The 461,373-nt window shown below is 45.3% G+C and carries 476 protein-coding genes, 7 tRNA genes, 2 other RNA genes, 2 pseudogenes, 4 riboswitches and 7 other annotated features (1 of these 498 running past the window's edge); of the genes and pseudogenes, 105 read left to right on the top strand and 382 right to left on the bottom strand.

From position 1 onward, the window contains the following. Together dacB and SFC66_RS09020 are read left to right on the top strand one after the other, a co-directional pair. A protein-coding gene (dacB, locus tag SFC66_RS09025) for a D-alanyl-D-alanine carboxypeptidase/D-alanyl-D-alanine endopeptidase (protein WP_411218360.1) crosses the window boundary here: on the top strand, positions 1 to 526 show its end. Its footprint begins 935 nt before the window's first position; 526 of the gene's 1,461 nt are visible here — the last part of the coding sequence; its start codon lies off the left edge, out of view; it ends in the stop codon at positions 524 to 526. A 139-nt stretch (positions 527 to 665) separates the two neighbouring features. Then, positions 666 to 1,007, top strand: coding sequence for a bh protein (locus SFC66_RS09020; RefSeq protein WP_411218359.1), 342 nt, complete (start codon positions 666 to 668; stop codon positions 1,005 to 1,007). 16 nt (positions 1,008 to 1,023) lie between these two features. Here the strand turns inward: SFC66_RS09020 and SFC66_RS09015 are convergent, their stop codons facing one another. Further along, positions 1,024 to 1,218, bottom strand: coding sequence for a hypothetical protein (locus SFC66_RS09015; protein WP_411218358.1), 195 nt, complete (start codon positions 1,216 to 1,218; stop codon positions 1,024 to 1,026). A gap of 751 nt (positions 1,219 to 1,969) precedes the next feature. Between SFC66_RS09015 and SFC66_RS09010 the strand changes: the two genes are divergently transcribed. From SFC66_RS09010 to SFC66_RS08990, 5 genes are all read left to right on the top strand, one after another. After that, positions 1,970 to 2,947: a ring-cleaving dioxygenase gene (locus SFC66_RS09010; RefSeq protein WP_411218357.1), complete on the top strand. Its 978-nt coding sequence runs from the start codon at positions 1,970 to 1,972 to the stop codon at positions 2,945 to 2,947. Positions 2,948 to 3,055: 108 nt separating this feature from the next. Beyond that, positions 3,056 to 3,517 carry a CBS domain-containing protein gene (locus tag SFC66_RS09005; protein ID WP_411218356.1) on the top strand — a complete coding sequence of 154 codons (462 nt, stop codon included), beginning with the start codon at positions 3,056 to 3,058 and terminating at the stop codon, positions 3,515 to 3,517. A gap of 254 nt (positions 3,518 to 3,771) precedes the next feature. Next, entirely contained in the window at positions 3,772 to 4,542 is a 771-nt protein-coding gene (locus tag SFC66_RS09000; RefSeq protein WP_411218355.1) for an SDR family NAD(P)-dependent oxidoreductase, read from the top strand. A gap of 57 nt (positions 4,543 to 4,599) precedes the next feature. Beyond that, positions 4,600 to 7,371, top strand: a complete 2,772-nt coding sequence (locus SFC66_RS08995; RefSeq protein WP_411218354.1) for a glycoside hydrolase family 78 protein — start codon at positions 4,600 to 4,602, stop codon at positions 7,369 to 7,371. Positions 7,372 to 7,729: 358 nt separating this feature from the next. After that, positions 7,730 to 9,151 (top strand): MFS transporter, encoded by a 1,422-nt coding sequence (locus SFC66_RS08990; protein WP_411218353.1) that lies wholly within the window; start codon positions 7,730 to 7,732, stop codon positions 9,149 to 9,151. A 57-nt stretch (positions 9,152 to 9,208) separates the two neighbouring features. Here SFC66_RS08990 and SFC66_RS08985 read toward each other — a convergent pair whose 3' ends face one another. After that, entirely contained in the window at positions 9,209 to 10,420 is a 1,212-nt protein-coding gene (locus SFC66_RS08985) for a helix-turn-helix domain-containing protein (RefSeq protein WP_411218352.1), read from the bottom strand. Between the two features lie 203 nt (positions 10,421 to 10,623). Between SFC66_RS08985 and SFC66_RS08980 the strand changes: the two genes are divergently transcribed. The 4 genes from SFC66_RS08980 (at position 10,624) to SFC66_RS08965 (ending at position 17,251) form a co-directional block, all read left to right on the top strand. Then, complete coding sequence (locus tag SFC66_RS08980; RefSeq protein WP_411218351.1) at positions 10,624 to 11,607, top strand: alpha/beta hydrolase; 984 nt, start codon at positions 10,624 to 10,626, stop codon at positions 11,605 to 11,607. A gap of 21 nt (positions 11,608 to 11,628) precedes the next feature. Continuing rightward, positions 11,629 to 13,926: a beta-glucosidase gene (locus SFC66_RS08975; protein WP_411218350.1), complete on the top strand. Its 2,298-nt coding sequence runs from the start codon at positions 11,629 to 11,631 to the stop codon at positions 13,924 to 13,926. A gap of 301 nt (positions 13,927 to 14,227) precedes the next feature. Next, a complete protein-coding gene (locus SFC66_RS08970; protein ID WP_411218726.1) occupies positions 14,228 to 14,983 on the top strand; it encodes an SDR family NAD(P)-dependent oxidoreductase in 756 nt (251 codons plus the stop codon). A gap of 120 nt (positions 14,984 to 15,103) precedes the next feature. Next, positions 15,104 to 17,251 carry a type IA DNA topoisomerase gene (locus SFC66_RS08965; RefSeq protein WP_411218725.1) on the top strand — a complete coding sequence of 716 codons (2,148 nt, stop codon included), beginning with the start codon at positions 15,104 to 15,106 and terminating at the stop codon, positions 17,249 to 17,251. 287 nt (positions 17,252 to 17,538) lie between these two features. Here the strand turns inward: SFC66_RS08965 and SFC66_RS08960 are convergent, their stop codons facing one another. Both SFC66_RS08960 and SFC66_RS08955 read right to left on the bottom strand, forming a co-directional pair. Beyond that, positions 17,539 to 18,381, bottom strand: coding sequence for an aldo/keto reductase (locus SFC66_RS08960; protein WP_411218349.1), 843 nt, complete (start codon positions 18,379 to 18,381; stop codon positions 17,539 to 17,541). A gap of 291 nt (positions 18,382 to 18,672) precedes the next feature. After that, on the bottom strand, positions 18,673 to 19,323 hold the full coding sequence (locus SFC66_RS08955) for a DUF4037 domain-containing protein (protein ID WP_411218348.1): 651 nt from the start codon (positions 19,321 to 19,323) through the stop codon (positions 18,673 to 18,675). A 229-nt stretch (positions 19,324 to 19,552) separates the two neighbouring features. On the opposite strand from SFC66_RS08955, the gene SFC66_RS08950 reads away from it, so the two are divergent. Continuing rightward, a complete protein-coding gene (locus SFC66_RS08950; protein ID WP_411218347.1) occupies positions 19,553 to 20,656 on the top strand; it encodes an HD domain-containing phosphohydrolase in 1,104 nt (367 codons plus the stop codon). A 132-nt stretch (positions 20,657 to 20,788) separates the two neighbouring features. Here SFC66_RS08950 and brnQ read toward each other — a convergent pair whose 3' ends face one another. Then, on the bottom strand, positions 20,789 to 22,138 hold the full coding sequence (brnQ, locus tag SFC66_RS08945) for a branched-chain amino acid transport system II carrier protein (RefSeq protein ID WP_411218346.1): 1,350 nt from the start codon (positions 22,136 to 22,138) through the stop codon (positions 20,789 to 20,791). A 198-nt stretch (positions 22,139 to 22,336) separates the two neighbouring features. On the opposite strand from brnQ, the gene SFC66_RS08940 reads away from it, so the two are divergent. Next, entirely contained in the window at positions 22,337 to 22,483 is a 147-nt protein-coding gene (locus SFC66_RS08940; RefSeq protein WP_411218345.1) for a hypothetical protein, read from the top strand. Positions 22,484 to 22,527: 44 nt separating this feature from the next. Here the strand turns inward: SFC66_RS08940 and SFC66_RS08935 are convergent, their stop codons facing one another. Both SFC66_RS08935 and spoVB (SFC66_RS08930) read right to left on the bottom strand, forming a co-directional pair. Continuing rightward, entirely contained in the window at positions 22,528 to 23,742 is a 1,215-nt protein-coding gene (locus SFC66_RS08935) for a DHH family phosphoesterase (RefSeq protein WP_411218344.1), read from the bottom strand. 65 nt (positions 23,743 to 23,807) lie between these two features. Continuing rightward, positions 23,808 to 25,334 carry a stage V sporulation protein B gene (gene spoVB, locus SFC66_RS08930; protein WP_411218343.1) on the bottom strand — a complete coding sequence of 509 codons (1,527 nt, stop codon included), beginning with the start codon at positions 25,332 to 25,334 and terminating at the stop codon, positions 23,808 to 23,810. A 127-nt stretch (positions 25,335 to 25,461) separates the two neighbouring features. Here spoVB (SFC66_RS08930) and SFC66_RS08925 point away from each other — a divergent pair, with 127 nt between their 5' ends. The 22 genes and pseudogenes from SFC66_RS08925 to SFC66_RS08820 all read left to right on the top strand — a co-directional run bounded on the left by SFC66_RS08925 (position 25,462) and on the right by SFC66_RS08820 (position 49,749). Next, positions 25,462 to 26,052: a hypothetical protein gene (locus tag SFC66_RS08925; RefSeq protein WP_411218342.1), complete on the top strand. Its 591-nt coding sequence runs from the start codon at positions 25,462 to 25,464 to the stop codon at positions 26,050 to 26,052. A 370-nt stretch (positions 26,053 to 26,422) separates the two neighbouring features. Next, positions 26,423 to 27,127, top strand: coding sequence for a DUF5058 family protein (locus SFC66_RS08920; RefSeq protein ID WP_411218341.1), 705 nt, complete (start codon positions 26,423 to 26,425; stop codon positions 27,125 to 27,127). A gap of 18 nt (positions 27,128 to 27,145) precedes the next feature. Beyond that, positions 27,146 to 27,868, top strand: a complete 723-nt coding sequence (locus tag SFC66_RS08915; protein ID WP_411218340.1) for a small-conductance mechanosensitive channel — start codon at positions 27,146 to 27,148, stop codon at positions 27,866 to 27,868. Beyond that, a complete protein-coding gene (locus SFC66_RS08910) occupies positions 27,861 to 29,279 on the top strand; it encodes an amidohydrolase (protein WP_411218339.1) in 1,419 nt (472 codons plus the stop codon). The genes SFC66_RS08915 and SFC66_RS08910 overlap by 8 nt, the downstream gene beginning before the upstream one ends. A 272-nt stretch (positions 29,280 to 29,551) precedes the next feature. Further along, a complete protein-coding gene (abc-f, locus tag SFC66_RS08905) occupies positions 29,552 to 31,189 on the top strand; it encodes a ribosomal protection-like ABC-F family protein (protein WP_411218338.1) in 1,638 nt (545 codons plus the stop codon). 227 nt (positions 31,190 to 31,416) lie between these two features. Continuing rightward, positions 31,417 to 32,433, top strand: coding sequence for a LacI family DNA-binding transcriptional regulator (locus SFC66_RS08900; RefSeq protein WP_411218337.1), 1,017 nt, complete (start codon positions 31,417 to 31,419; stop codon positions 32,431 to 32,433). Positions 32,434 to 32,901: 468 nt separating this feature from the next. Then, positions 32,902 to 34,086 carry an MFS transporter gene (locus tag SFC66_RS08895; protein WP_411218336.1) on the top strand — a complete coding sequence of 395 codons (1,185 nt, stop codon included), beginning with the start codon at positions 32,902 to 32,904 and terminating at the stop codon, positions 34,084 to 34,086. A 35-nt stretch (positions 34,087 to 34,121) separates the two neighbouring features. Then, on the top strand, positions 34,122 to 35,309 hold the full coding sequence (locus SFC66_RS08890; protein ID WP_411218335.1) for an MFS transporter: 1,188 nt from the start codon (positions 34,122 to 34,124) through the stop codon (positions 35,307 to 35,309). 28 nt (positions 35,310 to 35,337) lie between these two features. After that, a complete protein-coding gene (gene aroE, locus SFC66_RS08885; protein ID WP_411218334.1) occupies positions 35,338 to 36,243 on the top strand; it encodes a shikimate dehydrogenase in 906 nt (301 codons plus the stop codon). Between the two features lie 370 nt (positions 36,244 to 36,613). After that, positions 36,614 to 37,177, top strand: coding sequence for a TetR/AcrR family transcriptional regulator (locus SFC66_RS08880; protein WP_411218333.1), 564 nt, complete (start codon positions 36,614 to 36,616; stop codon positions 37,175 to 37,177). A gap of 81 nt (positions 37,178 to 37,258) precedes the next feature. Further along, positions 37,259 to 37,609, top strand: coding sequence for a DMT family transporter (locus tag SFC66_RS08875; RefSeq protein WP_411218724.1), 351 nt, complete (start codon positions 37,259 to 37,261; stop codon positions 37,607 to 37,609). Between the two features lie 2 nt (positions 37,610 to 37,611). Continuing rightward, complete coding sequence (locus SFC66_RS08870) at positions 37,612 to 37,926, top strand: DMT family transporter (RefSeq protein ID WP_411218332.1); 315 nt, start codon at positions 37,612 to 37,614, stop codon at positions 37,924 to 37,926. A 377-nt stretch (positions 37,927 to 38,303) separates the two neighbouring features. Beyond that, complete coding sequence (locus tag SFC66_RS08865; protein ID WP_411218331.1) at positions 38,304 to 39,098, top strand: nucleotidyltransferase domain-containing protein; 795 nt, start codon at positions 38,304 to 38,306, stop codon at positions 39,096 to 39,098. A gap of 236 nt (positions 39,099 to 39,334) precedes the next feature. Next, positions 39,335 to 40,222: an alpha/beta hydrolase family protein gene (locus tag SFC66_RS08860; RefSeq protein WP_411218330.1), complete on the top strand. Its 888-nt coding sequence runs from the start codon at positions 39,335 to 39,337 to the stop codon at positions 40,220 to 40,222. Between the two features lie 291 nt (positions 40,223 to 40,513). After that, on the top strand, positions 40,514 to 41,479 hold the full coding sequence (locus SFC66_RS08855; RefSeq protein ID WP_411218329.1) for a helix-turn-helix transcriptional regulator: 966 nt from the start codon (positions 40,514 to 40,516) through the stop codon (positions 41,477 to 41,479). 71 nt (positions 41,480 to 41,550) lie between these two features. Continuing rightward, the gene (locus tag SFC66_RS08850; RefSeq protein ID WP_411218328.1) at positions 41,551 to 42,183 is read left to right on the top strand and encodes a type 1 glutamine amidotransferase family protein; all 633 of its coding nucleotides are present in this window, start codon (positions 41,551 to 41,553) and stop codon (positions 42,181 to 42,183) included. Positions 42,184 to 42,516: 333 nt separating this feature from the next. Continuing rightward, the gene (locus SFC66_RS08845) at positions 42,517 to 42,717 is read left to right on the top strand and encodes a hypothetical protein (protein ID WP_411218327.1); all 201 of its coding nucleotides are present in this window, start codon (positions 42,517 to 42,519) and stop codon (positions 42,715 to 42,717) included. Next, a complete protein-coding gene (locus tag SFC66_RS08840) occupies positions 42,692 to 43,960 on the top strand; it encodes an NAD-dependent epimerase/dehydratase family protein (RefSeq protein ID WP_411218723.1) in 1,269 nt (422 codons plus the stop codon). The genes SFC66_RS08845 and SFC66_RS08840 overlap by 26 nt, the downstream gene beginning before the upstream one ends. 463 nt (positions 43,961 to 44,423) lie before the next feature. After that, positions 44,424 to 45,857, top strand: coding sequence for an MFS transporter (locus SFC66_RS08835; protein ID WP_411218326.1), 1,434 nt, complete (start codon positions 44,424 to 44,426; stop codon positions 45,855 to 45,857). Positions 45,858 to 45,967: 110 nt separating this feature from the next. Then, positions 45,968 to 47,386, top strand: coding sequence for a family 43 glycosylhydrolase (locus SFC66_RS08830; RefSeq protein ID WP_411218325.1), 1,419 nt, complete (start codon positions 45,968 to 45,970; stop codon positions 47,384 to 47,386). 485 nt (positions 47,387 to 47,871) lie between these two features. Further along, positions 47,872 to 49,107, top strand: a complete 1,236-nt coding sequence (locus SFC66_RS08825) for an MFS transporter (protein ID WP_411218324.1) — start codon at positions 47,872 to 47,874, stop codon at positions 49,105 to 49,107. Positions 49,108 to 49,129: 22 nt separating this feature from the next. Next, a pseudogene (locus SFC66_RS08820) lies at positions 49,130 to 49,749 on the top strand (HAD hydrolase family protein). 293 nt (positions 49,750 to 50,042) lie between these two features. On the opposite strand, the gene SFC66_RS08815 reads toward SFC66_RS08820, so the two are convergent. From SFC66_RS08815 to SFC66_RS08800, 4 genes are all read right to left on the bottom strand, one after another. Then, positions 50,043 to 51,014, bottom strand: coding sequence for an NAD(P)H-quinone oxidoreductase (locus tag SFC66_RS08815; RefSeq protein WP_411218323.1), 972 nt, complete (start codon positions 51,012 to 51,014; stop codon positions 50,043 to 50,045). A gap of 202 nt (positions 51,015 to 51,216) precedes the next feature. Next, on the bottom strand, positions 51,217 to 52,371 hold the full coding sequence (locus SFC66_RS08810; RefSeq protein WP_411218322.1) for a glycosyltransferase family 4 protein: 1,155 nt from the start codon (positions 52,369 to 52,371) through the stop codon (positions 51,217 to 51,219). Between the two features lie 9 nt (positions 52,372 to 52,380). Next, entirely contained in the window at positions 52,381 to 53,529 is a 1,149-nt protein-coding gene (locus SFC66_RS08805) for an NAD-dependent epimerase/dehydratase family protein (RefSeq protein WP_411218321.1), read from the bottom strand. Between the two features lie 118 nt (positions 53,530 to 53,647). Further along, positions 53,648 to 55,165: an FAD-dependent oxidoreductase gene (locus tag SFC66_RS08800; protein ID WP_411218320.1), complete on the bottom strand. Its 1,518-nt coding sequence runs from the start codon at positions 55,163 to 55,165 to the stop codon at positions 53,648 to 53,650. Between the two features lie 114 nt (positions 55,166 to 55,279). Between SFC66_RS08800 and SFC66_RS08795 the strand changes: the two genes are divergently transcribed. After that, a complete protein-coding gene (locus SFC66_RS08795; RefSeq protein WP_411218319.1) occupies positions 55,280 to 55,552 on the top strand; it encodes an acylphosphatase in 273 nt (90 codons plus the stop codon). A 29-nt stretch (positions 55,553 to 55,581) separates the two neighbouring features. On the opposite strand, the gene SFC66_RS08790 is transcribed toward SFC66_RS08795, so the two are convergent. Further along, positions 55,582 to 57,093, bottom strand: coding sequence for an FAD-dependent oxidoreductase (locus tag SFC66_RS08790; RefSeq protein ID WP_411218318.1), 1,512 nt, complete (start codon positions 57,091 to 57,093; stop codon positions 55,582 to 55,584). Between the two features lie 86 nt (positions 57,094 to 57,179). Next, the gene (locus SFC66_RS08785) at positions 57,180 to 57,419 is read right to left on the bottom strand and encodes a ferredoxin family protein (RefSeq protein ID WP_093728423.1); all 240 of its coding nucleotides are present in this window, start codon (positions 57,417 to 57,419) and stop codon (positions 57,180 to 57,182) included. Positions 57,420 to 57,654: 235 nt separating this feature from the next. Between SFC66_RS08785 and SFC66_RS08780 the strand changes: the two genes are divergently transcribed. Continuing rightward, complete coding sequence (locus SFC66_RS08780; RefSeq protein WP_411218317.1) at positions 57,655 to 58,839, top strand: M14 family metallopeptidase; 1,185 nt, start codon at positions 57,655 to 57,657, stop codon at positions 58,837 to 58,839. On the opposite strand, the gene SFC66_RS08775 is transcribed toward SFC66_RS08780, so the two are convergent. The 11 genes from SFC66_RS08775 to SFC66_RS08725 all read right to left on the bottom strand — a co-directional run bounded on the left by SFC66_RS08775 (position 58,836) and on the right by SFC66_RS08725 (position 68,999). Beyond that, on the bottom strand, positions 58,836 to 59,387 hold the full coding sequence (locus SFC66_RS08775; protein ID WP_411218316.1) for a histidine phosphatase family protein: 552 nt from the start codon (positions 59,385 to 59,387) through the stop codon (positions 58,836 to 58,838). The genes SFC66_RS08780 and SFC66_RS08775 overlap by 4 nt on opposite strands. A gap of 134 nt (positions 59,388 to 59,521) precedes the next feature. Further along, positions 59,522 to 59,725, bottom strand: a complete 204-nt coding sequence (locus SFC66_RS08770; RefSeq protein ID WP_411218315.1) for a DUF6501 family protein — start codon at positions 59,723 to 59,725, stop codon at positions 59,522 to 59,524. After that, on the bottom strand, positions 59,722 to 60,795 hold the full coding sequence (locus tag SFC66_RS08765; protein WP_411218314.1) for an AbrB family transcriptional regulator: 1,074 nt from the start codon (positions 60,793 to 60,795) through the stop codon (positions 59,722 to 59,724). Before SFC66_RS08765 ends, SFC66_RS08770 begins: the two co-directional genes overlap by 4 nt. Before the next feature lie 5 nt (positions 60,796 to 60,800). Next, the gene (locus SFC66_RS08760; RefSeq protein ID WP_411218313.1) at positions 60,801 to 61,559 is read right to left on the bottom strand and encodes a TerC family protein; all 759 of its coding nucleotides are present in this window, start codon (positions 61,557 to 61,559) and stop codon (positions 60,801 to 60,803) included. Positions 61,560 to 61,640: 81 nt separating this feature from the next. Further along, complete coding sequence (gene msrA / locus SFC66_RS08755; RefSeq protein WP_411218312.1) at positions 61,641 to 62,594, bottom strand: peptide-methionine (S)-S-oxide reductase MsrA; 954 nt, start codon at positions 62,592 to 62,594, stop codon at positions 61,641 to 61,643. Between the two features lie 67 nt (positions 62,595 to 62,661). Then, entirely contained in the window at positions 62,662 to 63,201 is a 540-nt protein-coding gene (gene vrrA / locus SFC66_RS08750) for a VrrA/YqfQ family protein (protein ID WP_411218311.1), read from the bottom strand. Positions 63,202 to 63,369: 168 nt separating this feature from the next. Further along, positions 63,370 to 63,618: a DUF2584 family protein gene (locus tag SFC66_RS08745; protein ID WP_411218310.1), complete on the bottom strand. Its 249-nt coding sequence runs from the start codon at positions 63,616 to 63,618 to the stop codon at positions 63,370 to 63,372. A 13-nt stretch (positions 63,619 to 63,631) separates the two neighbouring features. Continuing rightward, positions 63,632 to 66,739 (bottom strand): AAA family ATPase, encoded by a 3,108-nt coding sequence (locus SFC66_RS08740; RefSeq protein WP_411218309.1) that lies wholly within the window; start codon positions 66,737 to 66,739, stop codon positions 63,632 to 63,634. A gap of 1 nt (position 66,740) precedes the next feature. Beyond that, positions 66,741 to 67,892, bottom strand: a complete 1,152-nt coding sequence (locus SFC66_RS08735; protein ID WP_411218308.1) for an exonuclease SbcCD subunit D — start codon at positions 67,890 to 67,892, stop codon at positions 66,741 to 66,743. A gap of 70 nt (positions 67,893 to 67,962) precedes the next feature. Continuing rightward, positions 67,963 to 68,700 carry a YqcI/YcgG family protein gene (locus tag SFC66_RS08730; RefSeq protein WP_411218307.1) on the bottom strand — a complete coding sequence of 246 codons (738 nt, stop codon included), beginning with the start codon at positions 68,698 to 68,700 and terminating at the stop codon, positions 67,963 to 67,965. Positions 68,701 to 68,774: 74 nt separating this feature from the next. Continuing rightward, entirely contained in the window at positions 68,775 to 68,999 is a 225-nt protein-coding gene (locus SFC66_RS08725) for a WYL domain-containing protein (protein ID WP_411218306.1), read from the bottom strand. Between the two features lie 111 nt (positions 69,000 to 69,110). Between SFC66_RS08725 and SFC66_RS08720 the strand changes: the two genes are divergently transcribed. Further along, entirely contained in the window at positions 69,111 to 69,443 is a 333-nt protein-coding gene (locus SFC66_RS08720; RefSeq protein ID WP_411218305.1) for a YolD-like family protein, read from the top strand. A 58-nt stretch (positions 69,444 to 69,501) separates the two neighbouring features. Here SFC66_RS08720 and SFC66_RS08715 read toward each other — a convergent pair whose 3' ends face one another. The 7 genes from SFC66_RS08715 to SFC66_RS08685 all read right to left on the bottom strand — a co-directional run bounded on the left by SFC66_RS08715 (position 69,502) and on the right by SFC66_RS08685 (position 75,921). Next, the gene (locus SFC66_RS08715; RefSeq protein ID WP_411218722.1) at positions 69,502 to 70,911 is read right to left on the bottom strand and encodes an L-cystine transporter; all 1,410 of its coding nucleotides are present in this window, start codon (positions 70,909 to 70,911) and stop codon (positions 69,502 to 69,504) included. Between the two features lie 174 nt (positions 70,912 to 71,085). Next, complete coding sequence (locus SFC66_RS08710; RefSeq protein WP_411218304.1) at positions 71,086 to 72,339, bottom strand: aminopeptidase; 1,254 nt, start codon at positions 72,337 to 72,339, stop codon at positions 71,086 to 71,088. A gap of 296 nt (positions 72,340 to 72,635) precedes the next feature. After that, a complete protein-coding gene (locus tag SFC66_RS08705; RefSeq protein ID WP_411218303.1) occupies positions 72,636 to 72,851 on the bottom strand; it encodes a YozE family protein in 216 nt (71 codons plus the stop codon). Positions 72,852 to 72,962: 111 nt separating this feature from the next. Then, the gene (locus SFC66_RS08700; protein ID WP_411218302.1) at positions 72,963 to 73,457 is read right to left on the bottom strand and encodes a dihydrofolate reductase; all 495 of its coding nucleotides are present in this window, start codon (positions 73,455 to 73,457) and stop codon (positions 72,963 to 72,965) included. An 11-nt stretch (positions 73,458 to 73,468) separates the two neighbouring features. Then, on the bottom strand, positions 73,469 to 74,425 hold the full coding sequence (locus tag SFC66_RS08695) for a thymidylate synthase (protein WP_411218301.1): 957 nt from the start codon (positions 74,423 to 74,425) through the stop codon (positions 73,469 to 73,471). Between the two features lie 14 nt (positions 74,426 to 74,439). Beyond that, entirely contained in the window at positions 74,440 to 75,054 is a 615-nt protein-coding gene (locus tag SFC66_RS08690; RefSeq protein WP_411218300.1) for an HD domain-containing protein, read from the bottom strand. A 15-nt stretch (positions 75,055 to 75,069) separates the two neighbouring features. Next, entirely contained in the window at positions 75,070 to 75,921 is an 852-nt protein-coding gene (locus SFC66_RS08685) for a DUF72 domain-containing protein (protein WP_411218299.1), read from the bottom strand. Between the two features lie 383 nt (positions 75,922 to 76,304). On the opposite strand from SFC66_RS08685, the gene SFC66_RS08680 reads away from it, so the two are divergent. From SFC66_RS08680 to SFC66_RS08670, 3 genes are all read left to right on the top strand, one after another. Further along, on the top strand, positions 76,305 to 76,505 hold the full coding sequence (locus SFC66_RS08680; protein ID WP_095217872.1) for a cold-shock protein: 201 nt from the start codon (positions 76,305 to 76,307) through the stop codon (positions 76,503 to 76,505). Positions 76,506 to 76,635: 130 nt separating this feature from the next. After that, positions 76,636 to 77,319: a queuosine precursor transporter gene (locus SFC66_RS08675; protein WP_411218298.1), complete on the top strand. Its 684-nt coding sequence runs from the start codon at positions 76,636 to 76,638 to the stop codon at positions 77,317 to 77,319. Positions 77,320 to 77,329: 10 nt separating this feature from the next. Then, a complete protein-coding gene (locus SFC66_RS08670; protein WP_411218297.1) occupies positions 77,330 to 77,722 on the top strand; it encodes a ribonuclease HI family protein in 393 nt (130 codons plus the stop codon). Here the strand turns inward: SFC66_RS08670 and SFC66_RS08665 are convergent. After that, positions 77,716 to 77,997: a DUF6123 family protein gene (locus SFC66_RS08665; RefSeq protein ID WP_411218296.1), complete on the bottom strand. Its 282-nt coding sequence runs from the start codon at positions 77,995 to 77,997 to the stop codon at positions 77,716 to 77,718. The two genes, SFC66_RS08670 and SFC66_RS08665, sit on opposite strands and share 7 nt — an antisense overlap. 190 nt (positions 77,998 to 78,187) lie before the next feature. On the opposite strand from SFC66_RS08665, the gene SFC66_RS08660 reads away from it, so the two are divergent. Further along, positions 78,188 to 78,718, top strand: a complete 531-nt coding sequence (locus tag SFC66_RS08660) for a hypothetical protein (RefSeq protein WP_411218295.1) — start codon at positions 78,188 to 78,190, stop codon at positions 78,716 to 78,718. Between the two features lie 39 nt (positions 78,719 to 78,757). On the opposite strand, the gene SFC66_RS08655 is transcribed toward SFC66_RS08660, so the two are convergent. The 17 genes from SFC66_RS08655 to SFC66_RS08575 form a co-directional block, all read right to left on the bottom strand. Continuing rightward, entirely contained in the window at positions 78,758 to 80,248 is a 1,491-nt protein-coding gene (locus tag SFC66_RS08655; RefSeq protein WP_411218294.1) for a carboxypeptidase M32, read from the bottom strand. A gap of 17 nt (positions 80,249 to 80,265) precedes the next feature. Further along, positions 80,266 to 81,399 carry a THUMP domain-containing class I SAM-dependent RNA methyltransferase gene (locus SFC66_RS08650; protein ID WP_411218721.1) on the bottom strand — a complete coding sequence of 378 codons (1,134 nt, stop codon included), beginning with the start codon at positions 81,397 to 81,399 and terminating at the stop codon, positions 80,266 to 80,268. Positions 81,400 to 81,494: 95 nt separating this feature from the next. Next, an RNA gene (gene rnpB / locus SFC66_RS08645) (RNase P RNA component class B) lies at positions 81,495 to 81,868 on the bottom strand. Between the two features lie 46 nt (positions 81,869 to 81,914). Beyond that, positions 81,915 to 82,277: a cell division regulator GpsB gene (gene gpsB / locus SFC66_RS08640; RefSeq protein ID WP_411218293.1), complete on the bottom strand. Its 363-nt coding sequence runs from the start codon at positions 82,275 to 82,277 to the stop codon at positions 81,915 to 81,917. 75 nt (positions 82,278 to 82,352) lie between these two features. Continuing rightward, on the bottom strand, positions 82,353 to 82,922 hold the full coding sequence (locus SFC66_RS08635; RefSeq protein ID WP_411218292.1) for an SLOG family protein: 570 nt from the start codon (positions 82,920 to 82,922) through the stop codon (positions 82,353 to 82,355). Positions 82,923 to 83,002: 80 nt separating this feature from the next. Continuing rightward, positions 83,003 to 83,434, bottom strand: coding sequence for a CotD family spore coat protein (locus SFC66_RS08630; RefSeq protein ID WP_411218291.1), 432 nt, complete (start codon positions 83,432 to 83,434; stop codon positions 83,003 to 83,005). 80 nt (positions 83,435 to 83,514) lie between these two features. Then, positions 83,515 to 84,555: a type 2 isopentenyl-diphosphate Delta-isomerase gene (gene fni / locus SFC66_RS08625; protein WP_411218290.1), complete on the bottom strand. Its 1,041-nt coding sequence runs from the start codon at positions 84,553 to 84,555 to the stop codon at positions 83,515 to 83,517. A gap of 24 nt (positions 84,556 to 84,579) precedes the next feature. Beyond that, positions 84,580 to 86,049 carry a phytoene desaturase family protein gene (locus SFC66_RS08620; RefSeq protein ID WP_411218289.1) on the bottom strand — a complete coding sequence of 490 codons (1,470 nt, stop codon included), beginning with the start codon at positions 86,047 to 86,049 and terminating at the stop codon, positions 84,580 to 84,582. Next, positions 86,046 to 87,167, bottom strand: a complete 1,122-nt coding sequence (locus tag SFC66_RS08615) for a glycosyltransferase family 2 protein (protein ID WP_411218288.1) — start codon at positions 87,165 to 87,167, stop codon at positions 86,046 to 86,048. Before SFC66_RS08615 ends, SFC66_RS08620 begins: the two co-directional genes overlap by 4 nt. A gap of 13 nt (positions 87,168 to 87,180) precedes the next feature. Continuing rightward, entirely contained in the window at positions 87,181 to 87,843 is a 663-nt protein-coding gene (locus SFC66_RS08610; RefSeq protein WP_411218287.1) for a lysophospholipid acyltransferase family protein, read from the bottom strand. After that, positions 87,809 to 88,540, bottom strand: a complete 732-nt coding sequence (locus SFC66_RS08605; RefSeq protein WP_411218286.1) for a carotenoid biosynthesis protein — start codon at positions 88,538 to 88,540, stop codon at positions 87,809 to 87,811. The genes SFC66_RS08610 and SFC66_RS08605 overlap by 35 nt, the downstream gene beginning before the upstream one ends. Next, positions 88,537 to 89,391 carry a phytoene/squalene synthase family protein gene (locus SFC66_RS08600; RefSeq protein ID WP_411218285.1) on the bottom strand — a complete coding sequence of 285 codons (855 nt, stop codon included), beginning with the start codon at positions 89,389 to 89,391 and terminating at the stop codon, positions 88,537 to 88,539. The genes SFC66_RS08605 and SFC66_RS08600 overlap by 4 nt, the downstream gene beginning before the upstream one ends. Then, positions 89,360 to 90,841 carry a phytoene desaturase family protein gene (locus SFC66_RS08595; protein WP_411218284.1) on the bottom strand — a complete coding sequence of 494 codons (1,482 nt, stop codon included), beginning with the start codon at positions 90,839 to 90,841 and terminating at the stop codon, positions 89,360 to 89,362. The genes SFC66_RS08600 and SFC66_RS08595 overlap by 32 nt, the downstream gene beginning before the upstream one ends. Continuing rightward, positions 90,838 to 92,361, bottom strand: a complete 1,524-nt coding sequence (locus SFC66_RS08590; protein WP_411218283.1) for a phytoene desaturase family protein — start codon at positions 92,359 to 92,361, stop codon at positions 90,838 to 90,840. The genes SFC66_RS08595 and SFC66_RS08590 overlap by 4 nt, the downstream gene beginning before the upstream one ends. A 126-nt stretch (positions 92,362 to 92,487) precedes the next feature. Then, positions 92,488 to 92,904 (bottom strand): cytidine deaminase, encoded by a 417-nt coding sequence (locus SFC66_RS08585; protein ID WP_411218282.1) that lies wholly within the window; start codon positions 92,902 to 92,904, stop codon positions 92,488 to 92,490. After that, positions 92,897 to 93,289, bottom strand: coding sequence for a DUF1798 family protein (locus SFC66_RS08580; RefSeq protein WP_411218281.1), 393 nt, complete (start codon positions 93,287 to 93,289; stop codon positions 92,897 to 92,899). The genes SFC66_RS08585 and SFC66_RS08580 overlap by 8 nt, the downstream gene beginning before the upstream one ends. A 45-nt stretch (positions 93,290 to 93,334) precedes the next feature. After that, a complete protein-coding gene (locus tag SFC66_RS08575; protein ID WP_411218280.1) occupies positions 93,335 to 93,550 on the bottom strand; it encodes a hypothetical protein in 216 nt (71 codons plus the stop codon). 141 nt (positions 93,551 to 93,691) lie between these two features. On the opposite strand from SFC66_RS08575, the gene SFC66_RS08570 reads away from it, so the two are divergent. Next, complete coding sequence (locus SFC66_RS08570; protein ID WP_411218279.1) at positions 93,692 to 93,802, top strand: spore protein; 111 nt, start codon at positions 93,692 to 93,694, stop codon at positions 93,800 to 93,802. Positions 93,803 to 93,820: 18 nt separating this feature from the next. Here the strand turns inward: SFC66_RS08570 and SFC66_RS08565 are convergent, their stop codons facing one another. Beyond that, positions 93,821 to 94,783, bottom strand: coding sequence for a DUF2515 family protein (locus SFC66_RS08565; RefSeq protein ID WP_411218278.1), 963 nt, complete (start codon positions 94,781 to 94,783; stop codon positions 93,821 to 93,823). A 91-nt stretch (positions 94,784 to 94,874) separates the two neighbouring features. On the opposite strand from SFC66_RS08565, the gene recU reads away from it, so the two are divergent. After that, the gene (gene recU, locus SFC66_RS08560) at positions 94,875 to 95,483 is read left to right on the top strand and encodes a Holliday junction resolvase RecU (protein WP_411218277.1); all 609 of its coding nucleotides are present in this window, start codon (positions 94,875 to 94,877) and stop codon (positions 95,481 to 95,483) included. Next, on the top strand, positions 95,483 to 98,146 hold the full coding sequence (locus SFC66_RS08555) for a transglycosylase domain-containing protein (protein ID WP_411218276.1): 2,664 nt from the start codon (positions 95,483 to 95,485) through the stop codon (positions 98,144 to 98,146). Before recU ends, SFC66_RS08555 begins: the two co-directional genes overlap by 1 nt. A 46-nt stretch (positions 98,147 to 98,192) precedes the next feature. On the opposite strand, the gene nth is transcribed toward SFC66_RS08555, so the two are convergent. From nth to SFC66_RS08495, 12 genes are all read right to left on the bottom strand, one after another. Beyond that, the gene (gene nth / locus SFC66_RS08550) at positions 98,193 to 98,846 is read right to left on the bottom strand and encodes an endonuclease III (protein WP_411218275.1); all 654 of its coding nucleotides are present in this window, start codon (positions 98,844 to 98,846) and stop codon (positions 98,193 to 98,195) included. Between the two features lie 18 nt (positions 98,847 to 98,864). After that, a complete protein-coding gene (locus tag SFC66_RS08545; protein WP_411218274.1) occupies positions 98,865 to 99,584 on the bottom strand; it encodes a DnaD domain protein in 720 nt (239 codons plus the stop codon). Between the two features lie 69 nt (positions 99,585 to 99,653). Then, positions 99,654 to 100,946 carry an asparagine--tRNA ligase gene (gene asnS / locus SFC66_RS08540; RefSeq protein WP_411218273.1) on the bottom strand — a complete coding sequence of 431 codons (1,293 nt, stop codon included), beginning with the start codon at positions 100,944 to 100,946 and terminating at the stop codon, positions 99,654 to 99,656. A gap of 42 nt (positions 100,947 to 100,988) precedes the next feature. Then, positions 100,989 to 101,519 (bottom strand): cell wall elongation regulator TseB-like domain-containing protein, encoded by a 531-nt coding sequence (locus SFC66_RS08535; protein WP_411218272.1) that lies wholly within the window; start codon positions 101,517 to 101,519, stop codon positions 100,989 to 100,991. Continuing rightward, a complete protein-coding gene (locus SFC66_RS08530; RefSeq protein WP_411218271.1) occupies positions 101,485 to 101,658 on the bottom strand; it encodes a YpmA family protein in 174 nt (57 codons plus the stop codon). The genes SFC66_RS08535 and SFC66_RS08530 overlap by 35 nt, the downstream gene beginning before the upstream one ends. 202 nt (positions 101,659 to 101,860) lie before the next feature. Beyond that, on the bottom strand, positions 101,861 to 104,623 hold the full coding sequence (gene dinG, locus SFC66_RS08525; protein WP_411218270.1) for an ATP-dependent DNA helicase DinG: 2,763 nt from the start codon (positions 104,621 to 104,623) through the stop codon (positions 101,861 to 101,863). Positions 104,624 to 105,218: 595 nt separating this feature from the next. Beyond that, positions 105,219 to 106,199, bottom strand: coding sequence for a biotin--[acetyl-CoA-carboxylase] ligase (locus SFC66_RS08520; protein ID WP_411218269.1), 981 nt, complete (start codon positions 106,197 to 106,199; stop codon positions 105,219 to 105,221). Next, a complete protein-coding gene (locus SFC66_RS08515) occupies positions 106,183 to 107,352 on the bottom strand; it encodes a CCA tRNA nucleotidyltransferase (protein WP_411218268.1) in 1,170 nt (389 codons plus the stop codon). Before SFC66_RS08515 ends, SFC66_RS08520 begins: the two co-directional genes overlap by 17 nt. Then, positions 107,349 to 108,476, bottom strand: a complete 1,128-nt coding sequence (gene bshA, locus SFC66_RS08510; protein WP_411218267.1) for an N-acetyl-alpha-D-glucosaminyl L-malate synthase BshA — start codon at positions 108,474 to 108,476, stop codon at positions 107,349 to 107,351. Before bshA ends, SFC66_RS08515 begins: the two co-directional genes overlap by 4 nt. Beyond that, complete coding sequence (gene mgsA, locus SFC66_RS08505; RefSeq protein ID WP_411218266.1) at positions 108,473 to 108,886, bottom strand: methylglyoxal synthase; 414 nt, start codon at positions 108,884 to 108,886, stop codon at positions 108,473 to 108,475. Before mgsA ends, bshA begins: the two co-directional genes overlap by 4 nt. Before the next feature lie 10 nt (positions 108,887 to 108,896). After that, entirely contained in the window at positions 108,897 to 109,703 is an 807-nt protein-coding gene (gene dapB / locus SFC66_RS08500) for a 4-hydroxy-tetrahydrodipicolinate reductase (protein WP_411218265.1), read from the bottom strand. Further along, the gene (locus tag SFC66_RS08495) at positions 109,696 to 110,046 is read right to left on the bottom strand and encodes a nucleotide pyrophosphohydrolase (RefSeq protein WP_411218264.1); all 351 of its coding nucleotides are present in this window, start codon (positions 110,044 to 110,046) and stop codon (positions 109,696 to 109,698) included. The genes dapB and SFC66_RS08495 overlap by 8 nt, the downstream gene beginning before the upstream one ends. Before the next feature lie 144 nt (positions 110,047 to 110,190). On the opposite strand from SFC66_RS08495, the gene SFC66_RS08490 reads away from it, so the two are divergent. Both SFC66_RS08490 and SFC66_RS08485 read left to right on the top strand, forming a co-directional pair. Then, entirely contained in the window at positions 110,191 to 111,063 is an 873-nt protein-coding gene (locus tag SFC66_RS08490) for a YitT family protein (RefSeq protein WP_411218263.1), read from the top strand. Positions 111,064 to 111,128: 65 nt separating this feature from the next. Beyond that, positions 111,129 to 111,653 carry a type 1 glutamine amidotransferase domain-containing protein gene (locus SFC66_RS08485; protein ID WP_411218720.1) on the top strand — a complete coding sequence of 175 codons (525 nt, stop codon included), beginning with the start codon at positions 111,129 to 111,131 and terminating at the stop codon, positions 111,651 to 111,653. A 29-nt stretch (positions 111,654 to 111,682) separates the two neighbouring features. Here SFC66_RS08485 and SFC66_RS08480 read toward each other — a convergent pair whose 3' ends face one another. From SFC66_RS08480 to SFC66_RS08425, 12 genes are all read right to left on the bottom strand, one after another. Continuing rightward, complete coding sequence (locus SFC66_RS08480; protein ID WP_411218262.1) at positions 111,683 to 112,369, bottom strand: zinc metallopeptidase; 687 nt, start codon at positions 112,367 to 112,369, stop codon at positions 111,683 to 111,685. Positions 112,370 to 112,435: 66 nt separating this feature from the next. After that, on the bottom strand, positions 112,436 to 112,756 hold the full coding sequence (locus SFC66_RS08475; RefSeq protein ID WP_411218261.1) for a sporulation protein YpjB: 321 nt from the start codon (positions 112,754 to 112,756) through the stop codon (positions 112,436 to 112,438). A 79-nt stretch (positions 112,757 to 112,835) separates the two neighbouring features. Beyond that, positions 112,836 to 113,408, bottom strand: a complete 573-nt coding sequence (gene lhaT / locus SFC66_RS08470; protein WP_411218260.1) for a lipoprotein heptaprenylglyceryl N-acetyltransferase LhaT — start codon at positions 113,406 to 113,408, stop codon at positions 112,836 to 112,838. 143 nt (positions 113,409 to 113,551) lie between these two features. Beyond that, positions 113,552 to 114,121 carry a ReoY family proteolytic degradation factor gene (locus SFC66_RS08465; RefSeq protein ID WP_411218259.1) on the bottom strand — a complete coding sequence of 190 codons (570 nt, stop codon included), beginning with the start codon at positions 114,119 to 114,121 and terminating at the stop codon, positions 113,552 to 113,554. 44 nt (positions 114,122 to 114,165) lie between these two features. Further along, complete coding sequence (locus SFC66_RS08460) at positions 114,166 to 115,419, bottom strand: tetratricopeptide repeat protein (RefSeq protein WP_411218258.1); 1,254 nt, start codon at positions 115,417 to 115,419, stop codon at positions 114,166 to 114,168. 119 nt (positions 115,420 to 115,538) lie between these two features. Then, complete coding sequence (aroA, locus tag SFC66_RS08455) at positions 115,539 to 116,828, bottom strand: 3-phosphoshikimate 1-carboxyvinyltransferase (RefSeq protein WP_411218257.1); 1,290 nt, start codon at positions 116,826 to 116,828, stop codon at positions 115,539 to 115,541. A gap of 11 nt (positions 116,829 to 116,839) precedes the next feature. After that, positions 116,840 to 117,937, bottom strand: a complete 1,098-nt coding sequence (locus SFC66_RS08450; RefSeq protein WP_411218256.1) for a prephenate dehydrogenase — start codon at positions 117,935 to 117,937, stop codon at positions 116,840 to 116,842. A gap of 1 nt (position 117,938) precedes the next feature. Continuing rightward, complete coding sequence (hisC, locus tag SFC66_RS08445; RefSeq protein WP_411218255.1) at positions 117,939 to 119,039, bottom strand: histidinol-phosphate transaminase; 1,101 nt, start codon at positions 119,037 to 119,039, stop codon at positions 117,939 to 117,941. Continuing rightward, complete coding sequence (aroH, locus tag SFC66_RS08440) at positions 119,036 to 119,410, bottom strand: chorismate mutase (protein WP_411218254.1); 375 nt, start codon at positions 119,408 to 119,410, stop codon at positions 119,036 to 119,038. Before aroH ends, hisC begins: the two co-directional genes overlap by 4 nt. After that, complete coding sequence (aroB, locus tag SFC66_RS08435) at positions 119,407 to 120,486, bottom strand: 3-dehydroquinate synthase (RefSeq protein WP_411218253.1); 1,080 nt, start codon at positions 120,484 to 120,486, stop codon at positions 119,407 to 119,409. The genes aroH and aroB overlap by 4 nt, the downstream gene beginning before the upstream one ends. Further along, the gene (gene aroC, locus SFC66_RS08430) at positions 120,486 to 121,652 is read right to left on the bottom strand and encodes a chorismate synthase (RefSeq protein ID WP_411218252.1); all 1,167 of its coding nucleotides are present in this window, start codon (positions 121,650 to 121,652) and stop codon (positions 120,486 to 120,488) included. Before aroC ends, aroB begins: the two co-directional genes overlap by 1 nt. A gap of 108 nt (positions 121,653 to 121,760) precedes the next feature. Next, positions 121,761 to 122,048 carry a MerR family transcriptional regulator gene (locus SFC66_RS08425; protein WP_411218719.1) on the bottom strand — a complete coding sequence of 96 codons (288 nt, stop codon included), beginning with the start codon at positions 122,046 to 122,048 and terminating at the stop codon, positions 121,761 to 121,763. A gap of 123 nt (positions 122,049 to 122,171) precedes the next feature. Between SFC66_RS08425 and SFC66_RS08420 the strand changes: the two genes are divergently transcribed. Continuing rightward, positions 122,172 to 122,405, top strand: coding sequence for a DUF2798 domain-containing protein (locus SFC66_RS08420; protein ID WP_411218251.1), 234 nt, complete (start codon positions 122,172 to 122,174; stop codon positions 122,403 to 122,405). 94 nt (positions 122,406 to 122,499) lie between these two features. Here the strand turns inward: SFC66_RS08420 and SFC66_RS08415 are convergent, their stop codons facing one another. The 25 genes from SFC66_RS08415 to SFC66_RS08295 all read right to left on the bottom strand — a co-directional run bounded on the left by SFC66_RS08415 (position 122,500) and on the right by SFC66_RS08295 (position 145,894). After that, the gene (locus SFC66_RS08415; protein ID WP_411218250.1) at positions 122,500 to 123,273 is read right to left on the bottom strand and encodes a CheR family methyltransferase; all 774 of its coding nucleotides are present in this window, start codon (positions 123,271 to 123,273) and stop codon (positions 122,500 to 122,502) included. A gap of 110 nt (positions 123,274 to 123,383) precedes the next feature. Beyond that, a complete protein-coding gene (gene ndk / locus SFC66_RS08410) occupies positions 123,384 to 123,833 on the bottom strand; it encodes a nucleoside-diphosphate kinase (protein ID WP_411218249.1) in 450 nt (149 codons plus the stop codon). A 63-nt stretch (positions 123,834 to 123,896) separates the two neighbouring features. After that, on the bottom strand, positions 123,897 to 124,868 hold the full coding sequence (hepT, locus tag SFC66_RS08405; protein WP_411218248.1) for a heptaprenyl diphosphate synthase component II: 972 nt from the start codon (positions 124,866 to 124,868) through the stop codon (positions 123,897 to 123,899). A 35-nt stretch (positions 124,869 to 124,903) separates the two neighbouring features. Then, positions 124,904 to 125,623, bottom strand: a complete 720-nt coding sequence (menG, locus tag SFC66_RS08400; protein ID WP_411218247.1) for a demethylmenaquinone methyltransferase — start codon at positions 125,621 to 125,623, stop codon at positions 124,904 to 124,906. A 2-nt stretch (positions 125,624 to 125,625) separates the two neighbouring features. After that, entirely contained in the window at positions 125,626 to 126,408 is a 783-nt protein-coding gene (locus SFC66_RS08395; protein WP_411218246.1) for a heptaprenyl diphosphate synthase component 1, read from the bottom strand. Between the two features lie 147 nt (positions 126,409 to 126,555). Next, complete coding sequence (locus SFC66_RS08390) at positions 126,556 to 126,828, bottom strand: HU family DNA-binding protein (RefSeq protein WP_095222655.1); 273 nt, start codon at positions 126,826 to 126,828, stop codon at positions 126,556 to 126,558. 226 nt (positions 126,829 to 127,054) lie between these two features. Continuing rightward, positions 127,055 to 128,533 carry a stage IV sporulation protein A gene (spoIVA, locus tag SFC66_RS08385; protein ID WP_411218245.1) on the bottom strand — a complete coding sequence of 493 codons (1,479 nt, stop codon included), beginning with the start codon at positions 128,531 to 128,533 and terminating at the stop codon, positions 127,055 to 127,057. 338 nt (positions 128,534 to 128,871) lie between these two features. Continuing rightward, on the bottom strand, positions 128,872 to 129,138 hold the full coding sequence (locus tag SFC66_RS08380; RefSeq protein WP_411218244.1) for a stage VI sporulation protein F: 267 nt from the start codon (positions 129,136 to 129,138) through the stop codon (positions 128,872 to 128,874). Positions 129,139 to 129,189: 51 nt separating this feature from the next. Continuing rightward, positions 129,190 to 130,227: an NAD(P)H-dependent glycerol-3-phosphate dehydrogenase gene (locus SFC66_RS08375; protein WP_411218243.1), complete on the bottom strand. Its 1,038-nt coding sequence runs from the start codon at positions 130,225 to 130,227 to the stop codon at positions 129,190 to 129,192. Positions 130,228 to 130,248: 21 nt separating this feature from the next. After that, complete coding sequence (gene der, locus SFC66_RS08370; protein ID WP_411218242.1) at positions 130,249 to 131,559, bottom strand: ribosome biogenesis GTPase Der; 1,311 nt, start codon at positions 131,557 to 131,559, stop codon at positions 130,249 to 130,251. Between the two features lie 105 nt (positions 131,560 to 131,664). After that, entirely contained in the window at positions 131,665 to 132,252 is a 588-nt protein-coding gene (locus tag SFC66_RS08365; RefSeq protein ID WP_411218241.1) for a YphA family membrane protein, read from the bottom strand. A 104-nt stretch (positions 132,253 to 132,356) separates the two neighbouring features. After that, positions 132,357 to 133,502 (bottom strand): 30S ribosomal protein S1, encoded by a 1,146-nt coding sequence (gene rpsA, locus SFC66_RS08360; protein ID WP_411218240.1) that lies wholly within the window; start codon positions 133,500 to 133,502, stop codon positions 132,357 to 132,359. 108 nt (positions 133,503 to 133,610) lie between these two features. Then, on the bottom strand, positions 133,611 to 134,195 hold the full coding sequence (locus SFC66_RS08355; protein WP_411218239.1) for a lysophospholipid acyltransferase family protein: 585 nt from the start codon (positions 134,193 to 134,195) through the stop codon (positions 133,611 to 133,613). Positions 134,196 to 134,207: 12 nt separating this feature from the next. Further along, positions 134,208 to 134,888, bottom strand: coding sequence for a (d)CMP kinase (gene cmk / locus SFC66_RS08350; protein WP_411218238.1), 681 nt, complete (start codon positions 134,886 to 134,888; stop codon positions 134,208 to 134,210). 84 nt (positions 134,889 to 134,972) lie between these two features. Further along, positions 134,973 to 135,647 carry a flagellar brake protein gene (locus SFC66_RS08345; protein ID WP_411218237.1) on the bottom strand — a complete coding sequence of 225 codons (675 nt, stop codon included), beginning with the start codon at positions 135,645 to 135,647 and terminating at the stop codon, positions 134,973 to 134,975. Positions 135,648 to 135,732: 85 nt separating this feature from the next. Continuing rightward, the gene (gene ypeB, locus SFC66_RS08340; protein WP_411218236.1) at positions 135,733 to 137,082 is read right to left on the bottom strand and encodes a germination protein YpeB; all 1,350 of its coding nucleotides are present in this window, start codon (positions 137,080 to 137,082) and stop codon (positions 135,733 to 135,735) included. 15 nt (positions 137,083 to 137,097) lie between these two features. Continuing rightward, the gene (gene sleB, locus SFC66_RS08335; protein WP_411218718.1) at positions 137,098 to 137,847 is read right to left on the bottom strand and encodes a spore cortex-lytic enzyme; all 750 of its coding nucleotides are present in this window, start codon (positions 137,845 to 137,847) and stop codon (positions 137,098 to 137,100) included. A gap of 184 nt (positions 137,848 to 138,031) precedes the next feature. Next, positions 138,032 to 138,700 carry a glutamic-type intramembrane protease PrsW gene (gene prsW, locus SFC66_RS08330; RefSeq protein ID WP_411218235.1) on the bottom strand — a complete coding sequence of 223 codons (669 nt, stop codon included), beginning with the start codon at positions 138,698 to 138,700 and terminating at the stop codon, positions 138,032 to 138,034. 100 nt (positions 138,701 to 138,800) lie between these two features. After that, positions 138,801 to 139,760 carry an asparaginase gene (locus SFC66_RS08325; protein WP_411218234.1) on the bottom strand — a complete coding sequence of 320 codons (960 nt, stop codon included), beginning with the start codon at positions 139,758 to 139,760 and terminating at the stop codon, positions 138,801 to 138,803. Between the two features lie 17 nt (positions 139,761 to 139,777). Beyond that, positions 139,778 to 140,755 carry a YpdA family putative bacillithiol disulfide reductase gene (locus SFC66_RS08320; protein ID WP_411218233.1) on the bottom strand — a complete coding sequence of 326 codons (978 nt, stop codon included), beginning with the start codon at positions 140,753 to 140,755 and terminating at the stop codon, positions 139,778 to 139,780. Positions 140,756 to 140,836: 81 nt separating this feature from the next. Next, on the bottom strand, positions 140,837 to 142,075 hold the full coding sequence (locus SFC66_RS08315; RefSeq protein ID WP_411218717.1) for a Glu/Leu/Phe/Val family dehydrogenase: 1,239 nt from the start codon (positions 142,073 to 142,075) through the stop codon (positions 140,837 to 140,839). A 194-nt stretch (positions 142,076 to 142,269) separates the two neighbouring features. Beyond that, positions 142,270 to 142,851, bottom strand: a complete 582-nt coding sequence (locus SFC66_RS08310; protein WP_411218232.1) for a genetic competence negative regulator — start codon at positions 142,849 to 142,851, stop codon at positions 142,270 to 142,272. A 195-nt stretch (positions 142,852 to 143,046) separates the two neighbouring features. Then, complete coding sequence (locus SFC66_RS08305; RefSeq protein ID WP_411218231.1) at positions 143,047 to 143,346, bottom strand: hypothetical protein; 300 nt, start codon at positions 143,344 to 143,346, stop codon at positions 143,047 to 143,049. Positions 143,347 to 143,372: 26 nt separating this feature from the next. Next, entirely contained in the window at positions 143,373 to 144,893 is a 1,521-nt protein-coding gene (locus tag SFC66_RS08300) for a RecQ family ATP-dependent DNA helicase (RefSeq protein ID WP_411218230.1), read from the bottom strand. Further along, positions 144,890 to 145,894, bottom strand: a complete 1,005-nt coding sequence (locus SFC66_RS08295; RefSeq protein ID WP_411218229.1) for a YpbB family protein — start codon at positions 145,892 to 145,894, stop codon at positions 144,890 to 144,892. Before SFC66_RS08295 ends, SFC66_RS08300 begins: the two co-directional genes overlap by 4 nt. 104 nt (positions 145,895 to 145,998) lie before the next feature. Between SFC66_RS08295 and SFC66_RS08290 the strand changes: the two genes are divergently transcribed. Then, positions 145,999 to 146,247, top strand: a complete 249-nt coding sequence (locus SFC66_RS08290) for a ferredoxin (protein ID WP_411218228.1) — start codon at positions 145,999 to 146,001, stop codon at positions 146,245 to 146,247. Between the two features lie 15 nt (positions 146,248 to 146,262). Here the strand turns inward: SFC66_RS08290 and SFC66_RS08285 are convergent, their stop codons facing one another. From SFC66_RS08285 to SFC66_RS08220, 14 genes are all read right to left on the bottom strand, one after another. Then, positions 146,263 to 146,793, bottom strand: coding sequence for an ECF transporter S component (locus tag SFC66_RS08285; RefSeq protein WP_411218227.1), 531 nt, complete (start codon positions 146,791 to 146,793; stop codon positions 146,263 to 146,265). After that, positions 146,793 to 147,209, bottom strand: coding sequence for a DUF4430 domain-containing protein (locus SFC66_RS08280; RefSeq protein WP_411218226.1), 417 nt, complete (start codon positions 147,207 to 147,209; stop codon positions 146,793 to 146,795). The genes SFC66_RS08285 and SFC66_RS08280 overlap by 1 nt, the downstream gene beginning before the upstream one ends. Before the next feature lie 74 nt (positions 147,210 to 147,283). Next, a riboswitch (cobalamin riboswitch) is annotated at positions 147,284 to 147,462 on the bottom strand. A 15-nt stretch (positions 147,463 to 147,477) separates the two neighbouring features. Then, entirely contained in the window at positions 147,478 to 149,241 is a 1,764-nt protein-coding gene (locus SFC66_RS08275; protein ID WP_411218225.1) for an ATP-binding protein, read from the bottom strand. Beyond that, complete coding sequence (locus SFC66_RS08270; RefSeq protein ID WP_411218224.1) at positions 149,241 to 149,957, bottom strand: response regulator transcription factor; 717 nt, start codon at positions 149,955 to 149,957, stop codon at positions 149,241 to 149,243. Before SFC66_RS08270 ends, SFC66_RS08275 begins: the two co-directional genes overlap by 1 nt. Positions 149,958 to 149,982: 25 nt before the next feature. Next, entirely contained in the window at positions 149,983 to 151,143 is a 1,161-nt protein-coding gene (gene ccsB / locus SFC66_RS08265; protein ID WP_411218223.1) for a c-type cytochrome biogenesis protein CcsB, read from the bottom strand. Beyond that, complete coding sequence (resB, locus tag SFC66_RS08260) at positions 151,143 to 152,690, bottom strand: cytochrome c biogenesis protein ResB (RefSeq protein WP_411218222.1); 1,548 nt, start codon at positions 152,688 to 152,690, stop codon at positions 151,143 to 151,145. The genes ccsB and resB overlap by 1 nt, the downstream gene beginning before the upstream one ends. Before the next feature lie 17 nt (positions 152,691 to 152,707). Further along, positions 152,708 to 153,241: a thiol-disulfide oxidoreductase ResA gene (gene resA, locus SFC66_RS08255; RefSeq protein WP_411218221.1), complete on the bottom strand. Its 534-nt coding sequence runs from the start codon at positions 153,239 to 153,241 to the stop codon at positions 152,708 to 152,710. A gap of 55 nt (positions 153,242 to 153,296) precedes the next feature. Beyond that, positions 153,297 to 154,037 carry a pseudouridine synthase gene (locus SFC66_RS08250; RefSeq protein ID WP_411218220.1) on the bottom strand — a complete coding sequence of 247 codons (741 nt, stop codon included), beginning with the start codon at positions 154,035 to 154,037 and terminating at the stop codon, positions 153,297 to 153,299. Between the two features lie 61 nt (positions 154,038 to 154,098). After that, on the bottom strand, positions 154,099 to 154,632 hold the full coding sequence (locus SFC66_RS08245) for a spore maturation protein (RefSeq protein WP_411218219.1): 534 nt from the start codon (positions 154,630 to 154,632) through the stop codon (positions 154,099 to 154,101). After that, a complete protein-coding gene (locus tag SFC66_RS08240) occupies positions 154,629 to 155,222 on the bottom strand; it encodes a nucleoside recognition domain-containing protein (protein WP_411218218.1) in 594 nt (197 codons plus the stop codon). The genes SFC66_RS08245 and SFC66_RS08240 overlap by 4 nt, the downstream gene beginning before the upstream one ends. After that, a complete protein-coding gene (locus SFC66_RS08235; protein WP_411218716.1) occupies positions 155,216 to 156,250 on the bottom strand; it encodes a D-alanyl-D-alanine carboxypeptidase family protein in 1,035 nt (344 codons plus the stop codon). Before SFC66_RS08235 ends, SFC66_RS08240 begins: the two co-directional genes overlap by 7 nt. 120 nt (positions 156,251 to 156,370) lie before the next feature. Then, positions 156,371 to 157,225, bottom strand: coding sequence for a superoxide dismutase (locus tag SFC66_RS08230; protein ID WP_411218217.1), 855 nt, complete (start codon positions 157,223 to 157,225; stop codon positions 156,371 to 156,373). A 45-nt stretch (positions 157,226 to 157,270) separates the two neighbouring features. Next, a complete protein-coding gene (gene scpB / locus SFC66_RS08225; protein ID WP_411218216.1) occupies positions 157,271 to 157,846 on the bottom strand; it encodes an SMC-Scp complex subunit ScpB in 576 nt (191 codons plus the stop codon). Next, the gene (locus SFC66_RS08220; RefSeq protein ID WP_411218215.1) at positions 157,827 to 158,579 is read right to left on the bottom strand and encodes a segregation/condensation protein A; all 753 of its coding nucleotides are present in this window, start codon (positions 158,577 to 158,579) and stop codon (positions 157,827 to 157,829) included. The genes scpB and SFC66_RS08220 overlap by 20 nt, the downstream gene beginning before the upstream one ends. 138 nt (positions 158,580 to 158,717) lie before the next feature. On the opposite strand from SFC66_RS08220, the gene SFC66_RS08215 reads away from it, so the two are divergent. Next, positions 158,718 to 158,798, top strand: a complete 81-nt coding sequence (locus tag SFC66_RS08215; RefSeq protein WP_038561009.1) for a YjcZ family sporulation protein — start codon at positions 158,718 to 158,720, stop codon at positions 158,796 to 158,798. Between the two features lie 49 nt (positions 158,799 to 158,847). Here SFC66_RS08215 and SFC66_RS08210 read toward each other — a convergent pair whose 3' ends face one another. Further along, the gene (locus tag SFC66_RS08210; RefSeq protein ID WP_411218214.1) at positions 158,848 to 159,201 is read right to left on the bottom strand and encodes a GNAT family N-acetyltransferase; all 354 of its coding nucleotides are present in this window, start codon (positions 159,199 to 159,201) and stop codon (positions 158,848 to 158,850) included. A gap of 354 nt (positions 159,202 to 159,555) precedes the next feature. On the opposite strand from SFC66_RS08210, the gene SFC66_RS08205 reads away from it, so the two are divergent. Next, positions 159,556 to 159,996: a peptidylprolyl isomerase gene (locus SFC66_RS08205; protein WP_411218213.1), complete on the top strand. Its 441-nt coding sequence runs from the start codon at positions 159,556 to 159,558 to the stop codon at positions 159,994 to 159,996. A 38-nt stretch (positions 159,997 to 160,034) separates the two neighbouring features. On the opposite strand, the gene lysA is transcribed toward SFC66_RS08205, so the two are convergent. From lysA to SFC66_RS08105, 20 genes are all read right to left on the bottom strand, one after another. Next, entirely contained in the window at positions 160,035 to 161,333 is a 1,299-nt protein-coding gene (gene lysA, locus SFC66_RS08200) for a diaminopimelate decarboxylase (protein ID WP_411218212.1), read from the bottom strand. 160 nt (positions 161,334 to 161,493) lie between these two features. Continuing rightward, on the bottom strand, positions 161,494 to 162,969 hold the full coding sequence (locus SFC66_RS08195) for a spore germination protein (RefSeq protein ID WP_411218211.1): 1,476 nt from the start codon (positions 162,967 to 162,969) through the stop codon (positions 161,494 to 161,496). Beyond that, on the bottom strand, positions 162,962 to 163,525 hold the full coding sequence (gene spoVAEA / locus SFC66_RS08190; protein WP_411218210.1) for a stage V sporulation protein SpoVABEA: 564 nt from the start codon (positions 163,523 to 163,525) through the stop codon (positions 162,962 to 162,964). The genes SFC66_RS08195 and spoVAEA overlap by 8 nt, the downstream gene beginning before the upstream one ends. A 7-nt stretch (positions 163,526 to 163,532) precedes the next feature. Beyond that, complete coding sequence (gene spoVAE, locus SFC66_RS08185; protein WP_411218209.1) at positions 163,533 to 163,883, bottom strand: stage V sporulation protein AE; 351 nt, start codon at positions 163,881 to 163,883, stop codon at positions 163,533 to 163,535. A gap of 2 nt (positions 163,884 to 163,885) precedes the next feature. After that, positions 163,886 to 164,896 carry a stage V sporulation protein AD gene (spoVAD, locus tag SFC66_RS08180; RefSeq protein WP_411218208.1) on the bottom strand — a complete coding sequence of 337 codons (1,011 nt, stop codon included), beginning with the start codon at positions 164,894 to 164,896 and terminating at the stop codon, positions 163,886 to 163,888. A gap of 4 nt (positions 164,897 to 164,900) precedes the next feature. Continuing rightward, positions 164,901 to 165,362, bottom strand: coding sequence for a stage V sporulation protein AC (spoVAC, locus tag SFC66_RS08175; protein WP_411218207.1), 462 nt, complete (start codon positions 165,360 to 165,362; stop codon positions 164,901 to 164,903). A gap of 17 nt (positions 165,363 to 165,379) precedes the next feature. Next, a complete protein-coding gene (locus SFC66_RS08170) occupies positions 165,380 to 165,796 on the bottom strand; it encodes a stage V sporulation protein AB (protein WP_411218206.1) in 417 nt (138 codons plus the stop codon). Next, a complete protein-coding gene (locus SFC66_RS08165; RefSeq protein ID WP_411218205.1) occupies positions 165,777 to 166,400 on the bottom strand; it encodes a stage V sporulation protein AA in 624 nt (207 codons plus the stop codon). Before SFC66_RS08165 ends, SFC66_RS08170 begins: the two co-directional genes overlap by 20 nt. A gap of 108 nt (positions 166,401 to 166,508) precedes the next feature. Next, on the bottom strand, positions 166,509 to 167,264 hold the full coding sequence (gene sigF / locus SFC66_RS08160; protein WP_411218204.1) for an RNA polymerase sporulation sigma factor SigF: 756 nt from the start codon (positions 167,262 to 167,264) through the stop codon (positions 166,509 to 166,511). A 9-nt stretch (positions 167,265 to 167,273) separates the two neighbouring features. After that, on the bottom strand, positions 167,274 to 167,717 hold the full coding sequence (spoIIAB, locus tag SFC66_RS08155; protein WP_411218203.1) for an anti-sigma F factor: 444 nt from the start codon (positions 167,715 to 167,717) through the stop codon (positions 167,274 to 167,276). After that, the gene (spoIIAA, locus tag SFC66_RS08150; RefSeq protein WP_411218202.1) at positions 167,714 to 168,070 is read right to left on the bottom strand and encodes an anti-sigma F factor antagonist; all 357 of its coding nucleotides are present in this window, start codon (positions 168,068 to 168,070) and stop codon (positions 167,714 to 167,716) included. Before spoIIAA ends, spoIIAB begins: the two co-directional genes overlap by 4 nt. A 98-nt stretch (positions 168,071 to 168,168) precedes the next feature. After that, a complete protein-coding gene (locus SFC66_RS08145; protein ID WP_411218201.1) occupies positions 168,169 to 169,329 on the bottom strand; it encodes a D-alanyl-D-alanine carboxypeptidase family protein in 1,161 nt (386 codons plus the stop codon). A 106-nt stretch (positions 169,330 to 169,435) separates the two neighbouring features. Further along, positions 169,436 to 170,737, bottom strand: coding sequence for a pyrimidine-nucleoside phosphorylase (locus SFC66_RS08140; protein WP_411218200.1), 1,302 nt, complete (start codon positions 170,735 to 170,737; stop codon positions 169,436 to 169,438). Positions 170,738 to 170,753: 16 nt separating this feature from the next. Continuing rightward, the gene (locus SFC66_RS08135; RefSeq protein ID WP_411218199.1) at positions 170,754 to 171,578 is read right to left on the bottom strand and encodes a purine-nucleoside phosphorylase; all 825 of its coding nucleotides are present in this window, start codon (positions 171,576 to 171,578) and stop codon (positions 170,754 to 170,756) included. Positions 171,579 to 171,580: 2 nt separating this feature from the next. Next, positions 171,581 to 172,765, bottom strand: a complete 1,185-nt coding sequence (gene deoB, locus SFC66_RS08130; RefSeq protein ID WP_411218198.1) for a phosphopentomutase — start codon at positions 172,763 to 172,765, stop codon at positions 171,581 to 171,583. Between the two features lie 26 nt (positions 172,766 to 172,791). Next, entirely contained in the window at positions 172,792 to 173,676 is an 885-nt protein-coding gene (xerD, locus tag SFC66_RS08125) for a site-specific tyrosine recombinase XerD (protein WP_411218197.1), read from the bottom strand. 6 nt (positions 173,677 to 173,682) lie between these two features. Then, positions 173,683 to 173,892, bottom strand: a complete 210-nt coding sequence (locus SFC66_RS08120; RefSeq protein ID WP_095222606.1) for a DUF4227 family protein — start codon at positions 173,890 to 173,892, stop codon at positions 173,683 to 173,685. A 160-nt stretch (positions 173,893 to 174,052) separates the two neighbouring features. Further along, positions 174,053 to 174,544: a ferric iron uptake transcriptional regulator gene (fur, locus tag SFC66_RS08115; RefSeq protein WP_411218196.1), complete on the bottom strand. Its 492-nt coding sequence runs from the start codon at positions 174,542 to 174,544 to the stop codon at positions 174,053 to 174,055. A 108-nt stretch (positions 174,545 to 174,652) separates the two neighbouring features. Then, complete coding sequence (spoIIM, locus tag SFC66_RS08110) at positions 174,653 to 175,288, bottom strand: stage II sporulation protein M (RefSeq protein ID WP_411218195.1); 636 nt, start codon at positions 175,286 to 175,288, stop codon at positions 174,653 to 174,655. 70 nt (positions 175,289 to 175,358) lie between these two features. Further along, the gene (locus SFC66_RS08105; protein ID WP_411218194.1) at positions 175,359 to 175,904 is read right to left on the bottom strand and encodes an NUDIX hydrolase; all 546 of its coding nucleotides are present in this window, start codon (positions 175,902 to 175,904) and stop codon (positions 175,359 to 175,361) included. Positions 175,905 to 176,028: 124 nt separating this feature from the next. Between SFC66_RS08105 and SFC66_RS08100 the strand changes: the two genes are divergently transcribed. Then, complete coding sequence (locus SFC66_RS08100; protein WP_411218193.1) at positions 176,029 to 176,949, top strand: aldo/keto reductase; 921 nt, start codon at positions 176,029 to 176,031, stop codon at positions 176,947 to 176,949. A 14-nt stretch (positions 176,950 to 176,963) separates the two neighbouring features. Here the strand turns inward: SFC66_RS08100 and SFC66_RS08095 are convergent, their stop codons facing one another. From SFC66_RS08095 to SFC66_RS08085, 3 genes are read right to left on the bottom strand one after another with little or no spacing between them, the layout of a single operon-like run. Beyond that, positions 176,964 to 177,332, bottom strand: a complete 369-nt coding sequence (locus tag SFC66_RS08095; RefSeq protein WP_411218192.1) for an iron-sulfur cluster biosynthesis family protein — start codon at positions 177,330 to 177,332, stop codon at positions 176,964 to 176,966. 13 nt (positions 177,333 to 177,345) lie between these two features. Next, positions 177,346 to 178,134, bottom strand: a complete 789-nt coding sequence (locus SFC66_RS08090) for an SDR family NAD(P)-dependent oxidoreductase (RefSeq protein ID WP_411218191.1) — start codon at positions 178,132 to 178,134, stop codon at positions 177,346 to 177,348. A 39-nt stretch (positions 178,135 to 178,173) separates the two neighbouring features. Next, positions 178,174 to 179,775, bottom strand: coding sequence for a M20/M25/M40 family metallo-hydrolase (locus SFC66_RS08085; RefSeq protein ID WP_411218715.1), 1,602 nt, complete (start codon positions 179,773 to 179,775; stop codon positions 178,174 to 178,176). Between the two features lie 96 nt (positions 179,776 to 179,871). Here SFC66_RS08085 and SFC66_RS08080 point away from each other — a divergent pair, with 96 nt between their 5' ends. From SFC66_RS08080 to rnz, 3 genes are read left to right on the top strand one after another with little or no spacing between them, the layout of a single operon-like run. Continuing rightward, on the top strand, positions 179,872 to 180,609 hold the full coding sequence (locus SFC66_RS08080; RefSeq protein WP_411218190.1) for a glycerophosphodiester phosphodiesterase: 738 nt from the start codon (positions 179,872 to 179,874) through the stop codon (positions 180,607 to 180,609). Positions 180,610 to 180,631: 22 nt separating this feature from the next. Continuing rightward, positions 180,632 to 181,654, top strand: coding sequence for an NADPH dehydrogenase NamA (namA, locus tag SFC66_RS08075; protein ID WP_411218189.1), 1,023 nt, complete (start codon positions 180,632 to 180,634; stop codon positions 181,652 to 181,654). 21 nt (positions 181,655 to 181,675) lie between these two features. After that, positions 181,676 to 182,611 (top strand): ribonuclease Z, encoded by a 936-nt coding sequence (gene rnz / locus SFC66_RS08070; RefSeq protein ID WP_411218188.1) that lies wholly within the window; start codon positions 181,676 to 181,678, stop codon positions 182,609 to 182,611. Positions 182,612 to 182,622: 11 nt separating this feature from the next. On the opposite strand, the gene SFC66_RS08065 is transcribed toward rnz, so the two are convergent. Together SFC66_RS08065 and SFC66_RS08060 are read right to left on the bottom strand one after the other, a co-directional pair. After that, positions 182,623 to 183,855 carry a DNA polymerase IV gene (locus tag SFC66_RS08065; protein WP_411218187.1) on the bottom strand — a complete coding sequence of 411 codons (1,233 nt, stop codon included), beginning with the start codon at positions 183,853 to 183,855 and terminating at the stop codon, positions 182,623 to 182,625. Positions 183,856 to 183,936: 81 nt separating this feature from the next. Then, entirely contained in the window at positions 183,937 to 185,064 is a 1,128-nt protein-coding gene (locus SFC66_RS08060; protein WP_411218186.1) for a M20/M25/M40 family metallo-hydrolase, read from the bottom strand. Between the two features lie 3 nt (positions 185,065 to 185,067). On the opposite strand from SFC66_RS08060, the gene prli42 reads away from it, so the two are divergent. Further along, positions 185,068 to 185,283, top strand: a complete 216-nt coding sequence (gene prli42 / locus SFC66_RS08055; RefSeq protein ID WP_411218185.1) for a stressosome-associated protein Prli42 — start codon at positions 185,068 to 185,070, stop codon at positions 185,281 to 185,283. Here the strand turns inward: prli42 and SFC66_RS08050 are convergent. From SFC66_RS08050 to SFC66_RS07995, 12 genes are all read right to left on the bottom strand, one after another. Then, positions 185,258 to 185,797, bottom strand: coding sequence for a L,D-transpeptidase (locus SFC66_RS08050; RefSeq protein WP_411218184.1), 540 nt, complete (start codon positions 185,795 to 185,797; stop codon positions 185,258 to 185,260). The two genes, prli42 and SFC66_RS08050, sit on opposite strands and share 26 nt — an antisense overlap. A 32-nt stretch (positions 185,798 to 185,829) precedes the next feature. Next, on the bottom strand, positions 185,830 to 186,813 hold the full coding sequence (locus SFC66_RS08045; protein ID WP_411218183.1) for an aromatic acid exporter family protein: 984 nt from the start codon (positions 186,811 to 186,813) through the stop codon (positions 185,830 to 185,832). Positions 186,814 to 186,884: 71 nt separating this feature from the next. After that, a complete protein-coding gene (locus tag SFC66_RS08040) occupies positions 186,885 to 187,319 on the bottom strand; it encodes a BrxA/BrxB family bacilliredoxin (RefSeq protein ID WP_411218182.1) in 435 nt (144 codons plus the stop codon). Positions 187,320 to 187,389: 70 nt separating this feature from the next. Continuing rightward, positions 187,390 to 188,649, bottom strand: a complete 1,260-nt coding sequence (locus tag SFC66_RS08035; protein ID WP_411218181.1) for a dihydrolipoamide acetyltransferase family protein — start codon at positions 188,647 to 188,649, stop codon at positions 187,390 to 187,392. Positions 188,650 to 188,662: 13 nt separating this feature from the next. Next, a complete protein-coding gene (locus SFC66_RS08030; RefSeq protein WP_411218180.1) occupies positions 188,663 to 189,646 on the bottom strand; it encodes an alpha-ketoacid dehydrogenase subunit beta in 984 nt (327 codons plus the stop codon). A gap of 12 nt (positions 189,647 to 189,658) precedes the next feature. After that, positions 189,659 to 190,684, bottom strand: a complete 1,026-nt coding sequence (locus SFC66_RS08025) for a thiamine pyrophosphate-dependent dehydrogenase E1 component subunit alpha (RefSeq protein WP_411218179.1) — start codon at positions 190,682 to 190,684, stop codon at positions 189,659 to 189,661. Further along, entirely contained in the window at positions 190,677 to 192,098 is a 1,422-nt protein-coding gene (gene lpdA / locus SFC66_RS08020; RefSeq protein ID WP_411218178.1) for a dihydrolipoyl dehydrogenase, read from the bottom strand. Before lpdA ends, SFC66_RS08025 begins: the two co-directional genes overlap by 8 nt. A 12-nt stretch (positions 192,099 to 192,110) precedes the next feature. Continuing rightward, positions 192,111 to 193,193 carry a butyrate kinase gene (gene buk, locus SFC66_RS08015; protein WP_411218177.1) on the bottom strand — a complete coding sequence of 361 codons (1,083 nt, stop codon included), beginning with the start codon at positions 193,191 to 193,193 and terminating at the stop codon, positions 192,111 to 192,113. 19 nt (positions 193,194 to 193,212) lie between these two features. Further along, positions 193,213 to 194,307, bottom strand: a complete 1,095-nt coding sequence (locus SFC66_RS08010) for a Glu/Leu/Phe/Val family dehydrogenase (RefSeq protein WP_411218176.1) — start codon at positions 194,305 to 194,307, stop codon at positions 193,213 to 193,215. A 12-nt stretch (positions 194,308 to 194,319) separates the two neighbouring features. Beyond that, positions 194,320 to 195,225 carry a phosphate acyltransferase gene (locus SFC66_RS08005; protein WP_411218175.1) on the bottom strand — a complete coding sequence of 302 codons (906 nt, stop codon included), beginning with the start codon at positions 195,223 to 195,225 and terminating at the stop codon, positions 194,320 to 194,322. A gap of 15 nt (positions 195,226 to 195,240) precedes the next feature. Beyond that, positions 195,241 to 197,250, bottom strand: coding sequence for a sigma 54-interacting transcriptional regulator (locus SFC66_RS08000; RefSeq protein WP_411218174.1), 2,010 nt, complete (start codon positions 197,248 to 197,250; stop codon positions 195,241 to 195,243). Between the two features lie 515 nt (positions 197,251 to 197,765). Beyond that, positions 197,766 to 199,115 (bottom strand): aspartate kinase, encoded by a 1,350-nt coding sequence (locus SFC66_RS07995; RefSeq protein ID WP_411218173.1) that lies wholly within the window; start codon positions 199,113 to 199,115, stop codon positions 197,766 to 197,768. Positions 199,116 to 199,445: 330 nt separating this feature from the next. Here SFC66_RS07995 and SFC66_RS07990 point away from each other — a divergent pair, with 330 nt between their 5' ends. Then, positions 199,446 to 199,715, top strand: coding sequence for a hypothetical protein (locus SFC66_RS07990; RefSeq protein WP_411218172.1), 270 nt, complete (start codon positions 199,446 to 199,448; stop codon positions 199,713 to 199,715). Positions 199,716 to 199,853: 138 nt separating this feature from the next. Here the strand turns inward: SFC66_RS07990 and rhaS are convergent, their stop codons facing one another. The 44 genes from rhaS to SFC66_RS07770 form a co-directional block, all read right to left on the bottom strand. Then, on the bottom strand, positions 199,854 to 200,894 hold the full coding sequence (gene rhaS / locus SFC66_RS07985) for a rhamnose ABC transporter substrate-binding protein (protein ID WP_411218171.1): 1,041 nt from the start codon (positions 200,892 to 200,894) through the stop codon (positions 199,854 to 199,856). A 48-nt stretch (positions 200,895 to 200,942) separates the two neighbouring features. Further along, a complete protein-coding gene (locus tag SFC66_RS07980) occupies positions 200,943 to 201,947 on the bottom strand; it encodes an ABC transporter permease (protein ID WP_411218170.1) in 1,005 nt (334 codons plus the stop codon). Beyond that, positions 201,947 to 202,957, bottom strand: a complete 1,011-nt coding sequence (locus tag SFC66_RS07975) for an ABC transporter permease (RefSeq protein WP_411218169.1) — start codon at positions 202,955 to 202,957, stop codon at positions 201,947 to 201,949. Before SFC66_RS07975 ends, SFC66_RS07980 begins: the two co-directional genes overlap by 1 nt. 16 nt (positions 202,958 to 202,973) lie before the next feature. Beyond that, on the bottom strand, positions 202,974 to 204,491 hold the full coding sequence (locus SFC66_RS07970) for a sugar ABC transporter ATP-binding protein (RefSeq protein WP_411218168.1): 1,518 nt from the start codon (positions 204,489 to 204,491) through the stop codon (positions 202,974 to 202,976). 105 nt (positions 204,492 to 204,596) lie between these two features. Continuing rightward, a complete protein-coding gene (locus tag SFC66_RS07965) occupies positions 204,597 to 206,111 on the bottom strand; it encodes a response regulator transcription factor (protein ID WP_411218167.1) in 1,515 nt (504 codons plus the stop codon). Next, positions 206,111 to 207,883 carry a cache domain-containing sensor histidine kinase gene (locus SFC66_RS07960; protein WP_411218166.1) on the bottom strand — a complete coding sequence of 591 codons (1,773 nt, stop codon included), beginning with the start codon at positions 207,881 to 207,883 and terminating at the stop codon, positions 206,111 to 206,113. The genes SFC66_RS07965 and SFC66_RS07960 overlap by 1 nt, the downstream gene beginning before the upstream one ends. Beyond that, entirely contained in the window at positions 207,873 to 208,817 is a 945-nt protein-coding gene (locus SFC66_RS07955; RefSeq protein WP_411218165.1) for an autoinducer 2 ABC transporter substrate-binding protein, read from the bottom strand. The genes SFC66_RS07960 and SFC66_RS07955 overlap by 11 nt, the downstream gene beginning before the upstream one ends. A gap of 124 nt (positions 208,818 to 208,941) precedes the next feature. Next, positions 208,942 to 209,703: a DeoR/GlpR family DNA-binding transcription regulator gene (locus SFC66_RS07950; protein ID WP_411218164.1), complete on the bottom strand. Its 762-nt coding sequence runs from the start codon at positions 209,701 to 209,703 to the stop codon at positions 208,942 to 208,944. 53 nt (positions 209,704 to 209,756) lie between these two features. Beyond that, positions 209,757 to 211,010 carry an L-rhamnose isomerase gene (rhaA, locus tag SFC66_RS07945; protein ID WP_411218163.1) on the bottom strand — a complete coding sequence of 418 codons (1,254 nt, stop codon included), beginning with the start codon at positions 211,008 to 211,010 and terminating at the stop codon, positions 209,757 to 209,759. Positions 211,011 to 211,022: 12 nt separating this feature from the next. Then, on the bottom strand, positions 211,023 to 211,337 hold the full coding sequence (gene rhaM / locus SFC66_RS07940) for an L-rhamnose mutarotase (RefSeq protein ID WP_411218162.1): 315 nt from the start codon (positions 211,335 to 211,337) through the stop codon (positions 211,023 to 211,025). Next, positions 211,321 to 212,766, bottom strand: coding sequence for a rhamnulokinase (gene rhaB, locus SFC66_RS07935; RefSeq protein ID WP_411218161.1), 1,446 nt, complete (start codon positions 212,764 to 212,766; stop codon positions 211,321 to 211,323). Before rhaB ends, rhaM begins: the two co-directional genes overlap by 17 nt. Positions 212,767 to 212,779: 13 nt before the next feature. Then, positions 212,780 to 214,846 (bottom strand): bifunctional aldolase/short-chain dehydrogenase, encoded by a 2,067-nt coding sequence (locus SFC66_RS07930; protein ID WP_411218160.1) that lies wholly within the window; start codon positions 214,844 to 214,846, stop codon positions 212,780 to 212,782. Positions 214,847 to 214,962: 116 nt separating this feature from the next. After that, positions 214,963 to 216,258 carry an MFS transporter gene (locus SFC66_RS07925; RefSeq protein WP_411218159.1) on the bottom strand — a complete coding sequence of 432 codons (1,296 nt, stop codon included), beginning with the start codon at positions 216,256 to 216,258 and terminating at the stop codon, positions 214,963 to 214,965. A gap of 347 nt (positions 216,259 to 216,605) precedes the next feature. Beyond that, complete coding sequence (locus tag SFC66_RS07920) at positions 216,606 to 217,538, bottom strand: DMT family transporter (protein WP_411218158.1); 933 nt, start codon at positions 217,536 to 217,538, stop codon at positions 216,606 to 216,608. Positions 217,539 to 217,767: 229 nt separating this feature from the next. Further along, the gene (locus SFC66_RS07915; RefSeq protein WP_411218157.1) at positions 217,768 to 218,844 is read right to left on the bottom strand and encodes a hypothetical protein; all 1,077 of its coding nucleotides are present in this window, start codon (positions 218,842 to 218,844) and stop codon (positions 217,768 to 217,770) included. Between the two features lie 403 nt (positions 218,845 to 219,247). Next, on the bottom strand, positions 219,248 to 220,036 hold the full coding sequence (spo0A, locus tag SFC66_RS07910; RefSeq protein WP_411218156.1) for a sporulation transcription factor Spo0A: 789 nt from the start codon (positions 220,034 to 220,036) through the stop codon (positions 219,248 to 219,250). 241 nt (positions 220,037 to 220,277) lie between these two features. Beyond that, on the bottom strand, positions 220,278 to 221,543 hold the full coding sequence (gene spoIVB / locus SFC66_RS07905; RefSeq protein ID WP_411218155.1) for a SpoIVB peptidase: 1,266 nt from the start codon (positions 221,541 to 221,543) through the stop codon (positions 220,278 to 220,280). Positions 221,544 to 221,699: 156 nt separating this feature from the next. Then, positions 221,700 to 223,424, bottom strand: a complete 1,725-nt coding sequence (recN, locus tag SFC66_RS07900) for a DNA repair protein RecN (RefSeq protein WP_411218154.1) — start codon at positions 223,422 to 223,424, stop codon at positions 221,700 to 221,702. Between the two features lie 24 nt (positions 223,425 to 223,448). Then, positions 223,449 to 223,898 (bottom strand): transcriptional regulator AhrC/ArgR, encoded by a 450-nt coding sequence (gene ahrC / locus SFC66_RS07895; protein WP_411218153.1) that lies wholly within the window; start codon positions 223,896 to 223,898, stop codon positions 223,449 to 223,451. Continuing rightward, positions 223,891 to 224,748 carry a TlyA family RNA methyltransferase gene (locus SFC66_RS07890; RefSeq protein ID WP_411218152.1) on the bottom strand — a complete coding sequence of 286 codons (858 nt, stop codon included), beginning with the start codon at positions 224,746 to 224,748 and terminating at the stop codon, positions 223,891 to 223,893. The genes ahrC and SFC66_RS07890 overlap by 8 nt, the downstream gene beginning before the upstream one ends. Before the next feature lie 4 nt (positions 224,749 to 224,752). Beyond that, positions 224,753 to 226,648, bottom strand: a complete 1,896-nt coding sequence (gene dxs, locus SFC66_RS07885) for a 1-deoxy-D-xylulose-5-phosphate synthase (RefSeq protein ID WP_411218151.1) — start codon at positions 226,646 to 226,648, stop codon at positions 224,753 to 224,755. A gap of 289 nt (positions 226,649 to 226,937) precedes the next feature. Further along, complete coding sequence (locus tag SFC66_RS07880) at positions 226,938 to 227,825, bottom strand: polyprenyl synthetase family protein (RefSeq protein ID WP_411218150.1); 888 nt, start codon at positions 227,823 to 227,825, stop codon at positions 226,938 to 226,940. After that, the gene (locus SFC66_RS07875; protein ID WP_411218149.1) at positions 227,826 to 228,059 is read right to left on the bottom strand and encodes an exodeoxyribonuclease VII small subunit; all 234 of its coding nucleotides are present in this window, start codon (positions 228,057 to 228,059) and stop codon (positions 227,826 to 227,828) included. Further along, the gene (gene xseA, locus SFC66_RS07870; protein ID WP_411218148.1) at positions 228,052 to 229,398 is read right to left on the bottom strand and encodes an exodeoxyribonuclease VII large subunit; all 1,347 of its coding nucleotides are present in this window, start codon (positions 229,396 to 229,398) and stop codon (positions 228,052 to 228,054) included. The genes SFC66_RS07875 and xseA overlap by 8 nt, the downstream gene beginning before the upstream one ends. Positions 229,399 to 229,412: 14 nt before the next feature. After that, positions 229,413 to 230,273: a bifunctional methylenetetrahydrofolate dehydrogenase/methenyltetrahydrofolate cyclohydrolase FolD gene (folD, locus tag SFC66_RS07865; protein ID WP_411218147.1), complete on the bottom strand. Its 861-nt coding sequence runs from the start codon at positions 230,271 to 230,273 to the stop codon at positions 229,413 to 229,415. A 14-nt stretch (positions 230,274 to 230,287) separates the two neighbouring features. Then, positions 230,288 to 230,671 carry a transcription antitermination factor NusB gene (gene nusB / locus SFC66_RS07860; protein ID WP_411218146.1) on the bottom strand — a complete coding sequence of 128 codons (384 nt, stop codon included), beginning with the start codon at positions 230,669 to 230,671 and terminating at the stop codon, positions 230,288 to 230,290. 123 nt (positions 230,672 to 230,794) lie between these two features. After that, complete coding sequence (locus SFC66_RS07855) at positions 230,795 to 231,184, bottom strand: Asp23/Gls24 family envelope stress response protein (RefSeq protein ID WP_411218145.1); 390 nt, start codon at positions 231,182 to 231,184, stop codon at positions 230,795 to 230,797. Between the two features lie 23 nt (positions 231,185 to 231,207). Then, complete coding sequence (gene accC / locus SFC66_RS07850) at positions 231,208 to 232,557, bottom strand: acetyl-CoA carboxylase biotin carboxylase subunit (protein WP_411218144.1); 1,350 nt, start codon at positions 232,555 to 232,557, stop codon at positions 231,208 to 231,210. A gap of 14 nt (positions 232,558 to 232,571) precedes the next feature. Beyond that, positions 232,572 to 233,048: an acetyl-CoA carboxylase biotin carboxyl carrier protein gene (gene accB, locus SFC66_RS07845; protein WP_411218143.1), complete on the bottom strand. Its 477-nt coding sequence runs from the start codon at positions 233,046 to 233,048 to the stop codon at positions 232,572 to 232,574. A gap of 98 nt (positions 233,049 to 233,146) precedes the next feature. Beyond that, positions 233,147 to 234,973, bottom strand: coding sequence for an ABC transporter ATP-binding protein (locus SFC66_RS07840; protein WP_411218714.1), 1,827 nt, complete (start codon positions 234,971 to 234,973; stop codon positions 233,147 to 233,149). After that, positions 234,967 to 236,673, bottom strand: a complete 1,707-nt coding sequence (locus tag SFC66_RS07835; RefSeq protein ID WP_411218142.1) for an ABC transporter ATP-binding protein — start codon at positions 236,671 to 236,673, stop codon at positions 234,967 to 234,969. Before SFC66_RS07835 ends, SFC66_RS07840 begins: the two co-directional genes overlap by 7 nt. A 130-nt stretch (positions 236,674 to 236,803) precedes the next feature. Continuing rightward, positions 236,804 to 237,376, bottom strand: a complete 573-nt coding sequence (locus SFC66_RS07830) for a SpoIIIAH-like family protein (protein ID WP_411218141.1) — start codon at positions 237,374 to 237,376, stop codon at positions 236,804 to 236,806. Between the two features lie 12 nt (positions 237,377 to 237,388). Then, positions 237,389 to 238,030 carry a stage III sporulation protein AG gene (gene spoIIIAG, locus SFC66_RS07825; RefSeq protein ID WP_411218140.1) on the bottom strand — a complete coding sequence of 214 codons (642 nt, stop codon included), beginning with the start codon at positions 238,028 to 238,030 and terminating at the stop codon, positions 237,389 to 237,391. Beyond that, entirely contained in the window at positions 238,027 to 238,647 is a 621-nt protein-coding gene (spoIIIAF, locus tag SFC66_RS07820) for a stage III sporulation protein AF (RefSeq protein ID WP_411218139.1), read from the bottom strand. Before spoIIIAF ends, spoIIIAG begins: the two co-directional genes overlap by 4 nt. A gap of 11 nt (positions 238,648 to 238,658) precedes the next feature. Next, complete coding sequence (spoIIIAE, locus tag SFC66_RS07815) at positions 238,659 to 239,834, bottom strand: stage III sporulation protein AE (protein WP_411218138.1); 1,176 nt, start codon at positions 239,832 to 239,834, stop codon at positions 238,659 to 238,661. A 13-nt stretch (positions 239,835 to 239,847) separates the two neighbouring features. Further along, positions 239,848 to 240,246, bottom strand: coding sequence for a stage III sporulation protein AD (spoIIIAD, locus tag SFC66_RS07810; protein WP_411218713.1), 399 nt, complete (start codon positions 240,244 to 240,246; stop codon positions 239,848 to 239,850). Between the two features lie 4 nt (positions 240,247 to 240,250). Then, positions 240,251 to 240,457, bottom strand: a complete 207-nt coding sequence (gene spoIIIAC / locus SFC66_RS07805) for a stage III sporulation protein AC (protein ID WP_038561221.1) — start codon at positions 240,455 to 240,457, stop codon at positions 240,251 to 240,253. Positions 240,458 to 240,480: 23 nt separating this feature from the next. Next, entirely contained in the window at positions 240,481 to 240,993 is a 513-nt protein-coding gene (gene spoIIIAB / locus SFC66_RS07800; protein ID WP_411218137.1) for a stage III sporulation protein SpoIIIAB, read from the bottom strand. Beyond that, positions 240,990 to 241,886 (bottom strand): stage III sporulation protein AA, encoded by an 897-nt coding sequence (spoIIIAA, locus tag SFC66_RS07795; protein ID WP_411218712.1) that lies wholly within the window; start codon positions 241,884 to 241,886, stop codon positions 240,990 to 240,992. The genes spoIIIAB and spoIIIAA overlap by 4 nt, the downstream gene beginning before the upstream one ends. Further along, complete coding sequence (locus SFC66_RS07790; RefSeq protein ID WP_411218743.1) at positions 241,828 to 241,977, bottom strand: hypothetical protein; 150 nt, start codon at positions 241,975 to 241,977, stop codon at positions 241,828 to 241,830. The genes spoIIIAA and SFC66_RS07790 overlap by 59 nt, the downstream gene beginning before the upstream one ends. A gap of 49 nt (positions 241,978 to 242,026) precedes the next feature. Further along, positions 242,027 to 242,584 carry an elongation factor P gene (gene efp / locus SFC66_RS07785; RefSeq protein WP_411218136.1) on the bottom strand — a complete coding sequence of 186 codons (558 nt, stop codon included), beginning with the start codon at positions 242,582 to 242,584 and terminating at the stop codon, positions 242,027 to 242,029. Between the two features lie 26 nt (positions 242,585 to 242,610). After that, positions 242,611 to 243,672 carry a M24 family metallopeptidase gene (locus SFC66_RS07780; RefSeq protein ID WP_411218135.1) on the bottom strand — a complete coding sequence of 354 codons (1,062 nt, stop codon included), beginning with the start codon at positions 243,670 to 243,672 and terminating at the stop codon, positions 242,611 to 242,613. A gap of 16 nt (positions 243,673 to 243,688) precedes the next feature. Beyond that, a complete protein-coding gene (aroQ, locus tag SFC66_RS07775) occupies positions 243,689 to 244,117 on the bottom strand; it encodes a type II 3-dehydroquinate dehydratase (RefSeq protein WP_411218134.1) in 429 nt (142 codons plus the stop codon). A gap of 84 nt (positions 244,118 to 244,201) precedes the next feature. Continuing rightward, the gene (locus SFC66_RS07770) at positions 244,202 to 244,681 is read right to left on the bottom strand and encodes a YqhR family membrane protein (protein WP_411218133.1); all 480 of its coding nucleotides are present in this window, start codon (positions 244,679 to 244,681) and stop codon (positions 244,202 to 244,204) included. 119 nt (positions 244,682 to 244,800) lie between these two features. On the opposite strand from SFC66_RS07770, the gene SFC66_RS07765 reads away from it, so the two are divergent. Both SFC66_RS07765 and SFC66_RS07760 read left to right on the top strand, forming a co-directional pair. Next, a complete protein-coding gene (locus SFC66_RS07765) occupies positions 244,801 to 245,745 on the top strand; it encodes a DUF1385 domain-containing protein (RefSeq protein WP_411218132.1) in 945 nt (314 codons plus the stop codon). A gap of 43 nt (positions 245,746 to 245,788) precedes the next feature. Next, complete coding sequence (locus SFC66_RS07760; protein WP_411218131.1) at positions 245,789 to 246,205, top strand: SA1362 family protein; 417 nt, start codon at positions 245,789 to 245,791, stop codon at positions 246,203 to 246,205. Positions 246,206 to 246,218: 13 nt separating this feature from the next. Here SFC66_RS07760 and SFC66_RS07755 read toward each other — a convergent pair whose 3' ends face one another. Further along, positions 246,219 to 247,106, bottom strand: a complete 888-nt coding sequence (locus SFC66_RS07755) for a patatin-like phospholipase family protein (RefSeq protein ID WP_411218130.1) — start codon at positions 247,104 to 247,106, stop codon at positions 246,219 to 246,221. Between the two features lie 88 nt (positions 247,107 to 247,194). Next, entirely contained in the window at positions 247,195 to 247,614 is a 420-nt protein-coding gene (mntR, locus tag SFC66_RS07750) for a transcriptional regulator MntR (protein WP_411218129.1), read from the bottom strand. 193 nt (positions 247,615 to 247,807) lie between these two features. On the opposite strand from mntR, the gene SFC66_RS07745 reads away from it, so the two are divergent. After that, a complete protein-coding gene (locus SFC66_RS07745; RefSeq protein ID WP_411218128.1) occupies positions 247,808 to 248,194 on the top strand; it encodes a rhodanese-like domain-containing protein in 387 nt (128 codons plus the stop codon). Positions 248,195 to 248,229: 35 nt separating this feature from the next. Here the strand turns inward: SFC66_RS07745 and gcvPB are convergent, their stop codons facing one another. From gcvPB to gcvT, 3 genes are read right to left on the bottom strand one after another with little or no spacing between them, the layout of a single operon-like run. Next, positions 248,230 to 249,693: an aminomethyl-transferring glycine dehydrogenase subunit GcvPB gene (gene gcvPB / locus SFC66_RS07740; protein ID WP_411218127.1), complete on the bottom strand. Its 1,464-nt coding sequence runs from the start codon at positions 249,691 to 249,693 to the stop codon at positions 248,230 to 248,232. Next, a complete protein-coding gene (gene gcvPA, locus SFC66_RS07735) occupies positions 249,677 to 251,035 on the bottom strand; it encodes an aminomethyl-transferring glycine dehydrogenase subunit GcvPA (RefSeq protein WP_411218126.1) in 1,359 nt (452 codons plus the stop codon). Before gcvPA ends, gcvPB begins: the two co-directional genes overlap by 17 nt. Before the next feature lie 14 nt (positions 251,036 to 251,049). Beyond that, a complete protein-coding gene (gene gcvT / locus SFC66_RS07730) occupies positions 251,050 to 252,150 on the bottom strand; it encodes a glycine cleavage system aminomethyltransferase GcvT (RefSeq protein WP_411218125.1) in 1,101 nt (366 codons plus the stop codon). A gap of 156 nt (positions 252,151 to 252,306) precedes the next feature. Next, positions 252,307 to 252,394: riboswitch (glycine riboswitch) on the bottom strand. 197 nt (positions 252,395 to 252,591) lie between these two features. Here gcvT and SFC66_RS07725 point away from each other — a divergent pair. Together SFC66_RS07725 and SFC66_RS07720 are read left to right on the top strand one after the other, a co-directional pair. Further along, on the top strand, positions 252,592 to 254,247 hold the full coding sequence (locus SFC66_RS07725; protein WP_411218124.1) for a DEAD/DEAH box helicase: 1,656 nt from the start codon (positions 252,592 to 252,594) through the stop codon (positions 254,245 to 254,247). Then, positions 254,240 to 255,079 carry a YqhG family protein gene (locus SFC66_RS07720; RefSeq protein ID WP_411218123.1) on the top strand — a complete coding sequence of 280 codons (840 nt, stop codon included), beginning with the start codon at positions 254,240 to 254,242 and terminating at the stop codon, positions 255,077 to 255,079. Before SFC66_RS07725 ends, SFC66_RS07720 begins: the two co-directional genes overlap by 8 nt. A gap of 17 nt (positions 255,080 to 255,096) precedes the next feature. On the opposite strand, the gene SFC66_RS07715 is transcribed toward SFC66_RS07720, so the two are convergent. Further along, positions 255,097 to 255,264 (bottom strand): YqzE family protein, encoded by a 168-nt coding sequence (locus SFC66_RS07715; RefSeq protein WP_411218122.1) that lies wholly within the window; start codon positions 255,262 to 255,264, stop codon positions 255,097 to 255,099. A gap of 187 nt (positions 255,265 to 255,451) precedes the next feature. On the opposite strand from SFC66_RS07715, the gene comGA reads away from it, so the two are divergent. The 8 genes from comGA to SFC66_RS07675 all read left to right on the top strand — a co-directional run bounded on the left by comGA (position 255,452) and on the right by SFC66_RS07675 (position 259,365). Beyond that, positions 255,452 to 256,528 (top strand): competence type IV pilus ATPase ComGA, encoded by a 1,077-nt coding sequence (comGA, locus tag SFC66_RS07710; protein WP_411218121.1) that lies wholly within the window; start codon positions 255,452 to 255,454, stop codon positions 256,526 to 256,528. Beyond that, complete coding sequence (locus SFC66_RS07705) at positions 256,413 to 257,471, top strand: type II secretion system F family protein (RefSeq protein ID WP_411218711.1); 1,059 nt, start codon at positions 256,413 to 256,415, stop codon at positions 257,469 to 257,471. Before comGA ends, SFC66_RS07705 begins: the two co-directional genes overlap by 116 nt. A 14-nt stretch (positions 257,472 to 257,485) precedes the next feature. Next, entirely contained in the window at positions 257,486 to 257,788 is a 303-nt protein-coding gene (gene comGC / locus SFC66_RS07700; RefSeq protein ID WP_411218120.1) for a competence type IV pilus major pilin ComGC, read from the top strand. Continuing rightward, positions 257,775 to 258,215 carry a prepilin-type N-terminal cleavage/methylation domain-containing protein gene (locus SFC66_RS07695; RefSeq protein ID WP_411218119.1) on the top strand — a complete coding sequence of 147 codons (441 nt, stop codon included), beginning with the start codon at positions 257,775 to 257,777 and terminating at the stop codon, positions 258,213 to 258,215. Before comGC ends, SFC66_RS07695 begins: the two co-directional genes overlap by 14 nt. Next, the gene (locus tag SFC66_RS07690; protein ID WP_411218118.1) at positions 258,199 to 258,522 is read left to right on the top strand and encodes a hypothetical protein; all 324 of its coding nucleotides are present in this window, start codon (positions 258,199 to 258,201) and stop codon (positions 258,520 to 258,522) included. The genes SFC66_RS07695 and SFC66_RS07690 overlap by 17 nt, the downstream gene beginning before the upstream one ends. Next, positions 258,506 to 258,916: a competence type IV pilus minor pilin ComGF gene (comGF, locus tag SFC66_RS07685; protein ID WP_411218117.1), complete on the top strand. Its 411-nt coding sequence runs from the start codon at positions 258,506 to 258,508 to the stop codon at positions 258,914 to 258,916. Before SFC66_RS07690 ends, comGF begins: the two co-directional genes overlap by 17 nt. Next, on the top strand, positions 258,891 to 259,259 hold the full coding sequence (locus SFC66_RS07680) for a hypothetical protein (RefSeq protein WP_411218116.1): 369 nt from the start codon (positions 258,891 to 258,893) through the stop codon (positions 259,257 to 259,259). The genes comGF and SFC66_RS07680 overlap by 26 nt, the downstream gene beginning before the upstream one ends. Before the next feature lie 35 nt (positions 259,260 to 259,294). Then, positions 259,295 to 259,365 (top strand) — tRNA-Gln (locus SFC66_RS07675). A gap of 38 nt (positions 259,366 to 259,403) precedes the next feature. Here SFC66_RS07675 and SFC66_RS07670 read toward each other — a convergent pair. The 5 genes from SFC66_RS07670 to SFC66_RS07650 form a co-directional block, all read right to left on the bottom strand. Next, positions 259,404 to 260,033, bottom strand: a complete 630-nt coding sequence (locus SFC66_RS07670) for an MBL fold metallo-hydrolase (protein ID WP_411218115.1) — start codon at positions 260,031 to 260,033, stop codon at positions 259,404 to 259,406. 531 nt (positions 260,034 to 260,564) lie between these two features. After that, entirely contained in the window at positions 260,565 to 262,499 is a 1,935-nt protein-coding gene (locus tag SFC66_RS07665) for an LTA synthase family protein (protein WP_411218114.1), read from the bottom strand. A 77-nt stretch (positions 262,500 to 262,576) separates the two neighbouring features. Then, entirely contained in the window at positions 262,577 to 263,554 is a 978-nt protein-coding gene (locus SFC66_RS07660) for an ROK family glucokinase (protein ID WP_411218113.1), read from the bottom strand. After that, a complete protein-coding gene (locus SFC66_RS07655; protein ID WP_411218112.1) occupies positions 263,547 to 263,768 on the bottom strand; it encodes a YqgQ family protein in 222 nt (73 codons plus the stop codon). Before SFC66_RS07655 ends, SFC66_RS07660 begins: the two co-directional genes overlap by 8 nt. Positions 263,769 to 263,907: 139 nt before the next feature. Beyond that, positions 263,908 to 264,945: a M42 family metallopeptidase gene (locus SFC66_RS07650; protein WP_411218111.1), complete on the bottom strand. Its 1,038-nt coding sequence runs from the start codon at positions 264,943 to 264,945 to the stop codon at positions 263,908 to 263,910. Positions 264,946 to 265,025: 80 nt separating this feature from the next. Between SFC66_RS07650 and SFC66_RS07645 the strand changes: the two genes are divergently transcribed. Beyond that, positions 265,026 to 265,853: a hypothetical protein gene (locus tag SFC66_RS07645; protein WP_411218110.1), complete on the top strand. Its 828-nt coding sequence runs from the start codon at positions 265,026 to 265,028 to the stop codon at positions 265,851 to 265,853. On the opposite strand, the gene SFC66_RS07640 is transcribed toward SFC66_RS07645, so the two are convergent. The 4 genes from SFC66_RS07640 to rpmG all read right to left on the bottom strand — a co-directional run bounded on the left by SFC66_RS07640 (position 265,847) and on the right by rpmG (position 268,459). Continuing rightward, positions 265,847 to 267,379 carry a rhomboid family intramembrane serine protease gene (locus SFC66_RS07640; RefSeq protein WP_411218109.1) on the bottom strand — a complete coding sequence of 511 codons (1,533 nt, stop codon included), beginning with the start codon at positions 267,377 to 267,379 and terminating at the stop codon, positions 265,847 to 265,849. The genes SFC66_RS07645 and SFC66_RS07640 overlap by 7 nt on opposite strands. 55 nt (positions 267,380 to 267,434) lie before the next feature. Continuing rightward, positions 267,435 to 267,623 (bottom strand): hypothetical protein, encoded by a 189-nt coding sequence (locus SFC66_RS07635; protein WP_411218108.1) that lies wholly within the window; start codon positions 267,621 to 267,623, stop codon positions 267,435 to 267,437. A 64-nt stretch (positions 267,624 to 267,687) separates the two neighbouring features. After that, on the bottom strand, positions 267,688 to 268,245 hold the full coding sequence (locus tag SFC66_RS07630; RefSeq protein ID WP_411218107.1) for a 5-formyltetrahydrofolate cyclo-ligase: 558 nt from the start codon (positions 268,243 to 268,245) through the stop codon (positions 267,688 to 267,690). A gap of 64 nt (positions 268,246 to 268,309) precedes the next feature. Next, a complete protein-coding gene (rpmG, locus tag SFC66_RS07625) occupies positions 268,310 to 268,459 on the bottom strand; it encodes a 50S ribosomal protein L33 (protein WP_038561326.1) in 150 nt (49 codons plus the stop codon). Between the two features lie 205 nt (positions 268,460 to 268,664). Here rpmG and SFC66_RS07620 point away from each other — a divergent pair, with 205 nt between their 5' ends. Next, entirely contained in the window at positions 268,665 to 269,015 is a 351-nt protein-coding gene (locus SFC66_RS07620) for a hypothetical protein (protein ID WP_411218106.1), read from the top strand. Further along, positions 269,012 to 269,473 (top strand): endolytic transglycosylase MltG, encoded by a 462-nt coding sequence (locus tag SFC66_RS07615; RefSeq protein WP_411218105.1) that lies wholly within the window; start codon positions 269,012 to 269,014, stop codon positions 269,471 to 269,473. Before SFC66_RS07620 ends, SFC66_RS07615 begins: the two co-directional genes overlap by 4 nt. Positions 269,474 to 269,497: 24 nt before the next feature. Here the strand turns inward: SFC66_RS07615 and phoU are convergent, their stop codons facing one another. The 17 genes from phoU to SFC66_RS07530 all read right to left on the bottom strand — a co-directional run bounded on the left by phoU (position 269,498) and on the right by SFC66_RS07530 (position 282,251). Beyond that, positions 269,498 to 270,157, bottom strand: a complete 660-nt coding sequence (phoU, locus tag SFC66_RS07610; protein ID WP_411218104.1) for a phosphate signaling complex protein PhoU — start codon at positions 270,155 to 270,157, stop codon at positions 269,498 to 269,500. A gap of 20 nt (positions 270,158 to 270,177) precedes the next feature. Beyond that, positions 270,178 to 270,951 carry a phosphate ABC transporter ATP-binding protein PstB gene (pstB, locus tag SFC66_RS07605; RefSeq protein ID WP_411218103.1) on the bottom strand — a complete coding sequence of 258 codons (774 nt, stop codon included), beginning with the start codon at positions 270,949 to 270,951 and terminating at the stop codon, positions 270,178 to 270,180. 14 nt (positions 270,952 to 270,965) lie between these two features. After that, the gene (gene pstB, locus SFC66_RS07600; RefSeq protein WP_411218710.1) at positions 270,966 to 271,751 is read right to left on the bottom strand and encodes a phosphate ABC transporter ATP-binding protein PstB; all 786 of its coding nucleotides are present in this window, start codon (positions 271,749 to 271,751) and stop codon (positions 270,966 to 270,968) included. Between the two features lie 67 nt (positions 271,752 to 271,818). Beyond that, a complete protein-coding gene (gene pstA / locus SFC66_RS07595; RefSeq protein ID WP_411218102.1) occupies positions 271,819 to 272,706 on the bottom strand; it encodes a phosphate ABC transporter permease PstA in 888 nt (295 codons plus the stop codon). Then, a complete protein-coding gene (gene pstC / locus SFC66_RS07590; RefSeq protein WP_411218709.1) occupies positions 272,706 to 273,590 on the bottom strand; it encodes a phosphate ABC transporter permease subunit PstC in 885 nt (294 codons plus the stop codon). The genes pstA and pstC overlap by 1 nt, the downstream gene beginning before the upstream one ends. A gap of 178 nt (positions 273,591 to 273,768) precedes the next feature. After that, positions 273,769 to 274,695, bottom strand: a complete 927-nt coding sequence (locus SFC66_RS07585) for a phosphate ABC transporter substrate-binding protein PstS family protein (RefSeq protein ID WP_411218101.1) — start codon at positions 274,693 to 274,695, stop codon at positions 273,769 to 273,771. Between the two features lie 174 nt (positions 274,696 to 274,869). Next, complete coding sequence (locus SFC66_RS07580; protein ID WP_411218100.1) at positions 274,870 to 276,936, bottom strand: penicillin-binding transpeptidase domain-containing protein; 2,067 nt, start codon at positions 276,934 to 276,936, stop codon at positions 274,870 to 274,872. Positions 276,937 to 277,006: 70 nt separating this feature from the next. Then, entirely contained in the window at positions 277,007 to 278,272 is a 1,266-nt protein-coding gene (locus SFC66_RS07575) for an MFS transporter (RefSeq protein WP_411218099.1), read from the bottom strand. Between the two features lie 100 nt (positions 278,273 to 278,372). Continuing rightward, a complete protein-coding gene (locus SFC66_RS07570; RefSeq protein WP_367543621.1) occupies positions 278,373 to 278,984 on the bottom strand; it encodes a superoxide dismutase in 612 nt (203 codons plus the stop codon). A 173-nt stretch (positions 278,985 to 279,157) separates the two neighbouring features. After that, positions 279,158 to 279,230: transfer RNA gene (locus SFC66_RS07565), tRNA-Phe, on the bottom strand. Positions 279,231 to 279,236: 6 nt separating this feature from the next. Continuing rightward, positions 279,237 to 279,329 (bottom strand) — tRNA-Ser (locus SFC66_RS07560). 21 nt (positions 279,330 to 279,350) lie between these two features. Next, positions 279,351 to 279,427 (bottom strand) — tRNA-Ile (locus SFC66_RS07555). A 6-nt stretch (positions 279,428 to 279,433) separates the two neighbouring features. After that, positions 279,434 to 279,506, bottom strand: a tRNA-His gene (locus tag SFC66_RS07550). Between the two features lie 22 nt (positions 279,507 to 279,528). Further along, positions 279,529 to 279,605, bottom strand: a tRNA-Met gene (locus SFC66_RS07545). A 2-nt stretch (positions 279,606 to 279,607) separates the two neighbouring features. After that, a tRNA-Asn gene (locus SFC66_RS07540) sits at positions 279,608 to 279,682 on the bottom strand. Positions 279,683 to 279,882: 200 nt separating this feature from the next. After that, positions 279,883 to 281,505, bottom strand: coding sequence for a Na/Pi cotransporter family protein (locus SFC66_RS07535; RefSeq protein ID WP_411218098.1), 1,623 nt, complete (start codon positions 281,503 to 281,505; stop codon positions 279,883 to 279,885). 98 nt (positions 281,506 to 281,603) lie between these two features. Continuing rightward, positions 281,604 to 282,251, bottom strand: a complete 648-nt coding sequence (locus tag SFC66_RS07530) for an NfeD family protein (protein WP_411218097.1) — start codon at positions 282,249 to 282,251, stop codon at positions 281,604 to 281,606. Between the two features lie 167 nt (positions 282,252 to 282,418). Between SFC66_RS07530 and SFC66_RS07525 the strand changes: the two genes are divergently transcribed. Further along, the gene (locus SFC66_RS07525; RefSeq protein ID WP_411218096.1) at positions 282,419 to 282,718 is read left to right on the top strand and encodes a type IV pilus assembly protein FimV; all 300 of its coding nucleotides are present in this window, start codon (positions 282,419 to 282,421) and stop codon (positions 282,716 to 282,718) included. 116 nt (positions 282,719 to 282,834) lie between these two features. Next, positions 282,835 to 283,947 carry a flavodoxin-dependent (E)-4-hydroxy-3-methylbut-2-enyl-diphosphate synthase gene (gene ispG / locus SFC66_RS07520; RefSeq protein WP_411218095.1) on the top strand — a complete coding sequence of 371 codons (1,113 nt, stop codon included), beginning with the start codon at positions 282,835 to 282,837 and terminating at the stop codon, positions 283,945 to 283,947. Positions 283,948 to 283,983: 36 nt separating this feature from the next. Here ispG and SFC66_RS07515 read toward each other — a convergent pair whose 3' ends face one another. After that, positions 283,984 to 284,307: a DUF4190 domain-containing protein gene (locus SFC66_RS07515; RefSeq protein WP_411218094.1), complete on the bottom strand. Its 324-nt coding sequence runs from the start codon at positions 284,305 to 284,307 to the stop codon at positions 283,984 to 283,986. Between the two features lie 118 nt (positions 284,308 to 284,425). Between SFC66_RS07515 and SFC66_RS07510 the strand changes: the two genes are divergently transcribed. After that, the gene (locus SFC66_RS07510; protein WP_411218093.1) at positions 284,426 to 284,701 is read left to right on the top strand and encodes a DUF2624 domain-containing protein; all 276 of its coding nucleotides are present in this window, start codon (positions 284,426 to 284,428) and stop codon (positions 284,699 to 284,701) included. A gap of 40 nt (positions 284,702 to 284,741) precedes the next feature. Here SFC66_RS07510 and SFC66_RS07505 read toward each other — a convergent pair whose 3' ends face one another. Then, positions 284,742 to 285,629, bottom strand: a complete 888-nt coding sequence (locus tag SFC66_RS07505) for a deoxyribonuclease IV (RefSeq protein WP_411218092.1) — start codon at positions 285,627 to 285,629, stop codon at positions 284,742 to 284,744. A gap of 15 nt (positions 285,630 to 285,644) precedes the next feature. Continuing rightward, positions 285,645 to 286,958: a DEAD/DEAH box helicase gene (locus SFC66_RS07500; RefSeq protein ID WP_411218091.1), complete on the bottom strand. Its 1,314-nt coding sequence runs from the start codon at positions 286,956 to 286,958 to the stop codon at positions 285,645 to 285,647. A 174-nt stretch (positions 286,959 to 287,132) separates the two neighbouring features. On the opposite strand from SFC66_RS07500, the gene SFC66_RS07495 reads away from it, so the two are divergent. Then, complete coding sequence (locus SFC66_RS07495; RefSeq protein ID WP_411218090.1) at positions 287,133 to 288,077, top strand: 4-hydroxy-3-methylbut-2-enyl diphosphate reductase; 945 nt, start codon at positions 287,133 to 287,135, stop codon at positions 288,075 to 288,077. Positions 288,078 to 288,107: 30 nt separating this feature from the next. Here the strand turns inward: SFC66_RS07495 and SFC66_RS07490 are convergent, their stop codons facing one another. From SFC66_RS07490 to gpr, 37 genes are all read right to left on the bottom strand, one after another. Further along, positions 288,108 to 289,217 (bottom strand): Nif3-like dinuclear metal center hexameric protein, encoded by a 1,110-nt coding sequence (locus SFC66_RS07490; protein WP_411218089.1) that lies wholly within the window; start codon positions 289,215 to 289,217, stop codon positions 288,108 to 288,110. Next, positions 289,210 to 289,920, bottom strand: coding sequence for a tRNA (adenine(22)-N(1))-methyltransferase (locus SFC66_RS07485; protein WP_411218088.1), 711 nt, complete (start codon positions 289,918 to 289,920; stop codon positions 289,210 to 289,212). The genes SFC66_RS07490 and SFC66_RS07485 overlap by 8 nt, the downstream gene beginning before the upstream one ends. 173 nt (positions 289,921 to 290,093) lie before the next feature. Beyond that, positions 290,094 to 291,215, bottom strand: a complete 1,122-nt coding sequence (rpoD, locus tag SFC66_RS07480) for an RNA polymerase sigma factor RpoD (protein ID WP_411218087.1) — start codon at positions 291,213 to 291,215, stop codon at positions 290,094 to 290,096. A 37-nt stretch (positions 291,216 to 291,252) separates the two neighbouring features. Next, entirely contained in the window at positions 291,253 to 293,076 is a 1,824-nt protein-coding gene (dnaG, locus tag SFC66_RS07475; RefSeq protein WP_411218086.1) for a DNA primase, read from the bottom strand. A gap of 23 nt (positions 293,077 to 293,099) precedes the next feature. Beyond that, positions 293,100 to 293,570: a YaiI/YqxD family protein gene (locus SFC66_RS07470; protein ID WP_411218085.1), complete on the bottom strand. Its 471-nt coding sequence runs from the start codon at positions 293,568 to 293,570 to the stop codon at positions 293,100 to 293,102. Positions 293,571 to 293,740: 170 nt separating this feature from the next. Further along, entirely contained in the window at positions 293,741 to 294,844 is a 1,104-nt protein-coding gene (locus SFC66_RS07465; protein ID WP_411218084.1) for an acyltransferase, read from the bottom strand. A gap of 179 nt (positions 294,845 to 295,023) precedes the next feature. Continuing rightward, positions 295,024 to 295,833, bottom strand: a complete 810-nt coding sequence (locus SFC66_RS07460; RefSeq protein WP_411218083.1) for a pyruvate, water dikinase regulatory protein — start codon at positions 295,831 to 295,833, stop codon at positions 295,024 to 295,026. Positions 295,834 to 295,854: 21 nt separating this feature from the next. Further along, on the bottom strand, positions 295,855 to 296,487 hold the full coding sequence (gene ccpN, locus SFC66_RS07455) for a transcriptional regulator CcpN (protein WP_411218082.1): 633 nt from the start codon (positions 296,485 to 296,487) through the stop codon (positions 295,855 to 295,857). Between the two features lie 28 nt (positions 296,488 to 296,515). Continuing rightward, on the bottom strand, positions 296,516 to 298,603 hold the full coding sequence (glyS, locus tag SFC66_RS07450) for a glycine--tRNA ligase subunit beta (protein WP_411218081.1): 2,088 nt from the start codon (positions 298,601 to 298,603) through the stop codon (positions 296,516 to 296,518). Continuing rightward, positions 298,593 to 299,483: a glycine--tRNA ligase subunit alpha gene (glyQ, locus tag SFC66_RS07445; RefSeq protein ID WP_411218080.1), complete on the bottom strand. Its 891-nt coding sequence runs from the start codon at positions 299,481 to 299,483 to the stop codon at positions 298,593 to 298,595. The genes glyS and glyQ overlap by 11 nt, the downstream gene beginning before the upstream one ends. Before the next feature lie 297 nt (positions 299,484 to 299,780). Beyond that, positions 299,781 to 300,524, bottom strand: coding sequence for a DNA repair protein RecO (gene recO / locus SFC66_RS07440; protein WP_411218079.1), 744 nt, complete (start codon positions 300,522 to 300,524; stop codon positions 299,781 to 299,783). Positions 300,525 to 300,547: 23 nt separating this feature from the next. Next, positions 300,548 to 300,706 carry a YqzL family protein gene (locus tag SFC66_RS07435; RefSeq protein ID WP_411218078.1) on the bottom strand — a complete coding sequence of 53 codons (159 nt, stop codon included), beginning with the start codon at positions 300,704 to 300,706 and terminating at the stop codon, positions 300,548 to 300,550. A gap of 112 nt (positions 300,707 to 300,818) precedes the next feature. Further along, positions 300,819 to 301,727: a GTPase Era gene (gene era, locus SFC66_RS07430; protein ID WP_411218077.1), complete on the bottom strand. Its 909-nt coding sequence runs from the start codon at positions 301,725 to 301,727 to the stop codon at positions 300,819 to 300,821. A gap of 858 nt (positions 301,728 to 302,585) precedes the next feature. Beyond that, entirely contained in the window at positions 302,586 to 302,972 is a 387-nt protein-coding gene (locus tag SFC66_RS07425; protein ID WP_411218076.1) for a diacylglycerol kinase family protein, read from the bottom strand. Continuing rightward, the gene (gene ybeY / locus SFC66_RS07420; protein ID WP_411218075.1) at positions 302,941 to 303,414 is read right to left on the bottom strand and encodes an rRNA maturation RNase YbeY; all 474 of its coding nucleotides are present in this window, start codon (positions 303,412 to 303,414) and stop codon (positions 302,941 to 302,943) included. Before ybeY ends, SFC66_RS07425 begins: the two co-directional genes overlap by 32 nt. Continuing rightward, positions 303,414 to 305,528, bottom strand: coding sequence for an HD family phosphohydrolase (locus tag SFC66_RS07415; RefSeq protein WP_411218074.1), 2,115 nt, complete (start codon positions 305,526 to 305,528; stop codon positions 303,414 to 303,416). The genes ybeY and SFC66_RS07415 overlap by 1 nt, the downstream gene beginning before the upstream one ends. A gap of 56 nt (positions 305,529 to 305,584) precedes the next feature. After that, a complete protein-coding gene (locus tag SFC66_RS07410; RefSeq protein WP_411218073.1) occupies positions 305,585 to 306,541 on the bottom strand; it encodes a PhoH family protein in 957 nt (318 codons plus the stop codon). 2 nt (positions 306,542 to 306,543) lie between these two features. Then, positions 306,544 to 307,776, bottom strand: a complete 1,233-nt coding sequence (yqfD, locus tag SFC66_RS07405) for a sporulation protein YqfD (protein WP_411218072.1) — start codon at positions 307,774 to 307,776, stop codon at positions 306,544 to 306,546. 23 nt (positions 307,777 to 307,799) lie between these two features. Further along, on the bottom strand, positions 307,800 to 308,081 hold the full coding sequence (gene yqfC, locus SFC66_RS07400; protein WP_170829697.1) for a sporulation protein YqfC: 282 nt from the start codon (positions 308,079 to 308,081) through the stop codon (positions 307,800 to 307,802). 80 nt (positions 308,082 to 308,161) lie between these two features. Next, entirely contained in the window at positions 308,162 to 308,605 is a 444-nt protein-coding gene (locus SFC66_RS07395) for a hypothetical protein (RefSeq protein WP_411218071.1), read from the bottom strand. Positions 308,606 to 308,628: 23 nt separating this feature from the next. Continuing rightward, on the bottom strand, positions 308,629 to 309,615 hold the full coding sequence (floA, locus tag SFC66_RS07390; protein ID WP_411218070.1) for a flotillin-like protein FloA: 987 nt from the start codon (positions 309,613 to 309,615) through the stop codon (positions 308,629 to 308,631). After that, a complete protein-coding gene (locus SFC66_RS07385; RefSeq protein WP_411218069.1) occupies positions 309,612 to 310,313 on the bottom strand; it encodes an NfeD family protein in 702 nt (233 codons plus the stop codon). The genes floA and SFC66_RS07385 overlap by 4 nt, the downstream gene beginning before the upstream one ends. Positions 310,314 to 310,474: 161 nt before the next feature. Next, complete coding sequence (locus SFC66_RS07380; protein WP_411218068.1) at positions 310,475 to 310,921, bottom strand: GatB/YqeY domain-containing protein; 447 nt, start codon at positions 310,919 to 310,921, stop codon at positions 310,475 to 310,477. 21 nt (positions 310,922 to 310,942) lie between these two features. Beyond that, positions 310,943 to 311,116 (bottom strand): 30S ribosomal protein S21, encoded by a 174-nt coding sequence (rpsU, locus tag SFC66_RS07375; protein WP_077308578.1) that lies wholly within the window; start codon positions 311,114 to 311,116, stop codon positions 310,943 to 310,945. A 137-nt stretch (positions 311,117 to 311,253) separates the two neighbouring features. Then, positions 311,254 to 311,919 (bottom strand): deoxyribose-phosphate aldolase, encoded by a 666-nt coding sequence (gene deoC / locus SFC66_RS07370; protein ID WP_411218067.1) that lies wholly within the window; start codon positions 311,917 to 311,919, stop codon positions 311,254 to 311,256. 19 nt (positions 311,920 to 311,938) lie between these two features. Next, positions 311,939 to 313,285, bottom strand: coding sequence for a tRNA (N(6)-L-threonylcarbamoyladenosine(37)-C(2))-methylthiotransferase MtaB (mtaB, locus tag SFC66_RS07365; RefSeq protein ID WP_411218066.1), 1,347 nt, complete (start codon positions 313,283 to 313,285; stop codon positions 311,939 to 311,941). Positions 313,286 to 313,296: 11 nt separating this feature from the next. Continuing rightward, complete coding sequence (locus tag SFC66_RS07360) at positions 313,297 to 314,043, bottom strand: 16S rRNA (uracil(1498)-N(3))-methyltransferase (RefSeq protein ID WP_411218065.1); 747 nt, start codon at positions 314,041 to 314,043, stop codon at positions 313,297 to 313,299. A gap of 15 nt (positions 314,044 to 314,058) precedes the next feature. After that, on the bottom strand, positions 314,059 to 314,997 hold the full coding sequence (gene prmA / locus SFC66_RS07355) for a 50S ribosomal protein L11 methyltransferase (protein ID WP_411218064.1): 939 nt from the start codon (positions 314,995 to 314,997) through the stop codon (positions 314,059 to 314,061). Positions 314,998 to 315,016: 19 nt separating this feature from the next. After that, positions 315,017 to 316,141: a molecular chaperone DnaJ gene (dnaJ, locus tag SFC66_RS07350; RefSeq protein WP_411218063.1), complete on the bottom strand. Its 1,125-nt coding sequence runs from the start codon at positions 316,139 to 316,141 to the stop codon at positions 315,017 to 315,019. A gap of 148 nt (positions 316,142 to 316,289) precedes the next feature. Then, positions 316,290 to 318,107 carry a molecular chaperone DnaK gene (gene dnaK / locus SFC66_RS07345; RefSeq protein WP_411218062.1) on the bottom strand — a complete coding sequence of 606 codons (1,818 nt, stop codon included), beginning with the start codon at positions 318,105 to 318,107 and terminating at the stop codon, positions 316,290 to 316,292. Between the two features lie 36 nt (positions 318,108 to 318,143). After that, positions 318,144 to 318,704: a nucleotide exchange factor GrpE gene (gene grpE / locus SFC66_RS07340; protein WP_411218061.1), complete on the bottom strand. Its 561-nt coding sequence runs from the start codon at positions 318,702 to 318,704 to the stop codon at positions 318,144 to 318,146. Between the two features lie 66 nt (positions 318,705 to 318,770). Then, positions 318,771 to 319,799, bottom strand: coding sequence for a heat-inducible transcriptional repressor HrcA (gene hrcA / locus SFC66_RS07335; RefSeq protein ID WP_411218060.1), 1,029 nt, complete (start codon positions 319,797 to 319,799; stop codon positions 318,771 to 318,773). A 76-nt stretch (positions 319,800 to 319,875) separates the two neighbouring features. Continuing rightward, the gene (gene hemW, locus SFC66_RS07330; RefSeq protein ID WP_411218708.1) at positions 319,876 to 321,036 is read right to left on the bottom strand and encodes a radical SAM family heme chaperone HemW; all 1,161 of its coding nucleotides are present in this window, start codon (positions 321,034 to 321,036) and stop codon (positions 319,876 to 319,878) included. 62 nt (positions 321,037 to 321,098) lie between these two features. Then, positions 321,099 to 322,919: a translation elongation factor 4 gene (gene lepA / locus SFC66_RS07325; RefSeq protein WP_411218059.1), complete on the bottom strand. Its 1,821-nt coding sequence runs from the start codon at positions 322,917 to 322,919 to the stop codon at positions 321,099 to 321,101. 114 nt (positions 322,920 to 323,033) lie between these two features. Next, positions 323,034 to 323,360 (bottom strand): hypothetical protein, encoded by a 327-nt coding sequence (locus tag SFC66_RS07320; RefSeq protein WP_411218058.1) that lies wholly within the window; start codon positions 323,358 to 323,360, stop codon positions 323,034 to 323,036. Positions 323,361 to 323,362: 2 nt separating this feature from the next. Further along, positions 323,363 to 324,553, bottom strand: coding sequence for a stage II sporulation protein P (gene spoIIP, locus SFC66_RS07315; RefSeq protein WP_411218057.1), 1,191 nt, complete (start codon positions 324,551 to 324,553; stop codon positions 323,363 to 323,365). A gap of 85 nt (positions 324,554 to 324,638) precedes the next feature. Next, a complete protein-coding gene (gene gpr / locus SFC66_RS07310) occupies positions 324,639 to 325,724 on the bottom strand; it encodes a GPR endopeptidase (protein WP_411218056.1) in 1,086 nt (361 codons plus the stop codon). Positions 325,725 to 325,888: 164 nt separating this feature from the next. Between gpr and rpsT the strand changes: the two genes are divergently transcribed. Continuing rightward, the gene (gene rpsT, locus SFC66_RS07305) at positions 325,889 to 326,155 is read left to right on the top strand and encodes a 30S ribosomal protein S20 (RefSeq protein ID WP_095222467.1); all 267 of its coding nucleotides are present in this window, start codon (positions 325,889 to 325,891) and stop codon (positions 326,153 to 326,155) included. Between the two features lie 80 nt (positions 326,156 to 326,235). Here the strand turns inward: rpsT and holA are convergent, their stop codons facing one another. From holA to SFC66_RS07285, 4 genes are all read right to left on the bottom strand, one after another. After that, on the bottom strand, positions 326,236 to 327,273 hold the full coding sequence (gene holA / locus SFC66_RS07300; protein WP_411218055.1) for a DNA polymerase III subunit delta: 1,038 nt from the start codon (positions 327,271 to 327,273) through the stop codon (positions 326,236 to 326,238). A 265-nt stretch (positions 327,274 to 327,538) separates the two neighbouring features. Further along, entirely contained in the window at positions 327,539 to 329,791 is a 2,253-nt protein-coding gene (locus tag SFC66_RS07295) for a DNA internalization-related competence protein ComEC/Rec2 (RefSeq protein ID WP_411218054.1), read from the bottom strand. Next, a complete protein-coding gene (locus tag SFC66_RS07290; protein ID WP_411218053.1) occupies positions 329,788 to 330,363 on the bottom strand; it encodes a ComE operon protein 2 in 576 nt (191 codons plus the stop codon). Before SFC66_RS07290 ends, SFC66_RS07295 begins: the two co-directional genes overlap by 4 nt. A 65-nt stretch (positions 330,364 to 330,428) precedes the next feature. Beyond that, positions 330,429 to 331,046 carry a helix-hairpin-helix domain-containing protein gene (locus tag SFC66_RS07285; protein WP_411218052.1) on the bottom strand — a complete coding sequence of 206 codons (618 nt, stop codon included), beginning with the start codon at positions 331,044 to 331,046 and terminating at the stop codon, positions 330,429 to 330,431. A 57-nt stretch (positions 331,047 to 331,103) separates the two neighbouring features. Between SFC66_RS07285 and comER the strand changes: the two genes are divergently transcribed. Continuing rightward, positions 331,104 to 331,967: a late competence protein ComER gene (gene comER, locus SFC66_RS07280; RefSeq protein WP_411218051.1), complete on the top strand. Its 864-nt coding sequence runs from the start codon at positions 331,104 to 331,106 to the stop codon at positions 331,965 to 331,967. A gap of 51 nt (positions 331,968 to 332,018) precedes the next feature. Here the strand turns inward: comER and SFC66_RS07275 are convergent, their stop codons facing one another. The 8 genes from SFC66_RS07275 to SFC66_RS07240 are packed head-to-tail and all read right to left on the bottom strand — an operon-like array spanning position 332,019 to position 337,037. Continuing rightward, complete coding sequence (locus SFC66_RS07275; RefSeq protein WP_411218050.1) at positions 332,019 to 332,777, bottom strand: class I SAM-dependent DNA methyltransferase; 759 nt, start codon at positions 332,775 to 332,777, stop codon at positions 332,019 to 332,021. After that, a complete protein-coding gene (rsfS, locus tag SFC66_RS07270) occupies positions 332,777 to 333,133 on the bottom strand; it encodes a ribosome silencing factor (protein WP_411218049.1) in 357 nt (118 codons plus the stop codon). Before rsfS ends, SFC66_RS07275 begins: the two co-directional genes overlap by 1 nt. After that, on the bottom strand, positions 333,133 to 333,705 hold the full coding sequence (gene yqeK / locus SFC66_RS07265) for a bis(5'-nucleosyl)-tetraphosphatase (symmetrical) YqeK (protein WP_411218048.1): 573 nt from the start codon (positions 333,703 to 333,705) through the stop codon (positions 333,133 to 333,135). The genes rsfS and yqeK overlap by 1 nt, the downstream gene beginning before the upstream one ends. Continuing rightward, positions 333,692 to 334,261 carry a nicotinate-nucleotide adenylyltransferase gene (locus tag SFC66_RS07260; protein ID WP_411218047.1) on the bottom strand — a complete coding sequence of 190 codons (570 nt, stop codon included), beginning with the start codon at positions 334,259 to 334,261 and terminating at the stop codon, positions 333,692 to 333,694. The genes yqeK and SFC66_RS07260 overlap by 14 nt, the downstream gene beginning before the upstream one ends. Positions 334,262 to 334,272: 11 nt before the next feature. Continuing rightward, positions 334,273 to 334,563, bottom strand: a complete 291-nt coding sequence (gene yhbY, locus SFC66_RS07255) for a ribosome assembly RNA-binding protein YhbY (RefSeq protein WP_411218046.1) — start codon at positions 334,561 to 334,563, stop codon at positions 334,273 to 334,275. Between the two features lies 1 nt (position 334,564). After that, positions 334,565 to 335,401, bottom strand: a complete 837-nt coding sequence (aroE, locus tag SFC66_RS07250; protein WP_411218045.1) for a shikimate dehydrogenase — start codon at positions 335,399 to 335,401, stop codon at positions 334,565 to 334,567. 14 nt (positions 335,402 to 335,415) lie between these two features. Continuing rightward, on the bottom strand, positions 335,416 to 336,519 hold the full coding sequence (gene yqeH / locus SFC66_RS07245; protein WP_411218044.1) for a ribosome biogenesis GTPase YqeH: 1,104 nt from the start codon (positions 336,517 to 336,519) through the stop codon (positions 335,416 to 335,418). Positions 336,520 to 336,521: 2 nt separating this feature from the next. Next, positions 336,522 to 337,037 (bottom strand): YqeG family HAD IIIA-type phosphatase, encoded by a 516-nt coding sequence (locus tag SFC66_RS07240; protein ID WP_411218043.1) that lies wholly within the window; start codon positions 337,035 to 337,037, stop codon positions 336,522 to 336,524. Between the two features lie 390 nt (positions 337,038 to 337,427). On the opposite strand from SFC66_RS07240, the gene sda reads away from it, so the two are divergent. From sda to SFC66_RS07195, 9 genes are all read left to right on the top strand, one after another. Next, the gene (gene sda / locus SFC66_RS07235; protein ID WP_411218042.1) at positions 337,428 to 337,568 is read left to right on the top strand and encodes a sporulation histidine kinase inhibitor Sda; all 141 of its coding nucleotides are present in this window, start codon (positions 337,428 to 337,430) and stop codon (positions 337,566 to 337,568) included. Between the two features lie 153 nt (positions 337,569 to 337,721). Then, positions 337,722 to 340,079: a hydrogen gas-evolving membrane-bound hydrogenase subunit E gene (gene mbhE / locus SFC66_RS07230; protein ID WP_411218041.1), complete on the top strand. Its 2,358-nt coding sequence runs from the start codon at positions 337,722 to 337,724 to the stop codon at positions 340,077 to 340,079. Further along, positions 340,079 to 340,417: a Na(+)/H(+) antiporter subunit C gene (locus tag SFC66_RS07225; protein WP_411218040.1), complete on the top strand. Its 339-nt coding sequence runs from the start codon at positions 340,079 to 340,081 to the stop codon at positions 340,415 to 340,417. Before mbhE ends, SFC66_RS07225 begins: the two co-directional genes overlap by 1 nt. Continuing rightward, entirely contained in the window at positions 340,410 to 341,894 is a 1,485-nt protein-coding gene (locus SFC66_RS07220) for a Na+/H+ antiporter subunit D (protein ID WP_411218039.1), read from the top strand. Before SFC66_RS07225 ends, SFC66_RS07220 begins: the two co-directional genes overlap by 8 nt. A gap of 1 nt (position 341,895) precedes the next feature. Beyond that, positions 341,896 to 342,372 carry a Na+/H+ antiporter subunit E gene (locus SFC66_RS07215; protein ID WP_411218038.1) on the top strand — a complete coding sequence of 159 codons (477 nt, stop codon included), beginning with the start codon at positions 341,896 to 341,898 and terminating at the stop codon, positions 342,370 to 342,372. Further along, the gene (locus SFC66_RS07210) at positions 342,369 to 342,680 is read left to right on the top strand and encodes a monovalent cation/H+ antiporter complex subunit F (RefSeq protein WP_411218037.1); all 312 of its coding nucleotides are present in this window, start codon (positions 342,369 to 342,371) and stop codon (positions 342,678 to 342,680) included. The genes SFC66_RS07215 and SFC66_RS07210 overlap by 4 nt, the downstream gene beginning before the upstream one ends. Next, the gene (gene mnhG / locus SFC66_RS07205) at positions 342,661 to 343,068 is read left to right on the top strand and encodes a monovalent cation/H(+) antiporter subunit G (RefSeq protein WP_411218036.1); all 408 of its coding nucleotides are present in this window, start codon (positions 342,661 to 342,663) and stop codon (positions 343,066 to 343,068) included. The genes SFC66_RS07210 and mnhG overlap by 20 nt, the downstream gene beginning before the upstream one ends. Positions 343,069 to 343,295: 227 nt before the next feature. Next, positions 343,296 to 343,994, top strand: a complete 699-nt coding sequence (gene sigK, locus SFC66_RS07200; protein WP_411218035.1) for an RNA polymerase sporulation sigma factor SigK — start codon at positions 343,296 to 343,298, stop codon at positions 343,992 to 343,994. A gap of 31 nt (positions 343,995 to 344,025) precedes the next feature. Then, positions 344,026 to 344,151, top strand: coding sequence for a hypothetical protein (locus SFC66_RS07195; protein ID WP_411218034.1), 126 nt, complete (start codon positions 344,026 to 344,028; stop codon positions 344,149 to 344,151). A gap of 28 nt (positions 344,152 to 344,179) precedes the next feature. Here SFC66_RS07195 and SFC66_RS07190 read toward each other — a convergent pair whose 3' ends face one another. The 3 genes from SFC66_RS07190 to SFC66_RS07180 all read right to left on the bottom strand — a co-directional run bounded on the left by SFC66_RS07190 (position 344,180) and on the right by SFC66_RS07180 (position 345,854). Further along, complete coding sequence (locus SFC66_RS07190) at positions 344,180 to 344,407, bottom strand: YrhC family protein (RefSeq protein WP_411218033.1); 228 nt, start codon at positions 344,405 to 344,407, stop codon at positions 344,180 to 344,182. A gap of 82 nt (positions 344,408 to 344,489) precedes the next feature. After that, positions 344,490 to 345,182: a 5'-methylthioadenosine/S-adenosylhomocysteine nucleosidase gene (gene mtnN, locus SFC66_RS07185; RefSeq protein WP_411218032.1), complete on the bottom strand. Its 693-nt coding sequence runs from the start codon at positions 345,180 to 345,182 to the stop codon at positions 344,490 to 344,492. Between the two features lie 33 nt (positions 345,183 to 345,215). Then, positions 345,216 to 345,854, bottom strand: coding sequence for a YrrS family protein (locus SFC66_RS07180; RefSeq protein WP_411218031.1), 639 nt, complete (start codon positions 345,852 to 345,854; stop codon positions 345,216 to 345,218). 218 nt (positions 345,855 to 346,072) lie between these two features. On the opposite strand from SFC66_RS07180, the gene SFC66_RS07175 reads away from it, so the two are divergent. Next, entirely contained in the window at positions 346,073 to 346,324 is a 252-nt protein-coding gene (locus tag SFC66_RS07175; protein ID WP_411218030.1) for a hypothetical protein, read from the top strand. 48 nt (positions 346,325 to 346,372) lie between these two features. On the opposite strand, the gene greA is transcribed toward SFC66_RS07175, so the two are convergent. The 15 genes from greA to cymR form a co-directional block, all read right to left on the bottom strand. Beyond that, positions 346,373 to 346,849: a transcription elongation factor GreA gene (greA, locus tag SFC66_RS07170; RefSeq protein ID WP_411218029.1), complete on the bottom strand. Its 477-nt coding sequence runs from the start codon at positions 346,847 to 346,849 to the stop codon at positions 346,373 to 346,375. A gap of 127 nt (positions 346,850 to 346,976) precedes the next feature. Continuing rightward, positions 346,977 to 347,603, bottom strand: a complete 627-nt coding sequence (gene udk, locus SFC66_RS07165; protein ID WP_411218028.1) for a uridine kinase — start codon at positions 347,601 to 347,603, stop codon at positions 346,977 to 346,979. A gap of 29 nt (positions 347,604 to 347,632) precedes the next feature. Further along, positions 347,633 to 348,271, bottom strand: a complete 639-nt coding sequence (locus tag SFC66_RS07160; protein WP_411218027.1) for an O-methyltransferase — start codon at positions 348,269 to 348,271, stop codon at positions 347,633 to 347,635. A gap of 22 nt (positions 348,272 to 348,293) precedes the next feature. Beyond that, entirely contained in the window at positions 348,294 to 349,421 is a 1,128-nt protein-coding gene (gene mltG, locus SFC66_RS07155) for an endolytic transglycosylase MltG (RefSeq protein WP_411218026.1), read from the bottom strand. 138 nt (positions 349,422 to 349,559) lie between these two features. Continuing rightward, on the bottom strand, positions 349,560 to 349,847 hold the full coding sequence (locus SFC66_RS07150) for a DUF1292 domain-containing protein (RefSeq protein ID WP_411218025.1): 288 nt from the start codon (positions 349,845 to 349,847) through the stop codon (positions 349,560 to 349,562). A gap of 14 nt (positions 349,848 to 349,861) precedes the next feature. Further along, positions 349,862 to 350,290 carry a Holliday junction resolvase RuvX gene (ruvX, locus tag SFC66_RS07145; RefSeq protein WP_411218024.1) on the bottom strand — a complete coding sequence of 143 codons (429 nt, stop codon included), beginning with the start codon at positions 350,288 to 350,290 and terminating at the stop codon, positions 349,862 to 349,864. Next, the gene (locus SFC66_RS07140; RefSeq protein WP_038561551.1) at positions 350,287 to 350,550 is read right to left on the bottom strand and encodes an IreB family regulatory phosphoprotein; all 264 of its coding nucleotides are present in this window, start codon (positions 350,548 to 350,550) and stop codon (positions 350,287 to 350,289) included. Before SFC66_RS07140 ends, ruvX begins: the two co-directional genes overlap by 4 nt. 67 nt (positions 350,551 to 350,617) lie before the next feature. Then, positions 350,618 to 353,254, bottom strand: coding sequence for an alanine--tRNA ligase (gene alaS, locus SFC66_RS07135; protein WP_411218023.1), 2,637 nt, complete (start codon positions 353,252 to 353,254; stop codon positions 350,618 to 350,620). A gap of 53 nt (positions 353,255 to 353,307) precedes the next feature. After that, positions 353,308 to 353,519: a binding site (T-box leader), on the bottom strand. A gap of 42 nt (positions 353,520 to 353,561) precedes the next feature. Beyond that, positions 353,562 to 354,626, bottom strand: a complete 1,065-nt coding sequence (locus SFC66_RS07130) for an AI-2E family transporter (protein ID WP_411218022.1) — start codon at positions 354,624 to 354,626, stop codon at positions 353,562 to 353,564. A 1-nt stretch (position 354,627) separates the two neighbouring features. Beyond that, entirely contained in the window at positions 354,628 to 354,828 is a 201-nt protein-coding gene (locus SFC66_RS07125; protein ID WP_411218021.1) for a hypothetical protein, read from the bottom strand. A 60-nt stretch (positions 354,829 to 354,888) separates the two neighbouring features. Continuing rightward, a complete protein-coding gene (recD2, locus tag SFC66_RS07120) occupies positions 354,889 to 357,228 on the bottom strand; it encodes an SF1B family DNA helicase RecD2 (RefSeq protein WP_411218020.1) in 2,340 nt (779 codons plus the stop codon). A gap of 13 nt (positions 357,229 to 357,241) precedes the next feature. Then, positions 357,242 to 357,919, bottom strand: a complete 678-nt coding sequence (locus SFC66_RS07115) for a tetratricopeptide repeat protein (protein WP_411218019.1) — start codon at positions 357,917 to 357,919, stop codon at positions 357,242 to 357,244. Between the two features lie 51 nt (positions 357,920 to 357,970). Next, positions 357,971 to 359,083 carry a tRNA 2-thiouridine(34) synthase MnmA gene (gene mnmA, locus SFC66_RS07110; RefSeq protein ID WP_411218018.1) on the bottom strand — a complete coding sequence of 371 codons (1,113 nt, stop codon included), beginning with the start codon at positions 359,081 to 359,083 and terminating at the stop codon, positions 357,971 to 357,973. A 5-nt stretch (positions 359,084 to 359,088) separates the two neighbouring features. After that, entirely contained in the window at positions 359,089 to 360,237 is a 1,149-nt protein-coding gene (locus tag SFC66_RS07105) for a cysteine desulfurase family protein (protein WP_411218017.1), read from the bottom strand. A 15-nt stretch (positions 360,238 to 360,252) separates the two neighbouring features. Continuing rightward, positions 360,253 to 360,672 (bottom strand): cysteine metabolism transcriptional regulator CymR, encoded by a 420-nt coding sequence (cymR, locus tag SFC66_RS07100; protein ID WP_411218016.1) that lies wholly within the window; start codon positions 360,670 to 360,672, stop codon positions 360,253 to 360,255. A 158-nt stretch (positions 360,673 to 360,830) separates the two neighbouring features. Between cymR and SFC66_RS07095 the strand changes: the two genes are divergently transcribed. Further along, positions 360,831 to 362,099: a replication-associated recombination protein A gene (locus tag SFC66_RS07095; protein ID WP_411218015.1), complete on the top strand. Its 1,269-nt coding sequence runs from the start codon at positions 360,831 to 360,833 to the stop codon at positions 362,097 to 362,099. Positions 362,100 to 362,205: 106 nt separating this feature from the next. Beyond that, positions 362,206 to 362,949 (top strand): RsfA family transcriptional regulator, encoded by a 744-nt coding sequence (locus SFC66_RS07090; protein ID WP_411218014.1) that lies wholly within the window; start codon positions 362,206 to 362,208, stop codon positions 362,947 to 362,949. 54 nt (positions 362,950 to 363,003) lie between these two features. Here SFC66_RS07090 and ssrS read toward each other — a convergent pair. The 11 genes from ssrS to SFC66_RS07035 form a co-directional block, all read right to left on the bottom strand. Next, a non-coding RNA gene (ssrS, locus tag SFC66_RS07085) (6S RNA) lies at positions 363,004 to 363,182 on the bottom strand. A 62-nt stretch (positions 363,183 to 363,244) separates the two neighbouring features. Next, positions 363,245 to 365,029: an aspartate--tRNA ligase gene (aspS, locus tag SFC66_RS07080; protein ID WP_411218013.1), complete on the bottom strand. Its 1,785-nt coding sequence runs from the start codon at positions 365,027 to 365,029 to the stop codon at positions 363,245 to 363,247. Beyond that, positions 365,022 to 366,314 (bottom strand): histidine--tRNA ligase, encoded by a 1,293-nt coding sequence (gene hisS / locus SFC66_RS07075; protein ID WP_411218012.1) that lies wholly within the window; start codon positions 366,312 to 366,314, stop codon positions 365,022 to 365,024. Before hisS ends, aspS begins: the two co-directional genes overlap by 8 nt. Positions 366,315 to 366,389: 75 nt before the next feature. Next, positions 366,390 to 366,608 (bottom strand) — a binding site (T-box leader). Between the two features lie 46 nt (positions 366,609 to 366,654). Beyond that, positions 366,655 to 366,825: a hypothetical protein gene (locus SFC66_RS07070; RefSeq protein WP_411218011.1), complete on the bottom strand. Its 171-nt coding sequence runs from the start codon at positions 366,823 to 366,825 to the stop codon at positions 366,655 to 366,657. Positions 366,826 to 366,903: 78 nt separating this feature from the next. Next, on the bottom strand, positions 366,904 to 367,365 hold the full coding sequence (dtd, locus tag SFC66_RS07065; RefSeq protein WP_411218010.1) for a D-aminoacyl-tRNA deacylase: 462 nt from the start codon (positions 367,363 to 367,365) through the stop codon (positions 366,904 to 366,906). Between the two features lie 16 nt (positions 367,366 to 367,381). Continuing rightward, complete coding sequence (locus SFC66_RS07060; RefSeq protein ID WP_411218009.1) at positions 367,382 to 369,598, bottom strand: RelA/SpoT family protein; 2,217 nt, start codon at positions 369,596 to 369,598, stop codon at positions 367,382 to 367,384. 171 nt (positions 369,599 to 369,769) lie between these two features. Continuing rightward, complete coding sequence (locus tag SFC66_RS07055) at positions 369,770 to 370,285, bottom strand: adenine phosphoribosyltransferase (RefSeq protein WP_411218008.1); 516 nt, start codon at positions 370,283 to 370,285, stop codon at positions 369,770 to 369,772. Beyond that, a complete protein-coding gene (recJ, locus tag SFC66_RS07050) occupies positions 370,275 to 372,620 on the bottom strand; it encodes a single-stranded-DNA-specific exonuclease RecJ (RefSeq protein ID WP_411218007.1) in 2,346 nt (781 codons plus the stop codon). Before recJ ends, SFC66_RS07055 begins: the two co-directional genes overlap by 11 nt. A gap of 57 nt (positions 372,621 to 372,677) precedes the next feature. After that, positions 372,678 to 373,061 (bottom strand): LapA family protein, encoded by a 384-nt coding sequence (locus SFC66_RS07045; protein WP_411218006.1) that lies wholly within the window; start codon positions 373,059 to 373,061, stop codon positions 372,678 to 372,680. An 85-nt stretch (positions 373,062 to 373,146) separates the two neighbouring features. Further along, positions 373,147 to 375,405 carry a protein translocase subunit SecDF gene (secDF, locus tag SFC66_RS07040; RefSeq protein ID WP_411218005.1) on the bottom strand — a complete coding sequence of 753 codons (2,259 nt, stop codon included), beginning with the start codon at positions 375,403 to 375,405 and terminating at the stop codon, positions 373,147 to 373,149. A 155-nt stretch (positions 375,406 to 375,560) separates the two neighbouring features. Further along, positions 375,561 to 375,857 (bottom strand): post-transcriptional regulator, encoded by a 297-nt coding sequence (locus SFC66_RS07035; RefSeq protein WP_411218004.1) that lies wholly within the window; start codon positions 375,855 to 375,857, stop codon positions 375,561 to 375,563. A 120-nt stretch (positions 375,858 to 375,977) separates the two neighbouring features. Between SFC66_RS07035 and spoVB (SFC66_RS07030) the strand changes: the two genes are divergently transcribed. Then, the gene (spoVB, locus tag SFC66_RS07030; protein ID WP_411218003.1) at positions 375,978 to 377,525 is read left to right on the top strand and encodes a stage V sporulation protein B; all 1,548 of its coding nucleotides are present in this window, start codon (positions 375,978 to 375,980) and stop codon (positions 377,523 to 377,525) included. Here spoVB (SFC66_RS07030) and SFC66_RS07025 read toward each other — a convergent pair whose 3' ends face one another. Continuing rightward, complete coding sequence (locus SFC66_RS07025) at positions 377,526 to 378,188, bottom strand: DUF421 domain-containing protein (protein ID WP_411218002.1); 663 nt, start codon at positions 378,186 to 378,188, stop codon at positions 377,526 to 377,528. It abuts the gene before it with no gap. A gap of 113 nt (positions 378,189 to 378,301) precedes the next feature. On the opposite strand from SFC66_RS07025, the gene SFC66_RS07020 reads away from it, so the two are divergent. Continuing rightward, on the top strand, positions 378,302 to 378,673 hold the full coding sequence (locus SFC66_RS07020; RefSeq protein ID WP_411218001.1) for a TIGR04086 family membrane protein: 372 nt from the start codon (positions 378,302 to 378,304) through the stop codon (positions 378,671 to 378,673). Between the two features lie 35 nt (positions 378,674 to 378,708). On the opposite strand, the gene yajC is transcribed toward SFC66_RS07020, so the two are convergent. From yajC to SFC66_RS06985, 7 genes are all read right to left on the bottom strand, one after another. Then, complete coding sequence (gene yajC, locus SFC66_RS07015; RefSeq protein WP_411218000.1) at positions 378,709 to 378,972, bottom strand: preprotein translocase subunit YajC; 264 nt, start codon at positions 378,970 to 378,972, stop codon at positions 378,709 to 378,711. 16 nt (positions 378,973 to 378,988) lie between these two features. Next, positions 378,989 to 380,125: a tRNA guanosine(34) transglycosylase Tgt gene (tgt, locus tag SFC66_RS07010; RefSeq protein ID WP_411217999.1), complete on the bottom strand. Its 1,137-nt coding sequence runs from the start codon at positions 380,123 to 380,125 to the stop codon at positions 378,989 to 378,991. A 29-nt stretch (positions 380,126 to 380,154) separates the two neighbouring features. Further along, entirely contained in the window at positions 380,155 to 381,183 is a 1,029-nt protein-coding gene (gene queA / locus SFC66_RS07005) for a tRNA preQ1(34) S-adenosylmethionine ribosyltransferase-isomerase QueA (protein ID WP_411217998.1), read from the bottom strand. 22 nt (positions 381,184 to 381,205) lie between these two features. Further along, on the bottom strand, positions 381,206 to 381,406 hold the full coding sequence (locus SFC66_RS07000) for a DUF2905 domain-containing protein (protein ID WP_411217997.1): 201 nt from the start codon (positions 381,404 to 381,406) through the stop codon (positions 381,206 to 381,208). Beyond that, the gene (gene ruvB, locus SFC66_RS06995; protein WP_411217996.1) at positions 381,403 to 382,404 is read right to left on the bottom strand and encodes a Holliday junction branch migration DNA helicase RuvB; all 1,002 of its coding nucleotides are present in this window, start codon (positions 382,402 to 382,404) and stop codon (positions 381,403 to 381,405) included. Before ruvB ends, SFC66_RS07000 begins: the two co-directional genes overlap by 4 nt. A gap of 12 nt (positions 382,405 to 382,416) precedes the next feature. Further along, the gene (gene ruvA, locus SFC66_RS06990; RefSeq protein ID WP_411217995.1) at positions 382,417 to 383,031 is read right to left on the bottom strand and encodes a Holliday junction branch migration protein RuvA; all 615 of its coding nucleotides are present in this window, start codon (positions 383,029 to 383,031) and stop codon (positions 382,417 to 382,419) included. Between the two features lie 120 nt (positions 383,032 to 383,151). Then, on the bottom strand, positions 383,152 to 383,637 hold the full coding sequence (locus tag SFC66_RS06985) for a BofC C-terminal domain-containing protein (protein ID WP_411217994.1): 486 nt from the start codon (positions 383,635 to 383,637) through the stop codon (positions 383,152 to 383,154). Positions 383,638 to 383,802: 165 nt separating this feature from the next. Between SFC66_RS06985 and SFC66_RS06980 the strand changes: the two genes are divergently transcribed. Next, entirely contained in the window at positions 383,803 to 384,012 is a 210-nt protein-coding gene (locus SFC66_RS06980; protein ID WP_411217993.1) for a hypothetical protein, read from the top strand. Between the two features lie 35 nt (positions 384,013 to 384,047). Here the strand turns inward: SFC66_RS06980 and SFC66_RS06975 are convergent, their stop codons facing one another. The 30 genes and pseudogenes from SFC66_RS06975 to SFC66_RS06830 form a co-directional block, all read right to left on the bottom strand. Further along, positions 384,048 to 385,175, bottom strand: coding sequence for a LysM peptidoglycan-binding domain-containing protein (locus SFC66_RS06975; protein WP_411217992.1), 1,128 nt, complete (start codon positions 385,173 to 385,175; stop codon positions 384,048 to 384,050). Positions 385,176 to 385,263: 88 nt separating this feature from the next. Then, positions 385,264 to 386,133: a prephenate dehydratase gene (gene pheA, locus SFC66_RS06970; protein WP_411217991.1), complete on the bottom strand. Its 870-nt coding sequence runs from the start codon at positions 386,131 to 386,133 to the stop codon at positions 385,264 to 385,266. 12 nt (positions 386,134 to 386,145) lie between these two features. Continuing rightward, positions 386,146 to 386,595: an ACT domain-containing protein gene (locus SFC66_RS06965; protein ID WP_411217990.1), complete on the bottom strand. Its 450-nt coding sequence runs from the start codon at positions 386,593 to 386,595 to the stop codon at positions 386,146 to 386,148. A gap of 28 nt (positions 386,596 to 386,623) precedes the next feature. Beyond that, on the bottom strand, positions 386,624 to 387,904 hold the full coding sequence (gene obgE / locus SFC66_RS06960; RefSeq protein WP_411217989.1) for a GTPase ObgE: 1,281 nt from the start codon (positions 387,902 to 387,904) through the stop codon (positions 386,624 to 386,626). 9 nt (positions 387,905 to 387,913) lie between these two features. Beyond that, positions 387,914 to 388,447 (bottom strand): Spo0B domain-containing protein, encoded by a 534-nt coding sequence (locus SFC66_RS06955; RefSeq protein ID WP_411217988.1) that lies wholly within the window; start codon positions 388,445 to 388,447, stop codon positions 387,914 to 387,916. Between the two features lie 127 nt (positions 388,448 to 388,574). Continuing rightward, on the bottom strand, positions 388,575 to 388,865 hold the full coding sequence (gene rpmA, locus SFC66_RS06950; RefSeq protein ID WP_038561650.1) for a 50S ribosomal protein L27: 291 nt from the start codon (positions 388,863 to 388,865) through the stop codon (positions 388,575 to 388,577). A gap of 14 nt (positions 388,866 to 388,879) precedes the next feature. Next, positions 388,880 to 389,209, bottom strand: a complete 330-nt coding sequence (locus SFC66_RS06945; protein WP_411217987.1) for a ribosomal-processing cysteine protease Prp — start codon at positions 389,207 to 389,209, stop codon at positions 388,880 to 388,882. Between the two features lie 8 nt (positions 389,210 to 389,217). Then, positions 389,218 to 389,526, bottom strand: a complete 309-nt coding sequence (gene rplU / locus SFC66_RS06940; RefSeq protein WP_038561656.1) for a 50S ribosomal protein L21 — start codon at positions 389,524 to 389,526, stop codon at positions 389,218 to 389,220. A 13-nt stretch (positions 389,527 to 389,539) separates the two neighbouring features. Continuing rightward, positions 389,540 to 389,608 (bottom strand) — a sequence feature (ribosomal protein L21 leader region). Positions 389,609 to 389,644: 36 nt separating this feature from the next. Further along, a complete protein-coding gene (locus SFC66_RS06935; RefSeq protein ID WP_411217986.1) occupies positions 389,645 to 391,057 on the bottom strand; it encodes a ribonuclease E/G in 1,413 nt (470 codons plus the stop codon). Between the two features lie 8 nt (positions 391,058 to 391,065). Continuing rightward, positions 391,066 to 391,920: a M50 family metallopeptidase gene (locus SFC66_RS06930; RefSeq protein ID WP_411217985.1), complete on the bottom strand. Its 855-nt coding sequence runs from the start codon at positions 391,918 to 391,920 to the stop codon at positions 391,066 to 391,068. Next, entirely contained in the window at positions 391,907 to 392,671 is a 765-nt protein-coding gene (locus SFC66_RS06925; RefSeq protein WP_411217984.1) for a peptidoglycan DD-metalloendopeptidase family protein, read from the bottom strand. Before SFC66_RS06925 ends, SFC66_RS06930 begins: the two co-directional genes overlap by 14 nt. Before the next feature lie 99 nt (positions 392,672 to 392,770). Further along, a pseudogene (locus tag SFC66_RS06920) lies at positions 392,771 to 393,520 on the bottom strand (class I SAM-dependent methyltransferase). Between the two features lie 258 nt (positions 393,521 to 393,778). Further along, a complete protein-coding gene (locus tag SFC66_RS06915) occupies positions 393,779 to 394,384 on the bottom strand; it encodes a trimeric intracellular cation channel family protein (protein WP_411217983.1) in 606 nt (201 codons plus the stop codon). A gap of 74 nt (positions 394,385 to 394,458) precedes the next feature. Next, the gene (gene minD / locus SFC66_RS06910) at positions 394,459 to 395,256 is read right to left on the bottom strand and encodes a septum site-determining protein MinD (RefSeq protein WP_411217982.1); all 798 of its coding nucleotides are present in this window, start codon (positions 395,254 to 395,256) and stop codon (positions 394,459 to 394,461) included. Further along, the gene (minC, locus tag SFC66_RS06905; protein ID WP_411217981.1) at positions 395,249 to 395,935 is read right to left on the bottom strand and encodes a septum site-determining protein MinC; all 687 of its coding nucleotides are present in this window, start codon (positions 395,933 to 395,935) and stop codon (positions 395,249 to 395,251) included. The genes minD and minC overlap by 8 nt, the downstream gene beginning before the upstream one ends. Before the next feature lie 35 nt (positions 395,936 to 395,970). Next, entirely contained in the window at positions 395,971 to 396,510 is a 540-nt protein-coding gene (mreD, locus tag SFC66_RS06900; RefSeq protein WP_411217980.1) for a rod shape-determining protein MreD, read from the bottom strand. Next, positions 396,510 to 397,406 (bottom strand): rod shape-determining protein MreC, encoded by an 897-nt coding sequence (mreC, locus tag SFC66_RS06895; RefSeq protein WP_411217979.1) that lies wholly within the window; start codon positions 397,404 to 397,406, stop codon positions 396,510 to 396,512. The genes mreD and mreC overlap by 1 nt, the downstream gene beginning before the upstream one ends. Positions 397,407 to 397,418: 12 nt before the next feature. Beyond that, the gene (locus tag SFC66_RS06890; RefSeq protein WP_411217978.1) at positions 397,419 to 398,459 is read right to left on the bottom strand and encodes a rod shape-determining protein; all 1,041 of its coding nucleotides are present in this window, start codon (positions 398,457 to 398,459) and stop codon (positions 397,419 to 397,421) included. Positions 398,460 to 398,705: 246 nt separating this feature from the next. After that, on the bottom strand, positions 398,706 to 399,380 hold the full coding sequence (radC, locus tag SFC66_RS06885) for a RadC family protein (RefSeq protein ID WP_411218707.1): 675 nt from the start codon (positions 399,378 to 399,380) through the stop codon (positions 398,706 to 398,708). 195 nt (positions 399,381 to 399,575) lie between these two features. Continuing rightward, positions 399,576 to 400,403, bottom strand: a complete 828-nt coding sequence (locus SFC66_RS06880; protein ID WP_411217977.1) for a hypothetical protein — start codon at positions 400,401 to 400,403, stop codon at positions 399,576 to 399,578. A gap of 128 nt (positions 400,404 to 400,531) precedes the next feature. Then, the gene (locus SFC66_RS06875; protein WP_411217976.1) at positions 400,532 to 401,020 is read right to left on the bottom strand and encodes a hypothetical protein; all 489 of its coding nucleotides are present in this window, start codon (positions 401,018 to 401,020) and stop codon (positions 400,532 to 400,534) included. Then, complete coding sequence (locus SFC66_RS06870; protein WP_411217975.1) at positions 401,017 to 401,517, bottom strand: hypothetical protein; 501 nt, start codon at positions 401,515 to 401,517, stop codon at positions 401,017 to 401,019. The genes SFC66_RS06875 and SFC66_RS06870 overlap by 4 nt, the downstream gene beginning before the upstream one ends. A 14-nt stretch (positions 401,518 to 401,531) precedes the next feature. After that, positions 401,532 to 402,479, bottom strand: a complete 948-nt coding sequence (gene pilM / locus SFC66_RS06865) for a type IV pilus biogenesis protein PilM (RefSeq protein WP_411217974.1) — start codon at positions 402,477 to 402,479, stop codon at positions 401,532 to 401,534. Positions 402,480 to 402,492: 13 nt separating this feature from the next. Next, entirely contained in the window at positions 402,493 to 403,248 is a 756-nt protein-coding gene (locus SFC66_RS06860) for a prepilin peptidase (RefSeq protein WP_411217973.1), read from the bottom strand. A gap of 66 nt (positions 403,249 to 403,314) precedes the next feature. Beyond that, positions 403,315 to 403,755 (bottom strand): type II secretion system protein, encoded by a 441-nt coding sequence (locus SFC66_RS06855; RefSeq protein WP_411217972.1) that lies wholly within the window; start codon positions 403,753 to 403,755, stop codon positions 403,315 to 403,317. 53 nt (positions 403,756 to 403,808) lie between these two features. Further along, positions 403,809 to 403,891: riboswitch (cyclic di-GMP riboswitch) on the bottom strand. A gap of 82 nt (positions 403,892 to 403,973) precedes the next feature. Next, positions 403,974 to 405,182 (bottom strand): type II secretion system F family protein, encoded by a 1,209-nt coding sequence (locus SFC66_RS06850; RefSeq protein ID WP_411217971.1) that lies wholly within the window; start codon positions 405,180 to 405,182, stop codon positions 403,974 to 403,976. Next, complete coding sequence (locus SFC66_RS06845; protein ID WP_411217970.1) at positions 405,183 to 406,223, bottom strand: type IV pilus twitching motility protein PilT; 1,041 nt, start codon at positions 406,221 to 406,223, stop codon at positions 405,183 to 405,185. It lies immediately after the preceding gene. Positions 406,224 to 406,234: 11 nt separating this feature from the next. Continuing rightward, positions 406,235 to 407,857 (bottom strand): GspE/PulE family protein, encoded by a 1,623-nt coding sequence (locus SFC66_RS06840; protein ID WP_411217969.1) that lies wholly within the window; start codon positions 407,855 to 407,857, stop codon positions 406,235 to 406,237. A gap of 137 nt (positions 407,858 to 407,994) precedes the next feature. Then, positions 407,995 to 408,393, bottom strand: a complete 399-nt coding sequence (locus SFC66_RS06835) for a hypothetical protein (protein WP_411217968.1) — start codon at positions 408,391 to 408,393, stop codon at positions 407,995 to 407,997. Then, entirely contained in the window at positions 408,377 to 408,829 is a 453-nt protein-coding gene (locus SFC66_RS06830) for a PulJ/GspJ family protein (protein ID WP_411217967.1), read from the bottom strand. Before SFC66_RS06830 ends, SFC66_RS06835 begins: the two co-directional genes overlap by 17 nt. Positions 408,830 to 408,866: 37 nt before the next feature. Between SFC66_RS06830 and SFC66_RS06825 the strand changes: the two genes are divergently transcribed. After that, positions 408,867 to 410,426 carry a prepilin-type N-terminal cleavage/methylation domain-containing protein gene (locus SFC66_RS06825; protein WP_411217966.1) on the top strand — a complete coding sequence of 520 codons (1,560 nt, stop codon included), beginning with the start codon at positions 408,867 to 408,869 and terminating at the stop codon, positions 410,424 to 410,426. Between the two features lie 42 nt (positions 410,427 to 410,468). Here SFC66_RS06825 and SFC66_RS06820 read toward each other — a convergent pair whose 3' ends face one another. From SFC66_RS06820 to SFC66_RS06810, 3 genes are all read right to left on the bottom strand, one after another. Beyond that, positions 410,469 to 410,996, bottom strand: a complete 528-nt coding sequence (locus SFC66_RS06820; RefSeq protein WP_411217965.1) for a YceI family protein — start codon at positions 410,994 to 410,996, stop codon at positions 410,469 to 410,471. Positions 410,997 to 411,102: 106 nt separating this feature from the next. Next, positions 411,103 to 412,845 carry a sensor domain-containing diguanylate cyclase gene (locus SFC66_RS06815; RefSeq protein WP_411217964.1) on the bottom strand — a complete coding sequence of 581 codons (1,743 nt, stop codon included), beginning with the start codon at positions 412,843 to 412,845 and terminating at the stop codon, positions 411,103 to 411,105. A 68-nt stretch (positions 412,846 to 412,913) separates the two neighbouring features. After that, on the bottom strand, positions 412,914 to 414,131 hold the full coding sequence (locus tag SFC66_RS06810) for a bifunctional folylpolyglutamate synthase/dihydrofolate synthase (RefSeq protein WP_411217963.1): 1,218 nt from the start codon (positions 414,129 to 414,131) through the stop codon (positions 412,914 to 412,916). Between the two features lie 112 nt (positions 414,132 to 414,243). Between SFC66_RS06810 and SFC66_RS06805 the strand changes: the two genes are divergently transcribed. From SFC66_RS06805 to clpP, 5 genes are all read left to right on the top strand, one after another. Continuing rightward, positions 414,244 to 415,137, top strand: a complete 894-nt coding sequence (locus SFC66_RS06805; RefSeq protein ID WP_411217962.1) for an ATP-grasp domain-containing protein — start codon at positions 414,244 to 414,246, stop codon at positions 415,135 to 415,137. Continuing rightward, entirely contained in the window at positions 415,134 to 415,985 is an 852-nt protein-coding gene (locus tag SFC66_RS06800) for an ATP-grasp domain-containing protein (protein WP_411217961.1), read from the top strand. Before SFC66_RS06805 ends, SFC66_RS06800 begins: the two co-directional genes overlap by 4 nt. Before the next feature lie 154 nt (positions 415,986 to 416,139). After that, positions 416,140 to 416,931, top strand: coding sequence for an ABC transporter ATP-binding protein (locus SFC66_RS06795; RefSeq protein ID WP_411217960.1), 792 nt, complete (start codon positions 416,140 to 416,142; stop codon positions 416,929 to 416,931). A gap of 60 nt (positions 416,932 to 416,991) precedes the next feature. Then, on the top strand, positions 416,992 to 417,633 hold the full coding sequence (locus tag SFC66_RS06790) for a sigma factor-like helix-turn-helix DNA-binding protein (RefSeq protein WP_411217959.1): 642 nt from the start codon (positions 416,992 to 416,994) through the stop codon (positions 417,631 to 417,633). A gap of 82 nt (positions 417,634 to 417,715) precedes the next feature. Then, positions 417,716 to 418,297: an ATP-dependent Clp endopeptidase proteolytic subunit ClpP gene (clpP, locus tag SFC66_RS06785; RefSeq protein ID WP_411217958.1), complete on the top strand. Its 582-nt coding sequence runs from the start codon at positions 417,716 to 417,718 to the stop codon at positions 418,295 to 418,297. Between the two features lie 908 nt (positions 418,298 to 419,205). Here clpP and SFC66_RS06780 read toward each other — a convergent pair. Next, on the bottom strand, positions 419,206 to 420,051 hold the full coding sequence (locus tag SFC66_RS06780; RefSeq protein ID WP_411217957.1) for an STAS domain-containing protein: 846 nt from the start codon (positions 420,049 to 420,051) through the stop codon (positions 419,206 to 419,208). A gap of 188 nt (positions 420,052 to 420,239) precedes the next feature. Then, on the bottom strand, positions 420,240 to 421,604 hold the full coding sequence (locus SFC66_RS06775; RefSeq protein ID WP_411217956.1) for an amino acid permease: 1,365 nt from the start codon (positions 421,602 to 421,604) through the stop codon (positions 420,240 to 420,242). A 123-nt stretch (positions 421,605 to 421,727) separates the two neighbouring features. Next, positions 421,728 to 421,952: a binding site (T-box leader), on the bottom strand. 37 nt (positions 421,953 to 421,989) lie between these two features. Continuing rightward, positions 421,990 to 422,213: a binding site (T-box leader), on the bottom strand. Positions 422,214 to 422,251: 38 nt separating this feature from the next. After that, positions 422,252 to 422,475, bottom strand: a binding site (T-box leader). A 180-nt stretch (positions 422,476 to 422,655) separates the two neighbouring features. Between SFC66_RS06775 and SFC66_RS06770 the strand changes: the two genes are divergently transcribed. Then, positions 422,656 to 423,156 carry a CarD family transcriptional regulator gene (locus SFC66_RS06770; protein ID WP_411217955.1) on the top strand — a complete coding sequence of 167 codons (501 nt, stop codon included), beginning with the start codon at positions 422,656 to 422,658 and terminating at the stop codon, positions 423,154 to 423,156. 214 nt (positions 423,157 to 423,370) lie between these two features. Next, entirely contained in the window at positions 423,371 to 424,228 is an 858-nt protein-coding gene (locus SFC66_RS06765; RefSeq protein ID WP_411217954.1) for a LysR family transcriptional regulator, read from the top strand. A gap of 69 nt (positions 424,229 to 424,297) precedes the next feature. Here SFC66_RS06765 and SFC66_RS06760 read toward each other — a convergent pair whose 3' ends face one another. The 12 genes from SFC66_RS06760 to SFC66_RS06705 all read right to left on the bottom strand — a co-directional run bounded on the left by SFC66_RS06760 (position 424,298) and on the right by SFC66_RS06705 (position 435,588). Further along, positions 424,298 to 425,083 carry a class I SAM-dependent methyltransferase gene (locus SFC66_RS06760; RefSeq protein WP_411217953.1) on the bottom strand — a complete coding sequence of 262 codons (786 nt, stop codon included), beginning with the start codon at positions 425,081 to 425,083 and terminating at the stop codon, positions 424,298 to 424,300. A gap of 54 nt (positions 425,084 to 425,137) precedes the next feature. Next, positions 425,138 to 425,755, bottom strand: a complete 618-nt coding sequence (locus SFC66_RS06755; protein WP_411217952.1) for an RraA family protein — start codon at positions 425,753 to 425,755, stop codon at positions 425,138 to 425,140. Positions 425,756 to 425,792: 37 nt separating this feature from the next. Continuing rightward, positions 425,793 to 426,929, bottom strand: coding sequence for a PrpF domain-containing protein (locus SFC66_RS06750; protein WP_411217951.1), 1,137 nt, complete (start codon positions 426,927 to 426,929; stop codon positions 425,793 to 425,795). A 57-nt stretch (positions 426,930 to 426,986) separates the two neighbouring features. Further along, on the bottom strand, positions 426,987 to 428,075 hold the full coding sequence (locus SFC66_RS06745; RefSeq protein WP_411217950.1) for an isocitrate/isopropylmalate dehydrogenase family protein: 1,089 nt from the start codon (positions 428,073 to 428,075) through the stop codon (positions 426,987 to 426,989). A gap of 119 nt (positions 428,076 to 428,194) precedes the next feature. After that, entirely contained in the window at positions 428,195 to 429,025 is an 831-nt protein-coding gene (locus tag SFC66_RS06740) for a DUF6282 family protein (protein ID WP_411217949.1), read from the bottom strand. A gap of 225 nt (positions 429,026 to 429,250) precedes the next feature. After that, positions 429,251 to 429,616: an SLC13 family permease gene (locus SFC66_RS06735; protein ID WP_411218706.1), complete on the bottom strand. Its 366-nt coding sequence runs from the start codon at positions 429,614 to 429,616 to the stop codon at positions 429,251 to 429,253. Between the two features lie 10 nt (positions 429,617 to 429,626). Next, the gene (locus SFC66_RS06730) at positions 429,627 to 430,373 is read right to left on the bottom strand and encodes a citrate:proton symporter (RefSeq protein ID WP_411217948.1); all 747 of its coding nucleotides are present in this window, start codon (positions 430,371 to 430,373) and stop codon (positions 429,627 to 429,629) included. Between the two features lie 501 nt (positions 430,374 to 430,874). Continuing rightward, on the bottom strand, positions 430,875 to 431,339 hold the full coding sequence (locus SFC66_RS06725; protein WP_411217947.1) for a GNAT family N-acetyltransferase: 465 nt from the start codon (positions 431,337 to 431,339) through the stop codon (positions 430,875 to 430,877). A gap of 145 nt (positions 431,340 to 431,484) precedes the next feature. Beyond that, entirely contained in the window at positions 431,485 to 432,249 is a 765-nt protein-coding gene (locus SFC66_RS06720; protein ID WP_411217946.1) for an SDR family NAD(P)-dependent oxidoreductase, read from the bottom strand. 34 nt (positions 432,250 to 432,283) lie between these two features. Beyond that, entirely contained in the window at positions 432,284 to 433,444 is a 1,161-nt protein-coding gene (locus SFC66_RS06715; RefSeq protein ID WP_411217945.1) for an iron-containing alcohol dehydrogenase, read from the bottom strand. A 13-nt stretch (positions 433,445 to 433,457) separates the two neighbouring features. Beyond that, a complete protein-coding gene (locus tag SFC66_RS06710; protein ID WP_411218705.1) occupies positions 433,458 to 434,840 on the bottom strand; it encodes an aldehyde dehydrogenase family protein in 1,383 nt (460 codons plus the stop codon). Between the two features lie 52 nt (positions 434,841 to 434,892). Next, positions 434,893 to 435,588, bottom strand: coding sequence for an aspartate/glutamate racemase family protein (locus tag SFC66_RS06705; RefSeq protein WP_411218704.1), 696 nt, complete (start codon positions 435,586 to 435,588; stop codon positions 434,893 to 434,895). Between the two features lie 318 nt (positions 435,589 to 435,906). Between SFC66_RS06705 and SFC66_RS06700 the strand changes: the two genes are divergently transcribed. Then, the gene (locus tag SFC66_RS06700) at positions 435,907 to 436,197 is read left to right on the top strand and encodes a putative quinol monooxygenase (protein ID WP_411217944.1); all 291 of its coding nucleotides are present in this window, start codon (positions 435,907 to 435,909) and stop codon (positions 436,195 to 436,197) included. Positions 436,198 to 436,275: 78 nt separating this feature from the next. Here the strand turns inward: SFC66_RS06700 and SFC66_RS06695 are convergent, their stop codons facing one another. The 3 genes from SFC66_RS06695 to SFC66_RS06685 all read right to left on the bottom strand — a co-directional run bounded on the left by SFC66_RS06695 (position 436,276) and on the right by SFC66_RS06685 (position 440,545). Further along, positions 436,276 to 437,061 carry an SDR family NAD(P)-dependent oxidoreductase gene (locus tag SFC66_RS06695; RefSeq protein ID WP_411217943.1) on the bottom strand — a complete coding sequence of 262 codons (786 nt, stop codon included), beginning with the start codon at positions 437,059 to 437,061 and terminating at the stop codon, positions 436,276 to 436,278. Positions 437,062 to 437,264: 203 nt separating this feature from the next. After that, positions 437,265 to 437,831: a GNAT family N-acetyltransferase gene (locus tag SFC66_RS06690; protein ID WP_411217942.1), complete on the bottom strand. Its 567-nt coding sequence runs from the start codon at positions 437,829 to 437,831 to the stop codon at positions 437,265 to 437,267. 59 nt (positions 437,832 to 437,890) lie between these two features. After that, positions 437,891 to 440,545, bottom strand: coding sequence for a valine--tRNA ligase (locus SFC66_RS06685; RefSeq protein WP_411217941.1), 2,655 nt, complete (start codon positions 440,543 to 440,545; stop codon positions 437,891 to 437,893). Positions 440,546 to 440,596: 51 nt separating this feature from the next. Further along, positions 440,597 to 440,836, bottom strand: a binding site (T-box leader). Between the two features lie 122 nt (positions 440,837 to 440,958). On the opposite strand from SFC66_RS06685, the gene SFC66_RS06680 reads away from it, so the two are divergent. After that, on the top strand, positions 440,959 to 441,147 hold the full coding sequence (locus tag SFC66_RS06680; RefSeq protein ID WP_411217940.1) for a hypothetical protein: 189 nt from the start codon (positions 440,959 to 440,961) through the stop codon (positions 441,145 to 441,147). Between the two features lies 1 nt (position 441,148). Here SFC66_RS06680 and SFC66_RS06675 read toward each other — a convergent pair whose 3' ends face one another. From SFC66_RS06675 to hemA, 8 genes are all read right to left on the bottom strand, one after another. Then, positions 441,149 to 442,162, bottom strand: coding sequence for a phosphotransferase (locus SFC66_RS06675; protein ID WP_411217939.1), 1,014 nt, complete (start codon positions 442,160 to 442,162; stop codon positions 441,149 to 441,151). Between the two features lie 27 nt (positions 442,163 to 442,189). After that, positions 442,190 to 444,352, bottom strand: coding sequence for a LysM peptidoglycan-binding domain-containing protein (locus tag SFC66_RS06670; RefSeq protein ID WP_411217938.1), 2,163 nt, complete (start codon positions 444,350 to 444,352; stop codon positions 442,190 to 442,192). Positions 444,353 to 444,480: 128 nt separating this feature from the next. Then, entirely contained in the window at positions 444,481 to 445,773 is a 1,293-nt protein-coding gene (hemL, locus tag SFC66_RS06665; RefSeq protein ID WP_411217937.1) for a glutamate-1-semialdehyde 2,1-aminomutase, read from the bottom strand. 16 nt (positions 445,774 to 445,789) lie between these two features. Next, complete coding sequence (gene hemB / locus SFC66_RS06660; RefSeq protein WP_411217936.1) at positions 445,790 to 446,773, bottom strand: porphobilinogen synthase; 984 nt, start codon at positions 446,771 to 446,773, stop codon at positions 445,790 to 445,792. Beyond that, the gene (locus SFC66_RS06655; protein WP_411217935.1) at positions 446,770 to 447,555 is read right to left on the bottom strand and encodes a uroporphyrinogen-III synthase; all 786 of its coding nucleotides are present in this window, start codon (positions 447,553 to 447,555) and stop codon (positions 446,770 to 446,772) included. The genes hemB and SFC66_RS06655 overlap by 4 nt, the downstream gene beginning before the upstream one ends. Next, positions 447,552 to 448,484: a hydroxymethylbilane synthase gene (gene hemC, locus SFC66_RS06650; protein ID WP_411217934.1), complete on the bottom strand. Its 933-nt coding sequence runs from the start codon at positions 448,482 to 448,484 to the stop codon at positions 447,552 to 447,554. Before hemC ends, SFC66_RS06655 begins: the two co-directional genes overlap by 4 nt. Positions 448,485 to 448,510: 26 nt before the next feature. Beyond that, positions 448,511 to 449,335, bottom strand: a complete 825-nt coding sequence (locus SFC66_RS06645) for a cytochrome C assembly family protein (RefSeq protein ID WP_411217933.1) — start codon at positions 449,333 to 449,335, stop codon at positions 448,511 to 448,513. Positions 449,336 to 449,352: 17 nt separating this feature from the next. After that, a complete protein-coding gene (gene hemA, locus SFC66_RS06640; protein WP_411217932.1) occupies positions 449,353 to 450,708 on the bottom strand; it encodes a glutamyl-tRNA reductase in 1,356 nt (451 codons plus the stop codon). A gap of 232 nt (positions 450,709 to 450,940) precedes the next feature. On the opposite strand from hemA, the gene SFC66_RS06635 reads away from it, so the two are divergent. Beyond that, a complete protein-coding gene (locus SFC66_RS06635; RefSeq protein WP_411217931.1) occupies positions 450,941 to 451,423 on the top strand; it encodes a LiaI-LiaF-like domain-containing protein in 483 nt (160 codons plus the stop codon). 31 nt (positions 451,424 to 451,454) lie between these two features. Here SFC66_RS06635 and yihA read toward each other — a convergent pair whose 3' ends face one another. From yihA to SFC66_RS06595, 8 genes are all read right to left on the bottom strand, one after another. After that, on the bottom strand, positions 451,455 to 452,036 hold the full coding sequence (gene yihA / locus SFC66_RS06630; protein WP_411217930.1) for a ribosome biogenesis GTP-binding protein YihA/YsxC: 582 nt from the start codon (positions 452,034 to 452,036) through the stop codon (positions 451,455 to 451,457). Beyond that, entirely contained in the window at positions 452,023 to 454,356 is a 2,334-nt protein-coding gene (gene lon, locus SFC66_RS06625) for an endopeptidase La (protein WP_411217929.1), read from the bottom strand. Before lon ends, yihA begins: the two co-directional genes overlap by 14 nt. Before the next feature lie 159 nt (positions 454,357 to 454,515). Next, positions 454,516 to 455,793, bottom strand: coding sequence for an ATP-dependent protease ATP-binding subunit ClpX (gene clpX / locus SFC66_RS06620; protein ID WP_411217928.1), 1,278 nt, complete (start codon positions 455,791 to 455,793; stop codon positions 454,516 to 454,518). A 407-nt stretch (positions 455,794 to 456,200) separates the two neighbouring features. Further along, positions 456,201 to 457,490, bottom strand: a complete 1,290-nt coding sequence (gene tig, locus SFC66_RS06615) for a trigger factor (protein WP_411217927.1) — start codon at positions 457,488 to 457,490, stop codon at positions 456,201 to 456,203. A gap of 144 nt (positions 457,491 to 457,634) precedes the next feature. Next, a complete protein-coding gene (locus SFC66_RS06610; RefSeq protein ID WP_411217926.1) occupies positions 457,635 to 458,618 on the bottom strand; it encodes a tetratricopeptide repeat protein in 984 nt (327 codons plus the stop codon). Positions 458,619 to 458,760: 142 nt separating this feature from the next. Next, the gene (locus tag SFC66_RS06605) at positions 458,761 to 459,105 is read right to left on the bottom strand and encodes a hypothetical protein (protein ID WP_411217925.1); all 345 of its coding nucleotides are present in this window, start codon (positions 459,103 to 459,105) and stop codon (positions 458,761 to 458,763) included. A 113-nt stretch (positions 459,106 to 459,218) separates the two neighbouring features. Continuing rightward, a complete protein-coding gene (locus SFC66_RS06600) occupies positions 459,219 to 460,379 on the bottom strand; it encodes a glycosyl hydrolase family 28-related protein (protein ID WP_411217924.1) in 1,161 nt (386 codons plus the stop codon). A 58-nt stretch (positions 460,380 to 460,437) separates the two neighbouring features. Then, a complete protein-coding gene (locus tag SFC66_RS06595) occupies positions 460,438 to 461,175 on the bottom strand; it encodes a cyclase family protein (protein WP_411217923.1) in 738 nt (245 codons plus the stop codon). 86 nt (positions 461,176 to 461,261) lie between these two features. Then, a riboswitch (SAM riboswitch) is annotated at positions 461,262 to 461,348 on the bottom strand. Positions 461,349 to 461,373 lie beyond the last annotated feature (25 nt).

Raw genomic sequence — 461,373 nt, 5'->3', positions numbered from 1 at the left:
GCTTCAAGATCTGCTCATTCCGTTTATGAAGCTAAGCAATAATGGACATGCTGAAATGTTCATCAAGCATATCGGTACAAAGGAAAAAGAGGGGAACTGGGAAGACGGCATCAACCAGATGGAACATTATCTCGCTAAGCTGCAGCTGCCGATAGAACAAATGGTGCTCAGAGATGGTTCTGGTCTGTCGCATGTGAACGGAGTGACAGCACGGCAGTTGACATCACTGCTTAGCAAAGCGAATGATGAGCCTTGGTTCCTCGCTTTCAAGCAGTCACTGCCAGTTGCAGGGCAGACGGAACGCATGGTCGGAGGGACACTTCGCAGCCGCTTCGTCGATACCGAACTTGCCGGGAAAATCCATGCGAAAACCGGAACTCTTACTGGTGTCAGTTCTTTATCTGGTTATATGGAGACAAAAGCTGGCGAACAGATTGTTTTCTCCATTTTGCTCAACGGTTTGCTGGATGAGGAACACGGACCTGCAATAGAAGACGAGGTATTGAAGATTGTTTATGGAGTGTAAAGTAAGATGTATACAAATTGATGGAAATAGACAGGATATTGGCAAGTGAACAGCGAATTGTTCTAAACAGGAAGGAAATAAAAGCAGCAGGGACTGTAGCAGGTTCCTGGGGCAAGCTATAAGAAAAGAGGCGATAACGGTGAAACAAAGCCGTATGGAAGCAGAACTTTATTGTATCCATTGTCGCGAAGAGTCTCCATTCACAATCACATACATCAATGATAAGCTCAAAACGATTTGCTGTACGCAATGTCATCATGCGATCGATGTCCGGCTTGACCTGCAGAAGGAATTCAAGCAAGAATGGCAAAATCGTATCCTTTCCAAACCTTCCAGGATGACAACAGAGTACAAGGAAGATCTCAGTCAGTTTCTGTTTACGCTGCCGATCCGGCTTGCGAGCAAACCATATCGTTTATACCACGATATCAAAGAGTCGCGCATCATCATGCGGGATTTCAAAGATGTCAAGCATTGGTAAGCGCCTGGACATATGTTCAGGCGTTTGTTTTTTGTGTTTTGTAAAAGCGATCGGCGATACTGGTGGATAATCCAGTACATGCAAAGCCGATGATGATAAAACTGATATACAAATCATTTTCACTTAACGCCATTAGTGCAGCAGCTACCTGCAAGAATAAAGACAATATCATTAACAAAACAAATCCGCGGTCGCGAATTGCGCTCGTCATCTCAAGTCTCTTTTCCGCCATATTTCCACATTACCATTAGAAATAGAAGAAATACATAGAATGAAATGTAAAGTTTACGTTGTACATAGATTATTACGATTTATTTGAATAGTATAGGCAGAAATTCAGCCGTTCATTTGCTGGATGACCATATTTCAGCAAGGAAGATGATGGACAAGATAAATTGGTATTTTTTCGGATGCACATACAAGGGCAGAAAAATACATATGTTTATCAAATCGCATAACAGATTTTATAGTGTTGCTTATTTTCTGCATCTAGATTCGGCTGCAGTCATCTTTACTAGAAAGAGGGAAGGTGTCCGATTTGAATAGGGGAATGATTGCTTTAACAATAGATCCACTTTTCTACTTTATTTATAATTAATGAAAAGGAGAAAAGAAAGTGGAAGAGTTTAAATTATAGAAATAGATGTTTTCGCACCTGATAAGAATAAACTCTATTGTTTTAAATAGAAATTGAAAGAAAGAGTAAATGTGCAAAGAGAACAAAAACCCAAAACAGGTATATCGCATTTGGAAAATTCAAGGGAGAAAAATAATATAGTACAAAAGTACAAAACCGCGCTAAAAATTTCAATTGAACATAAAATTGATGAGAATTGACATGATTGAAATATAATTACTGTTTTCTTGAATTTCTATTCATTTGACATAACCCGGCAATTACTCCATAATGGGTTTATCTCGAATTCGAGGTAATTCCATCGTCAGGCTGGAGCGTGAGATAAATGAACCATTTAAAAGGACTGCACCATGTAACAGCAATTACGAGCAGCGCAGAAAAAAACTATGAATTTTTCACGTATGTACTTGGCATGCGTCTTGTGAAGAAAACCGTAAACCAAGATGATATTCAAACATATCATCTGTTTTTCGCAGATGATAAAGGGAGTGCCGGAACGGATATGACGTTCTTCGATTTTCCTGGCATTCCAAAAGGCACGCACGGTACCAATGAAATTTATAAAACTTCCTTCCGCGTTCCGACAGATGCAGCTCTTGCGTATTGGGTAAAACGATTCGATCGTTTGAAAGTGAAGCATCACGGCATCAAAGAGCAATTCGGAATTAAAACACTATCCTTTGAAGATTTCGATGAACAGCAATATCAGTTGATCAGTGATGAAAACGATAACGGTGTGGCATCCGGGACGCCTTGGCAAGATGGTCCTGTTCCTCTGGAGTTTGCCATCACTGGACTTGGTCCGATTTTTGTCCGGACGGCACATATCGATTATTTCAAGGAAATGCTTGAGAAAGTTCTTGTATTCCGTCCAGTTGCCCAGGAAGGGTCATACTATTTGTATGAAGTTGGGGAAGGCGGAAACGGCGCAAGCATCGTGCTTGAGCATAATACAATTCTGCCGGACGGCAGACAGGGCTTTGGGACCGTACACCATGCAGCTTTCCGCGTCGAGGACCGTGCCGTGTTGGAAGAATGGATCGAACGGATGCACAGCTTCCAATTCCAGACGTCCGGCTATGTGGATCGTTTCTTCTTCGAATCCCTATACTCACGGGTTGCACCAGGGATCCTTTTCGAATTTGCGACAGATGGTCCTGGTTTCATGGGAGACGAGCCATATGAAACACTTGGCGAAAAACTATCGCTGCCGCCGTTTCTTGAGCCCAAACGGGAACAAATCGAGAAACTTGTCCGACCGATCGATACTGTACGCAGCACAAAGCATTTTGAAAAAGAATGATAATCAGACATCTGCTTCATTGGCAGATGTCTTTTTTTTAGCAGAATCCATCATGTAAGCGTATAATGAAGATGTAGCATTCATCCTATAAAGAAGGAAGGCTTTTATATGAAAGCAAAAGACTTCATGATAACAGATGTGATAGCAGCGAACGAACATGATACGGTAAAGCAAGTGCTCAAGACGTTTGTTGATCGGCGGATCAGCGGCATGCCGATACTGGACAAAGACCGGCGCATCGCAGGCGTCGTCAGTGATGGGGATATTTTGCGAGGGATCCAGCCGAAAGATACAGTTGTCTTCAATTATTTGCTGACTGTGAGCTTCAAAGCAGAAAAGATGGATAAAATCGTCGATGAATTAAAAGATCATCCGATACTGAATTTGGCTAAAAGAAGAGGGATCGTTACGGTTCATGAAAATGATGAGATGGAAGACGTGGTGAATATCCTAGCTAAACATCGCTTCAAGAAGATTCCGGTCGTCAACGACGAAAAACAGGTAGTCGGGGTGATCAGCCGCGGCGATGTTTTGCGTACGATTCATTCCAGTTTGCTGGATGCATTATGATATAAAAGCACTGACTCTACTGACTCTGGCAGCCAAGGAGTCAGTGCTTTTGTTTCGGTAAGATTTCGATGAAGATCCACTTGGCATGAAAGGTGCGAGTGTAATGAATTTTTTTACGCCATGAAATATGTACCGATGACATATAATTTCTTATAAGAATATTTAAATATACATATTAGTCCAAAATGAAAGCGTTTAATATTGGGTGTGAGAGCTTTTTCTATTGTTTAGATCAGTATCGGGGAGGCGTCAATATGGGGAAGTTGGATGATAAAGCAGTCATTATCACAGGTGCCGGAGGCGGGTTGGGCAAGTATATTGCTTGTCGGTTTGCAGAAGAAGGAGCAAAGCTTGCGTTAGCCGAAATCAATAAAAAGTCGCTTGAAGAAACTGAAGCATTATGTAAAAGCAAGGGTGCTTCTGTGTTCTCAAGCATTGTTGATGTCTCTGATCTAAGTCAGTCAGAAGCATTTGTTGAAGCTGCCGCAGAAAAGTTCGGGACAATCGATGTAGTGGTCAATCTAGCGATTGCCATCAAGACCCCGCATTCCTTTTTGGATCACAAAATGGAAACGCTGGATATCAGTTATCAGACCGGTCTCGTTTCGACTTGGAATTTCATGAAGCTTTGCTATCCTTATCTGAAAGAAAATGGTGGCAAAATAATTAATTTCGGTTCGGGGGCTGCATATCAAGGGGAAGAGGGCTATGCAGCTTATGCAGCAATAAAAGAAGCGATACGCGGCCTTTCCAGAGTAGTTGCACGGGAATGGGGACCTGATGGAATCAATGTGAATGTCGTCAATCCCGGGGCGATCACAGATGGCATCAAATCCTATCTTGATCAGCTGCCAGAAGAACAACGTGATCCAACACAATTAGGTTTCCAGCAAACGTCACTAAGAAGGTTTGGAAGCCCATATGAAGACATCGCACCTGTCGTACTATTTCTGGCAAGTGATGATTCCAGGCACATAACCGGACAAACGATAAATGTGGATGGTGGGGTTCAAATCCACGCATAAGAACATCTATTTAGATTTTACCGATAGTGTTAAATAAAAATTAAAAAGGACTGATATATGGTGAAATTAGAAAAACTGACAGTGGAATATCAGCATAACCCAATTGGAATTGACACAGCAAAACCCAGGTTCTCCTGGAAATTAGTATCCGAGGAGAAGAATGTTCTTCAAACTGCTTATCAGATCATCATTATGAAAGAGGAAGACATTGCATGGGATTCCGGGAGAATCGAAGACAGCTCTTCGGTGTTGGTCGAATATAACGGGGAAAAACTGACTGCATGCTCCCTATACAATATCCGGATAAACGTCTGGGATAATAAAGGAAATGAGGCAAGCATTGAAGGAAGCTTTGAAACAGGCCTTTTAAAGGGGACAAACTTTCAGGCAAAATGGATATCGCATGATTTCCCAGAAGAAGAGACTGCATGTCCTATCTTCACTAAAGAGTTCCAACTAACGAAGGAAGTTGAAAAAGTCAGAGTGTATGCAACATCACTGGGTGTCTACGAAATCAAGATAAATGGCGAGAAACTAGGGGATACTTTCTTTGCACCGGGATGGACAAACTATAATAAAAGGCTGCAATATCAAACGTATACTGCCGATCAATTGCTTGATGGACAAAACGAAATTCAGATAACAGTAGGTAACGGTTGGTATAAGGGAATACTAGGTTTTACTTGTACACCGAATCATTACGGAGACCGCACTGCTGCTTTAGCTGAAATGCATATCACGTATAAAGACGGCACAAGCGAAATCATCGGAACGGACCAAAGCTGGAATGTGACGACTGGATCTATCAGAAGCAGTGAATTTTATATGGGGGAAACGATAGACTCTTGCTTTGAAAATGCTCCTATTAAAAAGGCCGTGAACGCTGATTTTGATAACAATCGTATTGTTGCACAAGAAAGTGAGCCAGTTCGGATCACGCAAAGAATTTCAGCAAAAGAGCTTATCCAAACTCCTAGAGGAGAGACAGTGATCGATTTCGGTCAAAATCTCGTAGGCTTTGTCGAAGTTTCCTTAAAAGGCAAGCGCGGGCAGAAAATAACGCTGCGGCATGCCGAGACGTTGGATAAAGACGGTAACTTCTATCCTGATACGCTTCGCGATGCTATCTCTCATGATCATTTTATTTGCAATGGTGAAGAACAGACGTTCAGACCGCATTTCACTTTCCATGGTTTTCGTTATGTATGCGTGGAAGGAATGGAAGACATTGGTTTAGATGATTTCACTGCATGCGTATTGCATACGCATATGGAGGAGACCGGGACTTTCACTACTTCGAATCCGCTGGTCAATCAGCTTCAAAGCAACATCCAATGGGGACAAAGAGGGAACTTCCTGGATATCCCGACAGATTGCCCGCAACGCGATGAACGCCTTGGTTGGACTGGGGATGCGCAAGTTTTTGCCGGAACGGCTGCTTATAATATGAATACAGCTTTATTCTTTACAAAGTGGCTTCGGGACTTAGCTTCAGAACAAACCGCTGAGCTTGGTGTACCGCATGTGATTCCAAACATCATGGGGCAACAAGAAGGTGCTGCTGCATGGAGTGATGCGGCTGTCATCATCCCTTGGGTGGTATATCAAACATATGGCGATAAGCGCGTCTTGGAGGATCAATATGAAAGTATGAAAGGCTGGGTCGATTTCATCACTTCACGCTGTGGGGATAATGGCCTTTGGCAGTCAGGTTTTCAATATGGAGACTGGCTGGCTTTGGATAAAGAAGAAAGTGCCGATCGTACCGGTGCCACAGATAAATATTTAGTGGCCAATGCTTATTATGCATACTCTACTAATATTGTAAGGAAGACAGCAGAAATACTTCAAAAAAATGACGATGCGAAAACATATGGGGAACTTTACGAACAGATAAGAAATACATTCAATGCAGAGTACATCACATCGACTGGCCGGATTGTCAGCGAAACACAAACAGGATGCATTTTGGCACTTCACTTTGATCTTGCCGAAGAAAAACATCGGGAACGGATTGCAAAATCTTTGGAGACAAACATCGCCAACCATAAAAATCATTTGTCAACAGGATTTGTTGGTACGCCATATCTATGCCATGCACTGACGGAAAACAACCTTCATGACTTGGCTGGGACTGTATTCTTGCAGGAAGATTATCCTTCTTGGCTGTATTCCGTCAAAAAGGGCGCGACAACGATTTGGGAAAGATGGAATTCGATTCTCCCTAACGGTGATTTTGAAGAATCTGGTATGAATTCATTGAATCACTATGCATATGGTTCCATCGGGGACTGGATGTATCAAAAGCTTGCCGGGATAAATCCATTGGAACCAGGTTATAAGAAAATTATGATCAAACCGCAATTCATCAAGGGCATTACATCCGTGCAAGCGTCATTTGTCTCTGTATATGGACAGATTGTAAGTGAGTGGTCTTGTGTGGATAATAAGATCACAGTCAATGTAGAGATCCCAGCAAATACGACAGCTGTCATTTATCTGCCGGAACAAGAGCAGCCAGTCGAAGTTGGTTCAGGAACTTACCATTATGAATATGAAACAACTACTACACTGGAAAAACAGCGATTCTCGTTTGATTCCACTTTGAGGGAAATTCTCGATGAACCACTTGCTGTTGCGATTTTCAACGAGCATGCTCCTGAACTGATGAATAATTCCTTGATTGAGTTTGCCTATCCGCTGACGATCAGTGAGATGCTTGCCAACGCATCTGCCGAGGGTAAACCATTATTCGAAATGGTGATCGATCAGCTGAATCAACAGGATAAGATCCATGGAGAAAGTAACAAGGTGGATGCCTCAAAATAACCGGAATACCAGTACAGATCAACAAATAAGCTGCCAATCATTGTGATTGGCAGCTTGTTTGTTTTCATCAATTCTCACGCAATTGCAATTTGATGCATAGAAAATATGCATAACTTTTTCCCCGCTTCTATGATGAAACAATGGACTCATGTATCTTCCAAATAATTAGAGATTTCTCATTTAAATTCTTATAAAAATCTATACTTTTATATATAGCTTTTGGAAGCAAAAGCTTAATCTAAATGTATAGATTTGAAAGCGCTAACATACGGAGTGATTTCAAAATGGAGTGATCGTGAAACACTAATCGATGATACAACAAACCGCAAACATAAATGATTTTTAGGGGGAAGAGTAAATGGAGAAAAATTCATTGGGTAATCCAGCGGTTGAATTAAACGGCCCTGATAATAACAGCAACGGAGAAGATAGCAAACTTAAACTGCGGGAAAGGATAGCGCTTTCCGTAGGTGGCATGGTTGGGACTGCTCACCTGCAGATGGTTTCCATGTTTTTATTATTTTTCTATACAGATGTTATGCTGATCAACCCAGCTTTTGTGGCAGGATTATTTTTATTCGCACGTGCATTTGATGCATTTGCTGCACCTTTCTTTGGAATATTCATTGATAAAGTGAATACTCCATGGGGTAAATATAAACCTTGGTTACTCATATTGGGGATTTTTACCGGGGTTACTGGCTGGATGACATTTACCGATTTTAATTTGAGTCCAACAATGCAATTAGTTTACGTAACGATCACATATCTATTATATAGTTTATCTATAGCTATCGGCCAAGCACCAGGCTCAGCGATATTGCCTGCAGCTACAAAAAGAGTCGATGACCGAATCGCAATTGGTACATTCAGCTACATCCTTGTCTTGGTAGGGGCTATGTTTGTCTCGGTCGGGGTACAGCCATTGTATTCTGGTTTAGGCGGCGGTAATGATGCTACAGGATTTTCAATGCTTATGGGGGGAGTTGCTGTAATCGGGATATTGATTACAGTGTTCCAAGTACTCACAATCAAAGAAAGATATATCACCAAAAAGAAGAATGATGAAAAGCAGCCATCCTTAAAAACGATGCTGGTTGCTGTTTTTACAAATAAAGCAGCTGTCACCATTTACATTTATATTCTAGCTCTGAATTTAGCGAATGGTGTTAGATCCGGTATCATGATTCATTACTTCAAATATTATTTTAATAATGAGGCACTTATCGTCACAGTTGGATCCGTTACGATAGTACCGATGATCCTTGGAGCCATCCTGAGCCCGCTGATCACAAAACGCATTGGTATCAAAGCGAATGTACTTTTGGCAGCGGCAGTGAATGTCGTTACAATGGTTGCGGTATTCTTCATCCCGGCTTCACCAGCAGGGGTTACTGCTTTCATCGCCATCTCAGTCTTTGGCAGTTTGTTCACTGGATTCTCGAGCCCTGCACAAAGTGCCATGATGCCTGCAGCAATGGATTATACCGAATGGAAATCGGGGATAAATGTCAACGCTTTCATGGGTTCGCTTCAAGGCTTTGTGCAAACGTTCGCAGGAGCGATAGCAGGATCTGTGGCAGCTGGCGCGCTTGCTGTCATTGGATATGAACCGGGAGTGGAGCAAAGCGATGGCACCCTTTTAGGCCTTAAGATCATAATGAGCTTCCTGCCAGCTTTCATAATCGCATTTACCGCGAGTGTTGCTTGGTTTGATCTGACGGAAGATAGGCAAAAACAAATAGCAAAAGACCTGGCTGAACGAAGAAATAACGATTGATGAACAAAAGCCGCCAATCCATCTGGATTGGCGGCTTTTTCCATGTTGTGAACTGGATCAGTTAAGTACCGGATTTTTACGGTACTGCTTAGGTGTCAAGCCTGTATGCTTCTTGAAAATGCTGCAAAAATAGCTTTGGTCATTGAATTGAAGCATCATACAAATTTCAGCTACGGAGTAATCAGTTTGCACAAGTAACTTTTGGGCTTCTTCTAATCTGACGGATTGGATGTATTTACCGAGAGGCATACTTGTTTCTTTTTTGAATAACTGTGATAAGTAGACAGGATTTAAGTGGACGATTTCTGCAAGGTCTGTTATTTGAATCGGCTCAAAAATATGATTGAATATATAATTTTGACAGATTTGAACAGCTTTTGAAAAGCTGCTGGATTTGTTATCCCTGATTTGATCGATTAGGGAATAAAAATGATCATTGACAATTAATTGTATTTTGTTTGGTTCCGAAGTATCCTCTATTTTTTGGATACTCAAATCGCTCATTGTATAGGCAATCTCTGGATACAAACCGCCTTCGATTGCCGCTCTAGTCGCAAGAGCAATTGATATGATGCTATGATTCTTCATGTTGCGGAGCTGACTCTTTTTCGAAAGTACCCCAACGCCATCGATGTCTATCGTTTCGATATGCTGCTGAAGTCCCTCTTTGTTGCCTTCCTTGATGTACTGCCATATCTTTTGCTCATCCCGATATTCCATGTGAAAGGTAGCGTCGAAACGGCGCTGCCGTAACAGGTCTTCGACAGGCTCGGTTTCCAGCATATCGGGTTCTCTTAATTGGGACAATATTCGATCCGGATCCAGCTGCTTATGAAAAATCAAATAAAAAGCTAATCTGCACAGAGCTAAAAGTTCCCGTTGACTTAAGAAAGGCAGTCGATTGTAATAAGCAATCAACTTCTCTTGTTGGCCTTTGGAAATTGTCAGCACATCTAAAATAGCGTCAATTATACTTTCTGTTTCTTCATACACTGTAAAAGGCCCCAGCACGAGCATGTTCCCGGAAGTAAGATGAAAAACTATCAGGCTTTCCTTGTATGTAGTCATGACTAGGACCGGGTTGTTCTTCTCTTTCCTTTCTGGCTGCACGGATTCGAGGAAGAATTCATTTTTATTTTTGTACAATGGGTTGAACAATTGTGAACCGCTACTTTGTAAAACATGTTGCTGTTCATCCAATAAACAAACTGGAATTTTATAAGCTGTATGAATCATTGCGGCAATGAAAGGCAAATTAGCATTATCCATATGTGCATCCCCCTACACTATAAAAATAAAGCGCTTACACATATATAATACTACAAAAAAATTGATTCCTTCATATTATTTTTAAACTTTAAAGCTTAATCTTATTATAGAGTTAGTGATTTCGATACGAATAGGGTAAACATCACTAACTGTCCAAAAGTGCAGTGCAGGCAATCATCATCGCTTGAGAAAGGGGAATATGTTTGAAATTCGATAGAGTGCAACTGAGAAATAAGCAGGCTGTCCTTGATACTTACTTATTGGACAGCTCAGAGGAATTTGCCAATATTGACCTGCGTCCAGGTGTGCTGATTTTCCCAGGTGGCGGCTATTACAGCACATCTGATCGCGAAGCTGAACCGGTGGCCATGGCTTTTTTGGCAGAAGGTTATAATGCTTTCGTTTTGCGGTACACAACAGGTGAAGACGAAAACTTCGATAAAGCCCTGGAAGATGCAGAGGAAGCGATCGGTTTGATCCGCGAGAATGCATGGGGGACAGATGGCAGCAAAATAACCGTGGTGGGCTTCTCTGCCGGCGGACATTTGGCAGCTGCACTAGGGACCATCGGGAAAAACAAACCTAATGCATTGATCCTTGGTTATCCATGTATATTAGATTCTCTCAATCTCGCTTTTCCCGTGCCTTCCTTGGAGCAGAAAGTGGATGCTGCTACACCGCCAACCTTTTTATTCTCGACTTTTGAAGATGCTGTCGTGCCGATTGAACATACGATCAGCTTTATGCAAGCATTGAACGAACACGGCATTCCTTTTGAGTCGCACATTTTCCAGCATGGTGTCCATGGTCTGTCGATGGCTAAACCTTTCACTTCCTCGGGGGTGAAGACCAATGTCAATGAAGACTTTGCACAGTGGTTTCCTTTGAGTGTATCTTGGCTTCATCGGGTATTGGGGGACTTTCAGGCCGATAGGGAGAGTTTGATACCTGATGCGGAGGAAGCTGGTGAGTACAGCATTGATGTGACACTGGGATCATTATGGCGTTCTGAAGATTGCAGAAACATACTGAAGGAATTTGTTCCTGCTTTGGCAAATGAAGAGCTGCTTGCAGGTATAAAACCTTATTCACTCAGGATGGTCAACAGTCATCTGCCAGGCTCTTTATCTGAACAGCAGCTGCTGGAATTGGATGGACGTTTAAAGGATGTTTCGCACAATAAATAAACTGATAAAGGAGTTTTATCCATGAATAAAGACATAACTAGCATAGTTGAGAGCATGACTTTAGAAGAAAAAGCAGCAATGTGTTCAGGAGCTGATTTCTGGAGCACAACAGCGGTAGAAAGATTGGGCATTCCGTCCATCGTCATGACAGACGGACCACATGGTGTGAGAAAGCAAACCGGTGAAGCAGATCATCTGGGATTACATAAAAGCGTGCCTTCCACGTGCTTTCCGACAGCTGCAGGCATGGCGAGTTCCTGGGACCGTGACTTGATCAATAAAGTTGGAAAAGCGTTAGGGAAAGAAAGTCAGGCCGAAGGTGTCAGCATCTTGCTGGGACCTGGTGCCAACATTAAACGTTCCCCGCTTTGCGGTCGGAACTTCGAATATTTTTCAGAAGATCCATATCTGACTGGTGAGATGGCTGCAGCACAGATCAATGGCGTGCAAAGCGAAGGCGTCGGAACTTCATTGAAGCATTTTGCAGTCAATAACCAAGAGCATCGCCGGATGACGACGGACGCCATTGTAGATGAACGTACACTGAGGGAAATCTACTTGACTGGCTTTGAAATGGCAGTCAAACAGGCGCAGCCATGGACTGTCATGTCAGCTTATAACAAAATCAATGGCGCTTTTTGCTCGGAAAACGAAAAGCTGTTGACGGATATATTGAAAAAAGAATGGGAGCATGAAGGAATCGTAGTATCTGACTGGGGTGCTGTGAACTTGCCTGAAAAAAGTGTGGAAGCCGGCATGGAACTGGAAATGCCATCGAGTGCAGGTATTGGTCCAAAAAGAATCGTGAAAGCAGTGGAAAATGGAGAGCTGTCTGAAACTGTGCTGGATGAGTCAGTCAGCAGATTGCTGACCATCATCTTCAAAGCAGAAGCGCTGCAAAAAGAAGGTGCATCCTATGACAAAGAAGCGCATCACCAACTGGCTAGGGAAGCAGCGGCAGAAGCGATGGTACTATTGAAAAACGAAGATGACATTTTACCTTTGGCAAAAGCGGATAACATTGCTGTCATCGGGGACATGGCTGAGCAAGTTCGTTTCCAAGGGGGAGGCAGCTCACATATCAATCCGACAAAGCTGGATTCCATTTATGGTGAAATGCTAAAAACTGCTGGCGATGAAGCTTCGATGACATTTGCCCGCGGATACGATGTCACCCAGGATGTGCGTGAGGATGATGCGCTATTGGATGAAGCGTTAAAACAAGCACAAGCAGCTGATTCAGTCGTCATCGTTGCGGGTCTTCCAGATCGTTACGAGTCGGAAGGATATGACCGGAAGCATTTGCATATTCCTGAAAATCAGCGCGAGCTTATCGAAAAGGTTGCAGCTGTCCAGCCTAATACCATCGTGGTCCTTTGTAATGGATCAGCGGTGGATATGCCATGGATCCATGGAGTGAAAGGTGTCCTGGAAGCGTATCTTGGCGGGCAGGCAGCAGGCGGAGCGATTGCCGATTTGCTATTCGGAGATGTGAATCCGAGCGGGAAGCTTGCGGAAACATTCCCTGTAAAGCTTGAGGATACGCCTGCTCACTTATTCTTCCCGGGTGATGGAGACCGAGTGGAGTACAGGGAAGGTATTTTCGTTGGCTACCGTTATTATGATACCAAGAAAGTGACTCCGCTGTTTCCGTTTGGATTCGGACTTAGCTATACGGATTTCAGCTATTCAGACTTAACAGTCAGTAGCAAAGAAATGACAGATCAAGAGAAATTGACTGTTCAGCTCAAAGTCAAAAATACAGGCAGCAGATACGGCAAAGAAATTGTTCAATTATATGTACGAGATAAAGAGTCAAACATCTCACGTCCTGAAAAAGAACTGAAAGGATTCGTGAAAGTGGCGCTGCAGCCAGGGGAAGAGAAGACCGTTCAGCTTGAACTTGATAAGCGAAGCTTTGCTTACTTCCATACAGATCTGAACGATTGGCATGTAGAATCAGGAGAATTCGACATTCTAATCGGACGTTCATCAGCTGATATCGTTTTGTCCGACACTGTGTCCGTGGAATCCACCGTGGATATTGTTCCTGTATTCCACCGCAATACAACACTTGGCGAACTGATGAACAACCCGAAAACGCTGCCTGTTTTGCAGCATATCCAAACGGCGATGGGCGATAGACAAGAAGCTGGCTCTTCCGATGCGGTTTCTCCTGAAATGATGCAAGCCATGGCACAATATATGCCGCTCCGTGCGTTGATTCCTTTCTCACAAGGCGCTCTGACAGAAGAGACATTGCAAGAATTGATCCGTCAGTTCAATGACGCTGTTAAAACACCATCTTTACAAAAATAAAGAAATTAGTGTATGGGGGGATTTTATGACGATACTGTCCAAATTCAATATCGGGCAATTACTTGCAAATGAGCAATCGCTGAAGATATTGACTAAACATATGCCTGAGTACGTCAGTGAACAGATGTTCAGCATGGCTTCCAGCCTTAATTTGATTCAATTTGCCGCACTGCCGCAAGTCAATTTTCCTGAATCAGTGCTGACAGCAATTCAAAAAGATTTGGAAGCTATCAATCTAAATGAGATTGATGAAACACAGACCAAAAAAACACCTGAACGAAAGCAACCAGCTTCTGATCGCCTGCATGAAGGCCAAGTGATTGTTGTAACCGGCGCAGCCAGCGGTATCGGAAGGGCGAGCGCCCAGCTGATGGCTGCCAGAGGTGCAAAGGTTGTGGTTGTCGATTTCCAACGTGAAGCTGGAGAAGAAACATTGCGGTTGATCGAAGACAATGGCGGCACTGGGATCTTCATTCAAGCAGACGTTTCCAAAGCCGCTGATGTACAAGAATATCTGGAACAAACAATTAAAACATTTGGACATATCGATGTGCTTTTCAACAATGCTGGTGTATTGCAAACTTTCTCCCAGTTCGAAGATATCGATGAAAGTCATTTCGATAAAATCATCAATGTGAACCTGAAGGGTGTTTTCTTAGGGATGAAGCATGCGCTGAAAATCATGAATGAACAAGGGTACGGGAATATCATCAATACTGCATCCACTACAGGCATTCGCGCAGAACATAGCCTGGCAGCATATACGGCAAGCAAGCATGGAGTGATCGGGCTGACCAAAGCAGCAGCCATTGAATACGTAAAGAAAGGCATCCGTGTTAATGCCATCTGTCCTGGTGGTGTTGCGACAGCAATCACTGCGGGTGTTCCGGAGCAGCTTCTGGAAACTGGCTATGTGCCGGATGAGTTTCCTAATATGCGGATGGGAAGATATGCAGAACCGGAGGAATTGGCAGCTGTCGTTTCATTCCTTGCCTCAGAAGGTTCCAGTTATATGACTGGTTCGGTACTTCTGGCAGACGGCGGACTGACATTGTAAATCACAATAGTGAAAGCTTAGTAATACGGCACTGACTCTAGTTAATGAGTCAGTGCTTTTTTATGGTAAAATATAAGTTACGAGCTTGATAGACTAAAGGAGTATTATCTATATATGAGTATGACTGTCATTTTGGCGGAAAAGCCTTCCGTTGCAAAAAACATTGCAGATGCATTGAAAATAAAAACAAAGCAGGATGGCTATTACGAAGGACCTGAATATATCATCACTTGGGCTTTCGGCCATCTGCTGCAGCTTTACGATGCAAAGGACTATGATGCGGCTATGGCAAGATGGAAGCTGGATAACTTCCCATTCGTGCCAGATGCATTCCAATATAAAATCAAATCGAGCCCGCGCAATCGCGATGCGGCAGATCTGGGTGCGAAAAAGCAGATTGGTATCGTGAAACGGCTCATGCAAAGAAGAGATGTCGGCAGGATCGTTTCTGCGTGTGACTATGACCGGGAAGGGCAGCTGATCGGTGACAGCATCATCAACTATGTGAAGCCGAACAAACCAGTATATCGACTGCTGCTGAATGAATGGACGGAGCAGGAAGTGCTTCGCGGACTTCAATCCCTGCGTCCCAATACGGAGCTTCAGCCGCTTTATGATGCCGGTATCGGCCGTCAATGGGCCGACTGGGTAATTGGGATCAATTTGACTTCCGTAGCTACTCTCCGCTATCAAAGCGGTCGAGGAAAAGTGCTGAACATCGGTCGTGTGCTGCTGCCGACGCTGAAGATCATTTATGACCGCGATAAAGAAATCAGCGAATTCAAGCCAGAACCTTATTTTAAGTTGATGGCAACCTTCCGTACGCCAGATAAGAAGTTTTACGAAGGTGTTTACAAGGAAGGCAAAACGGACAAGTTCAAGGAAAGAGATACATTACAAGACATCCTTCAGCAAATACAAGGAAAACAAGGTCAAATCAAAGACAAGCAAACAGAAGAAAAGAAGGAATTCTGCCCGCCTTTATTCAACTTATCCGGACTACAAGGGTACATGACGGCAAGATACAGTGGCTGGACATCGGATAAAGTATTGAAAGTAGCCCAGACACTTTATGAAAAGAAATATATTACGTATCCCCGGACCTCCAGTACCGCATTGGAAGAGAGTCTCGTTTCAAAAGCGGCTGGTGTCTTAAAAAAAGTAGCGGCAGGGTTGCCTTATGAATCGGAAATCAAATTCACCCGGTCAAAACGTGTATTCAACAACAGCAAAGTATCCAGTCACAGCGCCATCATCCCGACTTATGTTTTGCCTAAAAAGCTTACACCCGACCAGGAACTTGTATATACCGCAATCAAAAATCGCTTTATCATGCAGTTCATGCCGATCGCCGTTTATGAAGAGACGACGCTTGAAACAGTGATTCCCGATGTTTCGCTTTCAGGCAGCTTTATTTCCAAGGGCCGCATTCAGCTTGTTGATGGCTGGAAAAAAGTCGAGAAACAGCAAACAAAGGAAACATTGCTGCCGGACGTGCAAGAAGGCATGATGGTTGATATATGGGAAACAGCTGTCACGTCGCATATGACACAGCCGCCAAAACCACATACCGAAAGAACGTTATTACGTGTTATGGAAACCTGCGGCAAAGGCAAACAAGATGAAGAGGAAATCGGAGAAGTGCTCCGAGGTTTTAGCATCGGGACAGCTGCCACAAGAGCAGAAACGATAAAAAAGCTGAAAGACATTCATTATATCGATAATAAAGGCAAAGAACTTCATGTTACAGAAACAGGCAAGAAGCTTGTGGAAACATTCCCAGTGAAACCATTGTTCGATTTAAACTTTACCGGCCGTTTGGAGAAAACATTGTCCGATATAGAGGATGCGAAAGTTGGACGGGAAGATTTCCTTGAAATGATTTTTTCTTTCACGAAAGAAGCAGTCCAAACGATGAAGCAAGATGAAGCAGCTCCGATTCGGACTATTGAGAAGCAGACTATCACCCACGAAGTCCTCGGTAAGTGCCCGGCTTGCGGTGGGGATGTTGTGGAAGGGTATAAGGGCTTCGGCTGTAAAAATTATAAGAAAACCTGCAGTTTTGTCGTTTGGAAAAACGATAAGTTCCTGGCAGCAGTGCGGAAGAAACCAACAAAGACGATGGTTAAAGCGCTGCTCAAGAATGGGAAAGCGCATGTGAAAGGCATGACGAGTAAACGTGGCAAGAAGTTCTCGGCCTATCTTTCTTATGAAAAAAATACAGACAATGACTATTACAGCTGGAAAATGGAATTTGAGAAAAAATAAAAGGGACTGGGACATAAATAATATCTTAGTCCTTTAATCCGATGTTATTCTTAAATACCGCTTCGGCAGAACACTCCGCTTTCCACGGGCACGGCTTCAGCCTCCTCGTGGAAAGTTCGCCACTGCGGGGTCTTCAGCTCGCGCTGTTCCCGTAGGAGTCTCCGTGTTCTGCCTACGCTAGTATCGTGTACAAATTAAAAACCCGAACTTATGCAAATCTTCGTATGAAGACTTGTAATATAGTTCGGGTTTTCATCTAGCTAAAACACTTTTGTCTCAGCCTCTTTTTAAAATTCTTCGTAAACTGCTGGGTCTTGATCGTTGATCCGACCGTCGGATACTGTCAAACTGTTGATCTTCTCCATGTCAGAATCACTCAGTTCAAAATCGAAGATAGCAAGGTTTTCAACCTGTCGGCTTGGCGTGGCAGATTTCGGAATGGCGATGCTGCCTAGCTGATAATGCCAGCGCAGGACGATTTGAGAGGCACTTCTTCCATGACTCTCAGCTATTTCAGCAAGTAGAGGATGATCAAGCAGATTCGTCTTTCTGCCTAGCGGGCTCCAAGACTCCGTTACGATACCATTTTCTTCATGATAGTTTCGCTGCTTCTCTTGGTTGAAAAATGGATGAAGTTCAATTTGGTTGATGACAGGAAGCTCGCCTGTTTCCGCTTTCAAACGCTCCAAGTGTTCTGGCAGGAAGTTGCACACGCCGATGGAACGGATCAATCCCCATTTACGTGCGTCCTGCAACGCTTGCCATGCTTCTACATAATTGTCTTGTTTCGGATTGGGCCAGTGGATCAAATATAAATCATAATAATCAAGTCCTGCTCTGTACAAAGATTCCTGAATCGTGGTTACGGCATCATCATACTTATGATAGCGGCCAGGCAGCTTGGAAGTGACCAAGATTTCCTTGCGTGCAATACCATGCTGTTTGATGGCTTGTCCGACAGTCGCCTCGTTTTCGTAATTATAAGCAGTATCAAGAAGGCGATAGCCTGCATCAATTGCACTCCGGATCGCCTGTACTCCTTGACTGCCCTTCAATCCATATGTACCAAAGCCGGCAGCAGGAAAGATCGTACCATCATGCAGTTTTTTAGTTGGAATATGATTTTGCATTATATCTTCTCCTTTCCGATTATGCTTCAAGCGTAGCATAAATGGTAACGATTGTCTTAAGATAGCATTTGGATTCGCTAGTTATCTTACTACGAATAACCCATTATTTCTGGGGATGAAAAGGTCTTAAATAAAGCGATTTTTCAATGACTGGTATTATATCGACTTGGGGTAAACGTCTCTTGAATCATTGCGTAAACCTCCTGGATGATTGCTTCCAATTCCCTAACAGCAATATCAGGCTTTTGCAGGAAAACGGACTCTAACCGGTCGGCTATATCTTCCGGTTTCTTACATGGATTGCAGTGTGTGTCGCTGCCATTTATAAGAGGGATGATGGATGAATACACGATTCAAACCAAACAAAATCCCCATTATACGGCTTTGTACTACTATCATCGTTTGATAAAGCATCAGCCAATCTTGACGACAAAGCAACGCCTTACGATTATTCCGTTTATTACCTAAATGCATATGTTCTTCCACCATAGCAGTACGCAAGCCATCAGGATATTCTTTGACTTTATCTTTCCATTTTTCCATTGCACAGTCATCAGACAAGGATATGCCATCATGAATGGCAGTTAGTAAGCATTGCTTTACAGCATTTGTATCGAATGAAAGCAGAACATCATCAATCACACTATCTATAGTGGCAGTCAGAAAGTTACTGATTTCTAACTTCACACCTTGACTAAGATAAGTTTCAGACCATTCTCCATCTTCATACGGGAAGAAATCAATTATATCGCCTTTTAATTTCGAAATAGGCTTTTTTCTGTCCTGATCATTTGGTGCTTCCTTCCAAAGTACAAATATTTCAATGTCAGAAAAAGCATCTTGCCAATTTCGTGAGACAGATCCCCCGATAAAAGCTGTCTCAACTTTCGGATTTGATTTGTATATGGAGATAATCTCTTTCCCCCTATCCAATAAATTCAACACGAACCCATCCTACAAATAATGTATCATATGAATTCCGTTATTATTGCTTGAATTTTACAAGTTTTGCTGGCTTACGATAGTGCACTTTTCCATAACTTCACATAAAATTCAGCTTAATAGGAAAACAACTTCTAATTTACTTGTTGTTAGCTTATACTAAAACTAAGGAAAAACAGGAATAACGTACCATGATATAAGTATGGGTTTGGGGAAATGAGGAAGCGTTTTGGCAACTATAATGATGCTTGAATCTAAAGTGGAAGAATTATCGAAACTGCTTAGCGCCCTGAAGGAATTGAATGCAGCAATTGACCTGCAAGATGTCTACCAGGGCATTCTCGATCAAATGGTGATGATCGTGGAAGCAGAAGAAGCAACTTTATGGGTGCTGGATAGAGAGAAAAAGCGGATTGTACCGAAAGTATCATGTGGTATTCCGCCTGCATCACTGCCCATACCTCTTATGAAAGAAGAAGGTGGCATAGTCGGGAGAGTGATCAAGACCGGCGAGGCGGATCAAGTCAAAAACATGGAAAATCTTGGCAGCTCCAGTGATATGCTCATCGTTCCCATGCAGACCAAAGGACAGGTGTTGGGTGCCATTCAGCTTGTGAACAAGAAGGATCGATGTTTTTTTGATGAACGTGATATCCTGCTGGCCAGCACTTTGGCAGAACAATCTGCACTTGCCTTACATAATAGCCAAAAGTACGATGATCTTCATAAGATGTTCCTCAGCATGATTCGCATGCTTGCAGAGGCGCTTGATGCACGTGATCCGTTGACAAAAGGGCATTCGGAACGGGTTGCGCGTTATGCCTGGCTGATCGGTAAAAGAATGGAGATGGATGCCAAAGCCTGCTTTGAGCTGTATCAAGCAGCTATTCTGCATGATATCGGGAAAATCGGCATCGAGGACAGTATTTTGCGTAAAACGACGGGATTGACAGAAAGCGAATTCGAGCTCATGAAAAAACATACAGAAATCGGTGCTCGCATTCTTTCTGCCACCAAACCAAACCGTTTCTTCCAAAAATCGATCGATACAGCAATGCTCCATCATGAACGTATGGATGGAAGCGGCTATCCAAAGCAGCTGAAAGGGGAGCAGATTCCTTTATTTGCCCGAATCGTCGGAGTGGCCGATGCGTTCGACGCCATGACGACAGAACGTACCTACAGTGAAGGGATGTCCGTCGAGGATGCCGCAGATGAGCTGATCCGATGTAAAGGCAGTTTATTCGATCCGCATATCGTTGATATCTTCATTGAAATTTTGGAAGATTGCTCTTATGATCTGCAATCCTTTCCGAAAGCGGATGCTGTATAAAAAAATCATAAACAGCAGCTTACCTCTTAAGGAGGGGAGCTGCTGTTTTTCATTTCAGTCAATGATCCATCAAAAGAACACATGAATAAACGCTTGGGAACATTCCCCAAGCGTTTAACGGGTAAGCTACACTTATCTAACATCAGCTTTCTTCAATTCACTCTGGTCAGACCTTGTTACAAGATGAATGATGAAGCCTATGACTGCTCCTGCAATCGCTGGTAACAGCCAGCCAAGACCAAGAGTGTACATCGGCAAATTGTTTGTCAGGAATTCCTGCACCCCAGGAATCTGCAGATTGGCTGCATACAAGCCTTCCATCAAGCTCACGGCAAATGTGAACAGTAAACTGATCAAGTAGACAGCTCTGCTGCCGGCAAACGCATCATGCAAGAAAGTCAGGAAAATCAAGACGATTGCCAGCGGGTAGATGATTGTCAACACAGGTACGCTGAATTTGATGATGTTCGCCAAACCAGCATTTGCAACGATAGCACTGAATACAGATAATACGATAGCGATGACGTTATAAGAAACCTTCGGGAACAGGCGGCTGAAGTAGCTGCTGCAGGCTGTCACAAGTCCAATGCTCGTTGTCAGACAGGCACCTAGTACGATCAGACCAAGCAACACATTGCCCATTCTCCCATAGTATACTTCGGAGACGCCTGCCAGTACGGCACCGCCATTATCCAACAACCCGATTCCTGTTACACTAGTTGCACCTAGATAAGATATGGAAGTATAAACCAAAGCAAGAAGTACGGCAGCAATCACGCCAGCTTTCCATGTGAATCCGAGAATGCTCTTTCGATCAGTAACACCGATATTTTTCACGGAATTGATGACGATGATGCCAAAGACGAACGCTGCCAATGTATCCATCGTCAAGTAACCTTCCTGGAAGCCTTTGAAGAAAGCATTGCTGCTATAGGTTTCAGTTGGGTCCTGCGGGCTACCGAGCGGATTGACAAGTACAGTGATGATCAATACAGCTATGAATATCAATAAAGCGGGTGTCAGATATTTACCAACGATATCGACGATTTTCGCTGGCTTCAACGAGAAGAAACAAGTAATGCCGAAAAATACGATAGAATAGATTATCAAAGGCCAAGGACCAGTATCGCCGGACAAGAATGGCTGGATTCCGATTTCGAATGATGCAGTACCGGTACGCGGTAATGCAAAAAGAGGGCCGATGGATAAATACAGTACCAAGGTGAATACATAGCCGAATACCGGATGAACACGGCTGGCAAGATCCTGTAAATCATTTTTGCCAGAAAAGCCGAATGCAAGTATACCGAGCAGCGGCAATCCTACGCCGGTGACGATGAAGCCTAAGTTGGCAGTCATGACATTTGTGCCGGCACTCTGGCCGAGCAATGCAGGAAAGATCAAGTTGCCCGCTCCAAAAAATAATGCAAATAACATGAATCCTGTAACGATGACATAAGAAAACGGAATTGATTTTTTCACAGTGGTTACCTCCGAGATGGGAAAGTTCTAAATAATTAGAAAATTAAATAGATAAAATAGTAAGAATATTTGAACCTTGTTAGAGATTCTATCACAAATCGCAGAAGCCAACAACTGTAAATATTGTGAAGATGAAAGAAGTATATAACACTCCATTTTCGGCATATATATGTATAAAAGCCATTTGGAGGTCATAGTATGCAATTCACGGATATCGATATCTTCCACGCAGAGCTCAAACGGCTCGAGGATGAATTCAGGCGCTGCCCGGAACCAGGGATCCGGAACTTGATCCAGGAAGATATATTGCTGATAGAAGAGGCAATCGCGACTACCGATCAATAATTACAAAAGGCGAAAAACATCCAGGTGTTTTTCGCCTTTTTGTATTATTGATTTTTTTGGACCGGCTGATCTACCGACAGATCTTGTTTCTTCACACGTTCACTCAAATATTTCACATAGCGATGATCCGTCACAAGAAAAGCGAGCTCATCTCGTTTAAGTTGTTTTTCCGCTTCTGCGAAAGATTCGAACCCATGTTCAGCAGGCTGCTGATTTTTCATGATATAAAACTTGCGGTTTTGCTGTACGATCAGGAATTTATCGTTCTGCTCATTGACGTACAATGTACCAAGGTCGTTTTCAGGGACGTTGAATCTGTTTTCGGCAGCGTCCGGACGCAATGTCTGCAAGTCGAAAGCGTTTTTGACGAACAGTTCAAAAGCTTCTTCTGTCAAAGAAGCCCCCGAAGCTTTCTGATGTCCGCCTCCGCCATACTTGCCGGCAAGTGCCGATACGTCGACATCATCGTGGATGGTCCGGAGACTCAAACGCTTCGTACCCATCATCACCATGATGATCAAATCAAGATGGGGGAAGGTCTTACCTAAATCATTTCCTAATTCAGAGAGATAAGACTCTGCATGAACGACACCGGCTAGATATGTATCTACCTTAACAGGGACAACTTGTTTCCTTTTTTTGCGAATATAGCGTGCTGTTTGGGCATCCTGCACTTGCAGCAATTTCTCTTCCAAGTCACTGAAAACGAAAGTTTCACTGTGCTGCAGACGCTGGATCATCTCGTCAGCGAATTCTTCGATGCTTTGAAGGAAGAGGAGGGCATTCAGCTGCTTAGCTGCCTCATTCTGCCGTTTCTCCCATTCCCATGTATCATACTGGCGTACGAGCTCGACAAATTCGCTCACCGCTTGTGTTTTCTCTAGATGACCTTCTTTTACAAGGACATCATACATCATGCTTGTTGCTGAAGTTTGTCTGCCATCTTCTTGCTTTGTTTCGATCCATGCCCAGTCGTGAGCATTCAAGTGCTCGCTTGTTTTATGATGATCTACAAGGCGGGCTTTACCGCCGGATTTAACGAATGTGCTGATAGCAGCTTCGTTTTCCTCGTTCACTGCCAAATCCGTCACCCATAATTCTTTCTCATGTTGGGTTTCATCAGCCAGGAATTTTTTTACTTCTTCGTTCAGACTGCTGATGGAGTTATAGCGGATATCAACATCCTCCCCAAAAGCTAGTGTCGCTAAAATACCGCAACCGACACCGTCCAGGTCATTATGTGTCAATAGTTTATACATGTCTTCACCTCAATTACTAGTATAAGTATAACCTAGCGGAATTATCGGCTTCAAGCATGATTCTTCTACCTCTCTTGGCTGAATAGACGGAAACGGTGCAGAAGGAGCATATAAAAGCTTGCGGAAATCAGCAATACACTGCTTAAAAGCACATAACCGTTCGTTATATAAGAGTCAAGCGTCACGTATAGGAAAATCGCACAAGATGCCATGCAGGTGATGCAAAGGAGCAGTTTATAGAACCTGGCGAAGCTGAATGGGAAACGCACTGCTTGATAAAGACTTGCAAAGTGAAGCACTGTGCCCAGAACTTCCCCTAAGTTCAGTCCGAGGATGACGCCATTGACACCCATACTCGGCTGGGAGGCGACGAAATAAATCATCAAAAGACTTGCAAGTGCCGCGATGAGGTTGTTGTATAAAACAACACTGCTCTTTCCAATACCAATCAGCACCGCTTGCAGTGGAATCTGCAAATAACTGAGCATAAAACAAAAAATCATTTTCTGAATGAGCAGACCGGCTTCCTCGGAATGGTAAAATAAACTGGTCAGATCTGTTGCAAAGAAATAAAGAAACAGCGCCCAAGGTATGCAGATCATCATGGTAACGTTGATTACTTGGTTTATATTGCTGTACATTTCCTTGAATTGACGTCGCGCATACAAATCACTGATGCTCGGCAGCAAGTTCGTCGATAAGGAGTGTGTGATGAATGTCGGGACGAATACGAGCGGCATGACGTACCCCATCAAGAGTCCATACGTTTCTGTGGCTGTCTCGGCAGTGAGCCCGGCTGTCAAGAAACTGTGCGTGATGATGATCGGCAGCAGGACACCTGCAAAGCTATTGACAAGGTGACTGCCAGTATTTGGTAATGCCACTTTGAACAAGTCGCGTGTGTGCTGTTTACCATCACGGACAAGATCACGGATGATATGCAAAAAACGCCACTTGAACTCTTTTTGCCTGTTGAAAGCGATCATAAGGACACCTAAAGATATTGCTTCCCCGATCACCATACTGATCACGGCACCAGCTGCAGCTACACCAAGTCCATATGGAAGCAGATATTGAACGAGCATAAAAGTGACGATGACTTGAACACTTTGTTCCAAAATCGAAGCGAAGGCACCGGGCGACATATACTGCTTTCCATGAAAATATCCCTTAAGTATTGAGGATATCGCCACAATCGGGATAATCGGGATGATGGCAGTGAATGTGTAGATTGCCCGTTCATCGGCAAATAAAATCCCAGGAGCAAAATGAATGACACTGAACAGCAGCAGAGATGTGATGATGCTCAATGTACCTGTGATTAGGAAGGAGAGGGAAAGGACATGCCGCAGCCTTGTCCGATCGTTGGTCGCATTATTCTCTGCTACCAAATTGGCGACTGCGACTTCCAACCCAAAGCCCGTAATGGCTATCAGCAGACCCGTTACCGGCATCGCCATCATCGCGAGCCCGATTCCTTCCGGTCCGAGCAGTCGTGACAAAACGATTCCGTTCATGAACCCGATCAGTTTGCTGTAACAAGCTGCCACGGCCAAAATGATCGTACCTTTTAATAATGATTGTTTTCCCACATTTGTCACCTCAACTTGTCCATGGTTTAGATGTATGTATGGATGGTAAGATTTATGTCAAGCTGACTTGGCGGATAGGATAGTTCCCGTGATCGTGATTTAAATGACAAAAGGAGGACTGAAGTGGATGTATTCGAATCATGAGTTACAGAATGTGATTTCGGGCCAAGCTGTCGGTGATAGTTTTCCGTATAACACAAATGATGAAACGGAAATAGAAGCTCATATACGGCGGCTATACCATTACATAAACCATATGCCACATATTGTTTGTGAAGCAGAATGGAATCATTTTGGCAGCGGTTATAGCTCTTATGTTGAATTTTACTGTTATAGCAGAAAAGATGTTACAGTCGTTCAACAAAAAGACAATCATCGCGTAGAAGAAAGGGAGGGTATCATCATTGCTGTTTGTCGTTTAGCTCCTGTTGCTATAATGGGTGCGGATGACAGATATAGAATGATCCATAGTGTGACGAATGAAGAAGTTGGCAGAGGATATGGCTCATTACTCGATGGTCCCGACCGATTGTATGTAGGTGAAGAACTGCAAAATACAGCTGAGAAATTGAAAGCAGCTTTGCAGATATTCGGTTTCGAGCTGATGGATGCGAAAAGTATGGGGGCTCCATTGCCTTTTCAGACGATCATTCCGACGATCTACCGGAAACCGGGAGAGTATTTGTATATGGATGCTCTTTTTTATTGGGAAGACTGATTTCATAATCAGAGTTCGTATAACAAATACTTAGATTGCTGTACGAATAGTGAAGAAGAGCACTCTTATATTAAATCGAATTTTCATTGAAAATGGAGCTGTGAAGAGCAAATTCTGTTCAATTTGAATTTGCTCTTTTTATTTTTCAAGCAGAAGGACGACATATGCTTTTTATGTTGGAGAAACCAAGAGGAGTAACACGAATCTAATGGTTTTGGTAAAAAATCTGACAAGTGCTAGGTACGATTTCGTATTGATTTGACTGAACCCTTACTTCCATAGGCCTGTTTTTCATAAAAGTTTTGACAGAAGGTACCGAGACAATTAACATAATAATCAGAAAAATCAATAATATCGAGGAGGATAAAAATTGCCGATAAATGATGTCATGAATAGTGGAGTTTTATGGGTGTTCTGCTTGCTCGTCGTTTCTATCGTCATATTTCAAGGAGTCGTATTCATGAGATCAGCTTTCCAAGTGAAAGCAAGCGTAGGAATGACTGACCGCGAGGCCCGCAGTGCAATGAAAACAGGTGCCATTGCTGCCATCGGTCCTGCCTTAGGCAATATCATCATTGCCGTCTCGCTAATGAGTTTGATCGGTAACCCGCTTACGATGATGCGCAGTGCAATTATCGGCTCCTCCGCTACCGAGTCCCTTGGTGCCCAAATGGCTTCGACAGCGTATGGTACAGAGCTTGGGTCGGCTAACTTCGGACCTGAGGCGTTCACAACCATCGCTTGGACATTATGCATAGGCGGTACAGGTTGGCTTATCGTCACCTTTTTCTTTACAAAGTCGTTAGGGTCGTTTCAGAAGAAAATCACTGCAAGGAAGAATGGCACAAAGAAGATGGTCATCATATCGACAGCAGCCATGCTCGGTGCGTTCGGTTACTTTGCAGCAAATGAAGCAGTTAAAAGCGGCGGTCATACTTTGGTCATCTTCACGAGCATCCTGATTACGGTCTGTACCTTATTTCTAGCAAATAAACTGCAAATGAACTGGTTGAAAGAATGGGCACTTGGTTTTGCTATCATTGGCGGTCTGACAGTCGGGTATTTTATCGGATAAAAAGGGAGGGATAGGAAAATGGTTAAAACGGCGGAAGAAATAGTAGTACAGGAAAAGGTGTTGGAAACACATCAGCAATCATTCGATGCTTTCCACGTAAATGCTCATTTCTGGGGCAGGCTCACGATTGGCTGTGTGATTGTCTTATCGGCAGCTCTGCCACTTTATCTATCGTTCGTGGCTGGATATCATCCTGGCTGGCAAGCCATATTCGCTGCTTTTCTAGCCTATATTGCACTCGTCGGTTTTGCTTGGGTGGTGGAGCCGGTCAGCTATTACGCAACACTTGGCGTCTCCGGAACGTACCTTAGTTTCCTGACTGGCAATATTGCGAATATGTGTCTGCCGTCTGCTGCAGCGGCACAACAGGTCATCGGCGCCGAACCTGGAACGAGGAAAGGGGAAGTGGCAGCGACACTGGCCATAGCGGCAGCTAGTTTCATGAATATTGCCGTGTTGATCCCAGTCATATTGGCAGGATCATATATCCTATCCATCATTCCGGAATCCTTGCAGGCTGCATTTGCTTACATCATTCCAGCTATTTTCGGCGGTATGATCGCACAATTGGCTATGAAAAAACCTCTATTCGGTGTTATTGGCATCATCTTCGGCATCCTGATGACACAGCTGCCGATACCCGTCTTCTTCAAAGGTTTGGTCTGTATGTTCCTGACAGTGGTCATCTGTGTTTTATTGGACAGCAAAACGAAAAATGAAGGAGAGATGATTCATGAGTAAAAAAGAACTGATCCGCAATCTGGAGGAAATGGAAAACGTCACTGGGAGTCTGGCACTTGATATATGGCAGCATCCGCAAGTTGCATACGAAGAAACGTACGCAAGCAAAGCACAGAAGGACATTTTGGCAGAGGCAGGTTTTTATATAACAGATAACATTGGCGGAATGCAAACAGCTTTTTATGCAGAATACGGGAATGGGCATCCCATCATCGGCATATTGGGTGAATTTGATGCGCTGCCTGGACTTTCGCAATCGAGCAAGCCTTATAAGGATCCAGTCAGCGATCAGGGACCAGGTCACGCGTGCGGCCATCATCTGCTCGGAACTGCGGGAGTGGAGGCGGTGTTAGGGTTAAAGCAGCTTATCGATCAAGACATAGTGAAGGGTACGATCCGCTATTATGGCTGTCCAGCTGAAGAAGTACTCTCAGGAAAGACCTTCATGGCCAGGGAGGGTGTATTCGATGATTTGGATTGCTGCCTTACCTGGCATCCTGGAACAAGCAATGTAGTCCAGAATTATAGCACCCAAGCAATGATTTCCATCAAGTACCGTTTCCATGGTGTTCCGGCACATGCCGCTGGTGCACCGCATGCAGGTCGCAGTGCGCTTGATGCAGTCGAAATCATGAACATCGGAGCTAATTATCTGCGGGAGCATCTGGAGGATGGTACCAGGATTCACTATAGCATTACAAACGGCGGGCAAGCACCGAATATCGTTCCGGATGAGGCAGAAGTATGGTATTATCTGCGAGGAGCGAACAGGGATCAAGTAGAGGATATGCTGACGCGCATGCATGATATAGCAAAAGGGGCGGCATTGATTACAGGCACATCAACGTCACATGAACTTTTGGCCAATTGCTATCATATGCTGACAAATGACATATTGGATACGTTGAATTATCGCAATATGGAGGATTATCCGATGGAAAGCTTCACGGCGGACGAAGTGGCTTATGCTTCCATTTTACGTAAATCGATGGATCCGAAACTTATCGAACAATCACGCCGCAACCTTCAGCTCGAAACGAATGATATTCTTCCAACCAAGAACTTCTATGACATGTCGATGAAGGATAAGACAATGCCAGGTTCAACCGATGTTGCCGATGTGAGCTGGATTACGCCCCTTGCCAGTATCGGCACCACTTGCGGACCGATCGGAACCCAAGTGCATGCATGGCAAGCTACGGCAGTGTTCGGAACAAGCATCGGACTGAAGGGAATGCATTATGCAGCTAAAATCATGGCTTTGACAGCGTATGATCTTCTGACAGAACCGGCACTCGTTGAACAAGCAAAAGATGAATTCAACACAATGACTGCAGACAGACCGTATCAAGCCGGTCTTGGGGAGACAGTGTCGGCTCCCGGAACAAAACGTAAAGAGCAATTCATTTGAGTTGTAATTGACTTCCATTCCCCTTTTGATATACTGTAACCAACAAACACGAGAGGATGATGGGTGAACAATGATTGACTAATCTTCTTTTTCCACGAATTGAAAAAATTCTTTTTCAACGCGTAAAAAATAGGATTAGTCTGCCCATCTTCAAATCGAACGGATACGTATACCTCTCGTTAAGATATATGTGTCTTCCTGGTACGGCTAATCCTTCCAATTCATATTGGGAGGATTTTTTCTGTCCTCCTGATATCAAGGAGTGAATGCTAATGCAAGAGCTGATCAAATTACAACAAATCAGTCATATGTACGGTGAACGTCTAATCATACATCAGGCTAATGCCACTATTCATGAAGGGGATGTCGTTGGCATAATAGGAAGGAATGGCGCTGGTAAAAGCACATTGCTGCAGATCTTGGCAGGAAATAAACAAGTTACCGAAGGGACGCTTAAAAAGGATGCTTCCCTTATTACAGAAATGGTTGAACAGGAAAAGGACGATCATAGCTGTGATCAAGCTCAAACTGAGGCAGCGATTCTGCGGAACAAATGGAATGTCCCGTCTGTTTCCTACCAAAGTATGAGCGGCGGGGAGAAGCTAAAAGCTAGGCTTGCGAGCGGACTTACAAGCAAGGCGGATATAGTGCTGCTGGATGAACCAACAAACCACCTGGATGAAGACAGTGTCCGCATGCTAGTGGAAGAAATCAAACAATCTACTAAAACATTCGTGATTGTTTCGCATGACCGCTATTTATTAGACCAAGTGGTGTCAAAGATTTGGGCTATAGAAGAAAAAACACTTCATACCTTTGAAGGGAATTATACGGCCTATACGGATCATCGAAAAAAGGCAAAAGCAGCCCAGCAGCACGCCTATGAAAAGCAGCAAAAGCGTATCAAACAAATAGAAGGCCAAATGGATTCGCTGCAAAACTGGAGCTCCAAGGCGCATGCGCAATCCACCAAACAAGAAGGTGCCAAGGAATATTATCGTAAAAAGGCGAAACGGATGGACAGAGCTATAAAATCCAAAAGAAAGCGGCTGGAAAATGAATTGGAAATGAAGCGTTTCGAAGCTGTCGCGCCGGAACAACATATAAGTTTCGAACTTAAAACAGCACGTAAAAAAGGCAAACGATTTTTGGAATGCAAAAAGGTAACGAAGCGATATAAAGATAAAATGCTATTTTGCGATGCAAATTTTACGATTAAGCATGGAGAGAAAGTCAGTTTAGAAGGACCGAACGGATGCGGTAAGACAACCTTTTTCCGTATGATAAAGGATAACGAACCATACACAGGCGAGATATGGCTATCACCGACAGCAAACATCGGCTATCTCTCACAGGATGTCTATGATCTGCCACTGGATAAGTCTCCAGCAGAGATCTTTCCGCAGGAATCATTCGCAGAGAGAGGGCAGGTACAAACATTGCTTTTGCATCTAGGATTCGAGACGGAAAGCTGGATGCTTCCGATTGCAGATATGAGTATGGGAGAGCGTGTGAAACTCAAGCTTATGCAACATATACTGGCAGATAAGGATGTCCTTTTATTGGATGAACCTACAAATCATATGGATCTTCCATCCCGGGAACAATTGGAACGAACGCTCACAGCTTATAGCGGAACGCTGCTTGTCATTTCACACGATCGTTATTTCCGTGAAACAGTGACAGATACGCAACTGATCATAGAGGATGAAATGATGAGGAAAAATCCAGGTGCTATAGCAGCGGAGTCAGATAAAGAAGATGATATACTGCTGATGCAGCTTGAAAATGAGCGCCAAGAAGTATTAGGGAAGCTGAGTATGCTTGACCCAACAGATGCAGCATACAAGGAACTCGATTCACGTTTTTTGAATTTGACAAGCAAAATCAACGAGTTAAAGAATCACTGACATCTGCATACTTGTCACAATACTGTTATGATGAATGAAGAAAAGCGCTCGTTTAATCATCGAGTGTTTTTCTTACTGTCTTGTAAATGGATTGATCTGCCGCAACATACAGCGACCGGCACGAATACAGCCATTGCGATAAAACCGTCGGTAATTTTTTATGCGGGTTACAATAGGTTTTACATATATACTATAATTGAAACAGAAAACAAAAGTTGGTGAAACAAATGGCGAATAACCAGAATAAGCGGATTACATTACAAGAAGTAGCAGAACATGCAGGCGTCTCCACTACTACCGCATCGCTTGTCGTGAGAAATAATCCTAGAATCTCACAGGCAACTCGGGAAAGAGTTCTGAATTCCATTGAGGAATTAGGGTACATCTATGATCGAGTAGCCGCAAATATGCGTTCGCAAAGTTCCAATCTGATCGGAGTGATTGTGACTAATATAGCGAATAAGTTCATTTCCGAGTTTTTGATAGGTGCACAAAATAAACTGGAAGAATTCGGTTATACCGTCCTTTTAGGTACAACTTTTGATAATGCAGAAAAACAGCAAAATCTCATTTCCACCATGGTGGAACATAGGGTGGATGGTTTAATTTTGAATCCTTCCTCCAGAAGTTTGGAAAAGACCGTGAAACACTTGAATAATTTAAAGATTCCGCTCGTACTGGCAAACAGGGAATTACATACGATCAATGCAGATTATGTAGGTATCGATTATGAGCAAGGAGCTTATCAAGCAGTTACCCACTTAGTCAAAAAAGGTCACAGGAGAATAGCATTTCTAGGCGGGATCCGTGAATCTTCCACATGGATAGGAAGAATGGAAGGGTACCGCAGGGCATACAAGGAGAATGATTTGTTATTTGATGAAAGTATCATCATAGACAGTTCTCCCACCATTGAAGGGGGAGAAGAAGCCGCATTGGCATTGTTAAGTTCCTCCAATCCTCCTACAGCGATTTTTTGTTTCAGTGATATGATTGCTTTTGGGGTGATGAAGGTATTGTCCAAACAAGGTATAGAAGTTGGAAGTGACATGGATATTGTCGGTTTTGACAATATACCAGATGCGGAAATATACCATCCGCCTTTGACGACCGTCTCTTCCTTCCCCAAATCGATCGGTATCCAAGCGGCTAAGCTCCTACATAGTAAGATAAGCGGTGAAAGCACAGAACTGCAACGCATCATCTTAAAACCGGAGCTTGTGGTAAGGGATACGTCTAAATGAATAGTTAATCTGAGAATAATAACACTTTCTATCAGCAATGGATCGTTATGGAACATCCAGAATGCGATAGAAGGTGTTTTTTTATCTTAACAGAAGGGATATACCGAACGATGAGCACTTTAAATGGGTGCACATATTTATTTCTGTGAATAACTTCACATAATTGACACACTTTTCCAGGAGGAGTATAGTAGGTTTTGCGCGTTATTAGTATATCGATATACTAACTTAAAACAGCCTTCATAAAGGGATTTTGATGTTTAGTTTAATTTATTTTGTACATCGATAAACCTACATTTATCTTTACGATGTATTATTTGTTACCAAATTGCAAAATTCTATTGTCAGGGTGGAAAGGAGTGAAAATAATCGTCAGGTTATACTTGTATTTGTTACTGGCTCGTCAATAGTAGTTTACAATTGAATGTCTATTAACAAATATAAGTTTTTTTACAAAGGGGACAGCACATGAAATATCCGTATTTAAAAATGGGATTGGGAATCTACCTAAGTTATTTACTATTAGGAATGGTCAATATCATGCTCGCATCGAATATGTCTTTTTTATCCGAGCGATTGAATGTTGCCAGGACAGATATCAGCCTTTTGATTTCTGTAGTGGGAATCGGCCATTTACTTTCAATAAATATTGCCGGGAAGTTATCCGATCGGTATGGAAGAAAACCTTTAGTCATTGCAGCTGCTTTGTTATATGCAGTATTTCTTGTTGGAACACCATTAACGACACACTTTCAAATAGCAGTGCTGTTTGCTTTCTTTGCTGGGGTCAGCAATTCGCTCCTGGATTCAGGTGCATATCCGGCCTTGAATGAAGGTTTCAAAGCTGCGTCAGGGACTGCCATTGTGTTATTGAAAGCCTTTATGTCAGTGGGCGCAATAATTTTACCCGGATTAATAACATTGTTTATGTCACGAGATATATTCTTTGGTTATGCATTTTTCATTCCTGCAGCCCTATTTGCTGTTCTGAGCATGTATTTCGTGACGATCAGATTTCCTGGTATGCATACAAAAGCTCCTTCTGAGGAAACGAGTGACCAGGATTCACCCAACTTGTTCGGTTGGAAAGAAGGAGCTGCTCTTGTCGTCATCGGTTTCTTTTCTGTATCGCTATCATCCGTCATTCAAACGTGGCTGCCCACTTATGGTCAGGATGTCATACAGTTGAACGAAAAGAATGCGGTGGAATTGTTAAGTTTTTACAGCATGGGCGGATTGATTTGTATCTTGGTGCTTGCAGTATTACTGAAAAAAATCATCAAGCCCATCACAGCAATGATTGTTACACCTGGTATAGCAACCATCATTTTAGCGGTTCTGCTTTTCTCCCGTAATCCATCACTTGCGCCATTCATTGCATTTTTCCTTGGATTATTCACGTCGGGAATGTACCAGCTGGCTATGACTGTGATGATCGACTTATTCCCAGCCAATAAAGGAGTAAGCGTGTCATATGTAAGTGCAGCTGCCAGTGTTGCTTTTATGGTTATACCATTCATAACAAGTATGCTAACGAAGCACATCGGTGTATCTGCTGTATTTTATTTTGATTTATGTATTGCTGTACTGAGTACGTGCTTAGCTATTTATCTTTCGAAGCAAATAAGATCATTATCAAAGATAACCCAATAATTACTTACCTTAAATTTTAAAAAGGAGAAAAATAAATGAAGAATCCATATATCAAAACATCGCTGGGCATGTATTTGAATTACTTCATGCTCGGGATGATCAACATCATCATCGCTTCAAACATGAGTGATCTATCGGAAAACTATAATCAACCTGTAGAAAGAATCAGCTTACTTGTTTCCGCTATCGGTATCGGTAAACTGATCGCTTTATTCTTTGCCGGCCGACTATCGGATAAGCTGGGCCGTAAACCAATCATCATTACAGGAAGCTTTTTGTATTTACTGTTCTTGGTTGGTATTCCTTTGATGTCAAGCTACCCAGTGGCCTTTGTATTAGCCATCACTGCCGGAATAGCCAATTCTTTGCTCGATTCAGGAACATATCCTGCGTTGATTGAATCATTCCCTAAGAAGTCAAGCTCCGCTACGGTATTGGTAAAAGCAATCATGTCCATTGGTGCTACATTGCTGCCATTCATTCTTGCGTTCCTAGTCGCTAACGATATTTCATGGGGCTGGTCATTCTACGCGTTAGGCATCCTGTTCCTGATCAGCGGAATATACTTGATCTTCATGCCATTCCCGGCATTTAAAACAGTTGCAAAAGATGAAACTGCTGCGCAATCTTCAGATAGCCGCTTTAAAGAAGAACCGAAATTCTGGGGTGAAGGACTCGCAATCATCCTTATCGGATTTACGTCCACATCCTTGTTCGTTGTGTGGCAAACATGGCTTCCGGAGCTAGGTTCAAGATTCATCGGTTTGAGTGAGAACGTTTCTGTACAGCTATTAAGTTTCTTCAGTATCGGTGCATTGGTATCCGTACTATTGCTTGCCGTTGCACTGGATAAGTTCGTCAAGCCGATTACAATCATGATCGTATATCCAGCTGTCGCTTTTGTTGCTATGCTTTGTCTGTTCTTTGTCCAGTCTTATCCCATCGTTGTCGTTTGTACGTTCATCCTTGGATTGTCGACTTCTGGTATCTTCCAATTGGCTATCAGTGTCATGACGCAGTTCTTTGTGAAAAATAAGGGTACGACAACTTCTTACGTCAATATAGCGGGGAGCACTGCTTTTATCCTGGTTCCGATCATTTCGAGCTTTTTAGTGAGCCAGATCGGCATCTCCATGACACTTGTTTTTGATATGGTGATTGCTCTATTGAGCATATTGCTTGCAGTATTCGTTCTTATTCGCGGAAAGAAAGTATTTAATTAATAATCTTAAATCTAGAGGAGTTTTTAAAATGAACAAATACGATAATAACCTAGCAAAAATCGATGCTAAAACTACTTTGGTTGGATTACTCGCTACTCCGATCGGACATAGCGTTTCTCCGCAAATGCATAACCTAGGCTATACGATCAGCGGATTGAATTATGCGTATCTAGCTTTTGAAGTCGGTCCGGAAAAGCTGAAAGAAACGGTTGAAGGTATGAAAGCGATGGGAGTGGCAGGATTCAATGTATCCATGCCAAACAAAATCGACATCATCCAGTATCTGGACGAACTCGATGATACAGCGAAGTTCTCAAGAGCCAGTAATACTGTAGTGAACAAAGATGGCAAATTGATCGGATACAACACAGATGGTTTGGGCTACGTGAAAAACTTGGAAGAGCATGGCGTAGTTTTGGAAGGAAAAAAAGTGACGCTAGTCGGTTCTGGAGGAGCAGCAACTCCTATCGCTATTCAGTTGGTACAATCCGGTATCAAAGAAATCAGCATCTTTGCCAGAAATGATAAATTCTTCTCCAAAGCAGAAGAAAATGCAGCATATATCAATGATGAAATGAAAGAATTCGGCGTGAAAGCCAATGTATTCCCATTGGAAGACAAAGACACATTCCGTAAAGAAATCGCAGAAAGTGCTGTTTTAGCTAACGCAACAAGCCTGGGAATGAAACCATTGGACGAATTAAGCATCATCGATGACATGACAGATGTACTGCGTGAAGACCTAGTAGTGACAGATGTTGTATATAACCCTCGTAAAACAAAATTGCTAGCACAAGCAGAAGCTGCTGGTGCCAAAGCAATCAACGGACTAGGCATGGTCTTATGGCAAGGCGCACTTGCTTATAAACTATTCACAGGGGAAGATATGCCGATTTCAGAAGTGAAGGAAAGCATGTTCGGTACGGATATTTAAGAAGAAGCTAATAAGGTAAAAAATTATGACCATGAAAGCAAGTAACAGCTTGTTTTCATGGTCATAATTTATATGGGTCACCTATCAACTACCAAAGAGCTGATTCATGTAACTGTTTCACTAGTAGTTTAAGGTACGGATTCTGAGTGGAGCAGTCGGAAAAAAGGTATACTTAATATGATTTCTTTGCCTACAGATGTTAAAGTGAAATAACAAATGCTTCGAGACGATGGAACGGTCATCTGAAGGCACTAAAAAAATCATGAAACAATCATTCGCGTGTACTTGTAAAGCTGCAACATTGACATCCCATATTTATCGAGGTAGAATATAACTGAATGACAGTCAGTCATTTTTAGGAGCGTTATATATGGATAAAAAAGAGAAAATAACCAAAGCTGCAATTGAAACCTTCTTGGAAAAAGGCATTACAAAAGCTACAATATCCGATATCGTGAAGAAAGCCGGCATTGCGCAAGGTACATTTTATTTATATTTCCCTTCAAAGCTCGATGTGATGCCGTCCATCGCGCAGGAAATGCTGCAGGTAATCTTGGCATCATTGGATGAAAAAGCAAATTCGACAGACATGGATGAACTGATCGAGCAGATGGTGGATGTCGTATTTGACGTCACGAGAGAATACAGGGAACTATCAAAACTGATCTATGCTGGTTTGGCCCAAACAACTCATATCCAGGAATGGGAAAATATCTATGATCCACTATACGACTGGATAGAAGACAAGCTCCATCAAGGCCAGGAAAACGGACAGGTAAGGAAGTTCAAAAATTCCAAATCGATTGCTAAGATCATCATCGGGACAATAGAGTCATCCGCTGAACAGCTCTTTTTATATAATGATAACCATATGCAAGTGAATGAACATAAAAACGAACTGGTTCAATTTTTGCGTATAGCAATCAAAAAATGATAATCCTCCAAACAGGATTATTATTTTTCTCCTAAAAATGACTGACATTCATTCATAAAGACAAGATAAAGGATGGTAAGCATAATGAACAAGTCATTGCTTTTTTTGATTTTGACATGTGTTTTTGAAGTACTCTGGGTTTTCGGATTCAATATCGCCAGCGAGCCTTGGCATTGGATTTTGATTGTTGGAATAATCGCTTGTGATTTCTACTTTTTATCAAGAGCGTGTGAAGCACTGCCTACTGGTACTGTGTATGCTATATTTGCAGGTGCAGGTACGGTAGGATCCGCGTTGATGGACATATACGTATTCGACGGCAGTTTCAGCGTTCAGAAAGCGCTATTTATGCTGCTGATAGTTCTAGGCGTGATCATGCTGAAGCTATCAGATAACAAAGATGAAAAACAAAAACAGAAAGGAGCTGCTTAAGTATGGGATGGATATTTGTCATGATAGCATCATGCTTTGAGATGGTGGGTGTAGTGGGGCTGAAGAAATTCAGTACGAAAAAGAACGTATGGAATGCCATCATTTATTTAGGCGGTTTTCTTTGCTCGTTTATCTTGTTATATCAATCTTTCAACTATTTACAGCTTAGTGTGGCGTATGCAGTCTGGACTGGTATTGGTACAGCAGGCGCGGTTTTGATCAACATGTTTGTTTTCCATGAATCCAAGAGCATCGGGAGAATCTTCAGCCTGTTAATAATCATCACCGGCGTAGTCGGACTTAAATACGTTTCATAACATCAGTCAACTTTATTAGGTAACGCTCTTTATGTTCCTTGATACTAAAACCCCATTGCAACTTAGAAGAATAAGTTGCAATGGGGTTTTTGCATTACGTTTCCATGCATTAAAAGCATAGTTGGAAATCCATATCGAGGCAGAAAAGTATTGTTGAAACCGAAGCACTGATATTGTATGGAAAACTAAATGTAGAAGTACCAAAAATAAATTGAGAACACCATATTTTTACATCCGAAGATATTAAAATGTAATGTGAGGCGATAACAACCAATAAGGTCTTCCATTTAGGAGTTCTTTTTCCGACGCAATTTTGATAATGACAGTTAAAACCGCCTGATGATTATAAAAAATAAATAGCATGGAGTGATCGTAGTATGTACAAACATCATCAAGATTCCATTGATAATTTCATTTCTATGTATAAAGATAAGCCTGAGGTTATAGCTGCTATCTTAGGTGGATCTGTTGCTAAAGGCAATGAAAGAGTAGATTCCGATGTAGATATCATGTTAATAGTCAGTGATGAATATTATGAGGAATTGATAAAACAAAATAGGATTTCAGAAGTGATTACGGAGAACTGCACTTATGAGAAAGGTTATTTTGATATCAAGTACTTTACAAAGGATTATCTCATTCAAGCTTCTAAAGTGGGAAGTGAACCTACTCGTAATGCTTTCATAGGAGCTCGGTGTTTATTCGCACACGATTCCGATATAGATGAACTGATCAAGCAAATCCCCATTTATCCTGTCTGGGAAAAGGAAGAAAAAATATTATCATTTTACAGTGCTCTGATGGTAAATAACTTTTATTTTTGGGAACAGGCAGTCATCACGAACAATGTTTATTTAAAGACACGGGCAGCTGCTGACATCGTTTTGTTTGGGTCAAGGATGCTGCTAGCTTACAATGAGAAACTATTCCCTTGCCAAAAGTGGTTGATTGCCACGCTCAGCGAACTGGATCAAAAAACACAGGACATCGCAGATAAAGCTAATTTATTTTTACAAAAGCTTGATGAAGAGACAAAAAATGATTTTGTCTTTTCCATTTTGAATTATTGTGAATGGAATGTCCCAAAAGACCCTGCCGCAATATTGAGCAGAGCTAATGATGATAATGAATTATGGTGGTATAAGAACACCCCTGTTCTTGCCGAGTGGTAAGGGGCTTAGTGTAGTTTGTGGAAGAGAACTTCAATCGAGGTAATTTACGGACAGATAAGATCATGGACAAATTTTGAGTTGACGCTTTTTTTACGTGTTAACTCTTTTTTTGTACCAAAGAGATACAGATAAAACGAATGTAGCTGAAATTGGGATTGATCCATATATGCTCAAGCCATTTACTGATAAGAAGATAAATCCATTTAATGAACACAAAGAAATGAAGGGGGATTTAAATGAAGATAAATATTAGAAAGATTTTATTCTTCTCCTTAAGCTTCATTTTAATTTGCGCCATAGTGCTTATGGTTTTGCTATATCATTTCTTAGGTAAAGCCACCTATTTCAGCGATGAGAAATATTCTTATACTACAGAAAATATCGGCTTGGAAGTGAACGGTATGGAGATATTCGGGAAAGCTTACATCCCTGAATCATCAGGTCAAAAAGAATTTCCGGCAGTGATTTATTCACATGGCTATGCAAGCACACATAATGCGGACAATTCAGTATTAAAAAGTCTGGCTATGAGCGGGATTGCAGTATACACATTCGATTTTCGAGGAGGAAGCAATCAGAGCCAAAGTGAAGGAAAGACAACGGATATGAGTGTGATGACGGAAAAGGATGATTTAAATGCCGTAATCGATATGGTTAAGACTTTGGACTTTGTAGATGATGATCATTTATTTTTGCTCGGAGCAAGCCAGGGAGGGTTTGTAAGTGCAATAACTGCAAACGACAGGCCAGATGATATAAGCGGGATGATTTTGTTTTACCCTGCTTTTGTCATTGGGACGGACCAAAGAAAGGAGTATCAAACATTACAAGATGTACCGGAAGTGATGGCTTTTGGGGATATGGATATTGGAAAAGTATATTATGAAGATGTGTGGGACTTTAATGTTTTTGCACATATATCGAATTATGAAGGTGATGTGCTTATCATACACGGTGATAAAGATGAAACAGTGCCATATTCTTATTCCGAAAAAGCAGCCAAAGTTTATGAGCATGCCGAATTGATTAAGTTTCAAGACCAAGGTCATCGGTTTACAGGTAGCAAACGGACCGAAGCTGCCGAATTAGTATATTCTTTCATTCAAGATCATGTTGTGCGTTAGAAGTATCCTTTTCGGGTTAAATGAATCAAGCTTTCATGCTGAGCTATATGTGGTTGTTTAATGTTCCATATTTGTACCCAGCTACAGGTAATAGGGTAAATACTAATAAGCTAATTGATTCAATTGTATCAATAAAGTGTAGGAGACTGATAAAATAATAGTTAAGAGCGTCTCATAAGACTTATCTCAGAAATGGGGTGCTACTTTGAAAATCGGTAGAAACGTGTCAGTTTAATCAACCGGAATCCTTCAAGGCACTTTCCTACTAAATTTCATATAGAGGTGGAGTATATGCCTAAGATTGACAATATGTTAGCAATTCTATGGATGCTTCGTACAGGAGAAAAGGTTACAGCGAAACAAATTTCTGAAAGACTAGAGATGAATATAAGGACTGTGTATCGTTATATTGATACTATTTCAACAAGTGGCGTACCTATAATTTCAGAACCAGGGCATAACGGTGGATATACCTTATTGAACAATTTTATTGAGGCTCCTCTATTTTTTGATTTCGAGGAGCAAACTTCTCTATTCCACGCTGCTGTTTTTGCTGAAGAAGCTGGGTATTATGGAGGTGAAGCACTAAATAGGGCCATTTCAAAACTAAGTAAATATTCCAATCAAGAGCAGGAAACAAAAATCAACCAACACTTAACCAGCCTTGAAGTAATAAGTGGATTAAGTTCACCCTCCATGGAACCTTCTTTGAAGGAGTTGGAACAGGCAGTAGCTGACGGGTACTCCGTAAAAATCCTTTACCATAAAAGTGGCGAAAACCATTTAAATTATAGAGTGGTCGACCCGTACAGAATTATCTATTGGAATAATAAGTGGTATGTGATTGGATTTTGCCATCTCCGAGATGATATCCGTAGTTTTAGAGTAGATCGAATGGAAGGTATAATGCTAACCGGAAATAAGTTTAACCGTCCAGAAAATTTTTCGGCACGTGACTTTTTTGTAAAGAGTCTGCTTCCAACTACAGAAGATAAGGAAGGGATTATACCTTTGGTTCTTAACGGGGATAAAAGTGCATTGGCTGATATTTGCCAACATTGGTTTTTAGGACATTATTTACAAAAACGGACTCCAAATCAAGCTGTTTTTCTTCTTGAACAAGATATTATACATACATATGTACCTTATATACTTTTACCATACAATAAATCTGTCAGAGTTATAGAGCCAATAAGCCTTAAGAAAAGACTTATTGAAGTTCTGACGGAATTAATAGAGTTTCATCAAGAAAGATAACTACCCTGACGTTAACTGTCAGGGTAGTTATCTTACAATAGCTATATCAATTACGATTGGAGAGTTATTGGATGCAAACTAAAAAAGCTTTTCTTTATGTATTTCATACAATGTCTGACTGGGAATATGGATATTTAATTGCTGAACTAAACTCAGGAAGATATTTCAAAAAAGATGTAGCACCTTTTAAAGTAATTACAGTAGGAGTCAATAAAGAAATGATTACTACTATGGGGGGACTGAGCATAAAACCAGATATTTCTCTTGATGAATGTACTTTTGAGAGTAAAGATCTTTTAATTTTACCAGGAGGGACTACCTGGAGTGAAGAAATGCATCAACCTATCTTGGAAAGGATTGGCCAAGCCTTAAAGGTTGGTACTATTGTTGCTGCAATTTGTGGTGCAATTGAAGGTCTTGCGAATATGGGATATTTAGATAATAGAAAGCATACAAGTAATAACTTAGATTACACTAAAATGGTATGTCCCAACTATAAAGGAGAAAAGTTCTATGAGTTGGGAGCTGCGATATCTGATGCGAGTTTAGTAACTGCATCTGGAATAGCTCCTCTGGAATTTGCTATGGAAGTACTGAAAAAGATAGATGTATGTTCACCAGATGCATTACATTCATGGTATAACCTCAATAAGACTCATAAGCCTGGATACTTCTTTCAATTAATGAATTCAATAAATGATTGAAGTAACTGAAAAGCTCAACTTCTCTATTTTGATTTGTAGAGAAGTTGAGCTTTTTTAATATACTGTAATCCTGATGCACTTCCTCCATAGTTATAGTTTGTGCTATTGTGCATTCAATGAGGAAATTATCCTTTGACTAGGTTTTCTTTAGTGTTAAATAAATCAATCTTTCCTACTACACTATATGCTTGTTATTCAATGTCCCATAAAGGTAGGCCCGCTAATATTCATGTGAGCGGGCCTAATTAAATTACTATTTATAACATGGAAATACCATAAATCTCATAAAAGGAAATTTAAGATAAGAGTAATAGTATGGAGGAGGTTATTAAGATGGCAAGAAAGAAAACAATATTTTTAACCGGGGCTTCAGGAAATATGGGGCATGAAGGATTTAAACAGCTTTTGGAGAAAAGAGACAAATTCAATCTTGTAGTTCTCGTTCTCCCGACTGAAAAGGATAAAAAAATCATGTATCCTTATGAAACAGAAAGCGGCGTAAAGATCCATTTGGGGAGACTTAACGCGCTATGAAGATGTTTTAGAAGGTGTTACAGGCGCCGATTTTGTACTCCATGTTGGAGGAATGGTTTCTCCTGCTGCGGATTACCATCCAGAATTAACAACGAAGGTGAATGTTGGCGCAATCAGGAATATCATTAAGGCCATTCACTCCCAACCCAACAAAGACGACATCAAGTTAGTTTATATAGGGACTGTGGCGGAAACGGGAGATCGTAATCCCCCTGTTCATTGGGGCAGAACCGGAGATCCAATCAAGATAAGCGAATACGATAATTATGCGATCACCAAAACAATCGCTGAAAGAGAAGTCATAGAATCTGGATTAAAGTATTGGGTTTCTTTAAGGCAAACAGGCGTTTTATACAATAGCATGTTAGATAACTTGGATCCCATTATGTTTCATGAGCCGATTGACGGTGTCTTCGAATGGGTAACGGCAAAGGATTCAGGAAGATTGCTGGCAAACGTATGTGAAGAAGATGTACCTGATGAATTTTGGAACGGAATTTATAATATTGGCGGCGGGGAGAAATTCAGGACAACCAACTATGAATTCATGAAACTTACTTTTGCTGCACTTGGCATGGACCTGCATAAAGTTGTCGATTTAAACTGGTTTGCTACCAGGAATTTTCATGGTCAATGGTATTCCGATTCTGACGTTTTAGAAGAATATCTGCAGTTCAGGAGCGGCTCGATTGGCAGCTTTATAAGTGAGTTCAAAGCAAGTGCACCTTTTAAAATGAAGCTCGCAAAATGGGCTCCATCCAAATTGATCAAAAAGTTTGTCATGGAACCAGAAGCAAATAAAGCATTGGGAACCATGCATTGGATAAAAAATAATGACGAAGCAAGAATAGCGGCGTTTTTCGGTTCTAAAGAAGCATGGAGAAAAATACCGACATGGAACGAACTGCAGATTCCAGAACCTTCCAAGGTACCTGTCTTGCTCGAACACGGATATGATGAAACTAAATTGAAATCTGATCTGAACCTAGAGGATATGAAACAAGCCGCTATATTCAGAGGCGGAGAATGTCACGCAGAAGCCATGGAAACAGGCAATTTATCAACGAAACTTCGATGGAGCTGTGCGTTTGGCCATCAATTTGATGCAAGTCCTGCACTTATACTCCTGGGCGGCCACTGGTGTCCAAATTGTCTCCCTTCGCCTTGGAATTATGAAGAAGAAGCGAAACGGAATCCATTCTTTGCTCAAGTTTGGTACCCGCTTCAAAAGCAAAATAAATAAGAACCCTCTAATTACACACCTACGCGGAGAATGGGTAAGTAAATTTTCATGAAAATATCAAATTACTAAAAACAACATCATAATACCATAAGTGATTATACAGTTTGGCTTATAATTCACTTGAAAGCGCTATCATATAAATCTTCATCAGGGAAAAAGCAAGGTGATAATCCTTTTTCCTGAATAGCATTTTCAAAAGTGGCAACATCGAGTCATTTAACTTTTGCGCATTAGAGTAAATGGATGCATGGAAATGAGTTCGCAGGATGAAATATGAAATAAGACATGAAAGCAACTTATCACCCGACGATTACTTGAGTTTCAAACGGACGCTGATTTATTGATATGCGAACTTACAGGTCATAGTAGAGATGCTCATCGCGCAATTGAACAGCTGAAAGAAGTACTCATAATGGGACTCGGAAGCATGTTTCTAGTCCCACCTATAAAGGGGGAAGAAGGAATGAAGGTGGAGAAAGAGGTTTCTTTGAATCATAATACCAGTCCGTCAAAGAAGGATCTTGGCACTGATTCATTAGGTGTTCAGAAAACAATGAGGTTGAAGCATTATCTTGGTGACGGATCGACCATGATTGCAACCAACACAATTAGCGGACTCGTCGGTATGCTCACTTTTTTTTACACAGACAAGATCGGTCTTGCAGCAGGAACAGTAGGTACCATTCTTCTTTTATCAAGAATATTCGATGCCTTTTCAGATCTGGTAATGGGAAAACTGGTTGATTCCACTAAATCCAAGCACGGAAAAGCACGTCCGTGGATTTTATGGATGACGTTACCCACAATAATAGGTATCATCTTACTTTTCACCATTCCTGCAAATGCTTCTATGATGACCAAGAATATATACGCATTCCTAACAGTCACTCTTGTAACAGGAATCATCTACACTGCTATCGTGATACCTTATTCGAGTTTGATGGCACTTCGAACGCGTAGTTCTGAAGAGCGGGGAAAGATGGGGATTACCCGTGCCGTCTTTGGCTATGTCATCGGTATGGTCATAGCGATCATGTTAATACCTGTTTCAAATATGCTGGGTGGCGACCAGAGAGCGTGGATAATCATAGGTGTGGTACTAGGGGTAATTTCAAGTATTGCCTTATTCATTACCTTCATTACTTCGAAGGAAGAGAATACGACGGCTTCTACGGAACAAGCTGAAGCTAAAGTTTCATTTATTGAAAGCATCAAATTGTTGTTTAAGAATAAATATTTTGTTATCATGCTGTTTGTGAATTTTCTAATGCAGATGATGTACACGTTAAATGGATCTACTGGAGTCTATTACACGAAGTATATACTTGGGAATGAGAATTTAGTAGGGATCATGGGTGGAGTTGGATTAATTCCTGTCTTGGTAGGATTTATTGCAGTAGGACCGATGATGAAAAAATTCGGTCTGACGAAGACAGTTCAAATCGGTTTCGTAATAGGCATCATTGCTACAGGACTAAGATGCTTCATGCCATATAGTTTTACAGCAGCTTTGGTTCTTGGATCTTTGGCCACATTTGCAACCATTCCAATGATGTCCATTGGAGGAGTATTGTTCAGTAATACCATTGAATATGGGGAGTGGAAAACAGGTAAGCGATTAGTAGGGATGATCAACAGTGCAAGCAGCTTTGGAATGAAGATCGGAATGGGGCTCGGCGCTGCGATAATTGGCTGGATCCTTGCGTTTGGGTCTTACGACGGCACACTCGCTGTACAACCGGAATCGGCAATCAATAGTATTCTATTACTGACAGTTTACTTGCCATTTGCTTTGTTCCTCATTAGTTATTTGATTCTCCGTAAATTCGACCTTGATAAAAAGTATCCGCAAATTGTCAAGGAATTAGACGAGCGGAGGAATTCAGTGACTAAGTAATTATTCAGGATAAATAAGGAATCCGACTTAACTGTAAATAACATAAAAAAGAAAACATTCGTGACGATTATCGGATGTTTTCTTTTTTGAATAGTGATGAGGGTGAATTCATGAGTAAACAAGCAGTAAATCCAATTTTGCCGAGTTATGAGTATATACCTGACACCGAACCGAGGGTATTTGGCGACAGAGTTTATCTTTACGGGTCCCATGATCGGTTCAATGGAACGGAATATTGTATGAATAGCTATGTAAGCTGGTCAGCGCCAGTGGATGATTTGACAGATTGGAGGTATGAAGGTGAAATCCTGGAAAAGGGATTGGACCCGCTGGACCCTGAAGGTGAGCTGATGTATTATGCGCCAGATGCCATTCAAGGAAAAGATCAGCGCTACTACCTTTATTATGCCATAAAGAATCTAAGTATCATCTCTGTTGCTGTTTGCGATACACCATCAGGTAAATATGAATTTCTCGGACATATTGCATACCCTGATGGAAAAGTATTGGGTTCGGAGCCTAATGATGCATTTCAGTTTGATCCAAGCATTTTTATCGATGATGATGGGCGTATCTTTTTATACTCTGGGTTCAATCCGCCGAAATCAACAATATTCAATAGAAAAATTGTCGGAGCCATGGTCATGGAATTGGAAGACGACATGGTCACTTTAAAACACGGACCAAAAGTGATCATTGGAAAAAAGCAAAATGGTTTTAAAAAACATGAGTTCTTTGAAGCACCTTCCATGAGAAAGGTAAACGGAACGTACTATCTTATTTACTCATCCTTTCCTAACACCAGCTGGTTATGCTATGCGACAAGCCAGCATCCTGATAAAGGGTTTAAGTACAAAGGCATCATCGTAGCCAACAATGATGTTTTCGAAGACTCTCCAGAAAGGAAGCGGCCGCAAAATTATTCTGGCAATAACCATGGCGGCATTGTCGAGATTCGCGGGAAATGGTATGTGTTTTATCACCGTAATACAAACAGGCATGGATTTTCCCGGCAAGCTTGTGCGGAGAAAATTCATTTTAACGAAGATGGTCTGATACCGCAGGTTGAGATCACTTCATGCGGATTGAACGATGGCCCGCTTGCGGCAAAAGGCGAGTATAGCGCCAGCATTGCCTGTAATCTAAAGGGAAAACGCGGCATCGGCATACTTCGGACTATGTTTGATAAAAAATTGCCTTATATTACGCAAGATGGGGAAGATCGAAATCATACTCCTTTTCAGTACATCACAAATATTTGGGATGGTGCTTTGATTGGCTATAAATACTTCTCTTTCACCGAAGAAATCAGTCAGTTTTCGATAACAACCCGCGGAGCAGGAGAGGGTGTGCTCCTGATCAGCAGCACGCCAGGCGGTAAACCTTTAGCAAAAATACAAGTTAGTAATTCAGCAGAATGGCAAAAGGTAACTTCACCTTTTCAATCTCCGCAACAAGAACACGCCTTGTATATTACATTTCAAGGTAAAGGAGCGATTGATATAGCAAGTTTTAGTTTCGATCTATGAACAAAGTCTGTATATAGCTGTCGGTTAGTGTCGCGAGGGACAGTTGATTAGAATGATAAATGACATTTGCCCACTGCGTAATCTTACTGGCATGCTGATTTTAAAGAAAAAACGCTTGTACTTAATTGTTCAAGCGTTTTTCTGTATGTGATGATCTATTGGAGTTTACTGCTCCGCATGCCGAAAGCCAAATTTTGGTGTATTATAAAAAAGCAATTACATAGGGTGTTCAATAGTATGATCTCAGTTATTTTGTTTCATTAAACACCTTAACCATGATGCAGAGGAGGTTCGTCAGGGAGTGAAGAGCAAAATAAAACGAAACGTGAAATGCAGACATTCTTTATTGTTTCAAAAGAGAAAAGCAATGGAGCAGAGTTGGCGAGAGATACTGATATCAGTATCGGTCATTATCAACTCATTAGTTTAGGATTTAGCAAAAAAGTTATGAGTCACATATTTCTAAAATTGAGAGGTGCTGCAACATGGCAACATTCCTTTTGTTAGTTATCTATTTGGCTTTCATCAGTCTAGGACTACCTGATTCTATACTAGGTTCAGCATGGCCGGTTATGCAGCTGGATTTCGATGCTCCGCTTAACGTTGCTGGATATCTATTTATGATTATCTCAGGCAGTACAATCGTCTCCAGTATATTAAGCGGAAAGGTATTGAAACGATTCGGAACTGGCAAGGTCACTTTTATAAGTGTTCTTATGACAGCGCTTGCTTTACTCGGATTTTATACTTCCGCATCCATCGTTTGGTTAATAGTTTGCGCAATTCCTCTAGGACTGGGTGCAGGGGCCGTTGATGCAGGTTTGAACGATTATGTTGCAACACATTATAAAGCACATCACATGAGCTGGCTGCATTGCTTTTGGGGGATAGGAGCTACAATGGGACCGATCATAATGGCTCAGTTCATTTCTGGACAGTCTTCTTGGAGAAGCGGATATTTAACCATTTCCTTGATTCAAATTGGGCTGGTTGTAATTCTACTTTTTACACTACCGTTATGGAGCAAGGTGAAGCAGAAAAGTTTCAGCACCATACAAGAAGATTCGGTAATTGCAGAAAGCCCACCAACAAAAGGCGACCCTGGTACTGTAAAGCCTTTACAAACCAAAGGAGTTAAACTGGCTCTTGCTTCATTCTTATTTTACTGCGGAGTCGAAGCAATGATTGGTCTATGGGGAAGCAGCTTCTTAGTCGATCTTAAGGGGCTAAGTGCAGCAACTGCAGCTGGCTGGGTTTCCTTTTATTATGGGGGAATAACGGTTGGACGCTTTATCACAGGTTTTATCACTTTCAAAATAAATAATCGGTCTTTAATAAGATTGGGACAGATCATTGCTTTATTGGGCGGTATCATTTTATTCCTGCCATTACCGTCCATTTTCTCCCTCATCGGATTCATCATTGTTGGTGTTGGATTAGCACCTATTTTCCCCTGTATGCTGCATGAGACACCTGCACGCTTTGGGAAAAAACATTCCCAGACAATCATGGGATACCAACTGGCTTTAGCATATACCGGTACCACATTCGTACCGCCTTTACTTGGTTTCGCCGCATCATGGATATCCATTGGAACCTTCCCGGTGGCGATCGTTATCTTGATTTCAGCACTGCTCTTCAGTTCAGAAAGGTTGAATAAACTGCTGGATAGAAGGGTTTTGACAAGCGGAGAAGATACCAGCAATACTGCAATGAAATAAAAAAACGACGTGAGAATCTTATATGATCAAATCAGTATTGACTGATATGGATGGGACATTCTTGCATAATGACGGGGAGTACAACAGAGATCTCTATAAGCACGCAAAGACACTGATGAAAGAAAAAGGTGTTGTATTTGCTCCTGTTACAGGAAAGCAATGTGAACGTATTGAAGAATTGTTTGGTGATGATGCGGACGATCTATGGATATTAGGGGACAGTGCTACCAGGATCAAACATAAGGGTGCATTTGTTTATGAGTCACAGCTGCGTAATGAATTAGGACTGGAGATTATCCAGCGCTAAAATGTTTCGAGACAAGAGAAAAATTATCTCGATTCTTTGAATCAGCTTATATTGTTGCATCGGAAGCAGCTTGGATCGATATAGTAAATGCAGAAGTGCATAAAGGCACGACAGTTGAACATCTACAGGGAATATTGAACATAACGCCAGATGAAACCATGGCATTTGGTGATGGGTATAATGACTTGGAACTGATGGTGCGAGCTACATATAGTTTTGCTGTGAGAAATGCTGTTCAGGAATTGAAAGATGCTGCCAACTTTATAACATGAACCAATCAAGAAGATGCTGTCATGAAAACGATTGTTCAGTTATTATCCCTGCAAGGAAAGTGAGAATCATTGCATTACAGTCAGGATTTGAAGGACACAAAAAGGCTTTATAATGCAGAGCCTTTTTGTGTTTAAAGTTTGCGTTGGATTTAACAGTGAAGGTGGAGCTACAGGTAGGGATATATGCAAATTCCTTTTTATAAATTTACTAGTTTACATAATATATATTATCGGAAGTTAAATAATAAGAGCGTTTCATATCTCAAATAACAAGTATTCTTAAGATAGTGAGACAAAATTAGAAAAACAGACTGCGCAGCGGTTATGCTGCACAATCTGTTTTTAATGATCATATATCAATCAGCTACATGCAATACGATTTTTCCGGTGTTTTTGTTACTTTCCATATAATCATGCGCTGCAGCGATTTCGGTTAACGGAAATACTTTATCGACAATCGGCTTGACATCTTGTGATTCCAACAGTGGCAGCACATTATCAATCAGATCTGCTGTCAGTCTTGCTTTATAATCCATGCTTCTTGTACTCAATAATGTCCCTTTTACATGTAAACGCTTTGCAAGCAACGGCATGATCGATGCATTGTCCAGATCAGTGCCTCCTAGGAATCCGATCAGGATCAATCGGCCATCCGTTTTAAGTGTTTTGATATTTTGATCCCAATATGATGCTCCGATGAAATCCAAAATCACGTCGGCACCTGTATCAGCTAATCTATCAGCAAATTCTTCTTCTTTGTAATTAATGGTAATATCAGCACCAAGCGATTTACAAAAATCCAGTTTTTCCTGTGATCCTGCTGTAACTGCAACAGTTGCACCTGCTTGTTTTGCTAATTGGATTGCCGCTGTGCCAACACCACTTGCTCCGGCATGGATCAAGACGGTTTCTCCTTCTTTGAGCTCTCCAAGCCAATGCAGCGTCTGATAAGCTGTCAAGAAGACTTCTGGTACTGCAGCTGCCTCATCAAAGCTCAGATGCTCCGGAATGGGCATAGCGAGCTTGCTGTTCAGTACAGCATATTCCGCATATCCGCCTGAAGGAATAAGTCCGAAAACGCGGTCTCCCTTCTCCCATCCGTATGCTTCACTACCCGCTTCTTCCACGGTACCGGCAATTTCAAGCCCTAAGATTGGATCAAAATCGGTTGAAGGATAATTTCCTTTTCGTTTTTCTATGTCAGCACGGTTGATTGCCGATGCCTTTACACTGACTAGTATTTCGTCTGGTTTTATGGTTGGTTTATTGATTTCTTCCAGTTTCAGCTGATCTGTCCCGCCAAAACCTTGTAGTTTGATTGCTTTCATATCTAATACTCCCTTTCTGCTTCTATTTTCAACCTTTACGGAAAAAAAGTAAATAAATCAGCATTATCCAGAATGGTATTGCCAGCAAGATCCCAATTAGCAGTCCTTTAAAGAATTTCATGCTGCTGCACCTCATTTCGTGTGCTTTTTATTATTGATTACCATATGCCAAAACTCTTAAACATGCAAAAACCCGGCTCCGTTATCTGGAGCTCGGGTTTTCTACTGCTTGATATATAGGGGACCTTGCTTGGATAGCTTCTAAATAGTAATCGAATAGTTCGCTGGAAGCGTTCGTCCAGGAATGCTTCTCTGCTTCCACCCTCACATTTTGCCTCATATTAGCAATCGATACTTGATCATCAAGATTTTCTACTGCTTTATTCATGCTGGCAACATTTTCATTTTCGAATAAAAATCCTGTCTTGCCTTCTTCGATTTGTTCGAGAGTCGGTCCGCTTTTGGCAGCGATGACGGGTATACCGGATGCCATAGCTTCAAGGATGACCAGACCTAGTGTCTCGGTGATGGATGGAAAGATAAAGGCATCTGCAGAAGCGAATGCTTGTGAAAGCTCTTCTCCATGAAGAAAGCCGGTAAACAACGTGTTCGTCCCTGCAAAGACCTTCTCCAGCTCTTTACGGGCTGGACCATCGCCGATGATGGCCAATGCCAGGTCATCCCGCTCATCAAGCAGCGGACGAATCTTATGGATTTCCTTTTCGATTGCCAGCCTGCCGACAAAAATGAGCAGTTTTTTACTTCGATCACCTTGCCGCAAACGATCTCGCATACTTTCATTATAAAAATCAGGGTGCCGCTTCACGATATCAACACCTCTGCGCAGCACATGCATCCGCTCAAATCCGTGAGCATCCAATTCCTGCTTAATCGCAGCAGAAGTGCACAAATTGATATCCGCCGTGTTATGAAGCCTGCGGAAATGCCACCAGAATAGTGGCTTCAGTGGTTTATAGAACTTGTAATAATCAAGATATTTCGGTATATGCGTATGATAAGACGCCAGAAGCGGAAGCCCCATCTTATGTGCGTAATGAATACCTGCTACTCCGAGCAAGGCAGGATTCGCCACATGCACGAAATCCGGCTGGTGTTTCTCAAGCAATGCTTTGATGCGCCTTGTCGGCAGAGAGAATTTCTTGGAACGGTAAAATGGCATCGTTACTGTCCCCACTCCTTCGACAAGTGCACCTTTGTACTCGGTCACACCTAGATCCGGCGCGATGACGATGACTTCATGCCGCTGACTGCGGAGAAACTTGATAGCTTCGGTGAGCCGGGTGACGACACCGTCAGTCGATGGCAGAAATGTCTCGGTGATAATGACGATTTTCACCTTTTGCTCCTATCTCCACGTAACCGTCGGAAGCACGTTTTCCTTGATCACGCGGTCTTTGTGCTGAATAGCTGTCTTTAGGATAGCGTGAAGTACGTCATCTGTAAGAAGATGTGGTTCCAGACCAAGATCACGCAGTCTCGTATTGACGGCATTATAGTAATGCTCCTCTGCTTCCACTCGAGGATTCTCGATAGATGTGATTTGAGGGTCAAGACCTTGCTCCCGACTGACCTTCTGCACTTTCTCCGCAAGCTCCTTCACGGAGAAACTTTCCGTGAACTGGTTGAAGACACGGAATTCCCCGGCATCTGCTGGATTCTCTGCGGCGATTTCCACACAGCGGATCGTATCGGTGATATTCAAGAAGCCGCGTGTCTGTCCGCCGCTGCCATAGACAGTGATGTCATGACCAGTTGCCGCCTGGATGAGGAATCTATTCAGTGCCGTACCGAAGATACCGTCATAATCGAAACGATTGGCAAGCACCGGATCCAGTTCCGTCTCTTCGGTGTGAAGGCCGTACACAACGCCTTGGTTCAAGTCTGTTGCACGGATGCCCCAGATTTTGCAGGCAAGCATGATGTTATGACTGTCATGCACTTTCGATAGATGATAAAAAGATCCCGGCTGTTTCGGGAAAGGAAGCTTATCTTTCCTGCCTTTATGTTCTATCTCGATGAACCCTTCTTCGATATCGATATTCGGGGTACCGTATTCTCCCATTGTACCAAGTTTGATCAGATGACATTCGGGAGCGAGTTCCTTGATTGCAAAGAGTACATTCAAGTTACCGATCACATTGTTCTGCTGCGTATAAACCGCGTGTTCGCGATCAATCATGCTGTAAGGAGCAGAGCGCTGTTCTGCAAAATGTACAAATGCATCAGGCTGTACTTGCCGGAATACTTCAGCTAGGAAATCATAATGATTTAAATCTCCTATGTATGTCTTGATTTCCTTGCCAGTCTTTTCTTTCCATTTTGCTACCCGCTCTTCCAAGGAATAAATTGGTGTTACGGAATTGGATCGTAATTCTTCATCATACTTACGTCTTACTAAGTTATCGACGATTGCTACTTCATGACCTTGCTTTGACAAATAAAGGGCTGTCGGCCATCCACAGAAACCATCTCCACCAGCTACAACAATTTTCATGACTCATCCTCCTGTGACATCAACATTTCTTGGTACGTTCGTTAACAATTATATGCTAACGATGCTGTAATGAAAAACCATTTGATGTTAAGGAAGACTTGAGAATGTGTAAACAATGTTAACTGTTCAGCCCGCGATCCAATTTTTTCAACGGTTTTTTAGCCGGACCTTCAATCACTTCACCAGTACCAGAAAAACGTGATCCATGACAAGGACAGTCCCAGCTGGATTCGGCACTATTCCAATTGACTTCACATTTCATATGGGTGCAAGTTGTATCGACTTGGTGGAGTTCCCCGCTTTCGTCTTTGTAGACACCAAGCAGCAGTCCATTGAACCGTACTTTGGTCGCCTCGCCCCGCTTCAGGTTCGGTACATATTCGTACGGCTGTTCCAGTTTACCGATTACAAATTCCTTTGCCACTTCCATAACATTCTTAGTTACACTACCCAAATCAGGGTCCGCGTGAAACCTTGAAGGCTGATAAATATTTTTGTAGCGGCTGATACCGGAATTGATGAGCGATGTGATTTCAAGACCGGCGACGATACCGCTGGTCATACCCCATTTGCGATAGCCGGTAGCAACGAATATATTAGGCTGTCCTTTACTGATATGCCCGATATACGGCAGGTTATCAAGCGTCACAAGGTCCTGAGCCGACCACATGTATACAGGTGCTTCTGTGTCCAAGTAAGCTGCAAAGTCTGTCAATTCCTTATAATACATCTCCTCTGGATGTCCTTCCCCTGTACGATGCGACTCTCCGCCAATCAGTAGCAATGTGCCGTGCTCTTCGGATTCAATGCTGCGAATGGAACGAGAAGGTGTATCTGCATTGATATACATACCGCCTGGATAGTCTTGTTTCGGCTTGGCCGCGACAACATACGAGCGGTCTGCATGCAATCTGGCAAAATAAAAACCCTTTCCATCATGAAATGGATAATGTGAGGCAACGACTACTTGCTTACATGTCACTTTTAGACCGTTTTTTGTTACAACGACTGGATTTTCTCCCTCTTCGATTTTGTCAGCTGGTGTTTCCGTATATACTTTACCGCCGTTTTCAAGGAATACCTGCAGCAAACCGTTTAAGAATTCCAGCGGATGATACTGGTATTGTCCTTTCATGATCAATGCCTTTTCGACATCGAAAGGAAGCGGTACCGAGTCTGTCAGTTCTCCCTCTATCCCTAATTTTTGGTACGCGTCATATTCCTTCTCCAATTTATTGACATTCTGCTTTTCCTTCGTATAAATGTAAGCATCTTGTTCTGTCAAATGACAATCGATTTGATGAGCTTTCGCAGCATCTTTGACGAATGCTATGCTATCCATGCATGCTTCGTAATGCGTTTTGGCAACATCCGTGTTGAAATTCTGGATATATTCATCGTAAATGAGGCCGTGCTGGGCAGTGAGCTTCGCTGTCGTGTATCCAGTCGTCCCGCTATATAGATTGTCAGCTTCGAGAATCGTCACTTGTCTGCCTTCCTTAGCCAGCATATAACCTGTCACTATACCGGTGATTCCTCCGCCAATGATGACGATTTCGCTTTCTGTATCATAACGAAGTGATTCGAACTGCGGTATCTCCGTCTTCTCTCGCCAATAACTCTTATTATGTTTCATTGTCTTCCTCCATGTAGTGTGATAGCTCCATTTTTGCCAAAGAAGCGATGTGTTAACCAAACGTTTTTTGTATACGCTATCAGGGAAGACATAACGCAAGGAGGCGGAATAGGGATGAAATGCGTACAGATGTTTGTCGGGGGAAAAGTGCAAGGTGTCGGGTTCCGGCTTTCAGCAGCAGAGATTGCCCGCAATCTGGAATTGTCAGGCTTTGTCCGCAATGAAGCAGATGGTACTGTTCAAGTGAATGCTGAAGGTGATGCGGATCAGGTCGAGGAGTTCATCAAGGAAATCAAAAAAGGACCGAATGCTTTTGTGAAAGTGAAACAAGTCGATGTCAAATACTTAGAGAAACAGCAAGGATTCAAACGATTTGAAGTACGATAAAAGCCCGGCTATCAGCCAGGCTTCTTTTTTTAATCTATTTTCTTGAGGTCTTTCACTGCCGGTCCTTCGATGACTTCACCACTGGCACGGAAGCGTGAACCGTGACAAGGACAATCCCAAGTCGTCTCCGCATCATTCCAGTGTACTTCACATCCCATATGGGTACATGTCGTATCGACTTTATGGACGGTTCCTTCGTTGTCTTTATACACACCGACAAGCTTCCCATTATGCCGGATCTTCCCCGCTTCACCTTGCTCAAGATCGTCAATGGACTTGTTCGTCTTCTCCAATTTTCCCGATACAAGCTCTGTACCAACTTCGACCATATTCTTGGCTAACGTGGTAATACCTTTCACTCCATCTGATCTCGCAGGGTCATAAATATCATTGTATAAACTTTTGCCGTCGGCTATTAGGGAAGTGATTTCCTTAGCCGCTGTTATTCCGCCGGACATCCCCCATTTGCGGAAAGCAGTGGCTACGTATAAATTTTGTGTGCGTTTCGTTATGCGTCCAATATAAAAGAGGGAATCCAAGCTCATGAAGTCTTCTGATGACCAGTTATAATCGAATTCATCCATTTCAAACTGCGAACGGCCCCAGTTTCGGAGATTGCTATAATGCTCTTTCATCTCTTTTCCTTTTCCGGTACGATGTCCATCTCCGCCGATGAGCCATAAGGTTTCACCATCTTTATCCTTCGCACTACGGACAGATCTGGATGGGCTGTCCATGGAAATGAACATGCCGCCTGGGTAACGTAACGGACTTTTACCAGAAACGATATAAGAACGTGCAACGTCCAAACGGGCAAAATAGGCACCTTTGAAATCATAAAAAGGAAAATGCGTAGCGATAACAACATGCTTGGCTGTCACACTGCCGCCATCCTTCAATTTGACAGTTGCCGGCTCTCCCTCATCGATCGTTTCGGCGCGTGTATCTTCATAGATGCGTCCGCCATGTGAACTGATATATTCTGTCATGGCTTGCAGGAAAAGCAACGGATGAAATTGGGCCTGATTGTCCATTTTCACTGCTCTCTTTGATGAAACCGGCAGAGGCAATTCTTCTTCCAGGCTTCCCGGAATGCCGAGTTTTTGATATGCTTCCCATTCTTTTTCGATTTGACGGACATTTTTCTGCTCATCCGTGAAGACGTAAGCTGCTTCGGTGCTCAATTGAAAATCCGCCTGCAATTCTTTTTCCGTCTCTTTTACGAAATCAATCGTTTCCATGGCTGCGTCATAATGTATCTTCGCTGTTTCCTCGCCGAACTTGCTGATCAGCTGGTTATAAATGAGATCATGCTGCGCTGTAAGCTTAGCTGTGGTATAACCTGTCGTACCATGGCCTAGTTTGAGTGCTTCGATGAGCGTCACTCTGAATCCTTTTTGTGTAAGTAAGTAAGCAGTGGTGATACCGGCAATGCCTCCACCGACTACACACACTTCGGTTTCCGTATCTTCTTTTAGTTTCGGATAGTTTGGGAAATTGCTTGTTTCGATCCAGTATGATTCATGTTTGCCTTTCGACATATAGCGACAACTCCTTTTTTGTTCTACTTATCCCATTTCAAGGAAAGATAAACAAAAAAATCCACTGCCTCTTGGCAGTGGATCGCTTAGTTTTCCTGGAAGAACTTGCGGTTGATTTCGATATATTTCGTTTCTTCCGCTGGTACCTCATCTTCCATGAAGATCGCTTCAACTGGACATACCGCTTCACATGCACCACAATCGATGCAGATGTCTGGATCGATATAGAACATATCTTTGCCTTCCGCGATACAGTCAACCGGGCAAACTTCCATGCATTCGCCAGCTTTTTCTGCTTCACATGGGGACGTAATGACAAAAGCCATTTGTATAGCCTCCTCTACTACTATGAATGAACCGAACATTCATCTCGGTTTCTTTCCAGGTATACTGCGACTACGCAAAATACAAACGAACTATATGTATTTATACCCTATCGTTTCAAATTATAACAACAAAATTCAATAATAACAACGGTCGCGATATAACAATTTAGCTGCTTGCCCTGTCACCATAATTATTACATACTGCACATATACTCTAGATAAGGAGGCGATACAGATGGAAATCAAACTGCAGGAGAGCTGTCAACTGAGCACCGTAGCCACATTATTTCATCTTCCCACTTATGTATTATTTTCAGCAAATCCGTTTCTTTCAACGCATGTGCTGCCCCAGCAGCCGATCCAGGTGCCTGGATATCAGCTTTTTAACGCCACACTCGATACGGATATGTCCACCGCGTCACTGGCAGCTGCATATAAGCTCCCAATCCAACTGGTGGATCTTTTATTTGAACAATCTTATTTCCCTGCGGGTACGCAGCTATTGCTTCCTCGTCGAATAACTGCTGCCGTGACACATTTACACGGGTACTATGATTATGCTGCCTGCCTTCATGATATCCAAACTCTGCAGCAGCTGTTTCCGTTTTTGAAAATACGTACAGCTTACAAGAGCGTAATGGGGAAACCGGTGACAGAGCTTCTGATCGGTAAAGGCAAAAAACGCATTCATATAAATGCTAGCTTTCATGGAAATGAGTGGATCACCTCCTCGGCACTGATGCGGTTCGTCAATGACTACTTATTGTCTGTCACACATGACGATACGCTGTTTGGTTATTCTGCAAGCAAACTATACCAAGATGTGACGCTCTCGATCGTCCCAATGGTCAACCCGGACGGAGTCGATCTTGTCATTCACGGAAGCAAAACGGCACAAGAGTATGAAGAACTGGTCCGATTCCTGAATGGGGATTGTACAGATTTCCAGGGGTGGAAGTCAAATATCAAGGGAGTCGACCTTAATAAGCAATATCCTGCCAGATGGGAGTATGAACAATTAAGAAAGCCGAAGCTGCCTGGCCCGCGTGATTTCCCGGGGCGCACTCCGCTGACAGAGCCTGAGTCGATCGGGATGTATGAACTTGTTCAGGATGGAAATTTTGACATGGTGGTGGCGCTGCACACGCAGGGAGAAGAGATTTACTGGAGTTATGATGAAAAAGAACCATCGATTTCATCAACACTGGTTTCCCGGATGGAAGAGGTCAGCGGGTACGAAGGTATAAAGGAATTGGACAATTACGCTGGTTTCAAGGACTGGTTCATTGATCACTACCGGCGCCCGGGCTTTACAATAGAACTGGGCAAGGGAGAAAATCCCTTACCCATTGAACAAATCGATACAATCTATGAGAAACTGCAAGCTATATTAATGGTTATCATCAGTGGGGATGTTTAAGCATTCCAAATTCGTTCCACCATAAAACTGCCTGCTTCGCGCTGAACCAGAAAAACATCCGGATTAGAGAATCCTTTCCAATGGGAAAAACCTATATCAGTCTGGAACTCTTTCAAAAGGATTGCAAGCAGGTTGCCATGTGTGACCAGAACGACGTTTTCCAGCTGCTCCTCTGCTTCCAGTTCATCAAGCAGGCTGCGAACACGGATTCTTGCATCATTGGAGGATTCGCCTCCGGGCAGACGCAAGTCAAAATCAGAAAATGAATCTTCCAATACTTCAAGCCAGTCATCGATAGGCTCTTCACTTAAAATCCGCTCCTGCAGCCTGCGGTCTAATTCTATCGGAATATCTGCAGCATCCGCAAAAGGTTTGACTGTCTCGACGGCCCGGAAATAGGGACTGGAGAGGATACGCTGAATAGGGAAGTCCTGCCGTTTCAGAAAAGTAGCAAGCGATCGGGCTTCATTGATTCCTTCATATGTCAGCGGTGAGTCTTTATGCTGTCCTTCAGCATTGCAATGGCGAACAAGAATGATCCTTTTCACAAGCCCCAACTCCTTCTAACTATGCTTAGCCTTATTATCGGTTAACCGCCCGACAATTACAAGCACTGCAAGAAAAACACCAGACACAAAATAAGGCTAACCTTTATTAGGTTAGCCTTAAACTTGCCATTTTATTACACTTCCTTGAAATAATCCTTCCGGAAGGCTCCGACTCGGTCGGAATTATCGACTATGAAGATGAATTCTTCCGTTTCATTTTTGACATCATAGATCTTTCCTGGAGTCAGCGTCGTGTTGACGACGTATTTTTTTGCATCCGTGTGGACACATTCCACTTGTTTGATTGTTTTCGCTTCTTGCCAATGTTTGTGTATCATAATGTATCTTCCTTTCGTTGGTGCTTCTCAAGCTTAGGCAGCGTCCATTGCAGCAATAGCGGCAGTACGAGGACCACAAGCAGCAATCTGATCGTCTGCAGTGAGCTGACGATGGATGGATCTCCGCCTGTCGTCTGGGCCGTCAGCGCCATTTCAACAAGCCCGCCAGGTGCCATGCTGAGTACGGACGTGGCCATGTTCAGTGACGTGAACATGCTGAACAAATACCCTAATCCAAAGCAAAGCAAAATAAGCAGCAAAGACAGACCTGCATAATAGAGACAGAGTCTGCCAGCTTTTTTTAGATCTCTTATAGAAATAGAATGACCTAAATAGACGCCGATTGTCAACTGTGCCGCGACAAAAAATAAGTGCGGGAACTGAAAGAGATGCATGCCGCTCACTTGAAGTATTGCTGTAAGCAGCATCGGCACGATGACCAAAGAAGACGGTATGAAGCGGTTTGTCAGACGTGCAACAATGTACATGATCACATATAGACCGATTGTCCACCAAGCACCTTGCTCTGTCTGCGGCAGCTGTACAGCTCCTTGCGATGCACCATCCATAAATAAATGGGTGGCAGCGAACGGGATGATGAATAGGATACTGACAAGCCGTATCGTCTGGAATATCGTCACCAGTCCGGTATTTGCCTTCATGGATTCACTGAGCGCAGACACAGCAGACAAACCGCCAGGTATACTGCCGAGCATGCTTGTTTTCATATCCACATTGACCCATTTACTCACTACGTACGCATTGATCATGCAAATGACGATCAGCAACAGCGTAAGCAGCGTATAAATTAAAAGGTAAGGCTGCACATTGTGGAATGTGTGCACCGTGAACGTGTTACCGATTTGTATGCCGAGCAGCCAATAACTCACTTTCCGAAGCGGCTGGGAAGCAGCCGTTCTGTTATTCCAAAAGATCTTGGAAAGCAAAAGGCCTGCTACCGGACCAAGTATCCAGGGGAGTGGCAAATGCAATAAAGTGAAAAGCCCGCCGCTTATTAGGGCAATCAGGTATGACATCAAGATGAAACGCAGTTGATTGTTTCCCCCCATCCACTTCAAGACCTTTCGCTTTTCGGTTTATAAAACCAGCCAGTGACAGCGATGACTGCCATTACGATCCAGAATGTTGCTTCCCATGCAATTGAATCAGGGAAATGCTCAGGTATGATCTGCAATGCTGGATGTGCCAACGTATGAATGGCCAGTTTGATTGCCACCCAACCAATGATCAAATATGCAGCAGCTTCAAGACCAGGACGCTTGTCCAGGATTTTCACGATATAAGAAGCCGCAATACGGATGAGTATCAAACCAATCATACCGCCAGCCAAGACAACAAGGAACTGACCGCCGTCCATTCCGCCGATATGCGGCAGCGGTGTAGCTGATAAAGATGCAGCCAATGCAACTGCTGTCAGGATAGAGTCCACTGCAAAAGCGATGTCTGCCAGCTCCACCTTCAATACAGTCATCCAGAATCCAGATTTCTTTTTACTGAATGGACTCTCATTTTCTTCTTCGCCGTCATTTTTCTTTAATTTGATAAGATTTGAAATTGAGATATATAGTAGATAAAGTGCTCCCAAAGCTTGGATTTGCCAAATATTCACTAAGAAGCTGACAAAGAATAGTGAGGCGAAGCGGAAAATGAATGCGCCCCCAAGCCCATATAATAAAGCTCTGCGCTGCTGATCCGCAGGCAGGTGTTTCACGATCAGCGCCATCACGAGCGCATTATCGGCTGCAAGCAATCCTTCCAGTCCAATCAGGACCAATAAAATCCAGCCATATTCAATTAATAATGAAGAATCCATTCTCATACTCCTTGTCCAAAACAATGCTCTTGTTCCATCGTGTAGCGAACAAGAGCAAAGCTGTTGCTTGTATTTAATATTTTACTTGAAGAGATACAAATACTCTCCATATCCTTCTTTTTCCATTTCGTTCACAGGTACGAATTTCATTGCGGCAGAGTTCATGCAATAACGCAAACCGCCTGTCGCTCTCGGACCATCATCAAAGACATGCCCAAGATGGGAGTCGCTTTCAGTGGAACGAACTTCAGTCCTTACCATCCCATGGGAAAGATCCATGTTCTCTTTCACTTCATAGGCATCAAGCGGTTTGGTGAAGCTTGGCCAACCGCAGCCGGCATCATATTGATCTTTGGAAGAAAACAACGCTTTGCCGGATACGACATCCACATAGATTCCTTCATTTGTATTGTTCCAATACTCATTTTCAAAAGGACGTTCCGTTCCATTTTCCTGCGTGACATGAAATTGTATCGGAGTAAGCATTTCTTTGAGCTTGGCTTTATCCTTTTTAGGACTCCAATGCTGCTTGATGAAATCTTCCCGTCCTGACCCGCGCTTGTACATTTTGTAATGGTACCTGTTTTTTTTGTAATAATCCTGGTGTTTTTCTTCCGCTGGATAAAACGGCTTGGCAGGCAGGATCGGGGTCACGATATCTTTTTTGAAGCGTCCGCTCTCCTGCAGTTTCGCTTTGGATGCTTCCGCTGCCAGCCGCTGCTCTTCATCATGGTAAAAGATAGCCGTTTTGTACGATTCACCGCGATCGTGGAACTGACCGCCTGCATCTGTCGGATCGATTTGCTGCCAAAACGTTTCCACCAGTCTTTCATACGGGAAAACATCCGGATCGAAAGTGATTTGAACAGCCTCGACATGACCGGTCGTATTGGAGCATACTTCCTCATATGTGGGATTCGGTTTATCTCCGCCTGTATAACCGGAGACTACTGCTTCGATGCCAGGGCGTTCCGTGAATGGTTCGACCATGCACCAAAAACAGCCTCCTGCAAAAGTAGCGTGTTGTAATGCCACAATAAATCCCTCCTTCAATGTATGCTATATATTTTCCTCTTTTGCAGAAAAAAATCAAGTGGGGTGCTTATATGAACAGTTTAGGGAGGGACTCTCCGGATTTTCTTTGCTTTTCATGCTGATCGGAAGCTTTTTCTTCTTCCACATGAGTACGTGGTGCTTGTTCCTTTTCTTGCTCGTTCTTCTCTTTTACTTCTTCTTCCTTTTCCGGTACTGCATCTTCTTCCTCATCGAAGTCGATGTCTTTCAAAGCTTTCATCATTCTCAACATGGAAGGCAAGTTCTTCACCATTGGTCCATACTCCTGTACCATCGGCATGAAGGACTCTGCTGCCTTCAATGCATTTTGTGTATGATTCAGCATGTCAAGTAACGAAAACTTGCCAGTTGGACTGCTGCTTGCCGGCAATGCTGCTTTTGCTGCAGCCTGCACGCTTCTTCCTCTTCCTCCTCGGTTCAGAATCTTTTGCAGGATACCAGGTAAGCCGCCGCTTTGACGGGGAGCTTGCTGCTGAAAACTTCCTCGAGCAGGATAAAAAGGATCTCGTCGGACAGGAGGCTGTCCGCGCCGACCAAACATGGATGGGCCGAGTGGATTTCTTGCCATACTTATACCTCTTCTCGCGTCAATATTTCTATCAGTCTACGCAAGCAAGAAGCACTTTGTTCCATTCTATTCCGGACGCAGGCAATATATTTCCTTGTTTGGCCATCTATTTCCCGGGCAAGCGCAAAATTCCCCTTGTATCTGCTTCATCTGAATTTTATATTGTCGTTAATTGACGCTTGATAACGAAATTAGCTGATACGTACAAATTGTCCGCTCTTCTTTCAGTGTCAATTCGACAATGATTGCTCTGCCGATCTCGTCAGTTTCTTTTGTACGCTTGATATCGATCGGTTGATGGAGGGGAAATAAGTGATAACCCTGCAGTGTCAGCTGAAATATATTTTCTTTACTGTCAATTCGCTTTTCTTTGCCATCTGTGCGAAGGACTGTTTCAAAATTGATGGGTGTACCCAAAATGGTTGCCTCCTTACTGGAATATGAATTTCGCGGATGATCCCGTCGGGGAAGAATCAATCTGCAATTTGGTATGGATCTCTTCTTTGAGCTGCGGTACGTGGGAAATGATCCCGAGCACCCGATTGCTTGCTTGCAAACCTTTCAGACTATCGATTGCCTGCTCCAGTGATACTTCATCCAACGTACCGAAGCCTTCATCGATGAATAATGTCTCCAGTTCCACTCCGCCTGCATGTGCCTGGACAACATCGGACATCCCCAGGGCAAGTGACAGTGCTGCTTTGAAACCTTCACCGCCTGATAGAGTTTTCACTGGACGTTCCTGTCCTGTGTGATGATCGATGACTTCAAGATCCAAGCCGCTTTGCGCACCACGTTTTGCGATTTGTCCGCTGCGTTTCAGCTGATAGCGGTGATCTGTCATTTCTTCCAAGCGGATATTCGCCTGAAGGATGATTTCATCCAAGAAACTAGTCAGCACGTAGCGCTCAAAGGAAAGCCGCAGACTATTATCCCCTTTGGCCAAGTTGGCCAATTCACCAATATCATAATATTGTGCTTTTTGTTCAGCCGCTTCTTCTTGCAGCTGAGAAAGGGATTGCATGATGTGTTCATGCTGGACGGCATAGCTTTTATCTGCGTTCAAGCTGCTGTTTTTCGCTTCAAAAACTTGCTCTGCTTCTACCACAGCTTGCTGGAATAAGGCAAGTTCCGGTTTTTCCCGCTGCTCCGTCAGCTTTTGCAACGTTTCTATTTGCTCGGAAACACTGCGCCGCTGTGATGCATACTGTTCCACTTCTTCTTGCAGCCTTCGCATTTCTTGCTCTGAACCGCGAGCTGTCTGAAATGCCGCCGTGTCCCGGAAACCAGCTTCCTCAAGCTTTGCGACAAATGCTTGCTGTTCCATCCGGTATTTCTGTTCCACATCGGCTGTGAATTTAATCGTTGATTCCAAGGCAGCCGCAACTTGCTGTCTGCTCTTGGAGATTTCCTCATATTGGTGCTGCAGCTGTTCCCATTCCTTGCTTGCTGCTTCCAATTGAGCTTCTTCCTGCATTATTTTCCGTTCCCATTCAGCAGCATCCATAAGCACTTCCGGAAGCTGTTTGCGTTGATAACGCAGTTCCGCTTCAACTCGATGGAAAGTTTCCTCCATTGCGCGCAGCTCGCTCTGAAGTTCTTCGGCAGCTTTCTCCTCTTGAACAAGCGTTTGTTTAAGCTGTCCCAGAAGCTGTTTTGTCTGCTCGATTTGCTTTCGCTCTGCTTGTTTGCTTCTTAAGGAAGCAGCTGCTGCATCTCTTTTTTGCTGGGTATCTGATGATAATGCATCCAGTTTCGTTTGGTCAAAGGCATCTTCTCCAGTTATACTCCGGTAAAGCTCATCGGTCACCTGGCGGATTGCCTGCCCATTCGATTTTGCTTCTACATATTTCTGCTGTACTTCATCATATGCACGCTGCGCAGCCTCAAGCATCACTCTTTTTTGTTTCAGAAGCCCGAATGATTGGATGTGTGCAGTTGTCTGAGCCGGGGATGGATGATCGGTGGAGCCGCAAACCGGGCACGGTTCCCCATCTGCCAACTGCCCGGCAAGATGTGCAGCATGGTGGGCAGCTTGGGCTTCTTCCATTTCTATTATTTCCTGCCGCAACATTTGCACATCTGTTTCTCTCGATTTCAAAAGCTGCTGTGTCTGCTGATAAACGGTACGCATGTTCTGCAGCTGCTGGACAGATTCTTTCAAACGCGCTATTTGCTCCAGCTGGCGTTCCAATTTCTCCACTATTCCCTGTTCCTCAAAGAATGCTTGTATCAGTGCAGCTTCTTTGCTTAAGTCTTGCTCCAGTTTTTGCTGCTCTGTTTTTTTAGCAGTGTGTTCTTCTTTCAATTGAAGCAAACGCCGCTGCTTGCCTTCCAGTGTCTTTTGCATACGCGTCAGCTCGAGCTTACGCTGCTCATATTCCTTCCACTGCACCAGCTGCTGCTTTTCCAGCTGCAATTGTTCCTGGCGCTTGAGACGCTGCGGTTCTTGTTCCTGTGCTTTTGTGTAAGAAGATTTAATCGCTTCATATTGTTGTTCAATGCGATCATTTCGTTCCTTTGTCTCTTGCTGGGCCTTGACCTGTGCCTGCCATTCCTGTTTACGGACGGATAGCTGCTGTTCATATGGCAATAGACGGCTGGCACGTTCCATATCTTTCAGACGCTGCTGTTTTTGTTCGATTTCCGGCTGCTTTTGCTGCAGCCCTTCCTGCTGTATCCTTGCTTGTTCGAGCTGCTTGAACGTTTCGAGCAGCTGTTGTGCTTCATAGTATTGCTGCTGCCGTTCCTGCCAGGTTTTCTTATGAAGCGCAAGTTCTTGCTCACCTTCTGTCACACTCGTCTTGATGGCTTCCAGCTCGAGCCGCAGCTTATGCATTGTTTCGGGGACGCTGTCGGCCTCCATGTGTTCTTGCGTGCGCCATTCTATTTTGCTGATCTGCTGCTGTTCCTTCCATTCCGTCTGCTGCAAATTTTCTTTCAGCTGCTTGGCTTCATCCTTCAATGCTTCTGTCATCCGTTCGTAAAAATACGTACGGAAGATGCGCTGGAGAATTTCTTCCCTTTCTTTGCTGTTTTCGGATATAAGCTTACGGAATTCACCTTGGGGGATCATGATCATTTTCCGGAACTGTTCGTAATCGAGGCCGATTCTTTCTTCGATTGCTTCGTTTACTTCTTTGATCCTTGATGTGATCAGTACTTTTTCTTCATCTTTCCATTCATAGAATTCAGCGCGTGCCGGATCATCTGTGTACCCTTCACCACGCTCTTTCTTTTTCTGCTGCTTCGGATAGCGGATGACTTCGTATTCCCTGCCGCGAAGCGCAAAGCGATAGCGCACTTCGGTTATTTCCCCAGGTGATGCGAAATGACTGCGCAGGGAATCCTGGTCACGATCGCTGCCGCTGGCCCGTCCATAAAGACTGTAGCAAATGGCATCGAAAATCGTTGTTTTACCAGCCCCGGTCGGACCGGTTATCAAAAAGATCGATTCTGCGCCAAGTTCACGGAAATCAATCGTCTGAGCTTTGTGATATGGACCGAAAGCTGTCATTTGTAAAGTGATAGCGCGCATATCAGCTCCTCCTCTCTTGCTCGACCAGACGCTGGATGACTGCTTCCATATGTTTCTGGCGGTGTTCTGGTATTTCCTCGCCCTTCATTTCCTCATAGAACGCTGCAAAAAGCTCCAAATGTGAAAGACGCTGCTTTTCCTTGATTTGTTTTATGTCCGACATGGAGTTTGCGCCTGTTTTTGCTTTGCGTTCCAAGCGCAGGATGTTGGGATATAGTTTACGGAGTTTCCCCATTGGATCGAGTAGCTGTCCATCATCGAGCAGCCGGATATGCAAATAGTCATCCTGATTGCCAGCTGTGCCTTGGATCAATTCATCAAAATATCCTTCAACGATACGCATATCACGTTTAGGGATAAGGTCGATTTTTTCGAACGAATGGAATCCAGTGGCATCCAGTTCTATCATCGTGACCGATTTCTTGTGATTTGCTTCGGAAAACGAGTACTTAAGCGGGGAACCGCTGTAACGGATATGATCGCTAGTGATACGCTGTGCCTGATGCAGATGTCCGAAAGCGGCATACGTGAACGGTTCAAAAAGGGCTGCATCCACATATGGACTGCCGCCGATCATGGAAAGCCGCTCTTCCGAATCTGATTCCATACCTCCAGCCAAGAAGGCATGTCCGACAAAAACATGGCGTTCTGTCATATCGAACGTATCCGCGATGTAGGAAACGATCCGCTCCATTGCCTTTTGATGTGTCGTGATGCTGTCATCTTCGAAAAACGCCCGCACATCAGCTGGTTCGGTATACGGTATAAGATGAAAATGGACAGGACCATGACTGTCTTCCAATGTGACAGGCTGCATTCCGGGACGCAGCTTCGTTTCGATGAACAGTTTACTCGCTTTGAACAGCTGACTGCCGAAATCAAGACGGTCCGGGCTGTCATGGTTTCCGCTGATGGACAATACCGGGATTTCCTTCTTACCGATAAGCCAATTCCAAGTATTGTTGAGCAGTTCCACCGCATCGCGCGGCGGAATGGCCCTATCATATAAATCGCCTGCTACGATGACCGCATCAGGCTGTTCTTTATCGATTATCGTTTTGATTTGTTCCAGTATATAAGCTTGATCATCAGTCATATGTACGCTGTTGACTATCTTGCCAAGATGCCAATCAGCGGTATGCAATAGTTTCATACGAATTCCTCCTGCTATCATTCTAGCATGATTTATAAAGTGTTGGTATGGGAAGAACCGGCAGAAACTATCAGTCTTTCTTTTTTCGGTGAAATGGGCATGCCGTTGGCGAGCTGTTATCGTCATGAAGAAAATATTGCTTCCATTCATGGTTATCATGATTGCCATATGCATTAAGATCCGGGTGAATATCACTAGTATCATAAGCAAGTATACGTTTTCGTATATTCTGCTTGATGCCAGCTGCAGCTTTTGGCTTTGATTCAAACTTCTTCAGCACCCATCTTGGTGTGATGGCAAGCATCAAACATGGGAAATATCGGCTCTTTTTTTGCTGGTGCGCCGGCGTGGCACAATACATGAAATACTTCTCGCCGCCAAAGCAATACTCCCATAATGCATCATCCGGGTTTTGCGGTATGTCACTCGGCCAGTTCACTGGATCATAAGCTGTTGTTCCGCTCAGCAAATCCCAAAAAATCCGGAAATATGCTGGCACATCCAAATTATCTTCTTTTTGTTTTTCTGTATCGAAGAACACAATCAGGGAAGTATAAGAGCCGATCTCCTTTGATTGCTGTCCGTATATTCGTAATGATTCAGCCAGCTGTACAGCTGCTTCTTTTGTGGTCGGATCACCTGCAAAACTGTAACGGAACTGCCCAAGCCGATGGCCGGCGGTAGCCGGTATGCAAGGAAATCTGTCTTGCTGATGCAATAGTTTACTATGGAAGGCGAGCAGCGCTTCTTTTTGCCAAGAAGCCGTAATGGCAGTTTCCGTATTTGTATCATCGAACAAAATCGTCATCACGTGTTCTCCTTTTCCCCGCGTTTATCCTTAGTAAGCTATTCGGGATAAGGAATGTAGGTGAATGACAGAAGTCAGGATGATTTGCGCCACACTTGCTGCGGCACTGGCTGAATGGCAAGAATCCGGTCCATCCGGAAAGTGCGCAGCTGCTTCCGTAAATGACAATAGCCGATTACAGACGCTTCCGTGACCTTTTCGATAGTGACTCGGCGCTTCGTCAAAGAACCATCCTTTGCCATATAAATCATCGTCACCTGCTGCTCTGTATATTTTGCAAGCATGATTCTGTCCATCATTATCCCCGCTCTCTATGTTAGTTCCTATATTCATTATATACGAACTGATGTTCGGTGTCACTTGTTAAGGAACGTACGTTCGATTATAATGATATCTAGGAGGAATGACGTATGGTAAATGATCGCGGGAAAATCAAATGGACATCTTTGATGCTGCCAGAGCATGTGGACATGCTGCAGCGGATGGGCAAGCAAATCGGAATCGCTCAACCGCCCATCCTGGATGAACAGCAGCAAGAAGAGCTGGAGCAAAAAATGCAGACTATCCAGATAGGCAAGACAAAGATCAGCATCACTCACAAAACAGGGATGCACGTCCGAACCGCTGTTGGTGTTGTGACAGGCTTGAAGCAGTTTGAACAATTTTTACTTCTGGATACAAAAGACACGTTGTATCCAGTCCGTATAAGCTTCAGCAATATCCTCGATATGACGATTCACTAAAAAGCCGCTCCCGGGAAGGAGCGGCTTTTTGCATGAAAGATGAGTAAGCTTATCGATGTTATGCGCTTTCGGCAGCTTTTTCATCTGAACGATATGTGTTTGTATCCAGCTCACCAAGTGACCGGCTCGTGACGACACCGGATACCATAGATCCACTGACATTCAATGCTGTCCGTCCCATATCGATGAGTGGCTCGACTGAGATCAGCACACCAGCCAAAGCGACAGGCAGATTCATTGTCGAAAGGACAATCAATGAAGCAAATGTTGCTCCCCCGCCGACGCCAGCTACACCGAATGAACTGATCATGACGACCACGATCAACGTTGCAATGAATGAAGGAGAAAGCGGATTGATGCCTTGTGTCGGTGCAATCATGACAGCAAGCATGGCTGGATAAATACCTGCACAGCCATTTTGACCGATTGTTACCCCGAAGGATGCAGAGAAATTGGCAATCGATTCCGGCACACCCAGTTTATCGCGCTGTGCTTCGATATTCAGCGGCAAAGTCCCTGCGCTTGTACGGGCAGTGAAAGCAAATGCCAACACAGGAAATACCTTTTTGACATATTGCTTCGGGCTAAGCCCGAGCACAGACAAGATGATCAAGTGAATCAGGAACATGACAATCAAGGCAGCATAAGAGGCAATGACGAATTTGCCTAATGTAGCTATTGCATTGAAATCACTGCCGGCAACTGTTTTTGCCATCAAGGCAAGTATTCCATAAGGCGTCAGACGCAATACCAATGTAACGATTCGCATGACCAGACCATGAAGTGATTCAACCATTTTCCGGAAGAATTCAGCCTGTTCAGGCGTCTTCCGCTTTATGCCAAGATAAGCAACCCCTACAAAGGCAGCAAAGATGACGACAGCGATCGTTGATGTGGATCTAGCACCGGTAAGGTCCAGGAATGGGTTAGCCGGAAGGAATTCCAATATCTTTTGCGGCACTGTTGTGCTTTGTACTTCTGTCAGGCTGGACTCCAATTCTTCTCCGCGCGACAGCTCTGCATCGCCGGCTACGACATCATCTGCTTTCAAATCGAATCCGGCTGCCGCCGCAATTCCGATGGCAGCCGCAATAGCAGTTGTCACCAGCAAAGTACCGATGACAAGACCGCTGATTTTACCGAGGTTGGATGACTTATCCAATCTGGTGAATGCAGCTACGATGGAGATGAAAACAAGCGGCATGACGATCATCTGCAGCAGCTTCACATAACCGCTTCCCACAAGACCGAACCAATCATTCGTCATGGTGATGGTATCGGAAGTCGGGTCATAAATAAGCTGCAGCGCAACTCCGAACACGATACCAAGTCCAAGACCGGTCAGCACTCGCTTGGAAAAGGAAACGTGCTTCTTTTGCATATAAAAGAGCAGGGCTAATAATGCCAGTAAAACAATGATATTGACAACTGTGAATAAATTCAAAACAATCAACCTCCTTATTAAAATATATATTACATAATTCCAATCAATTATGTATGAATTGACCTTATACACAATAGCACGATGGTAAGATTATGTAAATATAAAACAACTTTCCTAAGTTATATAGGAGTGATTGGTTCCAGTTTTTACGTGCTTTCAATAAAGAAATCCGGCCCTGGACAGGGTCGGATCGATCTGTTAGAAATGGAAATCACCATCTTTCATTAATAAAAATTCCATTCCGCCTTCTTTCATCCCTGTTACGTTCATATCTTCGGTGCCAAAGACCACATTGACTAACAAGAGCGACGTATTCAATCCTGCTTCCATCAACGCCTGCCCTGATAGGCTGCTGCCATGTCGCAGATTGGAAGGAGAAGCGTTCCCGATACCGATATGGCAGGCCGTATTTTCATCAAACAAGGTATTGTAAAAAAGCACATCTGCACGAGAAAGAGGGGAATGGTTAGAGACCAAGGCAATTTCCCCTAGATAACATGAGCCTTCATCAGTTTCGATGAGATGTTGCAACGTTTCCTTGCCACTCGCTGCATCATAAGCTGTAATCCGTCCATCTTGAAAATGGAGGGAAACACCATGTATGATTTTTCCCCCATAGACAAGCGGTTTCGTAACAATGAGTTTGCCATTTACCTTCCCTTTATGTGGAGCTGTAAATAATTCCTCTGTAGGAATGTTGGGAAAGAACGGGATTCCCTTTTTATCTTTCACCCTACCGCCGAGAAAGACATGGTCCTTAGGCAAACCGACGACAAAATCCGTGCCTTGGCTATTGGTGAAATGCAGGGCGTCAAACTGGTGATCGTTAAGAAACGTTTTACGTGACTCGAAGGCTCGGTCATGTTCTTCCCAATCTCTGATGGGATCTGTTCCATCTGCCCGCGTCCCACTTATGATGCTCTGCCATAATGATTGCACAGCTTCTTCTCTACTTACTTGCGGAAATACTTTTTTGGCCCATGAGAAGGACGGTACAGCTAGAAGACACCAGCGTACCTGGTGGGACCTGATCCTTGCATAATGATCCTCAAGCTTCGCGCGGAAGGCCTTTTGAAACCGGCTGATCCGTTCTGGGGAAACATTCTTGAAGACATCGAAGTTTTCAGAAATGATGTGGATGTAACTGGCACCCACCTCGTCCCACTCCTTAAAGCGGGCATGCTGCCAGTCGGGAAATCGATCGATGCTTTCATCTGCGGCATATGTATAAAACGCTTGGGTAGACTGTTCGTCTGTCCAGTCCATCACCACAGTCGAAGCACCTGCTTCATAGGCTGCCGTTTGGATAAGACGTGCAAAAGTTACATTTTCTAAGTCACTATGAACCACTACTAATTGATCTTTTTGAACGTTCACTCCAATTCGTACCGCAAGCTCAGCATAATTTTGCAAATGTTCTTTACGAACATGCTCATATATTCCTTTCATCATACATTCAGCTCCTAACTTTCTATTTTCCAATCAAATGAAGAAAGCAGCATGAAACCATCGCCACCTTAAATGTAGTTTGATAGGAAAAGTCACAAGCGCAAGCGCATCAAGTAAACAGACAATCTAGTATGATTCTACCCAAAGCAATTGAGACAATAGATTCCATAATCTTACACAACCTTGTATTATGTCCATAATATAAATGAATTTCTGATCTTTCAATGATATCCGGCAAACTCCTGCCTCAAGTTCCCATTAAAAAAACCTGTATCAACTGATACAGGTGGTATTCCTTCTTATTCTGTTGCTTCATATGTGCGCCACAGCTGGTCAAAAACTTGCAGTGATCCGTGAAAAGGACTGTTCCATTCCAGGTATTCACTGATTTCATCATAAGATGAGCTGTGTTTCGGGAAATTATGATCCGAAAACATCCAGTCGGCTAGCTGGCTTTCATCGGTCGGCTTTTTTCGACCACGATATGTCATCATAAATTGGTAAAAAGACCGCATTCATTCACCTTCTTTCTGCACTGCTTCGCTTTTTTTCCTCCATACTGGATAATAGACCGTCAGCACGATCAATAAGAAAAAGCAAACAGGAGGCAAGAATACATACAACATTTATTTGGTCATCCGATCATATTGGATGAAATAGTAATCATAAGGATTTTTATCGTCCTTGATGCCTTTTTCGCGTTTCGTTTCCTGCCATTCTTCCAGCGGGAAGTCAGGGAAATGGCGATCTGCAGGGAAGCTCTCTTCGATGAATGTCATATAAATACGATCGGCAATATCCATTGTTTGCGAAAAGATGTCGCTGCCGCCGATAACGAAGATTTCTTGCTCGGGGTGCTTGTCTGCCAATTCCTTTATTTCTGCCACGTCATGCAAGACAGTGACATCTTCCGCCATGAATGATTGATCACGTGTGAGCACCACATTCGTCCGGTTTGGCAACGCGCCGTTCATGGAATCGAGCGTCTTTCTTCCCATTACGATGGTTTGGTCGGTCGTCTTCTCTTTGAAGAACTTCAAATCGCGTGGAAGACGCCATGGGAGATCATTTTGATATCCTATACCCCGGTTTTGATCCATTGCCAATAATAATGAAATCATGCTTTTCCTCCTTACACCGCTACTGGTGCTTTAATGCTTGGATGCGGCTCATAACCGATGATTTCCAAATCTTCCATTGAGACATCAAAAACAGAACCGAAGCTTTCTTTGATCTTAAGGGTTGGCAATGCTTTCGGCGTCCGGCCAAGCTGTGTTTTCACTTGATCGAGATGGTTCGAATACAAGTGTGCATCCCCGATCGTATGGATGAATTCCCCGACTTCCAATCCACATTCCTTTGCAATCAAATGTGTCAGCAGGCTATAACTTGCGATATTGAAAGGAATGCCAAGGAAGATATCGCCGCTGCGCTGATACAGCTGGCAGGACAGCTTATTATCCGCCACGTAGAATTGAAACATTGTGTGGCAAGGAGGCAGCGCCATCGTCGGTACATCTTCCGGGTTCCAAGCGGAAACGATCAATCTTCGTGAATCGGGAGTCTTCTTGATCATTTCAATTATTTCTTGCAATTGATCGATGCTTTCCCCTTTTGTCGTCTCCCACTTGCGCCATTGCTTACCGTACACATCACCTAGATGTCCAAAGCGCTCACTGAACGCATCATCAGTAAGAATGTGCTGTTTGAATTTCTCCATTTGCTGTTCATACACTATCCGGAAGTCCTCATCCAGCAAAGAACGGCGTCCAAAATCATTCATGTCCGGTCCGTCATAGGCGTCACTTTCCACCCAATTCTTGAATGCCCATTCGTTCCAAATGTTATTGTTATGCTCCAGCAGATAACGGATATTCGTATCGCCTTTTAAAAACCAAAGCAGTTCACTCGCAATAAGCCTGAATGGGACACGTTTTGTCGTCAGCAGTGGAAACCCTTGCTGAAGATCAAAACGCATTTGATAACCAAAAACGGAGCGTGTCCCTGTCCCTGTGCGGTCTTCCTTTTTTGTACCATTCTCCAAAACATAGCTGCATAAATCCAGATAAGCTTGTTCAGATGTTTTCATCAAGTATCATTCCTTTATCGTATATCATCACATGGCATATCCCATTCCGCAAAAAACTGATCCAGGAAGTCTTGCATGAAGGCATGCCTGGAATCAGCCATATGTACTGCTGTTTTTGTATGCAATGTTTCTTTCAATTTTAATAGTTTATCATAAAAATGCTGGACGCTCGAATGCTTGGAATCATTCGGCCAATGAATCATGCGGCTGGCAGCTCCGCCGAATGCGAATGTCCGGGCAATTCCGATGGCGCCGATGGCATCAAGACGATCTGCATCCTGGATGATTTTCCCTTCCAGCGTGTCCGGTATACGGCCTTTACTGAAAGAAATATTCCGGCAGGCCAAAAAGATCTTCCGGATCACATCCTCATCCACTTCGATACGACGCAGGAATGCTTGTGCCTCAGCCACAGCATCAGCTGGTTCATCAAACAATTTATGATCCCCGATATCATGCATCCAACCGATAGCTTCTGTCAGGAATGGATCTGCACCTTCTTGAAATGCAATCTTTCTCCCCATCTTAGCTACCCTTTTCATATGATAAAAATCATGCCCAGTCGAATCCTTACGAAATATGGTATACACATAACGCTCCATTTCTTCCAATTGCATATGCCGTTCCATCTGTCATCGTCCCTTCTAGTCGAATAAGTTCAGTTGTTCAGGAGGCGGGGCCGGAAGCTTCTGTCCGAGCAGCTGCATCATATCCTTGGCGTTATCACTGGCATCTCCACCGGAATTATTATTGAAAAGCAAAATGACGCGCTCACTGGATTTCTCCAAATCCAGCGCAGACTTCTTCCATTCCTTCAGCTCCGTTTGATTGTATCGATAAAGAAAACGTACCTTACGCCAATCTTCGCGCCCATTTTGATTCCAGCCATGCACGTTCCGCCCATGAAAGCGAACGAGTGTCAGCTGCTCATTCGTCGACACTGGCACAGCTGGAACAGAACCGTTTCCCGCCTGTGGCTCATCGCAAACAGTATGTATGAAATCGAGCTCCCGCAGCAAAGTGAGCGTCTTGTCCCGAAACGCTTCTTCATACCAAGACTGATTTCGGAATTCTATGGCGACTGGCAGACCTTTTGTGAGCTCCCGTATGTATCGCAGCCGAGTGATGCTGGATTCCTCGACTTGAAACCAGGGCGGGAACTGGAAAAGGATCGCGCCGAGCTTATCGGCTTGAACGACTGGCTGGATGGAAGTCACAAAGCCTTCAAATAAATCACCAGCTTCCGCCCGTGTCATCTTTCGGCGGCTTTGGCCGGTCATATCCTGGTGTGCTTTGATGATGAAAGTAAAATGTTCCGGTGTCTCCTGCACCCATTTTGTATAATTGCTGATAGACTGAATGGCATAAAAAGAAGCATCCACTTCAACGACATCAAAATGTGTGGCATAAACCTTCAGCTTCTGCTGTCTCGCTTTTGCATCATGATAAAGTTTGTCATGGTCACCCCACCCGGTCACCCCTACTGAAATGGTCAATCATCTGCCTCCTTTCGACAATATACGATTTATTATATTGTAATGGAATCATCTCACCTCAGCAATGAAGAGCATTTCTTGCCATAAAAGTGGATTGAATGTCACAGATTGACAAGAAAGACAGCGGAAAGGTGCATGTCAATTCATCCGGAAAGCGATTACTTTCCCAATAAATTCACCTTTTGTACCTACTTGACGCATTTTTCAAAATAAGCTATATTTGTGTCAAGCAAACAAGATGAGCGGGATAAGAACGTTGGCAGCTTGTTAGAAGAGCTAGGTAATTCCGCCCTTCTGACAGACTGCCTTTTTCTTTACATGCACGTCTTTTTTGTATTATTTCATACGTTTTCTGTGAAACGTCTTTTAGGAGGATAAGGATTATGCCAAACGGTATTGTAAAATGGTTCAACGCTGAAAAAGGTTACGGATTCATTCAAGTAGAGGACGGTAACGATGTGTTTGTACATTACTCCGCCATCCAGGAAGAAGGCTTCAAGAATCTTGAAGAAGGTCAGGAAGTATCCTTTGAAGTAATCGAAGGAGAAAGAGGACCTCAAGCAGCTAACGTAGAAAAACTATAATATAATCATAAGCGGCAATCATTTGGATTGCCGCTTTTCTATATGCACTTATCTCATCCGTGTTGCGTACGGGCCGAAAAAAGCGTATACTCTTCCATTGTCTAAGTAATTTTGACTAGGAGGAGCATTATTGTATAACGATGTACTTTGGATAGCGTTTGCACTGATAAATTTTGTCCTGCTGCTGATCATGTATCGGCTATTCGGACGTCTCGGATTATTCGTCTGGATCGGCATGGCCACAGTCCTGGCCAATATACAAGTGACGAAAACCATCGAACTATTCGGTTTGACAGCTACGATGGGTAATATCATATATGGAACCATCTTCTTGGCTTCGGATATATTGAATGAAAACTACGGCAAAAGAATCGCCAGAAAAGCAGTCGGTCTCGGCTTTGCTACTTTGATCATCATGACTGTGATCATGCAGTGTGTGCTTTTATTCGATCCAGCACCAAGCGACATCGCCCATTCATCTCTCAGTACCATCTTTGGCTTCCTGCCGCGAGTGGCACTTGGAAGCCTGATTGCATTTGGTATCAGTCAATATGTCGATGTTTGGCTGTATGCACTCGTCAAACGGATGCTGCCGGAAGATAAATTCCTCTGGGTACGGAATAATGGCAGTACGATGTTCAGCCAGCTGCTGGACACACTTGTATTTTGTACGATTGCCTTCGCAGGAACATATGAATGGTCTGTATGGCTGGAGATCTTCATATCCACTTATGTTCTTAAATTCGTAGTCAGTATCATCTCCACTCCATTCCTTTACGGAGCAAAAAGAATGTACAGAAAGTTAAACGACTAGGAGGGGTATAGTGATCGAGGTATATACCGATGGTGCTACCAGTGGTAATCCAGGGGCGAGCGGTGCCGGAATCGTGATCATAAAAGAAGGTACGCGAAAGACATACAGCATACATCTTGGCATGATGACGAATCATGAGGCTGAGTTTTGGGCCATCATCAAAGCACTGGAAATCTGCCATAAAGATCACCCCGAAGATATCATTTCCTTGCGCTCGGATTCCCAAGCAGCCGTACAGGCAATCGACAAGGAACATACGAAGAACAAGGAGTTTCAACCTTTATTGGAACAAGTCATGCAGCTGAGCCGGGATTTCCCTTATTTCTTCATCAAGTGGATACCCGAGAAACAAAACAAAGCAGCAGATCAGCTTGCGCGGGAAGCGATTCGACAGACTCAATGATATTGAAGCTGAAATCCTTTCTTTGCAAGCAGGTCTTCTGCTTGTTTTTTTGTCTGCACTTGCTCCTCCCCGATCAAATCCAGCACACTAAGATAAAAACTGCCGTCGAAGGCATGCTGGAAGCGAAGCGTCATTTGGAGGGCTACTACCACTTTCCAATCTGGTGCATTCGCATAATTCTTGCCAAAATATATGAATTGTACGTCTTCATCGGTCAACTTGAAGCCTTTCGCCCATAAGTCGTCCAAAAAATATGCTAAACTTTGTTTCTTCAATGCCAAAACCCCTTTATCAGAATCCGCTTCTAATTATAGCATTCTTGTATTCTCTTTCAACGAAATCATGAAAATTGATTTTTTTCTGATTCGTTTGACTTTTCCCTCTTCACAGACATTTCTAGTAAGTATTTACAATTCAAAAAGTTAGCATTAAACTAAAAATGCAAATCAGAGAGGGGATGTCAATTTGAAAAAGCTTACGTATTTGCTCGCACTAACAGCCATCGCTGCCATCTTTGTGACCGGCTGTTCCAGTGCAGATTCACAAACCAAAGCAGATAGCGGTTCGGAAAAAACAGAAACGACCGATATCAAGAAAGAATTACTGCAAACACAGATGGATTTCACCACGGAATTCAGTCCTGACTATGCACCGATTGCAGTTTATGAAGCTTCCATGGCAGATGATGCTTCCACGGAGGATGTCATCAAAACGAATGCAGAAGCAGCAAAAAAAGCAGCAGATGAAGGTGCTGCCAAACTCGCTGATTACAAATTGGAAAGCAATCTTCCAGATGAACAAAAAGAAGCATTCACCAATTCCTTGGAAGAGTTGAAAGTATATTTCGAGGAAGTTAGCAAAGCAATCGATGCTTCTGCCACAGAGCCGAACTTCGACACAGCACAGCAGCATTTCGATGCATTCCAAGCAGAGTTGGAAGACATCTATAAAGATGCGGACTTGCAAGTGCCGGATATGGCATCAGCATTAAGCTAAAGAAAAACGATGCAGCCATTGTCTGCATCGTTTTTTACCTTATATTTGATAAATCTTGCTGTATTTCTCAGTCAGGTAGGCTACAAGATAATCCGCATTCAATCCTTCACCCGTAATATCATGAAGCAATTCAAGTGGCTTCTTCGCTTTTCCGTATTGATGGATATGTTCCGTCAGCCACGCTTTGATCGGAGCAAAGTCCCCTTTTTCTATTAATGTTTCCGTATCCAATGACGCTTGCATCTTCGCCCGGAATTGCGCTGCGTACATATAACCCAATGCGTAGGACGGGAAATAGCCAAAGTCCCCACCTGACCAGTGAATGTCCTGAAGTACACCTTGGGAATCACTTTCCGGTACAATGCCCAAGTACTCCTCCATCTTCTGGTTCCAGATTGCCGGCAAATCAGCAACTTGGATCTCATCTTTGAACAAAGCTTTTTCCAGCTCATAACGAATCATGATATGCAAGGCGTACGTCAATTCATCAGCCTCTATCCGGATGAATGATGCTTTCACTTCGTTCACTGCTTGATAGAATGTATCAAAATCGATTTCCTGCAGACTGGCAGGTGCATGCGTCTTGAATTCCTCGAAATGACCTTTCCAGAACGCTTCGCTACGGGCAACGAAATTCTCCCAGAATAAGGACTGGGACTCATGGATCCCCATGCTAGTTCCGCTGGCAAGAGGTGTTGCTGCTAATTTCTCTGCTATATTCTGTTCATACAACGCATGACCGCCTTCATGGATCGTCCCAAAGACAGCCATACGGAAGTCTTCTTCATCATAACGTGTCGTGATACGGACATCTTTCGGGTTCAGCGTGATTTCAAACGGATGGATCGTATCATCCAGTCTACCCGCTTCAAAATCATAGCCCATTTTCTTCAAGATGGAAATCGTGAAGGCTTTTTGCTGTTCCATGGAAAAATGAGTCTGAAGGACGCTGATGTCTGGTTTTATAACGGATTGCTTGATTTGTTCCAGCAAATCTGTAAGAGATTTTCGTAATGCAGGGAAAACATTGTCCAGCGTCTCCATCGTCACTCCCGGCTCATACATATCCAATAGGACATCATAAGGATGCTTGTCAGCATCCCAATAGGAAGCAAACTTTTTCTTGAAGCTGACCAATTCTTCCAGATATGGCTGGAGCAGGCTGAAATCGCCTTTTTCCCTTGCTTCGCCCCAAACGGATTCTGCTTTGGATTGGAGCATGATATAAGCTTTGAATTCTGCTTCAGGGATTTTCTTGTTGCGGTCGTATTCTTTTTCGCTTTCTGCCAGGGATTTGATCAAAATCTCATCCTCGGCAACTTGCTTCAATTCATCGATCAGTGCTTTCAGTCTGTCAGATGTGGATAGACGATGCGACTGCTGTGATAAATAGCTGATGGCCTCCGCACGGTATCCCATGCCGGCTTTCGGTGCTTTTGTCCGCAGATCCCAATGCATGAGGGCAATTGCCTCTTCATAAGCTTTTTGTTCCTTGATCAAGTCCCAATATTGCTGTGTTGCATCCGTCATACGATCCGCTCCCTTTTTCAGATATGTTTACCGAAATACTGATAATAATCTGTTTTGATGAATCCGTTGAAAAGCTTGCGTTTTTTCGTTGCCAGCTTTCCATAGAAGGATTCGAAGCCTTCGTGTGAAGTGAGGATATACCCGCTCCAAGAAGGATTGTCCTGCATGATGCCGCCCAGCTCTTTATAGGCCTTCTCCACTTCGGGCCGATCTCCCAATCTTTCCCCATATGGCGGATTCGTTATCATATAGCCATTATCCTGCTTTGGATTCCAATCGGCCACTTGCATCTGTCTCCAATTGACCAATTCACCAAGACCTGATTCGATGCTGTTTGCCTTCGCGATCTCCACCATCTTATGATCGATATCGGAACCGGAAATATGGAGTTCTTGATCATAATTGGCTAGATCCTCTGCTTCTTCCAACGCTTTCTCCCAAACGTCGGATTTGATCCAATGCCAGTTTTCGGCATCGAATTCACGGTTGAATCCTGGTGCGATATTCTGGCCGATCAATGCTGCTTCGATGGCAATTGTGCCGCTTCCGCAGAATGGATCATGCAGCGGGAATTCCGGGCGCCAATTCGTCAAAAGCACCATTGCAGCTGCAAGTGTCTCTTTTATAGGTGCTTCACCTTGACCGACCCGGTAGCCGCGTTTATGCAAACCTGTACCACTCGTGTCCAATGTCAAACTCACTGTATCTTTCAGTATAGCCACTTCAATACGGTGCCTTGGACCTGACTCTTCCAGCCAGGAAGCAATGCCATGTTTTTGTTTCAATCTTTCAACGACAGCTTTCTTTACGATACGCTGACAATCCGGGACACTGTAAAGCGTCGATTTTACGCTTTTTCCGATGACTGGGAATTCACCGTTTTCCTGGATGTAAGTTTCCCACGGCAGTGCTTTTGTCTGTTCAAATAGCTCATCAAATGTTGTCGCCTTGAATTCGCCGACAAGCACTTTGATTCTATCTGCTGTCCGCAGCCATAGATTACAGCGCGCGATTGCAGATGGATCTGCTTGGAATATCACCTTTCCGTTTTCAACCTGTACATCTTCATAGCCAAGCTGCTTCACTTCTCGAGCAACGACAGCTTCCAAACCCATTGCTGCAGTGGCAATCAGGGTCACTTGCCTTTTCATCATGTAAAACCTCGCTTTTATGTAATTAAAAAGCCCTCTCTAGCTGAAACCAGTTAGAAAGGGCTGTTTGTTGTATACAGTGGACCAAATGAATGTTCTGTAAGCCATGTTCTGTACCGATGCACTGCGAGCGGTGGTCAGCCTCGTACAACGGCAGTAATCATCTATCTACAAGCGCATCGCTTGTCCCTTTTTAGGTTGAATTCCCATAATCAAGGGTGCCCCTACCAACATTTGGGTTGCTCACTCGCGGGGTTTACCTCGTTCCACTCAGCAAGTTTCCAAGCTGACTCCGTCACTGTGGCACTTTCAAGACATGTCGGCCATATCCGAAGACTTAGGCGTTCTGCCTGCCGTTAGCATTGCTGCTACCTTGGCTTATGAATTCGCCAAGCACGAACACTACAAGCATCTCAGCCTGTGTGAGCATGGACTTTCCTCTGCATTGCTGCAGCGATTACTCAAACATTCATTTTTAAGTTGCTAACTCATTGTACGTGGTTCGACGTCAATTGTCAAACGTCGTTCTCGACGAATTTCTTGCCGAAAACAGCCTTCTCCAAGTTGGACAGGCGTTTCAGGATATCGTAATTCACCTGATGGGTCGTCTGTGTCTCACGTACCGGGGCAGACTGCACTGCCGGTTCGGCAGGCTGCTGGATGGATCTTGATGTTCTGCTGCTTTCAGTTGAAAGTTGATTTCGCAAACGTTCATTTTCACTTTTCAAGCGATCGATTTCTTTTTGGTATGTTTCATAATCCTGAATGATTTTGTCCAAGTACTCATCGACTTCATCTTGGTTATAACCGCGCATACCGGTTTTGAAATTCTTTTCAAAGATATCTTTTTGTGTCAGTTGGATATTTGCCAAAGCCATACACAAGTCACCTCATTTATACAATTGTATATAAGTACATTCTTTCAAAATCAGGACAAATTGTCAATTTTCTTCTCATGTCTGATCCCAGTAGCTGGGATCATTCATCTGTTCCCGTTCGACAGTGTCCTGCAAATCGAGTGCCGTAATATAGTATAACGCGTAGTCATTCGATTCTTGGTGGGAACGTAACTCCTTCAAGAAGAAGTCGACGCTGCCTGTCTGGTTCTCATCATACATGACAAGTGCACCATCCGTTTTCGACAGCATCCATTTGTCACGAGCTTTGAATTGATAAGGGCCCTTATAATCCCCTTCGTATATCGGCTGATAAAAATCTGCAAGCATGATCACTTCCTGATACTCTTCTTGCAACTCCTCAGACCAGCGAGCATCCTGATTGTCAAAAGGCGGAATGACGGCAAGCTGGATATCATAACCCTCTTCCTTCAGATCAAGCACGATTTGGGCTGCCCAAAGCTCCACACCAGTCTGACCGGATAATAGCACCCATTCCAAACCGGCCTCAATCGGCCCGATCAGCTTGTCCCGTATGGTTTGCTTGATATAATGGACGCGTGGGTCACTCATTTTAAAGATTCCCATTTCATAGTGCTTGTATCCTGTGACGTATAATTTCTTCATCAGGGACATGCTCTCCTATCATCTATTCGATGTTTCTATCTAAACATAAAAGAGCTGGCATACGCCAGCTCCAATAACGATCAGTACCACTTTTTCTGAGTTGGTTTCGGTTTTGGTGCCATTTGCGGCATTGGCTGTTCAGGCATTGGCTGATACATTTGCGGGCTCACTTGCTGTGGCATTTGCTGCGGCATTTGCTGCGGCATTTGATATGGCATCGGTTTAGGACCGCAATCTTTACAAGGATTCGGCATCGGTTTATTGTCATGAGTCGGGCTCAAGTGTGTTTGTTCCATTGTTTCTTCGTTTGCAAATGAAGTCGTGTGCGGGTACATATGAACGTTCTTCACTTTATGATGATTCACCACTGTCGTATGAACCGGGTGTATATGCTCAACTACCTCTTCAGAGTATGTGTGGGCGACATTGTTTATTACTGGATCAACGATTGTGCTTGTTCCGCAGTGCACCGCATGAGGGCGCGGAGGCGGGCAGCAATGTCTTTTACGCATGTTCTTTCCCCTTTCTGTATTGGATTCTCTATAACATATGAAAGGGCGAAAGAACATGTACTATGACAACAACCTAATTTTCAGGCATTTCGTCTGATTAACCTGTCCGTGTTTTTCAACGCTTGCAAGGTCCCGGCTCCGATACCGAACATGCTGATTTTCAGCTCCAGTTCCAATTGCTCGAACCGTTTGATCAATGCTTCAGCGGAATTCACTGCTTCAGGCAATATCGAACGCCCAAACCCAGCCATGTCAGCTCCGAGCGCAATTGCTTTGGCGGTGTCAACACCATTCGTGATGCCTCCGCTTGCAATCAGGCATTCCGGCGGCTTTGGTAAACTGCTAAGCTGTTTTACACTATGTGCTGTCGGAATTCCCCAATCAAGAAATGCAGAAGCAGCTCTTTGTTTTATCGAATTTTGGGAACGGTGTTTTTCCACTTCGATCCATGAAGTCCCGCCCGCGCCAGCTGTATCAATGAAGCGTATTCCAGCATCGATCAGCTGGCGGCATGTGTCTGGAGCCAATCCGAATCCCACTTCTTTTACGCCTACAGGTACATGCAGTGCCTCGGTGATTTTTGATATTTTCTGCAGCAATCCGCTGAAATCCGTGTCGCCTTCGTCTTGAAATACTTCCTGCATGCTGTTCAGATGTAAAACGATGCTATCTGCTCCAGTCAGTTCGATGATCTGCCTGCACTCTTCAGGTCCGTATCCATAATTCAGCTGCACAGCACCGATGTTTGCGAAAATGGGGATCGACGGCGCTTCTTTCCTGAGCTGGAAGCTTGCGGCTGCAGTCTTATTCTCCAGTGCCACCCTGCTCGACCCAAGTCCCAAAGCCCAGCCTTTTTGCTCCGCTGCCCTTGCAAGATTCCGGTTGATTTCATGGGCTCTTGGTGTACCGCCCGTCATGCTGCTGATCAAAAACGGTACTTTTACCTTTTTCCCCAAAAACTCCGTCGCTGTATCAATCGAACGAAAGCTGATTTCAGGCAAAGCTTGATGTTCGAAACGATAAGATTCAAATCCCGTCGATATGCCCTTGCCTTGAACTTGTTCATTCAATGTTATATGTATATGATCATCCTTACGGCTATGTATGGATCTATCTGTCATCCTCTTTCCCCCTGCTTTATGAAACTACCCTTCGATGATTGCTTGAGCTGTCAGTTTGCCACTTAATGTAACCATTGGCGTACCTCCGCCTGGATGAGTCGATCCGCCAGCAAACCAAAGTCCTTTGATATATTTGTCTTTATTCGGAATGCGGAAAAAGGCCTGCTGGAAGTCATTCGAACTGATACCATAAATCGCACCTCGATAGGCACGTGTCCGCACAGCTAAATCGGCTGGAGTCTGTGTTTCCTGGTAAACGATTGAATCCGATAAGCTGGTAAGTCCATAACCCTCAAGCTGCTGGATAAGCTGTTCTCCATAGTCTTTCCTATCTTGCAGCTGATTGATCCCCGTGAGGAAAGGCGCATTGGCAAGTACGAATAAATTACTCATCCCAGCCGGGGCCAAATCATGATCGCTTGCCCCTGAATGGCATATGTAGAGCGTCGGCTTTTTCACATAACGTTTTTCTTCAAAGATGGAAGTGAATTCAGCTTGATAATTCGAAGGGAAAAACACATTATGATGCGCTAATTGTTCATAACACCTCTCAACACCCAACAACATTGTAAAACCGGATAAAGATGGCTCCAATTGCTGGATTTTACGGTCAGGAAAATGCGGCCGCTGTGACTCATCCAGAAGCCCGCTGTACAAACTCAGCGCATCACCGTTTCCGATAAGCGTATCACAAGCATAGTCACCATGGGTAGTTTCAACCCCGATAACACGCTTCTTGTTTGTCCGGATGCTTGTCACATCCGTCCTTGTTTTAATTCGAACACCTAATTCGACAGCCAATTTTTCAAAAGCTTCCACCAGTTTATAAGTTCCTCCCTTGATACCATATACACCGATTCCAGCTTCCAAATAGGCGAGCATGGCAAAGATGGACGGTGCCTGATAAGGAGAAGAGCCAACATATGTTGCGTATCTCCCGAACATTTGCAGCGTATTCGGATGGCGGAAGTAACGTTTTAACAGCCTTTGGAACGACTGCAGCGGCCGAATCTTGGCAAAATCACGCAAAAGACCGATTTGTCGTTTTTCTTCCCAAAGAAATAACGGTTTATGTAAAAAAGCTTTCTCCGATATCTGGAATAAACGCTTGCTTTCATCAAGAAATGCTGGATATGCCTTTGCATCTGCTTTGCTGTAAGCCGACATCTGCTGCTGCATTTTTTCAACATCCGCTGTCAGTTCGACGACATTACCATCAGGAAAGAAATTCCTTGCAATTGGAGAGATAGGATAAAAGCTGATATAATCTCGGCTGTCTCGTCCAGTATCTTGGAACACTTGTTCGAATATATGTTTCATGGTGATGGTGCTTGGTCCTAAATCAAAATGGAAACCCTTTTGATTCACTTGCTGCAGTTTTCCGCCGAGTGTTTTATTCTTCTCTAGGAGCGTCACATCCCAACCGGCATGTGCCAAGTAAATGCTGGCTGTCAAACCGCCCAATCCTCCACCGATGACGATGGCTTTTTTCATCTGTAATATCTCCTGCCTTTCCAAACGTATCCCTCTTTTCGCTTATGTATGCGAATGGCGTCAAGCGCCAGCAGGATAAAGCAGCTGCAAGCAATGGGATAAAGAAAAAATGTATGCCAGTTTGTCCTGCTATGATAGTCAATATAGAATTTGATGATGGCTCCGATGATATAAGCAGCCGCTGCTGCTATTATGATATATGCCTTGCCAGTGATCAGCGCCAAAACAAGGCTGACTGTCGGTACAACGTACAATAGTGCATAAAACAAGCAAACAAACATACTCAAGAATATATTGCTGCCTGTACCGGTGAAGATATTCTTCCTGAACCCGAGCCAAACGGATTGATTGGACTCGTACATGCGCATATTGGCAAATTGCTCACCGCGCAGCAAAGCCACAGGAAACGCGCAGCGCTTCATAAGACGCATCAATTCCATATCGTCGACTATGGCTGAGCGTATGGCAGCGTGACCGCCAGCTTTTTGGTAACTTTTTTTGTGGATGCAAATGAATCCGCCATGAGCTGCTGTGAATCTGGGATCTTGACTCCTGCTCACTTGCCGGATCGGCAGATGACATAAAACCAAGAACATCATGAAAGGCACAAGCATTCGTTCGAGAAAAGTGTGGACGCGCTGTCGCGGAAAAGCCGACATCATTTTATAGCGGCCGTTCAAGTACGGCTGCAGCAAGGAAAGCCCGTTTTTCTCGAGTGTCACATCCGCATCCAGGAACAATAGCCATTCCCCTGCTGCATACTCGCCCAGCTGCTGACAAGCGTAATTCTTTCCGGTCCATCCATCCGGCAGCTCTTTTCCATAGTAAACTTTCAGCATCGGCAGCTTTTGCTGATACTGCTGGATGATAGCAGCTGTTCCATCTGTGGAATGATCATTCAGTACAAGTACTTCCTTTATGTAATCCTGCTGCGGTATCAGGCTGTCAAGCAGACGCCCAATCACAGCCGCCTCATCCCTGGCGGGTATCAGTATGCTTATTTGTTTGGCTGGGACTGCCCTTTTACCAGGTTGCTCCAGAAAACCTCTACTGTTATATAGTACCCATATCAGCTGCATGATGAGGAAAAAGTTGATGACAAGCAGTATAGTAAGCATGAACGTTTTCCTCCTAGCTGATTTGCGCTTGGGGCAGTAAGTGCTGTCCGCCGATGATTTGCTGTTTCTGGTAATCCGCCTGTTCTTCAAGCAGCTTTGATAAATATAAACTGATGCTGTCTCGTCTCATACTTTGCCAGTCTTGCTGAATAGGTTCGCCAATATGCAGCGATGCGATAGGTTTCTTCTCTTCCCCAAAATGATAATGTAATGTGACCGGAATCACTGGTACATCTATTTGATGCAGCAAATATCCTATACCTGTTTCAAATAAATACGGTCGCTGATCTTGATGCAGGATTTTTCCTTGGGGGAAGAGCCAGACACTGCCGTCATTTTCAAGCAGCTGCTTGGCGTACTGCAGCGATGCGACCACATCGCGTATTCTTGTTTTATCGACCGAGAATGCACCTAGTTTTAGGAAGAAGCGATAACTTTCCAGCCCTTCTTGCGCCATCAGCATATAATGATCGCCTTTCAAATGCTTGTGTGTGACTTGGAAAATCAGCAAACCATCCCACCAAGAGCTATGATTGACTATGTAAATGGCAGGTTTGACAGGAGCCTTAACATAACCGGTCGCTTCAACTTTCTCAAAGTGTCGCGGCAGCAGGTAGAATCTTTGATAAGCAGCGAAAAGCTCAATGAACCAACGCTTTTTTTGCGCTTGTATCAAGCAATCTCCTCCCTTCGACTGCAAGGATGAATACAATGGCCAAGCATGCAACTAGTATAAATCCTTTTTTCAATGCCAACAGGCCGAAGAATAGGAACATCCATTGCAGCAGCCTGTATGACTTTGTTTGCGGCTTATTTTCCTTACGGATAGGCAATAATAACGATAAGATGGCAGCTAGGAAAAACCATGTGATGAAGTTCGTCGCTGGTATGCCGTAATAAAACCCGCCATTATCCCATTGCCAGAAATCATATACCAATGCAACTGGATCGAGTATTAGGTCGATGAAAACGACCCATACACCAGTTTCCAAAGCACGCAGCCACTTGCTACGCTGAGTACTGATCATCGTGCTATTGATGATGAATCCGACCCAGGCGATGGCGATTGTGAATGGGACACCCAATATATGGTAACCAAGCATCGTCGTGTATGCATAGTCGCCGAAAGGATAACCAGTATACACGCTCCAAGCCTCTACTAGAAGCGTTACTGCACCAATTGCTACTAATATGAATGCTGCTTTCCCCTTTGATGATTTATCGAAGAAGTAAGGGTAACCCCGTTCCAGCACGGCTGCTGTGTACAGCATCATAAAGATACTATTGGCAAAATACAGCCACTCCGGAAGCTCCCAGAAAAGAAGCAATCCAAGCCCTATCAGGAGCCACACAGTGAAAATACGATATATCATCTCACGGATTCCTTTTTCTTGTTTTTCTTGGCTGCTTGATAGATCGATAGCTTACGGGTCTGCGGGACATAAGCGCGTTTGTCAAACACATCATACTCATTTTCGATGATTGCATCCATGATCGCGCTATAGTAGCCGCTTGCCAATGTGATTGCAAATGCACTGGAATCAGGATATGTTTCCAGTCCCTCCAAACCTTCCTCGAACCACTGATTGGCGGTTTCGATCAAGCCATCTATCATTTGGCGGAATTCATAAGAAATTTCTTGGTTGTAAAATGCTTTTTCCGAATAATCATATGCCGATATGACGGATGATGGTATATAACGCCGGCCGCGTTCCAGATCCTCACCAACATCCCGCAGGATATTGACGATTTGCATTGCCTTGCCCAGCTGAATCCCTGCCTGCACGATTTGGTGGGAAGGATATTCGTGGAGGACCGGCAGCAACATTTCCCCGACAGAACCTGCTACATGATAGCAATATTCCTCCAGCTGTCCGAATGTCTGGTAATGTGTGTGCATTTCATCCATCCGCTGTCCCCTTATCTGCGTGAAAAATGGATCTTTGCGCAAATTGGGGAATGTTTCGAATAGCCAACGAAGGGAAGGCCAAATAAAATGTCCTTCTGCCTGGCTGAGATTACCAAAATGATATTCCAGTTCATCCAAGGTATACACACTGCTTTCAGGCTCATCCATGCTGTCATCAATCATTCTGCAAAATGTGTAAATGACAAATACAGCCTCCCTGCGCGGGGAAGGAAGTTCGCGAAAAGCTTGATAAAAGCTTGCAGAGTGTTGTTTCATTGCTTTCTCACACGCTTTTGCATATGGCTTTTTGAGCATGATTCTCCACCTCACTTTGTATTAAATCGCTTAAATTCTTAGCTCCTTGCATGACAATCGGGACTCCTCCGCCAGGGTGGACAGATGCGCCGACTGCATACAGACCTTCAATCCCGAATGGTTTATTTTGCGGGCGGAAGCCGCCTGACTGCAGCAGATTCGGAGCGATTCCGAAGCTGCCGCCTTGGTAGAGACCGGATTTACTCGCATCTGCAGGAGTCCTTACTTTCAGCCATTCGATCGACTCAAGCAAACCCGGAAGCAGTTTTTCCTCCGCTTTACGCAAAACGCGCTCCACGAGCAAATCCTTCTGTTCTTCCCAATTGATATGTTCGCCAGAAGGCACAGGGACGAGAAAATACAAAGCTGATTTACCCTCCGGTGCACAATCTTGATCAATTGAACACGGATTGAAAAGATAGAATGACGGATCGGCCGGAATGATGCGGGACTTGAATATTTCGTTCATATTTTCCTGGAAATCTTCCGGCAGGACGAACTGGTGTGTATGCAAATCATCCCAAGTGCGATTTGTGCCTGCATAGATGAGCAAACAGCCGCTGGAAGCTGCAGGCTGCTTTTTCTTTTTAGGTTTGCCATCGCCGAGCAAGTCATGGATATGAGGGAAGTCCCCATTGAATACCACGCTGTCAAAAGGCTGGTACACTCCGCCGCTTTCAATTCCGCTGACTTTTTTTCCTGTCTTGACGATTCTTTCCACTTTCGTGTTGTAGTGGAATTGGATTCCCCTCTCCTGGCAATATGACACCAATGTATCTATCATCCCGGCATAGCCGCCTTTAACGTACCAAATACCATGCGCATGCTCGCTGTAAGAAATCAGGCCATAAATGGCTGGTGTCGTATAAGGGGAACCTCCTATATACAAAGACTGCAGGGCATATGCATCTTGCAGTTTCGGTTCGGTAAAGTAATTACCGATAAAAGAATGCACATCACGATAAGCTTTTGATTTATAGAGGAAACGCAAATTGCTTGTCGTGAAGAAGCGCATTCTGTTAGAGAAACCTTGCTCCAAAAACTGCGGGACTCCGATGCGATACACATTCTCCATATCTTCCATGAAACGCTCGAATTGCACTGCTTGGTTCGGAAACTTTTCCTGTATTTCGCTGCTTTGCTTCTCCGTATCGGCATATTTGGTATAAGACGTACCGTCAGCATAGTGAATCCGGTATAGCGGATCGCACTCTATCAGCTCCAGATCCTCCTGAGGTATTTCACAAGCCTCCAATACATTGCGAATCATTTCGGGTAAAAGGACGATTGTTGGACCTTGATCGATTCGGAACGGACCATCCGTTTCATATTTCATACGTCCGCCAGGTTCGGCCTGCTGTTCAAAAACTGTCACTTGGTGACCCTGTCTTTCGAGAAGGAGTGCAGCAGTAAGTCCTCCGATGCCCGCACCGATGATAGCTATCTTCACATACTCACCTTCTCCCGTGATGCTTTGAGCGGCTGACCGGATGCAGCCCGATTATTTTTCTCCACCAGATCGGCACTGATTTTGGCCGATTGGAAAATGGTCGGAAGCCCGCTGCCAGGATGCGTCCCGCCGCCAACAAGATAACAATGCGAAAGCTCCTTGATTTGGTTATGGGGCCGGTTATACATCATTTGATCCAAGGAATGAGCCAAGTTGAAAACTGCCCCGTGCTGGATATTCATCGCTTCCCAATCAGGTGGGGTAATGCAATGCTCTGTTTCGATCAATTCCTGTACATTGTCGATACCGGTTTCCCTTGCCAGGATTTCAAGCATTTTCTGACGCATATGCGGACTTTCTTTCTCCCAATCGATATCTGCTTGTGTATTGGGCACCGGCATGAGTAAATAGACAGTCGACTTTCCTGCCGGAGCAGTAGTTGGGTCCAATTTCGTCGGATAGTGGATATAAACCGAAGGATCCTCTGAAAGCACGAATTGTTCCGTCATCTCTTCCACATTTTTCTTGTAATCATCCGCAAACACGACCATATGATGCGGCAGCTCGACTTCTTGTTTCAACCCCAAATAGAGCATGAAAGTCGAACAGGAATACTTTTTGTTTTCAAGTTTCTTCTGGAACTTCTTCTTCCACTTATCCTGGAATAAATGCTGCATGCTGTAGCTGTAATCCGCATTGATGATCACCTCATCAGCACGGACTTCGCGACCATCTTCCAGCTTCAATCCTGCAGCACGCTTGCCTTCTGTCACTATTTGGGCAACTGGTGTGCCAGTATGGACGATTCCGCCATATTCCTCTATCACCTGCCGCATAGCTTCACAAATGCGATTAACGCCTCCAATAGGATGATACAAGCCGAATTTATGTTCCAAATAAGAAAGTATCGTAAAAGTCCCCGGACATTTCCAAGGAGACATTCCTAAGTATTTCGCCTGAAAAGTGAACGCGTATTTTAAGCGTTCATCATTGAAGTAGGTTGAAAGCTTGCTGTAAACCGTCTGGAACATATCCAGTTTCGGGATGGCATGCAGCACATCCTTGGATAGGTAGGTTCGTTTATGTATAAATGGACGTCGCAGCAGTTTTTCGACGCGATCAAACTTCTCCCCCTCTTTTTCCATGAAGCGGTTGAAACCATCACTTTCACCCGGGAAGACGCGTTCGATTTCTTCCATCATATCCTGCCTATCGACTCGCGGGGTGAAAGTGACATCGCCAAAACGAAGTGTATATAATGGATCCAGCCTCTGCAGCTGTACATAATCATGCAAATCCCGGCCCGCTTCTTCAAATAGTTCCTCAAGAAGCTGCGGCATCATAAAGAAGGTTGCTCCAAGGTCAAACTGGAATTCCCCTTGCTTCAACCGTGAAGTCCTTCCGCCGATCGTATCGTTTTTCTCATATATTTCTACATCGTATCCTTTGGCTGATAGCAGCATCCCTGCTGTCAATCCGCCCGGACCTGCCCCGATGATTGCTACTTTTTTCTTAGACAACGGTCAGACCTCCATTCTGAATAGTTCTCTTTACCCTGTTCACATTCAAAAGAAACCTATCGAACGATAAATAAACATAAAAAAAGACCTAAAGCGCATGAAACGCTTTAGGTCCTTTTTTATGAATTATTGAGCTGCTTTATCGTCTGAGAACAAATCTTCCGGCTGGAATGAAAATGGAAGCAATTCTTCCATTGTGACTGTCTTGGTTACACCGTTCATATTGGCAATATGAATGACGGCATCCTGCGGGAAGAATTCAGCCATCACTTGGCGGCAAGATCCGCATGGCGGGACAGGTCTGTCCGTATTCGCCACCACAGCGATCTCGGCAAATTCCTGTTCTCCATTCGCTATCGCTTGGAAGATGGCCGTTCTTTCGGCGCAGCATGTGACGGGGTAGGCTGCATTTTCGATATTGCAGCCTTGATACACATTACCGGCTTTCGTAAGGACCGCAGCACCCACACCGAACTTACTATAAGGTATATAAGCGCGCTCCCTTGCTGTTTTGGCTAAATCAATCAATTCTTCTTTAGTCATCGTTCTCTTCCCCTCCGTTGTTTCCTTCAAGTCTGTCCATATTTTCATCAAGTAATTGAAGGACATACCCGATCGATTGATGATAATCCATATAACGCTCTGATCGGATGTCTATGTAGTAGCTATGCAAGATGATCAAATGGACATTTTCTTCTGTTGATTGGATCTGCTGCGGATGCACAGTGACATCCCGCTGCTGCACAAAATCCGCTGCAGCTTGATGCCACATCTGCAGAAGCTGATACATTGGTCCTGTTTCATCTTTCACCATTTCGAAAAATGCTTTATCATGCTTATCGCTTGGCGGCTCCTCTGACAGATAACGCTGTTTCAGACGCAGCAGCAAGTCGGATAGCTGTTTGTTATATATACGTAGTGTCGTCAATGTAACCCCTTCTCTGCTTATCGTGTTGTTTCATTATACAAGCACTCAGGCTAATTTACCATGCTCATGACTTCTTTTATCTTGTCTTTTATCCAAGCGGGATTCGACTTGCAAAACTTTCTCAATCAAAGGCTGCTTCCAGGACATCCTTAAACGATTTGCTTGTACAGTCAGTTTTTGATCCATTTTGCGATACGCCCCGGCGAGCTGAAACAAGGCCAGCTGTAGCTCTTCTTTAGTAGCACCGTTATGCTTGTTCATCTGTACGTCCCCCTTTTCCTGTAAAGTTCTGTGCGGAGGAGTCTTCTCCTGCACTGCTGACAAAACAACAAAAAATAAGAGCGTATTCGCATGATTCAGCGCTGTTTCGCTCATCCTATCAGTAAAGGAGGGTGAAAGAAGATGAAAAAGCATGAAAAGAAAACATCAACTGATCAGAAACGCCCGACAGCGCGCACTGCCGGCGACGGATATGATAAAAAGCTCGATGGACCGAACCGTCCTTCCATATAAGAATGAAAAGCAAAGCGTTCATGTGATCGCTTTGCTTTTTTTCTTGAACAGAGCTGCGAATATCCTCATCATTTTCCTCTTCCAGTAATATACATAACCGGTCGGACGATATGCTTTCTTTTCAGGCGGACTGAGCCAACTTTGATTGATGCCCCCATACCTGTACCAGTCCTTGCGAATCTTATCTTCGTGTGATATGACGGGATAGCATTGGCGCAAAGGGAGACTGCCGACGGTTCTGAAGCGGCCGAAGCATTCATAATCATCACGAGATCCGGTATATGGGGCTTTCTTGGCAAACTGCAGAAAACTCGGGCTAAGCTTTTCATGAAAGAGCAGTTGACTCAGCTCCTTCCCCATCTGTATCCGTTCATCGACACTCGTAAAATGATGCGCACACAATCCATACAGCTTCCCATCCATTGTGGGAAAGAAAACAGCATTCAAACGAAACAAATCTTGCAGCTTGTATGGCCATCGCTTGAAAACATGCTCTTCGTAAAAAGGTTGTACGATCACAGGCGAACCGATCACATGCTGTTCATTGACAATAAGACGATAAAGCAATCGCTGTCTGTCACCGTCTTTCAGGAATTGCCGCCATGTTTCTTCCATATAAGCAGACACTTGAAAATGACGCAGATGAGCAACCATGTCGATTTCCCCGTGTTTATGCGCCTCGTATAAAAGCAGCTGCGGATAGGCATCAGAAAAAATAAGCCAATTGGCACGCTCATAAAGTGAGAAAAGCTGTTTTCTGATTCTCACTGATAATAAGGCACGGAACATATCCAATTGCAGATCCGTCATATTCCAGCCAGCATTCCTCGAGACCATGGAAGCCAAAAACGCCCAGCATATCTCAGGGTTCCTTTCATAAAAAGCTTGATAAGCCATCGTTCTTCGGATATTATCTACATTTGCAGCGGCTGTTTTCTTTTCTATGGAGGTGAGTAAACGGTTCATGCCATTAATTGTCATGGAATTGCCCCTTTTAGTTGTTGAGATCATGACGCTAAGTGAAGTATTCTAAGGATTATGGTATGATCATTCCTATAGTGGGGGGAGAAAATTGCAATATCCTAATGGGAAAAAGATCATCGGAAAGACTGCCGCCTCTCAACTTTCGCAGCATATCGACTTCGGCAACAGGGGGATGACTTTAGAAGAAGATATCAATGAGACAAATGCGTATTATCTTGTTCAGCAAAAAGCAGTCATTCATAAAAAACCGACCCCTGTCCAGATTGTTCAGGTAGACTATCCTAGACGAAGTGCAGCAGTCATAAAAGAAGCATATTTCAAACAAGCATCCACTACGGATTATAATGGTGTATATCGCGGGAAATATGTGGATTTCGAAGCTAAAGTCACAAAAAATAAGACCAGCTTCCCGCTCTCCAATTTTCACGAACACCAAATCGACCACATGGAACAGGTGTGCAGCCATGGAGGTATCTGCTTCGTGATCATGCGTTTTTCAGCACATGATCAAACATTTTTTTTCGAGGCAAGGAAACTTTTCCCCTGGTGGAAACGTCAATATGATGGAGGAAGAAAATCCATCCCTTATGATATTATTTGTAAGGAAGGTTTTTTGATTCCAATGAAGTATCAAGCAAAGGTTGATTACCTGCACATCATCGACCAGCTTCATTTTAGAACGGAGGAAGAGGAGTAATGGCAGAAAAGGGCCAATCTCGTGCATCAAGGAGAAAACAGAAAAAGAAAAAAAGACCGATTTGGAAGAAGATATTACTTACGATCGTTTTAATTGGTGTGTTATGTGTCGTAGCCGGCGGAAGCGTGTTCGCTTACTACGCAGCAACCGCACCTAAACTGGATCAAGAGAAACTTGCCGACCCTGCTTCAAACATCATCTATGACATGAATGGTGATGAGTTTGCAGAATTAGGCTCGGAAAACAGAAGGAAAGTGACGTACGATGATCTGCCTCAGCAGCTTGTCGATGCTGTCACAGCAACGGAGGATTCCCGATTCTTCGAGCACAACGGAATCGACATCATCCGTACTGGCGGAGCGTTGATTTCCAACTTCAAAAATGGCTTTGGTGCAGAAGGCGGAAGTACGATCGACCAGCAGGTCATCAAACGTTCCTTCCTCTCTCCTGAGAAAACCGTGAAACGGAAAATGCAGGAATGGTGGCTTGCCTTCCAGCTTGACCGTCAATATTCCAAGGAAGAAATCTTGGAAATGTACTTGAACAAAGTATTCTATGGTCAATATGCTTATGGTGTTGCAACTGCAGCGGATACGTACTTCGGTAAAGAAGACTTAAATGATCTAACCTTGCCGGAAGCTGCATTGCTGGCCGGATTGCCGCAGCGCCCTACTGCATACAATCCATTCGAAAATCCTGATTTGGCACAGGAACGGATGAATACTGTACTTGATTTGATGGTGCAGCACGAAAAGATCACACAGGCAGAAGCCGACGAAGCGAAGAAAACGAAAGTCGAAGATCTGCTTACCGAGAAAAAGCCGCAATCGAATAAATACGGTGCGTTCCTTGATGAAGTACAAAAGGAACTTAGCGAGCGATTCGAGGATACCGACCTTAACTTGGATGGCATGAAGGTTTATACGACCCTTGATCCAGATGCTCAGGAAACGGTGGAAAATGCCCTTAGTGAAGATGGCGGCATTCCATGGGTAGATAATCTTCAAGCCGGCATTACACTGCTCGATACGAAAAGCAGTGCCATCCGTGCAATCGGCGGAAATCGAAACAATGAGCTTGGCGGGTATAACTATGCCATTCAAGGTCAGGGAAATCAGCCGGGATCAAGTATGAAACCTATTTTGGATTACGCTCCGGCGTTTGAGAACGGCATCTATACATCTACGTATGAACAAATCAATGACGAACCACTGACAATCGGAAACTGGACTCCAGGCAACTACGATGATCGGTTCCATGGCTGGATGAGTGCAAGAACTGCCCTTGCGAAGTCTTACAATATTCCAGCAATCAAAACATTCCAAGCTGTCGGTGCAGAAAACGCCGAAAAGTTTGCGAATGGATTGGGACTCGAGTTTGAAGATGGTATCCAGACTGGAGACAGCATCGGCGGTGGATCCAACTTCCATTCGATCGATATGGCTGGTGCTTATGCTGCGTTTGGTAATGAAGGGGTTTATACACAACCCTATTCCATCACCAAGATTGAATTCAGCGATGGCAGCGAACTAGATATGAAACCTGAATCAGAAGCAGCGATGAAGGATTCCACTGCTTACATGGTGACAGACATGATGCGTTCTGTCATGACAGAAGGTACAGGTACGATGGCAAATGTACCTGGATTGGATATCGCTGGTAAGACAGGTACAACGAATAAAAAAGGCCAAAACGGAAGTCCCGACTCTTGGATGAATGGCCTGACAACGAATTATACGCTCGCCGTTTGGACCGGTACGCCTGATGACACAATCATTCCAGGCGGTAAAGCAGGTACAGACGTAGCCAAATTATTGTTCAAGCAAATCATGACCGAAGTCCATCAAGGCAAGGACACGGAAAGTTTTAAAAAACCCAGCAGCGTAGTGGAGGCGAAAGTCGAAAAAGGCTCTCGCCCCGCTGCTTCTCCAAGTGCCGGAACTCCTTCGTCTGAGATTTTGACGGAGTTATTCCTGAAAGGTCAACTGCCTGGGGCAACATCGGAACGTTATGAAGAAGAAGAAGAAAGCATCGATCCAGTTACAGGGCTTTCAGCAAGTTATGATGAATCGAGCAACAGCATTAATGTCAGCTGGGATTATGATGGCGATGCAAGCTTTAGTGTAAAAGCCGACCCGAGCGGTTCAACGACCACTTCTGACACTTCGGCAGTGATTGGTAACGTCGAAGCTGGACAAACGTATAACATTTCGGTAACAGCTAGCGTTGATGGTGAAACCAGTGAGGCGAAAACCACTTCGGTAAAGATTCCTGGTGAAGATGAAAATGCCGAAGAAGAAGAAAATCCGGATGAGAATGCGGAAGATGAGCAAAATCAGAACGAAGAAGAGCAACAAAATGAGGACGAGCAGAACCAAGACCAAAACGAGGATCAGAACCAAGACCAAAACGCCGATGAAAATAGTGACCAGAATAATGGAAATAGCGGCAATGAAAATAACGCTGATAACAATGGCAGTGAAACTGGTAACGGTAATGGCAACAGCAACGGTAATGGTAATGGTAATGGCAACTCTGGTCAGAACGAGGATTCAGGGAATCCAGAAACGGAAACAGATACCAATCAAAATGGTTCTGGAGATGATTCCGTTCAAGATCCAAATACCGAACCCAATTCGGACAATGCAGATAATCAACAATAATATAAGCATAAAAAGACAGTCACTTCAAAACGCAGTGACTGTCTTTTTAATTTACTTCTGCTTTCAGGCGTTTCTTCCCCTCCCTGCATATGTCGTTCAGCGGACATGCCAGGCAGTTGGGGTTACGCGCTTTGCAATGATATCGACCGAAAAAGATCATGCGATGATGCGTATCGCTCCATTCCCCACGGGGAACCTTTTTCATCAATGTATTTTCCACTTCTGTCACATTGTCTTTCCACCGGCAAAAGCCGAGTCGCTTTGATACACGTTCTACATGCGTATCGACTGCGATGGCGGGTTCATGGAATGCAACAGATGCGACAACATTGGCGGTCTTGCGCCCTACTCCAGCCAGCTTGACCAATTCATCCCGAGTGTCTGGCACAATGCCATCATATTGGTCCAATAGTGTCTGGCACAGCTTTTGAATGTTTTTCGCTTTATTGCGGTAAAGGCCGATCGAACGGATATCATGCTGCAATTCTTCAAGCGAAACTGCCAAGTAATCTTGTGGTGTCTCATATTTTTGGAATAAGTCCTTTGTTACTTTATTGACCAGATTATCAGTGCACTGAGCAGACAGCAGTACAGCGATGACTAGTTCGAATGGATTTTTGTGCACCAGTTCACAGGCTGCTTCGGGGAACATATCCCGCATCACATCCAACGCCCGGCGTATCTGCGTTTTATTCAGCATTGTATGATGCTTCCCTCCTTAATCTTCTTCCAGCCAATTATAATAAATACTCACATCACGAGCTGGTGCTTGCTGTCCTGATTGTGATTGTGCTTGCACCGCAGCAGCTGGACGTTGATTTTCATGGAATGATTTACTCTCTTTACGGGCTTGGTCGACGGAACGAATACCTTTACGCTTCCATTCACGCAAAATGCGATCGATATATCGGAAATTCAGTTTGCTCATCAATACTGCTTCCCGTAAAGCAGCTTTGATAAGAGATGGTGGCTGCATATCTTCATCGAGCCATAAAGTGACCGTTTCGATTTCAAATGGTGACAAAGGCCGGCCGAATTCTTGTTCGAACAGGATGAATATCGCTGCTTCCTCTTCTTTTACAGTTTTCTTCTCTGGTTTAGGATATACCGTTTCAGCAAATACCATATTCCATAAGCCATTCAAGCTATACGCCTGGCTCCGCACATGCTCTTCCTGTACATCTTCAATTTGCAGCAAATTGCGCTGGACGAGCTTTCGCAAGATGAGGGCCACTTCTCTTTCCGACAGTGTCACTTTTGCTGCCAATTCATCTGTAGTCGGAAACATTGTGCCACGCTGCTGGAAAAAACAGATGTGCAATACAATCATCATCTCTGTCTCATTCAAACCTAGTGCAGCATATCGTTCCATTAAAATACCGGGAAAGGAAAATGGATTTCCCAGCATTCGTTGGTAGTTCAAGTCGTCGTTATTCATCTGGGTTCTCCTCCTTTAATAGGACAATCCCTCGTCAATAGACAAGGGATCGTCGGTTCGATACATATATTATGGGTAAAGTCTGTTCAAAAGACGTGGGAATGGAATAGTTTCACGCACATGTTCTACGCCTGAAAGCCAAGCGACTGTCCGTTCCAAACCAAGCCCGAAACCTGAGTGCGGTACACTTCCGTATTTACGCAACTCCAAATACCAGTTGTATGCGTCACTAGTCAGGTTATGTTCCTCATAGCGTTTTTCCATCAATTCCAGGTCATCGATTCGCTGGGATCCGCCGATGATTTCGCCATAACCTTCTGGTGCGATCAAATCTGCACAAAGCACGACATCTTCGCGATTTGGATCTGGCTTCATGTAGAATGCTTTGATTGCTGCTGGGTAATGTGTAATGAAAACTGGTTTGTCAAAGCTTTCGGCAATGGCAGTTTCATGCGGTGCTCCGAAATCTTCGCCCCACTCGATATCATCGAATCCTTTTTCTTTCAGCAATTCGATTGCTTTATCGTATGTGATGCGCGGGAATGGCGCAGTGACTTTTGCCAATTTTTCTGTATCGCGTCCAAGAATTTCAAGGTCCAATTTACAGTTTTTCAAGACGGAAGCGACAAGATGGCTGATGTAGCTCTCTTGAATTTCCAAGCTTTCTTCGTGTTCGACGAAAGCCATTTCCGGCTCGATCATCCAGAACTCGATCAAATGACGTCTGGTTTTGGATTTCTCCGCACGGAATGTCGGTCCAAAGGAGAATACTTTGTTGAATGCCATCGCAGCAGCTTCCATGTAAAGCTGCCCGCTTTGGGATAGGTAAGCTTCTTCATCGAAGTACTTTGTATGGAATAATTCCGTTGTACCTTCCGCAGAAGAACCTGTCAAGATTGGTGGATCGATCTTCGTATAACCATTTTCATGGAAGTATTCATACGTTGCACGGATGATTTCGTTACGGATTTTCATCACAGCATGCTGCTTTTGGGAACGAAGCCATAAATGGCGGTTATCCATCAAGAATTCAGTTCCATGCTCTTTTGGCGTGATCGGGTAATCCGTTGCCGCATGGATCACTTCCACATTGCTTACTTGGATTTCATATCCGAAAGAAGAACGCGTGTCTTCCACTACTTTCCCTGTTACATATAGGGAAGTTTCCTGCGTCATGTTCTTGGCTGCTTGGAATACTTCCTCTGATACGTCACTTTTCACAACGACACCTTGAACGAATCCCGTTCCGTCGCGAAGCTGCAGGAATGCGATTTTCCCGCTGGATCGTTTATTGCGGAGCCAAGCCCCGATTGTTACTTCTTCTCCTACATGTTCACTAAGTTTAGCGATTGTCGTCTTCAAAAAGAACCCTCCATTGTCTGTCCTACACCATATGTAGTTGTGTTATTGATATTGGTCTGATAATGCAAAGCTTTCAAGCTGCTCAGTGCCATCCAAGCTATAGTAGCTGTAGCCAAGTCGACCTTGCCCATCATGGTATGTCACTTCCCAGGCAGGTGCATCTTCGTAAAGCCCGAGCCGCACATCATCCAGCGCACAGTCTGAACCGCATGTAGCCTGCCAGCTACTCTGAGCCTGCTGTTCATCAGCCGTGTCAGTCGTATAAATGATTTGTTCCGGATCTTTCTCGCCTTTTTTTATATAAGCGATCGCATCTTCACCATCAGCTTGTTTGCCCTGCACGACATGATAGATATGCTCTCCGTTAAAACGGGTCACTTCATCGGCAGTCTTTAGGTCGGTATGTTCGAGTGCGAATGTCTCGGATGCTTCATAGCCCTCTGTTCGGGCATTCTCCGCCGTACTATAGACGTATATGCCAAGACCAAGCACTATGAGCAGCACACCCACCGCACTGAAAAGTGAGATTTTCGCCCATTTAGGTACGGTAAATCGTGAATATCGCCGTATCATGATTTTCCTCATCCAATGCTAATCCGAACATCAAGTCCTGTTCCTTCAGTGTACGGTTCAGTGAATCGACCAGCTTGTACAGGTCGCTGCTGTACTGCACACGGACGGTGGACAATGTTTCCATCTTATTATTTTCCATGATTGTAACCTCCGAGCAATCCATTTACATGATTTGTTACTCATAGAGATAGCTTTCTGCAGCAAACTAATGTATGTTGAGAAGCAATCCAATTCTTATTATACCAGTAGTCCTGGTGTAATTCTAAGACGAGTTCAAAGTTTTTTCAACAAAATTCTTCCTTTTCCCCAGCAGTTGTGCGTCCTTAGCGGCGCACTTTTTTTTATAACCATCCCTCTGCCAGCTCCAAAAGCTCTCCTGTACTCTTATAATGCGTCGGCACAGCAGGTATGGAAGCAGTGAAATAACTGCCGTATCTAGTCTTCATCATCCTGTCATCGCAAACGAACACAATCCCCCTGTCGCTTGAGGAACGAATCAGCCTGCCGAAGCCTTGCTTGAAGCGGATTACGGCATTGGGCAGCGCAAGCTCCATGAAGGCGTTTTTGCCTGCTGCTTTCAGTTTGGCTGCTTTTGCTTCATAAATTGGATGATCAGGCGGCTGGAATGGCAAGCGGACGATGACTAGACAGCTTAAATCATCCCCCGGGATATCAACACCTTCCCAGAAGGAACTTGTCCCGAAAAGGATGGCTTTTTTATTGCTCTGGAAGTTCTTTTTCAACCGGTCGCGACTGCCGCTCGTGATACCTTGGGCAATCAACGTATAATCCTGGTCTTCTGTGAGTTCCTTCAGGAGACCATAGGCTTTTTTCAGCATATCGTACGACGTGAATAACACAAGCATCCGGCCGTCAGTGATCGATGCAAGACTGAGAACCGCTTCACATACGGCGTAAATGAAAGGATAATTATCTTTTCCCCTGACATCCGGAAAGTCATTCGGAACAAGCAGCTGTACTTGGTCTTGATAGGAATAAGGGGAATCAAAACGTCTCGTCACCGTCTGCTCATCCAAGCCAAGCTGCTTTTGGATGAACTCGAAGGATTGCTTCATCGTCAAAGTCGCACTCGTCAGGATGACACTTTTCTTTTCGGCAAAGAAATGCTCGAGCAGCAAGTCGCCAATATCCAATGGTTCGCTGTACAAATAAACAGCATTTCGTGCACCATACATATCGACTTCGATCCATTTGACTTCCTCGTCATCGAATACGAGGAACATTCGTTCAATATTATCGATGATTGCTTGCAGCTGATCGACTGCATTACGCAAAGAATCCGAAACTTTCTTATCCCCTTGCTTATCAGCCATTTTCACCAGCTGCAGCAGATGATGGATACAGTCCCTGACGCCGAATAACAATCGGCTGCTCATCTCGGCAATAACAAGCATCTGTTTGGATTCCCTGACTTCGTCCAGTCGCAGCTGTAGCCGCCCTATGTCATTGGTTCCAAGCTTTTTCTTGTGCTGCGACAATACAAAATCATGGATATAGCGGAACATGTCGTCTGCTTCGACCTTTGTTTGATCATATAAGCTTGACCATGTCAGCATCTCCACCTGTGTATTCGGCAAATCATCCGTCGCTTTTTCATACACTGCATTCGCATGTGACAGCATATGGTGGATGGACACATAATCCAAAGCCAAACCAAAATGCTTCGCAGCTGTTGCTTCGAAATGATGCGCTTCATCGATTATCACACGTTGGTAAGATGGCAGCAATTGGAATCCTTCCTGCATATCGCTGCAAAGCAAAGCATGATTCGTGACGATCACATCCGCCTGCCACGCTGCTTTTTTGGCGCGCTGGTAGAAAGAACGGGAAAACCAAGGTGAAAATGGATCTTGTGTGTCTTCTGCATCCGCAGACATATGCTGGAAGAACCGTTTGCCGCTTGAAGGCAAGTTCACTTCATCAATATCCCCGGTTTCGGTCATCGTTAGCCATACAAGCAAGATTGCTTTGGTAAGGGTGATATCATAATTATCATTTGCCGTTTGCTGCAGTTCGGATTCAAATCGGCTGAGGCTCAGATAATGCTGTTTCCCCTTCAGCAGCGCAGTTTTGAAGGAGAATGGCAGCATACGTTGCAGCAGCGGGATTTCCTTGTCCATCAACTGTGCCTGCAGCTGTGTCAAATGCGTACTGATGACGATCCTGCTTTTACTTTTCACTGCAGAATAAACAGCTGGCAAAAGATAAGCGAGTGATTTACCAGTACCAGTTTCCGCTTCCAGCAGCGCATGTTGGTCCGATTGAAAGACATCATAAATCTGCTCACTCATTTCAACCTGACTTTTTCTTGGTTCATATCCTTTCTTCCCCTGAGACAGCAAGCCGTCCTGTCGGTAAAGCTGATCGGCTATTTCACCGAAGGACTGCGTGACAGTAGAAGTTGATGCTTCCGTATCCGGCACCTTCCGGATAGCCAGTCCGCGATACACTTCCAGAGCATCATCCGTTTCCTCAAAAGCAAGCTCCTCCAGCCGATTTTCAAGCAAGCTCCGCAAGTCACTCTTCAAAGCTTTCTCCAGCGCGAGCAAATGCGAGACCGTTTCATACGGCAGCTTGCTTAAATCATCCAGCAAAGATAACAGCAGCTCTGCTGTTACGAGCGTATCCGACAGCGCCCGATGCGGCTGATCATGCTCGAAAGACAAATGTTCACTCAGCACACTCAATTTATAGCTGGGAGCGGTCGGCAGCATGATGCGCGCCAGCTCCACTGTGTCGAGGACCGGCCGTTTGATCGGTGCCAGTCCAGCCAATTCCAAAGCACTATTCAAAAAACGCAAATCAAAGTTCGCATTATGTGCAACCACATAGCTGTCTTCGAAAAAAGCTGCAATTTCTTCAGCAACATCTTCGAATTGCGGAGCTCCAGCTACATCTTCATCAGCAATACCGGTAAGCTGGGAAATGAAAGGTGGAATCGGCATACCGGGATCCAGCATCGTCTGAAATTGATCCGTGATCACACGTCCTTGGATGACGACAATCCCGACCTCTATGATTTTATCGCCATTCGACGGCGCATGTCCTGTTGTTTCTAGATCCACCACTACAAATTTTTCCATACTCCACCCTCCATACTGCTTAGAAAAGAAAGACCCTTATCCATGATAAGAGTCTTATCGTCCGATTGTTAGCCGCCATTACAGCACAACAGCAAGCGACAAGCATTGCCCGATGATCTGTCAGCCTGGTTCCTCTTCATCCGTAAATATCACTCCCGGCTTGAAGTTGAGAAAGCGGGGAGCACTGCATCATCCAGTATTCAAGAGCGCAGCTGCGCCTTAGTGACAACTACTGATAAACCGCTCACTCAATAAAATGGACCCCCACTACTATTGTTCACAATCAGAACTTTTTCATGAGACAGTATACTTACCTGCGCTCATGAAACTCATATCCTTACTTATTGCTGGATTATCTCGATTCACTTCTGCAATCAGCGTTTTGGGAAAGATCCTTATATGAAAGGGGGTCAGGAGAGCGCGTCTCTTCTTAAAATACCACCATAATCAATACAGCAAGCTGATGCACTTTCCTGATACACATTTTAGCTTCCATTCACTTTACGCAGGTCAGACAATAAATTTTCACGTAGTCTATTCTACCACTTGTTTTGTCTTTAATAAATTCTTTTACTGCAGCTTTGGAAATCAGGTGCTACTTCTCTTTCCATTCCAATTCAGCAGAATATAGATGTACCAATGTGCCATCATCATTTTCCAGCAGCAGCTCGCCGTCTTCGCCGATCCCTTTGAAAATCGCTTCCATCACTGCTGTTGGTGTCGTTGCAATTACACGGTGACCTATGCGGAAAGCAAATTGCATCCATTCGTCCCGGATGACATGAAATCCGCTTTGTGTATAGAGTGCATAAACTTCTTCGAGCTCTTTCCAGATCAAATGAATCAGTTCCTGCCGCTTCCATACCTTGCCTGTCTCGATGTGCAGGGATGTCGCTTTATTGCGGATATCCGGTGCAACCTCTGATGCGGCCTGATTGATATTGATTCCGATTCCAAGTACGATATGCTGAATGTAATCCTGCTCTGCCTGCATCTCTGTCAAGATTCCGGCTAGTTTTTTTCCGTTAAGATAGATATCATTCGGCCATTTGATGTTGGCATTTATCTCAAGTTTCCGAAAAACGCGCGCAATGGCAACTGCTGCTGCAAGTGTCAGCTGTGCGGCTTCACGCGGTCCGAATTCAGGGCGTATGATCAAGCTCATCCATATACCAGTGCCTGAAGGGGAATGCCATGAGCGGCCTTTTGTACCCTTCCCGTTCGTCTGCTGATCGGCAATCACAACCGTACCATGGACAGCACCTTGATCAGCCAGCGTCTTGGCCAATGCTTGCGTGGAATCAAGCTCTTCTTCAAAAACGATCTTGCGTCCTATCCATTTGGTATCAAGCTGCCAGTTTAGCGTGTTTTTGCTCAGTTTATCAGGTGAACGTCTTACTTGATAGCCTTTGCGCGGAACAGCATCTATGTCATATCCGTCCGCTTCCAGTGCTTTCATATGTTTCCACACAGCAGCTCTGGAAATACCGAGCTGTGCAGATAGATACTGACCGGAAACATGTGTCGTTTCATGCTCCTGAAGGATCCTTATCAGACGATTACGCGTCGTATTCATGCATGATCCACTCCTTCAGCTGTATCCTATCATTTTTGACCTTGTTTTCCACCACCGCTTTTTCACAAGCAAGCAGCAGATCACGGATCCAGCTTCCTTTTTTTCTGTCAGGGAACCAGCTGATCAAATCTTTTCCTGATATCGATAGTTCCGAACTGCCACGGATGGGCAGTTGGGTTCTGAAGGAAGATAGCTCATCCAGCACTTCTGTATGCTTACAGATTTCCATCAAGCGAATATAACTTGCATCAAGATGGCCAGGAAGCTGATAAACCGACCATGCATCCAGTTTGCTGTGCATGATATTCACCAAGTTCAAAGCATCTTGTTTGATAGCGTTTGAAAGCTTCCATTCTTTCACCCAATCCATGACAGGTCTGCCGCTTTTAAGGGAGCAAAGGGCAACCCACTCCGCCAAACTGCCAAGAGGCTTGATATCTTGTGATAGTTCATCCATCAGCTCAGGATGATCACAAAAAATCGGCATTGCTTCCCAGAGCTTTGTATCAACGAGCAGTTCGACAGCCTTCTTCACATGGCTGCCGCCGCATAACTTTTCCATCTCGACTGCCACACGCTCTATTGCTATCCGTTTCAGCCAAAGACGCTGTTCTTCCATGACTTTACGCGCATCATGATCCAGCTTGTATCCAAGCTGGGAAACGAATCTTACGCCCCGCATCATGCGCAGCGGATCTTCTTCAAACCGATCGAAGGCCTTGCCGACTGTTACCAGCTTTTCATTGGTTATCGCGCCTCTGCCATCAAATGGATCCACCAATTCTTCATCTCTATTCATCGCGATTGCATTCACCGTATAATCACGCCGGGCAAGGTCAGCTGTTATATCGGTAACAAAATGCACACTATCAGGATGACGATGATCGGAATATGTTCCTTCCGTCCGGAAAGTCGTGATTTCGAAGCTTTCTTTTTCATAGCGTACAAGCACGGTTCCATGCTCGATACCAATCGGTATGACTTTATCGAAGACTTCCATCACTTGTTCCGGTAAAGCAGATGTCGCGATATCCAAGTCACCTACAGTTTTGCCGATGAGGAAGTCCCTCACCGCTCCGCCGACAAGATATGCTTCATGACCATGCTGTTCGAGCTGCTGCATGACCCGGAATGCTTTATCAAATATTTTCATTGCAAAACCTCTTCATAAATTGCTTCATATTGGGCGACGACTTGATCTGAATGGAATGCTTGATTCGCATGCTGTATCGCCGCATCCGAGAAACGCTGCCATAAGTCGCTATCTGTCAATAATTCCATAACATATGCGCCCATCTTTTCAACTTCGCCAAGTCCGGTGATATACCCATTTATTCCATGCTGTATCACTTCGGGAATTCCGCCTACGTCCGTACCGATGCATGGCACTCCGCATGCCATCGCTTCCAGCAGTACCAAACCGAAGCTTTCTTTCTCCGAAGGCAGCAGCATAACATCGGCCATATTCAAAAGAGCTGCGACATTATTCTGTTTCCCGAGAAACAGGACTTTATCTTCAAGGCCGCGCTGCTGTACATCGCGCAGGATGTCGGAATACTCAGGTCCGTCGCCGATCAGCATCAGCTTGGCCGGCATTTTTCCCTGTACATACGAAAAAACCTGTACAACATCCTGTACACGCTTCACCTTACGGAAATTGCTTATATGTACGAGCACCTTTTCATCTTCGCCAATTCCGAACTGCTGTTTTATATCATGTACGTCTTTTGGCTGATATTCTTCTTCATCCACAAAATTATAGACAACATCGATCGGGCTTGTGACATCGAGCATCTCCCGCGTCTGATCCACGAGGCTTTGCGATACAGCTGTGACAACATCACTTTCCTCGATAGCATGGATGATCATTTTCCGTAAACCGTTATCGATTCCGAGCACTGTGATATCCGTCCCATGCAACGTTGTGACGATCTTTACATCCCGCTTTGCAATCCCTTTGGCCAGTATCGCACAAATTGCGTGCGGAACAGCATAATGGACATGCAGGATATCCAGCTGCTCTTCATCGATCACTTCTGCCATCTTGTTGGCCAACACAAGGTCATATGGCGGATATTGAAAAACTGGATAATGACTCATCTCCACTTCATGGAAAAACACATTCGGAAGCAGCATATCCAGCCGAAAAGGGACGCTGGATGTGATGAAGTGAATATCATGTCCCTTTTTAGCCAGTTTTTTGCCAAGCTCTGTTGCAATGACACCTGAACCGCCAAGCGTCGGATAACAAGTGATTCCTATTTTCAGTTTTTTCATAGCTCCGGCTCACGATCACGGATGATTTTACGCCAATCAAAATCGCCGCGATCCAGTCCGCGAATGAATATTTCGGCCGCCGCCAAATTGGTTGCCAGCGGAATGCGATGCACATCGCATAATCGCATCAAAGCACTCACATCAGGCTCATGAGGCTGAGCTGTCAGCGGGTCCCGGAAGAAGATGATCAAATCCATTTGGTTCGTGGCAATACGGGCGCCAATCTGCTGATCTCCTCCAAGTGGTCCGGACTGAAATAATTCAACGGGTAAACCTGTTGCTTCCTTGATGCGTGTACCAGTCGTACCGGTAGCATATAATATATGTTTTTTCAGCATTTCCTTATAAGCAACCGCAAAGCGAACCATCTCTGGTTTCTTCTTATCATGGGCAATTAACGCAATATGCAAACTGATCGCCTCATTCCAATATTTTTTCTAATCCGTATGCTAGTATATCCATTTTCATGACGCGTTCTACGGCAAGCTCGACACCTGACATGAATGATGCGCGGTTGAAGCTGTCATGCTTGACCGTGAATTGTTCGCCTGGTGCGCCAAATATCACTTCCTGGTGTGCGACAAGGCCTGGGAGACGGACACTGTGGATGCGCATGCCATCGACATCAGCACCGCGTGCACCCGGTATTGTCTCTTTCTCATCAGGATGCCCTTGTTTCGCAGGTTCTCGGACTTCCTGGATCAGTTGCGCCGTTTTCACTGCCGTACCGCTCGGGGCATCAAGTTTTTGATCATGATGTTTCTCGATGATTTCCACTGTCGGGAAATATTTGGCCGCTTGCTTGGCAAATTGCATCATCAGCACGGCGCCGATCGCGAAATTCGGGGCAATGATGGCTCCGATGCCTTTTTCTTCGCTTAACTTCTCAAGCTCTTTCACTTGATCCTCGGTGAAACCGGACGTGCCGACTACAGGGCGGACGCCGTGTTCGATCGCGAGCTTCATATGTTTGTAGCCTGTTTCCGGGATGGTCAAGTCGATCAGCACATCTGCTTCAACTTCAGCCAAGCATGCTGCCGCATCATCATAAATGCGTGCATCGCTTGCCGGCAAACCTTCGATATCACTGATTTTCATTCCGCCGTTTTTCCGGTCGATCGCTGCTGCGAGTTCGAAATGAGCTGTCCGGTCGATAAGCTGCAATGCTTCGGATCCCATCCGCCCTCTTGGTCCTGCAACAATGATTCTGATTGTATCTTTAGCCATTATGTAAGTCCTCCTGTGTCTTCTTCGTCCATCTGTCTTTATCCCTTGTTTCGAATTTGGACATCGATCTCTCGAATGCTTCTGACAAATCGATATCCAGGGAATTAGCAAAGCATGTCATGACAAAAATGATATCTCCAAGTTCATCTTCTATCGTATTGGCATCCTCACTGGCTTTTTTTGGCTTTTCGCCATATGTATGGTTCACTTCCCTGGCAAGTTCGCCCACTTCTTCTGTCATTCTGGCAAGCATGCTGAGCGGTGAAAAATAACCTTCTTTGAATTGGGAAATATAAGCGTCGACACGTGCTTGGATTTCCTTTGTGGTATATACAGTATTCATCGCGATCTTCCTTTCGCTATATCATTACCATGTTAGCTTAAAAATAAGGCATTTGACAAATGTTTTTACCTATCAAAACAAATTTGTAGGGACAGGGATAGTTGTCTATAATATAGAAGGAATTGTCATCTTAGGAGGTAGATCATGTTTAGACTGCGTATAAAGAACATTTTGTTCATTCTGTTAGGTGCGGCAATCTTTTCATTCGGTATCGTCCATTTCAATATAGCCAATAAGCTTGGTGAAGGCGGCTTCACCGGAATAACGCTTATTCTACTATTCGAATTCGATTGGGACCCGGCAATCATGAATCTGGTGCTTAACATACCGCTGTTTTTGATCGGCTGGAAGTTTCTTGGCCGCACAACTTTCGTCTATACCATCATCGGGACTATCGCCGTTTCCGTATTCCTGCGTTTATTCCAGACTTATTATTTCCATATCGACTTAGGAAACGATTTGCTGATAGCTTCCCTTCTAGCAGGCGTGTTCATCGGTGTTGGTCTTGGTATCATCTTCCGCTTTGGTGGTACTACAGGCGGTGTCGATATCATTGCCCGGCTCGCCAATAAATATGCCGGCTGGACGATGGGACGGACGATGTTCCTATTCGATGCAGTTGTCATCGTCACTTCCGTCCTCACCTATCTTGATCTGATCAGAGGGATGTATACATTGGTCGCTGTCTTCGTCGGTGCCAGGGTCATCGATTTCATCCAGGAAGGTGCCTACTCGGCAAGAGGTGCAACCATCATATCCAACCAGAGCGCCGATATTGCCAATCAAATACTGAAGCAGATGGATCGGGGTGTAACAGTATTGGATGGCAGAGGCAGTTTTACCGGTGAAAAACGCGACGTACTTTATTGTGTCGTAGCACGGAATGAAATCGTCAGGCTGAAAGCGATCATCAACTCCGTCGACCCTCATGCCTTCGTTGCCCTAAGCGAAGTGCACGATGTGATGGGTGAAGGTTTTACATTGGATGAAAATAAAAAGCCATATCATACCGACTGACGTTTCACATGCATTTTGCCAGTCTGATTGGTAAAGTGGAGAGGACTAATCGAAAGAGGGAGATGATGGAACTTAATGGTAAAAAGGTACTCTCTTTTGTAAGTGATGATTTTGAAGATCTGGAGTTATGGTACCCTGTCTTGAGGCTGCGTGAAGCCGGTGCTGAAGTTCATTTGGCTGGTGAAGCTGACAATACTGTCTACAAAGGCAAGTATGGTGTTCCTGCAACGTCTGATAGAGCATTCGATGAAATCGATCCCGCCGAATATGATGCTTTGCTCGTCCCTGGCGGCTGGTCACCAGATAAGCTGCGCCGCTTTCACAACGTTCTGGAAATTACGCGTCATTTCCACACCCACAAGAAGCCAATCGGTCAAATATGCCATGCTGGCTGGGTACTGATCTCTGCAGGTGTACTTGAAGGCGTTAATGTAACTAGTACACCAGGAATCAAGGATGATATGACGAATGCAGGCGCGATCTGGCATGATGAAGCTGTCATTGTCGATGGACATATCGTCAGCAGCCGTCGTCCCCCCGATTTGCCCGACTACCTCCGTGAATTGATCAATGTAATCAAAACAAACTAAAAAAGGCATCCCTCGGGATGCCTTTTTTATCAGTCTTCGTTATTGCCGACAAAGAACATGAGGATGAAGCGCACAAGCTCAGCTACAGCCACCAGAGCCGCTGCCACATAAGTCATTGCTGCTGCATTCAATACTTTCTTCGTGGAGCGTTCTTCATCATTCCGGATGATACCGGTTGAAACCAATTGTGCCATTGCGCGGTTGGATGCGTTGAACTCGACCGGCAATGTGACGATCTGGAACAATACTGCGATACTGAAGAGCGCAATACCGAAACCTACGAATTGCAGGGAACCAATGATGGCACCTGCGATGATGAGGATGAAGGAAAGGTTGTTACCCCATGCAGCCGCTGGAGCCAGCGCTGTACGGAATTTCAGGAAACCGTATCCTTCGGCATGCTGGATTGCGTGCCCTACTTCGTGGGCGGAAACCGCCGCTGCAGCCATGCTGTGACCATGATAGTTATCAGTGGACAAGCGGACTACCTTTTGACGAGGATCGTAATGGTCAGACAGCATACCGCGTGTCTCCTCAATCTGCACGTCATAGATGCCATTATCGTCCAGTATCTTTCTCGCAACTTGTGCACCTGTCATCAAAGATGACGTTTGCACTTTCATATACTTCTTGTACGTACTTTTAACTTTCGATTGAGCCCATAGAGGGATAATCAGAAGCAGTGCTATATAGATAATATAAGCACCTAGTGACATATACATTCCTCCATAAAAATATTTGGAACTTGTTATGGTCAATTTTAGTCAAAATTTCTAAAAAAATCAACTATTGTGATCGTTGTTCACACTTTTGTCATTTTCAGCTCGATACTTCTTATAGCCCACATAGATAAGTGTGCCGACAATGCTTGCACTAATACCAAGTATACCCCAGAATCGACCTGTTCCATAACTATTTTCATCAGGTACGGTCACATTGTACAAATATGCAGGCAGTGTATCCAACTGTTGATCAAACGTTTGATTACTTTTGTCGGATGATGCCGACAGTGCCTCTGAATGCGGCTGCAGTATGATTCCAGCTATGTTGGCAAGTACAAAAAAAGAGGCTGTCAGAACAATGACGAGAAGCAGTTTTTTCATGTGCATCCCTCTTTTTTAGATGTTCCTACAGCCTATGCATGCAAGCATTCGCATATGTCGGTATTTGCCTGAATTGTTTTTAGTTTCTTGCTTTTTTGTGCTGCGTGACGATGTAACCGACCAATATCGATACGATACTCAGCCAGAAAGTGAAATAGCCTATCACCTGCATATAATCCATCAAATTACCGTAGATCGGCATCATGCCAAACACATAATCGATGATATCATTGTGCAAGACGACGATGGCAGCTACCGCAAGATGACGCAGTTTCACCCGGTAAACCGGTGCATAGAGGATACCTTGGATCGCCATACCCAAATGAGATGCAATCAGCATATACCCTTGCCAAGAAAGCGTACCATTCACAACCAGCGTAAGCAGGTTCATGACTACAGCCCATAAGCCATATTTGAATAATGAAACGACTGCCAGCGCTTCAATATATCCATTTTGTTTTCCGATCAAGAGCAAACCTAAGAATATTGTAAAAAAGAGACTTGCTGTCGGACTGTCCGGAACAAACGGCAGGAAAATCGCCGGTGTTATTTCGAGCTGCCAGCCATACCACATATAGCCGTATACCGTTCCGACAAGATTGATGATAAACAATAACATGATGCTGTAGCGATGAAATAAAAGACGGTACATGATGTGCTTATCCTTTCGTTCGATTATGTATTCCGATTTGCTCAAAAAGGAGCAGTCAATTCATTTTAGCAGAAACTTCCTTGTCTATTGATACTTTTAGCTAGAAAGATAAAAAAATAGATGCGCCTTGACAGCGCATCTTGTCATGTGTTTTCAATTTTATCTTCGACTTCTTCTTTCAATTGACGCATCGCCTTGCTCAGTAATTGGAATTTATGTTCATCCCTCTTATCAAGTGCGAAATCAATTGCTTCTTGCAGCTTCTTCTTCTTGTATTGATAATGTGACGCATCAAGAAGCTTTGCAGCAAGCTGCCGGTCTTCTTTCGTCACATAATGGTCTTCCGGCAAGAACGGATTGTCTTCCAGCACTGCGACATACTCCATGCTTTGATGGGAATTCTTGAAATTGAGTTGAATATAGACAGGGTCTTTCTTGTTCATGCGAATATCATGGAATGATTTCTCTGCATCTGTTGTCACGATGTTGTCCTTGTAAAAGCGAAACGGCACTTCTTCGGAACAATGGGCGGATATGATGATTCCTCTGGGACTGAATCTTGCTTCACGAATAAAATGTACATTATCAAGAAATGAATCATGATTGATCAAATAATTCAAGATCCAGACACTTTCCCTGCGTTTCAATTGGTAATTATCCAAGAACCAGCGAATGAACGTTTTCTTATCCTGCATGGTAACGGAAATATTCATATGTGCCCCCTCCCAGAAAGCGAAATGATTTCAATTCAATGCATTTATTGAGACAAGAGCCGGTTGATATTTTCTTCTACTTCGATATCCGATGGCTCCAAACGAAGATACTCTTTAAGTATTTCGACAGCCTCTTGCATCCTCCCTTCTTCCAATAGGAAATATCCGTATTCTTTTAGAAAATCGCTATCATCTTTGAAGTTAGTATATGCTTCCTTATATGACTTTAATGCCTCATCGAAGCTTTCCGTTTCATTATAGGCACGTGCAAGCTCCCATCGGTAAGCGGCATCTTCTTCATCTGTCTCCAGGATATGAGTCAATAACTCGATGATTGCTTCATGGTCTTCATCCAGCTTGAAATTCTCGATCAAATATAGAACAGCTTCTTTATAACCTGGGTCAAGCGCAATGGCATGACGAATCAAGAAATAGCTGCGATCGTTTTTGCCAAGCTGTCTGGCAAGGCGGCCTGCCGTGAAATAAAGCTTCTGATTATATTCATCAAGTGATAAACCTTTCTCGGCTGTTTCGAACGCTTTTTCCATCAGCCCCTCTTCTTCATAGGCCTTGGCAAGATACTCATAGACAGATAGATAGTCAGCTTCTTCCTTGAGCAGCTTCTCCCACGTGCTGATTGCGATGTCATAACGCGAAAGTTTGAACGCAGTGAAACCATAACTGAACAGTTGTTCAATATCCTCCACTTCCGTTTCCTGATAATATGTCAATGCTTTCTCGAATTCACCTGTTGCTGCATAAGCTTCCGCTAAACGCAAGGCAATATCGATCTCACCCATGACCGTTTCTTTTTCATAAACTTTTTCGTAATAGGTTATTGCCTTCAAGTATGATCCTGTAGACAAAGCTAACTCAGCCAATGCTAAATCGACGACAGTCTCGGATGGATCAAAACGTTTGGCAGCTAGCAATTTTTGCTCGGCCACTTCGAATAATCCTTGGGCTTCGTACAAATCCGCAAGCTGCATCTGAGCCGGCACATAATAATCTTCATCTTCGACAATCTCATCTAATTTATCGATTGCTTCTTGGTCTTCATTCAAATCAACATGAAGTTCGGCCAGCAGCATCTTTAGTTCCATTTCATCCGGGAACATTTGCTCCAGCTGCAGCAAGACAGCTTTTGCCTCTTCATGCATCCCCCATTGCATATACAATTCGGCAATGGTGAACTTTTCTTCCTCATTGGCACGAGACAAGTATTTCTCCAACGTATCGACAGCTTCCTGAGGTTGGTCGTTTTCCATAAATGTTATCGCTTTTTGTAATTCTTCCATTACTAACACTTCCTTCTATTCAAACGCTTAACAGCTTTTTTAACCTTTCTTCAGTGTAACCCAAACCAACCGCTTTAGAACAGCAAAAAAGCCTGATTCCCACTTTGGGATCAGACTTTTCACTTTTGCAGCATCTCGAGATCTGCAAAAAATGATGGATAAGAAATATTGATGCTGGCCGCATCGGTAAGAACCGTCTCTCCTTCGGCGATCAAACTGGCAATCGCAATCATCATACCGATCCGATGATCTCCAAATGAATCGGCAGTCGAACCATGCAAGGTTTGATTGCCTGGAATCCGCATCCCATCAGCTGTCGTTTCCACTTTTGCACCGAAGCTTCGCAAAGTGGAAGCAATAGCATCGATTCGATCTGTTTCTTTGAACCGCAACTCTTCTGCATCTTTTATGACAGTCTCTCCATCGGCTTGTGTCGCAAGTAATGCCAATATTGGTAGTTCGTCGATAAGACGGGGGATGATTTCCCCGCCTATTTCTGTATGCTTCAACGGACGATATTTAATTCGGATATCGCCAATTCGTTCACCAGCTTGGATTTTATGTTCTGTGATTTCCATATCAGCGCCCATATCCCGCAGTACATCCAAAATGCCGGTGCGCGTTTCGTTCAAGCCGGTATTGGTCAACGTGATGTCACTGCCAGGTACCAGGCATGCTGCCGCAAGGAAAAATGCGGCGGAAGAGATGTCTCCCGGAACATATACATCCGTACCTGTAAGCTTTTGACCTCCTTGTATCGTTACGGTCGTTCCTGTAACATCAAGGTTTGCCCCAAAGCTTTTAAGCATTTGTTCCGTATGATCCCGCGTTTTGACGTCTTCTGATATTTCCGTTTCCCCTTCGGCCAAAAGTCCTGCCAGCAGCAGCGCGGACTTGACTTGTGCACTTTTGACGGGCGTGCGATAGGTAAGAGAGGAAAGTCTTTGGCCGTCCACTGCCAATGGCAGGTATTTACCTTGCTCGCGGCCATTTATCTTGCCACCCATTTGGCGAAGCGGATGAACGACGCGGTCCATCGGTCGTTTCGTCAACGATGCATCCCCATATGCAGTGATATGAAACGGCAATGCAGCAAATACACCGAGCAAAAGCCGTGCGGTTGTTCCTGAATTCCCGAAATATATCGGCTCCAGCGGTTCTTTGAAACTATCTTTCCCTTCACTTTCAATGGTTACAGTGTCGCCATCTTGCTCAATCGACACACCTAGTGCACGAAAAGCCTCGATCGTCCGGAGGCAGTCCTCGCCATCAAGAAAATGTCGGACGGTCGTCCTACCCGTAGCCAAGGAGCCAAAAATGATGCTCCGATGCGAAATGGATTTATCACCAGGAACAGTGATGGATCCATGAAGCCCTTTGTCTATCGACTGCAATTTAATATCTGTCACTGTTAACACCTTCATTCTTCTATCTTTACTTCATAACCGAAAACTTCCAGCACACCTTTTGCCTTGAGCTGAATTTTCTGTTCGGAAAAACTGAGACGCAAAACACCTGTCAGCCCTTCCCGAAGCTCAAGTATTTGGATATTGACAATGCTCAGACCCGCATCTGCGACTATCGTAAGCACCTTTTGCATGGCGCCTGGCTGGTCGGTGATATCTACATACAAGTCATGATACCCTGGAATCGCACCTTTTTTACGAGGTTCCAAACCATCACGATACTGTTTTGCTTCTTCCAGGTATCCAAGTATCGCTTTTTCTTGGTCTTCCAGCAGCAGTTTGCGGAAATCCTGCATTTCCTGGATCCAGTCATCCAGCAACACGGCCATTTTTTCTTTGTTTTGAAAAAAGATGTCCTGCCACATACCAGGATTACTCGAAGCAATCCGCGTGATATCACGGAAACCGCCAGCTGCCAGTTTCGGCAGGAAGCTGTGCTTTGTTTCCCATTTCTTAGCTTGCTGCACTAAAGCTGATGCAATCAGATGCGGGAAATGTGAAACAACACCAGTCATTTCATCATGTTCTTCCGCAGTCAATGTCACAAATGTGCTTTTCGTACCATCCAGCAGATTTTTCACCCGTTCGATATCACTTTCGTTTGCCTGCTGCACGGGAGTCAGCACATAAATGGCATTTTCGAAAAGATGTGCTTTCGAAGCTTCGATCCCATGTTTGTGAGATCCAGCCATCGGATGACCTCCGACGAAGGTGACTTTACCGGAAGAAAGAGATGCTGCTTTACGGAATATCGGTCCCTTGACCGAAGAAACATCCGAAACAAGTACTTCTTTCTTCAAGTCCATATGATCCAGCTCATCCAGAAGCTCAACAGAAATGGACACTGGTGCAGCGAGCAGGATGATATCCGCCTTGCTTGCGGCTTCCCGGAAAGAAGATGATGCTTCATCGATGATGCTGTGCTGAAGCGCATATTCCAAGGTGCTTTGTCTTTGATCGACACCGATGAGATGCACCCGCTTATGCAATTGGATATTACGGGCAAGCGAACCACCGATCAGTCCAAGTCCCGCGATGACAACTGTTTCCATATCAGCTTTCTTCCACACTTGTCAGGAACTGATCCAGCAAGACTGTGAATTCCGTCATATCCTGCTCTGTACCAAGTGAAATACGGATGCTATTCGGAATGCCGAGCGCATCACCCGAACGGACGATATATCCTTTGGACAGCATATGCTGGAAAAGCGCATCCCCGCTTACAGGAAGGTCATAGATGAGTACAAAGTTTGTGTGAGATTCATAGTATTTGATTTGGTGTGCATCACAAAATGCGAGGAAGCTGCGTTTGACTTGGTTGTTCTTCTCAATCGACTTTTTGATGAATTCTTGATCATCAAGTGCTATAATAGCCGCTTTTTGGGAAATCGTCGTGTTATTGAATGGACTTCTGACAACGTTGATTTTATGGATGACTTCAGGATGTCCGATACCGTATCCGACACGCAGTGCTGCAAGCCCATATGCTTTTGAAAACGTCCGGAGCGTTATCAGATTCGGGTATGTATCCAAGGCAGCCAGGGTATCAAAGTAATCATCTGTTTCCAGGAACTCGATATACGCTTCATCCGCAACAACCAACACTTCTTTCGGTACTTGCTGAAGGAAGTTTTCAAATTCAGCTTTGGCAATATGGTTGCCGGTTGGGTTATTTGGTGTGCACAGCCAAACGATTCCTGTCTTCTCATCAATCGCATCCAGCATGGCTGGAAGGTCGTGGAATCCATTTTTCGTCTCGATTGCCCGTACCTCTGCCCCTTCAATCATGGCGTGGTGCGGATATTGGGAGAAAGATGGATGTGCCATCACTGTGTTAAGCCCTGGTGCCAAGTAAGTACGGCAAAGCATCATGATGATTTCATCGGAACCTGCCCCAAGAACAAGCTGATCCAATCCTACATTGAAATGAGCTGCCAATTTTTCTTTCAAAGCTGTACCGTATCCATCAGGGTAGATTTCCTGATCATCAGCAAATGATGGCAATGCTTCTTTCACTTTTTGGGAAAATCCATACGGGTTCTCATTGGAAGCAAGTTTCACGATACGATCCAATCCAAATTCCTTCCGAACTTCTTCCATCGGTTTTCCGGGTTTGTAGGCTGTCAATTCATTCAAAATCTTTTTTGCTTTCATTGATGCTCCTCCTTCAGATCGGGACGTAGTTTGATTGCTTGTTGTTGATATACATGATGAATCTCTTTTTGCGACAAGTCGGTACGCGCTGTCAGCATGACCCGGATGCATTTAGCTAGTCCGCCTTCGATATCCAGCTCCTGCATGCACATGACGGGTACGTAAGTCCAATCATCGCGAAAGACCCGCATTGCTTTTGCCGGAAAAGTCTTGGTTATATCAGGCGTAGCGGAGATTAGTACTTGTACTACATCTTCCGGAAGAATCGCGTTTTTCGTGACAATTTCATCAAGCATGGCCGCAGTGGCATCGATGATCTGTTTCTCTTCGTTTTCCATAACGGTCGTGGCACCTCTGAAACCTCTGATCATACACTTCTCATCCTTTCAAGAAAAGATACGACTGCCTGAAGAAGCGTGTCATGATCGACCTTCTCCGTCACCGGGGATCCGATATCCTGGAGCAGAACCATATGGACTTCTTTGTTTTCCGATTTCTTATCCATTTGCATTCTGGCGATGAGCCTTTCTGCCGAAAGATCAGGCAGCTGCAAGGGATATTGGTTTCGTTCCAGCCAGCTGCGGAATTCACCAAGCTGTAAATCGGCACCGAATCTCTTCTCACTCAATTCCAAAGCAAAAAGCATGCCAATGGCAACGGCTTCCCCATGTGTGAATGTACCGTATCCAGCTTCAGCTTCGATCGCATGACCAAGTGTATGGCCAAGATTCAGGAATTTGCGTAAATCATTCTCTTTTTCATCAGCCTCGACAATTTTGGTTTTCACCTTGATGCCGAGTGATAAATCCTGAATCAGCTGGTTTTGATTTTCTTTATCCAGCTGTTTTCGCGACAGCAGCGCATCCAGGAAGGCAGCATCCCCGATATACGCTTCTTTGATCAGTTCAGCGTACCCGCTCCGCACTTCTTTTTCCGGAAGCGTCGTGATTGTATCGACATCATACACAACAGCCACTGGCGGATAAAAGCTGCCGATCAAATTTTTACCGGTTTCGTGATTGATCGCGACTTTACCGCCAACACTTGAATCATGTGCCAGGATCGTTGTCGGAAGCTGGACGAAATCGATACCTCTCATATATGTACTTGCTACAAATCCAGCCAAATCCCCGATGACCCCACCGCCAAGAGCCAGGACCAACGCTTTTCGGTCAAGCTGAGCTTCAAACATGCTATCCAGGATGTCGAAATACATGTCTTTGCTTTTGGCCGCTTCGCCTGGTTCTATGATCTTCTTCGTCACTTTTGCTTCTGGCAAAAGGGAAGCAGCATAATCATCAAGATAATGCGGAGCAATGCTCGTGTCCGACACGATGAATATATTCGAATAAACCTTGGGCAGGAACGCAGCCAATTTATGCCTGATTCCTGCACCCACTGATACTTTATAGCTTGATTGACTTGCTTTGACTGTAATTTGTTCCATCAGAACACCCGGATTTCTTCCCGATAGTTCTTGATCGCTTCCTGCAGCTTCGGAAACTGATCATTCGGGAATTGTTCCAGAATTGCTTTTGCGATTTCAAACGCTACGACATGCTCCATGACTAGCGCCGCGGCTGGTACGGCGCAGCTGTCTGAGCGCTCGATGCTTGCGTTGAATGGTTCCTTCGTTTCGATATCCACGCTTTGCAGCGGTTTATAAAGTGTCGGGATCGGTTTCATGACACCTTTGACGATAAGCGGCATGCCTGTCGTCATACCGCCTTCCAAACCGCCGAGTCTGTTTGTTTTACGGTAATAGCCGTTTTCTTCATCCCAAGCGATCTCATCATGCACTTGGCTTCCCGGCAGTCGCGCTGCTTCGAAACCAATGCCGAATTCGACACCTTTAAAGGCATTGATACTTGCCACGGCACCGGCAATGCGGCCATCGAGCTTGCGATCATAGTGGACATAGGAACCAATGCCTGCGGGCAGACCTTCTACATACACTTCCACGACTCCACCAATGGAATCTCCTTCTTTTTTCGCTTGATCGATCGCTTCCGTCATTTGCTGTGAAGCCTGCGGATCAAGACAGCGGACAGAAGAAGCTTTTGAAATGCTATCTCTTTCTTCATATGTATATTCCGGGAATTCTACAGCTTTGATGCCGGCAATTTCCTTTGTATAGCCGACGATCCGGATATCCAGCTCAGCCAGTAGTTTTTTGGCTACGGCACCAGCTGCTACACGCGCAGCAGTTTCACGAGCCGATGAACGTTCCAATACATTCCGCATGTCACGATGTCCATACTTCAAAGCTCCGTTCAAATCTGCATGACCAGGCCGCGGCCGTGATACGATTCGTCGCACTGCTTGCGGATCTTCCACTGGGTCCTCTCCCATTACATCAATCCAATGCTTGAAATCATCATTATGTATAACCAATGCAATAGGCGATCCCAATGTATAGCCATGGCGGACTCCTCCAACGATGTCAACCAAATCTTTTTCAATCTGCATTCGCTTCCCTCGTCCGTGTCCTTTTTGCCTTTCAAGCAAGGATGCATTGATATCCGATGCAGTCAACGGTAAATAGGAAGGAACACCTTCTACGATAGTTGTAAGCTGTTTACCGTGTGATTCACCTGCAGTTAAGTAGCGCATGTATATTCCTCCGTCATTTCTGTTTCTTGTAATTTTATATACTATAACATAACTTATTTATTATGTGGGAACAATTCTGACAATAATTCATATCACAATATGAACACGTCATCTTTTCGTATTTTGTTCCTCAAATACTTCCCTTATTTTCATGATGCGGACTCCCGCTTTCTGGGATGCTGCACCTAATGTATACCCGTCTTCTATCAATTCTTTCATCAGGATGATCTTTTTAACGGTAAAATAATCGAACCTTCTCGTTATATTCGACTTTTCCTCCACGCTGTCGATGTAACCTCTGTCTTCCCAATAGCGTAATTTCCGAATCGGTATACCACTGATTTTCGCTGCTTCCCCTATAGAAACTGCCATTTTCCCCAGCAGCTCATAATCCATTTCATCCACTGCCCCCACTCCTTAAAGCTGATGTACACCAATTATACGTCATTTCGACCATTTGACAACTTTTGAAGATTAATTATAATTAGTGGAGATTAGTTACAATAAAGGAGTAAAACAATGTTCGTCAATACAAGAATCCATCGCATACTATGCAGTGTTGTCACTGCTGCCATTATGACTTCCATCATTTCTTTCACACTCACTGCCGTCAATTCCGGCTTGCATGCTTTTCCTTACCACACGTGGTTCAGGTCCTGGATCATTGCTTTCTCATTGGTATTTTTCATTTCCTTCTTCCTGCCAAAACTTGTCCGGCATCATGTATCCAAATTAGTTAAAATCAAAGAATGATCAATATGGCATGCAAATAAAAGCAGAAGACACCCATGTAAATGGGTATCTTCTGCTTTTATGTTGATTTTTATATGACGAATGTTTAATGAATTCATTGTTTTTGGTAGAAAAAAGTATCCACTGCGCGTAAATCATATGCATTGGGATTGAAAATCTGTTCGGTGCTGCCGACAAACAGATAGCTGTTGTTTCCGAGTGACTTACTGAACTTTTGATAAATTTCTGCTTTTGCTTCTTCCGTGAAATAAATGAGGACATTACGGCAGATGATGAGATCATAATTCGTGTCATAAGCATCAGCAAGCAGATTATGCTGCTTGAATTGGATATGCTGCTTCAACTCTTCTTTGATTTGAAAAACTGGTCCATCTTGCGTGAAGTAAGCGCTCTTTATTGCAGCTGGCATTTCTTTCAATGCTCTCTCATTATATCTGCCGATTTTAGCTGTATCGAGCACTCGCTGGTCCAAGTCAGTCGCGTGGATTGTGTAAGAAGTTCCATTTGCAAGACGATCCAGCAAGATAGCCAACGTATAAGGTTCTTCCCCAGTGGAACAAGCCGCGCTCCATATTTTCAGAGGCTTCTTCTTCATCAGCAGTTCAGGGAGGATACGGCGCTCGAGTACTTCCCAGCGCTGATAATTTCGATAAAATTCCGAAACATTGATCGTCATGCGATCAAGGAACTCTTCCAACAGTGCTCCGTCACTGCTTATTGCCTGGGAATAAGCTTTGAAATCATGGAAACCCCGTTTATCACGAAGCGTCGTCAGACGCCTCAGCATCTGCGCTTCTTTATATTGCGATAAGTCGATACCTGTATTCATTCTGATTTGCTCAACAAAGTAATCATAATCTGCTGCCACGTCATTGTTCTCCTGTCTTTATATAACTAGTTCCATTTTACTGTATATTACAGACAAGTGGTATAAAAATTTTAAAAAAATGCAGGCATTTCTGCCTGCACGAAAAATCCTTATTCATATAACCAATTTGTTATCGCTTTTTCATACTGAACCAATTCTTTGGCTTCGAACATATTTGCAATCTCACGCTCAGCACTTTCCGGGCTGTCAGAGCCGTGGATCAGGTTCCGGCTCATTTCCACCGCGTAATCGCCTCTGATTGTTCCTGGAGCTGCTTCTGTTGGTTTGGTAGCTCCGATCATGCTGCGTGTAAGTGACACGCTGTCTTTGCCTTCCCATACCATTGCAAATACAGGACCAGAAGTGATATAGCTGATGAGAGAGTCAAAGAAAGGTTTGCTTTCGTGCTCTATGTAATGTGTTTTTGCTTGCTCTTCCGAGACGACCATCATCTTTCCTGCGACAAGCTTCAGACCTTTCTTTTCGAATCTTGTTACGATTTCACCAACAAGTCCACGTTGTACGCCATCCGGCTTTACCATTAAAAATGTTTTTTCCATACTTATTCTAGCTCCCTTTGATAATTTTACTGTAATCATAACAGTACTGTAAGCGTTTTACAATCAGGAGCTGCGCTTACCTATATGTCTAGCAATTTGTTTCAGTGTATTACGATCTCTTGTTGGTGGCAATTTATCCAATTCCTGATATGCTTTCTGTAAGTAGCGGTCACTGATTTCTAAAGAACGCTTGATGCTGTCAGACGCTTTAATATGCTGGATGAATGGTTCCAAGCTTTCCCGGTCGAGTGCTTCGGGATTACGGAACGCTTTCTTGAGATGATCCTTGAAGGATTGGTCCTCACAAGCCAGCAAGGCAGGAAGTGTCATATTCCCCTGCAGCAAATCGCCACCGGCAGGTTTACCGAGTTCGGCTTCGGATGCGGTGAAATCAAGCACATCATCGATGATCTGATAGCTCATACCCACATAATATCCATATCGATACAATGCTCGCTCATACTGCATCGGCGCACCGGATGCAATTGCTCCCAGTCTCGCACTTGCTGCGATGAGAATTGCCGTTTTGCGGCGGATCCGGCGGAGATAATCTTTCAAATGCTGTTCGATGCGATACTTATCCCGGATCTGTTCAACTTCACCGACACAAAGCTCAACAATCGTATGCGCCAGAATTTGATGTGCCCTTGGTTCTTGCAGCTTTGATAGATATTCAAGCGAACGGGCAAAAATATAATCGCCAGCATACATGGCCACCTTATTATCCCATTTTGCTTTCACCGTCGGTTTCCCCCGGCGGAGCTCAGCGTCGTCGATTACATCATCATGGACAAGTGATGCCATGTGAATCAATTCCAGCGCAACTGCAACCGTTTGGATACGCGGCAGTTCATATGTTCCGAATTTTCCGCTCAGTAAAACGAAAACCGGGCGGATCCGTTTTCCGCCAGCTCGGAGAAGCTGTACCGACGCATCCTCCAGGACAGGATGCTCCGCGCGAATGGTGTCAGTCATCGCATCCTCGATCTTGTCCAAGTCCTTTTTTAAATATGAGTATATCATCGGCAGTTTCATTCAGGTCACCTTCATCCGTCCAGACATATTTCCAGTCAGCTTCTGACAGCCGGCTTTTCCCCCATGTGCATGGCTGCAACGCCGCCTGTATATGTCTTAATCTTCACATTCGTCAGTCCTGCCTGCTGGAATAATGCACGGAGCTCCTTTTTACCCGGGAAGTCCTTTGCAGATTCCTGCAGCCAGCTGTATTCGTCATAACTTTTCGCCAGAAGCTTACCCAATACTGGCATGATACGTTTGAAATAGAAATAATATCCTTGTTTGAATCCGATCATCGTCGGCTGGGAAGTCTCCAGGCATACTACTTTCCCGCCTGGCTTTACTACACGGTACATCTCCTTCAAAACTTGAAGATAGTCCGGAACATTGCGCAAACCAAAACCGATCGTCACGAAGTCAAAGGAATCATCCTCAAAGGGCAATTCCATTGCATTTCCCCACATAAAGGATAATTGCTCATGTGGATGTTCCTGGTTTTTCTTTTCTGCCACAGACAGCATATTCTTGCTGAAATCGAGTCCCGTCACTTTTCCTTTTGGCCCGACTGCTTTCGCAAGGGAAAAGGACCAGTCACCTGTTCCGCAGCATATATCCAGGGCAGCATCCCCAGGCTGTACCTGCATTTTCTTCATGACGCTCTTTCTCCAAGCACGATGGCGCCTGAATGAAATGACAGAGTTCATGAAATCATAGCGATCATATATTTTTTCGAAAACGTGATGTACACGTTCTTCTTTCGTTTCTTGTGCCATAATTACCCTTCTTCCAGATATAACTCTTTTTGATGAATTTCCTGAACCAACAGCGAGCGGGAAAGTTCAGCATATGCAGGCGGAAGGCCGTTCAGTTTCGCCTTGAGCCTGTCTTTGGCCGCGTCCATTTCCTGATACACTGCCTCGAGCACAGTCCGCTTACTGTTTTGCCTGTCAAGGATTTCAGCGAGCCTAACAAGCAATGATGTCTGCTTATCCTGCTGTATTTCCTGGTGCAGCCTGCTGATCAGGAAATAGTCATCCAGCACTTCAAGTATAGCTGGATCCGTAAAACGGGAAGCTGCCGTACGGAACAAGCACCCCTCCAAACGTCCAAGCTTGGTAAAGAACGCTTCAAGTGTCGCTGTATCATAATAGAGTGACATCTTTTGTTCGTTGATCTGCTTGATGCCTGAGGCGAGCAGTGCCACCATATCGATATCATCAAGACCCGCTAGTATCTGATAATACAAAGCACTGTAATAATTGCCGGCCAAAACGGTCAGCTGCCGGTTTTCCCGTTCTTCTGCCATTTCATCGGCTTTGGTCTGCTTGATTACTTTATCATGTGTATCCAGCGCCAATTGAACAAGCATAATGGTAATCATATAGTCAGTCTGCTGCTTATCGGGCAGGTTCGTTTGACCAAATAGCGTCTGCAGTGCCAGCAGCTTATTTTCATCCAAGAATGGTGCTTCTGTATTCTTGTCAAGATAAGATTGCTGCATGCGCTGTTCTATTTTATTTCGTAGTGTATGTAGCTTTTCCATGGATGCATAGGACAAAACAATCACCTGCGCCCTTTTCGTATTTCAAACTGTATAAAAAGTATTATAGCACAGCATATCCCTTTTCGTCTTGTCTGCAAGCTCACCGAATAAAAAAGGGACACCTGATGTAGTCAGGCATCCCTCATTCAAGCCCATATGTAATTATTTCACATTGTCTTTAAGGGCCTTACCGGCTTTAAACGCTGGAACTTTGCTAGCTGGGATTTCGATTTCTTTCCCAGTCTGCGGGTTGCGGCCTTTACGAGCAGCACGCTCACGTACTTCGAAGTTACCGAAACCGATCAATTGTACTTTGTCACCTTGTTTAAGAGAATCCATGATTGAATCGAAAACCGCATCGACAGCTTTCGTAGCATCCTTTTTAGAAAGATCGCTTTTCTCAGCAACAGTATTGATTAGATCTGTTTTATTCATGTTTACACCTCCCTGGTATCACCTTGAACAATATACAATAGCGTTTGCTATCATTTGTTCACCATAGAGATAGGTTTTATACCTACCCATACCGCTTACGTTGCGATATCAACGCTTATAATATACGACTTAGCAGCATAATTCAACAGAAAACGCCATAAAACCTTAAATTAATTGGATTTTCGTGATTTTTCCCGGCAAAAAAATAAAGCGGCTCGATTGCCGCTCATAGAATGATCGCAATCAAACCGCCGGATCCTTCGTTGATGATCCTTTCCAGCGTCTCTTTTAATTTATATCTGGCATTTTCAGGCATCAAGCTGATCTTCCCCTGTATGCCTTCCCTTACGATGCTGTTGAGGGAGCGTCCGAAAATATCCGAATCCCAGATTGACAGCGGATCTTCCTCGAAGTCTTGCATCAAATACCGGACAAGTTCCTCACTTTGTTTCTCTGTTCCGATGATCGGTGCAAATTCTGAATGGACATCCACCTTGATCATATGGATACTCGGTGCCACAGCCTTAAGTCGAACACCGAAGCGGGAGCCTTGGCGAATGATTTCCGGCTCATCGAGCGCCATGTCCTGCAGACTCGGTGCGGCAATGCCATACCCTGTCTGCTTCACCATGTGAAGGGCATCGGATACTTGATCATACTCCCGTTTGGCATGGGAGAAATCCTGCATCAGCTGCAGCAAATGATCTTTTCCGCGTATTTCTTCCCCGACAATCTCTTTCAATACTTGGTCATACAAGGCATTGGGAGCATGCAAATCGATCTCGGCAACCCCTTCACCAAGTTCCATCCCTGCAAGGTTAGCTCTTTCGATATAATCATATTCATCGAAATAGCTCACTACACGGTCAACATCGCGAAGCCGTTTGATATCCTTGACTGTTTCCTGGATGGCTGCCTGATAGTTGGAACGAAGCCAATGATCCTCCTTGAGTACCATGACCCAGCTTGGCAGATTCACATTCACTTCCAGAACCGGAAACTCATACAAAGACTCACGAAGCACACTGTAAACATCATGTTCCGTCATGCTCTCGACACTCATCGCGAGTACCGGAATATCATATTTCTCGGTCAATTCCTGACGAAGCAGTTCGGTATTCTGGTTATGCGGTGTAACGGAATTGATGACCATGATGAATGGCTTGCCAACTTCCTTCAATTCAGAAACGACGCGCTCTTCCGGTTCCACATAGTCACTGCGCGGAATTTCACCGATGGAACCATCCGTCGTGACGACGACACCAATGGTACTGTGCTCCTGAATGACTTTGCGAGTGCCGATTTCGGCTGCATCATGAAACGGAATAGGCTCTTCATACCATGGTGTATTTATCATACGCGGCCCATTTTCATCCTCGAAACCTTTCGCTCCGGCCACTGTGTATCCTACGCAGTCGACGACCCTGACGCTCACTTCGAGTCCTTCGTCCACTTGAAGGGAAACAGCGTTGTTCGGAACGAATTTCGGTTCTGTCGTCATGATCGTCCGTCCTGCTGCGCTTTGCGGCAATTCGTCCTGAGCCCGGGCGCGCTCTGCTTCATCTTCCATATTAGGCAGGACAACCAATTCCATGAACTTCTTGATAAAAGTCGATTTCCCTGTTCGGACAGCCCCTACCACCCCTAGGTAGATATCGCCGTTAGTCCGCTTTGAGATATCTTTAAAAATATCTACTCTTTCCAAAAGATCCCCTCCCGATCTACTTTCGATGCATGGACAGTCTTAGCTACATACACTAGCAGTTTATGATGTTGTCCTATCCAAATATGCTAGAAATTATGGATTCCTTGCCTGCTGGCATCAAAGGGCGGATTTGCAGGAAAGGACGAACAGCATATTGCCCTCTGCCGATAATCTATGCGCGTGCCCGGAGGATCATAACCATAAAAAAAGGAAGAAGCGAAAGCTTCCTCCTGAAAGAGACTAAATATACCCAAGGCAACCTAGAAAAATATGCTGGTGCGAGTTAGTTTATGCGCAAAGGGCGAGAGGTGGTAAGTTGTTCTGCCCAATTGGCACAGTTAGTTTTTGAATAACTTGCTTAATGTGCTCATATCCGTCGGCATATTGTTGCCGATGATTGCTTTGACGATTTTATCTTCTTTCTCTGCTGTCAGCGGTTTACCTGCCATAGCAGCCAATTGCTTCACTAGCCCGCGCACCGTTGCTTCATCTTGAAGGTTTGCACTTTTAACGGAATTGGCCACCTTATAGATATCTTCAGCCTTTACATTCGATTTCTTTTGAATTTGATCGATCAGGTTTTTCTGAAAGTCTGCCACATTCATTCCTCCTCACAGATTAGCTACGAAACAGTATATGCAAGGAGGGGGAAAATGTTAGCGGGCATTCAGTACATCTTGAAGATCATCCATTTCATGCTTCGGCAGCCTTGTCATCAGCTGATCGACGATATCTTTTGCTTTCGCGCCATGGAAAAGGATTTGGCTGATGCCTTGTGTGATCGGCATTTCCACGTTTGCCTTATCTGCAAGCTCTGCAACCGCCTCCGTGGTCCGTACGCCTTCGACGGCCATGCCCATCTGTGCAAGCGCCTCGTCCAGACTCATGCCTTTTCCAAGCATATTGCCTGTGCGCCAGTTACGGCTGTGGACGCTGGTGCATGTCACGATAAGATCCCCCATGCCAGATAAACCGATGAACGTCAGCGGGTTTGCCCCCAAATGCGTGCCAAGACGGGCAATCTCAGCAAGTCCCCTTGTGATCAAGGCAGCTTTTGCGTTATCTCCATAACCCAGTCCATCAGATATACCCGCACCTAGCGCGATGATATTTTTCAAACTGCCGCCGAGTTCCACACCGACCATGTCTGTGATGGTATACACACGGAAGTTCTCATTCATGAACAGACCCTGGACTTTTTTCGCTTCTTCCATATCCTCAGAGGAGGCACTCAGCGTCGTCGGCTGTCTTTTCGCTACTTCCTCCGCATGACTCGGCCCGGATAATACGACGACAGGACGATGCTCGACTGCTTTCAGTTCCTCTTCGATCATCTGGGAAACTCGTTTGCTTGTTTTAGGCTCGATGCCTTTTGTGGCGTGTGCGATGACGGCATCGGCTGGAACATGTGCTGCCAGCTTGGCTGTCACCTCGCGAGTCGCTTTGGCAGGTACGACGAGGATGACAGCTGCTGCCTCACGTACGGCTTGTGCCATATCGGTATACGCAGTGATAGATTCAGGCAATGTCACTCCTGGCAAATATTTTTCGTTAAGCCGCTTTTCATTGATATCTGCTGCTTGATTAGGATTATGCGACCAAAGTCTGACTTCGTGACCATTATCGGCTAAAACCATGGCAAGAGCTGTTCCCCAGCTTCCGGCACCAAGTACTGCTGCTATCTTTTGTGTCATAAAAATCCCCCTCGTCCCAGTTTACGATCTTCTTCTTGGGAAGATCTTGATTGGTGTACCAGTGAATCCGAATGCTTCCCTGATCCGGTTCTCCAAGAATCGGACATAAGAGAAATGCATCAATTCAGGATCGTTGACGAATACAGCGAATGCCGGCGGCTTGACGGCCACTTGTGTGGCATACAGTACTTTCAGACGCTGTCCTTTATACGTCGGAGCCGGATTCATTGCCAAGGCATCCATGATCACATCATTCAAGACATTCGTCTGAATGCGTTTTGCGTGGTTCTCACTTGCAGTCAATATCGCTGGCATCAAAGTGTGAATCCGCTTTTTCGTTTTGGCAGACAAAAAGACGATCGGGGCATAATCAAGATAAAGGAAATGAGCACGGATTTCATCTTCGAATTCTTTCATCTTCTTCTCATCCGATTCGACAGTATCCCATTTGTTCACGACGATGACGATTGCTTTACCCGCATCATGGGCATATCCGGCAATCTTTTTATCTTGTTCGATGATACCTTCTTCGGCATTGATCAAAACAAGGACGACATCGGAGCGTTCAATCGCTTTCAATGCACGGAGTATGCTGTATTTTTCAGTTGTTTCATACACTTTTCCGCGTTTACGCATACCGGCTGTGTCGATGATGACAAAATCTTGTCCTTCTCTTGTGAAGGAGGAATCGACTGCATCACGCGTCGTTCCTGCCACATCACTCACGATGACACGTTCTTGATTAAGAAGCGTATTGACTAGGGAAGATTTGCCGACATTCGGTCTGCCGATCAAACTGAAATGAATCGTTTCTTCATCTTCCTGCATTTCGGCACGCTCAGGGAAATGCTGAACGGCTGCATCAAGCAAATCACCAAGACCCAAACCGTGTGTACCGGATATCGGGAATGGTTCTCCGAAGCCAAGGCTGTAAAATTCATAAATCTGATCGCGCATTTCCGGGTTGTCCACTTTGTTGACGGCAAGCACAACCGGCTTATTGGAACGGAATAGAATCTTCGCTACTTCTTCATCCGCTCCGGTGATACCTTCACGTCCATTCACCATGAAGATGATGACATCCGCTTCGGCGATGGCAAGTTCTGCTTGCTCGCGGATTTCCACCAAAAATGGAGCATCCCCGATTTCGATACCGCCAGTGTCGATTATGTTAAAGGGCTGGTTGAGCCACTCAGCTTCCGTATAAATTCTGTCACGTGTCACACCAGGTGTATCTTCCACTATGGAGATCCTTTCCCCGGCAAGACGGTTGAATATTGTTGATTTTCCTACGTTTGGTCTGCCTACGATGGCAACTACTGATTTCCTCATGAAAGGAACATCCTTTCCTACTTTCCTTTATGTGCTGGTCCTTCTGTTGCAACCTAACTGTTTTATTCTAGCAAAAGCGCCATAGGGAAACAATAATTTTCGACATCATGTTCGTCTTGCGTTCCAATTCGACCTATTCCGAAGATAGTTTTTCAGCTTTGCCATCAGCTTGGCAAGTATCAAAAGCAGCAGTACAGTTCCCAGTACATCCAATGCTTTGAAACTTCCCGCTTCCTGGTCAAGACCATAGATACTCAGTATCACTATATAAATCACTTCCCCGATGGCAAACCCCAAACAGATAATGCCCAGCTGCAAATAAAAATTTCTAGTCAGGTAGACAGCAAGCAAAAATAAAATCAATGAAAAAGTCAGTACGCGCGGCACGAGCAAGGCAACTGGATTCGTCAGCTCCCAAAGCAGCATACCTGTGTAGCCGATCGATATGCATATACTCCCGAAGGTACCGCGGCCTACACGTTTGCTGGCGAAAATGAATAGAAAGCCGATGACAGCAAGCAAAAATACGACAGCGAAAATACGGCGACCAGCAAAATCAACACTAAATCCAGTCAATGAAATCGTCAGCAAAATAGCGAATCCAAATAAAGTCCTCGCCAGCGAATGACGCATAAAAAAAGTCACCAGGATCCAGCTGATCCATGCTGACCAATAAAAGAAGAATCCATCCATATTCTCCCCTCCCTTTATGAGCATTATGACAAGAGAGGGCGAAAACTATACGTGAAGCATCAAAAAAACCAAGCCTGCCGGATAACAGACTTGGTTTTATATCATCATTTCTTATACTTATTCAATTTGTCACCGAGAATATCTCCAAGCTGGAAGCCGGAATGCTCCTCTTCTTTTTCATATTCTTTGATGACTGCATTATCTTCATCTTGTTCCAATTCCTTGATGCTCAAGCTCATACGTTTTTCGTCTTCGTTGACATCAAGAACCTTTACTTGTACTGTTTGGCCTGGCTCAAGCACTTCCTGCGGCGTACCGATATGACGGTTGGCGATTTGGGAAATGTGGACAAGACCTTCCACTCCAGGGAATACTTCGACGAATGCACCGAAGCTCACAAGACGTTTCACTTCACCATCAAGTACATCCCCTGCTTGTGCACGGCTGCTGATGTTTTCCCATGGTCCAGGGAGTGTCTCTTTCAAGGATAAGCTGATACGCTCATTTTCTTTGTCGACACTAAGGACTTTGACTTTGATTTCCTGACCTTCTGTTACCACATCAGAAGCTTTTTCCACGTGTTCGTGTGAAAGCTGGGAAATGTGGACAAGTCCGTCGATTCCGCCGCCAATGCTGACAAAGACACCAAAGTCAGTCAAACGCTGCACAGTACCGTCGATCACTTGATCTGCTTCCAAAGCATCAAGCACTTCCTGTTTCTTGGAAGCTTCCTCTTCCTCTGCAACTGCACGATGGGAAAGGATCACGCGGTTTTGTTCGCGGTCCAGTTCGACCACTTTCAGGGTAAGCGGTTTTCCTTTGTACTCTTCGAATTCTTCGACAAAGTAAGTTTCCACGAGTGACGCTGGAATGAATCCGCGCAGTCCGACATCGACGACAAGACCGCCTTTTACGACTTCCTTGACTTCTGCTTCGAAGACTTCTCCGGATTCAAATTTCGCTTCAAGATCCTCCCACGCAAGTTCAGCTGTGACTGCACGCTTGGATAGGACTACTTCTTCGTCATCCACTTTTTTCACTTTAAGTGTCAACTCTTCACCTTCACTCACTGCATCGGCAGCACGCTCAACATGAAGACTGGATAATTCGCTGATTGGCAGGATACCTTCCACTTTGTAGCCAATGTCCACCAAAGCTTGTTTATCCTCTACTTTCACCACTTTACCGGTTACAGTATCGCCTACAGACAATTCCTTGAAATCCGTAGCTTGCTCATTCATTTCATCCATCAAAGAGACCTCCTTCAGTTTACGAGACAAAACATAAATAAAAAAACATAGAAATGTCCTTTTTTCTAACTTCTAACATTTGAAGATATTTGTCAAGTGATAGGGCATTTATCCGGCATGCTTGTTCATTAGAAGTTGAATTTCATCCATGATCACCTGTGACACTTCTTTAGCAGGAGCTTTACGCTCTTTCAGCTCTTCCATATCGATCGGCGGTCCATAGATTACTTTTAATGCTTTTACCCCTTTGTAAGAGCCGATAATCGCACAAGGCACAACTTTTGCTTCCGAGCGCATGGCAAAGAAACCTATTCCAGGAAGTGGCTCCCCGAGCTTGCCATCCTTACTTCTGGTTCCTTCCGGGAACAATCCCATCGTCTTGCCTTCTGCCAGGATGTCCAAACCCACACGAAGTGCGGCACGATCCTGCATGCCCCGTTTCACCGGAAATACATTCAATTTTTTCATGAGCCAGCCGAGCGGCTTGGGCTTGAAAAGCTCACTCTTCCCCATGAAGGCTATATCACGCGGACATGTAATACCCAATATGGGCGGGTCAAAATTGGAAATGTGATTGGAACAGACCAAAACCGGCCCTTCCTTGGGAACATGTTCCTTGCCATAGACTTTTATACGGAACATCGGGTAAAAGGCGGCACTGAGAATCATCTTACCAACGGTATATAATGACATTATCCCTGCTCCTTATCTTCCGGCAGCCTCATGTACGGCCTTAAGGATTTTTTCTACAACGCCATCTATGGAAAGAGCAGTCGTATCGATCTCGACTGCATCTTCCGCTTTTACCAGAGGAGATGCTTCCCTTTCGGAGTCGAGCTTGTCCCGAAGACGTATATCTTCTTTCAGCTGCTCCAAGTCGGCTTCGAAACCTTTGCTGATATTTTCCTTATAACGGCGCTCTGCCCGCTCTTCCACTGAAGCGATCATGAAAATCTTGACTTCCGCGTTTGGAAGGACACGTGTCCCGATATCGCGTCCATCCATGACGATGCCCGTATCTGCTGCAAGCTTCTGCTGGCGCAGCACCATTTCTTCCCGTACAAGCGGGTGTTTGGCAACGATGGAGACATTTTTCGTCACCTCATTCGTGCGAATCGCTTCTGTCACATCTTTGCTGTTTACGAAAACTTTCTGACCGTCTTCGTGCTGCATCAAGATGATATCGATTCCTTGCAGCAAATCAAGCAGCGCTTCTTCAGATTCCAAGTCAGCTCCTGCTTCAAGTGCTGTCAGCGTAAGCGCACGGTACATAGCTCCAGTATCCACATAGACGAAGCGTAATTTCTTGGCGACTAATTTGGATACTGTACTTTTGCCTGCAGCAGCAGGCCCATCGATCGCGATGGCGATATTTTTCAACGTCATTTCATTCAATCCTTTTTCTCATCATAATCAGAAATTAAACCTAATAAAGCATACCATAGGATAGCAGCTTGGTCTATTTGAAGTCTATCTTGTCCGCAGTCCTTTTTTACGTTGTTCGCGCTGCCTTTCAAAACAGAATCGGATAATTGCCTGCCTGTCCCTTTCCTCGATATCATCGAATCGGATGCTGGTAATTATTTTACCTGTTTTCTCGTTATGGACGATACGTACGATGGTCCCTGCTACAGAAAGAAATGACGGTCCTTCCTTTTGCAGGCTGTATGCAAGATACATCTTCACCCTCATCTTTTCCATGAACGCATGTTTCTCCGGCAGCAGCATGGACAGACCGCCTCCGCTGATATCCAGTGTGATCGAAGATACTGGGGGAATGTCTCTTTCCTCGCTGTAAAGCGCCACGTCGGTGCTCGTCATGATGCGCACATATTGCCGACGCTGAATTTTATGGAATTCCTCTTCATCCGGCATCGTCAATCGCAAAGCAGGAACTTTCAGCATTTCCCGTCCTTGCAGCACTGTATGGAATGTATAGGCATTTTCATCTTCCGTTACGTATAACGCTTTGAAAGTTGTACCAACCGGAAAAATATCCGTCCGTTTTGTCTTTTCGTTTATAGGATAATCGATATAAATCGTCTCTTCCGTCATATCGATGATTTTCGACCGATAACGCAGCCATTCTCCATTCAGCGAATCATCTGTCTTTTCTAATACTAAAGTACTCCCGATTTTCAGCAAACGCCTCTCCTCTTCCCGTGAATCGTTCTTTCTTCCTATTATTGCAAAAATAATCAAAAAGGGGAAGGCTGATTGCCATTCCCCTTTACGTACTTTGCAAGAAACGAGCTTCTGTCGTCGTCTGTTTCTCGATTTCTTCTTCTTTTCCTGTATCTGCATTGACGTAGATACGGTACGTATCGTCATTACGTGTGCCCATGATTTCATAGACAAGGGTCTCTTCATGCGTATCATTTTCGATCAAAGCAAGATGGGTTTCTTGAACCTGGACATTCCGATTCAATTTTTCCGCTGCTTGCTTTTCCGTCAGCTTTGGCTGTTCGAGTTTGCGCTCATGATGATTCATGAAATAATCCCGGGCATTATAGCCTAATATATCACCATTATCAAGCGCGACCTTTACCTGGACAATATCTGCATAGACGCGAACATCATCTTGCACAGGTACAAAGAAATAGATACCGACAGAGTCATATTGACTGCTTTGCACCATTTCCATGTTTGTCAGCTTCTGTTTTTCAAGGAATTCCTGGGCTTTTGCTTGCGCATCATGCAATCCGAGCTTCGGTTCCTCGCGCTCGCGCTGCATCATCAATGTGAGGATATGTCCTCCTTTTTGACTGATATCCATATATCCGCTTTCTCCATCTTTCTTATAAGAGAGACTATAAAGGGGGACATCAGAACCTTTTCCGGATTTCCCGGCACTGATACCGGTGATCGTATTCAGTCCGAAAGCATCAGCTGCTATTGTTTTCGCCTTTTTTTGGTTGATTCTCTCGCCGGTGACACCTTCGAATTTATGCTCCTCATTGGAAGCAGGCAAAGCGCCATTATTGAAGTCTTTTTCCTCATTGAAACCGTTCGAGGTATTTTCCACCGTTTCGAAACTGCTGATGATGGCATTGTCTGAGTGATCTGGCTCATCGTCCGACAAGGCCATATCCACGTCAGTCCAATGCAGGTTCTCACCCAAAACCGTATTCTGGACACCGCGAAGTTCATCCTTGATTTGACCGGCATTGTCGTGCAGCTTTTCCAGTCGCTGCATTTCTTCTTCTGACAATGGTTCTTTATCCAAATCCCTGACTGCCGTCTTATAAGTGAAATCTCCGATGTCCGTTAAAAATTCCTCTGTCTTTTCAAATGGCAGCAGCGCAAGCGGGAGCTGCCCTACATCCGTATGTGCCTCAGACGATAAACGCCAGATTTCGGCCAGCTGCGGCGATAGGGAATCCCTGGAATTCATCGCAAGTGTCGCGCCGATTTTATCGTGTAGCGTATCCACACGGTAAGTCAGCTCATGGAAAGACCTCTGATAGTTGTTTTCTGCTTGCATCCTGATATCATTTTTGTCCTGCCGCTCATTGAAACCCCAAATTGCTGTACCGGTAAGTGCCAGTGCCAGTACACCGATTATCACCCATTTGTACATCCTTCGCACTCCTTTCTACATACAGAAAATATGTTCCCCGATTGTTTTGATTTGAGGTCTGCCCCAAATCCAAGGTGAAGTGGCTGTATTCGGATTGAAATAATAGATAGCTCCTCCGGATGGATCCCAGCCGTTGATAGCATCGATCACTGCTTGTTCCGATGTTTTATCCGGCGTCAGCCAAATCTGACCATCCGCAACTGCAGTGAAGGCTCTCGGCTCAAAGATGACACCCGATATCGTATTCGGAAACGCTGCATTTTCGACTCTGTTCAAGATGACTGCCGCGACAGCCACTTGACCTTCATAAGGTTCCCCGCGTGCTTCACCGTGCACTGCATTGGCCATCAACTGAATGTCATTTTGCGAATAACCGTTTGGAACATTGACTGCTGATGTATTGGAAGCTTGTGCTTTGCCGCCTCCATTCCCTCCGCCGCCGCGTTTTTTGACCTGCTGCTCTTGCGGAGTTCCGCCATAATAGGTGAATGTATTGCCTTCTTGTATTTGCCGCATGACAAAAGCCTTATCATACTTTGTAATGGAAACCAGTTTATTTTTCGCCTCTGAACCTGCGACCCCGTCAATCTCCATCCCAAATTCATATTGGAAATTACGTAAAGCCCAATAAGTGCTCCAGCCGAAAACACCATCTATCTTTTTGTTATAGAACCCGGCATATTGCAGTCTTGCTTGCAGTTCCACAACATCGTCTCCTGTTGCTCCCTGCTGGATCACCTGTTCTGAGAAGGCGTTTGTCTGCATGGGAGAAAATAAAACCGCCCCTAGAAAAAGCAGACTTGCACAAAGCAGTTTGCAAAGCCCCATCTTCCTTTGTTCCATTTTACATACCCTCCAACCTGACTAAGATCTGACTACCTGTAGTTTCTTCCGGCATGTCCAAATTATGCAGTAAAAAAAGAGCCAAGCAGATTCTCTGCCTGACTCTTTATTTGGTTGCTTGTATCCGTTCGATTGGATGCTGAATCGCCGCGCGGACCTTCCGCAATCCGATGATCCATAAAACGATCATGAAAGGTACCTGCACATAAATCCAATTGAATGTCACTGCCAATAAGATATAATCATAAAATCCATGAAGCAGGAATGGTATCAGCATGGCACCGAAGATACGCAACCGAGGGTATCTGCTTCCGAATTTCGCTTTGCCGAGATAATACCCCATCATGACACCGAAAAGGGCATGTGAGGATACTGGGAATAGTGCGCGTGTGAAAGCATAATCGACACCATGGGCAAATAAATAGAGTATATTCTCCACCGTCGCGAATCCCAAACTGATGCTGACGCCGTAAATGATACCATCATAGACAGAATCCATTTCCGTATGCCGAAAAGCGGTGTACAAGAAGATGAACCATTTGAAGAATTCCTCCATGAAACCGATCGTGAAGAAGGAATACATCAGCGGATGGGAACTGACTCCTTCCGCTTTCAGCGCATACTGAATGAACATGATGGGAAACACAAGCAGAGCGCCATATAGAAAAGTCCGCAAAACCATGCCTAGCGGCTCGGGCTCCAGGCGATCTTTCAAGTAGAAGAAAGTCAGGAGCGCAAGTGCTGGGGCAATCGCAGCGGAAAGGATGGTAAGCATGATAGCACCTCTTCCAACTAACAATCTACCTTTATGGTATCACGGGCTCAGTCCTTTTGGAATACATTGCTGGAAAGAAACAGGAAATAGGTCCTGAGGTCTATAAAGAATCGGCTGTCTGGTCGGATGCAAGCGCAACAGCAAGCTCGATGCGCGCCTTCTTGCTATCTTGATCCTTCCCAAGCATCACACCAGCCTTATATAAATCATAGGCACTTCCTTCATAGTCATATGTCGTGTACACATTGCCCTCTTCCGATGCAGTGGTCAGGATGATCTTGATACCGGCCTTCAGAGCAAGCAAGATTTCTTCTTTCATCTTCGGCGCTACCTGTCCACGTCCGACACCTTCCAGCACAATACCCCTTACGCCCGCTTCACGCGCTGCTTTCAGGAATTTCCCATCCGCTTGCAGATAACATTTGATGATATCCACTTCAGGCAGTTTGCTTTTCAGTTCATACGTATTCCGTCTCACCGGCTTTTGGTACAAGTAGACTCTGTCGTTGTCGATGATGCCCAAATAGCCAAATCCGAATGCATTGAACCCTTGAATATTGGAAGCATGCTCCTTCTTCACATACTTCGCCGGAAATATCCGTTCATTGAAGACGACAACCGTGCCACAATCATGCAGCTGCTCATCATAAGCCGCCAGGACGGCATGCCGTAAATTGATATAAACGTCCGAACCTAAATGATGAATCGCACGTTGTGAACCGGTCACGACGACCGGACGCGCATCGCGGATTGTCAAGTCAAGAAAATAAGCGGTTTCCTCTAGCGAATCCGTTCCATGCGTCACGACGATACCTTTTACATCCGGGTCCTTCAATTGGTCTTCGATCATTGCTTTTAAAGACAGCAAATCATCAAATGTAATGTGCATGCTAGGCTTTTGAAGTGCATTCACCACGATCACTTCGATATGGTCCGGCAAGTCAATCTGGCTGCGCAGTTGATCACCTGTCATTTCGCCGGAAGCGAGTTTGCCGCTTTCTTCGTTGGGCACGCTTGCTATCGTGCCGCCTGTTGTCACCAACACTACTTTCCCCTTCATATGCAGCTTCCTTTCTGTCAGATCCGCGAAGCGATCGACTGTGCAATCTTCCCGCCGTGGAAACGTCCGTTTTCGATGAAAACTTCGTTATTATTATTTCCCGCAGCAATCACGCCAGCGATGAAGATGCCCGGGACATTCGATTCCATCGTCTCTGGATCATGATCAGGTTTCCCTGTTTCCGGATGTATCATGATACCCATATTTTGCAGCAGCTTCAAGTCAGGACGGTAGCCGGTCATGGCGAAGACGAAATCAGCATCGACTGTATGTGTCTGTCCATCCATTTTATACACGACTTGCGTTTCTGTGATTTCTTTAATATGTGCATTGAAGCGATGATCGATGTACCCATTGCGGGCCAACGATTCATATTCCGGCAAAATCCAAGGTTTCACGCTTTTGGAGTACGTACTGCCGCGGTAGAGCGCAGTGATATTCGCACCTGCTTTATGAAGTTCCAGTACTGCGTCCACGGCAGAATTCTTGCCGCCGATCACGGTGACATTTTTGCCGAAGTATGGATGAGCTTCTTTGAAATAATGAAACACATGCGGCTGATCCTCACCAGGCACTTGCATCAAGTATGGCTGGTCATAGTATCCTGTCGCCACGATCACATAATCAGCTTGGTATGTCTTTTCTTCCTCTTTGATCGTTCTGGTCGTCACGGTGAAATCATGTATGTTTCCTGAAACTTGCAAAACACGCTCAAAAGTATGTATCCGCAATTCCCGACGCTGTGCCACAGTCCGGTAATAGGCAAGTGCCTGATTTCTCACCGGTTTTTTCATTTCGGTGACAAAAGCGATGTCACCGACCTCGAGCCGTTCACTTGAACTGAAAAATGTCTGGTGCGTCGGATATTGATAGATGGAATTTACGACATTCCCTTTCTCGATCAGCAGCGGTTCGATACCGATTTTCTGCAGCTCGATGGCTGCGGAGAGTCCGCATGGACCCGCTCCTATGATGATTGCTTTTTCTTTTTGCATTGTACTGCCCCTTTCCATCCCTTTTTCCAAGAAAAGAGAAAGCCCTTATCCTTTTGTCAGGATAAGAGCACATACGATAGTTTAGATCCAGCCTCTGAACCTGGAAGCTTCCGCCATCTTCCGGACACCGACCATGTATGCAGCGAGTCTCATATCGACCCGCCTAGTCTGTGCAGTCTGATAGACATTAGAGAAACCTTTCAGCATGACTTTCTCCAATCTTTCTTCCACTTCTTGCTCCGCCCAATAATAACCTTGGTTGTTCTGCACCCATTCGAAATAAGAGACTGTTACGCCTCCTGCAGATGCGAGAACATCCGGCACCAATAAGATGCCGCGTTGTGTCAGGATTTTGGTTGCTTCGAACGTTGTCGGCCCATTTGCTGCTTCGATGACGATTTGGGCTTTGATATTATGTGCATTATCCTTGGTGATTTGGTTTTCCACTGCTGCTGGCACTAGTATATCGCAGTCAAGCTCCAATAGTTCCTGGTTGGATATGGTAGATTTGAACAAGTTGGTCACCGTTCCAAAGCTATCCCGCCGATCAAGCAAATAGTCGATATCCAGACCATCCGGGTCATGAAGCGCACCATATGCGTCTGAAATACCGATGACTTTTGCACCAGCCTCATGCATGAACTTTGCCAGATAGCTTCCGGCATTTCCGAAGCCTTGAATGACAACACGGGCTCCTTTGATCGAAATGCCCTTCTGTTTGGCTGCTTCTTTCAGGCAGATTGTCACGCCTTTGGCTGTAGCTGTTTCCCTGCCGTGCGAGCCTCCAAGCACAATCGGCTTACCAGTGATGAATCCCGGATTATTGAATTCATCCATCCTGCTGTATTCATCCATCATCCAAGCCATGATCTGGGAGTTGGTCATCACATCTGGTGCCGGGATATCTTTTGTCGGACCTACAATTTGGCTGATGGCCCGTACATAACCGCGGCTCACGCCTTCCAGTTCACGGAAACTCATTTCACGCGGATCACAGATGATACCGCCTTTTCCCCCGCCATAAGGCAAATCGACGATTCCGGCTTTCAAACTCATCCAAATGGATAATGCCTTCACTTCATTTTCGCTTACTTCCGGGTGGAAACGTACGCCGCCCTTGGTGGGACCGACTGCATCATTATGCTGTGCCCGATACCCGGTGAATATCTTCGTACTGCCATCATCCATCCGTACTGGTATACGGACTGTCATCAACCGGACCGGTTCTTTCAGCAGTTCATACATTTCCTCCGGATAACCCAGTTTTTGCAAAGCCGTCTGTACGACTTTCTGTGTGGATTCTAATACGTCCCTATGCATGTTGTTGGTAGATTCCGCAGCTTTGTCGGCCACTGTTTGTACCTCCTAAATAATTCCCCATCTTGTGCAGCGTTTTTAATCAATTCAATCTTCCAATCCATTTTATCAAAAAAGCGGAGAGATGAATAATGAGAACACATTCATGTGACAAAAATTAAAAAGATACCGGCGGATGCTCCGGTATCTTACCTGACTTAACTGAAATACGTGTGGATCTGCCGTATTGCATCCTCTTCGAAAATCTTCTTGCCGTATTCATGAAGCCTTACCGAGGTGACAATACTCGGGTTGGCGAATTCAGACATGACTGCAATGAGATTTTCCCTTGCAGTAGGATGAAGCAGCGTACGGATCTCCATGTAATACAAATCGTTCATGAAATACACAGCGGCGTCTTCGATACCGATCTGCTCCAGCTGACGTGAAACACTGATGATGTCTTCAAAATCAGTGAATGAAAAGATAAGCTCCCTGCTTTCGTCAAGCGTCACTTTCATTTCGATATAATCCTCTTCTTCTTCGAAGTCTTCCGTCTGCGGATACTGCGTGACAATGATTTGCATCCCTTGTGCTTGAAGAATATGCACTTGAACCAGAAGCGTTCCTTCCAATTCAAAGCCCAATTCATCGCTTGCTTCATACATCATATCGTGAAAAAGCTGATGAACGCCCGGAAGATCATGCCACAGATCTTCTTTAGTCAAGCCTCTCTCGATTAAATCGTCGAAGGTAAGAAAGATCTTGAATTGATTTAATGAAACGCGCTCTAACTTCATCACTTTTCCCCCTTGGATGCCATTCTAGATATAGATAGCATATGATTCGCTTTATGTTTTGTACGCGGCACGACCCCAGATGGGTGCGTCCATTTTAATGATACGCTCAAGTCTCGAATAGTAAGGATCTGTACGTATAATTAGTATATTAATCTTTGAGTTAAAAATACCCTTGTTGTCCAAACTGAAAACGGCTTAAAATAAAGACGGAATCGACAGCGGCATATTCGTGTACATCAGTATGAATGCAATAACCGCAAGTACGATGGCCGTAAGGAGGATGAACCTGGCGATACCTCCGTTCCAGTGCAGGCGGAATTTCGTTTTCTGCCCGTCATGGATCGTCCGGCGCGGCGGCAGATTAAGAATATCGATGCGCTGGACCTCAGGTTCCGATTCCTCTTGTTTGCCGGGTATTTCCTCTTCGCCTGCGGACTGCGTAACAGATGCTACCAGTTCCTCTAGATTCTGGTCTTTCTCTTCTGTCTTGGCCATGAAGTGTCCATCCTTCCATTCCGTTTTCACTGATACAGGAGATGCTGCAGTTGTTCGCGCCAGCCTGTACGGTTAGGCTGTGTTTTGGCGGAGCTTGCCTGCCAGTCGGTAAGGGTATCACCGCAATTATCACAGCAACGCCCCTTCGCTTGGCTGACTTCATGTTGAAAGTCGGCAAAAAGCGCCTGCCGCCTGCATGTCCCGGTATATACCCATTCTTTCATGCGCTGCAGCTGCACAAGCTTATGCTTTCTCCTGCCTTCCACAAATTTCTCTATGCTGTCCAGGAAATCCTTCCAAGCTTTTGCCCCGTATTGCAGATGATTTCCCTTAACTATATCATGTTTCTCCATTTGGTAGAGTAAAAATCGCCATTGTGTCTCACTAATCGGGATGTGCTGGATCAGCAGCTCATATGCTGGCAATTCTGTATGCCCTGCCTTCACCCGCTGATAAAGAAAACGCAGCAACTGCTGGATGGAGACTTTTTCAGGAAGATCCTGCTCGATCAAATGTACGGGAATCTGCCAATCACCCGGGCTATAGAGAACCACGCTCACACTTTCTCCGCCATCCCTTCCAGCTCTGCCGACTTCCTGGATGAACGATTCCTTGTCACTTGGCAGATGGTAGTGAATGATCAGACGGACATCTTCTTTATCGACGCCCATGCCAAAAGCGCTCGTACAGCAAATGACCTGCAGCTGTCCGGCTAGGAATTGCTGCTGGATCAAGATCCTGTCTTCATTTTCCATGCCGCCATGATAATAGGCACAAGCTAACTCTGGTAAGTTTGCCCGGATGATCGCGGCTGTACTCTCTGCCATCGTGCGGCTGGAAAAATAGATGATTGCAGGCTCCTGTATTTTTTTGAGCAAAGCAAGCATCGTTTCATTTTTCTCTTGCTGATCTTGAACTTCTCGGACAAAATAAGCAATGTTTTCCCGGTCCATCGGATAAATATGTTCATCCATTTCCAAATCACCAAGCAGATGTTGAATATCAGCTTGCACTTCAGGGGTTGCCGTTCCGGTCAGCGCCAGCACCGGAGGATTGTCAAGAGTTCGGATCACTTCTGCCAAACGCAGATAATCAGTCCGGAATTCCTGTCCCCATTGGGAAATGCAATGGGCTTCATCAACGACGAATAGCTGGATATGCAGCTGCTGCAGACGCTGGATGACAAATTCATTCTGCAGCATTTCGGGTGATACATACAGCAGGTCGTAGTGCTGCAGTTTTCTAAGTATCTGCTGCTTCTCTTCAAAACCAAGAAAACTATTGAGCGCAGCCACCCGCTTGAAACCTCTTGCCCGCAGCTGCTTCACTTGATCCTCCATCAATGACAGCAGCGGGGAAACGACGATGACTTGTCCTCCCCGCATGAAAGCAGGCAGCTGGTAGCAAACCGACTTGCCTGTGCCGGTAGGCAACACACCAAGCGTATGGCGGTTTTGCATGACACTTTCCAGGATTTCTTCTTGCCCCGTCCGGAATCGTTCATACCCGTAAAACCTTTGTAAACCCTGCTGCAGTGCTGTGCTCATGCTTTCACCCCTTGCTTTTTCCGCAGTGCAAGTGCCAATCTGATTTGGAAATAGTCGTATTTACCTTCCAATAAGGCATGTATCTGCTTCAGTTTATTTGTGTCTGCCTTAGCTGCACATTCCAAGATGATATTGCAATCTGTAGCAGACAAAAACCTGCTGGCCAGTTTTTCGCCATCCAGCCATGTCATTTCCACAATGTGATCCTTGATGGTGTTCTCCGTCAATCCCCTGACTGCGGCAATTTGATCCAATGTCAATCCACGTTCGAGCATCATGCGTGTCTTCTGGGCGGTAGACGTAATCGAGCTTGTCTGCTGCTCTTGCTTGTTCATCAGTGCAGCCAGGTGCGGAAAAGCTGCCGCTTCACTCTCCGTATGATGAAGGAGATGGTGGACAGTCGATGTCTGATACAACAGGATGTCGGTTTCGTGCACCTTGTATTTACTCGCAAGCTGCCCGGTCGTCAAACCTATATGTTGGTAGCCGGTAAGCCGGTCGACGAATATATCAGCCTGAAAGTCCGGCAATCGTCCCAGGAGACTCGCTAATTCTGAGTGGATACCTGTACGCCAGTCATTTATCCGATGCTGTTCCTGACGATACCATTGCTTTATCCAATGCTGGACAGCCGGGCTGTCTGTCACGGGGATATAATGCTTTTCCTCCCTGGCATCATTGGAAAGAAGCTGGATCAAAAGCAGCAGGCGATGCAGGAATGACTCTGTTTGCATTTGATACTGCATGCCTTTGAAATATGGCAATCGGTCTCTTTCCGGCTCTTTCGATTGCCCATCTTGCAGGATGTTCTCTACAACTTGGTCGAAAAGCTGCCTGGGCAGTTTAGGATAAATGCCGAACAAATGCGTAAGACCATACATGTGAGCATCCTGCAATGTTTGGGCAGAACGCTTGCCTTGCAGCAAATGGTAAATGGATGCCGCACTCCGTTCCCTGCGAATCGGCCGGGCGGCATGGATGATGATGGATGCCAAGAGCATGCTGATCAAACCTTTCTGTTTGCTTGTATTCCGTTTCGGTACGCGATACACTTAGTATAAAGCATATAGTAGCTTTGTTGGAAGCAGAAGGAGGAAAAGCGCAGATGGCAATGTATACATATGTCGATCAGGATACATGCATTGCTTGCGGTACATGCGGAGCTGTCGCGCCGGACGTATACGAATATGACGATGAAGGACTGGCATTTGTCCTGCTTGACCGCAATACAGGCACCTTCTCCGTTCCGGAGGAATTGCAGGAGGATGTAACAGAGGCTTATGAAAGCTGTCCGACAGAATCGATCAAGCTCAGTGATCTGGTGATCGGAAAAGAAGCATTGTCTCATATATGAAGAACCACTTCCCAATCAAACGGAAGTGGTTCTTTTCCTTTCGGCAGGAATCCATTTTTCGAATAACCTGCTGAGTACCGGGTACAAAATGAAAAAGAAAATGCCATTGCCGATCGCATGCAGGGTATCAAAGCTCAAGCCAGCAATATAATAGGCCAGGAAATGCTCCATGATGAATACATTCGGCACAGATATCAAAAATCCATACAAATAGCCTGTCAGAATGCTGGCAATCGTCATGGGTATGAGCGGAGGCCTTTTCCAAAGCTTGCCCAGGAAACCGAATGAAAAGCCGATCAGTCCCCAAGCAAGCATCTGCCACACAGTCCATATCCCCATTCCCAAAAGCATATTCGACAGCAGTGTCGACAACACAGCAATGATGATGCCGGCAATCGGTCCCAGTAACAGGGAACAAATGATGATCACACTCGTCATTGGCTGCATATTCGGCAGGAAGGGAAACAGTACATTTGCATAAATCCTTCCCACTGCTGCAAGTGCTGTGAGCATGGCCAATAGTGTCAGTTTACGAGTGGAAAACATTAAGATGCTTGCAAGTTGAAAGCAACATCATCTCCATCGGACAGTTCCAAATCAGCTGCTCCAACCTGTGCCATTTCCCCGTTGACAGTATAAAGCCAATATTTGTTATTCTCTTTATCCTGACTGTGGCCGTCGATGGATGTGATCATACCTGCATCATCTTCCACTTCGAAGTTCTCCTTCATGACATCCATCAAGCTGTCATCTTCTTTGAAGCTGATTTCCTTGGAGGAAATCTCCTTGCCATCCTCCGACAGCGTGACAGTGATTTGCTGCTCGGTTTGCTGCTCGGTTTGCTGCTCGGTTTGCTGCTCGGTTTGCTGATTTTGCTGCTGTGACTCTTCTGTCGTACCACAGCCTGCAAGTATACCCGCTGCCAGCAGCAGAGCTGATAAGATATGTAATGCTTTCTTCATAAAAAAATCCTCCCTTTTTGTAAAGGAAAGAGCATCAGAAGCTGCCGCTTCACCCGCTCAGTCCTCGAAGCGGTGAAACATAAGCACACAGGGCAGGTCTGCTGACTGATACCTTCATCTACTAAGAACCCTTCCCATCCAAAACGGACAGTGGTTTCGTTCTGTTCGGCGGTAATCACAGCTGCGAGGACAGTCACGGAGTCACACCGCATTCCCTATCAAGTCGATCGACACCTCATGTGCTTTGAATCCAGCTTATTTTATCATATTATGTCGGATTTGTATCCTGCGGCAGAAGAATGATGAAGGTTGTCCCTTCATGGAGCTTGCTCGTCACTTTGATTGATCCGTTATGGGCTTTGACAATGTTCTTGGCGATAGCCAACCCCAGGCCATTCCCAGTTCTCGCCGTCTTTCTTGTCCTGGATTTATCCGCTTTGTAAAAGCGTTCAAAGACAAAAGGCAAATCTTCTTCCGGTATTCCGCTACCTGAATCTTTGACGCGCATGACGAGTTGTCCTTTCTCGTCTGATACAAGCACCTGGACTGCTCCTGTGTTTTCGGTATGCGTGATGGCATTATCGATCAAGTTGGTCAGCACTTGCTCCATGCTATCAGGAGCGAAATGATATGTGCTTTTCTCGACTGCATTGACAAGTCCAAGCTTTATGTCACGTTCATCCGCCAACCTTTGGAACTTCCGCACGATACGCTCGAGGAATGGATTGATTTCCACCTCTTCCATGACCAAATTCGTATCGCCTGCTTCCATGCGGGCAAGATCGAGCAGCTGATTGACTAATCTGCCGATTCGCAAGGACTCATCATGGATGATCTGGGCAAGTTCGTTCTTCGCCTCGACAGTATCGGCGATATCATCGATGATGGCTTCACTATAGCCTTGCAGCAAGGAAATAGGTGTACGCAATTCATGTGTGATATTGGTGATGAAATCCTCGCGCAGTTTATTGAGCCTGCGTTCTTGTGTCATATCCCTGACGACGGCTACCGCACCGCGAATGGTAGCATCATCGTACAGCGGCGTGGCAATGATCACCCATTCCCGGCCTTGAATCGTTACTTCACGCGTAACTTCCGAAGCAGTCGCAACGACATTTTCCATGATTTCCAGCCAAACGCCAGGCACCTCATGGAAGGTTTCGCCGTTTTCGAACTGCCAATCATGGATGAATGCTTCAGCCGGAGGATTCGTCACTGTCAATTCGCCTTGGCGGTTGATCATGACTACGCCGTCGACCATTGCATTAACCACCCGGGAGAGATGCTCTTTTTCCTGACTAAGTGCATTTATATTGAATTCCAGCTGTTTTCCCATCTTATTGAAAGCAGTAGCCAGCATTCCGATCTCGTCATGTGTGACGACAGGTACTTTTGTGCCGAATTCACCGCGTGCAACATTCAGTGCCGCATCATGCATCTTGATCAGCGGCTTGGTTATCCTCGATGACAGGAAGAAAGCGAAGACTGTCGTCAATATAAAGGCTATTCCAGCACCCAACAGGATGATCTGCGTCGTCTGATTGCCAGTTTCCTTCACGACAGAAAGCGATTGATATACATAGACCGCACCGGAGCCATCTTGGAGCGGTGTGCCGACAACGATCACACTTTGGTCAGAATCGGGCAGTATCAGCTGTTTGGAAACATCCTTCTCTTCCGTGACAGCTCTTTTGAGTTCTGTATCCCCAAGGAACCATTGCTTGTCCACCGCGGGAAGCGGTGCAGACTCGTCATCTGCAGCAGTTAGCCATAACTCGTCGTCTTGCAAGATCGCTATGCGCGAATTCGGATCTTGGACGCGTTCTGCTGTATCATAAACCGTACTGGTATCATCGATTTCTTCCATCAGAATGGAAACCTTCGATGCTGTCTGCATCAAGCTTTCTTCTGCTTCTTCAATATGGAAGTTCCCAAAGAATTCCAGCAGTAAAAATGTCAGCAAACCAAGGACGACGGACACCAGAACGAGGATGGTCAGCCATAGCTTGTTGACAACACCACCCCAGAGCATCAGCTTTTATCCGCTTCGAATTTGTAACCGACGCCCCAGACGGTCACAATCATGCTAGCTGCTTCTTCCGATACTTTGCTCAGTTTTTCACGTAATCTTTTCACATGCGTATCCACTGTACGCAGATCACCGAAGAATTCATATTTCCACACTTGTTTCAATAATTCTTCCCGTCCATATACTTTATCCGGTGTCGAAGCAAGGAAATGAAGCAGTTCATATTCCTTCGGCGTCAATGTCACATCCTGATTATCCGCTGTCACGCGATGGGCATCTTTATCGATGGTCAGATGCGAGAATACAAGCAGATCTTTCGATTTTGCATCAGTATGCAAATACTTGGTCGTCGACGAACGGCGCAATAGCGCTTTGACCCGCAGAACGACTTCACGCGGGCTGAATGGTTTCACGATATAATCATCTGCACCCACTTCAAAGCCTTCCACACGATCGGCTTCTTCCCCTTTGGCTGTCAGCATGATGATCGGTGTGCCTTTTTCCTTGCGTATCTCCTGGCAAACCTCGATACCATCCTTGCCAGGCATCATGACATCCAGCAAAATGACATCATAATCAGTCTCGGATGCCATTTGAAGGCCTTGTTCTCCGTCGGCAGCTTCATCGAGTGTGTAGCCTTCTTTCTCCAAATACATACGCACGAGTCGGCGGATTCTGTCTTCATCATCAACTACAAGAATATGAGCTTCTGTTTCCATGATCCTTCCCCTTTTCTCTTTTAAGTTAAGCATACGCGTGTAATCCCACGATAAGCAAGTTTACTGCCAGCAAATTGAACATGATCACACAAAATCCGATGATGGCCAGCCACGCAGATCGAATACCTTGCCAGCCTTTCAGCATTCGGATATGCAGATAAGCAGCATAGAAAAGCCAGGTGACAAGTGCCCACACTTCCTTCGGGTCCCAGCCCCAAAAACGATCCCAAGCCTGCTGGGCCCATATCATGGCAAAAATCAATGCTCCCAGTGTGAAAATTGGAAAACCGATGGCCACCGACCGATAGCCGATATCATCCAGCACATCCTTCGGTAATTTGCGCACCAATGGCTGCAATGCTGCTCCTATCCTTTTCTTTGTGAATAATCGCACGAGTAGATAAAGTACGACGCCGGAAAGTAAGGCCAATATGACCGTATTGAGTTTTTGGGCTGCATTTTCACCCCGGAGCCAGTCTGGTACCGTGAACTGAATCGGAAATGACGATGTTACAGCACCGCTTGGAATGAAAACGGGCGGAAGTTGATAGATCGTTCTCGTTCCTGCTGCTGACAATATTTCAGCGCTGTAACCGAACAACCTGAATAGAAAAGCCATTAGTACGTAACCTGCGACCGATAGGATAAGTACAAGGAAACCTTCGATCAGCCATGCTCTCTTAGGCTGTAGTTTCTGGTCGGTTTCATGCAGGATATACAGGAAACCTGCAAAAAAACTCACAGCCAGCACAGCTTCGCCAAGCGCAGCGGTCGTCACGTGAATGTACAGCCAATGGCTTTGCAGCGAAGGTACCAGCGGTGCGACTTCGCGCGGAAACATGGCGGCACAGCCGATGATCAAAATACTGATCATCAATGCCAAAACCGCTAAAAGCGGATACCGATGAAATCGATATAAAATCAGCAGCACCAAAATGAGCATCATGCCAAAGAAGGTCATGAATTCGAATAGATTGCTCACGGGAGCATGGCCACTATACACCCAGCGGAGGATGAAAAAACATAGTTGTGCAAGCCACCCGGCAGCGGTGACAAACCATGCGATTTGTTCCGGTTTGCGGTTTTGTTTTTTTACGGCAGACACAGAAAATAAAACAACCCCCACCAGATACGTGATAAAAGCAGCCTCCAGCAGATGACCGCTCAAGGCAGATAATTTCTCCATCAGCTGTTGCCTCCTTTTTCGCAGGTGTCCACTATACGATCTGCTTCCCTCACAAATGAGGACACATGTTTATTCGTATGTCCGGCAATCAAATAGGAGCCATCTGCTTGTTTATGAAGCCATATCCTGCGATGCTGCCAGTACAGGCCTTGGACAAGTCCAATCATGAAGATGAATCCGCCAGTCAGGAAAATCGGCAATGTGAGATCGCGTTTCACCGACAATCCGCTAACATTGTGTGTATCATAATCGACTGCCGCAACGCTGTATCGGTTTGCGTCAGTTTCGCTCACAACATCTTTCAGCGATACAAACAGTCTTTCCGAATCGCCGGATTGACTTGAGATTTGGAAAACGAAAGCTGGATTACGGGGATATTTAGACAGACTTATCACCGCATCCCCATCCATCTGATAATCGGGGTAGTAATCGATCAATTCCACTAGAAGTCCATTCTCAAGTTCATAACTGGTTTCAGGGTCGACTGTGTCGACGACAAAGTCAGCTGTTCTTCCACCATTTTCAGTTCGGAAGGTGAGACTGCTGAACTCGTTGAGCTGATAACCTGATTGATAGATTGTATATCCGTCTGCCCGGACAGGGTGATTCACCGAAACCTGCACTTGCTTGATCAGCTGCAAATCCGGCGTACTCCCGGCAATATGCCCGTCTGCCTCATAGACACTGATAGCTGTTGTAAAGCTTTTCGGGATGGTCCTGCCTTCTTGTGCGATCGCTTCTTCGAATTTCGGATCTTCCGTACTGTATGTATCGACTTGGAACCGTTCATTTTTGATGAATAAAGATTGGTTAGTCCCCGGCACGACAGCAGTCTCCCTGTCCCTGATCCACATGAACTCATCTTGATAGAAGAATGGGAACAAACGTAAAAATGCACCAAGCAAAACAAGCAGCAAACCTATATGATTGACATAAGGTCCCCATCTGGCAAATCTGTTTTTTTCCGCCAGATAATCCTGCCCGTCCTGACGAATATGATAGCGCTTGGCTCGTATCTCCTGCAGCAGAAGTTCCTGATCATCCATACTGCATATGCGTGTATACAGCTGACTCTTCAGAAAATGTTCCTTCCGTTTGACAGGCTGCTTTCGCAATGCTCGGTACAAAGGGAAAAAGCGATCGATGCTTGCTATCAGGATGCTTGCTCCAAGCAAGCCTAGCAATGTGATATACCACCAAGTGCTGTACAGTTGATCAAGACCCAAACGATGATAAAATTCGCCGAAAGCACCATATTCCGATGCATAGAATTCGCTCGGGATACTTCCGGGAGGTATGTACGACCGCTGCGGCAGAATCGTTCCGACTGCAGTTGAAAGCAGTGTAACCAGCAGGATGTACATACCGTTTCGCACAGATGCGAAAAAGCGCCACATCTTATCTATCAAATTCCGACTGCTGCGCTGTGAGCGACGGACTGTCCCTTCATAGCGCATATCCAAATCCGCTATCATGACTTGTCCACAGCTTGGGCACTTCGGGTAAGAGGTATCGTTTTCCTTTTTGCAAAAAGGACATTGCTGCATATTCATCGCCTCTTTTCTCAAGGCACTATCTCATCCAGGTAATCTTCCAGTCGCTCCGTCTCTAGCGGACCATGAACAGTCCGGCTGATCGTGCCATCTGACTTTACGAAAAAAGTTGCCGGAAGGGCGTCTACTCCGTATGCTTCCATCACTTGTCCATTATCCTGCATGATCGGAAATGACAGGTTGTAGCGCTCTTGGAAACGCTGTATCGATAGCGTGCTGTTATCGGCACTGACAGCGGCAAGTATGACATCTTTGTTTTCATATGTATGTGATGCTTTTTCGAATACGGGCATTTCCTGTTTGCAAGGCTCGCAATAAGTAGCCCAAAAATTGATGAGTACCCCTTTCCCCTTCTTATCGGAAAGTTTGAACTCCTCACCTGTCTGCATGTCGGTGAGCTGGAAATCAGGTGCTATATCGCCGGCTTCCACCTTTTCGGACTGCCCATCCTGCAGCAGCTGCCACCCCGCACTCAGTACAAGGACTGCCAGTATGATAAGAACGGTCAAGCGGATGATGAAACGACGTTTACTAGTGGCTGTCATCTTACTCACCTCTTTGCCAAGTATAGCATGTCATCCGCTAGCCAATTTTGACAAATTATTTACGTTTTTCTTTATATTCCTGTTTGAAACGATGCACTTCCTCCGGTGTAAGCTTCCGGTGCGCACCTGGCTGCAGTCCTTCGAGTGTAAGGAATCCATAACGTTCACGTTTGAGTTTTTGGACAGGGAATTGGATTTTTTCCATCATCTTCCTAACCTGACGATTGCGTCCCTCATGCAAGATGATTTGGACAAGACTAGTATTTTTCTTTCGGTCGGCACTCATCAGCTTCGCATACACAGCTTTGCATTTCTGACCATCGATCATGATGCCACGTTTCAATTGTTTCAGTTCATCCGGAGTCGGGATGCCTTTTACTTTTGCCACATAAACCTTATCTATTTTTTGACTTGGGTGCATGAGCATATTGGCAAATTCCCCATCATTCGTCAAAAGCAGCAAACCTGATGTATCATAATCAAGACGGCCGATCGGATAGACTCTTTCCATCACTTCGGGCATAAGATCCAAAACCACTTTTCGGTCCTTTTCATCCTGGACGCTTGAGATGACGCCACGGGGCTTGTACAGCATATAATATACCGATTTTTCCTTCTGGAGCGGTATGCCATTCACTTCGACGGTATCTTTATCGGATACTTTGATGCCAAGTTCCTTTACGACTTTGCCGTTCACTTTGACTTTGCCTTCCAAAATCATCGTCTCAGCTTTCCTTCTTGATGTGATGCCGCTGTGGGCGATCACTTTCTGCAAACGTTCTTCTTGTTTATCCATGTGCTGATCCTCACTTTATCATCAGGAACAAAGAAAGAGCGTTAACGATTGTCAACGCTTCTCATGCTCCGAATATAATCGTTACTACAATGATTGAAGCCATTATACCAATAACATCAGCCATCAGTCCAACTTTTAATGCATCTCCCATCTTACGGATGCCGACTGCGCCGAAGTAAACAGTCAGTACATAAAATGTCGTATCCGTACTTCCTTGCAAGACAGATGCGAGCCTGCCAATGAAAGAATCAGGTCCGTGAGTCGCTATCAGCTCAGTTGTCATGCCAAGGGCAGCCGTTCCGCTGATTGGTCTGACAAGGGCTAGCGGAACGATGTCTGCCGGCATGCCGATCAACGTCAGAAACGGTGTGATCAAGCCGATGAGTGCATCCAGCGCACCGGATGCACGCAGAATCGATATCGAGACAAGCATCCCGAGCAAAAAAGGCAGAATCGATATCGCCAAACCGATACCTTCCTTGCCGCCATCGACGAACAGCTCATAAGTCGGCAGCCGCTTGGCTGTCGCGATCGCCAATACGACTAGGATGAGACATGGTATGATCCAAATGCTGGCCGTTGTGAGCAGACTCATACATGACGCCCCCTTCGCCTGCGGATTTCATAGAAAATCCGATCGATCAATATCGCCCCGATGAAAGATATGATGGAAGCGAGCAAGGTAGCGCCGACAATCTCGGTCGGTGAATGCGATTCGTACTTCATCCTGACGGCAAGCACTGTCGTCGGAATCAGTGTCAAGCTTGATGTATTGATGGCAAGGAAGGTGATCATCGAACGGCTGGCCCTGGGACTATTGCTGAGTTTTTTCATTTCCTCCATCGCTTTGATTCCCATTGGTGTCGCAGCATTGCCAAGCCCGAAAAAGTTGGCAGTCAAATTGGACAGGATATAACCCATGGCTGGATGTTCTTTCGGAATATCCGGGAACAATCTGGAGATGAAGGGTTTTGCCATTTTGACGAGCCCATTCAGCAAGCCGGCTGCTTCAGCTATTTTGGTTATGCCAAGCCAAAATACCATCACACTGATCAAGCTGATGGCAAGCACTACAGCATCATCGGCACTTTTGAAAATGGCTTTATTCACTTCTTCCATCGTTCCATTTATCATGGCGTAGATGATGCCACCTATTGCCATGACCGCCCAGATATAATTCACCATAAGCGAACACCTGCCAATTCATCAAAGACTTGCTTCGCTTTGCCTGCAAGTGTCGGTTCTTCAGGGAGCGTGTAGATGGGAACAGTGCCGATTCGCTTATCGTTCACATAATAAATATCTGCCCCGATCTGCTTGTTTCCAGCTTGTTTGGCTGCATCCAGCAAATATGTTTTCGTTTTAGCCTGCTGCTTTTCTTGTTTTGAAACAGGATATATGATCGAAGTGCCAGTCTCCGGTTGTCTCAGTTTGGTGAGCTTATACTCTTCAAAGCCCCATTCAAACAAATTCCTGTGATCCTGCCAATCATCCGGGTCGTCGATGGTGACCACGACCAGCTCCATGCCATCTTTCTCCGCTGTACTCACAAGTGTCCTGCCTGCTTTTTTCGTATATCCGGTCTTCCCGCCGGTAGAATACTCATAATAACGCGTGAGCATCTTATTCTTATTTCCCCAGGCATATTTCTTGGAATCCGCCTTATATGTCTTTGCACCACTTATCTTTCGGAATGTATCATTTTTCATCGCATATTTCGTCAAAATCGCCATGTCATAAGCTGAGCTGTGATGTGTTTCGGTATCCAGGCCGTGCGGATTATCAAAGTGTGAATCCTGCATGCCAAGCCATGCTGCTTTCTCGTTCATCAAATGCGTGAAGCCTTCTTCACTGCCGCCGACATGTTCGGCAATGGCGACAGCTGCATCATTGCCAGACCGAAGCATCAAGCCGTATACCAAGTCTTTCAAAGGAAGCTTTTCGCCTTGCTCCAAGTAGATGGAAGATCCTTCCGTGTAGACAGCATTTTTGCTGACCGTGACCTCTTCATCCATTTTTCCTGATTCAACGGCGATGATGGCCGTCATTATTTTTGTGATACTGGCAATCCGCTTGGGATCTGATGCATTTTTTTCATAAAGGACCCTGCCGGTGGAAAGCTCCATCAAGATAGCAGCATCTGCTGACACATCGGGTCTGGCAGCCGCTTGTCCAGGCAGGAGCATCATACAAAGGAATAAGGCAGTCATCATCATCAGCATGCGCTTTACCATATTACGAACCTCCCTTGGTCATCTATTTACAGTGTATGCAAGGAAGACAAGCTTATGAACAAGGTAAAACCCCTATCCGACCGGATAGGGGTTGCTAACTTAGAATGGGGCCCAATTCACTTGTTTTGCCGTTTGGAATCTTTGTGTCACATTTGCCCAGTTGACGATGTTCCACCAATTATCGATATATTTCTTTTTCTCGGTCTTGTATTGCAGATAATAGGCATGTTCCCACATATCCAGCACAAGCAATGGAATCGTATCCAACAGGCTGAAAAATTGATGCTTCTCCAGCGTCTGGATCGCCAAATGATGCGACCTTGGTTCCCAAACCAAGATGACCCAGCCAACTCCTTCGACACTGTCGGCAGCTTTGGAGAACATGTCTTTGAATCTCGAGAAGGAGCCAAAATCCCTTCGGATTTGCTGAGCTAGCTGACCGGTCGGTTCCCCTCCGCCGTTTGGCGACATGTTATACCAAAAGATCGTATGAAGAAAATGTCCCGAACCATGAAAAGACTGTTCCCTTAAGTAATGCTTATAATCCGAACTTGTTTTATCTTCCCGATTTAAATAGAGCATTTCTTCTGCTTTATTCAATCCATCGACATAGGATCGATGGTGTTTTGTGTAATGCAGTTCCATGATCTCCCTGTTGATATAAGGCTCCAATGCATCAAATCGATAAGGTAGGGGCGGAAGTCGGTGCTGGCCCCACCTGACACTGTTTTGGCGGGCGGATTGCTCTGCCCTGGCCGCCACTCGCTCTGCATCCTGTCGCAGCTGCAGTACTGCTTCTTGTGCAATTGATTCCGAAGCTGATACTTGCTTTAAATTATGCTGCAGCTCACTTAGATCAGCTGACCAATCCTCTTGGCGGGAAGCAGCATATTCCTGCATCTTGGTGCTCCATTCCATCAATGCTTTCAGATATTCATGATTATCCAAGATCACTCACCTCGCATCAGCATATGTACCGAAGCATCCGTGGGAATCTTGTCACTCTGATTCAGCGGGAAAATCTTCAAAGAATAAATCAGCTGCGCCTTCAGGATCATCGGTACCTTCTGGCAAAGGAGGCAGATCATCCAAAGTGTGCAACCCGAAATATGCCAAGAAGGCAAGTGTCGTCACATAAAGGATCGGGCGTCCGATTCCCTCTTTCCGACCGCTTTCTTCGATGAAACCCCGTGCAACCAATGTCTGTATCGGTCTTTCACTTTTTACGCCTCGCACTTCTTCCACTTCGATTCTGGTGATCGGCTGTTTATAAGCTACGATTGCCAGCGTCTCCAGGGCAGCTTGCGACAGCTTGCCGCTTTGCGGTGATTCCAGGAGTTTACGATGGAAGACGGCATGCTCTGCCTTTGTGGTCAAATGATAAGCGCCCTTCATCTCCATGATGGATAATCCACGACTCGGCGAACTATAGCTTTCTTTCAATGCAGCGAGTTCTTTCTCGATCTCTTTTTCACCCAATTCAAGCGCATGCATGAGCTGTTTCTTTGTAAGCCCTTCATCACCTGCTGCAAACAGCAGCCCTTCCAAAATACTGTTATACGGTACTTCCATCATGCATCCCCATTTCAAATACGATCAGCTCATCAAAATGCTGTTTTTGTCTGCAGAAAATCTGCTGTTTCTTCATTAGTTCCAAAATGGCCATAAATGTGACCACGATATGCTGCTTTGTCCGTTCCGGGAAAAGATCGAAGAAATCGACCCCATCTTTCCGGTTGCTGACGGTTTGCAGCACTTCCCCCATCCGGTCTTCCAAAATGATTTCCGCCCGCTGGATTTTCGTATCGAGAGGCTGCGTCCACTCTCTTCTGCGAAAGACACGCTGCAGGGCGGCTACCATATCATAAACAGTGACTTCCCCAGGTTCCAGCGGTTTCAATTCCGGTTTATCGGGAAGTGGAGCAGGCGGTCTCGTATAAAGCTTGTCCGCGGACAACTCCTTCTCCTTAAGATCCTCGGCTGCTTCCTTGAACTTGCGGTATTCGATCAACCGATTCATCAGTTCGTCCCGAGGGTCTTCTTCATCCAGTGCTGCCTCTTCATCGAGTGCCGCTTGATTCGGCAAAAGCAGCTGGCTCTTCATGGCGAGCAAAGTCGCTGCCATCACCAGATACTCGCTGGCAATGTTCAGCTCCAGCTGCTGCATCGTATGTATATAGTTCATATATTGCTCGGTGATCACTGCCACCGGAATATCATAGATATCGATTTCGTATTGATTGATCAAATGCAGGAGCAGATCGAGCGGGCCTTCGAACCCATCCAGTTTCACGCTGTATCCTTGCATAAAAAATCTCCTCCTTCCGAAAAAAGTTCACGACCGCCCAACCCCATGCCCCATCCCTGTCATACCTTATACCGTAAGATAAATGTTCAGTAGACCTGCATTTATCTGAGTACTATCATACAAAGGAGGAATTTCACCATGGGTAGCTACGGCGGAGGATTTGCTTTGATCGTTGTGCTTTTCATTCTTCTAATCATCGTAGGTGCTGCTTGGCTGTAAGCCGGTAGCATAAAGAAAACCAGCCTTCAAAAGGAGGCTGGTTTTTATTTTAAGCTTCTGTTTCGCATTTCTCAAGGAAATTCTTCGTTTCATCTGTCGCCGTGACATGATGCATGGGTGCGTACATATTCCGCAGCTCGCAAACCATTTGTTTACCGATACCATTACCCCGGTGTGATGGGTCGACGGAAATATGCTGCACAATGGCTTTATCTTCATCGATTGCAACGCCTATCGCTCCAAGGATATCATCTTCTTCTTTCCAAAGAAACAAGTGCCAATTCGGGTTGTCATTGTACGCTTGAATCGTACCCTGTATTTTTTTCACATCTTTTACATTGGGCATGAAAGATAAAAGTCCCATCGCGATTTTTTCCATTGACTTCTTGTAACGTGTTAGCATAATAACCCCTCATTAAGAAAATAACCTTCTGAGCATGGACAGGAGAAAAAGGACACTCGCTCCCATCATGATCCAAAAAAGCACTTTCTCTTGTTTGTCACTATCCTGCAACTGTGTGTCAGCTCCTAGCTTACGTAGTCTTATTTAAAACCTATCTACGTTTTTTGTCAACTTTACTCTCTGCTTTTCATCCATATCATCGAAATCGGACCACAATAAGGAAATTCCTTGCTAGTTTCCCCTATATTTCATGTGTCATACGGCGCATGGGAGCAGAATATAGCGGGGAGAAGCTGTTATATGTTATTATCATCAAGGAGTACATACTCTTTTCAATTTTAGGAGGACAAAACAATGGCTAAAAAAGGATACATCTTAATGCTTGAAGGAGATAAAATCGAATTCGAACTTTACCCGGAGGAAGCACCTAACACAGTGGCGAACTTTGAAGAGCTCGCAAACTCCGGTTTTTATGACGGTGTTGTTTTCCACCGTGTCATCCCCGGTTTCGTAAGTCAAGGCGGCGACCCGACAGGTACTGGTATGGGCGGCAGCGGGAAAACGATCAAATGTGAAACAGAAGGCAACCCGCATAAGCATGAAGCAGGCAGCCTTTCCATGGCACATGCCGGTAAAGACACTGGTTCCAGCCAATTCTTCATCGTGCATGAGCCGCAGCCGCATTTGAACGGTGTTCATACTGTTTTCGGCAAAGTGACTTCCGGTCTTGAAACTGCTCGCAATATGAGAGCCGGAGATACTATGGAAACTGTAAAAGTTTTCGACGAAGAATAAGAAAAAATCCTGTATGCAGCTCGCATACAGGATTTTTTTCATTCGTAGGACAAATCCAGTCTTGTCAGTTCCTCTGCTTCTTCCCGCCGGACGACCAGTCGGTCCACTCCGTCCTCGACAAAGACAACTGCAGGTCTGCCAAATCGATTATAGTTATTGGCCATCGCATACCCATATGCACCCGTGCTGAACACTGCAAGCAAGTCCCCTGCTTCGACTTTCGGCAAATCGATATCCCAGATCAGCATATCACCAGATTCGCAGCATTTCCCCGCAATGGATACTGTTTCCAAAGGCTGTTCATCAGCACGATTGGCGATTTTTGCTTCATAGACAGCCTTGTAAAGTGCAGGACGAAGATTATCCGTCATGCCGCCATCGACCGCCACATACTTGCGCACTCCCGGAATTTCTTTGACAGAACCAATGGTATATAGCGTGACCGCCGCATTACCAACGATCGATCTGCCTGGCTCGATCCAAATCTCCGGCATGTCGATGTCCGCTTTATCAGCTTCAGCCCTGATTCGCTCCACCAGCGCATAAATATAATCCGATAACGGAAGCGGTTCATCATTTTCTGTATAGCGAATGCCGAATCCACCGCCTACATTCAAGACGGACGGAGCATAACCATGATCTGTCTGCCAGGATTTAATCAGTTCGAACAATCGGTCCACTGCCATCAAAAAGCCGTCGGTTTCGAATATCTGTGAGCCGATATGGCAGTGCAGCCCTTTCATCCTGATCACATCACTATCTTTCACTTTAAGGAATGCTTCTTCGGCCTGTCCGTTTGCAATGTCAAAACCAAACTTGGAATCTTCGTTTCCTGTCAGGATATAATCATGTGTATGTGCTTCGATACCTGGTGTGACCCGCAGCAGGACATCCATTTGTTTTCCTTGCTCTTTTAGTACAGCTTCCAATAATGCAATCTCATGGAAGTTATCGACAACCACACAGCCGATATCATGTTCCACTGCCATCGATAATTCTTCATAGCTTTTGTTATTGCCGTGCAAATGAATCTTATCCGTGGGAAAATCAGCTTTCAATGCGGTATACAGCTCACCTCGGGATACAACATCCAAGGAGAGCTTCTCCTGCTTTGCTACCTGCAGCATCGCAACGGACGAAAATGCCTTGCTGGCATAGGCGACTTGTGCATGGACTCCCAATGCCTCGAATGCTTCGACAAACGCCTTGGCATTTTGCCGGATGATTCCGACATCGTATACAAATAATGGTGTACCATATTTTTTAGCAAGTGTGACGGCATCGACACCGCCGATTTCCAAAATATGCTGATCATTTATTACAAAAGGATGCTGCATAATCAATACCTCCAAACAACGTCTTCATCAGATAAGCAATAACAAAAGCTCAACTTTTCCGCATAGGAAGAAGATGAGCTTTCGCTACAAACGTCACGCTACCCGAATTGTCATAAAAAATAGATAGAGTTAACGTACCATATTCTCATTTTTCTAGCAACTAAGAATTCGGCATCCTTGTTTTGTCCGGGGAGTTGGTGATGGACGGACGATATTTTGCCAAAGGCACAGGTGTCCGGAAAATGATTTCCAAAAGCGCTCTAAGATTAAATGGAATGAACGGCCACATATATGGTGTATTGAGTGATTTTGTACCCACCAGAAACAAGATGGCAAGCGTGATGCTTATCACAAAACCCGGAACTCCGAATATAGCTGTTGCTACCAGGAAAAGGATTCGTGTGATCTTATTGGAAACACTAAGCTCAAAACTAGGTGTCACAAACGATCCAACTGCAGAGATTGCCACATAGAGAATGACCTCGGGCGTGAATAACCCTACATTGATTGCGATTTCACCGATTAACACGGCTGCAATCAGACCCATTGCCGTCGATAACGGTGTCGGCGTATGAATTGCGGCCAATCGAAGGAACTCTATCCCGAGATCCGCTAACAGTATCTGGAGGAACAAAGGAATATGACCTCCGCCTTTGTTCGGTCCGATAAAATCGATCGCATCCGGCAGCAGTTCGGGATGAACTGTGACCATATACCAAAAAGGCAATAGAAACAATGATACAAATATACCCACCAGCCGGACCAAGCGTATGAACGTACCCGGCCCGGGTGACTCACGATATTCCTCGGCATGCTGCAAGTGGGAGAAATAGGTCGTCGGCGTGATGATGACACTGGGTGACGTATCGACAATGATCAGCACATGACCCTCAAAAAGGTGTATTGCACCAATATCAGGCCTTTCCGTATACCTGACGAGCGGAAATGGTCGATAACCTTGTTTGACGATGAATTCCTCCACCGATTTATCGGACATCGGCAACCCATCGATCTCGATTTCCTTTAATTCTTTTTTGATGAGCTTCACCAGATTGGGATCTGCAACATCCTCTATATACGCGATGCAAATATCCGTCTTCGATCTTTCCCCAACTTGCATCATCTCAAGTCGAAGGCGCTCATCACGGATCCTCCGGCGTGTCAGGGCCGTATTGATGATGATGTTCTCGGTGTAGCCATCTCGTGGACCGCGAATGACTTTCTCCGTATCTGGTTCTTCGGGCTGCCTGCCAGGATAAGATCTTGTATCGACAACAAAAGCAAAATCACAGCCATCGATGAAGACGACGATCAATCCTGATAGAAACTGATCCACACAATCATCGATGCTTTCCGTCCGTTTGACTTGCATGTGAACCAAGCGATTTTCAATGATCTCAGATACTTTATTCGTATTTCTCTCGTCATCATTGATACTCATCAATTTGGTGAGCACACGCTGAACAACTTCTGCATCCGCAAGTCCGGTCGTGTAGTAGATCTCCACTCGCTTTTTCAGGATGATCAGTGTACGGTGGCCTACATCAAAGGAAACGCCTACCCCGACACGTTCCTTCAAAAAATCGTTCACTTCATCGATTTTGGATGGTATCGGCATTTTTTGTTCATCAGCCATGGAAGCTTCCCTCCCTTTCAAGTATCATACGAAGTGCTCGTTCTGTGATTGGGGAGCCGATTTCAATCGCATCTTTGCCATGCATCTTTCCGATATCCCCGATAGCGATCACGAGAGGAAGATTGAGCTGATCCAGCAAATAGACTGTATCTCCGTTGATCCGGCCAATTTCCTCCGTAATGACCCCTTCTTTGTCCACACCATAAGGCTGCAGTTCACCGTCCTGGTCGATGGAGAAACTGACTCGGCTCCATTCCCGGTTTTGTGTATGTGCAGCTACGGCCAATGCACCTATCACATTGATTGCCGGATCGGCCGCTATCGATTGCAGCAGCCTTTCACCATTGCCGATGCCTGGTACGCCTCCATCATCCAGGAGTACATACACTGGTTCTGCGGCCGCCCCATGTATGGCATCCTTCATCACTTCTGCACTTACAGTCATCGGATTATCCGCCAGATAAGAAAGCGATGTACCACCGAGCTTTTCAGCTAGAAAATCAATCGTTCGCTTGGCATAAGCATCTCCATCGGTAATGAGAATCACTCGCTTCATGAAGCGCTCATCCCCTCGGTTTAAATATGACAGACACAAGGAAACCAAATAGTATTGCGGCTGCGATACCAGCCGATGTCAGCTGGAACATGCCGAGTGCAATGCCCCAGAATCCATGTCTATCTGCTTGTTCCAATGCTCCATGAAGCAAGCTATGGCCGAAACTGGTGATCGGGACAGTTGCACCGGCCCCGGCAAATCGTATCAGATTATCGTATAAATCGAATCCATCCAATACACAGCCAGCCACAACAAATGTACTCATAACATGGCCCGCATCCAATTTCGCAACATCCAGGAGCAGCTGACCCACAACACAAATCAATCCGCCAACGACGAATGCCCAGAAATAGTCCATGTTCATCCCTCCTCCCTTACGAGCACAACACTATGTGCAATGGCAGGTATCGACTCTTTCTGCCGAATCATGGTCGGGTTCATCAACGCACCAGTAGCGGTGACCAATATCCGGTTGTAAGTGCCTTTGCGCATTTCATCCAAAAGATGGCTGTAGGTCACGATGGCCGAACATGCAGTACCGCTTCCGCCGGCAAGCATTCCTTGGTCATTGTTATAAAGCAGATTGCCGCAATCTTTATGTACGGCATCGATATTGATTCCATCACTGCGCAGCATATCCTTCAGAATCGGTGAGCCGACACTCGATAAATCTCCTGTCACAATCAAATCATAATCTGCAGGAGTCCTGCCAAAATCGCTCAAATGACGCTTGATCGTGTCATAAGCAGCTGGAACCATCGCACTTCCCAAATCAAAGGCATTGGTTGCGCCGAAATCGACCACTTTACCAATCGTAGCTCCTTCGATACGGATCGGACTTTTGGTTTTACTGACCAATGCACAGCCTGCCCCTGTGGCAGTACTGGTTGCAGTAGCAGGTTTTTGGTTCCCATATTCCGTCGGGAAGCGGAATTGCCGCTCAGCAGTTGCGTTATGGCTGCAGACAGCTGTCAAGATGCGGTCGGCTGCTCCGGAATCGACCAGTTGGGAAGCTATCGCCAATGTTTCCATGCTGGTGGAGCAAGCTCCGAACATACCCAGATAAGACATATCCAGATCTCTTGCCGTATAATTGGCACTGACATTCTGGTTCAGCAGATCACCGGCGATGAACATGTCGATATCCTGCGGCTTTAGTCCGGCCTTTTCCAAAGTCACTTGCAAAGCATCTTGCAATAATCTTCTTTCAGCCATTTCCCAGTTGTCTTCCCCGCAATAAAGATCATCGTATGTCTTATCAAAGGAGCTCCCAAGCGGCCCTAGTGATTCTTTCGGTCCGACACTGGTTCCTGTTTCCTGTATATAAATCCGCTGATTCAATGTCCATGACTGCTTGCCCATTTTCACCATTTTTTCACCCTCCGATCAGCTGGCTGAAAACGTAACGGATGATCCCGACTATATAGGCCGATGTAACCCCGAATACGATGACACTGCCAGCAAGTTTAAACATATTGGACCCGACCCCAAGCACATAGCCTTCTGACTTATATTCCAAAGCAGCACTTGTCACCGCATTGGCAAATCCTGTAACCGGAACTGCAGAACCAGCACCCGCGAACTGCGCGATGCGATCATATACCCCGAACCCTGTCAGCAAAGAAGAAAGCAAGATCAATGTGGTTACAGTCGGCGTTCCAGCCTCTTGCTGCGTCATATCGAATATTTGCATATAAAACTTGGTCAGCAATTCCCCGATCAAGCAAATGAAACCACCTACCAAGAAGGCTTTCAAACAATTTTTGAAGTATGGCACTTTCGGATAATACGTTTTCGCTGTATTCGTGTAATTTTCTTTTTTAAACTTGGAATCCATGATGTCACCTCTTTGAATTAGTAGGAAAATAAAAGCCATTGGAACAATGACCCTGTGATTTTACCCAGTACGATTGCCATGAAAAACCAGATAAGACTTCCATCCAATCCTATGCGTCTGGTCAGGATCGGAAAGACATTCAGCACTTCCGTCAAGGCAGCAGCTAACATCCCGACGAAGATACCATGCAGGAGGCCCCATAGTATGATGATTAGTATCGGCGCATGGAAATGGAAGTAATGAAAAGACAGGATGGTACCAGCAAATGCGCCGGCTATTACCCCTGCTTCGTATGAAATGAGGAAACGCTGTGTTTTGCTTAGCTGGATGAGTCTCGGAATGATACCAAGCACGGTAAGGAAAGCAACGAACCCTGCCCCGGTAGCGAGCCCTGCACTCAGTCCGATGATCACTTCAGCTATGGCGATCCACATGCTGTTGTTCCAATTCATTTTCGTGATACGCGACGTACACATCCATATCGCGCTGGTAGTTATGCATCTCCACTTCCAAAGGGCTCGGTTCCTCATTCAGCCGTTTCTTGAACACATGGTTGAAGAAAAGGATCATCCCCACTCCAATACCGATGCTGTATGGGATTTGCAGCCATAGCGGGTGCAGGAGCCTCTCTCCCGTCACCAGAAAATGAATCTGCTGCTGTACCGGTTCCATCGCAACGTCAAAATGAAAATTCATGATCGTCATCGCTGACCCGATGAACAAAAGGAGCCAGATGATAATGACGAGCGGCCATGCAGTACGTTTGGTGCTGTGCTGGACAGAAACGATCGTCTGTTCTGCTCCCATCAGCTGGAGTTCATGTTCAGGGAACAGTTTCATCAGCTGCTGAAACACCGAGAAACAATCCAGCACGACGATATTGCTGTCTTTTTCGGTGATCCTGTAAATGACTGTGTCTAGCATTCGTTCCTTATAATCCCCTGCGTTCGCGATATGTGCTATGTCTTTCAGCTTGATCACGGACGCGGGGGATGTGGTTAGCTTCCGGATGAACCGGATATATACAATGTGCATCATACACCTCTCCTATGAAGAAGGGTTTCTGTACTTAGTATGGGATAAGCATCGAAAAACATGCTGGTAATTCCAGGCAATAAAAAAGCTTTCGCACATCGTGTGCAAAAGCTACTTTTCCAGCTGTTCCTTGATGCTGGCCAATATTTTCTTTTCGAGTCTTGAAACTTGGACCTGGGATATGCCAAGACGATCCGATACTTCGGACTGCGTCTGGTCTTTGTAAAAACGCAAATATACGATAAGACGCTCTCTTTCATCAAGAGATTGAATCGCTTCCTGCAAGGCAAGCTTATCGAACCAATTATTATCTTGTTCTGCAATCTGATCCAGCAGCGTTATCGGATCACCATCATTTTCGAAGACCGTCTCATGAATCGAATGCGGCAGCTTGGCAGCCTCCTCGGCATGGACGATTTCCTCTGGAGAAAGCTCCAGCTCTTTGGCGATTTCCTGGATCGTCGGCACACGGTTGAGGTCTTTTGTCATTTCTTCCTTTTTCCTGCGTACTTTGTTGGCTGTCTCCTTCAGTGATCGGCTGACTTTGAGACTGCCATCATCGCGGATGAAACGCTGAATTTCACCAATGATCATCGGCACCGCGTAGGTGGAAAAACGTACATCATATGAAAGATCGAATTTGTCGATCGACTTGATCAATCCGATACAGCCGATCTGGAACAGATCATCGGGTTCATAGCCGCGGTTGATGAAGCGCTGGACGACCGACCATACGAGCCGTACATTCCTCTCGACAAGGATATCCCTTGCTTCTTTGTCGCCATTCTGACTTAACTGGATGTATGTTTTCACTTGCTTATCGGTCAATTGTTCTTTTGCCTTCTGCTGTTTAAAATATACATCCATCAGCCCCACCTACTGACTCATGGCTTTGTTGGAGTTGAACTGTTTATTCATCGTCACCGTAGTGCCTCGCCCTTCTTCTGAGTGCACGTACACATGGTCCATGAAATTTTCCATGATCGTAAATCCCATACCTGACCTTTCCATGTCCGGCTTGGATGTATATAGCGGCTCCATCGCTTCGTCCACATCCGGAATGCCGACACCTTCATCTTGGATGATCAGCTCCACTTCATCATCCGACAGCGTGCAGACGATTGTGATCATCTGATCGGGATCTGAGTTATAGCCATGGATGATGCTATTCGTCACCGCTTCGGAGACGACTGTCTTGATTTCAGTCAGCTCGTCCATCGTCGGGTCCAGCTGCGAGACGAATGACGCGACAGTTACACGGGCAAACGCTTCGTTCCTGCTTTGGCTTGAAAAGGAAAACCGCATCATATTCGTGTTCATGATAATACCACCCCGAAAGTTTCCAGCGCAAAGCGCTCATTTTCTTCAAATCGGATGATCTTGAATAATCCCGACAGCTGAAACAGCCTGTCCACAGCCGGCGTCAGACTGCAGACGACCATCTCCCTGCCTTCTGCTTTCAATTCTTTATACCTGCCTAGTATGACACCCAGACCAGAGCTATCCATGAATGAAAGAGATTCCAAATTCAAGACCATATGTTTTATGCCTGGCTGCTGCAATGCAAGCTGCCAGCTTTCTTTCAATTCGCTCGCCGTGTGATGGTCAAGCTCACCATCAAGACGTGCCACCAAGATGGATTCTTTCAATTCATAATCAACTGTCAACCCCATAGCTTTCTCCTCCTTTATCTGCATATAGATTTCTGCAAAAAAAGGCGAAAACCTTTCAGGTGACAAAATTAGAAGATAAATGCTTGTCTTAGTCAGAATCAGTGGAATTTCACCATATCATCGAAGCTGCGTTTGATCATGAGCCAATAGCTGGCTTTTGGAAGATCTTCCTTCATGATCACTGGCGTGGATGAAATCAGCTTGCCATCAGCTGTCACTTTCAGCTCGCCAATTTTCTCGCCAGCTTTGAGCGGCAGTGTCAACTCTTCGTCAAAAACGACTTCAGATGACAATTCACCAAGCTTTTCTCCCTTTTTGACAAGTAAAGAAACTGGCTCTGCCGTAACGACTGGAACATCTTTCTTACGTGCTTTGAGCATATCAAGCTTGGCAACGGTCTGATCCTGTTTGTACAGCTGTTTCACCGTATACTGATTAAAACCGTAGTCCAGCAGGCGGGCTACTTCATTGTTCCGCTGCTTTGGCGTTTGTGCTCCCATTACGACAGCGATCACACGCATGCCGTCTTTTTTCGCAGTTGCTGTGAGACAATAGCGAGCTTCTTTCGTAAAACCTGTTTTCAATCCATCCACACCCGGATAGAATTTCACCAGTTTATTTGTATTCACGAGCCAAAACGGATCATCGGAATCCTTACGCAGATAATCCTCATAAATACTAGTGAATTCCGTGATTTCTTCATGCCCAAGCAATGCCCGCGCCATCAGCGCCATATCTTTGGCAGTCGAATAATGATCCGCTGCCGGCAGCCCGGTCACGTTTTGGAACTTTGTATGGGAAAGCCCCAGTTCGCGTGCCTTCTCATTCATTTTCTTCACAAAAGCATCCTCTGTCCCGGCAATCTTCTCAGCCAATGCCACACTCGCATCATTGCCGGAGGCGACTGCAATGCCTTTGAGCAGATCCTTCACTGTCATTTCTTCGCCTGGTTCAAGGAAAATCTGTGATCCTCCCATGCTGGCAGCATACTCACTCGCTCGAACCTTTTCATCATATTTAAGCTTGCCTGCATCGATTTCCTCCATGATCAGAAGCATGGTCATTATCTTCGTCATACTAGCTGGCGGAAGTTCTTCCTCCATATTCTCCCCGGCAAGGACGCGGCCGGTATCACGTTCGATCAAAATCGATGATTTAGCCGTCTTCTCCTCCTGTTTTTCAGCAGAAGCTTGGACTGGCACCAGACCAAGACAGATTACAAAAGCAATCAGCATACTGATCAGACTCATTTTTCTCATGTAAGGTTCCTCCGTTTACGGTAATACAGTTAGATTCTCCCAAATGAGTTTATTTATTAATGTTTTGTACACAAAAAAAGCAGCCCTTTTCAGGACTGCTTTCGTATCAGGAAATGACATCATAAATCAGCTTTGTTTTTTCAGGCTGAACCGTATCAATCGTATAAGAAGCCAATACTTTGTTAACTGAATCAGCTGCTTTGGCATCACGAGCATGCAAGATGGCGATTGTTTCACCTTGATGTACTTGATCACCTTGCTTTTTCTTCAATGTGATACCGACTGCATGATCGATATCATCATCTTTTGTCGCGCGGCCTGCACCTAAATACATAGCTGCTGTACCGATTCCTTCCGCATCGATGCTGTGAACGAATCCATCTGTAGGTGCCTTCACTTCGATATGATGATCAGCTTGAGGGAGAAGTTCAGGATTATCGACAAGCGCTGTATCGCCGCCTTGGGCACCGATGAAAGTGCGGAATGCTGCCAGTGCGGTTCCATTGTCCAAACAAGCTTCCAAATGAGCGCGAGCATCATCGTAATTTTCGAACTTACCTGCAAGCAGTGCCATATGCGTTGCAAGCTCAACAGAGATTTCACGCAGATCTGTTATTTTCTCACCGCTCAACACTTGGATCGCTTCTTTCACTTCATTGCTGTTGCCGACTTCGAATCCAAGCGGCTGGTTCATGTCAGTGATGACAGCCACAGTTTGGCGGCCGAGGTTATTGCCGATTTTGACCATTGTTTCTGCCAGCTTCCTGGAGTCATCCAATGATTTCATGAAAGCTCCGGAACCCGTTTTTACATCGAGTACGATCGCTTCGGCACCGGATGCCAGCTTTTTACTCATGATCGAGCTTGCAATCAGCGGAATCGTATTAACCGTGCCTGTCACATCACGCAGCGCATAAAGTTTCTTATCTGCTGGTGCCAAGTTTCCAGTCTGTCCTGCTACCGCGAGTTTGTTTTCATTCACCAATCCCATGAATTGCTCCCGGCTCAAATCGATGGAGAAACCTTGGAAAGATTCCAGTTTATCCAGCGTACCGCCAGTATGTCCCAAACCGCGTCCGGACATTTTTGCAACCGGGATACCGATAGCGGCTACGAGAGGACCAGTGATCAAAGTGATTTTATCCCCTACTCCGCCTGTGCTATGTTTATCCACTTTCTTACCTTCGATGCTGCTAAGGTCGAAAGTCTCTCCAGAAGTGGACATTTCCTCTGTCAGCCAAGCTGTTTCTTCTTCTGTCATGCCATTGAAGTAGATTGTCATCAAGAAGGCAGACGCCTGATAATCCGGGATGTCCCCTTTTGTATAACCTTGGACGAAGAAAGCAATTTCTTCTTTGGACAGCGCTCCGCCATCTCTTTTCTTCGTGATTAAATCAACCATTCTCATTTGCTTTTCACCTGCTTTACTGTATTGGAAGCTGCTTGACGATTTCTTTTACGAAACGAAGAAAGTCTTCCCTTACCTGACCTGTTGTTTCCATCACTTCATCATGCGTCAGCGGCTGGTCTAGGATGCCTGCTGCCATGTTGGAAATACAGGAGATGCCCAAAACATTCATTTTTGCATGACTGGCTACGATCACTTCCGGTACCGTTGACATGCCGACAGCATCTCCGCCCCATGTACGAAGCATACGAACTTCAGCACCTGTTTCGTATGAAGGGCCGGTATTGCCGATATATACGCCTTCTTTTACTTTCAAACCGATTTCTGCTGCCACATTGCGTGCATGTCCCAAAAGCTGCTTGCTATAAACAGAAGACATGTCCGGGAAACGTGCTCCGAGTTCTTCGTCATTTGGACCGATCAATGGATTTGTACCCATATTGTTGATATGGTCTGTGATCAGCATCAGATTGCCCGGCTCGAAGCTCTCATTGATGCCACCAGCTGCATTGGTGACGATCAGTGTGTCCACACCGAGTGCTTTCATGACACGCACAGGCAATGTCACCAATTCCATCGGATATCCTTCATAAAAATGGAATCGTCCTTGCATGGCGATGACATGCTGCCCTTCCAGCTGACCGATCACAAGCTGTCCTTTATGACCGCTTACTGTGGAAACCGGAAAACCCGGAATCTCCCCATAAGGTACGACTGTAGTATCTGTGATTTCATCAGCCAAGACTCCAAGTCCTGATCCAAGAATCAATCCTATCTTTGGCTGTGCAGTCAATTTGCCTTTAATATAATCTGCTGCTTGCTTTATCGCTTCTGCCTGCATATTCATTTCCCCTTTTTTAACGCTTCTAAAAAGCTTGTTCCGTGCTCCGGCATTTCTATATTGAAATTATCCGCAATCGTTGCTGCAATATCGGCAAATGTATGCCGCAATGGCAGTTCTTCCCCTTGCTCGATACCAGTATGATAAGCAATCAATGGTACATATTCCCGCGTGTGATCTGTCCCGGGAGCTGTCGGATCATTACCGTGATCTGCTGTGATGAGCAGTAAATCGTCTTCCTTCAGCTTATCAAGAACTTCCGGCAGACGCTTGTCATAATCCTCCAGCGCCTGCGCGTAACCTTCCGGATCACGGCGATGGCCATATTTCGCATCGAAATCGACCAGGTTCAGGAAACTGATACCAGTAAAGTCTTCGTCCATACTTCCGACGATTTTCGTCATACCATCTTCATTGTCTTTGGTGCGGATGGCTTTGGTAACACCTTCGCCATCATATATATCGGAGATTTTACCAAGTGCGATGACATCCAGGTCCGCGTCTTGCATGCTGTTCATCGTCGTTCTGCCAAACGGCTTCAATGCATAATCATGGCGGTTTGATGTTCGTTCAAAGGCACCAGGTTTTCCCACGAATGGACGTGCGATGATCCTTCCTACCATATAAGGGTCATCCAATGTCATTTCACGTGCGATTTCGCATATTTTGTACAGTTCTTCAAGCGGGATGATATCTTCATGCGCAGCAATCTGCAAAACAGAGTCGGCAGATGTGTACACGATCAAATCACCAGTCTGCATATGCTCTTCACCAAGCTCATCCAGGATTTCCGTACCGGATGCAGGTTTATTACCGATGATACCGCGGCCCGTGCGCTGCTTCAATTCATCAAGCAATGCGTCCGGGAACCCATCCGGGAATGTGCGGAAAGGCTGGTCGATGCGCAGACCCATGATTTCCCAATGGCCCGTCATCGTATCTTTCCCATTTGATGCTTCCTGCATTTTCGTGTAATACGCTTTTGGCTGTTTGGCAGCCTTGATGCCTTCCACCTCGCGGATATTGCCAAGGCCAAGCGCCGCCATATTCGGCATGTTCAATCCAGCGCGGTGCGTTGCGATATGTCCGAGCGTATCTGCTCCTTTATCGCCAAAAGCTTCAGCATCCGGCGCTTCCCCGATGCCGACAGAGTCCATCACTATAAGAAATACGCGTTTGAAATCCAACTTTATTGCCTCCTAATATAAACCTCTTAAGCCCGAGGATGGTGCGTTTTGTAAATATCCTTCAGCCTTGTTTTCGTCACATGTGTGTATATCTGTGTCGTACTGATATCTGCATGACCGAGCATTTCCTGAACGGCACGCAAATCAGCCCCATTCTCCAGCAAATGCGTTGCAAACGAATGACGCAATGTGTGCGGGGTTATCTCTTTTTGTATCCCGGCGTCGCGGGCAATCTGTTTCAACACTTTCCAGAAGCCTTGTCTTGACAAGGAGTTGCCATGATGATTCACGAATAGTATGTCACTGGTTTTTGACTTGAGCAGCTGTTTGCGGGAGCGATTCATATACTCCTCCAGCCTAGCTTTCGCCATATCCCCGAGCGGGACGATCCGTTCTTTCGATCCTTTCCCGAAACAGCGGACGAACCCCATTTCGAGATGCAGATCATCCAGCTCAAGTGCCAAGAGCTCGGACACCCGCAATCCGGTAGCATAAAGTGTTTCCAGCATCGCTCTGTTCCGGATCGTCAGCAAATCCGTCCCCGGGCAGGTGAGCAGTTTGTCCACTTCCTCAGACGAGAGGATTTTCGGTAGTTTACGCTCTTTTTTCGGTGTATCGATATGTATGCTCGGATCTTCTTTCAATCCATATTCACGAAGCAGGAATTGATGGAAAAGGCGGATGCTTGACAATGTCCTCGCAATCGTCGCGGCCGACTTTCCGTCATCATGCAGCCAGCGCAAATAAGCAGTCAGCTTGGCACGCGTGACAAGTGACCATTCCTTCACTTCATTTTCCTGCAGATATTTTGCATATGTACGCAGATCCCGGGCGTAGGATTGCAGTGTGTTTTCTGAAAGACCCCGTTCAATCTGCAGATAATGGATAAAATCATCCAAAGCTTCTTGCATGTCAGCCTACTCTCCTAACCGGAAGAATAACGTCATCCTATCGACTAGACTTTCCTGTTCCATGGCTGCTACTTTCACTGCATTTCCTTCTGGCGGGTCATATCGATGATAGCTCTCATACTCACTATGGATGAACCGTAAACCAAAATAGAAAAAGGCAGAGCAAGCAACAAACACAAGCAGCAGCTTACAGGTGTCGAAGACGAATCGTTTCATGTACTTTTCTCCTTTCCATGACTTGTCTATGTAACAGACTATGCCAAAGAAAGTGGAAATTATACGTACAGGATAACGTTACCTCATTCCTGTTGTTTTGTAAAATGGTTAATCAAACGAAAGAAAGCCTTTTCCACATTATTGGAAAGGCCTCATTTGCTTATGATGTCCGATTCACTTGAACAGCAGCTGTTTCGAGTTCTTCTTCCTTTTCAGCGGCTTGACAGACGCGGCAGATGCCATGGAAAGTAAGGCGGTGATCTTTCACCTTGAATCCCCAGTCGGTTTGGACGATTTTTTCAACATCTTCCAAAAGGTCTTCATCTATCTCCTCGACTGATCCGCATTCCATGCAGACTAAGTGGTGATGGAAATGCGTTGCCCCTTCTTTGCGAAGGTCGTAACGGGAAACGCCATCCCCGAAGTTTATTTTATCAACGATTTTCAGTTCAGATAATAATTCCAATGTCCGATATACAGTAGCCAAGCCGATTTCCGGTGCTTTTTCCTTTACGAGGAGGTAGACGTCTTCAGCGCTTAAATGATCCTCTTCTCGCTCGAGCAGCACGCGTACCGTCGCTTCCCGCTGCGGTGTCAGCTTGTAGCTTTGCGCATGTAATTGCTTCTTGATGCGTTCAATGCGGTGTTCCAAGTGAATTCCTCCCTCGTAATCCCACACTCATTATATACCGATTGCAAAAAAAGTGTCAAATTATAATCATTATAAACTGTTAATTATAATCATTATTAAAAATCACTTTTACAGCAAATCATTCACAAGCATGGATAATAGCGGGTTGGAAAGGAATGTTTCCATTAACGCAGCAGCAGCAGATCCTGTTATAAGCACTAAGAAAATGGTGCTGTATTGTAAAAAATAACGCCTTAATGATAATGGCGACCGCTTGGCGATCAGCTTGCGCAAAAGGGTGATGGAAAACAGCATGGCGCTTGTTCCCGCGATCAAATAGAGCGGGATGACCACTAGATTCTGCGGCGCTACAGCTGCTGCGGCAAGCAGCAGACCCTTCCAGCCGAGCTGATTGACGAGGAAGCCGACACTGAAGCCCATCATCAGTCCTTTACTGAATAACAGCGTCCAAATGATCGGAATACCGATGATGGAAAGGCCGAGCACATACAAAAACAGCAAAAACTTCAAATGCGCAAGAAAACTTGACTGCAGGATCTCCTGCTTGCTGATGACTTGACCCTGTTGCAGCTGGGCGAAAAATCGTTCGAGATAATAGAATAAGTCTTCTTTTTGTGTAAAATTCATACTGTTAACGACAATCGCACCGAAAATGATACCTATCAGGAACAAAACAAGCATGAACAAATAACTTGTTGCATGCTGTTTAACATGATGAAAAAGAATGAACTCCCGCTGCTTCATCTTATCTGCCTCCGTATTCTAGTCTAGTTACTAGAATCTATGTCGGAAGCTTGTCTGATAGAACTGTTACTTACGATTGCTTTTTTAAGCGAAGGTAAAGCAGCGCGTACATCGTTTTGGCATCATGAATTCGTTCTTCGGCTACGAGTGCTTCTGCTTCTTCCAACGTCAATTGCTTCAGTTCGACGAATTCATCATCATCTCCGGCGATTTTTTCAGCCATAGGTTCAATGTCATCTGCTTCGTATACGTGCAGCAGTTCATCAGCAAAACCCGGGGAAGTATAAAAAGATCCCAGCTTTTTCAAATTCTGCGTCGTATAGCCTGTCTCTTCTTCAAGCTCTCTTACAGCCGTCACTTCCGGCTCTTCACCTGGTTCCAGCTTGCCAGCAGGTATTTCGATGATTGATTTTTCAAGTGCTTTCCGATATTGCTCGACAAAGATGATTTTACCGTCTTTGGTTATCGGGATGATGGCAACGGCACCAGGATGCTTGATCAGTTCCCGCTTGGAGGTATTTCCATCTGGCAAAGAAACAGTATCGACTCGCAGGGAAATCACTTTACCATCATATATTTTGGATGTTTCAATCGTTTTTTCTTCAAATTTCTTCATTATGTACACTCCTTTTCTTTGCTTCTATCATTTTAGCATAGCTTGCATGGTACACATAAGTTGTCTGCTGCTCCGCTTACGCTTACACTGGAAAGATAAACAGAAAAGGAAGGTGGCATACAGCATGCAAAAACGACAGGTAGGCACATCGGATCTTCATGTTTCAGAGATATCTTTTGGAACGATGAGTATCGGTACCGAAGAGCAAAAAGGGATCCGCCTGCTTCACGAGGCACAAGATCTTGGTATCAATTACTTTGATACTGCAGATTTATATGATCAAGGAAAAAATGAGGAGATCGTCGGAAAAGCTTTCAAAGGACGACGAGATCAGGTCATCTTGGCCAGTAAAGTCGGTAACAAGCTGAATCCGGACGGCAAAACATGGCACTGGGATGCGAGCAAATCGTACATTATGTCGCAGATAAAGGAAAGTCTCCGCAGACTTCAAACCGATTATCTCGATCTTTACCAGCTTCATGGCGGAACGATGGATGATGATATCGATGAAACGATCGATGCATTCGAAACATTGAAAAAAGAAGGATTGATCCGTCACTACGGTATCTCTTCCATCCGCCCAAATGTGATTCGCGAATATGTAGAGCGTTCGAATATCGTCAGTGTGATGATGCAGTATAGCCTGCTCGATCGAAGACCGGAAGAACAAGTACTCGATATGCTTGCAGACAACTCCATCAGTGTCTTTGCACGAGGCAGCGTTGCCAAAGGCATGCTCAGTGACAAAGCAAGTGAGAAAGTGAAGCAAAAAGGAACCGATGGCTATTTGGAACACTCGTACGAGGAGCTGCTGGCAGCAAGTGATAAGCTTGCGGTACTTGCTGATCAGGAGCATACATCTTCCACTTCACTGGCGGTTCGCTATGTGCTGCAGCACCCTGCCTTAGCGAGTGCTGTGATGGGTGCAAGCTCATCTGATCAAGTGAAGCAAAATACTGCACTCAACACAGATCGTCTTCCAGCGTCAGTTTACGAAAAGCTTCAGCAAGTCACACGGCCGATTGCATACACTGCCCATCGATAAAGGAAAAGCGGAAGTCAGCAGGAATCTCCCCTGCCAGCTTCCGCATTTCTATCCAAGAAATCAGTATGTGTCAGATGTGCTTGCGGGATCAATGCATTCAAGTATCCTTCTTTACTGGATAAACGGAACACATTATTACTGAAATCCAGCTTCACTTCTTCTGCAAAAAACACTTCTTGCTGCTCATCCACCAGTGCCGGTATCGTCTCGCTTTCCACCTCGATATCCCGCTGACGCGGTTCTTCAGCCAGTCGGACTGTCGGAATCCCATTCACTTTACAGCCAATTCCAACCGTATCGTAATACAACGTGATGTAGCGATGTGTTTCATTTTGTAATGCTTGGATTTTCTCCAGTGCGTTTTCGGTGATTGTCAGTTTCATCTTGATGTCCTCCTTATTTTTTGCTGAACTGCTTGCCAAGCACTTTTTCAGCCAACCCAGGCAGCAGCTGATACAATTTGCTGCCAAAGCCCATCCACCCTGGCAGGTTGATTTCACGTTTGCCTTTTCCGATTGCCGCCAATATTTTTCGTGCCACTTTGTCAGGCTGCAGCATATAACCGGCGCTAGCTTGCTGATAGCGCCCACTCGGATCGGCAGTGTCAAAGAAGTTTGTGTCCATCGGGCCCAAATTAACCGCGGTCACATGGATCCCATGCGGCTTTAATTCCTGGCGCAAGCCATTGCTGAAACCAATGATCGCATGCTTGCTTGCCCCGTAGACTGCAGCTTTCGGAGTTGCTACTTTCCCAGCCATGGAGCCGATCATGATCACATGAGCGCTCCCCCGCTTCATCATCCCCGGTATCACGGCTGCTGTTGCTTCCATTGCGGCCAGACTATTGACCCGCATCGTAGTTTCCGTCTGAAGAGTTTCCATTTCGGTAAAGTTGCGAAAATAACCTACCCCAGCATTATTGATCAATACATCGATGATCGGATTTTCTTTTGTGATATGTTGCAGGACAGTACGCCATTCCACTCCGTCACTCAAGTCCGCACGATATACCTTGACATCGGTTTGATAGCGTTCATAAAGCTCATCAGCAAGCTCCTCAAGCTTTTGTACAGATCTTGCTGCTAGCAGCAAACGATAACCGGCTGCAGCTGCCTGCCGAGCGAGTTCCCTTCCAAGTCCGCTGGAAGCACCGGTAATCAACATCGTTTCATTGTTTCTTTCCATATGCTCTACCTCTTTCTCTTTACCCCTCCATAGCGGAGATTATGTACGAAGAGCAAAGACAATCGCACTTTCGATCAAGTCTGGCAACTTGCCAAAACTATAAGTCACTTCCAACCGTTCTGTCCATTGATGCGCATCTTTGCCATACGGTCCTAAATGCAATATCGGCATCTGAAGTCCTTCCATCAAGTCCGCTGGCAATGTGAATCCTTTTTCCTGCAGCGGCATATTGGATAAGAGGTCCAATATGACCGTTTTGGAAGTAGGTTTCCCAATGAAACTTGAATCTGACAGGCCCGGGAAAAACTGAACCTGCGTCAATTCCTCGTCAAAGTTTTGCTTCGCTTTCACTTGAATGTCACGGATCAATCTTTGTATATAAGGATCTTTTGAAGAAGAAACAGCAGGATAAAACGGCGGGCTGTAAAAAAGAACGATGACAGGCGCCAAATCGTGGCACATGCTCACAAGTTCCTTGACGAGCTTTGTCGAAAAATCCCGGTCGCCTTCCGTCCGCGTGGTTACCAAGCGGTTTTGCCGCCTTTCCACCTCCCCTTGACCGTAACGGCTGACAGCATGAGCATAAAGCTCTTCATAGAACATCGTCTTGATGGTAAAAGCGGTAGGATGAGCAGCATTGGTTTTCGCTGCTGCCAATTTCGCTTTTTGTTCATAGTGGTCCGCAATCTTGTTGGCAGCCCTATCCATTGCCTGCTTCAATTTTACATTGATATCATGAATCGACTGTTCCAGGAATAATACATTGTACATGGTCACTGCAGATACAGGAGTTTGAACGGAATACGTCTCCTTCAAATCCCGCAGCATCAAACTGACCGGCGGCGGTGTCACTTCCCCGTCCACTTCTTCAATGAAAGATTCCTGTAGCTCAAGCTCCTGTGACAGATAACTGATCATCAAGTTTGCATTGAGTCCCCCGAATGGTTCCCCTACATGTGTCTCCTTGCCATAGCAGAAGAAACCGGGCAGCACTTTGCCGATTGAACCGCTATAAAGATAGTTTCTTGTATCGCCTGGGTATTTGCTGAACACAGGTTCTCCGTTCATGCATAGTTTGTATAGCAGACCTTCCGTTGCTTGCAGCTGCTGCAGCACTTCAAGCGCACGCAGCATGCCAGCGGAATTGACTTCCTCATCCGGCACTGTCAGCAGCAGGATGTTGCCGTCGAAAGCATCATCCATCGCCCGCTCCAGCATGGAAAGGTGGATGGCCAATCCTGCTTTCATATCCATCGTTCCTCTGCCAAAAAGCCATTCACCTTGCTGGATTTCACTTGTAACGGAAGCAGGCAGTTCCGCATCTCCTCGCTTGTATGCAGCAGTCAGGTCATGCACCTTGGTTGCAAGATGCTGAAAGATGCCAAAGTCCTCTGTCCCGACGACATCGAAATGACTGAGCAGGATGATCGTTTCTTTTTTATCAGTTTTTTTCACAAGTGCGGTGAGAAGCTGCCGGCCATCCTGGAGCGGATGAAGCTGCAGATGCTCTGGACACTGCTTGAAATAAGGCTTTTGTTCCAGAAGTGCATATATATGTTCCGGAAAACGAATTTCTGCTTCGGAACCTGTGACGCTTTCAATTTCCACCAGTTCTGCAAGCAGTGCAATCAATTGGTCCATCGTTTGCCATTGTTTCAAGTGCGCACGCCCTTTCAAATTGACTTTTTCAGGTTTTTCTCGCACAATTCAACTATACGTCCAAGTTGGGGTGAAACCATGTCTACCAAAATATTTGCACATCGCGGTGCCAGCAAATATGCACCGGAAAATACGATGGCCGCTTTTCGGCTCGCGGAATTGATGCAGGCTGACGGCATCGAAACCGATGTGCAGCTGACAAAAGACCAAGTTCCAGTCATCATTCATGACGAAAGCATCAACCGCACGACGAACAAACGCGGCTTGGTTCGCAATCTTACATACGATGAATTACGCCAAGCAGATGCTGGCGCTTGGTTCTCCCGTGATTACGCTGGTGAGCAAATCATCTCGCTTGATGATTTCCTCAAATGGATAAAACCCACTTCGATGCTTTTGAATCTGGAGCTGAAAACGAATAAATATCCTTATCAAGGCATTGAAAGAATCGTCCTGGACCTTTTGGATCTGCATGCCATGAAAGATCGGACCATGATTTCAAGCTTCAATGCTGATACGATTCGCCGTATCGCCGATTTGGATCCCATTATCGATACAGGCTTCCTTACGTCCAGACGACCTCGTCAGCTCTTCGCTTTGATGGAGGACATGGGTGCGAAAGCTTTACACCCGAAATTCCGTCTATTGAACAAGAAGCTGATTCAGGAATGTCTGCAGCACAATGTCCCAATCCGGGTATATACAGTCAATCAGCCTGTTTATATACTACGAGCTCTTGAAGCAGGCTGTGACGTGATCATCTCGGATGTGCCGGATCGGGCACTTGAATTGAAAAAGGGTTATATCACTAGTTAATCAAACAATCGGAGGTCCTACAATGGCTACACCTAAATTATTTCAACCTATCACTTATAAAAATTGTACATTGAAAAACCGCATAGTCGTTTCCCCGATGTGTATGTATGCTGTAGAGGAGAAAGACGGCAAAGCCACACCATTTCACGTCACTCATTATGAAAGCAGAGCGATCGGGCAAGCCGGACTTATCTTTGTGGAATCCACCGCGGTCACGCCGGAAGGAAGGATTTCCGACCAAGACCTTGGGATCTGGTCGGATGACCAAGTCGAAGGACTCCGGGCAATCAGCAGCAGAATCCAGGCGCATGGCGCAAAAAGCGGCATCCAGCTTGGACATGCTGGTAGAAAATCACAAGCTGCAGACCCGATCGTCGCACCAAGCAACTTACCATGGAACGGGGAATCTGCGGCTCCGGAAGCTTTGACGGAAGATAAAATAAAAGATTTGATTCACGCATACCAGACAGCAGCAGCACGTGCCAAGGAAGCAGGCTTCGATGTCATCGAAATACATGCTGCCCACGGCTATCTTATCAATCAGTTCCTTTCTCCTTTGACGAATCAGCGAATCGATGGATACGGTGGTGCCCGCGAGAAACGATATCGTTTTCTGCGCGAAGTGCTCGATGCAGTGAAGCAAGTATGGGATGGACCATTATTTGTCCGTATTTCAGCGGAAGAATATGCGGAAGGCGGAAACACGCTCAATGATTTCATTTATTACAGCATCGAAATGAAACGGCAGGGCGTTGATTTGATCGACTGCAGCACTGGCGGCGTCGTCCCCAAAGGACCATCGGCTGTCTACCCTGGCTATCAAGTTGTCCATGCGGAAAGAATACGCAAGCACGCACTTGTCGATACTGCAGCTGTCGGATTGATCACGACTGGTCAAATGGCTGAAGAAATCTTGCAAAATGAACGTGCTGATCTTGTTTTCATCGCCCGTGCGATGCTGCGGAATCCGTATTGGCCGCTCGAAGCAGCCGATCAGCTGAATCATAGATTGGAAGCACCAGTTCCTTATAAACGAGGCTGGTAACTTCAGGAGGCTTTTCAAATCATGGAATTACATTTTCTTGGAACAGGCGCCGGTCTGCCTTCAAAAGACCGGAATGTAACGAGCATCTGTCTGTCCATGCCGCAGGAACGGCAGGCAGTCTGGATGTTCGATTGCGGGGAAGCAACGCAGCATCAGCTGCTGCACTCCCCGCTCAAACCAGGCAAAATCGAAAAAATCTTCATCACACACCTGCATGGTGATCATATATATGGTTTGCCAGGTCTGCTATCGACTCGCTCCTTCCAGCAATCCGATTTGCAGCTTGAAATATACGGGCCGCGCGGCATCAAAGAGTATATCGAGGTTTCACTCAGCGTCAGCGGCAGTCAGGTGGCAAACTCCCTGCTCATTCATGAAATCGAACCTGGGCGTATATTTGAAGACGAAGGCTGGACAGTCGAAGCAGTCGAATTGTCCCACGGCATTCCTTGCTTCGGATATATCGTGGAAGAAAAAGCCACGCTTGGCGAACTGAATGCAGACAAGCTTAAGGAACTCGGCATCTCACCTGGTCCGATTTATCGTCAAATCAAGAACCAGGAAGTGACGGAGCTTCCAAACGGCCAGTCAATCAGAAGAGCGGATGTTGTCGGACCAGACAAGCCTGGCCGGAAGATCGCTATATTAGGTGATACAACATACTTACCTGAGTTAAAGGATAATTTGGACAGCGCGGACATCCTTGTGCATGAGTCCACTTTCTCAGCGGATGAGCCTGACATGGCAAAAGCCTACGGACATTCCACTGCACTCCAGGCCGCGAGCTTGGCAAAAGCCGCGAACGTGAAGAAATTGATTTTAACCCACATATCTGCCCGCTATCATCAGGATGAAGCAAGTATATTGGCAGAACAAGCACGAACGGTCTTTCAGAATACCGAGTTGGCAGAAGATCTTAGCGTTTTTGAAGTATATAAAAATAGCAGCGATTCCTGAGGAAATCGCTGCTATTTTTTATAATCATCCAGAAAATCTTTTTGAAAACTCGTCCTGACATGGTCGGAACCTGCAGAATGTAAACTGCGGAAAGGATTCTTCCCGAATTTATCCGTCAGCTGGTCGATTGCTTTATACAAGCCTTCTTTTGACGCTTCTTTTTCGTAAGTGAACAAATCAAGCTGCTTGCCGACTTCTTTTTTCTCGGCGACATCGAATACACTGACACCCAATAGCCGGATCGGCTCTCCATTCCAGTGGGTATGAAGCAATGACTGGGCGTGGGTGAATACTTCATCTGCCGTTTCCATGAAGTTCGTGAGCTTCTTGCTGCGTGTTATCGTTTTGCGGTCATGATAACGAATCATCAATTGTATGCCTTTGGCAATGGCTTCTTTCCTATGCATGCGTTTCTCCACGCTTTTGGATAATTCCCGAAGCAGCTGATCCAGTTCTTTATCATCTGTCGTGTCCTGCGGCAATGTCTGGGAACTACCGATACTTTTGAAACTGTTCACCGCTTCCGGATCAACCGGTCTGTCGTCTATTCCATTGGCACGATTGGAAAGCCTCTCTCCATTCACACCAAAGATCCGTTTCAATTGATACGGATCTTTATGTGCCAAATCACCGATCGTTTTAATACCAAGTGAACGCATCTTCTCTGCCGTCTTCGCCCCGACGCCGTACATTTCCTCTATCGGAAGCGGCCATAGCTTCTCTGGTATATCCCGCTTCCGCAAAATGGTGATTCCAAGCGGCTTTTTCATATCCGAAGCCATCTTGGCGAGGAATTTATTCGGTGCAACACCGATGCTGCATGGCAAATCCAGCTCTTTCAGAATACGATTCTGTATCATCTGGGCTATATCCATGGAAGAACCTAAATGGGCTTGATCTGTCACGTCCATATATCCTTCATCAATTGATACAGGCTGGATGATTGGTGTTATATCATTAAGGATCTTGAACATCTCACTGGATGCTTTCCGGTACCGATCGAAATTCGGGCGCAGCACAAGCAATTCCGGACACAAGCGCCTAGCTTCCCATAATGTCATCGTCGTCCGGACGCCCTTCTTCCTCGCTTCATAGCTGCTCGTGACGACGATACCTTTGCGTTCTGCCGGATTGCCGCATATGGCCAGCGGTTTCCCACGTAGCGATGGATCAAATGCCATCTCGACCGAAGCATAAAAACTATTCATATCCACGTGGAAAATCGCTCTGCCTTTTGATTGCATGCTGTCCCTCCTCTCGATGCGAACTGTCGTTCTTATTATAACATGCTTGCAATAAAAATAGGAGGCTCACGCCTCCTATCATCAGCTGTTTGCGACCTCATGAATGATAGCTGCAACCATTTCCGCTGTTTTAACCAATTCCCCAACCGGGATTCGTTCATTTGTCGTGTGAATTTCTTCATAGCCGACAGACAAATTGACAGTCGGAATTCCGAATCCGGCAATAACATTCGCATCACTGCCTCCGCCGCTTCTTGTCAGTTTGCTGTCGCGTCCGATTGCTTTCGCTGCTGTCCGTGCAATTTCCACGACGCGGTCGCCAGCTTGCTGTTTATAGCCTGGATACTCCACTTTGATTTCCACTTCGGCATGAGCGCCCATGCTTTCGGCCGTTTGCTCAAACGCACGCTTCATCTTTTGCACTTGCGCTTCCATTTTGCTTGCTTGAAGTGATCGTGCTTCTGCCAAGATCTCCACATAATCACAGACAATATTTGTCTGTTTGCCGCCGGCAAATCTGCCGATATTGGCAGTGGTCTCTTCATCGATTCGGCCAAGCGGCATTTTGGAAATCGCTTTGGCTGCTACCGTGATAGCCGAAATTCCTTTTTCAGGTGCTACACCAGCATGAGCTGTTTTGCCGAAAACTTTTGCGATTACGCTTGCACGTGTCGGCGCTGCCACAACGATGTCGCCAACCGGGCCGTCACTATCGATTGCATAACCGAATTTGGCTGATAACAAGGAAGGATCGAGTGCTCGGCTGCCGACAAGTCCGGCTTCCTCACCTGCAGTGATCACGAACTGCACTGTGCCATGCGCTAATTCCTGCTCGTTATACACTTTGATTGTTTCAAAAATCGCAGCCAATCCCGCTTTATCATCAGCACCTAGAATCGTTGTCCCATCACTTGTGATATAGCCATCCTTGATTTGCGGTTTGATTCCCTGTCCTGGAACGACCGTATCCATGTGAGATGTGAAATAAATCGTTTCAGCCGCTTCCACATTGCCTTTCCATGTACAAACCAAGTTGTTTGCTCCGTGGCCTGTTTTAGTCATTGAATCATCTTCCTGCACCTGTACACCGAGGGCAGTGAATTTTCTTTTCAAAACTTCGGCAATCTCTTTTTCATTACCAGTTTCCGAATCAACTTGAACCAATTCGAAAAACTCATCGACTAAACGTTTTTCATTTATATTGATCATTTTATGTACTCCTTTTTATCTGGTGGTTTCTCCTTGTCCCCTTACCTGCTTACCTGTACAATGAACATAAAACAAGTAAGGGGAGGCACCTCAACATTGGCTAAACAAAACAAAAAAAGATCCAAACAAAGCGTCGCGATGAAATTCATGGTATATCTGATGATATTCACCATGCTCATTTCGACATTCGCCATCACTCTGAGCTATTTTGTCTTCTAGGAGACAAGATGGCTCCATCTTCTCTTCCCACTTCCTCAAAAGACTTCCAGCCAGTCATGATCCGCACCTTCGTTCCGACTGGAACCTGTTCGTACAGCTCCTCCACATCACTGTTGCGCATCCGGATACATCCTGCTGAAACGCGTGTCCCGATCGATTCCGGTCTGTTCGTTCCATGTATACCATATGTGCGTCCTTGTGTATCATCGGCATTGAAGCCGATCCACCTGCTTCCCAGCGGATTATCCTTGTCGCCCCCTGCGATCCCTTTACGGGAGTAACCAGGGTATTCCGTCTTGAACAGCGTCAGGAATAGCCCTTCGGGTGTCGATTCAGGCTTTTTACCCGTTGCTACCGGATAGACTTTGATGACTTCGCCTTCGTCCAGGTAAGCAAGCTGGTTCGTTGTTTTATTCACGATGATGAGCGGCCTGCCCGGCATCGGGTTCTCGCCGAACGGCCACAAAGGAGATAAGATGGACAAACAGGTGAACGCTAAGATCAATGAACGCATAAGAACATCCCCTTATTCGGTTGGTGATGTTCTTAGTGTTGCTCCTTCTGTCTATTTCTATGTTTTAAATCACTAGCTTTGAACGATTGTTTCAGCTCCAGGTAGTTTTCCATTTCATACAATAACTGCAGCAAATGCGCCCGTGTCTCGAATTCTTCCCTTGTTTTCGGAAGCGGATCTTCATCGAAGGACTGCCGCAAGCCCTCCAATTCCTCCAGAAACAAAACGGCAGTATTTCCTGGGTGGACAGAATCTGCAAGACCGGCAAAAAAATGTGCCAGCTTTTCGCATTGTGAATAAGAGGTCTCCGGGAGCCTGCTCACCAAAGGAAGGATGCGTTTCAGGATGCTGAATTGTTTCGTCCGCATCTCGAAATAGTCATAATACGGATGCTCGGATCGAAGTACATGATTTTCCACGTCCCTGCCGACAAGCTGATTCGCTTCTTTCAGGATTTTTTCTGTCTCGGTTATTTCTTCCCCTGACCAGGACTGATCGCCTTTGCGGAGATACAAAGCAATCTCATTCAAAATCTTGGTGAAATTACGTTCCAGTATGATTTGCTTTTTACGGATGGTCGCTTCCAGACTCGGCATATATAAGTTCACGATGAGCGCCACACCGATTCCGACCGTGATGAGGATCATTTCATTGATGATCAAATCAAGCGAAATACCATGGGAATTATATAGATGCAAAATGATGACTGCACTTGATACGATTCCTGGTGAAACACGCAGCATGACGGTGAGCGGAATGAAAATGAGCAACAGGATGCCGATGCTGATCGGGTGGAATCCGATTGTTTCGAATATCACGAAAGACAGCATGATTGCCAACATACAAGCCGCTACCCGATGCCAAGCAGCCAGAAAACTTTTCTTTCGGGTCACTTGCGTGCATAAAATCGTCAGGATACCTGCTGAAACACTGTTTTCCAGCTGCAGCAGCTCCGCTATCCAAATTGCCAGCGGTGTTCCTACAGCGGTCTTTATCGTTCGATAACCTATTTTCACAGTGGGGCTCCTTGTCAAATGTGATCAAAATCAGAATAGCCCCTCATCCAGGAGGATGGGGACTTATTCCGTCAAACTTCTTTGCAATGTTCATCGAATAGACTTTGCAATCTATTGACTACTTCCATCGGCTCATGGCCCTCGATGTCATGACGTTCGATCATCGTGACGATTTCGCCATCCTTCAAGAACGCGAAAGATGGAGAACTTGGCGGGAACCCAGTGAAGTATTGTCTTGCTCTTTCCGTCGCTTCTTTATCCTGACCGGCGAACACCGTCACAAGCTGATCAGGACGCTTGTCGTAATGCAGGCTGTGTGCAGCCGCCGGGCGGGCGATGCCGCCGGCACATCCGCATACGCTGTTGATCATCACAAGCGTCGTTCCGGAGTTCTTCAGCGTGGAATCCACTTCCTCCGGTGTTGTTAGTTCTGTATATCCTGCATCGGTAAGATCTTTCCTAGCAGTCGTTACGATATCATTCATATACATTCTGAAATCTGCCATCGGTATTCCTCCTTTTACACTAGTTCAAGTGTATCAGCAATTTCAGTCTCTTTCAATTTCTATGTCCTTCTCAGTAAATCGGCATCGTCGATTCGGATACGTTTTCCAGAATCTCTTTCACCCTGGCCATGAACTGTCCACAGATCAACCCATCCAGCACACGATGATCGAGACTGAGACATAGATTCACCATATCGCGGGCCGCAAACATATCATTTATGATGACTGGTCGTTTCACGATTGATTCCACCTGTAAAATCGCTGCTTGCGGATAGTTGATGATGCCCATGCTTTGTACGGAACCGAAGGAGCCAGTGTTGTTCACCGTAAATGTTCCGCCTTGCATGTCAGCCGCTGTCAATTTGCCTGTGCGAGCTTTCTTGGCGAGATTCGTAATTTGTTTAGCGATACCTTTGACGCTCAAGTCATCTGCAGATTGGATGACAGGGACAAATAATTCCTGTTCTTTAGCCACTGCGATGGAGATATTGACTTCGTCGTGCTGGATGATCTTGTCTCCAGCCCACGAGCTGTTCAGCTGCGGGAACTCTTTCAGAGCTTGTGCGATAGCTTTCACGAAGAAACTGAAGAACGTCAATGAGTAGCCTTCTTTTTCTTTGAAGGCATCCTTCACTTTATTACGGTAAGCAACCAAGTCCGTGACATCGACTTCGACCATCATCCATGCATGCGGGATTTCCGTTGCTGCTTTGACCATATTATTAGCGATGGCTTTTCTGACACCTGTAACCGGTATGGATTTACCGGAAGCAACAGTTTGTGCTGCTTGTTCAGGTGCTGCAGTTTGTTCATGTACAGGAGTTGGCGCCAGCTTCTGTTCAGCAGCTGTTTGCTGCTCTTGTTTTTGCGGCTTTTCACCAGACGCGATGATTGCTTCGACATCCTTGCGCGTGATCCGTCCGCCTTTTCCGCTGCCTGTGATTGCAGAAAGGTCCAAATCATTTTCTTGCGCAAGACGCATCACTGCAGGAGAATAACGTGCTTTCATCGCTGTATCCGCTGCCGTATTGCTTGGTGCTGCTTCTTGAACAGGAGCAGTTTCAGCTGCTGGTTTTTGCTCTCCTGCTTCTTCTGTTTCGATGGTACAAATCAGTGTCCCGACTTCAACTGCATCTCCCTCTGCTGCAACCAACTCTTTGATCACACCAGTGAAACTGCTTGGAATTTCGGCATTGACTTTGTCTGTCATCACTTCTGCGATGGCATCATATTTGCTGACTTTGTCACCTGGCTTGACGAGCCAAGTGCTGATGGTACCTTCTGTTACACTTTCGCCGAGTTTCGGCATTGTTATTTTCTCTATCGTCATCATTACACCTCGTTTAGAATTCCGCTAATTCTCGCATGGCTGCTTCCACTTTGGCTGGATTGACCATGAAGTATTTCTCTGTACTAGGCGCATAAGGCATCGCTGGCACATCAGGTGCAGCCAATCGCTGAATCGGCGCATCCAAGTCAAAGAGGCAGTTCTCCCCGATGATGGCTGCGACTTCTCCGATGATCGAGCCTTCTTTATTGTCTTCTGTGACAAGCAGGACCTTGCCTGTTTTTGATGCAGCCTCGATGATTGCTTCTTTATCGAGCGGATAAATGGTACGCAGATCTAGGATATGTGCTTCGATTCCTTCTGCAGCTAGTTTTTCAGCCGCCTGTAATGCGAAGTGCACGCATAATCCATACGTAATAACAGTTATATCGGAACCCTCACGTTTTACGTCTGCTTTACCGATCGGCAGCGTATACGGTTCAGCCGGCACTTCACCTTTGATTAGGCGGTAAGCGCGTTTATGTTCAAAGAACAAGACTGGATCCGGATCTTGGATAGCTGCTTTCAATAAACCTTTGGCATCGTATGGTGTCGAAGGCATGACAATTTTCAAACCAGGCTGATTGGCGAAAACGGCCTCGACGGATTGGGAATGGTACAAAGCACCATGCACACCGCCGCCATAAGGCGCACGAATCGTAACTGGGCATGTCCAGTCATTATTGGAACGATAACGGATCTTCGCTGCTTCCGAAATGATTTGGTTGACCGCCGGCATGATGAAATCAGCGAACTGCATTTCAGCAATTGGCTTCAGCCCATACATAGCAGCGCCTACTGCAACACCGGCTATCGCTGATTCCGCAAGCGGTGTATCCAGTGCACGATCTCCGCCGAATGTATCATACAATCCATCGGTAGCTCGGAATACCCCGCCTTTTTTACCGACGTCTTCTCCTAATACGAAAACTTTTTCATCTGCTTCCATTTCTTCACGCATCGCTTGCGTGACGGCCTGGATATAGGACATTACTGGCATTGTTTCTCCTCCTTAATCGGCATACACATGAAGCAGTGCGGATTCCGGTTCCGGATCTTCAGCATGCTCAGCATAGTCTGTTGCTTCATTTACGATTTGCTTGATTTCTTCTTCCATCTGGTTTTCCAATTCTTCCGTCAAAACGCCGGTTTCACGCAAATAGGCACCAAATGTCATTACTCCATCTTTTTTACGCTGTTCTTCGACTTCTTGCTTTTCGCGATATGTCATATCATCATCATCACTGGAATGTGGTGTCAGACGGTAGCTGACTGTTTCGATAAGCGTTGGACCTGCCCCGTTCAATGCTCGTTCGCGTGCTTCTTTCACCGTCTGATAAACAGCCAAAGGATCGTTGCCGTCAATCGTGAATCCAGGCATACCATACCCTTGCGCCCGGTCAGACACATTCACACAGCCAAGCTGTTTTTCCTGTGGTACACTGATAGCGTATTTATTGTTTTGCACCATTGTGATCACTGGTAATTTATGAACACCTGCAAAGTTCAACCCTTCGTGGAAATCCCCTTGGTTCGAGGAACCTTCGCCGAGTGTCACAAAGCTGACCAGCTGTTTTTTCTCCATTTTCGCAGCTAACGCAAACCCTACAGCATGCGGTACCTGTGTCGTTACCGGAGAGGAACCTGTGACGATACGGGAAGATTTTTTTCCGAAATGACCTGGCATCTGCCGTCCACCGGAGTTCGGATCTTCCGCTTTAGCAAATGCAGATAGCATCAAATCCTTCGCCGTCATACCAAATGGCATGACCAGTCCTAAATCACGATAATAAGGTAAAAGATAATCGATCGTTGTATCCAGCGCCATTGCAGCACCAACCTGTGCCGCTTCCTGTCCTTGACAAGAGACAACGAACGGTATTTTACCAGCTCTGTTCAATAGCCACATCCGCTCATCCACTCTTCTTGCCAGGAGCATCCACCTATACATTTCCAATACTTTTTCGTCTGATAATCCAAGAGAAGCATGTCTCGTTTCTGACATCGCCGCTCCCCCTTTCTTCAATTTCTCAGCCATGAATTTGTTCTCCATCGACCGCAAGCGCCGCTTCCCCGATGATTTCCGAAAGCGTCGGATGCGGATGGATCGTCTGGCCTATTTCCCAAGGTGTTGCATCAAGCAGCTTGGCAAGCGCTGCCTCTGAAATCATATCCGTGACATGCGGGCCGATCATATGAACGCCAAGCAAGTCATTCGTCTTGTCATCGGCGATGATCTTCACAAAGCCTTCTGTTTCGCCATACACCAATGCTTTCCCAATTGCCTGGAAGCTCATTTTACCGGTTTTGACAGAATAACCTTCGGCTTTCGCTTGGGCTTCCGTCAGTCCCACGCTCGCCGTTTCCGGATAGCTGTACACGCAAGCAGGCACCATATTGTAATCCAAAGCACTTGGCTGCACATCTGCAATATGTTCGACTGCGACAATGCCTTCCCTAGACGCAACATGAGCCAGTTGCATGCCCCCGATGCAATCACCGATAGCATAAATATGGGATTCATTTGTTTGGTAAAAAGCATTCGTCTGGATGAAACCTTGCTCCGAAAGCTGGATATCGGTATTCTTCAATCCGATATCCCCTACATTTGCTTTGCGTCCCACCGAAACAAGTATCCTATCAGAAACAAAAACTTGTTCTTCATCGTTCATTTTTGCTTTGATCGTTACTTGGCTATCATCTGCTTCGGCGCTTTCCACTTTTACATTCGTATGAATGGTGATGCCCCGCTTTTTGAGCTGTTTGAGCATTTCTTTGCTGATATGTTCATCCTCTGTCGGCAGGATGCGATCTTGATATTCCAGTACGGTGACCTTGGTACCGAGATCGTGTAGCATCGATGCCCATTCGATCCCGATGACCCCTCCGCCGATGATCGTGATTGTTTCAGGCAGCTCCTGCAATGCCAAAGCACCTTCTGAACTGAGAATCCTGTCTTCATCAAAAGCAATGCCCGGTAAGGATCGCGGTGAAGAGCCGGTAGCGACGATCACATTCTTCGGCAGCAGGATCTCGTTTTCCCTGTCGTCGGCAAATTCCACTGAAATGGTTCCAGCCGTCGGAGAAAAGATGGATGGTCCAAGTATCCTTCCGTATCCTTGGAAAACTTCAATCTTTCCTTTTTTCATCAAATGCTGCACCCCGCGATGCAACTGATCGATGATGGCTTCTTTTCTTTTTTGTACGCCTGTGAAGTCCAGACGTACATCTGATGTATGTATTCCGAAAGCTGCCGCTTCTTTTGTTTGACGGTAAACTTCAGCAGAACGGAGCAATGCCTTGGATGGGATGCATCCTCTATGCAGACAAGTCCCGCCAAGCTCTGCTTTTTCCACGATTGCCGTCTTCAAACCTAATTGGGAAGCACGGATGGCGGCAACGTAACCGCCCGTACCGCCTCCTAAGATGACAATGTCATATTCTCTTACCATTGTTTCTGCCTCCTATACAACATAAACTTTTGCAGTTTCTTCTTTTCGCATGACACGAAGCGCACCTTCTGTCAGGGCACGAAGCTCATTTTCACCTGGATATACAAGCACGTCGGCAATCCAGCTCACCCGACCCTCCAGCATACTGATGAACAAATCATCATGTGCCAGACCGCCAGTCACTGCAATCGCATCTACATCCCCGGAAAGCACGGCACCCATTGCGCCGACTTCCTTCGCTGTCTGATAGACCATGCCTTCAAAGATATGCCTTGCTTCCTGGTCACCCTTCTTGATCCTATCCGCTACAAGCCTGCCGTCATTTGTTCCTAAATACCCAGAAAACCCGCCCTTAGTCGTGAGCATCTTCATCAGCTGATCCTTTGTATACTTCCCACTCACAGCGAGCTCGATCAAATCCCCTGCCGGAACTGTCCCTGCTCGTTCCGGCGTATAAGGACCTTCTCCGCTCAAGCCATTGTTCACATCGATCACGCGTCCGCGATGATGGGCACCGACTGTGATGCCGCCTCCTAGGTGAATGACGATGATATTCGCGTCCTCATAGTTTTTATCCTTGGCAGCAGCAGCTTTGCGCGCGATAGCTTTATGGTTGAGGGCATGGAATATACTCTTACGCTCCACACCAGGCAAGCCGGAGAGCCGCGCCAGCGGATCGAGTTCGTCCACGACGACCGGGTCAGTGATGAAAGCGGGGATATGCAGGCTGCTCGCAATTTCGTACGCAATGATTCCGCCAAGGTTGGAGGCATGTTCGCCATTATAACCAGCTTTAAGGTCAGCGAGCATCGCTTCGTTCACGCGGTATGTACCGCCCTCGAGCGGACGGAGCAATCCGCCGCGTGCACAGACGGCAGTCAGCTTGGATACGCTTATACCTTCGAAATCCAAGGCATCCAGGATGATTTGTTTCCGGAACTGATATTGATCCATTACTCTCTCATATCCGCCGATATCTTCTAGATCGTGGCGGATCACCCGTTCAAAAATGTTATGCTCGTCATCAAACACACCGATTTTCGTTGAAGTAGAACCTGGATTGATCGCTAAAATACGATTTTCTGCTGTATGCACGCGGTTTCCCCCTCGTAATTTATCTTCTGCTTAAAGTGTGATGGCCGTTACGCAGGAATTGGCTTCTTGATCTGCGCATCGTTTCGATTCTTTCTTCTGCCATTCTATCTGCAGCGATGCTTGTCGGAATCTCATCGCGTTTGGCGATTTCAAAAACACGCTGCAAGCTGTCGTAGATAGTTTCCACTTTACGCAGTGCACGCTCCCTGTTGTATCCATGCAATTCATCTTCCACATTGATGACACCGCCGGAGTTGATCACATAATCAGGCGCATAAACGATGCCGCGGTCGAATAGGATCTGTCCATGATGCTCGTCTTTCAGCTGGTTATTGGCAGCTCCTGCCACTACTTTAGCTTTCAACACCTTCAATGTATCGTCATTGATGACAGCTCCGAGTGCACATGGAGCAAAAATGTCACATTCCACACCATAGATATCATCTGGGTCGACAGCCGTTGCACCGAATGCCTCGACCGCTTTTTGAACAGACTCTTTGTTTATGTCCGTCACGATCAATTTGGCACCTTCTGCATGCAAATGTTCACAAAGTGCGAAAGCAACATTTCCGATTCCTTGGACCGCAATCGTTTTGCCTTCCAAGCTGTCATCCCCGAATGCTTCCTTAGCAGATGCTTTGATTCCTTTATACACACCATAAGCTGTTACAGGAGATGGATTGCCTGATGAACCTGATTCAGCAGAAATACCTGTTACAAAATCTGTTTCTGTATGGATCAGCTCCATATCTTCCACCGTGGTACCAACATCTTCTGCTGTAATATAACGGCCATTCAAAGATTGTACGTAGCGGCCGAACGCGCGGAACATCGCTTCATTTTTGTCTTTTTTCGGATCACCGATGATGACTGTCTTTCCTCCACCCAGATTCAAGCCAGCAGCAGCATTTTTATATGTCATGCCTTTTGCCAGACGCAGTGCATCGACAATCGCCTCTTCTTCGGTTGCATATGTCCACATTCTCGTTCCGCCAAGGGCAGGACCGAGTGTTGTGTCATGGATAGCGATGATCGCTTTCAATCCTGATTCTTTATCCTGGCAAAGGACGAGCTGTTCGTAATCGTATTGTTCCAATGTTTCAAAGATTTTCATCTGAAGTTCCTCCTAGGCAAATGATGCCGCCGCTAATGCGAAGCATATTGCATAATATTTACTGTTACTGTCATCTGCGCGTGAAGTAAGAATGACAGGAGTATTCGTTCCGACGAGCAAGGATGCACTTACTGCACCTGCAGCGTAGGTGAAAGATTTATATAGCATATTTCCGCTCTCGATTTCCGGAACCAGCAGGATATCGCTATCTCCTGCAACGGAGGAATCGATTCTTTTGATGGTCGCAGCTTGGGCAGACAATGCGACATCCACAGCAAGCGGGCCATCGACCAAACAATTCTCGATCTGACCCCTCCGCTGCATGACCGAAAGCAGTGCCGCATCCGTCGTTGCAGCCATGGCCGGGTTCACTTTTTCGGTAGCCGCAAGTACAGCGACTTTAGGCTCGGCGTGAAGCATCTTCGTGTAAACCGATACAGCATTTTTCAGGATTTTTTTCTTAGCTTCCAGGGAAGGCGCAATATTGATACCGGCATCTGTCAGAAAAAGCAGCTTATGATAGGAAGGAATATCGAATATGGCAAGCTGTGACAAGATGGTGTCAGGCTTGATCAGCGATTTGTCTTTCAATATCTTACTTGCCAGCACATCGGTACTCACGATGCCTTTCATAAGTAAAGTTGCTTTGCCTGTCTTCCAGGCCTTTATTGCCATATCAGCTGCTTGCTCTGCCGATGAGGCATTGATGCACTCGACTTCGTCTCCAGAAAGGTCAGCTTCCTTCATTAACTCCTTTAACCGGTCACTATCACCATACAGCAGAAAAGATGCCAACTGCTGATCTGACGCTTTTTTCACTGCATTGATAATGGATGAATCATCTGCTGCTGCAATTGCAATCGTATTGCCTTGCTTTGCAGCAGCGATTTTCTCAAGAACGGTAAATTTATGCATCATACTCTTCCTTCCCCGTTATGAAAGATCTTGCATGCCACTTCCGTCAAAATTGTATTTATCCATTTTGTAGTACAAATTGCGAATCGACACGCCTAATTGATCTGCTGTCGCTTTTTTATTATAAGCATTGGCCTGCAGAGCGGATTCAATCAGTTTCTTCTCCAAAAGCTCCACTTGTTCCTGCAGCGTGCCTCCTGAAGCTTGCGGCTTTTGAGGAGAATGCTGTAGATGCTTTGGCTCCAAGCGAAGCTCCGATTTTTCCATCCGCATCATCGCTTCAGTCACAGCAATTTCCAATTCTTTCACATTATGCAGCCATTTCTTTTCTTTCAATACATCGATTGATGATTCAGAAACAGTTTGAACAGAAGATTGCAGCTGCTGATTTTGTTTGTGGACAATTGTGGATAACAATCCCCGGAAATCCTCTTTTCGTTCCGCCAGAGCCGGAATATATATCGTGATCCGTTTCAGCTTTTCGAAGAATGGTTCATAAAATCGTTTTTCGAAGACAGCACGCTCCAAGGGCTGACGAGCACTTACGATGATCCTCGTGTCCACTTGCTTCGATTTTCCAGAAGCGAGTTCCAGCGTGCCTGTTTCCATGAAATCCACGATTTTCTTTTGAATAGACAGCGGCATATGATCGACATCATCCAAAAACAGCGTCCCGCCATCACTTCTTTCAATCATTCCGATTGTGTTGCTGCTGCGCGTACCAAACAACTGCTTGTCCAATTTCGACTCATCTTCACTGGTGCAGTCCATTCTCAGAAATGGCCGGTGCCGTCGTTTGCTTTCATTATGTATGATGGCTGCAAACATCCCTTTTCCGACACCCGCATCCCCTCGCAAAAGACAGGGAGCATCTGCATTGAAGGCAAACTTCACTTGTTCGACTGTCACTTGCATACTCTCCGAATCCGCCACAACATCTTGTAAAGTATATTTATTCTCCAAGCTGCGGATGATCTTGCGAGCACGCTGCACTTCATCCTGCAGCTCATGCAGTTCCGATATGTCATGCAAAACCCCGACACTTCCGCGAAGCTTTCCATCTACGATGATCGGCGCTGCATTGACCATCATTTCCTTACCATGTTTCCCGACACGAATCCTCGCCCCTGTTGCTGGCCGGCGTGTCCGGAGAACCTGCATATGCAGACTCTCCCCTTCCATTATGTCGGTCACGGCCGGTTTGCCGACAATTTGTTCGGCTGTGTAACCAGTCAGGCGCGTGTATGCAGGATTGACAATCAGGCCGAAGCCATTTTCATCCACAACGCTGATTGCCTCCTGCGAGGAATCGATGATCGCCGCAAGCATCGATTTCACTTCCCTGACATCGGTAAGTTTCTCGGCTAATGCTACGATATCAACAGTCTTCTTCATTACCGCAAATGCACCCGTGACCGCTTCTTGATCATCTTCGATCGGGGCACTGGTGTAGACAATATCGCTGCCCGAAGGCAATCTGAGCTGTTCATCCACGAAGCGCTCTCTTTTTTGAATCGATTCCGCCAGTCTTGAACCCGGTAATATATCATTTATCGGTTTACCGAGCAGCCGATGTTTTTTGTGTCCAAGCAGCTTCTCCGCTGCTTCGTTCACATATAAGATGTCGCCCTGCCGATTGATGCACAGGACCCCCTCATGCAAGTACCCCAGCGCTTTACTGCGAAATTGCTGGTTATTATATGTAGAAGTTTTCTTTTTCTCTTCTTCAGATGCGAATGCAAGCATCAATTGTGCACTTTGTTCAGATATGATCTCTACCTTGCAGTTCGCTGGATTGAGATAATCCGCTAGTCTTTCTGATGTTTCCAGCACAAAATCGACCTGATCGAGCGATTTCGCCGTCACGTCTTTCCAAAGAGGGATATCCATCCGTTCTGCTTGGTATTTCACAATGGGACTAGGCTGCCTCACCAGCATCCCAGCTAATTGAAAGCCTGCTGTTTTCTGAAACAGTCTGATGAATCGAACTGCTTCCTCCCCGGCCCCGATGATAAGTACTTGTTTCATTTTGATCACATCCTGCAAAGTTTTGCACATATACAGCGTATAACACCCTGCAGAAATTAGCAATAATAAGATTTTTGGCATGCAAGGTTCGTTTTTGCTTCATCATACGAATGTAACTAGCATCTTACTGATTCATCCCAAATAAACGGGTAGCATTGTAGCAAAAAGACTGCACTTTGCGGACTTTGCAATCTTTTGCATTAACTTAAAGGAAAGTATGCAGCAGCAATAGACATCCAATATCGTTCCCTTGCCATGAAGAATAATCAACTGTTGAAGATTTCATTTATCCATGCAGGCACATTCATGAACTTATTTACATGATTACCAACACTGATAATTTCGAAACTAATTCTTGCAATTACAAACAATTGAATTATAAAAGAATTGATTGAAAGCGCTTCTAAAAGATTGATGTTTTAATTATGTCATACTCCCCATACCCTTATTGCATGCCGGCTTGTTTTGCGCCAAGAAAAAAATCCGGACAACGTTTCAGACGCTGTCCGGATATCTTATTCCTGGAAGAAAGCTTGATACAATGATTGTACTGCTTCGTCGATTTGATGGGCTTTTACACCGAACATCAAGGATACTTCAGAGGAACCCTGGTTGATCATTTCAATATTGACATTTGCATCGCTGAATGCCTTTGTCGCTGTGCTGGATACACCGATCGTTTCGATCATACCCTCTCCAACTATCATGATCATGGCCAAGTCGCGATCGATGGATACTTGATCTGCTTGGAGTTCTTCTTTCAGGCGGCGGATGACAACCGCTTCCTTGTCGGCTGGCAGCTGGCTTTCCCGAAGGATGACGCTCATATCATCGATACCGGAAGGTGCATGTTCGAAAGAAATATTTTCTTCTTCAAGGATTTGAAGCAGCTTGCGGCCGAAACCAAGCTCGCGGTTCATCAAATACTTGCTGATATAAATGCTCAAAAAGCCTGTATCACTTGCAATTCCAATCACTGGATTCCCGGATACTTCCCTTTCGGCGACGATCATCGTTCCAGGTGCCGAAGGGTTATTCGTGTTCTTGACACATACAGGTATCTTGGCTTGAAATGCAGGAATCAACGCTTCATCGTGGAAGACGGAAAAGCCTGCATATGACAGTTCACGCATTTCCCGGTATGTCAATGTATGGATTTCCTTCGGATTGTCGACGATATTCGGATTCACGCTGTATACACTATCCACATCCGTGAAGTTTTCATACAGTGACGCCTTTACACCCGCACTGACGATGGAACCGGTGATATCCGATCCCCCCCGAGGGAATGTTGCAAGCTTGCCTTCTTTCGTATAACCGAAGAAACCAGGAATGACCAGCACACCTTCACGTTCCCGCAAATTATGCAAAAGCGCGAAGCTCTCATCCAGGATACGCGCCCCACCTAATTCTTCCCTAACAAGCAGACCAGCTTCCTCAGGATTTACATAGGCAGCTTGTACACCCAATTTATTCAGATACGCACTGAATACTTTGGCAAGGGAGTCTTCTCCTGTCGCTTTCAAAGCATCCATTTTATTCACCGCAGCTATGGAATCATTCAGGATAGCATTCAACTGATCTGAAATCTGATCGATCAAATGATTATCCAGCTCCAATTCTTCCACGATGGACCGGAAACGTGCCAATACTTTCTCAACTTGTGTACTGACATCTTCTCCTTTATTATGCGCCTCTCCGATTGCAATCAGTAAATCCGTCACCTTGGTATCGGCTTTGTTCCGTTTACCCGGTGCCGACACGACGATGAATTTCCGCTCTTGATCAGCTTTCACGATTTGTGCTACTTTGCGGAGCTGCTCCGCGCTTGCTACTGAACTACCACCAAATTTTGCTACCTTCATGTGTCTCTCTCCATTACGCTTTTTCTTTACATAGGTAAAATAGTATCACAGAATTTCTAATGCTGGCTAGATGAAAGACATAATTTTGAGAAAAAAGTGACTTTGATTGTTTACATAATATTATTATGGTTAACTTAAGCCCTCATAATATAAAATGTTTCAAATAACACATTATACTATATGGACACTCACGGAATAGAAAACACTACAGTACCTGGATACGCAATCCAGATTCAGCAAGCAAACTGCTGCAGAGCAATGATCTTTGGTAAATAGCAAAGAGGGTGCAAAATATGAAAACGAGTAAAGACTTTCAAACAAAAGAAGCTTATGACTACGGAATTCATGTTCAAATATATTTGGACGGATAAATCCCTTGAAGAAATAGCTGACGATATGGCCTTGGATGAAGCGTACACTGCATTGCTGCCAGAAGCAATCGAGCTTTTCCGGCGCAATAACGCTAGTAAAGGAAACTATCTTAATGAGGATGCCCATCAACTTTATAATTTCTTATCTTATGCAAACGAAAAAAGAATTGAAGATCAAACACCGATTACTTTTAGTAAAAGGTATTTTCTTAAGTGGGATGCATATTAGATATCACTGGTTAAAGCTAATGCAGTATAGTGCTTCGAAATTCACCAGATTTTGCAGATAATTTGCAGCTTAAAGTTCAAGGTTCAAACCAATCATCGTCCCACAAAAAAACCGGGGGATGCCCCGGCTGATTGTTGGTCAATATACATCTTTCCATTCATCGATATTCTTCTCGTCAAATTTGAACGGATCGCCGAGCATGATTTGTGTACCTTCACCGTCTTCGACTACTTCTACTTCACCTAGGTCGCGAAGATCGACTTTCTCTCCTAATTCGCCTTTGATATTGCCTTCAGCTAGTTCGTAGGCTGCATAAGCCGCTCCTTTACCGACATCGATCGGGTTCCAAAGATACATCCATGGGCTGACGCCGCTTTCTATATAGGTCGCCATTTCACTTGGCAATCCGAGACCTGTCAGGGCCACTTCCCCTTCCAGGCCTTTATCCGTCAGCACTTTGCCAGCTGCGGCAATCCCGACAGTCGTAGGTGCGATGATCGCTTTTAAATCCGGATAAGATTTTAGCAGTGCTTCTGTCTCGGATACACTTTTATCGCGCAAGTCATCTCCGTAAGCTACTTTGACAAGTTCGATATCTTTATAATCTTCTTTCTCGAGTTCTTTCTTCATCCACTCGATCCACTCATTTTGGTTGGTAGCCTGGCTCGTTGCACTCAGGATTGCAATTTGGCCTTCACCGCCGATCATTTCCGATACAGCTTCAATCTGTACACGACCGATACGCTCTGGGTTTGCTTGGTTAACGTGGATGTCACGACTGGCAGCATTGACTGCCGAATCGACGGACAATACTTTGATTCCCTGATCTTTCGCTTTCTTCAAGGCGGGCTCCAATGCATCCGGATCATTACCTGCCACTGCGATGACATCGACTTTTTGGGTGATCAGCTGTTCGATGACCTGAATTTGGCCTTCTGCAGTCGGCTGATCAGGTGAGCGCAGAATGACTTCCCCGCCAAGTTCCTTGACTGCACTCTCAAAGCCTTCTTGCATCTTTTCTCCGTAAGGATTCCCGGTATTTTTAAAGACAAAAGCATATTTCTTCGGTCCATCATCCGACTGTCCTGCTGAACCGTCCGATTCCGGTGCTCCCTGACTGCAGGCAGCAAGCAGCAATACCAATAGCATCATACCAATCCATTTGCTCCACTTTTTCATCTCGGTCTCCCCTTTTTTATCTATTAGTATCAGCTAGTGCTGGAATACTCACTTTTTCTTCAGCATTGTGCCAAGCTTCGGAATGGCAACGGACAGGATGAGCAAAGTGCCGATGATGATCAAAAACATTTGACTCGGCAAATTGATCAGCCCTAGACCATATTGCAAGTAGCCGATGATGAAAACGGCGATGACGACACCGAGCACACGACCCTTTCCGCCAGCTGTGCTCACTCCGCCAAGTGCTGCCATGGCGATGATGTCCAGTTCATACATCGTAGCTATATTAGGCCGCGTGCTGCCCATCCGGGATGTGAGGAAAATCGCCGTCACGGCGGCCAGCAAGCCCGCCAGCATGAAAACGATGACTTTGATCTTATCCACTTTGATACCGGAAAATCGACTTGCTGTCGGATTGTTTCCGATGGCAAAGACTTTTCGGCCCAAGGTCGTTTTGTGCAAAACTAGACCGAATATGACCGCAAGCACTGCAAAGACAATCAGCAGAAACGGAATACCGAAAACATAACCCCAGCCAAAGAAACCGAACCATTCCGGGAATCCGCCTGCTGCTTGATCTTCCAATATGATATAAGCAATGCCTCGGTATAGGATCATCGTTCCGAGCGTGACAATGACAGCGGAAAGTTCCTTGAATTTGACGATCAAAAGACCATTGATCAATCCACAAATAGCACCTGTTGCAAGACAAGCGATGATGGCCACTTCCATCGGCAGCCCGGCACTTGTGTAGAGTGTGGCCATGACAACGGATGATAAGGCGACCGTCGACCCGACAGATATATCGATATCCCGCATGATCATGATCATCGCCATCGGAAAGACGATCAACGCTTTATCTAGAAAGACCATCGTCCCGTCCCGCAAACTGGGATAATTCAGGAAATAGGGGGATACATAGCTTCCGAGAAATAACACAGCTACCAAAATGATCAACAGCATCCATTCCCATTGGAAGAAAAGACGTTTCCAGGAGAACGGCAAATTGGTTTCAAGCGTTCTAGGTTGATAGGTTTGCTTTTTCTGTTCCATCAGCCAGCCCTCCCAAGTATCTGATTCCGGTCGACGCGCCGTTTCACAATCGCATTGACGACAACAGCAAGCAAGATGATGAAGCCTTGGATGCCGTTTTGCCAGAATGGGGATACATTCAAAAGCGGCAGGGCATTATTCAAGATACCAAGCAGGACAGCCCCGAGCAGGACACCAGCAAGTTTCCCCGACCCTCCCGCGATGCTGACACCTCCCAAAATACAGGCGGCGATGACCGTCAATTCATAGCCTGAAGCTGTATCTCCTTGTGCAGAAGCGAATTTGGACACCCAAAGGACGCCGCACAATCCAGATAAGCCACCCATGATGGTATACACAAGCAGTAAGATACGTCCTTGCTTGATGCCGCTCACTGCTGCGGATTGTGGATTGCTGCCGACTGCATATATTTGACGGCCCGTTTTTGTGTAATTGAGAAAATAGAAGAATGCGAGACAGAAAATCACAGCAATCCAGATCAAGTGATTCAGTCCCAGGAAAGTGCCTGTTGCAATCCTGACGAATCCTTCCGACATTTGATAAGAGCTGACCCACTCGCCATCACTGACCAAAAAGGTGAGACCACGGAAAATATTCATCAATGCAAGTGTGGCGATGATAGGGAGCAAGCCGACTTTGGCAATGAGCACACCTATGATCATCCCGCAAAAAGCCCCGATCGCAATACCGATGAGTAAACATAAAAACGGATTGACTGTCGGGTTGGACGCTACCAGCTGCGCAGTCAGCATGCCGGAAAGCGCTATGACTGCACCGATTGATAAATCGATCCCCCGCGTGATCAAGACGATCATCATCCCTAAGGAGAGGATCACTAGAATCGATGTATTGGTAGCCATATCAAGGATGTTCTCCCCAGTCAAAAAGGAGGAATTGCGCAATTGGACAGCAATACATAACAGAATGATGAAGATAAACAATCCTAGTTCCCTGAATTGATAGAAAAGTGCCAGTGGATTTTTCTTTTCCGTTTCCGCCTTTACTTCCATGTTGTCCCCTCCTTCTTCAACCGCTTTTTTCCTGTACTTGTTCCTCACCCATCGCAGCTTCCAAGATCATCTCCTGCGTGATGCCTTTATTTACAAAGTCAGCTGCAATCCGGCCATCTTTCATCACGATGATGCGATCACTCATACCGAGGATCTCGGGCATTTCAGAGGATACAAACAGAACGGCATAACCGGCATCGGCAAGCTGCTGGATGATTTCATAAATGGCGGCCTTGGCTCCAATGTCGACACCTTTTGTCGGTTCATCCAGTAAAATCACCTTCAAATCTTTCGTCAGCAACTTGGCAACCGCCACTTTCTGCTGATTACCGCCGGAGAGCGAACTGACTGGATCAAAAATGCCCGTCGCTTTGATCTGAACTTTCTCCCCGAATTCTTTGGCCTGCTGTTTCTCTTTATTGCGATGCAGCCATGTAGCGGTCGATAACTCAGCTAAATTGGCGAGCGTAATATTCTTCTCGATACTCCAGTCCACCAGCAAGCCTTGATCCAGGCGATCCTCTGCCAAGTAGCCGATGCCGTTATTCATTGCCTGCTGCGGATTTCTATTTCGGACAGCCTCCCCATTCAGCACGATTTCCCCTTTATCAAATGATGTGATGCCGAAGATCGCTTGGCATACCTCTGTGCGCCCTGCACCTACCAGTCCTGTCATACCGAGGATTTCCCCGCGCTTTATCGAAAAGCTGATATCATCAAAAGCACCAAGCTTCGTCAAATTTTTCACTTCAAGCACTGTTTCTTTCGGAACTGTTTTTTTATCTGGGAAAATCTGATTGATTTCCCTGCCAACCATGGCCACAATCAATTTCTCATTGGAAATCTCATCTACTTCCCAAGTCCCGATATAATTGCTGTCACGCAGCACGGTCACACGACTGGCCAGACGGTACATATCCTCAAATCGATGGGAAATGAAAATGATCGATGTACCTTCATCCCGCAACTTTTCGGTGATACGGTACAGCTCTTCACTTTCTCTCGCAGTGAGTGCCGCGGTCGGTTCGTCCATGATGATGATTTTTGCTTTTGTGCTGATCGCTTTGGCAATCTCTACGATTTGCTGCTGCGCCACGCTCAATGTGTTCATTTGGGCTTTGGGATCCAAACTGCTGCCCAAATCCCGTAGCAGCTGCTTTGCTTGTTTATGCATCTCACGCCAATTCAGCGTCTTCCAGATTGGGTGACTTATTTCATGATTCATGAAAATATTTTCCGTGACAGATAAATCCGGATAGCTGGTGACATGCTGATAAATGGCGGCGATTCCTTGCTGCTGCGCTTGTTTCGGATTTTGAAACGCCACTTTCTCCCCTGAAAGATACATGTCACCTTCCGTTGGCTGATGTACACCGGTGATGATTTTGATGAAAGTGGATTTCCCAGCCCCATTCTCTCCCATCAGAGCATGGATTTCCCCTTTTTTCAGCTGGAATTGCATATCGTTCAGAGTCTTTACACCAGGAAAGGCTTTGGATATTCCTTTCATTTCAAGTACGTATTGTGCCGTCATCCTTCCCCCTCCTCTCAATGAATGCGCTTACATATAGGATATGAAAAAAGTCCCGCTTCGAAAAGGGGACGTCTTTCTGAATGGGAGGTTATTCTTCTGTTCCTCTTACCGGGAGTTCCGTCTGTATTCAGAGGGAGACAATCCCGTATGCTTTTTGAATAATCTACTGAAATACTTATGATCTTGATAACCGACAGCATCAGCGATCGCTATCACTTTATCATCACTGTCTTCCAATAAGTGTTTAGCTAAATCAAGACGCTGCTTGGTGACATATTGCAGCACCGTCTCGCCAGTATGTTTTTTAAAGTAAGCACAAAAATAAGTTGGGTTCATGTACACATATGCAGCAACTTGTTCAATCGTCAATGCATCTTTCAGGTGATGATATATGAATCCCTTTGCCTGCTCGATAGCTGTATTCTCTCTGTGCCTATACAGCCGGATGCAGATGCTCGCCAATTCCTTGGTCCAATTTTCAAATGCTTGTACCAGCTCTGGCACTGTCAATGATCCGCTTAGATTCCCGCTCAATTTTTGCAGCATGGAATTGATATGTGCAACTGGCAAGCGTTTACTGGCATCATGCAGCATCTCAATACCAGCAGACTGATAAAGTGTCAATATGACTTGCTGCCGCTCAGCGGACATCTCTTTCTCCAGGCTATATAAAATGGCATCCATTTCGTCAAAGGAAAACTGCTTAAAAGCCAGGCGCAGTTTCTGTAATGTTACTTGATTGCAGGCGCCGATGGATTCGCCATACTGCTTTTCCGGCATTAGCTTCATTTCCATCTGCTCCGATTCCAAAACAGCTGGCAGCATTACCAATTCCTGCACAAGCTGTCCTGGTGAAGCTGCCAGTTCGAAAATGCTTCGGTGAGACAATGCCTTGGCAAGGTGATCGATATCTTTCTTTGATTCGTCATGTGTATATACAAGCAGTCCAAAGCTTTGTTCTTGATCCCACCACCACCAGGAGCCGGATTCTGACCACCGCTTGGATAGTTCATCTTCCAGCAGCATGACGACTGTACTGAGTTCTTGATGAAAACGGACAGGGTCCCTCTTCGCTTTTTGCTGATGAAAATCAACCAGCTGCAATCGGCAAGTATAGTAACTTCCTTGCGGGAACAGCTCTGTCCATTGTGTGTCAGCCAAACTGCTTTCACCGGATAACGACCGGAGCAGCTGCAGCTGTTCTCGTTTTTGACTTTTCGCTTTCTGCTTCTGCTCTCTTTCCAGATGCTTTTCAAAAAGCTGCAGCAGCCGCTCCTTCAGCTGCTCCCTATCGACAGGTTTCAAAAAATAGTCAGCCACCTTGTTCCGCAAAGCTTGCTGCACGTAATGAAAATCATCAAATCCGCTTAAGACAAGGAAATCGCCGGCATAGCCTGCTTCTTTCAGTACATGAATCAGCGTCATGCCGTCCATGATCGGCATCTTTATGTCTGTAAGCACCAAGTCCGCTGGCTTGTCTGCATTCCAATGATCGAGTACTTCTTGTCCGTTTGCATATGTACCGATCACTTCACAATGCTGCAGATTGGATACGAAACGCTCCAAGCCTGTCCGAATCCGATATTCATCTTCCACGATGATTATCCGGAAGTTTTTCATCAAGATTCCCCCGTTTCAGAAACTTGAGGATAAGGCAAGTAGATTCTTACCACTGCACCTTGATCGTTTTCCAAAGCAACTCCATAATCAGGTCCATAAAGCATTTTGATTCGATTGGCTACATTGCTTAACCCATAGTGGGCAGATTTAGACGCTATGCCGGGTTCCATGGACAGCTCTTTCTCCAGCATTTGTTTTATCTTCGGATCAAACCCCGGCCCGTCATCTTTTACCGTCATGACTAGGAGCTTGGATGTTTGCTGTATTTTTATATCGATATGAATGCTGACCTCTGTTTCCAGCCCGTATTTGATGCTGTTTTCAACTAGCGGCTGAAGGATGAACTTCGGCACCTCCAGCGCAGCGGATGTTTTCGGATAATCTGTCTTCCAAGTAAGCCGGTCATCAAAACGGAATTGCTGGATAGCTAAAAAATTCTCGACATGACCGAGCTCCTCCTCCAGTGGTACGGATTTGACGCCATTATCCAGGGAATACCGCAACATCCTGCCAAGCTTTGTGATGATTTGGATGACTTCATCCTGTTCACCCGCTTCTACCGCATAATTGATCGTTTCCAATGTGTTGAAAATGAAATGCGGATTGATCTGTGTCTGCAAGGCATACAGCTCAGCTTCCTGCTGCTTGAGTTTAATCATATAATTCTTCTCGATCAGATCTCGGATCTCCATGATCATGTCGTTATAACTTTCTGTCAGCCTTCCGACTTCGTCTTGCTTTGTCACGGGCAGAGGCAATGTATTCTGGAAATGAGCATTTTGGACACTGCGCATATTTACCATCAGCCGTTTGATAGGCTGGGAGACATTGTAGGCAACAAATGTGTACAAACAGAGACTGAACAAGATGAATAGCAGGAATAAGACGATCGAAATGGTCCGGGTCTGCAGCTGTTTGGCAAATAGTTTTCCAGTAGGTATTTCATATATCAAACTATACTCCTGCTGTACAGCGGGGGTGATGCCGACCAATTTCTCATCCTGCAGGAAGCTGCCGTTCTCAATCGGATAGGATCCCAGCGGAATGGCTTGCTCCTTCTTTTTCATGGAGTCGAAGGCAATCGTACCGGATAGCTTTTCCACTAGCAGTATCCGAGCATCGGTATGTTCTTTGAACGTTCCTGTTATCCGGTCGATGAATGCTGTATCCAGTGCAAAAAACATGGTCCCTAAATATGTTTGGTTGTCGCGATCTTGCAATGGCACGCCAATCAGCAGAAAATTCGGCTCATTCTCAAACATGAGATTCGTATCTTCCGGAAGAAGGATGATGCTGCCTTTGTCCAGTTCTAAACTTTGACCGTAAACAGCTGCTTCTTTTTGGGAGAAACCGCTGTAATCCTTTGTTGCAGCTGCAAAAACTCTATTTTTTGAGAAGATGAACACACCAAGCAAATCTGATGAACTGCTATGAAGAAAATTAGCAGATATATAACGTTCCACTTTGTATTGCTGCTGCATGGATTCAGCATGTGACTGAAAACCAGCATTCCGCAGTATTTCCGTCATTTCCTGTGATTGGTACAGTCTTTCGGGCATATTTGTTACATCTTGTATATTCCGGTCGATCTGCTGGCTTGCCTGCTCCAGCATCTGCGGAACAAAGGTCCCGATTTGCTCTTCAGCCGCCTTGGTATAGGCTGTATAGATGAAATATCCGAGAAGTGCAACAGGAATGATGGTAAGCGTTGTATAAGATAGCAGTAATTTTTGCATCAAGGAGAGATTGCGGATTCTTTGTTTAAAAATCATATTGATCCACGTTTTCGGCTGTAAATTCTATCGGTTCTCCCATGATGATCTGCTCTTTCTTCACTTGAATACGGCCAACACCATCTATATGCATCCCATCTTCGATTCTTGTTTCTTCATGCAACAGTTCAGCGATCATAACAGTCAGGTATCCGAGCTTTTTCGGACTCCACAATGTGATGCTGGACACATCGCCTTCTTTCAAATAAGTGTTCATGTCCCGTGGCGAGGCCAAACCGACAATACTGATATCTCTGGTCATGTTTTCTTCCTTCAGGACAGTAGCCGCTGCCGGAGGTCCGAGGGAGGCAATGCCGATGATCCCTTTCAATTCTGGATAAGCTTGCACTGCATGTTTCGCCTCCTGATATGCCTTGACAGGATCGTCATTTGTGTAAGCGACTTCACGAAGTATCAGATTCGGATAATGAACCCGGTTGTGATGCTCGATCCATTTGCGCCATTCTTCCTGATTGAGCGAGGATCTAGACCCTGAATGTATGACATACTCCCCTGCTTCTCCAATTTGTGCAGCTAAACTATCAAGCAAGTGCTCTGCCAACATTTCCGCATCGACCATATTGATGAAATAATCCCTGCCCTCCGGATGTGAATCCGCATCCCATGTCAGTACCGTTATCCCCTGTCGCCGGGCTTCGGCCAGGACTGGTGTCAGACGGTCGGGATCGATTACGCTCACTGCCAGGACATCGACTCCTTGTTTGATGAATGTATCAATGATTTCTTCTTGTTGCTTTGAATTTGCGGTAGCAGGCCCTTTGAAATGAATGGTGGCACCAGAAGACTCAGCAGCTTCTTCGACTCCTTCACGGACCGATTGGAAATAAGGGATGTCCATCACTTTGGGTATGACTGCAATGTCAATTTTCTCCTTTTGTCCCGAATTGGGATCAGAGGCAGGAGTCTCTTGCACATAAAGGATCTCCCTCTTATTGCAAGCGCTTACAAAAATCAACAAGATAAGCAGGACTATCATTCTTTTATACATGACATCATCCTTAGTAACCCCGCAAGTTTTAGCCTGCGGGGTCGGTTGATCAGTTCACTGCTCGGAACTCCATGTTCTGTTTTTCAAGATAGTTTCTTGTGTCCTTATCTATTCCAGCATCGGTGTAGACTTTCGAAACTTGCTCCAGTCCAGTGATTGTAGCAAAAGCGCGTTTACCGAATTTACTGGAATCAGCAAGCAGGATCGTTTGGCTGGCTATCTCGATCATTTGCTTCTTCAGGATGGCTTGCTGTTCATTTGAGTCGCTCAAACCATGCTCAAGATGCACACTTTTACAGGAGAGGAAGGTTTTATCCACGTAATAAGTCGTCAATGATCTTTCTGTCAGCGGTCCGACGAAGGATAATGATTTGGACAGCAGCTCGCCGCCCAGCGAAATGACGCGGATTTGATCCTTGTTACTGCATGCCAGTGCCACTTTGATGCTGTTGGTGATGATCGTGAGCGGCATGTTCGGCAATTCTTTAGCCATGTACCATGCGGTCGTACTGGCATCAAGGATTATTCGCTCTCCTGGATGAATATCGGACACCGCCGCTTTGGCAATGGCCTGCTTTTCCTGCATGCGCATCACTTCGCGTGCTTCATGCGCAATCTCCGTTGCTCCTTCTTCGATCTTGACAGCACCGCCATGACTGCGGTGCAGCAGCTGTTCTTTCTCCAGCTTCTCCAGGTCACGCCGTATCGTCTCCTCGGTCACATGAAAGATGGAGCTCAGCTCGGTTACCCGGACACTCGCCCGCTCATTGACCAGCTCGACGATCTTCCTTTGTCTTTCTGCAACTAACATGCTTTTTCCTGCCTTTACCACGTTTTGATTATAGTGTAGCATAATCAGACGTGTTACCGGTGTGCCATTTCATTTCTTTCATACTCCTGGACGTGCTGAAGCCAAGAAGTCCCGCGCGGTACTTGCATTTCCTGACAGAAGTAATCCCAGATGGCACCGAATGGATAGCTTTTCAGCTCTTCCATCAGCATGAGTCTTTCGGTGTATTGTCCTTTTTCTTGGTAATCCTTCAATTCTTTATGAGGTGTAAGCAGTGCATAAAGCAGTGCTTTTTGCATATTGCGGGTACCGATCACCCAAGCAGCAACACGGTTGATGCTGGCATCGAAGAAATCAAGCCCGATGCGCACGTTATCCAATACATCGTTACGTACAAGCTCAAGTGCGATTTCCTTCAATTCATCATCGAATGTCACTACATGGTCACTGTCCCAGCGAACTGGACGGGAGACATGCAAGGCGATTTTATCCGTGAATGGAAGCAGGCCGCTGATCTTGTTGGAAACCATTTCTGTCGGATGATAATGTCCGGTATCCATCAGCAAGTGTTTGCCGCGTGTCAGACTATAGCCCATGTAAAATTCGTGGGATCCGACTACATATGATTCCGAGCCGATACCGAACAACTTGCTTTCCACTGCATCGATATTGTATTTTTCATCGATTTCGACAGCAAAAATTTGGTCGAGTGAACGCTTCAGACGTTCCCTAGGAGTCAGACGATCACTTGGTACATCCTTGAAGCCATCCGGTACCCAAAGGTTTGTCAAGCTAGCTGTGCCGAGTTCTTTACCGAAATATTCCGCGACTTTCCTTGAAGCGATGCAATGCTCGATCCAGAATTGACGAATTTCCTCATCAGGATGAGCAAGTGTCAAACCATCGGCTGCTTTTTCATGCGAAAACACCGTCGGGTTGAAGTCCAATCCAAGACCATGCTGCTTCGCCCATTCCACCCAATTGCGGAAATGCTCCGGTTTGATTTCGTTACGCTCGACATGCTCCCCGTCTGTCTCTGCATAAATGGCGTGCAAGTTGATACGATGCTTGCCCGGGATCAAGCTCAGTGCCATTTCAAGGTCGGAGCGCAGCTCTTCCGGTGTCGTCGCTTTACCTGGATAATTCCCAGTAACATCAATACCGCCAGAAAGTTCATTCTGTTGGACTTCAAAACCGCCGATATCGTCTCCTTGCCAGCAGTGAATGCTGATTGGTATCGTTTTCAATTTTTCCATCGCTGCTTCAACGTCGACTCCTAATGCTTCGTATACCGATTTGGCCATTTCATATGCTTTGATCACTGTCATTTGTCTTCCCCCTTAGTTTAAATGGAATACTTCTTTCAAATCTTCACTGACGGGACTATTGTCTGGATTCGTCTCCATGATATCCTGCATATATGCCCACCATCGTTTGCATTCATCTGTACTCGCGATTTCAGCGTGCAATTCTTCCGAGTCCACTTCCAGGTAAGCAAACAGCGTAGCGGTAGGTTCGTGCAGGAAAATACTATAGTTGCTTACACCGTGCTCCTTGAGCACCCGCTCCATCTCAGGCCACAACTGATCATGGCGCTTTTTGTATGCATCGAATTTATCACGATACACATGCATCACATTAGCTTTTCGAATCATGAACTGCCCCCCTTTTGTCATTCACTGGATCAGGAACAGCAGGAACGAAGGTTTGCACGGGGAAGGAAGTTCGGATAAGCTGTCGGGCTGTTTTCAAGGAATCCAATTCTCCCGCTGCAATCATCTGAACGATCAAGTTGCCGAGAGCTGTTGCTTCTGTAGGTCCTGCAACTACCGTCAACCCGCTGTAATCAGCCGTCAGCTGATTGAGCACTTGATTCTGGGAGCCGCCGCCGACAACATGCAATGTTTGAATGGCGGTTCCTGTAAGCTCTTCGACTTCTTCCAAAGCTTCCTTGTAAAGGATAGCCAAGTTATGAAATACGGTAAAAGCAAGCTCCCCGATGGTCCTCGGCACATATTGATCGGTTTCCCGGCAATAATCCTGCAGCTCTTCAATCATATTATCGGGCTTCAAAAATCTTGCATCATTCAGGTTGACCGTTGGCACTTGCTTCAACTTAGCTTGTTTGGCTTCCTCCACTATCTCCCCAAAATTATAATCCACAGGATATAATCTTCTGATCTCCTGAATCATCCACATGCCGATGATATTTTTCAAATAGCGATATGTTTGGTTGATACCCCATTCGTTCGTAAAGTTTTTATCCAAGCTGCCAGCATCCAAAAGAGGTTCGCTGCGTTCTGTCCCAATCAGTGACCAAGTGCCGCTGCTAAGGTAAGCCCAATCTTCTCCCGTTGCAGGAACGCCAGCAATCGCAGAGGCAGTGTCATGGGATCCCACTGCGATGACAGTACAATCCGGCAAGTCATATCGTTCTTGCAATGTACTGTTGATTTTGCCGATGACTGTTCCGGAATCGATCAGTGTGGCAAATTGCTGGGCTTGGAAACCAGTCAGCGCAAGCAGTTCATCATCGAAATCACGTGTGATCGGATCCAATAGCTGCATCGTGGATGCATTGGTTGCTTCCATCACTTTTTTACCAGTCAGCCGGTAATGAAGATAGTCCGGGACCAGCAGGACTGTCTCAGTCTGTCGGATCAGCTCTTCACTTTCTGTCATAAGCTGATAAATGGTATTGAAAGGTTGGAATTGGATGCCTGTTTTACGGTAAATCTCATGCTTTGGAATGGTTTTCCACAGCTGTTCCATCACCTCATCCGTCCGCGGATCCCGATAAGCAATCACATCGCGTAACCGCTTACCATTTTCCCCGAGCAACACATAGTCCACTGCCCATGTATCAATGCCAAGCGTGCAGGATGTAATACCCTGCCGCTTAGCTTTTTGCAGTCCTTTTAAAATCTGCTCTTCCAGATGATCGATATCCCAGCTCTGGTAAGCTCCTTGTTTCTGATAGCCATTGGCAAACCGGTGAATCTCCTGGATGACGAGTTTTCCGTCTTTCAGCTCACCAGTGACCAGACGGCCGCTTGATGCGCCAATATCGACTGCAATATGCATCTGACAAGCCCCCTTATCTAGTGAAAGCAGCCGGTACGCCGCCATCAACCGTAACCATACAGCCAGTTGTCTTTGCTGCTGCATCCGAAGCAAAGAAAGCAATCGATTCTGCTATATCGTTAGGATAGATATTCACACCTAGTGTCGTACGTTTGCGATAATGCTCTTCCAATTCATCCGGAGAGATATTATACGCAGCTGCACGTTCTTCACGCCATTTGGAACCCCAGATTGCGGAGCCTTGCAGTACAGCATCAGGAAGCACTCCATTCACACGAATGCCGTAGCTGCCGCCTTCTGCCGCAATACATCTGGCCAAATGCATTTCCATCGCCTTTACAGCACTATAAGCTGCAGCATTCTTGCCGGCATAAACAGAGTTTTTCGAACCGACGAATACCATGCTGCCGCCGATGCCTTGCTGCTTCATCAAGCGGAAAGCTTCACGCGCCACTAGGAAATAACCAGTTCCCAATACGTCCATATTAAGCTGCCATTCTTTCAATGTCGTTTCATCGAAAGGACTGCTTGTTGCCAGTCCAGCGTTATTGACGATATGATCGACGCCGCCATACTGCCGTACTGCAGTTTCAAATGCTTCGGCAATTCCCGATTCACTGGTTACGTCCATCTTGACTGCGATTGCGCGTCCAGCTCCGTATTTATCGTTAAGCTCCTGTGCCACTTTCTCGGCACCTTCGATATTGATATCCGTCACGACAGCATGCGCGCCGCCTTCAAGGAAAATACGCAATGTTGCACTGCCGATACCGCCTGCCCCGCCAGTGACAAGGACAACTGAGCGGCTGAATCGAGCTTCAGGTGGAGCCAAGGAAAGCTTATACAGCTCCAACGGCCAATATTCCACAGCGAATGATTCTGCCTCGGACAATGATACAAAGTCGCCCAGGGCAGTCGCTCCCTTCATGACGGCGATGGCACGATGATATAGTGCCGCACTGATATCAGCAGCTTTTTTGTCCTTTCCTGTAGTCACCATTCCCACACCAGGGATCAGCACGACTCTAGGAACTGGCTCGAACATCACATCATCTTCTGAAGCGTGGCGTTTGAAGTATGCTTTGTATTCCTTTTCAAAATCTCGGATGCCTGATTCTATCTTTTGGAGCAAATCATCGGCATTTTCAGCAGAAGGATCGAATGCAATGTACAAAGGAGTCCGCTTTGTATGTACAAGATGATCCGGGCAAGCTGCACCTACCTGGCTCAGCTGCTGGGCTTGTTCACTGTTCACGAATTCCAGCACATCATCTGTATCAACGAAGCTGAGGATCATTTTTTTCACCCCGCTCACTGCGCCCCTGATGGCAGGCATCACTTTTGTGATCAACTTATCTCGTTCTTCTTTCGCCAAAGTCGACACTTTTTCCCCGCCAAATGTCTTTTTGTCTGCCTGTTTTTCGTTGATATACGCTTCTGCTTCACTGATCACCGCAATCGTTCTATCATAGCTCTCTTTCGCTGTGTCTCCCCAGACAACCAAACCATGCTTCTCCATCAGTACAAGCTCTGCCTTCGGATTGGAAGCAACAGCCTCGGCGATCATCTTGGAAAGCGTGAACCCTGGACGGATATAAGGGACCCAGACGAAACGCTCGCCGAAGATTTCTTTTGCGATTTCCTGACCGTTATCCGCACAGCAAAGGCTGATGATACTGTCAGGATGCGTATGATCGACATGTTTGAATGGAAGGAATGCATGCAGCAATGTTTCGATCGACGCACGCGGATGACTGCTATCAATCATGCACTGGCTCAAATAAGCAACCATATCCTCGTCCGTCATGGATTCTCTTTCCATCAAAGGACGGATATCTTCCATCCGCAACCCCGTGAAATTATGCGCCCCCATCGTTGCCAAGTCAGATCCGCTGCCTTTGACATACATCACTTCCACTGGACGTCCGCGGAAATCTTCAACCGTCGTTTTCATCGAGGTATTGCCTCCGCCCCAGTTACATACAGAACGGTCGCTCCCGATCAAGTTGGATCGGTATACCAGTTCCCCCAAACCTTCGAATTGTTTTGCATCTTGATCATTCCATTTATTCTGTACCAATAGTAACACTCCCTCTATATTTTATGAAGCGCTTTCATCATATGAACACATTATACAACACACCAAGAAGATTGTGTGTATTTATTTTTATTTTCTTTTGTTTTTCTTTGTTTTAGTTATTTCCTGACTTGCTGAGCGCTTTCCTGTACACTGCCATAGCGCTCTTCTTGTATCTCTTCCAATGACTTTCCACGCGTTTCAGGAGCCATGATCAAACCTACAATCGCTGCAATAAGGAGGAATCCGATCATGATCATACCAGCCGCCTGAAACCCGAGTGTAGTGATCATCAACGGAACAACAAGTGAAATCAATCCGACGGCCACCCGTGCCAAAGCAAAGATGAAACCTTGCGCCTTCGCCCGATAACGTGTATGGAAGAGTTCGCCGGACCACAGTCCATAAAAAGCTTGTGCACCGAAACCAGCCGCAAGCCCCCAAAGGATGACAAAGGTCAACAGCTCCAACATCCCCATACCGCCAAACGTAAGTACAAGCCAAGCTGCAATTCCCATCGCAGCGCCTATAGCATAAAGGAGCTTACGATTGACCCGGTCACCAAGTTTGATAAAGACAAAATACGTACCCACTACAGTCAGCGTCCATAAGAAACCTTGCAGTAAGTTCGCCTGCGCAGATGACAACCCGCCTACAGTTTCATAGATGTAAGGCATGAAATAACCCATGACGCCCGCCACCAGATTCCAGAACACATAAATACCCACAAGCAAGATGATCGCTTTGAGATTTGCTTTTATCGTAAACAGTTGTTTCCACGATACATCTTTTGAGCCGATGACTTTTTGCGTCTTTTGTTTCTCCTTCTCTTCTTGCCAAATCGTCGATTCATTTATCTGCTGCTGCAAAATCCAAGTTATGAGCGCAACCACGAACAGCTGCGCAAAAATGATTCGGCTACCGAGCAAACCTAATGGAGCCAGCAACACAGAAAGAAATAGCGTGATTGCCGGTCCGATCGACCATGCAAGCTGTCCCCAGCCGACACGAGCAGCTCTTTCTCCCTTTGGCGCCTCTTCGGCAATGTAAGTCCAAGCTGCTGGAATTGCTGCACCGACCGCAATACCCGTTATCACATAACCGATTAAGAGCATTGGGAAATTGAACGAGAACGTTATCAGTAGAATCCCCAGCATATAAACGAGTAAATCATATTTATAGATGAACTTCCTGCCGAACTTGTCTACCAAAATACCCCCAAGAAACGCTCCGACTGCCGACCCAAAACCATTGGCGCTTAATGCACCAAGCAGCCCGACCTTAGCATCATCAAGATTCAAATACTGCATCCACAATGTCAAACCCCCAGCACCTGCCACAATCGAACCCGCTTCCAAGTAGTTGGACATGGCGACTGTAATGGTTGCCTTCATACTCCCCTGTTTTGCTGCCATTGTTCTTCCCCTCCAGTACTTTCTTGGCAATCAAACGAAAATAAGTGTCATAAAGCGCTTACATATTGCTTTATGATTGGATTATACACCATTTTATTTTGTTTGTGTTTATTTACTTTTATTTAATTTTGTTTTAAAGTACAGACTATAGATTTTATCATTGTTTACATAATTATATTATTGACAACCATTTAACGTAAAAAAGCTTGTACTTTTCCGCGACGGAAAGCACAAGCTTTATAAACCTCTATTTCAAGCATCGAGGGTTTCATTGGTCAATCGACAAATCAATGAAATCCTCATTTGGTTCCCTACTAAAATTTTACATCAAAAAAATTTACTATGTATTAAAATATCCTTATAAAAATGACACCCGCCAATATCAACATCAAACCACCGATTTGAATCCAGTCGATTCGCATTTTGAGTGAATTCATCCAGCCGAAACGCTGAATCAGCAAACTGCCCGCAATCTGCCCGAACAATACCAGTACCACCGTTTGGCCAGTACCGACTTGTTTAACCAAGTAAATATTGATCAGCACATACGCCGCCCCTAAAAATCCACCAAGCCAGACCCACCAAGATGCCTTTTGTTTTATTGGATTTCTTATCGCAGTATAAGAACGATCTTTCACCCCGACAACGATGATGAGTGTGAGTGCACCGATGAAAAAGGAAACAAAAGCTGCTTGGATGGATGACTGCAGCACAATACCAAGCTGTCCGTTTATCGCCACTTGTGTGGACATCAGCATGCCGGAAGCTATTCCGACCAGACGCCAAATCCACAGAGTCGGATTTATTTCTTGCGTTTTTTCGATCCTAGACTTGAATTCCTGTACAGCAATGGCAAAAAATACACCGACAAGGACCAACACTATTCCAATCAAACGATATATATCAAATGATTCTTTCATCGAATGGAACCACCCAAAATTATCAATCAGCATTCCCATGATGATTTGCCCAAGTATAGGCATGATAGCTGTCTGAACACTTCCAAGCTTCGGGAACAGCAAGATATTCACAGTCAAAAAAATGACACCAAGCACACCGCCAAGCCAAATCCAAACCGGCTGCTGCGTAATGAATCCCCACCCTATTCCAAGCGGAGAACCTGTTATTAAAATTATCACAGCCAATGATATAGCCCCGATGACAAAAGAAATCATGGAAGCCAAATATGGGGAAATCACGAATTTCCTTAACTGTGAGTTCACAGCAGTTTGAAATGACAACCCTGTGCCAATTAAAATTCCTATTAATGCAGTAATCATATAACAAAACTCCTTAAGTACAGCTCTAGTTATCACAAAAAAATGTGTCGTGATAATGAATCATAGTGACCCTTTATTCTCCTCTCTTTGATGATGAACTTATTTTATACCTCTCAAGTAAGAGTAATCAACTAATTAAACCATAAAAAAGAGCTCCCCTTTTCCGATTGAATCGAAAAAAGGGGAGCGTTACGCACTCAATAAGAAAATGAGAGGATAGTAATTACCATTAACCTTTGTTTTTGTCTATTCGTTCAAATGTATATAGTTGAAGCGATGAAGCTTCACCATTATCTATTACCGTGTAAACATGGATATTATCTTTATTCATTACCATAAATGCATCACCTCTGTCTTCTGCTTCCTCCGGTAGTGTATAGGACGCCATTTCAATAATGAAATCCTTTTTTACTTGAGAATATATTAATGTAGGTTGTAAATAACTTACAGTGCTCACTTGGTATAGGAAATCTCTGTTTGGCTTAACAACACTTGTGGCATAAGAACTAAACGAGTCAAATTGAATTTCATTACCATTTTCATCTGTTACATAGTCATCGGAATTAAGATCGTAAACAGTATCATCAACCTGCAGCGTTCCTTTATCTTCATCTAAAAAGTATGCGTCATTAGCTGAAGAGGAATGAATCTCACGTTGATTCTTATTATTTGCTCGATAAACGACCTTACCTTTATCATCATATATATTGAGAACTGGTTTTTTATCCCCATTTGTCGCTTCTTCATAAATAAATACTTTGCCACTTGAACCCCGGATGATAGACACTTCACTGTTTTCTGTTACCGTATTATCTTTTATTAATTTAGCATCGATATTTCCTTTAGAATCAAAATTCACATTAAATATCAGAGATTTAGCACCTTGATCACCAGTTAAATCAAATTCTATCAATAAAGAATTGTCGGAAGCCATCACTTGCTGGTCCACAATGGAATTATAAGTGAGCCTCTCGTCTTCGATACTTATAGTTTTTTCCAGTTCAAGCCACTGATTATCTTTCTCTACTGACACTGTAAACTCATTTAAATCAACTGTATCAAAGAAATAAGTATAATCACCATCTTCCAAAACCTGAAAACCATCATAAAGATAGCTTTCCTGAGACAATGTAATTCCACCTACTTGTTCGTTAGTGTCAAGTAGTTCAAATTCGGGCATAGCATCTGCTGTAACTTCAGCACTTTTTTCTGCATCAGTAGATTTACTAACGCTGTTAGCAGCGTCTTTACCGCATCCACTTATGACGAGGATAAAAAATAATAGTACCGCTATAATCTTCTTCATTTACTTCCGTTCTCCTCTTTTGGGTTATAATACCTAATATTAGTACCTAGGTATTATAACCTAAAAGAAAAAATTAATAAAGAACATAAAAATTTAGGCTTTAGCAATGGATATTTTTCTGCATACTACCTAAATACTATTGTTTGGCACTCTTCTCATCATTTAGTACCCTCTTGCAAATTACAAGAAGCATCGAATATAACTATAATAGTCTCCTTTCAAAACTCTATCATGTATCGATTCAACTAAATAATTTAAAAGTCCATGCAAAAAACGCCCTTTCTCATCGGACACCGATAAACAAGGACGTAAGTTCACGCACGAATATTAATTTATGACTTCACCGAATTATTTTATCAGTTTTCTGTGAACAAGTCATTTATAGAACCTCTCAACATCAGCTTCAACTGGCACGGTGCTCAAGGCGCAGGCGATCCGCTACCATGGCAATGAATTCAGAATTGGTCGGCTTCGCTTTGGAGATGCTGACTGTATATCCAAACAGGGAGGATATGCTATCCATGTTACCCCGGTTCCAGGCCACTTCGATTGCATGACGAATTGCGCGTTCCACACGTGAAGCAGTGGTATTATATGTTTTGGCGATGTCTGGATAAAGAACTTTGGTGATGGAGCCAAGCAAGTCGATGTCATTGTAGACCATTGTGATTGCTTCACGCAAATACATATAGCCCTTGATATGGGCAGGCACGCCAATTTCATGGATGATATTGGTGATGCTTGCTTCCAGATTCGGTTTCTTGTCACGCTTTTTCTCTTTCGTGACACGGATCGGGCTGGATTCGTAGCTTCCGGCATGACCGCTTACCTGACGGATTTGTGCTGCCAGGTTCTCTAGATCAAAAGGTTTAAGGATGAAATAAGCAGCTCCCAGGTCAACAGCCTTTTTTGTCACTTCTTCCTGGCCGAAGGCTGTCAGCATGATTACATGCGGCATTGGAGCGGAAGTTCTTTCTCTTAATGTGCGAAGAACTGCAAGCCCATCGACATGCGGCATGATGATGTCGAGTACAACGACATCCGGCTGGAGATCTTCCAGCATATCTAAACAATCTTTTCCATTATAAGCTGTTCCAATTACTTCTATATCGGATTGGTCTTCAAAGTATTCCTCCATAAGTTGCACAAGCTCTCGATTGTCATCGACCAAAACTGCTTTTATCTTTTCCATTCCCAGCTTCCTCCCTTAATATCCCTTATGATTCCACGTTATAGTTTCGACACATCAAGGTCAATTCCTGCCAAATTGAAAAAAACCTCGCTTATATTTCCGGCAGATGAAATATCATCCGTCATTCGACAGCATACGACGTGACACGTTCCGAACAAATGTTTCTTGTCTTTACAGTATAACGCATGACTTGAAAAAGAAAAAGACAATCCTATTCGTAAACGAACAGGAATTGCCTTTTTCAGCTTGCTTTTTTGTCGCTTTTATAAATGTCGATACCTGCTTCCTGCAGCATCCATTCGATATGCACACCATAGCCGGATGTCGGATCGTTGACGAAAACATGTGTCACAGCACCGATCAGTTTACCATCTTGTATGATCGGGCTGCCGCTCATACCCTGGACGATTCCGCCAGTCTTGGCAAGTAAGCGCTTGTCTGTCACCTTGATGATCATACCTTTTGTTGCCGGATGATCTTGCGGGACACTGTTGACGACTTCCACATCGAATTCTTCGATCTTTTCTCCATCGACCACAGTCCGGATGACTGCCGGTCCTTTCTTCACTTCCTCGCTTAATGCAATTGGCAGTGCTTTTGCTTCTTCTTTTTGACGCATATCACTTTCCAATTTGCCAAAAATACCAAAAGGGCTATTTTTCGTGATGGTTCCGATATGATTGCGATTCATGCTGAATTCAGCGAGTTTTTCCCCAGGTTTGCCATTGTTTCCTTTATGGATGCTTGTCACATTGGATCGAACGATCGTCCCGTCATGTATCTCGATAGGTTTTTGAGTGTCCATATCAGAAATCACATGTCCCAACGCTCCATAGTTTTTCGAAGCAGGGTCATAAAAGGTCATCGTTCCGATTCCTGCAGCTGAGTCACGGATATATAAACCCATCCGATATTGTTTATCCTTATCATCAAGAGCGGGGCTCAAATCGGTTGTCAGTGTCTGACTGCCGCGTTTCACTTTGATGCTGACCGATTTACCTGCCTTGCCAGCTTTCTCGATCAACGGTGCGACTTCTTCCATCTTGCGGATTTCCTGATCATCTATTTCCAGCAGGATGTCACCTGTTTGAATTGCAGCTGCTTCACCAGGTGATTCGGATGCTTCTGACGTCCTCACTTGATGATGCCCAACAACCAGAACACCCAGAGTATGCAGCTTCACTCCGACAGAATGACCGCCAGGGATGATCCGTATGTCAGGAATGACATTGACAGCAACTTTTTTGACAGGTATGCTGCCTATGGTATAAACAAGGTCTTGCGTTCCGGACGACTGACTTCTAAAAGCCTCTTGATCAAGCGCTTCCACCGCTTCACTGTCCCCAAATACAGGAAGTGCAGCAGATGGATCATTATTCGAAAACAAAGTCATTGTTTTGGGTATGCTCAGAAAGGACTGTACTGGCTTTGTCATTGGCGCTGCAAGTAACAATGCAAGCAGACAAAGACCGATGGCGATGCGCAGTGCTGCTAACTTATTCTTCATTTATTCATCTCCTAGAAGTCCTACCCCACAGCAGTTCATGCTTGTTTATGTACTTCTAGTTTGACTTTCAACAAGGCTTTTTAAACCCAGAAAACATGAGAAAAAGCCCCTATCTTTTCCTATGTATAAATAAAAGATCCCGCCGAGATGGCAGGATCATGGTTGTTTGAATTGTCCGGCAAGGGTAATCAATTCCCTTGCATGCTCTTTTGTCTTTTCTGTAAGTACTGTACCGGTCATCATTCTGCTTATTTCCTCGACAGCTGCATTTTGCGCAAGTTCCGTCACGGAAGTATGCGTGCTATTGTTTTCCACATGCTTTTCGATAAGCAGATGTGTATCCGCCATCGAAGCAACCTGCGGCAGATGCGTGATGCACAATACTTGGGAGCCGACAGAGATGCCATATATCTTTTCGCCGATCGCCTGGGCTACGCGTCCGCTGACTCCTGTGTCGACTTCATCGAATATGACACTCGTCACACCTTGATGACGCGAGAATATGCGTTTCAGCGCAAGCATGATACGAGACAATTCCCCGCCGGATGCGACTTTATGAAGCTCTTTCAAAGGCTCGCCTGGGTTGGTGCTGATATGGAAAGTGATTGTATCGAAACCGTCTGCGGTCAATTGCAAAGGCATGCCATCAAGTTCCGGATCTCCAGGATTTCCAGCCTTCATTTTCACATCCACATGGAACCGCGCTTTCTCAAGATACAGATCCTTCAGTTCTTCATGTATGGCATCTGTCAGCTGGATAGCTGCCTGCACCCGCAAGTCGTGCAGCTGTCTTGCTTCAAGCAACGTATCTTCTGCCAGATCCTGAATTTGTTGTTCGAGCTGGTGGATATGAGAATCACGATTCTGGATTTGATCGATTTCGTCCTCGATACTAGCTGCATACTCCAGGATTTCTTCGACCGATTGCCCATATTTCTTCTTCAATCGGTTTATTTCGTTCAAGCGCATTTCAATTTCGTTCAATCTTTCCGGATCATAGGATAGCGAATCCAGCTGGCTGCTCAATTGGAAGGTAAGATCCTCCAACATATAATATTGTTCGCTGATCATCTGATGATGCTTTTGGATATCATCATCGTAGGAACTTGCCGATTCAAGACTGGCCAGCGCATGCCCTACCCAATCCAAACCTTTCTGATCTCCGTAAAGGGCATTATAAGCGTCATTGAGCGATTGATAGATGCGTTCGAAGTTCATCAGCTTGGTGCGCTCTTCCGTCAGCTGTTCGTCTTCCCCTGGCTGAAGTGCCGCTTCTTTCAATTCGTTGAATTGAAATTGAAGCAAATCAATACGCTGCGCCATTTCCTGTTCATTGGTATTCCATTCTTTATATCGCTTTTTCAATTTTTGAAGTTCTTTGTATTGAAGCGTATATGCTTCTTTCGCTTTGTTGATAGCATCAGCATCAAACAAGTCAAGCAATTCGATATGCTTATCCGCATCCATCAAGGATTGTGTTTCATGCTGGGTATGGATATCGATCAGTGATTTGCCGAATTCACGCAGGATAGCTAACGTCACCAGCTTGCCATTCACCCGGCAAATACTTTTTCCGCTTGTCGTCATGGTCCTCTCCAGCACGATCATCCCATCATCGATTTCGACTCCGAATTGAGCACCGACTGCATAAATGGGATGGTCATCTGAATCAATGATAAAGAGGCCTTCCAATTCTGCTTTCTTTTGGCCATGGCGGATGAATTCTACCGATCCCCTTCCGCCGCTGAGCAGCTGGACAGCATCAATGACAATAGACTTACCTGCACCTGTTTCTCCCGTCAGCACAGTAAGCCCTTCCTTGAAATGGATTCGTATATGGTCGATAATTGCAAAATCCTTTATCGAAAGCTCTGTAAGCATTGTATCCCCTCATTTCACTTCCGTTTACAGCATGGCTAAGAGTTTATCTTTGATAAATTCTGTATCTGCCTCTGTACGGCAAATGATCAGAATCGTGTCATCTCCGCTGATTGTCCCGAGAATCTCGTCCCAATCCAGATTATCCAAAAGGACAGCAAGGGCATTGCCGTTTCCGGGAAGTGTCTTAAGTACGATGAAGTGGCTTGTCGTATCGATACTGACGAAAGCATCCATGATGAGCCGCTTCAGTTTTTCAAGCGGATTGAACCGGTTATCCGCTGGCAGGCTGTACTTATACGTCCCTTCCAATGTCGGAACCTTTACCAAATGCAGTTCCTTGATGTCACGGGAAACGGTTGCTTGTGTCACATTGAAACCCAGTTCCTTCAAATGATCCACCAGTTCATCCTGCGTTTCGATATCGTTATTTGTAATCAATTCGCGAATCTTGATATGCCGTTGAATTTTACTCATTGTCTTCCTCCATTGCTTCTTCCGACACGCCTTTTTTCGCCGTTAGCTGCTGATGCGCATCGTCGACGACTGCTTTGATCGCCTCGGTATCAGGGAAAGTCCCAGCGGCATCTTTTCCCCAAGCCAAATGCGCCAGGAATTCAATATTGCCGTCTCCTCCGGTTATTGGCGAGTAAGTCAGTCCTTTAAACTGAAAACCGAGCGATTCACTGAATTTCAGTGTGTCTTCCAACACTTCCAAGTGAACCTTGCGATCACGCACAATTCCTTTTTTACCGACTTGATCCCGTCCTGCTTCGAATTGAGGTTTGATCAGCGCAACGACATCACTGCCGGAAGCAAGGATTCCTTTCAGCGCAGGCAAAATCAAGCGCAAGGAAATGAAGGAAACATCAATCGATGCAAAATTCGGCAGACCTTCTTTCAGCATGTCAGGTGTAACATAACGGAAATTGGTTCTCTCCATCACCACGACGCGCGGATCATTGCGCAATTTCCAGTCAAGCTGGTTGTAACCAACATCGATTGCATAGCTGCGGGCAGCACCTTTTTGTAATGCACAATCGGTGAACCCGCCAGTGGATGAACCAATATCGACCATCGTCCTCCCCGTCACGTCGATTTGGAAGTGATCGAGAGCTTTCTCCAGTTTAAGACCCCCGCGGCCTACATAAGGAATGACTTTGCCTTTGACGGTAAGCTCAGCTGTTTCATCCACTTTCATGCCGGGTTTATCCAGACGATTCTGGCCGGAATACACGAGTCCAGCCATGATTGTCCGTTTTGCTTTTTCCCTTGTTTCTATTAGTCCCCTCTCGACGAGGAGTACATCCAATCTCACTTTTGCCATTCACTCAAGCCCTTTGCTGTTCATTCATACGTACTATTTGGCGAAGACTGTCGATTGTATTCTCTTTAGTCAGTCCTACTTCTGCCATCTGTTCCGGTACACTGCCATGCTCCACGAAGTAATCTGGTATACCCATTCGCTTGACCTGGGATGCATCGTAGCCATTTTCTTCGGCAAACTCCATCACACCGCTGCCAAAGCCGCCTTTTAGCGCTGCTTCCTCAATCGTGAGTACAGGCAGTCCCGAAGCGAATATCTCATGCAGCATCTTTTCATCCATCGGTTTGATGAAACGAGCATTCACGACACGAACGGACACGCCGTCCGCTTCCAATGATTCACCAGCTTCCATCGCTAGGGGAATCGTTGTACCGAAAGTAAGGATGACGGCATCCGTTCCTTCTTTCAGCACTTCCCAGCTTCCGATGGGCAATGCGTGCGTCGTGTCATCCACCGGCACTCCCAGTGCATTGCCGCGCGGGTAACGCAACGCGATCGGACCATCTTCGTGCGCTAAGGCAGTATGCACCATATGCTGTGCTTCATTCTCATCTTTTGGCATCATGATCGTAAAGTTCGGCATTGCACGCAGGAACGAAATATCATATACACCCTGATGCGTTTCCCCGTCTGCTCCGACAAAACCAGCCCGGTCGATCCCGACAAAAACATTGAGATTCTGTCTTGCTATATCATGGAGCAGCTGATCATAAGCGCGCTGCAAGAATGTCGAGTAGATGGCAAGGAACGGTTTGACTCCTTGCGTTGCCATCCCAGCAGCCATTGTTGTGGCGTGCTGTTCCGCTATTCCAACATCAAACAGGCGATCTGGCATCTCTTTTTTGAAGTTCTCCAATTTCGATCCAAGGATCATCGCCGGTGTGATGACTGCGATGCGTTTATCCGTACGTGCCTTTTCCAGTACTGCTTCACTGATCACCTTGCTCCAGGCAGGCGCAGCAGCCGCACTTTTGATTTTCTCTCCGGATTCGATCTTATAAGGTCCGACTCCATGCCAATTGTCAGTCGTATCCATTTCGGCAGGCTGATACCCTTTCCCTTTTTGGGTGACAACATGGATGATTTTCGGTCCTTTGATTTTCTTGGCATAACTTATGGCTTCTTCTAAGTCCTGGAAGTTATGTCCGTCCACTGGTCCAAAATAAGTGAAACCAAGTTCCTCGAAGAACATGCCGGGAACCATGAAATACTTCATGCTGTCTTTCATCCGCTCTGCAGCCCCAGCCAATTTGCCGCCTACAGCAGGAATTTTTTTGAGCAGCGTTTCCATTTCATCTTTTGCTCGTTTATATTTGCCGGCACTGCGCATTCTGCCCAGTACATGGTGAAGCGCACCGACGTTATTCGCAATCGACATTTCATTGTCATTGAGGATGACGGTGATATTCTTTTTCTCATCACCGATATTGTTCAGTGCTTCCAGAGCCATACCGCCTGTCAGCGCACCATCACCGATGACCGGTACAACTTCGTAATCCTCATCCAGCATGTCGCGGGCTGCTGCCATCCCCATTGCTGCGGACAGCGAAGTGGAACTGTGTCCTGTCTCCCATACGTCATGTTCGCTCTCGATTCGTTTCGGGAATCCGCACATCCCTTTATATTGCCGCAATGTTTCAAAATCAGCCGTTCTTCCAGTCAATATTTTATGGATGTATGCCTGGTGACCGACATCCCAAATGAATTTATCCTGCGGACTGTTATAAGCTTTATGCAATGCTAATGTAAGTTCCACAACACCAAGATTCGCACCAAGGTGTCCTCCTGTGATGGACAGCTTTTCAATCAAGAACGTCCGGATGGAAGCTGCGAGTTCAATAAGCTCCTCATTGGACATTTCCTTCAAGAACGCGGGATTTTTGATTGCTGTTAAATCCATATTACCTTCCCCTTTTGTCAACGGCTTGAATCAGCCTGACAGCATAGTATAAATAGGTACATTTCTGCGCCGGACGAGAAATCATTCCTGTAGGCTTATACCCTGTTTTTCTCTCGCCTACATCAATTTCAGACAATTTCTGCACTTTCGGCCGTGCAGGAGCCTATTTAAAAATAGCCGCTAGCACATATGTGATAACGGCATTTTCTATGTTCATACGTATCAGTTCTGTCCTATATTCCTAGTAGCAATATATCACAGTTGGCTAGGAGCTTACAATCAATAACAGTCAGCTCGTCCTTGTGCTCAGATGGATGGTAAGCTCATGCAGCCTGGAATCCTTGATATTCGCTTGTTCCAGACACTGAAACGCCTGCGCGACATATTTCTCCATCTGCGCTTTCGCCCCTTCCAGTCCGAGCAGCTTCGGATACGTACTTTTCTTATTCACTTCATCGCTGCCGACTGGTTTCCCTATGACAGAAGCGTCTCCAGTCACATCCAAGATATCATCCTGCACTTGGAAAATCAGGCCGATATACGTACCGAACTGCTTCATCAATTCAATGGTTTCCGGTTTGGCACCGGCAAGATAAGCACCGGCAACAATAGCATATGTTAATAACTTGCCCGTTTTAAGATTATGTATTTGTTCTAATTCCCGCAGCGTGCTTTCTTTGTCTTCAGCTTCCATGTCAAGCGTCTGGCCGGCGATCATGCCAGCTGCACCCGCAGCTTCAGATAAATAGGTCATCAAATGGACCTTTTCCTCCGGCAGCATATCGTCCGCCTGCCCAATGACCGAAAAACTTCTGGTAAGAAGTGCATCTCCTGCCAATATGGCAGTGGCTTCGCCGAACTTCTTATGATTCGTCAGCTGCCCGCGCCGGTAGTCATCATCATCCATCGCAGGAAGGTCATCATGGATCAAGGAATATGTATGCACCATTTCAAGCGCAGCCGCTGCCGGAAGGGCTTTATCGCCTTGTCCGCCGAATGACTGAAATGCTGCTTGCATCAGAATCGGGCGTAAGCGTTTGCCTCCCGCACGCATACTGTAAAGCACGGATTCTGACAGGGTATCCGGCAGCATATCATCGTTTTCAAGCAAATTCAGCATAAAAGAATTGATGCGGTCTTGCTCTCTCTTTAAATAATCCTGCAACGATTCACTCACTCAGTCATCCTCCTGTACAGTGAATGGCTCGGTTTCGCCGGCATTATTCACGATTTCCACCATCTGCTTTTCGACTTGTTCCAGCTTATCGCCGCAGATTTTGGATAACTTCATACCTTCCTGGTAATAACTGATTGCTTGCTCAAGCGGCACATCTCCCTGCTCGAGTTTATTCACGATCTCTTCCAACTGCTGCATCGCTTCTTCAAAGCTTTGTTTTTTCTCCTCAGCCATTTGTATCCTCCTTCACGTCCTTGACGATACAATCTATCGTGCCGTCAGCAAGATGGATTTGTACATCATCGCCTGTCTTGACTTGATCCACGCTTTTCAAAAGGGTATTTTGCTTATATGAAATGCTATATCCCCGCTTCATCGTTTCCAATGGATTCAATAAAGAAAGTTTATTGATTTGATGAAGAAACTTCTGCTGCTGCCGTTCATGCAGTTTTTCCATTGCTTGTTGCAAACGATTCTGCAAGACAGCAAGCTCCCGTTCATGGTTTTGCACTTGCTTGCCTGGATGGACAAGTGTCAGACGGTTCATCAGTGAGCTGAACTGCTGTGTCTTTGTCGTCACGGCAGCTGTTCCTGCTCTGTTCAGCCGGTCGGAAAGCTTATCCAGCTCAATCTCTTTTTGCCTCAGCATCTGTTCCGGATAGCGGAAGGCGTACGAACCGCGAAGCTTGGCCAATCTGTCTGCTTCTTGTCTGTAGTTTTGACGGACGATATACTGCATCCGGTTGGAAAGCTGTGTGATACGATGCAGCAGCTCTTCCCGGGCAGGAACAGCCAATTCAGCTGCTCCCGTCGGAGTGGCTGCCCGTACATCGGCGACAAAATCACTGATGGTGAAATCCGTTTCGTGCCCAACAGCCGAAATGATCGGAATACGGACAGAATGGATGGCACGGGCGACAATTTCTTCATTGAAGCTCCAAAGTTCCTCGATCGAACCGCCGCCACGTCCGATGATCAGCACATCGAAATCACGCTCCTCCGCAAAAGACAAGGCTTGTACAAGCGAAGGTGCCGATCTTTCCCCTTGCACAGAAACCGGAAGAACCGTCACTTTCACGATTGGGTAACGCCGCTTGATCGTTGTCAGGATATCCCGGACGGCTGCTCCCGTAGGGGATGTGATGACTCCGATATGCTCCGGAAAAGCAGGCAGCTTCTTTTTATGTGCAGCCGAAAACAAGCCTTCTTTTTCAAGCTTCTCTTTCAGTTGTTCGTAAGCTTGATACAGCGCACCGACTCCATCCGGCTCCATATGCTGGATATAAAGCTGGTATTGGCCTTGCGGTTCATACAAGCCGATCTCACCGCGGATCAAGACAGTCATGCCATTTTCAGGTACAAATTTCAGCCCTTTGTTTTGTCCGGCAAACATGACGGATTGTATCCGTGCGCCATCATCCTTCAATGTCATATACATGTGACCGCGGCTGTGGTGCTTGAAGTTGGATATCTCAGCCCTGAGCCAAATGTCTTTCAGGTGCTTGTCCGTCTCCAATTTACGCTTCATATAGCGCGTCAAAGCCGTCACGGTCAAATAACGATCCTCACTCATGCTCAAAAGACTCCTTACACTACCGCGGCTCTTTGGCGTCTTGCTGCTTTAATCGTATTATGCATCAGCATCGTTATCGTCATCGGACCGACACCGCCAGGAACCGGTGTAATGATGGATGCCACATCTTTCGCATTGTCAAAATCAACGTCTCCCGTCAATTTGCCTTCTGCATTTCGATTGACACCAACATCGATGACAATGGCGCCTTCCTTGATATCCTCAGCCTTGATCATATGTTCACGTCCGACAGCCACAACAAGGATGTCAGCCTGCTTTGTGAAACTTCTGAGATCTGGCGTGCGGGAATGCGTATGGATGACAGTCGCATGCTCATTCAGCAGCAGTTGACCCACTGGTTTGCCGACAATGTTGCTCCGGCCGACGATGACAGCAGTCTTGCCGGCTATCCCGACATTTTTCGATTGCAGCATCTTGATGATGCCATAAGGCGTACAAGGATAATATGTATCTTCACCCATCATCATCTTGCCTACATTGGCAGGATGGAAACCATCCACATCCTTTTCAGGATCGATGTTGTCGATGACAGCTTGTTCATCGATATGAGCCGGCAGCGGCAATTGGACAAGAATACCGTTCACATTCGTATCAAGATTCAGCCGCTGAATCAAATCCAGCAGTTCCGTCTGTGTCGTCGAACTTGGCAGCTCAATCAAGTCGGAACTGATCCCGATTTCGGCTGATGCTTTTTCTTTACCTCTTACATAAGATCTGGAGGCTGGGTCGTCCCCGACTAAAACAACGGTCAGATGAGGCAGAATATCTTGTTCTTTCAGTGCTGCTGCTTCTTGTTTCAGTTCTTCCCGAATAGTTGCTGCAAGTTCTTTGCCGTAGATCAATTCTGCTGTCATGCTAATCCGCTCCCTCAGTTTTTGATTATTCTGGATAATACGCCGTTTACGAATTTACCGGACTTTTCATCTCCAAATAAATTGGAAATTTCGATTGCTTCATTGATGACCACGCCCTGCGGTACATCTGTGTGGTGAAGCAGCTCATATACTGCAATACGCAAAGCTGTCTTCTCTACACTCGCCAGACGGTCAAACGACCAATTCTCTAAGTGCTCGGCAATTTTCGCATCCACTTCAGCCTGATGCTCCAATACACCGTTGATCAGATCGGCCAGAAAAGCATTCTTAAGCGGCTCCCCTAATACATTCTCCACAGCCTCATCAGGCTGGATATCGTTCATGTCCATTTGGAAAAGGACTTGAAAGGCAGTTTCCCGCGCCATACGTCGTTTCATATTCTATCTCCTTTTAACTCATCTCATCAAATCATAACACGATATACAGGGTTAAATCTATCTTGAACATAAGAAAAGACCCCGGGGGCCGAACCAGCCAAGGTCTTTTCCAGCGAAAACAGTCTATTCGACAGTGTCTGCTTTTTGATCGAGTTGTATACCTACAATATGGACATTGATCTCCTTCGTCGCAAGCGCCGTCATCGTCTGCAGTGCCTGCCGGATATGCTGCTGGATGTTTTTGGCCACATCGGGCAATCGGCTGTCGGCATTTACCGTGACAAAGACATCGATTGCAACGCCTTCTTCGGTAAGTTCGACTTTGATGCCCTTACCATGTGCTTTCTTGCCCAGTCTTTCCGCTACACCGACTGCAAATCCGCCGCGCATTGCCATGACACCTTTCACTTCACTTGCTGCAATGCCCGCTATCACCTCAATGACAGCAGGTGCAAGCATGACATTGCCAAGCTGGCCTTTAGACCCGATCGATACGAAAGATTGCTCCTGCAAAGATCTCACATCCTTTAGGTTTTTCACTCCATGATTGTATAATTTTCAAGGAAATTCGTATTGAAATCCCCTTCGACAAACACTGGATGCTCCATCATACGAGCATGGAATGGAATTGTCGTATGGACGCCCTCGATGACGAACTCATCCAAAGCGCGTTTCATGCGCGCAACAGCTTCCTCACGCGTTTTACCATATGCAATCAGTTTTGCTACCATGCTATCATAAAACGGAGGGATCGCATAACCTGGGTAAGCCGCTCCATCGACGCGCACGCCGTAACCGCCCGGCGCAAGATAAAGATCAATTTTACCTGGTGAAGGCATGAAGTTCTTGAACGGGTTCTCGGCATTGATCCGGCATTCGATCGCCCAGCCTTCAAAAGTGATATCTTCCTGCGCATAACGCAATGGTTCATTGTTGGCGATATGAATTTGTTCCTTGATCAAGTCGACACCAGTTACAAGCTCTGTCACTGGATGCTCCACTTGGATACGCGTATTCATTTCCATGAAGTAGAATGTTTGATCTTTTCGGTCGAAAATGAATTCGATCGTCCCTGCACCGGAATAATCCACTGCAAGCGCTGCTTTCACAGCAGCTTCTCCCATTCTGGCACGAATGTCGGGAGTGACTGCTGGCGAAGGGGATTCTTCGATCAGCTTCTGCATACGGCGCTGTACCGTACAATCACGCTCACCGAGGTGAATTGCATTGCCATGGTTATCTGCAAGCACCTGAATTTCCACGTGGCGGAAATCTTCTATGTACTTCTCCAAGTAGACGCCAGGGTTGCCAAAAGCTGTTGCAGCTTCCTGCTGGGTAACGCTGATTCCTTTCACCAATTCTTCTTCTGTGCGGGCGATACGGATTCCTTTACCGCCGCCTCCTGCTGTCGCTTTGATGATGACTGGGTAACCAATCTGCTCAGCGACCTGTTTGCCTTCTACAGCGTCGGCCACGATACCGTTTGAACCCGGTACGACTGGAACACCTGCTTCACGCATCGTTTCACGCGCAACATCCTTTGTTCCCATCTTATTGATGGCATACGCACTTGGGCCGACGAAAGTGATATTGCATTCGGCACATAGTTCGGCAAAGTCAGGATTCTCTGCCAGGAAGCCATAACCTGGATGGATGGCATCAACACCCGTAAGTGTCGCTACACTGATGATATTCGAGAAATTCAAGTAACTTTCTTTACTTGCTGCCGGACCGACACAATAAGCTTCGTCGGCCAGCTGTACGTGCAATGCTTCTCTATCTGCTTCCGAGAAAATAGCCACCGTCTCAATGCCCATCTCCTTGCAGGCACGGATGATCCGGACAGCGATCTCTCCTCGGTTGGCAATCAATAATTTCTTAATCAAAACGAGTCAACCCCTTAGTTAGCTTTCACTCTGAACAGAGGTTGTCCATACTCAACAAGCTCTCCGTTTTCCACAAGCACTTCAACGATTTCACCAGATACATCCGCAGTGATTTCATTGAATAGTTTCATCGCTTCCACGATGCAGACGACCGTATCCTTATCCACACGATCGCCGACACTTACGAAATTGTCAGAATCAGGATTTGGTTTGCTGTAGAATGTTCCAACCATCAACGATGTGATTTCATAATCGTAATTCTTGGCAGACGCTTCAGGTGCCTGTGCTGCTGGTTCAGTCTGTGCCGCTGCTGCTTGCGCTTGCGGTGCGATTGCTGCCGGCTGTGCAGGCGCTGGTGCTGCTGCTATCTGCACAACTTCATTCTTTTTGCGGAGGGAGATTTTTTCCCCTTCCGTTTCATAATCGAATTCATCTATGGATGATTGGTCAATTAAGGTAATAAGTTCTTTCAATTCTTCTAATTTAAGCATATTGGCACTCCTTTACAATGGTCCTGCAAAAAGTTACATACAGATTGATCACTAACATATTTTACGCAAACGACAAAAAAATCGCAACACCTATCGATTCAGCCATTGGATGCATGCTGCCTCTTTTCGCTTTGCAACGCGGAATAGAAGCCTTTTTGCTGCATCAGCTCCTTGTGGCTGCCCTGCTCCAAAATCTCGCCATCCTGCAAGACAAATATCTTATCGGCCTGCTCGATCGTGTTAAGCCGATGTGCCACTACGATACTTGTCCTGCCTTCCATCAATACTTGCATCGCTTGCTGGATCCTGTGTTCGGTTATCGTATCGATACTTGATGTTGCTTCATCCAGCAGCAGGATATCCGGATCACGCAATAGTGCTTTGGCGATTGAGAGCAGCTGGCGCTGTCCGTGACTCAACCCTCCGCCATCTTGTCCGATTTGAGTATCGTATCCATCGGGAAGCCTGGTGATGAACCGATGGGCATTGGCTGCAGTTGCCGCCTCGATGACTTCCTCGTCGGTGGCATCCAGTCTGCCGTAACGAATATTATCCATGATGGTGCCTTTGAACAGGAAATCCTGTTGCAGCACGACACCGATGCGGTTTCGATAGCTGCTCAAATCCATTTTTGAAAGCGGTGTTCCATCAATCAGTATGCGGCCCTGATCAGGCTGATAAAAGCCAGCGATCAAATTCATGATCGTCGTTTTCCCAGATCCTGTGGGACCGACAAATGCTGCTGTCTGTCCGGATTTGACAGTGAAAGAGATATTCTTCAGTGCAGGTTCTCCTTCATAAGCAAACGTTATATCATCAAATTGGATATCACCTTGCAGTTTCGTCATTGTTTGTTTCGCTGTCTCCTGGTGTTCTTCCTGCTCATCCAAGATTCCAAATACACGTTCCGCACCAGCCAATGCCGAAAATAAGGAATTGAATTGGTTTGCCAAATCATTCAACGGTCGAGTGAACTGTCTGGAATATTCCAGGAATATCACGATGGTGCCGACAGTGATTCCTGCCCAGCCATTTCCAATCAATAAGGCACCGACACCGGCAATGACGGCAAAACTGATGTTATTCAGCATATTCATCCACTTTGGAATGAACCCAGAGAATGTTTGCGCCCAAAACCCTGCTTGCTGAAGCTGCTGTGTTTTATCGCGGAAGTTATCGATGACCTTGTTTTCCTGCGCATATGCTTTAATGACCGCCTGGCCGGATATGCTCTCTTCCGCGAAACCATTCACGCTGCTGACAGTCTGCTGCTGGATCCGGAAAGCATGGCGGGTACGGTTGGTGATCCACTTTATCCCGATGAACATGATCGGGACTACCAATAGTGTAAGGATGGTAAGTACCGGGCTCAGGCTCATCATGACGGCAAGTATGCCGATGAACGTAATGATGCTGGAAACGATTTGGACCATCGATGTGTTCAAAGTCGTTGAAATGTTATCCACGTCATTGGTCATCCGGCTCATCAGCTCACCATGCTGCCGTTTATCGAAGAATGCTAGCTTCAATTTCTGCAGATGGAGGAACATATCTTTGCGGATGGCATAGACAGCCGACTGGGAAATGGTGATCATCCAGTAGCCTTGTGAAAAAGTAATGACTGCAACACCAGCATAAATCAACAATAGCCAACCCAACTGCTGCAGCAAATAGCCAGCCGTATAGTCACCGGCAACGAATCGGTCAACGATATGACCTAAAATGACCGGGCCGATCAATGCCAGCACAGAACTTGATATGATCATACCAATCGTGATGAATAACAGCCGTTTTTCCAGCAGCATATAACGCCAGATGCGCAGCAGTGTCTCTTTAGGGTTCTCCACTTTTGCTTTTTGTTTTTTACCACCTGCTGTATATGCCGGCCGTTTGTATCGGAATGCAGCGGTCAGCTTCCTCATGATGATGCCCCCTTTTCCTGCTGCGAGGCCTGGATGGACCGGAACAACTCTGATTGCTCCAGGAGCTCTTCCGCTGTGCCGAACGCAGTCCGTTTTCCGTCCTCGACTAGGAGGATGCGATCGCATTGCATGGATGTACTGAGTTTTTGGGTTACCAGCACCGTTGTGCACGCATACCGTTTGAGTGCCTCCAGGAGTTTTCGCTCTGTCTGCAAATCCAATGCACTAGTGCTGTCATCAAGCAGCAAAAGCGACGGTTGGAGCAGCAAAGCACGTGCAATGGTCAGCCGCTGCTTTTGTCCGCCGGATAAATTGATGCCATTTTGACCGAGTCTGGTATCGAATGCCTCGGGCAGTTTGGTAATTGTTTCGTAAATCTGCGCATCCTTTGCAGCACGGATGATTTCTTCCTCGCTGGCATCTGCTGCTCCCCAGGCAATATTTTCACGGATCGTCCCGGAAAACAGCTGCACATCCTGGGAGACGAAGCCAATTTGCTTCCGGAAAGCTTTGCTGTCAAGCTTCGGTAACGGGATGCCATCCGCCATCACCTTGCCACTATCGGGCTGATATAAACCAATCATCAAATGAAGCAAGGTAGACTTGCCTGAACCGGTTTCCCCCAAAACGGCAATGCGCTCTCCCGGTATGATCTGCATCGAGAATTCTTCGATGACAGGTATCTTTCCACTGGGATAACGGTAAGACACCTGTTTCAGCTCAATACCACCTTGAAAATCATCAGCAGATAACTGACCTTCCGCTGCTGACGTCTGCAGTCCAAGCACGTCACTGATTCGTTCACTGGAAGCTTTTGCCCTGCTATAAAAAGTTATCAGCATACCGACGACGCTCAATGCGCCAGTGATCCGTGTTGCATAATTCACAATCGCTACGATATCCCCAACATTCGTTTGCTGCTGGATTCCGCCAATATACAAGATAGCCAAAATGGCAATATTCATCACCAATGTTAGCAGCGGGACCGATAATTCGGTATACCGAAATGCTTTCAGCATGTTTCGGCGCAGTTCATCACTCGTTTTTTCAAAACGTTTTCGTTCCTGTTCTTCCCTTACGAAAATCCTGATCAAGCGTAATCCTACAAGGTTTTCCCGCATGATATGATTCACTTTATCCACACTGCGCTGGACGATGCCAAAGTAGCGGATGCTCCGCTTCATGATCAAGCGGAGGACGATTAAAAGAATCGGGATGACAATCAATAAAATAAGCGAAATCCTGGCATTGACGACAAATGCCATGATCGTTCCGCCGATGATCAAAAATGGCGCCCTGATCATGAAACGAAAGAACATGACAAGTGTCAGCTGTATCTGGTTGACATCATTTGTCAGCCTGGTCAATAGTGTGCTCGTACCGAACCGCTGGATATCCTGAAGTTCCGCCAGCTGCACCTTTTCATACATCGAATCACGCAGCTCTTTGCCCACACTTTGACCAAGATGGTCCGCAAAGAATATATTGATGATTCCAGCTCCAAAGCCAATGACAGCGATGGCTGCCATGCCAAGACCCAATTCGATGACAAGCTGGTTATCGCCTGCTGTTATACCATCATCGATTATTTTTTGTAAAAGGAATGGCTGCACAAGCTCCACCGATAGTTCAATCATGATGAAAACCAATGATGTGGCGATGATGAGCCAATAAGGTTTAAGATAACTGAATACTGTCTTCACTGCTTACGCCTTCTCCCTGCATATGTATAGCCTGCTGCTATTAATACCCTAGCATACCACCTATTCAAACAAATTCGTACGGATCACCCTTCAACTGAAAAAGGAGCATTCGCTGAATGCTCCTTTAATCTTACTTCTGCGGAATATATTTGACATCGACATTGGCGCCGGCAAATTCATCAGCCGCCATCTGCATGATGCTGTTTGCTTCTTGCGCTGTCATCTTATCGGATTTCACAGTGATTTGCACATGTCCCTCTTCAGCTCGGACAAGTACTTCTTCATAGTTTTTCTCTGCGATGATCGAATCTTCCAGAATGGTTTCTTTTGAAGCATATTGTTCCATCAATTCAATCTGATTTACCGCTTCATTTTTTTCGTCAGTGCTTGTAGAGGAGCTGGCCACGATTTCTTCCAATCTTGTTTTCGCTTCACTGCGCTGATCCATCGTTTGCATCCGGATGCTGGCAAACAATTCATCGACATTGGCTGGTTCTGTCGTTACATCTTTTTCCCCTTCTTCACCAGAACCGCTGTCACCAGATCCATCCGAGTCGCCAGCTGCAGTGCTTGTTCCATTTTCTTCTGGGTTATCATTGATGAAAGCAAGTTCATCCCCATTTGGTGATGTCATGTAATATACACTCAACACGATCAGCAAGCTCAGCATCGTCAATAACCAGACTGTTTGTTTCTTCAACATCTTAATTCCCCCTTAATTTTTCGGCATGACCGAAATTCGATGCGTCGGTACATCCAGCACCCGTGATATTGCTTCCACAACCCATTCCTGCTTTGTCGCTTGTTCGGTTCCTTTGGCTACCACCAGCACGCCTCTTACTTCAGGCTTCCTTGTTTCCACCAGCAGCGGTACTTCTTGGTCCCCTTGTCTGACCAGCACGACTTGCTGTTCTTCGTTCTCATCTTCCACAATACGTTCCCCGCCGTTTTGATCGGTTTCTTCGGACGTCTGCTGACCGATGATCAGGTTTTTTTCATACACCTTTTGATGTGTGCTGTTCAGATTGACCATGACTTCCACTTCGGAAATACCTTTGATTTTTTCCAGCAATCCGACTAGGTCTTGTTCATATGCAGTTTCCAGATCAGCTGTGGAAGAAGAAGCGTTATTTTCTTTTTTTGCAAATGTCTCTTCTGTTTCCTTTGAGACACTTTCCTGACTTGGCTGGGGTGCTTGTCCAACCGACTCCTTTGGTTCTGTGAACAAGCCGCTTACAAGCAAAAGCAAAGCACCCAGCAGCCCAACGATGACCAAATATCCAAGCTTTGTCGGTTTCTTATTCTGGGAATCTTTCAATTTCCATTGTTCGGAAAGCTTGTCTAGTAATTTTTTCATCCTGCCCCCCCTTTTTGGGTGACCTCAAGCGGAAGATCTTCCAGCTCCCAAATTTCAGCCAGATGAGATTTCACTTTTTCCAAGTCCTCCGTCTGTTCAGCTGCTTCGATCGGACGGGAACTATCGATGACCACGTCGCGGATATCTCCTTCTGGTAAATCCTGTCCAGCAGCTTGTACCGTTACTTGGATGTAATCGATTGCTTCGGGCGTTTCCTCATCTTCTCCCTCCTTAAAGGCGACCGCGATGTCAGTGATTTGCATATGGTAATTCTCCAGCAGCGTTGGATTTGCTTGGTCCATTAACTGGACAGCCATCTGTTCCTCAATATATGCTCGCTGAACGGAATCTATTTCACTTTTCTTCTCTTCTATCGAATTTTCCATCGACGGAGCGTCCGTCAAAGCAGCAAAGCCTTGCATCGCTTCCTGTACAGCCTGAGTCGAATCGACTTGGAATAAGGCGAAAACTGGTTTAAGGAACAGCAGCAGAAGCATGAGTCCCATTACCAATTTGACGTATTTGCGGATATCCGTATCCGGTATGACCATATCGAGCACAAAAGCGAGCAGGATGAACAAAATGATTTGCATAACCCATGATTGCAATGCGTCCAAGCAACCAGCTCCTATCTCAGCATTAAAGTGACATTACTCGAAGCAACGATGATGACGATGGCAATGAAAAACATGAATGCGACAACGAGCAGACAAGCGAAGATATACAGGATATACTTACTCATCACTTGCATCGATTTGATGATCGGACCGTCACCGAGCGGCTGCAGCAGTGCGGCTGCCAACTTATAAATCAGGGCGATGGCCAGAATCTTGATGGCCGGGAACAAAGCGATGGCCAGCACGATCAGCACGCCCACGATCCCGACGGCATTTTTTAGCAGCAGTGATGCACTGAGTACCGTATCCGTAGCATCGGTGAACATCCGGCCAATGACCGGGATGAAGTTTCCGGTAACAAACTTAGCGGTCTTCATCGCCACGCCATCCTGTACAGCCGTGACTGCTCCTTGAACAGAAATGACGCCCAAAAAGACGCTGAAAAAAATCCCCAAAAGCCAAAGCCCGATGTTTTTCATCAAATCAGCCAGCTGGGTGACGGGATATTCTTTGTTGATTGTGCTGACCAGGTGTAAAAGTGCGCTCATGAGGAATAACGGGATGATTATCTTGGAGATCAATAATCCGCTGGCATGGATGAGGAACACGATGATCGGATGAAAGAAAGCGACAGCCGACAGACTTCCGAATGAAGCCATCAGCCCGAGCAGCAATGGGATCAAAGCCAGCATGAAATCACTCATGCCATTGATTGCTTCCATCGCATAACTTACGGATAAACGAAAACTATTCAAAAGCAATGTGAGCAAGACCATACAGACAATCATATAAGCGACTTTACTGATGGAACCTTTATTGAATGCTGTCTGAATCGTTTGCAGGATGCTTGAGAAAAGCGTCAGAAAAATCAGGATCCCAAGAAGCTTTCCATTCAGCAACAGTTCGTACAGCAAATACTCAAAGAGACCTTTTAACCATGATTCGATGCTGATGTCCCCTTGCTGCTGGATGAATTCCAGCAAGGAGCCTTTTTCCAGTTCCGGAATGTACTCGCCGTATTTGTCAGACAACTGTTCCCAATACCCACTTATTTCTTCTGTAGGCAAGCTTTCAAATGCGGTAAAAGCTGCCTCTTGCTCTTCTGCCTGACCAGTCTCTGCCAGGACGGCTGTCGGGATTGTAAGGATGTTCAATAAGGCAAAGAGAATGACCAAGCAGCGCTTCAACGTATTCAGCTCCTTATCCGCCCGGCATGAAACTGAGAATCGTCTCGATGACCGCTGTCAAAATCGGTATGGCCACCGTGATGATGATGATTTTTCCTGCAAGCTCTATTTTGGCAGCAATCGCAGACAACCCGGCATCCCGTGTCAGATGTGCCCCGAATTCCGTGATGTAGGCAATGCCGATGATTTTAAGAATCGTCTTGATATATAGTCCTTCTACATTCGCTCTCTCACCAAGCTGCTCGATGAGGAGCATGATACCGGCAATCTTTTGCAGGATGAACAGAAAGATGATGATTCCTGTCACCACGACAACAAAGAATGCGATCGATGAATTTTGTTCTTTAACAATCAAAGCAAGCAAACTGGCCACAATGCCAATGGATACGATTATGATGATATCCATCTTGATCGCCTCATCCCTGGAATAAGAACACCGACTTTATCTGCTGGAACAGCTCTGATAATTTGCCCAAGACAATGAGCAGCACAAGGATGAATCCCATCAGTGTCGTGAATTGGGCAATCTCCTCTTTTCCCATTTGCTTCAGTACCGTATGAATGATGGCAACGATCATCCCGATTCCTGCTATTTGAAATAAAATCATCGCTTCTCCGAGCATAGCGGACTCCTTTCCTACCTCGTTCAGATAAGCAGCAGTACAATCAGCAAACCTGTCAGGAAGCCGAGATTGCGAAACATCTTCCCATAACGCTGGTTCGCTTCTTCTGCTTCCTCCAGCTCCCGCTCCAAATGGGTCCTGGCCAGCTGGATATGTTTTTGCTGCTGCTCAAAATCATGCTGGCCGAGTGTGCGGCCGAACTGCAGCCAAATATCCTTCTCAGCTGCCTTCAATGCAGTGGAACTCATCCATGTTTCTGTTGTCTCTTCCCAGCATTCATATAATCCTTCCGGGTGCAGCTGCAGCTGATCAGCCAGCTGATGGAAGAATTCCGCTGCAGGCTTAGGAACTTGCTTGGCCAGGTTTTCGCTTGTTTCAATGATGCTTGTCTGACTATAGAGGATTTCGGCTTCCATCACCTGCAGACTGCTGATCAGCTGACGGATTTGCTTTGGCCGCTGCTGCAGCCGCCGTGATAAATCGAAACCTGCCCATGTCGCTGCGATGAGCACAAGTATCGCTCCGACCAGCTTCATCGGCCGGCTCCAGCTGGACTTACCGCATCGAACAGAGCTTGTACCACTCCTGGTGATCTGCCTTTTTTCAATATAATGATCCGTTCGAAAACATTATGCTGAAACAACGGCCGCAGTGATGGTCTGAGACGGATATCATCCAAGCTGTCGCCATGCACACTGCACACAATTTTCACACCAGCATGCAGCGCTTCCAGCAAAGCTTGGACATCGCGCTCGCTGCCGATCTCATCTGCCGCAATCACATCCGGTGACATCGATCGTATCAGCATCATCAATCCCTCCGCCTTTGGACATGCGTCCATGATGTCAGTCCTTTTTCCCAAATCATGCTGCGGGATGCCACTGATGCTGCCCCCGATTTCGGATCGTTCATCGACGACGGCTGTCTTCAGTGCAGGATATTGCTGCCACCCCGATGAAAGAGAACGAATGATATCACGTAAAATGGTCGTTTTACCGGATTGGGGCGGTCCGATGACAAGCGTATGACGGCACGAACCATCGAACTTGTACAAAGAGGGCATGATTTTTGCTGCTGCCCCCGGAACAGCCTTGGCAATACGGATGTTGAAAGATGATATATGCTTAAGTGCTTTGACCGAACCGGATTCGGTATTCACTTTGCCGCTCAAGCCGATGCGATGTCCCCCTGCAATGGTGATATATCCTTCCCTCAACTCATTCTCAAGTGCATATAATGAAAAATCACTTAACTGATTCAGCATAAAACGGGCATCATCCGGCTTCATGGACGATGGTTCGATCCACTCAGTCGTATCATCGAAACATAACTCAAGCTGCTGATTCATCCGGCACCTTATTTCTTGCAGCTTAACCCAGCGATTTCCGATCTTTTCCGATAATAAGGCTTGTAGGGGCGGTCGAAACAAGTGTAGGATCTCCTTCATCTTTGTCACCTCTGACTTCAGTCGGACATGTTGTCCATACTGTAATGTATGTGCCGCCGAATTGATTATGCACGAAAAAAAGAGCTCCTTCCCATGCTTGGGAAGAAGCTCTTGAAAATGCCTTATGCACGTGATACGTATTTACCGTCAGAAGTGTTGATGATAAGTACATCGCCTTCGTTGATGAAGAATGGCACTTGTACGCTCAAACCTGTTTCTACGATCGCAGGCTTAGTACCGCCGCTTGCAGTGTCGCCTTTGATACCAGGTTCTGTTTCGGTAACTTTCAATTCAACGTTATTCGGCAGATCCACACCTAGTGTTTCGCCGCCAAAAGTCATGACGCTGATTTCCATGTTTTCTTTCAGGAATTTTAGTTCGTATTCGATCTGCGCTGTTTGAAGCTCCAGCTGATCATAAGTGTCGGTGTCCATGAATGTATGCGTGTCACCTGAAGCATAAAGATATTGCATCTTTTTATGTTCGATATGAGCACGGGAAACCTTCTCACCGGCACGGAATGTTTTTTCCTGGATGTTTCCGTTACGCAGGTTACGCAGTTTGGAACGTACGAAAGCTGCACCTTTACCTGGTTTTACGTGCTGGAAATCGATAACCTGCCATAGGCCATTATCTACCTCGATTGTTAGACCCGTACGAAAATCGTTTACTGAAATCATTGTTTTCCTCCTTCGAAAAACGGCTGTTACAATGTAATTAAATCTTTAGTGGAGAACGTCAGACGTTCACTGCCTTCAGCAGTCAGCACAAGATCATCCTCGATCCGGCAACCGCCTACTTCCGGTATGTAAATTCCCGGCTCTACAGTCACGACCATTCCCGGCTTCAATACTGTATCGGAACGGAAGGATAGAGCTGGCGATTCATGCACATCCATACCGAGTCCATGACCGGTAGAATGCCCGAAGTATCGGCCATAGCCTTTTTCGGTGATATAGTCCCGTGTGAGTGCGTCGGCTTCCTTACCAGTAATACCCGGTTTCACGCCTGCTACTCCTCGAAGATTCGCCTCTAGTACTATATCATAAATCTCGCGTAATTTGTCACTTATCTCGCCTACTGCGAAAGTTCGGGTGATATCCGAGCAATATCCATTGTAAAGCGCCCCGTAATCAAGCGTGACCAATTCACCCTTTTGGATTTCTTTATCGGAAGCAACGCCATGCGGCAAAGCTGATCGATATCCCGAGGCAACGATCGTATCAAAACTCGACTCTGTCGCACCTTGCTTGCGCATGAAGAACTCCAGCTCATTGGAAACCTCGATTTCCTTCATCCCTGGTTTGACGAATGTCAAAATATGTGTATAAGCTGCATCGGCGATTTCAGCAGCTGTTTTCATGATACGAAGCTCTGCTTCAGATTTGATCAGACGCAATTCCTCGATCAATCCCGACGCTGGAATCAGATCAGCTTTGACAACATCCTGGAACTGCTGATAAAGCGCGAAAGTGACATCTTCATGCTCAAATCCGACTTGCTGCGCCCCTTCTTTGAGGAGCTGGGCAGCCGCTTCCTGGACGATGGATTGCTTATGTTCTATTATTTCAAAACCAAGCACCTGTTCTGCCGCCTGTTCCATATAGCGAAAATCGGTGATGAACTTCTGTTTCGTTTTCGTGATGACGAGCAGACCTGCGCTTCCGGTGAAACCTGATATGTATCTGCGGTTCTGCGCACTCGTCACGATCAGCGCATCCAAATTCTTTTTCTCCATCAAAGTACGTAATCTCTCCAGTTTCTCCATCTGTTTCTTCCTCCCCTTATTTCTCAAGCAGTGCCAGTGCCGCATAACGGTAGCCTTTTATACCAAGACCGACGACTTGCCCTTTGCATACGGATGCCAGCATCGAATGATGACGGAATTCTTCCCGGGTATGGATATTTGATATGTGTACCTCCAAGACCGGAATCGGGACACTGGCGATTGCATCCCTGATCGCGATGCTGGTGTGCGTATAAGCTGCGGCATTCAGGATGATACCAGTGCATGTACGGCCGGCCTCTTGTATTTTATCAACCAGGGCACCTTCGTGATTCGACTGGAAGTCCTCCAGTCCATACCCGAAGCTGTCTGTCACCTTTTGTACTTCAGCAACCACATCAGCCAGCGTATGGCTTCCATATATTCCCGGTTCCCTCGTTCCGAGTAAGTTCAAATTAGGTCCATTGATCAACATTAAACGATTCACGTTCTTCATCCTTTGGTTACATTATTTTAACTTTCACATAGTGTAACATAAGACAAAGAATTTGTGATTGAAAATTCGAAATGCTTAATCCTGTTCCTGATATGCTTGGCTTTGCTGGTATTCGAAGCTGATACTGTACCCGATGAATACAGCATAAAGCAAATACAAGCACATTGTCGTGATATTTGCATTGCGGTCTGCTTGGAAAGCACTATCCACTCCGTGTATGATCGGTGCAAGCACAAGCTGGACAAGGACCCAGAGCACCACTCCAAAAAGCAGGCTCGGCAGGATGCCTTTCTGTTTTTTCATGAATAAAAAATAAACGAAAGCGATGAAAATCGAAAGCAGGCCGACCAGGATGATACTGAGCAATTCCGCAACCCATGTTTCGGCCCAAGGCATCCATACCCAGGAACGCAAAACAAAATCTGCCACTGACAGGTCAGTAAATTGAAAGAAATATGCTGCCCAGGCGATCGCCGACCAAAGCACTCCCCCGACGAATCCAGTCACAGCGGCACTTCTATTGAAACGTGATGCGATTTTACGATTTTGCTGCATAATACTCACCTCATTACGTAGCATGCCTTGATTGAGCAATTTTAATCCTTTCTGCTATCTAGTGTTATTGGATTTTTTTTAGTAAAATAGAAGGAAATCGAAACGAGGCTGGTGAAATTATGTCAGATAAACAAACCAATACCTATGGCGGGCAAGCCGTTGTTGAAGGTGTCATGTTCGCGGGGAAAAACAGCTTCGTTACAGCCGTTCGCAGAAATGATGACAGCATAGACTATTTAACCGTCGAACGAAATGATAATCCAAAACTATCCAGACTGAAAAAAATACCTATATTGCGGGGAATTGCGGCCATCATCCAGTCCAGCGCCAATGGAACGAAGCATTTGAACTTCTCATCCGAAAGATATGACGTCAATCCTGAGGACGATGCAGATATCGTGCCGGAAGAGAAGAAGTCCAAGTTGGCCATGATCATCGGAATCGGCGCAGTCGGTGTACTTTCCTTCATTTTCGGGAAACTGATATTCACATTGACACCTGCATTGGTAGCTGATTTTTTCGAAAAGTGGCTGCCTTCCCGGTTTGAACAAGTAGCGCTGGAAGGATTCCTGAAACTCATTCTTTTGCTTACATACGTTTATCTGGTGTCTTTGACGCCAATAATTAAACGTGTATTCCAGTATCATGGTGCCGAACATAAAGTAATCAACTGTTACGAAAATGGCCTCCCGCTAACAGTGGAGAATGTACAGAAACAATCTCGACTTCACTATCGCTGCGGATCCAGTTTCATGCTATTCACCGTCTTGGTCGGTGTGATCGTATATATGTTCGTTGCAACCGATCCGCTATGGTGGCGCATGGTCAATCGGATTTTACTTTTACCGGTTGTCATCGGCCTGTCATTCGAGGTGCTACAGCTAACGAATAAAGTACGTAATGTTCCTGTTCTTCGTTTCTTGGGATATCCCGGCCTTTGGCTTCAGCTGATCACAACCAAAGAGCCGAAAGATGATCAAGTGGAAGTTGCACTCGCTTCTTTCAAAAAAGTGCTCGAAAATGATTCTTTACAGGTGAATAGTGGTATAAAGATAGTAAGATAACGAAACCATGTGACATCAAGGCATGGAAAGGAGGAAAAATGGATTGCGTAAATCTGGGTCTTCCATCATCTTTTTCATTTTGATTGGGCTTGCAGTCATCGGTGTCGGCGTACAGCTCGTGACGAATCCAGGAGCGTTCTTCCAGAATATACTCGTTTGGGTCGGGGGTGCCGTGCTTTTCGGTGCTTTGCTTTATTTCATTCTTACTCGCTTGCGCGGCCGCACTGCTACTGGCGGATCGAACGGCGATATGCAAAAATACAAAAAAGCAGTCAAGCAGTCCAAACAAAAATACAAGCAGCCAAAAGCCCGCCCTGTTACGAAACCCGCCAATTCAGCTGCCAGTATAAAAAAAGCATCCGCAGCCAGGAAAAAGCGGACGATCAGAGATCGTTCCCGCGGTCCGCAGCTGCGTGTAATCGAAGGCAATAAGCAGAAAAGGAAAAAGTCGAGCATCTGATGCCCGACTTTTTTCATGGCCAACGTTTCAGGAACTGATCCGCTTTTTCACGTCCATTTGCTATCAGCTTTCCTTTTTCTTCTGCTGAAATATTGAAATCGGCCATCCCGATGTCCTCAACTGGGATGAAAATGATGTCTTTTGCTGTATCTTGATTGATATGCCGCATATCATGTGCCACCTTCATCGTCTTGAAGAGCGCGTAAAACAAATCAAGCGATTGGTGCACTTTTTTGGCTGGTACCTTTTGGACAGCTTCGCTCAGTTTCATTCCGAGAATCGGACGTCTCAATAACCGCTCATCCCCCTCCAGTGTCCAGAGCGGGAAGTTGCTCAGCAATCCCCCATCAAGAAGCAAGCTGCGTCTGCGATTTTTGTATAATAGTTTAGCAGGCATGAAGATGTATGGGATACCTGCACTCATCCTGATCGCTCTGGCAACCGGGAAACTTCCGCCATCGATTCCATACGTCTCAGCCAAATCATCCGGAAAAACAATCAATCGACCGAGTGTCACATCAGCTGCAATCACTTTGAGCGTTTTTGGTTTCAAGTCCTGGAAGGTGTATACTTGTTTCTTGGCCAAGGCTTCATAAAGCCATCGTTCCAACGCATTTCCTTTATACAGTCCCATCTTGAAATACAGCGTCAGCCAGTTTGCAAAAGGAATATATTTTGTAAGCTTGATCGGATCCGTGAATTTACTGATATCCGTTTCCTGAAGCAAATCTTCCATCTCTTTTCCGGTATAACCTGCTGCCAGCAAACCGGCAACAATGGCACCTGCGGACGTACCGGCTACATTTTCAAACTCATATTTCCCATTCTCTACAGCTTGAATCGCACCGATGAAAGCGAAAGCCTTCACTCCGCCGCCTGAGAATACGCCGTCTATTTTCATAAGCACGCTCCATGATGACTTTTTATTATACCTAATCACGGAAACATCACTTTAGAACAAAAAAACCATCCGATTTGGATGGTCTGGGCTAGGATTTTTGATTTTGCTGTATTTTAAACAGCGCTTCTTGCCTTTCCTTGCTTGACTGGAAGTACTCCACAAGATTGCCGATTCGCTCGATGCTGTTCCAGCTCAAATGATGCTCGATCCCTTCCACATCATTGTAGATATTCCCTTCTTCCACACCTATGATCCTCAAAAAATCTTCGAGCAGCTGATGCCGGTAGACAAGGCGTTTGCCTACCCTTTCGCCTTTGTCCGTCAAAATCAGTCCGCGATATTTTTCATATTTCAAATATTCATCTTTATCCAGTTTTTGCACCATCTTCGTGACGGAAGATGGATGCACCTGCAGATTTTCTGCTATATCCGAGACACGAGCATATCCTTTTTGCTCCATCAATATGTAAATTTGTTCGATATAATCCTCCATACTCGGTGTAGGCATAATACTCCTCCATTCAATCCACTGCCAGTTCTACATCTTTAAATGATACACGTTTTGGGCCGGACAAACAAGCCAACAAAGTTGAACGGGGTAAAAAGTGTTACACTTCAGCGGACACCTATAAAAATTCTTTGAAAATAAGCACCAGCTTGCTATAATGTAAGTTGGAGTATCATCAGATGGGGGAAATGACATGGAAGCAGTACTGGTAATCGGAATTGCACTGATTGTATTCATTGCATATAGTGTAATCCGCTATTTCATTCAGAAAAAACATTTAAAAACTCTTACAGAAGAAGAGTTCAAAGCTGGATACCGCAAAGCTCAGCTGATCGATGTTCGGGAACCGAAAGAGTTCGACGGCGGACATATCCTCGGAGCACGGAATATTCCGCTCACACAGCTTCGTTACCGTATGACTGAGATTCGGAAGGACAAGCCTGTTTACTTATATGACCAAAACGGTACACGTACTGTCCGGGCTGCATCCATGCTGCACAAAAAAGGATGCCAGGATATCAATCAGCTCAAAGGCGGTTTCAAAGCCTGGAGCGGTAAAATCAAACGTAAAGGCAACTAAAGAGAGCTTTGCACATCATGTGCAAAGCTCTTTTTTCATTCTGGTATATAACGCAATATCGGTTTCCTGGCAGCAGTCGTCTCATCCATTCTGCTGACGACAGTCGTATGAGGCGCTTCTTGGACGATTTCCGGATTGTATTCTGCATCAGCAGCAATCTCCAGCATGGTATCGATGAAACCATCCAACGTTTCTTTTGCTTCCGTTTCGGTCGGCTCGATCATCAGTGCTTCCTCTACATTGAGCGGGAAGTAAATGGTCGGCGGGTGATATCCGAAATCAAGCAATCGTTTTGCGATATCAAGTGTGCGGACACCAAGCTTTTTCTGTCTTCGTCCGGATAGGACGAATTCATGCTTGCAATGCTGTGTGTATGGTAAATCAAATGCATCACTCAGGCGACGCATCATGTAATTTGCATTCAGGACTGCATATTCACTAACACGTTTCAACCCCTCCGGCCCCATCGTGCGGATATATGTATACGCACGGACGTTGATCCCGAAGTTTCCGTAATAAGGCTTCACGCGTCCGATGGAATCCGGGCGATCTTCATCGAGGATGATCTCCTCACCTTGCCTGCGGACGACAGGCTTTGGCAGGAATGCCGCAAGCTCTTCTGAAACACCGACAGGACCAGATCCCGGGCCACCGCCGCCATGCGGACCGGTGAATGTTTTATGCAGATTCAAATGCACTACATCAAAGCCCATATCCCCAGGTCTTGTATAACCCATGATGGCATTCAGATTGGCTCCATCATAATACAGCTTCCCGCCGGCTTCATGAACGATTTTTGCCATTTCCAGGATATCCTTCTCGAATAAACCAAGCGTATTGGGGTTGGTCAGCATCAGTGCTGCCGTGTCTTCCCCGACGACTCGGCGTAAGTCATCCAAATCGACAAGTCCTTGTTCATTGGATTTGACTGTCACAGAATCAAAACCAGCAACTGTTGCTGATGCTGGATTAGTACCATGTGCAGAATCTGGCACGATGACTTTCGTCCGCTGTGTCTCTCCATTTTTCTCATGCAGGGCACGGATCATCATCAATCCAGTCCATTCCCCGTGAGCTCCAGCTGCCGGCTGAAGGGATACGTCATGCATGCCGGTGATTTCCTTCAGCTGCTCCTGGAGATCGAACATGAGCTCCAGTGCACCTTGTGCGGTTTTTGTATCCTGGTAAGGATGCACATGGCTGAACCCTTCCATCCGCACGACATCTTCATTGATTTTCGGATTGTACTTCATCGTACAAGAGCCAAGCGGATAGAATCCGGAATCGACACCGTAGTTTCTTCTGGATAAAGCAGTATAGTGTCGGATGATCTGCAGCTCACTCAATTCCGGCAGCGCTGCTGGCTCCCTGCGGATATAATCTGCTTCGAAAACTTCCGAAAGATCCGTTTCCGGAACATCCAATGGCGGCAAGCTGTACCCTATTCTGCCTGGTTTCGTTTGTTCGAATAACAACGGGAAATCAGTATTGTTTTGCATGGACTGCCGCCACCTCTCCTACGAATGTATCAATCTGTTCTTTCGTGCGCTGCTCCGTCACAGCAACAAGTATGTGGTCCTTCAAACGATCATCTGTCCGTCCCAAGTGATACCCCCCGATAAAACCTTTTGTAATCAGATGATCATTCAGTGCATCAGCATCGTCATCCACTTTGATGACCAATTCATTAAAGAAGGCGCCTTGGAAGATGACTTGCAGCCCGTGTGCTTCCAGCTGCTTTTTCATATATTGCGCTTTTTGTATATTCAGATGAGCCATCTCGGCAACACCCTTTTTCCCGAGTGCACTCATGGCAACCGATGAAGCCAAAGCATTCAATGCCTGATTGGAACAGATATTTGACGTCGCCTTATCGCGGCGGATATGCTGCTCGCGTGCTTGGAGAGTCAGTACGAATCCGCGTCTGCCTTCTTCATCCTTCGTCTGCCCGACGAGTCTTCCAGGCAGCTTGCGCATCAGTTTGGCTGAGCTTGCGAAATAGCCGCAGTGAGGGCCGCCGAATTGTGCCGGGATACCGAACACTTGTGTATCGCCGACCACAATGTCAGCACCGAAACTGCCAGGTGGTGTCAAGAATCCCAGAGCCAAAGGATTGCTGGAAACAACCATCATTGCTTTTGGCTGCGCATCAATGATTTTGCGTATGTCTGCAAGCGGTTCGACCTGCCCGAAGAAGTTTGGATACTGCACGATGACACTAGCTGTATCACTATCGAGTGTTTCTCCAAGCGCTTGTAGATCTGTGCGACCATCTTTATGCGGGACCGTGACAACTTCCAAATGCTGCCCACGGCAGTAAGAATCAATCACCTGACGAGATTCTGGGTGAACCGCCTCTGAAACAACGATTTTCTTTCTTTTTGTATGGCCGGCACTCAGTGTCGCTGCTTCTGCCAGAGCAGTTCCGCCATCATACATCGAGCTGTTTGCCACATCCATACCAGTAAGTTCAGCAATCATCGTCTGGAACTCAAAAATCGCCTGCAATTCGCCTTGGGAAATTTCTGGCTGATATGGTGTATAAGCAGTATAAAACTCGGACCGGGAGATTACGTGGTCCACGATCGAAGGAATGTAATGGTCATATACACCTGCTCCAAGAAAGGAAGCGTGAGTCTTCATCGTCACATTCTTGCTTGCCAAAGCCGCAAGTTCTGCTTTCAGTTCTCCTTCACTTTTCGCTTCCTTGATCTGAAGCGGTCCCTGCAAGCGAACTTCCTCAGGAATATCAGAGAACAGCTCCTCTGTGTCTTTCACACCTATCGTTTGAAGCATCTCCTCTTTGTCTTGCTCTGTCATCGGTAAGTATCTGAAATCCATGCTGTATCCTCCTTCTATTTCCGTTTATAGAATGGTGTTGCAACGATCCTTGCTTGCAGGCGTTTTTTCCGTATCTGCACGTCGACAGTACTGCCTTCTTCGGCAGCATCCGAGTGTATGAGTGCAAGACCGATATAACTATCCAATGTCGGTGATTTGGTGCCCGTTGTCACCTCGCCGATTTGTTCGTCGCCGATGAAAATCGGATAACCATGGCGCGGAATTCCTTTTTCCAGCATCTCAATGCCAACGAGCTTTCTCTTTGTACCGTTCTCTTTTTGCTTTTTTAAAGCTTCTTTGCCAATAAAGTTGGCAGATTTATTCGTTTTCACCGCAAATCCAATGCCGGCCTCGATTGGCGAAATATCTTTTGACAATTCATTTCCATACAGTGGTAGATTCGCTTCAAAGCGCAATGTATCCCTCGCACCCAATCCGACAGGCTGCAGATCATATGCTTGACCCTGTTCCAGCAGCAGTTCCCAAACAGTCTGACCGCTTGCGGCCGGTCCATAGATTTCAAAACCATCTTCGCCGGTATAACCAGTGCGTGAAATAAGGAAATCCCCTTCTGCTCCTTTCAGCTGTACGGGATAAGCGAACCTGAAAAATGAAATTTCCGATAATTCATTATCTGTAAGCTGCTGCAGGATTTGTTCCGCATGAGGTCCTTGCAGCGCTACCTGCATATATGCATCCGATTCATTCTCGATACGGACGCCTTCTATCCGGTGAGATAGCAGCCATTCGAAATCCTTCTCTGTATTGCCAGCATTCACAACCAACAGATAACGATTTGCCTCCAGCATATAAACGATCAAATCGTCCACAGTCCCGCCATCTTCATAACACATCACGCTGTACTGCGCTTTGTTTGGAACGAGCAGATCGATATCATTTGTCAGGACAAACTGCAGATAGTCTTTACTCGCTGGACCTTCCACAAGAATTTCCCCCATATGGGAGACATCGAACAAACCTGCTGCCTGCCGCACTGCATGATGCTCTTCCTGGATGCTGCTGAAATGAACAGGCAGTTCCCAGCCGCCGAAATCGATCGTTTTGCTGTTAGCCTGATAAGCAGGATAAAGCGGGGTTCTTTTCAACTCACTCATCATCTAGCTCCTCTCTTATGTATCTCACAACTAAAAACAGAGCCACCTCGAAAAAACTTGAGGGGCTCTGTCCTTTTACCAGAAAGTTTCTTATCGTCACTCGGACCATAATTGCTTCTTGGGTGGCTTCTTCTTCGGAAGCACTCTCCAGAGTTGCGTCTTGCTGGAGTTCTTTTGCCTGAGAGATTCACTCAATATTTGCTCCTTCGGCGCCGCATATAGCGGTCTCTCCTCCAACATTCACTCGCGGTTTATGAAATTGGCAAACTAGGGCATACTAACGGATATTCAAGCTATAAAAAAGCAAAATACAAACATTACAATAGATTATATTGATAATGTTCTGATTTAAGGCTCATTATACCATACCATTTTCAGATTGTGTTCTATAAATCCAGCTTTTATAAACAAAACTCCGAAGAATAAGGAGATGTACTCATTATGCAGGTGCAAATAAAAGATGATAAGCATTTTATCGAGATGATGGATGATGTTTTGCAGCAAGAAGGAGATACAGCATCCTGGGAACAATTCCAAATGGCTTATACATCGGCGAAGGAAACGAATATCGACACGTTCACTGGATTGGTCGCACCCGGGTATCTTCCCCACATGACCTTTCATCCTCATCAACTGGAAGCAAGCCGCAGAGTAGTAGAAGAAATGAACGGACGCGCCATCCTGGCAGATGAAGTTGGACTTGGGAAGACAATCGAGGCAGGTCTTGTATTGAAGGAATTGATGATACGCGGGTTGGTGAAAAAAGTGCTTCTGCTTGTACCGGCCTCGCTTGTCAACCAATGGGTGAATGAATTGAATTCCAAGTTCCACATACCTGCTGCTTCCCAACGAAAACAATATGTGTGGGAGCATTATGATGTGATCGTTTCTTCCATCGATTTGGCAAAACGTTCCCCGCACAGGGAAATCATCCTGGAGCAGGACTATGATTTTGTACTTATCGACGAGGCGCATAAATTGAAAAATAGCAAGACAAAAAATTATGCTTTCATCCAATCACTCAAAAAGAAATATTGCCTGCTGCTGACCGCAACGCCTGTTCAAAACAAACTGAGTGATATTTACAATCTCGTATCCTTGCTTAAACCCGGCTACTTGGGCAGCTATAAGCAATTCAAAGATACATATGGAGATGACCGAAAAGATGCGGAAGAGCATCATTATCTGAAGGAGCTCATCCGCAAAGTGATGGTCCGCAACCGGCGTGAGGAAACTGGTCTGCAGTGGACAAAACGGAAAGTCGAAACAATTTACATCGATTTCACCGAACAAGAGCGGCAGGTGTATGAGATGATGCAGGATTCCACCAGCGGCGCAGCAACATTTGCGAAAATCACCCTGCTTCGCGAACTTTGCAGTTCCAGGGAAGCGGCATACTTATCCATGAAAAAGATTGTGGAAGAAAATCCGGAATCAGGTAAAGTATATCTGCCTGTGATGAAGGAAATCGAACAGCTGCCGCAGCACAGCAAAGCACTGAAAGTGGTCGAGCTGATCAAAGCTGCTCCAGCGGGAGAGAAATTCATCATTTTTACGGAATATCGGGCGACACAATTTTATTTGCAGTGGACATTGAAACAGCATGACATATCCTCTGTTCCGTTCCGAGGCGGATTCAAAGCAGGTAAAAAGGATTGGATGCGCGAGCTATTCGAAAAACATGCCCAAGTCCTGATTGCGACGGAAGCCGGCGGTGAAGGGATCAACCTCCAATTTTGCAGCAATATGATCAACTATGATTTGCCTTGGAATCCGATGCGGCTTGAACAGCGGATTGGCAGGATCCATCGTTTCGGACAGCAAAAGGATGTGCAGATCTATAATTTCGCCGTTCGGGATACATTGGAAGGACATATTTTGGAGTTGCTGTATAAGAAAATCAATTTATTTGAACGTGTCATCGGTAATCTTGATCATATTCTTGCTGAGCTTCAAGTATCCGATATGGAAAAAGAAATCAAGCACATCTTCGCTGATTCCCGCTCTGAAGGGGAAATCAAGGTAAAGCTGGACAATTTGACCGCAGTCATCTCCGAAACCAGCCAGCAGCTTGAAAGGGGGAAATTACATGGATAGACGAACATTGCATCAGTTCCTGCGAAAATTCTTCCTATCAAGTGGCTGTCAACTGCAGGAGGAAACAGATGGGATGCTGCGCTTTTTGCTGACGGCGGAGTTGGATGAGGAACTGATGAATCGACCGTTTTATTGGCGCTATAAGAAACGGCTTGGCCAGGAAGGCGAACCGATGGAGCTCACTCTTCTGACAGATCCGAATATAACAGCAGAAAAAGCGGAACACATCCATTTTGGCAGTCCCCGCCTGCATAAGATATTCCGGCTCATTCGTGATTCTGCCCAAGTGGCTAGATTATATGAAAAGGTCGATTCAGCTGCTCGTACACCGTTATATCCATGGCTTATCCGCAATATGAGTGTCCATTTTTCCGGAAAGCGCAAGCGTACCGAAACACATTCCATTGGATTGCAGCTGCTGAATGGGCAGCTTGCAACAGACTGGATGGAAAACTTCACACACGTTGAGTTCAAGCAGCAAATCAGCGATCATTGTTACTGCCTCTCCCCCATCATCCGTTATCAAAGCGGTTATCAGCGGATCAGTAGCTATATGCAGACTTACTTGGATACCATAGATGATGGCTGGGTACGTGAGACGACTCAAACACTTCAACAGGAAGAAGCATTGTTAGCGCATTTTTTTGACCAAAGCAAGCAAGAAGAAGAGGAAAAAGATGTGCTTGAAACAAGAGCTGCATTATATCAAAATGAATTGGATGCGGTGCATAAACGGCTTTCGCCATCCATCCAAATAGAAACGATCAATGCTGGCATATTCTATCTGTCAGAAGAGACGGCTCAGAAACTGCTAAATAAAAAAGAGGCCTGAACATGAGTTCGGGCCTCTTATCGTTTACGGCGGAAGAATAGTTTGAAGGCAAACGGCAATACGCCAAACCACTTTCCATGCAGCTGATGTTTCTCTTTTTCTTTCTTTTGTTTCTCTTGCTTCGGAGCATCCATCTTTTTCACCAGCTCCTGTGTGACGAATCGGAAATAATCATTCGAAGACAAGCTGTGATCCCTCCTTCTTTATTTGTAGCGTGACCAATTTCATTTCTTTCCATACAGTAAGAATAAGATGGCTGTCAGCAGCAGGGAAATTTTCTTTTCCTGGTAGCTTCCATAGCTGGTTATTGCATTTTCTACGTGTGACACCACTTTTCACATGTAGTAATGTATCTGCAAAGGAGGTGACAACGTGCAGGACAGCCCCTCGCACTATGCAGAGCAATTAATGGATGAAGCGATCAAACAGCAAGCCACCGATATCCACTTTATGCCCGAAGCAGACGAAACACGTGTATATATACGAATCCAAGGTAAACGTATCCTTCACAGTCGTTTAGCTACATCCAACTTTCGTAAGCTGATTGCGTACTATAAATTCATAAGCGGCATGGATATCGGCGAAATGCAAAAACCACAGGATGGAGCGATGCCGTTTTCATACCAAGGTAAAATACAATATGCCCTCCGTCTTTCCACATTGCCGCTTAAGCAAACGGAAAGCCTTGCCATCCGCATCCTCCCCCAAAGCGATGCTCCCCTGCTGGAACAGCTGTTTCTCTTTCCATTCCAGATACATTCGCTGCGGCGGCTGCTGGAGGAAAATACTGGTATTCTCCTTTTCACAGGTCCTACAGGCAGCGGTAAAACAACAACCATGTATGCACTGCTTCAAGACTTATTGCGGGTGAAAGCTTGCCAAGCAATCACTTTGGAAGATCCGATCGAGAAGAGAATGGAAAATATGTTGCAGGTACAAGTGAATGAAAAAGCTGGCCTGACGTACCAGGCTGGTTTGAAAGCAGCATTGCGTCATGATCCCGATGTACTGATGATCGGGGAGATCCGGGATGAATCGACAGCTGCCTTTGCTTTCGAAACGGCGAGAACCGGGCATTTGGTCATCAGTACGCTGCATGCAAAAGATGCTGCCGGTGCCGTGCACCGGCTCAGGGAAATGGGGATGCCTCCAGCAGATCTGCAGCATACCTTGATCGGAATCGCTTCATTGGAACTCCTCCCTCTTGTAAAACCGAATGCCTCAAGAGCCGCCATCATGGAACTGGCAGATACAGTCCAGATCGGCCGCTTGCTGTCCAATTACGACACATCATTCCTTACATTTGCGAAATTGAGGAGGAAAGCCTATGCATATGGCTTTATCACGAAAGAAAATTATCAAAATCAGGAAGGGCGACAAACTGCTGTCTATGGAGCAGCAGATGCTTTTTCTTCAGCAGCTCCACCGCCTGAGGACACAGGGATATGATATGTCCCGTTCCCTTGATTTTTTGAACTGGCAGCCGCAGTGGCAAGCTGCAGTTCAGAAATTGCAGGAAGGCTTGCAGCGGGGACTGCGCTTGGATGAAGCCTTTGCACACGCCAGTTTCTCATCTTTTATCGTCATCCACCTTTATGTTGCCCATCATGATGGAAATTTGGAAGATGCTTTGGAAAGAAGCTTTACAACGATGAAAAAACAAATGCAGCAACTGGCGAAATTCAAGAAAGTGACACGTTATCCAATTTTCCTCTTATCAACTATCCTTTTGTTGCTGCTATTCGTGAAACTGTATGTGTATCCTTCGTTTGAATCTTTATTTGCTTATTCGGCTGACTCTGCGAACCAACTTCATTTCTTCTCCAGTTTAGTGAACATGCTTTTCTATGGAAGCTTAGCCTTGGCTGCCATCAGCGTCTGTTCATTCCTCTCTAAAGATCATCTGCAAAAACGCTTGTCTTCCGAAAAGAAACGCTATTACCTTGAACATCTGCCTATCGTCTCCCGTATTGCCCGCACGCGGACAAGCTTTCAGTTCGCAATCCAGATGGGAAACCTTCTGACCGCTGGACTTTCCCTGTATGAAAGTCTGCAGCTTTTGTCCAAACAGCATTATCATGACATGCTGCAGCTGTACGCAAGCGATCTGCTGTCAGCGATGACCGCCGGAAGAACAATCGATGAGTGTCTGCCCGACTTTCCACTCCTCACTTTGCAGCTGCAAAGCATCCTGGTGAAACATGAAGATGCAGCTTCACAATCGAAAGATTTGCTTATGTATGCAGAGATCACTACCAGTAAAATGGAAGATCGGACGAAGACCTTGCTTCATCTGCTTCAGCCTTTGCTGCTTTGCATCATGGCACTTTGCATCATCATCGTGTATTTGTCTTTGCTTCTGCCCATGTTCCAAATGGTTCATACTTTATAGAAAGAGGTCATGACATGCAAAACGAAAAAGGATTTACATTGGTGGAAATGCTTATAGTACTGCTCGTCATTTCTGTATTGATGATTCTTATCGTTCCAAACTTGGCTGATAAGAATGATCGAGTACAAACGCAGGGCTGTGATGCTCTGGTGAAACTAGCCGAAAGCCAGGTGCAAACTTATAAGATTGATCACGGTACTGCACCTTCCCTCAGCCAGCTTGAGAACGGATATTTAACGGAGACAACATGCCAAGGAGGTACACGGACTTTGGTGATCGATGGAGGAAAGGTTTCTTTGACAGATGTTCCCAGATGACAAACAAAAAGGATTCAGCTTGCTTGAATTGATTGTCGTACTGGGCATGTCTTCCTTCTTGATCGCGCTCGGTACCGGGATTCATCAGCATCTGCTCGCAGAAGCAGAAGCAAATCAATTCAAGAAACGCTTGGAACAAGATATTCTTTATCTCCAGCAGTACACGCAGTTCGACAGGACAGCTAAACTTTATTTGGAAAATGACAGATATGAAATATATTCGAGTCACCTGAAGGAAGACTTGGTCGTCCGCAGCATACCAGATGGCTACTCAATAAAAATATCGCCAAATGCGATGACATTTTCCTTTTCCCCATCGGGTACTGCACTGGCACCTGGCAGTATGACGATCGAGACTCCAGTTGGAAGGGATAAACTTGTGTTTCCGCTCGGCAAAGGAAGGGGCTATTATGAAAACAATTCATGATCAGAATGGTTTTCTCCTTTTGGATGCTTTGGTAAGTTTTGCGCTGTTCCTGCTTGTTTGCGCGCTGCTGCTGCCTTTATGGACTGATATAAGACAAGAACAGCTCTTCCAGGAAAGAAAGGCTGCTTCCTACAGCATGCTGCAGAATGAACTGGCACAACCTGTACCGACGGCTCAGGATAGGAAGGAAGGGGAAATGATCATCAACTTACGATTCAGTATTGAGAATGGGTTGAAGAAAGGCTGCCTGGACATGAAGGGATATGGACGAGAGGAGAAACGTTGCTTGTATGCATTTTTCGAATGAAAAAGGTTTCACGCTTCTTGAGGCATTGATAACACTGAGCATATTGATATTGATCCTTGCAACCATCCCGCCCCTTTTTGCACCTCTGACAAAAAGTATGGACACGGAAGCATCATCAGTCAGGCAAGCCCTCCACTTCATAACAATGGAAGTTCATAAAGGAACTTCTGTAAGAGTCGAAGACGATAGGCTTTTGATACAGAACCAACAAGGAAGAACAGCTGTCTTTGAACAGTATAAAGACATGATCCGCAGACGAGTGAATGAAAAAGGGCATGAGATCTATCTTCATCATATCAACGATTTGACCATCTCTTCAGATGAATTTACCATCGTTGTAACTGTAAAAGGAAAACGAGGAGCAACATATGAAAAACGAATCGCTCTGCAATGAAAAAGGGTTCCTGCACCCTTTCCTATTATTCCTGACCGCTTTTTTCCTGCTTCTGCTCACATCGGGCACGAAGCTGCTTGCTAACCAGGTACAATCCACGGACCTTTTGTTCGAGCAGTACAAAATTGAACAAGCCGCATCGATTGCATCTAAAACCTTCGAACAACACCATCTCCCCCAGTTGGATGAGAAAGAATCCGTTTTCAAAATAAAGAATCAAGCCGTGGATGCGGATATCACCATCACAAGGGAAGACGAGCAGATACTTGCGCAATACAGCATCAGTACCGATTACATGGAAAAGCCAATGACTTTTTATAAAACTTATCCTTCGAATGAATAAGATAGCCATTTTCGTACAAAATAGTCTATGTACGATGGGCTATAGCCAAGTGGTAAGGCAGCGGGTTTTGGTCCCGTTATCGTTGGTTCGAACCCAGCTAGCCCAGTAAAGCAAAAGATCCCGCCATATCAGCGGGATCTTTTCTTATGTAAGGAAAGGATTATTAGCCTTTTCTTCCCCTATTGTTGTTTTCGGACCATGTCCTGGATACACTTCATAATATTCCGGCAGTGATAATAACTCATTTGAAATGCTCTGCATCAGTGTAGGCAAGTCCCCACGGAATAAATCCGTTCGACCGATGCCGCGCTGGAATAATGCATCCCCGACAATGGCACTTTTTTCTTCATGGAAAACGAATGTTACACTTCCTGGTGAATGCCCAGGCGTGTGTCGAATCTCGAATGCAAATCGACCTATCGTCATTTCTCCTGTTTTCAAATTACCATCTGCCTCCCTGACAGTGAGTTGCTTCACCGGAAACATTTTTGAACCGTTTTTCCCGGGATCCCCCAGCCAGTCCGCTTCTTCTTCATGCAGGTAGACAGGGATGTGGTAAATATCCCTGGCGTCATCGACCGCGCCGATGTGATCAAAATGTGCGTGTGTCAAAAGGATGGCTTGCGGGCGCACTTCCTTTTGCTTGATCCACTCGATGAGTTTCACGCTGTCCCCGCCTGGATCGATGATCAGGCAGTCATTTTTCGATTCCACTATATAACAGTTCGTCCCCATGGGGCCGAGGCCCAATGTATGTATTTTCAACTTCTTCACCTTCTCCTTTCATGGACATGTATAAAGTCCGGCAAACAGATAGGTATGATAAACGGAAAATTTCGCCAAACTTCCTACTGCCAGTATAGCAGGAAACCAGACCATTTGCCCATGGAAGGAAGAGTAAGATCAGAAAAAGAACTTGAAACATATCTAAATTTCAGTCCTGAAAAACGAACGATGATTATAGGCATCGCTCCGTTGGAACACGCCGTTTTCCATGGGAAAGGCCTTAGCCTCCTCGTTGAAAAATCGCTATTGCGGGGTCTTCAACTCGCACAGTTCCCGCAGGACAAGGATTGATTAGACAGCCTTATCGCACAAAGAAAATGGCATGGTATTTTCGAGGAGCCTCCGCGTTCTGTCTACGCAAATGGGAGTGTTGCGCGAAATTAGCGTAGTGCATTTCCGGAGCGAAAGCATAGCTTTTTATCACTTCACTAAAATGTAAAAAACCAGACAATACCCCAACAATTCACGGTTTTGTCTGGTTTTTTGTAGTGCTTAAAGGCTTTTATCCCAGCCCTTTTTTCAGCTTGCTTTTTCTTTACCTTCTTGAAAATCATAAAAACGGAGTAAATCGCCATAAATCAGCCGGTCGGAGTAGTTCAGTTCTTTATTCACTTGCTCTTGTATCGGTTCACAGACACTTTCGATCTGTTCACCGGTTTCCCCGGAAATCTCGGCTTCTTCTCCTTCTTGCTCATCGGCCGGTTCACCTGTCAGTCTGTCAAAGCACATATTATTGGTGAACACATAATCATCACTGATGAAATCCCCATTCCGCAATGCAATGTATTCCTTGCGATCTTCTGCGAAGACATCGTTACCGAATTGGATATCATGCTCTGCATCGATTCCCAATAGGCTGAGGATGGACGGTTTCACGTCAATCTGTCCGGTCACATTCTCCATCACCTGTCCGTTACCGTCTCCTGGAATGTGGATGAAAAATGGTACTCGCTGATTCTGGACTTGCTGGTATGGCGTGATATCTTTGCCTAAATACTGGCTCATGGCTTTATTATGGTACTCACTGATACCATAATGATCACCCATCATGACAATGATGCTATCTTCATATTCACCGGATTCTTTCAGCTGTTCGAAGAATTGCTGTACCGCCTCGTCTGTATAGCGGGCTGTCTGGAAATATTTATTCAAAGTCTGTGAATTGGAATCAAACTGATCGATTGTCGCTTCATCCTCCGGCAAATCGAATGGATGGTGATTTGTCAGTGTGATGAACTTTGAATAATATGGTTTATCCATTTCCTGCAGATAAGGAATGGATTGTTCAAAGAACGGCTTATCCATCAGTCCCCAGCCGACAGTATTTTGGTCTTCTCCCTCTGGGATGACGTCAAAGCTGTTTTCGTCATAAAAGGTATCGTAGCCTAAGCTATCGTACATGACATCCCGATTCCAGAAACTTGAATTGTTGGAATGGAAGACAGCTGTCGTGTAATCGTACTGTCCTAGGATTTCAGGTGTTCCGTTGTATTCATTTTGACCATGGGTGAAAAAGACGGCTCCGCGCGGAAGCGGATATAAGGAGTTTTCCACCAAAAATTCAGAATCGGATGTTTTCCCTTGCTCTGTCTGATGATAGAAATTCTCGAAATAATACGTATCTTTATCCTTAGTCAGACTGTTTAGGAATGGTGTAACTTCTTCCCCATTCAATTCATTATTGATCAAGAAACTTTGCATGGACTCAAGCGAAATGAAGATGACATTCTTTCCTTCTGCCTGCCCGAATTTTGCTGACTTCTCTGTTTTCACTTCTTCATTCACATAAGAAAGGATTTCCGGAAGTTCATTCCCATCTGCGAAAACGCGCTGTGCTTCCGTTTTGGACTGCATCACGGCATCATAGATGTGAAAGTTGAATATACCGACATTTTTAACGAGATATTCCCGGTCGAAACCACGTGTGAAAAGCTGTGGGCGTTCCGCTTCTGCCAAACCAATGTTTATTACAATGACTGCAGCGATGGCAGCCATGGTCGATACTTTCTTTCTGCGAAGATAATCTACCGTCATTGTTTCTTTGAAGCGGTAGCTGAGGAACCAGATGATAGCCATATCCAGGAACAGCAAAATGTCTGTCGGATAAATGAGGCTGAGAATACTGCCGCCAAGATCTGCGGCATTACTTCCTTGCATGAGGACCGGCACTGTAAGGAAATCACTGAAGTGACGGTAAAAAATCATGTTGATGTACAAGATGATAGAACCCACGAGGCTGATGAACCGGATATACCGCATCTGCCACTTACGGGCGAATAAGACACTGAGTCCAAAAGCCAAAAATGCACTGACAAACGGATTCAGCAGCAGGATGAATTCCTGCATTCCGTTATCCAAACTGATATTAAATAGAAAACGATATACGAAATACGTCTTCAGTCCAAACAAAACTGTCGCCAAAATATACAATGGTGCAGTGAATGTTCGTTTCAAGTAATAATCCTCCTCATTGTAGAACAAAGCGTAAAGCAGAAGGCAGCAACTTGCGCTGCTGCCATGCACGCATTTCTTTATTTTTCGTTTTCTTCCAAGTGCTGTTTGACCAGATAAGCCGCTCCGTATACACCTGCATCATTGCCCAGCTGCGCCGGCACAATCTCACATTCGTATGTCGTTCTGGCAAGCGCTGTTTGCTTGAACGCTTTCCGGATTGGATCCATCAATTTATCACCGGCTTTGGATACACCGCCCCCGATGATGATGCGTGATGGATTGGTCAAAATAGCTGCACTGGCCAAAACTTTTGCCAAGACACTGGTTGCTTTGTCAACAATGCGCTGTGCCTTTTCATCGCCTTCGCCGGCAAGCTCGAACACGTCTTTTGAAGAAACAAGGCCATTTTCAGCATAACGTTTGCCTAAGCCGCTTTCCGGATGCTGTGCAGCTGATTCTGCAGCCATTCGGCTGATTCCAGTAGCAGAAGAGATTGTCTCCAAACAACCTTTTCTCCCGCAATTGCATGATGCACCATCTTCTTCGACAGTGACATGACCGATTTCCCCGGCTGTGCCATTGATACCGTTGACGATGTGACCATTTGCAATGAGGCCAGCCCCGACTCCGGTTCCCAATGTGATGGCGATGATATTATCCTGCTGGGCTCCTGCGCCTTTCCAAACTTCCCCCAGTGCTGCCAGGTTTGCATCATTGTCGATGAAAACAGGCAGCCCAGATAATACACCTAGTTCGGCCGAGAGCGGGAAATCACGCCAGCCAACATTGACAGCTTCGGCAATGACGCCATTGCGAGGGACCACAAATCCCGGAGCCCCAACACCAATGCCTAGGACGCGCTCTTTCTCAATATTAAGTTCTGACAGCTTTTGTTCGATCGTTTCCCAAATTTGTTTTGGTATGTGCAGACCTTGTTCGAATTTATCTGTCCTGATTTCCCATTTTTCCACTATTTCGCTCGTATCATCGATGATTGCGAGCTTGATTGTTGTGCCTCCAATATCGACACCGACCAATAATCCATCCTTACTCATTGTTTCCCGCTCCTTCTCGACTATCCGATAAAGCACGCATCTCTTTTTTCAAAATCATTGTTGCTTGTCCATATTCCTGTAAGGACAATAGTTTATTATCGTACAGCTCCCGCAGCTCTTCTTGCATCATGCTCAAATCGAGCTTGCGGTCTCCGATGTATACAAAAATCCCATACGTCTTCAAAAGCTGCATTACATCATAAACCGTTTTCATCCGCATCACCTAACATATTATAACAACCTTTACCGAAAATTGAAAAGGATTTAAGGCTACGTTCACACCTTCTTAACAATACGCCTGATTGTAAAAAAAATAACCTGAAATCCGTTGACTTCAGGTTAAAATTTTACAATCAAATCATTTGGCTGTTCAAATATGCATCCAGTAAAGCATAAGTTGCTGTAAGTGCTTCTTCATGCGTTCTTTCAAATGCATGAGAAGCAGCGATGCCAGGACCGATCAAACCATGACGGATATCATATCCTGCACGAATCGCAGCACTTGCATCTGATCCATAATAAGGGTAGATGTCCAATTTATGCGACAAGTGATGATTTGCAGCCAGTTCCGCCAGCTGTTCCCTCAAAGCAAAATGATAAGGTCCGCTGGAGTCTTTCACACAAATGGACACGTCATATTCGGTTGTTGCTTGACCATCACCAATTGCGCCCATATCAACAGCGATATATTCCACCACTTCATCAGGAATGCTTGAATTTCCACCATAACCAATCTCTTCATTATTCGAAATGAGTATATGGGTTGTGTATGGCAATTGACGTTTATCTTGATTATAATCCCGAAGCAATTCGAGTAAGATGGCTACACTTGCTTTATCATCCAGATGCCTTGATTTAATGAAACCGGAAGGGGTCCGTTCAAAACGAGGATCGAATGATACGAAATCACCGACACGAATACCGAGTGCCTCTGTCTCTTCCCGGGAGCTTGTTCGTTCATCGATACGGACTTCGATATTCTTCTCATCCCGTTTCGCATCACCTGCGTCTTTGTATACATGTACAGATGTCTGGTGCATCAATATCGTGCCGCTATAAGCCTTTTCTTTGCTATGTATCGTACAATATTCCCCTTCGACACTGTTCCAGCGAAACCCGCCGATCATCGTCAGCGACAAAGTACCATCCGATTTGATACTTTTGACCATCGCTCCAAGCGTATCCACATGAGCAGTCAATAAACGGTGATGCGCTGTATCTTTTCCAGGTAAGGTGATCAGCAGGCTTCCTTTATTGGTAACTTTTGCTGGCAGCCCCATTGAACCGGCAAAGTTCTTGCAAAATGCTATCGCCTGATCCGTGTATCCTGATGGACTGGGTATGTGGACGAGCTTTTCCAATGTTTCTGCAATGCGGTCTATTTGTTTCATTCGTATCCCCTCTTTCATAACATATCGGTCTATTACATAGTATCAATAAGCAAGAGTTTGTCCACTAAGGAGGACAGTACATGCGAAAATGGCTGATAATTGCTTGTATCTTCTTTTTTATACTACTATGTTCCATATTTGCCATCAGAGCTCAGCAGCCCCAGCCTGTGATCCAGCACTTTCCCCTTGATGAGTCAGCTGCATTCACCGATACAGCCACTTCATTGAAAAAAGTGGATTTTCGGCGCATGCATTGGCGATTGGAAAGCATACTCAACAAAGATGCGTATTTACGCCAGGATGTTGGATTGCTTTATGAAAATGGCAAATTGATCGGCGTGATGAATAAATGGATGCATCCTGCCCGCCGGCTGACTCAAGAGAAAACACATATTTTACAGCCGAACAAGCAGCTTGATGCAGTATCGTTCCATTTTGCTGAACTTCATCAAAACGACATCACCAGCACGTTCAAACTGTCGGGTGTTCGTTCATACACTTCTGATAAGTACGAGCCTTTTTCCTTTCCAAAAAATGAAAAAGAACTGCAATCACGCCAAATTGCCAAAACCAATACGAATGAGACTCTGCAGCGCGTATGGTCGGATGCAAAACAGCAACTAGACATTCCTGCCAATCAATACACAGAAATACCGCTAACTGCTTTGCCGACTGCCGACTTATCGCAAATCATCGGTCTTGCAGATGACAAAAAGCGACAGGAAGTCATCAGCAGACTGTGGGAAGGGTTATACCGGAATTATATCGTGCCAGTCGCACCGGCAGTGGAAGAAGGCAATGTGGACAGTTATATCCCTTTACTGCTTTTCGATAAATCCGGCAACCATCTGCGTGTCATCTATCAAGATGAAACAGGTCAGAACAGAGAACTGCTGCAATATTATTGAGAGAGTTCCTTTGCAAGCTGTTCGTATTCCTGATTATCCGGTTCAAGCTCCGTCGCTCTGTGTGCGTGCTCTCTCGCTGTCTCATCCTCCCCAGCTGCATGAAGCACATCAGCGAGAATATAATGAGCCGTGCCATTATCTGGGGCTAGCTCGACGAGACGCTCCAAATCCTTGATGCTGTTATCCATCTCACCTGAATTGTAATAAGCAATGCCTCGATAAAATAATAATCCTGGTTCATTAGCTACCTCTGTATTTTCCAATGCCGCTGTCGCACGTGAAATGATGGCATCATCGTCTTTTTGCTGCACAGCTTCTTCTACGCTAAGCATTTGGCGAACCACCTCATTGACGGGACCAGTCAATCCGTACCAAGCGAGTGCGGCAATCAATATAGCTGTTAAAAGTAATCCACCCACACGAGCCGCTGCGTTTTTCTTGCCCGGCAAACCGACAAGCATTGTACTGGTAAAGCCACCGACCAGCCCTCCTAAATGGGCATACACATCGATAGCATGACTTGCTGAGAAACTGATTATCAAGTTAATAAGGAGAATGACAATCAACCCGTTACCGATTGTCCTCCAAAACAACTTAGGATATACAATACCAAAATAAAGCAATGCACCAAACAAACCGAAAATAGCACCAGAAGCCCCTGCACTTAAATTAAATGAAAAAGCAAAGCTTGCCAGTCCTCCAGCGGCACCGCCCAATATATATATCGATAAGAAACGACGCTGCCCGAAGATTTGCTCGGTGAGCGTTCCCAGATAATACAGCGACAGCATATTGGTCAACAAATGCAACGCACCGATATGCAGAAACATCGATGACACAATACGCCACCATTCATTTTCCAATAAAATATCCGGATTGCTTTTAGCACCGAGCTCAATAAGTACAGATGAATCACCAGAACCGCCAAGCAAGGTTTCCAGTAAAAACATCACAACACAAATTCCAATGAGCACATATACCAAATATGGCTTTTCACGATGAAAAACAGCTTGTTCGGCTTGCTGCTGTTTCACAAGCAAACTCCGCAATGTGCTTTTCTCCACTTCTAGTGCGTGCTCATCTGCTGTTGAAAGTGCCAATGTATCATCAATCTTCAAATGACGGAACAGCTTTTTCAATTCAGGATCATAAGCATCTTGATCCAAATAATAAAGCTGCATCGGAATCGGTCGCTTACTTTTAATGATCATCGGTTTTTTCAGCTTTGACCAACCATCTGCCGGTTCCAGTTCGCCAAAATAAACATTGTACATCCTTGTTTTCTTACTGAATAACCCTTTGTTCATATTTTGAATTTGATTTGCTGTCTTTAAAATATCCTGCTTCAAATGATTCGCCCAAGTAAATGTCTTACGTGACAACTTGACGATATGTGTTATTCCATCCTGTTTCTTTTCTAGCCAAGTTACGCGCAAGTCTTCTTCGGATCTAATGAATGTAAACCCATGAACGGCAAGCAATCGATTGATCGTCCGATAATATGCCGTTTCCTCGTTGTAGGACATACCTCTCCCCCTCTTGCCTACAGTTTATCAAAAAAGTCATGGAAAAACGCTCAGTTTACACTGAGCGTTTAAATAAAATTGGCAGCATACGGGAACGGATAGGCTCAATTCCCATTGAAAGACGGATCAATCCTTTTCGAAGAACCGTCACAGCTAAAATTGCATTCAACACCCTGTACCGCTCACGAATCAGAAATACAACGCTTGCGCTCAAAGTCAATGCAGTGATGATGGATTTCCACATCAGCATCCTTCCTTTCCTAAAGGGGTACCCATAGTTTAACCCGAAGCGGAATACTGCTATTCGGTTAAAAGAGAAAACCATCATCTGTCAATAAATGCTTGACTGGCAAATCATAAGGACCGATAGGCAAGGTGTGAATTATTTGCTGCTTGCTTGCAAGCGACAGCGTCTCATTAGGAAAATCGGACAAATAGCGATCGTAATAACCACCGCCATATCCGATGCGATAACCACTTTTGTCGTATAATATTCCAGGCACGATCAAAAGGTCGATCTCTTTCTTTGAGACAAGTGTGCAGCGGGCTGGGATAGGTTCTTTGATCCGTAGCGCACCGTCTGTCAATTGGTCATAGCTTTCAATATGATAAAATTTCATCCCCCTATTTTCAGTGATACGCGGAACACAAACCTTTTTCCCTTCCAACCAAGCCTGCTGAATCAGTTTGGTTGTATCCCATTCATGCGGAAGAGCCATTGTGAGACCTACGCTGGATGCCTCTTTCCAAATGGAAGAAGAAAAAAGATATGCCGCCAGCTGATGCTCGACTTTAAGCTTATCCGTTTGCGGCATTTCCTTCAGATGCCGAAGTCCCTCTTGCCGAAGTGTTTCTTTACCGTCCATCCAGCAACCTCCTATTATGCAAAAAAAACTCCCGCCGAATAGAGGGGGAGTTTTTTGGTCAAACTTATTTTGTTTCGCGGTGCAGCGTATACTTTTTCAAGCGTGGGCTATATTTTCTAAGCTCCATGCGTTCTGGATGTTTACGCTTATTTTTTGTTGTAATGTAGTTACGATCTCCTGTTTCTGTGCAGGCGAGAGTAATGTTTACACGCATGTATAATCCCTCCCAACAATCTTAAATAAGTGTATGAAAACTTAACGATCTTCAGACCATCTAATAATAGCAGAGATTTCTTAGGTAATCAACAGTTACGGGAAAGTATTTAAGAAGAAATATGAAAAATGTCGAAAACAGTTATATCCGCAAGCCTCTTGGTATGGTATAACTAGATTAGCAATATGTAGGAGGTTTATTAATCATGTTAATTGCTGCTATCACCTTTCTTGCAGCTGGAATCATATTATGGATTTTTTCTTTTTTCATGCAAGACAAATTCAAACAGATGGATCAGCAAATCGAACAATTGACTCTGTCCACCATGCAGGAAACATACACATTGAATAAAAAAGTCAAAATCCTGGAAGAAGAGCTGCTTCCGTCATTGCAGCACGAGCCGAACACCAACAAAACTTCAAAAAAACCTGCTATATTCCAACAAATAGCACGTCTGCAGCAGCAAGGCTTTTCCATTAAAGAAATAGCCAAACAAACAAATATGGCAGAAGAAGACATTTATCGAATTGCCAAACAGGCAGGCGTTCAGTTATGAAACAAGTAGTCCAAGGCTTCGCTACCGCACTTCTGCTCGCCGGTGCACTCATGTTGTACTTTCATTTTTCCGAAGCTCCCCAGCCAGAAAAGATTGCTTCGGCATCAGCCGAAACACAGCCAGATACTGATGATATGAAAAAAGAGCTCGAAAAATCTGGTCTCCATGTTTTAAAACAAGAGGAATTCGACCAGTTGACAGAAAAGAAATCAGAACCTGCTGCCGTGAAGAATAAGGAAACAAAGAAGCAGGAACAAACATTCACACTTAAGCTTGTCAGCGGTATGACAAGTGATGACGTTGCTACAGCATTAGAGAAAGCGGAAATCATTGAAGATGGTGCTGCATTCCGTACTTATCTGGATGTAACAAAAGCCAGTAAAGCACTGCAAGTCGGTGATTATAAAGTGGATTCCCAAATGACGTACGAAGAAATCGCCAATCTGATGACAAAATAAGAGCAGCGGCATATGCCGCTGCTCTTATTTATTCAAATCGACAGCAGTTCCCTTAACTAAATAAAGTATGCTCTCTCCGATATTCGTGATATGATCCCCTACACGCTCCACGAAACGTCCAACAAACACGAGCTGCATTGTTTGCTGATGCTTCCCGGATTGTGCTTTACGTTCATCAAGCATATCACGGAACAACTCACCGTACATACTGTCCACCACGTTATCCAAATCAGCAAGTTTCTTCGCCTTGCTAACATCCTCCTCCTCGAAGGCCTGCACAGCGCTGTGAATCATCTTGCTGACCACTTCTTGCATATCCCGGATGGCAGGGGGAATGTCATAAGCGCTCAATACGTTCAATCGATTTACGCTTTTCGCAATGTTTTTTGCGTGATCACCCATACGTTCTAGATCGGAAGATACACGAAGGAAGGCTACCAGCCTGCGCAAATCGGTTGCAACAGGCTGCTGCATCGCAATCAATTGGATTGTAGCTTCGTTAATCTCCTGGTCGCGCTCATTTAAAAAATCATCATTCTCAATCACTTTATAAGCAAGATCACTGTCCCGCTCGTATAAAGCATCAATCGCTTGCTTTAACGCTGCGTCTACTTCATACGCAAAGGAAATAATTGATTTCTGGATTGCTTCCAAATCGGATGAAAATTGTTCTCTCGCTACCATAGGTTCTCCTCCAATACTGATTAACCGAAACGCCCGCTGATATAATCTTCCGTACGTTTGTCTTCCGGGTTAGAAAATATTTTTCCTGTTTCTGCTGTTTCCACGACACGGCCATGCAGGAAGAAAGCTGTTTTATCCGATATACGGGAAGCTTGCTGCATATTGTGTGTAACGATGACGATACAATATTTTTTCTTAAGTTCGGTCATAAGTTCTTCAATCTTCAATGTGGAAATTGGATCCAGTGCAGATGTCGGTTCATCCATCAACACGACATCCGGTTTCGTTGCGAGTGCACGAGCAATGCATAAGCGCTGCTGCTGCCCGCCGGACAATCCCATTGCAGAGGTCTTAAGACGGTCCTTCACTTCATCCCAAAGCGCAACGTCCTTCAAGGTTGTTTCCACGATTTCATCCAGTTCATCCTTTTTCTTGATTCCATGGATTTTCGGTCCGTAGACGATATTATCATAAATGGATTGTGGGAAAGGATTTCCTTTTTGGAATATCATACCCACTTTACGGCGCAAGTCAACCAAGTCAACTCTCGAATCAAGCAAGTTTTTATCTTTATAGTTTATTTCACCAGTCATCCGAACACCTGGTTCCATATTGATCATCAGATTTAGCGTCTTGATGAAGGTGGATTTACCGCAGCCCGATGGACCGATAATAGCATAAATCTCATTATTCAATGCCTCAAGATTAATGTCCTTCAATGCATGGAAGTCGTCATACCATAAGTTCAAATCATTTACTTGGAAAATTGTATCTTTTGCTGCTGCCACTTGCATAGCTGTCGTGCCTCCTACCCGAATCTACCGGAAATGTATTCTTCTGTTCTCGTTTCAGAAGGATTAGTGAAGATTTTCTTCGTATCGTCGTATTCCACGACATCCCCATTAAAGAAGAATGCAGTTTTGTCAGACACACGGGATGCCTGTGACATGTTATGTGTCACGATGACGATGCTGTAATCTTCTTTAAGCTGAAGAATAAGTTCTTCGATCTTAGAGTTGGATACTGGATCGAGTGCTGATGCCGGTTCATCCAATAACAGGATTTGCGGTTCCATTGCGAGCGTGCGAGCGATACATAGACGCTGCTGCTGTCCACCTGATAGTGACAAAGCGGACTGATGCAAGCGGTCCTTGACTTCGTCCCATAAAGCAGCTTTGCGCAGACTTTCTTCGACGATTTGGTCGAGGGCTTTCTTATTTTTTTGTCCGTTATATTTCAATGCATGTGTAATATTGTTGTAAATCGATTTAGGGAATGGATTCGGTTTCTGGAATACCATGCCGATTTCGGCACGCAATGCTACCACATTGATATCCTCACGAAGGATGTTGATGCCTTCATAAACGATTTCCCCTTCAGCCCGACTGGAAGGAATCAAGTCGTTCATCCTGTTGATGGAGCGGATAAACGTTGATTTACCACAGCCGGACGGGCCGATAAGAGCTGTTACAGCATTTTTCTCGATGCCCATATTTGCCCGTTTCACTGCTTCTTTCGTGCCATAAAATATACTAAGATCTTTTACATCAAGGACGACTTCCTTATTGGAGGTCACCGTTTCTGACCCAGCCATCTTGTTTGCTTTGTTTGTTTCTGTTGGTCTATCTGCTGTACGGTTCATATACAAGCTCCTCTCCTCATCATTTACCTGCTGTTAGTTTCTTATGAATGACGCTGCCCAACCATCTTGCGAGGAGATTGAACACTAGTACGGAAATAACCAGGACAGCCGAAGCCCCATTGGCTACTTCCCTTACATCCGGGATAAGACCTTGTGTGTTAACAGACCAGATGTGCACTGCAAGTGTTTCTGCTGGCCGGAAAATGTTCAGCGGAGAATTATCTGCGAACGGATTCCAGTTTCCATAATCCAGTGTCGGTGTGGAAAGACCAGCTGTGTAAAGTAAAGCTGCTGCCTCTCCGAATACACGGCCGGAAGCAAGGATAGCACCAGTCAAAATTCCTGGGAAAGCATATGGAAGCAATACTGTCTTAATTGTATGCCATCTTGTGATCCCCAACGCCAAACTTGCTTCTTTTTGTTCTTTTGGCACACTTCGAATTGCATCTTCGGTTACTCGAACCATGACAGGAATATTGAAGACGGTTAGTGCCAGTGCACCACCGATGATTGTGTAGCCCCAGCCAGTGATCTTAACAAAGACCAAAAGACCGAACAAACCCACAACGATGGACGGTAAAGATGCTAGCATCTCAATACAAGTGCGGATAAAGTTTGTAAGTTTACCCGGCTTGGCGTATTCCGCCATGTAAATTCCGCCGCAGACTCCAAGCGGCACGGTAATGATCATTGTGATCACTAAGATGTACAAGGAGTTGAATAACTGATCACGAATACCGCCGCCAGCTTGATAAGAACTGGAAGGAGACGTGAGGAAATCCCATGATACCTGGGACAGACCATTAGATAAGATAAAATAGAATAGGTAAAGCAGCAACGCCACCATGATTGCTGCGATCGCGTAAAATACACCTGTTGCGATACGATCTGTTATTCTGCTGTTCATTAGATTTTCCTCCTACCAGACAAGTAACGGACAATGAAGATGAATAGGAACGAAATTATGAGCAAAATGAGACCCATCGACCAAAGTGTGTTGTTCTCAATGCTGTTATAAGTCGTATGTCCGATGTTCAGTGTTACGATTGTAGTCAATGTTCCTGCTGTATCAAAAATGCTTCCAGGGAGATCCCTTGTATTACCGATAACCATTTGTACAGCCAATGCTTCTCCGAATGCACGCGCCATTCCTAGAACGATAGCTGTTAGCAAGGATGGCAATGCTGCAGGTATCAATACCTTACGAATTGTCTGCCAGCGAGTTGCGCCCAAAGCAAGTGAACCTTGTCGCAAGCTGTTCGGCAGTGATCGCATGGCATCTGTAGCTATAGTAGTAACCGTAGGGAGGATCATAACAGTCAGTACGATGACACCTGCAAATAAACTAAACCCGATACCCGGGAAATTATCCCTTACCAAGGGTACTAAGACTACGAGTCCGATGAAACCATACACAACAGACGGGATACCGACCAATAGTTCGATAACCGGCTGCAAAAATCTTTTACCGAATTTCGGTGCAATTTCAGACATGAAGATAGCTGCACCGATACCAAGCGGAGCAGCAATCAATGCAGATAGGAATGTTACTGCCAGTGAACCAAAAATAAATGGGAAGATACCAAAAGATGCATTCTCTCCGCCTGTTGGATTCCAGTTAGTACTGGTTAGATATGCAATTGGATTTATGTTATTGACAAAGAATGACTGCAGGCCCTTATATGCCAGGAAAGCAGTGATAGCAATTGTCGCAACAATCATGATAACGGCACAAATTGTAACGATTGAGCGTCCGCGCACTTCATCCCATCGTCTATTATTCTTTGTCATGATCAGCCGTTCTTCAGCTGATGGAGATACTGATGCTTTTGCCAACTTCTACAACTCCTCATAAAAACAGCGGAAGGGAACACCTTCTGTGACGGCCTCCCACTGTCTGTGATAGCTAATTTATAACCACAGTAAGGTAAATGCAGTGAGACACCGCATCTACCTTATGTTTTACATATTATTTTTCAGTAAGGTTTCCTTCAGCGTCGCGCTCAACCTGCATATCAGTCATTGGAACGTAGCCTTGATCAGGTACGATTGAAGATTGAACTTCGTCGCTTAGCATGTAATCCAGGAATTCTTTCGCAAGGCCTTCAGCTTCTCCGTTAGTGTAAGAGTGCTGGTAAGCCCAGATTGGGAAGTCTCCAGATCCGATCGTTTCGTTTGTAGCTTCAACACCATCGATTTTAGCTTTTACGACAGTATCGTCATCGAAGTAAGATAGTGCCAAGTAACCGATCGCTCCATCTGTATCAGCAACGATTTGCTTTACAGTGTTGGAAGAGTCCTCTGTAACACCTTCTGCTGGAGTTTCGCCATCAAGTGCGTATTTTACGAAAGTGTCACGAGTACCTGAAGAATCCGGACGGTTAACAAGTGTGATTTCCATGTCTTCCCCGCCAACTTCAGACCAGTTTGTCACTTTACCTGTGAAGATGTCGATAAGCTGCTGTTTTGTAAGATCATCTACACCCGCGTTAGGGTTGATTGCTGCAGTCATACCAACAACCGCTACTTGATGATCAACTAGTTTGCTAGCATCGATGCCTTCTTTTTCTTCAGCAAATACGTCAGAGTTACCGATGTCGATGGTACCTTCCTGAACTTGGCTAAGCCCAGCTCCTGAACCACCTGCTTGAACTTGAATGTCAGCATCCGGATTTTCACTTTTGTACTGTTCAACAGCTGCTGCCACTAGAGGCTGCATGGCACTGGATCCTGCTACAACGATGCTAGTGTCGGAAGTTTCCCCGCCGCCGTTGTTATTGTCTCCGCCAGTGTTTCCTTCTGTTTCGGTGCCGCCAGCGTTTCCGCCACATGCTGCAAGTACACCGATGACTAGTGCGAACATTGCAAGCAATACAGATAGTTTCATCTTCTTCATGTTTGATTTTCCCCCTACGTGATTCTATTAGTTCCTTTGCCTTACAAATACAATATTAGCTTGTCTTCATTAAGGAAAAATAAACGGAATGTAAAGGTTTTGTAAATTAGAGTATTAATTTGTTGAAAAAAAAAGAACCATCCCGTTTTATCGGATGGTTCCTCGGTAATACTGTCATTCAGATTTGTCTTTCTCTTCCGGAGCTTTGTGCTCGTAATAATACTCAAGTGCACGGTTGGCAATATTATAAGTAATCGGATATTGTCCGCCGCCTGAGACGATTCCAGTATTCGGCACAACGATCGCGAAGGCGATATCAGGGCTTTCGGAATCTGCATACCCGATCAAAGTCAGGTTCTCCAAGTCCGTGCCGTTGATACTAGTCTGCGCCGTACCTGTCTTACCGGATATATCATATTTTTTAGCTTTCTCACTCAAATGGCTGTAAGCAGTTCCTTTTGGCGTCTGGAATACCATCTTGAAACCTTTCTTCACATGGTCTATCTGCTCTTGTGTTGCCGTTATTTTATTCAGCACTTCAGGAGACTTCGTTTCGGCCAATGGACCCAATTTGCCTTTTTCATTGGATGGTTCATGAATCTCACTCACAAAGTGAGGCTTTATCCGGTAGCCCCCATTTGCAATGGTAGAAATATATTGAGCTAATTGCATCGTCGTGTATGTGTCAAATTGCCCAATCGAGAAATCAAGCAGGTTACCCGCTTGACCGGTGGAACCGATATAGCCTGTTGATTCAGATGGAAGATCGACCCCTGTCTCCACGCCCAAGCCAACTTGGTTGTAATAATTCCGCAGAATCTGGAATGCATCATGATTGAATGATACTGGCTGATTTGGTTTGTAATTGTATTCTCCACCGATTCGCAACGCAACGTTGAACATATACACGTTGGAAGACATTTGCAGCGCCTGTAAATCATTGATCACACCCATGTTTTTCCACGATTTCTTTGGTTGTGTTCCTTTGATTCTCATCGGAGTATCCAGGAAGCTGTCACCCATCTTGATGGCACCTTCCTGGTAGCCGGCAAGCAAGGTCGCACCTTTGACAGTTGACCCGACGGCAGCTGCCGTGAAAACAGTATTCATGTCCTCGGATTCGTATTTGTTATTTTCCCTATCGTAATGCTGACCGCTGGCTGCATAGATTTCGCCAGTGTTGGGATTCAGCATGACAGCCATGGCATCTTCCATGTATCGGTTTGCTCCAGGATGTTTGTTGATGGCGCCTTTGAGCTCTTCTCTTACAATCTTATCCAATTCTTTCTGGAAATCCATGTTGATGGACAATTGAAGATCCTGGCCGCGCTGCCCTTCCGAGATGACATCTTGGGATATGATGTTATTATTATTATCCGTTTCATAGCGGACGCGTTTTTTATCGCCTTTCAGGAGGCTTTCATATTCTTTCTCGAGACCGCTTGTACCGATACGGTCGTTCAGCTGATAATTGCGGGATTTGTAATAATCCTCTTCCCCTTCCGGTATCCCTGTTTTGATACCGCCGAGGATTCCGCTGAGCGACCCATCATACGGATAGTAACGCTCCCAGTCAGTCGCTACATTGATCCCGGACAACGTGCCCATGTTCTCGGCAATCGTCGCATATTCTTTTTCCGTTACATCCTTGTTCTTGATCACATGCGGCACGAGTTCAGTCGCGCTGTCCAGTTCCCGTTTGATGGCAATGATCTGTTTAGCTTTGTCATCACTTTCGTACTGTTTGTAATCTTCTTTTGTGATTCTTTCCAATGTAAGGTTGTACACGTCCGTATCATCGAGCGACTCTTTCTCCGCAGCCGTTATCCGGCTGTTTGCTTCGTCTTCGTTCAATTGATACCAATATTCCTTGTATTCCCGTTCGGTGATTTTATCAACGGCTTTATCGTCCATCTTTATGATATCAGCAAGTTTTGTGGCAATCTCCAAACGTTTATCGGCAGGGTCACCGTTTTTAGGCGGTGTATATGTGATGGAGTATATCGGTTCGTTTCCGACAATCACATTCCCTTCACTGTCATAAATCATACCGCGCGGAACTGAAATTTCAGCAATATCATTGGTCGTCTCGTCCAAAACTGCCTGGTGTTCCTCCCCATTGATGATCTGCACCACTCCAAGCTGCAGGACCAAGGCAGAAAACAGCAGGAAAACAATCGCAAACAATATATTGAGACGGAAAGGAAGCAGTGCTCGCTTCTTCTTCCTTTTTTTAGACATAATGTTCCCCCATTCTTACATACTGGTCCCATTATATCATCATCCTCCGTCCGCTTCTACTAAATACCTGTCAGCGATTGTCGTCTCCTGCGATTTCATTTTTGGGAAGCCGTTTGACAGAAGCGGCTGGCGCATAACTCGTGATATGCCGGGTAAAGAAATATATGAAGAAAGGACCGATTCCAACGATGAACATCACGTATGGAATGGAAGCTACCGACCATATACCAATCGCAGCCAGTAAAGCTGCCACTGAAAGGATTCTTCCGATATTTGTCGCTGTATCGCTCAGTACGATGTATTCAACCCGATTTTTCGCAGCATCCCTTGCTTTTCCGATCACATCATAAGACAAAGACAAGTATGGCACGAAAAGAATTGGGTAAAACATGCCTATGATAGCCGCATACAAAAGCAAAGTGGTAAAATTAAGTTTTATAAGCAAAAGCAGCACACTTAACGATAGCACGATTCCACTGATGAAAATCGCCATCTTCCTCTGACGGCTCTTAATGTAGCGAGTTGCTATATAATAGAAGATAAACGAAAAAGCGGAATATACAAGATTGAATGTTCCGAGTGATAGCTCGCTATTGGTGACGATGAAGACCCAGATGGAAATGATGAAGGTGAAAATACCTTCTCGGATGCCTTGGAAAACATGGGCTAGGACCGTATTCCTCCAAGCCGCATTATGTTTGATCTCCTTCATTGGCTGCATCAAGCCAAATTTCCCCTCAGCTGCCCTTCTCTTGATTCCGGCGGTGCAAACGACAGCAAGCAGGAAAAGGAAGAAGGACACAGCGAATATGAGAGTATAGCCATGGGAATTATTCATCCTTGTGATAACGTAGCCTGCTACGAATGGACCGATCATACCTGTCAGGGATTGCAGCAATCCTGATACACCATTGAAAAAATCACGCGTCTCAGGTTCGGTCACTTCGAACGTCAAAACAGAATAAGCTAGCCAGTACATTCCATAACCGATTCCGAGCACCCCGCCCAGAAGCAAATTGTATGAAGCAGCTTTCTCACCTGTAAATAGTACGAGCAGGAAAAACAAACACAGGAAAAATACTCCTGTCCGCAATATGATTATCCGATCAATTCGCTTTGCCCAGCCGCCAGATAATGTGAAAACTATGGTCTGAGCGATGTAAATCGCTAAATTATACGTAGCGAGGTTAACTAAATCATTCGTTTGCTTCCATAAATAAATATTGACGAACGTATTCGACAGAAAGATACCGAGGGAATAAAGTGCCCCGATAAAAAGCAGCATATACAGCTCTTTCTTTGCAGAATCCGCGGTAAATAAGTTCGGCTTCATCATGCCGCCTCCTTTTACTGCTACTTAGTATCTGCTTTCGAAAACGAGATATGCACAAAAAAGGACATCAGCTAAAAAGCTGATGTCCTTTTGTCTGATTACCTTATTTTGCTTCTCTGTAAAGGCGCTCTACTTCATCCCAGTTTACAACGTTCCAGAAAGCACTGATGTAATCAGGACGTTTGTTTTGGTATTTCAAGTAGTAAGCATGCTCCCATACATCAAGGCCAAGAATTGGTGTCTTGCCTTCCATTACAGGGTTGTCTTGGTTTGGAGTGGATACGATTTCAACTTCACCGTTTTCTACGATCAACCAAGCCCAGCCAGAACCGAAACGGCCTGCTGCAGCAGCAGCGAATTCTTCTTTGAATTTGTCAAGTGTACCGAATTTGTTAGCAATGGCACTAGCTACTTCCCCAGTCGGCTCACCGCCACCGTTTGGAGAAAGCAAGTTCCAGAATAGGCTGTGGTTATAGTGACCGCCGCCATTGTTGCGTACAGCTGTCTGTACGTCAGAAGGAAGTTCGTTAACACCTGCAACAAGCTCTTCCAAGGATTTGCTTTCCAAGTCAGCTTTCCCTGCGATTGCGTCATTTAGCTTTGTCACATATGTGTTGTGATGTTTTGTGTGGTGGATGTTCATTGTTTCCTTATCGATATGAGGCTCAAGAGCGTCGTAAGCGTAAGGCAATTCTGGTAGTTCAAATTTAGCCATGATTATTCCTCCTTAAATGATATGTAATTAGAAAGGTGGCTACCTTTTCGTAAAGCGTACCAAAGCTCATCACAAACGGCAAGCATTTTGCCTCGAGAGCTCTGCATATTCTTCCCCGCTATTTGTTAGTAATACAAAAAAACAGCTGTTCAAATGAACAGCTGTTCCTGTAGTGGCTCGGGACGGAATCGAACCGCCGACACACGGATTTTCAGTCCGTTGCTCTACCGACTGAGCTACCGAGCCATGATATGGCGGAGGAAGAGGGATTCGAACCCCCGCGAGCCGTTAAGCCCCTGTCGGTTTTCAAGACCGATCCCTTCAGCCAAACTTGGGTATTCCTCCGCGATGCTCATATGAAATTACTGGTGGACCCTGCAGGACTCGAACCTGCGACCGATCGGTTATGAGCCGATAGCTCTAACCAACTGAGCTAAGGGTCCGTAAAGGGCGATTGATGGGGATTGAACCCACGAATGCCGGAGCCACAATCCGGTGCGTTAACCACTTCGCCACAACCGCCATGGCAATAATTATTAAGATATGGTAGCGGCGGAGGGGATCGAACCCCCGACCTCACGGGTATGAACCGTACGCTCTAGCCAGCTGAGCTACACCGCCAATGGCTCCACAGGCAGGATTCGAACCTGCGACCGATCGGTTAACAGCCGATAGCTCTACCACTGAGCTACTGTGGAATAGTTTAGATAAGTTATGTATTCGCAATTCAATATGTATCAGCGACGTTATATAATTTATCATGCATTCAACATCTTGTCAATCAATTTCGTATAAGTTTTTGTTATATTTTTTAACTCTTCCGAACTGACAGGAATACTATAGCATGAATTTCAGCATCTTGGCAAGCAAAATATAATAGACAGAGGTGTCCCCCTGTCTATTCTTCCAAAATAAGCTGGGCAATATTCACCGCATGATCGCCCACGCGCTCGAGATTACTGATGATATCGACGAAAACGATACCGGCAGATCCGGCACACTTCCCTTCATTCAGGCGGATGAGATGTGATTTTCGATATGTTCGCTCCATTTTATCAATTCTATCTTCTTTTTGCAGAACTGACAGTGCTATTTCTCGATCTTGTTTATCCAATGCCTCCATCGCCTGCTTGACAGTGATGATCGTCAAATCGAACATGCTATTCAGTTCCTGCTGCGCTTCTTTGGTCAGTTTGATATTACTAGAAATCTGAAAATCGACAAACTCGACGATATTTTCAAAATGATCTCCGATCCGTTCTATATCCCGGATCACATCCAACAAGGCAGCGTGCATGTTGCTTTCATCTTCAGACAGAGTGTTGATCGATATCTTGGATAAATAATCCGTGATTTCCCGGTCTTTTCGATTCACTTCTTTTTCCAGCTGCATGGCCAAATCAGCGAATTGCCTTTCATGATTATTCGCATATGTACTCGCCTGCTCCAGCCCATCGACAGCCAACCTGCCCATATGCAACACTTCCAGTTTCGCCTGCTCCAAAGCCAGGACCGGAGATTGTTGGATGAACAGCGGGTCGAGGTGGTTGGTCAATGCCATCGGCTTTTCTTCCTCTCCCGGAATCAGTTTCGTGATGAGCCAGACGAAAGGACCGATGAAAGGTAAGAGTATCAAAGTGTTGACAATATTATGGAAGCCATGAGCTCCTGCGATTGTGAGTTTATCATTCAGCTCGAAAGTATGTTGCATCCAAGCGACGATGTCCACGAATAATGGCAAAAGCAGCAAAAAGATAATCATGCCGATAGCGTTGAACATGACATGACTTAGTGCTGCCCGCTTTGCTTGCACTGTAGCACCAATAGCTGCAAGCATCGCTGTCAATGTCGTACCCAGGTTATCACCAAGCAGCACGGGCAATGCGCTTTTCAAATCAATTCCGCCTTGGGCATAAAGTTCTTGCAATATCGCGACCGTCGCCCCGCTGCTTTGCACCACGATCGTCATGAACGTACCGATGGCCACGCCTGTGATCGGATTGGTGTGCATACTCGCAGCCAGCGATTGAAAAGCTTCCATGCTTAAAATAGGATGAAGTCCATCCCCTATCAAAGTCAGTCCAAAAAAGATTCCGCCGGCCCCAAAGAGAACTTTACCAATCTGCTGCGCGCGCTGGTTCACAAAGAAATAAATTAAAAATGCTCCGAGAGCCATGATTGGCAATCCAAACTGAACCAAATTGATCCCAATGAAAAACGCAGTCAATGTGGTACCGATATTAGCCCCCATTATGACCGATATAGCCTGTCTTAACGAAAGATAACCAGCGTTCACAAGCCCTACGATAAGTATGCTCGTGGCAGTACTGCTTTGGACAAGGATTGTGACGATAATACCTGATAATACGCCGATGAGCGGATGAACGGTAAAGCGATGCATGGCTAACTGCAGCTGTTTGCCATATGCCCGCTGCAATCCATCCCCCAGATAGCGGATTGAAAAGAGAAACAGGCCCAAACCTCCGATAAATTCAAAGATGATATATTCCCAATTAGACAACGCAAGCCTACCTTCCCTTCACTGTGTTTCCTACTGTAATTATTAATTTTGTAAGGAGGCTTGTAAAGGTCTTGTGTAGAAATTTACAATTAATTTAGTCAGGATTTGGCATTATTATCGTCATAATCGACTTTTTCCACCATGATTCTTGCTCCGCTTACATTCGTCACTTTGATCCTGCTTCCCCGATCCAGCCATTTACCATCCGTGACAGCGCTCAATTCACGCCCATCCACGCGCACTGTTCCAGACGGACGCATCGGCGTCACAGTTTCACCTTCCAACCCGAGAAGTGCCGCATATGTTTCATTCATGCTATTGTATCCCTTTTCTGCACTCAAGGTATCCAATAGGGCGATTTTACCCCACATGGATCTTTTCGGGAATGCCTTCAGGAAGATGAAAGAAGCCGCTGCCCCAGTAATGACTCCGATGATTGCATAAATCCCTGCTGTCCAGTTCGGTGCGGTAAAACCGACCGTAAGCAGCATTGTCAAAAGTCCGATCACACTGAGCGTCCCATCATTCAACAGTTTTCCATCGATGACGATCAATAGCATTCCGATGAAATAGAGCGGCAGCATATACGACAAGGCCGACGGTTCCAGATAACTGATAAAGAAGGTGGAAATGAAGCCTGCTCCCAATAGGAAGAAGATGCCTCTTGCTTTCACTAAGATTTCTCCAATAAGAAACATCGTTCCCAGTCCTGTCATAAAAACTGGAATCCAATTGTAATCCAACATATGCTTACCCCTTTCTTCTACTATCTTTATACGAACAGAATTGCTTTTTGTTTCACTATAAAGGTATTTTCCTTCTTCTGCCTAATACTTAACATAAAAAGTTCAAGAAGCGAGGGATGACCATGTGGAAAAAGATTGGGTTATTTCTGTTCAGCTGCGCCCTACTCATGAGCATATGGAAGGATTTGACGGTCGGCAGCCCGATCCCCGCAGCACCGACAGAAACAGCTACGGAGAAAAAAGTTCCTGCAGAGGATAAAGCGGATGAACGTGAGACGTTTCAGCCGGTGCTTTTACAGGTAAAACAAGGAGACACACTTCTTTCTGTAGCAAATGAGTTGAACAATAACGACTTGAGCGTTACGATGGAACAGGTAATCGTGGATTTCGAGGAATTGAATCCCGGGAAGGATCCATACGCATTGCATGCAGGATCCGCCTACTATTTCCCCCATTATCTTAGATGAAGATTTTATTAAACTTAAGCCAAGTTACTTCTAATTTAGCAGCATTAGCATTATAATGGGAAAATATAAGGATATATCCCTGTTTTCCTCGCGATAATCAAAGGAGCGATATATAAATGGCATTAATACACAGACAAGATACCCGTCAGGTCAAAGTTGGCAACATTACGATCGGCGGTAAAAACGAGGTAGTCATCCAATCGATGACTACAACTAAAACGCATGATGTGGAAGCTACTGTAGCGGAAATTCTGCGTCTTGAGGAAGCAGGCTGCCAAGTAGTGCGCGTGGCTTGCCCGGATCAGCGTGCTGCTGATGCGATTCCGGAAATCAAGAAACGCATAAATATCCCGCTAGTTGTAGATATTCATTTCAACTATAAATTGGCTTTAAAAGCAATTGAAGGCGGAGCGGATAAAATCCGTATCAACCCGGGTAACATCGGAAAGCGGGAGAAAGTGGAAGCTGTCGTAAACGCAGCCAAAGCGAAAGGCATCCCTATCCGAATTGGCGTTAACGCTGGCTCCTTGGAGCGCCATATCCTTGAGAAATATGGCTACCCTACTGCAGAAGGTATGGTAGAAAGTGCGTTGCACCATATCAAGATCCTGGAAGAGCTTGATTTCCACGATATCATCGTCTCCCTTAAGGCATCCGATGTATCATTGGCAATCGAAGCATACGAAAAAGCAGCAGAGGTTATTCCTTATCCGCTGCACCTTGGTATCACAGAATCCGGGACTTTGTTCGCCGGCACAGTGAAGAGTGCTGCTGGATTAGGCGCGATTTTAAGTAAAGGCATCGGAAGTACGATGCGTATTTCTTTAAGTGCAGACCCAGTGGAGGAAGTAAAAGTAGCTCGTGAGCTTCTTAAAATTTTCAACTTATCTTCCAACGCTGCTACATTGATTTCCTGCCCTACTTGCGGACGTATTGAAATAGACTTGATCAGCATCGCTAATGAAGTCGAAGAGTACATCAGCACAATCAAGGCACCTATCAAGGTTGCTGTACTCGGATGTGCGGTAAACGGTCCTGGTGAGGCTCGGGAAGCCGATATCGGTATCGCCGGTGCCCGCGGAGAAGGTTTGCTGTTCCGTCATGGTGAAATCATCCGAAAAGTACCTGAAGAAACGATGGTTGACGAATTAAAAATTGAAATCGATAAGCTTGCTGAAGAATATTTCGCTGAACAAGCAGCCAAAGAAAAAGAAGCAGCTGAAGCATGATATAAAAAAGCTGACTCCGACTGGAGTCAGCTTTTTTCATACATATGGCGCTGTGAATAATGAAATGACAATTGCTAAAATGCTTATGATCAAGGCAATGTTACCCAATGTATCGGCGCCTTTTCTCTTCGCCAGCACGCCGAATACAATTCCAGCAGCCCCGACAAGAATCGGTGCAAAAAAGAAAGAAGCGACAGACAAAATCAAGGCTATATAGCCAAACATCTTTCCGGAATCCGTTGTCTGCTGTCCGCCTTCCTTGTCAGTTCGACGGTAGCTATCTTGAGCAGGAGATATCTCAGCGGAAGTCTCCACATCACGTTTATTTTGTACGTCTTGGTCGAATTGCTCCTTATCCATGTGAAACCTCCTTATCTGGGGTAAGGTATGGTTCTAGTTTGCGCTTTGCAGGCATAAACTTACCAGGTAGATATAGGAATTCCGTGCTTCATCCACATCTTAGAGCAGGAGGTTTCCGATGAATTTCATTGTTCATAAACTTGTGCTGAACAAGTTGAGAAATTTGACTGTCGAGGAAATCATGGAACAAAGCCAAGCATATCAAGTGCATCTCACTCCCCAGCAAGCGTCCCAAATCGTGCAATTTTTGCGTCAGAACAAGCTGGATCCTTTTAAAGAATCCGACCGACTGCAAATGCTGAAAGCACTGGCACAAATCACCGACACGCAGACAGCTCAAAAAACACATCAGATCTTTTTGCAGCTCGCAAAGGAGCATGGCATCAAATTGTAAAAAACACCCCGGACAGCGTATGCTGATTCGGGGTGTTTGATTAAGACAGGATATTTTCTTTTAGATTCGGGTTAAAGCTATTGCTCATGAGCATATCGATTTCATGCGCATACGGTGCTTTCTTGTTTTTCTTATCTTCGCCGACGAATGGCGTTTCCAGTATCTTCGGCAGCTGCTGCAGCTGATCGTGATGTACGATATAGCGTAGCGCATCATAGCCGATATGACCAAATCCGATGTTTTCGTGGCGGTCTTTCCTGGCACCGCATTCGTTTTTGCTGTCGTTGATGTGCAGCACTTTCAATCTGTCCAACCCGATCACACGGTCGAATTGATCCAGAACACCATCAAAGTCGTTTACGACATCATAACCGGCATCATGTGTATGGCAAGTATCGAAACAGATGGATAGCTTGTCATTATGCGTGACACCATCGATGATACGAGCCAGTTCTTCAAAGTTGGAACCCACTTCGGATCCTTTTCCAGCCATTGTTTCCAAGGCGATCTGAACATTCTGGTCCTTCACCAGCACTTCATTCAAACCCTCAATGATCTTCTGGATACCGGCAGCGACTCCCTCCCCTACATGAGCGCCCGGATGCAATACGATCTGTTTCGCTCCGATTGCTTCTGTCCGCTCGATTTCACTGCGAAGGAAGTTCACACCCAATTCGAATGTCTCCGGCTTGATGGAGTTGCCGACGTTAATGATATAAGGGGCATGCACCACGATGTCTGTAATGCCATGCTCCTTCATATGTGCCCGGCCTGCTTCTATGTTCAGTTCCTCAATCGCTTTTCTTCTTGTGTTCTGCGGTGCCCCTGTGTAAATCATCATGGCATTTGCACCATAGGAATATGCTTCTTCACTTGATCCCAGGAGCATTTTTTTGCCGCTCATACTAACATGTGATCCGATTATCATAAATCAACTTTCTCCTTACTTTCGCTTACGATCTTGTCGGTCCAGCTTTTTCTTGATTTTATTTTTCTCATACTGCATTTTGCGCTTGTAGCCAGGTTTAACTTTCTTCGGTTTACGTACTTGCTTCCAGGCTTGGGATTCATTATCCGATTCCGTTTTCTTACGAGTAACCCGCTCGTTCCATGCTTTCAGTTCTTTCCATTCACCATTAGCGATGTCATAGGTCGTGAATTCAAGACCTTTCTTATCCAGTTTATGAATAAGCTCTAAATCGTAGTCATTGTAAAGACTGATGGCAGTCCCTTCCATTCCAGCACGTGCAGTTCTGCCGACACGGTGAACATAAAACGGTTCTTCTTTCGGAAGCTGCGCATTGATAACATGGCTGACGCCTTTGATGTCGATACCACGTGCTGCCAAATCCGTTGCGACAAGATATTGGAAACGTAATTCCTGAATGTCGCGAAGGACGCGTTTTCTCTCCCTTGGTGTAAGGCCGCCGTGCAGAAGGCCTACTGGCAATCCTTTATCCGTCAGTTCTGCTGCCAGGGTATTGGCGGCGTCTTTACCATTGACAAAAATAATGGCCATATAAGGCTGGATGACACTCGCTATTTTCATTATCGTCTCTGCTTCATCACGGTGACGCATCGGAACCAGACGATGCTCCATCGTTTCCGGTGATAAATGACCGCCAATTTCAAAGTGCTTCGGGTTTTCCAGGTATTTTTTCAAGAATGGCTGCAGGCGCTCCGGAATTGTCGCAGAGAAGACAAGCAGTTGGACGTCCTGGCGCATCCGTGTCAGGATCTGATCCACTTCCTTGATGAATCCCAAGTCAAGCATCAAATCCGCTTCATCAAGTACGAAGCTTGTCGCAGGATATAAATCCAATGCCTGCTCTTCCATCAGATCCAGGATCCGTCCTGGTGTACCGATGATGATTTGCGGCTGTGTTTTTAATTTCTCGATCGACCTTTTCTTATCTGTTCCGCCGATGAACAGCTTCGCATGCCAATCATGTTCTTTACCGGCAAGCTTGATGAAGTTGCGGGCTTCGTCATATATTTGAATGGCAAGTTCACGTGTAGGTGCAGTGACAACGAATTGTGCGTGCTGCTCGCTTTCCTTCAGCTTACTGAACAATGGAATCAAATAAGAATGTGTCTTACCAGATCCGGTATGGGATTGTCCGATGACACTTTCCCCCCGAAGTGCTGCCGGGATGACTTTTTCCTGGATCGGTGTTGGTTTTGCAAAGCCTAGTTTATCAATCGCTTCGTTGACCGATGGCTGAAGCGCGTATTGTTTGAATTGATGATTTTTCATGTGTAACTCCTTTTGGTCATTCTCTTACTTTTTTATTATAGAGGACTTTGTCATATTTTGCACGATTACGCGAGGATAATAAACAATCTTTGTCATATTCCTTGTTAGCCTTTATAATGGAATAGACCCAGAAATAGATGTCCCGTGAAAACGGAGAAGGGGGAAACACAGCGAATGAACGTAATTAAAATAGCGCCGCGAGGTTACTGCTACGGTGTGGTGGATGCCATGGTGATCGCGCAGAATGCCGTACGGGATGAGAATCTTCCCCGGCCGATCTATATTCTCGGCATGATCGTGCATAATGCTCACGTTACCAATGCATTTGAAACGGAAGGTGTCATCACACTAGATGGTTCGGACCGAATGGAGCTTTTGGAACAAATAGACAGCGGTACCGTTGTATTCACAGCTCATGGTGTCTCTCCAGAAGTGAAACAGCGTGCACATGATAAAGGCCTGACTGTCCTTGATGCCACTTGCCCGGATGTGACTCGTACACATGATTTGATCCGTGAAAAAGTAGCAGAAGGCTATGAAGTCGTCTATATCGGTAAAAAAGGGCATCCGGAGCCAGAAGGTGCCATCGGCGTCGCCCCAGGCAAGGTCCATCTTGTCCAGACTGAAGAAGACGTCCAAGCACTTGAATTGGATGCATCAAAACTTATTGTCACAAATCAGACGACGATGAGTCAGTGGGACGTTTACGATGTCATGCAGCTCGTAAAAGAGAAGTTCCCGCAAACCGAGATGATCCAAGAAATTTGCATGGCAACACAGGTGCGTCAGGAAGCAGTTGCCGAGCAGGCTAAAGATGCAGATCTGACGCTTGTAGTGGGTGATCCGCGAAGCAACAACTCCAATCGCCTTGCTCAGGTATCCCAAGAGATTGCCGGCACGAAAGCATATCGCATCGAAGATCTTTCGCAGCTGAAGCTTGAATGGCTGGAAGGCGTTGAAACAGTTGCCATTACTGCTGGTGCCTCCACTCCTACCCCTGTTACAAAGGAAGTCATCAACTTCATCGAAAAATTTGATCCAACCAATCTGGAAGATGTGAAGCTTGAGTTCAATGTTGATCCGAAGAAGATCCTTCCAAGAGTCAAAGTCAAGAAATAAGTAAACCGAGTCCTTGTGGGACTCGGTTTTTTATATGCTCCTGAATGGATCAGTATTTATTTGTGACACATAAATCGGCAGCGTTGCAAATGCATCTTGCAGATGATCAGCCACTTTTTGCTTCATGATCTGTTCTGCATAATGCCCCGGATCAATCAAGCAAAGACCTGCCAGCATCGCATCCTGCGACTCATGGAATGTCAAATCACCCGTGATATATACATCAGCCTGCTGCATGGCCTGGTCAATATAACCACGGCCGCTCCCGCCAAGCACCGCTACCGTTTCGACCGACGCAGATGCATCACCCGTAAAACGTACATGCTGGACAGCATACCTCTCTTTCACAAGTTCCGCTAATTCCAGCAAGCTCATCGGCGCAGGCAGCTTACCGACACGACCTAGTCCGTAAGCTTTCCCTTTCGTTGCGACAGAATAGACGTCATAAGCTGCTTCTTCATATGGATGTGCTTTTAACATTGCAGCAACTGCATCATTTACTTTTTCTTCAGGAACAAGCACTTCGATACGTACCTCTTCGACTTTTTCGATTTCTCCCGCCTGACCGATGAATGGATTTGCATCATCATTAGGCTGAAAATATCCGCTGCCTTCTGAAACGAAGCTGACTTTTTCGTAGTTGCCTATATTTCCGGCCCCATTGTCATGCAGTGCATCTTTTACTTTTTGTTCATGGGTTTTGGGTACAAAGACAATCAATTTCTTGAATCCTTGGTATCCCGAAGGAAGGAAAACACGCTTTTGATCCAACCCCAGTGCATCCGCCATCAAGTCATTGACTCCTCCCTTGACAGCATCAAGGTTCGTATGAGCTGCATACACGGTGATATCATGCTTGAGGATCTTTTGGATAACGCGCCCCTTAGGCGTGTGTGTATCCAATTTCCTAGGTGGTGCAAATAACAACGGATGATGCGCAATGATAAGATTGGCTTCTTGCAAGATGGCTTCATCCACGACTGCTTCGGTAACATCCAAAGTAGTCAGCACACCTGTTACCACTCGTTCCAAAGTACCTACCTGGAGTCCGACATTATCCCAGTCTTCTGCAAGTGACGGAGGGCACCAAGCTTCAAAATGGCGGATGACATCTGCGATGAGGATATGCTTGTCAGTCATTCAATTCCTCCTCCAACCATTTTAGTTCCTTTTTGAAAGATGCAAGCTTGTCTTGATCGACATGCTGCGCGTGCTGCATATTCGCAACATTGCGCTCCAGCTTCCGCTTGTAATCCAGCCATTTTGCCCGGAAAGCTTCATTCTTTTCTTTTAACAATTGCGGGCCGAACAACAGCTCCTTGTCACGCACGGCTGCATCCTCATGATATAAACTCTTTCCATCACGCACAGCTACCAATATTTCATAGATATGGCCAGCTTCTTCCAGGATTTGTTCCTGCTGCAAAACGAATCCATTATGTTGGAACCATTTACGCAAAGCTCTGGCATCTATATTAGGCTGGACGATAAGCTGTTCCACACGACCCAGTTTATCTTTACCTGCTTCTAAAATAGAAGCAATCAATGGGCCTCCCATACCTGCAACAACGACTTGTTCCACCTCGTCGGGTTCTACGACGGCAAGTCCATCTCCTTTTCTCACATCGATCACTTCAGTCAAGCCCTGCAGTTTCACCTGTTTCTGTGCACTGCGGAATGGCCCGTCGTTAATTTCACCTGCCACGGCTTTGCTTGTGGGATCTTGTAAACAAACGTAGCAAGGAAGATAAGCATGATCAGATCCGACATCGACAAAATGTGCAGATTCCGGCAGATGTGCAGCCACTGCCGAAAGTCGCTCTGACAATGATAAAACGTTCATTATCTCCAACTCCTTTGTCAAATATACGTGTTTTTTGTAAAATATCCTCCCATACTTTTTCCCGGGAGAATTTGCATTCGTCTTTCAATTTTTGTAAAATGTATGTAATCCTAAAGGCAATAAGAAAGCCCAGCCATATGCAGTATACCGCATGATAGCTGAGCGCAGCCTTCTTATTCTAGAAAATCCTTCAAACGTTTGCTTCGGCTTGGATGGCGAAGCTTACGCAATGCTTTAGCTTCGATTTGACGGATACGCTCTCTCGTAACACCAAATACCCGGCCGACTTCTTCGAGCGTTCTCGTTCTGCCATCATCAAGACCGAAACGTAAACGAAGAACATTTTCTTCCCGGTCAGTCAATGTGTCCAATACATCTTCCAGCTGCTCTTTCAGCAACTCATATGCTGCATGGTCAGATGGGGAAGTTGCTTCCTGGTCCTCGATGAAGTCCCCTAGATGGGAATCATCTTCCTCACCAATCGGTGTTTCAAGGGATACAGGCTCTTGTGCAATCTTGAGGATTTCACGTACTTTTTCCGGAGTGAGTTCCATTTCTTCCCCGATTTCTTCCGGAGATGGTTCACGTCCCAAATCCTGCAGGAGCTGACGCTGTACGCGGATCAGTTTATTTATTGTTTCAACCATATGAACGGGGATACGGATTGTACGCGCTTGGTCGGCAATAGCACGGGTGATGGCCTGACGGATCCACCACGTGGCATACGTACTGAATTTGAATCCTTTGCGGTAATCGAATTTCTCTACCGCCTTGATAAGACCCATGTTACCTTCTTGAATCAAATCAAGGAATAACATACCGCGGCCGACATAGCGTTTCGCAATACTGACAACCAGACGAAGGTTTGCTTCTGCCAATCTGCGCTTGGCTACCTCATCTCCATTTTCAATTCGTTCTGCAAGTTCGATTTCCTCTTTTGCAGAGAGAAGGTCGACACGGCCGATTTCCTTCAGATACATACGTACCGGGTCATTGATCTTGATACCGAGTGGAACGCTCAAGTCATTCAAGTCAAATTCTTCCTCTTTTGCGATTTGTTTCATATTAGGGTCCTGGTCGGATTCCCCGATCACTTCCACACCTTGTTCGTTCAAGTGCTCATAGATCTCATCCATTTGATCGGAATCCAATTCGAAATTCGCAAGACGCTCGCTTACTTCTTCATAAGCAAGGACGCCACGCTTTTTACCCATTTCAACGAGGAGCTCTCTTGCTTGCTCCAATGTCATTTCCGTATCATTCACTTTAGAACCTGCTGGCTTATTCTCTGCCATAAGTCCTCCTCCTTCCAAAACATCAAGCTATCTATTATTACAGAGAACTTTTTAAAGTTCTGCGTATTTCCATGATCTTCATGGCTATCTGTGCTGCACGGATCGGATCGTTTTCCTGCTCTGCTTGCCGCTGCTGGGCAAGCAGCTGGCTCACATCCGTCTTATTCACTTGCTCGCGCTTGATTGTACGGATATAATCACCGATTTCCTGATCACTGATATCCTCTGTCACCGGCAGCATGGCTGTTTGAATGATCAGCTGCTGCAGCGCAGGATCCGAAAGTGTCGATACGAATTGGCTTACATCCGCATCATGACCTTCTTCATAAAACGCATATAGGTGAGTGGCGGCTACCTGGATCTGCTCGGTTATGAAGGAAGCACCTAACTCCTCTTGCACTTTATCCGCAATTGCCGCTGTTCTAAGCATATGCGCCAACAACTGTTTTTCTGCTGTCTGATAAGCAGTTGGCATTTTTTTTTCATAATGACGGGTTTGCTGCTTTTGAACCGGAGGGTTCGCTGTCCGCTGGACGGTTCGCTTGCTTTCCCGCTTCCGCAGTCTTGGCTCAAGATCGGCAGTAAGTGTCTCCACGGAGAGATCCATTGCGTTAGACAGCTCCCGCAAATAGTGTTCCCTTTCCACAGAGCTTTCAATCTGTGCAATCTCATCCAACACTTTTTCTACATATTGCAGGCGATCTCCTTCAATGGAAAGATTGAAGTCCCGTTTCAAGTAATGCATCTTGAATGACATAGCCGTCAGCGCAGCATCGATGACGGAACGCTTGAATTTTTCCGCGCCATTTTCGCGGATGTAATCGTCCGGATCAAGTCCGTCGCGGAGCATGGCGATACGAACATGGTTGCCTGTTTTCTGCAGGATCTGCAGCGCCCGGTAAGAAGCTTCGAACCCTGCCTTGTCGCCATCATAACAAATGACGACTTGCTCAGCGTAGCGCTTCAGCAGCTTGGCTTGCGTATCTGTCAATGACGTCCCCAGTGTGGCAACCCCATTGCGCACACCCGCCTGATAAGCTGCAATGACATCATTATATCCTTCAAATACGACAACTTGGCCTGATTTGCGGATTTCATTGCGGGCCAGATCGAAGTTGAACAGCATCCTGCCTTTTTGGAATAACTCACTTTCGGAACTGTTCAAGTACTTCGGTTCCTGCCCCCCGCCAAGTGTGCGTCCGCCAAAGCCGACTGTCTTGCCCAAGTGATTCCGGATCGGAAAGATGACCCGGCCGCGGAACCGATCTTGCGGCTTGTTTTCTTTATCGGCAGAAAACAGCCCGGTGTGAAACAGTTCTTGCGGCTTGTATCCTTTTCCTTCAAGGAATTTCACAGTGAAGTCCTTGCTGTTTGGAGCAAAGCCCAACTGGAAAGTATCGATTGTCTCGTCCGTCAGTCCGCGTCCAAGCAGATATTCATGACCAGTCTTGCCTTCTTTGGTGCTGCGAAGCAAATTGTGATACAGCTTGACCACCCATTCATTCGCCTCAAGTGCGGTCTGGTCTTCTTTTGACTGCCCGCTATCCTGCCGCTCCGTGACAAAGGCAGGTACATCCGTCCCGCTCCGTTTGGCCAGCTGCTGGACAGCTTGTGAGAATGAAATTCCTTCCAATTCCATCAGGAAGGTAAATACATTCCCTCCTTTACCGCAGCCAAAACAATGGAATATTTGCTTTTCCTGGGTCACGGAGAAAGATGGAGACTTCTCTCCATGAAAAGGACAAAGCCCAAAATAGTTCCGCCCTTGCTTCTTCAGTTGAACATGCTCGCCGATTATATCGACAATATCATTTGATTTGCGGACTTCTTCCACTATTTCTTCTGGTATTGCACCAGCCATTCCACATCACCAACCTATATAATTCAACAGCTTTCGCCTGATTCCTGCATTTTTCGACAAAAAGTTGAAAAAATAGTAAGGAATCTTTTTCGATCGGCAGTTGTCAGCTTGGAAGGTCCCTTGATCCGTTTGCCCTGTCGCTGGTTCTGAATACGCATGTGCTTCCTCAATAGGATCTCATCCGCATCTGCATCTGTGATCAGCTCTCCGCGCGTTGTGATGACAGTGACAGCCTTGGCTGTCAGCAAAGTTGCAAGTGCAAGATCCTGTGTCACAACACAATCCCCTGATTTGACGTGATTCAGGATATACCAATCCACCGCTTGATCCATGGGATCAAGCACAATCCAAGTGTCATCATGGTCACTGCTCAAATGATTGATCGTGGTTACAAAGCGGACTTGCACGTGATGATTTGCACATGTGGATATAATCTCCTGCTTGACAGGACAGCTGTCTGCATCCACATAGACAATAGGGTTATGTGATTTCATGTCTCACTAATTCTACAATAAAATGCGGAATCCTTCCTTTTTCGTAAAATTTTTATAAAGCTTTTTACCTCAAGGGTTGCCATATATACATAATTCATACTAACAACATTTTTTCACAAAAACTAATTATAATACAGAATATATAAAAAAGCCATTAATTTAACTAGCTGTCAAGATGCCTTGGATTGTTTCAATCTGCTGCTGTTCTTCGGTAATTTGCCGAAAAAGATGGATGCAAAAGGCACAAAGCGGTGAAAAAGATAAATGATGATGAAGCAGCCCGCCATCACCGCCACGTAACGAAGCAGCATTTGGACATGAAACAGATAATTGCTGTAAGCCGGTATAGCCCTTGTCACATAATCCAAAATGAGCGGATGCAGCAAGTAGAAACCGAAGGAATAACTCGCAAGTTGCTGTAATTTGGCAAGGGCAGCTGCGGAAAGCTTGTCTGCAACCGTTTCAGCTAGTCGGAATGCAGCATAACTTCCTGTTACAAGGAAGATGTAATTGGTGCTTTCATACAAGATGTTATTCCATTCAAAATTGCCAAGAGTGCCGGAGCCGTAATAATAGAGAGCTACGGTCGTACCTGCAACTGCACTGATAACTAGCCAGCACCACGTTGACCAGTGCTTGCTTTTCGCTTTTTCGCGATCATAATGAACACCGATCCAGCCACCTAGCAATAAGGTACCCATCAATTGCAGGAATAATGGAATTGTGTTATCCGGCAGGTAGGGCAGTAAAGCAAAATAGCCCACTTGAAGCACACCGCCGAACATAAACATATATTTGCGAAAAAAAACCGCACTGTGATCCAGCCATATTAGCAAGGGAAGAACCAGATAAACTTGCACAATCAAAAAGATGAAGTGCAGCTGATAATAACTCTCTCCAAAGAAAATCCGTTTTGCGATCGCTGTGGGCTGCAAATCTCCAAATCCAAGCATTGCTTTATGCAGTTCATAAACAAGCGCCCATATCAAATATGGAACCAAAATGAAACTGACTCGTTTTTTGTAATACTCTTTCCATAAGGATTTTGACAGTTTTTTATGTTTGTATTGATAAAAGAATACCAATCCCGTGATAAAGATGAAGATACCTGCTTCGATCCGTATGATCCGGTTCAGGAAGTGGTATTTCTCATATGCATCTCCTGCAAAAGGCAATACACTGGCATAAGCTCCCGTAACGTGGACGAGCACGACAAGTGACATCGCCAAAAGCCGCATTAGATAAATCGATTTGATTTGCTGTTGTTTTTTCATGTCCGGTCTCCTCGTCGATTCATATTACGAAACAGTAAAAGGTAACAACAGATTAACTGATGTTACCTCTTCTGATGGTATCGTAAAAATTTCCACCGGAGTACCGTCAACATGCAAGTTGAACAGAAACTTAACACTAACTTTAAATTAATTTTATATTCAATTACATTTATTTCATGCTAATCAAGTTGGTTGCGCACAGTCAAAATACTATTAGCTGTTTCTTCGACTGCTTTATTGGACACATCAATGACGCGGCAACCGATCCGCTCCACAATCTTATCAAAATGTTCCAATTCATGATTGATTCGATCGATATTGGCATAGCTCGCTTGGTCACCGAGGCCAAGTGCTTTCAGTCTTTCTTTTCGGATATTGTTGAGTTTTTCAGGACTGATACGCAAACCGATGCATTTGGCTGGATCAACCTGGAACAGTTCCCGCGGCGGCTCTACTTCCGGAACGATCGGGACATTGGCAACCTTCAGCCGTTTATGCGCCAAATACTGGGACAATGGTGTTTTGGATGTACGGGAAACACCAATCAGCACAATATCTGCACGGTTTATACCGCGTGGGTCACGACCATCATCATAACGTACAGCGAATTCGATTGCTTCGATTCTGCGGAAGTAATCTTCATCGAGCCGATGCACCAATCCAGGCTGCAATTTCGGTTTCTGATGGAACATATCCGCCATTGCATCCATAAGCGGTCCCATCAGGTCGATGCATGGTATGCCAAGACGAACTGCTTCGCTTATCAAAAATGCCCGGAAATCAGGGTTGACCATCGTGAATGCTATGATCGATGGACGCTCGCTGGCTTGTTTGATTGTTTCTTCCAATATAGCCGTGCTTTCCACATAGGGTACTCGCTGCAATGCGAATGGTTCTTCCAAATTGAACTGACTGAGTGCTGCCTTGACGACAAGTTCTGCCGTTTCCCCTACAGAATCTGATACAACAAAGACGATTGGTTTGTCCATCGGTTCCCCTCCTGGATTCATTTACATAAGTTCGTTTCGGGCAAGTTCGACGAAAGCCTTCGTGATCGTCGTTTTGGTGATACGCCCAACGACCTTTGCTCCTGTTTCGGTCGATCTTTCCAAGACCGGCAAGCTGTCGATTTGTTTTTCGATCAATCGATTAGCCGCTTCCACCAGCAGCTCATCTGGATAACAAACTGCTACGTTCGGCATCCTCGTCATGATGATGTGAACCGGGATATCCTGCAGCACCTGATTACCGATACTCGCTCGCAGCAGATCCTTACGGGATACAACGCCAACTAGATTTTTATCTTTATCGACTGCGAAGAGCGTCCCGACATCACTGAGAAACATCGCACTGATGGCGTCATACGCAGAATCGTCTTCTTTGATGACAATCGGCATCGACTGGAATGTTTCAACTTTGTATTTCATCAGTTTTTCCGTGATGATCTCTGAACCTGTTTTACCTGTATAGAAGTAGCCGACACGCGGTCTTGCATCCAGGAAACCGACCATTGTCAGGATGGCCAAGTCCGGGCGCAGTGTTGCACGGGTCAAATTGAGCCGCTCCGCGATTTGTTCTCCTGTTATCGGTCCTGCTTCTTTCACAATCGCGATAATCTGCTGTTGTCTTTTAGACAAATCCATGTTCATCACCTCTATCCAAGAACTGCCTTCATTGGACCTGCTTCCACTGTACTTTTGTCACATCTGCATAGCTCAGAATCAGCGCAGCCAATTGGTTCAATAATGATAAGCGGTTCGTTTTTAATTTTTCATCCTCTGCCATGACCATCGTATGATCGAAGAATGCAGAGATGCTGTCAGCGAATGCTGCCAGGATATCCAGCGCTTCTTGGGCTTCACGCTTGGATGCAGCTTCCAGATATGCTGGTTTATTTTGTTCAAGTAAATGATACAGCTGTTTTTCCTGTTCATTTTCGAACAGTGATTCCGTTACGCCCTGATCTGTACCTTTTTTAGCTAGGTTTATGACACGGCCCAATGCTTCTTGTACCGGTTTGAAGCTATCATCATGTCGCAATGCCTGCAAAGTCTTCGCTTTTGCCAGCGTGTACGGGTAATTGCCGATTTGGATGGCAAGAACCGCTTCGATCACGTCATAGGAAATGCCTTCTTCTTTAAGCAGCTGTGAAGCACGTTGATGGAAGAAGCTGCGGATATCTTCTGTGTACGTATCTTTTTCAACAGTCGGTAACTCCTGCTGTTCGAACAATACTACCGCACGTTCGACAATTTCCTCGACAGTGATCTGCCAATCCGTCTTAGCAAGCATCTGGATGATACCCACTGCTTGACGACGCAAACCATATGGATCTTGAGAGCCAGTCGGTACGTTACCGATGACCATACTGCCAACGATTGTGTCTAGCTTGTCGGCAATGCTGACAATCGTGCCTTCGACGGACTCAGGAAGTTCTCCGTGGGAGGAAAGCGGCATATACTGCTCACGGATTGCCTGGGCAACTCGTTCATCTTCACCAAAGTGGCGCGCATATTTCTCACCCATGATACCTTGTAATTCCGTGAATTCATTTACCATATTCGTCACCAAATCAAACTTGGCGATGCTTGCTGCACGTTCTGCCCTTGCAGCTGTTTCCTGATCGACCCCAGAAGCTTCACTGATGATATTCGCAATCTTCGTCACGCGATCCACTTTATCCTGCAAAGTGCCAAGTTCCACTTGATAAATCATCTTGGATAGCTTTTCCATAGCTTTATCGATTGGCTGCGCCTTGTCTTCTGCATAGAAGAATTCCGCATCCTGCAGTCTCGCACGCAGGACTTTCTCATTTCCGCGAGCAACATTTTCCAGATGATCGCTATTCCCATTCCGAACACCGATGAAATGTGCCAGCAGCTTACCCGAAGCATCCGTCACCGGGAAGTAGCGCTGATGTTCTTTCATGCTCGTGATCAACACTTCTTCCGGCAGGTCAAGGAAGCTTTCAGCGAAGTTACCATGGAAGACTGTCGGATATTCGACCAGATACAATACTTCCTCCAGCAATTCTTCATCCATCGGAATCTGCCAGCCATTTGAAGTTTCCAACTGACGGATGCCATCAATGATCATCTGTTTGCGTTTCGTTTGATCCACGATTACAAATTGCTCTTCAAGTACTGATGTGTAAACACCTGGGTTATCGATGACAGCTGTTTCACCCAGGAATCGATGACCATACGTGATATTGGATGACTTGATGCCCGCAATCTCCATCGGGAGCACGGCTTCTCCATATAATGCTGCAATCCAGCGAATAGGCCGTGCATATCGCAAGTTTCCTGAGCCCCAGCGCATGTTTTTAGGAAAATGCAAGCTTAGAAGTACATCTTTGAAAGCAGGCAGCAAATCAGCTGCAGGCTGTCCTTTTACAAATTTCTTAACGAAGATATATTCTGTTCCGTCCACATCTTTTGTGTAAATATCTTCGACCGAAGCTCCTTGACCGCGGGTGAATCCTTGGGCAGCTTTGGACCATCCTCCTGTTTCATCTTTCGCGATACGCATTGCCGGTCCTTTTACCTCTTCTTCAATATCAGGCTGTTTTTCCGATAATGCCAAAATCGTAACGGCAACGCGTCTTGGCGTAGCTTGTACAACGATTTTTTCAAAAGATAATCCTAATTCATTCAGCCAAGCAGCTGTTTTCGTTTCAAGCTGCTGTATCGTAGACGGCAAAAACCGTGCTGGCATTTCTTCCAAACCGATTTCGAAAAGTACATCTTTATTCTGCATGCTCATCCGCTCCTTCTTTCAGCATCGGGAAGCCAAGTCTTTCCCGCTCCGCTACATAGCTCTTCGCAATCGATCTGGCCAAGTTCCGGACCCTCCCGATATAACCAGTACGCTCCGTCACGGAAATGGCACCTTTGGCATCGAGCAAATTGAATGTATGGGAACATTTCAAAACATAATCATATGCCGGGAATACAAGGCCTTGATCCATGATGCGTTTTGCTTCTCTTTCATACATATCAAACAGCTGGAACAGCATATCTGTATCTGATTCTTTGAATGTGTACGTACTATGTTCGAATTCAGGCTGTTTGAAGATGTCTGCTACCGTCACGCCGTCTGTCCACTCCAGATCAAAGACATTCTCTTTATCTTGGATGTAAGAAGCAAGTCGTTCCAAACCGTATGTAATCTCTACAGATACAGGCTTCGCTTCCAATCCGCCGATTTGCTGGAAATACGTAAACTGCGTGATTTCCATGCCATCCAGCCAAACTTCCCAGCCAAGACCGGCTGCGCCAAGTGTCGGGTTTTCCCAGTTATCCTCGACAAAACGGATATCATGTTTCAATGGATCGATACCCAATTTGCGCAAGGAGTCCAAATAAAGCTCTTGGATATTATCTGGTGAAGGCTTCATGATCACCTGGAATTGGTGGTGCTGGTACAGACGGTTCGGGTTTTCTCCGTAACGTCCATCAGCAGGACGGCGTGACGGTTCCACATAAGCCACATTCCAAGGCTCAGGACCGAGACTGCGCAATAAAGTCATCGGACTCATCGTACCTGCCCCTTTTTCTACGTCATACGCTTGCATCAATAGACAGCCTTGGTCTGACCAATGCTTTTGCAATGTCAAAATCATATTTTGGATATTCATTGGATTCCCTCCATGTTTTTTCATCAACGTCAGGGTGGACAAAGAAAAATCCCGTCCCTATGCTGCATATCATACAGCATAGGGACGGGATTACCGCGGTTCCACCCTATTTGCTCCCAAATGGAAGCCACTCTTTTTTCCTTTTGCTCAGAAGCGCCTTCACCGTCTGCCTTTACTCTGGCTCCCACTATCCCAGATTCGCTGTACAAAGGGCCGGACGGGTACTACTCTTCTTCAACGCAAGCCGTCGATTTTCATTTATCATACTAAAATAACATACTGATTGTCAACAAACCTTCATTGGAGTTTATCCAATTGGGCAAGGAACTTCTTGCTTTTCAAAAAGTACCCGCCATACCGCTCATAATAAGCGTCAAGCAGTTCATTCAATAGTCGTTTCGTTTCCGGCTTCACATTGATATTACCGATTCTCGAAATATCTATGCTGGAAAAAATCTGCAGCAGTTTTGTCACTTTGTCCGATAAGACATAAGCATCCGGGTCAAGATGCATGCAGCGCCGGCAAAGCATGCCGCCTTCTGGAACGGAAAATCGGAAAGGCAATTCCGGATTACCGCAATTCACGCATTGATGAACTGTCGGTGCAAAACCGCCCCGCCGGAACATCTTCAGTTCATAGATGATGCGCAGCACATCCGCATCTTTTCCATCATTGATCCATTCCAGGACCTGCAGCAGCTGACGGAAAAGATCCGGATCCGGTTTATTATTATCTGTCAGCTTATCCGTCATTTCTGCTATATACGATGCATAAGCTGTCTTTACGATATCTTCACGGATTGCCCGGAAGCTCTGCAGCGGTTCGCCCTGCTGCATCGCACCCATACCGGAGCCAAGCTGCACCAGGAATGACCCGAAGATGAATGGCTGCGCGATGGCAGCCATCCGGCTTTTCGGTTTTTTCGCCCCCCTGGCCATGACGGCGATCTTACCGCGGTCCTCTGTGAAGATCGTAATGATCTTATGTGTTTCCCCATAATCCTGTGTGCGCAGGATGACTCCTTCTACATTTTGGAGCAAATCTCTCTCCCCACTCCTGTTGCTTACATTTTCGATTGAAGCCGACTATAATTCGGAAGCTCAATGATGTTATCTTGCTCCGGAGGTATTAGCGAATTGTACACTGTTTCAATTTCTTTCATCAATAAGTAGGTTTCGATACTCCCGGTCTTGCTGAAGATTTTCCAATGGAAATCAATCATAGGAAGTCCACCTTTCTGTTTTTTTAAGAAATGAACATACAAAACAATTACTTACTCCTAGTTAGGATGACTCCTTCGCCCTTAATCCATGTGCTTCAAATATTACCAGCTATCAATATTCCTCACGACTGAAACCGTAATCATTGAGCTGTGCTTGCTTGTTCCGCCAGTCAGGCTGCACTTTGACCCAAAGCTCGAGAAATACTTTACTGCCAAGCAGCATCTCTATATCTCTACGCGCAAGCTTACCGACTTGTTTGAGCATACTGCCCTGTTTGCCGATAATGATTCCTTTTTGGGATTTACGTTCCGTCACAATCGTCGCTTGGATAAATACTTTTTCCGTGTCGCTGTGACGATTTTCGATCGCTTCGATGACAACTGCAATCGAATGCGGAACTTCCTCACGAGTCAGATGCAGTACCTTTTCGCGGATAAGTTCACTGATGACAAATCGCTCTGGGTGATCCGTAACTTGATCCTCTGGATAATATTGCGGCCCCTCTGATAGGTAACCTTTCAAAGTTTCAAGCAAATGTGCTGTATTATTGCCTTCCAAGGCACTGATCGGTACAATTTCAGCAAAATCCAACTTGTCCTTGTAAAGCTCGATAAGTTCAAGCAGCTTATCAGGATGGACTTTATCAATTTTATTCACTACTAAAAAGACAGGATTTTCGACCTTCTGCAGTCTCTCCAAGATGAATTGATCACCTCGGCCATAGCCTTCTTCGGCATTGATCATAAACATGACTGCATCCACTTCATTCATTGTGTTCTCTGCAGTCCTTACCATGAAATCACCAAGCTTATGCTTCGGTTTGTGGATACCAGGTGTATCGATGAAGATGAATTGTGCATCATCTTGCGTGAGCACCCCTTGGATCCGATTACGCGTCGTCTGCGGCTTATCACTCATGATAGCGATCTTTTGACCGACGAAACGATTTAATAAAGTTGATTTCCCAACATTCGGTCGCCCGATGATGGAAATGAAACCAGAACGAAATTCTTTCTCCATGCTGTATAGATTCCTCCAAGTACTAGTACGACAAAAACATCAAGTACTATTAAAATGTTGTATCTCTATCTTACTACAAATCCCCCACCACTTCACCCATTCGACAAAAGGGGTTAAAAAAAACAAATCAAAAGCGGAAGAAACCGGTTAGAAACGGAGAAATAAGTGAGAAAGCCCGGAGTAAGGTGTATTTCCCTTACGCAGGGATTTATCGCTTATGGCGCAGTTTCTGGTTTCTGGAGCTAGACGAAAAAACCAAAAGCGCAAGAACCGCTTAGAAACGGAGTGGTAAGTGAGAAAGCCCAGAGTGCGTGTTCTCCCCACGTCGGGATTTATTGCTTACAACGCAGTTTCTGGTTTCTGGAGCTAGCCGAAAAAATCAAAAGCGCAAGAAACCGCTTAGAAACGGAGTGGTAAGTGAGAAAGCCCAGAGTGGGTGTTCTCCCCACGTCGGGATTTATTGCTTACAACGCAGTTTCTGGTTTCTGGAGCTAGCCGAATCAAAAGCGGAGAGAGCCGATTAGGGACGGAGAAGTAAGTGAGAAAGCCCGGAGCAAGGTGATTTTCCCTTGCGCAGGGATTTATCGCTTACGGCGCAGTCCCTGGCTCCCGTAGCTAGCCGAAAATCAAAAGCGGAGAGAGCCGATTAGGGACGGAGAAGTAAGTGAGAAAGCCCGGAGCACGGTGATTTTCCCTTGCGCAGGGATTTATCGCTTACGGCGCAGTTTCTGGTTCCCGCAGCTAGACGCATCAAAAATGCTACCCGCCCCGCTAAAAAGACTTCCACTGCTATTTTCCCCAATAAGAAATGTTTTAACTTAATACAGAAAAAACCGTCCATCAAAATGGACGGTTCATCTACTCTTTCCATACTGAAATAATTTCCGGAACGAATACAGTCAACCCTACCAGTACGGCTGTGATTGCTGCAATGAGGACAGCACCTGCTGCGATATCCTTGATAAGACCTGCTGTTTCACTCCGTTCAGGTGATAAGTGGTCCATCATGAGCTCAATGACTGTATTGATCATTTCTGTCGCAATCACAAAACCAATGCTCAGAAGTACTGCTGTCCATTCAGCTGTTTCAATTCGGAAAAAGATTCCGGCAATGATCGCTAAAACTGCAGCCACTGTGTGGATCCGAAAATTCCTTTCCTTTTGGAAAGTCCATCTGATCCCGTTCCACGCATAACGGAAGCCAATGCCGGATTTAGTTTTCTTCCCGCTTGAGTCCGAAGCCATTCAAAATCTCCTCTTGTCGGCCGAACATCTTCAACTCATCAGCTTCATTCATATGATCATATCCCAATAGATGCAGGAATCCGTGCAGGGAAAGGAATCCTAACTCTCTCTCCAGGCTGTGTCCGTAATCTTCTGCCTGCTCTTTCGCTTTATCGACGGAGATGATGATGTCACCAAAAACAACCGGAATTTCTTCCCCGATGATTTGCTGCTCCCCTTCACCTTCTTCTTGCATCGCGAATGAGATGACATCTGTCGGCGCGTCTTTTTGACGGTAATTACGATTGATGATCTGGATTTCTTCATCATCCACGAAAGTGATGGACATCTCCGCTTCTTTTGTGATGTTTTCTGCATCTGCTGCGTATTGGATAAGTCGATCGATCATATCGACATAATCTTCCGTAACAGAGTTTGTTTTATCATGGAAATCAATATGCATTAATTTGCCTCCTTAACTTTTCCTTCATCTGGGTATTCGATACGTGAATGGAATATACCGGTAAGCGCCTGACAGATGGCATCTTTGATCACTTGCAAATCCTGCAATGTCAGCGGCGCACAATCCAATTGGCCGTCCATGAGCTTGTCCTTGATGATGCTATCCACCAAGCTGCGGATTTTTTCCTGTGTCGGTTCTTTCATCGAACGCACAGCTGCTTCGACGCTATCGCAAATCGACAGGACAGCCGTTTCCTTCGTGGAAGGTTTTGGCCCTGGATAACGGTATGATTCTTCCTTTACGTCTTTATTGTATTCCTTTTCCTTGTAGTAGAAAAACTTCAAAAGGGAAGTGCCGTGATGCTGTTCAGCCATATCGATTATTTCTTTTGGAAAATGGTTGTCTTTCAGCATCTGTGCCCCATCATATGGATGCCGGATGATGATTTCTGCACTCTGGCGCGGCGACAGCCGATCGTGCGGGTTTTTTCGTCCCATCTGATTTTCGATGAAAAGCTGCGGCTGACGCGTTTTTCCAAGATCATGATAATAAGCGCCTACCCTGGCAAGCAGTCCGTCCGCACCGATTGCTTCACAAGCTGCTTCGCACAAGTTAGCGACCATGATGCTGTGATGATAAGTGCCAGGTGCGTCCGTCAGTATCTTTTTGAGTAAGGGATGGTTGGGCTTGGAGAGTGCAAGCAGCTTAGTTTCAGAGAGAACTCCGAAACCGGCTTCCACGAACGGCAGCACACCAGCAACTAATATGACAGTCAAAATGGCGGACAGTACCGCAAAACCAATATAAAGCAATATTGTTTCCCAGGCATACTTCTCAAACGCGAAGAATAAGAATAACAATACACTGATTATCTGGATGCTGACAAGCAGCAGAAACGCTTTCGTCATCGCGGCCCTATCTTTTACATTACGCATCGCATAAACAGCCGCAAGCTGGGCGAACAAGTAGTATAGTGAAGCTTCCATGTTCAAAGAACCTGGTATTTCATCATTCATGATGATGCCCGCCAGGATGCTGTAGACGATTGCATAACCGATTGCAAAGCGCTCACCGAGCAAATGCCGGAATAAGACGGCGGCAAATGCAGCCGGAAGCAATAGATAATAATGCTCATCCGTCGTGCCGACAATCGTGATCAGCTTCAATAACAGCACAGACAAACAAGTGAGCAGAAACGCAAATAATAGGACAGGCTTACTCGGTTTGGTCCGTTTTTTTAATGTATGTACAGTCTCGTATGTCAGAATGCCTGTCAATAGTGCCATGAATAGTCCAAGGCCGACAAGCGGCAGCACATTCCGCGAATTGTTGAGCAGCCCGACAAGCTTCATCTCTTCATAGACATCATTTGTGATTGTCTGACCTTCTTGGACAATGATCTCACCAGCCCGGATCATAACAGGCGCCACATCATGCTGTGCTTCCGTCCTGGCCGAAGCCGTTTCCTGCGCATCGAAGGAAGCATTCTGCACGATGGCAAAGCTAATGAGCGAATGCAGCGCCCGCTTCGTATCGACGGAAACATCGGCATAATTAATCCGTTCCCCCATCTCCTCCCGCGTCTCTTGCACCTCATCGCGTTTTACACCATCTTCCAGAAAACCTGTCATCGCATCAGTGAATACTTTTTCACTGATTCCCCTTTCATCCGCCGGCACTGTCAGGAGCTGCTCAAGCTGCCGATCCGTCAATTCTTCTTTGACGGATTCCGAAAGCAGGTCTTTGACGTGTTCCATTCTTTTATCGAGCGGATCATCGGCATCATCCGCTTGACTTATTGCAGAAAATATTTCTTTTACCGCATCCGTTTTTGCGTTGGTGATTTCAGAAGAGACGACATAACGGTCATCTATCTGCTGGCTTGCTTCCTGTCTCTGCCTTTGTGTCTGCGCTTCGTTTTCGATTGTGATCGGTGAACGGATCGTTTCACTTGCCGCATCGTAAATTTGTACATCATAATCCTTTGTCGTCACATTGGATGCCGTCATGACGAAGAAAAAGCATCCCAGCAATAAAGCACCGATCAGGACGAAAGCTCGCCCACTGGTTTTTGACTCCTTTTGGAACAGATCCTTGAACTTGAATCTAGCCACGTTCTGCCCTCCTAACACCCTGAATCGAAAAAGACCCGAAGCCGGGCCTCATTTCATCACTCTGATTCGTATGCTTCAATAATCCGCTGTACGAGCGGATGACGCACAACATCCGTTTGTTTCAAGTAGGTGAAATAGATACCTTTTACATTGTTCAGCCTTGTTTCAACAGACCGCAAGCCGGATGCAGCGCCTTTTGGCAAGTCGATTTGCGTCAAATCACCTGTGATGACCATCTTGGAACCGAATCCAAGCCTGGTCAGGAACATCTTCATTTGGGCTTTGGTCGTGTTCTGCGCTTCATCCAGTATGACGAACGCATCATCGAGCGTACGACCCCGCATATAAGCAAGCGGCGCAATCTCGATCGTTCCGCGTTCGATCAAGCGGGTTGTCTGCTCCAATCCAAGGACATCATGCAATGCATCATATAGAGGACGGAGATAAGGGTCTACCTTTTCTTTCAAATCCCCTGGCAGGAATCCAAGGCTTTCCCCGGCTTCGACTGCCGGACGCGTCAGGATGATCCGTTTGACGATGCCTTTTTTCAAAGCATTTACGGCCATTACGACTGCCAGATACGTTTTACCGGTACCGGCGGGTCCGATTCCGAATACCAAATCATTGGACTTGATGCCATTGATGTAATTCCGCTGACCAAGCGTTTTGACGCGGATGGACTTCCCTTTGGCATTCTTCGTTATTTCGTCATCGAATAAAGTCTCAAATTGATCCAGATTATCTTTTTTAGCTAATTCTATGGCGTATACCACATCGCGTTCCCCGATCGGTATGCCGCGCCGGATGACCGCAGCAAGAGCTTGCAGCAGCTCCTCTGCTGTCCGGACATCTTCTTCGGGTCCAGTCACACGGACTTCTTCTCCTCGGGTTACGATGGATACACGGAGCTGTTCCTCTATTTGCTTGAGGTTGCGATCCTCCGTGCCGAATAGAGCCAATGTTTCATTCGTATCTTTTAATTGCAGATTCACACGTTTTACGTCTTCGGGCATAATCAATCTCCTTGAGATATAGGTTGAGATGTTGCAATATCCTCATTTACTTGAAAGTATAAGATTAATTTTACTTTACCATTCTCTACAGTCTCATGTAAAATTTTTTGAGAAATAATGTCAGCATCTGCACCGACTTGAAGCTGCAAATCCTGCTTAGCCAGCTTTTCAGCCTGTGTTTTTGCTTCTTCTTTCGTACGTTTCACATGTTTTGTGATGCGCTCGTATTCGGAGTTCTTACTCAAGCCGATCGGCAGCTCCCAGCGCAGGAAACGGAGATGACGCACGGAATCCTGTTCCTGGGAATCCTTGAATTCCGAATCCCCGAACCCCCAAATCGGCAAGCGGAAACTGTCACCGAATTGGATGCTGTATTCATTTTTCTGCTTGCCGCTAAGTACTGTATATGTTTCATCCAGCGGCACTGCTGATGATACATTGTACCATGTCCTGGCGATGACCTTGCCAGTTGCTGCAACACGTTTACGCGTATCTTTTGGCTTTGTCTTGTCCTCTTCTTTCACAGGCTGCGGCTCATTGCCGATCAGCCCTGACACGAGTATATCGCCGGCATCCACATAATCATGGACTCCAACCTGTGCAGCTCCTTCTGAAACGAACATATCGACGATCACACCCTTTTTCTTGGCAACAAGGTTCCGGGGGCCTGGCTTGATTTCTTCTTCGACGATTGTTTTCGGAACACCTTCCAAAGCATAGGTTGTCCCTTTTTCCTGTACTCCTATCCACAGAAGTTCCGGTATATCCTGCAGCAGGCGCTGCTGGATATCGACAGGTGCGCCAAGCGTGAGTTTGAATGCTCCCAAACGGACCCCATACTCATCAAGCTGTGTTTCGATCTCATGCTCCAACTCAGGGCTTACACCCTTGATTTCGATTTTCCATACTGTATTGGACAGCAAAAAAACACTTAACACGCTGATCAAGATACCTAGAAGCAACGGCTTTTTGCGAAGCAATGCAGTGAAGAGGAAAGGAAAACCATGTTTACTGCGAAAACTTATTTTATAGCCTGTCCCTCTTCGCTGCATGCGAAGACGGCTGATATCCTGTTTCCTGATCTTCGCTTCACATGTTTGGCTGTCCTTTTTCTTGATATCCCAGACAAGCACTTCCTCCTGCACGAGCTGATTGAAAAACAGCTCGGGTCTATCCCCTTCAATCAGAACGGTCACATATCCAGTGAAATAAATATCCTGTGTGTGCTTCTTCATACGAACCCCCTGGTCTGCTCGCTTTATGAATCAATGAATTTGAATTCTTTCATTTTGCCTTCGAGCAGGATTTCCTCTGGCAGCATGACTTTCAATACAAAAGATTCCCCTGTGATCCGGAGAAAGCCTTTATTGAGCCGCAGCCGCAATTCGTTATCGGAAAAGAGGACCAACCCCCTGTGATTCTCGATGTAGGCATGAAAGTGGCCGATTGTCGTGATACGAGGGAGTTCGAGTACTACATCAGCAGGCATATCCAAATGCTCGGTGAACCAATTTCCGATTCGCTGCTGCCATTTTTTCATTTCCATCAGCTCCCCTCTGCACATTCTATGTTGCATGGTAGGAAGTCAGAACAATCATCAGCATGAAAAAAGCGAGCCCATTATTGGACTCGCTTACTGTACGTGCGATGCGGTTTCTTTGCACGTGGTTCTCCCAGAATTTCCGACCAGAGGACCTGTTCTGCAATTTGTCTGCTTGTAGGCCGCTTCAATGTGATTGGTTTGGTTGCTGGTTGATCTTTTGTTGTACGGCGGACGGAGGAGGCACTGCGCACATCGGCAACTTGTTGGATTGCTTCAGCCGCCTGGCCTCTCAAGTCTTCCGCTTTCCGTTCTGCCCTGACCAGTTCCGGTGCTTTTACTGGCTGTTGATTTTGCTGAGGTTGTTCTTTACTGGAGCGCCGCTGCTTTTCCTTCCAGTTCTTGACCGGAGGCTGTGTGCGCCGGGGATCTTCATCTTGATCTCCTTTTTTTCCAGCCGCATTGAATAAGAACACAACACCGGCAATGATTAATGGCACGAGAAATTGGAAAATATCAGACATGCACCTGCCACCTTTCTAAAAACTTAACGTTCTTCCTCATCATTTTTCGACAAGTCACCGATGCTGTCGCGCATCGTTGTATCCGCATTGATATTTTGGTAATTCATGTAATCCATCACACCCATGTTGCCGGAACGAAGCGCTTCAGCCAGTGCAAGCGGTACATCCGCTTCGGCTTCCACTACTTTGGCGCGCATCTCTTGTACTCGAGCCAAGTTCTCCTGTTCCTGGGCCACGGCCATTGCACGGCGTTCCTCTGCCTTGGCTTGGGCGATATTCTTATCTGCATCCGCTTGGTCGATTTGAAGCATCGCACCGATGTTTTTGCCGATGTCGATATCGGCAATATCGATGGATAAGATTTCAAAAGCAGTACCGGAATCCAATCCGCGCTCCAAGACGTTATGAGAAATTTTATCTGGATTTTCCAATACGTTTGTATGGTTTTCAGAACTACCGATCGTACTGACGATTCCCTCACCGACACGTGCGATGATCGTATCTTCACCGGCTCCACCGACCAGGCGGTCGATGTTTGCACGAACTGTGATACGTGCTTTCGCTTTTACTTCGATACCATCGATGGCAACACCGGAAATGAAAGGTGTTTCGATAACTTTCGGGTTGACACTCATTTGTACGGCTTCCAGAACGTCACGGCCTGCCAAGTCGATTGCTGCTGCCCTTTCGAATGACAATTCGATATTCGCTCGATGTGCTGCGATAAGTGCGTTCACGACACGGTCAACATTACCACCCGCCAGATAGTGACTCTCCAACTGGTTTGTATCCACTTGCAGACCAGCTTTGTGGGCTTTGATCAATGGGCTGATGACACGTGAAGGGATAACACGTCTTAAACGCATCCCCACCAATGTGAAGATGCTGATACGGACACCTGCTGCCAGGGCGCTGATCCATAGTGCAACCGGTACGAATGTAAACAGGATGATAAGTGCGATCAAAATGACCGCAGCAATGATAATCGGTACGAGAATATCTTGATTCATTGTTTTTCCTCCTTGTTTGTCACGGAACTGACGATGATTTTCTTGCCTTCTGTACGGATAACAACTATTTCCGAACCTTTGGCAACATACCTGCCCTCGGTGATCACTTCCATCACGCTGTCCCCTATTTCAGCTGTCCCTGTGGGACGTAGTGGAGTTTTGGCTACACCGCGCTGGCCGATAAGGGCTGTCAAACTTGGCAGCGTATCGGGTCTGAGTGTGTCTTGGAGGATCATCGGTTTGAACATACCTTTTTCAAAACCCACGATGCGAATGATATAAATGACAGCGATGACAGTCACGACGAATGCGATGCTGACGCTGATCATCATATCGGTTCTGTCAGCTGCCATTCGAAACAATGCCCAAAGCAGCCCGATCATACCGAGTATGCCCATAATCCCGCCAGGTACGAATAATTCCAAGACAAGTAAAATGATGGCCGCAGTCAAAAGCAGGATATCCGTACTTGTCGCAAGCCCTCCGGCAATGTGGCCATAAAGGAAGATCCCTCCTGCAGCAATGCCAAGAATGCCGCCAGCACCAAAACCAGGTGTGAACATCTCGACTGCCAACCCGGCAAACGCCACGGATAGGAGTATGGTTACGATGACAGGAGATGTGATCCAGGCTTGCAGTGTATCGCCGAAGGCCTGCACGGATGCCTGAAGGCTTGGAAGTGTGAAATATGGCAGCATACGTATCCTCCCGAGGTACTGGTTTCGTTACAGATGTTATGTACAGTAACGTATACGTTCTATTATGTAAAAGGTTTCACCTATTATCATTATATTTTAATTAAAGCAAAAATCCCAATCATAAATGATTGGGATTTTCTCAGATATCCATATACTATCAGTTAAGACAAGTGCTTATTCACGATTTTATTAACTAAAGATCCATCGGTTTTGCCTTTGACTTTCGGCATGACAGCACTCATGACTGAGCCCATGTCTTTTTTGGAAGCAGCTCCCACTTCCGTGATGGTCTGTTTAATAATGTCTTCAAGTTCTTCTTCCGAAAGCTGCTTCGGCAAATAATCTTGCAGAACTTGAAGCTCCGCTTCAAGCTTCTGAACTAGATCATCGCGTCCAGCCTCTTGAAATTCTTGGAGGGAATCTTTTCGTTGTTTTACCTCACGAGATAAAACGGTAAGTTCTTCATCCTCTGACAGTTTGTCATTACCAGTACGAATTGCTTCGTTCTGCAAGGAGGCTTTCACCATACGGATGACGCTGAGCGCTTCCTTGTCCCTTGCTTTCATTGCAGTCTTCATGTCCTGGTTCAGACGTTCTGTTAATGACATATCTCTTTGCACCCTCTTTGCTTACTTACGCTTTCTAGCCGCCTCAGATTTTTTCTTGCGACGAACACTAGGTTTTTCGTAAAATTCACGCTTACGGTATTCAGATAGAGTACCGCTTTTAGAAACAGTGCGCTTAAAGCGACGAAGAGCATCTTCAAGAGACTCGTTTTTGCGAACGCGAGTAGTGTTTGACATGCTAATTTCCCTCCCTCCGAAGCAAACAACAGTGTGCTATCTCATATGCACTGCTGCATATGTCTTTGCTCATTATAATATAATGCTAAATCCTGGTCAATAGAAAGGTGCATAATCCTGGACCTTTCCATAAAATATCAATAATCGCTGCTGCCAGAGACACCTGCGATGATCTGTACGCCGGCACTCGCCCCGATGCGAGTCGCACCCGCTTCGATCATTGCAAGCGTAGCTTCACGGTCACGTACGCCGCCGGAAGCTTTGACACCGATATCAGGGCCTACTGTATCACGCATCAGCTTGATATCTTCCACTGTCGCGCCGCCCCCGGAGAATCCAGTTGACGTTTTGACAAAATCGGCACCAGCCTTCACTGCAAGCTCACAAGCTGTGACTTTTTCTTCTTCGGTCAACAAGGAAGTTTCGATGATCACTTTTGTCAGCACACCAGCAGCGGCTTCCACTACAGCACGGATATCCGCTTCCACCGTTGCCAAATCGCCGGATTTCAAAGCGCCGATATTGATGACCATATCGATTTCCCCAGCACCTTTTTCAATTGCATCCTTTGTTTCCAAAGCTTTTACGGCGCTAGTCGATGCGCCGAGAGGGAATCCGATGACAGTGCAGACTTTTACATCCGTCCCCTTCAGCTGTTCAGCACAGTGGGATACCCAGTACGGATTTACACAGACGGAGGCAAATTTATGCTCCGCCGCTTCTTTGACGATCACGTCGATTTGTTCCTTGGTTGCATCTGGCTTCAATAAGGTGTGATCAATATATGCTGCGATATTTTCCAAGAGAGATTGCTCCTTTTTGTTAGATAGTCACACTTGCTTCTTCTTCATCCATGACACGGACGAATTGACCTTCATTATACGGGTAACCGGCTTTTGTAAGCTTCACACGGACGATTTTACCCACCATGTCCGGGGTTGCTTCGAATTTCACTTTCAAATAGTTATCGGTATAGCCAACATATACTGAATCCGATTCATTTGCATCATATAGTTCCTCTGGAATGACTTCCAGCACTTCATTTTCGAATTGAGATGCGTATTCCTTCGCTTGTTGATCGGAAAGTGTGATCAAGCGATGTACGCGTTCATTTTTGATTTCATCTTCCACTTGATCCGTCATGCGGGCAGCAGGCGTCCCAGTACGCTTGGAATAAGGAAATACATGCAGTTCGCTGTAGCCCACTTCTTGGATGAAGCGATACGTTTCCATGAATTCCTCTTCTGTTTCGCCCGGGAAGCCTACAATCACATCACTAGTGATGGCAAGGTTAGGCAGAGCCTTTTTGACTTTTTCTATCTTGCTGCGATAGAAGTCCGCGGAATACTTGCGTCGCATTCGTTTCAAAACAGTATCAGAACCGGATTGAAGCGGTATGTGCAAATGACGGACAATCTTCTCGGATTCATCCAGCACTTGGATCACTTCGTCCGTGATCTGACTTGCTTCGATGGATGATATGCGGATTCGTTTCAGTCCGCGGACGTTGGATTCCAATTCCCGCAACAATTTCGCAAAGTTATAATCCTGCATATCTTCACCGTACCCTGCTGTATGGATACCGGTAAGGACGATTTCCTTGTATCCGGCGTCGACGAGCTGCTGCGCTTGCTTCATGACATCCTCTGGGTTGCGGGAACGAAGCAATCCGCGTGACCACGGAATGATGCAGAACGTACAGAAGTTATTACAGCCTTCCTGGATCTTCAAAGATGCACGTGTACGGTCGGTGAAAGCAGGAACATCCATTTCTTCAAAGACACGGTTTTTCATGATGTTGGAAACGCCATTGATCGGTTCTTTCGTCTTCTTGAATTCCTCGATATGCTCGATCATTTTGTCCCGGCCTTGGGTACCCACTACGATATCCACGCCTGGAATCTCCATTATTTCCCCAGGTGATGTCTGTGCATAACAGCCTGTCACACAAATGACACCTTCGGGATTTTTCCGCACTGCCCGGCGGATGATCTGACGGCTTTTTTTATCTCCTGTATTCGTTACTGTGCATGTATTGATGACATAAACATCGGACTGATGGTCGAAATCGACTCTTTCATAGCCTTGGGCTTTGAATTTCTGCCAAATGCCTTCCGTCTCATAATGATTAACTTTACAACCTAATGTGTGGAATGCCACTGTAGGCATGGAAAAACACCTCATTCTTCAAAGTGGTACGATAGACTAGCCAACATGTATAACGCTGCGGTTTCCGTCCTTAAGATACGGGGACCCAGCCTGATCGGAGCGAAACCAGCTTCCTGCAGCTGATCTGCTTCTGATTCACTGAATCCGCCTTCTGGTCCGATGACGACAAGTACATTATCTGATGATGAAATGTGTTGGAAGACAGAACGCAGCGGTTCTGCTTTCAATCCTTTTGCTGCTTCCTCATATGCGAACAATTTATGCTTGTATGTACCGCTGCCCTCAAGCAGCATCTGGAAGGAATGCACATCCTCAACGATCGGTATGGTCTGACGGCTGGACTGTTCTGCTGCCTCCTTGGCGATTTTCTCAAGTCTGAGGCGTTTTTTGTCCTTCTTTTTCTCGTCCCATTTTACAACGGATCTTGCTGCTTGAAAAGGGACGAAACCGGTTGCTCCCAGTTCCGTTCCCTTTTGCACGATAAATTCCAGTTTGTCACCCTTTGGCAGGCCCTGGGCAATCGTCACAGCTATCGGCATTTCCGTATCGATATCGATTTGTTCTGAAACAATGACAACAACATGTTCTGCCGTCAGCTCGGAAATCCGACACTTAGCTGCATGACCTCCCGGATGGACACAGATGATTTCATCGCCTTGTTTCATGCGCATGACACGGTTAATATGATGCGCATCCTGCCCATCCAGCGTAACCTGATCACCCTGCCAGTTGGCAGCTTCTACGAAATAACGCTGCATGCTTTCACACCTGCCTTAGTTCTTCTTTGCAATGATGGCTACCCAATCTTCCATTTCATTGACTTCGACAATCTCAAAACCAGATGCAGTCAAGGCTTCTTTGACATCGCCCTTCTTCTGGCTGATGATGCCGCTTGTGATGAACAGGCCGCCTGGCTTGATCAACTTATACGCATCATCCGTGAATTTCAAGATGATTTCAGCAAGGATGTTGGAGACGATGACATCCGCTTCGATCTCCACACCTTCCAGCAGATTATTCGTTGAAGCGGTGATGCTGCCTGCGGCTTGGTTCAGCTCTGCATTGATTTTGGTGCTGTTGACCGCCACCTCATCCAGATCGAATGCATGTACATGGTCGGCACCCAGCAGCACAGCCGCGATGCTCAATACACCCGAACCAGAACCGACATCGATGACGATATCGCCTTTTTTCACAAAGCGCTCGATAGCTTGTACACTAAGTACCGTGGTCGGGTGCGTCCCTGTGCCGAATGCCATCCCTGGATCAAGTTCCATGATCACTTCATCACTTGCAACCGGCGTATATTCTTCCCAAGTTGGAATGATGGTGAAGGTTTCGGAAATTTTCACTGGCTTATAATACTTTTTCCAAGCCGTGGACCAGTCTTCTTCATCCACTTCACTGACGGATACTTCATTTGCACCGATATCGATCTGATATTCTGTAAGATTCGTCACCGCTGCCTTTATTTCATTGACTGATTCATTCAGAAAGCTGTTCATAGGTAAATACGCCTTGACAAAAATACCTTCTGCCGGATAGTCATTTGGATTCAATTCATAGATTTCACCAAATGTCGTTTTATGATCTTTGACCAAATCCTCCGGGTCCTGAATCACGACACCGCTCGCTCCTGCCTCATGCAGGATATTCGAAATCGGTTCGATTGCTTCATTCGTCGTATGGATGCACAGCTCTGCCCATTTCACGTACACGTCACTCCTTTTATTAAGACTCACCCTTGAACGCACGTTTCATACGCGTAAAGATATTGTCATGCTGTTCGTCAGTAGGTTCGTTACCGCTGATGTCGTTCAATTCACGCAGAAGCTCCTTCTGACGGTCAGATAGATTCGTAGGTGTTACGACACGGATTTTGACATGCTGATCACCTTGGCCATATCCGCGGACATTCGGCGAACCTTTGCCTTTCAAGCGGAATACCTTTCCTGTTTGGGTGCCGGCAGGGACCTTCAGATTCACCGAGCCGTGAACTGTCGGTACTTTGATTTCATCGCCGAGTGCTGCCTGGGCGAACGTAATCGGCATTTCGCAATAGATATTATCGCCATCGCGGTCAAAGAACTCGTGATTGCGTACTTGGATGACTACATATAGATCTCCAGGGGGACCTCCGTTTACACCAGCTTCACCTTTGCCGGATACACGGATCTGCTGGCCGTCATCGATACCTGCAGGAATATTGATATGGATTTTGTTGCGTTTGCGGACACGTCCGGAGCCACCGCATGTTTTACATTTATCCGGAATGATTTTACCAGTTCCATTACATGTGTTGCATGCGCGTCGATTCACGACACGGCCAAATGGCGTGTTTTGTTCCACATTGAGCTGTCCGCTTCCATTACAATGTGTACAAGTCTTCGGCTTGGTGCCTGGTTTGGCTCCTGAACCGTGACATGTATCGCATTCTTCTTCTTTTGGAATCTCGATATCAGTTTCTTTACCAAAAATCGCTTCCTCGAATTTCAGCGTCATTGTGTACTGCAAATCTGCACCTTGACGCGGCGCGTTCGGATCGCTGCGGCGTCCTCCGCCGCCAAAGAACATATCGAAAATGTCGCCAAAACCATTGAAATCCTGTGCACCAGCTCCGCCAAAACCTTGACTTTGCGGGCCGGCATGACCGAATTGATCGTATTGGGCACGCTTTTGCTCATTGCCGAGAACTTCATAAGCTTCTTTTGCTTCTTTGAACTTATCGGCTGCATCGTCTGCCTTGTTCACATCTGGATGGTATTGGCGCGCAAGTTTGCGATATGCTTTTTTGATTTCCTCTTTAGAAGCGCCTTTTGAGACACCAAGCACATCGTAGTAATCCCGCTTACTCACTGACAATCACTCTCCCGACTCTCTTCTTTACATAAATTTTATCATAACATGGAGCCCTGTACGGGGCAAATGCTCTTAACATGTAACAAGTCAAAGCCTGCACTTAAGCGGCTTTGACTTGTCGTCTTGTCTTTATAGTTTCTGTTTCTTATTTCTTATCGTCGTCGTTCACTTCTGAGAAGTCAGCATCAACGACATCATCGTCTGTTTTTTCGCCGCCTTGGGCTTGCTGTGCTTGAGCTGCTTGCTCATACAGTTTTACAGACAATGCTTGCACTTGCTCGGAAAGGGCATCTTTCTTCGTTCTGATATCCTCGATATCAGTGCCTTCCAATGCTGTTTTCAGTTCTTCTTTCGCTGCTTCTGCTTTTTGCTTATCTTCTTCAGAAACATTTTCAGCAAGATCTTTCAATGTTTTGTCTGTTTGGAAGACTAGCTGATCAGCTTCGTTGCGAAGATCTACTTCTTCACGGCGTTTTTTATCTTCCTCCGCATTATCTTCTGCTTCTTTCACCATTTTTTCAACTTCTTCATCGGAAAGGCCTGAAGAAGATTTGATTGTGATGGATTGTTCTTTGTTCGTGCCAAGATCTTTCGCACGCACATTCACGATACCGTTGGAGTCGATATCGAAGCTTACTTCGATTTGCGGTACACCGCGTGGTGCCGGCGGAATATCGGACAATTGGAAGCGTCCAAGTGTTTTATTGTACGCTGCCATTTCACGTTCACCCTGAAGCACGTGGATGTCCACAGATGGCTGATTATCCGCAGCTGTAGAGAATACTTGGGATGCACTTGTCGGGATCGTCGTATTGCGCTCGATCAATTTCGTGAACACGCCGCCCATCGTTTCGATACCAAGGGAAAGTGGTGTAACGTCAAGAAGTACAACGTCTTTCACATCACCTTGCAAGACACCGCCCTGGATAGCAGCACCAAGTGCAACAACTTCATCCGGGTTTACGCCTTTGGAAGGATCTTTACCAGTTTCTTTTTTGATTGCTTCCACAACAGCAGGAATACGCGTAGATCCACCAACCAGGATTACTTTGTCGATTTCGCTTGCAGAAAGATCTGCATCACGGAGTGCTTGACGTGTAGGTCCCATTGTACGCTCTACCAAGTCAGCAGAGATTTCATCGAATTTCGCACGGGATAGGGAAAGCTCCAAGTGAAGCGGGCCTTCTGCTCCGGCAGTGATGAATGGAAGGGAAATCTGTGTTTGCGTAACACCAGAGAGATCTTTCTTCGCTTTTTCAGCTGCATCTTTCAAACGCTGCATTGCCATTTTATCTTTGGAAAGGTCGATGCCGTTCTCTTTTTTGAATTCTGCCACAAGATGATCGATGATCACTTGGTCGAAATCATCACCGCCAAGACGGTTGTCACCTGCAGTGGAAACCACTTCGAACGTACCATCGCCGATATCCAGGATGGAAACGTCGAATGTACCGCCGCCAAGGTCATAAACAAGGATTGTTTGATCTTCTTCTGTGTTGATACCGTAAGCAAGCGCTGCTGCTGTAGGTTCGTTGATGATACGTTCCACTTCAAGACCAGCGATTTTACCAGCATCTTTGGTTGCTTGACGCTCTGCATCGTTGAAGTAAGCAGGAACTGTGATAACAGCTTTATCGACAGTTTCACCAAGATAATCTTCCGCGAAAGATTTGATATATTGCAAGATGATGGCAGAAATTTCTTGAGGCGTATAAGACTTGCCTTCGATTTCCACTTTGTAATCCGTACCCATATGACGTTTGATGGATTGGATTGTATTCGGGTTCGTGATAGCCTGACGCTTCGCAACTTCCCCGATTTGTCTTTCCCCATTTTTGAATGCCACGACGGAAGGGGTTGTACGGTTGCCTTCCGGGTTCGGAATGACGCGTGCTTCCCCACCTTCCATTACGGACACACAAGAGTTAGTTGTACCTAAGTCAATACCAATGATTTTACCCATTTTGTATTTTTCCTCCTTTAGAGCATATGTAGTGCTTTATTGATTCACTTGAACCATAGCCGGTCGGATGACACGGTCTTTCAATTTATAACCTTTTTGCAATTCCTGCACGACCGTATTCGGTTCGTAATCTGCATTCTCCACCTGCATGACAGCTTGGTGCAGGTGCGGATCGAATGGCTGGCCGACTGTTTCGACTGCTTCGATACCTTGCTTTTCGAATGCGTCAAGCAGCTGACGATGCACCATGCGGATGCCATCGACGAAGCCTTTATTCGCTTCTTCTTCCTGTACAGTCTGAAGCGCGCGATCCAAGTTGTCGACAACCGGCAGCAATGCTTCGGCTAAATCTTGAGATCTATATTTGCTGGCAGCTTCTTTTTCTTTCTGTGTACGCTTGCGGAAGTTATCATACTCGGCCTGCAAGCGAAGCAGACGTTCCTGCATCTCATTTTTTTCTTGTTCGAGCTGCGCCAGTTTTTCACTGCCTTCTTCATTTGCTTCAGATTCCTCAGCTGGTGCTGCATCGATCACTTCTGTTTCGACAGCTTCCTGCTCTTCGGTTTCATTTACATTTTTATTTTCTTCATTTGCCATAATGGTCACCTCCTGAAAAGGGTAGCTTATATGAAAGGCTTGCTGGAAAAGCAAGCCATATTCAACTCATTTCTGCCAATCCCGATAAGCACTGGTCAGATTTTTCGATAGAACATGCATAAGTGATATCACCCGGGAATATTCCATCCTGGTCGGTCCGAGCAGAGCGACAGTACCCATATGCTTGCCGTCCGCTGTATAACTTGCTGTCACAAAACTGCAATCCTGCATCGCATCCAGCTTGTTCTCTGTGCCGATTGAAACATGGAGATCGTTTTGCTCTCCTTTAAGAAGCTGGGCGATCAATTCGCCTTCTTCTTCAATCATCGTATAGAGGGACCGCAGCTTATTCAAGTCCTGGAAATCAGGCTGCATCAGGATATTCGTCTTGCCGCCGAAATAAAGCTTGAATGGCTGCTGGGTTTCCATGAAAGAACGCAGATAAGTGAACATGGTTTCGTAATGGGCAGTGTGCTGTTTGAGCAATTCCTGCACTTCCGCTTTCAATCTGCCGGGCACCATCATCAGCGGCACACCAGCTAAGCGGTCATTCAGGATATTCACGACTTTCTCCATCTCCCCATGATCCATCCCATCTGGAATACGGAAAGATCTGTGCTCTACATGTCCAGTGTCTGTAACAAGGATCATGACGGCACTATGATCCGTCAATGTCAGAATCTGAATGTGCTTGAGTTTCGTCTCGAGCATTTCGGGTCCGAGTATGATACTCGTATAATTAGTCAGCTCTGACAACAGTGCAGCGGACTGCTGGACAACATCTTCCATCTCCCGGATATTCGCAGAGAATGTCCGTTTAATCGCTGACGTATCCTGTTGCGTCAAGTGAAATGGTGTCAGTAGATGATCCACGTAGAAACGGTAACCTCTTTCAGAAGGCACCCTTCCCGATGAAGTATGCGTCTTTTCAATCAAGCCAAGAAGCTCCAATTCAGCCATATCATTACGGATCGTTGCAGCACTATAAGCAACATCCTGCTTCGTGGAGATTGCACGCGAGCCGATCGGCTGAGCCGTCTCAATGAAATCATCGACTATGACCTGAAGGATACGCAGCTGTCTTTCTGTCAGCATGATCATCACCTCGATTAGCACTCTAGTTTAGGGAGTGCTAAATATACATATAAGGTAACAAAGCCTAATAAAATTGTCAATTCGAAACGCTTGCCGGTTCTTCGTCCAGAAGGAACTCCTGGAATACATCATTTCCGAATAAAAAACCGTCTTCTGTCATCGCGACATGATCAGCATCTTCTATCAGCCAGCCTTTACTGATCAGCAAATCGAGAGGTTTTCGGTAAACATCGGTAAGTCCGATACCGAATTTTTCACGAAAAGCAGCTTTACTGACGCCGGTTTTCTTGCGAAGTCCAAGGAACAGCTCTTCTTCTATGCGTTCCTTGCGGCCTATTGCTTCCTCGTGCAGTACTGGAATGCCATTTTCATTGGCTTGTTTCAGATAAGCCGGCAATGGGCGGATGTTGATGATCCGGCGGCCTGGTAAATAGCCATGCGCGCCTGCTCCGAGTCCGTAGTAAAAATCATTGTTCCAGTATGCAAGATTATGCTGGCTTTCTTTGCCGGGCAGCGCAAAGTTGCTTACTTCGTATTGCTGCCTGCCGTGTGCTTTCATTTCGTCGCGCAGCAGATTGTACATGTTTGCTTCCAATTCTTCGGGTGCCTTTTTCAATGTACCCTTTTTATAGCGCTGATAAAAGACTGTTTTAGGCTCAATCTGCAGCGAGTAAGAAGAATAATGCGGCAAATCGAATTGCAAGGCTTCTTCCACAGTATGCCCAAATTGCTCCAATGTCTGTCCTGGCAGTGCATAAATCAGGTCGATGCTGATATTATCAAAGCCAGCTTGCTTCAATAAGTCCATGCTTTCATACACATGCTTCACCCGATGGACACGCCCGATTGCCTCGAGCAGCTCATCGTCGAATACTTGTACACCAAGCGAGATACGATCGACACCGTATTCTCGAAGCAGCTTCGCTTTCTCCAAAGTCAAATCCCCAGGATTCGCTTCAAAGGTATATTCCTTGGCTGCATGCACATCAAACGCCTTATCCACGCTTTTCAATACATGTTCGAGCTGCCTCATGTTCAGTGCTGTCGGTGTACCGCCGCCGACGAAGATCGTATTCATTTTCTGCCTGTTCGGGATATAATGCTCTATTTCTTTCCTTAATGCTTCTACATAATCATCTGCGCTATCTTCACGGTAAAAGAATTTCGTGAAGTCGCAGTAGTGACAAAGCTGCTCACAAAAAGGAATATGGATATAAGCGGATTTCACTTCGTTCATCATGCTGCCTCCTTCCGCAATGACAAACCCTTGTCTGATAAGGACAAGGGTTGTCTGTTTTTTTATTCGTCGTCCATCTGCAGGATGGCCATGAACGCTTCTTGTGGAACTTCCACGGAACCGACCATCTTCATCCGTTTCTTACCTTCTTTTTGCTTTTCAAGCAATTTACGCTTACGTGAAATATCCCCGCCATAACACTTGGACAAGACATTTTTACGTATCGCTTTGATAGTGGATCTGGCAACGATTTTATTACCGATTGCCGCCTGAACCGGTACTTCGAATTGCTGACGTGGTATTAGCGCCTTCAATTTCTCAACAATCGTCTTACCGCGATCGAATGCAAAATCACGGTGTACGATGAAGGATAATGCATCGATTGTATCACCATTCAGCAGGATATCCATCTTCTGAAGATCGGATGCTTTATATCCGACCAATTCATAATCGAAGCTTGCATATCCTTTTGTCTGTGATTTCAGCTGATCGAAAAAGTCATAGACGATTTCGGAAAGCGGGATTTCATACACGACGTTCACCCGGACATCATCCAGATACTGCATGTCCTGGAAATCGCCGCGTTTTTTCTGACATAGCTCCATGACTGTACCGACATAATCATTCGGCACCATGATGGATGCTTTTACGTATGGCTCCTGTACTTCGGTACGAGATTGCGCATCCGGTAAAGCAGCAGGATTATCGACACGCACTTCGCTGCCATCTGTCATGACAACATTATAGATTACACTCGGTGCTGTCGTGATCAGGTCGATATTGAACTCACGTTCGATACGTTCCTGGATGATTTCCATGTGCAAAAGACCGAGGAATCCGCAGCGGAAACCGAATCCAAGCGCCTGGGATGTCTCTGCTTCATATTGCAAGGAACTATCATTCAGCTCTAGTCGCTCCAATGCTTCACGCAAGTCATTGTAATTGCTCGCATCAACCGGGAACAATCCGCAATACACCATCGGATTCAAACGTCGGTAGCCAGGCAATGCTTCACTTGCGGGATTATTAGCCAAGGTGATTGTGTCACCCACCCGGGTATCACTGACGTTTTTGATGGAGGCAGTCAAATAACCAACATCACCCACGACAAGCTCATCCTTCTTGACTGGCGCCGGATTGAAGACGCCAACTTCGTTGACCTCAAATTCCTTGCCGGTTGCCATCATGTGGATCTTATCGCCGACCTTCACGGAACCTTCTTTGATACACGTGTAAGCCACGACACCACGATAAGAGTCATACAAAGAGTCAAAGATCAATGCTTTAAGCGGCTCTTCTTGCTTTCCTTGCGGCGGCGGAATCCGATCCACGATTGCCTCAAGGATTTCTTCGATACCGATACCAGCTTTAGCAGAAGCCAAAATGGCGTCACTGGCATCGATGCCGATGACATCCTCGATTTCCTGTTTGACCCGTTCTGGATCAGCACTAGGCAAATCGATTTTATTGATGACCGGGATGATTTCCAAGTCGTTGTCCATCGCCAAATATACATTGGCCAGTGTCTGCGCTTCAATACCTTGTGCTGCATCCACTACGAGGATTGCTCCCTCACAGGCCGCCAAGCTTCGGGATACTTCGTATGTAAAATCGACATGTCCCGGTGTATCTATCAAATGGAAGATATATGTCTCGCCATTTTCCCGTTCATACTCAAGCTGCACGGCGTTAAGTTTGATCGTGATGCCTCGTTCCCGTTCCAGATCCATGGCATCTAAATACTGTGCTTTCATCTCACGCGCAGTAAGAGCTTTCGTTTTCTCCAGAATACGGTCAGCCAATGTCGACTTCCCATGATCGATGTGGGCAATGATCGAGAAATTCCGCACATGCTGCTGATTTCGTCTGTTTTTATCTACCAATCAAAATCACTCCTAAATTGTCCGAAGCTACCACATAAGAAGCAGCCGTAACAATAACTAGCATTGATTATAGCAATTGCGCCTTGTTTATTCAATGTTTTTAAGTGCTAAGTATCATCCGAACAAAGCGCTGGAAAGCTGCTCAATCGCCGTAATGATGATGGAGCAGATACCAGTGAACACACTGCCAATGCCGATTGCCAGCTGCTGGATCACTGAATTACCCGCCCCTTCATCTGAAACAGGAGCCGTTCGTTCCATCACAGGCGCTTCTTCCGTGCTGCCCAAGGCTGCCGAGGCTGTCAGTCGTCCATCCTGCTGTTGGGGGTGGAGTGTCCCTGGCTGAGCAGCCTGCTGGACATCTTCTTTTTCCATCCCCACCAATATTCCGCCAAAAAACAATGTCGCCATCATCAGCACTGCCACAAGATATTTCATCACTCTCATCCTCCTTGGACTTTTTCTGCTTCCCAATAATAATCGGCAAAAAGCTCTGCAAATAATTCTGCTGTGCGCGTCGCTTCATCCAGCGTATTTTCTGCGCCGCCGATTTCCAGCAAAGCTGCTTTGTCGGAAACATCCTGATTGTAAACTCCGTCGACTCCAGCACCTTGCTTCGTGATGACCCCCCGGCTCAAGCCCGGGTAGTTCTCTTCTATCTTTTTGTGCAAATCCGTTGCCACTTTCAGATTTTTTTCGTAATCCTTATTTTCCGCACCGACAACGAATACGACTTTTGCATACATCTCTCCGTCTATTTCCTTGGTGGTGTCTTTTCGCTTCAAGCTGTCACGGTGGATATCAAACACGAAAGAGACATCTTTATGCTGGGAGACAGCCGCTTCCACCACTTCCCGTGAAGCTTCATAAGATTGGTGATATGCCATGCCTCTCTCATTCAAGATGGCACCTATATCTGTCTGGTCCGTGATCGCACCGATACCGAGTTCTTCCAATCTGTTTGCCAGCGCCTCACCAGCATGCGTGACGTTGGCATTTTTGTTATAGGCATTGTCTTTTTGCTGGGCATCAAGTGAAGGTAAATACGATTCTTGATTATGCGTGTAATAGATATAAACCACGTCTTTTCCGTCAGTGGAAGGTGCCGCTTCTTCCTCCTGGCTCTCGTCCGCCGGCGGTGGCTGCTCTTCTTCCTGAGGCTTTTCTTCTTCTTCTGCTTGTTCCGGGGCTTCTTCGATGACATGATCCGGCTGTGCCGATTCAATCGGCAAGTTCGTATAGTTTGTCCCTTCCCCGGCAATGACAATTTGGTTCTCATATAAAGAAAATCCTGGAATCTCAGAGCCAAGCAATGTCCGTGGATCATCCGGTTTGATGGTAGTGAGCATCTGCATGAATATGGAGGAAAGCTTGATTGGTGGAGCTTCTTCGGGTCTGACGCTTCGGAAAAGCTTATTTTCATTACCCAGAATATCCAGATAAACAGTGCTATCCAGCTGTCTTGTCCACTCTGTCAGCGATTGGGAAGACAGCCGGTAAGCAGGCCCTGCAGTGGTCAGTGCCGCAATACCAGTCAATAGGATAAGAACCGCTCCAATGAGAAGGAGTGTCCGTTTATAAATGAAAAGTACGCCTGTGCGCCTTCGATGATAACTTTTCTTCTTTTTCCCCACGAAAGAAGCTCCTCTCTTTTCGAATCTAGTTGAACGTTACTAGAATCTATGAGAGACGAGCTTGAAGTAGAACCCCTGAAAGAAATCAGCGCGTATAATCCGAAAGGTTCGCTGGATTCACTTTTTCGTGCAAAGCGCCATTGATACCTGCAGCAATCACATGTGCCATATCGGCAATGAATCCATCCACTTCCTTTGGTGTCACCATCAGATTGTGTCCGAGGGGTGTCAGCACTTCATGAACCAGCTGGCGCTTTTCTTCTTCCGTCAGGCCGCCAACCATCCCGAAGATAGCTTGGCGCTGCTCCTCGCTTGGCAGATCTTCTTCTGTCAATTCCTTTTTCCCAAAACGCATACCTGCCGGGACGAGTGCTTTTGAGGGCTTATCTCTTTCTTTCCATTCCCTGCCGAAATGCTTGAAAAGATAATCGATCGTATCACTAGCAATGGTCACCGCATCAACAACGGTCGGGACACCGATGCTGAATACTGGTATACCAAGCGTTTCCTTGCTGAGCTCTTTCCGCTTGTTACCGACACCGGATCCCGGATGGATGCCTGTGTCGGATAACTGGATCGTACTGTTGACACGTGTGACTGATCTAGCGGCCAAAGCATCGACTGCTATGACGAAATCGGGCTTCGTTTTTTCGATGATTCCATGGATAAGGGTGCTCGTTTCAATACCTGTCGTTCCCATCACACCCGGTGATACGGCTGAAACCGGCCGATAGCCTTCTTCCACTGATTCAGGCTGCAGATTGAATAAATGATTGGTGACCATGATTTTTTCGATCACTTCGGGTCCAAGCGCATCCGGCGTCACATTCCAATTCCCAAGTCCTACGATCAGCCCCGTCGCAGTTGTCGGTATATCATTTTCCGAAAGCATCTGCTCCAGCTCTTTTGCCAATACGAGTGCTGTCTCTTCTTCTTGTTTGGTATCCTGATTTTTAACTGATTCCGAATGAATCGTAATATAGATGCCAGCTTTTTTGCCGATTTGTTTTGCGCCTTCTTCGTTAACTTGAACGTAATTGACGGTGATTCCTTCTGTTTTTTTCTCAGTTACCGAAATACCTGCGGCCGTTCCTTGCTTTTGTTCACTCGATGCATAAAGATCCTTCGCTTCGATGGCCAAATCCGTCCGAACTTGCAGCTGCTTGATCACATTCATCCCTCCACTTTCCACAAAAGTCAGCATTAGCATAAGCAAATTGACCCTATATCATACAAAATGTGACTGCTTCATTGAAAAGAATTGTTGAAAACATCGCTCTGCTTTGGTACAATGGCTTTTGTTGTAAGATGAAATGTGCCGGAGGTGAATTTAACATGGCAAATATTAAATCAGCGATTAAACGCGTTCGTGTAAATAACGATGCTCGTCTAAGAAACCAAGCTTTGAAAAGCGATTTGCGTACTGCAGTGAAACACGTGGAAACTGCTGTTTCCAACAACGATGCTGCAACTGCTAAAACAGCTCTTCTAACAGCTTCAAGCAAAATTGATAAAGCTGCACAAAGTGGTGTCATCCACCGCAACAAAGCTAACCGTCAGAAGTCTAACTTGACTAAAAAAGTTAACGCTCTTGGCGCATAATAAGCTAATCATAGTATGCTAAGAAGAACGATTCCTCATGAGGAATCGTTTTTTATTACAAAAAAAGCCCGTTGGTCATGTTAAACCATCCGGGCTTTCTTTCGTTTTGTGACGATTTGCTGGAGCAGCAGTTCAAACGCAAGATTCTTCTCCATCCGTCCTTGCTTCAGGTCTGCATCCGTTTCAGCAGCCAAGAAAAGTATCTCCTTTAATTCTTCCTCGGAGAAATGCGCTTCCCGCTTCAAAGCCAACTTGACCACAAAGGGATGGACCTTCGTCACTTCAGCCATTTTCGCTTGATTATAACCCTTATGCTTCAAAAGCTTCACATGTAGGATCGTCCTGAATTGCGAGGCCAATAAAGCTATCAAAGCAATCGGCTCTTCTTTCAGCTTGATAAGATCATGGAAAATGTAAATGGCTTTCGCCAAATCGCCATTCATCAAGCTATCCACAAGCTTCAAGCCGGAACTTGTTTGCTGATGGGATACAAGTGACTCAGCCATTTCCAGGGTCACTCTGCTGCCTTCCCCGGCATACAATGCAAGCTTTTCGATCTCCCCGCGCAGCATGCTGAGATCAGTCCCCGCTTCCTGAATGAGCAAATCAGTCACTGCTTCATCCAGCTCAATCCGGTTTTCCTTGCTCAATGTGACGATCCAATCCGATAAATCCCATTCTTTCACAGGAAGACAAGCAACAGCTTGTCCAGTATTTTTAATCGCTTTGACGATCTTTTTCCGTTCGTCCACTTTCTCATATGGTGCGAGCAAAACAAGTGTTGTCCAAGCAGCTGGATTTTGCGAATACTGTTCCAAGCTTTCCAGACGGTGGTCCACCGCTGATTTTTCCGGTTTTGCTTTCAGGAAGAAAGGATGATAAGCAAGGATCAGCTTATGTTCGCTGAAAAAAGGATACTCCTCTGCATCCGCGATCACTTCCTGGATGGATGTTTCCTCCAAATCATAAACAGACACATTCGTTCCGTCAGAAAGGGCGAATTGTTTCTCGATTTTTTCCTTTATATCCTGCATGAAATAAGACTCCGTGCCATATAGTAAATATATGGGGGAAAAATCCTTTTTCTTGATTGCTTTTAAAGCGTCAGTATATGACATATTCTCACTCCTACGTAATCCTACTGTTTATCGTATCGGCAAACAGCTATTAACGCAAGGTGGAACAGAGGAGAACAATATGCTGTCCCCCTCAAATCTATATGAACGCTCTTGTTAGCCAGCTCCGGAGGCTGCAACACAAGCGGTGTTTTCTTACCTCTAGGTTATCCTGTTAGCATAGAAGTTATTGGTGACAACTCTTGCTAATCGAGGTAAGTACCTGCTGGGAGGTAAGTTCGTTTGCCTCTTTTACAACTACCGTATCTTATGGGAGAAACGGGCTGAATGTGCCTGTCTTTTCCGAGAAGGTATAGACAACCGCCCCATCCGTATCTGTTCTCCAGATACGGATATTTTGTTGTTCCAGCACCTCCAATACCTCCGGAGCTGGATGTCCGTACCGATTGTTCCGGCCAGCCGAAATAAGCGCTGTTTCCGGCTTGATATGCTGCAGAAAAGCAGAATCAGACGATGTATTGCTGCCATGGTGCCCTACTTTCAATACATCTGCGTCCAGGGATGGATAACGTTTGATAAGCTCCTTTTCTTCTTCTTTCCCGATATCCCCGGTAAAGAGCCAGCTCTTTCCGCCAAGCATTGTATACATGACAAGCGAATTCTTGTTAGGATCATTTTTATCCCTCACAGGTGCCAGCAGCTGCACATTCCAGTCCGGAAGCCGAAGCAGCTCTCCTGTTTGCCAAGGAATGATTTCTGTATCATGATTCCATAGCACTGTTTTGGAACGGTCGAAATAAACAGATGTGCGTACCCAACCCACATGGAAATCCTCCGTCAGCTTACCAATGCTTCCGATATGATCATGATCTGCGTGACTGGCAAAAATGCCGTCCACTTTGACAATCCCCCGCTGATGAAGATATGGTTTGATCACTTGTTCGAAATTTTTATCTGTCGGCTTGAAATCCATCCCTACACTGCCTGCTGCATCGATGAGATAAACACCTTTCCGATACGGCAATTCAATGACAAACGCATCGCCTTGGCCGATATCAAGCATCGTCACATACCCGGTGCTGCTCGTATATGGCAGCAGTACTGCAGCCATGGGAACAGCTGTAAGCAAAGCTCCATAACCGATGGCTTTTTTCCGTCTGCCTTTTTCCCAGGCTGAACAGAATAAGATAAGTACAGCAAAATAAAGTAAAGTCAAAGCTATCGGCAGTTTCCCAGTCACCCAAGGAAAGAATGCCACCGAGTCCACCCATCCGATGACTACGATTACAAAATCATTCAAATATCGATATACCTCTCCAAATAGGGCAGCAGCTTGCGGCCATGGAAATAGGAGAACACTGATCAACAATAGCAGCGGAATCGCAATGAAAGTATAAAAAGGAATGGCGAAGAGATTCAACAAGACAGAAAGCGGATTGAGGAAATAAAACTGCGAGACCTGAAGCGGAAGGATGACAAGCTGACTCAGCAAACTGGTTTCCAGCAGCGCACTGATAAAGGATCCCGTATACAGCCGTGCTGACAAAAGCAATGCCAAACTGACAAGAAAAGAAAACTGAAAGCCGATATGAAACAAATAGCTTGGATCGAGGACAAGCAAAAGCAGGAAAACAATACTGATGCTATCGATGATTGGCAGCCTTATCCTAAATCGGGTAAGCATCATGATTAGCATCACCATCAAAGAAGAACGCCATACAGAAGGCTCTCCGCCGGCAAAAACGGGATAAACCGCGAGGAAAACAAATAACACCCAAGTCGTTTTCTCGATTGTAAGCAGCTGGAGTTTGGTCAAGACGAAATAAAGAATCGCTGAAAACAAAGCAATGTGCATGCCGCTTATGGCAAGGATATGTGACAAGCTCCAGCGATTGAATAACTCGATTGTATCTTCATCCATATTACTGTCTTCGCCGGCAATCATCGCCTGCACCCAAGCCGCTGTATCTGGGTCAAGAACCATGTCTGCTCGATCCAAAAAAACAGAGCGTGCTCTATGCAAATGGTTGAATGGAGATCTTCCGGTGCAAGAAACAGCTTCCTTATTTTCCAGCTCCATCTCATAATGGACACCTTGCTGCTTTAAGTGATTCCGATAGTCGAATTCCCCAGGATTCGTAGCAGCATCAGGCTGTTCAAGTTCACCTTCGATTATGCACGATGCACCTTCTGTGACTCCCTGCAGCCTTTCTTGTCCATCTTGCTTGAAATACGTCACTTGGATGGATGCAGAACCGGAAGGATCTTTTGCAAGGAATCGGATAAATTCGTTTGTTTCGGAAAGGCTGGAGATGGAAGAATTGAGCTGGATCTTTTTTTCCTGCGGTAAATCAGGAGGAACCGATTGTCCGAAAATGCTGTTGGTAAAAAACAAAAGTGCAGCGAATAAGGACAAGAGGGATATTTGGAGGGGGAGACGCTTTGTTTGATACAGGAGAAGCAGCCAGATAAGGACTGCTAGCAGCAAATAGATTGAAATGGAATGCGCCAGCAAACCACCAAGGGCTGCCAGCGCAATAATATGCCATCTGCCGATCATACTTGTTCTTTGTACGTTAATTGATAGCGCGATGAAGCTTCAGCAGCGAGCTGCTGACTTTCTTCATCACCAAATTGGGTAAGCTTGTCAACAACTTTTTCCATCAGATCGCGAGTTTCTTGCGGCTGTGTATCCACAACGACTGCATCGAGTGCCACCTGTTCCGTCCTGACGCCCGCTTCTGCAAAAAGTTCAACTGCATACGGATGATTTTTATAGTCATTCGCATAGTACACCGTTTTGATGCCAGCCTGTATCAACGCTTTGCAGCATTGCAGACATGGGAAGTGAGTCACATATATCTCTGCCCCTTCCGTGGGGACCCCGAATTTCGCGCATTGCAACAGGGCATTCATTTCCGCATGCACAGTACGTACACAATGACCATCAATCACATAGCAGCCTTCATCGACACAATGCTTACTGCCCGTAACACTGCCATTGTAACCTCCGGCTATGATGCGCTTGTCACGAACGATCGTTGCACCGACCATCAGCCGCTGACAAGTACTTCGCAAGGCCAATAAGTGGCTTTGCGCCATAAAGTATTGATTCCAAGCTATTCTTTTCATGACACTTCGCCACCTTTCTCATTCTAGAGTAAGTGTACAACCCCCCTATCCATCCGTCAACAACCTTACAAGCCGATTTGTTCCTTCATATTCTCCAAGGATTTCTCCCCGATACCCGGCACTTCCATAAGCTGATCGACCGAAGTGAACGGCCCGCTTTCCTCCCGATATGTGATGATAGCTTGCGCCTTTGCTTCTCCCACCCCATTCAGCTCGGTCAATTCCTGTGCATCAGCTTGGTTGATATTTATTTTATCAGCTGCTTCATTTGCACTTGAGGCTGCAGGGATGGATACTTCCGCTTCTCCGACAGCTGCTACATAAATCACCTGCTCATCCGCAACACGCTGCGCAAGATTGATACTCCGCCCTTCTGCGTTTTCCGTTACACCGCCAGCTGCCTTGATAGCCCCCTCCACCCTGCTGTCAGGAGCAAGTTCATACACGCCGGGATTTCTTACCTCTCCTTTTATATCCACTACCACTTGTTCACTCCCCACGGCTGCTGGCTCGACTTGAGAAGGCGCTGCTTCCTCCAGCAGCGGAGCAGCAGCTCCCTCCGGTGTTTCATGCAGTGGCTGTACTGCTGCATCTTTCTTTGTGTCTTTCATCCACGAAAATAAGAATACACATACCATACCCAGCAGTATGATCAGCCAACTGTATCGCTTCAGCAAGTGCATGATACAACCTCCTTTCATATTTCAAGACACAAAACATACAATGGGTAACAGTGTAAATTGGCTACAGATAGCAAACAAGCAGAGGAGGAGTTTGAAATGACGAAGTGGGGAATAATCGGAGTCGGCAATATGGGCGGTATGTTACTTGAGACATGGATAAATACCGGGGCAATCTCCGCGGACGATATAGTGATCCTGAATCGGTCGACAGAAAAGTCATTAAAGTGGAAAAACACATTTCCGTCCATCAGCGTGGCTAATTCAATCAGTCAAATAGCAGATCAAGCTGATATTTTGTTTATATGCGTCCGTCCGCCGCATATCCAAGGAGTCTGTCACGAGCTCCAGCCTTTATTGAAAACCGACCAGGTTCTCGTCTCGATCACAAGTCCATTTTCGATTGAGGATCTTGAAGCTCTAGTGCCTTGCCAAGTGGCACGGGCGATACCAAGCATCACGAACAGAGCAGCATCGGGCGCTACATTACTGACTTTCGGCACGAGCCTGTCGAACCATAACAAAGCGAAATTGATCGATCTTACCAGCAGCTATTCCAATCCTGTATTCATACAGGAAGATATAACCAGGGTTTCTTCTGATATCGTCTCATGCGGTCCCGCATTTTTTGGTTACTTGGCACAGCGCTTCATCGACGGAGCTGTAAGTGAAACAACGATCTCAAAAGAACAGGCCACACATCTCACATCAGAGATGCTCATCGGGCTCGGCACTTTATTGGCAAACGGACATTATACATTGGAAGAACTGATAAAAAAGGTGTGTGTGAAAGGCGGTATCACCGGGGAAGGCATCAGTGTGCTGGAAAAAGAAATGACGGAGGTTTTTCCTCAGGTGTTTCAAGCGACGCATCGGAAGTATTATGACGAGAAGGAAGTAATCAAAAAGGAGCTGTACAAATAAGTATTCGACACACTTCTTGCTTTTCCTGCATAAAAAAAACCAGGCAGCATTTTATGCGTCCTGGTTTTTCAAACATGCAAAAAATAATCGATCTGAATCTTCCAACTGGACTGTTTCACTCGCGTCAAAATCACCGTAAACGCCGCAAACTTGGAAACCTGCTTCTTCCAGCCAAGAGTGATACGTATCGATGGAATATGTACGCTGATGGTGATATTCATCAAAGCGATCGTATTTTTCAGTATTCGACTCTTTTGTGAAGAAAGTCAAGTCATGAAAAACCTCACCCTGTTCTTTCCCTGCTTCACAGAACCAAGTATAAGAAAGATCGTCGTGGATTTCTGCAAAGACCTGCCCCGCTAGATCCTCTTCGATATGCTTAATGCTATGTACATCAAAAATGAAAATACCGCCCGGGTTCAGCATGTCGAAAATCTTCAAGAAAGCTTGCTTCACATCTGCTGGTGACGTAATATAGTTAATCACATCAAACATACTGATAGCAGCATCCGCTTTTACCGTGTCCAACTCCCGCAAGTCCTGCTGTATCCAGCGGACTTGCTGATTTGTATCACGGGAAGCGGCATAGGCAAGCATGTTCTCGGATTGATCGATTCCTGTCATACGGTAGCCTGCATTTGCTAACTGTCTTGTGACAAAACCAGTCCCACACCCTAAATCGGCAATATCCTTGATTTCGATTTGGGTATATTTCTGGAATATTTGCTGCATGAACTGCTGCCAAGGCTCATAAGGAGCATCCTGCATCAGTCGCTCATATACGGCAGCAAGCCGTTCGTATGCCGCCATCAGCTCTCTTGGGAGAATACCGGTTCGACTTGCGGTGCATCTCCCCACAGGCGTTCCAAATTATAGTATCTGCGTTCATCGATGTGGAATACATGACAGACGACGTCCCCAAGGTCCACAAGCACCCATCTCGACTGATCCATCCCTTCCATACGCTTCACTTCTGCTCCAGCTTCCTCTGCTTTCTCTTTGATCCGTCTCGCTATTGCCTGCACTTGGCGTTCACTTGTCCCATGACAAATCATGAAGTAATCCGCAATCAGGGAGACCTCCTGCATTTCCAATAAAACGACATCTTCCCCTCTGACCGCGTCTGCAGCATTTGCTGCCAATTGTGCTAATTCAATACTCTCCATCACCTGTTACCTCCAGTAAAATGTAATAAATCATTATAAGCATGGAACGTGTCCGGATATACTTTCCGATTCAACGAAACGAGCATTTCAATCGTGTTTCGGGAAGCCATCCAGCATGCCTTATCCAAATCTTTCTCACTGACTTTACGGACTTCATCAACACCGGGAAAAGCACGGCCTGGTTCAATATAATCCGCAAGGAAGACTACTTTATCCAATATGGTCATCCCCACACAACCAGTAGTGTGCACCGAGATGCTATGCAGTACTTCCGGATCACTGATACCAACTTCGCGTTTCACCATCAGTGCGCCGACAGGTCCATGCCATAATTCATGATGATAATCCAGCAAGTCCTTCGGTAAGCGTTCCGAGATGATCCAGCGCTTCATTTCCTCAAGCGGGCGATATTTTGCATAGTCATGAAAAATAGCCGCAAGTTCTGCTTTTTTCTCATCTGCACCATACTGTTTTGCCAGTCTGATACTTGTATCCATGACACGTATAGTATGTTCATAACGTGGTTTCTTTAATTGTTTCTCGACGATCGCCAATGCTTTATCTCTCTGCATACAGCTTTTGCTCCTTTATGATATCGGACACTTCATCTTTCAAAAGATAATGTACAGGTGCTCCTTGTTCGACACGTTCGCGGATCATGCTCGAGGATATCTCCAGCTCCGGGATATCGACATATGTGACCGGATAAGTGGTCTTCAATTCATATCCCGGCCGGCCGACTCCTGCAAATGTCACTATGTCGACTAATTCATCGATACGATACCAGGTATGCAGACTTTCTACCAAATCGGCACCTATGATGAAGTGGAATGCAGTCCCAGGATGCATTTCCTGCAACAGTGTTATTGTATCAAATGTGTAGGCTTTGCCTAAACGATCCACCTCGATCGGTTCCATGCGAAAGTGCTTGTTATCCGCAATGGCAGCCTGCACCATCTCCAGACGTATACCAGCATCCGTCCGGGACTTTGCTTTATGCGGAGCTTCATAGGCAGGGATGAACCAAACTTCATCCAATCCCAATCTGTACTGGACTTCCTGCGCTATGAATAAATGTCCGAGATGCGGCGGATCGAATGTCCCTCCCAATAGCCCGACTTTTTTCATGACGTACTCCTTTATGGCAGCTTGATCTGTTTATGTTCCTCGGATTCCCTATACAGGATGATCGTGCTTCCGATGATTTGCACAATATCTGCGCCGATGCCCTCTTCGATTGCAGCAGCTACATCTTCTTTATCTTCGATGCAGTTCTGAAGCAGGCTCACTTTGATCAATTCCCGTTTCTCCAATGCTTCGCCAATCTGAACGAGCATATTATCATTCACACCGATTTTTCCAACTTGGAAAATCGGTTTCAAATTATGTGCCTGTGCACGTAGATATCTTTTTTGTTTACCTGTTAACATATTATGCCTCCGTTAATCTTTGTTCCAGACGATGCAGCAAGTCACCGATCGTGACTTGTTTACCTGACCAGATTTCAAATGCGTATTGTGCTTGGTATAAAAGCATGCTGTGACCATGATGGATGCTTGCTTTCTGCTGATTTGCCGATTGAAGCAGTTTTGTTTCAATCGGTTTGTAAACAATGTCACTCACCACCGCTCCTGATTTAAGACCGGTCATCGAGATGATCTGCTCATCCGAGTTCGGACTCATGCCGACACTGGATGTATGAATGATAACATCATAAGTGGAAAGCTGCTGCTCTGCTTCTCGATAGGAAAGGATTTCTGTGACAGTTTCCGGCTCTTGTAACTGCAGCAGCTGTTCTGCTTTCGAAATGGTCCGGTTGGCGATATCGACATAACGAAAACCCTGTGCAACCAGTGCACGGTATATGCCGCGAGCCGCTCCCCCAGCGCCGAGCATAAGGATATGCAATGAATCCTTGGCAGGAATCACTTGTTCCATTGCACGTACATATCCCGATCCGTCGGTATTATACCCGATCCATTTGCCGTTCTTACGCACAGCTGTATTCACTGCTCCGATTTTCTCGGCATCCGGATCGAGTTCATCCAAAAATGGGATGATGCGCTGTTTATAAGGAACTGTAATATTGAAGCCATCTATCCCGCTTTGCATCAAAGCTTTTATTTTTGTATCAAAAGCTTCTGGTTCGATCGGATATAAGTTATATTCTCCCTCGATACCAGCTTGCTCCATGAATTGAGAATGAATCCATGGTGATAAAGATTGCTCCACCGGATGGCCGATCAGGCCTAACTTCAATATGCTCATCTTCTCGCTCCCCTTTAGATTAATGATCTGCGGACTGTTGCCGGTACGCCTTCAGGTGTATGGACTGTAACAGAAGCAGGTTCGCCCGTCAGCGTTATCCATCCCAATCCCGGTATGACGATATCCGTTTTTTGATCTTTTATTCTGAATGTTGATTTCTTGAATGGCGGAAAGTGCTCCAGCTGCTCCTTGTGCGGAGGTGTCAGCATCTCCCCTTTTTGCCGCTCATAAAGTGCATCAGCGTTTTCAAGCTTGGTACGATGGATATCGAGTGCATTGGAGAAATAACAGACGAATGGCTGACGCTCCCCTTTTTCGAAATCGATTCGTGCCAAACCTCCGATGAATAATGTCTGCTTATCATTCAACTGGAAGATACGCGCTTTTATCTCTTTATTCGGTGTGATGGTTTTCAAGTCTTTCTCCGTCACATAATGCGCAATCTGCTGGCGGTTGACAATTCCCGGTGTATCATAAAGGGAGCTTGTATCATCCAGCGGAATATCAATGAATCCAAGCGTCGTACCAGGATAATAGGACGTGGTGATAGCATCATTTATACCTGTGGAATGCTTGATCAGTGCATTGATGAAGGTGGATTTACCGACATTCGTGCTGCCAACGACATATACATCCTGTCCATCCCGCAAGTCCTGAATGCTATCTTCCAGCTCCGGCATCCCGATACCACGTTTAGCCGAAATCAAGTGTACATCCTCAACTTGGATGCCATATTGTTTCGCCGCTCCGCGCAGCCACTGTTTGACACGCTCGTGATTCGTCGATTTAGGCAGCAAGTCCACTTTGTTCCCGACAAGTATGATCGGTTTATCACCGACAAGTCGCTTGATGCTGGAAATGAAACTTCCATTGAAATCGAATATATCCACCAGCTTGATGACAAGACCTTCTTTGTTATTGATTTCACTGATCAACGTAAAGAAGTCATCGTCCGTCACTGCAACATCCTGGACCTCATTGTAATGCTTGAGCCGGAAGCAGCGCTTACAGATGACCTCATCATTTTTCCCTAATGCTGATGCTGGGATAAAACCTGGCAAAGATGCGTCTTCTGATTGGATAGGCGCGCCGCATCCTTGGCAAATCAATTCTTCCACATTCATTCCTCCCATGTAATCTTCCCTTTTCTTCTGAAATAGTTAAGTATCCGTCTTTCGATCATCCGGTTGATCCTGGTTATTTTACCATCCGTTTTCACAATAGGTACGACAACAATCGTATAGAAACCAGCCAGATTCCCCCCTAAAACATCCGTAAGGAGCTGATCGCCGATCATGACGATTTCATCCTTCTTAAGGTTCATCTGCTTCACAGCTTGCTTAAAGGCTCGTCCAAGCGGCTTTCTGGCACTATAGACAAAGGGGATCTCCAGCGGTTCTGAGAAGACTTTCACTCGCTGCTCGTTATTATTGGATATAATCGTGATTTTAATATCATGAGCACGCATTTCCTTGAACCATTCGGTAACTTCCGGTGTAGCATCCACAACATCCCACGCGACCAAGGTATTGTCCAGATCCGTAATGATACCTTTGATTCCCTGTGCTTTTAATTTTTCTGGTTTTATATCAAAAATGCTCTTTACATGCTCGTTTGGCAAGAACTTCTTTAGCATTATGGATTTCCTCCGATCTCGTGCACTTCAACAGTTACTTACCCATCATAAGGCATTTTCACGATGGTTTCAAAAAAATCTTTCCTTGTTCTGCTTTTTTTCGACCTTTCTGTATGCCAAAGCTATGCAAACAGAAGCAAAACCGTTCGACAAATCTCTACACGCTTCATTATTGTGGATAACTATGTCCACATTATCAACAGCAATAAAGAACATTTTTATAAAGATATAAACATGTTATCTACAGGTTATAAACAGTTTTCTGTAGATAACTACCGTCTTGTCCCTCTATTTTTTTCGTGATACATTATTAATAACTTAATCAACTCCCCAACCCACTTACAGAGATCTGCAAACTGGTAAGTCATCTCCAATCAGGAGGAATGCAAGATGAAACATCTATCGGATGAATTGCTGATCGAATCATACCACAAGGCGAACGAACTCCACTTGAGCCAAGAGTTTATTCATCTAATCGAAAAAGAAATCCAATCACGGGGCTTATCACATAAGATCCGTTACACCAGCTGAACATCGTCTCCCTAAAGCCTTGCCGGGTCGGCAAGGTTTTTTTCTTCACCAAAAAGGCTTAAAGTGTACTAGTATTGGGTATAAGAATATTTGGGATACCATCTTTCTTTTGAAGGGACATCATCCCGCTTAACAGAGGAGGACTGCCATCACATGATTTTTGTCATACTACTGCCATTCTTGATTGCTCTATTCATTCCTTTCCTTGCTGGATTCAAGCAAATCATACATACCGGGTATGCAGCACTTTTTGCATCACTCACTATCTTCATTTATTTCCTGACACTTCTCATCAGTGGAGAAACCGACAACCTTTACCATTACACTTGGATACCGTCGCTTGACCTGAATCTGACTTTTTATACGGATGGACTGGCCATATTCTTCGCGTTATTGATCAGCGGAATCGGTGTTCTCGTTGCATTCTATTCCATATTTTATATGGAACGTCATGAGAGTCTTGGTTCTTTCTATGTGTATCTGCTGTTGTTCATGGGAGCCATGCTCGGTATTGTCACTTCGGATAATATCTACGCACTTTATACCTTCTGGGAACTCACATCCGTATCGTCCTTTTTATTGATCAGTTATTGGTTCACCAGGAAGTCCTCCACAGATGGAGCATTGAAATCCATGCTGATCACATTTCTTGGGGGATTTTCCTTGCTCGGCGGATTGGCACTTCTCCATATGGTGACAGGAACAGCAAGCATCCGTGAAATTTTGGCAAAGGGAGACATAATCCTGAGCAATGATTGGTTTCCGCTGATACTTATACTGCTGCTTCTGGCTGCTTGTACAAAATCGGCTCAATTCCCATTCCATATTTGGCTGCCAGATGCGATGGAAGCTCCTACACCGGTAAGTGCCTACTTGCACTCAGCCACCATGGTGAAAGCGGGACTCTTCCTGCTCCTCCGTTTCACTCCTGTTTTCAAGGAAAGCGAAGCGTTTTTCATCGCTGTCACCCTAATCGGCCTTGTCACCTTATTCTGGGGCTCTTATATGGCTGTCAGACAGACTGATCTCAAAGGGATACTCGCCTTTTCCACCATCAGCCAGCTTGGTATGATCATGGCGATGATCGGATACGGAACCGAAGCTGCCCTTTTCGCTGCCATGTTCCATATCCTCAATCATGCCGTATTCAAAGGCAGCTTGTTCATGGCTGTGGGCATAATCGACCATGAAACTGGTACAAGGGATATCCAAAGACTCGGCGGACTTTGGAAACTAATGCCGGTTACCGGGATAATCAGTGTTTTAGCATCTTTCTCCATGGCTGGCGTGCCGCTTCCGATTCTCAATGGCTTTTACAGTAAAGAAGAATTCTTCAAAAGCTCCTGGGACTTGAGCGCGGATCGCGTATTGAATTCAGACTTTTCAGCAGTGTTGGCCGCGGTTGTACCATATGCTGCTGTTGCAGGCAGCATCTTTACATTTGTGTACAGCATGTACTTTTATTTTCAAACGTTTACCGGAAAAGCAGAAAAACAGACTGCAGAAAAAACACACGATCCCAGATTCGGGATGCTGGCAGCGCCTGTCCTGCTTGTTTCCGGCGTCCTGTTGATCAGTATCTTCCCGAACTGGTTCAGCCGGCACTTGCTTCAGCCGGCAGCAAATGCGGTCTATGGTGAGCCCGTGAAGGCACATAGCATCCATTTCTGGCATGGTATCGTACCTGCGTTCATCATGTCTCTGATCGTAGTCGCCGCAGGTATTTTGTTCTATCTTACAAGGAACTACTGGAAGGGGTTATACAGACTGCTCCCTGGAAAACTCTCCGGGAATACTGTATATGCTTCGCTTCTATCTGCCAGCGAAAATCAGACAAAAAGAGTCAACGACAGACTTGTCAACGGCTCACTTCGTCAATACAACAGCATCATTTTGACTTCTGTTTCTGTGTTGACACTCGCGATGTTATTCGCCACCAACTCTCTTGACTTATCAGCCATAGACGCCTCACCTGTTTCATTGCCGCAAAGCCTGCCCGAACTTGCCGTAGCCTTCATCATGATAGCTGCAGCATTCGGGAGCACCGTGTCAAAGAGAAAGCTGACAGCAGTCATCATTTTGGGTGTCGTCGGCTATGGGCTATCGCTGTTGTTCGTTCTATTCCGCGCACCGGATCTTGCTTTGACGCAACTCAGCATTGAGACGATCACAGTCGTCTTGTTCCTATCTTGCTTCCGGCATTTGCCCGAATTGAAACAAGATAAGAAAGCAAAACTGTCCAAAAAAATAACCAATATCATCATCGCATCGCTTTGTGGTCTCATGATGATGCTGGTAGGCTTGGCTGCTTACAGTCAAAGACTGTTTCCGACCATTTCAGGCTATTTCGTCGACAATTCCTATAAACTTGGGGGCGGCGATAATATCGTCAACGTCATACTGGTCGACTTCCGGGGACTGGATACTTTATTCGAAATAACCGTATTGGCAATCGCTGCTCTGGGAATCTATTCCCTCATCAAGCTGCGACATAAAGGAGGCGACCGCTGATGGAAATCATCATGATCATTGTTGCCAGCATCCTTTTCGGATTTGCTGTATACAACATTCTTCAAAAGCAGCTGCTCCGGATCATCATCGGAACGACCCTGCTGTCCCACGCAGCGCATTTATTCATTTTGACGATGGGTAAATTAAAACGCGGTGCTGCACCTGTTCTGACTGAAGGAACGGAAAACTATACGGATCCGCTCCCCCAAGCGCTCATCCTTACATCGATCGTCATCAGCTTCGGTGTGACGAGCTTGCTGCTTGTACTTGCTTATCGGGCTGTCAAATTGAACGGAACCGATAATATGGAAGAATTAAGAGGTATCGAACATGACTAATCTAGCTATTTTACCGATATTGATTCCATTGATTGCCGGTTTATTGCTGGCATTCTTCCACAACCGCACCCGACTCACACGCTCGTTGGCCTTGTTATTTGCAGTCATTCATGTCGGGGTGATGCTGCTGCTTCTCATCCATGTATTAACCAGCGGCAGCGTTGTACTTGAAGCAGGGAATTTTGCGGCGCCATTTGGGATCGTCCTTGTGCTCGATCCTTTAAGTGCACTCTTGGTACTGACGACTTCCATCATCCTGATAGCTGTCGTTTGGTACGCTCCTGCTTCGGTATCCGAGGAACAGGAAAGTTATTATTTCTACACGTTTGTATTCCTATTGGTGACAGGGGTGTCCGGTGCCTTTGTGACAGGAGACCTGTTCAACTTATTCGTTTTCTTTGAAGTATTGCTCATGGCGTCGTATGCACTTATCACGCATGGTGGAAAAAAAGGACAGCTTCGCGAATCGATCAAGTATGTCTTGATCAATCTTTTTTCATCGATGCTGTTTGTAATAGCTGTCTCTTATCTTTATTCTGTATTGGGTACGGTCAACATGGCACAGCTGGCTGAAAGGGCCGCTGCTGCTGATGAGCCTGGAATCATCACGACGGTCGGCATTTTGTTTTTCTTTGTCTTTGCTACCAAAGGAGCGGCTTTTCCGCTGTACTACTGGCTTCCTCGCTCTTACATCGTACCTAATTCGGTTGTATCGGCCCTATTTGGTGCACTTTTGACCAAAGTCGGTATTTATTCCCTGATCCGCACGTTCACACTCATCTTCCACCAGCAGCCGGATATCATGGATCAGCTGTTCATTTGGATCGGTAATTTGACAATGCTGTTGGGTGTGATTGGAGCATTGGCATCTCGAAACATCAAATTGATCGTGGCATATAACATCATCCCTGCCATTGGATTCATGTTTGTCGGAATAGGCATGTTCAATGAATCCGGGCTAAGCGGAACGACATATTATCTGCTTCAGGATATGATCGTCAAAGCAGCATTGTTCTTGCTCGCTGGCAGTATTACCGCACTTGCGGGTACGTCGGATATCAAGAGCATGGGCGGAATGATTCGTTCCCACCCTATATTGGGATGGATGTTCTTCCTTGCCGGTCTTGTCCTTGCCGGTGTCCCGCCATTCAGTGGATTCATTGGCAAGCTCCTTCTTGTCAGGGGTGCTTTTGAAAAAGGGGAAACTGTTACAGTGATCATCATGCTGCTGACAAGTTTGCTGATTCTGCTATCCATCGTGAGAGCTTTCATCCACATATTTTGGGGAGAAGGCGAAACCGGTACTGTACAGAAAACTCACACCCTGCGACATCTTATGCCAGCAGGATTATTGATGCTGCTGACAGTCTTTCTGGGTGTCGGTGCAGAAGCTGTCCTTCCTGTTGTACAGCAAATAGCGGAATATCTCCTGAGTCCCGAGGATTATATCGAGCTCGTATTGAAGGAGGGACGTTAGAATGGCTTTTCAAATATGTATAAACTTGCTTGTTTCCTTCATGTGGATGTTCCTGGGCGAGTCATACACCATATCCGGGTTCGTAACAGGTTATATTGTCGGTATTGCACTGTTATTCCTACTGCGCCGCTTTCTGAATGGCCCGTTCTACTTAAGAAGAGTGTACAAGATAGTGTCACTGCTGCTGATCTTCATTAAAGAGCTTGTCCTTTCGAATTATGAGATCACAAAACTTGTTTATGCGAAACGGCTGGATATCAACCCGGGCATTTTCACACTCGAAACCGAATTGAAGACCGATTGGGAAATAACGCTGTTAGCTACATTGATTACGCTGACACCAGGCACTGTCACCCTGGCAATCTCCCCTGATAAAAAGGAAATGTACATCCATGCCATGGATATCATCGATATGAAAGAAGCTGTCCACAGCATCAAAGATAGCTTTGAAAAACATATCATGGAGGTGACAAGATGAGCGTGCTGCATGATAATTTTGCGGAGATCATCCAATCCATTTCCATTATCTGTATGATTGCACTGAGTATTTCGATGCTCTTGCTGATCATACGTGTGATGAAAGGTCCGACGAATGCTGATCGAGCTGTTGCACTTGATGCCATAGGCATAAATATCATGGCATTTGCTGCTTTGCTGGCAATCGTCTTGATCACGCCTAACTTCAATGATATCGTTCTGCTTATTGGTATCCTTTTATTCATCGGGACAGTAGCGATTGCAATTTACTTGGAAAAGGGTGATTTGATTGATACAGAAGACGATTGATATCATCCTTGATGTTTTGGTCATCATCTTCCTGATTGGCGGGACTTTCAGCATGTTCACAGCATCAGTCGGTGTATTGCGCTTCCCTGACATTTACACAAGGCTTCATGCGGCAAGTAAGAGTTCTACTTTGGGAGTTTCACTCATACTTATCGGCGCTTGTATATTCCACTACACGGAATATGGAATCATAAGCGGAAAACTTATTTTAGGTATGCTTTTCGTACTGCTTACCACCCCTGTAGCCAGTCATTTAATCTCAAGGGCAGCCCATCTTCGCGGAGCAAAACCATATGGCACTTTAAAAGACCAGTATCAAGAAGCAATCGATGCGGAAAAGCGCAGACAAAAACAACAACAAAAGTCAAAGCGTCTGCAACAGAAATAAGCTAACCAGTGATAAACCGAAATCCAAGACAAATCGCATGCAGATTTGCCAGGAATTTCGGTTTTTTCCATACATACACCCGTTATCATCCCTTTTCGCATTTATTGTTTTGCTCTTACTTATGATCAATTTGATATTGTCTTGCCCCGGACAGACACTTTCAGAGACTCCTTCACATACAGTGAGTGTATAGGCATTCCTTGAGAGTGTACAGGAGGTGCAACGAGATGAGTATTATCGGTGCTATCGGACTTCTAGTGAAAGAAGCGATGTTCTTCGTTTCTTATGTAAAGAATCATGCATTCCCTCAGCCGCTTCCGCCCGATGAGGAAGCATTGCATATTGAAAGGATGCAGCAAGGAGATGAAGTCAGCCGTAATAAGTTGATTGAACACAATCTGCGTCTGGTCGCCCATATTGTGAAGAAATTTGAGAATACCGGTGAGGATTCGGAAGATCTTATTTCGATCGGAACGATTGGTTTGATCAAAGGTATTGAAAGTTATTCGAGCGACAAAGGGACAAAACTTGCTACATATGCAGCCAGATGCATCGAAAATGAAATCCTGATGCATCTGCGGGCTTTGAAAAAAACCAAGAAAGATATCTCCCTGCATGATCCAATCGGACAGGATAAAGAAGGAAATGAAATCAGTCTCATCGACATCCTGCAAGCAGAAAATGAAGATATCATCGAATATATCCAGCTGAATATGGAAGTGGAGAAGATAAAGGAATATATCGACATACTGGATGGACGGGAAAAAGAAGTGATCGTCAGCCGATACGGGTTGAATAATGAAGAAGATATGACACAACGTGAAATCGCCAAGAAGTTGAATATTTCCCGCAGCTATGTTTCCCGCATCGAAAAACGTGCTTTGATGAAGATTTTCCATGAATATTACCGACAGCACCGCACATGAGAACCCAGGAGCTAAAAAGGAGGCAATAACTATGTATGCAAATGGTCACTACATCTCTCATTATCAGCAGAAAACAAGTACGGGAGTGCTCATTGCTGCCTTCTTGGTCCTGCTTTTAATAGGCGGCGCTTACACTTGGGACAATATCTGGGATTGAAAAAAAGCTCCGGCATGCGCCGGAGCTTTTAGCTTTCCAATTGATTTTTCCATCGTTCGATCGCAAACCAGATGAGAATGCTTGCAACCACACATCCGCCGGTCATGGCAAATAATATATTCGCTTTATCTGAAGGTGCCAAATAAACATTGATCACCGATCCAAGGTATAAATAACTGCCAAGAATCAGAAGCGCCAATGCAAAACGACGATAATCCGCAATTCTATCAAGCAGCTGTTGCTGTCTTTTCTCCATTATGCAGCCTCCTCTTCTAATCTAGCAATATTGTAACATAAAAAAAGACAGCAATTACCTGGTAATTGCTGTCAGCGCGTATTCAGTAACGCTCGACCATCTTCATGATCAATGTTGCTGCATTGCGGGCAGCTTGGTCCAGAAATGCATCGAATGACACTGATGATTCCTTGCCCGCTATATCGGATAATGCCCGTACGATGACAAAAGGCGTTCCGTAGTGATAGGCAACTTGTGCCACTGCTGCGGCTTCCATTTCAGCTGCCAGCATGGACGGGAATTTCTCCCTTACAAAAGCAACCCTTGCCGGATCGGACATGAAGCTATCTCCCGTCGCGATAAGACCGATTTCTGCATTTGTATCCGGGAATTCATCAATGACGGATTTAGCAAGCTGGACTAGCTGCCCATCCGCTTGGAAAGCAGGCGGCATCTGTGGTACTTGTCCATAGGCATAGTTGAATGCCGTCACATCCACATCATGGTGCACAACAGCATCGGAAATGACAATATCCCCGACTTCAAGGCTTGCGGCAAATCCTCCGGCCGAACCAGTATTGATTATCGCTGTTGGTGCGTAACGCTCCATCATCATGCTGGCAGCAAGTGCTGCATTCACTTTTCCGATACCTGATTTAAGCAGAACCACCTGTTTATCCGAAAGCGAGCCTTCTATGATTTCATATCCCGCTACAGTAACTTCCTTTTTGTTCTCCATCGTTTCTTTCAGTAATGCTACTTCTTCATCCATTGCTCCGATAATACCGATTGTCATTCTGTCTGCTCCTCTGCTTCACAACATTCATTTCTAACTTTTCTTGTCGTTTTGTTTCAGTACTTCCACTTTTGTTGCCTGCCAGCCTTCTCCATCCACCCAACTGGCGTAGACACGGAATGTTTCTGGTGAACCTGGTCCCGAAATGGTTGCAACGACATCGTTGCCGCCATTGCCATTATTTTCGATATACCAAGGTGTAAGCGTTTCTGGGTCCAAGCCGACTGCTCCGCCCGCTGCCTGAAGAATCTCATTCCAGTCTTTGGTGCCTTTTTCAAAAGTGGTTGTATGAGTCCCTGTTTGCTCTGTTCCTACTGGCTCCCAGTCCTTCGTATAGGCTTCCTTCACATTACCATCGGAAGGTTCGACTTCTTTTTTGCTGTCTTTCTCTTTTTCGTCATCTTTCTTTTTTTCATCGTCGCTTTGTTCTTTATCTTCTTCTTCACTGCTGCCAGTATCATTGTTTCCTTGAATTTGTTCTGCGATGGTTTTATTGTTTTGTTGGCTATTCGCTTGCTCATCCATCGATGGTTTATCGTTTAAAACTGCTATGAGCAGCACGACGACCACGGCAACACCTGCAGCTGCCAGGACGAGGCTGAGCCACTTCCTAGGTTTTCTGCGTCTGTTTTTATTATTCAATCTGGAATAATCCTGATTATCATCCGCCATGCTTATCCCTCCTCATTGTTCTCTATTATACTATGAAGTCAGGCGAACCCAAAGTCATATCATAACTGTTTTCGTATGATGTTTTTGTTGAAGTGTCTCTATTTTTGACATGTCAGAAGGATTACGTGCATAAATATCAAATTATATAAACAAGAAAAAGCAGATGCAGCAGCGCAGGTTAGTCATCATGGATCTTGTGGAAGGGGAGGAAGATACACATGATGAAAGTGACAAGAATGGATACGAACCTATGGGGGCACGAATCATTCGAGTATGTCGGCTATGACAAAGAAGCCGAAGTTTTTTCAGTCTTCTTACCGGAAGGATGCTGTTTATCTTTTGCAAGCGTAAAAGAACAGGTCGTCTTTTCCTTTTTGCTTTCACTCGACAAAGAAAGTTTCATCCTGCAAAAGCTTATACCCTTTTTTCCGTTTGAGAAATCATCTGGACAAATGGTGAATCAGATGTAATAAAACAAGCTGCTTCCATAAAATTCGGAAGCAGCTTTCGTTTTGTGTCTATTCCACTTTGGTAATTTTAACCTGGATGTCGCCACCTGGTGTGGAGACAGTCAGTTCTTCACCGACTTCATGCCCGATCAAGCTTTTAGCAATCGGGGAATCATTTGAAATCTTTCCTTCGAACGGATCCGCTTCTGCGCTTCCGACTATTGTATAACTTTCTTCATCACCTTCTGGCAATTCGATGAAAGTTACTGTCTTGCCCATCCCAACCATATCGGGATTGTCTGTATCACTTTCAATGATCACTGCATTGCGGATCATATTTTCTGTTGTAGCGATTTTGGATTCAACGAATGCTTGCTCGTCCTTCGCCGCGTCATATTCGGAGTTCTCCGATAAGTCACCGAAACCGCGAGCAATCTTGATACGCTCGACAACCTCTTGACGACGAGTCGTTTTGAGATACTCCAATTCTTCCTCCAGCTTCGCCAAACCTTCATTTGTCATGTAATATTGTTTTTCTGTAGCCAAATTCAACCACCCCTTGAGCTCTAAAAGATTCTTTCCCTTTACCTATTTGCTATAGCGTTTTCATGCATATTCCATACTATGGCAGATTACTGCCAAAAATTCAATACTTATCTGTCCAAGTCACCAATTACTCCCCAGAGAGGATCGTTTCGATCTTCGCAGACATCAAATCGATGGCTACGTGGTTTTCCCCGCCTTCTGGTATGATGATGTCTGCATATCGCTTCGTCGGTTCGATGAATTGCAGATGCATGGGACGCACTACATTCACATACTGCTCAATCACGGAATCGATTGTCCGTCCGCGTTCCTTGATGTCACGCAGCAATCTGCGGATGATTCGAAGGTCTGCATCTGTATCGACGAATACTTTGATATCCATCATATCCCGCAGACGTTCATCTTCAAGTATCAGGATACCTTCGAGGATGATGACATCCTTCGGTTCCACTGGGATCGTTTCTTCAGATCGTGTATGGATTTTGTAATCATAAATCGGCTTCTCGATCGCCTGCTGTTCCCCAAGTGCCTGTAAATGCTGCATCAGCAGCTCATTATCAAAAGCAAATGGATGATCATAATTTGTGTTCAGGCGCTTTTCGAACGGTAGATGAGATTGATCCTTATAATAAGAGTCCTGTTCGATCACCAGAATCGTCTTATCCGTAAATCGTTTGTAGATCGATCTTGTGACAGACGTCTTACCAGACCCTGATCCTCCTGCAACACCGATAATGATAGGTTTCTTTGCCATTGCTTCTGCTCCTCTTCCTACTGCCTCATTCATTTCTTCTTCACGCTGACAGCTACTCCATCTCCAACCGGCAAAATCATCGTATGGAAGTCTTCATGTTCAAAAAGCCAATCGTTGTACTTACGGATTTTCTTTGCAATATTCGCTTTGCGCGGCGTTGCTTCACTATCATCGGCAACATACCCTTTGAACAGGACATTATCACTTACGATCACACCGCGTTCACTCAGCATGCCGCTATATGCTTCGAAGAAACGCTGATATTGTCCTTTGGCAGCATCGATGAAAACAAAATCATATGGCGCATGTGCCCGTATTGTCCCTTCCAGATCGAATGCATCACCTTTCAGAATCAATATGTCTTCATCCGCTCCTTGTTGGGCGATATGTGTGAGAGCCTGCTCGTAGCGAATGTCATCACGTTCGACAGTCACGATGCGCGCATCCGGTTTTGCATGTCGCATCATGAGTGCCGAATAACCGATTGCTGTGCCGATTTCCAAAATCTTTGCTGGCTGATGAAGCCGGATCAGCTGCATCAAGAATTGTATGCCTACAGGCTCCATGATCGGAACCTGATCTTCTTTTGCTAGCTTTTCCAGTTGTTTAGCCCAATCCGGTGAAGGCTCAACATGTTCCTCTAAATATTCCATTATCGCTTGTAACATATCATTTCCTCGCTTTACCTGCTTACTCATCTAAGTGCATATGCTTTTCGATCAGTTCCTCATGCTCGTCGAATGTCCGCGCATAATAGATTTCCCCGTCATCGCCGGCAAGGAAATACAAATAATCCGATTCCTGCGGATTTACGACAGAATCCATGGCACTTTCCGAGAAGTTGCTGATCGGGCCGGCAGGAAGGCCTTTGATTCTATATGTATTATAAGGCGAGTCCACTTCCAGGTCCTTGTAATACACGCGAGCCTTATGTTCTCCCAATGCATACAGAACAGTAGGATCTGTCTGCAGCCTCATATCATCCGCCAGACGGTTATAGAATATACCTGCAATCATCTTCCGTTCATCTTCATTCCTCGCCTCATTCTCGACGAGAGATGCAAATGTCAGGGCTTCATGCACGGTTAAATCTTTTTGTTTGAAGCCGTCCAGATATGGCGAAATGATTTGCTGGGACTTATCCAGCATCATATGGATGACTTTATCCGCATTTATGTCATCCTTTGACGTAAAGCTGTAAGTGGCAGCAAACAAGTAGCCTTCCAGCGGGTAACGTATATCATCATTCAAGATATCCTCTGTCAGGATATCCGGGTATTCACTGATCAATTGCTTGATATAATTTTCATCTTTCATCTTATCCAGGAAAGCCTGTCGGTCTATTCCCAATGACTCGGACAGGATGGTGCCGATTTCCTCGATATCCGATCCTTCTGGAATGGCAGCAGATGCAGAGGGGGTATTCCCCGCCTCTGGATCGTTCAGTTCATCGACAATCTGCTGCATGGACATAGAAGGAGAAAGTTCATAATTCCCCGCACGGAAATTGGCTTCCCCGCTAATCTTTACGTAAAGCCTGAAAATGAAACCATTCTTGATCAGACCTTGCTCCTCCAAGGATCGACCGATCGAGGACGCGGTAGCTCCCATGGGAACTTCCACAACTTGTGTTGTATCATTGTCTGAATCGACAGCTTTCATACTGGCATTTACATAGATAAAGGTTCCGAGGGCACCAATTAATAAGAGTACGATTATTACGGATATTACCATCAATACTATTTTCCGCACGACGCTTGCTTCCTCCATTCTTCTGTCCCGATTCTGTTGAATAAGATCATCATTCGAGGCAGTCAAGCTATCTTTCCTCCTTTATCCGCCTTATTATACAATAAACGTCAAGTGGTCCTCCACCCGAGTGACGATTTATGCGGATAAGATGCAAGAAAAAATCCTCTCTGCCTTATCGGAAAGAGAGGACTGCCTATTACAAGATTAGTTGCCGTCTTCCTCATCAGTAAGCGTATTAAGCATTTCTTCGACCATTTCCCATTCTTCCTCTGTTTCGATCTGGAACAATGTCAAATCCTTGTCGTCACCTTGCTCTTCATAACGGAAAGCGAATACTTCCACTTCATCATCGGATTCCGCTTGTTCAGCTGGCACGACTGCGATATAGGAATGTCCCGTTTCATCTACGTCAAAGTTGAATAAAACCTCAAACAAATGCTCTTCCCCGTTTTCATCCGGGATTACGATACGTTCTTTTTCTTCCAATGCCATGATGGCTACACTCCTTATTGTTTCGAATCCAGAAAGCCTTGCAGAATCATGACTGCGGCCATCTTATCGATTACTTTCTTACGTTTTTTCCGGCTGAGATCTGCTTCGAGCAGCACACGTTCTGCTGCCATTGTCGTCATACGCTCGTCCCACAGCACGGTTTCGATACCAAACTCTTCTGTGATCCACTGGGAGAAAGCTTGAGAAGCTTCTCCCCTTGGACCGATTGTACCATTCATATTCTTCGGCATGCCAACCACAGCCCTTGTGACTTCATGCTGTTGGATGATTTGCTGCAGTTCATCCTTGGCTGTTTGATAATCCGGTTCATTCCAATAAATCGTCGTCAGACCTTGGGCAGTCCAGCCAAGCCCATCGCTGACTGCCACACCGATCGTTTTGGATCCGACATCCAGACCGATCGTTTTTAGTATGTCAGTCATGATTTGTTCTGTTCCAGATAAAATTTTACCAGCTGTTCCACAATCTCATCCCGCTCCATGCGGCGGATCAGGTTTCTGGCATCTTTATGCCGGGGAATATAAGCCGGGTCCCCGGACAGCAGATAGCCGACAATCTGATTGATCGGATTGTATCCTTTTTCGCGCAATGCTTCGTATACGGACATTAATACTTCCCGGACATTTTCATCCATCGGTTCTTCCGGAAAGTTGAACTTCATTGTTTTATCCATTGAACTCACGTGCAGCCACCTCGCTTAAATTGCCAGTCTTTTTTTCAGTATATACTTTTCTGTCGGATTTGGAAAATCAAAGCTGTTCTTCGACATATACTGCAGCATATGCGAGTGCATCCGGTACTTGCTCCGGATTTTTACCACCGGCCTGTGCCATATCCGGACGACCGCCACCGCCGCCGCCGCAGCGTTTCGCTGTTTCTTTGATCAAGTTTCCGGCATGAAGGCCGCGCCCGATCAAATCTTTGGACACGCCTGCTGCAAGCTGTACTTTACCCTCAGCTGTTGCTGCCAGCAGGATAACGCCGCTATCGAGATTTTGTTTCAGATCATCGACCATGCCGCGAAGCTGGTTCATATCTGCTACATCCACTTGTTCTGCAAGAACTTTTACGCCCTTCACTTCTTTTACCTTATCCAGGATATTTCCAGCTTCGAGCTGTGACAGTTTGCTGCGCAGACTATCGCGTTCACGCTGTACTTCCTTCATATCGGCAAATACTGCTTCGATTCGGGAAGGAACTTGCTCGTTTGTTGTTTTGAGTCCTGCTGCAGCTTGAGACAAAGTCTGCTGCTGCTGCTGCGTGTAACGGTATGCTTCTTTGGAAGTCACTGCCTCGATTCGGCGTGTGCCAGCACCGATCCCGCTTTCGGAAACAATCTTGAACAGACCGATTTGAGAAGTATTCCGAACGTGTACACCACCGCAAAGTTCCAGGCTGTAATCACCGATTTGGACAACGCGGACGACATCGCCGTATTTCTCGCCGAACAGCGCCATCGCACCCATTTCCTTCGCGTCACTCAAGCTTTGGTAAGACGTGCTGACAGCAAGTTCATCCCAGATTTTCTCATTGACGATTTCCTCTATCTTATCCAATTCTTCTTTTGATACTGCATTGAAATGAGAGAAATCGAAACGAAGACGCTCAGGAGCAACCAAGGATCCAGCTTGATTGACATGTGTGCCCAATACATCTTTCAACGCTTGATGCAATAGATGCGTTGCTGTATGGTTTTTGACAACATGCTGACGTCTGCTTGTATCAACTTTGGCATGGACGTTTTCCTTCACTTGAATCTGTCCTTGCTTCACTACTGCTTGATGCAAGTTCTGCCCTTTTGGCGCTTTTTTGACTGATTGAACGAAAACAGTCGCTGTTTCTGTCGTTACCCAGCCTTCGTCCGCCACTTGTCCGCCGCTTTCAGCATAAAATGGAGTTTCATCCAAAATGAAGAGAATCTCGTCGCCTTCAACAGCCACGTCAACAAGCTGTTTGTCCTTGACGATGGCAAGGATGCTCGCATCCGTTTCCGTCCGGTCATACCCTACGAATTCACTTTCAGCTTCCACTTCCTGCAGCACGCCATCTTGTACATGCATGCTGTTCACTTTCTGGCGTGCATCACGAGCTCGTTCCCGCTGCTGTTTCATTTCTTCCTCGAAACCTGCTTCATCGATCGTGAAGCCTTCCTCACTCACATATTCCTCTGTCAGTTCTTTCGGGAATCCATATGTGTCATACAAACGGAATACTTCTGTACCAGGGAAGACATTGCTTCCTTTTTCCTTTTCTTCCGCTACGATGCGGTTCAGGATAGTCAGACCGTCAGCGAGTGTCTCGTGGAAACGTTCTTCTTCTGTCTGGATGACAGTCTCGATGAATTCACGTTTTTCAAGGATTTGCGGATAGAAGGCATCCATGATGTCTCCCACAACCGGCACAAGCTCCTTCATGAATGGCTTTTCGATACCAATATTTTTCGCATAACGCACTGCGCGTCGAATCAGACGGCGAAGTACGTAGCCGCGGCCTTCGTTGGATGGAAGCGCACCATCACTGATAGCAAAGGAAACTGTCCGGATATGATCGGCAATGACTTTGAATGCTGTATCATCTGCTGCAGTTTCGCCATAGCCTTTTTTAGCGAAAGCTGCGGTCTTTTCGATGATCGGCATGAATAGATCTGTTTCGAAGTTCGTTTTGGTATCCTGGATGACACATACCATCCGCTCAAGACCCATACCTGTATCGATGTTCTGTTTCGGCAGCGGAGTGTAGGTATGATCGGGATTGTGGTTGAATTGGCTGAATACAAGGTTCCAGATTTCCAGGTAGCGTTCATTCTCGCCACCAGGATAAAGCTCCGGATCTGTTGCATCATTCCCATACTCTTCTCCGCGATCGTAGAAAATCTCCGAGTTCGGACCACTTGGACCCTCACCGATATCCCAGAAGTTCTCTTCCGTACGGATTATCCGTTCTTCTGGTAATTTAACTAGATCACGCCACATTTGATACGCTTCTTCATCTTCCGGGTGAACGGTTACGGATAAACGTTCCGGATCGAAACCGATCCATTTTTCATCTGTCAGGAACTCCCATGCCCAAAGGATTGCTTCCTTCTTGAAATAGTCCCCGATCGAGAAGTTTCCGAGCATCTCAAAGAATGTATGGTGGCGCGCAGTGAAGCCGACGTTTTCAATATCATTTGTACGGATGCTTTTCTGTGCGTTCACGATACGCGGGTTCTCCGGCACAACTCGCCCGTCAAAATACTTCTTCAGTGTCGCAACACCACTGTTGATCCATAGCAAAGTGGGATCTTCCACTGGAACCAGCGAAGCGCTTGGCTCGACACTATGTCCTTTTTCCTTGAAGAAATCGAGGAATTTCTGTCTTACTTCAGCAGACGTTAATCTTTCCATAAAAATGCCTCCTTTATTATGTAAACACACAAAAAACTCCCGATCCTGCCATATGCAGGGACGAGAGTATGATCGCGGTACCACCCTGATTATAGACCGGAAATGGTCTATCACCTTTAGGCGCGGATAACGGTGCGCAGCCGATAAGGATTAACTCAGAGCTCCGGTATAGCTTTCCATCACACTTTTATGGAGATTCTCCCAGCCAAGGAATCTCCTCTCTTGATAAAAGGACGTCATGTACTTGTACCTTCATCGCTTTTCGCTATAAATCTAAGCGTTAGTATAGAGAAAAAAGCGGTTTTTGTCAAACATCCGCTTCCTTTGCTGTATCCACACATGCTTTTAAGATCGTCAAAACCGGGACAGCAACAATCATACCGATTATCCCGCCAAGTTCCCCGCCTACAAGCAAGGCGAAAATGATGAGGAGCGGATGGATATGGATGCTCTTCCCGACAATGAAAGGCGAAAGCAGATTCCCTTCGATCAGTTGGATGACGAAGACCGTGAACCCGGCAAGGAGTGCTGTATTCGGACTGATGGTAAGTCCTACTAAAATGGCTGGAATCGCCCCGATGATCGGCCCGAAATAAGGAATGATGTTCGTCGCGCCGACCAAAAGGGCAAGTATCAAGGAATACGGCAGCTTGATCAGCGTGAATGCCGTCCACGTCAGCAGACTGACGATGCAGCTGACAAGCAAGACACCACGGATATAATGCCCAAGGTTATCATCGATTCGAAGCACCAGGCTCTTCACACTTCCCCGATAGCGGCTCGGAAGCAGCATCAGACCGGCATGCCCGATTTTCTGTGTATCTTTCAGCATGTAAAAGACGATGACAGGAGTCACCACGAGAAAAATCATCACTTGGGGAAGCTTATTCCAAGCATGCAGCAATTTTGTAAGGAATCCCTCCGCCCGTTGCTCCAAGCCATACAAAACAGCATCCAATTGGTCATGCACCGTTTCCGGCAGGAAGGCTGTCCGCTCATACATGAACTGCACATACTGATCATAACGCTGCAATAACGCCGGCAGATTGTGGCTGAATTCCTTCATTTGAGTGATCAGCACCGGGACACCTTTGTATACCAAAAAACCGACCAAACCGAAAAAAAGCGTATAGATGATGAGGATCGACATCCAGCGCGGCAAGCGCCATGATGCCAGTAAATCAATGACTGGATGCAGCAGGTACGCAATCAATGCTGCGATGGTAAAAGGTAGAAACAGACCGCCAATGAAAAGCAAGAATGAACGATAAAATGGGTAAAGTTTGATAAGCAGGAAACACAGCAGCAAGGCGACGACGATCGTCACCATCCATAACAGGACACGGTAAAGACGGGATGCTTCTTTCATCATCCTAGAAGGATGCGCCGTCGCATTTCCGCTCCTCATCAGTAAACAAATCGTCCAGCGAACTCAGCGAGCCATCTTCTTCCACTTGATGAAGGAAAAGCATCTCATCTTTATATGACAATTCGATGAAACAGTTCCAGCAATAATATTGCTCAGGGCCGATTTTTCCGATATCTTTACTGCTGCAATTCGGACATTTCAACATGTCGGATCACTCCAAATCCTTTTTTACATGTTAGAATGTCCAAAAATTCCCTTGTATATACTACATGAAATCATAAGGAGAGATATCTTCCTGCTCCGCTTCTGCCTCCCGCAGCATTCTGTCGATATCATCTCCTCCTTCTTGATGAATGCCAAGATGCTCGACAAGGGAAGTATAGCGCTGATTCGTATCTTCCGTTTGAATACCTTGTAAAAATGCCTGCTTTTCCCCGACAAGTATCAGCGAACGCTGCGCCCTGGTGATTCCGGTGTACAGCAGATTTTTACGTAGCATCCTGCGATACCCCGGCACGACTGGCAAGATGACGATGGGAAATTCACTGCCCTGTGATTTATGGATCGAAATGCAATAAGCATGCATCAGATTCGAAAGATCTTTGCTTTCATACACAACTTCTTTTTCGTCAAATGCAACGACGAGCTGCTCTTTCTGCTCGACATTTTCTTCTTCCCGGAACAAGGCGACCACTTCACCGATGTCGCCATTGAAGACACCCTCTTCCGGATCATTGACAAGCTGGATGACTTTATCACCTTTTCGGAATATGACGTCTTTTGCAGCCATTTCCCTTTTTTGCTTGTCTTTCGGATTGACAAGCTGCTGAAGCTGCTTGTTCAGCTCATGGATGCCCGCTTGTGAGCGGTACATCGGTGCAAGCAACTGGACATCGCGTAAATCCCAGCCTTTTTCGACGGCGCGTCCAACGATTTGGGTGATCACATCGACGACTTGATGTTCACGGCAAGGGATGAAATTGAAATCTTTATCTTTTTCCAATTCATTTTGTGTCAGCGTCCCATTTTTGATGCTGTGGGCTATCGTAATGATTTTCGAGCCTTCTTTTTGACGATAAACATCCTTCAGCATCACACGGGGCACTGCTTCCGAACGGAGCAAATCCGATAATACCTGTCCTGGTCCGACAGACGGCAGCTGATCCTCATCCCCGACTAGCAGCACTTGCATATCATCCGGAATGGCTTTGAACAGTCGGTTTGCCAGCCAGATATCCACCATCGAGAACTCATCCACGATCAGCAGTTTCCCTGACAGCGGATTGTCTTCATCACGCTCGAAAGAATCATTACCATCCCAGCCCAACAGCCGGTGAATGGTACTTGCCGGGATATTCGTCGACTCATGCATCCGTTTGGCTGCCCTTCCGGTTGGTGCAGTCAAAACGAATGGATAGCTTTCCCCTTTATCTTTATAATCTTTTGGATCAAGGGAAAGTTCATGTATCTCTGTATATGCTTTGATGAAACCTTTGATTACCGTCGTCTTTCCGGTTCCGGGTCCCCCGGTCAGGATCATGACCTTTGATTGAAGCGCCTGCTCGATTGCCTCGAATTGCTCTTTTCCGTAGCTGATCGTCTCAGCTTCCTCAAGCTTACCGATGATTTTCAGGAGTTCGGCTTGAACGATTTCCGTTTCGGTATCCTTTTCAGTCAAGCGCTGCATATGACTGCAAAAGCCTGTCTCCGCGTAATAAAGCATCGGATGATACACACGGTCTTCCTTTTTGACCACTTTTTTCAAAGCATGCAGAACACCAAGCTGTTCTTCGATCTGTTCTGCACCAATGCCGAATTGGGCACTCCTGAGCAGAACTCCTGCTTGTTTGATCACTTCTTCGTTCGGCAAATACACATGACCTGCTTGCATGCTGTCCTGCAGCACCATCAAGCATGCAGCCTGCAGCCGGCTGTCATGGTCCATCGCCAAGTCATTTTGACGGGCAGCTTCATCCGCCCGGTGAAAACCGAATCCCTCGATGTCAAAAACATACTGATACGGATCCTTCTCCAGCACTTTGATTGCTTCGTCGCGGTACACCTTGTAGATTTTCTGTGCAAGCTTCAGCCCGATACCGTACTTCGACAAATGAACCATCACGTGATCAAACCCTTGATGCGTACGCAGGTCGTGGAGGAATCTTTCTTTCTTCTCATCGTTAAGCCCTTGGATATTATCCAGCAGTTCTGCATTCGTAAGGACATCCGCAATCGCATTTTCCCCGAGCTTTGCCACGATCCTTTCTGCAATCCGCTTTCCGATTCCATAAAATAGATCACTGGAAAGGTATTGAATGAGTCCATCCTTTGTTTCCGGTACATAACGCTTGTATTCCGTCACTTCATATTGTTCTCCGAAACGTTTATGGTTGACCATCGAACCATAGAACAAATAAGGCTCGCCTTGATCCAGCTCGCCTATATACCCTTTGATGACGATATCTTTTGCCTCGATCGTCTCATTGGTTTCCAATACCTTGATCCGGACAATGGAAAACTGCTCTTCTTCTTTCCGGAAAATCGTATGCAATAATTCACCTTTCACAAAGCCTTTTGGGCTTTCGGCTGTCTCCCCATATTCCATACGCCTGTGCTCCTTACTCTTCGTTCTCGATTTGCTCCATGATCAGCTCGATCTGCGCCTTGCCGTGCATCGCCATTTCATGGTCAGGCTGTGCTTTGAGTGCTTTTTCCATGTATGCAAGTGCTGTTTCAAGTTTTTGCTGGTACAAATATGCAACACCTACATTATAAAGGGCATCGCTATGGTCTGGACTCCATTCCAACAGACCAAGCAGTACTTGCTGTGCCGTATCGACTTCCCCTGCATTGGCAAGTGCCAGTCCATATTGGAAAACGATAGCCGCATCGCGATCTTCAAGCTCTGCTGCACGCTGTAAATACGGAAGTGCAAGCTTCTCCTGCTCGGTTTGCAATAGGGACATACCAAGCAAATAATGCACGTCTCCTTCATCCAAGCCAAGTTTCAAAGCTTCCATCAGCTGCTGTGTCGCCTTATCGTACTTTTCCCCAGTGTAATACATACTCCCCAAACCATAATAAGCAGTTGCAGCTTTCTCATCCAGCTCGATGGCGCGCCGGAAGAAACGTTCCGCTTTTTCCAAATCATTCATCCGCATCAGCAGATTGCCGAAATTGACATATCCGACTGGGTCATTTGGATTTTCTTCGATAGCTGCATTGAAATGCTTGGCAGCCCCCTCCAGGTCCTGCTTTTGCAATGCTTCTATTCCTGATTTGATATGATCCATCATTTCACTCCTCTATGTAAGGGAAACCCTTGCCATTAGACAAGGGTTTCCGTTTTAACCGACGTATTCAAGCTGTTGTTCGTTCTTGATGATATCATCGATCGTTCCTCCGCCAAGGCATACATCGCCATCATAGAAGACGACTGCTTGTCCTGGTGTGATGGCACGCTGCGGTTCGTGGAAATCGACGCGGACTTTACCATCCCCGACCGGTGTGACCGTTACTTTGCTATCTTTTTGACGGTAGCGGAATTTGGCAGTCACGGTGATGGGTCCTGTCAATTCTGTTTCGGAAACCCAGCTCATATCCGAAGCGATCAGCGCATCGGAGTACAAGCTTTCGTGATCGAATCCTTGCTCTACATACAAGATGTTATCTTTCAGGTTTTTCCCGACAACGAACCATGGTTCGCCTTCGCCGCCGATGCCAAGACCTTGACGCTGTCCGATCGTGTAATACATGAGACCATCATGTTTCCCTTTCACCACACCGTCCAATGTGGACATAACACCAGGCTGCGCTGGAAGATATTCGCTCAGGAAGCTCTTGAAATTGCGCTCGCCGATGAAGCAGATACCGGTGGAATCCTTTTTCGTCGCCGTAGCCAAATTATTCTCAGCTGCAATGCGGCGTACTTCTTTTTTGTCCATTCCGCCAAGCGGGAACATGACTTTGGAAAGTGTGGATTCCGTCAATTGGTTCAGGAAGTACGTTTGGTCTTTGTTTTCGTCCAAGCCGCGCAGCATGACCGTTTTACCGTCACGCTCTGTTACTTGTGCATAATGTCCAGTTGCCAAATAGTCAGCTCCAAGTGACATGGCATGATCCATGAACGCTTTGAATTTGATTTCTTTGTTGCACATCACATCCGGATTCGGCGTGCGTCCTGCTTTGTATTCGTCAAGGAAGTATGTGAATACTTTATCCCAATACTGCTTTTCGAAGTTCACCCCGTAATATGGAATACCGATTTGATTCGCAACTTTTTTTACATCTTCATAATCTTCTGTAGCAGTACAGAAGCCATTTTCATCCGTATCATCCCAGTTTTTCATGAAAATGCCGATCACGTCGTAGCCTTGCTGTTTTAACAATAGAGCTGCAACGGAAGAATCGACACCGCCACTCATTCCTACGACGACACGAATATCTTTGTTTTCTTTCATCTTTGTCACTCCTTTCCTTTTGTTAGGCGTTTTATGATAGCAGCGACTGTCTGGGCAGCCTCTGTGACGGACTCAACTGTATTCCCGTATCCGAAACTGAAGCGAATACTGTTCGTGACGCGTTCATCTTCTCCATACATCGTTTTCAGTACATGTGATGGATCGACAGAACCTGCCGTACACGCACTGCCGCTCGAGACGGTTACACCTGATAGATCGAAGTTCATCAGCAAGGACTCGACATTCGTTCCGGGAAAACTGATATTGATGATTCCTACAGAACGCTGTCCGCCCTCTCCATTGATATGGAAATCGATTCCTGTACGCTCAAGCTCGGCAGTGAATGCATCCTGAAGCTGCTGGTAAGCAACCCTTCTCTCTGCACGTTTTAGCATAGCCAGTTCGGCTGCTTTGCCAAAGCCTGCGATGGAAGCAACATTCTCCGTACCCGCACGGCGTTTGCGCTCCTGCTCCCCACCATAAGTGATCGGTTTGATGCGGACACCGTCCCTTACATATAAAGCACCGATTCCTTTTGGTCCGTTGATCTTATGAGCAGAAACACTCAGCAAATCCACACCCAATGCATCCACATCGATTTCCTCTGTTCCATAGGCTTGGACTGCATCCGTATGGAAATAGGCAGTATGGGAACGAAGCAGTTCACCGATCGCCTGGATCGGCTGCATGATACCTGTTTCATTGTTGATCATCATGACGGATACAAGGATTGTATCCGGAAGCAGTGCTGCCTGCAGGTCGGAAAGCTTGACCGCTCCCGTGGCATCGACTGGCAAATACGTGATTTCAAAGCCTTGGCTTTCCAGATAGTTGGCTGCATGTAGTGTAGCATGATGTTCGATTGCAGTCGTAATGATATGCTTGCCTTGTTCACGGCAGGCATTCGCCACGCCGACAAGCGCCATATTATCAGCCTCTGTGCCTCCGCTTGTGAAAATGATGTGTTTATCCGCTGCACCGATGCTGGCTGCGACTTTTTCACGGGCATCATCCACGATGTGCCGCGCTTCTCTTCCATATGCATGGACACTGGATGGATTCCCGAATGTGCTTTCCATCACTGGGATCATCGCTTGGATGACGTCGGGGTGCATCGGTGACGTGGCCGCGTGATCAAGATAGATTGGTTTCATAACTGCTTGCCTCCATTAAATATAGAACATGTAAGGATCCTGGCTCTTATCGTCTCCATGACGGCAAAGATCCTCTAAAGTGGTCGTATCCAAAACGTCCCGGACTGCATCACGGATACGCAGCCAAAGCTGCTGCTTCGCCGGTTCCTCCTCTTCGATACCTTCCACAGGTGTGATCGGCCCTTCGAGCGTCCGGATGATATCACCTGCTGTAATCTCGGAAGGAGCTGACGCAAGCATATAACCGCCTTTGGCTCCGCGGATGCTTTTCACCAGACTGGCATTCCGCAAAGGTGCAGCCAGCTGCTCCAAATAATGCTCAGACAATTTATTTTCTGTCGCGATGGTCTTCAGGGAGACAGGTCCTTCTCCATAATGTTTTCCCAAAGCGATCATAATGGTTAAGCCATATCGTCCTTTAGTCGATATCTTCATCTCTTAAAACTCCTCATAACAGCCTCTGTAATGTTACATTCCCAAAACAATAACGATTATTATACCAGAAAATATTATACCATGGATAGCAAGTGGCTTGCATTTTCCCTGATGGCTGGATACGCTAAGACAAGCAGAAACAGGATGGAGGAATCATTATGGCCAGACAACCATTGGCATACCGCATGCGACCACAGGATATCAGCCAGATCATCGGTCAGAAACAACTCGTCGGGGAAGGTAAGATGATCCGCAGGATGGTGGAAGCAGACAGACTTAGCTCGATGATCCTGTACGGACCGCCGGGAACGGGGAAAACTTCGATGGCTACAGCACTTGCCTCCAGCGTACAGATACGCTATAAACTGCTGAATGCGGTCGTGGACAAGAAAAAAGATATGGAAATAGCGGTGGAAGAAGCGAAGATGAGCGGCCAGCTCGTGCTCATACTTGATGAAGTCCATCGTTTGGATAAAGCGAAGCAAGACTTTTTACTGCCGCATATCGAGAGTAATCTGATCACCTTGATCGGTTGTACGACGAGCAATCCCTATCATTCTATAAATCCGGCAATCCGGAGCCGCTGTCATTTGTTCGAACTGCACAGTCTGGAACCTGCGGATGTAAAAGAAGCACTGCAGCGTGCCGTGCATGATCCGGAACAAGGACTCGGCACTATGCAGCTCGAGATAGCAGCAGATGCCCTGGATCATTTCGCAAGTTCATCAGGAGGCGATTTACGGGCGGCATTGAATGGTCTGGAGCTTGCTGCATACTCCACACCCGCCGTCGACGGCATCGTACAGGTGGATTTGGAAGTGGCAGAAGCATGCATGCAGAAAAAGAGTTTTTCACATGATAAAGATGGCGACGCGCATTACGATGTACTGAGTGCGTTTCAAAAGTCGATACGCGGCAGCGATGTGAACGCGGCGCTGCATTATTTGGCTCGTTTGATTGAAGCAGGTGATCTTGACAGCATTGGCCGTCGCATGATCGTGTGCGCCTATGAAGATGTCGGACTCGCCAATCCGCAAGCAGGCCCGCGTACGCTGGCTGCTGTGGAGGCAGCTGAACGCGTCGGCTTCCCCGAAGCGCGCATCCCTTTGGCCAATGCAATCGTGGAACTCTGTTTATCTCCTAAATCGAACAGTGCATACAAAGGTATCAATGCCGCACTCTCAGATATCCGCTCCGGTAAAGTCGGCGAGGTGCCTGCCCATTTGAAAGACGCCCATTACCAAGGAGCCAAGCACATGGGACGAGGCGTCGGTTATCAATATCCGCACGATTATCCCGGGGCTTGGGTGGAACAGCAATATTTACCTGACTTGCTGAAGAACAGGAGATATTACGATCCAGTCGATACCGGTAAGTTCGAGCAAGCACTCAAACAAGTCTATGAACGGGTGACAAAAAGAAAATGAGCATTATAGGTATATGAGCAGCATTCTGCGGTAACAATGTGGCTAACAGTTTTTATTACTTTCTATGTTTGTAGATTAACAGATAGGAAATGGAGTGTTAGCTCATATGGTTAAAGTAAGACAAGATGCATGGAGTCATGAAGATGATTTATTGCTGGCTGAAACAGTGCTTCGGCATATCCGGGAAGGCAGCACGCAGCTGAGGGCTTTTGATGAAGTCGGCGACAAATTGAACCGCACATCGGCAGCTTGCGGCTTCCGCTGGAATGCTGAAATCCGCAATCGCTATGAACAGGCGGTTGCGATAGCAAAACGCCAACGCAAAGAGAAAAAACGAGCCGAACAAAGAACACAAAAACCAGCAGCTCAAGTCCAGCTGCCAAGCCCGGCAATGTCCATCCAGGAAAGACAACAAGCCTTCCCGATTACAATGGATGAAGAAACGGCCCGATTCGAAGCGGAGATTGCCCAAGAGACTTTCATCGTAGGTGAACATACCAATACTGAATCGGAAACAAATACCATCAAGCAAACAGATGAGCTGGATTTGTCCCAGGTGATCCGTTATTTGCAAACGTTGGAACAAGGTTATCAAACTAGTGAAACGAGCCGACAGACGATTCATCATCTGGAAGCCGAGAGTTATAATCTCCGGCAGGAAAATGAGCAGCTCAAGGAAGAATGCGATGGATTGAAAACTCAGCTGCAAACGATGAAAGAAGATTATCAAGTGCTCATCCAAATCATGGACAGGGCACGCAAGATGGTTATCTTTGAAGAGAAAGATGGATTTGGTTCGCCAGCGTTCCGTATGGACAAAAACGGCAACCTGGAACAAGTGGCAAAATAAAAAGCAGCACATACCCAAAAGGTGTGTGCTGCTTTGTGCATTTAAACGATAAATAGCAATCCCGATCGTGCCGTCCTATTGAAGTTTTGAACCCGCTCTCCGCAGGTGGGTGCCCTGATTCACACTTTATGCGTCCACTCCATGGAGGCTTGCATGCCGCGTGAAGACTTTCGGGCTCCCGTACTTCACTGTAATCGGTCAAAACATATGAAGAACGAACACATCAGGATTGCTATTTGATTATGGAACTATATTAGCATGGTTTAACAGAGTTTTCAACTGGTAACTCTGTCTATTACGATTCCTGCCCAGCTGTTTTCTTTTGAATATCCAAATACAGTTCATCAAGCTGCTTCTTGCTTACCGGATCCGGCGCATCTGTCAGCGGATCGGATGCGGATGCAGTTTTCGGGAAAAGAATCGTGTCCCGAAGATTTGTACTGTTCGATAGAAGCATGATGAAACGGTCGTAACCAAGTGCGATTCCGCCATGCGGAGGTGCTCCGGATTCAAGAGCATCCAATAGGAAGCCGAATTGCTCCTGTGCTTCTTCCTTCGTGAAGCCGAGGACTTCGAACATGCGATTTTGTAGATCCATTTGATAGATACGCTGAGACCCGCCGCCAAGTTCATAGCCATTGAGGACAATGTCGTACGCTTCGGCTTTGACAGAAGCAGGATCTGTCTCCAGCTTGTCGATATCTGCTGCAGCCGGCATCGTGAAGGGGTGATGCGCAGCATAATAGCGTCCGTCTTCTTCATCATACTCGAATAATGGCCAATCCGTCACCCACAGGAAATTGAATAATGACTCATCGATAAGACCAAGCTCACGGCCAAGTTTGCTTCTTAGCGCTCCCAAGCTGTCAAAGACGACTTTCGTTTTATCTGCAACGAATACGAGCAAATCACCCGCTTCAGCAGAAAGGACTTCTTTCAGCTGCGCTTGGACTGTTTCGTCAAGGAATTTTGCAATCGGCCCTTTCAGAGATCCATCCGCTTCCGCTTTGACCCACGCAAGTCCTTTTGCACCGTATATCTTAACAAAATCAGTCAGAGCGTCGATGTCTTTGCGGGAGAAGTTCGCCGCCTGTCCTTTGACGTTGATCGCGCTGACGCGGCCACCGTTTTGAATTGCATCCTGGAATACTTTGAATTCAGCAGATTTCACTGCTTCCCTCACATCGACAAGCTCCAGTCCGAAACGTGTATCCGGCTTATCGGAACCAAAACGCTCCATCGCTTCTGCATACGGCAGACGCGGGAATGGAACCTGGATTTCCACGTCTTTCACTTCCTTCATGACACGCTTCATCATACGTTCTGTCATACCGATGATATCTTCAGTGGACATGAAACTAGTCTCGATATCGATTTGCGTAAATTCAGGCTGTCGGTCTGCACGCAAGTCTTCATCACGGAAACAGCGGGCAATCTGATAATATTTCTCGAAGCCGGAAATCATCAGCAGCTGTTTGAAAAGCTGCGGAGATTGCGGAAGTGCGTAGAACTCACCTGGATGCACACGGCTTGGGACAAGATAGTCACGTGCTCCTTCCGGCGTGCTTTTCGTAAGCATCGGTGTTTCCATCTCATAAAATTCCTCTTCGTTCAGGAAATTGCGGATCGCCTGTGTCGCTTGGTGACGAAGACGGAATGTTTCCTGCAGAGGCTTTCTGCGCAGATCAAGATAGCGGTATTTCAAGCGGACATCCTCAGATGCATCCACCTCATCCTCGATTTGAAATGCCGGGCTTTTCGCTTTGTTCAGGATGACCATTTCCTCGGCTGCAATTTCAATTTCACCAGTCGCCATATTCGAATTCTTCGTTGCTTCTTCTCTTTCCACAACTTTACCTGTCACGCTGACCACGAATTCGGAACGGATTTGCTCAGCAGTAGCCAATGCTTCCTTGGATACGTCAGGATTGAATACTACTTGCACGATTCCGGAGCGATCCCGGATATCAGCAAAAATCAATCCGCCCAAATCACGGCGTTTTTGTACCCATCCTTTGATTGTCACTGTCTCGCCTGCGTGGCTCGTTCGCAGTATTCCTGCCTTTTTTCTTTCACTCATCCGCTTTTCCTCCATCCAGCTGTTGTTTGATTGTATCAACAGCTTCCTTGATTGCCACTTCATTCTGCTGCCCATCCTGCATGTTGCGTAAGGAGATGACACCTTTTTCCAGCTCATCCTCACCAAGCACCACTACGAATTTCGCTTGCTGACGATCGGCAGCTTTGAACTGACCTTTCATTTTCTTGCCAAGATAATCTTTATCTGCAGTCAAACCAGCCAAACGCAGCTGATACGTCAGCTTAGCCGCTTCTTTTTGGACTGCCCCTTCTCCAAGAGCAACAACATAAACATCCGTACCTGTTTTCACTGGCAATTCGATGCCTTCTGCTTCCAGTGCAAACAACAAGCGTTCGATGCTGAGTGCATAACCGATACCCGGAGTGGAAGGACCACCCACTTCTTCGACCAAACCGTTATAACGGCCGCCGCCAGTAAGTGTCGTCAAAGCTCCGAAACCTTCTGCATTGCTCATGATTTCAAACGCTGTGTGGTTGTAATAATCCAAGCCTCTTACTAGATTCGGATCCACTTCATAAGGAATTCCGATTGCATCGAGATTGTCTTTTACAGCGTCGAAATAAGTCTTGGACTCTTCATTCAGGTAGTCATGGATGGAAGGCGCGCTTTTCACTTTTGGATGCTCCCGGTCTTTCTTACAATCCAGTATGCGCAATGGGTTTTTCTCCAGGCGGTTTTGACAGTCGCTGCACAACTCGTCTTTAACAGGCGTGAAGTGCTCTATCAAAGCTGTCCGGTGTGCATCACGACTTTCTTTGTCACCAAGTGTGTTGATGACCAATTTCAACGATTTCAAGCCAAGCTGCTGGTAACCGCTCATCGCCAAGCTGATCACTTCCGCATCGATAGCCGGATCTTCACTGCCCAGTGCTTCGACACCGAACTGAATGAATTGGCGCATACGCCCTTGCTGCGGTCGCTCATAACGGAACATCGGTCCATGATAGAATAACTTTGTCGGCTGCTCTGGCTGACCATAGAGTTTATTCTGTACATAAGCGCGGACGACGGAAGCTGTTCCTTCCGGTCTGAGCGTCAGGCTGCGATCTCCTTTGTCTTTGAATGTGTACATTTCCTTTTGTACGATATCGGTCGTTTCCCCGACACCGCGAAGAAACAGTTCTGTGTGCTCAAAAATCGGCACCCTGATTTCCTTGTAGTTGAATCTGCTTGCCAAATCTGTCAGTACTTTTTCTGCATACTGCCACTTCTCTGATGTACCAGGCAAGATATCCTGTGTACCTCTTGGCGCTTTCATATCCATGTGATAACCTCCTCGACTAATGACCCAATCCCCGGATTCCTAAAAATAACGACAAAAAACCCCCGTCCCCATAATACAAGGGACGGGAGTTTTTCCCGCGTTGCCACCCTAGTTGGATACAACTGTACCCCACCTTGGTCAGTTAACGCCTGCTACGTCACTGTCTACTGCGTTGTTCGACAGTGATCCTAAGGAATGTCTTTCAGTTCGAAGCTGTGCCAGACGTTTACAGCCTATGACGCCTGGTCTCTGTACACAGTGATTTCGACTTACTCTTTCCCTCATTGGATTTCCGGTTTCTTTAGATTGTAATAATAGTACCTGTTTGTTAGAAAGATTGTCAAGATTGTTTTAGCCGTTCTTGTATTTTTTTTCGTTCCATCGCTTCTGCCATTCCGCCTGCACCTGGTACGAATGCATCGGACATCAAAGAAGCAGGCTCACCTCGATGTCTTATGCTGTCGAGCCGGGATGCAGCAAATGCTTGCTGCTGTGCGTCACTGCCTCGCAAACCGATCACACCTTTTACGTTTTGTCGACAACAGTTTGCACTTTTCCCGGGGATTTTATACAAAAAAACAAGAAAGCATCATGCTTCCTTGTTCGGTCGATCCCTGCTATCCAAGATGATGGTAACGGGTCCTTCATTGATAAGCTGCACATCCATTTGAGCACCGAATTCCCCGGTTTCGACGTGGATACCAGCTTCGGTCAGTTTTTCATTGAATTGCTCGTAAAGCTTTTTAGCTGCATCGGGCTTGGCTGCATCCGTGAAGCTGGGCCGCCGTCCTTTGCGTGTATCTGCATACAAGGTGAACTGCGAAATGGACAGGATTTCCCCGCTCACTTGCAGGAGCGAGTCATTCATCTTCCCATCCGCATCATCAAACACACGAAGATGGATCAGCTTATTGACGATATAATCCAAATCAGCCTCGGTATCTTCATGTGTGATGCCGACTAGCAGCATGAATCCTTTGCCTATTTTACCGATCACTTCATCACTGACCGTGACAGAAGCTTCTTTAGTAAGCTGTGCTACCACTTTCATTGCTAGTGCCCCATTTCTATTGCAGCATTCTCGTAACCGTATAAACATCTTTTATTTGCTTGATTCGTTCCACTATTTTCCGAAGATGTCCAACGTTGTGTATCAATATCGTCAAATGGATCATGGCCAGTTTATTTCTATCAGACTTTCCATCGACAGCTGTGATTTGTGTACGCGTTTCATTGACCGCCTGCAATACTTCATTCATCAATCCATGTCTGTCAAAAGCCGTGATTTCCAAATCGACGTGGTACTGCTTCGCACTTGTGGCATTGTTTTCCCAATCAACTTGCAGCTTGCGCGTTTGTGCTTCTTCTGTCTGCATATTCGGACAGTCGGAACGATGGACGCTGACGCCTCTCCCTTTTGTAATGTAACCGACGATTTCATCCCCGGGTACGGGATTGCAGCATTTCGAAAGTCGAACGAGCATATTGTCAACACCTTCGACACGTACGCCGGAATCACGTTTGCGGCTTGTAGCAGCAAACTTGGATGCGTTGGCCATTTTCGCCGTTTCGATCGTCTTCTCCATCGCTTCTTCTTTTTCATTCTGCCGGCGCAGGCTGTCGGTCAGCCTGGTCGTGATCTGAGCCGCGGTGATGCCTTGATATCCGACGGCTGCATACATGTCCTCTTCTGAAGTGAAGTTGAATTTCTCCACCACTTTGCGGAGGTTATCAGGTGTGAACACAAGTTTCAAATCAAAGCCGGATTGTTTTACTTCTTCCTCGACAAGCTCTTTGCCTTTGGCCACATTTTCTTCCCGGCGCTGCTTCTTGAAGAACTGCTTGATTTTATTCCGGGCATGGGTGGTCTGTGCCAGCTTCACCCAATCCTGCGAAGGACCATAGGAATGTTTGGATGTCATCATTTCCACGATATCGCCATTTTTCAGTTTGTATTCAAGCGGCTCCATTTTGCCGTTTATTTTTGCACCGACGGAATGGTTGCCTACTTCGGTATGCACCCGATAAGCAAAATCAATCGGGACGGAGCCCGATGGCAGTTCCACCACATCGCCCTTCGGTGTGAAAACATAAACCATATCACTGAATAAATCGAGTTTCAGTGATTCTATGAATTCTTCCGCGTTCTCCGACTCATTCTGAAAGTCAAGAATCTCACGGAACCAAGTCAGTTTTTCTTCGAAAGATTTCTTTTGCGTGCTGGTATTATGTTGTTTGCCTTCTTTATACGCCCAGTGCGCCGCGATACCATATTCAGCGATCTCATGCATTTCCTCGGTCCGGATCTGCACCTCGAGCGGATCACCCTTCGGTCCGATGACCGTTGTGTGCAAGGATTGATACAAATTCAGCTTCGGCATCGCGATATAGTCCTTGAATCGTCCCGGCATCGGCTTCCAGCATGTATGGATCACACCAAGAACCGCATAACAGTCTTTGATGCTTTTCACGATCACACGAACCGCCAGCAGGTCATAGATTTCATTGAACTGCTTATGCTGATGCTCCATTTTGCGATAAATACTATACAAGTGCTTCGGCCGTCCGAATATATCGGCATCGATATTGATTTCACCCAGCTGGCTGCGGATTTGATCCATGACATCGCCGATATAGCTTTCCCGCTGCTCACGCTTTTGTTTCATCAAATGAACGATCCTGTAATATTGCTGCGGATTCATATAACGAAGCGCTGTATCTTCAAGCTCCCACTTGATCGTGCTGATTCCGAGTCGGTGTGCAAGCGGAGCGAAGATTTCCAGTGTTTCATTGGAAATACGCCGCTGCTTCTCCGGGGAAAGATGCTTCAGTGTACGCATATTATGCAAACGGTCGGCAAGCTTAATCAAGATGACCCGGATATCCTTTGCCATTGCAACAAACATTTTCCGATGATTTTCAGCCTGCTGCGCCTGTTTGGATTTATATTTGATTTTACCTAGTTTAGTCACGCCGTCGACCAGCATGGCCACCTCAGGATTGAAAGCTTCTTCCATTTCCTCGATCGTAACAGGCGTATCTTCCACAACATCGTGCAGGAATCCGCCAGCAATCGTCTCTGCATCCAGTTCCAAATGGACAAGGATACCGGCCACTTGGACAGGGTGGATGATATAGGCTTCCCCAGAACGGCGAAACTGTCCTTCATGTGCTTTTTCGGCGAACTCATACGCTTTCCGGATAAAAGCAACATGCTCGTCCGACAGGTATCGGGCTGCTTCTTGAATGACCTCTTCGGCCGTTAGAACTTTTTCCTTTGGCATCTCTTTAGCTAAACTCCTTCTCATCGTCTGCAAAAGCGACGAGGGTTCTGAACTGTCACATGTTATTTTTATTAGCTTAACAAATATCCGATAGATTCGACAAGTATCTGTTTTTATATGAAACAAAGAGTGCCCCATATGAGGCACTCCGATTTAGTCCGATATGATTTATCATTCGTAGCTTGTTAGTGTAAGCACTTCATAGCCATCCAGCTTTTCACGGCCGTCCAAGTAGGATAGTTCCACAAAGAACGCACATCCGGCTACGATACCGCCAAGCTGTTCCACAAGCTTGATCGTCGCTTCAATTGTACCACCAGTTGCAAGCAAGTCATCCGTGATGAGGACGCGTTGTCCTGGCTTGATTGCATCTTTATGGATTGTTAATACATTTTCACCGTACTCCAGGTCGTAAGAAACCTTGATGACTTCACGAGGAAGTTTTCCTTCTTTGCGGACAGGTGCAAATCCGATATCCAAAGCATATGAAACCGGGCAGCCGACGATGAACCCGCGCGCTTCAGGACCGACGATCAAATCCACGTTTTTATCTTTCGCGAATTCAACTATTTCATTGACTGCTGATTTATATGCCGGACCATTATCCATCAAAGTAGTGATATCCTTGAACTTGATGCCTGGTTTCGGCCAGTCCTCTACGACTGTAATATATTGTTTATAATCCATTTACTGCTTCCTCCTCGATAACTTCCCCGCGTTCAAGCACGCGCTCCAGCCACGCTTTCAATTCTTTATAGCCGGAATAATATAAGATCTTCTCGACTTCTATCGCTTCCTGCAATCCTTGGTAGACTTCCGAGTCAGCCAGGTCACGTTTGGAAGGACTTGGGTTGATTGAAATTTGATCCTTATCTAGTTTAACAAATTGTAGCTCAAAAAACACGTCGGAAATAAACTTCGTTCTTTCCGCACTCCAGCCTCGGCTGTTTTTGAGATATTCCTGCAGCTTACTGTAAGCAATCGTTTTTTGCTTCAGCAGGATTGCATAAAACAGCTTGAACTGGTCACGATCCGGAAAACCTTGAAGATAAGCATTTTCCTTCACATCATAACAAGCATAAATCAAATCCGGCTGCAGTTGCTTCAGTACAAACGAAAGATCCTCCAAACGGCGTGGCAAATCTGCCAATATAACAGCCTTGATATTGCCGGCGGCATTCGTCAGTCCTTCCGTTTCATAATCCAGCACCCGAATCTGACCAGAAAGCCAAGCTAAATCCGTGTTTGGACGGAAGCGAACGACTGCTGTTTGCTCTGGTGCCTTCACTTGCAGGCCTTTTTGCAGTTGCTTGCTTCCTCTGTGATCGAGCAGCTGCCAGCCTTTTACCGCTATATCTTCGATGAGTATCTGCGGCTTTTGCCTTCCGTTCCATTCGTTGATGGACAATTGTCCAACGGCTTCCAGTTCATCTGCCGGTGTAAGGAATGGATAAAGATCTCCCTGACCAAAACAGACTCCGTCCAACTGGATATTTTCTTTGGCGAATACAAACTTCAAATGATTCTTGTTTGCACCGATAAGCTTCACTTCCCGTATCGATGAAGTAAGCTTGACGAGCGGTTTCGGGTTTTGCATCCCGAAAGGTGCAAGCTGGGCCATATCACGAATCAAGTCGATGGTTACATCATCGACAGCAACTGACAAGTCGATGGCTAGCGATTGCTTGAAATCCTCGTCTGTTAGCGTTTCTGCTGCCATACGATTCAATTGTTTGCGCAGCTTATCCACTTGTTCCAACTCCAAGGTCATCCCGGCCGCTTGGGCATGTCCGCCAAAAGCGACGAAATGATCGCGAACCTGCATGCAATGGTGGAACAAATCAAATGCATCGATGCTGCGGGCAGAACCTTTTGCCGTACCTTTTTCCGGATGCTTCGCCAAGACAATCGCCGGGCGATCGAAAGTCCGTACCAATTTAGAGGCTACGATTCCAAGTACGCCTTCATTCCAGCCTTCCTTTGCGACGATGATCACATGGCTGCTGTCTTCTTCCGGCTGTTCCCTGACCATCGCTTCTGCTTCTTTGGCTATCTTGGCTACGATATTTTGTCTTTCCGTATTGAGCGCTTGAATCTCCTGTGCCATTTCAGCTGCTTCCTCGTATGTTGCCGCCAGAAGCAATTCGACTGCCAGGTCGGCATCCTGCAGTCGTCCGACTGCATTGATTCGCGGACCGATCTTGAAGCCGATATCCTCTTCGGTTACGACACCGTCAAGTCCGCAGCTGTCCCGCAACGCCCGAATCCCCGGTCTTGCAGATGTTGAGATTGCTTTCAATCCCTCTGCAGCCAGAACCCTATTCTCATCGACAAGCGGGACCAAATCAGCAATCGTCCCGATGACTACCAAATCAAGCAGCTGTTTTGGAAAATAACCAAGTAGATAATGAGCCAGCTTAAAAGCGACTCCCACACCCGCGAGCTCATGGAACGGATAATCGGGAGAACATTTCGGGTGCACGACTGCCACGGCATCCGGTACAGTCTCCTGCACCTCATGGTGATCCGTGATGATAAGATCGATGCCGATTTGTTTTGCCACTTTTGCTTCATGGTTTGCAGCAATGCCTGTATCGACGGTCACAATCAATTGATAGCCATTATCTTTAGCAGCTCGAAATGCTGCCTCATTCGGTCCATAACCTTCTGTGAATCGATTCGGAATGTAATAATCACAATCCGCCCCGAGCTCCCGTAATGCCTCTAATAAAACAACAGTGGAGGAAACTCCATCTGCATCATAATCTCCGAAAACCAGTATTTTTTCACCCTGCTCCACTGCAGCGTGGATCCGCTGGGCTGCAATATCCATATCAGAAATAAGTTCCGGGCTGTGTAGGTCCTCCAGAGACGGATGAAGGAACCGTTTGGCAGCTTCTGCCGATGTGATTCCTCGCTGCAAGAGCAGCTGCTCCACAAGCGGAGACACACCGAAGCCCATCGGCTCGTGAGCTGAAGGGCTGCTGCTATTATCCTTCCATCTCATTCTGCTTTCCAACATAAAAAAAGACCCCCTAACCAAGCTATTATACTAGAGCCTGGTCAAGGGGGCAATGTGTTATTGTCTGTATTCATCTCTGATTCGTTCGGAAGTAGGATACGTATTCGTTGTCGGATCGGAAATATTTGACGTCGGCCTCTCCATTTCCTCATGTCCTTGTTCTGCACGTTTTTCTTGAAGTTCCGTTATTTCAGCTGCTTTCTTATCATTATCCTTACGCAAAGTGCGTACTTCCCTGTTTAACTTGAACATACGCAACCCTCCTACAGATGCTGTAATCAAGACGCCCATTAAAACGGAGAACAAAATGATCAGGATTAGCGGGGCAGAACCTGTTCCGAATAAATAGTCCACCTGAACGCTGTCTACATTAATAACTGCAAATATTGCAATAAGTACTGCAAAGATGACTGCTAGAATGATATACCATTGTGCCTTCATTTGCTGGCTCCTTTCCAATGCGGCTACTCTATGCATTCCCCATTTCCCAAAAAAATAACCCCCGTAATTGCTACGGGGGTCATCATCAGACTTGCGGTCCTTCCACTTTCTTTTTCTCTTCGTGGATGATTGGGTTTCTATCGATATTCCTGCCTCGCCAAACGAGCCACAGCTGTGAAGCCAGGAAGAGGGAAGAATACGTTCCTGCAGCCAAACCTATCACAAGCGCAATGGAGAAATTGGCGATTGAAGACGCACCGAAGATCCAAAGGATGATCGCTGCGACGATTACTGTCAATACTGTGTTGACACTTCTCACAAGCGTCTGTACCAAGCTATCGTTCACGATTTTTTCCAGCTCATCGAAAGTTTTCACTTTCCGTTTCATCCGGATATTTTCTTTGATCCGGTCAAAGGTGACAATCGTATCGTTGATGCTATAGCCGATGATCGTCAGGATGGCAGCAATGATCGTAATGTCGAACTCCAGCCTTGTGATACTGAAGACAGCCAGAATGAAGAAGGCATCATGCAGTAAAGCCAGAATGGCTGTTGCAGCAAATTTGAATTCGAAGCGGATCGTCGCATACAGCACGATACCTATCGAAGCAAAAATGACGGCGTATAAGCCATTTTTAGCAAGTTCTTTTCCGATTACCGGGGATACGGTACTGATGCTCGGCGCATCGCCATATTCATCCTGGATGCTGCTCTTCAGCTCATTTTCTTGGTTCTTGGTAAGCGTATCCTCCAGGCGGACGGATGCGTGTTTCCCATCAGCTGAGAGCTGCGTTTGCCTTGACTCGAAACCTAAGTCGCCGAACTTCTGCTCCACTTGTTCCGTAGTCAGCGATTGACTTGAATCGAATTCGATGCGGGAACCACTCGTAAAGTCGATACCAAGGTTAAGCTTGAATACACTCAAGCAAATGATACCGGCAATCATCAGCGCGGCAGAGAAAGCGAAATACGCTTTTCTATGCTTGACCAAGTTCAGCTTCAATCCATAGAAAGTGACTTCCCGTTCTTTGTTGTCATTCAGTTTGCGTATATTTTTCTTCGATACACCGAACCAGCCTGGTTTCTTATCGAATGCACGGCTTTTCACCATCAAACTGAGCAGAGCACGTGATCCATACACTGCTGTGATGAAGCTTAACAGGATGCTGATGATCAGCGTCGTTGCGAAACCTTTGATGGAACTCGTTCCGAAGATGAACAGGACGATACCCGCAATCATCGTCGTCAAGTTGGCATCGGTAATGGTTGCCAATGAGTTTTTGTTACCGGCTTTATATGCTGCTTTGAGTGACTTACCGGTTTTCAGTTCATCTTTGATCCGTTCATATGTGATGATATTGGCATCGACTGCCATACCTATACCAAGAATCAATGCCGCAATCCCTGGTAACGTCAATACGACACCAAGCAAATCAAATACAAGAATGTTCAAATAAGCAAAAACTGCCAATGTAATGGACGCGATCAAACCAGGCAGTCTATAATAGACGATCATGAACAGCAAGATAAGCGCAAAAGCGATATATCCAGCCAGCATCGTCTGATCCAGCGCTTCCTGTCCGAATTGGGCTCCGACTGAATTGGAGTACACTTCATCCATCTTCACCGGAAGTGAGCCTGCATTCAACAGATCGGCAAGCTCCTGGGCACTTTCAACTGTGAAATTACCTTCGATTTGCACGGATTTACTGTTGATTGCCTGAGACACCGAAGGAGCAGAAATGAATTTTTGCTCTTCCTCAGGTTTTTGTGCTTCCTCTTCATAAGAGTCCCCGTCTTCATAGTCCAGCCAGATGACCAGACGATTTTCCGGGAATGAACGCTTGGAAAGCTCTCCCGTCACTTCGCCGAATTTAGAAGCATCCTTCATATCGACTGTGACAAGCGGCTGATTCGTTTGTGGATCGAATGCCTGCTTTGCACTTCCAGCCTCGATATCCGTACCATTCAGATACTCTTTATCTTCTGTATCACGGAATGATAGATTCGCCGTGGTCGAGAGCATTTCGCGAGCCTGATCCTGGTCTTTCACCCCGGCAAGCTGGACACGGATACGGTTAGGCTGTTCGATATCAATGCTTGTCTCACTGACTCCCAACGAATCGACACGCTCCCTGAGTGCCTGCGCTGTGGCATTCAGTGTCGCCGTATCCACTTCATCCCCTACCTCCAGCGGACTTACTTCATAAAGTACCTCGAACCCGCCTTGCAGGTCGAGTCCTAAGTTTAAATCTTTTGCGATTCCTTTAACCGTCGTTCCCATTGCTCCTAAAAGTAATAAGACGATCAGAAAGAAGGCAACGATTCTGCCTCTTTTCACCATGATGCAACTGCCTCCCATTTTCCGTCCAACCGGAAACCTAATATGCTGCAGAATTCCTCTGCTTTGAAACTTGCATGTATGTACATGCTGGGCTCGTCCGTCAAATACTCACATAGTATAGGTAACCTTAGCCAGCACTGTCAACTTTATCGTGATCAGGATTGTCCATTGATGGCAGCGATGGACGCCATCAGATCCTCATCTTCCTCGTACACACTCATCGTCAGATATCCCATATAAACAGATACATTGAGCTGCATGATATCTGCGACCACTTCATATAATCGTTTCGGCTTGTCTGTTTCTTTTTTCCATACTTTCTTCTCCATACAGCTCCAAATATCGGCAGCAGTCGCTTTGTCATAGCCCAGCAAATGAAATTCTTCTTTCTTACTGATCACAGCAGGAATGACTTCCGACTTCCATTCGTTCACTGTCTTTGATTCAAACACCTTCCTACCTCCTAAAACAACTTGCCTAAGTTCTCCCCAGGCTAGTCATGCTTGGCCATATCTCATGCATACATTTAATTGTAGCCGAAAAATTATTATTTGAGAAGGCAGGTTGTCGATGTGGCGAAGCAGACTTTTCTAAAAGGGGCACTCATTTTGATTGCTGCCAGCTTGATCACCCGCTTCCTTGGCTTCGTGAATCGGATCGTCGTTGCACGAGTCATGGGGGAAGAAGGCGTCGGTCTATACATGATGGCCATGCCGACGTTATTCCTGGCGATTGCCATCACCCAGTTCGGTCTGCCTACTGCAATCTCGAAAAGGGTGGCAGAGGCAGACGTCAGGGGGGACAACGAACAAATCAAAAAAATCGTTGTTGTTTCCTTGACCGTCACACTGAGCATCAGCATAGTATTTGTTGGATTTTTATACGTTGCGGCACCGTATCTTGCGGACAAGCTGCTGAACGATGCACGGGTCATCTATCCAATGCTTGCTATCGGTCCTGTCATACCGATATTGGCGGTTGCTGCTGTACTGAGGGGTTATTTTCAAGGTAAGCAAAACATGAAGCCACAGAGCTTTTCGCAAGTGATCGAACAGATTGTCCGGATCAGCTGCACCGTTTTTCTCGTTAAGTTCTTCTTGCCATATGGGGTGGAATTCGCTGCACTTGGGGCGATGATATCTGTATTCATCGGAGAATTCATTTCCTTGCTGTACATGCTGTACCAATTCAAACGAAGGAAGACCGTGAAAATAAGATCTCAATTCGTCACTGCTTTAAAAGGCGGCAAACAAACCTTGGAGCGTCTGTTTGCCATTGCACTTCCCGCAACAGGCAGCAGGCTCATTGCCAGCGGCACACATTTTCTTGAGCCTATCCTCACTGCGCAAAGCTTGGCTCTTGCCGGTGTGGGGACAGCTCTGGCAACAAGGCAATACGGGGAGTTGACAGGTTATGCACTGCCGCTGTTATTCCTGCCCACATTCATCACGAATTCATTAGCGACAGCCCTTTTGCCATCCATCAGTGAAGCGAATGAACAAAAAAGGCATCAATTCGTCCATTACCGGATTCACCAGGCAATCCGTCTCAGTTTCGCCTCCGGTGCCATTGCAACGGTGATACTGACCGTCTTTGCAGGTCCGATTTTACATTACATGTACGGCAGTGAAAGCGCAGAAAGATTCATCCTGCTGATGGCTCCTTTTTATCTCATGATGTACATCCAGATGCCGCTGAGTACGGCTCTGCAAGCCCTGGATGCCGCCAAATCGGCAATGTGGAATACGATCATCGGAGCAGGTGTCAAAATCATCCTGCTTGTCTCCTTGGCTTCCAATGCCAAATTCGGCATCATGGGCTTGGCTATCAGTATGATTGTCACCGTCGTATTGATCACCTTGCTGCATTTGATTTCACTGGCCCGCGTTGCTAACTTCCGACTTTCCCTAAAAGAAATCGGTCAAATGCTAGGATTGCTGGCCATTACTGGTGTTACAGCATTCATGCTGAAAGGCATATTCGCTGGTTCGCTTTATGATTTGCCGGCTTTTCTCACATTATTGCTCATTCTTACGTTACTTTATTTCTTATTTCTGCTCAGTTTTGGTTTCATCACCAAGGCAGAAGTGCAGCAGTTTGTTTCAAAAAGAAGAAAATGATCAACGTTCATTTTTTATATCAATATACCAATGGTGATTCTGGTCGATCGTACAATAAGATATGACAGTGATATCGGGATGACCGTGGCGTTTCATTTCTCCTTTGAGCCAAGATGCATCTTTCCCGATATTATCCAACGCTTGATTCTGTATCTCGCCATCGATGATCAGCGGTGAAACGAATCCGCTGCTTCCGTCAGCCGTATCCTTTTTCTCGAATATCGAAAGCTCACCTGATGTTTCCAGAATCGCAAAATCCACATCTTGTACGCTTTTCGTGCCTTTTTCCCGCAGCTGCTGCTGCAAGTCTGAGAAGCTGTACCGCTGCCTGCGCATTTCATGCTCATCGATTTTGCCCCTTGAGATGATCACGGAAGGTTTACCTTCCATGAAGTCACGCATCTTTGGAAATTTGAGCGACAGAAAGGCAGTACCTCTTTGAATGATCAAGAGAATCACCATCGGTACGATGAAATGCAGCAAATGACTGCCCGGATCTTCAATTGAAAATACGGCAATTTCAGCCAGCATCAAATAAACAACCAAGTCGATGATACTCAATTCACCGATTTCCCGCTTGCCCATGAGGCGGAAGATGATGACGATGACAATATAGGAAAGAATCGTCCTTCCGATGATCGACCATTCAATTGTATCCAGCATGATTACCCGCCTCCCTTTTTCAATATATTTTGTGCAAGTAGACGGAATCTATACGTTCTGAATTTAGCAGGATATGCATACAGTAGCCATATAGACAAGCTGGAGGGATACTTGTGAAAAGAAATGTACAAGCAATATTGTATGGGTGGATCACCGTTTTCGCGCTTCTATTATTCATTAGCTTCACACTCGCCTTACTGCTGCGTTTCACCGAATTCGGCGAAGGAATGCTCGATTGGACAACACTTGGTGCCGGCATCCTCAGCTTGTTCATCGGCGGATTCATCGCTGGGGTGAAAGGGGAGGATAAGGGCTGGCTCCTTGGCGGAATGACCGCGATCGGCTTTTCCTTATTCATCCTTCTCTATCAATACCTTGGATATCAAGTAGGATTTTCAGGAACACAATTGCTTACGCATGGTGGCTTTTTGATTGCTTCCCTTATCGGAGGGATGATTGGTGTCAATATCAAGACGAGCACATAAAAAAGACAGGAGAGAAATTCTCCTGTCTTTGTCTTTTACGCTTCTAAAGGTCTGACGTCGCGGATCGCATTGCGGTCGAACGTCAACTTACTGCCATCATCCGTAGTAAGGACTACAGATGCCTCGTCTATCGCATGCACCTTACCGTGTAAACCACCAATGGTAACGATGCTGTCTCCCTTTTTCAAGTTAGCCTGCATTTCCCTAACCTGCTTCTGACGCTTCTGCTGCGGACGAATCAACAGGAAGTAGAAAATTACAAACATTAATACAATAAGTATTAAGCTTTGAACATTCATTTACTGCTCCCCCTTTCTAGAAATTCTTCGCATTTGGCTTGTTGAAACCATAACTTTCGAAGAATTCATCTCGAAAATCGCCAAGTCGATCCTCTTTGATCGCCTCTCTGACTTTCCTCATCAATTCTATCAGAAAATGCAAGTTATGGTAAGTAGTAAGCCTAAATCCGAAAGTTTCGTTGCATTTGATCAAATGGCGAATGTAAGCGCGTGAATAATTTTTGCACACCTTACAGTCACAGTTCTCATCAATCGGACCGAAATCACGGGCATATTGCGCGTTGCGGACAACAAGACGGCCTTTAGATGTCATGCATGTCCCATTGCGGGCAATCCGGGTAGGAAGCACACAATCGAACATATCAATACCGCGAATTGCTCCGTCGATCAAGGAATCTGGTGAGCCAACACCCATCAAGTAGCGAGGTTTATCCTGCGGCAGCCATGGAGTGGTGAATTCCAGCACACGGTTCATGACGTCCTTCGGTTCGCCGACAGACAATCCGCCGACTGCATAGCCTGGGAAGTCCATGCTCACAAGATCCTGTGCACTCTGCTTACGAAGGTCCTCGAACTCTCCTCCTTGCACGATACCGAAGAGCCCTTGTACATCGGGACGTGCATGCGCCCTCAAGCAGCGTTCCGCCCAGCGGCTTGTCCGTTCTACGGATGCCTTCATATAATCATATGTCGCTGGATACGGGGGACATTCATCGAATGCCATCATGATATCACTGCCGAGTGCATTCTGGATGTCCATCGCTTTCTCTGGTGATAGGAATAGCTTCTCTCCGCTTATGTGATTGCGGAAATGTACGCCTTCTTCCTGGATATCGCGAAGATCGCTCAAACTGAATACTTGGAAGCCGCCTGAGTCTGTCAGGATAGCGCCATCCCAGTTCATGAACTTATGCAATCCGCCGGCCTCGCGAATGATTTCATGTCCTGGACGGAGCCATAAATGATAGGTGTTTGATAAAATAATATTCGCGTTAAGTTCGGTTAATTCCTCCGGACTCATCGTCTTTACTGTTGCCAGCGTTCCTACCGGCATGAAAGTCGGCGTTTCGAAGCTCCCGTGCGGTGTATGTACGATACCGAGCCTTGCGCCTGTCTGTTTGTCTTGTTTGATGAATTCATAACGAATTGCCATATTATAGTAGTTCCCTTTCTATTCTCGATCTATACGAGCAGCATTGCATCGCCGAAGCTGAAGAAACGATAACGTTCTTCCACTGCGGTCCGGTAAGCATCCAAGATGAAGTCCCGGCCGGCAAAGGCGCTGACTAGCATGATTAGTGTTGATTTTGGCAAGTGGAAATTGGTGATCAAGCCATCGATGGCACGATATGTGAATCCCGGGTAAATGAAAATATCGGTCCAGCCGCTCGCTGCCACGAATTTTCCGTCATGGTCACGTGCGATTGTTTCCAATGTACGCGTCGAAGTCGTACCCACGGAAATGATCCGTCCCCCGCCTTCGCGAATCCGCGTCAGCTGATCTGCTGTTTCCTGGGACATTTGATAAAACTCAGCGTGCATTTCATGCTCTTCGATCGATTCCACACTGACAGGACGGAACGTACCCAATCCAACGTGAAGTGTGATGAAGGCAATCTCGACACCTTTTTCTTGGAGGCTATGAAGCAGCTCCTTCGTAAAGTGCAATCCAGCTGTCGGTGCAGCAGCCGACCCTTGTTCTTTTGCATAAACAGTCTGATAGCGTTCCTGATCAGGCAACTGTTCCTTGATATAAGGCGGCAAAGGCATTTCACCAAGCTGTTCCAGCACTTCATAGAAGATGCCATCATAACGGAACTCTACAATCCGACCGCCATGCTCAAGTAATTCCGTACATACAGCTGTCAGTTTCCCGTCACCGAAGCTAAGCTCGGTACCGACTTTGACTTTCTTGGCTGGCTTGACCAAAACTTCCCAGCTGTCACCCGCCACTTGCTTCAATAAGAGAATCTCCACTTTGGCCTGTGTGTCCTGCTTGATACCATACAACCGTGCCGGAAGCACTCGTGTATCATTCAGTACAAGACAGTCCCCAGGCTTCAGATAGTCACCTATATCTGCAAAATGTCGGTGTTCCATAGTCTTATCTTCTTTATTCAGAACAAGCAGCCTGGACGCTGTCCGGTCTTGAAGCGGCGTCTGGGCAATCAGTTCTTCTGGTAAATGAAAATCATAATCCTGTATATCCATAGCTGTTAACTCCTAGTCTGTATCAGCGAAATTTGTTGAATAGGAACATGATGAGCGACAATACGATACTCACGACGATCGATGTCACGATCGGAAAGTAAACTGTCGTGTTCCCCTTCTTGAAAACGATATCCCCCGGCAATTTGCCAATGAACGACATGATGATGCCGATCACAATACATACAACGCCTATAAGAATAAAGATTTTTCCAATCCCGGTCAAGTGCCTGGCATCTCCCGTTTGAAATGCTCATACGCAAGCGGCGTCACAATCCTGCCGCGCGGCGTCCGCTGTATGAACCCGATCTGCAGCAGATAAGGCTCATACACATCCTCGATCGTCTGTGATTCTTCCCCGATCGTTGCACTGATTGTATCAAGTCCTACCGGTCCTCCGCGGAAATGGTCCATGATCGTCGTAAGGAGCTTATGATCGATATGATCAAGCCCTTTTTCATCGACTTGCAGCTGATTGAGCGCATCATGGGTTGTTTTCTGGGTGATATATGCTTCACCTTTGACTTGGGAAATATCACGTACCCGTTTCAGGAGGCGATTGGCTATCCGCGGTGTTCCCCTCGAACGCAAAGCTACCTCATTGGCTGCTGACGATTCGATCTCGACATCGAAAATGACAGCTGTCCGCTCGACGATACTAGCCAAATCCTTTGTATTATAAAATTCAAGGCGGCTCAGGACGCCAAAACGATCTCGCAGCGGAGCAGACAATAATCCCGCTCTCGTCGTTGCCCCGACAAGCGTGAATGGCGGCAGATCGAGACGGACGCTGCGTGCGCTTGGTCCGGTTCCGATGACGATATCCAGGAAGAAATCTTCCATCGCGGGATATAGTATCTCCTCGACAGCACGAGGCAAGCGATGGATTTCATCGATGAAAAGCACATCCCCTGCTTCCAGTGAGCTCAGGATCGCTGCCAGGTCCCCTGCTTTCTCGATCGCCGGACCGCTTGTTGCCCGGAACTGCACTCCCATCTCATTGGCAATGATCGAAGCCATCGTCGTTTTCCCCAAACCAGGAGGTCCGTAAAGCAGTACATGGTCAAGTGGTTCATCCCGCATCTTTGCAGCTTCGATGAAGATTGCCAGATTCTCCTTCGCTTTATGCTGACCGATGTATTGCTTCAGTGTATTCGGGCGCAAGCTGAGCTCGATCACTTCGTCTTCTTGCTTCAATTCGTTCGTAATCATGCGATCTTCCATCTTCGCACTCCTTTATTTCTTTTGACTTAATAAAGCCAAACCTTTCTTGATCAGCTGGTCGGCACTGTCACTGTTTTCCTTCTTAAGCTGCGGCAATATAGCCTTGATTTCGCGCTCCTGATATCCGAGGGCACGCATCGCATCTTCTGCATCCTCCAGAGCAATACGTTTTTTCGCTGTATTGCTCTCTGTGCCCGCAGATGCCTCGATCGCAGTAAGTGACACCATATAAACGAGTTTCCCTTTCAAGTCCAGCACCATCTGCCGTGCCGTTTTCTTCCCTACACCTTGGAAGCTTGTCAGGAACTTATCATCCTCGCGCTCGATCGCAGCCACAAATTCTTCGACGTTGACTCCTGCAAGGATCTGCAAGGCATTCTTAGGTCCTATCCCTGATACTCCGAGAAGTTTTTGGAATAAAAATTTGTCTTCTGTATTTTTAAACCCGAATAACGTCTGCGCATCCTCCCGCACATAATGATATGTATGGACAAGCGCCTCCTTGCCTTCTTCCATTTGGAATTGGAAAGGATTCGGGCAAATGATTTCATATCCGATACCGTGTGCTTCCACAAGCACCGCTTCGTCTGTAATGCCGGTTATCTTACCTTTTACGTACGCTATCATGCTATTTCTCTCCTACCTGAATCAGTAACTTCCTCCTATTTTACCACACAAGCGTATGTTCGTATAAGGTAAAAGGTGAAAAACAGGAAAAGGACCTCCCTCACATGAGGGATGATCCTTTTAGCCTGGAAGCGGTGCTATATCGTCTTTGGAGCGGAATGCTTCGAGGACATCTTCATAAACTTCCCTCGATTGAATCTTGATTCCTTCTTCGAGTTTTTCCGCCTGATGACTTTCCAGCTTGCCTTTATTTATTTGATAGAACGATTGAATTGCCTGCTGATCGATCGGCCGGCCTTCAAAGATAGTAAGCTTTCCTTTATATATGCCGAAATAGCCATTTTTTTTCAACTCAGGCGAAATATCCATCACATCCTGTTTGAAAACAACGAGTCCTTCTTTTTGGGAAACCAATTGCCAATCATGATATGTCGACCAGAAATCCTCCATCGCGTAGATTTTCTCCTGATGGGAAACTTCAGTTTGCTTGCCATCCATATAATGACGCTGCAAGACGACCTTCACTTCTACAGGATCCGCTGCTTCCACTGTCAAACTAGGAATAACCAAAAGGAAAAGCATGCAAGAGACCAAGAAACGCCTCATGACTTTCCACCCCTCTTCCACTTCTTTACCTTCATTTTTTCCTACTCAATGTAATTTATCCGACATTTTTCAAAAAAAATTCAAAAAGACCGACACTTTTTAGGTTTTAATTTCGATTATATGTGGTAAAGGTATTGAAAAGTTAAAGATAAAGGCGGGATAAAGATGAGAAACGATACGCAGCAAAAGTACCTCCACTACGTGGAAGCGAAAAGCGAAGCAAATATGGCGAGCGTTTTCTCAGAAGAAAAAGCGACTCTGATACTTAGAAATCACATACAGCACGCCGGATTATCCAGAGCAGAAGTACTGGCTATGGAAGATAAGTATCAGCAGGATATGCATCGTATTTTTGAGGAACATGGAATATTATAAATGAAAGCCCCTTCAGGAAGAAGGGGCTTTTTTGTTTATTTATTGTCTTGATCGTCGCCCGGCAGATCCTGGGCAGGAGATGGTTCATAGAAATCGGACAATGGCGGCTGCACGCCGTACGGGTCCCTGAAATCCCCTTGTGGTGACTGTGGTTCTGAGTAGAGCGGAGCTGCTGGGAAAGGTATATTTGGCCCGCAGCAGGAACGCATCGGTGTTTGCGGATAAGAATATGGCTGCGCCTGATTTGGCTGTGGGCCTTGCATCTGCTGCCCTGGCTGCATTCCCTGCATGTTCCAATCGCCTTGCATCTGCTGACCTGGCTGCATTCCCTGCATGTTCCAATCGCCTTGCATCTGCTGACCTGGCTGCATTCCCTGTGTGTTCCAATCGCCTTGCATCTGCTGACCCGGCTGCATTCCCTGTGTGTTCCAATCGCCTTGCATCTGCTGACCCGGCTGCATTCCCTGTGTGTTCCAATCGCCTTGCATCTGCTGTCCTGGCTGCATTCCCTGCATGTTCCAGTCTCCTTGCATTGGCTGACCCGGCTGCATTCCTTGTGTATTCCAATCGCCTTGCATCTGCTGTCCTGGCTGCATTCCCTGCATGTTCCAGTTAGCATGCTGTCCAGTTCCTCCGTGCATTGGCATACCAGCATGCGGCTGCTGAATCAACCAGCTTCCGCCTTGCATTGGCTGCTGCCATGCACCTTGCTGCTCAGGATAAGTTGGATATCCTTGCATCTGCTGACCATGAGGCTGAACCAATTGCTGTGTAGGCATGGGGCCCACGTAAGCTTGCTGCTGCGGCATAGCAGGAAGAGCATTTCCTGCCTGGTTCGGCATCGTGATTTGCGGCATTTGAGGCATGATAGGATATGGCGCAGCCGACATATCGTCTTCTTGGATAACTTGGTTACCATGGAATGTTGGAGCTGGGGTCTGCTGCCCTGGGCTTGCAGGTGCGTTTCCGCCAGCTTCCGAGCGAACAGCAGCTTCCTTGGCCGCTGGTTTGACTAGCGTTGGTATCTTCAGTTTCATCCCCGGGACTGCAAGCTCCGGCTCACGGATATGACCATTCAGGTTGCGTAATTCATCAAAACTGACACCATATTTTTTAGCAATACTCCACATCGTGTCACCTTTTTGTACGATATGAATCTTCAAATCTGAAACTCCCCTTTCTAAATTGACGCATTACTTCACCATCTTATGCATCACATTCAAAAAGGTTGAAATAGAAAAAGCCGGCACGTCATAAATTCGCGCCGGCTTTTTTCCTATATTGGTGTATCGGATAGCTTCCAAGTACGGTAAGACTGCAGCCTAATGCTTCCAGTTCCTGCTGTACGCCTTGGAAAAGGATGTCATCTGCTTCACACATCACATCCATGATGAAGAAATAATTTCCAAGCCCAGTCTTCATCGGTCTGGACTCGATTTTGGACATATTGATCTTCCGCCATGCAAAAGCTGCCAAAACCTGATGCAGCGCACCTGCGTAATCCCTAGGAAGGGTCACGTATAAAGACGTCTTCCTTTCCCTATCGGACCCAATTGCATCAGGTATCTCCGCATCAGGATTTGCCAATACGAAGAATCGAGTATGATTATTGCTATAATCATGAATATCTTCCTGCAATATTGTCAGACCGAACTCCTTGGCTGCCAGTTCATTACCTATAGCAGCCACAGGTTCTTCCAATCCAGCGACCATCTCAGCAGCAGAACCAGTGGAAGCAGCAGCATGGGCAGCTGCTTGCGGCAGCTGCGTATGAAGGAAGTGATGACACTGCGCAATGGCATGACTATGTGAATGAACTGCTTCTATTTCATGTAACGCAAGCTTTCTCTTTGCCAGTAAATGCTGCCTGATCGGAATGACAATCTCCCCGATGATCGGCAGTTTCACTTGATGAATCAAATAGTCCATTGTAATCGGCACAGTGCCTTCTATCGTATTTTCGACCGGCACGACACAATAGTCACATTCCCTGGTTGCGACGGCATCCATGCATTGCGGGATTGTTGCATAACTGCGTGTTGCTTCCCCGGGAAACAAGGCGTCCACTGCCATTTTCGTGAATGTTCCCTTTGGTCCTAGATAACTGATCTTCATCTTCATCTGCTCCCTTGCCTAAGCTTCCGAACTTAAAATCTCCACTTTATCCACATAATCCAATGCCCGAAGTTCATCCAGCAATGACTGGATATCGGTATGCATGCCAGATGTATTCAATGAAATGGTCACATTGGCTTTCCCCTGCAAAGGAATCGTCTGGTGTATCGTCAGGATATTGCCTCCTGATCTCGCTACAATCGCCAACAGCTCCGAAAGCGTCCCTGTCCGATCCTCCAGATGGAAGAATAATGTGATCATCCGCTGTTTTACCATGGCACGGAAAGGAAATACTGCATCCCGATATTTATAAAACACACTGCGGGAAAGATCCACCTGCTGCACCGCATCGAAAACCGACGCAACTTTGTTACGCTCCAGCAGTTCCTTTGCCTGCAACGTTTTTTTCATCGATTCCGGCAGTACATCGCTGCGAACAAGATAAAATTGTTCTTCTTTCTCTGCCACTGCTTTCCCCACCTTAGCTCACACAAAATCAATCGATAAATTCGAATTCCAATTCCAATAGACGGATGATGTCGCCGTCTTTAGCTCCGCGCTTACGCAATGCTTCATCTACGCCCATTGCACGCATCTGCCTGGAGAAACGTCTGGCTGCTTCATCTCGGTTGAAATCTGTCATCTTGAACAGCTTCTCGATCGGTTCTCCATACAAAACATAAGCTCCGTCTGGGTCGCGTGTGATTTCGAATGGCTTCTCTGATTCCTCGAATCGATAAACGACACGCTCCGTCTGGTCCTCGATTTGCTTTTCGACTTTTGGAATCTCATCCAGTTTGTCTGCGATAGCATAAAGCACATCTTGAAGTCCGTCTCGCGTGATTGCTGAAATCGGGAAAACTTGAATATCTTCTGGTATCTTTTCTTTGAAGACAACCAAGTTTTCTTCCGATTCCGGAATATCCATCTTGTTGGCGATGATGATTTGCGGACGAGTTGTCAAATCCTCGTTATACTGCGCTAGTTCTTTGTTGATCGTCACATAATCATCGTACGGGTCGCGGCCTTCTGTCGATGCCATATCAATGACATGAACGATGACACGAGTCCGCTCCACATGACGCAGGAACTGATGGCCAAGCCCGATTCCTTCATGCGCACCCTCAATCAAACCTGGCAAGTCGGCAAGCACGAAACTGCGCTGATCTTTTGTTTCGACAACGCCAAGATTCGGTGCCAGCGTCGTAAAATGATAATCCGCGATTTTCGGTTTGGCTGCACTCACAACAGAGATGAATGTGGATTTCCCTACACTCGGGAAGCCGACAAGCCCTACATCAGCGATCAACTTCAATTCAATCTGCAAATTACGCTCCACACCCGGCTCGCCATTTTCAGCAAAGTCAGGAGCTGGGTTGCGCGGTGTTGCAAATCGGGAGTTCCCGCGACCTCCGCGGCCGCCTTTTGCAATGACTGCTTCTTGTTCATGTTTCGTCAAATCCGCAATCACTTCACCTGTATCTTCATCCCGGACAAGCGTACCTGGTGGTACTGGCAAGATGAGCGGCTCTGAATTCTTACCGTGCTGCCCTTTACTCATTCCGTTTTCACCGCGCTTCGCTTTGAAATGGCGCTGATAACGGAAATCCATCAATGTGTTCAATCCTTCGTCAACCTTGAAAATGACATCTCCGCCATTCCCTCCGTCTCCGCCTGCCGGTCCGCCAAGCGGAACATACTTTTCTCTGCGGTATGCTACAAGACCATTACCGCCGTCACCTGCTTTTACAAATACCTTGACCTGATCTACAAACATCGTTTCACCTCATAAATTACACGCCAGTACAATGGTACAGCGTGATTTCTTCTCTGGTAATGATTCAATCCTTACTTCCAACACACAATCTTTCTGGCCTATCATCTGGAGACTATCCCAGCCTGTGAATTCCCCTGCGAATGACAGTTCGATGATCGGTTCGTTTTCCCGTGTTTTGACATGCAGCAATCCTTCATACAATTCCATCTCTTGCGTACTTTCACTTAACGCATCCACTACTGCTTCTAAGTTTTCTCGAATCTTCTTGTCGTATTCCCAAATCTTCGGTATAGGCTCGTCCACTTGGAATTTAATCCGGAATTGCGAATAAGTCCAATTGAAGGAAAGTATCCAGATCAACGTTTCCGGGATATTCAAATTGGAGAGCTTCCGTTCCTCGTCAGCCAAATGGATGGCTTCCTCGATTTTTTCCTGTACCTTTTCATCCTTACCTAATTTGGAATAGCTATGTAGGAGTTGGAGCCGATTCATCCATTCATGGCGAGTATATCCTAACAGCGTCATCACTTCATGGTATTCCAACTGTATTCCTCCTTTACGAAGAAGCAGTCGAGAGGGCAACCTCTTCTTCATCAACAATATGTGGTGCAATCAGATGTGGGTTAGAAAAAAAGACCCTAACCCGAAGGCTAGAGTCTCTCTCCAAGAATTAAGCTTCTTGAGCTACCGGATATACGCTGACCTTCTTACGGTTACGGCCATAGCGCTCGAATTTAACAACACCATCGATCTTAGAGAACAATGTGTCGTCTCCTCCTTTTCCAACGTTTGTTCCTGGGTAGATTTTCGTACCGCGTTGACGGTAAAGAATGGATCCGCCAGTTACAAACTGACCATCAGCGCGTTTTGCGCCAAGGCGTTTGGATTCAGAGTCACGTCCGTTTTTGGAGCTACCAACACCCTTTTTGGATGCGAAAAACTGCAAATCTAAACGTAGCATAGTGGTGCACCTCCTTAATGTTCGATGATTCTTATATGCTCCCCATAGTCCTGTTCAATCGTTTGGAGCGAGACGAGCATACCTTCCAGCAGAAGAGATGCTTTATCAAGCTGCTCCTCGGACAATTGATCGGGAAGTACCACTTTGAGATACCCACCGTCGCCGCCCTGCTCTACCTCTGGTTCAAACTCACCGAGAACGAAAAGGCCGTTCACCGCACCGAAGCTGACTGCCGAAACAGCTGCACACACAAGATCATAGCCATATGGGCCGCTCTCCGCATGTCCGCTCAGCTCAAAGCTGTGAATATCCTCATTCGCACGGTTTATTGTAACAGTAATCATGGTTCGCCTTACGCGTTAATTTTGCCGATTGTCAATTTAGTGTAAGGTTGACGATGGCCTTGTTTGCGTTTGTAGTTTTTCTTCGCTTTAAATTTGATCACGTTGATCTTTTTAGCGCGGCCTTGCTTCTCAACAGTTGCAGTAACCGTCGCACCTTCAACGAATGGAGCACCGATTTTAACATCGTCGCCACCAACTACCAATACTTTGTCAAAAGTAACTTCCGCACCATTTTCTCCGTCCAATTTCTCAACGTAGATAGTTTGTCCTTCTGTTACTTTAACTTGTTTTCCACCAGTTTCAATAATTGCGTACATGTAACGCACCTCCTCTTAAACTCAGACTCGCCATCACAGGCGCCGTAGGCTTGTAACCTGATCTGCGCGGTTGTAGCACGGGTGCTAACCTCGTGTAACATATTGATGTTATCATATATCAAAAAAGATTGTCAAGACAATCCAGACCATCTCTTTTCACTATATCCCAATCTACCTCTGTTAGGGCAAGTTCCTCTGCAGCTGTGTACCTGACATATACGCCTGGATAAGCGGGATTGTTGTTTGTCAGCTTAACAAACTGCTCGATATGTTCTTTACGGCCCGAAAGCATGTAAGTCCTGTCTGCAGACAAGCTGCTCATTTCCCGTTCCAGCTGGAAGCATAATGTTTCGAGGGATAATTTCCTGCTGACAGGTGCTTGCAGCTGTTCCATCAGTGACGGTCGTTCCCGTTTGCGTGACATTTCCAGTATACCAAGTTTTGTAAATCCATGAATTTCCGTCCGCTGCGTGTCGCTTAGAAGTGCTTGGCGGAATGTTTGCAAAACGGCTCGCTGCTGATCTGGCCGTTTCATGGACACAAAGTCGATCAGGATGATGCCAGCCAGATTGCGCAGCCGAATTTCCCGGGCAATAGCTTTTGCAGCCAATTGATTGACCATGACCGCAGTTTGTTGCTTATCCGAATGTCCAGCATAGCCCGCACTGTTCACATCGATCACAGTCAGCGCTTCGGTTTGGTCGATATGTAATGTGATTCCCCTGTCAATTTTCATAACTGGTGCAATCAGCTGTGCCCATAGTGTCGATAACGGCTGTGGAAGAAGACTATCAACATCTTTTTCCCATCTGACTTTCTCCGCCAAATCCGGAAACTGCTGGCGAAGCTGTTTCGATTGGAAGCCGTCATCCACTATGATTTCATTGATTGTGTCTGCAGTAAAACGTCGGAACAACTGATTCGGAATGAGGGCATCGCGGAAAACCTCCACTGGCGCAGCTGTTGCATCCGCCGATAAAGCTTCCCATTTACCGCGCAGCCGCACAAGTTCTGCTGTCAGGTCTTCTGCCGAAAACTTATCTGCTTCCGTTCGGACGATGACACCTTCTTTGTCCTTTAGACGTTCAGACATCCGTTTTTTCCACTCTTCGGCACGTTCTTCTGGTATTTTCTTTGAAACGGCCACATAGTTGCCATTCGGCAAATAAACAAGCGCCTGGCCCGGAATGGTGATGATGGCTGTGAGCTTTGCTCCTTTGTTGGCATATGCATCTTTTTGCACCTGCACAAAAAGGCTCTGCCCCTCCTTGATTGCCTGTTCGATGCGAAGTGCGGGATCTTGTTTGCAGGCTGTGATCTCCTGACGCTGCAAAAACCCTTGACGCTCTTCCCCGAAATCCACAAATGCAGCCTGCAGTCCCTGATCAACATGGCGGACTACACCTTTATAAATGTTCCCCACTTTTGAATCCATTCCCGGACGGTCGAGAAAGACCTCTTGCACTTGCCCTTTTTTTGCAGTCAAAGCTATTTTTTCTGTTCCTTTAGTCAAAATATATAATGATAGCATCGTTTTCCTCACTGTCTGTTTTGCTGCAGTATATCTCCTATTTTACAATGTGCCTGTTTTCTTTTGAAATACATATCGCTGCATTCTTGTTCATCCAATATTGCATTCTTTTCTTTCACAACAATTAAATGGCGTCTATTTCTGCGGTATTGCGAGAGAACATCCAAAAGAGTTGTCTCCGAAACAGCAAAAATCGGCGTGCTGATTCTGCTGGTCGGTCCATTTGCCGTACGCTGCAGCAGGAAACGCAGAAACACATAATAGCGTCGTTTCCATTCTAGCCGATTTTCCCACATTAGAAAACAAAGAAGGCTGACCGTACTCAAAGTAAAAGGCATGGCTGTGCATACATATACCAGCGCTGCCCCCCCAATCATCCAGCTGATAAGGATAGTGATGGTGTGCGCCTTCCTGTAGGGAAGCTGCAGGGAAAGCATCAGTCCTAGCAGCTTACCGCCATCAAGCGGCCAGATCGGCAGCAAATTGAACAGCAAGATGGTCGTATTGTACATCAAGGCCGTTTCCAATACAGCTTCAGGTGAGGAAGTTCCGTCAAGAACATAGATAACAATGTATAAAACAAGATGGACTGCAGGCCCGGCCAGTATGACGACCGCTTCTTCCAAAGCACGCCTATTTCCTTGTTCCTCCGTTTCCATCACGCCGCCGAAAACCCATAGCATGATACGGCGAATCCGCCAGCGAAAGTGACGCGCTGCTAAAAAATGCCCCATTTCATGCATGAAGACGATCACAAATAATATCAGGACCTCCATCAGCATCCCGGTCAAGACTGCAAGAAGCAGAAATCCCCAGAATACCGGATGAAGATGAATGGGCGGAAACCAATCAAGGCGCGTCAACTGGTGTCTCCTGGATTGGATTCAAATACTTATTGCCTTGCTGCAGCGCAAAATAGACGGACTGGGCATTCTCTTCATTCGGTACAAACTCACCGATTTTTTCATTGGCACCGATGTGCTGGTATTGATTCACTTCAATGGCATGCAGATGGCCATAAATGCTTTTGCTTTTGTCTGCATGCTGAAGGATGATTGTCTTTCCGGTCTCTTTGTCGTTTCCAGCAAAAATGACGATTCCTTCATCAACAGCCACTACGTCCGATTGCTGCGCCGATTCAATCAAGATACCTTCATTCGATTCGTCAAATGGCTGGACGACAGTCCCATTCACCGGCATCGCCTGCACTTCGGCTGTTCCCGGATCATCTCCCCCAGGACTCAAAGCGACTGGATCTCCGAAGCGTTCCTGGTACCAACTATTTACAGTAGCGAAGGGAAACTCTTCTGTCAGTGTTGTCAGCACAGTACCTTTCGTTTTTTCGATTAGCGGATGATCTGCTTGCAAATAAATAGCTGTACCGAAAAATAAGCTGGCAGAAACAATCAGTCTGAACATGAACTTGGAAGCAAACTTTGAATTATCCCGGGAACTAGGAGGCTCATAATTCGGACTTGGCGGAAAACCATGCGTCTCTTCCTCTCCCACCGTAAAAGAGTTTACTGTATCTGCCATTCCTTTTTGAATTTGTTCCCCTTTCCGACGTTTCCGTTCTGCGATACCTTTTCGCACCGAATGCAAATTCTTCCCCATAAAAACGAACCCCTCTCTTACTCTTTGTACAAGTCTATGAAGCAAGGGGACAAGTTATTAAACTAAGCGAAAAAAGCCTCCCGGCAAGGGAGACTTTCATCACTTCCGTTTAGCAGCCAGCAAAAAGCGATGCTGTCTGACTTCCAGAAATCCGTTTTTTTCGATAAAGCAGTGCAAATCATATAAAGCGTCTCGAAAAGTATCGACTGAGAAATCCGGCACTTGCCAAGGAATTGCTTTCAAATAGTAGACGATCGCTCAGATATCGTAAAAACGCATGATGGGAAATGCTTCTGCATGCTCCATTACCGTTAATTGGGGTAAGAGCTTTTCTGCAGCAGTCTGCAGATTCCAATCTTTATACTCTGCATTTACAGGTCTTTGCAGAAGCTGATTCAATTCCGCACAATCAGTACCGCCCACTTGCTGCGTAAGGAAAATGCCATTTGGTTTCAGCACTCTGCTCACTTCACTTACAGCATAAGACTCATGCTTGTTCAAGACAAGGTCAAACGCATTAGTGGGAAAGGGCAAATGGTCATCCGTTTCCAACTGCTCAACATACACGCCATACGGCTCCAGCTTCTTTCTGGCTACTGGCACATTAGGCAAATATCCTTCTGTAGCCACCGTATATGCTGGCAGCGGGCGCAGTTTGGACAGGAATTCCCCTCCTCCTGTGCCCATATCAAGCAGACTGTCCGCTCCAATAAGATATTCTTGTGCTTTGCTGCCATATGACCAGGGCAATGCTTCATATTGCACACGACCCGTATCTTCTATGAATGAAAAATCCCAGCCGGTGAATGATTTCCCGGCATCCTCTAAAAAATGATTGAATAACTTCATTCTTTCTCCTCCTTTTTACTTGTATGACTATGTTCAAGTAAAACTGGCGGAGAACGTATATTGATCTGGTAACGTTGTTATGGCTGATGCCCTTTATTCATGTAACTTCCTCCTTCCTCCTATGTTCTTCGTCTTATCTCTTTATTACAATGGCAATTTATCGGTTGTCGGTCCTGTTCAGTCTCATCTGATAATAGTTTAATCCCCAAAGCACACTTTTCCTGATTATACCAAAAAAGATCAGCAATATGCTGATCTTCATTGATAATGCATCTTGGGAACCGGCAGCTGCCATTTCCGGTGGAACGAAAAGATGCGAAGAAAAATGATTGCAGCAAAGACGACATAAAGCAAGATTGGATGATCCGCAACTCCAAGACCTATGACAAGTCCAGCTAGTGCTGCCCAGCTTCCATAAATCTCTGCTTTGAATACATAAGGCTTCCTTCCTGCCAGTACATCTCGCAATATGCCGCCCCCGCTTCCAGTGAGGAAAGCTGCAACCATGATGGCAAGCAAGCTATGATCCAAACTGGCCGCATGCAGCGCACCTTGAATCGCAAATGCCGCCAGACCGATTGCATCGGCATATAAACCAGCCTTTTTCCATGAATAACTTACCCATTTAGGGAAGATGAGGATAAAGGTAATCGAGATGAACGATATATAAAATAAAGTCGTTTGGGACCATAAGTAGGAAACCGGCAAGCCGATCAGCAAATTACGGATCGCCCCTCCGCCAAAAGCTGTCACGAATCCTAAAATATAAACACCGAATACATCATATTTCTCGTCCATGGCGACGAGGGCACCGCTGATGGCAAATGCAGCAGTACCGATGATACTGAAAATATCCCAAGTCATGTTGTACATTCCCCTTGTATGTTATGGACAAAAAAACTCGTAACCCTAAACAGAGTTACGAGTTCATTATAAGTTCATTTACTTTTGGAAAAAAGCTTTTTCAATCGGCTGAACATGCCTTTTTCACTTTCAAAACTCATAAGCGGCACGGACTCCCCAAGAATACGTCGTGCAATATTGCGATAAGCAATACTTGCCTTTGTATTCGGGTGGAAAGCGACAGGTTCCCCGTGATTGGAAGCTTTGATGACTTCTTCATCATCCGCCACGATACCAAGCAAATCGATCGACAGCACTTGGACTATTTCGTCCACTTCCAGCATGTCGCCTTCCTGTACCATATGATTGCGGATACGATTGACGATCAATTTAGGCGATTCGATATCCTCTTGCTCCAGCAAGCCGATAATGCGATCTGCATCACGTACACTCGGTTTCTCCGGCGTGGTGACGACAATCGCCTTATCCGCTCCGGCTACGGCGTTTTTATAGCCCTGCTCTATGCCGGCCGGACAGTCGATGATGATGTAATCGAATTCCGGTTTCAGCTCGGCTACGATTTTTTCCATCCCATCAGGTGTCAAGTCCGTTTTATCGCTTGTTTGGGCAGCTGGCAGTAAGTATAGATGATCGAAACGCTTGTCTTTGATCAACGCCTGCTTCAGCGAGCATCTGCCGACAATAACATCGATGATGTCATAAATGATGCGATTTTCAAGCCCCATCACAACATCCAGATTCCGAAGACCGATATCCGTATCAATCAAACAGACTTTTTTCTCCATCAGTGCAAGCGCTGTTCCCAGATTGGCAGAAGTAGTTGTCTTCCCTACTCCCCCCTTACCGGATGTAATAACGATTGCTTCACCCATTTAACATTCTCCTCTCGAAACTGCTGATGCCCGGACGTTTGCGGATCACTGCCTGCAAACGGTCGATGATGATCTTTTTCTGTTCCTCATCGATATGTCCGCATTCCATATAAACACCATCACTCTCATGATCGGGCGCGCGGCTGATATAGTCCGCTATCCGAAGCTGTGTCGGATTCATATAGGAAGCAGCGATGACAGCATCAGCGTTGCCGTCCTTGCCGGCATGCGCAATCCCGAGCAAATTCCCCATGACGAAAATATTCCCGGTAGCCGTCACACAGCCCCCTGGATTCACATCACCAAGCAGCAGCAAATCGCCTTTCACTTCCAGTACCTGACCAGAACGGACGACACGGCTCACAGCCTTCACTTCTGCTTCTTCCTTCCATTCATGTGCCGCTTGTTTCGTTATGACATCAGAATGGATGGATTCAATCCGCAGACGCTGTTTGCTCGTAATCATCTGACGGAGGAGTTCCTCCTGCTCCTTATACAGATATCTGTTGCCTAATTGAATATGTACACCGACTAGATGGTCAGCGGAATCGATTCGATTAGCTGCAAGCTTCTCTTCCAATTCTTTCAGCAATTCCTCGAAAGAGCAGGCATCATCCATATGCAAGGATAACCCTTCCCGGGTACCTTTGATCGTGATGATCTGTTTGTTTCCAATCAAGATGGTCACCTCCGTTCGTCGTCTGATTTTCTTCTTTATAAGCTAGTCGTTCTTCTAAGCTGCGAATCGGACCATTTCTGCAGAGGCTTGTTGAAAATCAGATACAGAATTACAAGCATGATAAGGTTGGCACCAAGCGTCGGCAATAGACGCTGCAGCAAATACGCACCAAAACCAATCGGTGTGATGCCGATAAGATGGTAGATTATATAACCGATGACATCGGCAAAAACGATCGACAGCATTCCGAGCAGCGCAGCCACAAATATATTGCCATGCAGCACTCTGCGAAGTTCCAATATCAAGTAAATACTGAAAGCATATGTGAACATATAAACGCCGAGCATATCCGTATACACGATATCCTTCAGCAAACCGAAGATCAGCGCATATAACAGGCTGTAATACGTGTTATCCAAATCATAAAGCATCGCAATCAATACAAGGAATAAAAGACTCCAATGCGGAATCAGCCATGCGTCACCGCCAATGAACTGCCTGGGCAGCATGGCGGTGGCCACACCCTCAAGTGACACGATAAGTAGCATGATGAGCGGCAGATACAGTTTCTTCATTACAGCCCCTCATCTCCATTGCCGGAAGCGCCATTTTCAGAAGCGGCATCCACGACTATCACCTTACCGATGTCATACAAATCGGCTGATGGCTTCACATGCACTGTTTGGGACAAGCCATATTGGTCCAATTCGACCGAATCCACTTCTCCAATCTCCAGCCCTTCCGGGAATACACCGCCCATACCGGAGGAGGTGACAATCGAGCCTTTTTTGACTTCAAGCTCCGGCTTGACGCCCGTAAACAGCAACATGCCATCTTTCTCGTCATATCCTTCAATCAGGCCGAAAATGGTTTCTTGATCTTTTCCTTCTTTGTTATCCCCACCAGTGATCTGGGCGGAAATTCGATTCGACTCACTGAAACCACTCAGCAACTGTACCGAAGATGTACTGCGGCTGACATCCTCGACCTTGCCGATCATACCGCTGGCAGTCATGACCGCCATATTCGTCTCGATTCCATCATCAGAACCTTTATCGATCGTCAGCTGATCGAACCATCCCTCGGGACTCCTCACGATGACGTCGGCAGGAATCGGATCATAATCCATCGATGTGTATTGATTGAAAGCTTCATTGGATTTCTCCAATTCATCATACTGCTGTTCCAATTCCTGATAACGGAAAAGCAGTCCTTTGTAATCATCCACTTTCGATTTCAACACTTGATTTTCTTCATACGTGTTCTTCAAGTCTTTGATGTTGGTCATAACCGTCGAAGTGAACTGTGCAGGCTTGGAAAAAATGTTCTGCACGAATCCGACGCTGTCACTGAGTATTTGTTCCGGTAACGTCTGGCTGCTCCGATCCCTGATGGAAAAGCCAATCAACCCCACCAGTATGATGATGGCAATCAGGAATAGGAACATCCGTTTTTTCTTAAAGAAATTCATGGTTCACCCTGCTTATTTTTTTGTAGCCTTGGAAAATACATGTGGGTGGGAACGGAAATGCTCAATGAATTCCAATGACTTACCAGTACCGATGGCAACACTATCAAGCGGATTTTCCGCTACGAAGACCGGCATTTTCGTTTCTTCACTGATGACGGTATCCAAATTGCGCAGCAATGCACCGCCTCCGGAAAGAACGATACCGCGATCCATGATATCCGCTGCCAATTCCGGCGGCGTTTTTTCCAAAGTAAGCTTCACCGCTTCCACGATCGCACTTACTGTATCTGCCAATGCACTGGAGATTTCCTTCGCACTGACACTGATTGTTTTTGGAAGTCCTGTAAGCAAATCGCGTCCGCGGATTTCCGTCTCTTCGTCTGTTTCCGGCACGCCGGCATGACCAAGGTCCATTTTCAATTGTTCTGCGGAACGTTCCCCGATCATCAGGTTATATGTTTTACGGATGTATTGGATGATTGCATCATCCATATCGTCCCCTGCTGTGCGGATCGATTGGCTCGTAACAATACCGCCCAAGCTGATAATGGCAACTTCCGTCGTTCCGCCGCCGATATCAACGATCATACTTCCAGTCGGTTCCCATACTGGCAGACCAGCCCCGATAGCTGCCGCGAAAGGCTCAGCGATCGGGAAAGCATCTTTTGCACCTGCTTGTTTCGTCGCATCGATGACAGCACGTTCTTCAACCATCGTGATGCCGGACGGCACACATACCATGACATTCGGCTTCTTCGCGAATGATGAACGATTGCGCTGCGCTTGTTTGATATAATATTTCATCATTGTTGCCGTTGTATCGTAATCCGCAATCACACCATCCTTCATCGGACGGATGACACGGATATTCCCTGGGGTTCTGCCGATCATATTGCGGGCGTCGCCGCCTACTGCTTCCACTTGGCCTGTTTCCACGTTCGTCGCCACAACGGAAGGTTCACGTACAACTACGCCTTTTCCTTTTACAAAAACCAATGTATTTGCTGTACCTAGGTCGATGCCTAGATCTTGTGATAAACTGAATTTCGCCACAATTAATTCTCCTTTTCCGAGTCCGTTCATGTTTCAGCAAAGCTTTTTGTCAGCAGTGCATACTTTTCATATATTGTCTCATTATGTCGTACTTTATCATATCAGATATCAAACCCAATAGACATTGTTGTAAGGTAATAAAACATACCATCAGAAGAAGCGCCAGCTAGTAAGGTGTACCATGCTAGGCGCTTATCTTCAAAGCTAGTATCAATTATACGAGAAAACTAAAAAAATAGATAGTAATTACAAGTATCCTTTTTCCTTTAGGGAAATAAACTTACGATCACCAATGACAAGATGGTCCAAAAGCTCGATACCGATCATCTTGCCGCATTCCAGCAGACGCTTGGTGACGTGGATATCTTCCTGTGAAGGAGAAGGATCCCCGGAAGGATGATTGTGGGTACAGATGATGCTGGCAGCTGAACGGCGGACTGCTTCGCGGAAAATTTCGCGTGGATGGACGATGGAGGCATTGAGGCTGCCGATGAAGATTGTCTGACGGTGGATGATATGATTTTTCGTATTGAGAAATAAGACGACAAAATGCTCCTGCTGCAGATTACGCATTTCTTCCATTACATAGTCCGCTCCATCCTTTGGACTGCGAATCGTATAACGTTCAGCCGGTTTGTGCCGGTGCAGCCGCTGACCAAGCTCGATGGCAGCCAAAATCAGCACTCCTTTAGCCTGTCCGATTCCTTTGATGGCAGTCAGCTCTTCGATCGTTGCGTCCCGCAGCAGCTGCAACCCCTCAAAATGCATCAACAGCCGCTGAGCAAGCAGCGTTACCGACTCATCCCTCGTCCCGCTTCCGAGGAGGATGGCCAATAGTTCCGCATTGGCTAGATGAGCAGGACCAAGCTCCAGCAGCCGTTCCCGCGGACGATCCTCCTTCGGCACCGATTTTATCGTCATTTCAGTATGCAACAAAAAACCGCCTTCCTTCTGACTCGGATTCCTGTGTGGCAACAGGTTATGAGTAGCTTATCGAAAGGCGGTTTTCTATTCAAATGTGGTTAATGGAAATTTTAAGCATTTTACCGTCGATGAAATAGAGGAATTCGTTCAAAAAACCGAACTTCCTTGAGTGAAGCTTAGGATAGTTGGCCTTCATTGCCCATCTGCAGCAATGGACGCTGCTTCATGCCATACAGGCAGCAGCATACTTGCCGTAAATGTTCCCTGTTCCATCGCACTGACTGCTTCATCAGACGCAGTTTTAACAGCTGTTGCTTCTGCCGGGATTTTCTCTTGCCATGCCTGCCAAAGCGCCGGGTCCTGATTTCCCCCCGCCGCAAGCAAAACCGCCAGCTCATCCAGCCATGCACCTCCGGAAGCATCCACACCTGGATCCCATGTTTTAACATAGCTCTCATAACCTTGAGCCTGAAGCTGGGAACCTAAAGATTCAGCTTCCTCTTTTGAACCTGCCATGCCTGATAGCAGGAAAAATTGTCCGTTCTTTTCCCATAGCACTGCCGGTATGCCAGCATCCGCATATTTCTGCACGACGTCCAGTCCGATATCTTCCTGATTATACACACCTCCCTGCACGACATATGCCGTCAAATCACTGAAAGCGCCGGCATTGGCTGCAGCTTCTTTTGTCGCAGCAGGAGCGGCAATGCCTGTTGTTTCCGATTCAATCCCGGCGGTGTATCGCAGGAGCAGGAATCCGAGCACGATGCCTATCAGTGCCGCACCAAGGGCAGCTGCCGTGAGCTTTTTCGCGAAAGGAGACAATGATATTGCTTTTTTCTCCGATTTTTTCTTATTCAGCTGGTCCAGTACCGGCACATCCTTCTCGACAGTGGCAGCTGCTTCTTCGTCATAAAGTGTGTAGCTTCCTTCACCGATCATCTCTTCTTTTGACTGCTGCTGTTGCTTCTTCTCCTTCTTACCGCCGATCTTGACGGAAAACTTATTTTTCCCTTCCATCCTGGCACCTCTTTTATCATTGATAGAGCTAACTCTAGCACAGCCAACGATAGAAGTAAGAGAAATGCTGTCGAGACAAAAAAAGAGTGTTCGACAGGATGAACCTATCAAACACGCTTTTCTACGAATTAAGATGCAGGATTATAAAATACCCGTAAAGATATCGTTGCAATATAGCTGTTTTCCGAAGCATTTGTCACGTCTATTTGTTCTATTTCAGCTTTGCGTTTCATTCCATCCACTTGTGTCAGGAACTGGTGCAAGGCTTTGTAATCGGCTGACTCTGTGCTTACTTGATAAATATATGCACCTTCCGCATCCGCTTCGGTACTATTCGTAATGCCAGTGATAGATGTATCATTCGCTTTTGCTATCTTTGCCAGTTCTTTCAGCAATTCGTTCTCTAGCGGCGCATCTGGCACTGTACTTTGTTCGCCAGGAGCTGCTGATGCTTCCAGAAGTCTTTCCTGATTGGCGACAGCTGTTTCAGCTATGCCGACATCATGCTTCACAGGCATGACATATAGAACAAAACACATCATGGTTAGCAGGATAACGAGCAGAAAGGAGAAAATCATGATCTTGCGTCGCTGAGATGCATCCGACCAATTCGTCATTTGGCATTCACCTCACTTGTCCATGCTCCGCTATCAACCGTGATTGTAAAGACTGCTTGGAAGCTGTCTGCCCCTTGAGGAGTCAAAGATTGCAAAGAGGCTCTGGATACAAAACCTGTATCTTGGACATTCTGGATATAATCCGCTGCCGCATCCGTACTCTTAACCAACAGCGTAGCGGTAATAGGTTCATTGGCAGGGCTGGAGTAGCTTATCAATTCTGTATCCTTTGGCGCCAATCCCTGCAATTTGTCCATCAGTTCCACAGCATAAGGCATTGCTGTACTGCTGTCACCAGCATCTGTTTGTTGTGCTGCAAGCAATGTATCATTCGATGCTTGCTGCGTTTCCAAATCGGCAAGCTGCCCCTTCGCGCTCAAAAGCTGCCAAGCAAACAGCACAGCACAGATGATGAAGGCCACTGCAAGGATGCTGAAGAATAAAATCGGGGAGCGATGGGTCTCTGTTTGTTTTCGAAGTAAATTTATTTCGAGCATTGTGATTCTCCCCTTTACAGCTTCTTCATGGATAAGCCAAACACATCTGCATACGCCAGCGGCAGCTCTTCCATGCTATCTTGTTGAAATGTAATAGTATCGATTTGAAGCCTTTGTCTCAGCTCGTCCACTACACTGCCGAGCTGCTCATAATCCCCGGAAACGAGTAGCTTCGTAATACCAGCTTCGCCATTCATGACACTATAGCGGTAAAAGTCCATGAACCTTTCGATTTCTGTTAACTGCTCCTCCAAATAAGCCCGTGCCCGATCTGCTTCTTCTTGATAGAAAAGGTCTTGTTCCATATGATCCTGCAAATTACCGAAACTCGTTTGCGGCTGACGGATGAACAACGGCATATCTTGGTGAAACGCTGTAAGGATCAAGCCACTGTGATTCCATTGCAATAGAAGCAAATGATCATCAGATGTTTCTTTGTACTGTTCTATGTACAAACGATAAAGCGACAGGGAAGCCAAATCGGCAGCTGCAGGCTGAAGTCCAGCTTCCTTGAAAGCTTCTTGATAAGTCTCCACACGTTGCCCCGGGTAAGCTACCAAAAGGATCGTGTTGAATTCTTCCCCTTCTTCAAGAATCTCGAAATCCAGGACAGGGTCCTCAAAAGGCAGCTGGATCGCATGCTGCAGTTCCGTATACAAAAATGGCTTGATTTCATCTTGTTTCAGCTGTTTCGGAACTTGATGATTCCGAAGCGTGACAGCTTGGTCCGGCAACGTGAAAAGCAGCTCCCGCCCTTTCCAGTTGTTCTCTTCAACCAATTTGCGTACAAGCTTTATCAGCTGATCTCTATCCTCAAGCTTCCCCTGACGGATCACTCCTTGCGGCAAATCAACACTGCCGAAACTATTTCCTTTGCGGAATCCAGCAGGTTCACCAGCTGCATAGCGCAATACATTTTCCTGAATGATGATGTACACTTGTTTGCCTTGCTTTTTGAACATGTTCTTCCCTCATTTAAAAGAATGAATTGATGTACCAGCTAATCATTGCATCACCATGGAAATAGGTGATCAGTGCGCCTAGCAGTATATATGGGCCAAATGGTATCGCTTGTTTCCGTTTCAATATTTTCGCAGATAAAAGAACCAGACTGAAAACCGCTCCAATAACTGACGAAAGGAAGAAAGTGAGCAATACACCCTTCCAGCCAAGTACAACCCCGAGCACCACAAACAGCTTCAAATCTCCGCCACCCATGCCTCCCCGGCTGAATAAAATGACGAGAAATAGCAATACAAATGCCACAGCGGCTCCGATGATGGAATCCCACCATGGATCGAGTGGAGTGATAACACGGAGAATGATGAATAGAGGAAGGAAAAACAAAAGAATCTTATTCGGAATCAGCATGAAACGCATATCCGTCACGAAAAGTATCGCGGCCATCGATACCAAAACAAGTGCTGTAACCAGCTCCCACTGCAGCCCTATCATATAGAAGCTGTATCCGAACAGAAGACCTGTCACAAGTTCTGTGAAAGGATAAAGAGGAGAAATCTTTTGTTTGCAATTCCGGCATTTCCCGCCGAGTACAATAAAGGAAATCACCGGGATAAGATCATAAGCTTTTATCTGTTGCTTGCAGTTCGGACAGTAAGATCGTTCTGATTGAAACATTTTCTTTACTGGTGTCCGCATGCCTACGACGTTATAGAAGGAACCGAGGACAGCGCCTAATACAATAAAATAGATTACTAGGAAACTTGTCATATTATCGCTCCTTACCTATGGAAAGACAGAAATCCCTCACAAGGAGAGATTTCTGGTTTTTGAAATTTATTCATTTGATGTTGTATGCGTATCTGCTTTTTCGTTTGCCTCAGCGCCAGCTGTACCGACCGGCTCATCATCTTTGCCAAACTCATATACTTCAGCTTTATATTGGCCATTCTCAAGTGTTACTTCACTTCTTGCTCTATCGTAAGACTTCCCATCCTCAGGATTCTCAGGAGCACTTAGGTAGCCACCTTTGATCAAGGCATCCAATGAGTAAGATGATGTATCATCTCCACCATCTTTTACAGATGCCAATCGAGCAGCTTCGATCATTTGCTGAGCTGTGGCATCATGTGCATCTTGTCGGCTATCTCCGATTAAACCGGAAATAACGGGAATAGCAATAGCAGCTAGAATACCAAGTATAACAATGACTGCAAGTAATTCAACTAGCGTAAAACCTTTTTCAGACTTAAATTTCTTCTTCAAAAACTTTTTCATCGTGGACACTCCTTTATTATGTAGCGTTTCCGGCCATGTGGAAACAATTTTTTGATCAATATGGCCGGTTGCACTACTAGCTCCAAAATAACCAAGTGCCCACATAAGGTTATTTTATCGTCGCTTCCTATCAATCTAGTATGATTATATCAAATAATCCATGAAAATCTACCCAAAAATTGAATAAATTACTGTTAATTTGTCATTAATTTAGTTCTTTAGTACCGTAAATTTTCGTAAAGAGTGAACATCGGCAGAATAACAGCCGTGACTATGCTCCCTACCATTATTGAAAGCACAAGAATTAAAACAGGTTCGAGTAAAGCTTTCAATCTTTCAGCGGCATAATCCAATTCCTTTTCATAAAAATCAGCTGCACGATGCAGCAAACCATCCAGGGAACCCGATTTTTCTCCGACCCGGATCATTTGGGTTACCATTGCAGGAAATGCCCAATGCCTTTCTAGCGGTCCAGCAAGGGAATCGCCTTTTTCAACAGTTTCATAGCATTCCTTCATCACTTGTTCCATGACTTTGTTCTGCAAAATCCGACTGGAAATCTGCAAAGCATCAAGAATCGGTACAGAACTTTCCAAGAGAGAGCTCAGCGTACGAGTCATACGGGCCAGGATAGCTTTTTGATAAAAGCTTCCCAGCACCGGGATTTTCAACTTGACTGTATCTATGAACAGCTTGCCTTTAGGGTTTGAAACAATCACCTTATAAAACACCGCACACAGTAGCAAGACTGGTAATCCCAGGTACCAGTACTTTTGCATGCCTTCTGACAAGCTCAAGACTAGAGCTGTATACGCTGGAAGCTCAGCATCCATACTGGCAAACATGCCAGTGAATTGCGGGAAGACGATAACAAGCAATGCTATACAGATTGCAACTGCAACAAGTGCCACAAAGAAAGGATAACTTAACGCAGTGATGACTTTCTGCCGCATATCATATTGCTTTTCATAGTAGACAGCCATCTTATTCAACACATCATCCAGTTCCCCGCTCGCTTCTCCAGCACGTATCATGTTCACAAATAACTCCGGGAAGATTCTGGGGTGATTTTCAACCGAATCCGAAAAACGTACACCCTCAACGAGGTCATTGACTACATATTTAAGTGTCTCTTTTAAAAATTTGTCTTTCGTTTGTTCTTTTAGCAGCCCTGTCGCTTCCACTAAGGGAACACCAGCTTCAATCAGTGTAGATAATTGGCGAAGAAAGATGATGAATTCCTTTTTCTTCACTCTTTTACCGAAAGACAGTTCCTTATTTAAGGTGCGGTTCAATTCACGTAGTTCAATTACGATCAGTTGCTGCGACAAAAGCTTGTCTAATGCTTCGCTCTTATTTGCAGCTTGGACTTTCCCTCTTTTTTGTTTACCAAGTAAGTCTCGGGCATTATATTGAAAATAATGCATTTAAACACCCCGTTCTTCCAGAAATGGTGCCACTTGCTCCATGGTTACAATTCCTGCAGCAATCATTTTTCGTATGCTCATATCCATCGTGTGCATACCTTGATCGCGTGCCGTTTGCATGATACTCGGAATTTGATGCATCTTACCATTGCGGATTAGATTCTTTATGGCTGAAGTGTTGATAAGCAGCTCAGTAAGGGCTTTGCGTCCTTGTCCGTCAGCTCGTCTGACCAAGCGCTGAGACAGCACTGCCGTCAAGACACTGGCAAGCTGAATGCGGATTTGCGGCTGTTGTTCTGCCGGAAATACATCGATGATACGGTCGACGGTTTGTGCTGCTGAGCTTGTGTGCAACGTTGCCAATACAAGATGTCCTGTTTCTGCTGCGGTAATTGCTGTCGAAATCGTCTCCAGATCCCGCAGCTCGCCCACTAATATAACATCCGGATCCTGACGCAAACATGCCCGCAAACCATTTGCAAAATTCTCCGTATCCAAACCGACTTCCCGCTGATCGATGATACACTCATTATGTTTGTGTAAATATTCAATGGGATCTTCCAAAGTGATTATATGACGCTGCATGCTGGTATTCATATGGTGAATCATTGCTGCAAGTGTCGTACTTTTCCCGCTTCCGGTAGGACCAGTAACAAGTATCAATCCTTGAGGTTTTCCAGCAAGCACCTTCAGTACTTCTGGTAAGTCAAGATCGTGGAGTGTCGGTACCTTTCTTGGTACCACCCTGACAGCCAGCGACACACACCCACGCTGAAGATAAATATTGATACGAAAACGCGAAATACCCGGAATACTGTATGAAAAATCCACTTCCCCGACTTCTTCAAACCTCTCCCACAATTTAGCACTTAAAATTGCCCGTGCCATCTGTTCAGTGTCCTGGGGCGTAAGATTAGTTGCTTGATCACGCCGAAGTACACCGTGTACACGGAAGATAGGTGGAACAGCAACCGTCAAGTGAATGTCAGATGCCTTTAATTCCATTGCTTTGGTTAGTAATTGATCGAATGTTTCTTTCATATTGATGCTCCTTAGCTATCCACGGTGATCCGCAGAACTTCTTCAACTGTCGTCAGTCCACGGACTGCCTTTTCAAGACCATCATCAATGAGCATTTTCATTCCATTTTCTACAGCAACCTGCTTTATTTCATCAATCGACTGTTCCTGAACGAGCAACTCCCTGATCTTATCATCAACCACCAACAATTCATGAACAGCCATACGTCCTTTATATCCAGTCTGTTTGCAGCTATTACAGCCATTACCTCGGTATAGAAATTTGGCTTCCAAACCATGGCGGGCCAATAATTCCTCTTCGACTTTGGTCGGTTCATATGTTTCCTTACAGTCCCTGCAAATACGCTTAACAAGCCGCTGCGCCACTACCCCCGTCACCGAGGAAACAACAAGGTACGGTTCAATTTTCATATCCATCAGCCTTGGTATCGAAGCTATTGCGTTATTTGTGTGCAGCGTACTGAATACAAGATGTCCTGTCAGGGAAGCACGAATCGCAATGCCAGCAGTCTCGCTGTCACGTATTTCTCCAACCATGATGATATTGGGGTCCTGCCGGAGAATCGAGCGCAGCCCTGTAGCGAAAGTCAAACCGACACCGTTGTTTACCTGTACCTGATTCACTCCTTGCAGTTCGAATTCCACTGGATCTTCCACTGTGATGATGTTGTATTGCTCCCTGTTCAAATGATTGATGGATGCATAAAGCCCCGACGACTTGCCGGATCCAGTTGGTCCGGTAAAAAGTATCAAACCTGAAGGCTGACTGATTAATTTGCTGTATTTCTCGTAATTATCTGGACTGAAATCCAATTCATTCAAGTCTTTGATTACATTATTTAAATCAAGTATCCGTATAACGACTTTTTCACCGAAAACCGTCGGGAGCACACTGATGCGTAAATCAACATGCGCATTTTCCATTTTTAGCTTTATCCGACCATCCTGTGGCAGCCTTGTCTCTGTTATATTCATATTGGCAAGTATTTTGACCCGGGCTACAACAGCCTGCTGAATCGATTTAGGCAGCGTGCGTTCACGACGCAAATCTCCATCAATCCGATAACGAACTTGCACTTCTGTTTCAAATGGATCCATATGTATATCACTTGCTTTTAGCTGCACACCAGAACTGATCAACTGTTCAACAATTCGGATAGCTGGTGCAGCCTCAGCTGCTGCCTCCGTCCGCGATTCCCCAGATTCCGCTTCCTTGTACACAGCTGTGATGGATTCCAGTATATCTGCTTTGGCTGCGATGACTGGTTTTATGGAAAAGCCTGTATACATCTCCATATCATCGATTGCGTAATAATCCATAGGATCTGCCATTGCCACGGTAAGTATATTGTTTTCGCGGCTTAGCGGTATGACGACATGCTTGCGGGCAAATTGAATAGGAACAAGCTTAACCAAATCAAATTGGAAGGGAAATCGAAAAAGTGAAACATGCGGAATACCAAGCTGGAATTCCAGTACCTCAATCAGCTGCTGCTCTGTTATGTACCCTTTCTCGAGGAGCAGGTCACCAAGCTTCTGACCTGGCCTCTGTTCATTGATAGCTGATACAATCTGTCCCTCCGTCACAAGCCCTGCTTTTTTCAGCAGCTCTCCCAATTTCACTTTTTTCGCCATAATTCCACTTCCAATCATATTTTTCTACAAAATACTTTTATGTCTCTTGTTATTAGATTACTAATAATATAGTCTTAGATTAAGCTGAAAATCAATATTCTCTTAACACAAACAGGCAATTAACTAATACCTTTGAACTACTTCTGGAGGGGTACCAGTACTTCACGTCTAAGTTCTTCTTTATTATGACGTATCACGAGATCCAATCTGATTTGATTTAGTTCCAACTCTAGCTGCGGATTAAGGCTGACATCATACGAATCGATTTTTATTGAAGGCGGCATATCAGCAATTAACATTGGGAGATCTTGTTGGTTGATACTACCAGATTCTCCTTTTTGTTTTAAGTAAGTACTAACATAGATGGCAGACATATTGGCAATATCAGATTCAACCGTTGATTCTTCCTGTTTATTCATTAGATTTGTTGTTGTCATCAGTTGAGCGCTTAAGATAGTTCCGAGTATGACGAACAGCACAATAATCCAGAGGACCATAGCCAATGCTGCTCCTTTTTCATTAAGGATTTTGTGCATCGCTATCTCCTCCGGTCAAGAATTTCCTAGCAACGCCTGTAGTTGCAGGATTCTCATCAATAGTACGCGTTGTGAATACAGCTTGCACCAGATTTTCTACGTTGCCAGTTTTATAGTTGCATAGATTCACTTTTACTATGTAACTCTTGTCGCCTATTTTTCTTTCAGCATCAAGAGTTTGCTCATCAATAGTCGATGGACAGCTAGGCAGGTTTGCGATTTGTATACCCAAGTTCAAATCGGTTTGTTCATCATAATCAGAGGCTGCAACCTGCGCTGCTTCGTTTGCCTTCAATTTGTTTCCATTCACTTTGTTATGTATGGCAGCTTGAGTGAAAATCGGTACAAATGCAATGATGATGATTGCAAGTATCGTCATGCTGACCATTATTTCTACAAGGGTAAAACCTTGCTCTTTACATACATTTTTTTTCAAAGCATTCACCTCTACCTCATTTTAGGAGTGTATAAATATGTCAAATCAAAAAGGATTCACATTGGTAGAACTGCTTGCGGCTATAGTATTGCTAAGCTTAGTTACCATTTCTGCTGTAACTGTGACCGCACAAGCTATGCAGCAAAATGAACGAGCAAATGTTACTGATAGCCTGCGTAACGATGCCACTTATTTCACACAGGTTTTAAGAACTTCATTTGAAAATGGTGCTTTAAAAGGTACTTGCTTTGCAGATGATGAGTTTCAATCAAAGCAAATCGATCTATCCCTTTCAAAAGGCAATGAAATTACTAACTTAGTATTTTCATATCCTGGCGGGGAAGAAAGTCCCGATTGTTTTAATTCTCAATCAGAAGTACAAACTTTGCAAGTAAATTTTACTATTTCTAACCAGGATGGTGAGTCTTTTGACGTAGACACCGCCTTCACAAAACCAACTAGTGATGATTTAGCAGTAACTATATCGCAGCCATCTCCACCTCCTGCTTTGCCAGACAATGACAATGACGATGATGATGGTAACGAGGAAGATGAACCTGGGGAATCGACCAAACCTGGAGAGAATGAGGATGAAAAACCTAGTGGTGATAACACAGAGAATCCGGAGAATCCAGGAAATGAAACAGAAAAACCCGGCAATCCAGGAGAAAACGAAAATGAACCAAAACCGGAAGACCCTGATGAAGAAAATACTTCTCCAGAACCCGAGAAGCCATATAAACCTGAAGAACCGTCTGATCCAACTACGAAAATACCTGACGGATGTGATTATTACGGAGATACAAAACTAGCGGATTTCCAATTCGGTGATTGGAAATACTGCCCTATCATAAATATCCATCAAGGCAGTTTATGGATTCCTATGAGTACATCGATTTTCATTCAATTTAATATTGATCACAATTTTTATGTCGCAGGCGATTTAGTTGGACAACATAATGCTGTGATTAACGCTAAAGACGATTCATTCATCAAAAGAAATGTCAACTTGCACTCTCAGAATGTTTTTACAGGACGTAATCTGACAGCAGATGGTACATTCATACTCGATACGAACAGTTCTGTCAGTCTAAAAGAATCTTTACAAACAGGCGGTACCACTGAATTCAGGTCCAATACAAAAGTGACTGCCGGAAAAGATGTAACGCTCGGTGGGAATACGACCATACAGGAGAATGCGAAAGTAAATACTGGCGGTAACTTCTTACTTAATGGAAACCTTCAGCTTACCAGTAATCCTAATATCATGACTCAAGGTAACACAGAAATTAGAGGGTCGTATAACTCTGAGAACAATAGCTATTTTGAAGTAGGAAAAAACTTCACAATCGCGAAAAAAATTACTCTAAAAAGTAAATCTGTCCTTTATGCAAAAGGCGATGTCACACTGAATGGCGACGTTCATGTGCAGGAAAATGCCAAAATCATCTCAGATGGGAATATCCATATAAAGGGAAAAATATCTCCCGATTGGGGCGGAGGCACAATTTGTGCCAAAGGTGATATAAAGATGGATCAACTGTATTCCGGACATGAACTAAAAATCCAGTCAAACAACCAAACATGCCAAAAATAAAAGACCTATCCCGCCTGGGATAGGTCTTTCCTATATCCTCACTTACTCCACTACAAACTCAAAGTCAGCAGTGAATTTAACGTCTTTACCAATCAATACGCCGCCTGTTTCAAGTGCTGCGTTGTAAGTCAAACCGTAAGCTTCACGGTTGATTTTACCTTCTACTTCGAAGCCGGCGATTGTGCTGCCGTCCATTGGGTTTTTGGATGTGCCGTTGTATTCCACTTTGAATGTTTCTTCGTTTGTTACGTCTTTGATTGTGAAGTCACCAGTGATTTCGAATTCATCATCGGATACTTTCTTGACGGATTTGCTTTTGAACGTCATGGCAGGATGGTTCGCTGCGTCGAAGAAATCTCCGGATTGCAGGTGGCCGTCGCGGTCTGCGTTACCTGTGTTGATTGTTGCTGCTTGAATTGTTGCTGTTACGGTTGAGTTATCCAAGTCATTCAGATCTCCGCTGAATTGTACGTCGAAGTCTTCAAATTTCCCCTTTGCCTTGGAAACCATCATATGTTTCACCGTGAATGCAATACCGCTGTGTGCTTTATCTAATTTCAAAACTGCCATGTTCGTTCCTCCTCAGTAATGTTTCTTTATTAAGTTACTTTATGTAAGTAACTATATATTAATCACTTTTTAACGTCAAGCTTTTTCATGAAAAAAAACATTCCTTTTACGAAGGAATGTTTTCTGGTGCTGGTTGTTTCAATTGATGATAAACACTGATCCTGTTTCGTCCTTTCTGCTTGGCGCCAACATACATTGCACGATCGGCGTGGCGTACAAGTGCCAGATGGTCTTCGCTATTTTCCGGGTAAGAAGCGACACCAACACTGACTGTTACTGCAAGTTTGACCGTCTGCTCCATATCCAATGTATTTTTCACTTCAAAAGGTGCATGTGCAATTGTTGCCCTGATCGTCTCAGCTAGATGTGCTGCTTTTGCTGAATTGCACTCTGGCAGGATGACGGCAAATTCTTCGCCTCCATAGCGGGCCAGTACAGCCTGCTCCCCTACTATCTTACGCAACCTTTCAGCAACTCCCCGCAATACATCGTTGCCCGCTTCATGTCCATACGTATCGTTCACTTGTTTGAAGTGATCCAAATCCATCATGATCAACGATAACGATGCAACATGATCGGTTTGACGGAAGAACTTTTTGAGCGCTTCGTCGAAGTATCGGTAGTTATATAAACCTGTCAAAGCACATCGTTCGCTGATTTGCTTTGTATGCTCATAGTGCTGCGCATTCAACAGACTGACTGCCATGAAGTTAGCCAGTAAATCAACGAGCATATATTGATACTTTTCATATACATTCCGTTGTTCGGAAAGAAGGACAAGAACACCGATGATTTTATTATCCCGTTCTATCGGCAGACACATAAGACTTTCACTGTGCGAGGGAGCCGTTTTTTTCCACAGATCTATCCATTGTTTCCTTTTTCCATAACGGCTACCTTTCTTTTTCAACCAGACCGAACCAGCAACGCCTTCCCCTTTTTTCTTTTTGTCGCCTTGCTGATGCTTGGAGCGCGCTTTTGGGTCGTACAGCCGTATCAGTTTAAGATTCTTTCCGTCTGTAATATCGTATAAATAAGCCTGGTCCACGGGTACGAGTGATACTATCCTCTCCATGAAAAGATCCAGTGTTTCTTTGACATTCAGCTGGGCACTCAATTCATGTCCTATTTCGCTCACAAGCCGGAGATGTTCATTCATACTGCTGCTCCGGTAATACAGTCGCAATATATAAGATGTACTCACAATCGAAAAACCGATGAAGATGACCGCAACAGCACCAATTTTGTGATACAGCAAATGCAGCATCAGTGCAGCAGGAAGGATATAGAATGTCGTCATGATCTCCCAAAAGAAACTGCGCTCGAAAATCTTATCCCGTTTGTTATATACATATCTTCTAGTCAGCGTTATCAGGATATGATTCATAAGGAAAAGGGTCATGGAATACGCCAGGATGCCAATGATGTGCATAGGTGTTTCCAAAGCTTGTGAAGCAGTTCCTGGCAGGTCGAATAAACTATAAACCCACGCAGCCGATACACTCATCAGGAAAAACATCATATAATTCAAAGGAATTCGATATAAGTCTGTTTTGCTTATGCGCACTTGCAGCAGGACGATTGTGACACTGATCGTTGTTATGATCAGTTCTATGAATAAACCGAAATTCAAAAAGATCACAAGTGTGATCCCGTTCAGGAAAAAAACAGGAATCTGATTGACCATGATCGGGAATAACGCCACAATGATTGCCAGTGCTGTAAATGCGCCTAAATCAAGCCATTGCAATTCATCCAAATTTGTTTGCTGATAGATCATAAATAAGGAAGCTGGCCAGATGATAGCCCAAGCTGCCCAAATCCATCGTTTCTTGCTGCTGTTCACCATCTAGCTTCTTCCCTTCTACTCAGTCCGCACAAATAAGATTCAGATAATTTAAAATACCACAATCTACTTTATTCCACAATATACTTTCTGACCTGGTCGATAAAATGCAGGGAGCCTGTCACGAAATAAATAGTATCGGATTGATAGGATTCATGAATCTGCTTTATGTATCCTTTCCAATCGAGTACAGTTTCTGCTGCTGGACAAGTTTCTTTCAACGTTGCCATATCAACAGATCTGGGATGATCAAAAATCGTCAACGTTATATGTGACGTGATTTTAGTCAGCTGCTCAATCATCTCTGCAAAAGGCTTGTCTTTGAATGCACTGAACAGCACGCAGACTTTTTTATCTGGAAACTCCTCTTTGACCGTTTGAATGAATGCTTGCATTCCTTCTGCATTATGCGCTCCATCCAGTATGATCCTCGGCTCTGACTTTACCTGCTCAAACCTGCCTGGAAGCTGCGCTTCACTGATTGCCCGCTCCACTTTAGCATCATCCAGCGCAATTCCTGCTTCTTGAAGCACTCGGCATGCCGCCATGGCTACTGCTGCATTCATTTTTTGATGCGTTCCCTTCATTTTTAAATCGACCTGCAAACGATGAGCGTCGCGAGCGGAAATCCATTTGACCGATACTCCAGCAGCTATTGCGTGTTGCATTATTACAGTTTTTGCTTCTTCTTGTGTCACAGCACTGATTACCGGTGCCCCGGATTTAATGATGCCCGCCTTCTCTTCGGCAATCGCTGCAATCGTATTTCCCAAGAAACGCTGGTGGTCGAACCCGATATTGGTAATGATACTAAGTGTGGGCTGCAGCACATTGGTCGCATCTCCCCGTCCGCCCATGCCGGCTTCCACCACATTGATTTCTGCATGTTGGGCAAGGTACGAAAACGCAATACACACATGAATCTCAAATTCACTTGGGTGATTTTTAACGTTGTCCATCTCTTTTATTTTAGGCAAAAGTGCATTGCATGCAGCAACGAAATCTTCTTCTGTAATCCATTTTCCGTCCACCTGGATGCTTTCCAGATACCCGCCTGGAGTCGGTGAAATGAAGCTGCCAGTTTTCCATCCATTGGCGGTCAATGCCCGTGCAAGATATGTTGCAGTCGAACCTTTGCCATTCGTCCCTGCTATATGTATATTTTTAGTCCGGCGTTCCGGATTGCCTGATGCTTGCAGCAGCTGCTCCACCCGATCCAATCCCGGCTTGATGCCATATTGTCCGCGGCTGGTTAAAAAAGCTTCTGCTTGTGCTAGGTTGGCAAACATAAAGCAACTCCTTCCATGTATAATGGACTATTATATCAAACTAGTATGTGCTGCCACTATAGAAATAATTTCATCATTTGTTGTGCATCACCTAAAGAAAGGAATTTTAGTTATGGATACACTGAAACTTGGCTGGGTCATTTATAACGGCCACCTGGGCGGGAAGAAATTTCTCGATTTTGCAGAAGCAATCAAGCGCGCCGCCAATGCCCACGACATCAAAATCAGCATCATAAAAAATAACGCTCTATTGGCAGGAATCGGAACAGATCACAGCATACTCACACAGGAAAACGAACGGCCTGATTTTGTCGTTTTCAGCGACAAAGACATTCCGCTCGCGCAGCAGCTGGAAGCAATGGGATTACCGCTTTTTAATTCGAGTAAATCAATTGCCGTCTGTGATAATAAAATCCTGATGTACCAGGCACTTGCCACAGCAGGGATAACGATTCCAAAAACAATCATCGCACCGAAGATATTCCCCGGTACGATGCCGATCCAGTTGGAGACATTTGAGCCTGCCATTGCGGAGCTGGGTTTCCCTATGATCGTCAAAGAGGCTTTCGGATCTTTTGGTGAACAAGTGTATCTGATTCAAAATCGAGAACAATTACATAAGAAGATAATCGAAATCGGAACCGAGCCATTCGTCCTGCAGGAATACATCCAAACGAGCCATGGCAGGGATATTCGAATCAATGTAGTCGGCGGAAAGATTGTTGCGTCGATGATTCGTTTTTCCAAAACCGATTTCCGTGCCAATGTATCACAAGGAGGCAGCATGGAGCCTTATACCCCGACAGAGAAAGAAGCCGACCTTGCTATCGCTGCAGCAAAAGCCGTAGGAACAGATTTTGCCGGCGTAGATCTGCTATTCGGTGAACATGACGAGCCGCTCGTCTGCGAAGTGAATTCCAACGCGCACATCCGTTCCATTTATGAATGCACGGGAGTGGATGTTTCGCAGTCGATCATTTCTTATATCAAAGAAGTTCTATCATGAGAGGGTGGCTGATTTACAACCAAGCAGAAGCTAAACGAAACGCAGCATTCATCGAATGGTTCCTGGAAGAAAGCGCGCAGTTAGGGATAGACCTGCAGCTAGTCTACATCAATCAATTATATGGCGCATTACGAAATGGCTGTGTGGACATCCAGATAAAGATGGGAGATCCTTCGCCTGACTTCGCCATTGTCCGGACGATAGATCCTTTATTGACTGCACAGCTGGAACAGGCCGGTATTGCCTGTTTTAATAACGCACAAATAGCAGCACTTGCAAACGACAAAATCAGGACACATCTTGCGCTTGCCAAATTGGCTATCCCGATGGTGGACATGCATTTTCAGACCGGCATTCCTTTGGATGACCCTCCTCTCCCCTATCCTTTTGTATGGAAAACCAGCACAGGAAGAGGCGGCAAAGATGTACATTTGGTTAAGGACAAAGCACAGTATGAAGCGCTGCAAATACGTTATCGGAATCAACATATCCTAATGCAGGAGCTGGCCGGGACTCCAGGAAAAGATGTGCGTGTTTTTGTAATCGGAAAAGAAATCATTGCCAGTGTCCTCCGCAGCAGTGCGCAAGATTTCAGGGCGAACCACTCACTCGGAGGAAATGCTTCGCTTTATACGCTGAATGCACAGGAAGAAATGCTTGTGCAAAAAATCATCGATCAGTATGATTTCGGCTTTGTCGGAATAGACTTCCTATTCGATGGGAATGGCCGCTTGCTGTTCAATGAGATGGAAGACGTTGTCGGCAGCAGGACGCTCAGTCAAGTGAGTGACATCAATATTGTGCGGCTTTATTTGCAGTTCATAAAGAACCGTCTTACAAGTTTTTGATTGTTCAGGGAGCTCATGAAGTGGATGTTAACTTTATGCATACGACTTTTCTCTACTTTTTCATTCTTAGACCGATTATTTAAATGTTTTGAAAATGATTCATCAGTCTGATTTAATAATCCTAATAAGAAACGTTGTATGGGAGGGAATTGTCTTGATCTTAGAACTGGAGAACGTGTCATTAAAACGAGGTGGCAGCTGGCTGTTGGAAAATGTGAACTGGAAAGTGGAAAAAGGACAAAACTGGGTATTGTTCGGTTTGAACGGTTCCGGAAAAACATCACTGCTGAATTTATTGAATGCATTCACCTTTCCGACTTCTGGAAATATGCATGTATTGGGCATGGAGTTTGGACGTACATATCTTGCTGAAAAGCTGCGAATCCAAATCGGTTACGTTTCTTCCTCCCTCCAGCAAAAGTTCAATTTGCATGATAATGCGTTTGAAGTCGTCCTTAGCGGTGCTTTTGCTTCCATCGGACTTTATGAGACACCTACCGACGAGATGCGGACCAGGGCTGCCCAGCTGCTCCATGATTTAGGCTGCTATGCATATGCAAACCGCCGTTACGAAACACTGTCCCTCGGAGAAAGGCAGCGGGTTTTGATTGCCCGTGCCCTTATGGCTGATCCCCCGCTGCTTATCTTGGACGAACCTGCCAATGGGTTGGATTTCCTGGCGCGTGAAGCATTGCTGGATTCGATTGAACGCATAAGCAGTCACCACGATGCACCTACAATCATTTATGTCACCCACCACATCGAAGAAATCTTGCCCATATTTGATAAAACACTTTTGCTTAAAGAAGGAAAAGTATTCGCTTCCGGTGATACGACAGACATGATTTCCAGTCCCAACCTTTCCGATTTCTTCGGAATTCCAGTCAATGTGTCATGGGATCATAATCGTCCTTATCTTTCGAGAGTGCATATCACTAACGGATAAAAAAAGCTTGCACCCGTATCTTTATGGTGAGTACAAACGTAAAAGCAAAAAAGAGGTGACATGATGGAACAGCCAAAACAAACAGATCATCGGTTGGGAATAGAAGAAACACTGGAGAAGCTGTCTTATTATTGCTTGTATTTGACGAAAAATAAATGGGATAGTGAAGAAGTGCTGCAGGAAGCTGTCGTTAAAACGCTGACTGCATACCCAGAAGCTAATTTTCCTCCTCCAGTCAGTCTTTTGAAAAAGATTGCATATAATGCCTGGGTCGATCGGCTGCGCAAACAAAAGAAAGAAGAGCTTGTTTCTGACATCCAGGAATCAGCACCGACGGAAAAGCAAGACACGGCGCAGCACATGGAACATTTACGAAAACTCACTCCAAAGCAGCTGATCGTCTTTGTTCTGAAAGAAGCGTTCCATTTTCAGTCTATCGAAATAGCGAAGCTGCTCCAGACGAACGAATCAGCTGTAAAAGGGCTTTTGCATCGCGGACGTACAAACCTGCATACCGACAAGATACATCCGCTCGTCCAGAGTTCCTGGGAAACCTTGAATCAGGATGAGATTTTCGAGCTTGTTCATACCTCCTTAAACAATGAAGACCCGGCCGAACTGATTCGTAATCTCCCTAATATACTTCCTACTACCAAGACTTCTGTTGTGCCCAATACAAATCCCTATATGGCTGCAGCCTAGCGCTGCAGTTATTTTTGTTTACCCATATCTTAATGCATCCTTCTTTCGTTTTAGATATGAAAAATGAAAGGAGCGTGTAACAATGGCAGCAATACCTTATGTAGTGGAGCAATCGAAAATGGGGGAACGATCCTACGATATCTATTCAAGGTTGTTAAAAGACCGCATCATCATGGTGAGTGAGGAAATCAATGATAGTATGGCAAGCGCGATTGTGGCGCAGTTATTATTTTTAGCTGCGGATGATCCGGAAAAAGATATCTCCATCTACATTAACTGTCCTGGAGGATCTGTCACAGCTGGCTTTTCCATTCTGGATACGATGCACTATATCAAACCGGATGTGCAGACGATCTGCACAGGCATGGCAGCATCTTTCGGCGCATTGCTGCTACTCGCCGGCACCGCTGGAAAACGATATGCACTGCCAAACAGCGAAGTCATGATCCACCAGCCTCTGGGAGGAACACAAGGTCAAGCAGCTGATATCGATATTGCCGCTAAACGGATCATCAAGTTAAGACAGCATATCAACCAGCTGATCACCGACCATACCGGACAGCCAATCGAAAAAGTAGCAGCCGATACCGATCGTGATTATTTTATGAGTGCACATGAAGCAAAGGAATACGGTATTATCGATGAGGTTTTGGTAAGGAAATAAAGGCGTGTTGAGTTACAGATTTTCTTTCTATTATTCCAAAAGACCTCCGAATCTGGTTTCCCAATCGGAGGTCTTTTGGTCTTTAAAAATGCTAGTCAGTCTCTCATTGCTTTTCAGTGGAAACTTAACTAATTCACTTAAGTTGACTTACTTATTTTTATGATCCACACTAACCTGCTCAAAAAGATCACAATACCCAATATAAGATATAAAACTGCCCTATCCAACTCATTCCAGCCAACTATCGCTGAAATAATCACCCCTGCTGCAACCAGTAAGATGACGATATTAAAAATAATTGTGAATCTGTTATATGACCTATCCAACTTGCACCCTCCCTTCATAATTTGCATTCCCGCTAGTACTTTGCAAATCAGCAAGGAAAAAATTCATTCATCATTCATACCTCTTTCATCTGCCCAATAAACAATTTCTTCCTTTTTCCACCTTACTAATTTATCATAATCTTGCTTATGCCGCCTAGTTGCAAACATACTCACGACCAGTTAATTTTCAGTGACATAAGTGCAGGATAGATTATAAGAATCAGATTCAGAACATCTATCATTTTTAAAAACTTTCCCCATCACCTGAAGGGCGGTGTATCTATATCAATTAAAAAATCCAACAATGCGCAAAAATACCAAGATAATCTTGATTTCATGTTTAACAAACAAAATAAAAGGGCATCTAATCTAAGTCAGGGGGATAGGGCGAGGTGCGTTTAAACGAAAAGAAACTTATCTACAGGGAGCTAGCCAGATTGATGCATGATTTCAACAATTGTCCTGATAAACATATCAAAGAGAATATTCATCAGGATATAACATTATTAAAAGCGGCAATTCAATATAAAAGCAAAAAATAACTCTCCAATTTCGATTAACGAAGATGGAGAGTTGTTTTTTTCACTTGATATAGCGGCTTATAGCCACTTTCAAAGAATGTGTCGTTTTCACATTGAATCCAATCCCCAATTGTGTAGCAGTCTGTGCTATCTCAGGTCTTATTCCGGAAAGGATAGTCTCAATCCCTAACAGTTTCAAGGAATCCATTATGCTGAATATCCGATGAGCAACCATCGTATCGATTATCGCCACACCTGACATATCGATGAACAGATATTCCACTCTCAGTTTTGCACATTGGCTCAGTACACTATCCATCATATACTTAGCTCTGCTAGTATCAATATCGCCCACCAGCGGAAGCAAAGCTACATCCGGCGTCAATAATATGACTGGCGTACTGAGCTCATTGATCATCGTTTGCTGCGCTGCCAGCTTGTATTCGGATTGTTTAGCATTTTCCCTCGTAAACCAGACAATGATCTGATTGAAAGTATCCGTAACTTTTTTTGAATAACTAAGTGTTTCTTTACCGCATAAATCATGTTTTTCAACAAATTCTTCCAATAATCCTAAATACAATGATTCAGACCGGCTGAATTCATCAAGTATATCTTCTATCGGTGTATTCAAGTGCTGTTCATCCTGAGTCAATTCCATGACCCATTCCTCCAGAAGCTCGTAGGAAGAATGGTTATCCGGATTGAATAATTCAGGAAAACGTATATAAAAATCTCTTATCTGCTTTTCTAGTAAAGCTTTTACAGAAGGATCGTCGGAACCATACACCCCTGAAGGCCTGTTTAGTCCGCCCATCCACTTTTGGGTCAAATAATCTATATTATCACGAAAATGGTCATATAAGGGTTTATCTGGTGCAATCTGCAGTATCTTCTCGTCTGCCATCATCATATCTCCTTGTCATCATCGTTCAACAACTTATTTTACCATGTGTTTCGACAAAATCCCATTTTAAGATGGTTGTGAGTTAAAGTAACCCTCAAAAAAGTCATGTAATAGGATGTTAGACGCTGACTGAGTGACAAGGCTTCCTACTCAGGAGATCGTGATAGCATGACTCTTTCGCTACAACCTTATTGTGCATCTTTAAGATCCAATTCTGTTTCTGTTTTCTTTTTCCCCATGACCAAAGCGAGCACAATCAATACTGCCAAAGCGGTAAAGCAAACCACTGTCCCGACAGAAATACCTTTACTGAATGTTGAACCGATCAAAATGACAACAAGACCTACCAGTCCGATGATCGTCGTCACTGGGAAAAGTTTCATTTTGAAATGCGGCAACTCCGGATATGCAGGGCGAAGCTTCAGCTGTGCCGCACAGATGCCGATCCAAAGCAATAGCATCGTGAATCCCGGTATCGTCATCATGGTTCCGATGATACTTTCGGGAGCGAAATACGCTAAACCAGCTCCGATCAATGATAGCAGACCATTCAAGAAGATAGCATTCTTTGGTGCACCAGACTTGGACGTCTTGGTCAGCATCTTAGGTGCTTCCCCTTTTTCGGCTAGTGAGAACATCGTCCGGGAAGTGGCGAACATACCTGAATTCGCTGCTGAAAGAACGGCAGTCAATAAGATGAAGTTCATCACATGTGCCACTCCCGGAATTCCGATTGCGTCCATCACTTGAATGAAAGGACTTTCCGTTCCGGCAACTTGATTCCAAGGAATAAGACCGGCGATGATCGTGATCGGTAAGATATAAAATAACAAAACTCGCCAGACAACACCTTTTATGACCTTAGGCAAAACCTTTTTCACATCTTTTGTCTCAGAAATCGCTACACCGATCAATTCGGAGCCCCCAAAGGAAAACATGACGATCAAACATGCAGCGAATACACCTTGTATGCCATTCGGGAAAAATCCGCCATGTCCGAATAAATGCTGCGCTGGTGTATCTGGCGCAAAATCAGTCAATCCCAGTAAAACAGCTCCCCCTAATAGAATGAACAATACGAGTGCGATGATTTTAATACTCGCAAACCAAAATTCCATTTCCCCGTAAAATTTCACCTGCAAACTATTGATCCCGATGATGAGTGCTGCACAAATCGCGCTTAGCAGCCAAAGCGGTGTATCAGAAAACCAAAACTGCAAAAACGATCCTGCAGCCAGTATTTCGACAACTGTTACAAGCGTCCAGTTGATCCAATACAGCCAGCCAACAATGAAGGATATATGAAACCCAAAAGCTTTATGAACTAAATGCTGCACATTATGATTCGGATACACAACCGCCATTTCCGCCAAAGCAACCATTACAATCAGTAATAACGCCCCTCCAAGCAAGTAGGAAACCACAACACCTGGGCCGGCAATTCCCAATGTCTCTCCGCTTCCTTTAAAAATGCCTGTTCCAATCATACCTGCCAATGCCAAAAACTGTACGTGTCTAGGTAAAAGCTCTTTCCGCAAACCATTTTGACTCATTTCTTTCTCCTCTTTTCTTATTGAATCTTACGCTGATGGATATTGAATAGAAATAGTCATCATCCATGGTCAACCACCTCCTTAAAGCTTGGGAAAAACAAAAAATCCCTGCTGAAATATATCAGCAGGGACGTGATCAACGCGGTACCACCCTCATTATTGGCATACTTTCATACCAATCTCTCATTCAGATAACGGCTATTCACCGTCTTCCCCTTACCTATCGGTTTCGAAGAAGAATGCTCCCGGATCGTAATTCATGTTTGTTCTGTATACTGACTTCCACCAACCGTCGGCTCTCTGTGATAGGGAGAACACGCACTACTATAATCCATTCATCGCAAAATTATTCTTTTCATAAAAAAAATCCCTGCTGAAATATATCAGCAGGGACGTGATCAACGCGGTACCACCCTCATTATTGGCATCCTTTCATGCCAATCTCTCATTCAGATAACGGCTATCCACCGTCTTCCCCTCACCTATCGGTTTCGAAGAAGAATGCTCCCGGATCGTAATTCATGTTGTTCTATATACTGACTCGCACCATCCGTCAGCTCTCTGTGATAGGAAGAACAAACACTACTATGATCCTTTCATTGCAATACTATTCCATTATAATAAAAAAATCCCTGCTGAAATCATTCAGCAGGGACGTTATGTACGCGGTACCACCCTGATTATTGACATTTGACTGTCAATATCTCATTCCAGATAACGGCTATCCACCGTCTTCCCCTCACCTATCGGTTTCGAAGAAGAATGCTCCCGGATCGTAATTCACGCTGTTCTTTGCACTGACTTGCACCACCCGTCAGCTCTCTTTTGGCAGGGAGAACATACATTACTGTAATCCGTTCAACGCTCATTTATTAATATATTGAGTATCCTACAGGAATCATTCATAAAAATCAACTATTTTTTTAATATTTATTTTAGTCTCTCCTTCTTATTGTACATACTACCGCAGAATAAGCATGGAATGAAGTGTAAAAAATTAACGAGGTCATTTGTGGTATAATAGAAGTATCATTGAAGGGAGATTTTTAATTTGCTAAAAGGCGGAGATAGTGTATTCTATCCATTTCACGGAACCGGAACCATAGAATCAACGGAATTCATCAGGGAAAAAGAGTATTTCAAAATATTCTTCCCATATCGCAAGCTTCACGTGTATGTACCAAGCCAGCAAGAAAACCAGAACGGTCTTCGTCCAATTATTTCTCTGGAGCAATTAGAGCTGGTAAAATCGGATTTCTATGACAATGGTGTTCCTTTGCCTTCTTCCGTAAGTGAGCGATCAAAAGTCCTGGACAGTAAGATGAAATCAGGCACAACAATAGAAATCAGTCAAATCCTGAGAGACTTGCTGCATTTTCACACTACTGACGGACGTTTATCTCAATCCGATAAAAAAGTCTATAAAAATGCAGAAGAGTTCCTAATCGGAGAAATACAAATCATCAAGAATATATCATATGACCAAGCTTCTGATGATGTGAAAGCATTAGTTGAAAATCGGTTTAAGATTGATGCACCTACTTTTAGGTGAGACTTGAATACTGCGCTTGCAGCAGTTTTTAAACCCCCTCCAAAAAGGACATCCTGAAATACAGGATGTCCTTTTTGTGTTATTCCGAGGAAACGATTTTCTTTATATCTAGCAGAAAATTGTAAAAAATTTTTAATATAAACGAAAGTATATTAAAATAAAGATACACGATTAAATATATCTATTTCTTAATATCTCTAAGGAGAAATACTCTATGAATAAAAGGGAATGCGTTATATTAATTACAATCTATGAAGAAAAAAACATTACTAAGGCAGCGGATCGCTTATTTGTATCGCAGCCTACATTAACCTACAAACTACAACAATTAGAGCGACAATACAACACCAAGATTCTTAACCGCGGGCGACATGGAGTTCAGTTTACGCAGCAAGGAGAGTATCTTGTTGATTTTGCCAGGTCTACACTTCAACGTCTCGATTCTCTAGAACAAGCATTATGGGATATGGACGAGACACTATATGGAACTGTACGTCTGAGTGTAGCGAGAGCATATGCACTATATAGATTACCTACTATACTGAACGGCTTTTCAGAAGAACACCCTCAAGTTAACTTCGTAGTGGACACCGGATTGAATCTAAACTTGATTCAGGAAGTGTTCAAAGGGGATTCCCATATTGGGATAGTTCGAGGTGAACATCATTGGGGTTTTGAACAAATGACGATAGGTGTAGAAGAAATGTGTGTGCTGTCAAAAGAGCCCATAAAATTCGAAGACCTGCCACATCTACACAGAATTACATACAATACTGACCCCGCTCTGAATATGGTTATAGAAAACTGGTGGAAACAAAATTTCTCCGCCCCGTCTAAAGTAAATCTACACCTTGATAATATGGAGACGGCAAAGCGTATGGCTTTGGAAGGATTAGGATATACAATTGTACCGAGTATAGTTGTTGAAAAGAATCAGCATTACATCAGTCTTCTGGATAAAAACGGGGCGCCTCTTCTATGGAGAACCTGGTTCCTCTATAGAAAAGAATCGCTGGAAATATCTGCAGTGAGAGAATTCGTGCACTACTTACATGAAGTGTGCACAACATAATGTAAGGTAATGAAAAAGCCACTCAATAACTAATTGAATGGCTTTTTCTCATTACTTGAACTATGAAAGTTAAGTTGAACGTTTAAAGACTGCTATCCATTCATCTATTTGTATAGACTGGATCTTACGATTTTCTTGGATTAAATGAATGTATTGCTGCTGCTCTTTTGTTCCTGCTTGTATAAACTCTTCAACCTGTCTGATTTGTTCTTCTGACTCGGTTGTCCGCTTTACCCAAACTGGGAAATCAAATGTTTTCTTCCTTTTTTCTTCTTTCCAGATAGTTAAACCACTCTCACTCGCCAGTTCTTTCCAATCATCAATAGATAGACATTCTACATGACTCTTATCACGCATACATTCGATTTCATTTATATACTGTGCAATTTCTGTATCATTCGGAACTACGTTATCTATGAGTAAGAAAACTCCGGATGGTTTTAATACTCTGCTCACTTGCTGCACAAAAGCTTGCTTATCGGGAAAATGGTGGGCTGCTATTCTGCATCCGACAAAATCAAATTGATCGTCAAGGAAAGGCAGTTCTTCTGCATCTGCTATAACATAGGAAATGTTTGAACAGTTCTTTTGGAGATGTTTTTTGGCTTCTTCCAGCATTTTTTTGGTAAAGTCCGTTGTGTAAACATGATTGACTAAGGGAGAAAGAAACTTTGTTAAATGGCCTCCTCCAGTCGCTATGTCCAATGCCAGCCAATCAGTCTGCGGAGCTATCATACCGGCTAATAAATCCAGATCTTTCCCTTTAGCATGCGATTGGCTGTTTACGTATGCTATTGCGTTCTGAGAAAATTGTTTTTTCACTAATTCTTTTTGATCTATTGAGCGTTTCTCCATTTTTCATCAACCCTCTATTGGAAATTAGCATCGTGACTCAATCCATACTAAAATTTAATTAGAAATTGTGGATTCAACCTTTGATAAAAAATCTTCTATATACTTTCTAGCTGCAGCCGGATTTTGACCGATACTATTTTCGCGTATTTCGTCTTTTTCCAGCTTCTCTAGCGACTTCAATTTCACGCTTTCAGCTTCAGATTGCGGAACCACTACAATCCCGTCTATATCCCCTACAATATAGTCTCCTGGGTTAACAGCAACTCCTCCGCAAACTATCGCGTCATTTAGTACACCTTTTTTGTTCTTTTTACTAGCGCATGTTGTTGTTCCCTTGCAAAAAATCGGGAAATCAAGTGCTATGCTTCCTTTTATATCCCTTATCACACCGTCAATGACTATTCCAGCCAGTCCCAGTGTCTTTCCTAAACCAAGAATAAAGTCGCCTGCGACAGCGTTTTCTGTCCACCCTTTGCCATCAATGACCAAAACATCCCCAGGCTTCGCTTTGTAGATAGCTTCCAGGACGGATATGTTTTCACCTGCGTCTATTTGTACAGTAAATGCAGGACCAGAAAGATGATAATCACGCAATGGCTTGATATCATACGACATATGATTTTTGCCGTTAAGAGCATCTGAAACACTTGTGCTAGGTATATTTTCAAACATAGCTATTCCTCCTATTTTTGTATTGTTATAGCAAAAACTATATAGGAATGTATAAATTACCTTTGAGGATCCTTCTGGCTGTTCGGTCCATTCCAACATAGGAAACATGCTTATTATCCGCTGTCAAAGCTACCCTGACTTCCGTAACTCCTTCAGGCTGTCCGATGCGAATGATTTGCTCTTTTCCAGGTTCTTTATATCTAGCAAAGCGATTAGGCAATGTACCAGGTATCAACGCAGCAGCTCCAAGACAATTTAAACCGCTGCCGGCAAAGGTTCTGTGAAAGTTTCCCATGGATATCATTTTAGCTATGATATCTACTTCTTCTGCTTTAATTAATTTCCCTGCTGGTGTGACATAATCCTGCGCTTCGGAAACAATGGCTATTTTCGGTATCGAAGGAGTAAGCCTCGCTTCATCCTCTGTTTCTGACATACCAGCTGCAACAGCCAGCTTTACTCGGATTTCATCCAACTCTCTCAATAAATCATTATTCAGCATTAGCTCACTATTCAATTCGGTTCCCATTATCCCTAAATCTTTGGCTGATACAAAAACGAAAGGATTCACGACGTCTAAAAATGAGACTTCGTATGTTTTGTGTTGCGTTGTCACTGAATAGATCAGCTCCAATGGCAAGGTGTTCCCTGTCTTCGCACCGCCAGGATTTAGGATATTAACTGCAAATCTTGCTCCGCTCTTAACCAACCCTGGCATGAGATAATCGCCGCCTGCTTTTGCTTTACCATTTTCCACTGGAACAGTGATATGCAGCATTTTATTTATATTGGTATTAAACACAGAAACACTTACCTGGCTTGCTGTCATATCTGCATCAACATAACCTTCGTCTACTGCAAAAGCGCCCACAGCTGCCATTAGATTACCACAAGTCCCCTTTGAATCCACAATCTCCTCGCCAATACCAATCTGGTAAAATGTAAATTCCACATCTGCAGTTTCTTTAGAAGAAACTGAGATAACGCATACTTTACTAGAATGGGAGGTTCCACTTCCAACACCGTCGATTTGCGAAGGATTGTAGGCATCAATGCCAGTTAAGAAAATCCTGTGAATCGCGTCTGTATCTTCAGGTAAATCGCCCTTATGAAAGAATAGTCCGCGACTGGTTCCACCTCTGTATAAGGCACAGGGTATATTATATTGCGTCATGTCATTCACCCTTTAAATTAAAATTACGGAGTGAGTTTTCCCTTCACATCTTACTCCTTAAGGGATACTTATTTTTTCACTACCGTTTATGCTTTCTATGATGGAATCCGTGAATGCTATCGTGCCCGCGGTCCCGCCAAGATCACCTGTCTTAATTCCTGATTCCATAGTTTTAAAGATTGATTCCTCCATAGTAGCCGCTACTAGTTTGAGTTTATCGTCTTGATGCTGTGTGTACATCCATTCAAAGAACATCACCGTACTCAACATCATTCCGATTGGATTTGCGATATTTTTACCTGCTATATCCGGAGCTGATCCGTGTGCCGCTTGTGCCATGGCTTGTGTATCATTTGAATTTATCGATGGAGCAAGTCCAAGACTGCCGACCAGTTCACCTGCAAGATCGGAAAGAATATCGCCGAACATATTCTCTGTGACAATCACATCAAAGTTACTTGCACGCCTTACTAAGTGAGCGGTCATGGCATCTATATGATAATCATCAACCGTAACTTCTGGATATTGTTCAGCTACTTCACGGCAGACATTTAGAAACAATCCTGTACCAAGCTTGAGCACGTTAGCCTTATGGACGATTGTAACTTTTTTTCTGCGTGTCATTGCAGCTTGGAATGCTGCCTGAGCAATCCTTTCGACTGCTTTTCTGGTAAATACTCCTGCGGAAACAGCTACATCAGGCGTTATCATCCACTCTCCAATACCGACATGCATATTGCGATCGGTATAAAACCCCTCTGTATTTTCCCGGTAAATAACTAAGTCTGCTTCACCTACTACACTCTTGGTACCCGGCATTGTTTTGGCAGGACGAACATTTGCATAAAGATCGAAATAATGCCTTAATTCTCCGCTTGGATTACGTTTTTGTTTATGTTCTTCTGGATATGCAACAGAATCATGAGGACCAAGAATCCAGCCATGACATTCTCTAAGCTTGTCTTTTGTAACTTGCGGAATTGGGTCATTATGTTCCTCTATACCTTCCCACCCCATGGGCAGCTGAATGAAGTCTAATGACAGCCCGTGTTTCTTAGATGCAGATTCAAGTATCCTCATTGTAGCGCTTACAATTTCAGGGCCGATTCCATCCCCATTTAAAACTCCAATACGGTAAGTAGTCATTGTTTTAGCTCCTTTACCTTTTAATACCTAATACCTTTAGTATAGTTAGTGATCAGATATAAATAAAATAGATTATATTTATCTTATTCCATTGATAATTACTATTTCTAAATGTAATTTCAATTCAGATTAAGCAATTTCATTGGGAGTTTTTTAATCATCCAATCCACTTCCTCTTCTTTTGCGCCATTTTCTTTAAGAAAGTTTATATAATCTGGAAGACTCTCATTCCAAGGAGGATTTTCAACTTGCCCGCTGTCTGTAGAGACCAACGTTGTTTGATATCCCACTTTATTGATTGCTTCCAAATTAGCTTGCAGGTTGTTCTGGTAATTCCCTTTTCCGATGGGCTGTGCAAAGGTTCGTTCAAAATATACATTATCGTATTTGGATACTATTTCAATCTGATCTTCAATTGATAATCCAACTATATGGAATTCCGGATGCGTCACAACAATATTAGAAATACCTGTATCGGTTGCAGTCTTCAAGACAACATCTATTTCATCCTTCGAGATGTGCCCTGTTGCCAGTACCGCATTATACTCCTTTATGATCAGCATAATCTCTAGAAGTTCTGAAACAACAGCTTTGCCTTTTATAACTGAGATACCACCCTGTTTTTCTTCTTTCATACGATGATTCTTTGCATCGATTGTGGGCAGCCAGACAATCTTTGCGCCAAGTTCCAACGCATATCGCACCGCTGCAGGGTTAAGTCCGCCTACCGCATAGTTCAGCGTGATGCTGCCATAAGCAATACTTTTCTGGGCTAGTTTATTTAGTAACCAGGCTCTTTCAGCTGTAGGAAACTGATGGGACTTCAGTACAAAACCTTCTACTCCCATGTTTTGTGCCTTTCTCAGTAACTCTAAATCATCGTGTTTTCTTTCCCTGATATCCGGTGCAGAATGGATATGAAGATCAAAAACTCCTTTTAGTTCTGCCATAAAAGACCCTCTTCTTTCCTATGATTTTTATATCTAAATCATACAAAAGTTGAACATTCTATTAAAATAGTGTTTTTCTATGGAAAAGCATAACTACTTTCTATTTCTATGACTACCAAGCTAATGAGATTGCTCCTGTTAGTAATGCAAATACGATTAATGCAACTGATAAGAGTACCACCCATCCAAGTGCATAGCGCTGAAATTCTCCAATTTCTTTCCCCACTAGAACGAGCAAGGCGCAGATGTAGGTCCCATGCTATGCAAAGGCTGTCCAATGACACCCGCTCTTGCTATTTCCACTGGATCGATTCCGTATTCAGCTGCAGCTTGTGCAAGTACTGGCAAAGCTCTGAAGAAGAAAGCATCGTTAGACATCAGGAAACTTAGAGGCAGACTAATAACTGCAACAATGACGGTGAAAAACGGGGAGAATGATTCTGGCACAATCGTTAGGAAATCTGACGCCATATGATCAACCATTTTTGTTTCGGAAAGTATTCCAGTAAAGATTCCTGCTCCTAACACAAGCATAACTACTGGTATGGCATTGCTTCCATGGACTTTAATAATTTCCTGCTGATCTTTGATCTTAGCATTATTAACTAGCAGTGCGATGACGAACCCGATGATAATAATACTGGCAGAGGGGCAATTCCATCACTAATGATACCAGCAGCGCCAGAGTCAAAATGAAATTAAACCATATCTTCCAAGATACAGTGACTTCTTTCTTTGTAACTGCAGCAGCAATTTCAACAGATGCTTCTTGAATTTTCGCTTTGCCAATCCTCTTACGCTCCATTCTTCCCATCACATATGCCAACACGATAATAAAGAGTGAGCCGCACACCATCATCGGAATCAGCGGCATAAAATATTTTGAAGCATCTAACCCTAAAACACTGATTCCTCTCGTTGCAGCCCCGCCCCAAGATGTCATACCTGATATTGTTCCTAAGGCCATAACAGCTATTGCAGCTAGCACTAAAGGATTAATGCCAATTTTATGATAGATGGGCAGCATTGCAGAGCAAATGATCATATAGCTTGTTGTACCATCGCCATCTAAGGCTACCAATAACGCCAGGATAGCAGTACCAACGACTATCTTGACTGGATCACCTTTTGCAACCTTCAAAATGGTTCTCGAAACAGGATCGAATAAACCAGAGTCCATCATGATTCCAAAATAGAGTATCGCAAAAAGAAGTAAAACAGCCGTAGGAGCAACTAACTCGATCCCTGCAAACATCATCAGTCCAAGATTTGAACCTAATCCACCAATAACGGCGAAGATGATTTGCGATATGACAATGGCAGTGAATGCCGAGGCTCTTTTTGTCATAACTAAAAATGAATAGAATGATTGTGGGAAATCCTAAAATCGATAACACATTATCCTCCACTATCCTTGTATGCGTTTTCAAAATAATCCTTCCTCATGAATACTTCCTTTCTGTTCTCCTCCTCGTTCAATGTGATACGTCCACTGTATGTCAGAGCATGAAAAGAATAAAATATATTTTCCTATCTATAACCATTGAAGATTTTGATTGAATAATCCTGGTATAAATAATGAAAGCGCATTCGGATAATTATGTAGTTTCCGATAGATATTTATCATTACTGTTTTATCCAGAAAAAAGAAAAAAGAAAAAAGTTCTCAATTTTAAAGAAGGAGATTGAGGGGTTTAATTGAATTGATCGGGGGTGGAATTCCATAAAATAAAGTAACTGAAGAAAAAGTATTTTAGGAAAACCCAAACTGACGTGAATCTTAAGCAAAGATGTACATCGGTTCAGGTTTTCTATGTTTCATAATACATGTCGTAAATGCAAAGAATCACTATTCCAATTTCATTTTTAATCCTTCATGCGTTGCCTTAAAGCCTAAACGTTCATAAAACCGTAGTGCATCGACTCTTAGTTTATCTGTTGTAAGTTGGATTAAGTGGCAGCTACGTTCGTTTGCGCGTTGAATTGCCCATTTTATGAGTTCACTCCCCACTCCCTTACCACGTACGGATGAGGTTGTTCTGACTCCTTCAATAGTAGCTCTCCAACCACCTTGGTGCGTAATGTATGGTGTAAAAGTAATTTGTAGCACACCAATAACTTCTTTATCTTGATAAGCTACTATCAATTCATTATTGGGGTCAGATGTGATAGCTTGAAATGCTTTTGTGTAACCTACTGACAGTGGTTGTTCATAACGCTCACGTTTTCTTCCCAATTCATCATCAGCAAGCATTTCCACAATTTTATCTAAATCTTGTTCATTAGCTATTCTAAATTTGATTTCCTTTACCAACAAACTTTCCTCCTTTATGAACGAACTGTTTATAACCTCTAGCACTGGCTTCATTAAATACTACAATTTTAGTTGAAAAATTTAATTCTGTAGATTAAGTTGGGCACCACGATTCTTCTTTATTAAGAGAATTGATATAACGTCATTAAATCGCCGTCCAGCCTCCATCCACTTTAATTGTTTCTCCTGTGATGAAGTTAGCCATATCCGATGCAAGGAAAAGAACCGCGCCTGTTACATCAGAAGGTTTTGCTAATGAACCTAACGGAATCCTGCTCATAACATCATTGTAAAAACCCTCATCCTGAAACATACCGTTCGTTAAATCCGTTTTAATAAACGTCGGTGCTACTGCATTTACTTTTATCTGATTACTTGCCCACTCTACTGCTAAAGCTTTAGTTAGTTGCACTGCCCCTCCTTTACTTGAACAGTAGGCAGCTCTGTCTACATAGCCGACAAATGCCATTTGCGAAACAATGTTGATGATTTTACCAGGTATCTCTTTATCGATCATATGTTTTCCTACTGCTTGCGAGCAGAAAAAAGTCCCTTTTAAATTCGTATCCAATACTTTATCCCAATCAGCTTCTGTCACTTCCAGCGCAGGCTTGGCAATATTAATACCTGCGTTGTTCACTAACACATCAATTCGTCCCATTATCTTTTCAGCATCTGATACCATATGTTTAATATCGGCTAATTTAGTTATGTCTGCTTGAATACAAGCACAGTCTGTATTTTTCTCTTGTAATTCGGACGCTGTTTTTTCAAGGTCATCTATGTTTCTCCCGGTAATGATAACCGAAGCACCCTTTTCTGCGAAAGCCAGCGCTATATCCTTGCCTATCCCCTTACTTCCGCCGACTATTAAGACTTTCTTATCTTTCAGATCGTTAAATGAATACATTCTCATGCTCCTTTACCGATTCTTTGGCGCATCATTACATTCCAAAAGCATCCCTATATATGTTTTCAATATCGGTTTTTGTGAGCTTTCGTGGGTTATTGGACAATAGTCTATCAATCTTACTAGCTTCTTCTGCAAGGTTCGAAAGGTCGGTCTCCTTTACACCTACTTCTTTCAGACTTGCTGGAATCCCAACGTCTTCTGACAGTTTTGCCAACGCATGTACTGCTTGTTCAGCTGCATCTCGTAAGGATAGATGTTCGACATTTTCTCCCATGGCAAGTGCTACTTCTTTGAACTTAGTAAGGTTAGATATTACATTGTACTTCATGACATAAGGCAAAAGCAGCGAATTGGCTACTCCATGAGGCACCTTGAACTTGCCGCCTAACGGGTAAGCTAGCGCATGAACAGCACCAACTCCAGCATTGCCTAAGGATATTCCTGCAAGCAAGCTGCCCATCGCCATATCCTCTCTTGCGCGCAGATTATTTCCGTCATAAACAGCAGTTCGGAGAGACCTTGAGATTAGCTTAATTGCCTGTAAAGCGATACCATCAGTCAGTTCCCCTGCTTTTATTGCAGTATAAGATTCTACTGCATGTACTAACGCATCCATGCCTGTTGCTGCAGTTACTTTCGCAGGCACAGACAACGTCAGCGTGGCATCAATAATTGCAGCATTCGGCAATAAATAAGGGCTTACTATCCCTTTTTTTACATTGTCCCGAATATCCGTAAATATCGCATTCGCTGTAACTTCCGATCCTGTTCCAGCTGTTGTTGGAACCAGAATGAAAGGTATGCCTCTGTTCTTGATCATATCAGTGCCAATAAAATTACGGACATCTTCTTTATTCGTCAGCATGACAGAAAGCAGCTTTGTGATATCCAATGCACTTCCGCCGCCTACTCCGATAAGCAAATCCGGATTATCGCTTCCAAGCTCGCTGTTCATTTCCTCTAAATTCTCAAAAGGTGGTTCTGGAATCACTTTATCTATAACACTATAGGAGATATTTTCATTGGATAAAGGCGTTATTATATTATCCAGTAAGCCTGTCTGTTTAATGATGCTGTCTGTGACAATGACAACATGTTTCGCATCAAATTTTCTTGCTTGTTCTCCGATGGTTGCTATTGAACCTGAACCGGTAATCAGTGTGTTTGCTGTTTGAAAATAAGAAATGCTCATTCAACTTCACTCCTTAATTTAAGTTGATTCCGACAAATTTTGTTTCAGTCATATCTTCCATTGCATATTTCACACCTTCTTTACCAACACCACTTAATTTCACCCCGCCATAGGGATAGTTGTCTTGCCGATAGTTAGAAGTTTCATTGATCCAGACGCCGCCAGTTTCCAGTGCATCTGCTACCTTCAAAGCTTGATTGATATTGTTTGTAAAAACACCTGCCTGAAGGCCAAAATCTGAATCATTGGCTGCACGGATGACTTCTTCTGCTGTCTCGAAAGGGATGACAGAAACAATAGGTGCAAACGTTTCTTGGCAAACTATTTTCATATCCGGCTTGATATTCAATACAACGGTTGGTTCTAATAGTGCATCTGTCCTTTTACCGCCTGTTGCTATCTTTGCACCTTGCTCTACCGCTTCCTGCACCCATTCTTCTGCCCGCTTCGCTTCATCCAGACTGATCATCGGTCCTATTTCTGTTGTCTCTTCACTTGGGTCTCCTGTTTTGAGCTTTTCAACAAGTGGAAGATAAAGATCGAGGAATTTTTGATAGCTATCTTTTTGAACATAAATGCGCTGAGCCGAAATACAAACCTGTCCAGCAAATGCAAATGCTCCTCTGACAAGTGATTGGGCTGCTTTCTCTATATCAGCATCATCAAAAATAATATTTGGAGAATTTGACCCAAGCTCCAAGGTTACCCGCTTAAGTCCCGCTTGTTTCTTTAGATTAATACCAACAGCAGGGCTTCCAGTGAAGGTAACTTTGCTGATTTTCTCATGAGTAACCAATATATCTCCTATTTCAGATCCGCTTCCAACTACTAGATTCAGAGCTCCATTCGGCAGCCCTGCCTCTTTGAATACTTCAACAAGCATAGACGATGAAATAGGTGTTTTTCCTGCAGGTTTTAATACAACAGTATTACCTGCTGCAAATGCTGGCGCTAATTTGTGAAGCGCTAAATTTAATGGAAAGTTAAATGGCGTGATGGCGCTGATTACCCCAATGGGATATCGTTTCACCATTCCAATTCTATTTTCGCCGCCAATGGCAGCATCCATTGGTACGAGCTCTCCTCCAATCTTTTTGGCTTCATCAGCTGCGAAGCGGATAACTTGTACCGCTCTGCCGACTTCACCTCTGCCATCTTTTAAAGGTTTACCCGCCTCTAAAGCAAGAACCTGAGCAAACTCCTCTGTTCGTGACTCCAATATCTGTGCTGCCTTGTGCAATATCGAAGAGCGTTTATAAGCAGGAAGAGTCTTCATAGTATGATGGAATGTTTCATATGCACTCTCAATCGCGTTCGCCGCATCTTGCTTCGTTGCTAATTTCACTTTTCCAACTGTTTCTCCAGTATAAGGACTGATTACATTTGCCAATTTCATGTCATTTCGATCGATCCGTTCACCATTTATAATCGAGTATACGCTATAATTATTAGACACTTTGACGCTCCTCCAATCGGTGTGTTCCGTTCTTTTCGACCTCGCTTAAAATCGATTTAACACTAATCTCAGGACTCGTTAATACCGGGACCCGAAAATCATTTTCCTGCTCCATGACACGAGCCATAGAAAATTGGGCTAAGACAATCACATCTGAACTTGATTCCAATTGTTTGATTTTCTCCAGGATGATGCGATCGTATTCTTCTTTTTTGCCATCTTGGAGTGCTTTAAACGCATCGTAGATTACCACTGTCTCAATATCTACTTCCTTCTCTTTCTCCACAGCTGCTTGCTTAAGCAAACCTTCAGTTGTCGGGCCTGCCGCTTCTACCGTAGCAATTACGCCAATCTTATTTCCAAGCTCTACTGCTTTTTCAAGCATACTCATATCTGCACTCAGCAATGGTTTGTCAAAAAGATCTCTTATTTGCTCGACACATGGAGTAAACGAGGAGCATGTTAGAAGAATACCGTCAACACCGCTTCTCTCCGCCTTGCTTATCAATTCTACAAGCCTGCGAACCATATCAGTCGTAATATCTCTTCGCTCATTCAGTTCGAAAATGAGACTTTCATCCATAAAATTAACCAGAATTGCATCAGGCGCATGCTGCTGAAAAGCTGACAAGATAGGCTGCACTGAATTCATCGTGGCATGAATCAAACCAATTTTCGGTCGTTGCATTTCCAAATAGACCCCTCCTGTAAGTGCTTACAAATTTAAGATTCCCGATACGGTCTTTCATAAAAAATCTTATCATAATCATTTATTTTTCTATAATACGGATTTTCGATGGTTGTTCATAAGCAAATCAAATATCTAGAGTGAAAACCGAATATGCTTATGAAGAAGAACTAAGATTCTGGGTATGCAAAGGTACTATGAAATAAAATAGAAGACGCTTCGCTTTTATTATTTTATTGTCTAGTGTGATAATAACTATATGAACGAAAGCAACTTTGATCCAACATTAATAGAATCTACAGAAAAAGAAGGAATATAATGATCACCATTTTAGCGACTTTATCAGCAAAAGAAGGTAAACAGGATCAACTTAGAAAAGTCTTAACTAACGTTGTTGCACCTTCACGCTCAGAAGAGGGCTGCATGCTTTATGCTGTGCATGAATCAGGAGAGCGCGATGGCACCTTTGTTTTCTTTGAGAAATGGATAGATGATGCTGCATTCCAGACACATCTCGAAACCGAACACTATAAAGCATATCGGGAATTGAGTGCACCTTATCTCGCATCACGCGAAGTTAAAAGACTATATGATATCTCTGACTCTTAAGGTGATATGACCAAAAAGAGGCCAAACTCCGATTTAGAGCTTGGCCTGCTTTTAATTATATTTAATCAGGATTGTATTTTAATTCTGCAGACGAGCCTTCTCTGCATGATTTGCTGCTTTTACAGGCTCTGGTGTTGTTCTATTATCTTCTGCTTGTTGTTTCGTTTCTTCATCTCCGCCGACGACATGATCCTCATCATTCATAAGTGCTTCATAGCCCTGTTTCGCAACGAGCACTTTATCATTTTTCTTAGAAGAACCAATTTCGCTGGAGTCCATGCCTGCATTTGAATGGAAGTTGGTGTCTGTTGCTCCTGGCAGCAATGCAGTAACAGTAACACCTGTTTCTCGTAATTCTTCACGTAAAGATTCTGCAAACATATACCCAAATGCCTTCGATGGACCATAAACAGTTTCATAAGGTGTTGGCTGCGTAGCAGAAATGGATGAAACGATTAGTATTCTGCCTCTGCCATTAGGAACCATATGGTGCACCACTCGCTTCGCCATATGTACTGTACCAGAAATGTTGATTGAAATGAGTTTCAACTCATCATCAAGATCCGTATCAGTAAATGCTCCCCCAAGGCCAATTCCAACGTTAAGTACTGCCGCCTCAACCGGACGTTTCAATTCACTGACAAAGTTCCAAAAGCTTTCTACACCATCATAAGTTGCTGCATCAGCTTTAAGTGGATAAGCTTCCACTCCTAAATCACGGATAGTATCTGCTGCTTCAAAAATTCGATCACTTGACCCGGATATTGCTATGTCATAATTATCTTGCGCAAATTGTTTTGCTAATTCAAGCCCAAGGCCGGAAGAAGCTCCAGTAATCACTGCAAGCTTACGTTGTTCGGACATAATATATTCTCCTTGCTGTCTGGTTATAAGCTGTCTTAGAAGTTCAAAGAATACTAACTTTGACTAACTCTCATGTTCTATAAATTCTCTATTTCTTTAACTGATAAACTTCAAATATAATTTATTTCATTCAAAAAAACGCAGAGGTGATAAACCCTCTGCGTTACTTTATAATTTTTAGTTCTTCTACAGTAGACGCATTATTAATTCGCAAAGCTACCTTGCTTTCTTACCCAATCTTCACGCAGCAGTGCATATACATTCGCATCATACGTTCTGCCGCCATGATAATAATAACTGCGCAAAAGCCCTTCTTTTTTAAATCCGTGCTTCTCCACAAGTGATGCTGATGCTTCATTCTCCGGGTAGACCATAGCCCCGACACGTAACAAATCCAGTTCTTTAAAGCAATAGCTTAGAACAGCTCCCATCGCTTCATTCGCAAATCCTTTCTTCCAATGATCCGGATGTAATTCGTACCCGATTTCAGCACGTCGATTGCTTCTGTTAACTTGATGCAAGCCGATTGTCCCGAGAAAACGACCTGCTTCTTTGCAAAACATACCCCATCTTATTACTCGGCCCTCCTGCAGACCGCATCGGAAGGAGGAAATGACGCGCTCTGCTTCGTCGATTGACTGAAGCGGCTCCATACCGTAGAACTTTGTTACTATAGGGTCGGACAAAGCGGCAAATACGTACGGAGCATCCTGCATCTTCACTTCATCCAATACTATCCGTTCGGTTTCAAGCGTTTGGAATGTGAGCATGTTCTCTCTCCTTATAAAAAAGACGCACTAGCAAAATTCTAGTGCGTCTTTTGATGTGTTTAGCCTTTTAATTCCTTGATACGCTGCTGAACGCGTGTGCGTTTATCTTCATAATCTGCTTGTTTCGCTCGTTCTTCGTCGATGATTTTAGCTGGTGCCTTGCTGATGAAGCCTTGGTTGGAAAGCTTCTTCTCGACACGTTCCACTTCTTTCGTCCATTTATCGAGTTCTTTCTCAAGTCGTTCGATTTCTTTGGAGATGTCGATCAAGCCTTCAAGCGGTAAGTAAAGCTCTACACCAGTCAATACAGCCGACATCGCTTTGTCAGGTGCTTGGATGCTTGTAGCAATCGTAAGCTCACTTGGATTACAGAAGCGTTCGATATAGTGCTGCTGTGCTTTTAGCTCTGCTTCGATTGTATTGTCTTCCGCTTGAATAAGAAGCTGGATTTGCTTGGACATCGGTGTATCCACCTCTGCACGGATGTTACGGACAGAGCGGATGATACTCACCAAACGTTTCATCTCTTCTGCAGCTTTTTCATCGTGCAGATCTTTGTTGACAGTCGGCCATGCAGCTACGGTGATGGACTCGCCTTCATGCGGCAACTGCTGCCAGATTTCCTCTGTGATGAATGGCATGAATGGATGCAGCATGCGCATTGTCTGATCGAGTACATGTGCAAGAACAGAGCGTGTCATCTGCTTCGCGTCTTCGTCTTCGCCATAAAGCGGAAGCTTCGCCATTTCGATATACCAGTCACACACATCATCCCAGATGAAGTTGTACAGATGACGTCCAGCTTCACCGAATTCATACTTCTCGGCATTATAGGTGACAGCTTCGATCGTTTCGTTCAGGCGAGTAAGGATCCATTTATCGGCAAGACTCTTCTCCTTGGACAAATCGATGTCGCTATACTGCAAGCCTTCCATGTTCATCAATGCAAAACGGGAAGCGTTCCAAATCTTATTGGCAAAGTTCCAAGTGGATTCGACTTTTTCCCATTGGAAGCGCAAATCCTGACCTGGTGATGAACCCGTGGATAGGAAGTAGCGCAGGGAATCAGCACCGTACTTCTCGATAACGTCCATCGGATCGACACCGTTACCAAGTGATTTACTCATCTTGCGACCTTCGCCGTCGCGTACAAGACCGTGAATAAGAACATCCTTGAATGGACGTTCGCCCGTGAACTCTTTGGATTGGAAGATCATCCGGCTCACCCAGAAGGCGATGATGTCATATCCTGTTACGAGTACATCCGTCGGGAAGTAGCGTTTGAAATCGGCTGCTTCTGTGTTCGGCCAATCCATAGTGGAGAACGGCCATAAAGCAGATGAGAACCATGTATCCAATACGTCTTGGTCTTGTTCCCAGTTTTCGATATCTGCTGGCGCTTCTTTGCCAACATATACTTCCCCTGTTTCTTTGTGATACCAAGCTGGAATGCGGTGACCCCACCATAGCTGACGGGAAACACACCAGTCGCGGATGTTTTCCATCCAGTACGAATATGTTCTTTCGAAACGCTCGGGTACGAAGTTGATTTTTTCTTCGCCTGCTTGCAATTCCAGTGCTTGTTTCGCAAGTGGTTCCATGTTGACGAACCATTGTGTGGATAGATACGGCTCTACCACTGCGCCGCTGCGCTCGGAATGTCCAACGCTGTGCATATGATCTTCGATTTTGAATAGGATGCCCTGCTCCTGCAAGTCTTTCACGATTTGCTTACGAGCTTCAAAACGATCCAAGCCGTTATATTTACCGGCATTTTCGTTCATGCTGCCATCTTCATGCATGACAAGGATGCGTTCAAGATCATGGCGGTTACCTACTTCGAAGTCATTCGGGTCATGGGCTGGTGTGATTTTCACTGCACCGGAACCGAATTCCATGTCTACATAATCATCTGCTACGATCGGAATTTCGCGGTTTACTTCCGGCAGGATGACCGTTTTGCCGATCAAATGCTGGTAGCGCTCGTCATCCGGGTGTACAGCTACCGCTGTATCCCCTAGGAATGTTTCCGGACGCGTTGTCGCGATTTCGATATGTCCAGTTCCATCAGCAAGCGGATAACGCAAATGATAGAAGTGACCTTGCACATCCTTGTGAATTACTTCGATATCGGAAAGAGCCGTTTTAGCTGCCGGATCCCAGTTGATAATATATTCGCCACGATAAAGCAAACCTTTTTCATACAATGTAACGAATACTTCTTTAACCGCTTCAGACAACCCTTCATCCAATGTGAATCGCTCACGGGAATAATCAAGGCCAAGTCCCATCTTCGACCATTGTTTGCGGATGAAGCTTGCATACTCTTCTTTCCATTCCCAGCTTTTCTCCAGGAAGCCTTCACGGCCAAGATCATAACGGCTGATGCCCTGCTCACGCAGCTTAGCATCTACTTTAGCCTGTGTTGCGATACCTGCATGGTCCATTCCTGGAAGCCATAATACGTCATAGCCTTGCATGCGCTTCATACGTGTAAGGATATCCTGCAATGTTGTATCCCAAGCGTGGCCTAGGTGCAGCTTTCCTGTTACGTTTGGCGGCGGGATGACGATTGAATATGGCTCTTTGCTTTCATCGCCAGTAGCTTCGAAATATTTGCCATCAAGCCAGAATTGATAACGGCCCGCTTCGATGCTTGCCGGATCGTATTTGGACGGCAGTGAATTGTTTTCTTGTGATTTGTCTGTTGTCATGGCTGGTTCCTCCTTCAATGCTTTTGGTGACATATAAAAACCCTTCTCATCCAAAAGGACGAAAAGGGTTAGTTTCCGTGGTACCACCTTCATTTGCGACACAAATCATACATGTCGCACACTCGAGGGAGATAACGGCTCTTCACCGGCTTCCCCTACTGACACAATCGTGTTCGGGGTTGCTGCATACAGGGCGACCTTCTACTGCAGGTATCCGGGAAACTTTCACCAAGTTGCTTCCCTCTCTAGTATGGATCCTTACACTATACTCTTCCCTGTCAAAGCATTTGTATCATGTATAGCTTATTGTATCCACTTGACAGTAAAAAAGTCAATGCAGTCGCATATTTTTTTCAAAAAAGGGTAAACGCCTAGCTTTTCCCGTTCATATACTGCTTAGAGGAGGGATGACAATGAGTAAATTCAACCGCAACAACATGCCCGGTTTCCTTAAGTATTGGGTCAATGTCACCGAGAAGGCGGTGATTCCGCTGATCATCTTCCAGTTCATCCGGACACTGCTGTTTCCATCGATATTGGATATCTTGCTGCTCGGGGGATTGATTGCACTTTACTTCAGCTTCCAGTCGAAGTCTATTTGATTCAAGCCTCTGCGCCTTCCTGATTCTCTTGATCGCGCAATTCCTGGAAATAAGCTTGTGCCTGAAGAGCCTGCGTCAGCTGCCGATGTGTCTGGGTCAATTCCTTTACGACAGCAGGGGTATCCGCTTTTTGCGGGGCATCTACATATTCTCTGACCTGCTTCAAATATCGGCCTGGGTGAAGCAGATGCAGCATGAACAGGCTCTCTTCATTTTTCTTCATTTGGCGATTGTTTTCATACGCGTGGAGGTAATATGGCGGGCTTATCATATTGCTATCGATAAAACGCCACTCTTCCTTAAAGTAGGCAGCCAGATCCAAGCTAGGATTACCGAGCTTGGTCTTTTCCCAATTAAGCAGATGCAGCGGACTGCCGTTCTGCACATGGGAAGGACGTAAATTACCGTGCAGCACACTATGTTCCATTTCCGGATCTTCCTTCAGATCTGCATCGTAGTGGTCATACCATTTATCCAGCATTGCCGATACATGCTCCAAATCCTTATAATGCGTGCACACAAGCAGCGGCACGACACCCATGTATGTCTGTGATTCAAAACGTTCTACCAAACCGAGCAGTTCCTCCCTATCTTGCTGAAGCTTCTCTTTTTGCATCCTGATAGCAAGTGCGTAAGCTTCATAATCGATTGGGTAACGTTTGCTGGAGGAGGCATGGATTTTACCCAATGTAGTGAACAGCATTTCATAAGGATGATCCGGTTCATCCGTACGATGCTGCTCCAGCCAAGGCATCAAATAGTAGATTTCCCCTTCATCCGCCACGTAAAAATTTTCCTGCAAAGTCTGAAAAACAGGCGGAACACCTTCGCGATAAAAGTTATGCTTGCCTTGGACGACCATCAGCCAGCGATCGAGCCGCTCCGGGTGGAGGGATGACCTTTTTAAAGCAAAAGCCGCCTGGTGCGTTTGCACTTTGGACAGGCGGCTGGTAACTTGTTGAACCGAGGCTGGCGTGATGCCATAGGCAGCTAGTATCCGATCGATATTTTCCATCTAGCACACCCCGTTCATTGTTTATTACTAACTCTTTTTCAAACGTTTCTGCGGGATAACAAGCAGCTGCCCCTCAGAAACCGACTCTTCCTCCAAATTGTTGGAGCTGGCAATCGAGCTCACCGGTACATCATAACGCGTCGCAATCTTTTCCAGCGTATCACGCTCCTGGACGATGCAGACACGGACCTTTGTATATGTTTCTTCTCTTGCCCCAAACATATGGACGAGGAAGTCATCACTATCATTTCGTTCAGCCGCATCTTCCTTTGCCGCTATCTGTGTTTCTTCTTCCAATGCATCCTGCAGTTCCTCCGGCTGCAATTCCTCATTAATCGGAACCGCCTGCAATGTTATATCTCCATAAACAGTATCATCCGTTTCGATTTCTTCAGCAGTATCATTTACTTGCGGTACTTCTGTTGGTTCCACTGGTTTATTGCCGAAGAACTCACTGAAGGTTTTTGATTCTTTGTATTTCCAACGATCGTCCTCTTCCGGTGTCAACAATGGCGGTGCTTCGAAAGTGATTGGTTCAGGATGTGCTTCTTCTGCAGGTTTTGCTTGATAGGTAAATGTGAAATCCGGTTCCAATGATCGTTCTTCATGCGGCAATTCCCGGTCCAGCTGGTACTCCGCCTCATCCTGTTCATATGCCTGTCGAAAATCAGCTGCTTGATAAGCATCCTCCATCTCATCAGGAAGTATAAAGTACGCCTCGGGATGCCTGCTTTTAGCAGAATCATCGGCGTCTTGTGCTAGATGATCTTCCAGTTTATAAGTTTCTTCTTCACTTACTTCTGAAGCAGTCTCCTTTTCCGCTTGAATATTCACTCTAGGAAATGTTTGCTCCCGGGAATGCACCATCTGCTGGCTGTCATGGTCGAGCAAGTCTGACGCTGCTTCCGCTGGTTCTTTATATTCCTGATTGAAGCCAAATGCGTGCTGATCCTGTTGCTCACGGGCTTCTGGTGCAGGTGCCTCCGCTGTTAGTTCGACTTGCTCCTTATACTCTTGAGTGAAGGCATACGCCTGCTGCTCCTGCTGCTCACGGGCTTCTGGTGCAGGTGCTGATTCGGCTTGCTCCTTATACTCTTGAGTGAAGGTATATGGCTGCTGCTCCTGCTGCTCACGGGCTTCTGGTGCAGGTGCCTCAGGTGCTGACTCTCCTTGCTCCGTATATTCTTGATTGAAGGCATATGCCTGCTGCTCACGCGCTTCTGACACAGTTTCCTCAGGTGCTGACTCCTCTTGCGCCGTATACTCTTGATTGAAATCATATGCCTGCTGCTCACGCGCTTTTGACAATGTTTCTTCCGGTGCTGACTCTTCTTGCGCCTTATATTCCTGATTGAAAACATATGCTTGCTGCTCTTGCTGGTCGCGAATTTCGCTTTCATTGTCAACCTGAGCTGCTTCTTTTGCTTCTATGGATTCCTGTTGGAACGTATGTGCTTGTTGGTCTCGACCTTCTGATGCGTTTTTTTCCTGATATAGTTCTGACTCATCTGTTTTTGCATATTTTTCTTGGGAGAACAGATGAGCATCTGCATCTGGAACATTTTCTTCGGGCGTTGTTTCAGCAGCTTCTTCCTGGTAATACTGGAGGCTTTGCTGTTCATTTTGATATGTTTCACGTGCTTGTGTTTCCAATTGCTCAGCTACCTCTTCCGAATAGGCATACGCAGAATTTGTTTCTTCAATGGGTGCAGTTTGATTGTATAACTGATCTGCTGCTTGAGCCTCCACTTGCCTTTTCTCATCTTGCACACCAAAAATGGCAACAGTGGCATGAAGTTCCAATACATTGCTGCCTGGAATTTCATAATCAAAGTTATCAATCGTCACATAGACATCTTTCAACTGATTGATCCGATGCTTAGGGATCGAAATTTCCACAGGAAAGCGATGAAAGAATGTATTTGTACCGGTTTCCAGTTTATTCACATTCTCCATTTCCCTGGTGCCGGGACTCACTGCAACTGCAGTTCCCTCGACAACGTCCTGTACAGGGTGATATTCGCCTGTCAGTTCAATGATACCTCGGATGGATATTTCATGCTCAAACTCCTGGATACTGATATCCGGCTCCAATGCGATCCCGATCAAATCCTGCAAATTTTCGTCGGCACGGAAACTGAGTGATTCTTGTATATCAAACATAAAAGGTGTTGTCTCATTTGTAGACAATTGGAATCCTCCTTCCAAGATTTAAGCGATCCTAATCACTAAAACCTATGCGGACGGCGTGTCACATATGAAGGAAAATCCCTTTGTCCCCATGAAAAAAAGCCCAAGCGTTAGCTTGGGCTCACCAGTCAGGATGCTGCAATTTTCTTGAATGCTTGTCTTGCCGCTTCGATTGTTGCTTCGATGTCCTCATCCGAGTGTGCAGCGGATAAGAACAGCCCTTCGAATTGAGAAGGCGGCAGGAAGATACCCGCTTCGATCATTTCACGATAATACATGGAGAAATGATCCAGATTGGATGTTTGTGCCGTCTCGAAATTTATGACAGGTGTATCGGTGAAGAAGACACCAACCATGGAACCAGCACGGTTCACTTGCAATGGAATACCAAACTCCTCTGCAGCAGCTTTGTAGCCTTCTGCAAGGCGGTCAGCATGGCTATTGATCCGCTCATAAGCAGCCTGATCCATTGCCGTCAATGTTTCAAACCCGGCTGTCATTGCCAGCGGGTTTCCTGATAATGTACCAGCTTGATAAATATCACCAGCTGGCGCCACACGGTCCATGATCTCCTTACGGCCGCCATAAGCACCGACAGGAAGTCCGCCGCCAATGATTTTACCCAAGCACGTCAGATCCGGTTCCACATCAAAATGCCCTTGAGCAGAATGATAGCCAACACGGAAACCAGTCATGACCTCGTCAAAAATAAGCAATGCGCCATGCTCTTTTGTAACATCACGAAGACCTTCCAGGAAACCAGGCTGAGGTGGTACCACACCCATATTGCCGCAAACCGGCTCGGCAATAACTGCCGCGATATCGTCCCCGAATTGTTCAAATGCATAGCGGACACTTTGCAGGTCATTATAGGGAACCGTGATGGTATTACGCGCAATTGTTTCCGGTACACCCGGGCTATCTGGTAAACCAAGTGTCGCGACACCAGAACCAGCTTTGATCAAAAGGGAATCCCCGTGGCCGTGGTAGCTGCCGACGAATTTCAGGATTTTATCGCGGCCAGTGAAACCGCGTGCCAGACGAAGCGCACTCATGGTTGCTTCTGTACCAGAATTCACCATGCGGACGATGTCCATGGATGGTATTCTTTCTTTTACCAAAGCAGCCATTTTATTCTCGATCACAGTTGGCGCACCGAAGCTTGTCCCTTTTTCCGTAACTTTCTTCAGGCCTTCCACTACGCGGTCATCGGCATGACCAAGAATGAGCGGACCCCAGCTTAGCACATAATCGATGTACGTATTGCCATCAATATCTGTGATTTTGGAGCCTTTGCCGCTATCCATGAAAATGGGATCCATTCCTACAGAGCGGAACGCACGGACAGGTGAGTTGACTCCGCCAGGCATATGCTGTTTCGCTTCTTGGAATGCTGCTATCGATTTTTCAAAGCTTTTCATCACAATTCCTCCTCAGTCAGTTATCTTCTTTCAGCCATCTTGCCACATCTTTGGCAAAGTAAGTCATGATCAAATCAGCACCAGCACGTTTCATACCGATCATTTTCTCCATGACGATGGCTTTCTCATCGATCCAGCCGTTCAATGCAGCTGCTTTTACCATGCTGTATTCCCCGCTGACGTTATAAGCGACGATAGGAGCGTTGAATTGATTGCGCACATCACGGATGATATCCAAGTATGCAAGCGCTGGCTTCACGATAAGGAAGTCAGCTCCCTCTTCGATATCGGATGTTGCTTCACGTATTGCTTCCCTTCTGTTGGAAGGATCCATTTGATATGTTTTACGGTCGCCGAATTGTGGCGCACCATCAGCTGCTTCGCGGAACGGTCCATAAAAGGCTGAAGCGTATTTGACAGAATAAGCCATAATCGGAATATTAGTAAACCCAGCTTCATCCAGTCCTTTGCGGATTGCTTGCACATAGCCGTCCATCATATTCGAAGGGGCAATGATATCCGCTCCTGCTTTCGCCTGGCTGACAGCAGTATCCACCAAATAGCCCAATGATTCATCATTATCGATTATTCCGTCATGCACGATACCGCAGTGTCCGTGGGATGTATATTCACATAGGCAAGTATCTGCAATCAACAGAAGTTCCGGATATTCCTCTTTTGTCTGACTGATTGCCCGCTGTACGATACCGTGATCATGGAATGCACCTGTACCGACTTCATCCTTTTCAGCAGGAATACCGAAGAACAATACAGATTTGATACCCAAATCGCTTACTTCTTTCATCTCAGATGATAAATTGTCCAAAGATAGCTGGAACACCCCTGGCATGGACGAAACTTCATTCCGTACGTTTTCTCCTTCGACAACGAAAACGGGATAAATCAAATCATCCACTGTCATTTCTGTTTCTCTTACTAATGCCCGCATATTTGCTGAAGTACGCAAACGGCGGTGGCGTTTGAATTCTGCCATTGTCATTCACCTGTCCTTTGTTCATAGAAATGTTTTAATGTATCGATCATTGCCTCTGCTGTAAAATGCCCAGGAAGCAAAACATTGCGAAAACCATGTCTCCTGGCCGCTTCCTCGGTTGTCGGTCCGATTACGAGGCATAGCTTATCGAACTGGTCACGTTTTACGCCCGAATCGGTGATAAAAGCTAGAAAAGCCACAATCGAGGATGGACTTGTAAACGTCAATACCTCTGGCTGTTCTGCGACTAGCACCTTGTTCAAAAGTGCTTGATTCTGCTTCTCTTCTACGGTATCATAGACAACCATTTTCTCAAATCCAAAGCCATTTTCCTTCAATCCATTTGCCAATGCCGGACGTGATAAGTTTCCTTGAATCAATAAAATCCGGCTGACGGGATCCTCTGCTTTGGCAAATGCAGCCGCAAGAGCATCCGCTGTATATGATTCTGGCACAAAGTCGGCTTTACGACCAAAAAGCTCCTCTATTGTATCAGCTGTCTTTTGGCCGACAGCTGCAATACGGCAATGCGACCAGTGCTCGAGACTCGAGCAGGCGTGCAGCAATGCATGAAAATGCTCGGCTCCATTTTTACTGGAGAAAAAAAGCCAATCAAACCTGCCGCTTGCTTGACAAAGTTTCTCGTTTTCCTTGTTGATCCTAGTCTGAAAAGTGAGCAGGGGCACCGAGATCGGGCTTGCTCCTGCCTGGAGCAGCTTTTCAGAGAAGTGTTGTGCCTGCTGCTTCGGGCGCGTTACAAGCACCTTCACCGCTGGCAGCCCACTCATTGTGATTCCGACTCCTGAATCGCTTTGTTGATGATTTCCTGCGCACCCAGCTGCTGCATCTTCTGGGCAGCAATTTTGCCAACTTCCTGCGGATCAGCACCGCGTGCCACTTCTTTGTATACTTCTTTCCCATCAGAAGAAGCTATCAAAGCAGTCAAAACAACATCGTCATCTTCCATATGAGCTACACCCGCGATAGGCACTTGGCAGCTGCCATTCATCAAGTATAAGAAAGTCCGTTCAGCAGCAACTGTCTGTTGCGTATAAGAATCATTGATTTTTGATAGAAGCTCGATCAATTCCATATCTGTATCACGGCACTCGATTGCAAGCGCTCCTTGTCCGATAGCAGGCAGACAAAGATCCGTTTCGAGGAATTCCGTAACGATATCATCACTCCAGCCCATTCGTTTCAAACCAGCAGCCGCCAAAACGATGGCATCGAAGTCTTCCGTTTCAAGTTTTTTCAGACGTGTATCGATATTACCGCGAATCGATTTGATTTCAATATCCGGACGGACAGCGAGAATCTGTGCCGCACGACGCAAACTGCTCGTTCCGACGATAGCGCCCTCTGGCAGTTCCTTCAATGAAACATGATCCTTGGATATGAAAGCATCCCGGTAATCCTCACGAACGGGCACACAAGCAATCGTCAAACCAACCGGAAGTTCAGATGGCATATCCTTCATACTATGTACAGCCATGTCGATTTCCTCATCATACATAGCTTGCTCTATTTCCTTGACAAACAACCCTTTCCCGCCAACTTTGGAAAGTGTGACGTCCAGGATTTTGTCACCCTTTGTCTCGATTTTCTTGATTTCGAATTCATATGGCGCTCCAGCTTGTTTCAGCTGTTCGATTACCCACTTGGTTTGTGTAAGCGCCAGCTTGCTTTTTCTTGAACCTACAATAATTTTTCGCATTTGCTCTACCTCCTAGAAAATGGGTTTCACCCAGTAAAATGAAATGATGAGTACGTGCTGAGTAAGAAGAAGTTGATGATGAGGATAAGGAAGGCTGCAATAGCATAAACAGCCAAGCCCTTGCCTCTCACTCCTCTTGCTAAGCGCAGGAACAGATAGACAGCGTAGACTGCCAATACAACCAATGATCCGATTGTTTTCCAATCAAACCAATAAAAAGCGGCAGCCGTTGTATATGCCCATACAATACCCATGACGATTGATAACAACAGCAATGGCGTCCCGATCGTAATGGAGGTGAAAGTGTATGTCTCTAGCTTGCCCAAGTCACCGAGTCTTGTCCACCATCTATACCCTTTTTTCTGCTTCAGAAGCTGAAACTGAAATAAGTACATGACAGCAAAGACAAATGATAGTGTAAAAAAGCCATAAGCCAGTATAGCTAACGTTATATGCGCGATCAGCACTTCATCCATGAACGGTATCGTCTGTGTTGTCGGCTGCTCATACGCGGAGCTTGCAATATATAATAACATCATAAAAAAGCCGACCACATTCAAAAAGAAGGTGAGAAAATCGACTTTGTAGATGCGATTGATAAATAAAGAAAGCGACACGAGGACCCAAGCATAAAAATATAAGCCTTCATATACGTCCTTTACCGGCAGTCCGCCATGTGCAATCATTTCCTGCAATAAAAAAAGGCTCTGAAAGAACCAAACAAATGTAAGCAAACGGAAGGCGAAAACATTCGCCTTCCGATTCTTTTGTATAAAATCGATAAAATAGCTGAAAATGCTGGCTGCATAAAGTAACAAAATGATTTCGTAAAGATAAGCGGGTACCTGCATTTTAAAAGCCCTTCTTTTTATCTGGTTGTGGAAGCACTTGGTACAGACTGGAATGTCTTGGTTTCTGAACGATCCAGTTTGATGATATTATTTTGTTTATCGAGCACTGCTTTTTCGATACCGAAGATCTCAGCAAACTGCTGGATGAGTTCCTCGCTGTTTTCGCGGCCAGCAAGCTCTTTCGCCTGCGTGATCGGCTGCTTGAGCAGCTGGTTGATGATACTTTTCGTATGCTTGTTCAGCACACGCTTATCACGTTCGCTAAGGTCCGGCAGTTTTCTTTCCAAGCTTTTCATCGTATCGGCCTGGATGGCAGCTGCTTTGCGGCGAAGCTCAGAAATAACTGGCACAACACCCAATGTCTGCAGCCACAATTTGAAATCGACAATGCCGCCTTCGATCATGATTTCTATCTTCTCGACTGCTTCCTGACGGGCAGCCAAATTGGCATCTACCACGTTCTGCAAATCATCGATGTCGTATAAGAACGTGCTGTCAAGTTCATCCACATCCGGATTGATATCACGTGGAACCGCAATATCCACCAAGAATAAAGGCTGTCCTTTTCGTTCTCTCAATATCGGCTGAAGTAATTGTTTGTCCAGCACATATCCTGGTGCACCAGTGGAACTGATGACAATATCCGCATCATGCAATGCGCCAGCCAATTCGTCCCATCCAGCAGCTTTACCATTGAATAATGCAGCAAGCTGTTCGGCTTTTTCTTTCGTCCGATTTACGACCGTAACATCTTTGACGCCCGAACCGTGCAAGTTTCTTGCAGCCAGTTCCCCCATTTTACCAGCGCCGAGGATGACGATACGTTTGGATGAAATATCACCGAATATCTTTTTGGATAGCTCCACCGCAGCATAGCTGACAGAAACAGCATTTTCACCGATACCTGTCTCCGTATGCGCGCGCTTTGCTAATGTAACAGCTTGTTTGAACAACTCATTATACACCGTTCCGGATGTATGAAGCTCCTGCGCTTTTTGGAACGAGCGCTTCAGCTGTCCGAGGATTTGCGTTTCCCCTACCACCATGGAGTCCAGTCCGCTTGCGACCCGGAACAAGTGCTCCATAGCTCTTTCATCCTCATGAAATGTAAGATAAGATGCAATCTCGTCTTTATCGATTCCGAACCATTCAGACAAGAATTTCTTTATATAATAGCGGCCGGTGTGCATTTGATCGACCACAGCATAAATCTCCGTACGGTTGCAAGTCGAGATGATGACATTCTCAAGCATGCTTTTTTGATTGGAGAGTGCTTGCATCGCTAAGCCAAGCTCTTCTTCCTTGAAACTTAGTTTTTCTCTAATTTCAATCGGGGCTGTGCGATAATTGATTCCTGCAACTAACATGTACATTCCCTTTTCCCCCTTGAAAACATGTCGCTCTTTCCAGTATAACACTATGGCATTTCCGTCCGAATCAAATTTGTGAACAGAATCGTAAACAATTGTGTTAGGATAAAGTATGTGTTTCATTTTTAAATGTTTGTGAATGATTTCATAAGTACATATTACAAGTTAACACAGCTAGTCATGATAATCAACGATTTAATCTTATTTAATAATTATTATTATGTGGAGAGATGTTATGACGAAGAAAAATGCTTTTATTGGATTTTTGCTATTGGGAGTCGGCGCTTATTTCTTATTGCGCCAGTTACGGGTTCCCTTATTTGTCGATTTTTATTCATGGCCGACGTTATTAATCATCATTGGCGCTGCACTATTATTGCATGCTTATCTTACGAAAGATCATAAAAACTTATTCGCCGGCTACTTCATTCTCGGCTTGGGCATCCATTTTCACGGCCTGCGCCATTACAGCTTCTGGACTGACAGTTGGGGAGCTTATCCGTTATTGGCCGGTGCAGCATTATTCCTATCAGCACTTAAAACGAAGAAAGGCTTTATTTGGGCGATACTGCTGCTCGCCCTCGGTATTTTCACGATTGTATCACCAAAGCAGCCGGCTTGGTTCGGCTGGCTTGATCAGGCTGCGGGAATCATTGGCGATTTTTGGCCGGTTCTGCTTATCCTGACAGGCGCTTACTTGCTATTCCGAAAAAAATAACCGTACAAGCTAAGGCTTGTACGGTTATTTTTCATAGGAAATGTTTCAATACTCCCCATGCTTCCTCTTTTCCTTCTCCTGTTTCAGAAGAAAACGGAAGGATGATATCTTCTTGCTCAAGCTGCAGCTTATCGGCTGCCCGCTTGATGTGCTGGACACGTTTCCCTTTTGGAATTTTATCCAGCTTCGTTGCCACAACAACGACCGGAAGCTCATAATGCTTCAGGAAATCGTACATGGTTACGTCATCCTTGGTCGGCTCATGGCGAATATCGACAAGCAGTACGACTGCCTTCAGATTTTCACGCTCCGTGAAATATTCTTCCAGCATCTTACCCCAAGCGTTACGTTCCTTTTTGGAAACTTTGGCATAACCATAACCTGGCACATCGACGAAATGGAAGCGATCATTGATCTTATAAAAGTTCAATGTCTGTGTCTTTCCTGGCTTTTGGGATGTGCGCACCAAGTTCTTGCGATTGATCATCTTATTGATAAAAGATGATTTTCCTACATTCGAGCGGCCGGCCAAAGCAATCTCCGGCATATGCGTCTCCGGATATTGCTTTTTCGATACCGCGCTGATTACTATTTCTGCTTCAGTTACTTTCATTTTTATCTTCCACCAATGCGTATTTTAATACCTCATCAAGATGGCTGACTTTGATAAACGTCATGTCTTGCTTGATTGTATCCGGTATATCCTCCAAATCCCGATCATTATCGGCTGGGAAGAGGATCGTGGTGATTCCTGCCCGATGCGCACTCAAACTCTTCTCTTTCAGGCCGCCAATCGGCAGGACACGTCCACGCAGGGTGATTTCCCCTGTCATGCCGACTTCCTTCCGCACTGGTCTTCCAGTCAGTGCACTCGTCAGAGCAGTGGCAATCGTGATTCCAGCGGATGGACCATCCTTCGGTGTTGCCCCTTCCGGCACATGGATATGAATATCATATTGTTCATGGAAAGATGGATCGACTCCGAGTTCTTCCGCATTGGAACGGATATAGCTGAAGGCCGCTTGAGCGGATTCCTTCATTACATCGCCAAGCTTTCCGGTAAGAGTCAATTTTCCTTTACCAGGAGACAACGAGACTTCAATGGATAGTGTATCTCCGCCAGCAGTCGTGTAAGCAAGACCTGTCGCTGCGCCAACTTGATTCTCCTCTTCCATTAAACCATAACGGAAGCGTGGGCGTCCAAGTAATTCTTCCACTTTCTTCGCAGTCACCGTCACGCGCTTCTTATCTTCCGATACGATGATCCGCGCCACCTTGCGGCAAACCGCTGCCAGCTGCCGCTCCAGCCCGCGGACACCAGCTTCCCTTGTATAACGGCGGACGATATGTTCGAGCGCTTCATCCTTCATGACGATATTCGTTTTTTTCAAACCATTTTCTTTGATTTGCTTCGGCAACAGGTGTTCCTTCGCAATGTGCAGTTTCTCCACTTCTGTATAACCCGCAATACTGATGATTTCCATCCGGTCAAGCAGAGGCCCTGGTATCGAACCCAGATTATTGGCAGTCGCAATGAACATCACATTGGAGAGATCATATGTCTCTTCGATGAAATGATCACTGAACGAACTGTTTTGTTCCGGATCAAGTACTTCAAGCATAGCTGAAGACGGATCGCCTCGGAAGTCATTGCTCATTTTATCGATTTCATCAAGCAGGAAAATAGGATTGGTCGTTCCTGCCCTGCGCATGCCTTGCATGATGCGGCCAGGCATCGCTCCGACATACGTACGGCGATGGCCGCGGATTTCCGCTTCGTCCCTCACACCACCAAGCGAAATGCGGACGAATTCGCGATTGATCGCTTTGGCAATGCTTGTCGCAAGTGACGTTTTTCCGACTCCAGGAGGTCCGGCCAAACAAAGAATCGGACCTTTCAACGAATTGGTCAGCTTCTGCACGGCCAAATATTCCAATATTCTTTCTTTCACTTTATCCAAGCCATAATGATCTTCATCCAATGTGGCCTCGGCATGCGGAATATCCAGATTATCTTCCGTCTGCTTCTTCCATGGAAGTGCAATCAGCCATTCCAGATAATTGCGGATGACAGAGCTTTCAGCTGAGCTCTGCGGTACACGCTCATAACGGCGCAATTCCTTTTCGGCCACTTGCTTCATATGATCCGTCATATCGGAAGATTCGATATCCGCACGGAATTGTTCGATTTCCCCGGACTTTCCATCGCGGTCTCCAAGCTCTTTTTGAATTGCTTTCATCTGTTCCCGCAAGTAATATTCCTTTTGAGTCTTTTCAACGGATTGTTTTACACGCTGGCCGATTTTCTTCTCCAGATCCAGAACTTCCCGCTCGTTCGTGATGATCATGATGATGTGACGCAAACGTTCTTTGACATCCTGCATCTCCAGGATCTCTTGCTTGTCATCAAGGCGCAAGGACAAATGGGACGTGATCAAATCCGCCATTCGGCCTGGTTCTGTTACATCCGTCAAAGTAGCCAATGTCTCTTGGCCGATTTTTTTTGAAACCTTTATGTATTGCTCGAACTGTTCCAATAAAGCACGCATCAGTGCTTCTTCTTCGTTCTTTGTGCCGTGCTTGTCTGTTCTTTCCATGATTTCAACCATGAATTGCTTATCATCCTCGATAAAACGGACGATTTCAGCACGATATAAGCCTTCCACCAAAACCCGCATCGTCCCGTTCGGCAGCTTCATCATCTGGTTGACTTTTGCGACTGTACCGATATGGTGGATTTCCTCTTTCTTCGGTTCATCCAAATCCACTTCTTTTTGGGCCGCCAAAAAGATTGTTTCCCCTTCCATCATTGCACGTTCCAATGCGTGGACGGATTTTTCCCTTCCTACATCTAAATGCAAGACCATCGTCGGAAAAATGAGCAATCCCCTCAAGGGTAAAAGAGGCGTTACCAGTGTCTTCTCTTTTTCCATCGTGACACCTCCAAATGTCTGTCTTCTTCAGTCCTTCTTAAAGTATATACACAACCGCTGCACCGTACCCATACTTTGTGAAAATCAAGAAAAAAATCCCTTGCCACCAACTGTAACAAGGGATTTGCTGTACATGATCATCTGCTTGTCAGATAAAACTTATGCACTCTCTTTTGGAGATTGCTGGTTCTCATCTGTAACTGTACCATCATGCAGTACAAACTTCGGACGGCCGTTTTCAAGCAGTACTGTGTCTTTAGTTATGATGCATTGTTTGATGTCATCACGTGATGGAAGATCATACATGATATCAAGCATGATACCTTCCATGATGGAGCGCAAGCCACGTGCACCAGTTTTACGTTCGATAGCCAATTTAGCGATCTCACGAAGCGCATCTTCCTCGATTTCCAGTTCCACTGAATCCATTTGGAAAAGCTTCTGGTATTGTTTCACCAATGCATTTTTAGGTTTTGTAAGGATCTCGACCAAGGCTTCCTCATCTAGCGGCTCAAGGCTTCCGATTACTGGAAGACGGCCGATGAACTCAGGGATGAGACCGAATTTCAATAGATCCTCCGGCAATACTTTAGATAGGTATTCACCTTGGTCAAGTGTTTGGTTGCCATCAGCAGCACCAAAACCGATTACTTTATTTCCCAGACGGCGTTTGATGATCTGTTCGATACCATCAAAAGCTCCGCCGCAGATGAACAATACATTCGTTGTATCGATCTGGATGAATTCTTGATGAGGATGCTTACGGCCGCCTTGTGGCGGTACGCTTGCTACCGTACCCTCAAGAATCTTGAGCAGTGCCTGCTGCACACCTTCACCGGAAACATCACGTGTGATGGATGGGTTTTCGGATTTACGTGCCACTTTATCTATTTCATCGATGTAGATGATACCTTTTTCAGCTTTCTCCACATCATAGTCGGCAGCTTGAATCAGTTTTAGCAAGATGTTCTCAACATCTTCCCCAACGTAACCTGCTTCTGTCAAAGAAGTTGCATCCGCAATCGCGAACGGTACGTTCAAGATTCGCGCCAATGTCTGAGCAAGCAACGTTTTACCGCTACCAGTCGGTCCGATCATGGCGATATTACTCTTGGACAATTCAACATCATCTGAACTCTTACCGGAATTGATGCGTTTGTAATGGTTGTAAACCGCTACTGCTAGGTTTTTCTTCGCTTTATCTTGTCCAATGACGTAATCGGATAGGATTTCGCGGATTTCCTGTGGTTTCGGAATCTCTTTGAATTCTACTTCTTCTTCGTTTCCAAGTTCCTCTTCCACGATTTCCGTGCACAAATCAATGCACTCATCACATATATAGACGCCTGGTCCGGCTACTAATTTACGTACTTGGTCTTGGCTTTTGCCGCAGAAAGAGCACTTGAGCTGCCCTTTTTCTTCATTAAATTTAAACATCATTTCACCCCTCGAATGTAATATCTATATATGATATCTCGAAAGATCAAACACATTCTGGATGCGCCCAGCCTTCCTTTAGCCAATCATATCAGATAAAAGCAGTATTAAAAAGCAAAACACTTTTTCCAACAGTATTAGCCAAAATGACCGCAGGTAAAACCCTGCCTTGAAAGATTTCTCCTTCATTTGTCATATTGACAAATCCTGCATACGCGAAAAAAGAGGTACGTTTCATTATGGAGTTTTTTTATAAAAAGTCAAATCATATGTATGTAGTGTATGTAAACCAGGAAAGCGTTCATGCACGTAATTCCACAGAGAGAGCAATAATCCCTCCCTGGAAAGTACGGTAATTTTTAGAAAAACAAGGCACAGTGATTGCTGCCTTGTTTTTCTGTTATGTCTTATGCAGTTTTGCTGTTGTCCACCAAAACGTCGATTGCTTTTTGGAATTTAAGATCGTCTTTGATAGCGTCTGTGTTTCCACCAAGCATTTGAGTCAATTGCTCTTTGTCAGTTTGGTACATTTCAGCCATTTTATCTAGCTCTGCGTTAACATCCTCGTCAGTCACTTCCACGTTTTCCGCTTGCGCGATCGCTTCAAGTGTAAGGTTTGTTTTAACACGTTTGCCAGCATCTTCTTTCATTTGCTCACGAAGTGCCGCTTCATCCTGACCGGAGAATTGTGCGTACATTTCAAGCGTCATGCCTTGCATTTGCAAGCGCTGTTCGAATTCACGGACCATGCGGTCAAGCTCAGTATCCACCATTGCTTCCGGGATTTCCACTTTCGCGTTGTCCGTAGCTTGGTTGATCAGTTGCTCGCGTTTGTTATTTTCCGCTGCATTTGTTTTTTCTTCTTGCAGACGGTTCTTTGTTTTTTCACGAAGCGCATCCAAAGATTCAACTTCTTCGTCTACGTCTTTTGCAAATTCGTCATCAAGCTCAGGAAGTTCCTTCGCTTTGATTTCATGGATTTTCACTTTGAAGACTGCTTCTTTACCAGCAAGTTCAGCTGCGTGGTATTCTTCAGGGAATGTTACAGTGATATCGGATTCACTGCCGGATTCCTTACCTACAAGCTGTTCTTCGAAACCTGGGATGAAGCTGCCGGAACCAATTTCCAAAGAATGGTTCTCTGCTTTACCGCCTTCGAATGCTTCACCATCAGTGAAACCTTCGAAATCGATTACGACTGTGTCGCCCTCTGCTGCAGTTCCTTCTTCTTTGACAACCAATTCAGCTTGTCTGCTGCGAAGTGCTTCGATTTCACTTTCCACATCTTCGTCAGTTACAGTAGTATCTTCAGCTGCTACTTCAAGACCTTTGTAATCGCCAAGCTCTACTTCTGGTTTAACAGTTACAGTAGCTTTGAAGATAAGTTCTTTGCCTTGTTCGATTTGCTCAAGATCAACATCCGGCTGTGCAACAGGCTCGATGCCAGTTTCTTCAACCGCATTCATGTAAGCTCCCGGAAGAACGATATCAATCGCATCTTGGTATAGGGATTCCACACCAAAGCGTTGTTCGAAGATTTTACGTGGTACGCGTCCTTTACGGAAACCTGGTACCTGAACTTGTTTAACAACTTTTTGGAACGCTTGATCAAGCGCCTTGTCCAATTCCTCAGGAGATAGAGTGATCGTTAAGATACCCTCGTTCTTTCCTTCTGTTCTTTCGAATTTTGCTGACATAATATTCCCTCCAACATCTATCGTTTCTTACCTGTTAATCGTTCTCAATTCTAGCATAATATAAGTTATTAACTAGTACTGGTTTACAACCATCTCATTATAACATATTCATAGTCGCTTTCAACACTTACGATACGGATAGTGTCATTCCTCGGCGACCGTCAGGTATTTTGCCTCGAAAGTGATGATTTCTTCCATCATCGTAGCGATTTTCTGCGCTTTTTCCTCCGTGACAGCCGGCTGCTCGATCTGCAGATAGCTGCTTGCAAGCTTCTGCAAGGCAGACGCCAGTACTGCACTATCCTCTTCCGTAGGCATCATCGGATACTTTACATACATATAACGGTACAATAGTTTGTACACCAAATCGTAAAGCGAAGGGTTCTGCTGCTCCAGAAGATGCAAATGCTTCAGTACACTTTCCATCCCATCCGACTTATCCACCAGTTCCAGATCTTCCGGAACAACGGTTTGCGTTTCTTTCATCTTATGTATGGTGACGGGGAATTCGATTTCCTGTTTGACAAGCCATTCCAGCACGGCTGTCTGCACGACCGGATCTGCTTCTTCATCCAGCAGATAAGCTTCCATTTTCTGCACATGCGGACTGACATCCAGTGAATGACATTTCTGGATCAATCTCCACTGAAGCGCAGCATCCTGGTCGCTGCGCGCTTTCTCAAAATTATGTATAAGCTGATCGGCTGTCGTCTGGCTTTTGTCTTCCGCCATTTTACGGCTGACTTTCTGCAGCTGGTCGAATGACGCGCGAAGCGGTGTTGGTATGTTTTCCCGTGCATACACCTCATCCAGCAGTTCCACCACTTCTTCGTAGCGGCCAAGCTGGAACAGCAAAGTCAAATGAATATGTAAGTATTGCAGATAATCCTTATCCTTTGCAGCTAATAGCTGTAAGGACATCTCTTCGGCCTCTTCATGCCTGCCAAGCTCCATCAAGCAAATCAGCCGCCCAGTAAGTATTTCAGGCTGGCGGTATCCGTATTCGAGCAGCTGTTCAAATTTATCTATGGCTGCGGTATAATTCTTCTCCTGCAGCTCCTTCATTCCTTCCTGCTCCAGTCGTGTCTTCAGACCTGGGAACAGGACAACATTATTCTCTTTATCCATCGGCAACATCCTTATAAGATTTTCAGTTAGGAACCTGATACCAGCTATACCCTTAAATTTATCAAAGAAAACGCAGAATGCAAACTTTTAAATGGGAAAAAGCTGCGAATCCGACAATCCACAGCTTGATTGAACATGCCTGTCACTTCTTCGGCACGTCCACATTCCGCCTTCTGAAAGGAATGACATTCTCCATACTCGGAACCCCGCCATCTTCATCTTCCTCATCCAGGAAATCCAGCAGCCTTTGCTGCATCTCTCCCATTTCCTCTGCCAACGACATTTCTTCATGATTCATCGCATAAATATCTTTTTTGATTTGAAGATAGAATTCTTTTAAAGTTTTATCCGTGTATTGTCCGAGAAGCCGATCGGAAAGCGTGTATTCCTGCTGCAGTTCCAAATCATAGATGCGAACCATGAAGTTCTTTTTCCCAAATGGAACTGAGCCAATAAACCGATAACGTTTCGTTTCATCTAAGTACATAGGACACCTCCATGAAAAGTGTAGCATGTCCCAGCCGCCATATGCTTATTTTCTCCATAATATACAAAAATCTTACATTTATATAATAGAACTTATGCCGGAAAGTACCCATGTCATTTTCGCATGAGAGAATCAGTGTTTGTCACGAGTACACCTTTTCCAGGATAAGATTCGACATGATTACCACTTAAACACGCAGTCTTGATTGGTGACTGCTTATCGCCTTTCAGCCTGATGGCAGACGCATAATGACCGCCAGCATTGATCCTATTTTTCATGATCAGTATATTCCTGACTGGATTGCTGCGGCCTGTGGGGCGGTTTTTACTGTCGGTGTCATTCCTGCCATCCACGCTATTAGGGTGAATCGCAATACCACCTCCGCAACCTTCGATACGATTATTATAAAGAACAACGTCGCGCCATGAGTATGCCCGTACTGCCCATTGAAGCGTTTCTTTCATCACATTATCCGTTATGAAGATGCGTTCATGCCATCTGTCCGCTGTTGCAGAATGCGACCCGATCGCACGACCCCAGCTGCCCTTTTCATCCGATGGGCCGAAATGATTATGATGGATCCAAATATCTTGGCATGCTGTTTGATCAAAAACGGACCCGCCCCATGGAAACACACAGCGAGCTTTTGCCAAATCCAGCTGGATGGCTTCACTATACGCCCGCTCGCCATTCCGGTCATCATAACCTAGAAAACGGCAATTGCGCACTTCCACATCACGTACGGCATTCAATTCGATTGCATGTCCGCCGCCATGCTCCACCAGCTGCAGATCCTCAATGATTATATTCGCAGCATGCGCCAGTACAAAGCTGGTTCCGCCGTGATAAGCAGGATAATTCGCATCCCAAACGCCGCCTTTGATAATCAAATTTCCGTTACCGCTATACGCACGCATACGATTATACAGCCGCAAATTCAGCAGCATCGGACCATGATATTTTTTACGGAACACAGCATCACTGTCTGCTTCCATAAAAGTATTTTGCTTCAGCCGCAATGGTCGGCGCAGCGTATATTGTCCGGGCGGAAAAATTATATGAATTGCCTTGTCAGAACCGGCCATGTTCAATAATTTCTGAATACCCTTTGCATCATTATGTTTGCCGTCCGCTTTTACCAGTGGATGGTCCGTCGCTATCAGCGTACGAGCTGCACGGAAATTCTGTTTTACACCATTGCTGGATTTACTGATATCCCGAAGCCGGTCCGCAAGCTTCACAAAAACATCTGATAGTTTTTCTTTCCTTTTCATTCCGCCACCTCCATCTCGTCTATACTATTAACCGAAATGGCGTAATCTTAACCTTGTATCAAGGAAGAACTGCGAAAGAACGGACAGGAAAGCCTGACGCTTTTTCGGCTTTCGGCACGATATTAAAGATGAATGCCCCCTTGGCCGGCAGCTGATCCAGATTTGTCAGCAGTTCCACTTGATAGGAATCCTGCTCCAGCACATAGTATTCACCAAGCAAAGCGCCATTCTTCTGAAAATCCACTGCTGCATCCGTATCGAATGTCTCGTGTCCGACGGCTTTTATATGTCTTTCTTCATATAGAAACTTTAACGCTTCAATCGACCAACCCGGTGAATGACTATTACCCTCTTCATCTTTATTATCCATTTGCTCTTGATTTGGCCAGCGCTTGCTCCAATCAGTCCGAAGCGCCACGAATGTACCAGAGTCGATTTGTCCGTGTTCCCCTTCGAAAGCAAGAATGTCTGCCTTAGACAATGTGTAATCGTGGTCGGCTGCAGCTTCTGCGGATTTATCAATCACCACAAGCGGCAATACCAATTCTTTCAAATCCAATTCTTCCAGGTAACGTGTATCACGCACAAAATGAATCGGGGCATCCAAATGAGTGCCGTACTGCCCGGGGAAAGTAAATCTCTGGGCAAAGAATCCATCATCATGCGAGAATAGCGTATCGAACTTGGCAGGGGTGAAAGCAGAAAAATGCGGAGAATCAGGTCCGAATGTGTGGGTGAGATCGACCCATTTTTTCTTTCTTAAAACTTCCAACGCGTTGCTTAACTCGTTTGACATGATTAATCACCTCAATAATTTAGAATGATAGCAACAAAAAAGCCCCTTCCCAATAAGAAGAGGCCTGCTAATTTTATGTAGGTCCATTCTTATCTAGTCTGGAATTAGCACAGTACATACAGTCTGTTGCTGAGGATTCATAGGGCCAGTCCCTCCGCCTCTCTGGATAAGAGAATATTCTGTTAATAAAGTATATTT

It is taken from the genome of Terribacillus saccharophilus (assembly GCF_046592895.1).
Classification (GTDB): Bacteria; Bacillota; Bacilli; order Bacillales; family Amphibacillaceae; genus Terribacillus; species Terribacillus saccharophilus_D.
This window is presented reverse-complemented; position numbering and strand designations above follow the sequence as displayed.

Coding starts and splice junctions, on each gene's coding strand:
- SFC66_RS09015 (WP_411218358.1), bottom strand. CDS start 1,218: ATGACGAGCGCAATTCGCGACCGCGGATTTGTTTTGTTAATGATATTG.
- SFC66_RS09010 (WP_411218357.1), top strand. CDS start 1,970: ATGAACCATTTAAAAGGACTGCACCATGTAACAGCAATTACGAGCAGC.
- SFC66_RS09005 (WP_411218356.1), top strand. CDS start 3,056: ATGAAAGCAAAAGACTTCATGATAACAGATGTGATAGCAGCGAACGAA.
- SFC66_RS09000 (WP_411218355.1), top strand. CDS start 3,772: ATGGGGAAGTTGGATGATAAAGCAGTCATTATCACAGGTGCCGGAGGC.
- SFC66_RS08995 (WP_411218354.1), top strand. CDS start 4,600: ATGGTGAAATTAGAAAAACTGACAGTGGAATATCAGCATAACCCAATT.
- SFC66_RS08990 (WP_411218353.1), top strand. CDS start 7,730: ATGGAGAAAAATTCATTGGGTAATCCAGCGGTTGAATTAAACGGCCCT.
- SFC66_RS08985 (WP_411218352.1), bottom strand. CDS start 10,420: ATGGATAATGCTAATTTGCCTTTCATTGCCGCAATGATTCATACAGCT.
- SFC66_RS08975 (WP_411218350.1), top strand. CDS start 11,629: ATGAATAAAGACATAACTAGCATAGTTGAGAGCATGACTTTAGAAGAA.
- SFC66_RS08965 (WP_411218725.1), top strand. CDS start 15,104: ATGACTGTCATTTTGGCGGAAAAGCCTTCCGTTGCAAAAAACATTGCA.
- SFC66_RS08960 (WP_411218349.1), bottom strand. CDS start 18,381: ATGCAAAATCATATTCCAACTAAAAAACTGCATGATGGTACGATCTTT.
- SFC66_RS08940 (WP_411218345.1), top strand. CDS start 22,337: ATGCAATTCACGGATATCGATATCTTCCACGCAGAGCTCAAACGGCTC.
- SFC66_RS08935 (WP_411218344.1), bottom strand. CDS start 23,742: ATGTATAAACTATTGACACATAATGACCTGGACGGTGTCGGTTGCGGT.
- SFC66_RS08925 (WP_411218342.1), top strand. CDS start 25,462: ATGTATTCGAATCATGAGTTACAGAATGTGATTTCGGGCCAAGCTGTC.
- SFC66_RS08915 (WP_411218340.1), top strand. CDS start 27,146: ATGGTTAAAACGGCGGAAGAAATAGTAGTACAGGAAAAGGTGTTGGAA.
- SFC66_RS08910 (WP_411218339.1), top strand. CDS start 27,861: ATGAGTAAAAAAGAACTGATCCGCAATCTGGAGGAAATGGAAAACGTC.
- abc-f (WP_411218338.1), top strand. CDS start 29,552: ATGCAAGAGCTGATCAAATTACAACAAATCAGTCATATGTACGGTGAA.
- SFC66_RS08900 (WP_411218337.1), top strand. CDS start 31,417: ATGGCGAATAACCAGAATAAGCGGATTACATTACAAGAAGTAGCAGAA.
- SFC66_RS08895 (WP_411218336.1), top strand. CDS start 32,902: ATGAAATATCCGTATTTAAAAATGGGATTGGGAATCTACCTAAGTTAT.
- SFC66_RS08890 (WP_411218335.1), top strand. CDS start 34,122: ATGAAGAATCCATATATCAAAACATCGCTGGGCATGTATTTGAATTAC.
- aroE (WP_411218334.1), top strand. CDS start 35,338: ATGAACAAATACGATAATAACCTAGCAAAAATCGATGCTAAAACTACT.
- SFC66_RS08880 (WP_411218333.1), top strand. CDS start 36,614: ATGGATAAAAAAGAGAAAATAACCAAAGCTGCAATTGAAACCTTCTTG.
- SFC66_RS08870 (WP_411218332.1), top strand. CDS start 37,612: ATGGGATGGATATTTGTCATGATAGCATCATGCTTTGAGATGGTGGGT.
- SFC66_RS08865 (WP_411218331.1), top strand. CDS start 38,304: ATGTACAAACATCATCAAGATTCCATTGATAATTTCATTTCTATGTAT.
- SFC66_RS08860 (WP_411218330.1), top strand. CDS start 39,335: ATGAAGATAAATATTAGAAAGATTTTATTCTTCTCCTTAAGCTTCATT.
- SFC66_RS08855 (WP_411218329.1), top strand. CDS start 40,514: ATGCCTAAGATTGACAATATGTTAGCAATTCTATGGATGCTTCGTACA.
- SFC66_RS08850 (WP_411218328.1), top strand. CDS start 41,551: ATGCAAACTAAAAAAGCTTTTCTTTATGTATTTCATACAATGTCTGAC.
- SFC66_RS08845 (WP_411218327.1), top strand. CDS start 42,517: ATGGCAAGAAAGAAAACAATATTTTTAACCGGGGCTTCAGGAAATATG.
- SFC66_RS08835 (WP_411218326.1), top strand. CDS start 44,424: ATGAAGGTGGAGAAAGAGGTTTCTTTGAATCATAATACCAGTCCGTCA.
- SFC66_RS08830 (WP_411218325.1), top strand. CDS start 45,968: ATGAGTAAACAAGCAGTAAATCCAATTTTGCCGAGTTATGAGTATATA.
- SFC66_RS08825 (WP_411218324.1), top strand. CDS start 47,872: ATGGCAACATTCCTTTTGTTAGTTATCTATTTGGCTTTCATCAGTCTA.
- SFC66_RS08815 (WP_411218323.1), bottom strand. CDS start 51,014: ATGAAAGCAATCAAACTACAAGGTTTTGGCGGGACAGATCAGCTGAAA.
- SFC66_RS08805 (WP_411218321.1), bottom strand. CDS start 53,529: ATGAAAATTGTTGTAGCTGGTGGAGATGGTTTCTGTGGATGGCCGACA.
- SFC66_RS08800 (WP_411218320.1), bottom strand. CDS start 55,165: ATGAAACATAATAAGAGTTATTGGCGAGAGAAGACGGAGATACCGCAG.
- SFC66_RS08795 (WP_411218319.1), top strand. CDS start 55,280: ATGAAATGCGTACAGATGTTTGTCGGGGGAAAAGTGCAAGGTGTCGGG.
- SFC66_RS08790 (WP_411218318.1), bottom strand. CDS start 57,093: ATGTCGAAAGGCAAACATGAATCATACTGGATCGAAACAAGCAATTTC.
- SFC66_RS08785 (WP_093728423.1), bottom strand. CDS start 57,419: ATGGCTTTTGTCATTACGTCCCCATGTGAAGCAGAAAAAGCTGGCGAA.
- SFC66_RS08780 (WP_411218317.1), top strand. CDS start 57,655: ATGGAAATCAAACTGCAGGAGAGCTGTCAACTGAGCACCGTAGCCACA.
- SFC66_RS08770 (WP_411218315.1), bottom strand. CDS start 59,725: ATGATACACAAACATTGGCAAGAAGCGAAAACAATCAAACAAGTGGAA.
- SFC66_RS08765 (WP_411218314.1), bottom strand. CDS start 60,795: ATGGGGGGAAACAATCAACTGCGTTTCATCTTGATGTCATACCTGATT.
- SFC66_RS08760 (WP_411218313.1), bottom strand. CDS start 61,559: ATGGATTCTTCATTATTAATTGAATATGGCTGGATTTTATTGGTCCTG.
- vrrA (WP_411218311.1), bottom strand. CDS start 63,201: ATGGCAAGAAATCCACTCGGCCCATCCATGTTTGGTCGGCGCGGACAG.
- SFC66_RS08740 (WP_411218309.1), bottom strand. CDS start 66,739: ATGCGCGCTATCACTTTACAAATGACAGCTTTCGGTCCATATCACAAA.
- SFC66_RS08735 (WP_411218308.1), bottom strand. CDS start 67,892: ATGAAACTATTGCATACCGCTGATTGGCATCTTGGCAAGATAGTCAAC.
- SFC66_RS08730 (WP_411218307.1), bottom strand. CDS start 68,700: ATGACGATTTTGTTCGATGATACAAATACGGAAACTGCCATTACGGCT.
- SFC66_RS08725 (WP_411218306.1), bottom strand. CDS start 68,999: ATGATGGACAGAATCATGCTTGCAAAATATACAGAGCAGCAGGTGACG.
- SFC66_RS08720 (WP_411218305.1), top strand. CDS start 69,111: ATGGTAAATGATCGCGGGAAAATCAAATGGACATCTTTGATGCTGCCA.
- SFC66_RS08710 (WP_411218304.1), bottom strand. CDS start 72,339: ATGATGAAAGGAATATATGAGCATGTTCGTAAAGAACATTTGCAAAAT.
- SFC66_RS08705 (WP_411218303.1), bottom strand. CDS start 72,851: ATGCGGTCTTTTTACCAATTTATGATGACATATCGTGGTCGAAAAAAG.
- SFC66_RS08700 (WP_411218302.1), bottom strand. CDS start 73,457: ATGATTTCATTATTATTGGCAATGGATCAAAACCGGGGTATAGGATAT.
- SFC66_RS08695 (WP_411218301.1), bottom strand. CDS start 74,425: ATGAAAACATCTGAACAAGCTTATCTGGATTTATGCAGCTATGTTTTG.
- SFC66_RS08690 (WP_411218300.1), bottom strand. CDS start 75,054: ATGGAACGGCATATGCAATTGGAAGAAATGGAGCGTTATGTGTATACC.
- SFC66_RS08680 (WP_095217872.1), top strand. CDS start 76,305: ATGCCAAACGGTATTGTAAAATGGTTCAACGCTGAAAAAGGTTACGGA.
- SFC66_RS08655 (WP_411218294.1), bottom strand. CDS start 80,248: ATGACGGATGCAACACAGCAATATTGGGACTTGATCAAGGAACAAAAA.
- SFC66_RS08650 (WP_411218721.1), bottom strand. CDS start 81,399: ATGAAAAGGCAAGTGACCCTGATTGCCACTGCAGCAATGGGTTTGGAA.
- gpsB (WP_411218293.1), bottom strand. CDS start 82,277: ATGGCTTTGGCAAATATCCAACTGACACAAAAAGATATCTTTGAAAAG.
- SFC66_RS08635 (WP_411218292.1), bottom strand. CDS start 82,922: ATGAAGAAATTATACGTCACAGGATACAAGCACTATGAAATGGGAATC.
- SFC66_RS08630 (WP_411218291.1), bottom strand. CDS start 83,434: ATGCGTAAAAGACATTGCTGCCCGCCTCCGCGCCCTCATGCGGTGCAC.
- fni (WP_411218290.1), bottom strand. CDS start 84,555: ATGACAGATAGATCCATACATAGCCGTAAGGATGATCATATACATATA.
- SFC66_RS08620 (WP_411218289.1), bottom strand. CDS start 86,049: ATGAAAAAAGCCATCGTCATCGGTGGAGGATTGGGCGGTTTGACAGCC.
- SFC66_RS08615 (WP_411218288.1), bottom strand. CDS start 87,167: ATGCTTACTATACTGCTTGTCATCAACTTTTTCCTCATCATGCAGCTG.
- SFC66_RS08605 (WP_411218286.1), bottom strand. CDS start 88,540: ATGATATATCGTATTTTCACTGTGTGGCTCCTGATAGGGCTTGGATTG.
- SFC66_RS08600 (WP_411218285.1), bottom strand. CDS start 89,391: ATGCTCAAAAAGCCATATGCAAAAGCGTGTGAGAAAGCAATGAAACAA.
- SFC66_RS08585 (WP_411218282.1), bottom strand. CDS start 92,904: ATGACTAAAGAAGAATTGATTGATTTAGCCAAAACAGCAAGGGAGCGC.
- SFC66_RS08575 (WP_411218280.1), bottom strand. CDS start 93,550: ATGAACAAGCATAACGGTGCTACTAAAGAAGAGCTACAGCTGGCCTTG.
- SFC66_RS08570 (WP_411218279.1), top strand. CDS start 93,692: ATGAAAAAGCATGAAAAGAAAACATCAACTGATCAGAAACGCCCGACA.
- SFC66_RS08565 (WP_411218278.1), bottom strand. CDS start 94,783: ATGACAATTAATGGCATGAACCGTTTACTCACCTCCATAGAAAAGAAA.
- SFC66_RS08555 (WP_411218276.1), top strand. CDS start 95,483: ATGGCAGAAAAGGGCCAATCTCGTGCATCAAGGAGAAAACAGAAAAAG.
- nth (WP_411218275.1), bottom strand. CDS start 98,846: ATGCTGAATAAAACGCAGATACGCCGGGCGTTGGATGTGATGCGGGAT.
- SFC66_RS08545 (WP_411218274.1), bottom strand. CDS start 99,584: ATGAATAACGACGACTTGAACTACCAACGAATGCTGGGAAATCCATTT.
- SFC66_RS08535 (WP_411218272.1), bottom strand. CDS start 101,519: ATGATACGGCGATATTCACGATTTACCGTACCTAAATGGGCGAAAATC.
- SFC66_RS08530 (WP_411218271.1), bottom strand. CDS start 101,658: ATGGAAAATAATAAGATGGAAACATTGTCCACCGTCCGTGTGCAGTAC.
- dinG (WP_411218270.1), bottom strand. CDS start 104,623: ATGGAAAAATTTGTAGTGGTGGATCTAGAAACAACAGGACATGCGCCG.
- SFC66_RS08520 (WP_411218269.1), bottom strand. CDS start 106,199: ATGAATACGACGCGTAATCGTCTGATAAGGATCCTTCAGGAGCATGAA.
- SFC66_RS08515 (WP_411218268.1), bottom strand. CDS start 107,352: ATGAAAATATTTGATAAAGCATTCCGGGTCATGCAGCAGCTCGAACAG.
- bshA (WP_411218267.1), bottom strand. CDS start 108,476: ATGAAAAAACTGAAAATAGGAATCACTTGTTATCCGACGCTTGGCGGT.
- dapB (WP_411218265.1), bottom strand. CDS start 109,703: ATGGCTAAAGATACAATCAGAATCATTGTTGCAGGACCAAGAGGGCGG.
- SFC66_RS08495 (WP_411218264.1), bottom strand. CDS start 110,046: ATGAATACTGTATATACCACAAAGGAAATCCAAGCACGTGTCGACGCT.
- SFC66_RS08490 (WP_411218263.1), top strand. CDS start 110,191: ATGTTTAGACTGCGTATAAAGAACATTTTGTTCATTCTGTTAGGTGCG.
- SFC66_RS08485 (WP_411218720.1), top strand. CDS start 111,129: ATGGAACTTAATGGTAAAAAGGTACTCTCTTTTGTAAGTGATGATTTT.
- SFC66_RS08480 (WP_411218262.1), bottom strand. CDS start 112,369: ATGTCACTAGGTGCTTATATTATCTATATAGCACTGCTTCTGATTATC.
- SFC66_RS08475 (WP_411218261.1), bottom strand. CDS start 112,756: ATGAAAAAACTGCTTCTCGTCATTGTTCTGACAGCCTCTTTTTTTGTA.
- lhaT (WP_411218260.1), bottom strand. CDS start 113,408: ATGTACCGTCTTTTATTTCATCGCTACAGCATCATGTTATTGTTTATC.
- SFC66_RS08465 (WP_411218259.1), bottom strand. CDS start 114,121: ATGAATATTTCCGTTACCATGCAGGATAAGAAAACGTTCATTCGCTGG.
- SFC66_RS08460 (WP_411218258.1), bottom strand. CDS start 115,419: ATGGAAGAATTACAAAAAGCGATAACATTTATGGAAAACGACCAACCT.
- SFC66_RS08450 (WP_411218256.1), bottom strand. CDS start 117,937: ATGGAAACAGTTGTCATCGCGGGACTTGGACTGATCGGTGGTTCGCTT.
- hisC (WP_411218255.1), bottom strand. CDS start 119,039: ATGAAAGCAAAAAAGATTTTGAATGAATTGACAGCCTACAAACCCGGA.
- aroH (WP_411218254.1), bottom strand. CDS start 119,410: ATGATCAGAGGTTTCAGAGGTGCCACGACCGTTATGGAAAACGAAGAG.
- aroB (WP_411218253.1), bottom strand. CDS start 120,486: ATGGAACAAATTACAGTCAAAGCAAGTCAATCAAGCTATAAAGTATCA.
- aroC (WP_411218252.1), bottom strand. CDS start 121,652: ATGCGCTACTTAACTGCAGGTGAATCACACGGTAAACAGCTTACAACT.
- SFC66_RS08425 (WP_411218719.1), bottom strand. CDS start 122,048: ATGGATTATGAGCTGCTGGGGAAAATGGCAGTTTCTATAGGGGAAGCA.
- SFC66_RS08420 (WP_411218251.1), top strand. CDS start 122,172: ATGTTCGTCAATACAAGAATCCATCGCATACTATGCAGTGTTGTCACT.
- ndk (WP_411218249.1), bottom strand. CDS start 123,833: ATGGAAAAAACATTTTTAATGGTAAAGCCGGATGGCGTACAACGTGGA.
- hepT (WP_411218248.1), bottom strand. CDS start 124,868: ATGAAACTGCCGATGATATACTCATATTTAAAAAAGGACTTGGACAAG.
- menG (WP_411218247.1), bottom strand. CDS start 125,623: ATGGCACAAGAAACGAAAGAAGAACGTGTACATCACGTTTTCGAAAAA.
- SFC66_RS08390 (WP_095222655.1), bottom strand. CDS start 126,828: ATGAATAAAACAGATCTAATCAATACTGTTGCTGAGAAAAGCGATCTT.
- SFC66_RS08380 (WP_411218244.1), bottom strand. CDS start 129,138: ATGAATGTGGCAGACTTTCAGAAAAACCTGATCGATCAAATTCAAAAG.
- SFC66_RS08375 (WP_411218243.1), bottom strand. CDS start 130,227: ATGACACAAAAGATAGCAGCAGTACTTGGTGCCGGAAGCTGGGGAACA.
- der (WP_411218242.1), bottom strand. CDS start 131,559: ATGAGGAAATCAGTAGTTGCCATCGTAGGCAGACCAAACGTAGGAAAA.
- SFC66_RS08365 (WP_411218241.1), bottom strand. CDS start 132,252: ATGGATGGATTCTTCTTTTATTGGTCAGCATGGATCAGCTGGATCCTG.
- rpsA (WP_411218240.1), bottom strand. CDS start 133,502: ATGGATGAAATGAATGAGCAAGCTACGGATTTCAAGGAATTGTCTGTA.
- SFC66_RS08355 (WP_411218239.1), bottom strand. CDS start 134,195: ATGTCATTATATACCGTTGGTAAGATGATTCTCAGTGCCGCCTTTTAC.
- cmk (WP_411218238.1), bottom strand. CDS start 134,888: ATGACGTTGAAAAATATCGCCATCGCGATCGATGGGCCTGCTGCTGCA.
- ypeB (WP_411218236.1), bottom strand. CDS start 137,082: ATGTACAAATGGGTGATAATCGGTGTACTGGCACTGGCACTTACCGGT.
- sleB (WP_411218718.1), bottom strand. CDS start 137,847: ATGCAGACAAACGCCTTCTCAGAACAGGTGATCCAGCAGGGAGCAACA.
- prsW (WP_411218235.1), bottom strand. CDS start 138,700: ATGCTTACCATCCTTTCCGCTGCGATTGCCCCAGCACTTGCGCTCCTG.
- SFC66_RS08325 (WP_411218234.1), bottom strand. CDS start 139,760: ATGAAGGGGAAAGTAGTGTTGGTGACAACAGGCGGCACGATAGCAAGC.
- SFC66_RS08320 (WP_411218233.1), bottom strand. CDS start 140,755: ATGCAAAAAGAAAAAGCAATCATCATAGGAGCGGGTCCATGCGGACTC.
- SFC66_RS08315 (WP_411218717.1), bottom strand. CDS start 142,075: ATGCATAGGGACGTATTAGAATCCACACAGAAAGTCGTACAGACGGCT.
- SFC66_RS08310 (WP_411218232.1), bottom strand. CDS start 142,851: ATGAAGTTAGAGCGCGTTTCATTAAATCAATTCAAGATCTTTCTTACC.
- SFC66_RS08305 (WP_411218231.1), bottom strand. CDS start 143,346: ATGGCCAAGACAGAAGAGAAAGACCAGAATCTAGAGGAACTGGTAGCA.
- SFC66_RS08300 (WP_411218230.1), bottom strand. CDS start 144,893: ATGAGCACAGCACTGCAGCAGGGTTTACAAAGGTTTTACGGGTATGAA.
- SFC66_RS08295 (WP_411218229.1), bottom strand. CDS start 145,894: ATGCTCTTGGCATCCATCATCATCCATGCCGCCCGGCCGATTCGCAGG.
- SFC66_RS08290 (WP_411218228.1), top strand. CDS start 145,999: ATGGCAATGTATACATATGTCGATCAGGATACATGCATTGCTTGCGGT.
- SFC66_RS08285 (WP_411218227.1), bottom strand. CDS start 146,793: ATGTTTTCCACTCGTAAACTGACACTATTGGCCATGCTCACAGCACTT.
- SFC66_RS08280 (WP_411218226.1), bottom strand. CDS start 147,209: ATGAAGAAAGCATTACATATCTTATCAGCTCTGCTGCTGGCAGCGGGT.
- SFC66_RS08275 (WP_411218225.1), bottom strand. CDS start 149,241: ATGCTCTGGGGTGGTGTTGTCAACAAGCTATGGCTGACCATCCTCGTT.
- SFC66_RS08270 (WP_411218224.1), bottom strand. CDS start 149,957: ATGGAAACAGAAGCTCATATTCTTGTAGTTGATGATGAAGACAGAATC.
- ccsB (WP_411218223.1), bottom strand. CDS start 151,143: ATGGAGAAATTATCTGCCTTGAGCGGTCATCTGCTGGAGGCTGCTTTT.
- resB (WP_411218222.1), bottom strand. CDS start 152,690: ATGCAGCAATGTCCTTTTTGCAAAAAGGAAAACGATACCTCTTACCCG.
- resA (WP_411218221.1), bottom strand. CDS start 153,241: ATGACAGCCACTAGTAAACGTCGTTTCATCATCCGCTTGACCGTTCTT.
- SFC66_RS08250 (WP_411218220.1), bottom strand. CDS start 154,037: ATGGATAAACAAGAAGAACGTTTGCAGAAAGTGATCGCCCACAGCGGC.
- SFC66_RS08245 (WP_411218219.1), bottom strand. CDS start 154,632: ATGAGTCTGCTCACAACGGCCAGCATTTGGATCATACCATGTCTCATC.
- SFC66_RS08240 (WP_411218218.1), bottom strand. CDS start 155,222: ATGGTGAATTATATCTGGGCGGTCATGGCAATAGGTGGCATCATCTAC.
- SFC66_RS08235 (WP_411218716.1), bottom strand. CDS start 156,250: ATGATGACTGCCTTATTCCTTTGTATGATGCTCCTGCCTGGACAAGCG.
- scpB (WP_411218216.1), bottom strand. CDS start 157,846: ATGATGGAAGTACCGTATAACAGTATTTTGGAAGGGCTGCTGTTTGCA.
- SFC66_RS08220 (WP_411218215.1), bottom strand. CDS start 158,579: ATGCAAGGATACAGCGTGAAACTGGATGGGTTCGAAGGCCCGCTCGAT.
- SFC66_RS08215 (WP_038561009.1), top strand. CDS start 158,718: ATGGGTAGCTACGGCGGAGGATTTGCTTTGATCGTTGTGCTTTTCATT.
- SFC66_RS08210 (WP_411218214.1), bottom strand. CDS start 159,201: ATGCTAACACGTTACAAGAAGTCAATGGAAAAAATCGCGATGGGACTT.
- SFC66_RS08205 (WP_411218213.1), top strand. CDS start 159,556: ATGGCTAAAAAAGGATACATCTTAATGCTTGAAGGAGATAAAATCGAA.
- lysA (WP_411218212.1), bottom strand. CDS start 161,333: ATGCAGCATCCTTTTGTAATAAATGATCAGCATATTTTGGAAATCGGC.
- SFC66_RS08195 (WP_411218211.1), bottom strand. CDS start 162,969: ATGGCTGATGAACAAAAAATGCCGATACCATCCAAAATCGATGAAGTG.
- spoVAEA (WP_411218210.1), bottom strand. CDS start 163,525: ATGAAGCGAGTGATTCTCATTACCGATGGAGATGCTTATGCCAAGCGA.
- spoVAE (WP_411218209.1), bottom strand. CDS start 163,883: ATGGACTATTTCTGGGCATTCGTCGTTGGCGGATTGATTTGTGTTGTG.
- spoVAD (WP_411218208.1), bottom strand. CDS start 164,896: ATGGTGAAAATGGGCAAGCAGTCATGGACATTGAATCAGCGGATTTAT.
- spoVAC (WP_411218207.1), bottom strand. CDS start 165,362: ATGGATTCCAAGTTTAAAAAAGAAAATTACACGAATACAGCGAAAACG.
- SFC66_RS08170 (WP_411218206.1), bottom strand. CDS start 165,796: ATGTGGATCGCCATAGCTGAAGTGATCATCGGACTGAGTGCAGGGCTC.
- SFC66_RS08165 (WP_411218205.1), bottom strand. CDS start 166,400: ATGATGCACATTGTATATATCCGGTTCATCCGGAAGCTAACCACATCC.
- sigF (WP_411218204.1), bottom strand. CDS start 167,264: ATGGATGTATATTTTAAACAGCAGAAGGCAAAAGAACAATTGACCGAT.
- spoIIAB (WP_411218203.1), bottom strand. CDS start 167,717: ATGAACACGAATATGATGCGGTTTTCCTTTTCAAGCCAAAGCAGGAAC.
- spoIIAA (WP_411218202.1), bottom strand. CDS start 168,070: ATGGGGTTGACAGTTGATTATGAATTGAAAGAATCCATCTTGGTGGCA.
- SFC66_RS08145 (WP_411218201.1), bottom strand. CDS start 169,329: ATGAGAAAAATGAGTCTGATCAGTATGCTGATTGCTTTTGTAATCTGT.
- SFC66_RS08140 (WP_411218200.1), bottom strand. CDS start 170,737: ATGAGAATGGTTGATTTAATCACGAAGAAAAGAGATGGCGGAGCGCTG.
- SFC66_RS08135 (WP_411218199.1), bottom strand. CDS start 171,578: ATGCAGGCAGAAGCGATAAAGCAAGCAGCAGATTATATTAAAGGCAAA.
- xerD (WP_411218197.1), bottom strand. CDS start 173,676: ATGCAAGAAGCTTTGGATGATTTTATCCATTATCTGCAGATTGAACGG.
- SFC66_RS08120 (WP_095222606.1), bottom strand. CDS start 173,892: ATGAAACGATTCGTCTTCGACACCTGTAAGCTGCTGCTTGTGTTTGTT.
- spoIIM (WP_411218195.1), bottom strand. CDS start 175,288: ATGAAGCAGCGGGAGTTCATTCTTTTTCATCATGTTAAACAGCATGCA.
- SFC66_RS08105 (WP_411218194.1), bottom strand. CDS start 175,904: ATGAAGAAATTTGAAGAAAAAACGATTGAAACATCCAAAATATATGAT.
- SFC66_RS08100 (WP_411218193.1), top strand. CDS start 176,029: ATGCAAAAACGACAGGTAGGCACATCGGATCTTCATGTTTCAGAGATA.
- SFC66_RS08095 (WP_411218192.1), bottom strand. CDS start 177,332: ATGAAACTGACAATCACCGAAAACGCACTGGAGAAAATCCAAGCATTA.
- SFC66_RS08090 (WP_411218191.1), bottom strand. CDS start 178,134: ATGGAAAGAAACAATGAAACGATGTTGATTACCGGTGCTTCCAGCGGA.
- SFC66_RS08085 (WP_411218715.1), bottom strand. CDS start 179,775: ATGGACCAATTGATTGCACTGCTTGCAGAACTGGTGGAAATTGAAAGC.
- SFC66_RS08080 (WP_411218190.1), top strand. CDS start 179,872: ATGTCTACCAAAATATTTGCACATCGCGGTGCCAGCAAATATGCACCG.
- namA (WP_411218189.1), top strand. CDS start 180,632: ATGGCTACACCTAAATTATTTCAACCTATCACTTATAAAAATTGTACA.
- rnz (WP_411218188.1), top strand. CDS start 181,676: ATGGAATTACATTTTCTTGGAACAGGCGCCGGTCTGCCTTCAAAAGAC.
- SFC66_RS08065 (WP_411218187.1), bottom strand. CDS start 183,855: ATGCAATCAAAAGGCAGAGCGATTTTCCACGTGGATATGAATAGTTTT.
- SFC66_RS08060 (WP_411218186.1), bottom strand. CDS start 185,064: ATGATCAATATAAATGAAAAACGTTTAGTCGATGAGTTTTTCGAATTG.
- prli42 (WP_411218185.1), top strand. CDS start 185,068: ATGTACTCCTTTTTATCTGGTGGTTTCTCCTTGTCCCCTTACCTGCTT.
- SFC66_RS08050 (WP_411218184.1), bottom strand. CDS start 185,797: ATGCGTTCATTGATCTTAGCGTTCACCTGTTTGTCCATCTTATCTCCT.
- SFC66_RS08040 (WP_411218182.1), bottom strand. CDS start 187,319: ATGGCAGATTTCAGAATGTATATGAATGATATCGTAACGACTGCTAGG.
- SFC66_RS08035 (WP_411218181.1), bottom strand. CDS start 188,649: ATGACGATAGAGAAAATAACAATGCCGAAACTCGGCGAAAGTGTAACA.
- SFC66_RS08030 (WP_411218180.1), bottom strand. CDS start 189,646: ATGCCAGTAATGTCCTATATCCAGGCCGTCACGCAAGCGATGCGTGAA.
- SFC66_RS08025 (WP_411218179.1), bottom strand. CDS start 190,684: ATGGCTGAGAAATTGAAGAAAGGGGGAGCGGCGATGTCAGAAACGAGA.
- lpdA (WP_411218178.1), bottom strand. CDS start 192,098: ATGGTAAGAGAATATGACATTGTCATCTTAGGAGGCGGTACGGGCGGT.
- SFC66_RS08010 (WP_411218176.1), bottom strand. CDS start 194,307: ATGAAAATCTTTGAAACATTGGAACAATACGATTACGAACAGCTCGTC.
- SFC66_RS08005 (WP_411218175.1), bottom strand. CDS start 195,225: ATGATGCATAAATTTACCGTTCTTGAGAAAATCGCTGCTGCAAAGCAA.
- SFC66_RS08000 (WP_411218174.1), bottom strand. CDS start 197,250: ATGAAACAAGTACTTATCATCGGGGCCGGGGAGGAAGCAGTTCGATTC.
- SFC66_RS07995 (WP_411218173.1), bottom strand. CDS start 199,115: ATGAAGGTAGCAAAATTTGGTGGTAGTTCAGTAGCAAGCGCGGAGCAG.
- SFC66_RS07990 (WP_411218172.1), top strand. CDS start 199,446: ATGACTACGGAATTCATGTTCAAATATATTTGGACGGATAAATCCCTT.
- rhaS (WP_411218171.1), bottom strand. CDS start 200,894: ATGAAAAAGTGGAGCAAATGGATTGGTATGATGCTATTGGTATTGCTG.
- SFC66_RS07980 (WP_411218170.1), bottom strand. CDS start 201,947: ATGGAACAGAAAAAGCAAACCTATCAACCTAGAACGCTTGAAACCAAT.
- SFC66_RS07975 (WP_411218169.1), bottom strand. CDS start 202,957: ATGGAAGTAAAGGCGGAAACGGAAAAGAAAAATCCACTGGCACTTTTC.
- SFC66_RS07970 (WP_411218168.1), bottom strand. CDS start 204,491: ATGACGGCACAATACGTACTTGAAATGAAAGGAATATCCAAAGCCTTT.
- SFC66_RS07965 (WP_411218167.1), bottom strand. CDS start 206,111: ATGAAAAACTTCCGGATAATCATCGTGGAAGATGAATATCGGATTCGG.
- SFC66_RS07960 (WP_411218166.1), bottom strand. CDS start 207,883: ATGATTTTTAAACAAAGAATCCGCAATCTCTCCTTGATGCAAAAATTA.
- SFC66_RS07950 (WP_411218164.1), bottom strand. CDS start 209,703: ATGTTAGTTGCAGAAAGACAAAGGAAGATCGTCGAGCTGGTCAATGAG.
- rhaA (WP_411218163.1), bottom strand. CDS start 211,010: ATGACAGTGATCAAAGCATATGAAATGGCCAAATCGGTATACGAAGCA.
- rhaM (WP_411218162.1), bottom strand. CDS start 211,337: ATGATTCGAAAAGCTAATGTGATGCATGTGTATCGTGATAAATTCGAT.
- rhaB (WP_411218161.1), bottom strand. CDS start 212,766: ATGCATATTGCAGTCGATATTGGCGCATCAAGCGGCCGTCTGGTCACT.
- SFC66_RS07925 (WP_411218159.1), bottom strand. CDS start 216,258: ATGGCAGCAAAACAGGGGAGTATGAAGGCAACCATTACAGTCGCCATG.
- SFC66_RS07920 (WP_411218158.1), bottom strand. CDS start 217,538: ATGATTACTGCATTAATAGGAATTTTAATTGGCACAGGGTTGTCATTT.
- SFC66_RS07915 (WP_411218157.1), bottom strand. CDS start 218,844: ATGAAGAAGATTATAGCGGTACTATTATTTTTTATCCTCGTCATAAGT.
- spo0A (WP_411218156.1), bottom strand. CDS start 220,036: ATGGAAAAGATAAAAGCAGTTTTGGTCGATGACAATCGAGAGCTTGTG.
- spoIVB (WP_411218155.1), bottom strand. CDS start 221,543: ATGAAGAATAAGTTAGCAGCACTGCGCATCGCCATCGGTCTTTGTCTG.
- recN (WP_411218154.1), bottom strand. CDS start 223,424: ATGCTTACAGAGCTTTCGATAAAGGATTTTGCAATTATCGACCATATA.
- ahrC (WP_411218153.1), bottom strand. CDS start 223,898: ATGAGTAAAATTCAACGGCATATCAAGATTCGCGAATTGATTACAAAT.
- SFC66_RS07890 (WP_411218152.1), bottom strand. CDS start 224,748: ATGGCAAAAGTGAGATTGGATGTACTCCTCGTCGAGAGGGGACTAATA.
- dxs (WP_411218151.1), bottom strand. CDS start 226,648: ATGGATTTAACAGCAATCAAAAATCCCGCGTTCTTGAAGGAAATGTCC.
- SFC66_RS07875 (WP_411218149.1), bottom strand. CDS start 228,059: ATGGCTGAGGAGAAAAAACAAAGCTTTGAAGAAGCGATGCAGCAGTTG.
- xseA (WP_411218148.1), bottom strand. CDS start 229,398: ATGAGTGAGGATCGTTATTTGACCGTGACGGCTTTGACGCGCTATATG.
- folD (WP_411218147.1), bottom strand. CDS start 230,273: ATGACAGCAGAATTGATCTACGGCAAAGAACTTGCAGCAACTATTCGG.
- nusB (WP_411218146.1), bottom strand. CDS start 230,671: ATGAAACGACGTATGGCGCGGGAAACTGCCTTTCAAGTCCTTTTCCAA.
- accB (WP_411218143.1), bottom strand. CDS start 233,048: ATGCTTAAATTAGAAGAATTGAAAGAACTTATTACCTTAATTGACCAA.
- SFC66_RS07830 (WP_411218141.1), bottom strand. CDS start 237,376: ATGTTGAAGAAACAAACAGTCTGGTTATTGACGATGCTGAGCTTGCTG.
- spoIIIAG (WP_411218140.1), bottom strand. CDS start 238,030: ATGAAAAAATTACTAGACAAGCTTTCCGAACAATGGAAATTGAAAGAT.
- spoIIIAC (WP_038561221.1), bottom strand. CDS start 240,457: ATGCTCGGAGAAGCGATGATTTTATTTCAAATAGCAGGAATCGGGATG.
- spoIIIAB (WP_411218137.1), bottom strand. CDS start 240,993: ATGAAGCTGGTCGGAGCGATACTTGTGCTCATCGCAGCGACATGGGCA.
- efp (WP_411218136.1), bottom strand. CDS start 242,584: ATGATTTCAGTAAACGATTTTCGTACGGGTCTAACAATCGAGGTAGAT.
- SFC66_RS07780 (WP_411218135.1), bottom strand. CDS start 243,672: ATGGAGAAACTGGAGAGATTACGTACTTTGATGGAGAAAAAGAATTTG.
- SFC66_RS07770 (WP_411218133.1), bottom strand. CDS start 244,681: ATGCAGCAAAATCGTAAAATCGCATCACGTTTCAATAGAAGTGCCGCT.
- SFC66_RS07765 (WP_411218132.1), top strand. CDS start 244,801: ATGTCAGATAAACAAACCAATACCTATGGCGGGCAAGCCGTTGTTGAA.
- SFC66_RS07755 (WP_411218130.1), bottom strand. CDS start 247,106: ATGAAAATAGACGGCGTATTCTCAGGCGGCGGAGTGAAGGCTTTCGCT.
- mntR (WP_411218129.1), bottom strand. CDS start 247,614: ATGCCTACACCGAGTATGGAGGATTATATCGAACAAATTTACATATTG.
- SFC66_RS07745 (WP_411218128.1), top strand. CDS start 247,808: ATGGAAGCAGTACTGGTAATCGGAATTGCACTGATTGTATTCATTGCA.
- gcvPB (WP_411218127.1), bottom strand. CDS start 249,693: ATGCAAAACAATACTGATTTCCCGTTGTTATTCGAACAAACGAAACCA.
- gcvPA (WP_411218126.1), bottom strand. CDS start 251,035: ATGGATTTCAGATACTTACCGATGACAGAGCAAGACAAAGAGGAGATG.
- gcvT (WP_411218125.1), bottom strand. CDS start 252,150: ATGAGTGAGTTGAAAAGAACCCCGCTTTATCCTGCTTATCAGGCTAAC.
- SFC66_RS07725 (WP_411218124.1), top strand. CDS start 252,592: ATGCAGGTGCAAATAAAAGATGATAAGCATTTTATCGAGATGATGGAT.
- SFC66_RS07720 (WP_411218123.1), top strand. CDS start 254,240: ATGGATAGACGAACATTGCATCAGTTCCTGCGAAAATTCTTCCTATCA.
- SFC66_RS07705 (WP_411218711.1), top strand. CDS start 256,413: ATGGCTTTATCACGAAAGAAAATTATCAAAATCAGGAAGGGCGACAAA.
- comGC (WP_411218120.1), top strand. CDS start 257,486: ATGCAAAACGAAAAAGGATTTACATTGGTGGAAATGCTTATAGTACTG.
- SFC66_RS07695 (WP_411218119.1), top strand. CDS start 257,775: ATGTTCCCAGATGACAAACAAAAAGGATTCAGCTTGCTTGAATTGATT.
- SFC66_RS07690 (WP_411218118.1), top strand. CDS start 258,199: ATGAAAACAATTCATGATCAGAATGGTTTTCTCCTTTTGGATGCTTTG.
- comGF (WP_411218117.1), top strand. CDS start 258,506: ATGCATTTTTCGAATGAAAAAGGTTTCACGCTTCTTGAGGCATTGATA.
- SFC66_RS07680 (WP_411218116.1), top strand. CDS start 258,891: ATGAAAAACGAATCGCTCTGCAATGAAAAAGGGTTCCTGCACCCTTTC.
- SFC66_RS07660 (WP_411218113.1), bottom strand. CDS start 263,554: ATGAGTAAGGATGGATTATTGGTCGGTGTCGATATTGGAGGCACAACA.
- SFC66_RS07655 (WP_411218112.1), bottom strand. CDS start 263,768: ATGAAAACGGTTTATGATGTAATGCAGCTTTTGAAGACGTATGGGATT.
- SFC66_RS07650 (WP_411218111.1), bottom strand. CDS start 264,945: ATGAAACAAATAGACCGCATTGCAGAAACATTGGAAAAGCTCGTCCAC.
- SFC66_RS07645 (WP_411218110.1), top strand. CDS start 265,026: ATGCGAAAATGGCTGATAATTGCTTGTATCTTCTTTTTTATACTACTA.
- SFC66_RS07640 (WP_411218109.1), bottom strand. CDS start 267,379: ATGTCCTACAACGAGGAAACGGCATATTATCGGACGATCAATCGATTG.
- SFC66_RS07635 (WP_411218108.1), bottom strand. CDS start 267,623: ATGTGGAAATCCATCATCACTGCATTGACTTTGAGCGCAAGCGTTGTA.
- SFC66_RS07630 (WP_411218107.1), bottom strand. CDS start 268,245: ATGGACGGTAAAGAAACACTTCGGCAAGAGGGACTTCGGCATCTGAAG.
- rpmG (WP_038561326.1), bottom strand. CDS start 268,459: ATGCGTGTAAACATTACTCTCGCCTGCACAGAAACAGGAGATCGTAAC.
- SFC66_RS07620 (WP_411218106.1), top strand. CDS start 268,665: ATGTTAATTGCTGCTATCACCTTTCTTGCAGCTGGAATCATATTATGG.
- SFC66_RS07615 (WP_411218105.1), top strand. CDS start 269,012: ATGAAACAAGTAGTCCAAGGCTTCGCTACCGCACTTCTGCTCGCCGGT.
- phoU (WP_411218104.1), bottom strand. CDS start 270,157: ATGGTAGCGAGAGAACAATTTTCATCCGATTTGGAAGCAATCCAGAAA.
- pstB (WP_411218103.1), bottom strand. CDS start 270,951: ATGCAAGTGGCAGCAGCAAAAGATACAATTTTCCAAGTAAATGATTTG.
- pstB (WP_411218710.1), bottom strand. CDS start 271,751: ATGGCTGGGTCAGAAACGGTGACCTCCAATAAGGAAGTCGTCCTTGAT.
- pstA (WP_411218102.1), bottom strand. CDS start 272,706: ATGAACAGCAGAATAACAGATCGTATCGCAACAGGTGTATTTTACGCG.
- pstC (WP_411218709.1), bottom strand. CDS start 273,590: ATGACAAAGAATAATAGACGATGGGATGAAGTGCGCGGACGCTCAATC.
- SFC66_RS07585 (WP_411218101.1), bottom strand. CDS start 274,695: ATGAAGAAGATGAAACTATCTGTATTGCTTGCAATGTTCGCACTAGTC.
- SFC66_RS07580 (WP_411218100.1), bottom strand. CDS start 276,936: ATGTCTAAAAAAAGGAAGAAGAAGCGAGCACTGCTTCCTTTCCGTCTC.
- SFC66_RS07575 (WP_411218099.1), bottom strand. CDS start 278,272: ATGATGAAGCCGAACTTATTTACCGCGGATTCTGCAAAGAAAGAGCTG.
- SFC66_RS07570 (WP_367543621.1), bottom strand. CDS start 278,984: ATGGCTAAATTTGAACTACCAGAATTGCCTTACGCTTACGACGCTCTT.
- SFC66_RS07530 (WP_411218097.1), bottom strand. CDS start 282,251: ATGTTGGATTACAATTGGATTCCAGTTTTTATGACAGGACTGGGAACG.
- SFC66_RS07525 (WP_411218096.1), top strand. CDS start 282,419: ATGAGCATATGGAAGGATTTGACGGTCGGCAGCCCGATCCCCGCAGCA.
- ispG (WP_411218095.1), top strand. CDS start 282,835: ATGGCATTAATACACAGACAAGATACCCGTCAGGTCAAAGTTGGCAAC.
- SFC66_RS07515 (WP_411218094.1), bottom strand. CDS start 284,307: ATGGATAAGGAGCAATTCGACCAAGACGTACAAAATAAACGTGATGTG.
- SFC66_RS07510 (WP_411218093.1), top strand. CDS start 284,426: ATGAATTTCATTGTTCATAAACTTGTGCTGAACAAGTTGAGAAATTTG.
- SFC66_RS07505 (WP_411218092.1), bottom strand. CDS start 285,629: ATGATAATCGGATCACATGTTAGTATGAGCGGCAAAAAAATGCTCCTG.
- SFC66_RS07500 (WP_411218091.1), bottom strand. CDS start 286,958: ATGAAAAATCATCAATTCAAACAATACGCGCTTCAGCCATCGGTCAAC.
- SFC66_RS07495 (WP_411218090.1), top strand. CDS start 287,133: ATGAACGTAATTAAAATAGCGCCGCGAGGTTACTGCTACGGTGTGGTG.
- SFC66_RS07490 (WP_411218089.1), bottom strand. CDS start 289,217: ATGACTGACAAGCATATCCTCATCGCAGATGTCATCCGCCATTTTGAA.
- SFC66_RS07485 (WP_411218088.1), bottom strand. CDS start 289,920: ATGAACGTTTTATCATTGTCAGAGCGACTTTCGGCAGTGGCTGCACAT.
- rpoD (WP_411218087.1), bottom strand. CDS start 291,215: ATGGCAGAGAATAAGCCAGCAGGTTCTAAAGTGAATGATACGGAAATG.
- dnaG (WP_411218086.1), bottom strand. CDS start 293,076: ATGGCTGGTGCAATACCAGAAGAAATAGTGGAAGAAGTCCGCAAATCA.
- SFC66_RS07470 (WP_411218085.1), bottom strand. CDS start 293,570: ATGAAATCACATAACCCTATTGTCTATGTGGATGCAGACAGCTGTCCT.
- SFC66_RS07465 (WP_411218084.1), bottom strand. CDS start 294,844: ATGAAAAAACAACAGCAAATCAAATCGATTTATCTAATGCGGCTTTTG.
- SFC66_RS07460 (WP_411218083.1), bottom strand. CDS start 295,833: ATGGACAAACCAATCGTCTTTGTTGTATCAGATTCTGTAGGGGAAACG.
- ccpN (WP_411218082.1), bottom strand. CDS start 296,487: ATGGATTTGTCTAAAAGACAACAGCAGATTATCGCGATTGTGAAAGAA.
- glyS (WP_411218081.1), bottom strand. CDS start 298,603: ATGCAGAATAAAGATGTACTTTTCGAAATCGGTTTGGAAGAAATGCCA.
- glyQ (WP_411218080.1), bottom strand. CDS start 299,483: ATGAATATCCAAAATATGATTTTGACATTGCAAAAGCATTGGTCAGAC.
- SFC66_RS07435 (WP_411218078.1), bottom strand. CDS start 300,706: ATGATTGATTTCCATTGGAAAATCTTCAGCAAGACCGGGAGTATCGAA.
- era (WP_411218077.1), bottom strand. CDS start 301,727: ATGGAGAAAGAATTTCGTTCTGGTTTCATTTCCATCATCGGGCGACCG.
- SFC66_RS07425 (WP_411218076.1), bottom strand. CDS start 302,972: ATGGCTTCGGACTCAAGCGGGAAGAAAACTAAATCCGGCATTGGCTTC.
- ybeY (WP_411218075.1), bottom strand. CDS start 303,414: ATGCATATTGATTTCCATGATAAAACAAACTCTGTTACGGAAGATTAT.
- SFC66_RS07410 (WP_411218073.1), bottom strand. CDS start 306,541: ATGCCCGAAGACGTAAAACGTGTGAATCTGCAATTAAAAGATACGAAT.
- yqfD (WP_411218072.1), bottom strand. CDS start 307,776: ATGAAGAAGCACACACAGGATATTTATTTCACTGGATATGTGACCGTT.
- yqfC (WP_170829697.1), bottom strand. CDS start 308,081: ATGAAAAAATGGCAGCAGCGAATCGGAAATTGGTTCACCGAGCATTTG.
- SFC66_RS07395 (WP_411218071.1), bottom strand. CDS start 308,605: ATGTCTGATATTTTCCAATTTCTCGTGCCATTAATCATTGCCGGTGTT.
- floA (WP_411218070.1), bottom strand. CDS start 309,615: ATGAATCAAGATATTCTCGTACCGATTATCATTGCTGCGGTCATTTTG.
- SFC66_RS07385 (WP_411218069.1), bottom strand. CDS start 310,313: ATGCTGCCATATTTCACACTTCCAAGCCTTCAGGCATCCGTGCAGGCC.
- SFC66_RS07380 (WP_411218068.1), bottom strand. CDS start 310,921: ATGTCATTAACAGAACGTCTGAACCAGGACATGAAGACTGCAATGAAA.
- rpsU (WP_077308578.1), bottom strand. CDS start 311,116: ATGTCAAACACTACTCGCGTTCGCAAAAACGAGTCTCTTGAAGATGCT.
- mtaB (WP_411218066.1), bottom strand. CDS start 313,285: ATGCCTACAGTGGCATTCCACACATTAGGTTGTAAAGTTAATCATTAT.
- SFC66_RS07360 (WP_411218065.1), bottom strand. CDS start 314,043: ATGCAGCGTTATTTCGTAGAAGCTGCCAACTGGCAGGGTGATCAGGTT.
- dnaK (WP_411218062.1), bottom strand. CDS start 318,107: ATGGGTAAAATCATTGGTATTGACTTAGGTACAACTAACTCTTGTGTG.
- grpE (WP_411218061.1), bottom strand. CDS start 318,704: ATGGCAAATGAAGAAAATAAAAATGTAAATGAAACCGAAGAGCAGGAA.
- hrcA (WP_411218060.1), bottom strand. CDS start 319,799: ATGCTGACAGAAAGACAGCTGCGTATCCTTCAGGTCATAGTCGATGAT.
- hemW (WP_411218708.1), bottom strand. CDS start 321,036: ATGAACGAAGTGAAATCCGCTTATATCCATATTCCTTTTTGTGAGCAG.
- rpsT (WP_095222467.1), top strand. CDS start 325,889: ATGGCAAATATTAAATCAGCGATTAAACGCGTTCGTGTAAATAACGAT.
- holA (WP_411218055.1), bottom strand. CDS start 327,273: ATGTCATATACTGACGCTTTAAAAGCAATCAAGAAAAAGGATTTTTCC.
- SFC66_RS07295 (WP_411218054.1), bottom strand. CDS start 329,791: ATGATCGGCAGATGGCATATTATTGCGCTGGCAGCCCTTGGTGGTTTG.
- SFC66_RS07290 (WP_411218053.1), bottom strand. CDS start 330,363: ATGAAAAGAATAGCTTGGAATCAATACTTTATGGCGCAAAGCCACTTA.
- SFC66_RS07285 (WP_411218052.1), bottom strand. CDS start 331,046: ATGCACTTGCTGAAGCGATACAGTTGGCTGATCATACTGCTGGGTATG.
- SFC66_RS07275 (WP_411218050.1), bottom strand. CDS start 332,777: ATGGCGGCATACGAACGGCTTGCTGCCGTATATGAGCGACTGATGCAG.
- rsfS (WP_411218049.1), bottom strand. CDS start 333,133: ATGGAGAGTATTGAATTAGCACAATTGGCAGCAAATGCTGCAGACGCG.
- yqeK (WP_411218048.1), bottom strand. CDS start 333,705: ATGCAGAGAGATAAAGCATTGGCGATCGTCGAGAAACAATTAAAGAAA.
- SFC66_RS07260 (WP_411218047.1), bottom strand. CDS start 334,261: ATGAAAAAAGTCGGGCTATTGGGAGGGACATTCGATCCGCCGCATCTC.
- yhbY (WP_411218046.1), bottom strand. CDS start 334,563: ATGTTAACAGGTAAACAAAAAAGATATCTACGTGCACAGGCACATAAT.
- aroE (WP_411218045.1), bottom strand. CDS start 335,401: ATGAGCATATTGAAGTTAGGCCTGATCGGCCATCCGGTGGAGCAATCT.
- SFC66_RS07240 (WP_411218043.1), bottom strand. CDS start 337,037: ATGCTAAAGAAGTTCTTGCCAAACGAGCATGTAAAGAGCATTTTTGAT.
- sda (WP_411218042.1), top strand. CDS start 337,428: ATGAAACATCTATCGGATGAATTGCTGATCGAATCATACCACAAGGCG.
- mbhE (WP_411218041.1), top strand. CDS start 337,722: ATGATTTTTGTCATACTACTGCCATTCTTGATTGCTCTATTCATTCCT.
- SFC66_RS07225 (WP_411218040.1), top strand. CDS start 340,079: ATGGAAATCATCATGATCATTGTTGCCAGCATCCTTTTCGGATTTGCT.
- SFC66_RS07220 (WP_411218039.1), top strand. CDS start 340,410: ATGACTAATCTAGCTATTTTACCGATATTGATTCCATTGATTGCCGGT.
- SFC66_RS07215 (WP_411218038.1), top strand. CDS start 341,896: ATGGCTTTTCAAATATGTATAAACTTGCTTGTTTCCTTCATGTGGATG.
- SFC66_RS07210 (WP_411218037.1), top strand. CDS start 342,369: ATGAGCGTGCTGCATGATAATTTTGCGGAGATCATCCAATCCATTTCC.
- sigK (WP_411218035.1), top strand. CDS start 343,296: ATGAGTATTATCGGTGCTATCGGACTTCTAGTGAAAGAAGCGATGTTC.
- SFC66_RS07195 (WP_411218034.1), top strand. CDS start 344,026: ATGTATGCAAATGGTCACTACATCTCTCATTATCAGCAGAAAACAAGT.
- SFC66_RS07190 (WP_411218033.1), bottom strand. CDS start 344,407: ATGGAGAAAAGACAGCAACAGCTGCTTGATAGAATTGCGGATTATCGT.
- mtnN (WP_411218032.1), bottom strand. CDS start 345,182: ATGACAATCGGTATTATCGGAGCAATGGATGAAGAAGTAGCATTACTG.
- SFC66_RS07180 (WP_411218031.1), bottom strand. CDS start 345,854: ATGGCGGATGATAATCAGGATTATTCCAGATTGAATAATAAAAACAGA.
- SFC66_RS07175 (WP_411218030.1), top strand. CDS start 346,073: ATGATGAAAGTGACAAGAATGGATACGAACCTATGGGGGCACGAATCA.
- udk (WP_411218028.1), bottom strand. CDS start 347,603: ATGGCAAAGAAACCTATCATTATCGGTGTTGCAGGAGGATCAGGGTCT.
- SFC66_RS07160 (WP_411218027.1), bottom strand. CDS start 348,271: ATGTTACAAGCGATAATGGAATATTTAGAGGAACATGTTGAGCCTTCA.
- SFC66_RS07150 (WP_411218025.1), bottom strand. CDS start 349,847: ATGGCATTGGAAGAAAAAGAACGTATCGTAATCCCGGATGAAAACGGG.
- ruvX (WP_411218024.1), bottom strand. CDS start 350,290: ATGACTGACATACTAAAAACGATCGGTCTGGATGTCGGATCCAAAACG.
- alaS (WP_411218023.1), bottom strand. CDS start 353,254: ATGGAAAGATTAACGTCTGCTGAAGTAAGACAGAAATTCCTCGATTTC.
- SFC66_RS07130 (WP_411218022.1), bottom strand. CDS start 354,626: ATGATGAAAGAAGCATCCCGTCTTTACCGTGTCCTGTTATGGATGGTG.
- SFC66_RS07125 (WP_411218021.1), bottom strand. CDS start 354,828: ATGTTGAAATGTCCGAATTGCAGCAGTAAAGATATCGGAAAAATCGGC.
- recD2 (WP_411218020.1), bottom strand. CDS start 357,228: ATGGAATATGGGGAGACAGCCGAAAGCCCAAAAGGCTTTGTGAAAGGT.
- SFC66_RS07115 (WP_411218019.1), bottom strand. CDS start 357,919: ATGATGGATCATATCAAATCAGGAATAGAAGCATTGCAAAAGCAGGAC.
- mnmA (WP_411218018.1), bottom strand. CDS start 359,083: ATGAAAGAAAACAAAGATATTCGTGTCGTCGTAGGAATGAGTGGCGGT.
- SFC66_RS07105 (WP_411218017.1), bottom strand. CDS start 360,237: ATGAAACCAATCTATCTTGATCACGCGGCCACGTCACCGATGCACCCC.
- cymR (WP_411218016.1), bottom strand. CDS start 360,672: ATGAAGATATCGACTAAAGGACGATATGGCTTAACCATTATGATCGCT.
- SFC66_RS07095 (WP_411218015.1), top strand. CDS start 360,831: ATGGCCAGACAACCATTGGCATACCGCATGCGACCACAGGATATCAGC.
- SFC66_RS07090 (WP_411218014.1), top strand. CDS start 362,206: ATGGTTAAAGTAAGACAAGATGCATGGAGTCATGAAGATGATTTATTG.
- aspS (WP_411218013.1), bottom strand. CDS start 365,029: ATGAGTGAAAGAAAAAAGGCAGGAATACTGCGAACGAGCCACGCAGGC.
- hisS (WP_411218012.1), bottom strand. CDS start 366,314: ATGGATATGAAAGCGCCAAGAGGTACACAGGATATCTTGCCTGGTACA.
- dtd (WP_411218010.1), bottom strand. CDS start 367,365: ATGAAAGTGGTAGCACAGCTTACTAAAGAAGCTTCTGTCACGGTCAGT.
- SFC66_RS07060 (WP_411218009.1), bottom strand. CDS start 369,598: ATGCCAAAGGAAAAAGTTCTAACGGCCGAAGAGGTCATTCAAGAAGCA.
- SFC66_RS07055 (WP_411218008.1), bottom strand. CDS start 370,285: ATGGATTATAAACAATATATTACAGTCGTAGAGGACTGGCCGAAACCA.
- recJ (WP_411218007.1), bottom strand. CDS start 372,620: ATGTTGGAAAGCAGAATGAGATGGAAGGATAATAGCAGCAGCCCTTCA.
- SFC66_RS07045 (WP_411218006.1), bottom strand. CDS start 373,061: ATGAAGGCACAATGGTATATCATTCTAGCAGTCATCTTTGCAGTACTT.
- secDF (WP_411218005.1), bottom strand. CDS start 375,405: ATGGTGAAAAGAGGCAGAATCGTTGCCTTCTTTCTGATCGTCTTATTA.
- SFC66_RS07025 (WP_411218002.1), bottom strand. CDS start 378,188: ATGCTGGATACAATTGAATGGTCGATCATCGGAAGGACGATTCTTTCC.
- yajC (WP_411218000.1), bottom strand. CDS start 378,972: ATGAATGTTCAAAGCTTAATACTTATTGTATTAATGTTTGTAATTTTC.
- tgt (WP_411217999.1), bottom strand. CDS start 380,125: ATGGCAATTCGTTATGAATTCATCAAACAAGACAAACAGACAGGCGCA.
- queA (WP_411217998.1), bottom strand. CDS start 381,183: ATGGATATACAGGATTATGATTTTCATTTACCAGAAGAACTGATTGCC.
- ruvB (WP_411217996.1), bottom strand. CDS start 382,404: ATGGAAGATCGCATGATTACGAACGAATTGAAGCAAGAAGACGAAGTG.
- ruvA (WP_411217995.1), bottom strand. CDS start 383,031: ATGATAGCGTACGTAAAAGGTAAGATAACCGGCATTACAGACGAAGCG.
- SFC66_RS06985 (WP_411217994.1), bottom strand. CDS start 383,637: ATGAGGCGTTTCTTGGTCTCTTGCATGCTTTTCCTTTTGGTTATTCCT.
- SFC66_RS06980 (WP_411217993.1), top strand. CDS start 383,803: ATGAGAAACGATACGCAGCAAAAGTACCTCCACTACGTGGAAGCGAAA.
- pheA (WP_411217991.1), bottom strand. CDS start 386,133: ATGAAGATGAAGATCAGTTATCTAGGACCAAAGGGAACATTCACGAAA.
- obgE (WP_411217989.1), bottom strand. CDS start 387,904: ATGTTTGTAGATCAGGTCAAGGTATTTGTAAAAGCAGGTGACGGCGGT.
- rpmA (WP_038561650.1), bottom strand. CDS start 388,865: ATGCTACGTTTAGATTTGCAGTTTTTCGCATCCAAAAAGGGTGTTGGT.
- SFC66_RS06945 (WP_411217987.1), bottom strand. CDS start 389,209: ATGATTACTGTTACAATAAACCGTGCGAATGAGGATATTCACAGCTTT.
- rplU (WP_038561656.1), bottom strand. CDS start 389,526: ATGTACGCAATTATTGAAACTGGTGGAAAACAAGTTAAAGTAACAGAA.
- SFC66_RS06935 (WP_411217986.1), bottom strand. CDS start 391,057: ATGCTATCATTATATATTTTGACTAAAGGAACAGAAAAAATAGCTTTG.
- SFC66_RS06925 (WP_411217984.1), bottom strand. CDS start 392,671: ATGGGGAAGAATTTGCATTCGGTGCGAAAAGGTATCGCAGAACGGAAA.
- SFC66_RS06915 (WP_411217983.1), bottom strand. CDS start 394,384: ATGACTTGGGATATTTTCAGTATCATCGGTACTGCTGCATTTGCCATC.
- minD (WP_411217982.1), bottom strand. CDS start 395,256: ATGGGTGAAGCAATCGTTATTACATCCGGTAAGGGGGGAGTAGGGAAG.
- mreD (WP_411217980.1), bottom strand. CDS start 396,510: ATGAAGAAACTGTATCTGCCGCTCATCATGCTACTTATCGTGTCACTT.
- mreC (WP_411217979.1), bottom strand. CDS start 397,406: ATGAATTTCTTTAAGAAAAAACGGATGTTCCTATTCCTGATTGCCATC.
- radC (WP_411218707.1), bottom strand. CDS start 399,380: ATGACGATAAAATCGGTGCCGAAGGAGGATCGTCCGCGGGAACGGCTG.
- SFC66_RS06880 (WP_411217977.1), bottom strand. CDS start 400,403: ATGGAAGGGAAAAATAAGTTTTCCGTCAAGATCGGCGGTAAGAAGGAG.
- SFC66_RS06875 (WP_411217976.1), bottom strand. CDS start 401,020: ATGACGAATTGGTCGGATGCATCTCAGCGACGCAAGATCATGATTTTC.
- SFC66_RS06870 (WP_411217975.1), bottom strand. CDS start 401,517: ATGCTCGAAATAAATTTACTTCGAAAACAAACAGAGACCCATCGCTCC.
- pilM (WP_411217974.1), bottom strand. CDS start 402,479: ATGTTCAAAAAGCAAGGCAAACAAGTGTACATCATCATTCAGGAAAAT.
- SFC66_RS06860 (WP_411217973.1), bottom strand. CDS start 403,248: ATGACAAGTTTCCTAGTAATCTATTTTATTGTATTAGGCGCTGTCCTC.
- SFC66_RS06855 (WP_411217972.1), bottom strand. CDS start 403,755: ATGAAAAAGTTTTTGAAGAAGAAATTTAAGTCTGAAAAAGGTTTTACG.
- SFC66_RS06850 (WP_411217971.1), bottom strand. CDS start 405,182: ATGCATTATTTTCAATATAATGCCCGAGACTTACTTGGTAAACAAAAA.
- SFC66_RS06845 (WP_411217970.1), bottom strand. CDS start 406,223: ATGAAAGAAACATTCGATCAATTACTAACCAAAGCAATGGAATTAAAG.
- SFC66_RS06840 (WP_411217969.1), bottom strand. CDS start 407,857: ATGGCGAAAAAAGTGAAATTGGGAGAGCTGCTGAAAAAAGCAGGGCTT.
- SFC66_RS06835 (WP_411217968.1), bottom strand. CDS start 408,393: ATGCACAAAATCCTTAATGAAAAAGGAGCAGCATTGGCTATGGTCCTC.
- SFC66_RS06825 (WP_411217966.1), top strand. CDS start 408,867: ATGTCAAATCAAAAAGGATTCACATTGGTAGAACTGCTTGCGGCTATA.
- SFC66_RS06820 (WP_411217965.1), bottom strand. CDS start 410,996: ATGGCAGTTTTGAAATTAGATAAAGCACACAGCGGTATTGCATTCACG.
- SFC66_RS06815 (WP_411217964.1), bottom strand. CDS start 412,845: ATGGTGAACAGCAGCAAGAAACGATGGATTTGGGCAGCTTGGGCTATC.
- SFC66_RS06810 (WP_411217963.1), bottom strand. CDS start 414,131: ATGTTTGCCAACCTAGCACAAGCAGAAGCTTTTTTAACCAGCCGCGGA.
- SFC66_RS06805 (WP_411217962.1), top strand. CDS start 414,244: ATGGATACACTGAAACTTGGCTGGGTCATTTATAACGGCCACCTGGGC.
- SFC66_RS06800 (WP_411217961.1), top strand. CDS start 415,134: ATGAGAGGGTGGCTGATTTACAACCAAGCAGAAGCTAAACGAAACGCA.
- SFC66_RS06790 (WP_411217959.1), top strand. CDS start 416,992: ATGATGGAACAGCCAAAACAAACAGATCATCGGTTGGGAATAGAAGAA.
- clpP (WP_411217958.1), top strand. CDS start 417,716: ATGGCAGCAATACCTTATGTAGTGGAGCAATCGAAAATGGGGGAACGA.
- SFC66_RS06780 (WP_411217957.1), bottom strand. CDS start 420,051: ATGGCAGACGAGAAGATACTGCAGATTGCACCAGATAAACCCTTATAT.
- SFC66_RS06775 (WP_411217956.1), bottom strand. CDS start 421,604: ATGAGTCAAAATGGTTTGCGGAAAGAGCTTTTACCTAGACACGTACAG.
- SFC66_RS06765 (WP_411217954.1), top strand. CDS start 423,371: ATGAATAAAAGGGAATGCGTTATATTAATTACAATCTATGAAGAAAAA.
- SFC66_RS06760 (WP_411217953.1), bottom strand. CDS start 425,083: ATGGAGAAACGCTCAATAGATCAAAAAGAATTAGTGAAAAAACAATTT.
- SFC66_RS06755 (WP_411217952.1), bottom strand. CDS start 425,755: ATGTTTGAAAATATACCTAGCACAAGTGTTTCAGATGCTCTTAACGGC.
- SFC66_RS06750 (WP_411217951.1), bottom strand. CDS start 426,929: ATGACGCAATATAATATACCCTGTGCCTTATACAGAGGTGGAACCAGT.
- SFC66_RS06745 (WP_411217950.1), bottom strand. CDS start 428,075: ATGACTACTTACCGTATTGGAGTTTTAAATGGGGATGGAATCGGCCCT.
- SFC66_RS06740 (WP_411217949.1), bottom strand. CDS start 429,025: ATGGCAGAACTAAAAGGAGTTTTTGATCTTCATATCCATTCTGCACCG.
- SFC66_RS06730 (WP_411217948.1), bottom strand. CDS start 430,373: ATGACAAAAAGAGCCTCGGCATTCACTGCCATTGTCATATCGCAAATC.
- SFC66_RS06720 (WP_411217946.1), bottom strand. CDS start 432,249: ATGTATTCATTTAACGATCTGAAAGATAAGAAAGTCTTAATAGTCGGC.
- SFC66_RS06715 (WP_411217945.1), bottom strand. CDS start 433,444: ATGAGCATTTCTTATTTTCAAACAGCAAACACACTGATTACCGGTTCA.
- SFC66_RS06710 (WP_411218705.1), bottom strand. CDS start 434,840: ATGAAATTGGCAAATGTAATCAGTCCTTATACTGGAGAAACAGTTGGA.
- SFC66_RS06705 (WP_411218704.1), bottom strand. CDS start 435,588: ATGCAACGACCGAAAATTGGTTTGATTCATGCCACGATGAATTCAGTG.
- SFC66_RS06700 (WP_411217944.1), top strand. CDS start 435,907: ATGATCACCATTTTAGCGACTTTATCAGCAAAAGAAGGTAAACAGGAT.
- SFC66_RS06695 (WP_411217943.1), bottom strand. CDS start 437,061: ATGTCCGAACAACGTAAGCTTGCAGTGATTACTGGAGCTTCTTCCGGC.
- SFC66_RS06690 (WP_411217942.1), bottom strand. CDS start 437,831: ATGCTCACATTCCAAACGCTTGAAACCGAACGGATAGTATTGGATGAA.
- SFC66_RS06685 (WP_411217941.1), bottom strand. CDS start 440,545: ATGACAACAGACAAATCACAAGAAAACAATTCACTGCCGTCCAAATAC.
- SFC66_RS06680 (WP_411217940.1), top strand. CDS start 440,959: ATGAGTAAATTCAACCGCAACAACATGCCCGGTTTCCTTAAGTATTGG.
- SFC66_RS06675 (WP_411217939.1), bottom strand. CDS start 442,162: ATGGAAAATATCGATCGGATACTAGCTGCCTATGGCATCACGCCAGCC.
- hemL (WP_411217937.1), bottom strand. CDS start 445,773: ATGAAAAGCTTTGAAAAATCGATAGCAGCATTCCAAGAAGCGAAACAG.
- hemB (WP_411217936.1), bottom strand. CDS start 446,773: ATGACAATGGCAGAATTCAAACGCCACCGCCGTTTGCGTACTTCAGCA.
- SFC66_RS06655 (WP_411217935.1), bottom strand. CDS start 447,555: ATGAGTGGGCTGCCAGCGGTGAAGGTGCTTGTAACGCGCCCGAAGCAG.
- hemC (WP_411217934.1), bottom strand. CDS start 448,484: ATGCGAAAAATTATTGTAGGTTCAAGAAAAAGCAAGCTGGCGCTTACA.
- SFC66_RS06645 (WP_411217933.1), bottom strand. CDS start 449,335: ATGCAGGTACCCGCTTATCTTTACGAAATCATTTTGTTACTTTATGCA.
- hemA (WP_411217932.1), bottom strand. CDS start 450,708: ATGTACATGTTAGTTGCAGGAATCAATTATCGCACAGCCCCGATTGAA.
- SFC66_RS06635 (WP_411217931.1), top strand. CDS start 450,941: ATGACGAAGAAAAATGCTTTTATTGGATTTTTGCTATTGGGAGTCGGC.
- yihA (WP_411217930.1), bottom strand. CDS start 452,036: ATGAAAGTAACTGAAGCAGAAATAGTAATCAGCGCGGTATCGAAAAAG.
- lon (WP_411217929.1), bottom strand. CDS start 454,356: ATGGAAAAAGAGAAGACACTGGTAACGCCTCTTTTACCCTTGAGGGGA.
- clpX (WP_411217928.1), bottom strand. CDS start 455,793: ATGTTTAAATTTAATGAAGAAAAAGGGCAGCTCAAGTGCTCTTTCTGC.
- tig (WP_411217927.1), bottom strand. CDS start 457,490: ATGTCAGCAAAATTCGAAAGAACAGAAGGAAAGAACGAGGGTATCTTA.
- SFC66_RS06610 (WP_411217926.1), bottom strand. CDS start 458,618: ATGGATAAAGAGAATAATGTTGTCCTGTTCCCAGGTCTGAAGACACGA.
- SFC66_RS06605 (WP_411217925.1), bottom strand. CDS start 459,105: ATGTACTTAGATGAAACGAAACGTTATCGGTTTATTGGCTCAGTTCCA.
- SFC66_RS06600 (WP_411217924.1), bottom strand. CDS start 460,379: ATGAAAAGGAAAGAAAAACTATCAGATGTTTTTGTGAAGCTTGCGGAC.
- SFC66_RS06595 (WP_411217923.1), bottom strand. CDS start 461,175: ATGTCAAACGAGTTAAGCAACGCGTTGGAAGTTTTAAGAAAGAAAAAA.